369 protein-coding genes, 7 tRNA genes and 21 pseudogenes (2 of these 397 cut by a window edge) are annotated in these 461373 nt (G+C 64.2%); 246 read left to right on the plus strand and 151 right to left on the minus strand.

Annotated elements, in window-relative coordinates:
- From flhA to ACCQ13_RS08480, 20 genes are all read right to left on the minus strand, one after another.
- Window positions 1-1210, minus strand: the 5' portion of a protein-coding gene (gene flhA, locus ACCQ13_RS08385) for a flagellar biosynthesis protein FlhA (protein ID WP_104605207.1). 884 nt of this gene lie to the left of the window's left edge; 1210 of the gene's 2094 nt are visible here — the first part of the coding sequence; its start codon is at window positions 1208-1210; its stop codon lies off the left edge, out of view.
- Window positions 1207-2337, minus strand: a complete 1131-nt coding sequence (gene flhB, locus ACCQ13_RS08390) for a flagellar biosynthesis protein FlhB (protein ID WP_104605206.1) — start codon at window positions 2335-2337, stop codon at window positions 1207-1209. The genes flhA and flhB overlap by 4 nt, the downstream gene beginning before the upstream one ends.
- A gap of 101 nt (window positions 2338-2438) precedes the next feature.
- A complete protein-coding gene (locus ACCQ13_RS08395) occupies window positions 2439-5360 on the minus strand; it encodes a ligand-binding sensor domain-containing diguanylate cyclase (RefSeq protein ID WP_159406998.1) in 2922 nt (973 codons plus the stop codon).
- A 163-nt stretch (window positions 5361-5523) separates the two neighbouring features.
- On the minus strand, window positions 5524-8322 hold the full coding sequence (locus ACCQ13_RS08400) for a ligand-binding sensor domain-containing diguanylate cyclase (RefSeq protein WP_223214448.1): 2799 nt from the start codon (window positions 8320-8322) through the stop codon (window positions 5524-5526).
- A gap of 249 nt (window positions 8323-8571) precedes the next feature.
- A complete protein-coding gene (gene fliR / locus ACCQ13_RS08405; RefSeq protein WP_104605200.1) occupies window positions 8572-9363 on the minus strand; it encodes a flagellar biosynthetic protein FliR in 792 nt (263 codons plus the stop codon).
- An 8-nt stretch (window positions 9364-9371) separates the two neighbouring features.
- Window positions 9372-9641, minus strand: a complete 270-nt coding sequence (locus tag ACCQ13_RS08410) for a flagellar biosynthetic protein FliQ (RefSeq protein WP_104605198.1) — start codon at window positions 9639-9641, stop codon at window positions 9372-9374.
- Between the two features lie 259 nt (window positions 9642-9900).
- Window positions 9901-10851: an IS30 family transposase gene (locus tag ACCQ13_RS08415; protein ID WP_159407000.1), complete on the minus strand. Its 951-nt coding sequence runs from the start codon at window positions 10849-10851 to the stop codon at window positions 9901-9903.
- Between the two features lie 736 nt (window positions 10852-11587).
- A complete protein-coding gene (gene fliP / locus ACCQ13_RS08420) occupies window positions 11588-12433 on the minus strand; it encodes a flagellar type III secretion system pore protein FliP (RefSeq protein WP_104605545.1) in 846 nt (281 codons plus the stop codon).
- A 1-nt stretch (window position 12434) separates the two neighbouring features.
- Window positions 12435-12842 carry a flagellar biosynthetic protein FliO gene (gene fliO, locus ACCQ13_RS08425; protein ID WP_104605547.1) on the minus strand — a complete coding sequence of 136 codons (408 nt, stop codon included), beginning with the start codon at window positions 12840-12842 and terminating at the stop codon, window positions 12435-12437.
- The gene (fliN, locus tag ACCQ13_RS08430; protein ID WP_104605549.1) at window positions 12839-13177 is read right to left on the minus strand and encodes a flagellar motor switch protein FliN; all 339 of its coding nucleotides are present in this window, start codon (window positions 13175-13177) and stop codon (window positions 12839-12841) included. The genes fliO and fliN overlap by 4 nt, the downstream gene beginning before the upstream one ends.
- Window positions 13174-14187: a flagellar motor switch protein FliM gene (gene fliM / locus ACCQ13_RS08435; RefSeq protein WP_104605551.1), complete on the minus strand. Its 1014-nt coding sequence runs from the start codon at window positions 14185-14187 to the stop codon at window positions 13174-13176. The genes fliN and fliM overlap by 4 nt, the downstream gene beginning before the upstream one ends.
- A gap of 10 nt (window positions 14188-14197) precedes the next feature.
- Window positions 14198-14725 (minus strand): flagellar basal body-associated FliL family protein, encoded by a 528-nt coding sequence (locus ACCQ13_RS08440; protein WP_104605553.1) that lies wholly within the window; start codon window positions 14723-14725, stop codon window positions 14198-14200.
- Between the two features lie 191 nt (window positions 14726-14916).
- Window positions 14917-16191, minus strand: a complete 1275-nt coding sequence (locus tag ACCQ13_RS08445; protein WP_104605555.1) for a flagellar hook-length control protein FliK — start codon at window positions 16189-16191, stop codon at window positions 14917-14919.
- On the minus strand, window positions 16188-16643 hold the full coding sequence (gene fliJ, locus ACCQ13_RS08450) for a flagellar export protein FliJ (RefSeq protein WP_104605557.1): 456 nt from the start codon (window positions 16641-16643) through the stop codon (window positions 16188-16190). Before fliJ ends, ACCQ13_RS08445 begins: the two co-directional genes overlap by 4 nt.
- A gap of 3 nt (window positions 16644-16646) precedes the next feature.
- Window positions 16647-18023 (minus strand): FliI/YscN family ATPase, encoded by a 1377-nt coding sequence (locus tag ACCQ13_RS08455; RefSeq protein WP_104605559.1) that lies wholly within the window; start codon window positions 18021-18023, stop codon window positions 16647-16649.
- Window positions 18020-18640: a FliH/SctL family protein gene (locus tag ACCQ13_RS08460; RefSeq protein WP_104605561.1), complete on the minus strand. Its 621-nt coding sequence runs from the start codon at window positions 18638-18640 to the stop codon at window positions 18020-18022. Before ACCQ13_RS08460 ends, ACCQ13_RS08455 begins: the two co-directional genes overlap by 4 nt.
- Window positions 18637-19626, minus strand: coding sequence for a flagellar motor switch protein FliG (gene fliG, locus ACCQ13_RS08465; protein WP_104605563.1), 990 nt, complete (start codon window positions 19624-19626; stop codon window positions 18637-18639). The genes ACCQ13_RS08460 and fliG overlap by 4 nt, the downstream gene beginning before the upstream one ends.
- A 10-nt stretch (window positions 19627-19636) precedes the next feature.
- Window positions 19637-21361 (minus strand): flagellar basal-body MS-ring/collar protein FliF, encoded by a 1725-nt coding sequence (gene fliF, locus ACCQ13_RS08470; RefSeq protein ID WP_159407001.1) that lies wholly within the window; start codon window positions 21359-21361, stop codon window positions 19637-19639.
- Window positions 21362-21374: 13 nt separating this feature from the next.
- Window positions 21375-21746, minus strand: a complete 372-nt coding sequence (gene fliE, locus ACCQ13_RS08475) for a flagellar hook-basal body complex protein FliE (RefSeq protein WP_167526873.1) — start codon at window positions 21744-21746, stop codon at window positions 21375-21377.
- A 1161-nt stretch (window positions 21747-22907) separates the two neighbouring features.
- Window positions 22908-26402, minus strand: a complete 3495-nt coding sequence (locus ACCQ13_RS08480; RefSeq protein ID WP_159407957.1) for a glycosyltransferase — start codon at window positions 26400-26402, stop codon at window positions 22908-22910.
- A gap of 269 nt (window positions 26403-26671) precedes the next feature.
- Between ACCQ13_RS08480 and ACCQ13_RS08485 the strand changes: the two genes are divergently transcribed.
- The gene (locus ACCQ13_RS08485; RefSeq protein ID WP_159407002.1) at window positions 26672-27160 is read left to right on the plus strand and encodes a transposase; all 489 of its coding nucleotides are present in this window, start codon (window positions 26672-26674) and stop codon (window positions 27158-27160) included.
- A 459-nt stretch (window positions 27161-27619) separates the two neighbouring features.
- Here ACCQ13_RS08485 and tnpC (ACCQ13_RS08490) read toward each other — a convergent pair whose 3' ends face one another.
- The 5 genes from tnpC (ACCQ13_RS08490) to ACCQ13_RS08510 form a co-directional block, all read right to left on the minus strand.
- Complete coding sequence (tnpC, locus tag ACCQ13_RS08490; protein WP_159406550.1) at window positions 27620-29200, minus strand: IS66 family transposase; 1581 nt, start codon at window positions 29198-29200, stop codon at window positions 27620-27622.
- Window positions 29201-29220: 20 nt separating this feature from the next.
- Window positions 29221-29562: an IS66 family insertion sequence element accessory protein TnpB gene (gene tnpB, locus ACCQ13_RS08495; protein WP_104605767.1), complete on the minus strand. Its 342-nt coding sequence runs from the start codon at window positions 29560-29562 to the stop codon at window positions 29221-29223.
- Window positions 29556-29855, minus strand: a complete 300-nt coding sequence (gene tnpA / locus ACCQ13_RS08500; protein ID WP_146090374.1) for an IS66 family insertion sequence element accessory protein TnpA — start codon at window positions 29853-29855, stop codon at window positions 29556-29558. Before tnpA (ACCQ13_RS08500) ends, tnpB (ACCQ13_RS08495) begins: the two co-directional genes overlap by 7 nt.
- A gap of 456 nt (window positions 29856-30311) precedes the next feature.
- Complete coding sequence (locus ACCQ13_RS08505; RefSeq protein ID WP_159407003.1) at window positions 30312-33425, minus strand: TonB-dependent receptor; 3114 nt, start codon at window positions 33423-33425, stop codon at window positions 30312-30314.
- Between the two features lie 338 nt (window positions 33426-33763).
- Window positions 33764-36754: a TonB-dependent receptor plug domain-containing protein gene (locus ACCQ13_RS08510; RefSeq protein ID WP_159407004.1), complete on the minus strand. Its 2991-nt coding sequence runs from the start codon at window positions 36752-36754 to the stop codon at window positions 33764-33766.
- Window positions 36755-37094: 340 nt separating this feature from the next.
- Between ACCQ13_RS08510 and apbC the strand changes: the two genes are divergently transcribed.
- Window positions 37095-37946 (plus strand): iron-sulfur cluster carrier protein ApbC, encoded by an 852-nt coding sequence (gene apbC / locus ACCQ13_RS08515; protein ID WP_159407005.1) that lies wholly within the window; start codon window positions 37095-37097, stop codon window positions 37944-37946.
- A gap of 96 nt (window positions 37947-38042) precedes the next feature.
- Window positions 38043-38612 carry a dCTP deaminase gene (dcd, locus tag ACCQ13_RS08520; RefSeq protein ID WP_010366727.1) on the plus strand — a complete coding sequence of 190 codons (570 nt, stop codon included), beginning with the start codon at window positions 38043-38045 and terminating at the stop codon, window positions 38610-38612.
- 60 nt (window positions 38613-38672) lie between these two features.
- On the opposite strand, the gene ACCQ13_RS08525 is transcribed toward dcd, so the two are convergent.
- The 4 genes from ACCQ13_RS08525 to ACCQ13_RS08540 all read right to left on the minus strand — a co-directional run bounded on the left by ACCQ13_RS08525 (window position 38673) and on the right by ACCQ13_RS08540 (window position 40380).
- A complete protein-coding gene (locus ACCQ13_RS08525; RefSeq protein ID WP_159407006.1) occupies window positions 38673-38855 on the minus strand; it encodes a LiaF transmembrane domain-containing protein in 183 nt (60 codons plus the stop codon).
- Window positions 38856-39096: 241 nt separating this feature from the next.
- A complete protein-coding gene (locus ACCQ13_RS08530) occupies window positions 39097-39264 on the minus strand; it encodes a LiaI-LiaF-like domain-containing protein (protein WP_042598366.1) in 168 nt (55 codons plus the stop codon).
- 28 nt (window positions 39265-39292) lie between these two features.
- Window positions 39293-39721, minus strand: coding sequence for an HIT domain-containing protein (locus ACCQ13_RS08535; protein ID WP_159407007.1), 429 nt, complete (start codon window positions 39719-39721; stop codon window positions 39293-39295).
- On the minus strand, window positions 39718-40380 hold the full coding sequence (locus ACCQ13_RS08540; RefSeq protein ID WP_159407008.1) for a dienelactone hydrolase family protein: 663 nt from the start codon (window positions 40378-40380) through the stop codon (window positions 39718-39720). The genes ACCQ13_RS08535 and ACCQ13_RS08540 overlap by 4 nt, the downstream gene beginning before the upstream one ends.
- 182 nt (window positions 40381-40562) lie before the next feature.
- Between ACCQ13_RS08540 and rimO the strand changes: the two genes are divergently transcribed.
- A complete protein-coding gene (gene rimO, locus ACCQ13_RS08545; RefSeq protein WP_159407009.1) occupies window positions 40563-41936 on the plus strand; it encodes a 30S ribosomal protein S12 methylthiotransferase RimO in 1374 nt (457 codons plus the stop codon).
- A gap of 120 nt (window positions 41937-42056) precedes the next feature.
- On the opposite strand, the gene greB is transcribed toward rimO, so the two are convergent.
- The gene (greB, locus tag ACCQ13_RS08550; protein WP_159407010.1) at window positions 42057-42563 is read right to left on the minus strand and encodes a transcription elongation factor GreB; all 507 of its coding nucleotides are present in this window, start codon (window positions 42561-42563) and stop codon (window positions 42057-42059) included.
- Between the two features lie 189 nt (window positions 42564-42752).
- Window positions 42753-44286 (minus strand): annotated as a pseudogene (locus tag ACCQ13_RS08555) (helicase HerA-like domain-containing protein).
- Window positions 44287-44567: 281 nt separating this feature from the next.
- Between ACCQ13_RS08555 and ACCQ13_RS08560 the strand changes: the two are divergent.
- Window positions 44568-46151, plus strand: a complete 1584-nt coding sequence (locus ACCQ13_RS08560) for a transglycosylase SLT domain-containing protein (RefSeq protein WP_159407011.1) — start codon at window positions 44568-44570, stop codon at window positions 46149-46151.
- 771 nt (window positions 46152-46922) lie between these two features.
- Here ACCQ13_RS08560 and asd read toward each other — a convergent pair.
- Complete coding sequence (gene asd, locus ACCQ13_RS08565; protein WP_159407012.1) at window positions 46923-47786, minus strand: archaetidylserine decarboxylase; 864 nt, start codon at window positions 47784-47786, stop codon at window positions 46923-46925.
- On the minus strand, window positions 47783-48433 hold the full coding sequence (locus tag ACCQ13_RS08570; RefSeq protein ID WP_159407013.1) for an SCO family protein: 651 nt from the start codon (window positions 48431-48433) through the stop codon (window positions 47783-47785). Before ACCQ13_RS08570 ends, asd begins: the two co-directional genes overlap by 4 nt.
- Before the next feature lie 80 nt (window positions 48434-48513).
- Between ACCQ13_RS08570 and prmB the strand changes: the two genes are divergently transcribed.
- The 8 genes from prmB (at window position 48514) to ACCQ13_RS08610 (ending at window position 57202) form a co-directional block, all read left to right on the plus strand.
- The gene (prmB, locus tag ACCQ13_RS08575; RefSeq protein WP_104603611.1) at window positions 48514-49440 is read left to right on the plus strand and encodes a 50S ribosomal protein L3 N(5)-glutamine methyltransferase; all 927 of its coding nucleotides are present in this window, start codon (window positions 48514-48516) and stop codon (window positions 49438-49440) included.
- A gap of 10 nt (window positions 49441-49450) precedes the next feature.
- Window positions 49451-50554 carry a chorismate synthase gene (gene aroC, locus ACCQ13_RS08580; protein WP_104603612.1) on the plus strand — a complete coding sequence of 368 codons (1104 nt, stop codon included), beginning with the start codon at window positions 49451-49453 and terminating at the stop codon, window positions 50552-50554.
- Window positions 50547-51605 carry a 2-hydroxyacid dehydrogenase gene (locus ACCQ13_RS08585; RefSeq protein ID WP_159407014.1) on the plus strand — a complete coding sequence of 353 codons (1059 nt, stop codon included), beginning with the start codon at window positions 50547-50549 and terminating at the stop codon, window positions 51603-51605. The genes aroC and ACCQ13_RS08585 overlap by 8 nt, the downstream gene beginning before the upstream one ends.
- Window positions 51606-51690: 85 nt before the next feature.
- Window positions 51691-52716 carry an aspartate-semialdehyde dehydrogenase gene (locus tag ACCQ13_RS08590; protein WP_104603614.1) on the plus strand — a complete coding sequence of 342 codons (1026 nt, stop codon included), beginning with the start codon at window positions 51691-51693 and terminating at the stop codon, window positions 52714-52716.
- 553 nt (window positions 52717-53269) lie between these two features.
- Window positions 53270-55207, plus strand: coding sequence for a motility hub landmark protein FimV (locus ACCQ13_RS08595; RefSeq protein WP_104603615.1), 1938 nt, complete (start codon window positions 53270-53272; stop codon window positions 55205-55207).
- Complete coding sequence (locus tag ACCQ13_RS08600) at window positions 55204-55587, plus strand: VOC family protein (RefSeq protein ID WP_104603616.1); 384 nt, start codon at window positions 55204-55206, stop codon at window positions 55585-55587. The genes ACCQ13_RS08595 and ACCQ13_RS08600 overlap by 4 nt, the downstream gene beginning before the upstream one ends.
- Before the next feature lie 179 nt (window positions 55588-55766).
- Window positions 55767-56540 (plus strand): tRNA pseudouridine(38-40) synthase TruA, encoded by a 774-nt coding sequence (gene truA / locus ACCQ13_RS08605; RefSeq protein ID WP_104603617.1) that lies wholly within the window; start codon window positions 55767-55769, stop codon window positions 56538-56540.
- Complete coding sequence (locus tag ACCQ13_RS08610; protein ID WP_104603618.1) at window positions 56537-57202, plus strand: phosphoribosylanthranilate isomerase; 666 nt, start codon at window positions 56537-56539, stop codon at window positions 57200-57202. Before truA ends, ACCQ13_RS08610 begins: the two co-directional genes overlap by 4 nt.
- Before the next feature lie 60 nt (window positions 57203-57262).
- Here ACCQ13_RS08610 and ACCQ13_RS08615 read toward each other — a convergent pair whose 3' ends face one another.
- Window positions 57263-58174 carry a LysR family transcriptional regulator gene (locus ACCQ13_RS08615; protein WP_104603619.1) on the minus strand — a complete coding sequence of 304 codons (912 nt, stop codon included), beginning with the start codon at window positions 58172-58174 and terminating at the stop codon, window positions 57263-57265.
- A 107-nt stretch (window positions 58175-58281) separates the two neighbouring features.
- Between ACCQ13_RS08615 and trpB the strand changes: the two genes are divergently transcribed.
- The gene (trpB, locus tag ACCQ13_RS08620; protein ID WP_104603620.1) at window positions 58282-59499 is read left to right on the plus strand and encodes a tryptophan synthase subunit beta; all 1218 of its coding nucleotides are present in this window, start codon (window positions 58282-58284) and stop codon (window positions 59497-59499) included.
- Between the two features lie 171 nt (window positions 59500-59670).
- Window positions 59671-60474 carry a tryptophan synthase subunit alpha gene (gene trpA, locus ACCQ13_RS08625; RefSeq protein ID WP_104603621.1) on the plus strand — a complete coding sequence of 268 codons (804 nt, stop codon included), beginning with the start codon at window positions 59671-59673 and terminating at the stop codon, window positions 60472-60474.
- Between the two features lie 8 nt (window positions 60475-60482).
- Here the strand turns inward: trpA and ACCQ13_RS08630 are convergent, their stop codons facing one another.
- A complete protein-coding gene (locus tag ACCQ13_RS08630) occupies window positions 60483-61244 on the minus strand; it encodes a hypothetical protein (RefSeq protein WP_159407015.1) in 762 nt (253 codons plus the stop codon).
- Between the two features lie 284 nt (window positions 61245-61528).
- On the opposite strand from ACCQ13_RS08630, the gene accD reads away from it, so the two are divergent.
- The 7 genes from accD (at window position 61529) to ACCQ13_RS08665 (ending at window position 69482) form a co-directional block, all read left to right on the plus strand.
- The gene (gene accD / locus ACCQ13_RS08635; protein ID WP_104603623.1) at window positions 61529-62413 is read left to right on the plus strand and encodes an acetyl-CoA carboxylase, carboxyltransferase subunit beta; all 885 of its coding nucleotides are present in this window, start codon (window positions 61529-61531) and stop codon (window positions 62411-62413) included.
- Between the two features lie 81 nt (window positions 62414-62494).
- Window positions 62495-63844 carry a phosphoglucosamine mutase gene (gene glmM / locus ACCQ13_RS08640; protein WP_104603624.1) on the plus strand — a complete coding sequence of 450 codons (1350 nt, stop codon included), beginning with the start codon at window positions 62495-62497 and terminating at the stop codon, window positions 63842-63844.
- A gap of 118 nt (window positions 63845-63962) precedes the next feature.
- Window positions 63963-64901 carry an isopenicillin N synthase family dioxygenase gene (locus ACCQ13_RS08645; protein ID WP_159407016.1) on the plus strand — a complete coding sequence of 313 codons (939 nt, stop codon included), beginning with the start codon at window positions 63963-63965 and terminating at the stop codon, window positions 64899-64901.
- Between the two features lie 228 nt (window positions 64902-65129).
- Window positions 65130-65822, plus strand: coding sequence for a methylamine utilization protein (locus ACCQ13_RS08650; RefSeq protein ID WP_104603626.1), 693 nt, complete (start codon window positions 65130-65132; stop codon window positions 65820-65822).
- Complete coding sequence (locus ACCQ13_RS08655) at window positions 65819-68185, plus strand: putative bifunctional diguanylate cyclase/phosphodiesterase (RefSeq protein ID WP_159407017.1); 2367 nt, start codon at window positions 65819-65821, stop codon at window positions 68183-68185. The genes ACCQ13_RS08650 and ACCQ13_RS08655 overlap by 4 nt, the downstream gene beginning before the upstream one ends.
- Window positions 68182-69054, plus strand: coding sequence for a DUF3034 family protein (locus tag ACCQ13_RS08660; RefSeq protein WP_223214431.1), 873 nt, complete (start codon window positions 68182-68184; stop codon window positions 69052-69054). Before ACCQ13_RS08655 ends, ACCQ13_RS08660 begins: the two co-directional genes overlap by 4 nt.
- Complete coding sequence (locus ACCQ13_RS08665; protein ID WP_104603629.1) at window positions 69054-69482, plus strand: group I truncated hemoglobin; 429 nt, start codon at window positions 69054-69056, stop codon at window positions 69480-69482. Before ACCQ13_RS08660 ends, ACCQ13_RS08665 begins: the two co-directional genes overlap by 1 nt.
- 78 nt (window positions 69483-69560) lie before the next feature.
- On the opposite strand, the gene ACCQ13_RS08670 is transcribed toward ACCQ13_RS08665, so the two are convergent.
- Window positions 69561-70361, minus strand: a complete 801-nt coding sequence (locus ACCQ13_RS08670) for an SDR family NAD(P)-dependent oxidoreductase (protein ID WP_104603630.1) — start codon at window positions 70359-70361, stop codon at window positions 69561-69563.
- A gap of 112 nt (window positions 70362-70473) precedes the next feature.
- On the opposite strand from ACCQ13_RS08670, the gene tpiA reads away from it, so the two are divergent.
- The 25 genes from tpiA to pnp all read left to right on the plus strand — a co-directional run bounded on the left by tpiA (window position 70474) and on the right by pnp (window position 96382).
- The gene (tpiA, locus tag ACCQ13_RS08675) at window positions 70474-71229 is read left to right on the plus strand and encodes a triose-phosphate isomerase (RefSeq protein ID WP_104603631.1); all 756 of its coding nucleotides are present in this window, start codon (window positions 70474-70476) and stop codon (window positions 71227-71229) included.
- Window positions 71230-71262: 33 nt separating this feature from the next.
- Window positions 71263-71724, plus strand: a complete 462-nt coding sequence (gene secG / locus ACCQ13_RS08680; protein WP_104603632.1) for a preprotein translocase subunit SecG — start codon at window positions 71263-71265, stop codon at window positions 71722-71724.
- A gap of 49 nt (window positions 71725-71773) precedes the next feature.
- Window positions 71774-71858 (plus strand) — tRNA-Leu (locus ACCQ13_RS08685).
- A 104-nt stretch (window positions 71859-71962) separates the two neighbouring features.
- Window positions 71963-72319: an NADH-quinone oxidoreductase subunit A gene (locus ACCQ13_RS08690; protein ID WP_011037659.1), complete on the plus strand. Its 357-nt coding sequence runs from the start codon at window positions 71963-71965 to the stop codon at window positions 72317-72319.
- Window positions 72310-72864 carry a NuoB/complex I 20 kDa subunit family protein gene (locus ACCQ13_RS08695; protein WP_016944318.1) on the plus strand — a complete coding sequence of 185 codons (555 nt, stop codon included), beginning with the start codon at window positions 72310-72312 and terminating at the stop codon, window positions 72862-72864. The genes ACCQ13_RS08690 and ACCQ13_RS08695 overlap by 10 nt, the downstream gene beginning before the upstream one ends.
- Window positions 72865-72900: 36 nt before the next feature.
- Window positions 72901-73653 carry an NADH-quinone oxidoreductase subunit C gene (locus tag ACCQ13_RS08700; RefSeq protein WP_104603633.1) on the plus strand — a complete coding sequence of 251 codons (753 nt, stop codon included), beginning with the start codon at window positions 72901-72903 and terminating at the stop codon, window positions 73651-73653.
- Window positions 73650-74957 (plus strand): NADH-quinone oxidoreductase subunit D, encoded by a 1308-nt coding sequence (locus ACCQ13_RS08705; protein ID WP_104603634.1) that lies wholly within the window; start codon window positions 73650-73652, stop codon window positions 74955-74957. The genes ACCQ13_RS08700 and ACCQ13_RS08705 overlap by 4 nt, the downstream gene beginning before the upstream one ends.
- The gene (gene nuoE / locus ACCQ13_RS08710; RefSeq protein ID WP_005991372.1) at window positions 74954-75481 is read left to right on the plus strand and encodes an NADH-quinone oxidoreductase subunit NuoE; all 528 of its coding nucleotides are present in this window, start codon (window positions 74954-74956) and stop codon (window positions 75479-75481) included. Before ACCQ13_RS08705 ends, nuoE begins: the two co-directional genes overlap by 4 nt.
- A 3-nt stretch (window positions 75482-75484) precedes the next feature.
- Entirely contained in the window at window positions 75485-76819 is a 1335-nt protein-coding gene (nuoF, locus tag ACCQ13_RS08715) for an NADH-quinone oxidoreductase subunit NuoF (RefSeq protein WP_104603635.1), read from the plus strand.
- Window positions 76816-79050 (plus strand): NADH-quinone oxidoreductase subunit NuoG, encoded by a 2235-nt coding sequence (gene nuoG / locus ACCQ13_RS08720; protein ID WP_159407018.1) that lies wholly within the window; start codon window positions 76816-76818, stop codon window positions 79048-79050. Before nuoF ends, nuoG begins: the two co-directional genes overlap by 4 nt.
- Window positions 79047-80138 carry an NADH-quinone oxidoreductase subunit NuoH gene (nuoH, locus tag ACCQ13_RS08725; RefSeq protein ID WP_104603637.1) on the plus strand — a complete coding sequence of 364 codons (1092 nt, stop codon included), beginning with the start codon at window positions 79047-79049 and terminating at the stop codon, window positions 80136-80138. Before nuoG ends, nuoH begins: the two co-directional genes overlap by 4 nt.
- Before the next feature lie 3 nt (window positions 80139-80141).
- Entirely contained in the window at window positions 80142-80630 is a 489-nt protein-coding gene (gene nuoI, locus ACCQ13_RS08730) for an NADH-quinone oxidoreductase subunit NuoI (protein WP_014508211.1), read from the plus strand.
- Between the two features lie 4 nt (window positions 80631-80634).
- The gene (locus ACCQ13_RS08735; protein ID WP_208800645.1) at window positions 80635-81297 is read left to right on the plus strand and encodes an NADH-quinone oxidoreductase subunit J; all 663 of its coding nucleotides are present in this window, start codon (window positions 80635-80637) and stop codon (window positions 81295-81297) included.
- Complete coding sequence (gene nuoK, locus ACCQ13_RS08740) at window positions 81294-81599, plus strand: NADH-quinone oxidoreductase subunit NuoK (RefSeq protein WP_005914274.1); 306 nt, start codon at window positions 81294-81296, stop codon at window positions 81597-81599. Before ACCQ13_RS08735 ends, nuoK begins: the two co-directional genes overlap by 4 nt.
- Window positions 81600-81606: 7 nt before the next feature.
- The gene (nuoL, locus tag ACCQ13_RS08745; RefSeq protein ID WP_159407019.1) at window positions 81607-83748 is read left to right on the plus strand and encodes an NADH-quinone oxidoreductase subunit L; all 2142 of its coding nucleotides are present in this window, start codon (window positions 81607-81609) and stop codon (window positions 83746-83748) included.
- A gap of 20 nt (window positions 83749-83768) precedes the next feature.
- Window positions 83769-85271 (plus strand): NADH-quinone oxidoreductase subunit M, encoded by a 1503-nt coding sequence (locus ACCQ13_RS08750; RefSeq protein ID WP_104603639.1) that lies wholly within the window; start codon window positions 83769-83771, stop codon window positions 85269-85271.
- 37 nt (window positions 85272-85308) lie between these two features.
- Window positions 85309-86769: an NADH-quinone oxidoreductase subunit NuoN gene (gene nuoN / locus ACCQ13_RS08755; RefSeq protein ID WP_159407020.1), complete on the plus strand. Its 1461-nt coding sequence runs from the start codon at window positions 85309-85311 to the stop codon at window positions 86767-86769.
- Between the two features lie 171 nt (window positions 86770-86940).
- A tRNA-Met gene (locus ACCQ13_RS08760) sits at window positions 86941-87017 on the plus strand.
- A 197-nt stretch (window positions 87018-87214) separates the two neighbouring features.
- Window positions 87215-87805: a ribosome maturation factor RimP gene (rimP, locus tag ACCQ13_RS08765; RefSeq protein WP_104603640.1), complete on the plus strand. Its 591-nt coding sequence runs from the start codon at window positions 87215-87217 to the stop codon at window positions 87803-87805.
- A gap of 4 nt (window positions 87806-87809) precedes the next feature.
- Complete coding sequence (gene nusA / locus ACCQ13_RS08770) at window positions 87810-89321, plus strand: transcription termination factor NusA (RefSeq protein WP_104603641.1); 1512 nt, start codon at window positions 87810-87812, stop codon at window positions 89319-89321.
- A gap of 95 nt (window positions 89322-89416) precedes the next feature.
- Window positions 89417-92128, plus strand: a complete 2712-nt coding sequence (infB, locus tag ACCQ13_RS08775; protein ID WP_167526874.1) for a translation initiation factor IF-2 — start codon at window positions 89417-89419, stop codon at window positions 92126-92128.
- Window positions 92129-92272: 144 nt separating this feature from the next.
- Window positions 92273-92674, plus strand: a complete 402-nt coding sequence (gene rbfA, locus ACCQ13_RS08780; protein WP_104603643.1) for a 30S ribosome-binding factor RbfA — start codon at window positions 92273-92275, stop codon at window positions 92672-92674.
- Between the two features lie 79 nt (window positions 92675-92753).
- Complete coding sequence (truB, locus tag ACCQ13_RS08785; RefSeq protein ID WP_104603644.1) at window positions 92754-93680, plus strand: tRNA pseudouridine(55) synthase TruB; 927 nt, start codon at window positions 92754-92756, stop codon at window positions 93678-93680.
- 157 nt (window positions 93681-93837) lie between these two features.
- Entirely contained in the window at window positions 93838-94098 is a 261-nt protein-coding gene (gene rpsO / locus ACCQ13_RS08790) for a 30S ribosomal protein S15 (RefSeq protein ID WP_005991399.1), read from the plus strand.
- A 169-nt stretch (window positions 94099-94267) separates the two neighbouring features.
- Window positions 94268-96382: a polyribonucleotide nucleotidyltransferase gene (pnp, locus tag ACCQ13_RS08795; RefSeq protein ID WP_104603645.1), complete on the plus strand. Its 2115-nt coding sequence runs from the start codon at window positions 94268-94270 to the stop codon at window positions 96380-96382.
- Between the two features lie 208 nt (window positions 96383-96590).
- On the opposite strand, the gene ACCQ13_RS08800 is transcribed toward pnp, so the two are convergent.
- The 3 genes from ACCQ13_RS08800 to ACCQ13_RS08810 all read right to left on the minus strand — a co-directional run bounded on the left by ACCQ13_RS08800 (window position 96591) and on the right by ACCQ13_RS08810 (window position 98853).
- Window positions 96591-97637, minus strand: a complete 1047-nt coding sequence (locus ACCQ13_RS08800; RefSeq protein ID WP_159407021.1) for a DUF2272 domain-containing protein — start codon at window positions 97635-97637, stop codon at window positions 96591-96593.
- A gap of 65 nt (window positions 97638-97702) precedes the next feature.
- Window positions 97703-98587, minus strand: coding sequence for a carboxylating nicotinate-nucleotide diphosphorylase (nadC, locus tag ACCQ13_RS08805; protein WP_159407022.1), 885 nt, complete (start codon window positions 98585-98587; stop codon window positions 97703-97705).
- On the minus strand, window positions 98584-98853 hold the full coding sequence (locus ACCQ13_RS08810; RefSeq protein ID WP_159407023.1) for a Trm112 family protein: 270 nt from the start codon (window positions 98851-98853) through the stop codon (window positions 98584-98586). Before ACCQ13_RS08810 ends, nadC begins: the two co-directional genes overlap by 4 nt.
- 58 nt (window positions 98854-98911) lie before the next feature.
- On the opposite strand from ACCQ13_RS08810, the gene purE reads away from it, so the two are divergent.
- Together purE and ACCQ13_RS08820 are read left to right on the plus strand one after the other, a co-directional pair.
- Window positions 98912-99415 carry a 5-(carboxyamino)imidazole ribonucleotide mutase gene (gene purE / locus ACCQ13_RS08815; RefSeq protein ID WP_104603649.1) on the plus strand — a complete coding sequence of 168 codons (504 nt, stop codon included), beginning with the start codon at window positions 98912-98914 and terminating at the stop codon, window positions 99413-99415.
- Window positions 99412-100557 (plus strand): 5-(carboxyamino)imidazole ribonucleotide synthase, encoded by a 1146-nt coding sequence (locus ACCQ13_RS08820; RefSeq protein ID WP_159407024.1) that lies wholly within the window; start codon window positions 99412-99414, stop codon window positions 100555-100557. The genes purE and ACCQ13_RS08820 overlap by 4 nt, the downstream gene beginning before the upstream one ends.
- A gap of 139 nt (window positions 100558-100696) precedes the next feature.
- Here ACCQ13_RS08820 and ACCQ13_RS08825 read toward each other — a convergent pair whose 3' ends face one another.
- Window positions 100697-101275, minus strand: a complete 579-nt coding sequence (locus tag ACCQ13_RS08825) for a superoxide dismutase (protein ID WP_159407025.1) — start codon at window positions 101273-101275, stop codon at window positions 100697-100699.
- A gap of 120 nt (window positions 101276-101395) precedes the next feature.
- Here ACCQ13_RS08825 and grxD point away from each other — a divergent pair, with 120 nt between their 5' ends.
- From grxD to ACCQ13_RS08885, 12 genes are all read left to right on the plus strand, one after another.
- Window positions 101396-101716, plus strand: coding sequence for a Grx4 family monothiol glutaredoxin (gene grxD, locus ACCQ13_RS08830; RefSeq protein WP_029221564.1), 321 nt, complete (start codon window positions 101396-101398; stop codon window positions 101714-101716).
- Window positions 101713-102456, plus strand: coding sequence for an SDR family NAD(P)-dependent oxidoreductase (locus tag ACCQ13_RS08835; protein ID WP_167526875.1), 744 nt, complete (start codon window positions 101713-101715; stop codon window positions 102454-102456). The genes grxD and ACCQ13_RS08835 overlap by 4 nt, the downstream gene beginning before the upstream one ends.
- Window positions 102453-103052, plus strand: a complete 600-nt coding sequence (locus ACCQ13_RS08840; RefSeq protein ID WP_104588811.1) for a YhgN family NAAT transporter — start codon at window positions 102453-102455, stop codon at window positions 103050-103052. Before ACCQ13_RS08835 ends, ACCQ13_RS08840 begins: the two co-directional genes overlap by 4 nt.
- 366 nt (window positions 103053-103418) lie before the next feature.
- Window positions 103419-106664 carry a TonB-dependent receptor gene (locus ACCQ13_RS08845; RefSeq protein WP_274392084.1) on the plus strand — a complete coding sequence of 1082 codons (3246 nt, stop codon included), beginning with the start codon at window positions 103419-103421 and terminating at the stop codon, window positions 106662-106664.
- Window positions 106665-106770: 106 nt separating this feature from the next.
- Window positions 106771-108156: a nucleotide 5'-monophosphate nucleosidase PpnN gene (ppnN, locus tag ACCQ13_RS08850; protein WP_104603654.1), complete on the plus strand. Its 1386-nt coding sequence runs from the start codon at window positions 106771-106773 to the stop codon at window positions 108154-108156.
- Between the two features lie 173 nt (window positions 108157-108329).
- A complete protein-coding gene (locus ACCQ13_RS08855; RefSeq protein WP_104603655.1) occupies window positions 108330-108845 on the plus strand; it encodes a GspH/FimT family pseudopilin in 516 nt (171 codons plus the stop codon).
- The gene (pilV, locus tag ACCQ13_RS08860; protein WP_372372385.1) at window positions 108842-109321 is read left to right on the plus strand and encodes a type IV pilus modification protein PilV; all 480 of its coding nucleotides are present in this window, start codon (window positions 108842-108844) and stop codon (window positions 109319-109321) included. Before ACCQ13_RS08855 ends, pilV begins: the two co-directional genes overlap by 4 nt.
- Window positions 109318-110484, plus strand: coding sequence for a PilW family protein (locus ACCQ13_RS08865; protein ID WP_159407026.1), 1167 nt, complete (start codon window positions 109318-109320; stop codon window positions 110482-110484). Before pilV ends, ACCQ13_RS08865 begins: the two co-directional genes overlap by 4 nt.
- Window positions 110485-110487: 3 nt before the next feature.
- Entirely contained in the window at window positions 110488-110997 is a 510-nt protein-coding gene (locus ACCQ13_RS08870; protein WP_104603657.1) for a pilus assembly PilX family protein, read from the plus strand.
- A 10-nt stretch (window positions 110998-111007) separates the two neighbouring features.
- On the plus strand, window positions 111008-114931 hold the full coding sequence (locus tag ACCQ13_RS08875) for a pilus assembly protein (protein ID WP_208800549.1): 3924 nt from the start codon (window positions 111008-111010) through the stop codon (window positions 114929-114931).
- 11 nt (window positions 114932-114942) lie between these two features.
- On the plus strand, window positions 114943-115392 hold the full coding sequence (locus tag ACCQ13_RS08880; RefSeq protein ID WP_104603665.1) for a type IV pilin protein: 450 nt from the start codon (window positions 114943-114945) through the stop codon (window positions 115390-115392).
- 52 nt (window positions 115393-115444) lie between these two features.
- Window positions 115445-115521 (plus strand) — tRNA-Asn (locus ACCQ13_RS08885).
- A gap of 78 nt (window positions 115522-115599) precedes the next feature.
- On the opposite strand, the gene ACCQ13_RS08890 is transcribed toward ACCQ13_RS08885, so the two are convergent.
- The 16 genes from ACCQ13_RS08890 to ACCQ13_RS08965 all read right to left on the minus strand — a co-directional run bounded on the left by ACCQ13_RS08890 (window position 115600) and on the right by ACCQ13_RS08965 (window position 125443).
- Window positions 115600-116817: a site-specific integrase gene (locus tag ACCQ13_RS08890; RefSeq protein ID WP_159407027.1), complete on the minus strand. Its 1218-nt coding sequence runs from the start codon at window positions 116815-116817 to the stop codon at window positions 115600-115602.
- Window positions 116818-117031: 214 nt separating this feature from the next.
- Window positions 117032-117241 carry a DUF7696 family protein gene (locus tag ACCQ13_RS08895; protein ID WP_159407028.1) on the minus strand — a complete coding sequence of 70 codons (210 nt, stop codon included), beginning with the start codon at window positions 117239-117241 and terminating at the stop codon, window positions 117032-117034.
- Window positions 117238-117510, minus strand: a complete 273-nt coding sequence (locus ACCQ13_RS08900) for a hypothetical protein (protein ID WP_159407029.1) — start codon at window positions 117508-117510, stop codon at window positions 117238-117240. The genes ACCQ13_RS08895 and ACCQ13_RS08900 overlap by 4 nt, the downstream gene beginning before the upstream one ends.
- A gap of 136 nt (window positions 117511-117646) precedes the next feature.
- Window positions 117647-119389 carry a DNA cytosine methyltransferase gene (locus tag ACCQ13_RS08905; RefSeq protein WP_159407030.1) on the minus strand — a complete coding sequence of 581 codons (1743 nt, stop codon included), beginning with the start codon at window positions 119387-119389 and terminating at the stop codon, window positions 117647-117649.
- Window positions 119382-119618 carry a hypothetical protein gene (locus ACCQ13_RS08910; protein ID WP_159407031.1) on the minus strand — a complete coding sequence of 79 codons (237 nt, stop codon included), beginning with the start codon at window positions 119616-119618 and terminating at the stop codon, window positions 119382-119384. Before ACCQ13_RS08910 ends, ACCQ13_RS08905 begins: the two co-directional genes overlap by 8 nt.
- Window positions 119615-119887 carry a hypothetical protein gene (locus ACCQ13_RS08915; protein ID WP_159407032.1) on the minus strand — a complete coding sequence of 91 codons (273 nt, stop codon included), beginning with the start codon at window positions 119885-119887 and terminating at the stop codon, window positions 119615-119617. The genes ACCQ13_RS08910 and ACCQ13_RS08915 overlap by 4 nt, the downstream gene beginning before the upstream one ends.
- Window positions 119880-120062, minus strand: coding sequence for a hypothetical protein (locus ACCQ13_RS08920; RefSeq protein ID WP_159407033.1), 183 nt, complete (start codon window positions 120060-120062; stop codon window positions 119880-119882). Before ACCQ13_RS08920 ends, ACCQ13_RS08915 begins: the two co-directional genes overlap by 8 nt.
- Entirely contained in the window at window positions 120055-120480 is a 426-nt protein-coding gene (locus ACCQ13_RS08925) for a hypothetical protein (RefSeq protein ID WP_167526876.1), read from the minus strand. The genes ACCQ13_RS08920 and ACCQ13_RS08925 overlap by 8 nt, the downstream gene beginning before the upstream one ends.
- Before the next feature lie 78 nt (window positions 120481-120558).
- Entirely contained in the window at window positions 120559-120831 is a 273-nt protein-coding gene (locus tag ACCQ13_RS08930) for a hypothetical protein (RefSeq protein ID WP_159407034.1), read from the minus strand.
- A complete protein-coding gene (locus ACCQ13_RS08935) occupies window positions 120831-121118 on the minus strand; it encodes a hypothetical protein (protein WP_159407035.1) in 288 nt (95 codons plus the stop codon). The genes ACCQ13_RS08930 and ACCQ13_RS08935 overlap by 1 nt, the downstream gene beginning before the upstream one ends.
- Window positions 121115-121333 carry a hypothetical protein gene (locus tag ACCQ13_RS08940; RefSeq protein ID WP_159407961.1) on the minus strand — a complete coding sequence of 73 codons (219 nt, stop codon included), beginning with the start codon at window positions 121331-121333 and terminating at the stop codon, window positions 121115-121117. Before ACCQ13_RS08940 ends, ACCQ13_RS08935 begins: the two co-directional genes overlap by 4 nt.
- A 326-nt stretch (window positions 121334-121659) precedes the next feature.
- Window positions 121660-124356: a toprim domain-containing protein gene (locus tag ACCQ13_RS08945; protein WP_274392085.1), complete on the minus strand. Its 2697-nt coding sequence runs from the start codon at window positions 124354-124356 to the stop codon at window positions 121660-121662.
- Between the two features lie 8 nt (window positions 124357-124364).
- Window positions 124365-124577, minus strand: a complete 213-nt coding sequence (locus ACCQ13_RS08950; RefSeq protein WP_159407036.1) for a hypothetical protein — start codon at window positions 124575-124577, stop codon at window positions 124365-124367.
- The gene (locus tag ACCQ13_RS08955) at window positions 124574-124852 is read right to left on the minus strand and encodes a hypothetical protein (RefSeq protein WP_159407037.1); all 279 of its coding nucleotides are present in this window, start codon (window positions 124850-124852) and stop codon (window positions 124574-124576) included. Before ACCQ13_RS08955 ends, ACCQ13_RS08950 begins: the two co-directional genes overlap by 4 nt.
- A gap of 10 nt (window positions 124853-124862) precedes the next feature.
- Window positions 124863-125183, minus strand: coding sequence for an ogr/Delta-like zinc finger family protein (locus ACCQ13_RS08960; RefSeq protein ID WP_159407038.1), 321 nt, complete (start codon window positions 125181-125183; stop codon window positions 124863-124865).
- 2 nt (window positions 125184-125185) lie between these two features.
- The gene (locus tag ACCQ13_RS08965) at window positions 125186-125443 is read right to left on the minus strand and encodes a DNA-binding protein (RefSeq protein ID WP_159407039.1); all 258 of its coding nucleotides are present in this window, start codon (window positions 125441-125443) and stop codon (window positions 125186-125188) included.
- Between the two features lie 70 nt (window positions 125444-125513).
- On the opposite strand from ACCQ13_RS08965, the gene ACCQ13_RS08970 reads away from it, so the two are divergent.
- Window positions 125514-126020 (plus strand): helix-turn-helix domain-containing protein, encoded by a 507-nt coding sequence (locus ACCQ13_RS08970; protein ID WP_338000526.1) that lies wholly within the window; start codon window positions 125514-125516, stop codon window positions 126018-126020.
- 536 nt (window positions 126021-126556) lie between these two features.
- Here ACCQ13_RS08970 and ACCQ13_RS08975 read toward each other — a convergent pair.
- From ACCQ13_RS08975 to ACCQ13_RS09035, 13 genes are all read right to left on the minus strand, one after another.
- Window positions 126557-127543: a phage late control D family protein gene (locus ACCQ13_RS08975; protein WP_159407040.1), complete on the minus strand. Its 987-nt coding sequence runs from the start codon at window positions 127541-127543 to the stop codon at window positions 126557-126559.
- Window positions 127540-127941 (minus strand): phage tail protein, encoded by a 402-nt coding sequence (locus ACCQ13_RS08980; protein ID WP_159407041.1) that lies wholly within the window; start codon window positions 127939-127941, stop codon window positions 127540-127542. Before ACCQ13_RS08980 ends, ACCQ13_RS08975 begins: the two co-directional genes overlap by 4 nt.
- A gap of 12 nt (window positions 127942-127953) precedes the next feature.
- Window positions 127954-130824, minus strand: coding sequence for a phage tail tape measure protein (locus ACCQ13_RS08985; RefSeq protein ID WP_159407042.1), 2871 nt, complete (start codon window positions 130822-130824; stop codon window positions 127954-127956).
- 32 nt (window positions 130825-130856) lie between these two features.
- The gene (locus ACCQ13_RS08990; RefSeq protein WP_005922203.1) at window positions 130857-130970 is read right to left on the minus strand and encodes a GpE family phage tail protein; all 114 of its coding nucleotides are present in this window, start codon (window positions 130968-130970) and stop codon (window positions 130857-130859) included.
- Window positions 130971-130978: 8 nt separating this feature from the next.
- Window positions 130979-131281, minus strand: coding sequence for a phage tail assembly protein (locus ACCQ13_RS08995; protein ID WP_159407043.1), 303 nt, complete (start codon window positions 131279-131281; stop codon window positions 130979-130981).
- Between the two features lie 45 nt (window positions 131282-131326).
- Window positions 131327-131836: a phage major tail tube protein gene (locus tag ACCQ13_RS09000; RefSeq protein ID WP_159407044.1), complete on the minus strand. Its 510-nt coding sequence runs from the start codon at window positions 131834-131836 to the stop codon at window positions 131327-131329.
- A 30-nt stretch (window positions 131837-131866) separates the two neighbouring features.
- Complete coding sequence (locus tag ACCQ13_RS09005; protein WP_159407045.1) at window positions 131867-133033, minus strand: phage tail sheath protein; 1167 nt, start codon at window positions 133031-133033, stop codon at window positions 131867-131869.
- Between the two features lie 11 nt (window positions 133034-133044).
- On the minus strand, window positions 133045-133404 hold the full coding sequence (locus ACCQ13_RS09010) for a GPW/gp25 family protein (protein ID WP_159407046.1): 360 nt from the start codon (window positions 133402-133404) through the stop codon (window positions 133045-133047).
- A complete protein-coding gene (locus ACCQ13_RS09015) occupies window positions 133401-133964 on the minus strand; it encodes a phage baseplate assembly protein V (protein ID WP_159407047.1) in 564 nt (187 codons plus the stop codon). Before ACCQ13_RS09015 ends, ACCQ13_RS09010 begins: the two co-directional genes overlap by 4 nt.
- A 78-nt stretch (window positions 133965-134042) precedes the next feature.
- On the minus strand, window positions 134043-134270 hold the full coding sequence (locus tag ACCQ13_RS09020) for a hypothetical protein (RefSeq protein ID WP_167526878.1): 228 nt from the start codon (window positions 134268-134270) through the stop codon (window positions 134043-134045).
- Window position 134271: 1 nt separating this feature from the next.
- Entirely contained in the window at window positions 134272-135477 is a 1206-nt protein-coding gene (locus tag ACCQ13_RS09025) for a glycine-rich domain-containing protein (protein WP_159407049.1), read from the minus strand.
- A gap of 3 nt (window positions 135478-135480) precedes the next feature.
- Window positions 135481-136029, minus strand: coding sequence for a phage tail protein I (locus ACCQ13_RS09030; RefSeq protein ID WP_104542543.1), 549 nt, complete (start codon window positions 136027-136029; stop codon window positions 135481-135483).
- Window positions 136022-136912: a baseplate assembly protein gene (locus ACCQ13_RS09035; protein ID WP_159407050.1), complete on the minus strand. Its 891-nt coding sequence runs from the start codon at window positions 136910-136912 to the stop codon at window positions 136022-136024. Before ACCQ13_RS09035 ends, ACCQ13_RS09030 begins: the two co-directional genes overlap by 8 nt.
- 268 nt (window positions 136913-137180) lie before the next feature.
- Between ACCQ13_RS09035 and ACCQ13_RS09040 the strand changes: the two genes are divergently transcribed.
- Window positions 137181-137972: an SEL1-like repeat protein gene (locus tag ACCQ13_RS09040; RefSeq protein ID WP_159407051.1), complete on the plus strand. Its 792-nt coding sequence runs from the start codon at window positions 137181-137183 to the stop codon at window positions 137970-137972.
- 30 nt (window positions 137973-138002) lie between these two features.
- Complete coding sequence (locus ACCQ13_RS09045) at window positions 138003-138509, plus strand: hypothetical protein (RefSeq protein WP_159407052.1); 507 nt, start codon at window positions 138003-138005, stop codon at window positions 138507-138509.
- Between the two features lie 174 nt (window positions 138510-138683).
- Here the strand turns inward: ACCQ13_RS09045 and ACCQ13_RS09050 are convergent, their stop codons facing one another.
- From ACCQ13_RS09050 to ACCQ13_RS09110, 13 genes and pseudogenes are all read right to left on the minus strand, one after another.
- Window positions 138684-139031, minus strand: a complete 348-nt coding sequence (locus tag ACCQ13_RS09050; protein ID WP_159407053.1) for a phage virion morphogenesis protein — start codon at window positions 139029-139031, stop codon at window positions 138684-138686.
- Between the two features lie 14 nt (window positions 139032-139045).
- Window positions 139046-140595: pseudogene (locus ACCQ13_RS09055) on the minus strand (IS3 family transposase).
- Between the two features lie 53 nt (window positions 140596-140648).
- Window positions 140649-140760 (minus strand): annotated as a pseudogene (locus tag ACCQ13_RS09060) (phage virion morphogenesis protein); the annotation flags it as partial.
- A complete protein-coding gene (locus ACCQ13_RS09065; protein WP_159407054.1) occupies window positions 140748-141167 on the minus strand; it encodes a phage tail protein in 420 nt (139 codons plus the stop codon). The pseudogene ACCQ13_RS09060 and the gene ACCQ13_RS09065, both read right to left, overlap by 13 nt.
- Entirely contained in the window at window positions 141164-141652 is a 489-nt protein-coding gene (locus ACCQ13_RS09070; protein ID WP_159407055.1) for a hypothetical protein, read from the minus strand. Before ACCQ13_RS09070 ends, ACCQ13_RS09065 begins: the two co-directional genes overlap by 4 nt.
- A complete protein-coding gene (locus tag ACCQ13_RS09075; RefSeq protein ID WP_167526879.1) occupies window positions 141652-142290 on the minus strand; it encodes a glycoside hydrolase family 19 protein in 639 nt (212 codons plus the stop codon). Before ACCQ13_RS09075 ends, ACCQ13_RS09070 begins: the two co-directional genes overlap by 1 nt.
- The gene (locus ACCQ13_RS09080; RefSeq protein ID WP_017167622.1) at window positions 142290-142565 is read right to left on the minus strand and encodes a phage holin family protein; all 276 of its coding nucleotides are present in this window, start codon (window positions 142563-142565) and stop codon (window positions 142290-142292) included. The genes ACCQ13_RS09075 and ACCQ13_RS09080 overlap by 1 nt, the downstream gene beginning before the upstream one ends.
- Window positions 142558-142914 carry a phage holin family protein gene (locus ACCQ13_RS09085; RefSeq protein WP_005917737.1) on the minus strand — a complete coding sequence of 119 codons (357 nt, stop codon included), beginning with the start codon at window positions 142912-142914 and terminating at the stop codon, window positions 142558-142560. Before ACCQ13_RS09085 ends, ACCQ13_RS09080 begins: the two co-directional genes overlap by 8 nt.
- Before the next feature lie 4 nt (window positions 142915-142918).
- The gene (locus ACCQ13_RS09090) at window positions 142919-143128 is read right to left on the minus strand and encodes a tail protein X (protein ID WP_005917735.1); all 210 of its coding nucleotides are present in this window, start codon (window positions 143126-143128) and stop codon (window positions 142919-142921) included.
- Window positions 143128-143595 (minus strand): head completion/stabilization protein, encoded by a 468-nt coding sequence (locus ACCQ13_RS09095; protein ID WP_159407057.1) that lies wholly within the window; start codon window positions 143593-143595, stop codon window positions 143128-143130. The genes ACCQ13_RS09090 and ACCQ13_RS09095 overlap by 1 nt, the downstream gene beginning before the upstream one ends.
- A gap of 98 nt (window positions 143596-143693) precedes the next feature.
- Complete coding sequence (locus ACCQ13_RS09100) at window positions 143694-144413, minus strand: phage terminase small subunit (RefSeq protein ID WP_159407058.1); 720 nt, start codon at window positions 144411-144413, stop codon at window positions 143694-143696.
- A 3-nt stretch (window positions 144414-144416) separates the two neighbouring features.
- The gene (locus ACCQ13_RS09105; protein ID WP_159407059.1) at window positions 144417-145436 is read right to left on the minus strand and encodes a phage major capsid protein, P2 family; all 1020 of its coding nucleotides are present in this window, start codon (window positions 145434-145436) and stop codon (window positions 144417-144419) included.
- Between the two features lie 46 nt (window positions 145437-145482).
- Window positions 145483-146325, minus strand: a complete 843-nt coding sequence (locus tag ACCQ13_RS09110) for a GPO family capsid scaffolding protein (protein WP_159407060.1) — start codon at window positions 146323-146325, stop codon at window positions 145483-145485.
- 147 nt (window positions 146326-146472) lie between these two features.
- Here ACCQ13_RS09110 and ACCQ13_RS09115 point away from each other — a divergent pair, with 147 nt between their 5' ends.
- Genes ACCQ13_RS09115 through ACCQ13_RS09130 form a run of 4 tightly spaced genes read left to right on the plus strand, consistent with a single transcriptional unit; the run spans window position 146473 to window position 150148 of the window.
- Entirely contained in the window at window positions 146473-148236 is a 1764-nt protein-coding gene (locus ACCQ13_RS09115) for a terminase ATPase subunit family protein (protein WP_159407061.1), read from the plus strand.
- Complete coding sequence (locus ACCQ13_RS09120; RefSeq protein WP_159407062.1) at window positions 148236-149258, plus strand: phage portal protein; 1023 nt, start codon at window positions 148236-148238, stop codon at window positions 149256-149258. The genes ACCQ13_RS09115 and ACCQ13_RS09120 overlap by 1 nt, the downstream gene beginning before the upstream one ends.
- 25 nt (window positions 149259-149283) lie before the next feature.
- On the plus strand, window positions 149284-149529 hold the full coding sequence (locus tag ACCQ13_RS09125; protein WP_159407063.1) for a Com family DNA-binding transcriptional regulator: 246 nt from the start codon (window positions 149284-149286) through the stop codon (window positions 149527-149529).
- Window positions 149447-150148 (plus strand): DNA-methyltransferase, encoded by a 702-nt coding sequence (locus ACCQ13_RS09130; RefSeq protein ID WP_159407064.1) that lies wholly within the window; start codon window positions 149447-149449, stop codon window positions 150146-150148. Before ACCQ13_RS09125 ends, ACCQ13_RS09130 begins: the two co-directional genes overlap by 83 nt.
- A gap of 37 nt (window positions 150149-150185) precedes the next feature.
- Here the strand turns inward: ACCQ13_RS09130 and ACCQ13_RS09135 are convergent, their stop codons facing one another.
- Genes ACCQ13_RS09135 through ACCQ13_RS09145 form a run of 3 tightly spaced genes read right to left on the minus strand, consistent with a single transcriptional unit; the run spans window position 150186 to window position 155462 of the window.
- A complete protein-coding gene (locus ACCQ13_RS09135; protein ID WP_159407065.1) occupies window positions 150186-150932 on the minus strand; it encodes a hypothetical protein in 747 nt (248 codons plus the stop codon).
- Window positions 150862-154797, minus strand: a complete 3936-nt coding sequence (locus ACCQ13_RS09140; protein ID WP_159407066.1) for an AHH domain-containing protein — start codon at window positions 154795-154797, stop codon at window positions 150862-150864. The genes ACCQ13_RS09135 and ACCQ13_RS09140 overlap by 71 nt, the downstream gene beginning before the upstream one ends.
- A gap of 20 nt (window positions 154798-154817) precedes the next feature.
- Window positions 154818-155462, minus strand: coding sequence for a DUF1629 domain-containing protein (locus tag ACCQ13_RS09145; RefSeq protein WP_159407067.1), 645 nt, complete (start codon window positions 155460-155462; stop codon window positions 154818-154820).
- A 738-nt stretch (window positions 155463-156200) separates the two neighbouring features.
- On the opposite strand from ACCQ13_RS09145, the gene ACCQ13_RS09150 reads away from it, so the two are divergent.
- On the plus strand, window positions 156201-156365 hold the full coding sequence (locus ACCQ13_RS09150) for a hypothetical protein (protein ID WP_167526880.1): 165 nt from the start codon (window positions 156201-156203) through the stop codon (window positions 156363-156365).
- 560 nt (window positions 156366-156925) lie between these two features.
- Here the strand turns inward: ACCQ13_RS09150 and ACCQ13_RS09155 are convergent.
- Window positions 156926-157468 (minus strand): GspH/FimT family pseudopilin, encoded by a 543-nt coding sequence (locus ACCQ13_RS09155; RefSeq protein ID WP_104603660.1) that lies wholly within the window; start codon window positions 157466-157468, stop codon window positions 156926-156928.
- Between the two features lie 140 nt (window positions 157469-157608).
- Between ACCQ13_RS09155 and uvrB the strand changes: the two genes are divergently transcribed.
- The 23 genes and pseudogenes from uvrB (at window position 157609) to ACCQ13_RS09270 (ending at window position 179832) form a co-directional block, all read left to right on the plus strand.
- Window positions 157609-159630, plus strand: a complete 2022-nt coding sequence (gene uvrB / locus ACCQ13_RS09160; protein ID WP_159407068.1) for an excinuclease ABC subunit UvrB — start codon at window positions 157609-157611, stop codon at window positions 159628-159630.
- A 96-nt stretch (window positions 159631-159726) separates the two neighbouring features.
- A tRNA-Val gene (locus tag ACCQ13_RS09165) sits at window positions 159727-159801 on the plus strand.
- A gap of 426 nt (window positions 159802-160227) precedes the next feature.
- Window positions 160228-160470, plus strand: coding sequence for a hypothetical protein (locus tag ACCQ13_RS09170; protein WP_159407069.1), 243 nt, complete (start codon window positions 160228-160230; stop codon window positions 160468-160470).
- A gap of 604 nt (window positions 160471-161074) precedes the next feature.
- A complete protein-coding gene (locus ACCQ13_RS09175; protein ID WP_159407963.1) occupies window positions 161075-161482 on the plus strand; it encodes a TcpQ domain-containing protein in 408 nt (135 codons plus the stop codon).
- Window positions 161483-161611: 129 nt separating this feature from the next.
- A complete protein-coding gene (locus ACCQ13_RS09180) occupies window positions 161612-162637 on the plus strand; it encodes a VirB8 family type IV secretion system protein (RefSeq protein ID WP_104605593.1) in 1026 nt (341 codons plus the stop codon).
- Complete coding sequence (locus ACCQ13_RS09185) at window positions 162634-163401, plus strand: TrbG/VirB9 family P-type conjugative transfer protein (protein ID WP_159407070.1); 768 nt, start codon at window positions 162634-162636, stop codon at window positions 163399-163401. Before ACCQ13_RS09180 ends, ACCQ13_RS09185 begins: the two co-directional genes overlap by 4 nt.
- Window positions 163398-164579 carry a TrbI/VirB10 family protein gene (locus ACCQ13_RS09190; RefSeq protein ID WP_159407071.1) on the plus strand — a complete coding sequence of 394 codons (1182 nt, stop codon included), beginning with the start codon at window positions 163398-163400 and terminating at the stop codon, window positions 164577-164579. Before ACCQ13_RS09185 ends, ACCQ13_RS09190 begins: the two co-directional genes overlap by 4 nt.
- A gap of 5 nt (window positions 164580-164584) precedes the next feature.
- Window positions 164585-165634, plus strand: coding sequence for a P-type DNA transfer ATPase VirB11 (gene virB11 / locus ACCQ13_RS09195; protein ID WP_208800551.1), 1050 nt, complete (start codon window positions 164585-164587; stop codon window positions 165632-165634).
- Between the two features lie 53 nt (window positions 165635-165687).
- Window positions 165688-166512: a lytic transglycosylase domain-containing protein gene (locus tag ACCQ13_RS09200; protein ID WP_167527002.1), complete on the plus strand. Its 825-nt coding sequence runs from the start codon at window positions 165688-165690 to the stop codon at window positions 166510-166512.
- Between the two features lie 59 nt (window positions 166513-166571).
- Window positions 166572-166991, plus strand: a complete 420-nt coding sequence (locus ACCQ13_RS09205) for a TrbC/VirB2 family protein (protein WP_159407073.1) — start codon at window positions 166572-166574, stop codon at window positions 166989-166991.
- Entirely contained in the window at window positions 166984-167295 is a 312-nt protein-coding gene (locus tag ACCQ13_RS09210) for a VirB3 family type IV secretion system protein (protein WP_159407074.1), read from the plus strand. Before ACCQ13_RS09205 ends, ACCQ13_RS09210 begins: the two co-directional genes overlap by 8 nt.
- Before the next feature lie 103 nt (window positions 167296-167398).
- Window positions 167399-169852, plus strand: a complete 2454-nt coding sequence (locus ACCQ13_RS09215) for a VirB4 family type IV secretion/conjugal transfer ATPase (protein ID WP_274393877.1) — start codon at window positions 167399-167401, stop codon at window positions 169850-169852.
- A 64-nt stretch (window positions 169853-169916) separates the two neighbouring features.
- Window positions 169917-170687, plus strand: a complete 771-nt coding sequence (locus ACCQ13_RS09220; RefSeq protein WP_372372388.1) for a hypothetical protein — start codon at window positions 169917-169919, stop codon at window positions 170685-170687.
- A gap of 96 nt (window positions 170688-170783) precedes the next feature.
- Window positions 170784-171875: a TrbL/VirB6 family protein gene (locus ACCQ13_RS09225; protein WP_372372389.1), complete on the plus strand. Its 1092-nt coding sequence runs from the start codon at window positions 170784-170786 to the stop codon at window positions 171873-171875.
- A gap of 254 nt (window positions 171876-172129) precedes the next feature.
- The gene (locus tag ACCQ13_RS09230; RefSeq protein WP_372372390.1) at window positions 172130-172393 is read left to right on the plus strand and encodes a DUF4189 domain-containing protein; all 264 of its coding nucleotides are present in this window, start codon (window positions 172130-172132) and stop codon (window positions 172391-172393) included.
- 53 nt (window positions 172394-172446) lie between these two features.
- Window positions 172447-173115 (plus strand): lysozyme inhibitor LprI family protein, encoded by a 669-nt coding sequence (locus tag ACCQ13_RS09235; protein WP_372372391.1) that lies wholly within the window; start codon window positions 172447-172449, stop codon window positions 173113-173115.
- A gap of 89 nt (window positions 173116-173204) precedes the next feature.
- Window positions 173205-174530 (plus strand): VgrG-related protein, encoded by a 1326-nt coding sequence (locus tag ACCQ13_RS09240; protein WP_372372392.1) that lies wholly within the window; start codon window positions 173205-173207, stop codon window positions 174528-174530.
- A 113-nt stretch (window positions 174531-174643) separates the two neighbouring features.
- Window positions 174644-176275, plus strand: a pseudogene (locus ACCQ13_RS09245) (VirB4 family type IV secretion/conjugal transfer ATPase); the annotation flags it as partial.
- Between the two features lie 64 nt (window positions 176276-176339).
- Window positions 176340-177110, plus strand: coding sequence for a hypothetical protein (locus ACCQ13_RS09250; protein ID WP_159407076.1), 771 nt, complete (start codon window positions 176340-176342; stop codon window positions 177108-177110).
- 95 nt (window positions 177111-177205) lie between these two features.
- Window positions 177206-178279 carry a TrbL/VirB6 family protein gene (locus ACCQ13_RS09255; RefSeq protein WP_159407079.1) on the plus strand — a complete coding sequence of 358 codons (1074 nt, stop codon included), beginning with the start codon at window positions 177206-177208 and terminating at the stop codon, window positions 178277-178279.
- A 257-nt stretch (window positions 178280-178536) separates the two neighbouring features.
- Complete coding sequence (locus ACCQ13_RS09260) at window positions 178537-178800, plus strand: DUF4189 domain-containing protein (protein WP_338000532.1); 264 nt, start codon at window positions 178537-178539, stop codon at window positions 178798-178800.
- A 62-nt stretch (window positions 178801-178862) separates the two neighbouring features.
- Window positions 178863-179387: a hypothetical protein gene (locus ACCQ13_RS09265; protein ID WP_159407080.1), complete on the plus strand. Its 525-nt coding sequence runs from the start codon at window positions 178863-178865 to the stop codon at window positions 179385-179387.
- Between the two features lie 43 nt (window positions 179388-179430).
- The gene (locus ACCQ13_RS09270) at window positions 179431-179832 is read left to right on the plus strand and encodes a hypothetical protein (protein WP_159407081.1); all 402 of its coding nucleotides are present in this window, start codon (window positions 179431-179433) and stop codon (window positions 179830-179832) included.
- Here the strand turns inward: ACCQ13_RS09270 and ACCQ13_RS09275 are convergent.
- Entirely contained in the window at window positions 179777-180895 is a 1119-nt protein-coding gene (locus tag ACCQ13_RS09275) for an ISL3 family transposase (RefSeq protein ID WP_159406523.1), read from the minus strand. The genes ACCQ13_RS09270 and ACCQ13_RS09275 overlap by 56 nt on opposite strands.
- A gap of 247 nt (window positions 180896-181142) precedes the next feature.
- Here ACCQ13_RS09275 and ACCQ13_RS09280 point away from each other — a divergent pair, with 247 nt between their 5' ends.
- The 8 genes and pseudogenes from ACCQ13_RS09280 to ACCQ13_RS09315 form a co-directional block, all read left to right on the plus strand.
- Complete coding sequence (locus ACCQ13_RS09280; RefSeq protein ID WP_223214436.1) at window positions 181143-182159, plus strand: peptidoglycan-binding domain-containing protein; 1017 nt, start codon at window positions 181143-181145, stop codon at window positions 182157-182159.
- Window positions 182160-182272: 113 nt separating this feature from the next.
- A pseudogene (locus tag ACCQ13_RS09285) lies at window positions 182273-183904 on the plus strand (VirB4 family type IV secretion/conjugal transfer ATPase); the annotation flags it as partial.
- Window positions 183905-183968: 64 nt separating this feature from the next.
- Window positions 183969-184739, plus strand: coding sequence for a hypothetical protein (locus ACCQ13_RS09290; protein ID WP_159407082.1), 771 nt, complete (start codon window positions 183969-183971; stop codon window positions 184737-184739).
- Window positions 184740-184834: 95 nt separating this feature from the next.
- Entirely contained in the window at window positions 184835-185902 is a 1068-nt protein-coding gene (locus ACCQ13_RS09295; protein ID WP_159407084.1) for a TrbL/VirB6 family protein, read from the plus strand.
- Window positions 185903-185933: 31 nt separating this feature from the next.
- On the plus strand, window positions 185934-186428 hold the full coding sequence (locus ACCQ13_RS09300; RefSeq protein ID WP_159407967.1) for a DUF4189 domain-containing protein: 495 nt from the start codon (window positions 185934-185936) through the stop codon (window positions 186426-186428).
- Window positions 186429-186488: 60 nt separating this feature from the next.
- Window positions 186489-187328 carry a hypothetical protein gene (locus tag ACCQ13_RS09305; protein WP_223214438.1) on the plus strand — a complete coding sequence of 280 codons (840 nt, stop codon included), beginning with the start codon at window positions 186489-186491 and terminating at the stop codon, window positions 187326-187328.
- 177 nt (window positions 187329-187505) lie between these two features.
- Window positions 187506-188765 (plus strand): peptidoglycan-binding domain-containing protein, encoded by a 1260-nt coding sequence (locus ACCQ13_RS09310; RefSeq protein WP_208800649.1) that lies wholly within the window; start codon window positions 187506-187508, stop codon window positions 188763-188765.
- A 108-nt stretch (window positions 188766-188873) separates the two neighbouring features.
- Window positions 188874-190268: pseudogene (locus ACCQ13_RS09315) on the plus strand (VirB4 family type IV secretion/conjugal transfer ATPase); the annotation flags it as partial.
- A gap of 30 nt (window positions 190269-190298) precedes the next feature.
- On the opposite strand, the gene ACCQ13_RS09320 reads toward ACCQ13_RS09315, so the two are convergent.
- Window positions 190299-191848 (minus strand): IS3 family transposase gene (locus ACCQ13_RS09320; protein WP_372372393.1). Its coding sequence is split into 2 segments (ribosomal slippage): window positions 190299-191395 and window positions 191395-191848, totalling 1551 coding nucleotides; the frame shifts between segments, so codons are not numbered across the junction.
- A 55-nt stretch (window positions 191849-191903) separates the two neighbouring features.
- Between ACCQ13_RS09320 and ACCQ13_RS09325 the strand changes: the two are divergent.
- The 26 genes and pseudogenes from ACCQ13_RS09325 to ACCQ13_RS09450 form a co-directional block, all read left to right on the plus strand.
- Window positions 191904-192593 (plus strand): annotated as a pseudogene (locus ACCQ13_RS09325) (TrbL/VirB6 family protein); the annotation flags it as partial.
- 253 nt (window positions 192594-192846) lie between these two features.
- Entirely contained in the window at window positions 192847-193110 is a 264-nt protein-coding gene (locus tag ACCQ13_RS09330) for a DUF4189 domain-containing protein (RefSeq protein WP_338000528.1), read from the plus strand.
- A 113-nt stretch (window positions 193111-193223) separates the two neighbouring features.
- Window positions 193224-193790, plus strand: a complete 567-nt coding sequence (locus ACCQ13_RS09335; protein ID WP_274392089.1) for a lysozyme inhibitor LprI family protein — start codon at window positions 193224-193226, stop codon at window positions 193788-193790.
- Between the two features lie 89 nt (window positions 193791-193879).
- Window positions 193880-195205 (plus strand): VgrG-related protein, encoded by a 1326-nt coding sequence (locus ACCQ13_RS09340; RefSeq protein ID WP_338000529.1) that lies wholly within the window; start codon window positions 193880-193882, stop codon window positions 195203-195205.
- Window positions 195206-195344: 139 nt separating this feature from the next.
- Window positions 195345-196739 (plus strand): annotated as a pseudogene (locus tag ACCQ13_RS09345) (TraG/VirB4 family ATPase); the annotation flags it as partial.
- A 64-nt stretch (window positions 196740-196803) separates the two neighbouring features.
- Window positions 196804-197574 (plus strand): hypothetical protein, encoded by a 771-nt coding sequence (locus ACCQ13_RS09350; RefSeq protein WP_159407076.1) that lies wholly within the window; start codon window positions 196804-196806, stop codon window positions 197572-197574.
- Window positions 197575-197669: 95 nt separating this feature from the next.
- Entirely contained in the window at window positions 197670-198734 is a 1065-nt protein-coding gene (locus tag ACCQ13_RS09355) for a TrbL/VirB6 family protein (protein WP_159407077.1), read from the plus strand.
- A 22-nt stretch (window positions 198735-198756) separates the two neighbouring features.
- Entirely contained in the window at window positions 198757-199254 is a 498-nt protein-coding gene (locus ACCQ13_RS09360; RefSeq protein WP_159407078.1) for a DUF4189 domain-containing protein, read from the plus strand.
- A 98-nt stretch (window positions 199255-199352) separates the two neighbouring features.
- The gene (locus ACCQ13_RS09365; RefSeq protein ID WP_223214435.1) at window positions 199353-200225 is read left to right on the plus strand and encodes a hypothetical protein; all 873 of its coding nucleotides are present in this window, start codon (window positions 199353-199355) and stop codon (window positions 200223-200225) included.
- 34 nt (window positions 200226-200259) lie between these two features.
- On the plus strand, window positions 200260-201690 hold the full coding sequence (locus ACCQ13_RS09370) for an XVIPCD domain-containing protein (protein WP_338000527.1): 1431 nt from the start codon (window positions 200260-200262) through the stop codon (window positions 201688-201690).
- Window positions 201691-201798: 108 nt separating this feature from the next.
- Window positions 201799-204012, plus strand: a pseudogene (locus ACCQ13_RS09375) (VirB4 family type IV secretion/conjugal transfer ATPase); the annotation flags it as partial.
- Between the two features lie 64 nt (window positions 204013-204076).
- Window positions 204077-204847, plus strand: coding sequence for a hypothetical protein (locus tag ACCQ13_RS09380; RefSeq protein WP_159407076.1), 771 nt, complete (start codon window positions 204077-204079; stop codon window positions 204845-204847).
- A 95-nt stretch (window positions 204848-204942) separates the two neighbouring features.
- Entirely contained in the window at window positions 204943-206001 is a 1059-nt protein-coding gene (locus ACCQ13_RS09385) for a TrbL/VirB6 family protein (protein ID WP_274396272.1), read from the plus strand.
- Window positions 205994-206497, plus strand: coding sequence for a DUF4189 domain-containing protein (locus ACCQ13_RS09390; RefSeq protein WP_274392091.1), 504 nt, complete (start codon window positions 205994-205996; stop codon window positions 206495-206497). Before ACCQ13_RS09385 ends, ACCQ13_RS09390 begins: the two co-directional genes overlap by 8 nt.
- A 405-nt stretch (window positions 206498-206902) precedes the next feature.
- Window positions 206903-207529 (plus strand): XAC2610-related protein, encoded by a 627-nt coding sequence (locus ACCQ13_RS09395; protein WP_274392092.1) that lies wholly within the window; start codon window positions 206903-206905, stop codon window positions 207527-207529.
- A 113-nt stretch (window positions 207530-207642) separates the two neighbouring features.
- Window positions 207643-208962 carry an XVIPCD domain-containing protein gene (locus ACCQ13_RS09400; protein WP_338000530.1) on the plus strand — a complete coding sequence of 440 codons (1320 nt, stop codon included), beginning with the start codon at window positions 207643-207645 and terminating at the stop codon, window positions 208960-208962.
- Window positions 208962-209237, plus strand: a pseudogene (locus ACCQ13_RS09405) (type IV secretion system protein); the annotation flags it as partial. The gene ACCQ13_RS09400 and the pseudogene ACCQ13_RS09405, both read left to right, overlap by 1 nt.
- 80 nt (window positions 209238-209317) lie before the next feature.
- A complete protein-coding gene (gene tnpA, locus ACCQ13_RS09410; protein WP_146090301.1) occupies window positions 209318-209608 on the plus strand; it encodes an IS66 family insertion sequence element accessory protein TnpA in 291 nt (96 codons plus the stop codon).
- On the plus strand, window positions 209602-209943 hold the full coding sequence (tnpB, locus tag ACCQ13_RS09415) for an IS66 family insertion sequence element accessory protein TnpB (RefSeq protein WP_274392093.1): 342 nt from the start codon (window positions 209602-209604) through the stop codon (window positions 209941-209943). The genes tnpA (ACCQ13_RS09410) and tnpB (ACCQ13_RS09415) overlap by 7 nt, the downstream gene beginning before the upstream one ends.
- Before the next feature lie 20 nt (window positions 209944-209963).
- Complete coding sequence (locus ACCQ13_RS09420) at window positions 209964-210854, plus strand: IS66 family transposase (protein ID WP_372372394.1); 891 nt, start codon at window positions 209964-209966, stop codon at window positions 210852-210854.
- 20 nt (window positions 210855-210874) lie between these two features.
- Window positions 210875-212424 (plus strand): IS3 family transposase gene (locus tag ACCQ13_RS09425; protein ID WP_372372393.1). Its coding sequence is split into 2 segments (ribosomal slippage): window positions 210875-211328 and window positions 211328-212424, totalling 1551 coding nucleotides; the frame shifts between segments, so codons are not numbered across the junction.
- 143 nt (window positions 212425-212567) lie between these two features.
- Complete coding sequence (gene tnpC, locus ACCQ13_RS09430) at window positions 212568-213170, plus strand: IS66 family transposase (RefSeq protein WP_372372415.1); 603 nt, start codon at window positions 212568-212570, stop codon at window positions 213168-213170.
- 29 nt (window positions 213171-213199) lie between these two features.
- Window positions 213200-213901: pseudogene (locus ACCQ13_RS09435) on the plus strand (type IV secretion system protein); the annotation flags it as partial.
- A 3-nt stretch (window positions 213902-213904) separates the two neighbouring features.
- The gene (locus tag ACCQ13_RS09440; RefSeq protein WP_274392106.1) at window positions 213905-214390 is read left to right on the plus strand and encodes a DUF4189 domain-containing protein; all 486 of its coding nucleotides are present in this window, start codon (window positions 213905-213907) and stop codon (window positions 214388-214390) included.
- A gap of 47 nt (window positions 214391-214437) precedes the next feature.
- Complete coding sequence (locus tag ACCQ13_RS09445; RefSeq protein ID WP_274392095.1) at window positions 214438-214977, plus strand: hypothetical protein; 540 nt, start codon at window positions 214438-214440, stop codon at window positions 214975-214977.
- Window positions 214978-215653: 676 nt separating this feature from the next.
- Window positions 215654-216115, plus strand: a pseudogene (locus ACCQ13_RS09450) (peptidoglycan-binding protein); the annotation flags it as partial.
- Between the two features lie 29 nt (window positions 216116-216144).
- On the opposite strand, the gene tnpC (ACCQ13_RS09455) reads toward ACCQ13_RS09450, so the two are convergent.
- From tnpC (ACCQ13_RS09455) to tnpA (ACCQ13_RS09465), 3 genes are read right to left on the minus strand one after another with little or no spacing between them, the layout of a single operon-like run.
- A complete protein-coding gene (gene tnpC / locus ACCQ13_RS09455; RefSeq protein WP_274392097.1) occupies window positions 216145-217713 on the minus strand; it encodes an IS66 family transposase in 1569 nt (522 codons plus the stop codon).
- 20 nt (window positions 217714-217733) lie between these two features.
- Window positions 217734-218075 (minus strand): IS66 family insertion sequence element accessory protein TnpB, encoded by a 342-nt coding sequence (gene tnpB / locus ACCQ13_RS09460; protein WP_104605767.1) that lies wholly within the window; start codon window positions 218073-218075, stop codon window positions 217734-217736.
- On the minus strand, window positions 218069-218368 hold the full coding sequence (tnpA, locus tag ACCQ13_RS09465; RefSeq protein ID WP_146090374.1) for an IS66 family insertion sequence element accessory protein TnpA: 300 nt from the start codon (window positions 218366-218368) through the stop codon (window positions 218069-218071). The genes tnpB (ACCQ13_RS09460) and tnpA (ACCQ13_RS09465) overlap by 7 nt, the downstream gene beginning before the upstream one ends.
- 74 nt (window positions 218369-218442) lie before the next feature.
- Between tnpA (ACCQ13_RS09465) and ACCQ13_RS09470 the strand changes: the two are divergent.
- Both ACCQ13_RS09470 and ACCQ13_RS09475 read left to right on the plus strand, forming a co-directional pair.
- A pseudogene (locus ACCQ13_RS09470) lies at window positions 218443-218700 on the plus strand (XVIPCD domain-containing protein); the annotation flags it as partial.
- A gap of 112 nt (window positions 218701-218812) precedes the next feature.
- Window positions 218813-219211, plus strand: a pseudogene (locus ACCQ13_RS09475) (VirB4 family type IV secretion/conjugal transfer ATPase); the annotation flags it as partial.
- A 29-nt stretch (window positions 219212-219240) separates the two neighbouring features.
- Here ACCQ13_RS09475 and ACCQ13_RS09480 read toward each other — a convergent pair.
- Window positions 219241-220790, minus strand: a protein-coding gene (locus tag ACCQ13_RS09480; RefSeq protein ID WP_372372396.1) for an IS3 family transposase whose coding sequence is annotated in 2 segments (ribosomal slippage) — window positions 219241-220337 and window positions 220337-220790 — 1551 coding nt in all. Because the reading frame shifts where the segments join, the coding sequence is not laid out codon by codon here.
- A gap of 47 nt (window positions 220791-220837) precedes the next feature.
- Between ACCQ13_RS09480 and ACCQ13_RS09485 the strand changes: the two are divergent.
- Window positions 220838-221806, plus strand: a pseudogene (locus ACCQ13_RS09485) (TraG/VirB4 family ATPase); the annotation flags it as partial.
- A gap of 172 nt (window positions 221807-221978) precedes the next feature.
- Window positions 221979-223595, plus strand: coding sequence for an alpha-amylase family glycosyl hydrolase (locus ACCQ13_RS09490; protein WP_104602800.1), 1617 nt, complete (start codon window positions 221979-221981; stop codon window positions 223593-223595).
- 300 nt (window positions 223596-223895) lie between these two features.
- Here ACCQ13_RS09490 and ACCQ13_RS09495 read toward each other — a convergent pair whose 3' ends face one another.
- Together ACCQ13_RS09495 and ACCQ13_RS09500 are read right to left on the minus strand one after the other, a co-directional pair.
- Window positions 223896-226670 carry a TonB-dependent receptor gene (locus ACCQ13_RS09495; RefSeq protein ID WP_159407085.1) on the minus strand — a complete coding sequence of 925 codons (2775 nt, stop codon included), beginning with the start codon at window positions 226668-226670 and terminating at the stop codon, window positions 223896-223898.
- 316 nt (window positions 226671-226986) lie between these two features.
- Complete coding sequence (locus ACCQ13_RS09500; protein ID WP_274392098.1) at window positions 226987-229068, minus strand: glycoside hydrolase family 97 protein; 2082 nt, start codon at window positions 229066-229068, stop codon at window positions 226987-226989.
- Window positions 229069-229310: 242 nt separating this feature from the next.
- Between ACCQ13_RS09500 and ACCQ13_RS09505 the strand changes: the two genes are divergently transcribed.
- From ACCQ13_RS09505 to ACCQ13_RS09515, 3 genes are read left to right on the plus strand one after another with little or no spacing between them, the layout of a single operon-like run.
- Window positions 229311-231497, plus strand: a complete 2187-nt coding sequence (locus tag ACCQ13_RS09505) for a glucosidase family protein (protein ID WP_104602797.1) — start codon at window positions 229311-229313, stop codon at window positions 231495-231497.
- Complete coding sequence (locus ACCQ13_RS09510; protein WP_104602796.1) at window positions 231494-232972, plus strand: MFS transporter; 1479 nt, start codon at window positions 231494-231496, stop codon at window positions 232970-232972. Before ACCQ13_RS09505 ends, ACCQ13_RS09510 begins: the two co-directional genes overlap by 4 nt.
- Window positions 232972-234645: an alpha-amylase family glycosyl hydrolase gene (locus ACCQ13_RS09515; RefSeq protein WP_167526882.1), complete on the plus strand. Its 1674-nt coding sequence runs from the start codon at window positions 232972-232974 to the stop codon at window positions 234643-234645. The genes ACCQ13_RS09510 and ACCQ13_RS09515 overlap by 1 nt, the downstream gene beginning before the upstream one ends.
- Window positions 234646-234753: 108 nt before the next feature.
- On the opposite strand, the pseudogene ACCQ13_RS09520 reads toward ACCQ13_RS09515, so the two are convergent.
- A pseudogene (locus ACCQ13_RS09520) lies at window positions 234754-234882 on the minus strand (LacI family transcriptional regulator); the annotation flags it as partial.
- 179 nt (window positions 234883-235061) lie between these two features.
- Window positions 235062-236183 (minus strand): LacI family DNA-binding transcriptional regulator, encoded by a 1122-nt coding sequence (locus ACCQ13_RS09525; protein WP_167526883.1) that lies wholly within the window; start codon window positions 236181-236183, stop codon window positions 235062-235064.
- A 325-nt stretch (window positions 236184-236508) separates the two neighbouring features.
- On the opposite strand from ACCQ13_RS09525, the gene thrS reads away from it, so the two are divergent.
- The 28 genes and pseudogenes from thrS (at window position 236509) to ACCQ13_RS09665 (ending at window position 266054) form a co-directional block, all read left to right on the plus strand.
- Window positions 236509-238413, plus strand: coding sequence for a threonine--tRNA ligase (gene thrS / locus ACCQ13_RS09530; protein WP_104602793.1), 1905 nt, complete (start codon window positions 236509-236511; stop codon window positions 238411-238413).
- Window positions 238414-238461: 48 nt separating this feature from the next.
- Complete coding sequence (infC, locus tag ACCQ13_RS09535) at window positions 238462-239004, plus strand: translation initiation factor IF-3 (protein ID WP_082861869.1); 543 nt, start codon at window positions 238462-238464, stop codon at window positions 239002-239004.
- Between the two features lie 237 nt (window positions 239005-239241).
- Entirely contained in the window at window positions 239242-239439 is a 198-nt protein-coding gene (rpmI, locus tag ACCQ13_RS09540) for a 50S ribosomal protein L35 (protein WP_002811096.1), read from the plus strand.
- A 10-nt stretch (window positions 239440-239449) separates the two neighbouring features.
- Window positions 239450-239809, plus strand: coding sequence for a 50S ribosomal protein L20 (rplT, locus tag ACCQ13_RS09545; protein ID WP_003484828.1), 360 nt, complete (start codon window positions 239450-239452; stop codon window positions 239807-239809).
- Window positions 239810-240096: 287 nt separating this feature from the next.
- On the plus strand, window positions 240097-241092 hold the full coding sequence (gene pheS, locus ACCQ13_RS09550) for a phenylalanine--tRNA ligase subunit alpha (RefSeq protein ID WP_104602792.1): 996 nt from the start codon (window positions 240097-240099) through the stop codon (window positions 241090-241092).
- A gap of 126 nt (window positions 241093-241218) precedes the next feature.
- Entirely contained in the window at window positions 241219-243597 is a 2379-nt protein-coding gene (gene pheT, locus ACCQ13_RS09555) for a phenylalanine--tRNA ligase subunit beta (protein ID WP_159407088.1), read from the plus strand.
- Window positions 243598-243618: 21 nt separating this feature from the next.
- On the plus strand, window positions 243619-243918 hold the full coding sequence (locus ACCQ13_RS09560) for an integration host factor subunit alpha (RefSeq protein ID WP_002811076.1): 300 nt from the start codon (window positions 243619-243621) through the stop codon (window positions 243916-243918).
- The gene (locus ACCQ13_RS09565; RefSeq protein WP_005995911.1) at window positions 243899-244255 is read left to right on the plus strand and encodes a MerR family transcriptional regulator; all 357 of its coding nucleotides are present in this window, start codon (window positions 243899-243901) and stop codon (window positions 244253-244255) included. The genes ACCQ13_RS09560 and ACCQ13_RS09565 overlap by 20 nt, the downstream gene beginning before the upstream one ends.
- A gap of 61 nt (window positions 244256-244316) precedes the next feature.
- A tRNA-Pro gene (locus tag ACCQ13_RS09570) sits at window positions 244317-244393 on the plus strand.
- A gap of 468 nt (window positions 244394-244861) precedes the next feature.
- Window positions 244862-245560 carry a polysaccharide biosynthesis/export family protein gene (locus ACCQ13_RS09575; protein ID WP_167526884.1) on the plus strand — a complete coding sequence of 233 codons (699 nt, stop codon included), beginning with the start codon at window positions 244862-244864 and terminating at the stop codon, window positions 245558-245560.
- Window positions 245542-246981, plus strand: a complete 1440-nt coding sequence (locus ACCQ13_RS09580) for a GumC family protein (protein WP_159407089.1) — start codon at window positions 245542-245544, stop codon at window positions 246979-246981. The genes ACCQ13_RS09575 and ACCQ13_RS09580 overlap by 19 nt, the downstream gene beginning before the upstream one ends.
- A 246-nt stretch (window positions 246982-247227) precedes the next feature.
- A complete protein-coding gene (locus ACCQ13_RS09585; protein ID WP_159407090.1) occupies window positions 247228-248682 on the plus strand; it encodes an undecaprenyl-phosphate glucose phosphotransferase in 1455 nt (484 codons plus the stop codon).
- A 94-nt stretch (window positions 248683-248776) separates the two neighbouring features.
- A complete protein-coding gene (locus tag ACCQ13_RS09590) occupies window positions 248777-250066 on the plus strand; it encodes a polysaccharide biosynthesis protein GumE (protein WP_223214452.1) in 1290 nt (429 codons plus the stop codon).
- Window positions 250063-251145, plus strand: coding sequence for an acyltransferase family protein (locus tag ACCQ13_RS09595; protein WP_159407092.1), 1083 nt, complete (start codon window positions 250063-250065; stop codon window positions 251143-251145). Before ACCQ13_RS09590 ends, ACCQ13_RS09595 begins: the two co-directional genes overlap by 4 nt.
- A gap of 58 nt (window positions 251146-251203) precedes the next feature.
- On the plus strand, window positions 251204-252241 hold the full coding sequence (locus ACCQ13_RS09600; RefSeq protein ID WP_223214453.1) for an acyltransferase family protein: 1038 nt from the start codon (window positions 251204-251206) through the stop codon (window positions 252239-252241).
- A 67-nt stretch (window positions 252242-252308) separates the two neighbouring features.
- Window positions 252309-253451: a glycosyltransferase family 4 protein gene (locus tag ACCQ13_RS09605; RefSeq protein WP_159407094.1), complete on the plus strand. Its 1143-nt coding sequence runs from the start codon at window positions 252309-252311 to the stop codon at window positions 253449-253451.
- Window positions 253448-254485, plus strand: coding sequence for a glycosyltransferase (locus ACCQ13_RS09610; protein WP_159407095.1), 1038 nt, complete (start codon window positions 253448-253450; stop codon window positions 254483-254485). The genes ACCQ13_RS09605 and ACCQ13_RS09610 overlap by 4 nt, the downstream gene beginning before the upstream one ends.
- Entirely contained in the window at window positions 254482-255981 is a 1500-nt protein-coding gene (locus tag ACCQ13_RS09615; RefSeq protein WP_159407096.1) for a lipopolysaccharide biosynthesis protein, read from the plus strand. The genes ACCQ13_RS09610 and ACCQ13_RS09615 overlap by 4 nt, the downstream gene beginning before the upstream one ends.
- Window positions 255982-256045: 64 nt before the next feature.
- Window positions 256046-257248, plus strand: coding sequence for a GumK N-terminal domain-containing glycosyltransferase (locus ACCQ13_RS09620; RefSeq protein ID WP_159407097.1), 1203 nt, complete (start codon window positions 256046-256048; stop codon window positions 257246-257248).
- 46 nt (window positions 257249-257294) lie between these two features.
- Window positions 257295-258089 carry a polysaccharide pyruvyl transferase family protein gene (locus ACCQ13_RS09625; protein ID WP_104602781.1) on the plus strand — a complete coding sequence of 265 codons (795 nt, stop codon included), beginning with the start codon at window positions 257295-257297 and terminating at the stop codon, window positions 258087-258089.
- Window positions 258090-258093: 4 nt separating this feature from the next.
- Window positions 258094-258885, plus strand: coding sequence for a WecB/TagA/CpsF family glycosyltransferase (locus tag ACCQ13_RS09630; RefSeq protein ID WP_159407098.1), 792 nt, complete (start codon window positions 258094-258096; stop codon window positions 258883-258885).
- 137 nt (window positions 258886-259022) lie between these two features.
- Window positions 259023-260035 (plus strand): annotated as a pseudogene (locus tag ACCQ13_RS09635) (TraB/GumN family protein).
- A 242-nt stretch (window positions 260036-260277) separates the two neighbouring features.
- Window positions 260278-261276, plus strand: coding sequence for a 3-oxoacyl-[acyl-carrier-protein] synthase III C-terminal domain-containing protein (locus ACCQ13_RS09640; protein WP_104602778.1), 999 nt, complete (start codon window positions 260278-260280; stop codon window positions 261274-261276).
- Window positions 261276-262124, plus strand: a complete 849-nt coding sequence (locus ACCQ13_RS09645; RefSeq protein WP_104602777.1) for an MBL fold metallo-hydrolase — start codon at window positions 261276-261278, stop codon at window positions 262122-262124. The genes ACCQ13_RS09640 and ACCQ13_RS09645 overlap by 1 nt, the downstream gene beginning before the upstream one ends.
- Complete coding sequence (locus ACCQ13_RS09650) at window positions 262121-263080, plus strand: NAD-dependent epimerase/dehydratase family protein (RefSeq protein ID WP_159407099.1); 960 nt, start codon at window positions 262121-262123, stop codon at window positions 263078-263080. The genes ACCQ13_RS09645 and ACCQ13_RS09650 overlap by 4 nt, the downstream gene beginning before the upstream one ends.
- A complete protein-coding gene (locus tag ACCQ13_RS09655; protein ID WP_159407100.1) occupies window positions 263071-264222 on the plus strand; it encodes a glycosyltransferase in 1152 nt (383 codons plus the stop codon). The genes ACCQ13_RS09650 and ACCQ13_RS09655 overlap by 10 nt, the downstream gene beginning before the upstream one ends.
- Window positions 264200-264811 carry a hypothetical protein gene (locus tag ACCQ13_RS09660; protein ID WP_159407101.1) on the plus strand — a complete coding sequence of 204 codons (612 nt, stop codon included), beginning with the start codon at window positions 264200-264202 and terminating at the stop codon, window positions 264809-264811. The genes ACCQ13_RS09655 and ACCQ13_RS09660 overlap by 23 nt, the downstream gene beginning before the upstream one ends.
- Window positions 264801-266054, plus strand: a complete 1254-nt coding sequence (locus ACCQ13_RS09665; protein WP_159407102.1) for a glycosyltransferase — start codon at window positions 264801-264803, stop codon at window positions 266052-266054. The genes ACCQ13_RS09660 and ACCQ13_RS09665 overlap by 11 nt, the downstream gene beginning before the upstream one ends.
- 111 nt (window positions 266055-266165) lie before the next feature.
- Here the strand turns inward: ACCQ13_RS09665 and dxs are convergent, their stop codons facing one another.
- The 5 genes from dxs to ACCQ13_RS09690 form a co-directional block, all read right to left on the minus strand.
- Window positions 266166-268082: a 1-deoxy-D-xylulose-5-phosphate synthase gene (dxs, locus tag ACCQ13_RS09670; RefSeq protein WP_159407971.1), complete on the minus strand. Its 1917-nt coding sequence runs from the start codon at window positions 268080-268082 to the stop codon at window positions 266166-266168.
- Between the two features lie 333 nt (window positions 268083-268415).
- Window positions 268416-269072, minus strand: coding sequence for an HNH endonuclease (locus ACCQ13_RS09675; protein WP_159407103.1), 657 nt, complete (start codon window positions 269070-269072; stop codon window positions 268416-268418).
- Window positions 269073-269298: 226 nt separating this feature from the next.
- Window positions 269299-271092, minus strand: coding sequence for an acyl-CoA dehydrogenase C-terminal domain-containing protein (locus ACCQ13_RS09680; protein WP_159407104.1), 1794 nt, complete (start codon window positions 271090-271092; stop codon window positions 269299-269301).
- A 38-nt stretch (window positions 271093-271130) separates the two neighbouring features.
- Entirely contained in the window at window positions 271131-271607 is a 477-nt protein-coding gene (locus tag ACCQ13_RS09685; RefSeq protein WP_104602806.1) for an LEA/WHy family protein, read from the minus strand.
- An 88-nt stretch (window positions 271608-271695) separates the two neighbouring features.
- The gene (locus ACCQ13_RS09690; protein ID WP_104602770.1) at window positions 271696-272232 is read right to left on the minus strand and encodes a lipocalin family protein; all 537 of its coding nucleotides are present in this window, start codon (window positions 272230-272232) and stop codon (window positions 271696-271698) included.
- Window positions 272233-272410: 178 nt separating this feature from the next.
- Here ACCQ13_RS09690 and ACCQ13_RS09695 point away from each other — a divergent pair.
- The 3 genes from ACCQ13_RS09695 to ACCQ13_RS09705 all read left to right on the plus strand — a co-directional run bounded on the left by ACCQ13_RS09695 (window position 272411) and on the right by ACCQ13_RS09705 (window position 274827).
- A tRNA-Phe gene (locus ACCQ13_RS09695) sits at window positions 272411-272486 on the plus strand.
- A gap of 269 nt (window positions 272487-272755) precedes the next feature.
- Window positions 272756-273031, plus strand: coding sequence for a hypothetical protein (locus tag ACCQ13_RS09700; protein WP_159407105.1), 276 nt, complete (start codon window positions 272756-272758; stop codon window positions 273029-273031).
- A gap of 170 nt (window positions 273032-273201) precedes the next feature.
- A complete protein-coding gene (locus ACCQ13_RS09705) occupies window positions 273202-274827 on the plus strand; it encodes a hybrid sensor histidine kinase/response regulator (protein WP_159407106.1) in 1626 nt (541 codons plus the stop codon).
- A gap of 125 nt (window positions 274828-274952) precedes the next feature.
- Here ACCQ13_RS09705 and ACCQ13_RS09710 read toward each other — a convergent pair whose 3' ends face one another.
- From ACCQ13_RS09710 to ACCQ13_RS09730, 5 genes are all read right to left on the minus strand, one after another.
- Window positions 274953-275231 (minus strand): oxidative damage protection protein, encoded by a 279-nt coding sequence (locus tag ACCQ13_RS09710; protein WP_104602767.1) that lies wholly within the window; start codon window positions 275229-275231, stop codon window positions 274953-274955.
- A 19-nt stretch (window positions 275232-275250) separates the two neighbouring features.
- Entirely contained in the window at window positions 275251-276324 is a 1074-nt protein-coding gene (gene mutY / locus ACCQ13_RS09715) for an A/G-specific adenine glycosylase (RefSeq protein ID WP_104602766.1), read from the minus strand.
- A 62-nt stretch (window positions 276325-276386) separates the two neighbouring features.
- A complete protein-coding gene (locus tag ACCQ13_RS09720; RefSeq protein WP_223214439.1) occupies window positions 276387-276620 on the minus strand; it encodes a hypothetical protein in 234 nt (77 codons plus the stop codon).
- Window positions 276621-276651: 31 nt separating this feature from the next.
- Window positions 276652-278310 carry a signal recognition particle-docking protein FtsY gene (gene ftsY, locus ACCQ13_RS09725; RefSeq protein ID WP_159407108.1) on the minus strand — a complete coding sequence of 553 codons (1659 nt, stop codon included), beginning with the start codon at window positions 278308-278310 and terminating at the stop codon, window positions 276652-276654.
- A 286-nt stretch (window positions 278311-278596) separates the two neighbouring features.
- Window positions 278597-279304 carry an AraC family transcriptional regulator gene (locus tag ACCQ13_RS09730; protein WP_159407109.1) on the minus strand — a complete coding sequence of 236 codons (708 nt, stop codon included), beginning with the start codon at window positions 279302-279304 and terminating at the stop codon, window positions 278597-278599.
- 170 nt (window positions 279305-279474) lie between these two features.
- On the opposite strand from ACCQ13_RS09730, the gene ACCQ13_RS09735 reads away from it, so the two are divergent.
- The 23 genes and pseudogenes from ACCQ13_RS09735 to ACCQ13_RS09845 all read left to right on the plus strand — a co-directional run bounded on the left by ACCQ13_RS09735 (window position 279475) and on the right by ACCQ13_RS09845 (window position 324983).
- Window positions 279475-280413, plus strand: coding sequence for a proline racemase family protein (locus ACCQ13_RS09735; RefSeq protein WP_159407110.1), 939 nt, complete (start codon window positions 279475-279477; stop codon window positions 280411-280413).
- Entirely contained in the window at window positions 280413-281651 is a 1239-nt protein-coding gene (locus tag ACCQ13_RS09740; RefSeq protein ID WP_159407111.1) for an NAD(P)/FAD-dependent oxidoreductase, read from the plus strand. Before ACCQ13_RS09735 ends, ACCQ13_RS09740 begins: the two co-directional genes overlap by 1 nt.
- Window positions 281648-281893 carry a 2Fe-2S iron-sulfur cluster-binding protein gene (locus ACCQ13_RS09745; RefSeq protein WP_159407112.1) on the plus strand — a complete coding sequence of 82 codons (246 nt, stop codon included), beginning with the start codon at window positions 281648-281650 and terminating at the stop codon, window positions 281891-281893. Before ACCQ13_RS09740 ends, ACCQ13_RS09745 begins: the two co-directional genes overlap by 4 nt.
- Entirely contained in the window at window positions 281886-283199 is a 1314-nt protein-coding gene (locus ACCQ13_RS09750) for an NAD(P)/FAD-dependent oxidoreductase (protein WP_159407113.1), read from the plus strand. Before ACCQ13_RS09745 ends, ACCQ13_RS09750 begins: the two co-directional genes overlap by 8 nt.
- On the plus strand, window positions 283196-284104 hold the full coding sequence (locus ACCQ13_RS09755) for a dihydrodipicolinate synthase family protein (protein ID WP_104602758.1): 909 nt from the start codon (window positions 283196-283198) through the stop codon (window positions 284102-284104). The genes ACCQ13_RS09750 and ACCQ13_RS09755 overlap by 4 nt, the downstream gene beginning before the upstream one ends.
- A 191-nt stretch (window positions 284105-284295) precedes the next feature.
- Window positions 284296-285891 (plus strand): aldehyde dehydrogenase family protein, encoded by a 1596-nt coding sequence (locus ACCQ13_RS09760; RefSeq protein ID WP_104602757.1) that lies wholly within the window; start codon window positions 284296-284298, stop codon window positions 285889-285891.
- On the plus strand, window positions 285888-287087 hold the full coding sequence (locus ACCQ13_RS09765) for a M24 family metallopeptidase (protein ID WP_104602756.1): 1200 nt from the start codon (window positions 285888-285890) through the stop codon (window positions 287085-287087). The genes ACCQ13_RS09760 and ACCQ13_RS09765 overlap by 4 nt, the downstream gene beginning before the upstream one ends.
- A 97-nt stretch (window positions 287088-287184) precedes the next feature.
- Window positions 287185-288993 carry a DUF885 domain-containing protein gene (locus ACCQ13_RS09770; RefSeq protein WP_159407114.1) on the plus strand — a complete coding sequence of 603 codons (1809 nt, stop codon included), beginning with the start codon at window positions 287185-287187 and terminating at the stop codon, window positions 288991-288993.
- Complete coding sequence (locus ACCQ13_RS09775; RefSeq protein ID WP_104602754.1) at window positions 288990-290858, plus strand: DUF885 domain-containing protein; 1869 nt, start codon at window positions 288990-288992, stop codon at window positions 290856-290858. Before ACCQ13_RS09770 ends, ACCQ13_RS09775 begins: the two co-directional genes overlap by 4 nt.
- A 179-nt stretch (window positions 290859-291037) precedes the next feature.
- Window positions 291038-292624: an APC family permease gene (locus tag ACCQ13_RS09780; protein ID WP_104602753.1), complete on the plus strand. Its 1587-nt coding sequence runs from the start codon at window positions 291038-291040 to the stop codon at window positions 292622-292624.
- Complete coding sequence (locus ACCQ13_RS09785; protein ID WP_159407115.1) at window positions 292614-294956, plus strand: S9 family peptidase; 2343 nt, start codon at window positions 292614-292616, stop codon at window positions 294954-294956. The genes ACCQ13_RS09780 and ACCQ13_RS09785 overlap by 11 nt, the downstream gene beginning before the upstream one ends.
- A gap of 95 nt (window positions 294957-295051) precedes the next feature.
- Window positions 295052-296593: pseudogene (locus tag ACCQ13_RS09790) on the plus strand (DUF5597 domain-containing protein); the annotation flags it as partial.
- 77 nt (window positions 296594-296670) lie between these two features.
- A complete protein-coding gene (locus tag ACCQ13_RS09795) occupies window positions 296671-296967 on the plus strand; it encodes a flagellar basal body rod protein FlgC (RefSeq protein WP_159407117.1) in 297 nt (98 codons plus the stop codon).
- A gap of 339 nt (window positions 296968-297306) precedes the next feature.
- The gene (locus ACCQ13_RS09800) at window positions 297307-299664 is read left to right on the plus strand and encodes a glucosidase family protein (protein ID WP_159407118.1); all 2358 of its coding nucleotides are present in this window, start codon (window positions 297307-297309) and stop codon (window positions 299662-299664) included.
- A 568-nt stretch (window positions 299665-300232) separates the two neighbouring features.
- Window positions 300233-303049: a TonB-dependent receptor domain-containing protein gene (locus ACCQ13_RS09805; protein WP_159407119.1), complete on the plus strand. Its 2817-nt coding sequence runs from the start codon at window positions 300233-300235 to the stop codon at window positions 303047-303049.
- A 384-nt stretch (window positions 303050-303433) separates the two neighbouring features.
- Complete coding sequence (locus tag ACCQ13_RS09810; protein WP_104602803.1) at window positions 303434-307687, plus strand: Ig-like domain-containing protein; 4254 nt, start codon at window positions 303434-303436, stop codon at window positions 307685-307687.
- Window positions 307684-309270 carry a family 43 glycosylhydrolase gene (locus ACCQ13_RS09815; RefSeq protein WP_159407120.1) on the plus strand — a complete coding sequence of 529 codons (1587 nt, stop codon included), beginning with the start codon at window positions 307684-307686 and terminating at the stop codon, window positions 309268-309270. Before ACCQ13_RS09810 ends, ACCQ13_RS09815 begins: the two co-directional genes overlap by 4 nt.
- A gap of 36 nt (window positions 309271-309306) precedes the next feature.
- Window positions 309307-311634: a S9 family peptidase gene (locus tag ACCQ13_RS09820; protein WP_208800553.1), complete on the plus strand. Its 2328-nt coding sequence runs from the start codon at window positions 309307-309309 to the stop codon at window positions 311632-311634.
- A 392-nt stretch (window positions 311635-312026) separates the two neighbouring features.
- Window positions 312027-315014: a TonB-dependent receptor gene (locus ACCQ13_RS09825; protein ID WP_159407121.1), complete on the plus strand. Its 2988-nt coding sequence runs from the start codon at window positions 312027-312029 to the stop codon at window positions 315012-315014.
- Between the two features lie 6 nt (window positions 315015-315020).
- Complete coding sequence (locus ACCQ13_RS09830; RefSeq protein WP_104602746.1) at window positions 315021-317456, plus strand: glycoside hydrolase family 127 protein; 2436 nt, start codon at window positions 315021-315023, stop codon at window positions 317454-317456.
- Window positions 317457-317560: 104 nt separating this feature from the next.
- Window positions 317561-319090: a glycoside hydrolase family 27 protein gene (locus tag ACCQ13_RS09835; RefSeq protein WP_223214440.1), complete on the plus strand. Its 1530-nt coding sequence runs from the start codon at window positions 317561-317563 to the stop codon at window positions 319088-319090.
- A 490-nt stretch (window positions 319091-319580) separates the two neighbouring features.
- A complete protein-coding gene (locus ACCQ13_RS09840; protein WP_159407123.1) occupies window positions 319581-322475 on the plus strand; it encodes a TonB-dependent receptor domain-containing protein in 2895 nt (964 codons plus the stop codon).
- 123 nt (window positions 322476-322598) lie between these two features.
- Window positions 322599-324983 (plus strand): glycoside hydrolase family 127 protein, encoded by a 2385-nt coding sequence (locus tag ACCQ13_RS09845; RefSeq protein WP_159407124.1) that lies wholly within the window; start codon window positions 322599-322601, stop codon window positions 324981-324983.
- Between the two features lie 84 nt (window positions 324984-325067).
- Here the strand turns inward: ACCQ13_RS09845 and htpG are convergent, their stop codons facing one another.
- Complete coding sequence (gene htpG, locus ACCQ13_RS09850; protein WP_159407125.1) at window positions 325068-326972, minus strand: molecular chaperone HtpG; 1905 nt, start codon at window positions 326970-326972, stop codon at window positions 325068-325070.
- Between the two features lie 240 nt (window positions 326973-327212).
- On the opposite strand from htpG, the gene rsmD reads away from it, so the two are divergent.
- The 5 genes from rsmD to ggt all read left to right on the plus strand — a co-directional run bounded on the left by rsmD (window position 327213) and on the right by ggt (window position 331140).
- Window positions 327213-327836 (plus strand): 16S rRNA (guanine(966)-N(2))-methyltransferase RsmD, encoded by a 624-nt coding sequence (rsmD, locus tag ACCQ13_RS09855; protein WP_104602742.1) that lies wholly within the window; start codon window positions 327213-327215, stop codon window positions 327834-327836.
- On the plus strand, window positions 327833-328339 hold the full coding sequence (coaD, locus tag ACCQ13_RS09860; RefSeq protein WP_104602741.1) for a pantetheine-phosphate adenylyltransferase: 507 nt from the start codon (window positions 327833-327835) through the stop codon (window positions 328337-328339). Before rsmD ends, coaD begins: the two co-directional genes overlap by 4 nt.
- Window positions 328340-328387: 48 nt before the next feature.
- Window positions 328388-328885: a hypothetical protein gene (locus ACCQ13_RS09865; protein WP_167526886.1), complete on the plus strand. Its 498-nt coding sequence runs from the start codon at window positions 328388-328390 to the stop codon at window positions 328883-328885.
- A gap of 198 nt (window positions 328886-329083) precedes the next feature.
- Window positions 329084-329368, plus strand: coding sequence for a YfhL family 4Fe-4S dicluster ferredoxin (locus tag ACCQ13_RS09870; protein ID WP_104602738.1), 285 nt, complete (start codon window positions 329084-329086; stop codon window positions 329366-329368).
- On the plus strand, window positions 329365-331140 hold the full coding sequence (gene ggt / locus ACCQ13_RS09875) for a gamma-glutamyltransferase (protein ID WP_274392099.1): 1776 nt from the start codon (window positions 329365-329367) through the stop codon (window positions 331138-331140). The genes ACCQ13_RS09870 and ggt overlap by 4 nt, the downstream gene beginning before the upstream one ends.
- Before the next feature lie 155 nt (window positions 331141-331295).
- Here the strand turns inward: ggt and ACCQ13_RS09880 are convergent, their stop codons facing one another.
- On the minus strand, window positions 331296-331862 hold the full coding sequence (locus tag ACCQ13_RS09880; protein ID WP_104602736.1) for a hypothetical protein: 567 nt from the start codon (window positions 331860-331862) through the stop codon (window positions 331296-331298).
- 366 nt (window positions 331863-332228) lie between these two features.
- On the opposite strand from ACCQ13_RS09880, the pseudogene ACCQ13_RS09885 reads away from it, so the two are divergent.
- Window positions 332229-333972 (plus strand): annotated as a pseudogene (locus tag ACCQ13_RS09885) (glycoside hydrolase family 9 protein).
- A 147-nt stretch (window positions 333973-334119) separates the two neighbouring features.
- Here the strand turns inward: ACCQ13_RS09885 and upp are convergent.
- A complete protein-coding gene (gene upp / locus ACCQ13_RS09890) occupies window positions 334120-334752 on the minus strand; it encodes a uracil phosphoribosyltransferase (protein WP_104602735.1) in 633 nt (210 codons plus the stop codon).
- A gap of 150 nt (window positions 334753-334902) precedes the next feature.
- Here upp and ACCQ13_RS09895 point away from each other — a divergent pair, with 150 nt between their 5' ends.
- Window positions 334903-337464: a TonB-dependent receptor gene (locus ACCQ13_RS09895; RefSeq protein ID WP_167526887.1), complete on the plus strand. Its 2562-nt coding sequence runs from the start codon at window positions 334903-334905 to the stop codon at window positions 337462-337464.
- Window positions 337464-338582 (plus strand): phytase, encoded by a 1119-nt coding sequence (locus ACCQ13_RS09900; protein WP_104602734.1) that lies wholly within the window; start codon window positions 337464-337466, stop codon window positions 338580-338582. Before ACCQ13_RS09895 ends, ACCQ13_RS09900 begins: the two co-directional genes overlap by 1 nt.
- An 85-nt stretch (window positions 338583-338667) precedes the next feature.
- On the opposite strand, the gene ACCQ13_RS09905 is transcribed toward ACCQ13_RS09900, so the two are convergent.
- Window positions 338668-340164 (minus strand): aminotransferase class III-fold pyridoxal phosphate-dependent enzyme, encoded by a 1497-nt coding sequence (locus ACCQ13_RS09905; RefSeq protein WP_159407127.1) that lies wholly within the window; start codon window positions 340162-340164, stop codon window positions 338668-338670.
- A gap of 121 nt (window positions 340165-340285) precedes the next feature.
- On the opposite strand from ACCQ13_RS09905, the gene ACCQ13_RS09910 reads away from it, so the two are divergent.
- From ACCQ13_RS09910 to ACCQ13_RS09955, 10 genes are all read left to right on the plus strand, one after another.
- Entirely contained in the window at window positions 340286-340717 is a 432-nt protein-coding gene (locus tag ACCQ13_RS09910) for an Lrp/AsnC family transcriptional regulator (RefSeq protein ID WP_104602732.1), read from the plus strand.
- Between the two features lie 154 nt (window positions 340718-340871).
- Window positions 340872-341942, plus strand: a complete 1071-nt coding sequence (gene queA, locus ACCQ13_RS09915; protein ID WP_104602731.1) for a tRNA preQ1(34) S-adenosylmethionine ribosyltransferase-isomerase QueA — start codon at window positions 340872-340874, stop codon at window positions 341940-341942.
- 88 nt (window positions 341943-342030) lie between these two features.
- Window positions 342031-343176 (plus strand): tRNA guanosine(34) transglycosylase Tgt, encoded by a 1146-nt coding sequence (tgt, locus tag ACCQ13_RS09920; RefSeq protein WP_104602730.1) that lies wholly within the window; start codon window positions 342031-342033, stop codon window positions 343174-343176.
- 130 nt (window positions 343177-343306) lie between these two features.
- The gene (gene yajC, locus ACCQ13_RS09925) at window positions 343307-343660 is read left to right on the plus strand and encodes a preprotein translocase subunit YajC (RefSeq protein WP_104602729.1); all 354 of its coding nucleotides are present in this window, start codon (window positions 343307-343309) and stop codon (window positions 343658-343660) included.
- 305 nt (window positions 343661-343965) lie between these two features.
- Window positions 343966-345813, plus strand: coding sequence for a protein translocase subunit SecD (gene secD, locus ACCQ13_RS09930; protein ID WP_372372397.1), 1848 nt, complete (start codon window positions 343966-343968; stop codon window positions 345811-345813).
- Between the two features lie 110 nt (window positions 345814-345923).
- Window positions 345924-346892: a protein translocase subunit SecF gene (gene secF, locus ACCQ13_RS09935; protein WP_104602727.1), complete on the plus strand. Its 969-nt coding sequence runs from the start codon at window positions 345924-345926 to the stop codon at window positions 346890-346892.
- 1540 nt (window positions 346893-348432) lie between these two features.
- Window positions 348433-348789: a hypothetical protein gene (locus ACCQ13_RS09940; protein ID WP_159407128.1), complete on the plus strand. Its 357-nt coding sequence runs from the start codon at window positions 348433-348435 to the stop codon at window positions 348787-348789.
- 427 nt (window positions 348790-349216) lie between these two features.
- Complete coding sequence (locus ACCQ13_RS09945; protein WP_159407129.1) at window positions 349217-349555, plus strand: hypothetical protein; 339 nt, start codon at window positions 349217-349219, stop codon at window positions 349553-349555.
- Window positions 349556-349637: 82 nt separating this feature from the next.
- On the plus strand, window positions 349638-349931 hold the full coding sequence (locus ACCQ13_RS09950) for a hypothetical protein (RefSeq protein WP_159407130.1): 294 nt from the start codon (window positions 349638-349640) through the stop codon (window positions 349929-349931).
- The gene (locus ACCQ13_RS09955; RefSeq protein WP_159406553.1) at window positions 349916-351016 is read left to right on the plus strand and encodes an IS5 family transposase; all 1101 of its coding nucleotides are present in this window, start codon (window positions 349916-349918) and stop codon (window positions 351014-351016) included. Before ACCQ13_RS09950 ends, ACCQ13_RS09955 begins: the two co-directional genes overlap by 16 nt.
- A 284-nt stretch (window positions 351017-351300) precedes the next feature.
- On the opposite strand, the gene ACCQ13_RS09960 is transcribed toward ACCQ13_RS09955, so the two are convergent.
- The 4 genes from ACCQ13_RS09960 to ptsP all read right to left on the minus strand — a co-directional run bounded on the left by ACCQ13_RS09960 (window position 351301) and on the right by ptsP (window position 358122).
- Window positions 351301-352572, minus strand: a complete 1272-nt coding sequence (locus ACCQ13_RS09960; RefSeq protein WP_167526888.1) for a carbohydrate porin — start codon at window positions 352570-352572, stop codon at window positions 351301-351303.
- A gap of 182 nt (window positions 352573-352754) precedes the next feature.
- Window positions 352755-354500, minus strand: a complete 1746-nt coding sequence (locus ACCQ13_RS09965; RefSeq protein ID WP_159407131.1) for a PTS fructose transporter subunit IIC — start codon at window positions 354498-354500, stop codon at window positions 352755-352757.
- Window positions 354501-354652: 152 nt separating this feature from the next.
- Window positions 354653-355609 (minus strand): 1-phosphofructokinase, encoded by a 957-nt coding sequence (pfkB, locus tag ACCQ13_RS09970; protein WP_104604317.1) that lies wholly within the window; start codon window positions 355607-355609, stop codon window positions 354653-354655.
- Entirely contained in the window at window positions 355606-358122 is a 2517-nt protein-coding gene (ptsP, locus tag ACCQ13_RS09975) for a phosphoenolpyruvate--protein phosphotransferase (protein WP_159407132.1), read from the minus strand. Before ptsP ends, pfkB begins: the two co-directional genes overlap by 4 nt.
- A gap of 160 nt (window positions 358123-358282) precedes the next feature.
- On the opposite strand from ptsP, the gene ACCQ13_RS09980 reads away from it, so the two are divergent.
- On the plus strand, window positions 358283-359275 hold the full coding sequence (locus tag ACCQ13_RS09980; RefSeq protein ID WP_159407133.1) for a LacI family DNA-binding transcriptional regulator: 993 nt from the start codon (window positions 358283-358285) through the stop codon (window positions 359273-359275).
- A gap of 731 nt (window positions 359276-360006) precedes the next feature.
- On the opposite strand, the gene ACCQ13_RS09985 is transcribed toward ACCQ13_RS09980, so the two are convergent.
- The 3 genes from ACCQ13_RS09985 to ACCQ13_RS09995 are packed head-to-tail and all read right to left on the minus strand — an operon-like array spanning window position 360007 to window position 365162.
- Entirely contained in the window at window positions 360007-363177 is a 3171-nt protein-coding gene (locus tag ACCQ13_RS09985) for a multidrug efflux RND transporter permease subunit (RefSeq protein ID WP_372372398.1), read from the minus strand.
- Window positions 363178-363189: 12 nt separating this feature from the next.
- Complete coding sequence (locus ACCQ13_RS09990; RefSeq protein WP_159407135.1) at window positions 363190-364488, minus strand: efflux RND transporter periplasmic adaptor subunit; 1299 nt, start codon at window positions 364486-364488, stop codon at window positions 363190-363192.
- A 14-nt stretch (window positions 364489-364502) separates the two neighbouring features.
- On the minus strand, window positions 364503-365162 hold the full coding sequence (locus ACCQ13_RS09995; protein WP_159407136.1) for a TetR/AcrR family transcriptional regulator: 660 nt from the start codon (window positions 365160-365162) through the stop codon (window positions 364503-364505).
- Window positions 365163-365440: 278 nt separating this feature from the next.
- On the opposite strand from ACCQ13_RS09995, the gene ACCQ13_RS10000 reads away from it, so the two are divergent.
- Window positions 365441-370465, plus strand: coding sequence for an NAD-glutamate dehydrogenase (locus ACCQ13_RS10000; protein WP_159407137.1), 5025 nt, complete (start codon window positions 365441-365443; stop codon window positions 370463-370465).
- A 169-nt stretch (window positions 370466-370634) separates the two neighbouring features.
- Here the strand turns inward: ACCQ13_RS10000 and ACCQ13_RS10005 are convergent, their stop codons facing one another.
- The 4 genes from ACCQ13_RS10005 to ACCQ13_RS10020 all read right to left on the minus strand — a co-directional run bounded on the left by ACCQ13_RS10005 (window position 370635) and on the right by ACCQ13_RS10020 (window position 378662).
- Entirely contained in the window at window positions 370635-371621 is a 987-nt protein-coding gene (locus ACCQ13_RS10005; protein ID WP_104604331.1) for an HD-GYP domain-containing protein, read from the minus strand.
- A gap of 36 nt (window positions 371622-371657) precedes the next feature.
- Window positions 371658-375746 (minus strand): CHASE domain-containing hybrid sensor histidine kinase/response regulator, encoded by a 4089-nt coding sequence (locus ACCQ13_RS10010; RefSeq protein WP_159407138.1) that lies wholly within the window; start codon window positions 375744-375746, stop codon window positions 371658-371660.
- Window positions 375747-375858: 112 nt separating this feature from the next.
- A complete protein-coding gene (locus ACCQ13_RS10015; RefSeq protein WP_104604335.1) occupies window positions 375859-377163 on the minus strand; it encodes a DUF445 domain-containing protein in 1305 nt (434 codons plus the stop codon).
- Window positions 377164-377789: 626 nt separating this feature from the next.
- A complete protein-coding gene (locus tag ACCQ13_RS10020) occupies window positions 377790-378662 on the minus strand; it encodes a plasmid replication/partition related protein (RefSeq protein ID WP_159407139.1) in 873 nt (290 codons plus the stop codon).
- Window positions 378663-379057: 395 nt separating this feature from the next.
- On the opposite strand from ACCQ13_RS10020, the gene ACCQ13_RS10025 reads away from it, so the two are divergent.
- The 6 genes from ACCQ13_RS10025 to ACCQ13_RS10050 all read left to right on the plus strand — a co-directional run bounded on the left by ACCQ13_RS10025 (window position 379058) and on the right by ACCQ13_RS10050 (window position 387493).
- Complete coding sequence (locus tag ACCQ13_RS10025; protein WP_104604339.1) at window positions 379058-380737, plus strand: OFA family MFS transporter; 1680 nt, start codon at window positions 379058-379060, stop codon at window positions 380735-380737.
- A 6-nt stretch (window positions 380738-380743) separates the two neighbouring features.
- Window positions 380744-381589 carry a formate dehydrogenase accessory sulfurtransferase FdhD gene (gene fdhD / locus ACCQ13_RS10030; RefSeq protein ID WP_159407140.1) on the plus strand — a complete coding sequence of 282 codons (846 nt, stop codon included), beginning with the start codon at window positions 380744-380746 and terminating at the stop codon, window positions 381587-381589.
- Entirely contained in the window at window positions 381586-383934 is a 2349-nt protein-coding gene (locus ACCQ13_RS10035) for an FdhF/YdeP family oxidoreductase (protein ID WP_159407141.1), read from the plus strand. Before fdhD ends, ACCQ13_RS10035 begins: the two co-directional genes overlap by 4 nt.
- Window positions 383924-384202: a hypothetical protein gene (locus ACCQ13_RS10040; protein ID WP_159407142.1), complete on the plus strand. Its 279-nt coding sequence runs from the start codon at window positions 383924-383926 to the stop codon at window positions 384200-384202. The genes ACCQ13_RS10035 and ACCQ13_RS10040 overlap by 11 nt, the downstream gene beginning before the upstream one ends.
- Before the next feature lie 769 nt (window positions 384203-384971).
- A complete protein-coding gene (locus tag ACCQ13_RS10045) occupies window positions 384972-386090 on the plus strand; it encodes an ISL3 family transposase (protein ID WP_159406496.1) in 1119 nt (372 codons plus the stop codon).
- Between the two features lie 95 nt (window positions 386091-386185).
- Complete coding sequence (locus tag ACCQ13_RS10050; RefSeq protein ID WP_104604347.1) at window positions 386186-387493, plus strand: MFS transporter; 1308 nt, start codon at window positions 386186-386188, stop codon at window positions 387491-387493.
- A 184-nt stretch (window positions 387494-387677) separates the two neighbouring features.
- Here ACCQ13_RS10050 and ACCQ13_RS10055 read toward each other — a convergent pair whose 3' ends face one another.
- A complete protein-coding gene (locus tag ACCQ13_RS10055; protein WP_104604349.1) occupies window positions 387678-388976 on the minus strand; it encodes a GGDEF domain-containing response regulator in 1299 nt (432 codons plus the stop codon).
- Window positions 388977-389258: 282 nt separating this feature from the next.
- On the opposite strand from ACCQ13_RS10055, the gene ACCQ13_RS10060 reads away from it, so the two are divergent.
- The 4 genes from ACCQ13_RS10060 (at window position 389259) to ACCQ13_RS10075 (ending at window position 395168) form a co-directional block, all read left to right on the plus strand.
- On the plus strand, window positions 389259-390452 hold the full coding sequence (locus ACCQ13_RS10060) for an HlyD family secretion protein (RefSeq protein WP_104604351.1): 1194 nt from the start codon (window positions 389259-389261) through the stop codon (window positions 390450-390452).
- Window positions 390449-392035, plus strand: a complete 1587-nt coding sequence (locus tag ACCQ13_RS10065) for an MDR family MFS transporter (RefSeq protein ID WP_104604353.1) — start codon at window positions 390449-390451, stop codon at window positions 392033-392035. The genes ACCQ13_RS10060 and ACCQ13_RS10065 overlap by 4 nt, the downstream gene beginning before the upstream one ends.
- Window positions 392036-392039: 4 nt before the next feature.
- Complete coding sequence (locus tag ACCQ13_RS10070) at window positions 392040-393530, plus strand: efflux transporter outer membrane subunit (protein WP_274391913.1); 1491 nt, start codon at window positions 392040-392042, stop codon at window positions 393528-393530.
- Between the two features lie 273 nt (window positions 393531-393803).
- Complete coding sequence (locus tag ACCQ13_RS10075) at window positions 393804-395168, plus strand: NAD-dependent succinate-semialdehyde dehydrogenase (RefSeq protein WP_274391914.1); 1365 nt, start codon at window positions 393804-393806, stop codon at window positions 395166-395168.
- Window positions 395169-395427: 259 nt separating this feature from the next.
- On the opposite strand, the gene ACCQ13_RS10080 is transcribed toward ACCQ13_RS10075, so the two are convergent.
- From ACCQ13_RS10080 to ACCQ13_RS10125, 10 genes are all read right to left on the minus strand, one after another.
- The gene (locus ACCQ13_RS10080) at window positions 395428-396429 is read right to left on the minus strand and encodes a magnesium and cobalt transport protein CorA (RefSeq protein WP_274391915.1); all 1002 of its coding nucleotides are present in this window, start codon (window positions 396427-396429) and stop codon (window positions 395428-395430) included.
- A 15-nt stretch (window positions 396430-396444) separates the two neighbouring features.
- Window positions 396445-397746: a lipoprotein N-acyltransferase Lnb domain-containing protein gene (locus tag ACCQ13_RS10085; protein ID WP_274391916.1), complete on the minus strand. Its 1302-nt coding sequence runs from the start codon at window positions 397744-397746 to the stop codon at window positions 396445-396447.
- Complete coding sequence (locus ACCQ13_RS10090) at window positions 397743-398621, minus strand: CorC family transporter (protein ID WP_104604379.1); 879 nt, start codon at window positions 398619-398621, stop codon at window positions 397743-397745. The genes ACCQ13_RS10085 and ACCQ13_RS10090 overlap by 4 nt, the downstream gene beginning before the upstream one ends.
- Before the next feature lie 92 nt (window positions 398622-398713).
- Complete coding sequence (locus tag ACCQ13_RS10095) at window positions 398714-399232, minus strand: hypothetical protein (RefSeq protein ID WP_104604365.1); 519 nt, start codon at window positions 399230-399232, stop codon at window positions 398714-398716.
- Window positions 399232-399717: an rRNA maturation RNase YbeY gene (gene ybeY, locus ACCQ13_RS10100; protein WP_104604367.1), complete on the minus strand. Its 486-nt coding sequence runs from the start codon at window positions 399715-399717 to the stop codon at window positions 399232-399234. The genes ACCQ13_RS10095 and ybeY overlap by 1 nt, the downstream gene beginning before the upstream one ends.
- 288 nt (window positions 399718-400005) lie before the next feature.
- Window positions 400006-402180: an XVIPCD domain-containing protein gene (locus ACCQ13_RS10105; protein WP_274391917.1), complete on the minus strand. Its 2175-nt coding sequence runs from the start codon at window positions 402178-402180 to the stop codon at window positions 400006-400008.
- 26 nt (window positions 402181-402206) lie between these two features.
- Window positions 402207-403106, minus strand: coding sequence for a hypothetical protein (locus ACCQ13_RS10110; RefSeq protein ID WP_146090338.1), 900 nt, complete (start codon window positions 403104-403106; stop codon window positions 402207-402209).
- A gap of 130 nt (window positions 403107-403236) precedes the next feature.
- Complete coding sequence (locus ACCQ13_RS10115; RefSeq protein WP_274391918.1) at window positions 403237-404136, minus strand: hypothetical protein; 900 nt, start codon at window positions 404134-404136, stop codon at window positions 403237-403239.
- Window positions 404137-404266: 130 nt separating this feature from the next.
- The gene (locus ACCQ13_RS10120; RefSeq protein ID WP_146090340.1) at window positions 404267-405163 is read right to left on the minus strand and encodes a hypothetical protein; all 897 of its coding nucleotides are present in this window, start codon (window positions 405161-405163) and stop codon (window positions 404267-404269) included.
- A gap of 130 nt (window positions 405164-405293) precedes the next feature.
- A complete protein-coding gene (locus tag ACCQ13_RS10125; RefSeq protein ID WP_274391919.1) occupies window positions 405294-405890 on the minus strand; it encodes a hypothetical protein in 597 nt (198 codons plus the stop codon).
- Between the two features lie 443 nt (window positions 405891-406333).
- Here ACCQ13_RS10125 and ACCQ13_RS10130 point away from each other — a divergent pair, with 443 nt between their 5' ends.
- The gene (locus ACCQ13_RS10130; protein WP_159406429.1) at window positions 406334-407452 is read left to right on the plus strand and encodes an ISL3 family transposase; all 1119 of its coding nucleotides are present in this window, start codon (window positions 406334-406336) and stop codon (window positions 407450-407452) included.
- 362 nt (window positions 407453-407814) lie between these two features.
- On the opposite strand, the gene ACCQ13_RS10135 is transcribed toward ACCQ13_RS10130, so the two are convergent.
- The 3 genes from ACCQ13_RS10135 to ACCQ13_RS10145 all read right to left on the minus strand — a co-directional run bounded on the left by ACCQ13_RS10135 (window position 407815) and on the right by ACCQ13_RS10145 (window position 411459).
- The gene (locus tag ACCQ13_RS10135; protein WP_104604796.1) at window positions 407815-408807 is read right to left on the minus strand and encodes a PhoH family protein; all 993 of its coding nucleotides are present in this window, start codon (window positions 408805-408807) and stop codon (window positions 407815-407817) included.
- Window positions 408808-409322: 515 nt separating this feature from the next.
- Window positions 409323-410777, minus strand: a complete 1455-nt coding sequence (gene miaB, locus ACCQ13_RS10140; protein ID WP_274391920.1) for a tRNA (N6-isopentenyl adenosine(37)-C2)-methylthiotransferase MiaB — start codon at window positions 410775-410777, stop codon at window positions 409323-409325.
- A 40-nt stretch (window positions 410778-410817) separates the two neighbouring features.
- Window positions 410818-411459, minus strand: a complete 642-nt coding sequence (locus ACCQ13_RS10145; protein WP_274391921.1) for a glutathione S-transferase family protein — start codon at window positions 411457-411459, stop codon at window positions 410818-410820.
- Window positions 411460-411561: 102 nt separating this feature from the next.
- Between ACCQ13_RS10145 and ACCQ13_RS10150 the strand changes: the two genes are divergently transcribed.
- From ACCQ13_RS10150 to ACCQ13_RS10180, 7 genes are all read left to right on the plus strand, one after another.
- Window positions 411562-412527 carry a helix-turn-helix transcriptional regulator gene (locus ACCQ13_RS10150; RefSeq protein ID WP_274391922.1) on the plus strand — a complete coding sequence of 322 codons (966 nt, stop codon included), beginning with the start codon at window positions 411562-411564 and terminating at the stop codon, window positions 412525-412527.
- Between the two features lie 48 nt (window positions 412528-412575).
- Window positions 412576-413553: a lytic transglycosylase domain-containing protein gene (locus ACCQ13_RS10155; protein WP_104604804.1), complete on the plus strand. Its 978-nt coding sequence runs from the start codon at window positions 412576-412578 to the stop codon at window positions 413551-413553.
- Between the two features lie 356 nt (window positions 413554-413909).
- Window positions 413910-414554, plus strand: a complete 645-nt coding sequence (gene petA / locus ACCQ13_RS10160; RefSeq protein WP_104604806.1) for a ubiquinol-cytochrome c reductase iron-sulfur subunit — start codon at window positions 413910-413912, stop codon at window positions 414552-414554.
- Window positions 414554-415813, plus strand: a complete 1260-nt coding sequence (locus ACCQ13_RS10165) for a cytochrome b (RefSeq protein WP_274391923.1) — start codon at window positions 414554-414556, stop codon at window positions 415811-415813. Before petA ends, ACCQ13_RS10165 begins: the two co-directional genes overlap by 1 nt.
- Window positions 415806-416564, plus strand: coding sequence for a cytochrome c1 (locus ACCQ13_RS10170; protein WP_167526889.1), 759 nt, complete (start codon window positions 415806-415808; stop codon window positions 416562-416564). Before ACCQ13_RS10165 ends, ACCQ13_RS10170 begins: the two co-directional genes overlap by 8 nt.
- Before the next feature lie 567 nt (window positions 416565-417131).
- Complete coding sequence (locus tag ACCQ13_RS10175; protein WP_104604810.1) at window positions 417132-417767, plus strand: glutathione S-transferase N-terminal domain-containing protein; 636 nt, start codon at window positions 417132-417134, stop codon at window positions 417765-417767.
- 78 nt (window positions 417768-417845) lie between these two features.
- On the plus strand, window positions 417846-418286 hold the full coding sequence (locus ACCQ13_RS10180; RefSeq protein ID WP_104604812.1) for a ClpXP protease specificity-enhancing factor: 441 nt from the start codon (window positions 417846-417848) through the stop codon (window positions 418284-418286).
- A gap of 188 nt (window positions 418287-418474) precedes the next feature.
- On the opposite strand, the gene ACCQ13_RS10185 is transcribed toward ACCQ13_RS10180, so the two are convergent.
- The 3 genes and pseudogenes from ACCQ13_RS10185 to ACCQ13_RS10195 form a co-directional block, all read right to left on the minus strand.
- The gene (locus ACCQ13_RS10185) at window positions 418475-418819 is read right to left on the minus strand and encodes a DUF3301 domain-containing protein (RefSeq protein WP_104604814.1); all 345 of its coding nucleotides are present in this window, start codon (window positions 418817-418819) and stop codon (window positions 418475-418477) included.
- 178 nt (window positions 418820-418997) lie between these two features.
- Window positions 418998-419498 (minus strand): transposase, encoded by a 501-nt coding sequence (locus ACCQ13_RS10190; RefSeq protein WP_159407975.1) that lies wholly within the window; start codon window positions 419496-419498, stop codon window positions 418998-419000.
- Window positions 419485-420120: pseudogene (locus tag ACCQ13_RS10195) on the minus strand (ISL3 family transposase); the annotation flags it as partial. The gene ACCQ13_RS10190 and the pseudogene ACCQ13_RS10195, both read right to left, overlap by 14 nt.
- Window positions 420121-420583: 463 nt before the next feature.
- Between ACCQ13_RS10195 and ACCQ13_RS10200 the strand changes: the two are divergent.
- The 3 genes from ACCQ13_RS10200 to ACCQ13_RS10210 all read left to right on the plus strand — a co-directional run bounded on the left by ACCQ13_RS10200 (window position 420584) and on the right by ACCQ13_RS10210 (window position 427623).
- Entirely contained in the window at window positions 420584-424975 is a 4392-nt protein-coding gene (locus tag ACCQ13_RS10200; protein WP_274391924.1) for a DEAD/DEAH box helicase, read from the plus strand.
- Between the two features lie 465 nt (window positions 424976-425440).
- Window positions 425441-427102, plus strand: coding sequence for a methyl-accepting chemotaxis protein (locus ACCQ13_RS10205; RefSeq protein WP_274391925.1), 1662 nt, complete (start codon window positions 425441-425443; stop codon window positions 427100-427102).
- Window positions 427103-427113: 11 nt separating this feature from the next.
- Window positions 427114-427623 (plus strand): chemotaxis protein CheW, encoded by a 510-nt coding sequence (locus ACCQ13_RS10210; RefSeq protein ID WP_104604820.1) that lies wholly within the window; start codon window positions 427114-427116, stop codon window positions 427621-427623.
- Between the two features lie 55 nt (window positions 427624-427678).
- On the opposite strand, the gene ACCQ13_RS10215 is transcribed toward ACCQ13_RS10210, so the two are convergent.
- The 3 genes from ACCQ13_RS10215 to ACCQ13_RS10225 all read right to left on the minus strand — a co-directional run bounded on the left by ACCQ13_RS10215 (window position 427679) and on the right by ACCQ13_RS10225 (window position 429549).
- Entirely contained in the window at window positions 427679-428764 is a 1086-nt protein-coding gene (locus ACCQ13_RS10215; protein WP_104604822.1) for a sensor domain-containing diguanylate cyclase, read from the minus strand.
- A 183-nt stretch (window positions 428765-428947) separates the two neighbouring features.
- Window positions 428948-429124, minus strand: coding sequence for a hypothetical protein (locus ACCQ13_RS10220; RefSeq protein ID WP_167526890.1), 177 nt, complete (start codon window positions 429122-429124; stop codon window positions 428948-428950).
- A gap of 200 nt (window positions 429125-429324) precedes the next feature.
- Window positions 429325-429549 (minus strand): hypothetical protein, encoded by a 225-nt coding sequence (locus ACCQ13_RS10225; protein WP_104604824.1) that lies wholly within the window; start codon window positions 429547-429549, stop codon window positions 429325-429327.
- Window positions 429550-429770: 221 nt separating this feature from the next.
- Between ACCQ13_RS10225 and ACCQ13_RS10230 the strand changes: the two genes are divergently transcribed.
- The 3 genes from ACCQ13_RS10230 (at window position 429771) to ACCQ13_RS10240 (ending at window position 432160) form a co-directional block, all read left to right on the plus strand.
- On the plus strand, window positions 429771-430922 hold the full coding sequence (locus ACCQ13_RS10230) for an N-acetylmuramoyl-L-alanine amidase (protein ID WP_104604826.1): 1152 nt from the start codon (window positions 429771-429773) through the stop codon (window positions 430920-430922).
- A 158-nt stretch (window positions 430923-431080) separates the two neighbouring features.
- Complete coding sequence (gene folE2, locus ACCQ13_RS10235; RefSeq protein ID WP_104604828.1) at window positions 431081-432001, plus strand: GTP cyclohydrolase FolE2; 921 nt, start codon at window positions 431081-431083, stop codon at window positions 431999-432001.
- A 12-nt stretch (window positions 432002-432013) separates the two neighbouring features.
- Window positions 432014-432160 carry a hypothetical protein gene (locus ACCQ13_RS10240; protein ID WP_158251458.1) on the plus strand — a complete coding sequence of 49 codons (147 nt, stop codon included), beginning with the start codon at window positions 432014-432016 and terminating at the stop codon, window positions 432158-432160.
- 242 nt (window positions 432161-432402) lie between these two features.
- Here ACCQ13_RS10240 and ACCQ13_RS10245 read toward each other — a convergent pair.
- Window positions 432403-432477 (minus strand) — tRNA-Glu (locus ACCQ13_RS10245).
- 48 nt (window positions 432478-432525) lie between these two features.
- On the opposite strand from ACCQ13_RS10245, the gene pcnB reads away from it, so the two are divergent.
- The 8 genes from pcnB to ACCQ13_RS10285 all read left to right on the plus strand — a co-directional run bounded on the left by pcnB (window position 432526) and on the right by ACCQ13_RS10285 (window position 439271).
- A complete protein-coding gene (gene pcnB, locus ACCQ13_RS10250; protein WP_104604830.1) occupies window positions 432526-433893 on the plus strand; it encodes a polynucleotide adenylyltransferase PcnB in 1368 nt (455 codons plus the stop codon).
- Between the two features lie 3 nt (window positions 433894-433896).
- Window positions 433897-434382: a 2-amino-4-hydroxy-6-hydroxymethyldihydropteridine diphosphokinase gene (gene folK / locus ACCQ13_RS10255; RefSeq protein ID WP_104604832.1), complete on the plus strand. Its 486-nt coding sequence runs from the start codon at window positions 433897-433899 to the stop codon at window positions 434380-434382.
- Window positions 434383-434417: 35 nt separating this feature from the next.
- Complete coding sequence (panB, locus tag ACCQ13_RS10260) at window positions 434418-435233, plus strand: 3-methyl-2-oxobutanoate hydroxymethyltransferase (protein ID WP_104604834.1); 816 nt, start codon at window positions 434418-434420, stop codon at window positions 435231-435233.
- Window positions 435230-436072, plus strand: a complete 843-nt coding sequence (gene panC / locus ACCQ13_RS10265) for a pantoate--beta-alanine ligase (RefSeq protein WP_274391926.1) — start codon at window positions 435230-435232, stop codon at window positions 436070-436072. Before panB ends, panC begins: the two co-directional genes overlap by 4 nt.
- 178 nt (window positions 436073-436250) lie before the next feature.
- Window positions 436251-436631, plus strand: a complete 381-nt coding sequence (panD, locus tag ACCQ13_RS10270) for an aspartate 1-decarboxylase (protein WP_104604838.1) — start codon at window positions 436251-436253, stop codon at window positions 436629-436631.
- Window positions 436628-438142 carry a glucose-6-phosphate isomerase gene (gene pgi, locus ACCQ13_RS10275; RefSeq protein ID WP_274391927.1) on the plus strand — a complete coding sequence of 505 codons (1515 nt, stop codon included), beginning with the start codon at window positions 436628-436630 and terminating at the stop codon, window positions 438140-438142. The genes panD and pgi overlap by 4 nt, the downstream gene beginning before the upstream one ends.
- A 157-nt stretch (window positions 438143-438299) precedes the next feature.
- Complete coding sequence (locus tag ACCQ13_RS10280) at window positions 438300-438644, plus strand: type II toxin-antitoxin system prevent-host-death family antitoxin (protein WP_104604842.1); 345 nt, start codon at window positions 438300-438302, stop codon at window positions 438642-438644.
- A 3-nt stretch (window positions 438645-438647) separates the two neighbouring features.
- The gene (locus tag ACCQ13_RS10285; protein ID WP_104604844.1) at window positions 438648-439271 is read left to right on the plus strand and encodes an ATPase; all 624 of its coding nucleotides are present in this window, start codon (window positions 438648-438650) and stop codon (window positions 439269-439271) included.
- Window positions 439272-440296: 1025 nt separating this feature from the next.
- Here the strand turns inward: ACCQ13_RS10285 and ACCQ13_RS10290 are convergent.
- Entirely contained in the window at window positions 440297-442252 is a 1956-nt protein-coding gene (locus tag ACCQ13_RS10290; protein ID WP_274391928.1) for a PhoX family protein, read from the minus strand.
- A gap of 431 nt (window positions 442253-442683) precedes the next feature.
- Here ACCQ13_RS10290 and ACCQ13_RS10295 point away from each other — a divergent pair, with 431 nt between their 5' ends.
- The 3 genes from ACCQ13_RS10295 to ACCQ13_RS10305 are packed head-to-tail and all read left to right on the plus strand — an operon-like array spanning window position 442684 to window position 447121.
- Window positions 442684-445299 (plus strand): glycoside hydrolase family 3 protein, encoded by a 2616-nt coding sequence (locus ACCQ13_RS10295; protein WP_104605379.1) that lies wholly within the window; start codon window positions 442684-442686, stop codon window positions 445297-445299.
- 5 nt (window positions 445300-445304) lie between these two features.
- On the plus strand, window positions 445305-445520 hold the full coding sequence (locus ACCQ13_RS10300; RefSeq protein ID WP_158251463.1) for a hypothetical protein: 216 nt from the start codon (window positions 445305-445307) through the stop codon (window positions 445518-445520).
- Between the two features lie 38 nt (window positions 445521-445558).
- A complete protein-coding gene (locus tag ACCQ13_RS10305) occupies window positions 445559-447121 on the plus strand; it encodes a sodium/sugar symporter (RefSeq protein ID WP_104605381.1) in 1563 nt (520 codons plus the stop codon).
- Window positions 447122-447312: 191 nt separating this feature from the next.
- Here ACCQ13_RS10305 and ACCQ13_RS10310 read toward each other — a convergent pair whose 3' ends face one another.
- Window positions 447313-449166, minus strand: a complete 1854-nt coding sequence (locus ACCQ13_RS10310) for a putative bifunctional diguanylate cyclase/phosphodiesterase (RefSeq protein ID WP_104605383.1) — start codon at window positions 449164-449166, stop codon at window positions 447313-447315.
- Between the two features lie 429 nt (window positions 449167-449595).
- On the opposite strand from ACCQ13_RS10310, the gene ACCQ13_RS10315 reads away from it, so the two are divergent.
- Window positions 449596-450582 carry a glycoside hydrolase family 5 protein gene (locus ACCQ13_RS10315; RefSeq protein ID WP_104605385.1) on the plus strand — a complete coding sequence of 329 codons (987 nt, stop codon included), beginning with the start codon at window positions 449596-449598 and terminating at the stop codon, window positions 450580-450582.
- A 407-nt stretch (window positions 450583-450989) separates the two neighbouring features.
- Here the strand turns inward: ACCQ13_RS10315 and ACCQ13_RS10320 are convergent, their stop codons facing one another.
- Both ACCQ13_RS10320 and ACCQ13_RS10325 read right to left on the minus strand, forming a co-directional pair.
- Window positions 450990-451568 (minus strand): response regulator transcription factor, encoded by a 579-nt coding sequence (locus tag ACCQ13_RS10320; protein WP_274391929.1) that lies wholly within the window; start codon window positions 451566-451568, stop codon window positions 450990-450992.
- Window positions 451565-452791, minus strand: coding sequence for an ATP-binding protein (locus ACCQ13_RS10325; protein WP_159407151.1), 1227 nt, complete (start codon window positions 452789-452791; stop codon window positions 451565-451567). The genes ACCQ13_RS10320 and ACCQ13_RS10325 overlap by 4 nt, the downstream gene beginning before the upstream one ends.
- 120 nt (window positions 452792-452911) lie before the next feature.
- Between ACCQ13_RS10325 and ispG the strand changes: the two genes are divergently transcribed.
- The 3 genes and pseudogenes from ispG to ACCQ13_RS10340 all read left to right on the plus strand — a co-directional run.
- Window positions 452912-454177, plus strand: a complete 1266-nt coding sequence (gene ispG, locus ACCQ13_RS10330) for a flavodoxin-dependent (E)-4-hydroxy-3-methylbut-2-enyl-diphosphate synthase (RefSeq protein WP_104605391.1) — start codon at window positions 452912-452914, stop codon at window positions 454175-454177.
- Window positions 454158-454856, plus strand: a complete 699-nt coding sequence (locus ACCQ13_RS10335) for a phosphatase PAP2 family protein (RefSeq protein ID WP_274391930.1) — start codon at window positions 454158-454160, stop codon at window positions 454854-454856. Before ispG ends, ACCQ13_RS10335 begins: the two co-directional genes overlap by 20 nt.
- A gap of 15 nt (window positions 454857-454871) precedes the next feature.
- Window positions 454872-455260, plus strand: a pseudogene (locus ACCQ13_RS10340) (transposase family protein); the annotation flags it as partial.
- Window positions 455261-455388: 128 nt separating this feature from the next.
- Here the strand turns inward: ACCQ13_RS10340 and ACCQ13_RS10345 are convergent.
- From ACCQ13_RS10345 to ACCQ13_RS10365, 5 genes are all read right to left on the minus strand, one after another.
- Window positions 455389-456162 (minus strand): hypothetical protein, encoded by a 774-nt coding sequence (locus ACCQ13_RS10345; RefSeq protein WP_274391931.1) that lies wholly within the window; start codon window positions 456160-456162, stop codon window positions 455389-455391.
- Between the two features lie 22 nt (window positions 456163-456184).
- Complete coding sequence (locus ACCQ13_RS10350) at window positions 456185-458965, minus strand: XVIPCD domain-containing protein (RefSeq protein WP_274396220.1); 2781 nt, start codon at window positions 458963-458965, stop codon at window positions 456185-456187.
- 35 nt (window positions 458966-459000) lie between these two features.
- A complete protein-coding gene (locus ACCQ13_RS10355; protein WP_274391933.1) occupies window positions 459001-459651 on the minus strand; it encodes a DUF1629 domain-containing protein in 651 nt (216 codons plus the stop codon).
- 184 nt (window positions 459652-459835) lie between these two features.
- The gene (locus tag ACCQ13_RS10360; protein WP_104603185.1) at window positions 459836-460432 is read right to left on the minus strand and encodes a DUF1629 domain-containing protein; all 597 of its coding nucleotides are present in this window, start codon (window positions 460430-460432) and stop codon (window positions 459836-459838) included.
- 248 nt (window positions 460433-460680) lie between these two features.
- Window positions 460681-461373: the 3' portion of an MFS transporter gene (locus ACCQ13_RS10365; RefSeq protein ID WP_274391934.1), read on the minus strand. The gene runs 606 nt beyond the window's last position; 693 of the gene's 1299 nt are visible here — the last part of the coding sequence; the start codon falls outside the window, past its right edge; it ends in the stop codon at window positions 460681-460683.

Below are 461373 nucleotides of genomic sequence, written 5' to 3' on the forward strand. Positions count from 1 at the left end.
TGTCCTGGGTGAGCTTGCGGCGCACGCCCTTGATGCGCGCCATCAGTTCGCCGCCCTGGTTCTTGTCCACCAGCGGGATCAGCCGGTAGCCCACTTCCAGGCCCAGCGGGTCGATCGGGCGCAGTTCGTCCCAGCTCAGCTCCGAGCTGGCCTGGGCGGCGGTGGCCGCGGCAGCGGCCTGCGGATCGGTGGCGGCATCGCCGGCGGCCGGGGCGGCCAGGCTGCGCTTGTACATTTTCCAGGCGATCACGCCCAGGATCAGACCCAGCGTCAAAAACGCGACGTTGGGCATGCCCGGCACCAGGCCGACCAGGCCCAGGATGGCCGCCGCCACCGCCAGGGCGCGGTGCTGGCCAAACACCTGGCTAATCATGGCACCGCGCATGTCCTGCGCGCGCGAGGCGCGGGTCACCAGCAGGGCGACCGAGGAGGACACCAGCAGTGCCGGCAGCTGCGCCACCAGGCCGTCGCCGATGGACAGCAGGGTATAGGTCGACGCCGCATCCACGAACGACATGCCGTGCTGGAACATGCCCACCGCCATGCCGCCGATGAGGTTGATGAACAGGATCAGGATGGCGGCGATGGCGTCGCCGCGGATGAACTTGTTGGCACCGTCCATCGCGCCGTAGAAGTCGGCTTCTTCACGCACTTCCTCGCGGCGGGCCTTGGCCTCCTCGCGCGTCAGCAAACCGGCGTTGAGGTCGGCGTCGATGGCCATCTGTTTGCCGGGCATGGCGTCCAGGATGAAGCGCGCGGTCACTTCCGACACGCGTCCGGCACCCTTGGTGATGACCACGAAGTTGATGATGGTCAGGATCGCGAACACCACGATGCCCACGGCGTAGTTGCCGCCGATCACGAACTGGCCGAAGGCCTCGATCACCTTGCCGGCGGCGGCATGACCGTCCTGGCCATTGATGAGGATCACGCGGCTGGAGGCGACGTTCAGCGCCAGCCGCAGCATCGTGGTCATCAACAGCACGATCGGAAAGATGGTGAATTCCAGCGGGCGCTGCACGTACACCACCGCCAGCAGCACCATCAGCGAGATGGCGATGTTGAAGGTGAACAACGCATCCAGCACCGGTGCGGCCAGCGGCACCATCAGCATGGCCAGCATGGCCATCAGCGCCAGCGGGGCGCCCAGGCCGTTGCGCAGCAACTCCATGACGCGCCGGGCATTTAACGGGGCGGGTTGGGCACTCATGCGCTGGCTCCCTTGCCGAACTCATCCACGTCCAGCGACGGCACTTCCGGCATCGGGCCGCCGTTCCACCCGCGTAGCTGGTAGACGTAGGACAGGACCTGGGCCACGACCGAATAGAGTCTCACGGGAATTTCCTTGCCGATCTGGGCTTCCCTATACAAGGCGCGTGCCAAAGGCGGAGCGGTGACGATCGCCACGCGGTGCTGTTCGCCGGCTTCGCGGATGCGGAAGGCCATTTCGTCCACGCCCTTGGCCACCACGATCGGGGCGCGCATCTTGCCGCCTTCGTACTTGAGCGCCACCGCGTAGTGGGTGGGGTTCATCAGCACCACGTCGGCCTTGGGCACCGCTTCCATCATCTGGCGCTGCGACATCTGCATCTGCATCTGGCGGATGCGGCCCTTTACTTCCGGGCTGCCTTCGCTTTCCTTCATCTCGCGCTTGATCTCCTCGCGCGTCATCTTCAGCTTCCGCAGCCAGTTCCACTTCTGGTACGGCGCATCGATGGCGGCCAGCAGCACCAGGGCGCCGGCGGTGTAGAGCAGCAGGCTCTTGGTGAAGTCCAGGCCGTTGCCGACGGCCTGTTCCAGCGATTGGTTCACCAGCTCGCGCAGGCCTTGCAGGCCGCCGGCGAAGCACAGCCAGGCGGCCAGGGCCACGAACAGCAGGCGCAGCACCGACCTGACCAGCTCGGCCAGGCTGTTGCTGCCCCACATGCGCTTGACCCCGTTCATCGGGTTGAGCTTGTTGAGGTCGGGCATGAATGCCTTGCCGGAAAAATGCAGGCCGCTCATCAGCAGCGGCCCGACCAGACCAGCCAGCAGGCAGATGCCGATCAGCGGCAGCATCACCCACAGCAACTGCAGCAACAGGTCGCCGAAATGGCCAAACAACGCCATCGGGTTCTGCCGCATGGCCGGGTCGGGCGTGAGCGCGTTTTTCATCCATGCCTCCGCGCCATCGCCGATGCCGCTGGCCAGGGCCATCAGGCCGAACACGCCGGCACCGAACACCGCCGCCGTGGACAACTCGCGCGATTGCGGGATGTTGCCCTGTTCGCGGGCTTCGCGCAGGCGTTTTTCGGTGGGAAGCTCGGTACGCTCGCCGCCGTCTTCGGACTCGGACATGGGGCTGCCGGTGGGTGGTTAATCCTGCCTGATGCAAGTGGCGTGCCAATTGATGGTCGCGCGTGGGGAATGGGGCGGGCCGGCGCCCGGCCGCGCCGGCGTCAGGCAGCCGAGACGTCGGGTTCTTCCGGTTCGATCCGGTTGCGGCCGTGGCGTTTGGCCCGATACAAGGCCTCGTCTGCGCGTGCCAGCAGGGTGGCGGCGGTGTCGCCGGGACGGAACCAGGACACCCCGATCGAGCAGGTCACCTGCAGTGGATACGCGGCGCCCACCTCGTAGGGCGCCACGCCGATTGCCTCGTGAATGGCGCGCAGCCGGTGCTGGCTCTGGCGCTGCATGCCCGGCAGCAGCACCAGCAGTTCTTCGCCGCCGTAGCGCCCCACCTTGTCCGAATCGCGCAGGCAGGCGGTCAGCCGCGCGCCCACCCTGGCCAGCACCGCATCGCCGATCAGATGTCCGTGTTCGTCGTTGATCTGCTTGAAATGGTCCAGGTCGATCAGCACCACCGCCAGCGGTTGGTCGGCGCTTGCACAGGCCAGCAGTTCCTCGGCCATCGCCTCCAGGATGCCGGAGCGATTGAGCAGGCCGGTCAGTGCGTCGTGGCTGGCCTTCAGCGCCAGCGCCGCGCGGGCGCTCTCCAGATCGCGTTTTTCGCGTTCCAGCTGGTAGGTCCGTTCGGCCACCAGCTCGGCCAGCATGCGCTCGCGCGCGACCAGGTGGCGGTGCCGCCAGCGCCACAGGCCGATCAACAGGCCACCACCGATCAGCACGTACAGCGCAATTGCCGGCGGGCTGCGCCACCACAGCGGCGCGATCGCAAACGGCAGATCGACCACCGGCGAAACGGTGCGCCGGTAGCGGTCGAACAGCTGCACCTGCAGGCGGAAATGTCCGGATGGCAGTGGCGGCTGGTCGATCGACAGCTCGTTGCCCTGGATCCATTCCTCGTGCAGGCCGAGCAGGCGATAGCGCACGGACAGCCGGCTGGGGTCGTCATAGACTTCCATGCTCGACAGTTCGATATGCAGCGGCTTGTCGCTCCAGCCCAGCAACTGGCCACGCTGCACCGGCACGCCGCCGCGGCTGACGCTGTCGATGCGCACGCTGGGCAGGCGCTGCTCGAACAGGCGTCCGGGATCGTGCAGGTGACTGATGCCGCGCGAGGTGCCGATCCAGACCGAGCCATCAGGGTCTTCGGCGAACGCGGCTTCGGAGACGTCGTCCCAAAGCAGGCCCTGCGATTGCGACAGGTGCGCCCAGCGCTCGCCGTTGTAGACCTCCACGCCGCGCGCGTGTCCCACCCAGATCCGGCCGACGCTGTCGCCGCGCAACAGATACACACCGACATCGCGCATGGCTTCGTCGCTGACGGCCTGCAGGTCCAGCCGGCCGTCGAGCAACATGCCGTGCCACAGGCCAGGGCGATAGAACGCCAGCCACACCTCGCCGTCGTCGCTGAGATGGAACTTGCTGATCCACGGGTCTGCCGCGCCGCCATTGACCCGCACCGGGACCTTGGACCACTGCTTGCCCTGCAGCCGGAACAGGCCATTGGCGCTGGAGACCCACAAGGTGCCGTCGGCGGTATGCTGGATGTCGGTGTAGGAGATGGCGGGCAGCTCCGATACCGCATGCAGCGTGCCACCCTGCTCGGGGTGTTCGACCACGAACAGGCCGCCGACGCTCAGTACCCACAACCGGCCCTGGCGGTCGATGTGCAGGCGTCTGCCGATGCGCGGAAGCTTGCCGATCTCGGCACTGCGGCCATCGGGCCACTGACGACGCAGCTGGCCTGCCGAACTGAGCGTCCACAGGCTGCCGTCTGCGCCGCGCGCCAGGCCCACGATCTGGATGCCGGCCTCCGGCAGGGCCGGGACGAACCGCTCGTGCGGATGCGCCTGGCGGCCGATGCCGTGTTCGTTGCCCACCACCAGGGCGTCATGCGCATCGCGTGCGATCGCCCAGGTCGGTGCGGCCGGCATGCCCTGCGAGGCGTCCCAGCTTTCGATCCATTCGTAGCCGGCCCAGCGCACCAGACCCTCACCGTCCACGGTCATCCACAGATCGCCGTCGCGGTCCACCACGATCGCGTCGCTGCTGCCCGGTGGCAGTCCGTTGGCGATCCCGAAGCTACGCCAATGGTCGCCCTCCCAGCGCAGCAGCCCGTCGTTGCGGCGTACCAGCACGCGTCCCTGGCGGTCCATCACCAACGGCGCCTGCCGTCCGATCGTGCTGCCATCCAGTAGCGGGGCGGGGCGCACCGCAAAGCGTGCCGCGCCGGGTGCGCGATAGATCAGCGTACCGGCGCCACGCGCCCACAGCCCGCCCTCGCGATCGCGCAGCACGCTGGACCAGCGATCCTCCGGCACGCCTTGCTCCGGCCCGTAGACCTGCACCTGGCGCTGCGCATCGATGGCGCACAGCTTGCGCGCGCAGCCGGCCCATAGGGTGTCACCTTCCACCGACAGGCTCAGCACCTTGGACAGCTCCGGTAGGCGGGCACGCGTGGCGGTGTCCAGCAGCGGCTCGCTCTGCCAGCGGCCGTTGCTGCGAGGGCTCAGGCGTTCCAGCGTTGCACCGTTGGCCAGCACCGTGCCCCATGCCGGGCTGGCCAGCAGCATGCCTTCCTGCAGGTGCGGGGCTTCGTCGGGAGCGAGCTTGCGCAAGCCGTGTTCGTCGCCGACAAACAGGGCCTTGAATCCGGCAACCCAGAGCTGGCCGTCGGCGGCCTGGCTCATCGCGTTGATGGGCTCGTTGCGCAGACCGCCCAGTTCCATCTGCTTGAAGATGCGCCCGTTGTAGCGATACAGGCCGCTTTCGGTACACACCCACAGCAGCGTGGCGCGGGTCTGCAACAGACAGGTGCCGGCCAGGCCCACCAGGCCCTGGTCATGCGCGTAGCGGCGGATGCTGACGCTCTGCGCCCCGGCCAGGCCGGCCACCGCCAGCCACGCCAGCAGCAACACCGCCACGTACGGTGCACGCCGGCCTGTTGACCTGCTCTGGTAGTGCAAGAACCCCACGGGCGTTGCAGTCTCCCACGCATCGTGCGTGCGGTTCGCGCGTGGCGCGCACCTCTCACGCTTCGGTTGGCAGCCCGTTACGGGCCGCGATATACCGACTAGCGGCTGTCGTTGCGGAATACTTTAATCATGCCGCGTGCAGCGTGGGTGCAGACGCCAGCGCTTACGCGTCGCTGGCTGGGGCGTCGCCGATTGCTTCCTCGGCATAGGCGATCCGGTTGCGGCCGTCGCGTTTGGCGCTGTACAGCGCTGCGTCGGCGCGCGCCAGCAGGTGTTCCAGGGTTTCGCCGGGCTGCTGCCACGCCACGCCGGCCGAGCAGGTGAGCTGCAAGCTGCCGCCGTCGATGTGGTATTGGCCGCAGATGCCACGGTGCAGGGCCTCCAGGCGATGTGTGGCGCCACGGTGCAGGCCCGGCAGCAGCGCCAGCAACTCTTCGCCACCATAGCGCCCGACCCGGTCATCGCCACGCACCAGTGCGTTGAGCCGGCGTCCGACGTCGGCCAGCACCGCATCGCCAGCCAGGTGTCCGTGCTGGTCGTTGACCTGCTTGAAGTGGTCCAGGTCGATCAACACCACCGCCAGCGGGCGCACTACCGGATCGGCGCCCAGCAGCAGGCTACGCAGCGCGGCCAGGATGCCGGCGCGGTTGAGCAGGCCGGTGAGTTCGTCGTGGCTGGCCTTGAGCGCCAGTTCGGCGCGTGCTGTTTCCAGGTTGCGCTTGTCCTGCTCCAGCTCGGCGGTGCGCTCGGCGACCAGTTTTTCCAGTTCGCGCTTGCGTCGCAGCAACTTGGCCGTGCGCCACCGCAACAGTCCGATCACTGCGGCGATGGCCAGCAGCAGATAGGCGAGCAGCGCCAGTGGGCCACGCCACCATGGTGGCGTCAGGACGAACTCGAAACGTGTGATGGGGCTGACGCTGCGCTGGCTGGCATCCACCGCCTGCACCTCCAGCGTGTAGCGTCCCGGGGGCAGCAACGGATAGCTCAGATGGCTCAACGAGGTGGTGGCCCAGCCGGCTTGGTGGCCTCTGGCCCGGTAACGGAAGCTGATGCGATCCGGGCCGCCCTCCGCACCGGGCGTACCGATCTCCACGTCCAGCGGGACCTGCGACCAGGGCACCTGCGCACCGGGGGCGATGGTCTGCTCGCCTCGGTGCACGCGCAGCACCTCCACCCGCAGCGGAGGTGCGGTAAATACCTGCAAGGGATCCTTCAGGTGGGTCAATCCACGGCTGCTGCCCAGCCAGATGCTGCCATCGGTATCTTCGAACAAGCCATTGGCGGACAGGTCGTCCCACAGCAAGCCTTCGCTACGGGTGGCACGCGACCAGTGCCCGTCTTTCAGCAGATCCAGTCCCTGGCTACTGCCCAGCCACAGGTTTCCCTTGCTGTCATGCCGCAGGATGAAGGGCATGACGCGCGCCACCAGCGGGTCGTTGACCGGGGTCAAGGTAATCTGCGCGGCGTCCTGCACGGTGCCGTGCCACAGGCCGGTGTCGCGCAATGACACCCAGAGCTGGCCGTCGGCGGAGAAATCGAGCAGGAAGAAATCGTGCGTGGGCAGGTCGCCATGGACCTGCACGCGAACCCAGCGGCCGTCCGCTTCGCGGCGATACAGGCCCTCGCGCGTGCTGGCCCACAGGCGTCCCTGGCGATCAAGGTCCAGGTCCACCACGAACACCGTTGGCACCATCGGTTCCTGCCTGGCCTGCGGCGGCATCCCGGGAGCAACCGAATACAAGCCGCGCGGGGTGGTGATCCACAGCACGCCTGCCGGGTCGAATTGCAGCTTGTTGATCGGAACGCCGAGCCGCAGCATGTCGATGGTCTTGCCGGTCTGCGGGTCGCGCCGCGCCAGCAGACCGGACGAGCGCCCCACCCAGGCCGCGCCATCGACCGGCGACAGCGCGATGGAGACCGCCTGCAGCAGCGGCTCGCCGTTGGCGAGCGTCCACGGTTGCACGCGTCCGGTCGCCGGATCCAGCACATTGGAGCCGGCATCGCCGCCCACCAGCAGTTCGCCGCTAGGTAGCCGCTGGATCGCCCAGGTGGGCGCTTCGGCCAGCCCCTGGCTTTCGTCCCAGTGCTCGATGGTGCCGTAGCCCAGCCAGCGCTGCACCCCCAGCCCGCGCGTGCCGATCCACAACTGGCCGGTGCTCTGCATCAGCAATGGGCCAACCATCGGGCTGATTCCTGCCCCCTTGTCGTGACCGAAATAGCGCCAGTGGTCGCCTTCCCAGCGCACCATGCCGCGATCGGAGCGGGTCAGCAGGCGGCCTTGCGCGTCTTCGGACAGGGTGGTGGCCGCTGAGAGCGTGTCGAAACTGCTGCCGGCCGGTGGCGGATGTGCCTGGAACTCGCGTTCGCCGGGCGCACGCGACAACACCGCGCCCCCGCCACGCAGCCACATCCGGCCCGCACGGTCACGGAAGATGGCACGCCAGTTCCGTTGTGGCACGCCCTCGGCGCTGCCGAGCAGTGCGACATGCCCGGCGGCATCGATGCGACAGACCTGTTTGCCGCAGCTGGACCACAAGGTCTGCCCATCGGCCAGCAAGGCCTTGCCGGCCGGCAGCAGGGTGCCGTCGTCCAGGCGCAACGGCAGTACCCGGACGCTCCAGCCAGCGGGTGCCTTCGGCGACAGCTGCAGCAGTTGGTTCTCGCTGACCACCACTGCGCCGTCCGCGTAGGCCGCGATCACGTTGCCGCTGTCGGCGCGGATCGGATTGCCATCGCGCAGGACCGGCGTGAAGGTACGGCCATCGCCCACGAAGACCCCGTTGACGCTGGCAACCCACAGACGTCCGCGACGATCCAGCGTCAAGGCCCGGATGAAGCGTGCGTCCAGGCCGCTTTCCTTGCCCACCAGGATGAAACGTTCGCGTTCGAAGCGGTGCAGGCCCAGCTCGGTGCCGATCCAGACCACCCCCTGGCGGTCTTCGAGCAGGCTGTTGACGGTCATGCCCTGCAGGCCGTCGGCCTGGCCATAGTCGCGAAGGCTGTAGGTCTGCGCGCCGACGCTCGCTGCCAGCACCCAGCCGAGCAGGCACAGCGCAACCTGGCGGCAGCGCCTGTGGCCGTGCAAATCCCATGAAGCGAATAGCGCAAACAGGTTGGGCATTGGTGTCCGGGCAAGGAAGAGGATGGTCCACTCACACGATCGTCACCTGCGTTGGCGGCCGTTGTCCCTGAAACTTGAGCTGCGTCTCAATTAGGCGGTCAGGCCCCTGGCGGCGTCGAAGGCGGTATCGAACAGGCGCTGGACCGGCGGGGCGAACTCGCTGGCGAAGCTGGCCAGCAGGAACAAACCCAGCAGCACCGTCAGCGGCAAGCCGAGCTGCATCGGGTTGAGCGCAGGCGCGGCCTTGGACAGCGCACCGAAGGCCAGGTTGACCGCCAGCATCGCCACCATCATCGGCAGCGCCAGGGTCAGCCCGCCGCGCAGGACCTGCAGGAACAGCGTAGGGGCGACGTTGGCGAAGGCGCTGGCGTCGGGCAGGGCGGTGCCGATCGGCAAGGCCTTGTAGCTGTCCACCAGCAGGGCGATCACCGCCAGGTGGCCGTTGGCGGCGAAGAACAGCAGGCCGAAGCCGATATAGAACCATTGCGCGATCACGCCGGAGGTCACTCCGCGCATCGGATCGGACATCTGTGCGAACGACAGGCCGGTGGATTGCGACACCAGCTCGCCGGCCAGCGCACCGGCTTCGAAGATCAGCTTGAGCATGAACCCCATGCTGGCACCCACTGCCAGTTCGCGCGCGATGCTGAGCACGGCCGCCGCGGTGAATCCGTCCCATTCGGGCACTGGCGGCAGGATCGGGGCCAGTGCCATCGACAAGGTGCCGGCCAGCATCACCCGTACCCGTGCGGGCACGGCACGCGTGCCGATCAGTGGCATGGCGGTCAGCAGCGCACCGGTGCGCAGCATCGTCCACAGGATCGCCCCGACCATTGCGAACGCGCGCTGGCCATCGATCACCATCTGGGTGGCGGCATCCATCCGGTGCGCTAACCGATCAGATGGGGAATGCGCTGGAACAGCGCGATGGTGAATTCCACCAGATGCCCCAGCAGCAGGCTGCCGGTGGCGAACAGGGTGGCGGTCAACGCCACGGCCTTGGCGACGAAGGCGATGGTGGGCTCGTTCAATTGGGTGGCGGCCTGGATCACGCCGATCACCACGCCGACCACCAGCACCGCCAGCAGCATGGGGCCGGCGATCCACAGGACGGTGACCAGGCCACCACGCAATTCGGTCAGGGCGATTTCAGGGCTCATGGGGGTGGTGATGCAAGTAGGGTGCCAAAGGGGCGGGGATTGGGGATTGGTTGGTAGACGGGGATCTGATTTGCCTCGTGTTGCACTGTCTGTCGCTGTCGCTGTCGCTGTCGCTGTCGCTGTCGCTGTCGCTTTGCTCTGTTTTTGCTGTTGGCTTCTCATCCCCCCATACCGCAGCGGCAAGCCGGGTAGATACAACCCGTAGGGCGGCGCGCATGGATGCGCGACGTTTTTGTAAGGGACATGGATGTCGGTGGATTCACTCACGAAGTGCAAGGGTATCGTAGTTGAAAAAGACCTCGGCTGGAGTGAGATAGCTCAATCGTTTTCTGGGTCGGTTGTTGAGTGAATGTTCAACCTGCTGCAGCTCTTGCGCCGTGATGGTGCTGAAGTCACGACTGCGCGGAAAATACTGCCGGAGCAGTCCGTTGAGATTCTCATTGCAGCCGCGTTGCCAAGGGGCATGTGGGTCGGCAAAGTACACCTTGGTCGATAGCCGGTCCTCGATGCGGGCATCCTGGGCGAACTCGCTACCGCGATCGCAGGTCAGCGTCAGCACCTTATCGCGCACACGCCATAGGCGCGCGCAAATGACCTCGGCAACAGCATCGGCGGTGCCGTCAGGACTCCAGCCCAGACGCACATAGCCACTGCTGCGTTCGACATGCGTCACCAGCACGCCAGTGCCGCGCGATGGGCGGACCGTATCCAATTCCCAATGGCCTAACTGCGCACGTGAGGCCACATGCGCGGGGCGTTGGTGAATGGATTTGCGCTCTTCAAATCGCTTGGCACGGCCACGCCCATAAGGACGCCGCCGTGTTGGCAGGCGTAGCAAATGCCGTAACCGGTGACGCTTGAGATAGCGATACACACTGGCCACCCCTACCATCGGTTGACCCAGCAAACGCGCACGGCCGTGGATCTGCGCAGGGCTACATTTTTCGGCCAGCCCGGCCAGCAATGCAGCCTGCATCGGCCCGTCCATCTGCGCGTGGCTACTGCCTTGACTGCGACGCTGGCGGGCGGTGCGGTGCGCCTGCTGGGCACGGTACGTTCCACTACTGGCATTACGATTGCGCGCGCGCTCGCGGCCAATCGTACTGGCATGACGGCCGAGCTGGCGGGCGATGTCCGCATTGGAGACAGAGAGATCACACCCCCAGGCAATCTGGTACCGTTCGTCCTGGGTCAGGTGTCGATAGCGCATGTGCAACTCCACTTGGTCGTGTAGGGGCTCAGGCTACGACACCTGGCCCGCTACGTTATAGGACTGTTGCACTTCGCGGGCGAATCCACCGTCCCTTACAAAAATTTCTACCCGGATTGCGAACCTGGAGCGCGTAGCGCGGAAGGCGCGAGGACGGGTGTGTGTTTCTTTGGTTACTTTCTTTGCACAAGCAAAGAAGCGCTTTACAGCAGCCGAAGGCTGATCAAGTGACTCGTTCCCCGAAGGGGAGCGAAAGCTCTGCACTTGCTGTTGCTCACAGCTTTTGATTTCACATCATCAACGCAACACAACGAAATCAACGGCTTTCACGCCCTCGCGGGCGCGAGTCACTTTTCTTTGCTTGTGCAAAGAAGCGCTTTACGGCAGCCGCAGGCTGACCAAAGTAACCAAAAGAAAGCACACCCCGTCCTCGCGCCCTCCGCGCCTGCGGCGCTCCGGGTCCGCAAGTCCGACAGAAATTTTTGTAAGGGACATCCCTGTCCCTTACAAAAACGCCGCGCATCCATGCGCGCCGCCCTGCGGGTTGTATCTGCCGGCCTTGCCGCTGCGGTATGGGGCCCCTGGAAGCAAGGGCCAGAGCAAAGGCCAGAGCCAAAGCCAAAGCCAAAGCCAACTCCGAAGCCGATGCCGACGCAAAGGCTGGCGAGCTGGCTGCGGTCGGGGGAGTGGCTGCTCCGCTCGCGTGACCGCGGCAAGACGGGAGCTGGCCATACCGCTAGGAAGCGTTGAAGCTCGCCGCCAGCGTACCCACCACCAGCACCCATCCATCCACCAGGATGAACAGCAGGATCTTGAACGGTGCCGAGATCAGCATCGGCGACAGCATCATCATGCCCATCGACATCAGCACGCTGGCCACCACCAGATCGATAATCACGAACGGGATGAAGATCAGAAAGCCGATCTCGAAGGCGGTCTTCAGCTCGCTGGTCACGAACGAGGCCACCAGTACCGGGAACGGTACCGCGTCCGGACCGGCGTACTTGCCGTCGCCGGCCATGCCGGCGAACGTCATCAGGTCGGTCTCGCGGATCTGCGCCAGCATGAAGGCGCGCAGCGGCTGGGTGGTCAGGGTCCAGGCAGTGGAGAAGTCGATCTGGTTGTTGAGGTAGGGCTGCAGGCCCGCGCCCCACATCTTTTGCCAGACCGGCATCATCACCAGCGCCGTCAGGAACATTGCCAGGCCCAGCAGCACCTGGTTGGACGGGGTCTGACCGGTGCCCAGCGCCTGGCGCAGCAGCGCCAGCACGATGGTGATGCGGGTGAAGGCGGTCAGCACCAGCAGCATCGATGGCAGCAGGGTGATCGCCGTCATCAGCAGCAGGGTCTGCAGCGGCAGGCTCACCGGTTGGTCGCCGATGCGGCCCACGCTGACGTTCGGCAGGGTCGGCAACTGGTTGGAGCCAGGCGGAACCGCCGCTGGCGCGGCAGCGGGAGCGGCGGCCTGCGCCATCGACGGCAAGGCGGCCGGCGTGGCGGCGGCCAGCAGCGGGCAGCTCATCACCAGCAGGATCAACACCAGGCGGAGGCTGCGCCCCCAGCGATTCCAGCTACTGAACATGTCACCGGTCCTTGCGCAGCTTCTGGGCAAGCAGCTGGGCGAAATTGGGGAGTTGCTTGAAGTCGGGCAGGCTGGCCGCCGGCGTGGGCGGCAGCGGTTCGGGCAAGGTATGCAAGGGCGTGATGCCGCCGGCGGTCACGCCCAGCAGCAACTGCTGGCCATTGACCTCTACCACCACCACGCGCTCCTTGGCACCCACCGCCAGGCTGGTGACGATGCGCAGGCCCTCGGTATTGCGGAACCCGCTGCCGGGCATGCGCTTGAGCAACCAGCCCAGCCCGACGATCAGCGCCAGCACCAGCAGCAGTGCAAAGACCGCGCCAAACAGGCTGGGCGTGGCCGGCGCCTGTGCGCCTACCTGGGTGGCCTTGGTCGCGGCAGGCGCGGCCAAGGCCAGTAGCCCGATCACCGCAGCCTCCGGATCCGCTCGCTGGGGCTGACCACGTCGGTCAGGCGGATGCCGAAACGGTCGTTGATGACCACCACTTCGCCATGTGCGATCAGGGTGCCGTTGACGTAGACGTCCAGCGGTTCGCCGGCGCCGCGTTCCAGTTCCACCACCGAGCCCTGGTTGAGCTGCAGCAGGTTGCGGATCGGAATGCGCGCGCGGCCCACTTCCAGCGACAGCGTCACCGGTACGTCCAGAATCACGTCCAGGTTGAGGTCGGTGGCGTTCTGGTCGTGTTCTGCCTGCAGGCTCTCGAAAGTGGCAGGGGCAGCGTCGAGGATGTCGGAATTCATCATGGGGTGGAGTCCTGGGAGGGAACGGCACGCGGGGCTTGTACGCCAGGTGGACGCACGGCGGTAATCTTCACGGCGTTGTTGCCATTGGAAACGCCGAATTCGCCGGTAAACATCGGGATCTCTTCCACGCACAGCGGCACCTGGGCGGGCAGCTCGATCGGCAGGATGTCGCCGACCTTCAGGCCGGTGAGCTGGCGCAGGGTCATGCGTTTGCTGGCCAGCACGCTGGAGAGCGCGACCTCGGCGGTGTTGAGCTGCTCGCGCAGCATGATGTTCCAACTCTCGTCGCGGTCGTTGCGGTCGCTCTGGATGCCGGCATCGAGCAATTCGCGGATCGGCTCCAGCATCGAATACGGCAGGGTGATGTGGATCTCGCCGCCGCCGCCTTCCAGTTCCACATGGAAGCGGCACACCACCACGTATTCGCGCGGGGTGACGATGTTGGCGAAGTGCGGGTTGATCTCCGAGTTGATGTATTCGAAGTCCACCTCCATCACCGGTGCCCAGGCTTCCTTCAGGTCGGCGAAGGTCTGCTTGAGCATCAACTGGATCACGCGCATCTCGGTAGCGGTGAACTCGCGGCCTTCGATGCGGGTGTGGAAGCGGCCGTCGCCGCCGAAGAAGTTGTCCACCACGGTGAACACCAGGGTGGGTTCGAACACGATCAGCCCGGTGCCGCGCAGCGGCTTGAAGCGGATCAGGTTGAGATTGGTGGGCACGTACAGCGAGTGCATGTATTCGTTGAACTTGACCAGGTCGATGCCGCGGACCGACAGGTCGGCCGAGCGCCGGATCAGGTTGAACAGGCCGATGCGCCACAAGCGTGCAAAACGCTCGTTGACCATCTCCAGGGTCGGCATGCGCCCGCGGATGATGCGGTCCTGGCTGGACAGGTCGTACTGGCGGGCCTCGCCTGGCAGGGCTTCCGGCTCGGTGTTGACCGCGCCCGAATCCACGCCATGCAGCAGGGCATCGATTTCGTCCTGGGAAAGCAGATCGCTGACGCTCATGGGGCAGGCCTTACTGGGTGACGAAACTGGTGAACAGCAGTTCTTCGACGCACTTCTTGCCGGTTTCGCTGGTCATGACCTTCTGCGCTTCGGCCAGCGCGGATTTCTGCAGTTTCTGCTTGCCGGCCAGGTCGGCCACATCGGTGGCCTTGACCTGCGACAGCAGCATCAGCAGATGCGCGCGGATGGCCGGGGCGTTTTCGGTGATGAGCTTGAGATCTTCCGGGTCGCGGGTGACCAGCTGCACTTCGACCTGCAGATACTGCGGGCCATCGCCGGGATCGGCGAGATTGACCACGATGGCCGGGTCCATCGGGAAATACTGGGCCGGCTTGGGCACGGCGGCGACCTTGGGCGCGGCATGCTTTCCATTCTTCTCCCCGCTCTTGTGGCCAAGAAAGAACCAGGCGCCGCCGCCGGCCGCTGCCAGCACCACGACAGCGATGGCGATCAGCAGGACGAACTTCTTGCCGACCTTCTTCTTCTCGCCTTTTTCGTCTTTCTCTTCGGTCTTTTCAGGTTTCTTGGCCGCTGCCACGGTGTGCTCCAGGAGAGTGCTCGCCTGGGTGATGCAATCGGCATGCCAAAACCGCGTCGACTTCCTGGCGCGGGCTCATGGCGACGCGAAAGACGCCCCGCGCGCCTTGCGCCGCAGGGGATGAGCTCAGTGGCGACGGCTCGGCCCCGCCGGCGCTGCAGGAGCGCCGGCGGGGGTTGCAGTGGTCAGGGTCAGGCGTAGGCGTCCAGCAATCCACGCTGGCGTAACACCACCGACGGAATTCCGACGGGTGGGTTGTCGTCCAGGCTGAGGCCGTTGCCCTCGCTGCCGCCACCCTGGCGGTTGCCGGACGGGTTCTGCTGTTGCTGGCTTACGTCGGCCTGGCCGAGCTGGAAGCCGTTCTGGCCGAGCATCTCGCGCAGCCGCGGCAGGCTCTGCTCCAGCGCCTGTCGGGTATCGGCATGGGCGGCGGTGAAGCTGGCGTTGACCTTGTCGCCTTCCAGGTGCAACCGCACTTCGACCGGGCCCATCTCGTTGGGGGTGAGCTTGATGTGGGCGTGGCCGATCTTCTGGTCGGCCAGCCAGTTCAGGCGGGCGCCGATGGCATCGTCGAAGCCGTCGCTGCCCATTTCCGGGGTTGGGGTGGGCGAGGCGCTGAAGATCGGCGCCGGGTCCTGCACGCGGTTGAGCGCGGGCGCGGCGGCGGTGGGCAGCACGAAGGCCGGGGCATCCGGGCCTGCCGATGCGGCACCGTCGTCGTCGGCCGGTGCCAAGGCTTTTGCGGCCAGGCCCATCAGCGCGGCGGTCTGCGCATCGCCGCTCACTGCGGTGGTGGAGGTGGACTTGGCCGCCATGGCGGCTGCCGGCGCGAGCGCACCCAGTGAGGGCAGGGCGGTACTGACACTGGCAGTGGCAGCTGGCGCGGTCGCGTCGGTCGGCAGGGCAGTGGTGGTCGGCGTGGTGCCGGCGGCGTTGGCCACGCTGGCCGCCAGCGCAGCGGCCGCAGCGACCAATGCATCGCCGCCTGGCACGGCCTGGGCCAGCAGGCTCATGCCGAATCCGCCCAGACCCGGCGGCGGCCAGCCGGCCTCGCTGGCGGTGGCGGCATCGGCAGGCGCGTCCTTGCTGTCCTGGCCGTTCTTCCCGGCGGTGGTGGGCTTGTCGCTCGCGGCGGCGGTGTTGCTGTCCTTGGCGGTCGGCTCCTTGGCCGACGGCGCGGGCTTGGCATCGCCATCCTGCGCGCGTGGGCGGGCGGTGGCATCGCCGGTGGCGTCGTCGCCGTGATCCTCGTCGGTGCGCGGCGTGTCGGGCTGGCTGGATTTGGGCGCGGCCGGCTTGGCCGGCACCCGCTCGGGCGCCTGGTTGGGCGTCTGTGCCGGATGCAGCATGCGCGCGAACTGGTCCTTGGCCGGGTCCGGCTCGGACGACGGGTCGCTATAGCTGGATTTCTTGCCGGTACCGGCGAGCGCGCCGAGGCCGGCGGCGAAGGCGGACAGGGGGTTCATGCGGCGTCTCCTTGGCTGTCTTCGGAACGCGCCAGACGCACGCGGCGGGCGCCGAGGTCGTCCATTTCGCGTTGGTCGCGGCGTTCGATCACTTTGTTTTCCTGGGCGCGGTAACTGGCCGCCAGCTGTTCCAGTACCTGTTTCTCGCGGCTGGCCAGCAGCAGGCGGGTGCGTTCGGATTCCACCTTGGCGCGGTTGCTTTCCACTGTCTGGGCCTGTTGCAGTACGGCGCTGTCGAGCCGGTCCAGGAAGGCGCGGCGGTTGCTCAGCGCCACGGCGCTGGTGCCGGCCATGTGGCTGTTGGCGTATTCCTCGGCATAGCGGCGCAGTTCTTCCAGGCGTGACTGGTGGGTGTCCAGGGCACGCTGGCGCTCGGCCAGGTCGCGGGCCACCTGGTCTTCCTGTTCCTGCGCGCGGCGCAGCAGGGGGTCGATTCGCTTGGACTGCATCATGGATTAGTTCTCGGGTTCCACCAGTTGCTGCAGCGCGGCCAGGCTGTCGCCCAGGACCGATGCCTTGTGCACGTCCTGACCAAGGAATTCGACGATTTCCGGCCAACGCGCCAATGCTTCGTCGGTGGCCGGGTCGCTGCCGCGCTGGTAGGCGCCGATGGCGATCAGGTCGCGGTTGGCGGTGTAGGCAGACAGCAGCCGCTTGAGCTTGCGGATGCGCAGGCGCCAGGGTTCGTCGGCAATGTCCTGCACCACGCGGCTGACCGAGGATTCCAGGTCGATGGCCGGGTAAAGGCCGCTGTCGGCCACCCGACGCGAGAGCAGAATGTGGCCGTCCAGGATGGCGCGGGCGGCGTCGGCGATCGGGTCCTGCGGGTCGTCGCCTTCGGTCAGCACGGTGTAGAAGGCGGTGATCGAGCCGCGGCCCTTGGCGCCGTTGCCGGCACGCTCCACCAGCGCCGGCAATTTGGCGAACACCGACGGCGGGTAGCCGCGGGTGGTCGGCGGCTCGCCCACCGACAGGCCGATCTCGCGCTGCGCCTGGGCGAAGCGGGTCAGCGAATCCATCAGCAGCAGCACGTTCAAGCCCTGGTCGCGGAACCACTCGGCAATGGCGGTGGCGCGGTAGGCGCCATGCAGGCGCGCCAGCGGCGGTCGGTCGGCCGGGGCGGCCACCACCACGGCGCGGCGCAGGCCTTCTTCGCCCAGGGTGGTTTCGACGAAATCGCGCACTTCGCGGCCACGTTCGCCGATCAGCCCCACCACGATCACGTCGGCCGAGGTGAAGCGGGTCATCATGCCCAGCAGCGTCGATTTACCGACACCGGAGCCGGCGAACAGGCCCACGCGCTGGCCACGGCCGATCGGCAGCATGGCATTGATGGCGCGCACGCCTACGTCCAGCGAGGTGGTGATGGGTTCGCGCGCCAGCGGGTTGATCGACACGCCGGCCATGCCGACGCTGCCCTCGGCGCGGATCGGGCCCTTGCCGTCCAGTGGGGTGCCGTCGCTGTCGATGACGCGGCCGAGCAGGCCTTCGCCCACTTCCACGCCGCCGCGGCGCCGCGAGGGCACCACGCGGGCGTTGGGCAGCAGGCCGTGCAGTTCGGCGCTGGGCATCAGGTAGGTGCGTTCGCCGGCAAAACCGACCACTTCGGCATCCACCCAGCCGCCGTCCACTTCCACCTTGCAGGTGGCGCCCATCGGCGCTTCGCAGCCGGTGGCCTCCAGGGTCAGGCCGACCGCGCGGCGCAGGACGCCTTCGCGGATCAGGGTACGGCCGGCGGCCGGGTCCAGGCCCAGGCCGCCCAGGCGGGTGGCCAGGCGCAGATTGCGTGCATCCAGCCAGTCGGCCGGGGTGGCTCCCAACAAGGCGCTCACAGGCCTGCTCCGGATTTGCGCATCACGGTCTCCAGCGCTGCCCGCAGGCGCGCGTCCAGGGTGCCATCGATGCGCACGCTCTCGGCGTGCACGCGCAGGTCGCCGCGGCTCAGGCTCAGGTCCGGGGCCACGCGGGTGCTGCTGCTGGGTGCCAGATGCGGCAGCAGCGCGGCGATGTCGTCCGGGTGCAAGCGCACTTCCACCTCGCGGCCGGCGCTGCCGACTGCATCGATGGCTTCCTGCACCAGTTCGGCCAGCAGCTGCGGGTCTGCCTGGTAGGCACGCCCGACCAACTGGCCGGCGATGCGCACGGCCAGCTCGCCGAGCGCGCCGACCACTTCGTTTTCCAGCCGCGCCAGCGGGCGGGTGAAGTTGTCCAGGATGCCGTCGATCTGCGCGGTGAGGCGGCGCACTTCCGACTGGCCCTGGGCAAAGCCTTCGGCATGGCCGCGGGCAAAACCTTCCTGCTGGGCGGCGTCCTCGATGGCCTGGATCTCTTCCAGGGTCGGCGGGCGCAGCACCGGCTCGAGCATGGCCGGCGCGTCGTACTCCGGCTCCGGCAGGGCCAGGGCCATGTGCAGGTCCGGTGCCAGCCAGCGGGTGACCATCTCGCTCATACCATCGCCTCCGCACCGGCACCGCCCAGGCTGATGGCGCCTTCGTCAGCCAGGCGGCGGACGATGGTGAGGATTTCCTTCTGTGCCGCTTCCACGTCGGCCAGGCGCACCGGGCCGCGTGCTTCCATGTCTTCCAGCAGGATTTCGGCGGCGCGCTGGGACATGTTGCGGGTGATCTTCTCGCGCACCTTGACGTCGGCGCCGCGCAGGGCCAGGCCCAGGCGCTCGCCGGAGACTTCGCGCAGCAAGGTCTGCAGGCCGCGGTCGTCCAGGTCCACCAGGTTGTCGAACACGAACATCAGGTCCTGGATCTTGGTGGCCAGGTCGGCGTCGATCTTGCTGATCTCGCCCAGCACGCCCTGGTCGGCGCCGGTGTCCAGGAAGTTGAGGATGTTGGCCGCCACCTTGATACCGCCCACGTTGGAGGATTTCAGGTTCTGGTTGCCGGCGAACTGGCGCTCCATGATGTCGTTGAGCTCGCTCAGGGCGTTGGGCGGAATGCCGTCCAGCGTGGCGATGCGCAGCAGCACGTCGGCACGGGTGCGCTCGGGCAGGTTCTTCAGCGACTCGGCGGCCTGGTCGCTGTCCAGGTGGGCCATCACGATGGCGATGATCTGCGGGTGTTCGTTGCGCACCAGGTCGGCCACCGCGCGCGGGTCCATCCACTTCAGGGTGTCCAGGCCGGTAGTGTTGCGGCCCAGCAGGATGCGGTCGATCAGGCCACCGGCCTTGTCCGCGCCCAGCGCCTGGATCAGCACGTTGCGGATGTAGTCGTCGGCGCCCACGCCCAGCGAGGTCTTGCCGGCCAGTTCGCCGTTGAACTCGTCCATCACCTTTTCGACCTGATCGCGCGAGATGCCGGTCATGGTGGCCATGGCGATGCCGATCTTCTGCACCTCCTTGGGGTCCATGTGCTTGAGCACTTCGGCGGCGTCGCTCTCACCCAGCGACAGCAGCAGCACCGCGGCGCGCTGCACTCCGGTCATCGGTTGTGTTTCAGGCTTCACTGGCGACCCATCCCTTCACGACTTGTGCAACACGTTTTGAATCGGCTTTGACCGCTTCGCGCGCCACGCGCATGCGCTCTTCGTAGGCATCCGGCAGGGCGATCGGGGTCTTCCTGTCACGCCCGATCTGCGCGGTGTCCTCTTCCAGGCGCGGCATCAGATCCTCGTCGTCGTTGACCATCCGCACGTCGGCGCTCTGCGGAGTGCCATCGTTGCCAGCCTTGCGTTGCTTGTCCTTGATTGCGGTCACGCCGGTGAGCTGGCGCAGGGTGGGGCGTACCACGCCGAACAGCAGCGCCAGCACCACCACCGCGCCGACCAGCAGGCGCAGACCGTTCTGCACGCGCGGATCTTCCCACCACTTGGGGCCTTCCTGGCCGGCCATCGCTTCGCGCACGAACGGAGCATTCATCACCGACACCGTGTCGCCACGCGCCGCGTCGAAGCCCACCGCCTGCTTGACCAGGCCCTCGATGCGGGTGAGCTCGGCGGCGGTGAGCGGCTGCTCGACCATCTTGCCCTTGGCACCGGGGCGCGGCACGTTGTCCAGCAGCACCGCCACCGACACCCGCTTGATGCGGCCGGCCGGCTGACGGGTGTGCTGCAAGGTGCGGTCCAATTCGTAGTTGCGGGTGGCGCTCTTGGAGCTTTCGGTCGGCGCGGCCGCTGCGGCGGCCTGGCCATTGGTCGTGGCCGGGGTGCCCGGCGCGCCGGCGACCGCCGGTGTCGGCGGCTGGCCGGGGCTGTTGCTGGTGGCGCCGGGAGGACCTTGCGGCCCGGTGGCGCTGGTGCTGGTGTCGCTGACCTGCTCGCTGCGCAACTTGGCCGGCTCGCCGTTGTAGAGCTCGCGGGCTTCTTCGACCACCGAGAAGTCCATGTCCACGCTGGTTTCCGGATTGACCCGGCCCGGGCCGGTCATCGGCTCCAGCAATTCGCGGATGCGTTGGTTGTAGGAGCTTTCCTGGCGGCGCACCTGTTCGAACTGGGCGGCATGCTGGGCGGCGTCGCTATTGGGGTCGGCGATGGACAGCATGCGGCCGCTCTGGTCGACCACGGTCACGCGCTCGGGCGTCATGTCCGGGATGCTGGAGGCCACCAGATTGACGATGGCATCGACCTGGTTGCGCTCCAGGCCCTGGCCGCCGCGCAGTTCCAGCACCACCGAGGCGCTGGCCGCCTCGCGCTGGCGGGTGAAGGCGCTGGGCTTGGGAATGGCCAGGTGCACACGCGCCTCGCGTACCGGGCGCAAGGTGCCGATGGTGCGTGACAGCTCGGTTTCCAGGGCGTGCTGGTAACGCGCACTTTCCACGAACTGGCTGACGCCGAAACCCGGGTCCTTTTCCATCAGCTCGAAGCCGCCGCCGGTTTCCTTGCCGGTCAGGCCGGAGCCGGCCAGCTTCAGGCGGGCGTCGTACAGGCGATCCTGCGGCACCGAGATGGCGCCGGTGGCCTGGTCGATCTTGTAGGGGATCTGCGCGGTGCGCAGCAGGTCGGCCGCCTCGGCGTTGCCCTTGTCGTCCAGGCCGGTGTACAGCGCCTGGTAGCCGGGCTGCTGCGACCAGAAGAACACCCCCAGGCCTGCCGCCACCGCCACGGCAATCATCGCCATCATGGTCAGCTTGCGGGTGATCTGCAGGCTGCGGACACGGTCGAACCATTGACCCGCCTTTTCGGCGTTCTGGTTCACGTTTTCTCTGCTGATCGCGAGTGCCATGTGTCGTCAATCCTTACAGCGGCATGTTCATGACGTCCTGGTAAGCCTGGACGAGACGGTTACGGACTTCCACGGTGGCGCGGAAGGCCACCTGGGACTGCTGGGAGGCGACCATGACCCGCGCCAGGTCGGCACTGGGGTCGCCCATTTCGAAGGCCTTGGCCAGCGCGCCGGACTTTTGCTGCGCTTCGTTGACGCTGCCGAGCGCACCGCGCAAGGTCTCGCTGAAGCTCGGTGCCTGCGTGGCCGGGGTTCCCTGTGCCCCGGCCAGCCCCTGGATCTGATTGCCGCGCGCCGCATCGCCCACCGCGCCCATCGGGCCTTGGCCCATTTGGGTCTGGTAGCTGCGGATCTGCGAGAGGATGGAGGTGACGGAATCGCTCATGGGGGCGCTCAGCCTGGGAGGCACTCACGACGATGCAAGCGGCGTGCCGAAACTGCGTCGGGTTTCCGGCACGGTCGCCATGCGGCTGCAGGCATGGCAACGCGCGGCATCTGAGTGTGGATGCACGGCCCCATCCGCCCTTCGGGCACCTTCCCCCGCAAGCGGGAGAAGGGAGCGATGGATGGTCAGTTGCAGGGCAACCGACAAATCACGCGCCACCAGGCTTTCCTTCTCCCGCTGGCGGGAGAAGGTGGCGCGCAGCGCCGGATGAGGGCGATACCCTCTTACAGGCATGGCAACGCGCGGCGCCGGAGTATGGAGGCTGGCGCCCCCATCCGCCCTTCGGGCACCTTCCCCCGCAAGCGGGAGAAGGGAGCTATGGATGGTCAGTTGCAGGGCAACCGACAGATCACGCGCCACCAGGCTTTCCTTCTCCCGCTGGCGGGAGAAGGTGGCGCGCAGCGCCGGATGAGGGCGACCCCCTCTTGCAGGCATGGCAACGCGCGGCGCCGGAGTGTGGACGCACGCCCCCATCCGCCCTTCGGGCACCTTCCCGCGCAAGCGGGAGAAGGGAGCGATGGATGGTCAGTTGCAAGGCAACCGACAGATCACGCGCCACCAGGCTTTCCTTCTCCCGCTGGCGGGAGAAGGTGGCGCGCAGCGCCGGATGAGGGCAACACCCTCTTACAGGCATGGCAACGCGCGGCATCAGAGTGTGGACGCACGCCCCCATCCGCCCTTCGGGCACCTTCCCCCGCAAGTGGGGGAAGGCAGCGATGGAGAGTCAGTTGCAGGGCAACCGACAAATCACGCGCCACCAGGCTTTCCTTCTCCCGCTGGCGGGAGAAGGTGGCGCGTAGCGCCGGATGAGGGCGACACCCTCTTACTTACAGGCATGGCAACGCGCGGCATCAGAGTGTGGACGCACGCCCCCATCCGCCCTTCGGGTACCTTCCCCCGCAAGCGGGGGAAGGGAGCGATGGAGAGTCAGTTGCAGGACCACCGACAAATCACGCGCCACCAGGCTTTCCTTCTCCCGCTGGCGGGAGAAGGTGGCGCGTAGCGCCGGATGAGGGCAACCGCCAATTCACATGCAGCCATACATCCGCTCTACTGCAAACGGGAAACCAAACGGGAAACCGCTGAAGCAGCGTGCTCGCGCTAGTCCGGCAACCACGCCTCCCGCCAATGGTCCAGATTGCTGCCGCTGAGCATCCAATCGCGCCGCACGACCTCGCGCAGGGCTGCTCCCTTGGCACGCGCGCTGTCCGGGTCGGCCAGATGCTCGCGGATCGCGCCAATCCAGTCGCGGTAACGGTTCTTCACCAGCGTCACCGGCAGTTTGCCTTGGTAGCAACGCACGTCGCTGGCAATCACCGGATAGCCGCAGGCGCCGTATTCGAGCAGGCGCAGGTTGCTCTTGCACGCGTTGAACAGGTTCTGCTCCACCGGCGCCAGCGCCAGGTCCAGATCCAGTGCCGCCAGCGCGGCCGGGTAGTGATCGATCGGCACGCCAGGCTGGAAGTGGTGGATATGCTGGCGCAGCGCGAATGGGTACATCCCCATGAATACCCATTCCACCTCGCCAGCGAGTTCCTTCACCACCTCGGCAATCAGCTCCAGATCGCCGGTATGGCTGGCGCCACCGGCCCAGCCGATGCGTGGCTTGCCGCCCTGGCGCTCTGCGCGTGCCGGCAGGTGCTCCCACCAATGCGGTGGCAGGCGGTTTTCGGCCACGCGAATATCGCTGTGCAGCCCGGCAAAGGCCTCGGCCAGGGCAGGGGTGGACACCACGAAGCGGTCCACCATGCCCAGCCCGCGCCGAACGGTCTTGAGAATGTCCTTGGGCATCTGTTCGCGGTGGGCATTCTTCAGCGGCAGATTGGGCAGGTAATCGTCCAGCTCGTAGACCTTGAACGCGCGCGACAGCGCCTTCATCCGCCGCATCGCCTCCAGCCGCGCTTCGCCCACCTGGCGTTGCAGGATCACCACGTCGGGATCCTGGCGCGCCAGTTCGGCGATCTCCAGATAGCCGTTGAACAGCACGCCTTCGGCCAGGCCGGCCTCGCGCAGGGCGCGCAGCGGCTGGATCACCCGGTAATGCCCGCAGCCTTCGATGTCCGCTGGCAGCCCCATCACCCGCGGCAGCGGCCGCCACGACTGCAGTGGGCGCCAACTGGCGCGCGGATCGGCCAGCTGGAAGCCGGCCCCCGGGTCCAGTGAAAACCCCGGGTTGTAGGCCGGGTCGTTGGCCATCAGCGGCAACCAACGCGCATACATCGCCTCTTCGTCCAGCGCCGTGGCGGCGGGCGTGTCCAGCGGGTCGATCAACAGTTGCGCGCGCGCCGCGAACACATTGAGGTAGCCGGCCTGATGCAGGCGCAGGCAAAGGTCCGCATCGCTCCACGGCGCTAGTTCCGGCTCCAGCGCAAAGCCGCCGGCCTCCAGGAACAGCTGGCGCGGCAACATCAGGCACTCGCCACTCAGCGCGGCGTAGTTCTGGTCCAGCTGCAGGCGTTGCAGGTAACCGGAGTCGTCGAAGGCGCTGCCTTCGAACGCGCGTGCCACCGGCGCGCCCAGGCCCAGCAACAGGCCGGCATGGTGCACGGTGCCATCGCCGCGCAGCAGCTTACCGCCGACCGCGCCCACTTCTGGGCGCAGTGCGTGGTTGAGTAATTGCTCCAGCCAATCGGCCTTCATCACTGCCGCGCCTGCGGCCAGCCACAGCAGCACGTCCCCACGCGCATGCTCGGCGGCGGTATTGCAGACTGCTTCGCGGCAGGGCGCGGCGTCGAAACGCAGCACGCGGATTTGCTGCATGCCCATCGTCTCGATACCGGCCAGCCAGTCGCGCAGTGCCGGCTCGGTGCTGCTGCGGTCCAGCAGCAGCACTTCGTAGTGCGGGTAAGCCGTGTTGGCCAGGATGCTTTCCAGGCAGCGCTGCACCTGCGCCAAGCGGCCATCGACCAGCACCAGAATGCTCACCAACGGCTGCTGCGCGTGCCGGTACTCCAGCGCATGACGGCCAGGGCCGGCGCTGTGCACCTGCGCGTCTATATAACCGCGCGCAGCGAGATGACGCGCAATGGCCTGGTGTTCGTCGGCATCGCCATGCCGGGTTAGGGAGGAGGCCGCCAGCAGCGGCTCGGCGATGTGCTGCACAGCGCCGAGCCCGTGGCGCTCGACCAGCCCCAACTGGTAATTCAGCTCGAAGGCCGCGCCTGGACCTGCCGGAAATCCGCCATCGGCCACCAGCGTGGCCTGGCGGAACAGCCAGTGCCGCGACAACGTGGACGGCGCGCTCAGCAGCGCGTCCAGGTACAGCGCCGGCCGCAGCGCCAGCCCCAGTTGGCGGTCGTCCAGCGCCACCACTTCGTCGGCATACACTGCCTGGCAGGTATCCGGCAGCGCGAGCAGGCCCAACGCCATCACGGTCAGCCCGCTGAGGGTGAACACGGCACCGGCATCGACCACCAGCACCCAGTCGATGGCCTGCTGCGCGGCGATGGCCTGGTTGAGTGCTGGCACCAGGCCGTCGTTGTCGATCAGCACCCCGCGTTCGGCGTTGCTCACCTGCATCGGCGAGGCGCTGAGCACCCAGGTCTGCTGGTTGGGATAGCCGCCGGGCGCCTGCAGGCTGGCCAGCGTGGCGGCCACGGCCTGGGCATCGCCATCGCGGTCGATCAACATCACCGCAATCCGTGGCCCGCCGGCATGCGCCTCCAGGCGGGCATCGATCAATGCACGCTGCGCGGGGGGGGCGTGCCGCATACCCAACCAGGTCGCGGCCGACACCTGCTCGGTCATGCCGGCACTGCGCATCAACGCATTGACCAGATCCACCGACTTGAACACCCGCGCCTTGTGCAGGCCGAGCGGCGCCACGCGCACCTGCCGGTTGTTGCCGCTCTCGCGCCGCCAACCGAGCTGCCGGATGCCTTGGCGCAGGTCCTCATGGCCCTGATCGCCGACCCCGATCTGATCGCGGCCGGCCTGGCTGAACTGCGCGCTGGACACGCGGAAGTGCGTCAGCGGGCTAGCCAGAAACGCCAGGTTGCCGCGGCGCAGCAGCTTGACGTAGATCGCCAGATCGCCGACCCAGTGGATCGGCTTGCCGTTCAACATCATCAGCGTGTTGCCCAACGCCACCAGGTCGGCGCGCCGGCACAGTACGCAGCTGGGCTCGCCGATGAAGTTGATGGCATGGTCGGCCAGGAACGACACCAGTTCCGGACCATCGATCAGTACGTCTTCGTCGAACGGAAAGCTGGTGGCCAGGATGTCCGGCAACGGCGCGCCATCGTCGTCGATGCGCTGACGCCGCGAGGAAGCCATCGCCGTGCCGGGGGTGCGCTCGATCGCTTCCACCAGCTGCGCGATGCAATCGGGCTCCAGCACATCGTCGTCGTGCAGGAACTTGACGTACTCGCCTTGCGCCAGCCCGATGCCATTGATGGTGCTGCCGAGCTCGCCGAGCCGCATCGGATTGCGGTGGTAGCGGATCGGGAAGGGGGCGGACGCCAAGCGCGGCAACAGGATGGACTCGATCGCGCCATCGCCATTGTCGTCGCAGATCACCAGCTCCAGCGCCGGATAGGTCTGCGCCAGCACGCTGTCCAGCGCCTGCGCGAAGTAGCGTGGTTTGTAGGTCGGCATGACGATGCTGACCAAGGTGGCGGAAGTCATGCAGGGCGGACCGTGTTCGAGGGTTGGGGAACTGGGATTCATAGCATTGTCGGGGCTGGGGTCACCACACGTATACAGGCATCGGCGCGAGCGCGAGCTTCCACTTGGATCACGCGTACTTCGATTTTCCGGCGTGAGGTGCCGACTTCAGTCAAGCCTGAAATGCGCGGAGGCGCGTGTGGCTGCCCCCCATGTCACGATAGTTGTCCGCTCCCCTGAATCCTCAGATGGAGACCGCGATGGCCCGCTACAGCCCCGAACTCAAAGACCAGATCGTCCGGCGGATGATGCCCCCCAACAATCAGAGCGTTGCTGACCTGAGCCGTCACACTGGCATCAGCGCCCCCACGTTGTACGCGTGGAAGAAACAGATCCGCAGCCAAGGATATATCGTGCCCGACACCGCTACTTCGCCGGACAAATGGGACGTGAAAGCCAAACTGAGAGCCGTCGCCCAGACGATGCCGATGAACGAGGCCGAGTGCTCGGCGTGGTGCCGTGAGAACGGCATCTACCCCGAGCAGATCGCTGCCTGGCGGCAGGCCTTTGAGACCATGCAGTCGAGCGCCTCGGCAGCGGAGCGGGCGGTTTCCACGGTCATGCGCAAGCGCGTCAAGCAGCTTGAGAAGGAGCTTTTGCGCAAGGATCGCGCCCTGGCGGAGGCGGCAGCGCTGCTGACGCTGTCAAAAAAAGCCCAGGCTCTCTGGGGCACCGACGAGGACGTCTGATCCCCGTGTCGTTGAAACAGAGAGCCGTCACGTTGATCGCCGAGGCAGTGGCCGCCGGTGCCCGCGAGATCAAGGCATGCCAGGTGCTGGGCATCAGCTGCCGCACGCTGCGCCGTTGGCGCGGTGCCAGCACGCTGGTGGATGCTCGAAAAGGCGCGGCCAAGCACTGCCCGCATGCGCTGAGCTGCGTCGATAAGGAACGAATCATGGCCGTCGCCAACCAGCCCGATTACCAGAGCCTGCCCCCCTCGCAGATCGTGCCCCGGCTGGCAGATCAGGGGATTTACATCGCATCGGAATCAAGCATGTATCGCGTGCTGCGTGCGCGTGGGCAAGTCAATCGCCGTGGTCGCGCCGCCGCCCCGCGAACTGTGGCTAAACCGATGGCGGTGCGTGCCGATGCCCCTCGCCAAGTCTGGTCATGGGTAAGCGTCCGCCAACCTCACCTACCCCGAAACCTCACTCCGTGCGCAACGGCAGCAATTGATCGATGTCCCGATCCAAGGTCGTCGGCAGCCGCGCCAGGGTGTCATGCAGCCAGGCATGCGGTTCGATACCGTTGGCCTTGGCGGTGGCCAGTAGGCTCATGATCGCCGCCGCGCGCCTGCCCGCCTGCGCTGAGCCGGCAAACAGCCAATTCTTGCGTCCCAGCGCCACCGGACGAATCGCGTTTTCGATCAGGTTGTTGTCGATCGGGTAACGTCCGTCCTGGACATAACGCGTCAGCGCGTCCCATCGCTTGAGCGTATAGGCCAGTGCACGCGCGGTGCCGCTGTTGCCCATCACCGTCTGCTGCAACTCCAACAACCAGCAGTTCAGCCGCGATAGCACCGGCACGGCGTGTTCTTGTCGGTAAGCCAGACGCTCATCGGGCTTCAGCGCGCTGGCTGCCGCTTCGATGGTGTAAAGCACGCCGATGCGCGCGATCGCTTCAGCCGCAATCGCGCTGCCGCTGGCCGCATGCTGCTCATGCCACTTGCGCCGGGCGTGGGCCCAACACCCCAGCTCCGTGACACCCTGCGCAAAGCTGGCTTTATAGCCGCTGTAGTCGTCCACCATCAGTGCGCCGCGCCACTTCCCAAGGAAATCGCGTGCGTGCTGGCCGCTGCGGCTGGTCTGGAACTGGAATACCACCATCGGTGGATCGGCGCCCGGGTGGTGGGCGGTGGCATACGCAAACAGATACGCACGCTTGGAGGAGCCTGCTGTTGGATCCAGCAGCTGCACCGGGGTTTCATCGGCATGCAGCACCGATTGCTGCTGCATCCGCACCGCCAGGCGGTCGGCCAACGGTTGCAGCGCCACGCCGATGGCGCCGATCCACTCGGCCATCGTGCTACGCGACAAGGCAACGCCGCTGCGTGCATAAATGGCTTCCTGCCGATACAGCGGCAAGTGATCGACATACTTTGCGACAGCGACCTGGGCCAGCAGGCTGGCATCGGCCTGGCCGCGCTCGATGATCGCCGCCGCCACCGGCTCGGCGACGATCAGCTCACAGCGACGGCAGCAATACTGCGGGTACACATCGCGCTTGACGTAGAACTCCAGCGGCTTGCAGGCCAGACGCTCGCTGACATGCTCGCCGATGGCCACCAGCGCGCTGTTGCACTGCGGGCAGTTGCAGTTGGCCGGCTCGTGCCGAGTTTCTACACGCTCAAGATGCTCGGGTAACGGCTTGCGCCCGGCGTTTGCTGCACGCCGACGCTTCTGGGTCACCGCTGCGGTCTCGCCCTCGGCCTGGAGCGCGGCCAACTGCGCTTCCACTGCGGCGATATCGGCGGCCATGGTGTCTTCGAACAGCTGGCGCTGGTCCGGGTCCATGCGCTCGGTCTTGGCCGAGAATTGCAGCCGGCGCAGGCGGGCGATCTCGGCGGTGAGCGCGGCGATCTGCGCATCGCGCAGGGTGATGGTGCGTTCGCGCGTATCGATCAACGCCTGCTGGCGTTCAATGGTGGTCTGCGCGGTCGCAAGCAAGGCGCGTGCAGCCTGGCGCAGCGCATGTGGATCATCAATCGTATCGAGGGCGGACAGGTCCATGTCCGCCACGATGCCATGGGTTACAGCTGCCGCACACCTGCCATTGGTGCAATGGACAATCGCTGCCAGTCCACGCCTGCACACAGCCAGGCCCACTGCTCAGCGCTCAAGGTCCACGCGGTATCGCCCACACGCGGCCAGATGAAGTGTCCCTGATGCAGCCGGCGCGCGCACAGCCAGACACCATGACGATCAACGCACAGCACCTTGAGGCGGCTACGCGCGCGATTGACGACGACGTAGGCCTCGCCCTCGGCCACGGGGCGATCCAGCAGTGACTGCATCTGCAGCAAGAGCCGGTCCATGCCACAGCGCAGATCCACCGGGGCGGTGACAAGATGCCACGCCGACACGCTCAGCATGCACCAAGCTCGCGCAGCAGACGCGCAAGCCAGCCCGGATCACCGGCCGCCACGCTGAGGCTGATGCCACCGGCGAGACGGATCTCCACGCTGGTCGTGGGAACGGCGGGGGTGATGTGCAGCGGTAGTGTGGCTGGAAGTGCTGCAGGCGCTGCGGACGCTGCAAGTTTGCCGCGCCAGTAGGTGAAGCTGCTCAACGAGACACTGTGCTCGCGGCACCACGCCGATGGCGTGGCGCCGCTGGCGGACCAGGCAGCAATGCGGTGGGACCAATCATCGTGCTTTGAAGACATCGGGGAGATCCGTTGGGAAGAACGCGATATCCCAACGGGCTGCTGGCTGCTTGTATAGGTGAGGTTGGCGGACGCTTACCCAGGAGCAACAGTCGATTGGGAGGCGCCGTCACAGCGGAGCCGTGCCGGCACTCTACCGTTCTGTACGGCCCGGCGCATGGTGTCGAAGGTCATGGATGAGAGATGCCCATGCCGCCGATCAGGACGCGCGCTGGATAATCGCTGGACGGCCAGCGCATTAGTCGGGTGTAGCGCCGCTGGTGCGGACATGCACGCCGTGCAGCACGCCCAGCACCGCCCGCTGTCGACACCCAAGCGGCAACGGAGAAGGCCGCCATCGAAGCGCAATTGCTGATTTCGGCGAGGCTAGAAAGAGGGCCTCGGCGTGACCGAGGCTCAAAGTCAGTGCCTGTGGATCGACGGAAGCGTCGTTGCGACGCTTCCGTCCCGCATCGATCAGAAGTCGTACGACGCAGTGAGGCGCACGTAGCGCGGAGTATTGTAGTTGTAGGGCTGCAGACCCACACGATAGGTGTTGGACACCACGAACGGAGAGTCTCCTTCGTACACGCCATCGACGCGATTGACCGTGCGGTCGTTGAGGACATTGAAGACCTGCACTCCGACGGCCAGCTTGTGGTCGGCGAACGCAGGACGGTAGCTCAAGCCAAGGTCCAGGTTTTTGATCCAGGGTGTACGGCCTGCATCGCCAGGGCGGGATGGCTCGCCGCCACAGTAATGGTAGCCAGAGCCGTAGCCGATCGGATCGTAGTCGAGCGATTCTGCGTCGGGGCCGCCATAGAAGCCCAGGCAGGTGATAGGTGTGCCGGACATGACGCGCAGTGTCGCCGATGCCATCCATTCCGGATTGATCTGATACGCGCCGAACGCCTTGAGCTGGTGTCGGCGGTCGTTGGCAAGGCTGCCGCCAGCGTAATACATCAATGCTGCAGCATCCCAATCCTGGGTCTTGGATATGTCGGCCTGGCCCAGATCGGACTTCACCTGGCCTTCGGTGTTGCCGTAGCTGTGCGACCAAGTGTAGTCGACGCGGCCGTACCACTTTTCGTTGAAAGGATGTTCCACGAACAAATCGACGGACACGTAGCTGCGTTTGGCCTTGTCGGTGAAACCCCAGTCAGCCTGCGACATCGCAACCTGCGTGGAACCGGAGCCGTTGGTATTGGCCAGGCTGTAGGTATTGGTTTTGCCGGGATTGAACATCACGCAGCCGGGGATACTGACAGTGCTGGAGTCGCCGCCGCTGGCGTCGATCTTGTCTGCGATACGAGCGGTATCGCAGACGTCGTCGATGGCCGCCTGCAGCTTGCGATACGTCACCTTTGCGCCTGAATTCCAGCTTTCACCAAGCGTTTTCTCGAACCCGAGAATGAGTTCGTCCTGGTATTGCGACTGCAGGTCTGTCGGTGCAAATGCATTCGGATCCGGTGCCTGGCCGAACTCGCCATTGCTGGAGACCGGCCCGGGTCCGATCGGACGCAGTCCTGTCGGCTCGCCGTTCGCGTCGATGCCAGTGTAGGCGAAGTACTCGTCGGTGAACGTGGAGGCCGATGCACCGCGGATTGCGACCTGGTTGGGCAGGGCCAGGTAATAACGGCCGAGGTTGGCAAAGACCTTGAGCGAGGAATCGCCGAAGACATCCCAACTGGCGCCGAGGCGCGGGGCCCATTGATCGCCGCTGTCGACATAGGGCACATGATCGCTGTTGAAGTTGGTGAACTGATCATTGCGAATACCTAGCGTCAACAGCCAGTTGTCGTTGACCTGCCAGCGATCTTCCAGATAGTAGGCCTTCTGCTCCACGGCCATGCTGGTGGTGGTAGTGAAGATGCGCTGTTGCGCGTAATAGCCATTGGTTCCCGGGCCGGTCGCACCGACACCCAGAGAGCCGCGAACGGGCGTGACCTCGTCGACAGCGCGGTTGTAGGTCCATTGATACCCGGGGCCGGTGGTCCGAACGCCTTCGTCGTACGCGTTGAAATACATATTGTCCACGCCTGCGGTCAGGTCGTGATTACCAAGCCGATAATTCAACTCGAGCCGCAGGTTGCGGGTTTTGTTGATCGGGTCGTCGGCCTTGGAGCGATTGGTGGCCTGATCGTTGGAAATCGGCGTGCCGCCGGTGATTGCCGGATTTTGCAGGTTCAATCCCGAAATGAATGGCAGCGAAGAAACCAGCGGGTTGAACTGTTGATTGTGCTGAGTACTCCTTCCCCACATGGCGTTCAAGGTCAGGTCGTCGGTGATATAGCCGGTGTACTTGAAGACATCGTAGGTATCTTTGATCTTGAAGGTATCCGGGAACAAGCCCGATGGACCGCCGTCCGACAGGGTGTCGTAGCTGTAATTGTTGAAGGAGCCTGCACGCCGATCGGTGTTCTCGATACGCGTGTACTCCAGGATGTTGCTGTCGTTGATGTTCCAGTCCACCTTGCCGTAGAACTTCGGCGAGCTGTAGTTGTAGTGGTTGCGCCCCTGTGCACTTGCCGCCGTGGCGGTGCTGGTGACTGCGCCGTCGGTTTTGTCGGTTTCGCCAGCCACGAAGATGAACAACTTGTCCTCGATCAACGGGCCGCCTGCGTAAGCGCTGTAGACAGTTCGGCTTTGCACATCGCCCTTGCTGCGGCGGTAAATCGTGCCCGGTAGTTCAGGATCTTCGTAGCGGTAACGCGGATTGGCGTTCAATGTGTTATTGGGGTACCACACATCGCCAGCGGAACTTGCAAGATTTTTCGGTTCCCAGATAGCCTGCGCGCCGAAACGCCACTCATTGGTGCCGCGCTTGCCCAGCTGATTGATGACGCCGCCGGTCGAACGGCCGTACTTGGCGCTGTAACCGCCTGTGTAGGTTTCCTGCTGATCGATTGCGCCATAGGGCAGGCTGACGCCGCCCAGGTTGCTCAAGGGATTGCTGACGTTGAAGCCATTGATGTAATACGCGTTTTCGGTGACGCCGGAACCGCCAAAAGAAACCACCGAGCGCGAGCCGTTGTTGAAGGCACCGCTGCCTGCCACCGCGCCAGGCGCCAGCAACGCAATGGCTTCAGCACTCCGGCCCAGCGGCAGCGTTGCCAGCTGTTCGGAGGTAATGACCGAGCGCGAGCTGGTAGAGGTCACATCGATCTTGGGGACGTTGGCCGCGGTCACGGTGATTGCACCAAGCGTGGTCGCATCGGCGTTGCCGCTCGCAGCACTGGCGCTGGCAAACGAAACCTCGGTGCCCGAACCGACGCGCAGTTGCACGTTCTTGCGGGTGTCGATGACCTGATCGCCACGCTTCAGCGTGACCGTGTAGGCGCCGACCGGCAACGAGCCGAGGTTGTAGCGGCCACTTGCATCGACGGTGATGGTACGGCTGAGACCGGTATCGCTCTGCACGACAATGCTGCTGCCGGCTTCTGCCGGGGCGCTGCCGTAGATGCTGCCGGTGGTGCTCTGTGCGTAGGCTGCGCCGTGGCTGAGGCACGCGCCCAGCACGACGGCCAGGGCGGTGCGTTTGAAGCGTTGGTGGCTTGCTTGCTCATTGCTGACCTTCTTCAACAGAAACATCGGTTAAGGGGCGGTCGCCTGAAGCTCAGGTGGCCTTAACCCGACCGTAATGAATGTGTGCTGTCGAGCGCAAGCGATTGCGATCATTCATTGCTGAATAAGATTGGATCCGCATCGATGTTGCGTAATTCCGCACAAATGCATGCGCGTATTCGCATCTCGATGAACGGGCTCGAGCATGGTTGCAGTCGTATCAGTTGTTTGGGATACGGATCGGGCCAGTTTCCGTGAATAGCGCGCCACGGTGGACGCGTGCGTCGCCGCAATCGCGCGGTACGCCATCCAAAACGGGAGAAGCCCCGACAAGCGGGGCTTCGGTACACCAGTGGCGGGAGCGATCAGAACCTGACCGTGGTCCCCATGTAGAAGAATCGACCGACGTTGTCGTACAGCGCCGAGTTGAAATCCGAGCCGAAGTAGTTGCGCGGCGGGTCCTTGTCGAAGGCATTGTCGATGCCCAGGTAGACGTCGATCTCAGAGCCGGGGAATTGATAGCCGAACTGGAAGTTGTGGTAGGTGTACGAGCCGTTCTTGATCGGGCTGGCCGAACCCGGGTTGCTGTTGTAGCTCTCCGGGGTCACGCGCAGGTTGCCGTCCACATAGTTCATGTCCCAGGAGGCACGCCATTCCTTCCAGTTGTACTTGGTCTGGAACTGCGCACGCCAGCGCGGGTCGGTCACGTAGGTCACGTACTCGTCGTACTCGGCCGGGAAGTCCTGGAACACCCATTCGCGCGACTGGATCAGCCGGGTGCCGACCAGACGCAGCACGGTGTTGCCTTCGCCGATCTGGAAGCGGTAATCCATCTCCAGATCCACGCCCACGCGGCGTGAGCGGGCCAGGTTCTCGTTGAGCGCCTGCCAGCCGGTGATGCTGTGCTCCGGATAGATGCGGCCCTGCGGATCGGTGAAGCCGCCCAGCGGGGCGCGCTGCACGAAGCCGCAGAAGCTGTTGTTGATGCCGCCGGGGTTGTCCACGCAACGGGTGGCGTTGGTTTCGGCCGTCACTGCGCCGATGGCGTCGCGCAGGTCGATGCGCCAATAGTCGATCGACATGCCGAAACCTTCGAAGAACTCCGGCTGCCACACCAGTCCATACGACAGGCTGCGCGCGCGTTCGGGCTTGAGATCGGGATTGCCGCCGCTGACGCCCGGGCGGGTGGCGGTATAGGTGTCGATCCAGCCCACCGGAATGCCCAGCGCACTGCAGTTGGCCTGCCGCAGTGCCACGTCGCCAGCGGTGCCCGGGCGGTTGATGTTGGTGGGCAGATAGTTGCAGGGATCGTTGATGGTGGCGAAATTCTCGCTCTGCGAGTCGTACAGCTCGCCGATGCTGGGTGCGCGGACGGCCTGCGCCAGGGTGCCGCGCAGGCGCAATGACGGAATGATGGTCCAGTCCAGACCAACGTTCCAGGTCTTGGTCGAGCCGATGCTGCTGTAGTCCGAATAGCGCCCTGCCACATCCAGCGCCAGGCGATCCACGCCCGGCAGGCCGGCCAGCAGCGGGATGGTGCTCTCCACGAATACTTCCTTGACGTTGTATTCGCCGCCGCTGTTGGGGATGGCGTTGAGGAAGGTCACACCGGACGCTGCCAGCGGATCGGTGATCTCCTCGCTTTGCTCCTTGCGGTATTCCACGCCACCGGCGATGCCGATGTCGCCGGCCGGCAACGACAACAGGCTGCTGTTGGCGACCGATGCGTTGAACACCGTCTGCTGGATCTTGGCCTGCGAGCGTGCGGTGCTGTTGAACCAGGCGGCGGCTTCGGGCGTGACCGCGCCATTGCCGAAGATGCTGAAGGGCACGCAGCCTTCGCGCGCCAGCGCCGAGTACACACGGCCGGTGTTGGGGTTGACTGCGGTCGGGTCCAGCGTGGTGCGGCAGACGATAGTGCCGCTGGCGTCGCGCGCGGCGTCGATGCCGGCCTGCCAACGCTCGTTGATGCGGTTGTTGAGGTTGCGCCTGTCGATGGTGGTCTTGCCATAGTTGGCCGAGACGTCGTAGGTCCAGTTGTCGGTGAAGTTGCCTTCGGCGCCGAGCACGGCGCGGTAGGTCTTGCGCTCGATGTTCTCGCCACGGCGGCCGGCATCGACGTTGAAGCGGTTCATCAGGAGTTGCGTGGCGCCACGCGAATCCATCAATGCGCCGAGTTGGGGGCTGACGTACGGGTTTTGCCGGCGCACGCGCAGCGAGCTGTCGAAGGTGGGTTGGCCGAAGAACTCCGAATCGGTCTCGCTGTACTTGCCTTCGAAGAACAGGCGATGGTTCTGGCTCAGCTCGAAATTCACCATCGTGTTGAGGCTCTTGCGATCGAAACCCGGCTGCAGGTCGGCCACGGCATTGAGATCGACGAAGTCGCAATCCACGCAGGCGGTGTTGCTCACCACGGTGCCGCCGTAGCGGTTGCGACGGAAGCTGCCGTCGGGGTCGAACAGGTAGCGGTTGCCGTAGGTGGCCGGATTGCGGAAGTCGAACGTGCCCAGGTTGAAGGTGCCGCCGTAGGACGTGGAATGGTTGCCGCCGGGGCCGCTCAGTACGTTCTGTGGATTGCGCTCGCTCGGCGGCCGGGTAGGGTCGAAGTTGGGGTTTTGTACGCTGATGAGGTACTCGCGGCCGATGGCGCGGTTGCCTCGGCCAAAGCGGTCCTGCGTGCTGTATTCGGCCGACACCGCGACATTGCCGCGGCCTTCGGCGAAGTCGGTACCGGCGGAAAAGCTGGCAAACGAACGGTTGTAGTTGCCTTCGTCGGCCAGGCCGGTCTGTGCACGGGTTTCGAAGCCGGTGAAGGATTTCTTGAGGATGAAGTTCACCACGCCGGCCACCGCGTCGGCCCCGTATACCGCCGAGGCGCCACCGGTGATGACTTCCACGCGCTCGACCCATTCCACCGGGATGGTATTGACGTCCACTGCGGTCGCGCCGGGGCTGGAGCCGACATGGCGGCGGCCGTTGACCAGTACCAGGGTGCGATCGGTCCCCATGCCACGCAGGTCGAGCAGGCCCAGGCCGGCGGTACCGATGAAACGGGTGGAGTTACCCAGGGTGAAGGTCGGCGCCAGCGCCGGCATGCGTGCCATCAGGTCGCTGATGGTGGTGGCGCCGGTGGCGCGGATCTCTTCGGCGCTGATCGCGGTGACGGGGGACGGGGTGACGAAGCCGGTACGCGCGATGCGAGAGCCGGTGACCGAGACCTTGTCCAGGTCGGTGGTGCCGGGAGCCACGCCATTTTCCGTCTGCGCGGCGAGGTGGCCGGCGGGAGCCAGAAGCGCGGTCAGCAGTGCGGCGCTCAGGCGATGACGACGATCAGGGGTCTGGGGACGACTCGACATGATGTGCTGATTCCTTGCAGGGATGCGATGCGAAGCAGTCGCGCTCACTGAGCGGCGGCTGAACTGAGCATCGAACGTAACAATTCCTTAATCGTGTGTCCATCTTTGTGAAATGTAGCACTGTCTGACACAGATGCCGGTCGCAACGGCGCCGGTGGCCGGCGCCATTGCCGAGTCGGCCGCTGCAGTGGCAGCCGGTACACTGGGCGTCTTTTTCGGCGGCTAGCGCAGGCGTATGGGCGCCGGTGGCGGTTGCGCAAGATGAACTGGATCGGACGATGGAAACGATGACGACAGGCAGGTGGGGCACGCCCGCTCGTGCCGCACGCGGTGGACGCACATGAGCGGCGAACGCAGGATCGCCGCGCATGCGGTACAGGGCGCGCTGGCGCCGCATCCGCGGATTCGCAATGTGATCGCCGTGGGGTCGGGCAAGGGCGGGGTGGGCAAGTCGACCACGGCGGTGAACCTGGCGCTGGCCTTGCAGCGGCAAGGTGCCCGCGTGGGCGTGCTGGATGCCGATATCTATGGTCCCAGCGTGCCGGCCATGCTGGGCCTGAGTGGGCGCCCGGACAGTCCGGACAACAAGTCGATCGAGCCGTTGCGCGCGTTCGGGATCGAGGCGATGTCGATCGGCCTGCTGGTTGACCAGGACACCCCGATGATCTGGCGCGGGCCAATGGCGACTTCCGCGCTGACCCAGTTGTTCAACGACACCCTGTGGGACGACCTGGACTACCTGCTGATCGATCTGCCACCGGGTACCGGCGACATCCAGCTGACGCTGTCGCAGAAGATTCCGGTGGCCGGGGCGGTGATCGTCACCACCCCGCAGGACATTGCCACGCTGGATGCGCGCAAAGCCTTGAAGATGTTTGAAAAGGTGGAGGTGCCGGTGCTGGGCATCGTCGAGAACATGGCGGTGCATACCTGCAGCCACTGCGGGCATCGCGAGCATCTGTTCGGCGAAGGCGGCGGCGAGCGCATGGCGGCGCAGTACGGGGTGCCGTTGCTGGGATCGCTGCCGCTGGAGATCGGCATCCGCGAGCAAGGCGATGCGGGCCGGCCGATCGTGGTGGCGGCGCCGGAGTCGGTGGCGGCGCAGGCCTATCTGGCGGCAGCCAGGCGCTTGTCGGAAGAGCTGGGCAAGCGCCCGCGCGCCAGCATCCCGATCTCGGCCTCCTTGCTCTAGCCGCTCGGCCGGCCGTCACCGGCGGCCGCTGCTAGAATTCGCCGTCTTTCGCGCGGGCCGCCCGGCCTGCCGCCTCCCGTCTTCAAGGAACACCGCATGAGCATCAAGAGCGACCGCTGGATCAAGCGCATGGCCGAACAGCACGCGATGATCGAGCCGTTCGAACCCGGCCAGATCAAGCACGATGCCGCCGGGCAGCGCATCGTCAGCTTCGGCACGTCCAGCTATGGCTACGACGTGCGCTGCTCGCGCGAATTCAAGATCTTCACCAACATCAACTCGACCATTGTCGATCCCAAGCACTTCGATCCGGGCAGCTTTGTCGATATCGAATCGGATGTGTGCATCATTCCGCCGAACAGTTTTGCGCTGGCGCGCACGGTGGAATACTTCCGTATCCCGCGCGATACGCTGGTGGTGTGCCTGGGCAAGAGCACCTATGCGCGCTGCGGCATCATCGTCAACGTGACGCCGCTGGAGCCGGAATGGGAGGGCCATGTCACCCTGGAGTTCAGCAATACCACGCCGCTGCCGGCGCGCATCTATGCCAACGAAGGTGTGGCGCAGATGCTCTTCTTCCAGTCTGACGAGGTGTGCGAAACCTCGTACAAGGATCGCGGTGGCAAGTACCAGGGCCAGACCGGGGTGACCTTGCCGCGGACCTGATGGCCGGGAGTGGTTGCATCCCGCTGTTGCAGGCGGTTGGCCGGGTTGGGCGCCTGGGGCTCAGTCCGCCGCCAGCCCACGCTGGCGGTGACGGACCAACTGGTGGATGCCACCCCAGATCAGCATCAGCGGCCACCAGGCGGCGATCAGCTCGCCCAGGTTCATGCGGGTCAGGCCGAGGTTGTTGAGCAGGAACAACCCGCCCAGGACGATTAGAAACAGGCCGGGAATCAGTCGTTGCATGGCAATGTCCTCGTTGGGTGTGAGGCCATATTGCGCCTGCCGCGCCCGGCTATCAGGTGCCTGACGTCAGCGATTGCGGATGACAGTCGTCATATCGGGCCGCTGCCGGCTGCCTGCCTGTGCGACACGCATGGCGCAGGGACGGGTGGCCGACGAGAGCTGCATGGTCGAACGGAGCACCTCCAGCGCAAGCACACCGCTCTGACGATTCCCCAATCCCGACTCCCGATTCCCGCCCCATCTACTTCCCGCGCCCGAACAGCATCCCAACCCCGCAGGCCACCAGCGCTGCCGGCCACCAGGTGGCGATCAGCCGGCCGAGGCTGAGGTTGGTCCAGCCCAGGTTGTTGGCCAGGAACAGCAGGCCGACGAGGATCAGGATCAGTGCGGCGACGACATTGGATTTCATGCGAGACAGGCAGTTGGCGAACGGGCGTCTATCGTAGCCGCTGCGCCCACGCAGCGACACGCTGTTGCAGGGCGTCGGGGGCGAAGCGCTGCGCACTGCCGCTGCCCCACACCGGCCCCGGCCAGGCGGCATCGCCGGGATGGCGGCCGACCAGGTGCACATGCAGCTGGCGCACGATATTGCCCAGCGCGCCGAGATTGAGCTTGCTCACTGCCGGCTCCACGCGCAGCAGGTGCGAGAGCTGGTTGATCTCGGCCAGCAACAGGCGCTGCTGGCCGCCATCCAGATCGATCCACTCGCTGACATCGGCCACCCGTGGCACCAGCACCAGCCACGGGAAGCGGGTGTCGTCCATCAGCCGCACCTGCGACAGCGGCCCGTCGGCGACGAACACGCTATCGGCCGCCAGGCGCGTATCGAGCTGGAAACCGGCGGCCGCCGGTGCCGGCGCGTTCATCCCAGGTGCGCCTGGAAGAAGCCAAGGCTGCGCTCCAGTGCCCGCTCGGCGCTGTCGGCGTCGTAGTGGTTCGGGTCGATGCGGCGATTGAAGGCGTGGCCGGTGGGATACACGAAAGTTTCCATCTGCGGCAGCTTCTCGCGGTGGGCCTGGATCGCCTCCGGCGGAATGCTGGCGTCCCGCTCGCCGAAGTGGAACATCACCGGCGCCTTGGGCGTTTCGTCCAGCAGTTGGGTGTTGCGGCCGCCGTAGTAGCTCACCGAGGGTAGCCCCAGGCGGATGGCCGACAGCAGCGCCACCGAACCGCCCCAGCAATAGCCGACCGTGCCTACCTTGCCGGCGCGGGTCAGCAGCGTGGCGGCGGATTTCACCACCTCTACCGCGCGTTCCAGGCCCACCGCATCGGCCAAGGCCAGGCCACGCTGGACGCTTTCCTGGTCGTAGGGCAGCTGCACGTCCTTTTCTTCCAGGTCGAAGAAGGCCGGTGCCAGCACCTCGTAGCCGCGCGCGGCGTAGTCGTCGGCCACTGCACGGATATGTTCGTTGACGCCGAAGATTTCCTGGATGACCACCAGGCCGCCGCGCGGGCTGGAGGCGGGGGTGGCATGCCAGGCGGCAACCTGGCCGTCGGGGGTGTCGAGCGTGGTCCAGTGACCCATGGAATTTCCTGATGCATGGTGGGGGAGGCGCGCATTATCGACCGGACCGGCATCGTGAAAAGTGAGGGTTTCGCAAAGCCGGCCGGGCCGGCGAGGCGCGGCGGTTCAGAGCGCTGCCCGCACGCCGCTATAATTGGCCCTGCCCAGGCCCCAGGCCGCTCCGTTCCCAGGCTCCTGCTTCCATGTCCCAGCTGAACCCCAAAGTCGGCTTCGTCAGCCTTGGCTGCCCGAAGGCGCTCGTCGATTCCGAACGCATCCTCACCCAGCTGCGCGTGGAGGGCTACGACATTGTGCCCAGCTACGACGCCGCCGACGTGGTGGTGGTCAATACCTGCGGCTTCATCGATTCGGCGGTGACCGAATCGCTGGATGCCATCGGCGAGGCGATGAATGCCAACGGCAAGGTCATCGTCACCGGCTGCCTGGGCAAGCGCCCGGAGCAGATTCGCGAGGCCTACCCGCAGGTGCTGGCGGTGTCCGGCCCGCAGGACTACCAGAGCGTGATGGAAGCGGTGCACGCAGCGCTGCCGCCGCGTCACGACCCGTTCGTGGATCTGGTGCCCGACTACGGCATCAAGCTGACCCCGCGGCATTACGCGTACCTCAAGATTTCCGAAGGCTGCAACCATCGCTGCAGCTTCTGCATCATCCCGTCCATGCGCGGTGATCTGGCTTCGCGCCCGGTGGACGAGGTGCTGCGCGAGGCCGAGCGGCTGGTGCGTGGCGGGGTCAAGGAACTGCTGGTGGTGTCGCAGGACACCTCCGCTTACGGCGTGGACTTGAAGTACGCCGAGCGCCCGTGGCGCGACCGCATGTACCAGACCCGCATGAAGGCGTTGTGCGAAGGTTTGTCGGAGCTGGGCGTGTGGACGCGCCTGCATTACGTGTACCCGTACCCGCACGTGGACGACGTGATCCCGCTGATGGCCGAAGGCAAGCTGCTGCCGTATCTGGATATCCCGTTCCAGCACGCCAGCCCGCGCATCCTCAAGCTGATGAAGCGGCCCGGTGCGGTGGAAAAGACGCTGGAGCGCGTGCAGCGCTGGAAGGCGATGTGCCCGGAGATCACGGTGCGCTCCACCTTCATCGTCGGTTTCCCCGGCGAAACCGATGCCGAGTTCGAATCGCTGCTGGAGTTCCTGGACCAGGCGCAGCTGGATCGCGTCGGCGCGTTCGCGTATTCGCCGGTGGACGGCGCCAGCGCCAACGCGTTGCCCGACCCGGTGCCGGAAGCAGTGAAGCAGGAGCGGCTGGCGCGCTTCATGGCCCGGCAGGCGGAGATTTCCGCCGCGCGGCTGGACGCCAAGATCGGCAGCGTGCAGCAATGCCTGGTCGACCTGATCGAAGACGATATCGCCGTGGCGCGTTCGCGCGCCGATGCGCCGGAGATCGATGGCCTGGTGCATATCCAGAACGGCGGCGAGCTCGGGCTGAAGGTGGGCGACCTGGTCGATGTGGAGATCACCGACAGCGACGAGCACGACCTGTTCGGCGATGCATTGCCGGCCAATGTCGCGATCCAGCAAGGGCGGTCGTTGAACCTGCAGATGGTGTGATTGGCCCCGGCTGGTGCGCGTCGCTCGGTAGGAGCGCACCTGTGCGCGATGAGGCGTTATCGATAAGGCTCCATCGCGCACAAGCGCGCTCCTACACGTCAGCAGGTTGGGATCAGCTGCCTACTGGCTGCCGTATTCCACCGACACCACCACGAAGCTATGTCTGCCGGCCGGCAACTGCGCCTCGAACGCGTCGTCCACGCGCTTTTTCAATAGCGCGCGGGCCAGCGGCGAATCGATGCTGATCCAGCCGCGCGCGGCGTCGGTTTCGTCCGGGCCGACGATGCGATAGCGCAGCAGCTCGCCGCTGTCGGCGTCCTCCAGCGTGACCTGCGCACCGAAGAACACCGCCTGCGGGTCGGTGGGCGCGGTGTCCACCACCCGCAACGCTTCCAGGCGCTTGCTCAGGTAGCGCACCCGGCGGTCGATCTCGCCGAGCTGTTTCTTGCGGTAGGTGTACTCGGCATTTTCCGAGCGGTCGCCCTCGGCGGCGGCGGCAGCCAGTGCACGCACCACCTCCGGCCGACGCACGCGCCACAGCTCTTCCAGCTCGGCCTTCAGGCGGGCATGCCCTTCGGCTGTAATCAACGCGGTGCTTTTTTCGGCAGGTGGGCGCCAGCGGCTCATTGGCGGGTCGAGGGAGGCAGTGGCGGGCAGCGATGCTAGCGCGCCTGGCATGCAGGCGCATCTGGGGCCGCACCGCCAGGCGTGCGGCCATGCCCGGGCGCGGGTGGCGGCAGGTGGAAGATGCGCCTGCATCAGCTTCGCGCGCGCCAGATCACCCCCGAGAGACGCGTGTGTGGCCCTTGGTCGTGCTCAACGCCTTCCGCCAAAGATGCCGCCCAACAGGCTGCGCACGATCTGCTGCCCGATCTTGCTGCCGATGGTGCGCGAGGTCTGCTTGGCCATGGTTTCCAGCATGCCCTGGCGGCGGCCGGTGCCGAACACGGCGTCCTTGACCGCCTTGCCGAAGCCGCTGTCCTGCGTGTCTTCTTGCTCGCGGGTACGCGCGGGCGGGGCGGCGGTCTGCTCCGCGACCTGTTCGACGCGGCGTGCCAGCCGTTCGGCGGCCGATTCGCGGTTGATGGCCGTGTCGTAGCGCGTGCCGACCGGGCTGGCCGCGCGCGCCTGTGCGCGTTCGGGCGCGCTGATGGCGCCCATCGCGTTCGGGCGCGCTGATGGCGCCCATGCGGCAACGCGGCGGGGCGATCAGGGTCTGCTGCACCGGTGCCGGCACGCCCTTGCCCTGCAAGGGCGACACCAGTGCTTCGCCGGTGCCGAGGCTGGAAATGGCGCTGGCCACATCGAGCCTGGGATTGGCCACGAAGGTTTGCGCCGCGGTCTTGACCGCCTTCTGGTCGCGTGGCGTGTAGGCGCGCAGTGCGTGCTGCACCCGGTTGCCGAGCTGGCCGAGGATGGTGTCGGGAATGTCGTCTGGAAACTGCGAACAGAAGTAGATGCCCACGCCCTTGGAGCGGATCAGCCGCACCACCTGTTCGATACGCTGCACCAGCGCGGCCGGCGCATCGTCGAACAGCAGGTGCGCCTCGTCGAACACGAACGCCAGCTTGGGCTGTTCCAGGTCGCCCACTTCCGGCAAGCCCTCGAACAGCTCGGACAACAGCCACAGCAGGAAGGTGGAATACAGCTTCGGCTTGAGCACCAGTTGGTTGGCCGCCAGGATGCCGATCACGCCGCGGCCGTCCGGCGCCACGCGCATCAGCTCGGCCAGCTCCAGTGCCGGTTCGCCGAAGAACTGCTCGCCGCCGTCCTGCGACAGCCGTAGCAGTGCGCGCTGGATCGCGGCCACCGACTGCGCCGACACCAGCCCGTAACTGGTGGACAGCTCCTTGCGTTCTTCCACCACCAGCGCCAGCAGCGCACGCAGGTCGTCCAGATCCAGCAGCAACAGGCCGCGGTCGTCGGCGAGCTTGAACACGATGTCCAGCACGCCGGACTGGGTGTCGTTGAGTTCCAGGATGCGCGCGAGCAGGGTGGGTCCCATCTCGCTCACGGTGGTACGCACCGGGTGACCGAGCTGGCCATACAAATCCCAGAACACCACCGGGCTGGCGGCCGGCGCGTAGTCGGCAATGCCCACATCCGTGGCGCGCTGCAGCACGCCGGGCGCGCCATCGCCGGCCACCGCCAGCCCGGCCACGTCGCCTTTCACGTCGGCCAGGAACACCGGCACCCCTAGCCGCGAGAAGCCTTCGGCCAGGGTCATCAGGGTCACCGTCTTGCCGGTACCGGTGGCGCCGGCCACCAGGCCATGCCGATTGCCGAAGCGCCCTTCGAGCATGACCGGGATGTCGTCGGTGACGCCTTTGCCGAGCAGGAACGAGGCCATTGCACAGATCCGATGGGGAAAGACCGGATTCTAGCGGGCAACCTCGCCAGGCCAACGTGGCCTGCGATGAATGGAAGGGCCGATGCGGCCTCGGCAGGACCGGGTCGCGTCCCGGGGCGCCCGGCTCCGTGACCCACCCGCCGAACCCTGCGCTTCCCGGGCCGTCGCCGCGCCCGGCCTGCTCGCCAAGCTAACGGGCCACTGACCCTGGGCGCTGCCGCGCCTTGCCCCGGTGTTGCCCCGGCGGCTACCCTGCCAGCCTTTCCGCTGTCCTGCCGACGATGCCGCTCGCTCATTCTGGTTTGCGCCCATGGCCCGTGCTGGCCGTGCTGGCGCTGTTGTCCCTCGCTCCTGCCGCCCAGGCCCTGTCCAAGCGCGATACCGAAAAAGTCGCCGTGCTGGACGCACGCATGGCCGCCGCGGAGAAGCGCTACCGCGATGCGTTGGTACTGGTGAACAACGCCGACCCCAAGGGCACCGCCGAAGGCGACGCCGCGCTGGAGGACATGGAGGACGTGATCGACGCCTGCATCAAGCAGCGCGGTTGCCTGGTCGCCAACCAGCTGGCCACTTACAAGCGCCTGCTCAAGGCACGCGCCGATGCCGAAGCGCCCGCAGCGCAAGACCCGGAAGACGACGACACCTTGCTGCAGGCCGATCCGGATCATCTCGGTCCGGCCGCCAACGGCGTGCCCGAGGCCGCGCGTGCGGCCTCGTTGCTCAACGACCAGCGCCACGCCTTCGACAGGATGGTGCAGTACAACCCGGCGGTGCAGGCCGGCATCCGCCGTTGGTTGACCGACATGCGGCCGGCGCTGATGACCAGCTACGAGAACTACAGCAACCTGCGCGGGGTGATGTGGCCGGAATGGCAGAAGCGCGGCCTGCCCGAGGCGCTGCTGTTCGGCATCATGGCCAAGGAATCCAATGGCAAGGTGCACGCCAACTCGCGTGCCGGTGCGGCCGGGCTGATGCAGTTCATGCCCGCCACCGGCCGGCGTTTCGGGCTGGGCCCGGACGGCACCGGTTTCGACACCCGTTTCGATGCGCGTAGCGCAGCCGAAGCCAGCGCCGCCTATCTCAACGAGCGCATGGCCGGGCTCAACCGCAGCATCGAGCTGGCGCTGGCCGCCTACAACGGCGGCGAAGGGCGCGCGGCGCGCGTGTTCGCGCAGTCCGGTGGGCGCGGCTTCTGGGAGCAGGACGTCTACAACCAGTTCCCGGCCGAAACCAAGGACTACGTGCCGATGGTGATTGCCGCAGCGTGGATTTTCCTGCACCCACGCCAGTACGGCGTGGACTTCGCCAAGCTCGACGCGCAACCGGCCACCATCAAGCTGGCCAAGTCGACCACCATCTACGAGCTCACCATCTGCCTGGGCGGCATGGGCACGCGCGATGGCTACATGCGCGCGCTGCGCAACCTCAACCCGCGCTACGAACCCGATGGCTGGATGCCCGCCGGCACCGTCATCAATGCCACCAACCGCATTGCCAGCCTGTACACGCGCTATTGCATCAACGGCCCGCGCGCGGACCTGGCGCGCACCCTCATCACCGCCGATCTCAACAGCGCGATTGTCCGTAGCAGCAGCGCCACCGAATACATCCCCAGCGTGGCGGTGGGCGATGTCAGCCCGATGGCTGGCGTGCCGACCACCGTGGCGACAGGCCAGCCGGCGATCGCCAAGCCCAAGGTCAGGCAGGCGCGCAGCTACACCATCGCCAAGGGCGACACGCTGGGCCGGGTGGCGCAGAAGTACCAGTGCGAGATCAAGACGCTGGCCAAGGCCAACGGCCTGAAGGCACCGTCGTATGCGCTCAAGCCGGGGCAGAGTATCAAGCTGGCAGGGTGCGATCGCTGACCTGGCGCGGCCGTTACCGCATCGGCGAACTGCGCCGGGTCGCGCTGGCGCACGTAACGTCGCCGGGAATGCCCTGTCGCGGCCAGGTCCGCTCCTACGAGAGCGGTGCGTCCAGGTTGCCGTAGGAGCGGACCCGGCCGCGACGAAGTCGTCCCCGTAGCCTGGTCGTGAGCAATGTGTTCTCAAGCTGAGCCTGGCGGAAGACGACGTGCATGGCTGCACCACGCGTCGTCGGGAATGCACTGTCGCGGCCAGGTCCGCTCCTAAGAGAGCGGTGCGTCCAGGTTGCCGTAGGAGCGGACCCGGCCGCGACGAAGCCGTCCCCGTAGCCTGGTCGTGAGCAGCGTGTTCTCAATCTGAGCCTAACGAAGACGACGTGCATGGCTGCACCACGCGCCGCCGGGAATGCCCTGTCGCGGCCATGTCCGCTCCTACGAGAGCGGTGCGTCCAGGTTGCCGTAGGAGCGGACCCGGCCGCGACGAAGCCGTCCCCCGTAGCCTGGTCGTGAGCAGCGTGTTCTCAATCTGAGCCTAACGAAGACGACGTGCATGGCTGCACCACGCGCCGCCGGGAATGCCCTGTCGCGGCCAGGTCCGCTCCTACGAGGGCGGTGCGTCCAGGTTGCCGTAGGAGCAGCGGACCCGGTCGCGACGAAGCCGTCCCCGTAGCCTGGTCGTGAGCAGCGTGTTCTCAATCTGAGCCTAACGAAGACGACGTGCATGGCTGCACCACGCGCCGCCGGGAATGCCTTGTCGCGGCCAGGTCCGCTCCTACGACGGCGTCGCTGCACTTTGCTGACGACGTGCGAGCGCCTGGCCCAGTTGCACCGCCGTTTCAGCAGCAAGCCCAGCATCGAGCTGGGCGACGCCCGGCGGCAGCAGCACGATCACGGTCGAGCCGTAGTTGAAGCGTGCCATCTCCGCAAATTTCTCCAGGGTGATCTCCTTGCCGCGGTAATCCTTGCGCGTGATGCGATCGCCGTAACGCGGAATCTCCACGCCGCTCCATACCGTTTCCACGCCGGAGACCAGCAGCGCGCCCACCATCACCGAGGCCATCGGGCCGAACTCGGTGTCGAAGTGACACACCAGTCGCTCGTTGCGCGCGAACAGGCGCGGCACGCTGCGCACCGCATCCGGGCCCACGCTGAACAGCCGGCCGGGGACGTGCACGGTTTCGCGCAAGGTACCGGTCCACGGCATGTGCACGCGGTGGTAGTCCTTCGGCGACAGGTACACAGTGGCGAACAGGCCGCTGTTGAACGGCGCGGCGGCTGCCTCATCGCCCAGCAGTTCGGCGGCGGTGAACGACTGCCCCTTGGCCTGGAAAATGCGGCCGTTCTCGATCGGGCCAAGCTGGCTGATGCGACCATCGGCCGGCATCAGCAAGGCGGCCGGGTCGGGATCGGGCACGCGTGCGCCGGGCTTGAGCGCGCGGGTAAAAAAGGCGTTGAAGGTGGGGTAGGCGCGCGGGTCCGGCTCCTGCGCCTCGCTCAGGTCCACGCCGAACCTGCGCGTCACCGTATCGATCAGCCATTGCTTGGTGGACGGTGTCTGCGAGTACGCCAGCACGCGTGCCATCGACGACAGCAGCCGATGCGGCAGCACATAGGTCAGGGAGGTGACGAAACTCACGGAGCGGTTACCTTGGTCAGCTGTTGGAAGTCGGCGGCAATCGCCTTGGGATCGAGCGGCGGGCGGATCAGGCCGGCCAGGCGGCCTTGCGGGTCCAGCACGGCGATGCCGGCCGAATGATCCATGCTGTAGTCGTCGGGATTCTGTGCAAAGCCCTTGCCCGGCACCTTCTGGAACACCAAGCCCAGTGCAGTGGCAAAGCGCTCCAGCGCCGGTACGTCCGCAGTGGCGGCCAGGGTGTCCTTGTGGAAGGCATGCGCGTATTCGCCCAGCCGCGCTGGCGGGTCGCGCTGCGGGTCCACCGACACGAACAGCACCCGCGGGCGCAATCCATCCGCAATGCCTTGCCACTGCTGTTGCGCCACTGCCAGATCGGTCAGCGTGGTCGGGCAGACGTCCGGGCAGGAGGTGAAGCCCAGGAACACCAAGGTCCAGTGGCCCTTGAGTTCGCCGGGCACCAGTTGGGTGCCGTCGGACTGGCGCAGGCTGAACTGCGGCAGCGGGCGCGGCTGCGGATAGAAGGTAATGGTCTGGGTGGGCGGCCACGGCGAGCTGGGCGCGCGGCTGAAGAACTTCTGGCCCAGCAACAGCCCCAGGCCGGCGGCCAGCGCCACCAGCAGCACGATGCCCGTATTGCGATTGAACATGGCGGTTTCCAGTGCAACGGACGCTCATGATACCGATCCGACCTCTATAATCGAGGGCCGATTCCTCTTTAGTTGTTGCCATGACTGCCGCCGCGGCCGACGAACTGCACACCATCATCGACCTGATCCGCTACGGCACCAGCCGTTTCAACCAAGCCGGTCTGACCTTCGGCCATAGCTACGACAACGCGCTGGACGAAGCCACCCAGCTGGTGCTGCACAGCCTGCACCTGCCGCACGACCTGGGCCCGGCTTATGGCCAGGCGCGGCTGCTGCGGGCGGAAAAGGAGCGGGTGCTGGGCCTGTTCGAACGTCGCATCACCGAGCGCGTGCCGGCGGCCTATCTCACCGGCGAGGCCTGGTTCGCCGGCCTGAGTTTCAAGAGCGATGCACGCGCACTGGTGCCGCGCTCGCCGATCGCCGAGCTGATCGAAGCCGGCTTCGAGCCATGGCTGGGCGGGCGCGACGTCACCCGCGCGCTGGACCTGTGCACCGGCTCGGGTTGCATCGCCATTGCCATGGGCCACTACAACCCGCAGTGGGAGGTGGATGGCGTGGATATCAGCGACGATGCATTGGCGCTGGCCGCCGAGAACAAGGCGCGCCTGCATGCCGACAATGTCACCTTGCACAAGTCGGACCTGTTCACCGGCCTGGCCGGCCGCCAGTACGACCTGATCGTCACCAATCCGCCCTACGTCACCAACGACGAAACCGACGCGCTGCCGCAGGAGTATTCCTACGAGCCCGAGCTCGGCCTGCGTGCCGGCGACGATGGTCTGGACCTGGTACTGAAGATCCTGCGCGATGCGCCGCAGCACCTGAGCGAAGACGGTCTGCTGATCTGCGAAGTCGGCGAATCCGAGCAACATCTCATCAAGCTGCTGCCGGAAGTGGACCTGGCCTGGGTCGAGTTCAAGGTCGGGCAGATGGGCATCTTCGCGGTGGAATGCCGCGAGCTGGTCGCACACCGCGCGCGCATCGGCGCGCTGGCCGCGCAGCGATGAGCCTGCGCGCATGAGTGCCAATTCGTTCGGCAAGCTGTTCACCGTCACCACCTTCGGCGAGTCGCATGGGCCGGCGATCGGTTGCGTGGTCGATGGCTGCCCTCCGGGCCTGGAGCTGGCGCCGGAAGAATTCACCCACGATCTGCAGCGGCGTGCATCCGGCAAGAGCCGGCATACCTCTGCCCGCCGCGAGGCCGACGCCATCGAGATCCTCTCCGGCGTCTACGAGGGCCGCACTACCGGCACGCCGATCGGGCTGCTGATCCGCAATACCGACCAGCGCAGCAAGGACTACAGCAACATCGCCCAGCAGTTCCGCCCCGGCCATGCGGACTACAGCTACTGGCAGAAATACGGCATCCGCGATCCGCGCGGTGGCGGGCGCTCGTCCGCGCGCGAAACCACCATGCGCGTGGCCGCAGGCGTCATCGCCAAGAAGTGGCTCAAGCAGCGTTATGGCGTGCTGGTGCGCGGTTTCCTGTCGCAGCTGGGCGAGATCCGCCCGACCGGGTTCGACTGGGAGGCGGTGGAAGACAACCCGTTCTTCTGGCCGCATGCCGCGCAGGTGCCGGAGCTGGAGACCTACATGGATGCGCTGCGCAAATCCGGCGATTCGGTCGGCGCGCGCGTGGACGTGGTGGCCGGCGGCGTGCCGCCGGGCTGGGGTGAGCCGATCTACGGCAAGCTCGACGCCGAACTCGCTGCGGCCTTGATGAGCATCAATGCGGTCAAGGGCGTGGAGATCGGCGACGGTTTTGCCAGCGCCGCGCAGAAGGGTACCGAACACCGCGACCTCATCACGCCCGAAGGTTTTCTCAGCAACCATGCTGGCGGCATTCTCGGCGGCATCTCCACCGGCCAGGCGGTCACCGCTTCGATGGTGCTCAAGCCGACCTCCAGCCTGCGTCTGCCCGGCGCCACGGTGGATGCTGACGGTGCGGTGGTGGAGGTCATCACCACCGGTCGGCACGACCCCTGCGTGGGCATCCGCGCCACCCCGATCGCCGAAGCGATGATGGCGCTGGTGCTGATGGACCAGGCACTGCGCCATCGCGCGCAATGCGGCGATGTCGGTGAAATGGCGCCGCAGATTCCCGGTCAGGTCGATGTCTGACGCGCGTCGCGCCAAGGTGTGGGTCAGCCAGCCGTTGTTCGACGATGTGGTCGCGCAACTGGGCGAGCACTTCGAGCTGACCACCACCGAGCGCGTCACCGCCTGGTCGCCGGCCGAACTGGCCGCGCAGCTGGCACCGCTGGACGGTGCGCTGATGACGCTCAACGAGCGCGTCGGCGCGGCAGAAATCGCTGCGGCGCCGCAGCTGCGTGCCATCGCCAACGTGGGCGTGGGCTACAACAATCTCGACATCCATGCCTTGAGCGCGGCCGGCATCCTGGCCAGCAACACGCCGGACGTGCTCACCGAAACCACCGCCGATTTCGGCTTCGCGTTGCTGATGGCCACCGCGCGCCGCATCACCGAGTCCGAGCGCTGGTTGCGCGACAGGCAGTGGGGGCAGTGGTCATTCAAGACCATGCTCGGCGCCGATATCCACGGCAGCACGCTCGGCATCCTGGGCATGGGCCGGATCGGGCAGGGCATCGCGCGGCGCGGCGCGCACGGCTTTGGCATGCGCGTGCTCTATCACAACCGCAGCCAATTGCCGGCCGCCACCGAGCAGGTGCTGGGCGCGCAGTACGTCGATTTCGAGACGTTGCTGGCGCAGTCCGATCACCTGGTGCTGGTATTGCCGTACACCCAGGACTCGCACCACATCATCGATGCCGCGGCACTGAGCAAGATGCGCGCCACCGCCACGCTGGTGAACATGGCGCGCGGCGGGATCGTCGATGAGCTGGCGCTGGCTGATGCGCTGGCCAACGGTCGCCTGGCCGGTGCCGGCCTGGATGTTTACGAAGGCGAGCCGCGTGTGCGCCCGGAACTGCTGGCGTTGCGCAACGTGGTGCTCACCCCGCATATCGGCAGCGCCAGCCTGGCCACCCGCCGCGCCATGGTGCAGCTGGCGGTGGACAACCTGATCGCCGCCCTGGGCAAGGGCCCGCAGGCCGGGCATCCGCCGAGCGCGCTCAATGCCGATGCGATTGCCGCTGCCAACCACGGCGGCGTGATCGTGGGCGCGCGCAACACCGTGTCGACCAAACGATAGGGAACCTCCGCGGCCAGCGTTGGAGGTTCCCCGAACCCAGGCCGCAGTGCTCCCACTCTTTCCCCCTTTCGAAAAAGACATCCTCATGAGCAACGAAAACCGTCGTTTCAACGTCGCGGTCGTGGGCGCCACCGGCGCTGTCGGCGAGACCATGCTGAGCATCCTGGCCGAGCGCCAGTTCCCGGTCGCCACCCTGTACGCGCTGGCGTCCTCGCGCTCGGCGGGCGGGCAGGTCGAGTTCAACGGCGGCAAGGTCGATGTGCTGGACCTGGCCGAGTTTGACCCCACCGGCGTGGACATCGCGCTGTTCTCCGCTGGCGGCAGCGTGTCCAAGGAATACGGCCCCAAGTTCGCCGCTGCCGGTGCGGTGGTGATCGATAACTCCTCCGCCTTCCGTTACGACGACGACGTGCCGCTGGTGGTCTCCGAAGTCAATCCCGAAGCGCTCAAGCAGCGCCCGCGCGGCATCGTCGCCAACCCCAATTGCTCGACCATGCAGATGCTGGTGGCGCTGGGCCCGATTCACCGCCAATACGGAATCGAGCGCATCAATGTGGCCACCTACCAGTCGGTCTCCGGCGGCGGGCGTTCGGCGATGGAAGAGCTGGGCAAGCAGACCAGCGAGCTGCTGAGCTTCCAGGACATCGACCCGCAGCGTTTCCCGGTGCAGATCGCCTTCAACCTGATCCCGCACATCGACGACTTCCAGGACAACGGCTACACCAAGGAAGAGATGAAGCTGGTCTGGGAAACCCGCAAGATCCTCGGCGACGACAGCATCCAGGTGAACCCCACCGCGGTGCGCGTGCCGGTGTTCTACGGCCACTCCGAAGCGGTGGCCATCGAGACCCGCGACAAGATCACCGTCGAGCAGGCGCGTGCCCTGCTGGCTGCAGCGCCGGGCGTGGAAGTGGTGGACGAGCGCGTCCCCGGCGGCTACCCGACCCCGGTCACGCATGCCTCCGGCAAGGACGCGGTGTTCGTCGGCCGCATCCGCGAAGACTTCTCGCACCCGCGCGGCCTGAACCTGTGGATCGTCTCCGACAACATCCGCAAGGGCGCCGCGCTCAACGCGGTGCAGCTGGCCGAACTGGTCGCGCAGGAAGGCTGAGCCAGCGACTCACCCGTAGGAGCGCGCCCGAGCGCGAGGGGCGTTAACGGTAACGCCTCATCGCGCCCAGGTGCGCTCCTACGCTGAGGTGGTCGCGTCGCAAGGCTGATCCAGCCGGTTCACCCGTAGGAGCGCGCCCGAGCGCGAGGGGCGTTACCGGTAATGCCTCATCGCGCCCAGGTGCGCTCCTACGCTGAGGTGGTCGCGGGGCAAGGCTGATCCAGCCGGCTCACCCGTAGGAGCGCGCCCGAGCGCGAGGGCCGTTATCGGTAATGCCTCATCGCGCCCAGGTGCGCTCCTACGCTGAGGTGGTCGCGGGGCAAGGCTGATCCAGCCGGTTCACCCGTAGGAGCGCGCCCGAGCGCGAGGGGCGTTACCGGTAATGCCTCATCGCGCCCAGGTGCGCTCCTACGCTGGCGCGCATTGTCCGGGTTGGTCCTGTGCGCAGCATGCGTTTGGCGTGGGTGTCGCCTTGCCGCATGGCGACGGCGGCGACTTTTTCGCTCATTCAGCGGCTATATTGGTGCCCATGAGACAGAGGGGCAGCGGCGCGATGCGTCCGATACAAGGGATAGGTGCGTTGCTGCTGATGGCATGCAGCGGCGCCGCCATGGCATTGGGATTGGGCGATATCCGGGTGTTGTCCAAGCCCGGGCAGCCGCTGGTGGCCGAGATTCCGGTCATTTCCAACGAGCCGGGCGAACTGGACAGTGCGCGTGTGGCGTTGGCCTCGGCCACCACCTTCGCACGGGTTGGCCTGGAGCGGCCGCAAGGGCTGGTCAGCAACCTGCAGTTCCAGTTCGCACAGGATGCGCGCGGGCGTGCGGTGATCCGCGTGACCAGCAGCCAGCCGGTGGAGCAGCCGGCGATCAATTTCCTGATCGAGGTGGAATGGAATCAGGGCCGGCTGGTGCGCGAGTACGCCGCCTTGATCGACGCACCCAACACCGCTGCCGCCATTGCCGAGCCCGGTATCGAGGCGCCGCGTGCCGGCACCGCCAATACGATTACGCGCGAAGCCGCCGCCGCGCCTGCAGGCGCGCGTGAACGGCAGGGCGCCGGCACGGCCGCGCCGTCCACGGCTCCGCGCGCCAGTGCGGTCACGGCCACGCAAACCGGCGACGCGCTGCCGGCGGTACGCGCCGGGCAAACGTTGTCCGAGATCGCAGCGACGGTCGCGCGCTCCAGCGGACACTCGCTGGACCAGACCATGCTGGCCCTGCTGCGCACCAATCCGGATGCCTTCATCAACGGCAACATCAACCGCCTCAAGCAGGGCGCGGTCCTGCGCACGCCGCAGGAAGATGCGCTGGCGCAGGTCGGTGCCGCCGAAGCGGCGGTGATGGTGCGCGAGCAGGCCGCGCAGTGGCGGCAGGCGCGTTCGGCCATTCCGCAGCCGGCCGAAGCCGGTGCCGCAGCGACGCCGCCCCGGGCAACAGCGGCGGCCGGCGGCAATCATGGCGCGCGCCTCGAAATCGCCCCGGCAGTGGCGAGTCAAACCAACCACGCCGGCGCGACGTCCGGCACCAGTGCCAAAGGCGAGGGCGAGATGGCGGCCAACCAACAGTTGCAACAGGCCAAGGAAGACATCGCCACTCGCGATGCCGAATTGCAGGACCTGCGCACGCGCGTGGCCGATCTGGAAAAGCTCAAGCAGCAGCAGCAAGCCTTGATCGCGATGAAGGACACCGACCTGGCTGCCGCGCAGAAGCGTCTGGCTGCCGCGCCGCAGAGCGCCCCGCAAGGTGGCGGTGTTCCGCTGTGGTTGATCGGCGGTCTGGTGCTGATCGTGGTGGCGGTGGTCGCGTGGCTGGCCGCACGGCGTCGTAAACCCTCGCCGCTGCCGCCGTTGCCACGGCGCCAGTTTGACTTCATGCCCCCGGGTACTCCGCTCGCCGAAGATGCCGCGCAGAACGCCGCGCCCGCCACCGGAGCCGATGAACGCGACGGGCTGCATGCGTCCGCGTTCGAGCAGGCCGATCTGCGCGAAGACGCGCGTGCCCACCCGGCGCAGCCGCTGTCGGGCGTGCTGCGCCGCGAGCCGCTGTTGGCCGAACCGGTCGTCGCGCCTGTGGTGGTCAACAGTGACGAGTGGCGCGCGCTGCGTGCCGCCCCACCGGCGCCGCCAGCCGAGTCCGAGCCGGCAGCCCTGCCATCCGAGCCGCAGCCCGACGCGGCGCATCCGGCGTTCGCCGAGCCTGCGCCGCCAAGCGCGGATGAGAGCCGCGTAGATCCAGACCAAGCTGTGCAACATCAAGCGCCGCAACACCCGCTGGACGTCGAGCCGGCGCCGGTCGCCCCGGTTGCCGCGCCGAATCCACTTGCCGACCGGCAATTTGCCTTGGCCGGACGCGACCGCCTGGAACTGGCGGTGGCCTACATGGACCTGGGCGACAAGGACACCGCGCGTGGTCTGCTGCTGGAGGTCACCGCCACCGGTGACGAGGCCACCCGCGCCGAAGCAGCGCAGCTGCTGGAGCGCCTGACATGAGTCCGGCCATGGACAGCATGGCCGTGCGCGAGCGTCGCATCGATTACGTGGAGTTCGGCTCCACCGATCCGGAGGCCAGCCGTGCCTTTTTCGAGACCGTCTTCGGCTGGCAGTTCCAGGCCTACGGCCCGGATTACCTGGCCTTCAATGACGGCTGCATGGACGGAGGCTTCTACCGCACGGCGGTCCCGGCACCGGCCGAGGGCGGCCCGCTGGTGGTGCTGTACGCAGACGACCTGGCGCCGATGCTCGAGCGCGTGCGCGCCGCTGGCGGCGAGATCGTCAAGCCGGTGTTCGGTTTCCCTGGTGGCAGCCGGTTTCATTTCCGCGAGCCGGGCGGCTCCACGTTGGCGGTGTGGTCGGAGCGTTCCGCCGGGTAGGGCGGGCCGCCGAGGTGACGCGCCGGTCGTGAGTCCGGGTCTGCGCACCGCCGAGGCGCTGGCAGCGCGCCGGTGCCCGTCATGTGGGGCGTCGCGCCAGTGCTACGAACTCACCCCGGTCAGCTCGCGTTTGCCGCACGTCCGGCAGGTTGGCTGATTCAACAGACAGGCAGGTACCGATGCGTTACGCCCTGGGCGTGGAATATGACGGCAGCCAGTTCCAGGGCTGGCAGCAGCTGGGCGAGCATGGCGGGCCGAGCGTGCAGGCCAGCCTGCAGGCCGCGTTGTCGTCGGTGGCCGCCGCGCCGATCCAGGTGGTCTGTGCCGGGCGCACCGATGCCGGCGTCCACGGGCAATGCCAAGTGGTGCATTTCGACAGCGATGCGCGGCGCGAGCCGCGTGGCTGGATGCTGGGCACCACCGCGCGGCTTCCCGCATCGATCGCAGTGCGCTGGTGCGTGCCGGCCGCCGACGATTTTCACGCGCGCTTTTCCGCGCGCGCGCGGCGCTACCGCTACCGCCTGCTGAATCGCCAGATCCGTCCGGCCCTGCATCGGCAGACCCTGAGTTGGGAGCGTCGCCCGCTCGACGCCGAGGCCATGCAGACGGCCGCACAGGCGCTGCTGGGCGAGAACGACTTCAGCGCATTTCGCAGCGTGCAGTGCCAGGCGCTGCACGCGCGTCGCAACCTGCAGGCCATCGCGGTGCAGCGCGATGGCGAGGTGGTGGAGGTGCAGGTGCAGGCCAATGCATTCCTTCATCACATGGTGCGCAATATCGTTGGCTCGTTGATCCTGGTCGGGTCCGGCGAGCGGCCGGTCGACTGGATCGCAACGTTGCTCGCCGGACGCGACCGCACGGTGGCGGGGCCGACGGCACCGCCTCAAGGTCTGGTGTTTACCGGGCCTCTGTATCCTGCAGAGTGGCATCTGCCTGCCGAGGTCACCCAATGAATCGATCGCTGTACCGCACCCGCATCAAGTTCTGCGGCATGACCCGCGCCGGGGATATCCGACTGGCCGGGGAGCTGGGTGTGGACGCGGTAGGTTTCATCTTCGCCCACGGCAGCCCGCGCCGCGTGGCGCCGGCCGAGGCACGCGCGATGCGCCAGGCCACCGCGCCGATGGTCGATGTGGTGGCCTTGTTCCGCAACAATTCCAAGGAAGAAGTGCGCGAGGTGGTGCGCACCGTGCGGCCAACCTTGCTGCAATTCCACGGCGAGGAAGACGATGCGTTCTGCCGCAGCTTCAACCTGCCCTATCTCAAGGCCGTGCCGATGGGCGGCGGCGTGAACGGCGAAGATGCCAACGCACGCACCCTGCAGCTGGCGTTTCCCAACACCGCCGGCTTCCTGTTCGACAGCCATGCGCCGGGTGCTGGCGGCGGCACCGGCAAGACCTTCGACTGGTCGCGCCTGCCTACCGGCCTGCACCGTCCGTTCCTGCTTGCCGGCGGCATCACTGCCGACAACGTGTTCGACGCCATCGTCGCCACCTTGCCGTGGGGTGTGGATGTGTCCAGTGGCGTCGAGCTGGCGCCCGGCATCAAGGACGGCCACAAGATGCGCAAGTTTGTCGAGGAAGTGCGCCGGGCCGACTGCCACGAGATGGGGTGAATTGGGAATCGGGAATCGGGAAAGCGGCCGGCGCCGCTGGTCGATATCTTTGGTGGGTACTCAGGTGCTCAGCGAAGCGTGCTGATCCTCGGCGAGTGCTGTGCGTAGCCAGTTGGCCAATCGCTCGATGCGCGGGTCCGGGTTGCGTCTGGCGGCGCATAGCACCCAGCGCCCGTCGGTCGGGGTGAATCCCCATGGCGCCAGCAGGCGTCCGGCCGCCAGGTCTGCAGCCACCAGCGGTTGCGGTGCGATCGCCACACCCAGTCCGGCGGCGGCGGCCTCCAGCAGATAGAGCAGGTGTTCGAATTCGGTGCCCAGGCGCAAGACCTCGGGCGCCATGTCGTGTGCCTGCGCCCATTCCGGCCATGCCTGCGGGCGCGAGCGGGTATGCAGCACCGCGTGATCGCGCAAAGCCGTGGGGGCGTGGTCATCCAGGCGCAGGGTCGCTGCCAGCTGGGGGCTCAGCACCGGGCCGATCCATTCCACGCCGAGCGGGTGTACCTGCCACTCGCTCGGCCACGGTGGCGACTCCAGTAGCAAGGCCGCATCCAGGCCGTCCAGGTCGGGGCCGGGCGGTTGCTCGTTGGCCGACAGGTGCAGGCGCAGATCGGGCAGGTCGTGTTGCAGCCGGCCCAGGCGGGGAATGACCCAGCGCGCCAGCAGGCTGCCCGAGCATCCCAGCACCAGCGGTGCCTCGCTCGCGGGGTGGCGCAGGGCCACCCAGGCATCGCCAATCAGGGTAAATCCTTCACCGGCGGCGTCGCGCAACCGGGTTCCGGCGGCGGTGAGGACCAGGCCGCGGCCCTGGCGGGCGAACAAGGCCGTGCCCAGCGACTGTTCCAACGCACGCACATGGCGGCTGATGGCGCCATGGGTCACGTGCAACTCCTGCGCGGCCCGGCTGACGCTCTGCAAGCGGGCGGCGGCCTCGAAGGCGCGCAAGGCGGCCAGCGGCGGGAGCGATACGGTCATGTGTGAGTCCAGGTCACAGGTTGCAGCCATCTTATCGATGTATCGCGCGGCTGGCCTGCGGTAGAGTTGCGGCTTCGCGCATGACCGCACCGCTGCAGAGGATTCCCATGTCGGCCCAGCCCATCAGTGACTTTTACGCCTATCCGGATGCTGCCGGCCACTTCGGCAAGTTCGGCGGCCGCTTCGTCGCCGAAACCCTGATCGGCCCGCTGCAGGAACTGTCTGCCGCCTACGACCAGGCGCGTCAGGATCCAGGCTTCATCGCCGAATACGATAAGGATCTCAAGCACTACGTGGGCCGTCCCAGCCCGATCTACCACGCCGAGCGGCTCAGCCGCGAGGTGGGCGGGGCGCAGATCCTGCTCAAGCGCGAAGACCTGAACCACACCGGCGCGCACAAGATCAACAACACCATCGGCCAGGCGCTGCTGGCCAGCCGCATGGGCAAGACCCGCATCATCGCCGAGACCGGCGCCGGGCAGCACGGCGTGGCCAGTGCCACGGTGGCGGCGCGGCTGGGCCTGGAGTGCGTGGTCTATATGGGCGCCACCGACATCGAGCGGCAGAAGATCAACGTCTACCGCATGAAGCTGCTGGGCGCGACGGTGATCCCGGTGACCTCCGGCTCGGCCACGCTCAAGGATGCGCTCAACGAGGCAATGCGCGATTGGGTGACCAACGTACGCGACACCTTCTACATCATCGGCACCGTGGCCGGCCCGGACCCGTATCCGCGCATGGTGCGCGACTTCAACGCAATTGTCGGGCGCGAAGCACGCGAGCAGATGCTGCAGGACTACGGCCGGCTGCCGGATGCGATCAGTGCCTGCGTGGGCGGCGGCAGCAATGCCATCGGCCTGTTCCATGCCTTCCTCAACGACCCCGGCGTGAAGATCTACGGCGCCGAGGCGGCGGGTGACGGCATCGCGACCGGCCGGCATGCCGCATCCATCGCCGCAGGCCGCCCCGGCGTGCTGCATGGCAACCGCACCTACGTGATCTGCGACGACGACGGCCAGATCACCGAAACCCATTCGATCTCCGCAGGCCTGGATTACCCGGGCGTGGGCCCCGAACACGCGTTCCTGTCCGATAGCGGCCGCGCGGTGTATCAAGGCATCACCGACGACGAGGCGATGGCGGCGTTCCATCTGCTGGCGCATACCGAAGGCATTCTCGCCGCGCTCGAATCCAGCCACGCGGTGGCGCAGTCGATCAAACTGGCGCGCGAACTGCCCAAGGATGCGCTGGTGCTGTGCAATCTGTCCGGGCGTGGCGACAAGGACGTGCACACCATCGCCGCGCGCGAGGGGATCGCGCTGTAGCGTCTTGCCTGGGTTCGCGCACGCATGCTTGAGCATGAGGTGAGCGATGCTTGAAGTGATTGTGCAGTTCGTGACCGAGCGGCCGTTGCAGGCGGTGATCGAGATGCGTTAGTTCTTCGCCACCTGAGCGCAGGTGGCAGCTGGCTTTCCTTACCTTGTGCGAGTGATCCAATGCGTCGTATCGACTCCCGTTTCTCCGAGTTGCGTTCCACCGGCCGCAAGGCGTTGATCCCCTTCATCACCGCCGGCGACCCGTCGCTGGAGGCCACCGTGCCGGTGATGCACGCGTTGGTGCGCGCCGGTGCCGACGTCATCGAGCTGGGCGTGCCGTTTTCCGACCCCATGGCCGACGGCCCCACCATCCAGCGCAGCTCCGAACGCGCGTTGGGCCGTGGCGCCGGCCTGGCCTACGTGCTGGAGGCGGTACACGAGTTTCGCCGCGAGGATGCCGACACCCCGGTGGTGCTGATGGGCTACCTCAATCCGGTCGAAATCCACGGCACCCGGCGCTTCGCCGAGGCGGCCGTGGCGGCAGGTGTGGATGGCCTGCTGCTGGTCGATCTGCCGCCGGAAGAAGCTGAGGAAACCCGCGAAATCTTCAGCGAAGTCGGGCTGGCACTGATCGCGCTGGCCTCGCCCACCACCAGCGAGCAGCGCCTGGACATGCTGTGCAGCACCGCGCAGGGCTACCTGTACTACGTCAGCTTTGCCGGCGTCACCGGCGCCTCCAACCTGCTCGACACCCAGGCCGCCAGCGACCGCCTGCGCCAGCTGCGTCAGCGCGCCGGCGCGCCGGTGGTGGCCGGCTTCGGTATCAAGGATGCTCCCAGCGCGGCCGCGATGGCCGTGGATGCTGACGGCGTAGTGGTCGGCAGCGCCCTGGTCGCGGCCCTGGCCGAAGCCGGCGACGTCCGCAGCGCCCGCGAGCGCGCGGAGGCGTTCCTGGCTCCGCTGCGGGTTGCACTGGATCGCTGAGTCTGTGGTCAGTACGCCATGCTGCAAGTTGTACACTGCGCAGCATTGCAGACCTTGACTCCGAAGTTCGATTCAAGCTTGCAACTGCCGCCGCCACTGCAATTGCATCTCACTGCAGCCGACGGGGTTTGTACGGATTGGCTCGCCAGCAAGCTGATTGCCATGTTGGACGCTGCCGAGCCATTCATTGGAAGTTGATAGCCATCGGGGACTTCCATTGGCGCGACGTAGCCATACAGACGGATCCAGATTGCATCGCGCCCGGTGGCGTCGACAGCAATGCCCAGAGCGTTCTTGAATGCAAGCAAATCCTTCTGGACATCGGGGATCGACAGCAGGCGTGCGTCGATTCTAGGCAGGCGCGCGACTTCGTCGGCGCTGGCGAAAGTTGCGCCGATCTGGTCCTGTTGTACCGGATATATCGCCATACTGCCGCTGCGATTGCACTGTGTGCAGTCCGAACTCATCGCGCAGAATATTTGCCCGTTTGGAAGCAGGGTGGGACTGCATCCAGAGCCTCCAGGGCAGGCGCAGGTCAGTATCGCGGTAGGGCTGATCGTCCAGGTCCCTTTTTCCTGGGTGAACATGAACCAGCCAGCAGGCACGCTGATGGTCATCGAGCCATCCGGATTGATGTGCGATGTCGTCTGTCCTGGCAGTGGTGGGCCGGTCTCGGCCCCACACAGCTTGGCGTTTGCCTGGCCGGTGCCGATAGCCAAGAGCAGAACCAAACCCAGAACAACGGCTGTAATGCCGGCTGCGGTTTTCATGAGCGTTCCTTGATTCATGACGGTTTGTAGGGTTGCGGAGCGACGCATCATGCTTGACGGGTCGCGCCTGTTTTTCGTACGGGATTGGTGACGGGCGTTCAGGGGGCGTTTTGGTCCGTATCTCACTACCTCATTGATTGGATGGTTGTCAAGAGGCGTTGGGTGCCTGGGATCCTCTCTCGCTGCCATTTCGACACAGGTGCCCGCGAAAGCGTGTGGCGTCGGGCTGGTTTACACTCCTCGCCTTGACGCCCCGTAGGGGTGCTTTTTTTTTACGGAATCGAATGAGCTGGCTCAGCAAATTGATGCCCTCCGGCATCCGCACCGAGAACACCCCGGCCAAGAAGCGCAGCGTTCCCGAGGGTCTGTGGGAAAAGTGCAGCAACTGCGGCAGCGCGCTGTACGGCCCGGAGCTTGAGGAGAACCTGGAGGTGTGTCCGAAGTGTGACCACCACATGGCCATTCGCGCCCGCGCGCGGCTGAACTCGCTGTTTGACCCGGAGACCGCGACCACCGAAATCGCCGCCCAGCTGGGCCCGGTCGACGTGCTCAAGTTCAAGGACCAGAAGCGTTACGGCGAACGCATCAAGGCCAGCCAGAAGGCCAGTGGCGAATATGACGCGCTGATCGCCATGCGCGGCACGCTCAAGGGCAATCCGCTGGTTGCCGCCGCCTTCGACTTCGCCTTCATGGGCGGTTCGATGGGGTCGGTGGTCGGCGAGCGCTTTGCGCGTTCGGCCGAAGTAGCGCTGGAAGTGGGCTGCCCGTTCGTGTGCTTTTCCGCCAGTGGCGGGGCGCGCATGCAGGAAGGCCTGTTCTCGCTGATGCAGATGGCCAAGACCTCGGCGGCACTCGGACGCCTGCGTGAAGCCGGGCTGCCGTACATTTCAGTGCTGACCCATCCCACCACCGGCGGCGTGTCCGCGTCGTTCGCCATGCTGGGCGATATCAACATTGCCGAGCCGCATGCGTTGATCGGCTTCGCCGGCCCGCGGGTGATCGAGCAGACCGTGCGCGAGACCCTGCCGGAAGGCTTCCAGCGTTCGGAGTTCCTGCTCGACCACGGCGCCATCGACCAGATCTGCGACCGTCGCCAGATGCGCGACCGCATCGCCGAGCTGACCGCCATGATGATGCGCCAGGCGCGCCCGCAGGACGCGGCCGCGTAAGCTCAGGCGCGACGCGGTCGCGCCCCATTGCCGCACGCGCATTGGCGCGTGCGTCCACATTCAGCAGGAACAGCGCGTAGCATGAGTAGTCGCAAATATTTCGGTACCGACGGCATCCGCGGTCGGGTCGGGCAGGGCGTGATCTCGGCCGACTTCGTGCTGCGCCTGGGCAATGCGCTGGGCCGTGTGCTCATGCAGGGCCGCAGCAAGCGCCCACTGGTGCTGATCGGCAAGGACACCCGCATCTCCGGCTACATGTTCGAAGCCGCACTGGAAGCCGGCCTGGTCGCGGCCGGCGCCGACGTGCAGATGATCGGGCCGATGCCGACGCCGGCCATCGCGTTCCTGACCACCACCTTGCGCGCCGATGCCGGCGTGGTCATCAGCGCCTCGCACAACCCGCACTACGACAACGGCATCAAGTTCTTCTCCGCCGAAGGCGAAAAGCTCGACGACGCCACCGAGGCGGCGATCGAAGCGGCCCTGGACGAGCCGTTCCACACGGTGGAGTCCGAGCGCCTGGGCAAGGCAATCCGCACCCGCGACGCGATCGGCCGCTATATCGAGTTCTGCAAGGCCAGCGTGGCGCGTGGCTTCACCCTGCATGGCCTGAAGATGGTGCTGGACTGCGCGCATGGTGCCACCTATCACATCGCGCCGATGCTGTTTCGCGAGCTGGGTGCGGAGGTGGTGGTGATCGGTGCCGCACCGGACGGGCTCAATATCAACGATGGCGTTGGTTCGACGCATATCGACAATCTCGCCGCCAAGGTGCGCGAGAGCGGGGCACATCTGGGCATCGCCTTCGACGGCGACGGCGACCGTGTGCTGATGGCCGACGACCAGGGCAACCCGGTCGATGGCGATGACCTGCTCTACGTGCTGGCACGTTCATGGCAGGCCTGCGGGCGGCTCACCGGCACCGTGGTCGGCACCTTGATGACCAATTACGGGCTGGAGCCGGCACTGGCTGCGTTGGATATTCCGTTCCAGCGCGCCAAGGTGGGCGACCGCTACGTGCACCAGGCATTGGTCGAAGGCGGCGGCACGCTGGGTGGTGAAACCTCCGGCCATCTGTTGTGCCTGGACCGCGCCAGCACCGGCGATGGCATCGTCAGTGCGCTGCAGGTGCTCGAAGCCCTGCGCCGCGATGGGCACAGCCTGCGCGAGGCCCTGGGTGGTCTGTCCAAGGTGCCGCAGAAGACCGTCAATGTGCGTCTGCAGGGCGGCGCCGCCAAGGCCATCGTGGAAGCGCCCGGCGTGCAGCAGGCCCTGCAGCACGCCCAGGCAGCCGTGCACGGGCGCGGCCGCGCCTTTCTGCGTCCCTCCGGCACCGAGCCGGTGGTGCGCGTCACCGTGGAAGCCGACGATGCCGGTCTGATGCAGGACACGCTCGACCGTCTTTCCGGAGCGGTGCGTGACGCGGCGTGAGTCGCTGATCGTTGGCGTGTGCGTGGTCTGTGCCAAGGCCGCCACGTTCTATCTGTTGTACCGCCTGCTGTCTTGAACGGCAGGCGTCATCCTCTTGAATTCGATTGCAGACATCCGTATGAGCGCCCGTATCCCGACCCTGGACATCACCCGTTTCGATAACGACCGCGAGGCATTCGTTGCCGAGCTCGGAGCGGCCTATCGGCAATGGGGCTTTGCCGGCATCCGCAACCACGGCATCGCGCAGGCCGATATCGATGCGGCCTACGCGGTGTTCAAGGCGTTCTTCGCGCTGCCCGAGCAGGTCAAGCGCCGCTACCACGTCCCCGGCAGCGGCGGCGCGCGTGGCTATACCCCCTTCGGGGTGGAAACCGCCAAGGACTCCAAGCACTTCGACCTCAAGGAGTTCTGGCATATCGGCCGCGAGATTCCCGACAATTCGCCGTATCGCGAAGTGATGCCGCCGAATCTGTGGCCGCAGGAAGTGCCCGGCTTCCGCGAGCGTGGCTACCGGCTGTACCAGCAGCTGGATCAACTCGGCTCGCGTGTGCTGTCGGCGCTGGCGCTGCATATCGGTCTGCCGCAGGACTATTTCGTCGACAAGACCAACAACGGCAATTCGATCCTGCGCCCGATCCATTACCCACCGATCACCAGCGACGATATCCCCAACGTGCGCGCCGGCGCGCACGGCGACATCAACTTCATCACCCTGCTGGTCGGTGCCAGTGCCGCCGGGCTGGAGGTGCGCTCCAACGATGGCGAGTGGGTGCCGTTCACCGCCGACGCCGACACCATCGTGGTCAACATTGGCGACATGCTGCAGCGGCTCACCAACCACGTGTATCCGTCCACCATCCACCGCGTGGTCAATCCCCCGGGCGACGCCGCGCGCCCGCCGCGCTACTCGGTGCCGTTCTTCCTGCACCCGAATCCGGATTTCCTGATCGACGTGCTGCCCTCGTGCACCAGCGCCGACAATCCCAGCCGCTATCCCGAGTCGATCACCGCGCATGGTTTCCTCGAAGAACGCCTGCGCGACATCAAGCTGAAGTGACTGCGCGCCTGCGTGGCCTGGCTGCCGTGTGCGCGGCATGACGCAGGTCGGCGCGACCGGCTGGGACGCCCGCCGTGCCGACATGACGGCGGCCACACTTCCAGCTGCGCGCACTTGCTTGCGTCTGGTTAAAGCTTGCGTTCACTCGCGCCGATAACCCAGTCTGATCGCTAGTGTGACGTCGGACTCGCCTGGCGCCCCGCGAACGCATCGTACGAGGTGGGGCACATGCACGGATGGTGGTTGAGACAGTCAAGGTCGGTTTGCCTGTTGGCGCTCTGCGCGGCGGCCGCCCCGGCGGCGGCCGTGCCGGTTGGGGTTAGTGTGGCCGACGCCAACGGCGCGCTGGTCGATGCAGTGGTGAGCCTGCAGCCGGCACGCCCTGCCGCCGCCAGCGCAGGCAGGACCGTGGACATGGACCAGATCAATTCGCAGTTCGTACCTGCGGTGCTGGCGGTGCGCACCGGCACCTTGGTGCGCTTTCCCAACAACGATCAGATCCGCCATCAGGTCTATTCGTTCTCTCCCGCCAAGCGCTTCCAGCTGCCGCTGTTCCAGGGCACCACTGCGGCGCCGGTACGCTTCGATCAAGCCGGCCTGGTGACGGTGGGCTGCAACATTCATGATTGGATGCTGGGCTACATCGTGGTGCTGGATACTCCGTATTTCGGCAAGACCGGCAGCGATGGCCGCGTGCAGATCGACGTGCCGGCAGGCAGCTACACCCTGCGGGTATGGCACCCGCGCATCCAGGGCGAGGCGACCAGCCAAGCTCTGGCCGTTGGCCGCGAGCCGCTGCAGCGGCGGGTGCTCCTGCAGACCACCGGTCCTGCACCAGTGGCGACGCCGCCGGATGCGCGCGTGCGCGCGCTGCAGGACAAGTTCCGCAATGCCGCCGATCCCAAGAAAGCACATCCATGAAGGCGATACGCCTGCATACCCGTATCGCCGCGCTGGTGGTGCTGGTGGTGCTTGGCACCCAGGTGCTGACCTTTGTCGCGGTGCAGATGGCGACCGAGCGCAGCGTCAAGGCGCAGCTGGCCGAGGAACTGCTGACCGGTGAACGGGTCTGGCAGCGCATCAACCTGCGCCGCGACGAACAATTGCTGCAAGCGGCGTCGGTGCTGGCCGACGACTTTGGTTTTCGTGCCGCCGTGGCCAGCGGCGACGTGCCGACCATGCAGTCGGCGCTGCGCAATCACGCTGCACGCATGGATGCGCCCACGGCCTTGTTGCTGGCCCCCGACGGACAGTTGCTGACCGGGCTGGAAGACCTGCCGCAGACCGGGCAGCTACGGGCGGTGCAGGCATTGCTGCTGCAGGCACAGCGTCATGGGCGGGCGGTCGGCCTGGTGGCGCTGGGCGAGCGGGTGGCGCGGGTGGCGGTAGTGCAGGTACTGGCGCCCAACCGGGTGGGGTGGATTGCCATCGGCAACGAATCCGGGCAAGCCATCGTGCAGGATTTCCGCACCACCACCGGTCTGGATGTCACGTTCCTCAACGATGCGGCGCCGCCAGGCGTGCTGGCCACTACGCTGGAGCCGGCCGCGCGCCTGGAATTTGCGCAGCAACTGCACAGCGTGCAGATTGCGCCGGGCGTGGCGGTGCCGCTGACCTTGGGAGACGCGCGGTATCTGCTCAAGCTGCAGCCGGTGCAGGGAGATCGCCATGTGCAGGTAGTGCTGCAGGCATCGCTGGATCGCGCCATGGCGCCCTACCAGGCGCTCAAGCTGCGCATCCTGCTGCTGGCCGGGCTGGCCACTGCCGCCGCGCTGGGCGTGGCGGTGGTGCTGGCGCGCGGTGTCAGCAAGCCGGTGGCGCAACTGGTGCAGGCTGCCCGGCGCATCCAGCGGGGCGACTACCAGACCGCCGTGCAGATGCCGGCCGGCCGCGAACTGGGCGAGCTGGCGCGGAGTTTTGCCAGCATGCAGCAGCAGATCGCCAGCCGCGAACAACGCATCCTGCACCAGGCACGGCATGACGCACTGACCGGGCTGCCCAACCGGTTGTGGCTACTGGAACGGCTGCAGGAGGTTGTCGAGCAGACCGTGGCCGCCGACGGCACCGCAGCGGTGTTGATCCTGGACCTGGAGCGCTTCAAGGAACTCAACGACAGCCTGGGCCACGACTTCGCCGACCAGGTGCTGGTGGAGGTGGGGCAACGCCTGGCCGAGGTCGTGCAGGCGCCGAACATGGTGGGGCGCCTGGGCAGTGACGAATTCATGGTGGTGGTGGCGCAGGCCGACGCCTCCAGCGTGCAGCAGGATGCGCAGCGTCTGCTGCTGCAGCTGCGTCGCCCGTTGGTCTTGCCGCAGGCGCGCATCCAGCTCGAAGCCAGCATCGGCATCGCCCTGATCCCCGAGCATGGCGCGGACCCGGACACCTTGTTGCGGCGTGCCGATATCGCGCGCCGCCAGATCGGCGACACCGCCGCCGTTGGCGCCAGCGTGTATCGCCTGGGCCAGGACGAACAGCATCTGCGCCGCCTGCGGCTCACCGGCGATCTACGCCAGGCCATCGGCGGCAACGAGTTGACCCTGCGGTTCCAGCCCAAGATTTGCCTACGTACCGATCGGGTCGAGCAGGTCGAGGTCCTGGTGCGCTGGCATCATCCCGGGCTGGGTCCGATCGGTCCGGACGAATTCATCCCGCTGGCCGAGCACTCCGGGGTGATCCATCCGCTGACCCGTTTCGTGCTGGACGAGGCGCTGCGCTGTCAGGCGCAGTGGCGCCGCCAGGGTCTGGAGCTGGGCATGGCGATCAACCTGTCCGCGCTGGACCTGTCCGATCCGGGCTTGCCCGAGTACGTGCGTGCACGCCTGGAACAGCATGCCGTGCCGGCGCAGTCGATCACCCTGGAATTGACCGAAAGTGCATTGATGCGCGATGTGGAAGCGGCGCTGCACATGCTGCATCAACTGCGCAGTGTCGGCGTGCGTCTTTCCATCGACGACTTCGGCACCGGCTATTCCTCGTTGGCCCAACTCAAGCGCATGCCGGTGAACGAATTGAAGATCGACAAGAGCTTCGTCATGCAGCTGGCCGAGGGCACCGACGATGCCTTCATCGTTCGCAGCACGATCGATCTCGGCCACAACCTCGGCCTGAGCGTGATTGCCGAGGGCGTGGAGAATCAGGCGGCCCTGGCGCTGCTGCGTGGGTATGGTTGCGACATGGTGCAGGGCTATCTGTATGCGCCGCCGCTGGAACAGGCCGCGTTGGTGGCCTGGTGCACGCGCCAGCTCGGCGGCGCTGCTCCGGCGCAGGCGGGGCTGCGGCGATGAGCCGTGAGCGCTGCTGCCTGGTGCTTGCCACGGCGCTCGGTCTCGCGCTGCTGCCGGCGCAGGCCATCGCGGGCGACGGGCGTCTGCTCGCCACAGGCGGCGTGTCCACGATCGAAGGCAGCGCGGGTGGCGGTATCGTGCCGTGGGCGACCTTGGCGGGCTACGGCACGCGCGACGAACTTGGCGGCGTAGTGTTCGCCACGCATGTCGATAGCGGCGATTACCAGCTCGACGTGCAGGGTGCGGCATTTACCGTGGGCAACCGCCTGGAGCTGTCGCTTGCGCGTCAGCGGCTGGATCTGGGCACCTTGCAGGATCGTCTGGCGCTGCCGTGGAATGCGCTGGGCCAGGACGTGTTCGGCGCCAAGCTACGCGTGCGGGGCGATCTGGTCTACGGCCGTGGCCCGCAGGTCAGCGTGGGCGTGCAATACAAGCGCCTGCGCGATGGCCGTCTGCCGCTGGCGATCGGCGCCCGCGACGATCACGGTACCGACCTCTACGTCAGTGCCAGCCGCCTCTTGTTGCAGGGCGCAGGCGGCTATCAACTGCTGCTCAACGGCACCGTGCGCGCAACGCGGGCCAACCAGGGTGGCCTGCTCGGCTTCGGTGGTGACCGGCGTAACAGTGATCGGCTGGTCGCCGAGGTCAGCGCTGCGGTGCTGTTGTCGCCCGCATGGGTCGTTGGTGTGGAGTATCGCGACAAGCCGGACAATCTGGGCTTTGCGCGCGAACAGGCCTGGGCAGACGGCTTCGTCGCCTGGTTTCCGAACAAGCATGTCTCGCTGACCGCAGCGTGGGCCGATCTGGGCGACATTGCCACGTTGACCGATCAGCGCGGCCCCTATCTCTCCCTGCAGGTGGCGTTCTGATGAATCGATGGCTGCGTGGTTGCCTGCTGTGCATGCTGTGCCTGCTCGGCGCCTGCGCCACCACGCGCGCGCAGCCGACGTTGTACGACGAGCTCGGCGGGCAGGCCGGTGTCGAGGCCCTGGTGGAGACGATGTTGTCGCGCATTGCCGACGACCAGCGCATCGTCGGCACGTTCGCGCGCGTCAACATCGTCATGCTCAACGCCCGCCTGGTGCAGAAGTTCTGTCACGTTGCCGATGGCCCGTGCCCGGACACCGCCAAGTCGATGCAGCAGGCGCATGCGCACCTGGCCATCCGCGAGGCGGATTTCAATGCCCTGGTCGAGGATCTGAACTGGGCGATGGACCAACGCAAAATCCCCCGTCGCACCCAGAACCGCTTGTTGGCGCGACTGGCTGCGATGCATGGGGAGATCGTCAATCATTGAGCCGCGCGTGTTGCAGCAGGCGGGCTGGGCGACTTCGCTGCCCACGCGGCGGCGAGGTGCCGCCGGTGCATGGCAGGCTCACTGCAATGGCCGCACCCGATGCGAGCCGCGCGCCATCAGGCGCAAGGCCAGCGCATGCGGTAACACGCGCAGCGCCGCATTGACCAGGCGATAGCGCCACCCTGGCACCGCCAGCACCTGCCCGCGCTCCAGCGCGGCGATGCCGTAGTCGGCCACCGCATCGGCCTGCAGCCAGGCCCAGCCGGGCAGGGTGGACATCGCCTCGCGGGTGCCGGTGACGTCGTGGAATTCCGACCACGCAAAGCCCGGGCACAGGGCGCAGACTTTCACCGCACAGTCGGCGTTTTCCAGTGCCAGTGATTCGCTGAAGCGCAGCAGGAAGCTCTTGCTGGCCGCATACAGCGTCTGCCCGTCGGCACCGGGGGTGAGCGCAGCGAACGAGGCCACGTTGAGAATGCGCCCCTGGCCGCTGGCGCGAATCATCGGCAACAACCGCCAGGTGAGTTCGCACACCGCGCCGATCATTACCTGTAGAAAGCGCGCATGCGCGGCCCAGTCGTTGTGCAGATACCGCTCTGGCACGCCGTAGCCGGCATTGTTGACCAGCGTGCCCACCGTCCAGCCTTCGCGCTGGATCTGCGCAACCAGCCTCTGCGCCGCCGCCGGGTCGGCCAGGTCGGCCGGCAGGATCTCCACGCGCACCCGCGTGCCCAGTTCGGCGGCCAGTGCCTGCAGCCGGTCCACCCGCCGCGCGGTCAGGATCAACGGCACGCCTCGCCTGGCGTAGGCTCGCGCGATCTCGCGGCCAATGCCGCTGGAGGCGCCGGTAATCAAGGCGAAGACAGGTGAATCGGACATGCTGGGTTCCTGGCGAGGAAGGAATGGGACATTGGTCGGACATCGGTGTGTCGGCTGTCGTCAGGCCATGGGCTATTCTGTCACCTGTCTTCAACTCAGGAACCTGCGCCTGATGCGTCGCAAACTCGTTGCCGGAAACTGGAAGCTGCATGGCAGCCGCGCCTTCGCCACCGAACTGGTGGCCAAGCTCGCCGCGCACATGCCCCTGGAGGGTGTCGATGTCGTCATCCTGCCGCCCCTGCCTTACCTCGGCGACCTGATCGAGGATTTCGAGGCCCACCACCTTTCCTTCGGCGCCCAGGACGTCAGCAGCAACGAGAAGGGCGCATACACCGGCGAGGTCTCGGCCACCATGCTGGTGGACGTGGGCGCCGAATACGGCCTGGTCGGCCATTCCGAGCGGCGCCAGTACCATCATGAATCCAGCGAGCTGGTGGCACGCAAGTTTGCTGCCGCCATCCACGCTGGGCTCAGGCCGGTGCTGTGCGTGGGCGAATCGCTGGAACAGCGTGAAGCCGGTCAGACCGAGGCAATCCTACGTGCCCAGCTCGAGCCGGTGATCGCCTTGGTCGGTGGTAAAGGCTTCGAGCGGGCCGTGCTCGCGTATGAGCCGATCTGGGCGATCGGCACCGGGCGCACCGCCAGTCCGGCGCAGGCCCAGGCCGTGCATGCCTTCCTGCGTGGCGAAGTGGCGAAAACGGATGCTAGAATCGCCGATTCCCTGCCCATCCTGTACGGGGGCAGTGTCAAGGCCGACAACGCCGCCGAGCTGTTTGCGCAGCCTGACGTCGATGGCGGACTGGTCGGGGGCGCGTCGCTGGTCGCCGAAGATTTCCTGGCCATCGCGCGTGCGGCGGCCGCTCGTTAACCCATTTAGTTTTGTCCGGGGACGGATTTCGAAATGCTGATGTTGATCCTCAATGTGGTCTACGTACTGGTCGCGCTGGCGATGATTGCGCTGATCCTGATGCAGCGTGGTGCCGGTGCTGCGGCCGGGTCCGGTTTCGGTGCGGGTGCGTCGGGCACGGTGTTCGGGTCGCAAGGGTCGTCGAACTTCCTGTCCAAGTCGACCAAGTGGCTGGCGGTGGTGTTCTTCAGTATCAGCCTGTTCATGGCCTGGTATGCCACGCATGGTGCCCGTCCGACCGACCAGAACCTGGGTGTGATGTCGCAATCTGCCTCCCCGGCGCCAGCAGCGGCCGGCGAGCTGAGCAAGCCCGTTCCGCAAGCCCCGGCTGCCGGTGCGGTGCCGACCGCTCCTGCGCAGTCCTTGCCTGCTGCTGCTCCCGCGCAGCCCGCGCCGACGCAGCAGGTACCTGCGTCCAGCGAAGAAAACGCTTCAGAGCCAGCACAAAAACGCTGAAGCCGGTTACAATACGCCGCGCACTGGGATGCCCAGCGGCGCAACGTATGCCCAGGTGGCGGAATTGGTAGACGCACTACCTTGAGGTGGTAGCGACTTAGGTCGTAGGGGTTCGAGTCCCCTCTTGGGCACCATTGTTTGGCTGCAGTTCCTGCGCATGCGGTTTGCCGCGCGCGGGGTCTGCCTATACCCCATGCCGGCACGCGGCGCGTGCGGGCAGAGGCAAGAGAGAATCGCTGTGCTGGCCGAATATTTGCCGAGTCTGCTGTTTCTGGTTGTCGCCACTGGCATCGGCATCGTGCTGATGCTGATTGGCCGGTTCCTCGCTCCGCGCAGCCCGGATGCGCGCAAGCTCTCGCCGTACGAGTGTGGCTTCGAGGCATTCGAAGACGCGCGCATGAAGTTCGATGTGCGCTACTACCTCATCGCGATCCAGTTCATCGTGTTCGACCTGGAAATCATCTTCATCGTGCCGTGGACGCAGGTGTTCATGGAGATTGGCGCACGCTCGCTGGTCACCATGGGGCTGTTCGTCGGCATGTTGTTCCTCGGCTTTATCTACGTGTGGAAGAAGGGAGCGCTGGAATGGGAGTGATTCAGACCCTGGATCGTCTGATGACCAACCCGATGCCGGAAGGCCGGGTGGAAGACATCCTGCGCCCGGAAGGCGAAAACCCGCTGCTGGAAAAGGGCTATGTTACCACCAGCGTCGATGCGCTGTTGAACTGGGCACGCACCGGCTCGATGTGGCCGATGACGTTCGGTCTGGCCTGTTGTGCGGTCGAGATGATGCATGCCGGTGCCGCGCGTCTGGACCTTGACCGCTACGGCGTGGTGTTCCGCCCTTCGCCGCGCCAGTCCGATGTGATGATCGTGGCCGGGACCCTGGTCAACAAGATGGCCCCGGCGCTGCGCAAGGTCTACGACCAGATGCCCGATCCGAAGTGGGTCATCTCGATGGGCAGCTGCGCCAATGGCGGCGGCTACTATCACTATTCGTATTCGGTGGTGCGCGGTTGCGATCGCATCGTGCCGGTGGACATCTATGTCCCGGGCTGCCCGCCGACCGCCGAGGCGCTGGTCTACGGCATCCTGCAGCTGCAGAAGAAGATCTGGCGTACCCAGACCATCGCACGCTGACACCCGTCTTCTTCTACCGAGAGCAGCCAAGCCCCCATGGCAGAGCAAGCATCCTCCTTCACTGACCGACTTGCGGCACGTTTCGCCGGTGCGCAGATCGCCGTGGTATTGCCGCGCGGCGAAGTGACGCTGGAAGTGTCTGCCGCCGATTGGCACGCGACCTGTCTTGCGCTGCGCGACGAGCTCGGTTTCGAGCAGCTCAGCGACCTGTGCGGCGTCGATTACCTGGGTTATGGCAGCGCCGAATGGGACACCGCCGACGTGTCCTCGCAGGGCTTCAGTCGCGGCGTCGAAGGCAAGGCACTTGGCCGCTTCGCCTGGGGCGAATTCCCCAGCGAGGAAACCTCTGATGGCGCGCAGCCACAGCAGCTGCCCAAGCAGCGCTTTGCGGTGGTCGCGCAGCTGATTTCCTACCAGCACAACCAGCGTCTGCGCGTGCGTTGCTACGCACCGGACGAACAGGTGCCGGTGGTGGCGTCGGTGACCGACATCTGGCCGGGCGTGAACTGGTTCGAGCGCGAAGCGTTCGACCTGTTCGGCATCGTGTTCGATGGTCACCCGGATCTGCGCCGCATCCTGACCGACTATGGATTCGTCGGCCATCCGTTCCGCAAGGATTTCCCGCTGATCGGCAACGTCGAAGTGCGCTACGACGAAGAGCGCAAGCGCGTGGTGTACGAACCGGTGACCTCGGTCGAGCCGCGTGTCGGCGTGCCGCGCGTGATCCGCGACGACGCCCGTTATGAGACTGCCGCCGGTGAAGTGGGCAAGTCGGAGACTGCCAAGTGAGTGAGTTCCGCCAGGCAACCGATGCCTTCGCGAGCAATCCTGTCGAAAGCAAGCAGGAAATCCGCAACTACACGATGAACTTCGGGCCGCAGCATCCTGCGGCGCACGGCGTGCTGCGCCTGATCCTGGAAATGGACGGCGAAACCGTGGTGCGCGCCGATCCGCATATCGGCCTGCTGCACCGTGGCACCGAGAAGCTGGCCGAGTCCAAGCCGTTCAATCAGTCGGTGCCGTACATGGACCGTCTGGACTACGTGTCGATGATGTGCAACGAGCATGCCTATGTGCGCGCGATCGAGTCCTTGATGGGCATCGAGGCGCCCGAGCGTGCGCAGTACATCCGCACCATGTTCGACGAGATCACACGCATCAAGAACCACTTGATGTGGGTCGGTTCCAACGCACTCGATCTGGGCGCAATGGCGGTGATGCTGTACGCATTCCGCGAGCGCGAAGAGCTGATGGACGTGTACGAGGCGGTCAGCGGCGCGCGCATGCACGCGGCCTACTACCGCCCGGGTGGCGTCTACCGCGATCTGCCCGATCGCATGCCGCAGTACAAGGAATCGCGCTGGCACAAGGGTGGGGCGCTGAAGAAGCGCAACGCCGGTCGTGAAGGCACCATGCTGGACTTCCTGGAGGAGTTCACCAACACCTTCCCGTCGCGCGTGGACGAATACGAAACCCTGCTGACCGACAACCGCATCTGGAAGCAGCGCACCGTGGATGTGGGCATCATCAGCCCGGACCTGGCGCGTGCCTGGGGCATGACCGGTCCGATGTTGCGTGGTTCGGGCATCGAGTGGGATCTGCGCAAGAAGCAGCCGTACGCCAAGTACGATGCGGTGGACTTCGACATCCCGGTCGGCACCAACGGCGATTGCTACGACCGCTACCTGGTCCGCGTGGCCGAGATGCGCGAGTCCAATCGCATCATCAAGCAGTGCGTGACCTGGCTCAAGGCCAACCCAGGCCCGGTCATGGTGCCCAATTTCAAGGTCGCTCCGCCCAGCCGCGAAGGCATGAAGGATGACATGGAAGCGCTGATCCATCACTTCAAGCTGTTCAGTGAAGGCTACTGCGTGCCAGCCGGCGAAACCTATAGCGCGGTCGAAGCGCCCAAGGGCGAGTTCGGCTGCTACCTGCTGTCCGATGGCGCCAACAAGCCGTTCCGCGTGCATCTGCGCGCGCCGGGCTTTGCGCATCTGTCGTCGATGGACGCCGTGGTGCGTGGCTATCTGCTGGCCGACGTCGTGGCGATGATCGGTACTTACGATTTGGTTTTCGGTGAGGTTGACCGATGAAGGCGACGGGTAATTTCGAAGCGGCGCGCGACGTCGATCCGCAGGTGGTGCTGAGCGACAAGACGCGCGCGCACATCGATCATTGGCTGGCCAAGTTCCCGCCCGACCGCAAACGGTCGGCGGTGCTGCAGGGCCTGCACGCTGCGCAGGAACAGAACCAGGGCTGGCTGACCGACGAGTTGATCGTCGGCGTGGCCAAGTACCTGGAACTGCCGCCGGTGTGGGCCTATGAGGTCGCCAGTTTCTACTCGATGTTCGAGACCGAAAAGGTCGGCCGCCACAATGTGGCGTTCTGCACCAACATCAGCTGCTGGCTCAACGGCGCCGAAGATCTGCTGGCGCACGCGGAGAAGAAGCTGGGTTGCAAGTTGGGTCAGTCGACGGCCGATGGCCGCGTCTACCTCAAGCGCGAAGAAGAGTGCCTGGCGGCCTGTTCCGCAGCGCCGATGATGGTCATCAACGGCCATTACCACGAGCACCTGACGAAAGAGAAGGTCGACGCGCTGCTGGACGGGCTGGAATAAGACATGGCACATCATCACGCACCTACCGGTCCGGTCGGTCCGGCACCGTTGCCGCACCAGGTCGTCTACACCACCCTGCACTACGATACTCCGTGGTCGTACGAGAGCTACCTCAAGACTGGTGGCTACGCCGCGCTGCGCAAGATCCTGGAAGAAAAGATCGCGCCGGCCGACGTGATCGAAATGGTCAAAGCATCGAACCTGCGCGGCCGTGGCGGCGCGGGCTTCCCGACCGGTTTGAAGTGGTCGTTCATGCCCAAGGGGACCATGCAGAAGTACATCCTGTGCAACTCGGACGAATCCGAGCCGGGTACCTGCAAGGACCGCGACATCCTGCGTTACAACCCGCACTCGGTGGTGGAGGGCATGGCGATCGCCTGCTACGCCACCGGCTCGACCGTGGGCTACAACTACCTGCGTGGCGAGTTCCACCACGAGCCGTTCGAGAACTTCGAGCTGGCGCTGGCTGATGCCTATGCCAACGGCTGGCTGGGCAAGAACATCCTCGGCAGCGGCGTGGATATCGATATCTACGGTGCGCTGGGTGCCGGTGCCTACATCTGCGGCGAAGAAACCGCATTGATGGAATCGCTGGAAGGCAAGAAGGGCCAGCCGCGCTACAAGCCGCCGTTCCCGGCCAATTTCGGCCTGTACGGCAAGCCGACCACCATCAACAACACCGAGACCTATGCGTCGGTGCCGGCGATCATCCGCAACGGCCCGGAGTGGTTCCTCGGCCTGAGCAAGACCAAGAACGGCGGCCCGAAGATCTTCTCGGTCTCCGGTTGCGTGCAGAAGGGCGGCAACTTCGAAGTGCCGCTCGGCACCACATTCGACGAACTGCTGGAAATGGCCGGCGGTCTGCGCCCAGGTCGCAAGCTGAAGGGCGTGGTGCCCGGCGGTGTGTCGATGCCGGTGCTGAAGGCCGACCAGGTCGCTGGCCTGCAGATGGATTACGACACCTTGCGTGCGCTGGGCACCGGTCTGGGGTCGGGCGCCATCGTGGTGCTGGACGACAGCGTCTGCTGCGTGCGTTTCGCCTGCCGCATCTCGCAGTTCTTCCACAAGGAATCCTGCGGCCAGTGCACCCCGTGCCGCGAAGGTACCGGCTGGATGCACCGCGTGCTGGAGCGCATCGTCGCCAGCAAGGCCACGATGGAAGACCTGCATCAGCTGCGCACCGTCGCCGGCCAGATCGAAGGCCACACCATCTGCGCGTTCGGTGAAGCGGCCGCATGGCCGATCCAGGGCTTCCTGCGTCAGTTCTGGGACGAGTTCGAGTACTACATCGTCAACGGTCGTTCGATCGTCGACACGCAAGTCGGAGTGGCCGCATGAGCGCCCAACCAGTGAACCCGAACGTGCCGCCGGATCATGTGACCGTCGAGATCGACGGCCAGAGCCTGGTCGTGCCGAAGGGCTCGATGATTATCCAGGCCGCCGACAAGGCCGGCATTCCGATCCCGCGTTTCTGCTACCACGAGAAGCTGCCGATCGCCGCCAACTGCCGCATGTGCTTGGTGGATGTCGAGAAGTCGCCCAAGCCGTCGCCCGCCTGCGCCACGCCGGTGATGGATGGCATGAAGGTCACCACGCGTAGCGAAAAAGCGCTGAAGTACCAGCGCAGCGTGATGGAATTCCTGCTCATCAATCACCCGCTGGATTGCCCGATCTGCGATCAGGGCGGCGAGTGCGAGTTGCAGGACGTCTCGCTCGGTTACGGCCGTTCGGTGAGCCGCTTCAACGAGCGCAAGCGCGTGGTGCCGGACGAGGACATCGGTCCGCTGGTTGCCACCGAGATGACCCGTTGCATCCAGTGCACCCGCTGCGTGCGTTTCACCGCAGATATCGCCGGTACCTACGAACTGGGCGGCATGTATCGCGGCGAGAACCTGCAGATCGGCACCTACGACGGCAAGCCGTTGACCACCGAAATTTCCGGCAACGTCATCGACGTATGCCCGGTGGGCGCGCTGACCAACAAGGTGTTCCAGTTCCGTGCGCGTCCGTGGGAACTGATGGCGCGCGAATCGCTGGGTTACCACGATGCGATGGGCTCGAACCTGTTCCTGCATGTGCGTCGCGGCGAAGTGCTGCGGACCGTGCCGCGCGAGAACGAGGCGGTCAACGAGTGCTGGCTGTCCGATCGCGATCGTTATTCGCACCAGGGCCTGTATTCGGAAGACCGTGCGGTCAAGCCGCTGAAGAAGATCAATGGCGAGTGGGCCGAGGTGAGCTGGGCCGAAGGGTTGGCTGCCGCGACCCAGATCCTGCGCGACAACGCCGGCGATCAGCTCGGCGTGCTGGTGCATCCGTCCACCTCGAACGAAGAGGGCGCGTTGCTTGCCCGTCTGGCCGAAGGGCTGGGCAGCGGCAACCTGGATCACCGCCTGCTGAACCGCGACTTCTCCGACGCGGCAGTGGCGCAAGCCTTCGCAACGCCGCTGGCCGAGATCGAGCAGGCCGATGTGGTAGTGTTGTTCGGCAGCAACGTGCGTCATGAGCTGCCGCTGCTGCATGCGCGGTTGCGCAAGGCGCACATCCAGAACGGCACGCAGATCCATTCGGTCAACCCGGTCGATTTCGATTTCGCCTTCACCCAGGCTAGCCGCACCGTGGTCGCGCCGTCGCAGCTGGCAGCTGCGCTCGATGACGCCACCCTGCGTGATGCGGTCAAGGGCGCGAGCCGTGCGGTGATCGTGGTCGGCGCTTTGGCCGAGAATCATCCGCAGGCTGCGGCGCTGCGTGCAGCTGCACGTGACTTCGCCACCGCAACCGGCGCCTCGCTGTGCCGCATCCCGCAGGGCGCCAACGCCGTGGGCCTCGTGTCGCAGGGCGTGCTGCCGACCGCACGCGATGTGGCCGGCATGCTGACGCAACCGCGTCAGGCTTACGTGTTGTATGGCATCGAGCCGGGTCTGGATTTTGCCGACGCCGCCGCTGCGCGCAGCGCGCTTGCCGGTGCCAAGGTGGTTGCATTCAGCCAGTTCGCCTGCGCTTCAACGCGCGATGTGGCCGACGTGATCCTGCCGATCGGCGCGTTGCCGGAAATCGATGCCTCGCTGACCAATCTCGATGGTCGCGTGCAGACCGCACGTGCCGCAGGCCGCCTGCCGGTCGAGGCGCGCGAAGGCTGGCGGGTACTGCGTGCGCTCGGTGGCGAGTTGGGCCTGGCCGGTTTCGAGTTCACCGATCTGGTCGGCCTGCGTGCCGGCATGCAGAACCGCACGGTGAGCCCGGTCGCTTCTGCGCAGCCGGCCGTCTCCGGCGCGGGTCTGGAAGTGGCGGCAACGGCGGCGATCTATCGCACCGATGCCGTCGTGCGCCGTGCCGCCGCGCTGCAGTCGCATCCGCTCAACATCGCCCCGTGCGTGGCGATGCATCCGGAGCAGGCCTCGCAGTTGCAGGTCGGCGAAGGGCAGATGGTCAAGGTCGGCACCGACGCCGGTAAGGCGACGCTGCCGGTGGTGCTGGACAAGCGCGTTGCACCGGGCACGGTGTGGATTGAGTCCGGCCACGGCGCAACTGCGCCGCTCGGTGCCGGTCGCGTAACGGTGGTGGCTGCATGAACGAATTGCTGTTGAACGTGGTCGACCCCCTGCACCAGTGGTTTGTTGGTCTGGGCGATGGCGGCATCCTGCTGTGGACCGTGTTGAAGATCCTGCTGATCGCCGTGCCGGTGATCGTCACGGTGGCCTTCTACGTGGTCTGGGAGCGCAAGCTCATCGGCTGGATGCACGTACGCCACGGGCCGATGTACGTGGGCATGGGTATTTTCCAGGCCTTCGCCGACGTGTTCAAACTCCTGTTCAAGGAGATCGTGCAACCGGCCAGCTCGCACAAGGCGATGTTCATCATCGCGCCGCTGTTGACGCTGGCGCCGGCCTTTGCCGCCTGGTCGGTGGTGCCGTTCGATGCGCAGTTGGTGTTGTCCAATGCCAATGTGGGTCTGCTGTACCTGCTGGCGATGACCTCGTTGGGCGTGTACGGCATCATCCTTGCGGGCTGGGCGTCCAATTCCAAGTACGCCTTCCTGGGTGCGATGCGCTCGGCCGCGCAGGTGGTCAGCTACGAAATCGCGATGGGCTTTGCGCTGGTCGGCGTGATGATCGCCTCCGGTAGCGTCAACCTGAGCCAGATCGTGTTCGCGCAGGCCGGCAACTCCGGGTTCTTCGATTGGTTCCTGATTCCGCTGTTCCCGCTGTTCATCGTGTACTGGGTCTCCGGCGTCGCCGAAACCAATCGCGCGCCGTTCGACGTGGTGGAAGGCGAATCGGAAATCGTTGCCGGCCACATGGTGGAATACTCGGGCGGCGCGTTCGCGCTGTTCTTCCTCGCCGAATACGCCAACATGATCCTGGTCAGCTTCCTGATCTCGATCTTCTTCCTCGGTGGCTGGCTGAGCCCGATCCAGGGCTGGGTCAATGCGGATATCTCGCCGTGGATCGACTGGCTGTGGAAGGGCGGTTGGCCGTGGCTGCTGATGAAGGTGTTCTTCTTCGCCAGCGCCTACATCTGGTTCCGCGCCAGCTTCCCGCGCTACCGCTACGACCAGATCATGCGCCTGGGCTGGAAGGTGTTCATTCCGCTCACGATCGTGTGGATCGCAGTGACGGCATTGATGGTGTTTTACGGCGTGATCCAGAAGGGCGTGTAATTGATGAACAAGATCACCCATTACTTCAAGAGCCTGCTGCTGCTCGAACTGCTCGGCGGTTTGTGGCTGACGTTGAAATACACGTTCAAGCCCAAGTACACCGTGCTGTACCCGATGGAGAAGTTCCCGCAGTCGCCGCGTTTCCGTGGCTTGCACGCCCTGCGTCGCTATCCCAACGGCGAAGAGCGCTGCATCGCGTGCAAGCTGTGCGAAGCGGTCTGCCCGGCGCTGGCGATCACCATCGACTCGGCCAAGCGCGAAGACGGCACCCGCCGCACCACCCGCTACGACATCGACCTGTTCAAGTGCATCTTCTGCGGCTTCTGCGAAGAAAGCTGCCCGGTGGACTCGATCGTCGAGACGCACATCCTCGAGTATCACTTCGAGAAGCGTGGCGAGAACATTGTCAACAAGCCGCAGCTGCTGGCGATCGGAGACCGGCTGGAAGCCGAGATCGCCGAGCGTCGCGCTGCCGATGCCGCCTTCCGTTGAGGTCATGATGGACTGGGTCTCTATTGCTTTCTACGCCTTCTCCGCCATCGCGGTCGTTTCCGCCGGCGCGGTGATCAGCGTGCGCAATCCGGTGTACGCCGTGTTGTGCCTGATCCTCACCTTCTTCTCGATGGCCTGCATCTGGCTGCTGGTCGGTGCCGAGTTTCTCGGCGTCACGCTGGTGCTGGTCTATGTCGGTGCGGTGATGGTGTTGTTCCTGTTCGTGGTGATGATGCTCGACATCGACACCAGCCGCCTGCGCGAGGGCTGGGTCAGGTACATGCCGGTCGGTGTCATCGTCGCCGTGGCGATGCTGGTGCAGATGGTCACCCTGATCGGCGTCAAGGCGCGTAGCGCCACGCCATTTCCGGCCGACAACGCCGCAGCGCAGGCGGCTGACGTGTCCAATCTGACCTGGCTTGCCAAGAGCCTGTACACCGAGTTCCTGCTGCCGTTCGAGTTTGCGGCAGTGATCCTCACCGTGGCGGTGGTGGCGGCGGTGATGCTGACCCTGCGCAAGCGCACCGGCATCAAGATGCAGAATGCGTCCGAGCAGTCGCGGGTCAAGGCTGGCGATCGTCTGCGCATGGTCAAAATGGCGGTTGAAAAGCCGGTACAGGTCGCACCGCAGCCGGATGCGATCGACGGACAGGAGGCAAAGTCGTGATTACCTTGGGCCACCTGCTGGGACTGGGCGCGGTGCTGTTCTGCATCTCCCTGGCCGGCATCTTCCTCAATCGCAAGAACGTCATCGTGTTGCTGATGTCGATCGAGTTGATGCTGCTGTCTGTCAACGTCAACTTCATTGCGTTTTCGCGCGAGCTCGGCGACACCGCCGGTCAGTTGTTCGTGTTCTTCATCCTGACCGTTGCCGCCGCGGAGGCCGCCATCGGTCTTGCGATCCTGGTGACTCTGTTCCGTACGCGCCGCACGATCAATGTGGCCGAAGTCGACACGTTGAAGGGCTGACCCGTAGATGGAAATCACTCTCTCCAAGAGTCTGCTGATCGCAGTGGTGCTCGCACCGCTGGTCGGCAGCATCATCGCCGGCCTGTTCGGTCGTCAGGTGGGGCGCAAGGGCGCACAGTACGTCACCATCCTCGGCGTGGCGGTCAGCTGCGCGCTGTCGTGCCTGACGCTGTACCAACTGGTGGAGCAGGGCGCCAGCCCGTTCAACCAGAACCTGTACACCTTCTTCGACGTCGGCAACTACTCGGCGCATGTCGGTTTCATGGTCGATCGCCTGACCGCGATGATGATGGTGGTGGTGACCTTCGTGTCGCTGCTGGTGCACATCTACACCATCGGCTACATGGAAGAAGACCCGGGCTACCAGCGCTTCTTCAGCTACATCTCGTTGTTCACCTTCTCCATGCTCACGCTGGTGATGAGCAACAACTTCCTGCAGCTGTTCTTCGGCTGGGAAGCGGTGGGCCTGGTGTCCTACCTGTTGATCGGTTTCTGGTTCAAACGCCCGACGGCGGTGTTCGCCAACATGAAGGCGTTCCTGGTCAACCGTGTCGGTGACTTCGGTTTCATTCTCGGCATTGCCGGTGTGCTGCTGTGGTTCGGTTCGCTGGATTACTCCACCGTGTTCGCCAATGCGACCACCATGGCAGGCGCCAAGGTGCAGCTGTTCGCCGGCCACGAATGGAGCGTGATGACGCTGATCTGCATCTGCCTGTTCATCGGTGCGATGGGCAAGTCGGCGCAGGTGCCGTTGCACGTGTGGCTGCCGGACTCGATGGAAGGCCCGACCCCGATCTCGGCGCTGATCCACGCCGCGACCATGGTCACCGCCGGTATCTTCATGGTGGCGCGCATGTCGCCGCTGTTCGAACTGTCGCAGACCGCGCTGAACTTCATTTTGTTCATCGGTGCGACCACGGCCTTCTTCACCGGCCTGATCGGCATCGTGCAGAACGACATCAAGCGCGTGGTGGCGTATTCGACGCTGTCGCAGCTGGGCTATATGACAGTGGCGCTGGGCGTGTCGGCCTATTCGGCGGCGGTGTTCCACCTGATGACGCATGCCTTCTTCAAGGCGCTGCTGTTCCTGGCGGCCGGCTCGGTCATCATCGGCATGCACCACGAGCAGGACATGCGCAAGATGGGTGGCCTGCGCAAGTACATGAAGGTGACCTACTGGACCAGTGTGATTGGTACCCTGGCCCTGGTCGGTACACCGTTCTTCTCCGGCTTCTATTCGAAGGACACCATCATCGAGGCGGCCGCGCATCACGCCCACGAGTCGCATAGTTGGGTTGCGACCTATGGTTATTGGGCAGTGCTCGGTGGCGTGCTGGTGACCAGCTTCTACAGCTTCCGCCTGCTGTTCCTCACCTTTCACGGCAAGGAACGCTTCCGTGATGCCCATGCGCATGATGCGCATGCCCACCACGACAGCGCGCATGCCGATGCACATGGCAGCCATGCGCATGACGATCACACGCATGACGATCACGGCCACGGCCACCACGGTGCGCATGAGCCGCACGAGTCCAAGTGGGTGGTGACGTTGCCATTGATCCTGCTGGCGATTCCATCGGTGGCGATCGGCTTCTTCACCATCGGCCCGATGCTGTTCGGTACCGATTGGCAGGGTCACCATGCAGCGCACGCGCTCAAGGGGCAGGCAGTGTCGTTCTTCACCGGCATCGTGGATTTCTACGATCCGGCGCGCGACACCGTCGGCGCACTGGCCGAAGAATTCCACGGCCCGGTCGCGTTCGCGCTGCATGGCATGCAGGCGGCGCCGTTCTTCCTGACCGTCGCCGGTCTGTTGCTTGCCGCGCTGTTCTACCTGTGGAAGCCGGAACTGGCCACCAAGTCACGCAAGGCGTTCGCGCCGGTCGTATGGCTGCTGGAAAACAAGTACGGCTTTGACAAGCTCTGGATCAATGGCTTCGCCGGTGGCGGCGTGGTTCTTGGCAAGGCGTCCCGTGCAGTCGATACCCATGTGGTCGACGGCGTGGTCGTCAATGGTTCTGCCCGACTGATCGACCTGGCTGCAACTCTGCTGCGTCGCACGCAATCCGGTTTCCTCTATCACTACGCCTTCGCAATGATCATCGGTTTGATCGCCTTGTTGGCGGTACTGATGCATTTCTGGCGTTGACCTGTACGGAATAAGAAAACGTGTCGAACTGGCCTTTACTGTCTATCTTGATCTGGCTGCCGATTATCGGTGGCGCCCTGATCCTTGCGTTGCGCAACGCCGAGACCGCCCGCTGGGCGTCCCTCGCGGTGGCGGTGGCGACCTTCGTGCTGAGTCTGCCGCTGCTGGGCTATGACACCGCCAATGACGCGATGCAGTTCATCGAACTGCATGCCTGGATCCCGTCCTACGACATCGGCTACAACCTGGGCGTGGACGGTATTGCGGTCGCGTTGATCGTGCTGACCACGCTGGTGACGGTGCTGGCGCTGATCGGCGCGTGGCGCTCGATCGACAAGCGCGTCAACCAGTACGTGGCGGCCTTCCTGATCCTGGAGGGTGTCACCGTCGGCATCTTTGCTGCCACCGACGCAATGCTGTTCTACGTGTTCTTCGAAGCGATGCTGATCCCGATGTTTCTCATCATCGGCGTCTGGGGCGGCCCGCGACGCATCTACGCGGCGATGAAGTTCTTCCTGTACACCTTCCTCGGCTCGGTGCTGATGCTGGTGGGCCTGGTCTACCTGTATCTGAAGGGCGGCAGCTTCCAGCTCGCCGACCTGTACGCACTGCAGCTGACCGCCAAGGAGCAGACCTGGATCTTCTTCGCCTTCCTGATCGCCTTCGCCGTCAAGGTGCCGATGTTCCCGGTGCACACCTGGCTGCCAGACGCGCACGTGGAAGCGCCAACCGCCGGTTCGGTGATCCTGGCCGCGATCGCGCTGAAGATTGGCGGTTACGGTTTCCTGCGCTTCAACCTGCCGATCGTGCCGGACGCCAGTCATGAATTCGCTTGGTTGGTCATCACGCTCTCGCTGATCGCGGTGATTTATGTCGGCCTGGTGGCGCTGGTGCAGGACGACATGAAGAAGTTGGTGGCGTATTCGTCCATCGCGCACATGGGATTCGTCACCCTGGGTACCTTCATCGCCTTCACCCTGGTGCGCGAGTACGGCAGTACCGACGCTGCCCGCCTGGGCCTGCAGGGCGCGATGGTGCAGATGATCTCGCACGGTTTTGTGTCCGGCGCGATGTTCTCCTGCATTGGCGTGCTGTACGACCGCATGCATACCCGTCGCATCGCCGACTACGGCGGCGTGGTCAACGTGATGCCATGGTTCGCCACCTTCGCGATGCTGTTCTTCATGGCCAATGCCGGCTTGCCGGGGACCAGCGGTTTCGTTGGCGAGTTCATGGTGATCCTGGCCAGCTTCCAGAAACATCCGCTGATTGCGCTGGCTGCCGCCACCACGCTGGTCATCACCGCCGCCTACACACTGTGGCTCTACAAGCGCGTGTTCTTCGGCGAAGTGGCCAATGCGCATGTGGCCGAGCTGAAGGACATCAATGGCCGAGAAGCCTTCGTGCTGGGGGTGTTCGCTGCCGGCGTGCTGGCCCTGGGCCTGTATCCGAAGCCGCTGACCGATCTGATGGAACCGTCGATCGCCAAGCTGGCGACCCAGATTGCAACGACCAAGCTCTGAACCGCTTGCCGTCCGTATTGATTTCCAGGATTTGATGATGACCACGCCAACGCTCGCGCCGTTGACCACCGCTGACCTGGCTCCGCTTGTACCGGAGCTGGTGCTGATCGGCGGCGCCTTTGCCCTGCTGATGCTCGACCTGTTCGTGAGCCAGCGGAACAAGGTCTGGACCCACCTGTTTTCCGTCGCCGTCCTGGCTGTGGTGTTCCTGCTGCTGGCCACCGGCACAGGCGGGCAGGGGGAGATCTTCAGTGGCATGTTCGTACGCGATACCGCTGCCGACGTGATGAAGACCGTGATCGTGCTGGTCAGCGGCCTGAGCCTGGTGTACGGCTGGACTTACCTGCGCGAACGCAATCTCTATCAGGGCGAGATCCCCGTGTTGGTGTTGTTCGCCACCGCCGGCATGATGCTGCTCGCCTCGGCTGGCAGCCTGCTGATGGTGTATCTGGGTCTTGAATTGCTGGCGTTGTGTTCGTATGCGCTGGTCGCCTCCAATCGCGACAACGGCCTGGCCGCCGAAGCGGCGATGAAGTATTTCGTGCTGGGTTCACTGGCCTCGGGCTTGTTGTTGTACGGCATGTCGCTGGTCTACGGCGCCACTGGCACCTTGAGCCTGGCCGGCATCCATGACGCCATCGAAGGCTCGGGCGAACGCACGCTGTTGCTGACCGGCACCATTTTCATGATTGCTGGCGTGGCCTTCAAGCTGGGCGCCGCGCCGTTCCATATGTGGCTGCCCGACGTCTACCAGGGCGCGCCGGCTCCGATCGCGCTGTTTATCAGTTCCGCGCCCAAGTTGGCCGCCTTCGGCATGGCTTACCGCCTGCTGGAAGTGGGCATGGGCCCGTTGTCGCCGCAGTGGCATCTGCTGATCGGCGGTCTGTCGGCAGCCTCGCTGGTGATCGGCAATCTGATGGCGATCGCGCAAAGCAACCTCAAACGCATGCTGGCCTACTCGACGGTTTCCCACATCGGCTTCCTGCTGATGGGCGTGGCCGGCGGCGGGGAAGAGGGCTATTCGGCCGCGATGTTCTATGCGGTGAGCTACACCATCATGTCCACCGCCGCGTTCGGCGCCATCATTGCGCTGTCGCGCAATGGTTTCGAGGCCGAGAACATGGACGATTTCAAGGGCCTCAACGCGCGTAACCCGTGGATGGCCGGGCTGGTGCTGTGCATCATGGCGTCGCTGGCAGGCATCCCGCCGTTCCTCGGCTTCTGGACCAAGTTGGCCGTGCTCGGCGCAGCGGTGAAGGGCGACATGCTGTGGCTGGCGCTGGTGGGCGTGATCTGTGCGGTGATCGGTGCGTACTATTACCTGCGCGTCATCAAGGTCATGTACTTCGATGAGCCGGTGGGCCAACCACTGCCGGCCAACAACGATCGCGTGCTCGGCACCGTGCTCGGTGTCAACGCGCTTGCCTTGCTGGCCCTTGGCCTGGCCTGGAACCCGATCATGGTGTGGTGCCAGCGCGCGTTCGCCGGGCTGGCTTGAGGCCAGGCGTTATGCGAGGCATCGCATTGAAATAGCGCTGTGATAGGTGTTTCGTTTTTGTTGCATTGCGGTTATCATTTGCCGCGACGTTGAACAGCCACCACGGTGTTCAACAGATGAAAAACTAGGGCTTGCAATTGCCGCTCAAGTTCTTCATAATTCCGCTTCTGCTGCGGGGTGGAGCAGTCTGGCAGCTCGTCGGGCTCATAACCCGAAGGTCGCAGGTTCAAATCCTGCCCCCGCTACCAAGTTTCGAATTGTTGCGTTATTGCAATGATTCAACTTCTTGGATCGTAAGGACGCATGTTCCCGTCCTTGCGCCGACCCTGAGAGGTCGGGCTTTTTTCACGAAAGGGGCCCATCGGGCCCCTTGTTTTTTCCGGAACCGGAAAGTTTGCTGCCGGTTGCCGGGGTTTTACTGGCAATCATCTGATCAGGGCAGTCTGTGAGCGAAAAAGCGACCGAAATCGCGAATCTGCTGAGTCCAACGGTTGAATCCCTGGGCCTGGAGCTGCTGGGCGTGGAATATCTTCCCGCGCCAGGCGGCGCGACCTTGCGTCTGTACATCGATGTACCGCTGGTCGAACAGCCCGAGCGTGTCATCAACGTCGATGACTGCGAGCGCGTCAGCCGCGAAGTGTCTGCCCAGCTCGACGTGGAAGACCCCATCAGCGGCAACTACACGCTCGAAGTGTCATCGCCGGGTGTTGATCGTCCCTTGTTCACCCTTGAGCAGTTCGCGCGCCATGCCGGCGAGTCGGCCAAGATCGTGTTGAAGCTGGCGCAGGACAGTCGGCGCCGCTTCCAGGGCCAGATCGTGCGGATCGAATCCGAGGCAAACGCGGTGGTGTTCGCCATCGACGGCAAGGACGTGCAGGTCGGCTTCGACAATATCGACAAGGCGCGCATCGTGCCCGATTGGGTCGCGTTGGGTCTGGCGCCGCAAAAACCGAATAAGCCCGGCCCGAAAAAACCCGGGCACGACAAGAAGAAACCATCCAACGAGTCGGCGGCTGGCAAGCCGCGCGCGGAGTGACGAAATGAGCAAGGAACTTTTGCTGGTAGTGGATGCGGTGGCCAACGAGAAAGGCGTTCCGCGCGAAGTGATCTTCGATGCGATCGAGGCCGCGCTGGCTTCCGCAGCGAAGAAGCGCTATCCCGACCAGGACGTGCTGACGCGCGTGACCATCGATCACAAGGACGGCAACTACGAGACCTTCCGCCGCTGGGAAGTGGTGGCCGACGACGTGGTGATGGAGTCGCCGGATCGCCAGGTGCGCCTGATGGATGCCATCGACGAAGCCGACGGCGTGGATGTGGGCGACTACATCGAAGAACAGATCGAGAACCCGGATTTCGGCCGTATCGCCGCCCAGGCTGCCAAGCAGGTGATCGTGCAGCGTGTGCGCGAAGCCGAGCGCCAGCAGGTGGTCGATGCATGGAAGGACCGCGTGGGCGAGTTGATCACCGGTGTGGTCAAGCGCGCCGAGCGCGGCAACATCTTTGTCGATCTGGGCGGCAATGCCGAGGCCTTCATTCCCAAGGACAAGGGCATTCCGCGCGACGTGTTGCGTCCCGGCGACCGCGTGCGCGGCTACCTGGCCGAAGTGCGCTCGGAGCCGCGTGGCCCGCAGCTGTTCATCAGCCGCGCCGCGCCGGAATTCATGATCGAGCTGTTCAAGCTGGAAGTGCCGGAAGTCGGCCAGGGCCTGGTCGAGATCAAGGCCTGCGCACGCGATCCGGGCGACCGCGCCAAGATCGCGGTGATTGCGCACGATACCCGCACCGATCCCATCGGCGCCTGCATCGGCATGCGCGGTTCGCGCGTGCAGGCGGTCTCCAACGAGCTCAATGGCGAGCGCGTGGACATCGTGCTGTGGAACGAGAATCCGGCCAACTTCGTCATCAACGCGATGGCGCCGGCCGAAGTGCAGTCGATCATCGTCGACGAAGAAAAGCATGCGATGGACCTGGCCGTGGCCGAAGACCGCCTGGCCCAGGCGATCGGCAAGGGCGGCCAGAACGTGCGCCTGGCCAGCCGCCTGACCGGCTGGCAGCTCAACGTGATGACCGCCGACCAGGTGGCCGCCAAGTCCGAGGCTGAACAGGCATCGGCGCGCCAGCTGTTCATGGACCGCCTGGAAGTGGACGAGGAAATCGCCGCGATCCTGGTGTCCGAAGGCTTCAATACCGTGGAAGAAATCGCCTACGTGCCGGTTGGCGAGTTGCTGGCGGTGGAAGGCTTCGACGAAGACATCGTCGAAGAACTGCGTGCCCGTGCCCGCGATGCGCTGCTCAACGCCGCGCTGGCCGAGGAAGAAGGCCTGGAAGGAACTCAGCCCACCGAGGACCTGCTGGCGCTGGAGGGGATGGACGAGGAGACGGCCTTTGCGCTGGCCGAGCACGGCGTGCGTACCAGCGAGGACTTGTCCGACCTGGCCGCGGACGAGATCGTCGACTTCGGCATCGAGGGCATGACCCAGGAGCGCGCCGCGGCGCTGATCCTGGCGGCCCGCGCCGAGGAGATCGCCCGTTTGGAGCGCGGCGAATGAGCCGGCAATGAACCGCGCCCTGACCCCATCAGGGCTTAGAATCAGCGTTTCCCTTGCTCTGGGCGAGGGGGCGCCAACCAGATCATAGGATCCGAATGTCGCAGCAAACCACCATCCGCAAGCTTGCCGAACTGGTCAACACGCCGGTCGATAAACTGCTGGTTCAACTGGCCGAGGCCGGGATGAAGTTCAGCGGTCCCGACCAGGTCGTGACCAGCACCGAGAAGATGAAACTGCTTGGCTTCCTGCGTCGCACGCATGGCAAGGCCGACTCGCCTGCCGATGCGGCGAGCGAAGCGGCCAAGAAGATCACGCTCAACCGGCGCAAGCTGCAGGAAGTGACGGTCAACGCCGGCGGCACCAAGACCACGGTCAACGTGGAAGTGCGGCAGAAGCGTACCTACGTGAAGTCCGAGAACGAAGGCAGCGGCCGCGCCGCGCCGATGACGCCGGACGAAGAGCGGGCCGACATCCTGGCCAAGCTCGCCGCCTCGCGTCAGCGCAATCTCGACGAGCAGCAGGCATTGGCCGAAAGCGACCGCGTGCGCGACGAAGCAATCCAGCGCAAGCGCGACGAAGAACAGGCCGCCAAGGATCGCGCAGAAGCCGAGCGCAAGGCTGCCGAGGAAGCCGCTGCGGCTGCCAGCGCGCCGGCCCCGGTCGCCGCTGCGCCAACGCCGTCTGCGGCCCCTGCCGCGCGTGCGCCCTCCTCGCCGTCGTCGGCCCCGCGTCCGGCACGCCCGGCAGGTGCGTCGCCCGCATCGCGTCCGGCCACGCCGGCGCGCCCGGACGATCGCAACAACGCGGCCAAGCACAAGACGCGCGGTTCGCACGTCATGGTGGCCGGCGTCGAGGACGACGATGCGACCAAGCGCTTTGCAGGTCAGTTGCATCTGTCTGCGGCCGATCGTGCGCGTCGTTCCAACGTGCGTGGCAAGCCGACCGGTCGTCCGGGTTCGTCGTCGTCGCGTCGCGGCAATGACGGTGGCCGTGGTGGTAACCAGGGCAATAGCGGTCCGCACGGGTTCGAGCGTCCCACCGCACCGGTGGTGCGTGAAGTGGCGATCGGCGAGACCATCACCGTGGCCGACCTGGCGCAGAAGCTCGCGCTCAAGGGCGGCGACGTGGTCAAGGCGCTGTTCAAGATGGGCGTCATGGCGACCATCACCCAGAGCATCGATCACGACACCGCGGCACTGGTGACCGAAGAACTCGGCCACAAGGCCGTTCGCGCCGACAATGCCGACTTCGAGGACGCGCTGCTGGCGCATGCCGAAGACGCGCAGGGCGATGCCGCGCCGCGTCCGCCGGTGGTGACCATCATGGGCCACGTCGATCACGGCAAAACGTCGCTGCTGGACTACATTCGTCGTACCAAGATCGCTTCCGGCGAGGCGGGTGGCATCACCCAGCACATCGGTGCTTACCACGTCGAAACCGACCGTGGCGTCATCAGTTTCCTGGATACGCCCGGCCATGCCGCATTTACCTCGATGCGCGCACGCGGTGCCAAGATCACCGACATCGTGGTACTGGTGGTTGCGGCCGACGATGGCGTCATGCCGCAGACCAAGGAAGCGGTGGCGCATGCCAAGGCAGCGGGTGTTCCGTTGATCGTTGCGGTGAACAAGATCGACAAGGCCGGCGCCGACCCGTTGCGGGTCAAGAACGAACTGCTGGCCGAAGACGTGGTGGCCGAAGACTTCGGTGGCGATACCCAGTTCATCGAGGTGTCGGCCAAGGTCGGGACCGGCGTGGACACGCTGCTGGACGCGATCTCGCTGCAGGCCGAAGTGCTGGAACTCAAGGCGGTGGCCGACGGCCGCGCCAGCGGTACCGTCATCGAGTCCTCGCTGGACAAGGGCCGCGGCCCGGTTGCCACGGTGCTGGTGCAGCAGGGCGCGTTGAAGCGTGGCGATTACCTGGTGTGCGGCATCCAGTACGGCCGCGTGCGTGCGTTGTTCGACGAAACCGGCCATCAGCCGGCCTCGGCGGGCCCGTCGATCCCGGTGCAGGTGCTGGGCCTGTCCGGCGTGCCGGAAGCCGGTGACGACTTCGTCGTGGTTGACGACGAGCGCCTGGCCAAGGACGTGGCGCAGCAGCGCGAGACCAAGCGCCGCGAGTCGCGTCTGGTCGCCTCGGCCACCAACCGCATGGAAGACATCCTGGCCCAGATGGGCAAGGGCGAAGGCCAGCAGGTATTGAACCTGGTCATCAAGGCCGACGTGCAGGGTTCGGTGGAAGCGCTCAAGCAGTCGCTGGTGGCCTTGTCCAACGACGACATCCGCATCAACGTGATCCACTCCGGCGTAGGCGGCATCACTGAGTCCGATGCCAATTCGGCCGCGGCCTCCAAGGCCACGGTGATCGGCTTCAACGTGCGTGCGGATGCGTCGGCACGCAAGATCGTCGAGTCCAACGGCATCGACCTGCGCTACTTCTCGATCATCTATGACGTGATCGACCAGGTGAAGCAGGTGGCCTCCGGTCTGCTCGGGGTGGAAATCCGCGAAGAGATCATCGGTATCGCGCAGGTGCGCGATGTGTTCCGCAGCTCCAAGTTCGGTGCGGTTGCAGGCTGCATGATCATCGAAGGCGTGGTGAAGCGCAGCAAGCCGATCCGCGTGCTGCGCGACAGCGTGGTGGTGTTCGAGGGCGAGCTGGAATCGCTGCGCCGTTTCAAGGAAAACGTCGAGGAAGTGCGCAACGGGACCGAGTGCGGTATCGGCGTGAAGGCCTACAACGACGTCAAGGCCGGCGACCAGATCGAGTGCTTCGAGCGTATCGAGGTTGCCCGTACGCTGTAATGGAAATCGGGGCCTGCGGGCCCCGATTTACCGCGCTGGCGCATGGCGTCACGCACGTTCTGCAAGGCGAGGGCGGCATGGCCGCCCGCGTTCGTTTTTGGCTTCGGTGCCATCTGGCCCTCCGAATCAACCAGGTCCACGACCATGCCAACCAAATCATTCCATCGCACCGACCGCGTTTCCGCGCAGGTGCGTCGCGACCTCGGCACGATCGTGCACGCGGCGGTGCGCGACCACGGCCTGCCGTCGGTCAGTGTGTCCGACGTTGAAATCAGCCGCGACCTGGCCCATGCCAAGGTGTTCGTCACTGCGTTGCAGCAGGAGCGCTCGGCCGAAGCGGTCAAGGGGCTGAAGGAAATCGCCGGGCAGCTGCGCACGCAACTGGCGCGCGCGATGAAGCTGCGTCACGTGCCCGAGCTGCATTTCCACTACGACGACTCGGTCGATCGCGGCGAGCGCATCGACAACCTGCTGCGTGACCTGGACGACGTCGGCCCCGCTGCCGCGTCCAGCGACGCCGACGCCGACGCCGCCGAGCCGCGCTGAGCGCGGCGTCACACGGGCCGCCCACGCCGCGGTCGTGATCTTCGCAGGCACGTCATGCCCTGATTCGAGCATCGATCCTTTGAAATCCCGCATCGTCTATCGCCCGCTGCACGGCATCCTGTTGCTGGACAAGCCGGCCGGGCTCAGTTCCAACAATGCCTTGCAGGCCGCGCGCCGCCTGCTGCGGGCAGAGAAGGGCGGCCACACCGGCAGCCTGGATCCGCTGGCCACCGGCTTGCTGCCGTTGTGCCTGGGCGAGGCCACCAAGATCGCCGGGCTGCTGTTGGGTGCGGCCAAGGCCTACGACGCCGAAGTGGTGCTGGGCGTGACTACCGATACCGACGATGCAGATGGCGAGGTCTTGCGCGAGCGTGCAGTGCCGGCGCTGAGCGAAGACGCGTTGCGTGCGGCCTTGGCTCCATTTATCGGGCGCATCCAGCAGCAGGCTCCCATTTACTCCGCGCTCAAGCAGGGTGGTGAGCCGCTGTATGCCAAGGCACGCCGGGGCGAGATGATCGAGGCCCCGGTGCGCGAGGTCGAGGTGCATGCGATCGAGTTGATCGGCTACCAGGCGCCGCGTCTTCAGCTGCGCGTGACCTGCGGCTCCGGCACCTATATCCGCAGCCTGGCCCGTGATCTGGGCGAAGTGCTCGGCTGCGGCGCGCATATCGCCTCGCTGCGCCGGCTCTGGGTGGAGCCGTTCCGGTCGCCACAGATGATGACCCTTGAAGCGTTGAGTGCGGCATTGGAATCGGGGGCGCGGGCGGAAGATCTGCTGCTGCCGATCCAGGCCGGTTTGGCCGATTTTGCGCAGATCACCTTGGACCAGGCCCATGCGACCCGGTTCCGGATGGGCCAGCGCCTGCGTGATGACGCCTTTCCTGCGGGCCAGGTCGCCGTGTTCGGCCCGGACGGAACGCCTTCGGGACTAGGCCTGGTGGACGAACAGGGCCGGTTGTCGCCGCAGCGGCTCTTCAACGGGCTGAACGATAATCCCGGTTGTTAAGGTTTAGTCAACTTGTCCCTGCGGCCGCACGACGTTACACTTTCGCGGCCCCGAATCGGGGCACCTCTGCGCCACGCGCGCTCATCCCAAGCAAACGGCGAGTCCGGCGGTGCGTCATGCACGTTCCTGTCGACCACGCATCTATCGAGAACACATCATGTCTGTCGACACCCAGAAAGTTATTGAAGACAACAAGCGCAGCGCCCAGGACACCGGTTCGCCGGAAGTGCAGGTCGCGCTGCTCACCGCACGTATCGAGCTGCTGACCGGTCACTTCAAGACCCACAAGAAGGATCACCACAGCCGTCGTGGCCTGCTGCAGATGGTCAACCGTCGCCGCAGCCTGCTCGATTATCTGAAGAAGAAGGACAACGATCGTTACAAGTCGTTGATCGAGAAGCTCGGCCTGCGCCGCTGATCGAGTCCTACCGCCGCGGCGCAGCGATGCGCCGCGGTTTTGTTTTGGTCTTTCGCAACAATGTCATCGCAGCAGTTACGTACATGGGCCGGAGCCTCCCGGCCGCCCGTTCTCGGCATGGGTCGACGACGGTCCAACGCAGACAGTTACACCTAAGGAAAAAACCTCCGTGGCAAAAATCACCAAAACCTTCCAGTACGGCAAGCACACCGTCACCCTGGAGACGGGCGAAGTCGCTCGCCAGGCGAGCGGTGCCGTCATCGTCAAGATGGACGACACCGTACTGCTGGTCACCGCCGTCGCCGCAAAAACCGCGCGCGAAGGGCAGGACTTCTTTCCCCTGACGGTCGATTACCAGGAGAAGTTCTATGCCGGCGGCCGCATCCCGGGCGGCTTCTTCAAGCGCGAAGGACGTGCGACCGAGAAGGAGACGTTGATCTCGCGCCTGATCGACCGTCCGATCCGTCCGCTGTTCCCGGAGGACTACAAGAACGAAGTGCAGATCATCGCCACCGTGATGTCGATGAACCCGGACATCGATGGCGACATCGCCGCGCTGATCGGCGCATCGGCTGCGCTGTCGCTGGCCGGTACCCCCTTCAACGGCCCGATCGGCGCCGCCAAGGTGGGCTACAAGAACGGTGAGTACATCCTCAACCCGACCATCACCGACCTGAAGGATTCGCAGCTGGAGCTGGTGGTCGCCGGTACCGCCAATGCGGTGCTGATGGTGGAATCCGAAGCGGCGCTGCTGTCGGAAGAAGTGATGCTGGGCGCGGTCACCTTTGGTCATCGCGAACTGCAGAAGGTCATCAACGCGATCAACGAACTGACCGTCGAAGCCGGCACCAAGCCCAGCACCTGGGTGGCCCCGGCCAAGAACACTGCGCTGATCAACGCGCTGAAGGAAGCGGTCGGCACCCAGCTGGCCGGCGCCTTCCAGGTGCGCGACAAGCTGCAGCGCCGTGACGCCATTTCTGCCATCAAGAAAAACGTGTTGGAGTCGTTGGCCGGCCGTGTGGCCTCCGAAGGCTGGAATTCCGCTGAGCTGTCGAAGGAATTCGGCGAGCTTGAATACCACACCATGCGCGACTCGGTGCTGGACACTAAGGTGCGTATCGACGGCCGTGCACTGGACACCGTGCGCCCGATTGCGGTGCAGGCCGGCGTGCTGCCGCGTACCCACGGCTCGGCGCTGTTCACCCGCGGCGAGACGCAGGCGATCGTGGTCACCACGCTGGGCACTGCCCGCGACGGCCAGGTGATCGACGCGGTCAGCGGCGAGTACAAGGAAAACTTCCTGTTCCATTACAACTTCCCTCCGTATTCGGTGGGCGAGTGCGGTCGCTTCGGTGCGCCGAAACGTCGCGAAATCGGTCACGGCCGCCTGGCCAAGCGCGGCGTGCTGGCGGTGATGCCGAGCCTGGAAGAATTCCCGTACACCATCCGCGTGGTCTCGGAAATCACCGAGTCCAACGGTTCGTCGTCGATGGCCTCGGTGTGCGGCTCCTCGCTGGCACTGATGGACGCCGGCGTGCCGGTCAAGGCACCGGTGGCAGGAATCGCCATGGGCCTGGTGAAGGAAGACGACCGCTTCGTGGTGCTGTCGGACATCCTGGGTGACGAAGATCACCTGGGCGACATGGACTTCAAGGTGGCCGGTACTGCCGAAGGCGTGTCCGCGCTGCAGATGGACATCAAGATCGAAGGCATCACCGAAGAGATCATGAAACAGGCATTGCAGCAGGCCAAGGCCGGCCGTCTGCACATCCTGGGCGAGATGTCCAAGGCGCTGACCACCCCGCGTCAGGAGCTGAGCGACTACGCGCCGCGTCTGCTGACCATCAAGATCCACCCGGACAAGATCCGCGAAGTGATCGGCAAGGGCGGCTCGACCATTCAGGCCATCACCAAGGAAACCGGTACGCAGATCGACATCCAGGACGATGGCACGATCATCATCGCCTCGGTCAACGCCATCGCTGCGCAGGCGGCCAAGTCGCGCATCGAGCAGATCACCTCGGACGTGGAGCCGGGCCGCATCTATGAAGGCAAGGTCGCCAAGATCATGGACTTCGGTGCGTTCGTGACCATCCTGCCGGGCAAGGACGGCCTGGTGCACGTCTCGCAGATTTCCAGCGAGCGCGTGGAGCGGGTCGGCGACAAGCTGAAGGAAGGCGATCTGGTCCGCGTCAAGGTGCTGGAAGTGGACAAGCAGGGTCGTATCCGTCTGTCGATCAAGGCAGTGGAAGAGGGCGAAGGCGTGCAGGCCTCGGCCGAGTAATCGCTGCAGGTCGATGCATCACAAGAAAGCGGGCTTCGGCCCGCTTTCTTGTTGTGTGCTCGATTCCTTCTCCCATCGGGAGAAGGTGCCCCGTAGGGGCGGATGAGGGTACGGACGAAGCCAGGTGCAGTTGGAACGGAGCAAAGGCCTCGTGCCCCGTACCCTCACCCCACCCCCCTCCCGGCGGGAGGGGGCTTTGGATCCTTGCTCACTCAGGCTGTTGCGTCGGCACAGGCTGCGTTTCCGGGCGCGGCGGTACGACGCGAGGGAAGCCGGGCGGCATCGTTTGTTGCGCAGGCACGGTGCCGGGTGCCGGCAGCGGCGCCGTCGGTGCCACCACTGCGGCATCAGGACGCAGCTTCAACAATGCAGCCCAATCGCGAAGATTGAAATCGCACAGCTCTTCGTGCGCGGGCGTGCATTCGCTGGCGATGCCGAGGCCGTCTTCGCCCTGATCCTGGCTGTTGTTGGATTGTGGCGTGGGCAAGACCACGCGGCCGGCCCGGTCCAGCGGCATCTTGCGCATCATCACCGTGTTGAAGACATTGCCGCCGATCAGGTACAGCGTGCGGTCGCCGCCGACGTTGGCGGCCACCACCACATCGCAATGCGACTGCCAAGGCATCGGCGCACTGCCGCCAAGTGCGGATTTCAAGCCGGCGTAGCCGAGTGCCACGCTGCGCCCGCGCAGCAGGCATAGCATGTCGCCGGGAGCGGGTTTTTCCACCGCCGGGTCGGTGAACTGGTAGGGGCCGGTGGCGCCGTCGTCGTAGGCACTACGGATGTAGTCCAGATGGCGCGCCGAGCGATGGAAGCCGCTCAGCCCGGCTTGCGTCATCACCCAGGAAATGAAGGCGGCCGACCAGGGATTGTCCACCAGGAACGCGCGGCAATCGCTGGCTGTGTAACGCGTGCCATCCAGTGCGGCGCAACTGGATGCTCCCGGCTGGCCGTTCATCGAAGCGAGCGTGCCGCTCTCGCGCCAGTAGCTGGCCACGCGCTGCCAGGCCACCAAGCCGTGGTCGGCAAGATAACCGGATTCCGCTTCAGTCACGCCCAGGTTGGCCAGGCGGCCCTTGGTGTCGATGAAGGGGCGTTGCCACAGGCGATGCTCGTTGCAGGCGCTGCGCACGATGGCGATGGCGGCCGGGCTGGTGCCGAAGCGTGGCGGAACGTCGCACACTTCCGCCGCAGCGGCGCTGCCCCCCAATCCTGCAAGCAGCACACAGATCCACGGCCAAGGTCTTGCAGTCATCGAACGTCCCGCACGAAATCTCAATGGCTGCAGGCTGCCAGAGCGGCCTGCGTGCAGGCGTGAAATCAGCGCGGTGGTGGTCCGAGCTTGAGCGATAGATCCACCGCTTGAACGTGCTTGGTCAGCCCGCCGATGGAGATGCAGTCCACGCCGTCCTCGGCAATGGCGCGGATGCCGGCCAGGTCCACGCTGCCGGAGACTTCAAGTGGGATGCGTTGCGCGCACGGCAACGCGGCGACGATACGCACCGCCTCGCGACGCATGGCCGGATCGAAGTCATCGATGAGGATGCGGGTGCAGCCCACCTGCAAGGCTTCGCGCAGTTGCTCCAGCGTTTCCACCTCCACCACCAGCGGCAGCTGCGGCTGCTGCGTGCGTGCGGCACGCACCGCCGCGCTCAGCGAGCCGGCGGCGCGGATGTGGTTTTCCTTCAGCATCACCGTATCGAACAAGCCGATGCGGTGATTGTCGCCACCACCACAGCGCACCGCGTATTTCTGCGCCGTGCGCAAGCCGGGTAGCGTCTTGCGCGTGTCCAGGATGCGCGCGCCGGTGCCGGCCACGGCGGCGACATAGGCCGCCGTGGTGGTGGCAGTGGCCGAGAGCGTCTGCAGGAAATTCAGCGACGTGCGCTCGGCACTGACCAGGCTGCGGCTGCGACCCTGCAGCAGGGCCAGCACGGTGCCGGCGCTGACGCGCTGGCCTTCATGGACGTGCCAGTCGATGCGCACCTGCGGATCGAGCGCGCGATGGGTGGCGTCGAACCAGGGCCGGCCGGCGATCACCGCGTCCTGCTTGCATAGCAGGTAGGCGCTGTCGGCCTGGTCGGGCAAGAGCGCGGCAGTGACGTCGCCGCTGCCGATATCCTCGGCCAGCGCGCGCGCCACGTCCGCCTCGACCAGCTCCACAGGCGGCGCCTCCGGCAGGCTGGTGCGCACGGGCGAAGTCACTTCTCGGGGAAGTCGGCAATCTGCGCGGTGGCGATGGCTTCTTCGGCCAGCAGCACCGGAATGCCGTCATCGACGCGGAAGATCTGCTTGCGGTCGCGGGTAATCAACGCTTCGCGCAGTGGTTGCGCCTGCACGCTGCCATCGGCGCGCTGCAGGGTTCCGCCGGCGATGGCGGTGTTGAGTGCTTCCAGGCCCTTGCCATCCAGCAGCGCCAGTGGCTGGCGGGTATCGGGCGAGCACAGCAGGTCGAGCAGTTTGCGATCCATCGAAGTCTTGTCTTGCGTGGAGATTGGCTAGAATACGTCTTTACCGCAGGGCAGGGCCATGACCTCCAACCACTCCGCGCCGCTGGTCGGCATCGTGATGGGCTCCCGTTCGGATTGGGAGACCATGCAACACGCAGCTCAGAAGCTCGATGCGCTGGGCGTGCCCTACGAAGTCAAGGTGGTCTCGGCGCACCGCACGCCGGATGTGCTGTTCACCTACGCCGAGCAGGCCGGCGCACGCGGCCTGCGCGCGATCATTGCCGGTGCCGGCGGCGCGGCGCACCTGCCGGGCATGCTGGCCGCCAAGACGGCGGTGCCGGTGCTGGGCGTGCCGGTGCAGTCCAAGGCGCTCAATGGCATGGATTCGCTGCTGTCGATCGTGCAGATGCCGGCTGGCATTCCGGTGGCCACTTTCGCAATCGGCAACGCTGGCGCTGCGAATGCGGCCTTGTTCGCGGCAGCGATGTTGGCACCCGAGCAGGCGCAGATCGGGCAGGCGCTGGCGCAGTTCCGCGCCAGGCAAACCGACGATGTCATGGCCAGCGACGACCCGCGCCAATGACGACGCTCGGCATTCTGGGAGGCGGCCAGCTGGCCCGCATGCTGGTCCTGGCCGGTGCGCCACTGGGCGTGCGCTTTGCGACGTTCGATCCGGCCGCCGATGCCTGCGCAGGGCAACTGGCGCCGCTGCAGGTGGGCGCCTTCGACGATACCGCTGCGCTGGCTGCATTCGCCGCGCAGGCCGATGCGATCACCTTCGATTTCGAAAACGTGCCCGCAGCCAGTGCGCAGCACTTAGCAGCGCAGCTGCCGGTGTTTCCGCGTCCACAGGCGTTGGCGGTGGCGCAGGACCGGCTCAGCGAAAAGACCCTGTTTCGCGAGCTCGGCATCCCGGTGCCCGAATTCGCCGCAATCGACGATCGCGCCGGCCTGGACGCCGCACTGGCATGCATCGGTGCGCCCTGCGTGCTCAAGACGCGCCGCTTCGGCTACGACGGCAAGGGCCAGTTCCGGATCAAGACGCTGGCCGATGCCGATGCCGCGTGGGACGCACTGGGTGCGCAGGCCGAGCGGGTCGGGTTGATCCTGGAGGCCTTCGTGCCGTTCCAGCGCGAGGTCAGCGTGGTGGCGGTGCGTGGTCGCGACGGTGAATTCCGCGCCTGGCCGTTGACCGAAAACTGGCATGTGGATGGCGTGCTGTCGGCGAGTCTGGCGCCGGCCAGCGTGGACGCCGCCATGCAGATGCTGGCCGAAACGCGCGCGCGCGCGATTGCCGACACCCTGGATTACGTGGGCGTGTTCGCGCTGGAGCTGTTCGTGCGCGATGGCCAATTGCTGGCCAACGAAATGGCGCCGCGTGTGCACAACTCCGGGCACTGGACCATCGAAGGCGCCGAAACCTCGCAGTTCGAGAATCATGTGCGTGCCGTGCTTGGCCTGCCATTGGGCAGCACCGCCATGCGCGGCCATGCCTGCATGTTGAACTGGCTGGGTGCGATGCCCGATGCCGAAGCGTTCCTGGCGGTGCCCGGTGGGCACTGGCACGACTACGGCAAGCACCCGCGCGAGGGGCGCAAGGTCGGGCATGCCACGCTGCGTGCCGACACGCCGCAGGCACTGATGCAGGCTCTGACGCAGGCCGGCGCGGCAGTGCAGCGCGATGTCCAGGTGGCGCCGGTGGTCGCGCGCCTGCGCGGTGAGTAGGTTGCGGCGGCTTGCGTGCGATATCGCGATCCAGCGGCATCGGCAACGGAGGCCGCAACGCACCGCTTGATGCGCGCGCGATTCGGCCGGACGAGCTGCCGCATGATCGCCCGTGCAACTGCCCTCGCGCGCCGGGCGGCTAGCGCAGCCGGCTGGCCACGAAGTCCCAGTTGATGAGTTTCCAGAATGCATCCAGGTAGCGCGCGCGGTCGCGCTGGTAATCCAGGTAATACGCATGCTCCCAAAGATCGCAGGCCAGCAGCGGCGTGTCCGGCCCGGTGAGCGGAGTGGACGCATTCGGCGTGGCGACCACCGCCAAGGTGCCGTCCGGGCGCTGCACCAGCCAGGCCCAGCCAGAGCCGAATGTGCCCAGCGCGACGCGGTTGAATTCCTGCTTGAAGTGCGCAAAGTCGCCGAATGATTTGCCCATGTTGTCGGCCAGCTTGCTCAGCGGCTCGCCGCCGCCGCGTGGGCGCAGGCACTGCCAGTAGAAATTGTGATTCCAGACCTGTGCCGCCAAGTGAAACAGCGTGCCCTGCGCCCGCGCGATGATCTCTTCCAGCGTCAGCTCGGCGAACTCGCTCCCGTCGATGCGCGCATTGAGCCGTTCCACGTCGCTGCGGTGGAGCACGCCGTGATGGGCTTCCAGTGTCGCGGCAGACAAATGCGGCTCCAGCGCGGCGCGAGAGTAGGGCAGGGCAAGGTGTTCGATCGGCATGATGGGCAGGGCAGCGAAGGGAGTCCGGCGGCGGGTCGCGTGAAGGCTTACAATGCGCGCCTTTGCGGAAGTCTATCCGACCCGGCGGTCGGGCCTGCCGCTCCCAGTCAGGAGAGTTCAATGCCGGTGATGGAACGCATCCAGGCCGAAGTCGAACAGCACCCGATCGTGCTGTTCATGAAAGGCACCCCGCAATTCCCGATGTGCGGCTTTTCCAGTCGCGCGGTGCAGGCCCTGGTGGCCGCCGGCGCCGACCAGCTGCGCACCGTCAACGTGCTGGAAGAACCCGAGATACGCGCCAACCTGCCGCGCTATTCCAATTGGCCGACGTTCCCGCAGTTGTTCATCCACGGCGAGCTGATCGGCGGTTGCGACATCACGCTGGAACTGTTCGAAGCCGGCGAACTCAAGCGCATCGTCAGCGAGGCCTACCAGCCGTGAGTGTGTCGCAGGACGGGGTGGGAGCGCAGGCGCTGGCCGGGCGAATCGTCCTGATTACCGGCGCGGCCGGCGGGTTAGGTACCGCCGCCGCGCAGGCGTGCGCCGGTGCGGGCGCCACGGTGGTGCTGCTTGGCCGCAAGCTGCGCCCGTTGGAACGCGTTTACGACACGCTTGCCAAGCTGGGCCCCGAACCGCTGCTCTACCCGCTGGATCTGGCCGGCGCCACGCCGGACGACTATGCCGCGCTGGCGCAGCGGTTGCATGCCGAACTCGGTGGCCTGCACGGGCTGCTCCAGTGTGCTGCCGAGTTCGGCGGCCTCACCCCGGCCGAACTTGCGGCGCCCGCCGACTTCGCCCGCAGCATCCACGTCAACCTCACCGCGCGCGCCTGGCTGACGCAGGCCTGCCTGCCGCTGCTGCGCCAGCAGGTCGACGCGGCAGCCGTGTTCGTGGTGGACGATGTCGCACGCGTCGGGCAGGCTTACTGGGGTGCCTACGGGGCCGCGCAGCATGCGCAACGCGGGCTGATCGCCAGCCTGCATCACGAAACCGCCGCCGGCCCGGTGCGCATCCACGGCCTGCAGCCGGGCCCCATGCGCACCGCCTTGCGCGCGCGCGCCTTCACCCACCAGGAAGACCGCGACGCGGCCGACCCGGTGCGCTACGCCACTGCTTGCGTCAGCCTGTTGTCCCGGGCCGGTGCCGCGCACCGCGGCGCGATCTGGAGCCCGTCCGCATGACCATTCTTTCGGCAGCCCTGCTGCTGTTCCTGATCCTCGACCCGCTGGGCAACATCCCCGTGTTCCTCAGCGTGCTCAAGCCGCTGCCGCCCAAGCGCCAGCGCTTCGTGCTGGCACGCGAACTGCTGATCGCCCTGTGCGTGCTGATGGCGTTCCTGTGGGGCGGCAAGTACGCGCTGGAGCTGATGCACCTGCGCCAGGAGTCGGTGGCGATCGCCGGCGGCATCGTGCTGTTCCTGATCGGCATCCGCATGATCTTCCCGCGCCCGGAAGGGCTGATGGGCGAGCTTCCCGATGGCGAACCCTTCATCGTGCCGCTGGCCATTCCGCTGGTGGCCGGCCCCTCGGGCATGGCGGCGGTGATGCTGATGGGCAGCAATGAACCCACCCGGTTGTGGGACTGGAGCCTGGCGCTGATGATCGCCTGGATCGGCGCCTCCTCGATCCTTGCCTCCGCACCGCTGCTGTACAAGCTGCTGGGGCACCGCGCCCTGACTGCGGTCGAACGCCTGATGGGCATGTTGCTGGTCGCCATCTCGGTGCAGATGTTCCTGGATGGGCTGGGCACCTACTTCAAGCTGCCTGTGTCGATCTAGGGCGGCAGCGACGGCCGGCGTTCCGCCTGCACTGCAATCGGCGACGTCCCCAAGCCGCGCTGCGCAATTGGTGGCAGTCCGTCCGCAATGCGGGGGGCAAGCCATTTCGCGACGCTAGTCTACTTTGCGATGAGATCCTGATCGGCCGGGCATTTCACGTCCTTGTCCGCGAAGTGCATGTTGCACCAAGCGAACTTTGTCACGCCGCCGTCACAATCAGGCCTTAGCGTGTTAATCTGTTGTTAACCGTTGCGGCAGCAACCAGTCGCGCGGCGAGGGACCCCAGATCATCGGCAGCCCAACCCCGGGAACGGTTGGGCTGACTGCGCTTTTTGTCACTGCCCAACTTGTATCGAGGCCACCGAAATGACCCACCCCCGTTGTCTCCGCATGTCCAAGCTCACGCTTGGCCTTGTTGCCGCGCTCGCCGCCGCCCCCGTGTTCGCCCAGAGCACCTCTGCCGGCGTTGCTGGCCTGGTGACCGGCAGTGGCGGGCAGCCGGTGCCCAATGCCGAAGTGACGATCACCCACGTCGAATCCGGCACCGTGAGCCGCGCCACCACCGATGCCAGCGGACGCTACAACGCGCGCGGCCTGCGTGTGGGTGGCCCGTACACCATCACCATCACCAAGTCCGGCGAAGGCACCAAGACCGAAGACGGCGTATTCCTGAACCTCAATCAGGTCAACAGCGTCGATGCGTCGCTGGGCGGCGACGTCACCACGCTGGGCGCCGTGCAGGCCATCGGTGGCGACTACGGCTCGGCGCTGTTCAGTGCCAACAAGATGGGCACCGGCACCAACGTGACTCGCGAACAGATCGAATCGCTGCCGTCGATCAACCGCAACCTGCAGGACTACGTCCGCCTGGATCCGCGCGTGGCGCAGACCGACAAGGCGCGTAACGAAATCTCGGTGGGCGGCCAGAATCCGCGCTTCAACCTGATCCGCGTGGATGGCATCAACACCAACGACGCGTTCGGCCTGGAGTCCAATGGCCTGCCGACGCCGCGCCAGCCCTTCTCGATGGACGTCATCGACGAAATCTCCGTCGACGTCGCCAATTACGACGTCACCATCACCGGCGCCACCGGCGGCGTCATCAATGCGGTCACCAAATCCGGTACCAACGAATTCCACGGCTCGGTCTACGGCACCTACCGCGAGAACGATTGGTCGGGCAAGAACCAGAACAATATCCGCCCGCAGCTGTTCGATAGCGAAACCACCTACGGCCTGACCCTGGGCGGGCCGGTCATCAAGGACAAGCTGTTCTTCTTCGCCAACTACGAAAAGTACAAGGGCAAGGGCGTTTTCACCGGTGCCTCCGGCTTTGGTCCGATCGGTTCGGGCGAGAGCAACACCGTGCAGATCCAGCAGGCGCAGGTCGATCAGATCATCGACATCTCGCGTAATGTCTACGGCTTCGATCCGGGAACCCTGGCGCTGCCGGCGCTGGATTCGGATTCCGAAGAGAAGGGTTTCAAGCTCGACTGGAACATCTCCGACAAGCACCGCGCCTCGCTGCGTTATGGCGAAAGCGAGCAGAGCACCGCCAACCTCAACGGCTTCGGCAATCAGGCGCTGTCGCTGAACTCGTATCACTACGTTCGCGACTTCAGCCTCAAGACGTACACCGCCCAGTTGTTCAGCGACTGGACCGATACGTTCTCCACCGAAGCCAAGGTGTCCTACCGCGATTATTCGGCCGTGCGTACCGCCGCTTCGCAGCTGCCCGCCATCGCCGTGCGCATTGGTAACAACACCGTCAACCTCGGCACCGAGCAGAGCACCCAGGCCAACGAGCTGCGGACCGAAACCTGGAATGCCTTCTTTGCGGGCACGTTGTTCTTGAACGACCACACCGTCAAGTTCGGTTTCGACTACGAAGACAACGACCTGTTCAATCTGTTCGGCCAGCGTGTCTTCGGTTCATACACGTTCAACTCGATTGCCGACTACGCGGCCAATCGCCCGCTGAACTATCGGTATTCGCGTTCCAACAGCGGCAACATTGAGGATATCGCGGCGCAATGGGGTATGCGCAATGTGGGCGTGTTCCTGCAGGACACCTGGGCGGTCAATAACAACCTGACCCTGACCTTCGGCCTGCGTTATGACGAGCCGATGGTCAAGAACAGCCCTGCCTACAATGCAACGGCTTCGACGCTGTTTGGCTTCCGCAATGATCAGACCATCGATGGCAACGGTCTGTTCGAGCCGCGCTTCGGTTTCAACTACACCTTCGACAGCGATCGTCCCACCCAGCTGCGTGGCGGCGTGGGCCTGTTCCAGGGCGCCGCGGCAACCGTGTGGTTGTCCAACCCGTACTCCAATACCGGTCTGGCCTACACCGACTACAACTTCTCCAGCCAAGCCCTGGTGAACTCCAACGGGATTCGCTTTACGCCGGACATCAACAACCAGCCGATTGGAAACGGGTCGGTGAATGGCGCCACCCAGTCGGTCGATTTCGTCGACAGCAAGCTGGGTCAGCCGTCGGTGTGGAAGGCCAATCTGGCATTCGATACCGAATTGCCCTGGTACGGCATCGTCGCGTCCGCCGAGGCGGTGGTGACCAAGGTTAACGAGGCGATCTACTATCAGCAGCTCAATCTGGGTAGCACCAGCCGCGTGGGCCAGGACGGCCGTAACCTGTACTGGAATACGCCAGGGCTGAATCCGGCCTGCTGGCTGGAGGACGGTCGCAACCCGACCGGTGCGGGCGCTCCGGCGGCATGTCTGCGTGGCACAGGTTCATCGGTTGACGCACGCGGTTTACGCGATACACGTTTCAACGATGCGATCATCGCGCGTCCGACCGACAAGGGGGGCAGCGAGAGCTTCACCTTTGGTCTGAACAAGCCCTTCAACGGCGGCGACTGGTCCTGGGGCCTGTACTACACCTACACCGACGCCGACGAGGTCAGCGGTCTGACCAGCTCGGTGTCGGGTTCGCAGCTGGCCAATACCGCGGTCTTCCAGGCAAATGAAAATGTTGCTTCGACCGCAGCGTATGAGGTCAAGAACAGCTTCCTGGGGACCTTGAACTGGAAGCACGCGTTCTTCGGCGACTACGAGACCAAGGTGGGTCTGATCTATCAGGGCCGCAATGGTCGTCCGTACAGTTACACCTTCGACAACGACGCCAACGGCGATGGTCGCCTTAACGACCTGTTGTATATCCCGGCCGGCCGTGGCGATGTGCTGTTCGGTACAGCAGCGGAAGAGCAAGCGTTCTGGAAGTACATTGAAGGCAATGAGTATCTGGCCGCCCGTCGTGGTCAGGTCGCCGAACGCAATGGCGCACGTAACTCCTGGATCAACCAGTTCGATCTGCACATCGAGCAGGAAATCCCGGGCTTCTTCAAGGGCAACAAGGCCTCCCTTTGGTTGGACGTCATGAACGTTGGCAACCTGCTCAACAAGAAGTGGGGACGCGTCGACGAGTACGGCTTCCCCGGCATGCGTGGCGTAGTCGAGTACGGCGGCATCGATGCGGCCAGCGGCAAGTACGTGTATCGCTTCAATACGCCTGACCAGTCGACAATCTACGATGATCGTGGCATCTCCCGCTGGGCACTGCAGCTGGGCTTCCGCTACCAGTTCTGATCGCTATTGGCGTGGCACGCGTTGCGGAAACGGCCGGGGCAACCCGGCCGTTTTCTTTTGTGCGGGCGAGTACGCTAAAGTCCTGCGCAGACGACAGGAGCAAGCTATGGAACTCAGCAGTACGGCGGCGCGGGCGCTGCCGGTAGTGGATGCGCGGATCTATCCGCGTGGTGGCCTGGACGTGCTGTCCAAGGCGGAAGTGGCCCGGCTGCGCGATGCATCCGGTGGCGGCATGCACGAGTTGCTGCGCCGTTGCGCGCTGGCCGTGCTGACCAGCGGCAGCGCCTCGGACGACCCGCGCGCCGCACGCGACCTGTATCCGGATTTCGATATCCAGGTCAACCAGCAGGACCGTGGCATCCGCATCGACCTGAGCAACGCACCGGCAATGGCCTTTGTCGACGGCGAAATCATTCGTGGCGTGGCCGAATTGCTGTTCGCCGTGGTCCGCGACCTGGCCTACATGGCCATCGAACTGGAAGCGCAGCGGGGCGATCTGGACACCAGCGAAGGCATCACCAACGCGGTCTTCGGCCAGTTGCGCAACGCGCGCATCCTGCAGCCGTCGGACCCGAATCTGGTGGTGTGCTGGGGCGGGCATTCCATCTCGCGCGACGAATACCTCTACACCAAGCAGGTAGGCTACGAGCTCGGCCTGCGTGGCCTGGACATCTGCACCGGCTGCGGCCCGGGTGCGATGAAGGGTCCGATGAAGGGCGCCACCATCGCCCACGCCAAGCAGCGCAAGCACCACACGCGCTACATCGGCGTGACCGAACCCGGCATCATCGCGGCCGAATCGCCGAACCCGATCGTCAACCATCTGGTCATTATGCCGGACATCGAAAAGCGGCTGGAGGCTTTCGTCCGCATCGGTCACGGCATCCTGGTGTTCCCGGGGGGCGTCGGCACGGCCGAAGAGATCCTTTACTTGCTCGGTATCTTGCTACGCGAGGAGAATGCGCACCTGCCGTTCCCGCTGATCCTGACGGGCCCGACCATCGCCTCGGCGTACTTCGAACAGATCGACCGCTTCATTCGCCTGACCCTGGGCGATGCCGCCGCCTCGCGCTACGAGATCATCGTCGGCGACCCGGTCGCGGTGGCCCGCCGCATGGCCGAGGGCATTCACGAGGTGCGCTCGCACCGCAAGGATCACAAGGACTCCTATTACTTCAACTGGTCGGTGCACATCCCGCTGGAGTACCAGCAGCCGTTCGTGCCCAGCCACGAAGCCATGGCCGCCCTGGACCTGCACCACGGCCGCCCGGCGCCCGCCCTGGCCGCGGACCTGCGGCGCGCCTTCTCCGGCATCGTCGCCGGCAACGTCAAGGAAGACGGCATGCGCCGCATCGAGGAATTCGGCCCGTTCGAGATCAACGGCGCCCCCGACATCATGCAGGCCCTGGACGAACTGCTACGCGGCTTCGTGGAGCAGCGCCGGATGAAGATCTCGGGCGATTATCGGCCTTGTTATCGGGTGGTGACCTGAGGCCCGCCGCAGGCCGCAGTGCCTGAAGTGGGCTGAACCAAGGTCAGTAGCAAACTGCCGGCCTTGCCTTTGCGCGTACGCCAGTAACCCTGAAACGACCGTTCGTCCCCCCAGCGCTTGTCGCGTCAGGGCTTCAGGGTGCATTTTGGGCACGTCACGCTGGGGAGCGTCCAATGTCTTTTCGCCGACCTACCGGCTTCACTCTCGTGGAATTGATGATCACGATCGCCGTCTTGGCGATCCTGTTGACGATTGCATTTCCCAGTTTCCGTGGAGTGATCCGCTCCAACCGCGTCGCGAGTGCTACCAACGAGAGCATCGGGCTGTTATCTCTTGCCCGCAGCGAGGCAATCCGCAATCGGCGAGGTGGGGGTGTCTGTGGTAGCGCGTCAGGAGCAGCCTGCGACAATAATTGGGCAAGTGGGATGCTTGCCTGGGCGGATGCCGATGGCGATGGAGTCTTCAAGAGCGGCGACACCGTCTTGCGCTTTGTTTCGATAGACCGGTCACTGACAAGTTCAGGTCCATCTGGCGCGGCGATCGCTTTTGATGGGCGCGGGCGCAGGGTCGCGTCCACCAATCAGCAAATCACACTGCAGCCAACAGTGTGCGACGGGCAGGCGCTGCGTCGTACCTTGGTAGTCAACGGTGCTGGTCAGATCACGTCTCAGAAAGGCACCTGTCAATGATGTATTCCCGTTCATTCGTATCGCGCTCACGATCCCAAGGCTTCAGTTTGCTTGAGGTGCTGATCACCATCATTGTGCTTGCGTTCGGCTTGCTCGGGTTCGCGTTATTGCAGACGGCCAATGTCCGCTTTGTTCAAAGCGCCAATTACCGTACCCAGGCCACCAACCTGGCCTACGACTTGCTGGACCAGATGCGCAGCAATCGCTTTCAATCCGCTTGGTATACAGATGCCACGTTTTCCGCCAATACAGTAACTTCGACCAGTTGTAGTCGGACCCTGGGAAACTCGGTCACCATTGCAAACAACATTGCGCGCTGGAAATGCCAAGTGGTACAAGCTTTGGGCGAAGGGGCCAGTGCAACCGTCCTCAACACCAATGGCCAGGTCACCGTAGGTATCGCGTGGGGAGACCAGCGCTGGGACGCCAGTAATCCTGATGCACGGACCACGTTCACTCTGGTATCTCAGCTATGAATCCTCGTGCCATAGCCAAACGCGGCATTGCCGGCATCAGCCTGATCGAAATGATGATCGCGATGGTGATCGGGTTGGTGTTGATGCTTGGGGTGATCCAGGTTTTTTCCGCATCCCGCACCGCATCGATGCTGGCTGAAGGAAATGCACGCGCTCAGGAAAACGGTCGGTTTGCTTTGGAGTTCTTGCAGCGCGACATTCGTATGGCAGGGCACTTCGGCTGTGTCAACGACCAAGCGCATTTCGTACGTGGGGAGGGCGATCCGGTGGTCACGACTGGCGCAGCGAGCGGCTCCGGCCATCCGCTGGATTTCAGCGTCAGTATTCAAGGCTACGAAGCGCCTAACACAAAGCCGCCAGCAAGCCTGACGATCGGCGCTACCTGGGCGCTGCCTGCCAATCTGCCATCGGCGATCTCCAAGCTCAATCCTCGTGGTGGTAGTGACATTCTGGTCCTGCGCTATCTCGCACCGGAAAGCGTGCCGATCACTACATTGACCTCAGGGAGTACTAGCGTTGCGAGCTTCGATGCTACCGCTGGACGGCGCCTGACCGAGGGTAGGCAGGCATCGCCAAACCTGTTTGGAATCGCAGATTGCGCGCATGCCGTCGTATTCAAGGGCGCCTATGAGAGTGGCAAGGTCACTGCCAACGGAACCAATCTATCCAAGTATTCGACCAGACCTAGTGGTCAGGCGCTGATTTATCGCGCCGAGTCGTTGGTGTACTACGTGGGGACGTCAGCCGCTTCGGGTGAGCCGGTGCTGATGCGGGCACGTTCCAATGGAGCGGACGACTACGCTACTCCGGAGGAATTGGTCGAAGGCATCGAGAATATGCAACTGTTGTTCGGTCTCGACCAGACCGACAATATGTCCACTACCTCGCCGCCAGTGGGTAATATCACTAGCCAAGCTGTGGCAAGCGATGTCTCGACTGGAACGGATGCTGTCGCAGCTGCCCAATGGCGGCGTGTTGGGCAGGTCCAGGTCGGTATCCTGGCGCGCAGCCCGACACCATCCGCAGCCGAGAGGCCTGCCAATGCAGTTCGCAACCCGAGTGCGCTGGGAATATCTTTCGCGCAACCCACTCAGGCGGACGGGCGCTACAGGATGACTTACGAGTCTACGATTGCACTGCGTAATCGACTGTTCGGGAATTAACTCATGAATACCTCAGCTCGTTTGCGTCCAATGCCCACTCGGCCACGCGGGGCGGTGCTCTACGTCGCGTTGATCATGCTGATTTTATTGGCGCTGATCGGTATCGCTGGTATGCAGGTGGCAGGAATGCAGGAAAAAATGGCATCCAACTACTTGCAGACCAATATCGCATTCCAGAATGCCGAAGGAGTGACGCGGCGAAGCGAGCGGGCCATTGAGGCTATCGCCAATCGGACGGATGCACCCACTGGCGCTCCGTTGGTGGATACCGATATTCAGCAGAACTGCGATGTTGCATTCGACCCGGTTGCATGGGGTCGCAGCAAGGCAACAACCGTGAGTCAGGCGGTCAGCGTAAGGCGCATCGACTCCTGCATCATCGGTGGCGGGTCGCTTGCGATGGGGGGGCCGCTTGACCCGGTGACTCCGGTGTACCAGATCACCACATTCGCCAACGATGCCGCGACGGATGCTTCGTCGTCTGCATCCATCGATACCATCTTCAAGCTCTGAGGCTGTCGACATGTCGCGTCGCATTTTTCGAACTGCTGTTGCTTCTGCGATCGTTCTGGTCGCGGTAGGGGGCTACTTCGTCTATAACCTGATTGCTGCGCAGGGGCAGGGGACCTTGGCACAATCTCCGTTGAACAACGCAACCTCAATACCACCTGCTTTCATCATGGCGGTAGATGATTCGAATTCGATGACATTCGAACGCCTCTTCAAGGGTGGGGATGGGCGTATGCGATGGAATGGCAGCAGTTTTTTTAGTTCTTCCGGAAATTTCTTTGATGTTGGTGGAAGTTGCACGTTCACGTCGGGTAACAATACATTTGCTTTTAATGACTGCTACTCTTATCTTTTTCCTTTTCCAGGTTACAATAGTTCGTATAGTCCTGGAGTGGCTATTCCGCCGCTCGATCAATTCGGGTTTGCAAGATCGCCGGCATATAATGCGGGTTACTACGATCCAAATGTCACCTATGATCCTTGGAGCTTGGCTTCAAAGAGTGGGGACAGTCCAGCGTTGTGGCCCGCTGCTGATTTTGATAGGGCTAGGCCAGATCCTCGTGATCCCTTGATTTATGGGGGGGCGGATCAGCAAATCAGTATGAGTAGAAATGGCACTATCGTGAACCTCGGTTTGCCTAGAGAAAATTTGGATGACAGCCCGTTTAGGTTTATCGCGGGAATGACTATTCCTGCTCAGACACGCTATCGCACGTCCGGAACTGGTAGGGTCTGTAGCAATAATAACAACAATGGCTTGGCTGGAACGAGTGGTTTGTGGTCAGCTCTTACGTCTAATGCTACGGTAGCCATCGATTGTTCGGTGCAGATTTCTTATATCCCCGCGACATTCTATCTTCCGGCTGCTGCTCCTGCGCCCACGGGATACCTCACTGGCGACAGCAATCGTCCGATCATCGCAAATGCTTGTGGTCCTAATTGTAATTTGCGTCGATATCAAATAACGCGAGACAATTATGCGAATGTTGGCGCTTTCAATGATGCTAAGCAGAACTTTGCAAATTGGTTTCAGTATCAGCGGAATCGCATTCTTGCCATCATTGGTTCTGAGTCGCGTGCATTGGCTGCTGTTGACAAGATGCGGGTAGGTTATTTCAGTATCAATAATTTGACTCCAGTGAGTATGTATAATATTGACGAGGACGCTGAGCGCGCCTCGCTTTTCGAGCAGATCTACCGCCTGGAGCCAAGTGGCGGAACCCCGAACCGTACTGCCGTGGATTATCTGGGTAAGCAATTCAAGCGGACTGGAGACGGCGCTCCGGTATTGCGTGCGTGCCAGAAGAACGGTGGCATGTTGTTCACGGACGGATACTCCAATATCAACAATGTGGCCGGTGGATATGGTAACGCTGATTCTACCGGCACCGTAGATTTTCCTGGTGCGCCATTCGCTGACAGCTATAGCAATACGATTGCCGATATTGCCGCCTCCTACTATTCTGGTGCATCGACTCCTTTGGTGACGGGCCCAAGTTTTCCAGCTGGTTTGGTGCCAGTTGACGAGAGGTGCGCGACTCTTTCGAAGACATCTGCGGACTGGAAGCGACTGGACTGCCAGAAAGATTTGCATATGAACTTTTATGCAATCACCCTGGGGGCGCAGGGAAATATCTACGAGGTCAATCAATCGGCCACCGATGATCCTTATGCCAATGCTCCCAATTGGAATGGTAATGGCGATCCAGTTGTCGACGACGATGGTCGCGTGATCGACGAACTCTGGCACGCCACGATCAACAGCCGTGCCCAGTTCATCAATGCCAAGAGTCCTGCCGAGGTGACAGCCGCCATGCGCCGTGTCCTGTCGGCAGCCAGCGCAGCCAATTCCCCCTCTGGAACCTTGGCGCTGACCGGCGCGCGGATTGGTGCTGGGTCCTTGACCGTGACGCCGGAGTACCAGATCAGGAACAATGGTACGGACTGGTCCAGTACGCTGAAGGCAAGCCAGGCGTCGGTCGATCCGGATACGCGAGAGGCGCGGTTTACGCAGCTCTGGGAAGCGTCGACGCAAATGCCCGACGCCAGCGCTCGCAATGTGTTCTTCAGCGATGGTACCAACGTGCGCAAGTTCGATAGAACGACCATCAGCTTGAGCGGCCTATGTGGCCTCTCTCGAACACTGTATCCCGGTCAGACCCTCTGCTCCGAGCAGGATCTAGGGACAACGCTGGGTGCGACTGCAGCAACGGCAGCCAACTATCTGCTGGGCGATCGAAGCGGCGAGGTTCAACAGAAAGGCAAGCTGCGTGACCGGACCACCGTGCTTGGCGATATCATCAACTCTGCACCGGTCATCAGTGCGCCCATCGATGACTACGGATATCGCGCTCTCGGCGGAACACTGGGGACGAGTTACACCAACTATCTAAACAGCAAGCGTACGAACCAGGGGTATATGGTGTATGCGGGGGCTAACGACGGCATGTTGCATGCATTCGATGGAGGGATGAGCGGTAACGGTACCGTTACCGGTAGTGGGGGGCGCGAGCGTTTCGCCTATATTCCGGCTACGTCATACGGACATATGGGCAACCTGTTGTTGCCCTATCAGTCCAGTAAGGGCTCTGCTCAGCCGTTCGATCATCGATACTTCGTTGATGGGCCGCTTGCAGTGGGCGACACTTACTACGATAACAGCTGGAAAACCACCTTGGTTGGAACGACTGGTGCAGGTGGTCGCGGTGTATTCGCATTGGATGTGAGCAATCCGACAACGTTCGGTGCCAGTAGCCGTCTTTGGGAAATCAACGACCTCAGTGGCGATTCCACGGTGCGTTCGAATATTGGGCATGTATTGGGCAAGCCTGTCATCGTTCCTGTGCGTGCTGCAAATGGGGCAGTGAGTTGGAAAGCGATCTTCGGTAACGGCTACGAGAGTGCCAGCGGCAAGGCAGTGTTGTTTGTTGTAGATATCGGAACGTCCGCGACCCCAACCGTACGTATGATCGAGGCGACGGAATCCAATAATTCCATTACTGGACGGAATGGGCTTGGTAACCTCATTGTCTTGGATCGGGTCGACACAATGACGATTGATCCGGCCTCCAACAAGCCTGCTCGCATGCGGGACGGGTATGCCGACACGGTTTACGCTGCCGACCTTCGCGGCGCTATCTGGAAGTTTGATCTCACTTCGACGGCATCTTCGGTAACCGTGCCGGCATTCACCACAGGAACGTATGTCGAGGCCGGGCAGACATTCCGCCAGCCCATCACCGGTGGCTTGCAGGCCGCGTCCGGTGAGAATGGCGGGGTTCTGGTCATGTTCGGCACTGGCAGCTTCTCTTTTACCGCTGACAGTCTGCCAACCTCGGCGCAGCATACGCAGAGCCTGTATGGCTTCACGGACCAGGTCGATGGGGTCATCGCCACGACCTTGACCAGGTCGAACTTGATGCCCTACACAGTGGTGACTACCGGCGGCACAGCAACAAGAACCTTGCAGGCGGGCACCTCCCCGGCGTCAGTGTTGGGGTGGTATGTGGATCTGCCACCAGGGGAGCGGTTCGTGGGCTATCCAGAACTCGTGTCCGGAATTTTGTTCCTGCCCACGTATGCGCCACTTGCAGCAACGAGTGGCTGCAGCACCGACGGTGTGAACTGGCTGTTTGGTTTGAATGCGCGTACAGGTGCTGGTGCCTTGTCTGGTGTTCGAATGGGTGCCATTAGCGGCTCAACCCTCGCAGCCGGTTCTGCCGGCATCTCGCTCAATACCGGAGGAAATGCGCCCGTAAAGGATTTGGGTGTGTCTGTTGTGCCCCGGCTCGAGCCGAAGGTTAATCCGAAGGACGGCTCAGCCGCACCTGTGGTTCCCCAAGGAGCCGGCTGCTGGATGGTCGTCAACGTCGCAGGTGCCGGACCCATGTATGTTCCTTATCCTTGTGGCCGCCAATCGTGGCGCCAGATCCAGTGACGGAGGTTCCGATGTCGCCACGTTTTTCTCAATCTTTCTCCAGCCGGCTGTCTCATCGCGCCGGGAGCAGCGGGTTTACGCTCATCGAGTTGATGGTTGTGGTTGCTATTGTCGGGATCCTGGCGGCGGTCGCGTATCCGTCCTACGCTGAGCATATTCGCAAGTCGCGTCGGGCTCAGGCCAAGGCAGATCTGGTTGAGTATTCGCAACTGGCCGAACGCTCGCACACGACCAACAATACGTACGCAAGCTATCGTTTTGGGAACGGTTCGACGACCACGCAGTCGCCGCGGGAAGGTGGGACTGCGCAATACACCATTACATTCACCGGTAATCAGTCCAGCTTTACGTTGACTGCAGCTCCGCAGGGCAATCAAACCAAGGACACATGCGGCACGATGACGTTGAACCAAGCTGGGGTGAAGACCCCGAGCGCTTCGACTACCCCCGGTTGTTGGTAGTGGCCCAGGGGTGTTGCACTCCCTAAAGCTTGCGTCTAGAATACGCCTCCCCGCCCGAATAGCTCAGCCGGTTAGAGCACTTGACTGTTAATCAGGGGGTCGTTGGTTCGAGTCCAACTTCGGGCGCCAGAAACATCAAGGGCTTGCGGTCAATCCGCAAGCCCTTTTTCGTTGCACCGGGAAAATTGCCGGGAAAATTCGCGTTTGTCACGACTCTGACGGCCTCACCAGATCGACGAATGCCAACGCTTCTTCGGTAGGCAGTGTTGGCGGCTCGACCAGCTGCAGCTCGTGGTCGTAACGATGCGTCATCTGCGGCGTGACGTGGCCGGCCGCATCCTGCTTGTGCGCGCGCGTTCCGCGCGTGTCAGTGATACCGCGATGCTTCAGCCCGTGTAGCGTGAATCGCTCTTCCTCCGGGATCACTCCCGCCTCGATCGCTGCCGTAATCAGCCGCTGCCACGCTGTCTTCAATGTCGATCGCGCCAGAGGCGTGCCGGTCTGCGTGACGAGAAGCCTGCGCTGTTCCGGGTGCAGCGGTACCGGCCTCTTGTGCGCATGGATGCGTCGGGCACGGTAGTCCCGCAGCCAGGTCCATGCCCACCGCAGGTCGTCGTTCCACAGTGTGATGTTGTCGCGGGAACCCTTGCGGCGTGTGCATCGCACCCCCTGCAACAGCGCGTCGGCGTCTGTGAGATCTGTCACCTCGACGCCGCGTAGGCGTGCGTTGTAGGCCAGGACCATGACAGCCGGCATGTATGGCGGAACCGAACCCTTTGCGTGAAGGTTCAAGGCAGCGCGTGCCTTGGCAAACTCAAGCACAGCCAGGAACGACCCCGGATCCGGCATCTTTGCATCTGCGCGCTCTTTCGCACCACGTACGCCACTGGCCGGGTTCGTCTTGCAATGGCCGATGCGTATCCCCCAGGCAAACAGCCGGTGCAGATAACGCAATGTGTGATTGGCCGTGGACGGACGGGCAAGCAATGCGGGCTGCACGGCGCTCGCCTCCCGCCCCTTGGCGAGCGCTTCGACCAGGCGCTGCACCAGGGGAACGGACAAGCGGTCCACCTGCAGGCCGCGGAACAGACTGCCATCCTTCAGCACGTAGCTACAGGCCACCTCGGCATGGCGGTCGTAGTCATCACGGGTGCTGCGGGACAGGTCGCGGTACTCGGTGGAGAGCTTGAATGCTTTGGTCAGGTACTGCAGAGAACCGACCAGGCCGGCACCACGGGATGCCTCCCTGGCCGCGTGGAGGTCGGAAAGCCTCGCGTCCGCGTAGGCAAGTGTGCGCTTCCTCGTGGGGCCGCCCTCAATGATGTACCAGCGTCCATCGGCCCAATAGACGCCCTTTGGCAGGGCGTCTTGGTCAATATGCCTGGGGATATCCGGGTTGAACTTGCGCTTCCTGCCGCGTCCCATCAGATCAGCTCCTTGTTGTGTAGCTCAGCAGCGTTTTGGACCAGCCCCAATGCGGCGTTGAGCGCATCCAGGGTTGTCCAGATTCCGCCTCTTCCGTCATACCTGTAGAGAATTCCCTGCTCGCGTGCCCAGCGCACTACGGTGGCTGCACGGGGGGGCGGACCGACCGGCGCGCAAAGGCGGCGCAGATCCTCGAATGTAACCACCGGACTGCTCACGCCACTTTCCCCTCGATCCACTCATGCCGGCGTCGCCATTGCTCGCGCATTTCCTCCACAAGCAAGTCAGCAGCGGCGTAGCCGCGCTGAGCGGCGATGCGGAGCCTTAGCTCTTGCACTTTGGCCGCATCCGCATAGCCCTGCCGTAGCCAGTGGCGCGCTTCGCAAGCCCTGCGGAATGCTTCCATATTCGCGCTATCGATCATCGTGGCGATGCACCGGTGAAGCGCAAGCCCATCTGCACCACGTTGGAAGCCACAGGACGCGGCTTGCGCGCCGCGCGTATCCCGTTGCAGCGTCGCCACTCGGCGATGGCCAGCTCGAAGCTGTGATGTTTCTGTGTGCGCCCGCATGCGCATTCCACGAAGTGTCCGCCACCAGCCTCTGGCCGACGCAGATCCAGCATGTGCCGTGCGGTGTGGCCGATCTTGCAGGGCGGCAGCGGTGCATCGTGGTCCACCTGGCGCTGCGTCATGCCGCCTCCCTTTCGCATAGGCCTAGTCCAGATGTGCAGCCCTCGCCCGACCATTCAACGAGTATGCGGATGCGCGAGCACTCGCCGGGCCGGTCGCGGTCAGTCGGGTAGGTCACGTCCTGGATATTTTGCGGCGTCATGCGCTCGCTCCCTGCAGGGACATGGCCACCGCCACGTCGCGCACCCAGATGGGTGTGCTTGAGAGCGCGAAGGTCTGCCCAGTCCAGGCTAGCAATAGCGTGCGGCCGATCTCTTCGCCGATGGCGGTTGCCGCGTGGCGCGGAACCGCATTGCCGATACGCTCGCGCCATGCCTGGTCGGACAGGCCATCCAGTTCCAGCTTGGCCTCCGGGTCCACCAGCGACTGCAGCGCTGCCAGTTCCAGCGTGGTGAACGGGCGGTGCCAGGTGCCGTCCAGGCTGATGATGCGGCAGACTACGTTTTCGCGCTCGCCAGGCATGCGCGGATCCGCAACGGACCATCGGCCATTGTCATGGCCAGCAGCGGCGCTCACGGCACCGCTGCTGCCCTCCCAGGGCACCACGCCGTAGTGCCCGTTGGTCACGTAGGCGTCGCCCGCCTCGCGCTGGTTGGCGGGGCGGGGGTCGGCAACGGCGTAGGCACCGTGGCCGGTGTCGCTGCGCGCAATGACTGTGCCAGCCGCACGGTCGAAACCGGTCACGTTGAACTTGCCTGCGCCGGCAAACCTACCGAATGCCCGTGGATCTGCGACGCATGGCGCGCCGCTGCCGACGCGATCGCTGCAGGTGACCGTGCCGCTGGCCTGGTCGAACAGCACGATGCGGTACTTGTTGCGATGCGCGCTCGGTGACCAGTCGTAGCGCGGATCTGCGACCGAGAAAGTGCCCTGGCCTGGCGACTTCACACCGATCACCGCGCCAGCGGTGTCCTGCATGTTCATCACGCCGTACTGCTGATACTGCGCAGCGCCAGCGGCAGCCCGTGGATCCGCGACGCCGAAGTTGCCGTTGGCGGGGCCGTAATGGACTTCAGGCATCACCAGGTAGTCGCGCAGCACACCGTCCTCGACCGCCAGCCGGTTAAGGCTACGCCAGTCGCGGCCCGCCTCGACGAACGCAAGTCGCACCCAGGTCTTCCACTGCAGTGCCGGCACGCGGTGCATCGGCCCTGCGCGCTCCACGTCGCCTGCAAGCGGCATGCGCCTCAGCACCGTGCCTACCGATTGCAGCGGGCGCTTCACCGGCTCGTATAGAAACGGCGGCACCTTCTCGCGGTGGCGCGCGACCAGTAGGAAGCGCTTTCGGCTCTGTGCCAAGCCGCCCAGCTCTCCGCAGTCGTGGGTGGTCTCTGCAACCTCGTAGCCATAGGCGCGGAAAAGCGCGGTAATCTGATCGAGCAGATGGCGGCCGCGCGTCGCAATGCGCGGCACGTTCTCGAACAGATACACCTCGACTGGATCGTCCTTGTATGACTCCAAGGTCAGCATCACGCCGCGCAACGTCAGACGGTTGAGTGCCTGATACTTATCTGTGCGGCTCTTGCTCTCTGCCATCAGGCCGGAGAAGCCCTTACATGGCGCAGAAAGAAAGACCACGTTCGGCCGCTCCCCTCCGAAGGCGCGATGCACGTCGGTGGTAGTGACCTCGCGCCAGTCGTCCTGTGGTTCACAGCCCCAGAACGCACGGTATTGGTCCCGGTCGAACAAGTCCATCACCGTACCGGGGACGCCGGCGATGCGGCTGAAATCGGCTATCGCCGCAGGATCGACATCGATGCCGCCGATGCAGCGGAAGCTGGCGCGTGCGGTGCCAATGTCTGGACGCGCAGCGTTGAAGCCAGCTGCGCCGCCGCCAAGGCCGCAGAACAGGTGTCCGTGCAGTATCTCGTAGTTAGCCATGGTCGGTCTCCCGATCTTCGCAAATGATCCTCTCGGCCGCACGCAGGTGCTGGATTGTGTCCGTATCGATCCGGTCCAGTGCCTCGGCGATGGTGTAGTCCATCTCGGCCAGCCAATCAGCGCGATTCAGCACCAGAGCGGCGGTGAGCGCCTCCCCGGTGGACAAGGGGCCAGGCCCTCCCATACGCACAGCCGCGCGCGCAACCTCGATAGTGCGATGCAGATTCATGGCTGCGTCCTCCATGCGGAACCGAGTTGGATGCGTGCTTCCTCGACACGGATGCGGCGCAGGCCCCAGCGAACCGACCAGGTATGCGCTTGCTGTTCGTCGCAGGTCAGGATCAGTTGCCCGGAAGACTCCAGGCGATCAGCGCGGAGCGCGAACAAGATATCGTCCAGCTCGACGACCTCCTGCAGACCGAGCTTCTGACACAAGGCCTCGGCGTTGAGTGATTTGCAGCTGCCCTGCGGGCCGAGAAAGATGACGGACTTAGCCATGTGTCACCTCCCGCCGTACAGCCATGCGGGTGCGGCGACGCAGGCGCTGCGGCACCTGACCAACAGCCAGGCCGGTCTGGGTAAGGCGCGGGCGGCGCGAGATCCACAGCTTGTAGACCAGCGCGCCGCCGGCAGCCGGCGCCAGGATCATTACCAGAGTGAGCAACTCAACCATTGGCCACCTCGCGTGCAGCCTGTGCCACTGCGGCGGCGGCAGCCGCAGTCGGGCGGCGCGGCAGCATGTTGGCCAGGTCGAAGGGGAAATCCAAGCCGTCCATGAACTCGGCCAGCTCCGTGCTGATCGAGTCCTCTGCAGCCGTCCATAGTCGGGGGCCGTCGATGAGCTTCCAGCCGGCGCCGGTGCCGCGACGCCGCTCCCACGACTGACGGGCCTCGCGCAGCGGCCCCATGTTCAGCGCGGCAGTGACCACCACCGAACCATGCGTGACGCGCAGGGTAATGGTGGCCGAGCAATCGCCCATGCCGCGATCGTAGGCGACGACGGCCGGCGTGCTAGCCTCCGCGTCGGGTCCGGTGCCCAAAGCCAGCGGACGTGCTGCCGTGGCTGGACATGTTCCAGTTTGCTGTTGCATATCGACTCTCCTGAGTTGCGTTGGTGGAGGGCCTTGGGGCGGTGTTCCAGCACCGCCCGCCGGCCCGCTGTTGCGGGGTTAGATCAGGTCAGCGCCAGATGGCGGAATGCTTGGGTCGGGTTCGCGCAGGTGCTGCGCGCCATTGAGGACATCGAGCAGCTCGTGGCGGATGTACTCGGCTACTGCCGCTGGTCCGTCGTGGTTGATGCCTGCCTCGATCGCCACATCGTTGGTCAGCGCGGCGAGCAAAGCAGCCGCGTGATAGGCGCGCCAGAGCCGGAACTGCTCTTCTTCGCTGATCGAGTAATCAGTGCCTTCCGGCAGCTGGGCGTTTGGACTGGCTGTGTCCATCAGGCCACCTCCAAGACAGGCAGGCGGGCAATCATCCATTCGCTCAGCGAAGCAGCATCGGCTTCGGGCATCACCACGTGCGTCGAACCGATGACCAGGCCGGTGCCATCACCGACGAGGAATACGTCGGAAGGCTTCTCGATCGCGCTGCAGGCGAACATCACCGGCGCCCGGTCGTGCTGACCATCTGCATACAGCTCGGCAAGTACGTCCTGGCTGCGGACCTGCAAGCTCAGGTAGACGTCAGGGGCGATACGTTGGGTCTTGGTCAGGGGGCGGCGGCTCACTGGCGCACCTCGGCCTGGTCGGCGTTGATCGTCGCAATGGCTGCGGCAACGTCAGCCAGGGTCAATGCTTCAGGCGCTTTGCCGCCGGCCTGCAGCTTCGCCTGCAGGGCGAGCCAGGCAGTGTGGTTCCAGTCGAGGGTGTTGGCGATCAGGCCGAAATAGTGGGCGATCTGGCGCGCGGCAGCGGCCGGCGCTTCTTGAGCGTCGTAGGACATGGTGGATTCCTTGAGTTGGTTGGAATCCGCCATCCCGCTGCCAAGCAGGGTGGCGGACGGCACGGGTTGGCAGACCGGACTCAAGGAACCGGCGGGCCTTGCGGCCCCCACGTACCGCCCGCCATAGAACTGGCGAGAATGCGCCGCGTGCGGTGCACAGCAGCAACAAAAAAGCGCCGTGCATCGGACGATGGGCGCTGGTGCGCCTTGAGTGATCGAGCTGCCAATCCCGGTCGCCGATTGTGCGGCGACGCGGTAATAGTTGCTCCGTCCCTGGCGCGCTGTCAACGAAAAAATCCTAAAACTTCCAACACGGGCCAGAGTGCTCATCTCGCAAACACCCAGCACTTGACGGTGGTGCCCACGCCGGTCAGCTCGTCCTTCAGAATCGCGCTGTTCACCGCCACGTTGGCGCCAATGAACTTGTGCCGGCGCGAGTCGCTCAGCAGCACCCGTAGCACCTTCAGATCCGGCACGCCCTGGCTGAACTGCGCCGCGCGTGCGGTGAAGTGGTTGAGGTTGATGGCGATGCGCTGCGTGTCGCGGCTGTGGTTGACCACCGCTTTGCCGTTGCCGGTCGCCTCGAGGTACTCGTAGACCTCCCAGAACTCGTTCACCAGGGCATGGTCGGCGCTGATCGCCTTCTGGCGCTCCAGGGCCATGTCCAGCAGCGCCAGGCGCGTTTTCTCGACCATGTCGTCGGGGATGGTGAGGACCAGGCGCAGGCAGTCGAACAGCGCGAGCATCTGCGCATGGTTCTTGATGACGCGTTCCAGCCGCAGTTCCGGCTGAGCGCGTAGCTTGCCCTCGAACATCTTCACCCGCTCGGCGAACAAGTCCAGGATGGCGCGCTCCTGGCGCACCGCACGCACCAGAAAGTGACTCAGCTCTTCGACCTGCAGGGCGTTGAGGTTGTCGGCGGCGATGCGGCTTTCCGTGGTGACGTTGGGCCGCTTGAAGTGCAGCTTGACGATACGGGTCAGGATCGCCTCGGAGGCGTCCACCGCAGCGTTCTGGCTGATTACAATCGTGCCCCGGAACGGAGGCTCGTACGTTTCGTTGCCACCATTGCGCACGCCGCGCGTCGCCAGGGTGCCGCCGCCGAAAAAGTCCTTGAGCTCGTCCCACTCGAACGTCTTCGCATGCGCCTTGTCCGGCTCACTGCGATCGGCTTCGAGCAGCACCACCGGCATGCCGGACACCTGGCCCATGGCGCGCGCACGTCCGGCCTTGGACGACTTCGCCGGGTCGAAGCCCTCATAGTCCGACCTCGCCAGTAGCTTCCAGAGGAAGGTCAGCAGCGTGGTCTTACCCGCGCCCGCTTCGCCGGTCGCTTCGAGGAAGGGGAAACTCTTGTGTGCGGCGCGGATCTGCTCGGCGTACAGCGAGCCGAACCAGAATGTCAGCGCCACCATGCCGTGCGTGCCGAAACACAGCCACAGCCAGGGCAGCCAATCGGTACGGAATGCCTCTGCATCGCGCTGGATGTCCAGCCGGATCGACTTCTGTGTGGTCTTCAGCCGCAGCTTGTCGAACTCGAAATAGTCCTCTTCATTGGCAGCCACCAGCTCGCCGTCGCGCACGGCGATATCGCCCAGCAGGTAAGCGTGGTGTTCCTTGCTGTAGCCCACGAAGTCGATGGCCTCCACGGTCTTGATGGTCTCGGTCTGTTCCTCGATCAGCCGATCCAGCTGGTGGCCACTGCCGGTGAACAGCGCTCCAGGCGCCAGCGAGATCAGGCGCTTCTTGAATTCTGAGGCGCTAGCCACGTGGCCACCGGTGAAGGTGCCTTTGACGCTGGGCTTGTCGTCCGGGTAGTCGACGCGGAAGTAGTACCAACTCTCGTCGGTCACTTCGTGGCGCTGGAAGTACAGCGCCTGTGGGTAGCACCCGGCAATGCGCTGGACCGCGCAGGCGGCGCGCTTGATCTTGCGCAGATCCTCGGCCTCCAACTCGTCGTCGCCATCGGTGTCTTGGTCGCCCAGCTTCTCGCGGCGCAGCTTCTCGAAGCGTTGCACGTCGAAGTCGAACCAGAACAGGCGCGAGCCAAACTCCAGCCAAAAATCGGTACGGCCGTCGTGCTCGAACATCAGCAGGCCCTTGTCCACGGCCGATCGGGCGGTCAGCAGGTCGCCCTGGTAGCGCGCTTCGGTCAGGTCGTTGTTCCACTGCTCGGCGTCGTCGGAGGCCAATGCGCGCAGATGCAGGTCGTTCCAGTCGGTCTTCTTACCGTCCCGCTGGACGATCTGTGCGGCGCGCGACTTGAAGCCCAAGGCCGCTGCGCGCTTGATGTGGCGATGCGTGTAGCCGCGTGCGCTCGGCTCGTTGTCCAGTGCCCATACCAGGGTGGGAAGGTCGGCGGCACGCGCCTTGGCCAACTCGCGCAGCGAGTCTTCCGGGTAGGCGTTGGACGACATCGCCGACACCGCGCAGATGCCGTGCTGCAGCAGCGCGATCGCATCGAAGATGCCCTCCACGATCCACACCTCGCGCGCCGTCTGCATGGCGGTCAGGGTGGCTGGAGCAGCCCACCACACACCGACATAGCTCTGGCCCGGGGCGAAGCGTGCCTTCTGCTTGCCAAAGCGGTGCGGGCGATCGATCAGGCGCTCCCACCAGCCGCCCTTCACCAGCGCAAAGCGCACCGTTGCCGTGCCGGCGCTGATCTTGCGATCGTAATGGCTGTCCTGCGTGTAGAGGCCTTTGAGCGGCGCCAGGTCGAAGCCACGCGCGAACTCCAGATACGCGTCCGCTGCCGCGTTCGGGGCGGACGGTGTCGGCTGGAAGCGCTTGGACCAGTCGTCGAACAGATCGTCGTAGAGGTCTTTGACATGCAGCTCGCGGCCGCATTTGGACTGACGGCCGCACTTCACCACCCACGGTTTGAGGTGGTTGGTGTAGAGCTCCTTCTTGCTGCAGGACGGGCACTTGCCGCCGCGCATGTAGTGCGTACCGCTACGGTGTTTGAGTCCGTAGTCCCGTTCCAGACGGGTCAGCACCTGTTGCCGCAGATCCTCTTGCATGTGCGTCCTTACGCGCCTGGCCGGCGCTGAGGCGCAGGCATGGCCGGCGTGCCGTCGAGCACGATGTAGGCACCGCCTGCCAGGCGATGCGCTTCGACAGCAGCAGTCAGGGCTTGCGCCTCCGCGTGCTTGGCAGACGGGTGGACACGCAGCGGCGCCTGCGCAGCGGTATCGACAAAGCGCGGCTCCTGGGCGCTATACCAGCCACATGGCGCCCTCATGCGTTCACCCCGGCGCGCGGCGTGTTGGCATGGAACAGCACCATGGCGGAGTCGGTCAGTGCGACACGGCGCTCATCGACACAATCAGCGGTGGCCAGGCCGTGCTGCATGAGCTGCGCGACTACGAGGGCGCCGAAGCGCTCCTGCGTGCCGGCAGGTGCACTGCGGCCGATGTAGCCATGTTCGGTCTGCAGCAGGCCGCCGTGCAGCAGCGCCACCTGCAGGCAAAGCTTCGCCGTGGGCGGCAGTGCCGCCCAATCAAGGGTGTTTCGCATAGGGGTTGCCTCAGATGAGCGGGAAGACCGGCTCCCCGCCGGTGGTGATCAGATCCAGCTGGCGGTCGCCGAGCGACTCGCGGTAGGCCTGCAGAGCCAAGGCGCGTTCAAACGCGGGTGTGGGCGGCAAGTCGCTGTGAGCGGTCGGCACGCCGCTTGGACTGGCAATGCCGGTCAGCTCCGAGTGACCGGTGTAGGTGGCACCGCACATCGGGTTTTCGCAGACATAGGAGTCATGCCGCAGATACTTGTGCGACAGCGAACTGGTGCGCTTGATGAGCCTGCTGCCGCAGGACTCACAACTGAAAACAACCTTCTTACGACCGAACATGCTCACCCCCTTGAGCGCTTGGCAGTTGGGATTTGTGTGGCACTATTGGGTGGTGCCTTGAGACCCAAGGCGATTGCCGCCTTGTGCGACTCGCCGTATTTGCCCTGAGAGCGGCCGCGGAGCAGGTCATGAACCACCGACCGATCCACGCCGTTCTGTCGTGCGAATGCCGAGACCGTCATGCCATTCGCTTCAAGCCACTGTCGCGCCTGTTCCGGGCTGCGAGGCGTGAACTGCTGCATTTGACTCTTCCGGGGCATGTGGCGGTTCCGTTCACTTTTGGGAATTTTGTGGACTTAACTCAACATTGTCAAGTGAGGAAATGCCTGTATGACTGTCGGGAAGCGCCTGAAGGATGAGCGTAAGCGGCTCGACCTGACGCAAGACGAGCTGGCGACCCGACTGGGCGTCACGCGCTATGCGCAGATGAACTTCGAGAAAGACATCAACCTGCCGGGCGGAGCGTATCTGCTGGCCGCTCTGGATCGCGGTGTTGATGTCATGTACGTGCTGTCTGGACACCGGGCTCAGATGGATCCAGAAGATGCACGCATTCTGTCTGCGCTTAGAACCGCATCAACCGCTGCACGTAGCGCTGCACTCGCAGCCTTGGGGTTGATCGCAGACGAATCGCTTTCCTCGACGAGCGCAGCGCCCACGCTCAATTTCAACAACAGCACAGTGGGTCCGGTCATCTCCAACAACGGCCCGTTAGATCAGCGATATATGCAGATCAACATGGGTGGCCGGAAAAAAAGAAGTCGTGATCAAGGTGCAGATAGGACAGCTGGTCCTCGCAAAAGAGAGCGTTATCGGCGACCCGTCGCGGACGTTTAGCTGGTGAAGCGCAAATCAGAACGGGCATCAAAAAAAAGCCGCCGGTGTGTGCCGGCGGCTTAAAAGGTGTCGGCGCGTAGCTCCTTGCGATCCGTTCGCCGCCGTCCTGGCAGCGCGAGATGACCTGACATCCAGCATCAACACTACGCACACCGTGTCGGTTCGGCCATCAGACAATTCCCACATTCGAGGTCGGGAATACGCTGACGCAAAGCCAACGCAAGGGCGCGTAGAGTTCTATTCGCTATCAACTACCCCGCATGGAAGCCTGCATGATTCGAGAAGTTGGTGATTACTTGCTGACCGCACACGCCACAACGGCTGGCGCTATGTTTTTTCCGGAAATCCTAGTATCAAAAAGTGGTGGCCTGACATTGGCCCGGCACCAACTGCCAGGATCAGGATATGACACGTATGCCTTGGCTGTGGCGCGTGCGCAGAGCGAACTGGGACTGTATCGGGTGCGGAGCAATGGTTCGCTATCGGCGTGTCACTCCCCGGAAGCTGCTGCGGTGTAGTCAGCGAGGCAAGGCTTTTCACGCGCTCGTTTCCAATTCGAGTGCTGTGGTAAAGCCGGTGGAGCCGCTGACTGTGTGAGTGGCCTTTGCGACCAGCCAGGATTGCCCATCAATCTCTGGCTTGAAGCCGCTGACGGTGATGCGTTGTTCTGGGAACAGCTCTGCACGCCCGATTGCCAAGCTGTAGTCGAACTTCGCCGCGCCGCGTTTGGCCCGCTCCAGCTCCGCATGCGCATGCTGGCGTGCGGTTGCCTCGTCCGCGTAGGACTCGCGCAGGTGCTTGGCCTTTTCGTCTGTGCCCACCAGCACCGACTGCCGGCGCGCCTTGCCTTTGTCCACCCAGTAAGCGCGCACACCGGTGTACGCATCGCGGTCTGCGACGGCGTAGCGGTGTTGGTCGCCATCGCGCCGCGTGAGCGTGGCAGTGGGCAGCGGTTTGCCGGTCGCCGTGGTGCCGGCGCCAATCGGAGCAAACATCAGTGCACCAGCTTTCACTGTGGCAACGGCGTCAAAGCGCTGGCCCAGGCGTGTCAGCAGATTCATATCGCTCTCGTTGGCCTGGTCGAGGTGCGGCAGCTTGGTGCGCGCCAGCGCGTCTGCCACGCGTGGCTGCAGACCGTGCTCACCGGCCAACGTGTTGAGGACGGTGCCCAGCGTGGTGTTGTGCCAGCTGCGTTCGCGCCGCGTGCGCATGTCGGCCGTGAGGTCGGCGCTACGCGCGCGCACAGTGATGATGTCGGGCGCGCCGCTGTATTCCACTTCGTCCACGACGAAGGTGCCCTTTTCGACCAGGCCGGTGGCTTTCCAGCCCAGGGCTACAGCCAGGCGCACGCCCCGCTTGGGTAATGCCATCTTGCCGTCGTGGTCATGGATGCGCAGATCCAGTTGATCAGCCTCACCGCCGCGGCACTCGGTGAGGGTGAGATCGAGCAAGCGCGGTGCAATGCGCTCGGTGAGGTCGGTGCCATCAAGCACCACGCGCCACTGCGGAGTCGGGTAGCTCATGCTGCGGTCGCCTCGGGCGCCACGTCATCGGTGCGGCGCAGGCTCAGCTGGAACTCGACACGGCGCGGCGTGCCATCCGGGAAGAACAGAGACGCCGTCTCGTTGACCGCCAGCAACACATACGGCCCGTACACCCAGCCCGTGCCGTCGACCAGGGGCAGCGGCGCGCCGTCTGCTGCGAGTCTGCGCAGCGTAGTCAGCGATCCTCGCGTGCCGGTCAGGTCGGGTGCGATCAGGCCCGACAGCTCGATGGTCTCATCGCCTGGGCCCAGGAACTGGCTGGCCGCGCGCGCGCCGACGCGCTCGCTGGTGGCGTGGCGCCAACTCATCTGCCGCTGGAGCTGCAGATAGGCGGCGCTATCGAGGGCAAACACAAACGTGCCGTAGGACATCATCATCGGGGTGGATCCTCAGTCGTCGCGCAGGCTGGAGCGGCGCGTGGCCGCCGCGCGCCGGTCGCGCTCTTCAAGCTGACGGGCGACTTCGCGCGCTAGTGCGGTCGCATCCATACCGGGTGCGGCATGGACGTGGATGACGTAGCTGTTACCGCCTGCAGGCGCGCTGGCGGCGCGCACAGGGGCGGACAGAGGCGCACGGCTGTCGATCGCCGCCACGGGCACTGTGGCCGTCGCCAGGGCCAGGCCGGCGCCCACCACACGCATCCGGTTGCCAAGCGCCGTGACGGCCTGCACAGGCGCACCCTGGCCGCGCTGCAGACCCACGGTTAGGCCTTGCATGGTGAAGTCGCCCAGCTGGGCGAACACGCGCGAGGGGCTGTGGATGCCCAGCAGGCCCTTGAAGCGGTCGACCACGCCGGTGCCGACGCTGGCGATCGCGTTGCCGGCGGCGCCGAGCTTGGAGCGGATGCCCTGGATCAGGCCGCTGATCATGTCCGCGCCGGCCTGCAGCATCCTGGCAGGCCAGTTGGCTAACTGCAGGTTGATGCCGGCCCACAGCTGCAGCAGCCCCTGGCGGATGCGATCGCCGTTGCCGGTGAACACGCCCACGATCAGCGACCAGGTTCCCTGGACCGTTTGCCAGACGCCGCCGAGGATCTGCTTGATCACCGGCAGCACGAACACAAACGCCTGCACCAGCCAGCCAATCGCCTTGACGGCCAGCTGCAGCTGGGTGACCAGTACCGCGCCCAGGATCTGCCCCAAGCCGCGACCGGCCTGCGTTGCACCGTGCAGCTGCGCGGTGGCGGTCTCGAACGGCATCAGCAGCTGCTTGACCCACGCCCAGGCCTGGCCCATCGCAGCGGCCACGGTGTCCCATACCGGCGCCAGCGGCGCGAGCGCGGTCTTCAGCTCGGCGAGCACCGGCGCGGCCACATCGACGATGCCTTGCCAAACGCCGATGGCGAAGGCCTTGATTGGTCCCCAGTATTTCCACACCAGCAGCGCCACCGCCGCGACGGCGGCGCCGATGGCCAGCACCGGCAGGCTGACCCCGCCGAGCAGCGGCAGCAGCAGGCGCGCGCCATTGGCGAGCATCGGCAGCACGCGGCCGCCGAACGCCAGCCCCTGCCGCAGCAGCGCACCGAAGCCGCCGCCGCCCGACAGCAGCGCCACGGCGCCGTGGATCTGCGAGAACGCCATTGCGGCCACGCCGCCGGCCACCAGCAGGCCGCCCAGGATCGTGACCAGCGCGGCGCCAGCGATCGCCGTCTTGGCGATCGCGCCCACCAGTACCGGATTGGCGCGGATCCACGTCGTGACCCGGCCGACTACAGCGGCCGTGCGCTCGGTCACCTCCTTGAACTGCGGCAGCAGCGCCTGGCCGATCGATTGCGACACCACCACGGCGGTGTTCTTCAACAGCTGCAGCGAGTTGGCCGAGGTGGCCACCCGCGAGGCGTACTCTGCAGACATCGAGCCGCCATAGCGCTGGGCATCGGCGACCTTGGCAAAGTTGCCCTGCAGCAGCTCCAGATTGGTCAGCAGCGGTGCGATGGCGCCGATCGACTCGCGGCCGAACAGCTGCGTCATGGTCGCGGCCTGCTCGGCCTTGGGCAGTGCGCGCAGCTTCTGCAGCACCGACATGATCGCCCCGCCGGCGTCCTTCTGCATGACCTGGGCCATGGTCGTGGTCTTGACGCCCAGCTTGTCGAAGGCCTCGCGCTGGCTCTTGGTGGCCGATTCGCCCGAGGCCAGGGTGAGTAGCATGTTCTTGATGCCGGTGGCCGAGACTTCCGACTCGATCCCCATGCCGGCGACGGTGGCGCCCAGCGCGGCCAGCGGGCCGCTCTGCAGGCCGGCCACTTCACCCAGAGCACCAATGCGGTTCACCACCGCGCTGATCTTGTTGACGCTGGCCGGGCCGGTGTTGCCGAGGTAGTTGATCTTGTCGGCCAATACGACCACTTCGGCCTGGCCCATGCGGAAGGCGGTGCGCCAGGTGGCCATGGTCTGGCCGGCTTCCTCGGCGCTGCTGTCGAAGGCCACGCCCATCTTGGCGGCGTCCTCGGCAAAGCGGACCAGCTCCTGGCGCGGGATGGCCGCCTGGCCGGCGGCCGCGACAATCTTGGCAATCTCGGCCGGCAGCATGGGCAAACGCATCGAGAGGTTCTCGACATCGCGGCCCATCTGCAAGAACTGCTGCGGCGTCTTGAAGTCCACCACCTTACGCACGTCGGCCATGGCCGATTCGAACTCCATCGCATCGCTGATCGGCAGCACGGAGGCGCCCAGTGCGCGTTGGCCGGCAAACGCCATGCCGGCACCGTAGACACTCGCCTGCAGGCCAGCACTCTGGACACGGGCGCTGCGCCGCTGGGCAGCGTCGATCGCCACCAGGCGCTGCTGCTGGGCGCGCATGGCGGTATTGGTGTTCTCGATCTCGCCGCGCAGGCGCCGCTCATGCGTGACCAACTCGCGCGTGCTGATTCCGGCCGTCTCCAGACGACCACGCAGGCGCTGTAAGCCGGCTTCCTGCGCGCCGTGGGCTGCCTTGAGTTCGCGTGCGGTGCGAACGGCTCGCTCGAACTCGGCATTCATTGCCGCCGTAGGCGTGCCGGCCGCTTTCATCTGCTGAGCAAGCGTGCGCACCGATTGGCGCTGCGCATCGAGCGCGGCCCTGGCGCGCTGTGCCTGCGCTACCTGCTCGCGATAGGCGCCGATGTCGCGGTGCTGGCTGTTGAGTTGCCGCAGCGCGTCGCGCTGATTGCGCAATGCGGTGGCAACACCACGGCTACCGCTCAGCACGCGCCGGAAGGGGCCAGTGGCGCGATCGACAGCGGCAAGGATGACCTGCAGGCGTAGATTGTCAGAGGCCGCCATTTAGGCGGCCTCGTTCGTGGGGTGGTGCAGCATCACTCGGCTCCGCTTCGCAGGCGGGCACGCTCGCGCCACGCCGTGAGTTCGTGCAGCGACCAGCCGTCCATTTCAGACGGCGGCCAGTGGAAGATGGCCGCGATGTCGGCCATCGCATCCTCTACGCAGTTGGGAAGTCCGTCTCCCTCGTCGCCTTCGGCAAGAAAAAAACCACAGTCTCCTGGCCTACTGCCACCAAGTCGGCCGGATCCATCGCATTGACGTCGGCGGTGGTCAGCATGGGCGAGGAAATGCGCGGTAGCAGCGTCGCCAGCGCGGTGACATCCATCTGCAGCAGATCGGCAAGCTTGAGGCCACGCAGTTCGCCTGCGCCAGGCTTGCGCACTTTGATCTCGGTGATGGTCTGCTCACCGCGCACGATTGGCTGATCCAGGGGAATGGCTGGGGAAAAGGTCGGGGTCATCGAAAGGTCTCAGGGCTGAGGCCTGGCGGCGCCAGGCCGAAAGGGTCAGGCGCCGATAGCGCGGCGGTGAGGCGCAAGCAGATCCACGCCGTTGACAATCTCGATCATGTTGATCAGATCGATCTCGATCACGGTGGAGCCATTGATCATTAGCTTGTAATAGCTGGCGGAGGTCTTGACGGAAAACTCGGTGTCGTCGCCAGACTTGCCGGTACCGGGATCAATCTCTTTGTGACGGCCGCGCACCACAAACTCGACGGCATCCACCGCGCCGCTATCGTCGCGCTGGTAGGAGCCGGCGAAGCGCAGCTGCACGGCATTGTGCGTGGTGGCGCCGTACTGATTCAGCACGCTGCGCATCATGCCGCCGCACTTCCATTCGAGCTCGATCTTCTCCTGGCCGAAGTCGATATCGACCGGGCCATTCATGCCGCCGCCGCGATATTCCTCCATCTTGCGGGACAGCGTGGGTAGCTTCACTTCGACCACCTGGCCGAGATAGCTCTCACCGTTGTTGAACAGGTTGAGCGCTTTGAGTTTCTTGGGCAAAGCCATGGGGTTCTCCGAGAATCTATGGCGGGTGCGTTACGCGTTGACGCGTTCGGCAAAGTCGGCCAGGTAGCTGGTGGTGATCTTCTGGTACAGCTGCAGGTTCTCCAGCGGCGGTACCGGCGTGTAGTCGTAGTCGATGCGCAGCGCGCCATCGGCGAGCGTCGTGGCGCTGTTGACTGTGCCGTCGAACCAGGCGGTGGCATCGATCAGGTAGCCGGACGCTTTCAGGTCACGGAACTTGGCGTTGATGTCTTCGACGATGTCTTTGACCAGCGAGGGATGCATCGGCTTATCGACGTAGAACGCCACGCCCTCGGCGATGGTGTCGGCCAGGACCTGCGCGGTACGCGTGGCCGTCTCGAAGGCGAACATGTTGTCCTCCGCGCACGTGCGCGACCCCCAGAAGCGCTGCCCGTTGAAGGTCACCAGCGTGGTGATGTCGCCCTCGTTGAGGATGCCTGCATCGGTCGCCGGGTCCTGTAGATCCCAGTGCACATCCTTGGAAATGCCGGTGACGCCCGCCACAGGCACATTGGACAGGCTCTTATGCCAGCCCTGTTCGGTGTCGATCTTGGCGCGCAGGCCGAGCGCACGTGCGGTGGCATATGCTGCCGTCGTGGTGCTGGTGGCGGTGTCGAAGGCCAGGAAGTCCGGCCAGATCAGCATCAACTCGCGATCGCCAAACTCGCCCCGGTAGGTGATGGCATCGGCCACGGTGTCAGCGACCGGCCGCACGTAGGCCATCGCGCGCAGCTTCTTGGCGATGGTGGCCAGCGCCTTGGCGACGGGCAGCGTGTCCAGCCCAGGTGCACCCAGGATGCGCGGACGCACGCCCAGCTGTGCTTGCGCTGCGAGCAGTGCATACAGGCCGGTGTAACCGCTGGACTCGGCCTTGCCGATGACGTTGGACGAGGTCTTGCCTGCGTCTTCGCCTTCGGCCACACGCACGACCACGGTCACCGGATTGGTCTGGTCGGCGATGCCTTGCAGGGTGTCGCGCAAGGTGCCCTTGGTGCCGGCACTGGCGATAGCACCCAGCACATCGGTGACCAGCACGGCCTTGTTGAGCGGAAAGACCTTCTCGTCCGCATCGGACGCGGTAGCGACCAGGCCGACAATAGCGGTGGAAACGGTGCGGATGACGCGCGCACCTGCGCTGACTTCGATGACGCGGACGCCGTGGTGGTAGGCAGTGGACATAGGTTCCTCGATCAGGACGAGCGGAAGCGGAGCGGGATGGTCATGCGCAAGCGCGCATTGGCGGGAGCAATGTCGGTACGTTCGCCCTCGATGGTCAGCACGAAGCTGCCAGGTGAATCACCGACGATCAGGTCGACGCGGGTCAGGCGCAGGCGCGGCTCCCAGCGCATCAACGCGGTGGCGGTGGCGCCGTAGAGCAGCGTGCGGGTCGCCCCATTGGACGGCTGGTCGATCAACTCGGGCAGCAGCGAACCGAAGTCGCGGCGCTGTTCACGCGTGCCGATAGGCGTGGTGAGGATGCAAGCGATCGATTGGGCCAGGTGCTGCTCGCCCTCGATCACACGGCCGGTGGTGGCATCGACGCCGATCACTGCGGACCACCGCTGAGCGCGCTGCCGGCCGTCACGCCGGTGGTCTTGTGGTTCTTGAGGCTGATCCCGCCGCCGATGACATCGGTGGTCGCCTTTGCGGTACCGGTAATGGTGGCGTCACCATTGAGCACCGTCTTGCCGTTGACGGTCAGCGGGCCATTGAGCGTGATTCCGCCATCGGCAGTAATGGACGCGGTGCCGCCGCTGGGCAGCGTGGCCTGCAGCGCATGCGCCTCGGTGTCGTACTGAAGTTCGGCGCCATCGGCAAAGCGCAGCACGTGAAGCGTGTCGGACGCGGCTGGCGCTGCGAATTGGTCGGAGTACAGGCCCCGTAGCACCACACCATCGGCCAGGTCGCCAGCCGGCGACAGCAACACGACTTGTTCGCCGATCGCCGGCGCCGACCAGATGATGGTGGTGCCGGCCAGGGTGACCACCCAGGGCAGATAGTCGGTCAGCATCTCGCCGATCTGCACGCGGCATCGCGCGTTGGCAAGATTCACTTCGGCAACGGTGCCGAGGCGAATGGCGTTACTCAGTGCGGAGGATGCGTTGCCCATGCAGTCATGGTCGTCGCGCGCGTGCAGGATGACACCGCAGTTGTGCTGTAGCTGCGTGATCTACGCAGCACAGCGGCGCTACAAGTTCGCAGGCGGCTCAGGCGCGACGACTTCGCGCTGGGTGAGCTGCGCGTCGAAGTAGTACAGCCCATCGCCACGATTGAAGTACATGCCAGGCTCGCACACGGTCTTGTCTTGGAGTGCGCGGAACTCGAAACCGTCAATGGTGAAGGCGCTATCGGAAACGATGATGTTGACCACCACGTCGGTCCCGGCTTGGATCATCGCGTAACGTCCAATCGTCATCTCAGCACCACTCAATAAAAGCGAAGCCGGGGCACCCGGTGGCCCCATCCTTGCCGAACGTACTTACACCGGCGCCATTGGACACGCCGCCGCCGCCGCCGCCCCCAGCGCCAAAGCCGAAGCCTCTACGACTGGCCGAAGTGGTGTCGCCTGCACTGCGACCTCCAGGCCCGCCGCCGCCGAATGCACACGAGCCACCGGTACCAGCGGGGCCATAGGGCGAAACCGCAGCGATAGATGCCGAGTCACCGCCCGCCGGATAGCCATCTCCGCCAGCAGCGCCGCCGACCTGATTGGCGCCCGTCAGCCCACCGCCGCCGCCCTGGCCTCCGGCCAGGGTGATGAGGTTGCCGATGACCGTTGCGCCCCCCGCACTACCAGCGGCACCAGATGCACCGTCTGTCCTTGAGCCTGCCCCAGCCGATCCGCCGGCACCGATGACGATGGGATGGATGACCCCAGGCGTGACCGCAAAACGCACGCGCTGGATCGACTGGCCTGCACCTCCGCCGCCACCGCCGGTCGCGGTGTAGACACCCGTTCCATTGGACTTCTCGGCGCGCGTTGCGCCGCCGCCGCCACCACCACCGCCCGCACAGGCGCTGACGTAGATCGCCGTTACCCCTGCCGGAACAACAAATGTGCCGGACGCCTCAAAGCGCGCACACCCACTGCGGCTATCGATCGCGGCTTTCAATGCGTCCGGTGTGACGGAACGTTGTGGGTCCACACCTGCAATCGCTTCTGCGCGCGTGGCAAGTTCGACGATGCCTTCCTTCTCGGTGGTCGCGGCCGGGTTGGTGAAGTTGGCATTGCCAAACGTCACCGAAGACACGGTAACGCCGGAAAACAGGATATCGGCCGACATGAGCAGGTCGGACGCGGCGGCCTTCTCCATGATCAGATCCGGCTGGGAGTAGCTGCCCAGCAGCGTGCCGTTTTCCAGGTACAACCCAAACCCGCGTACCTCATAGGTCGCTCGGCTGGTGTCGTTAACGGTGACGTGGATGGTGGTGGACGACGTCGTGCCGCCCGAGATACTGGAGAGCGCCAGGTGCTGACTAGGGACGCTCTTCAGGTCTTCTGTTGCAGCGAATGCCGCCGCTGTGAAACCGATGCTGGTCACCTTGACGGCATTGGTACCGTTCTTCTCGGCGTTGATCAGCGTCGCGCGGCCGGCGGTGGTGAGGACCAGTTGTAGTGCCATGGCTTATCCCTGCGCCGTCATCGACAGACGGCGGTAGTTGATGATGCGAATACCGGTGACCAGCGAGACGTTGCCAGTGGCTTGTAGCCCCTGCACGAAACCGAAGTGCGACCGGACGGGCTTGGTGCGCTCAACCTCGGCGATGACCTCATCGACAAACCGAGCGCTCGCAGCCCGTCCATCGGATCCGTTGAGCGTGAGCGTGAGCTCGAAGGTATGCGGCTGGCCGCGTGGCTGCTGTTGCCACCACTCGCGGATGGTCACCGCACCGCCGAACGAGGCGACCACCATGCGGACGCTGTTGGCGGTGCCCTTGCGACGCTGGATTGCCATGGCGCTACGAAGGCGCGAGCGCTTGACCGCATCGCTCCAGTCGGCCTTCCAGTCATCCACCGATAGCGTCCAGGCCAGCCATGGCAGATGTCCGGCTGGGCATGTGTCCGGATTCCACAGATCCGGGTACGGGAGCGGGATCGCTTCCAGGCGCTCGGTGACAGCGGCCAGGGCGCGCTCCATCGGCGTCGCGTTGGGCGGCAGCGGGGAGTTACTCATCGATGCCGGCGTGCAAGATGTCGATCGCGGTGCAGTAGGCGGCCTGCGTGCGGCTGATCCGGACGTCAGCCGCAGGCGAATCCAGCTCGATGCGCTGCACGCCATCGGCGAACAGCTTGGCCTTGATCGCTGACTCGGGCACGTCACGGCCGATGCGGTGAGCTTCGTCCAGATACGCCTGCAGGCTGCGCATTGCCTCGCGCATGACGACCGCCGAGTCGGGGCCGGCGTAGGTGTAGACGCGCCCACGAATGGCATACGGGACGATCTGGGCGCTCTGTACCGTAACATTGTCGGTCAGCGGGCGCACGTCATCGTTGGTGAGGATCGCCGCGACCTCGTCCAGCAACGCCTGGGGAGCCGTGCCATCGCCGGTGCGCGATTGAACGGTGACCAGGACTTGGCCAGGCGCGGGGCTGGTGGCGCTGGCGTCCATGACATCGGCCGCCGCACTGAGCGCGTGATAGATGTAGGCGCCCTCGGGGCCGGCAACACTGAAGCCCTCCGGCGCCAGCTGGATGCGGCGGCGAAAGTCCACGTCCGACTCGTAGGTCGGCGCAATGTCGATCTCGGGTTGTCCCGGATCGAGCATTAGGCGCGCTACGCCGAATAGTGCGCCCAGGTGGTCAAGGTTAGTGCCGGTGGCGAAGGCCAGCATGGTCTGCTGCGCCTTGTCGTTGGCGCGCTGGCGGAGCAGCAGCTCGCGGGCAGCGAACAACTGCAGGAGCTTGTAAACAGGGTCCGCCTCCGTCAGAGCGGAGAATTCCGGTACCAGGCTCCGAAATTGGGTAAGAATCTGGATGAAAATTGCCTCAAAATTGAGTTTTTCTAAGAGGTCTGGAGCAGATAGCTTCGAAAGGTCGACCGCGGTAAAGGATGTCATTGAGTAATTTATTAGTGGATAGACAATTTATAATTTACCTAGCGGAGGGGTGGGGGCTACTGCGCTTGTAGCCTTAACACCAACATGCTGCCGATTTCATGTGCGGTAGTTGCGTGCGAGTAGGCCTGCTGGCATCATCCAGGTTGAGCTCGCTCTTGGTTAGTTGGGAAGAGATATGTCTTGGAAGTGGGTTGCGAGTGGGGTTGTTTTAATAGGAGGTGTATTGACGCTTGCGTTTTACTCCTCATATACTTCAAGCCAAAGTGGCATGGCTGCGTCCGATGTTGAACGTACAAGTCCAACAGATGCTCCAGAGAAAGCAAAAAAATATGCAACCTCCTTGGTTGCTGACAAAAAGGTGGATGGGCGATTTATAAAGCCAATAGGAGGGCGGGCTTTCTCAATTGTTCGTAATGAGCAACGTCCGCCAGGTGATGCTTTATCTTATGTGAGATCTCTCGTCGATAGATCCAGGGCTGGCGATGCTGCCGCCACCTATGCAATATACATGGCTGTATCACAGTGTAAGGCGACCTTGCAGCCGCCGTCACCCGGCTTGCTCGATGTCTATCGAAAGGCTGGTGCGGAGTCGAATTATCTGAAGTCTCTGGAAACTAACTTTGAAGAGTGTAAGGGACTTACAGAGCAAGCTGACCTGCTAGACGAGCCTTGGCTCGAGAAGGCAGCAGAGCAGGGTTCTATTGAGGCAATGGTTTTATATTCAATTGACTCCGCTTCTGTAATAGGCCCTGCTACCGATTACCTATCTCATCCAGAAAAGCTTGTCGAGTATCGAAGTAAGGCTATGGGGTATCTCGATAAGGCGGCTAGCACTGGTAGCGTAGATGCATTAATGGCGTTGGGTAGAGCGTATGACGCTGGAGTCCTCGCTCAAAAATCTCCTGTAAAGTCGTATGCATACTACAAGGCTCTTGGAATGGTAGAGCCGAACGCTGATCTTAATTCGTTGTTGGAGAGGTCGCGCTCGACTCTCAAACCCGACCAGCTGTCCCAGGCAAATCGCTTGGCTGATCAAATTGTCGGATCTTGCTGTAGATAGTTAAACAATTACTGGGGTTAAAGGGAATTTGTGAATATTAAAAATTTAAAGCTGCGTGGTGCCGAGCTCCTGAAGAAAAAGTCAGTTCAAGGCTGTATTGCTCTGGCAGCACTGGGAGGGGCTGTAAGTATTGCTCTTGCGGCTAATGGCCCTTCTAATTATTCTCTGAATTGTGGTAACTGTGATCTCGGTTCACCTATGCCGACTACAACTACGCTCAATGCTATTAACTCAAACTATGAGCGCAATATTCGTAAGCCTAATATGTATGGGTTCGGTACTTTTATGCTTCCCGGTGATACTGTAACAGTATGTAATGGTTCTGCGTGCGTGACCTATACCTACGATTCTTCCGGTAATTACTTGGGTGCGCCGCCGGTACAGCAGGTCCGCAATCCACCTCGGACAGGTGGCGGCGGTTCTGGGGGGACTGTAGGCGGCGGCGGCGGTGGTGGTTTTATCGGTGGTGGTAGTGGCGGTGGAGCGAGTGGCGGAACCGTAACTGTAAGGGATCCGGTTACAGTGAAGGAAAAATAACCGCTAGTTGAGATAAAGAAGCGCCCGCAGCTGCGGGCGTTTCTCGTAGAGAAGGTTGGTAGTAATATAATTCAAGGGAATTCCTTCAAAAATATTCACTAATTTCTGCAATCGCGCCCGTCAAGTAATAATAATTAAATTTTCGAATAATAATTTTAAGCAAGAATAGCCATCTTACGCTATTAAGTGGTTGAGGAGCTGTTCTTTCAAGACTTTATTGTATTCAGTCGTGAATCCCAATAGTGTGCGTTTTTGGTATCTCACAATGGGGCCAGCCCGTCTCAATTGTTCACTAAGCCCTTCTTGATGGACGCGCGCAATGCGCGACACGCGCCCCATGAATCCCACGCTCACCTCGTTGGGGCTGGCGCTGACCTTGAGGAACTTCGCTTGCCGCAGCTTGGCGAACATCTTCTCGCGTTTGACTCTCCCGGCCTTATCCCGCACCGGCACTTTGCGCGGTGCGTAGGGCGTCCCGTCAGGTGCCTGTTGTCGACCGATGCGCTCGGTGATTGTCAACATAGTTGTCCGCTATTTCATGCTGCCAACTTCATGTCATCGGGTGCTTTTCTATCGTCGTTATCCGGGTTCAACCAAACCGCGCCGACAGGCGTCCAGTTACGCGTGGCGCGTCCGCGCCAGCGGCTCGGATGACGCATGGCGGCCTCCCGGTACACGTCCGCGCGTGCGGCCAGGATGGCCTGGTCGCGTCGCTCATGGCGCTCGTGCGGCGTCACGAATCGGATGCCACTGTGGCGGTGCTCGTTGTTGTACCAGTCCACGAAGCCCGCCACCCAACTGCGCGCGCAGGTGATGTCGGTAAACGGCCTGCTCGGATACGACGGCGCGTACTTCAGCGTGCGGAACAGCGCCTCTGAGTAAGGGTTGTCGTCACTCACCCGTGGACGGCTGAAGGACGGGGTCACATGAAGGCTCTGCAAGGTGGCCAGCATCGTTGCCGCTTTCATCGGGCCGCCATTGTCAGCGTGCAGTACCAGCGTGTCGCGCGCCACCTGCTCTCGCATGCAGGCTTTCCCGATCAGCATCGATGCGTGGATGGCCAGCTCCTCGTGGTGGATCTCCCAGCCCACGATCTTGCGACTGTAGACGTCCAGGATCATATACAGCTTGAAGAACTGGCCTTTCACCGTCGAGGGCAGATACGTGATATCCCATGACCAGACTTGGCGAGGGGCATCGGCACGCACCGCCATCGGTTTAGCCACAGTCCGCGGGGCGGCGGCGCGACCACGGCGATTGACTTGCCCACGCGCACGCAGCACGCGATACATGCTTGATTCCGATGCGATGTAAATCCCCTGATCTGCCAGCCGGGGCACGATCTGCGAGGGGGGCAGGCTCTGGTAAGCGGGCTGGTTGGCGACGGCCATGATTCGTTCCTTATCGACGCAGCTCAGCGCATGCGGGCAGTGCTTGGCCGCGCCTTTTCGAGCATCCACCAGCGTGCTGGCACCGCGCCAACGGCGCAGCGTGCGGCAGCTGATGCCCAGCACCTGGCATGCCTTGATCTCGCGGGCACCGGCGGCCACTGCCTCGGCGATCAACGTGACGGCTCTCTGTTTCAACGACGCGGGGATCAGACGTCCTCGTCGGTGCCCCAGAGAGCCTGGGCTTTTTTTGACAGCGTCAGCAGCGCTGCCGCCTCCGCCAGGGCGCGATCCTTGCGCAAAAGCTCCTTCTCAAGCTGCTTGACGCGCTTGCGCATCACCGTGGAAACCGCCCGCTCCGCTGCCGAGGCGCTCGACTGCATGGTCTCAAAGGCCTGCCGCCAGGCAGCGATCTGCTCGGGGTAGATGCCGTTCTCACGGCACCACGCCGAGCACTCGGCCTCGTTCATCGGCATCGTCTGGGCGACGGCTCTCAGTTTGGCTTTCACGTCCCATTTGTCCGGCGAAGTAGCGGTGTCAGGCACGATATATCCTTGGATGCGGATCTGTTTCTTCCACGCGTACAACGTGGGGGCGCTGATGCCAGTGTGACGGCTCAGGTCAGCAACGCTCTGATTGTTGGGGGGCATCATCCGCCGGACGATCTGGTCTTTGAGTTCGGGGCTGTAGCGGGCCATCGCGGTCTCCATCTGAGGATTCAGGGGAGCGGACAACTATCGTGACATGGGGGGCGCTGGCTCTGCGATCGCCGCAGGGCGGTGCCGATCTTTGCGGCGCTCGCCTTCCTGCAGACGCGCCAGCAAGGGCGCGGCCCAGTCCTCCAGTGAGGTCAGCTCATCCATGAAGGATCGATCTGCGGCTCAGGCGCATGCGTCATGTCGTAGCCGCCGCCGTCTTTCGCCGTCACGACGACGCGCTCGGTCAGCGGCAACTTGATCGACAGATCCACTGCATCGTTGGCAAGGATGTCGGCCTCGAAGGCGATCTCGCCCCGGCGCGCCGGGTTAGACAGCAGCTCGGACTGGTTGGCCTGCACCCATTCCAGCAATGGCAGCATCACGCTGTCGGGGTGGCCGGCGTAGTCGGTCAGGATCAGGTTGAGCGTGTACTGGTACTCGAACGACAGCCCGGGCTGGAACGTGCTGACCAGGCTGCCGGCGTCGATGAACACCAGCAGCCGGTCGGCATCGCGGGCCAGGTCCGGCAAAGCCGCGACCAGATGCGCGCGTAGGCTGGCGGGTTTGATCATGGCGTCGGCTCGGGTGCATGGAGGTCGATCCAGTCCTGTAGCGCGCTCAACTGCGCGGCGGTGGCGTGGCAGCTGGTGTAGTTGTCGGCGACGGTACCGGCGATGGCAGAGAGCGTAATGCCGGCGGCCGGCGCATCAGGATCTCCGGTGGCCGGTCCGGCAGGGTCGCCCGTGGCGGCGGCGTCGTGCATCCGCACAAAGCCAGTAGGGATAGCGCAAGCAGCGTTCGCTTTCTCGGTGACATAGATCGGGATCTCGCGGGTGATGGTGGCGCCGGCCTCGCGCAGGATCTGCACGCGATCAACGTACTCGACAACGGTTTGGGTGGAAGCCTTTGCGCTGTCGCGTTCGGCGATTGCGGCAGCTTTGTCGTCTAGAGCCTGCTTGCGCTCGGCGCGCGCAGTGCTGACGCGCCGCTCCTGCCACACGCAGCCACCGACAAGCAGCGCAATCAGCGCCAGCAGGATGATCAGGCGCGTGATCATCAGCTCACGCCCAGGATCTGCAGGGCGCGCTTCGTGCGCGCAACGCGATCGCTGTGGCCTTCGGGCAGGCGCTTGGCACGCACGTTGCCCAGGTTGATCTTGCGGCCCAGGCCCAGCACGTCGCCCGCATCGGCCAGCGTGTTGAGGCCGTTGTCGTGCCAGTACGCTGCTGCACCCAGTGCGCTGGGTTCGATCTGGAGCAGCAGATCCGGCTGGTCTTCCACCGGCAGGCCAATCAGCTCACCGACACGGCGGTAGTTGCCACGGAAGGTGTGCTGCATCGGGCCACGGCCCCGGTAGCGGTGGCCGTCGCCGCTGGCGGCGTCGCCGTTGCCCAAGCGGTCGGCGTAGACGAAGTTGGCTAGGCCGACCGGATTGCGCAGGAACTGCGGCGCTTGTGCCGGCGTGATGCGGGAGCCGAAGACTTCCAGCAACCGAGCGCTGGTGGTGTAGTGCAGGCCTTCTTCCATGCGGGACAGGCTCAGGCTTTCGTGGCCGACCTGGCCGAGCCAATGCGCGGCGCGGCGCTTGGTGGTGATGCCGAAGCGATTGGCGGCGGTGAGCAACGGCCCGTGCCAGCGCTGGGCGCGTTGTGCCGGGCACTGCATGATCGAAGCAAGCTGGGTATCGGTGAACATCAATCGACCTTCAGGATGCGCGCCACATTGCCCTGGGCGCGGTAGGTGAGCACTGCCAGCACGGTCAACGTGCCCAGGTGCCACGGACTTACGTGGGAGCCGGCGCCGGCAAGCAGGATGTGCAGCGCCTGGCCGCCGGTGCTGGCGATCAGTAGCCATGCGCACCAGCCCGCGCCGCGGCGATGCCGGGCATCGGACGGGCGGTGATAGGTAAGCAGGCGGACGCAGATGGCCAGCGAGGCCATCAACGTCAGGACGGTGACCAGGCTATGCACTGGGCGGACCTCCACGACGTAGGAAGGAAAAGTCGAACGACTTGCTCTTTTCGATCAGGCCCAGTGTGACCGTGATGGCGCACGCCGCGCTGGCAAAAGCGGCCACGCCACTGGATTTGATCGGCAACCAGCGCAGCAGCTCCGGCGCCAGCTGATAGCCGGCGATCACGCTCACCGGGAAATAGATCAGCCTCGCCAGCAGCGGTTGCTTGGCGGCGGACACCACGAACAGCGCGCCGCCGGCGAACGCGCCGATCAGCGCATCGCCGTCGATGCCAGGCAGCACCGAGGCAAGGCCCACACCGGTGGCGATCAAAAAGCCGCTCGATACGGAGGTGGGTTCGGTCATCAGGTCAGTCCCATAGCTGCACGAGCGGCGTCATCGCCGCCGTGGTAGTGGTTACCTCGGGCAACTCCACTGGGGTGCCGTGCGGCAGCACGGCGCCCAGTTCGGCCAGACCGGGATTGAGGAGATAGGTGCGCTCGACCAGGCCGGCCGTGCTGCCCAGGTGGCGCCAGCACAGCAGGTCGACGGTGTCGCCTTGCATCGCGTGCACACGCATCAGATGAGCTCCACGGTGCTGCGCGGCAGGTTCTGCAGGTCGCGCACGGCCCAGCGCTGATCGCGGCGTAGCTCGGTGATGCTGGGTGACAGGTCATCGGCGCGCTGGTTGGCGCTGTCGGTGGCATCGAAGCTGCGGTAACGCTCGGCCACCTCGACGGCGGTGGCACACGCGACCGCGCGCAGGTACAGCTGCACGCGCCGCGAGATGCCATCGACGGTGGTGCTGGGCACATCGCTCAACGCCGCGTAGCCAGCCGCCTGGTGCATATCCGCCCAGGCCTGCAGTTCATCGTTGACCGCCAGCATGGCGGCGACGATGGCCTGGCGTAGACGCGCATCGGTGACGGTGCCGTCCAGGCGCATGCTCGCCCGCACCCCGGCCGGTGCGATCGCCGGCCAGAACGGCGCATTGGCGATCGCATCGGGCGCGGCGCTGGTGGTGCCGGTGGCAGTGAATCCGCTCATGGATGGCTCGGAATAGATCGCCGGTGGTCGGGGCGTCACCGCAGCGAAGACTTGCTGTGGATCGGCCCCGAGCCGGCGAGGGTTGCGGGGACGCTCGGTTATGCGCTGGTGCCCGCAGGCTCAGCGCTGAACTTCTTCAGGAGTCGCTCGGCGCGCTCCAGATCCTTCTTGCCGCCGCAGCTGCCGTGCAGTGCGATGGCGCGCTGCAGGTCGGCAACTGCCGCCGCCACGATCGGCTGCGCCTGGTCGGCGGGCGTCTCGTCGGTGATGCCGGCCAGGCAGGCCCGGGCCAGTGCCAGGTGCAGCTTGGCGCGCACCTCGTCGGGCATGTCCTGCTCGGCGGTCAGCGTGGCGGTATCAGCCAGCACGGCCGCATCGAACACCTGGCCGGTCTTCTGTGCCGACAGCGCGGCTTCGGCAATTTCCTCAGCGAGTACGCAGCCCACTGTGCGGGTGAAGCGGTCCGGCATCTGCAGGCCGTGCTTGAGCACATAGGCACCCAGCTCCAGCGCGCCGGCGTAGTCGCCGGCATCGATCCGCCACACCATGCAGGTGGTGACGATCTCGTCCTGCGCGCCCTGGCCACCGGCCAGCACGCCGGCCAGGTACGGCGCGTAGCCGGGCAGCAGCTGCACCTTCAGCGCGGCCTTGCCCTGGTCGGACTGGATCTGCTTCAGGCGCAGGCGATCGCTCTGCAGCTGCGCCATGTGCTGCTCGTACGCCGTGGCACCAGCCATCAGCTGGTGCGGGGCGCGCTGCGCCGCTTCCAACTCGGCGAGCACGCGGCTGTGGTGACGCTTGGCGGGACTGTCGGCCACGGCTTAGGCCTCGATCTCGATGTGCTCGACCACGCAGCCCAGGCCGTAGTCTTCGACCACGTAGGCATCGTTGGAGGACTCGTAGTTCTCGATGCGATCGCGCGCGGGCACTTCCTGGATGTAACGGCGACGGCCGCCGGTCTGGTAGTAGATCGACAGGTTCGCCAGCGAGGTGACCATCAACGCGCCGTCCGGCAGGTACGGCACCTCGGCCACCTGCAGGCCGCCGACGCGGCGCTGGCTCAGAATCAGGTCGGTGGCGATCTTCTCGCTGGCCGGCTGCTCCTTGTTGACCATCGGGAAATACTTGTCGTGCATCAGGTCGCGGCCCAGCACCACGACCAGGCTCGGGTCTTTGCGATGCCAGGGATCGAGCAGGTTGCTCACCACGTCGAACACCAGCGCATCGAGGTTGCCGTAGTCGGCGCTGGCAGCGGCGCCGCCGATGACTACCTTGCCGGCGGCCTTGCCGCTCGCCAGCACGCGCTGGGCGGCGTTGGTGCGGTACTGCTGCAGCCAGCCGATGTTGACGTCTTCCAGCAGCGGGAACGCGGCGCGGTCGGTATCGGCAGCGGCGTGTGTGCCGTTGAAGCCGATCTGCAGGCGGTCCAACGCCTGGCGCTTGACGATGGCATCGCGCAGGCGCGTCTGGAAGTCCGGGAACTTGGCCCAGGTATCGAGCAGCGCGTAATGGATGGCGGTGTCGAAGTCGGTCTTCTTGGCGGCGTACTCGTTCTTGTCGAGCGCGGCGACATTGCGCGGGGTGCGGGTCTTGCCGGCTCCGGTGTCGGTGCGGCTGGCGATGCTGCCAGTGACGCCGATGCCCACTTTCTGCCCGGACAGCTCGTCCACGGGGATGATGTTGATCTTGGACAGGAACTCGCTCGATTCCTGCATGCGCGATTCCAGCTTCTGCTGCACGGTCGGATCGACAGCGAAAGAGTGGAATGGCGAGGCGACGCCGTTGAGCTGGGCGATCTGCTCGGCGAACTGATTGAACTGCAGGCGGGTGGCGTTTTGCATGGTGGCTCCGAAGGTGGGGCGCTGGCGGCGTGTGTGTGGTGTGGGATCAGCAGTCGGTCAGCACGGGGGCACCGCCACCGGTGACCACCGGGCGTGCGGACTGTGCGGGATCGGGCTGTTGCGAGAGCGACTCGCGCAGCTGCGCCAGGTCGCTCGCCAGCTGCGCGTGCTTGGCCTTCTGCTCAGCGTGCTCGGCCTGCAGGTTGGCGAACCGTTCGTCCTGGCCGCGCACGTGCTCGGCAATCTCTTCGATGCCCTGGCCGAGGTCGGCGAACTGCTCGGCGGTGATGCTGGTGGCGTCCTCGCTCTTGAGGGCGGCGCGGATCCGGCTCAGCAGGCCGGCCACCGGCCCGTCGCTGACCTCGCTGAACTCCAGCGCGGTTTCCTCGGCGACGGTGAACAGGTTGCCGGGCGATTGCTTGCGATCGGCCAGCGGGTTGGCGTCCGGGTTCTGGCTGGCGAAGCTGAGCATGGAGGTGCCCAAGCTGGCCGGGGAATCGGTGACGGCCAGGCCAACGAGATACGCCTTGCCGGTGTTGGCGAACTTCTCCTGCACCTCGATGCTGGTGTAGAGCTTCTGCTTGGCCTTGTTGATGGTGATCAGATCGGAGGTCGGCTCGATCTGGGCGAACAGCGCCAGGCGCTTGGTGCCGTCGATCTCGACCTCTTCAGCCTTCACGGCGGTGACATCGCCATACGCACGGAACGGCGAGTCCGGCAGCAGGCTGCGCATGTGCTCGATCCAGATGCGGGCGCTGTAGGTCTCGCGGTTGTAGGTCGCGGCCATGTCGTCGATCCAGCTGCGCTGAATCGTGCGGCCATCGGTGGTGGCGCCTTCGACGGCCACGCGGAACCAGTTGGAACGGAACTTCTTGGCCTTGGCCGACATGCGTGTCCTCTGCGCTGGATGCGTTTGCGATGCGATGAGTGCATGGTCAAACGCTGCGCAATACGCAGCAATGCAAAAGGTCTGTAATTCAGGGCGTTACGCGGCCCGCAGCTGTCGGGAATAGATCGCGCGCGTCACTCTGATTGCATGAGCAGCGTCGCCACTCAACTTCCGATGGACACCCGCAGACAGGCGAAATTCCTGTACTGGATGGGGTGGCGCGTGACTGAGATCGCGCAGGCCATCGGCGAGAACGAGAAGACTGTACACAGCTGGAAGTCGCGTGACGAGTGGGATCGCGCTGATAACGTCGAGCGCATCGGAGGCGCACTCGAAGCGCGCCTGGTCGTGCTGATCATGAAGCCGGAAAAATCCGGCGGCGACTTCAAGGAAATCGATCTGCTGCACCGGCAGCTGGAGCGCCAGGCGCGCATCCAGCGTTACCAAGGCGGCGGCAACGAAGCGGACCTGAATCCGGCTGTGGCCAACCGCAACGCCGCACACAAGAAGAAGCCCAAGCGCAACGAGTTCACCGAAGAGCAGGTCGAGCAGCTGACTACCGCGTTCATCGACGGCTGCTTCGACTATCAGCGCGATTGGTACCGGGCCAGCAACGAGCGTACCCGCATCATCCTCAAGTCGCGCCAGATCGGTGCCACGTACTATTTCGCCCGCGAGGCGCTGATCGACGCGCTCACCACCGGGCGCAATCAGATCTTCCTCAGCGCCTCCAAGGCGCAGGCGCACCTGTTCCGCGGCTACATGCAGCAGTTCGTGCGCGAGACGATCGACGAGACGCTATCCGGCGGCGACACCATCGTGTTCCCCAACGGCGCCGAGCTGTTCTTCCTGGGCACCAATGCGCGCACCGCCCAGGGCTACCACGGCAACTTCTACTTCGATGAGTTCTTCTGGACCTACGGGTTCAACGAATTGAACAAGGTTGCCAGCGGCATGGCGATGCACAAGAGGTGGCGCAAGACCTACTTCAGCACGCCTTCCAGCATGGCGCACGAGGCCTATACCTTCTGGACCGGCGAGCGCCGCAACAAGGGCAAGCCGGCTGCGCAGCGGATCCAGATCGATGTCTCGCACGAGACGCTGGCCGGCGGGCGCCGCTGCCAGGACCGGGCGTGGCGTCAGATCGTCAACATCCTCGACGCCCAGCGCCGGGGCTGCGACCTGTTCGACATCGATGAGCTGCGCGAGGAGTACAGCCCGGACGCCTTTGCCAACCTGTTGATGTGCGAGTTCGTCGACGACGGCGCCAGCATCTTCCCACTAGCGATGCTGCAGCCGTGCATGGTCGATAGCTGGGTCGAGTGGGGCCAGGACTACAAGCCCTTCGCCCTGCGCCCGTACGGCGACCGCGCGGTGTGGATCGGTTACGACCCCGCTGAGACCGGCGACACCGCCGGCCTGGTCGTGGTGGCGCCACCGCAGCAGCCCGGCGGCAAGTTCCGGCTGCTGGAGCGGATCCAGTTCCGGGGCATGGACTTTGCCAAGCAGGCCGCCGAGATTGAGCGCATTACACGCCGCTACTGGGTGACCTACATCGGCATCGATACCACGGGCATGGGCAGCGGCGTGGCGCAGCTGGTGAAGCAGTTCTTCCCGAATCTGGTCACCTTCAGCTACTCGCCCGAGGTCAAGACCCGCCTGGTGCTCAAGGCGTTCGACGTGATCCACAACGGCCGGCTGGAGTTCGACGCCGGCTGGATCGACGTGGCGCAGTCGTTGATGGCCATCCGCAAGACCATGACGGCCAGCGGCCGCCAGTCCACCTTCACCGCCGGCCGTTCGGAAGAGACCGGCCACGCAGACCTGGCGTGGGCGCTGTTCCACGCGCTGCAAAACGAACCGCTGGAAGGGCGCAACGCGCGCAACTCCGGCTTCATGGAGATCTCTTGATGTTGACCGACCAGCTGCCTGCCACCGCGCCTGCAGCGCCAGCCGTGCCCGCACGCACCGAGGTGTTCACCTTTGGCGATCCGACGCCGGTGCTGGATGGGCGCGGGGTGCTGGACTATCTGGAGTGCTGGCAGAACGGGCGCTGGTACGAGCCGCCTGTGGCTCTGGACGGCCTGTCTAAGACCACCCGCAGCAATCCTTTCCTTCAGTCCGGGCTGATCTTCAAGCGCAACATGCTGGCGCGTACGTTCAAGCCGCACCGGCTGCTGTCGCGCGAGGCCTTCGAGCAGCTGTCGCTGGACTGGATCACGCTGGGCAATGGCTATCTTGAGCGCCGTCGCAACCGCCTGGGCGGGGCGCTTTCGCTGGCCGCGCCGTTGTCGAAGTACGTTCGGCGAGGGGTTGCTGAGGACGAGTACTTCCAAGTTCGCACCTGGCACGACGAACATGTTTTCGAGCCGGGCAGCGTGTTCCAGCTGCGCGAAGCAGATGTGGATCAGGAACTCTACGGCCTGCCCGAGTGGATGCCAGCGATGCAGTCCGCGCTGCTCAACGAGTCGGCCACGCTGTTCCGCCGCAAGTACTACAACAACGGCTCACACGCCGGTTTCATCTTGTACCTGACCGACCCGCAGCAGAGCCAGGAAGATGTGGATGCGCTGCGCACCGCCATGAAGGGCGCCAAGGGGCCGGGCAACTTCCGCAACCTGTTCCTGTACTCGCCCGGCGGGAACAAGGACGGGCTGAAGCTGATCCCGGTCAGCGAGGTGGCGGCCAAGGATGAGTTCAGCGGCATCAAGGGCATTACCCGCGACGACATGCTGGCCGCACTGCGAATCCCGCCGCAGCTCATGGGCATCGTGCCGCAGAACGCCGGCGGCTTCGGTTCGATCCGCGAGGCCGCCGCTGTGTGGGCCGCCAACGAGTTGGAACCGTTGCAGGCGCGCATGTTGAAGATCAACGACTGGGTGGGCGATGAGGTGATCGCCTTCACTCCCTACGCGCCGCCAGCGGCTGCGTAATCCTTTCCCCCTGCAAGACCACGCAATGCTCAAGAACCTCCGCTGTGGCGAATGCGCCCGCCTGCTGTGCAAGGCCGGCGCCTTCGATGAAATCCAGATCAAGTGCCCGCGCTGTGGCACGCTCAATCACCTGAAGGCCGAGAGCCTCACCTCTGATCGCCGCGAGCGAATCCAAGAAGGCTCTCACCATGAAAAACCAGCTCCTGCAGGGCGACGCTCTGACCATCCTGCCCACGCTCGAAGCGAACTCGTTCGACGCGCTGATCACTGATCCGCCGTATGCGAGTGGCGGTCTGACCGCTGCTGCCCGGGCAAGGCCGCCGTCGACCAAGTATTGCCGGGATGGCGGACATGCCGACTTCGTTGGCGACGAGCGCGACCAACGCTCGCACCTGAAATGGATGCACCTGTGGCTGTCCGAGTGCGCGCGCGTACTCAAGGACGGCGCGCCGGTGCTGCTGTTCACCGATTGGCGGCAGCTGCCGCTGACCACCGACGCCCTGCAGATCGCCGGCTTCACCTGGCGCGGCATCACCGTCTGGGACAAGACTGAAGGCGTGCGGCCGCAGCTGGGCCGCTTCCGCAACCAGGCCGAGTACATTGTGTGGGGTAGCAAGGGCAATATGCCGCTGGATCGTCGTGCGCCGGTATTGCCCGGCGTCATCCGTGAGTCGGTGCGCAAGGCTGACAAGCACCACCTGACTGGCAAGCCCACCGAATTGATGCGGCAGCTGGTGCGGATCTGCGAATCAGGCGGGCGCGTGCTGGATCCGTTCGCCGGCAGCGGCACCACGCTGGTCGCTGCCCAACTGGAGGGCCTTGAAGCGGTCGGCATCGAGATGACCGATCAGTACGCAGCGGTCACCCGCGATCGGCTGACCGCCCTGTAGGCTGTGAAGCCGAGCTGCCCCCGTGGCGGTTCGGCTTTCATTGCGCAGGCGGTTGGCGCAAGGCCACAACGCGATACTGCTTACGCTTGCCGTAGCGCGGCCCTGCCTTGTCAAGCGTGACGCAGAGCCTGTCCTCGCCGCAGGGCAACAGGTCCGCGCGTGCCACACGGTCCAGAAAGGCGATCTCCGCACGGCGCTGCGAAGCCTCTGCCAGCACTGGTCGGGCGCCCTGGACGGCGTAGCCGACTGCAACCAAGCACAGGAGCGTGCCGACCAACAACGCGCCGAGGCCGGCCCAGCTGCGCCGGGTGGCGGTGGTTTCCAGCGATTGCTGTGCCCGTGCATAGCGCGCCGTCGCCTGCTCAAGCGTTCTTTCCGCTTGGACCATCTTCGTGTTGAATCGCTCGGCCCCTGGTTCCAGCGTTTGCGTCAATGCCTGGTTGCTCAACTGCGTTAGCCGGGGAAGCGCGCTCTCCACCACCCGGGTGACGCGTTGATCGGCGCTGTTCACTGCCGCCTGCAGAAGCTGCATTTGATGACGGACGAGATCCTCTAGGGTTTGCTCTCGCCGCTGCATCGCCGCGATGACTGTCGTCATGGCCTTGATCGAGTCCTTCATCGCCTGGTGCGATTCCCCGCTGTCCGGCAGCGTCGAGGTGTTCTGGATGTCCATCGTGCTCTCCTGTAGGTTCAATGCGTTTGTTGCGTTCTGGCTATCCGCCACCACCGCCACCGCCACCGCCACTTCCGCCTCCGCCTCCGCCTCCGTCGCCCCCCCCGCCATCACCGGGCGGGCCTGAGCCTTGCATCATCGGCCCGTTGGCGAACTGCGGCAGCGTCAGCACCATCACCGGGCCGCGACTGGTCTGCACCTCTGGTGCGACGTCCATCCCCAGCGCTTGGCGCGTCGTCACCTGTTCCTGGGCTTCCTGCTGGGCCTTGGCGTCCAGATGCTCATGACCTTGCTGTGCCAACGCCGCGCTGTGGGCGCTATTGCCGGCGCGCTTCAAGGCTTGTTCGATGGCCAGATCGTTCTTGGAGTCCAGCGCGTACACCAGATCATCCACGTCCGGATCACCGGTGATGCTCTTGCGCTTGGGCGGCGGTCGATCGTCCTGCTCAACGTCGGTTTGCGCCGGTGTTGCAAAAAGACCCTGCTGCGAGGCGGTGCCTGCCAAGGTGTTCGGTGGTCGTCTCATTGCCGAGGGACCATCGGGGTCGTATCCATCGCGCAGTTCCCGCTCGGTAAACGGCGGCTCACCGCGCGCTATGCGCGCTTGCCGTGCATCTGCGATGCGGTTTTCTATATCGAGATCCTGTTCGGCCTGGATGCGGAGCGCGCGTGCAGAACGCGCTATTTCTGCCCATGAATTGGGATCTGCAGCCGCAACGTTGGCGGGTTTGGCTTGCTCTGGGGCCTGCTTCTGCGCATCCGATGCCGACGTGGGCCGGTTCGATGGGGCGGCGTGTTCTGAGTGATCGGCGGGAGGCTCTGGAGTGGGCGCGCCATGGGACTGTCTGGCTGCATCGGTGACGAGGGCCGCTGTGGGTGGCGCTGCAGGCGCATTCGGTACCGGGGGCTGTGGCGTGAGCGCCCTTTCCCCATCAATACGCTCAGCCACAACCGGTGCGGCGAACGATCGCATCTCCGGTGCCTCTATCAACTGGGCAGTGCGTGCATCGGCAGGCAGGTCCGCGCCTGTTGCTGGCGTGGCGTCGCGTGCAGCCGCTGGCGGCGCTACGGCCTGTTGGTCGCGCGTTTCCATCGCCTGGTGCCGATTTGCTGCAGGCGCTTGCGCGATCACTGCGTGCTGCTCGGACTGGTGCGCGCGCTCTTCTTGTGTCAGCTGGTCCGCCGTGTGCTGCATTTGCCGCGCCACTTCAGCTGGCTGTGCCTGCTCAGGTTGGGCGGCATGCGGTTGGGTCTGGATCTGCGGCCGGTGTGCATCGTGGTCTTGAGCAGGGCGCTGTTCTGCCTCGCGTTGGGCAGTGCCCTGGGCGTGGAGAGTTGGTGGCGCATGGGCAATGGCATCGGTGGTGCGCTCGGCTGCTTGTTTGCGCCCCGGAGCATCCTGGCCCTGCACCGGTGGCTGCTCTGCCAGCTGCGCTTCCTGCAACTGTAGGCGCTGTTGTTCGTTGTGTTGAGCATCCAGTGCCTGGCGTGTCTGTTGCTCACTCTGCTGCTGTGCTTGTTGGTGCTGCTCGATGTCGTGTGCCTGCCGCTGCTCCTGCTCCTCCTCGCGCTGCTGGGTGTCCTGTGCCTGGCGTTCTTGTTGCGCCAGTCGCAGCGCTTGTTGCCGTGCTTCCAGTGCCGCATGCGCCTGCAGCGACTGCCTCGCCTGCGTCCGGTCCTCACGTGAGGCCTGTTCCTGCAGCGCGTGCGCCTGCGCCAACTGCTGGTCTTGCGCCTGCCGTCCCTCCTGCTGCCGCTGCTGGTTCTCCTGCGCGGCGCTGGTGGCCTGGTCTGGGGCCGGCACGTTGAGCGCCTGCTGGTTGGAGGGCGGCGACCCGGACGTGTCCGCATCTGTGGAGCCTTCGGATGAGGGCGACGCAGAGGCCAGTTGCTGCACCGGTGCATCCGGCTGCTGGCGAGCCTGCAGTTCCTGCAGCGCCTGACGGATGTCCTCGGTGCTGGTGACTGCTGCAATGCGCTCCACGCCATCGGCACCGCGCTGCAGATGGGCGATCGGGCTGTCGGCGCCGTACTGACCGCCCGGCCCGCGCTGCAGCTGCATAGCGCCATCGCCTGCGAGTCCTTTAGCTTCGCGCGTGCGTTGCGTTGCCAGCTCGATCGCTTCGCGCCATTGCGGCTGCAGTTCCGTGCCCACGATGCGGTACTGGTACAGCGTCTGCTCGCGCTGCACGTCCTGCGGCGATGGCGGGGTCTGCTGGATGGCGGCAATCGCCTGGGCCTGCTCGGCGAGCGCCGGCTGCAGCATGGCGCGCGTGGTCTCCAGCTCCAGCAGCTGGTTGGCATCGGGTGGAGCGCCGTGCCCGGTCCACTGGCCGTCCACGTTGCGGTAGTAGCGTTGCCCGTTCGAGGCGGTCAACGCGTCCGGATCCGGCAACGCCTGCTGGACGGCCGGCGACATCGGCAAGCCCTCGGCGGCCCAGCCGCTGCGGTGGTAGGCCAGTTCATAGCGCGCGGCGATCGCACCGGGACTGTTGGCGATGTTGCGGGCGATGACGGCCTGCGCTTGTGCCTCCAGTTCCGCCGCGCGCGGCGGCAAGGCGGTTTCCTGCACGTAGCTGCCGCGATCGTTGGCACCGGAGACCTCGGTCTTGACCAGGCGATGCCATTGGCCGTCTGCCGGATCGCGCTTCCAGTCGGCAGGACTCAGGCTGGGACGGTCGGTGGCATTGGCCGGCTGCTGGTAAGGATCCTGCGGTGCGGGCGCATCCTTCAAAGCTAGTGCGGCAGCGACGTTGGTGGCCTGGTAGTTGAGTTCGCGCGCCCTTTGGTAGCTGGCGACGATCGGCGTGGCGTTGGGGTTGTCAACGCCATCGGCGGTGGTGTCTGCCTTGCCCTCGCGTGCCCAGGCAGTGCCGTTGAACGCCCACTTGGTGCCATCGCCATCGGTCTGCCGGTAGATCGCGCGGTTATCGAGCAGCGCGGCGGCCTTCTCACCGGCCACGCTCATGAAATAGGCGTCGGCGGCGATCAGCACCATCGGCCCGGCGCCGGAGCTACCCAGCGCGTAGGCCGCCGTCGTGCCGCCGGCCCAGCCACCGACATTGCGCCCGGCGAAATGCGCCAGCTCCGATTGCGCGGCCAGCGGGTTGTCCTGGCCGAGCAAGTGCGTGGCGCGCTGGCCGGAGACAATGGTGTCGGCGACGGTCGCGAGCAGGCCGGCCGTGCGAAGTGCCTGGCCTGCGGATAGATCGCCTACCAGCAATTCGGCGGCAGCGAAGCCGCGTTGGCCCGGCGGAACGCGTAATGGTCGTGCTGCTTCTTCGCCGAGAACGTTTTGGACTTGCAGAACGCCTTGGTCAGAAAGCGTTAGACGGCCGTTTGCATGAGCCTGGGCGATTGCTTGAGAAAGTGAATTTCTACCAACTTCTGGGTCACCCCCTTTAATAAGGTTGCTGCTGGACTGCCCTACGTATTGCAGTGTAGATATAACGCGCTGCTCGGAGTGGACAATTGACGACCACCCAAGCTCGGGTCTTTGCAGCGTTGGAATTGCATCGATTTGAAAAGCGAGCCTCCTGTCGTAGTTTGGCGTGTCCTTGAAAAAAGCATTGATGCCAGGTCTAATTTCGTCTACAACCATGCCGATTGGAGCATTGGTGTAGAGGTCTGCATTAGTCAGGCCTACTCTCATTGTGTCGACCAGCCGTTCGACCTTTGGCGCAATTCTTGCGATAGCGTCAGTGTCACCCAAAATTGCCAGTTGGCCGTCTGAAGTTTGGGACAAACGCCTCAATCGAGATATTATCCCATCTTGGTAGTCCCGTATCGGGCCGCCATTATGCGGGGATATACCGATTGTCCGAGCTAACGCTGGGTCACTTGGCATGTAAATCAAATTGCGCTTCGCGTCAATTTCAAAGTGATTTGCCTCCTGAAGAGCCTCAAGCAGCCGGCTATTGCGCAGCGTTTGTTTTTCAGCAATATGATGCTCTTGGAAAATCGTTCGCTTAGCCATGGCAGAATTTCCTTATAAAATCAGGCGCTTTTCCAGTTTGAAGCGTCTCTAAACCATAGGCCGCTCAAACCTCCGTCCTGTTCGGCTACGGCTTCTTTAACTGCATTTCTCATCAGGCGATCGCAAAAAACTGAGTCTCCGGAGTACTTCAATATGAATACATGAGAGCCATCTGTGACATCTTTCCGAAACGCCAATTTCGCCCCTCCGGTGAAGTCGTAATATTTTCCATTAACAAAGTCCTCGTCAACTTCTATTTCGACTTCTGAGTTCTCCTCGTCGAGCGCGTCCAGTACACGGACTACATCACATAAGAAATAGCGAGGGCCTTTATTCCCGTCTGCCATTCGAAAATCACACTCAACAAAGCTAAAGCCCGCAGGGTCTACGGCTGAGAATATTCGGTGCAATCGTTCGGATATGAGCCAATAGCCGCTAAACCCGGCCTCTAAGTCTTTGGGTATTACGCCTTTTGCTGGGTCATATACTAGGCGCGGCTTTTCTGCTAGCGGAGGAAATCCGCCCTCATTGGGCCTCAAAATGAGTCGGGGGGGGGATAGGAGCTGCTTGACGTTCTCAAATACGACTCCGAGTTCAGGCCCATATTCGAGGCTAGGCATCAAAAAAAAGAACTTGCCCTCTTCTGGAGTGTTTCGAACGTTCATCAATATTTGTCTCTCACTAGTGTGGCAGGTTGCGGCAGAGTCGGCGGGCGGCAGGCTCGTTGAGCGTCCTGCCTCCTATGGTGCCCTCATAACACTGAGGATGCAGTAGGGCAAGTCTGATCATTTGCAGATGCGACGCTGTGACGCACCACCGGGCGCGCGCAATCGTCGCCCCGCCACGCCTGCGGCCTTCATGCACGGTTTTCGCTGCACCCCTGCAGGGTGGACCTGGGCCCCGCTGCAGCTAGCGATCCGTGGGAGTTACGGGGACGTCTCCTCCCTGCAGATCCCTGCGCGCCTGTGAGGCTCAGCGGGCGGTGCGCAGCCTCGTTCCGGGCCAGGCCTCCCGGGTGCGTTTCGGCAAATGACCATCGGAACCAGGTAATCGGTAATCCGCAAGCCAAAACCGGATCTAAGGGATTGATTTCAATGGGAAATTGTGGATTACCTTTTGGGGTGATTTAAGGTAATCGGCGCCCCATAGAAAAGTTATGTGGTTGAAATTTAAGGGTATTTTCTGGGGGTGAAATTACCTCCCCAAAAGGTAATCCCATTACCTCTCAATTACCCTTTAATTACTTTTGATATTATTCCATAAGTAATTGATAAATATGGAAATTGTTGCGTCCATGCAGTTGGATTACCTAGATTACCTCTTTCCCATGGTCATCAAAAAAATTGAGATTGGGGCACGCTACAGAGGGTCGCCACATCACTCGCTACGACCGGTTTCCCGCAATGTCACTGACCAGCGATGCTCCGCAGGCAGACCTCGATCCCGTCGACGCGGCGGGCGGGAAGCGCTGGTGGGCGTGGGCGGTAGACCAGGCCGTGGCCATGCTCGAGCGCGGAAGCCAGTTGACCAATAAGCACGGTGGTCAGCAGCACAGCTTATATATATAGGTCACTGCCGTATGAGCGCGATCGATGCCGGCGATGAGCCTGTGCTGTCGCCTGGCTTCCGCTGGGACAGGCCTTGGCAGAGCGCGATGGGGTCACCGGTGGCGCTTTCTTCGAGGGTGAAGAGGTGGCCAGGTTGGTGCGGAGACTCACTGGCGAGTGGTAGGTGCTGCTGGAGCGCCAAAGGCCGGTGCCGCCTGGCAAACCCTTCGCGCCCTTCGTCCAGCGTGACTGCAGCAGCTTCGACCAGGGGCGACGTAGCACCATCATGTGGGCAGTGCGCCATGAGGCCAGGATCCGAGCTGAGGTGACCGCTCGGAGGACGCATTCCTGAGCCGTTTAGGGGGAGGCCGGTGACCGCAAAGGGCGGGAAAATTGGCAGGAGGCCTACGCGCGCACTAGGCCTGCGGCGTCAGCAGCGGGGAAAAATAAGTGAGGCAAGTTGCTCATTCGTAAGCTCAGTAGCGCTAACTGTTAATCAGGGGGTCGTTGGTTCGAGTCCAACTTCGGGCGCCAAGATGATCGAAAAAGCCGCGACGTGTCGCGGCTTTTTCGTTTTCGCGTCATCGCGTCTGACAGCTGATCGGAGCGCTGTGGCGCACGGTGCGTGCTCTGCCCGTGTTGTTCACGACGACGTCAGCCAGTCGTTGGGCGTTGGCGCAGAGGCTGATGGTGATGTTGGTGCCGCTGCTTAGACCGCTGGGCAGGAACCGTACGACGGGTCGGCCATGCGTTGCCCGGGCGTCGATACCGTCGGCCGCCGGGTAGTGTTCGACCTTGAAGATCGAGGATGCATCCGCTGGCTGTCCTTCGCGGCCCGGGTCCTTGAACAGGATCCAGCCGCGGCTCCAGTCACTGTCTGTTCGGCAACGTGAGCCGTCCGCCGATGGACACAGGCTCACGGGCATGCGTTGTGCGACAGCCAGGCTTCTTGCCAATGCAAGATGGGTCGTCAGCAGATGCATTCGCGTCGTCGCCCGTTGCCAATCCAGAAGGCGCTGGAAGCCGGGTAGGCCAATCGAAGCCATGGTCGCCACGAGTGCCATCACGAACATCGACTGCATCACGGTGTACCCTTTCGCATTCGAATGTGGCGCTGCCTGCATCGTGATTCTCCTTGAGGCCGAGCCAGTAGTCTCAATGCTCGTTGCTTGCCGGAAAACGCCTGTATCACGTGCGTGAGTGTCAGATTTCTACCCATCCCGGCCTCCGTCATTTCGTACCGTCCTCCCCCGAGATCCGCTTCATGACCGACCGCTTTGAGCTCGTATCCCCGTACTCTCCAGCCGGCGACCAGCCCGCCGCCATCGAGAAGCTGGTGGCCAACTTCGAAGCTGGTCTGGCCAAGCAGACGCTGCTGGGGGTGACGGGGTCGGGCAAGACCTACACCATTGCCAATGTCGTGCAGCAGGTGCAGAAGCCGACCCTGGTGATGGCGCCCAACAAGACCCTGGCGGCGCAGCTGTATGGCGAGTTCAAGTCGTTCTTCCCGAACAATGCGGTCGAATACTTCGTCAGCTACTACGACTACTACCAGCCCGAGGCCTACGTGCCGTCGTCGGACACCTTCATCGAGAAGGACAGTTCGATCAACGAACACATCGAGCAGATGCGTCTGTCGGCGACCAAGACCTTATTGTCGCGTCGCGATTCGCTGGTGGTTGCCACCGTCTCGGCGATCTACGGCCTGGGTGCACCGGAAGATTACCTGTCGCTGCGCCTGATCCTGTCGATCGGCGAGCATATCGATCAGCGCCAGTTGATCCGGCACCTCACCGACCTGCAGTACACGCGCAATGAGTTCGAGCTTACCCGCGGTGCGTTTCGCGTGCGCGGGGAGGTGGTGGACGTGTTTCCGGCCGAGTCCGATACCGAGGCATTGCGGATCGAGCTGTTCGATGGTGACGTCGAACAGCTCACCTTGTTCGATCCACTGACCGGCGAGGCCTTGCGCAAGCTGCAGCGCTACACCGTGTACCCGAAGACGCATTACGCGACCACGCGTGAGCGCACGTTGAGCGCAGTGGACACCATCAAGGATGAATTGAAAGAGCGCCTGGAGCAGCTGTATTCGCAAAATAAGCTGGTGGAAGCGCAGCGCCTGGCACAGCGCACCCAGTTCGACCTGGAGATGATGGCCGAAGTGGGCTTCTGCAACGGCATCGAGAACTACTCGCGGCATCTCACCGGCAAGGCGCCTGGCGAGCCGCCACCGACGTTGTTCGACTACCTGCCGCCGGACGCGTTGCTGGTCATCGACGAATCCCACGTCACCATTCCGCAGATCGGCGCGATGTACAAGGGCGATCGCTCGCGCAAGGAGACGCTGGTGGAGTTCGGCTTCCGGCTGCCGTCGGCACTGGACAACCGGCCGCTGCGCTTCGAAGAGTGGGAGGCGCGTTCGCCGCGCAGCATCTATGTCTCTGCGACGCCGGGTCCATACGAGATGCGCGAATCTGCAGGCGAGATCACCGAGCTGGTGGTGCGCCCCACCGGCTTGATCGATCCGGTGGTCGAGATCCGCCCGGTCGGTACCCAGGTCGACGACCTGATGTCCGAGGTGCACGAACGCATCAAGCTGGGCGACCGTGTGCTGGTCACCACGCTGACCAAGCGCATGGCCGAGAATCTCACCGAGTACCTCGGCGAGCACGGCATCCGCGTGCGCTACCTGCACTCGGACATCGACACCGTCGAGCGGGTAGAGATCATCCGCGATCTGCGCCTGGGCAAGTTCGATGTGCTGGTCGGCATCAATCTGTTGCGCGAAGGCCTGGACATGCCGGAAGTGTCGCTGGTGGCGATCCTGGATGCGGACAAGGAGGGCTTCCTGCGCTCGACCGGCTCGCTGATCCAGACCATCGGCCGCGCCGCACGCAATCTGCGCGGCAAGGCGATCCTGTACGCGGACAAGATCACACGCTCGATGCAGGCCGCGATCGACGAGACCGACCGCCGTCGCGAGAAGCAGGTCGAATACAACCTCGAACATGGCATCACACCCAAGTCCGTGGCGCGTCCGATCTCCGACATCATGGAGGGCGCGCGCGAGGATGCGGCAGAGAAGAAGGCCGGCAAGGGGCGGTCGAAATCGCGTCAGGTGGCCGAGAATGCGCCCGACTACCGCAGCATGAAGCCGGCGGAGATCGCCGCCAAGCTCAAGAGCCTGGAGCAACAGATGTACCAGCATGCCAAGGATCTGGAATTCGAGGCGGCCGCGCAGATCCGCGATCAACTCCAGAAATTGAAGGCTGCCAGCTTGGTCTAGCGCAGGGCGGTATGCCGACCCGGCAAAGGACTTGTGGACGGCAACGCCCTGCGCTAGAATGCGCGCCCTGCACTGCGCAATGCTGCAGCAGGAATCGGGCGGTTAGCTCAGCGGTAGAGCACTACCTTGACATGGTAGGGGTCACAGGTTCGAACCCTGTACCGCCCACCACTTGCAAGCCAAGTGGCGCAACACCTTCAGCCAAGATGTGATTTTCCATATTGGCATCGACTGACCCCGCAGTGACCCAAGCTCTCGTAGCCTGGGCACGTCGCGGGAAAAGTATTGCACGAACTTCTTCGGTGAATTGCCAGCGTCTCCGAAGATGGGGGGGCGAGCTTCGCGTTGTTTCTGGCGTACCGCCTGCGTTGCCCCCGTGCAAGCCTGAAATCACCATTCCGATGGAAGACGCGCCGTGCACAGTCTTCGTTGCGCGGTTTTTGAACGATGCGGCTGGCTGGCTGGCCGGATCGGCGCACCCGCTGGGTGCAGAGGTCGCTTGATGTCGGCACCTTCAGCCCTCGAGCCAGAGGTGATTTTTCCATCACATGGCTTGCTTTAGCATCGCGAGCGCGCTGACAGAAAGGAAGGCTGGCGATGGGGGAGTTTCAGCACACGGTGCTGAGCAGAGGGGGATATCGGGTCGTGGCAATCACGCGGGACCAGGCGTATGTGCCCGAGGCGATTGTCGCGTACGCCGTGGTGACCGATGCGGGAACGCGGATTACGCCTGATCTCTCGTTCGACCAGGCCAGGCTCTGGGTCGATTCGTTGGTCGAAAACGAGGGGGGAGAGCGCCGCGATGGGTTGGCAGAACACAAGCTTGTGGTCCGCCGTTAGGTCGCCACCGAAAGGCTTGGAAGAAGCGGCGGATGTTCAGATTCAATCGCATCGCGTTCGCTACCAGCGCTGATGGTCTTCTGCTTGCCGACCTGCGCAACTCGAGCCTAGTGCCTCCGGTGGATGGATGAATGACCGGATGGCAAGGGTGGAGGAGGGGGCGTCAGCGTAGCCAGTGGCATGGCGGGTACGTGATCCAGCCGCTGCCAACCCGCACGGCGCAGCGGCTGCTAAAAACGAAGTGAAAACGCTTCCTGAAAAATGTGATGAAAATCTCATAAGGGGTGTGTGAAAGCGCAGTTATTGTTGACTCAGCTACATGCAGGGCGCAAAGTTGCCGGGAATTACGGATGGGCAGAGCTCGATCAGGGGGGCGACGCCGGACGGGTCGCATCAGGAGTAAGGCTATGGATGGTTCTATGACGTATTCATCTTCTGCGGTTCTCATGCACGACGCGCGCAGGCGCGCTCGGTGGTGGCCTGCGGTCGCACGCAAAAAATTTTCAACGGCTCTTGTCTTCCGTCGCCCCCAGGCGAGCGGAGTCTTGTGCTGTCCGTGGTCTAAGCCCGTCTTTCATGAGTTGGAGAGGTCAGAGTGAATCCGATGTATGTGCTCAAGCGTTCGTTGGTATTGGCCATTGCCGTGTTGGCGGGTGCCTGCGCCACCAAACCCGCCCCGGACTTCGGCGGGCGTTGGAAGCATGTCAATCACTTCGATGAGGCACCGACCGAAATTCCGCTCTACACCTCCTACACCTACCAGGCCACGCCGATGGACGGCACCCTGAAGACCATGCTGGAGCGCTGGGCCGCAGACTCCAACATGCAACTGGCCTACAACCTGCCGTCGGACTACACCCTGATTGCTCCGGTGTCGAACATCAGCACGACCAGCGTCCAGCAAGCCGCCACCGAGCTGAGTGCCGTGTATGCGGCGCAAGGTGTCTCGGTATCGGTTGCCGCAAACAAGCTGTTGGTACAACCCGTGCCGGTGTCGCCCGGGCTCAAGTAAGCGGACGCATTGCAGGCGAGCGCCATCGAGCGCCCGTTGGCGAAGCGCCTGGTGTCACTCAAAAGTATCCGCAGTTGGTCGCGGCGATGGTTCTGGGCCTGACAAGGCCCCACTGTGACGGATCTAGATATGTTGCGTAAGAAGGTCAGTGAAAAGGATGGGTCTGCTCAGGTGGGCGCTGCCGTGCAAAAGGCGGTGAACTACGAAGTGAGCATTGCCGATCTGGCGCGTCGCAGCGAAAAACGTGCGTGGATCGTTGCAACTGTTTCGATGGTGATTACCGTCATGACGGCTGGCGGCTACTACTACATGCTGCCCCTGAAGGAAAAGGTGCCCTACCTGGTGATGGCGGACGCCTATTCGGGGACCAGCACGATTGCCAAGCTTGAGGCGAACTTCGGTGGGCGAACTGTCAGCACGAGCGAAGCGCTGGCGCGCAGCAATATTGCGCGCTTCATCATCGCCCGCGAATCGTTCGACCTTTCCATCATCGGCCAGCGCGACTGGAATACCGTTTCGGCAATGGGCGGGACCAATGTCGTGGGCGAGTATCGTGCGCTGCATTCGGCCAATAACCCGCAACGGCCCCTGGCGATATACGGTCGGCTGCGTGCCATCCGTGTCAACATCCTGAGCATCACGTTGATCGGCGGAAACGGCAAGCCCTACACGGGGGCGACGGTCCGTTTCCAGCGGACCGTCTACGACAAGAACTCCACGGTGTCCACGTTGCTGGACAACAAGATCGCCACCATGGGATTCGTCTACCAGGACAACCTCGAGATGAGCGACAGCCTCCGAGTCGAAAATCCCCTGGGCTTCCGTGTCACCGATTACCGCGTCGATAACGATTATTCCGCGTTGCCGGTAGCTCCGGCGGCGGGTGCGGCCATCAATGCCCAGCCGCAGGCAGTGGCCCAGCCACAGGCCGTCGGGACCGGTGTGGTCGATCCCAATGCCGCCGCCCTGTCCGGCATGGCGCCGCAGGGCGGTGTGCCATTGCAGCAAGGGGTGCAGCCTGCGGGCGGCAGTCCGCAGCAATCGGCGCAGCCCGCATTCCCCGATCAGATGCAGCCAGCGGGCCAGCCACAGACGCAGCCCGCGATCCAACCCCAAGGGACGCCGAACAATGTCAATGGAGCAAGCGGTCGATGAAATTCTTTAACCGGTACAGGGGTGCGTTGTTGTCCGCGTTACCACTTGCGCTATGCACGTTTTCGGCGGCTGCCCAGGTCGTCCAGGAATACGAGTATGCGCCCGACCGCATCTACCAGGTGCGCACCGGCCTGGGGATCACCACGCAGGTGGAGCTGAGTCCGAACGAAAAGATTCTCGACTACAGCACCGGCTTCACTGGCGGCTGGGAGCTCACCCGGCGCGAGAATGTGTTCTATCTCAAGCCGAAGAATGTCGATGTCGATACGAACATGATGATTCGTACGGCCACGCACTCCTACATCCTTGAGCTCAAGGTCGTCGCCACCGATTGGCAGCGCCTGGAGCAGGCCAAGCAGGCCGGCGTCCAGTACAAGGTGGTGTTCACGTATCCCAAGGACACGAGCTTCAACAACGTCGCCGATGCGGACACCTCCAAGAGCGGGCCGCTATTGAATGCCAAGATCCTGAAGGGTCGCCGCTACTACTACGATTACGACTACGCGACACGCACCAAGAAGTCGTGGCTGATTCCAAGCCGCGTGTACGACGACGGAAAGTTCACCTACATCAACATGGATCTGACGCGGTTTCCGACCGGTAATTTCCCGGCGGTCTTCGGTCGTGAGAAAGAACATGCCGAAGACTTTCTCGTCAATACGACGGTGGAAGGCAACACCTTGATCGTCCACGGGACCTATCCTTTCCTGGTGGTTCGCCATGGCGATAACGTCGTCGGTCTGCGAAGGAACAAGCAAAAGTGAACTCGAATATTCCAAACGGCCCTGATGAGCAGTCCTCGAACAATCGTGGGGACGAACAGCGACATGGCGAGTACAACGAGCGCAATAATCCCTATTTTGCGCGTCAGCAGGCGGGCGCCGCGCCAGACCTGGACGCCAACGAGCCTGTGTTGCGCTCCAGCGATATCAAGCGGCTCAACCGCAAGGCGCTGATCTTCCTGGCCGCTATCGCAGCCCTGCTCATTGTCGTGATCTTCTGGCTGGCGACGCAGAGCGGCAGCGACGAGGCTGCGCCGAAGCCGCGTACCGAAACCGTGGTGGCGCCAGCGCTGCCGCAGAACATGACCGCGCCCGTCGAAGAGGCACCGGTGCCGCTGGCGCAGCAGCCAAACCTGCCGCCACTGCCGCCGATGCCGACCGGTGCCGGCGATGACGGTAATTCCGCACCGGAGCGTCCGCGCGGTCCCACCCTGTTGGAACGCCGTATCCTGGCAGAGCAGGCGGCGGCCAACGGCGCCGGTGCCGCAGGCATGCCTGGTCAGCCCGGCGCGCAGCCTGCCGCTGCCCAGGAAGGCGCCGAGGTGCTGCTGGCCAAACCCATCAGCAACCCGGACGGCCTGATGGTGCGCGGCACCTACATCCGTTGCATCCTCGAGACGCGGATCATTTCCGATTTCGGCGGCTACACCTCGTGCATCGTCACCGAGCCGGTGTATTCGATCAACGGACACAATCTGCTGCTGCCCAAGGGTTCCAAGATGCTCGGCCAGTACGGCGCCGCCGAACCGACGAGCCGGCGGATGCAGGTGGTGTGGGACCGCGTCACCACCCCGACCGGACTCGATGTGACCCTGGAAGGCCCGGGTATCGACACGCTTGGCAGCGCCGGCCATCCGGGCGAATACAACGCGCACTGGGGCAACAAGATCGCCTCGGCGCTGTTCATCAGCCTGTTGAGCGACGCGTTCAAGTATGCCGCCGCCGAATACGGCCCCGAGACGACCACGATTGGCGTGGGATCCGGGATCGTCACCCAGCGGCCGTTCGAGAGTAATACTGCACGCAGCATGCAGCAGCTTGCCGAGCAGGCCGTGGAGCAGTCCGGGCGTCGTCCCGCCACCTTGACCATCAATCAAGGCACGGTCCTGAATGTCTACGTTGCCAAGGACGTCGACTTCTCGGCGGTTCTTCCGAAGTGAATGCAGTGAGCGCCATGACGATCGACGATTCTCCGACAGCGCGGATTTCGAACGATTTCCTCGATTACCAGTACTCGGTACTGGGAATCCTGGATTATCTGAACTCGCCTGACGTGACCGAAATCTGCATCAATCGGCCTGGCGAGCTGTACCTGGAGACCATCCATGGCTGGCAGCGGGTCGATGTGCCGTCGCTGACCTACGACCGCGCCCGGCAGTTCTGCACGGCGGTGGTCAACGAGAGCAATACCGGGCAGCGCATCACCGATGCGGACCCGGTGGTGTCGTTGACCTTCCCCACCGGGCAGCGTGCGCAGTTCGTGATGCCGCCAGCCTGCGACGCCGGCAAGGTGTCGATCACCATCCGGCTTCCCTCCAAGCACACCAAGTCGCTCGAGCAGTACAAGCACGACGGCTTCTTCGACGAGGTGCTGGAACAGTCGGCAGACGTCAGCGATCACGACCAGGAACTGCTGGAGTTGCGGCGCAAGCGCGACTACGCCGAGTTCTTCAAGAAGTGCGTGCTGTACAAGAAGAACGTGGTGGTGGCTGGCGCGACCGGTAGTGGCAAGACCACCTTCATGAAGGCGCTGGTCAATCACATTCCCAACGAAGAGCGCCTGGTGACGATCGAGGACGCGCGGGAACTGTTCATCAGTCAACCCAACTCCGTGCACCTGCTGTATTCGAAGGGGGGGCAAAGCGCCAGCAACGTGACCGCCAAGAGTTGCATGGAGGCCTGTCTGCGCATGAAGCCCGATCGCATCATCCTGGCCGAGTTGCGTGGCGACGAGTCGTTCTACTTCATTCGCAATTGCGCCTCGGGCCACCCTGGTTCCATCACCAGTTGCCACGCCGGCAGCGTCGAGCAAACCTGGGACCAGCTGGCGTTGATGGTGAAGGCCTCCAGCGAGGGCTCCGGCCTGGAGTTCGAAGTCATCAAGCGGCTGCTGAAAATGACCATCGACATCGTGGTCCACATCAAGGCGCATGCCGGGCGACGGTTCATCACGGGAATCGATTTCGATCCCCTGCGAACCTTGCGCGGCGGTTGAACGGTCGCTTGAGCGGTCATCTGGCCTGAAGGAGAAATGACATGTTGCCTGGCATGGAACTGATGGGGTGCTCTGGACTCGCCGTCCCCGGCGAGGTGATGCAGCACGTCGTTCGGGTCGAGTCGTCACGCAACCCCTATGCCATTGGTGTGGTCGGGGGGCGGCTGGTGCGCGAGCCGCGCGGCCTGGCCGAGGCTGTCGCCACCGCCAAGATGCTCGAGCAGAAGGGCTACAACTTCTCGCTTGGCCTGGGTCAGGTCAATCGCTACAACCTGCTCAAGTACGGCCTCACCAGCTACGAGATGGCGTTCGAGAAATGTCCTAATCTGGTTGCCGCCTCCAGGATCCTGGCCGAGTGTCACTCGCGGTCGGGAGCGAACTGGGGCAAGTCGTTCAGTTGCTACTACTCCGGTAACTTCGAAACCGGTTTCAAGCACGGTTATGTGCAGAAGATCTACGCCTCCATCCGTCAATCGGTCGCGGCGTCCGGCGCCGAACCCATTGCGGTGGTGCCGGCCGGTCAGGTCCAGCTGCGGCCTGCCAACCCGGCACGGCAGGCCGCCGCCGAACTGGTGGACGCCATCGTCGCTCGTCGGATTCAGGATCTGGCCGGCGCGCGCACCACAACGGCTTCACCGTCGCCGCCTATGCTAGCGCTGCCGCCTGCTTCGTCCCCGGTTCCCACGCCGGCGACAGCAGCGGCGCCGGCATCGGATAACGAACTGTATGTGGTGAAGGCGACGGCGCAGGGGCGCGGCGTGGTGATGCCGGCCGTTGCGTCGCAGGCGCAGACCTCGAACGGGCGGCCTGCAGGTGCGGTTCCGGCGCAGCCCGCCGTGCAAGCTGCCCCGCAGGTCGATAGTGCATTTGTTTTTTAGGACGCAACACCGCCAAGGATACTGGCTGCTGGACCCCCTCTGTTCCCAAGGAGTTAGACATGAAGTTTGAAATCGACAAGAAAACACTGGCCGATGCCAAAATGGTTGGCACACAGGCAATGAAGGCCCTGCTGTTCACCTCGTTGCTGCTGGTGGCCAGTGGCGCTGGCGCAGCCCCCGGCGGTAACGAGCTCGGTGGCACCGATACCCGCGTCTGCGGATTCCTGAACAATGTGAAGAAACTGCTGAACATGGGTTCGATCGCGGTGGTGACCATCGCCGTCATCGTGGCCGGCTACCAGATCGCGTTCGCGCACAAGCGTATCTCCGAGGTTTCTCCCATTCTCATCGGCGGCGTGCTGATCGGTGCGGCGGGCCAGATCGCCAACATGATCCTCCAGAACAAAGACGCTGGTGCTTCGAGCGATTGCTCGGGAATCGGTGCGTCGCTGCTTCAGTTCGCTCAGTACTATGCATAAAGATGTGCTCTTCCGCGGGTGCACCCGCCCGGCGATGTTTCTCGGGGTTCCCTATATCCCGTTCTTCATCGGTGCCGGCGGTGGCCTGCTGTCAGGCATGTACTTCGATCTTTGGTTCCTGCTCTCCATTCCCGTCATCATCTTTGTCATGCAACAGATGGCCAAGCGCGACGAGATGATCTTCAGGTTGCTTGGATTGCGCTGGCTGTTCCGGATGCGTGTTCGCAACCTGCAGCGCTACGCGGGGATGTGGGTGTTCAGTCCTAACGAATATCGCAAGGGTCATCCGGGCAAACCCCGGTGAGCACATGAGCCGTTTCACCAACCCCACGCCGGCGGTCTGCGTGGGGTTGGTGCTTGTGGTGACCGTGTCGGTGTACTGCTTCCTTTCTTAACTTGGTAAGACCATGTTCAGTCCAGATAGTCCGATCAGCGATTTTGTTTCCATTTCGACGCATGTCGCGCCCTCGGTCGTCAAAACGACCGCTGGCGACTACCTGCTGATCTGGCATCTGGCTGGCTTGCCGTTCGTGGGGCGCGACGAGTTCGAGCTCGAGCAACGGCACAACACCTTCAATCGCCTGTTGCAGACCCTGCGCGCTCCGGACTTCGCCAACGTGGCGTTCTGGGTACACGACGTGCGGCGTCGGCGCCGGATCGGCACCGGCGGGCGCTTTGGTCAGTCGTTCAACCAGGGCCTGTCGGACGAGTACTACGCGGCGTTGTCCTCGCAGAAGATCATGCAGAACGAGCTGTACTTCAGCATGATCTACCGCCCGGTGGTGACCGGGCGTCGGCTGGTGGAGAAGTCGGCCAACCCGGACAAGATCCGCGTGGAGGAAGAGCAGGCCGTTGGCAAGATCGTCGAGCTGGCCACCAATGTGGAAGCGGTGCTCAAGGATTATTCGCCGTATCGGCTGGGCATGTACGAGGCCAAGAATGGCATCGTGTTTTCCGAGACGCTGGAGTTCCTGGGCTATCTGCTCAACCGCATCGATGAGCCGGTGCCGGTGCTGCAGGCGCCGGTGCCCGCGTACCTGCCGGTCAGCAAGCACATGTTCGCCAACAAGACGGGCGATTTCGTCATTCGCACGCCCGATGGCATCAACCACTTCGGCGCGATCCTCAACATCAAGGAATACGCCGACGGGACCTATCCGGGCATTCTCAATGGCTTGAAGTACCTGGATTTCGAGTACGTCATGACGCATTCCTTCAGCCCGGTCGGACGCCACGACGCGCTGAAGGTGCTGGAACGCACTAAGGGCATGATGATTTCCTCCGGGGACAAGTCCTCCAGCCAGATCCGCGACCTGGACCTGGCGATGGATGACGTGGCGTCGGGCAACTTCGTGCTGGGCGAGTACCACTTCACGTTGGCGGTGTATGCCGACAGCCAGGAGAAGCTTGCGCGGCAGATCGCGACCACGCGCGCGGAGTTGTCCAATGCAGGCTTCGTGTCGGCCAAGGAAGACCTGGCGATCGCCTCCTCGTTCTACGCGCAGCTGCCGGGCAACTGGCGCTTCCGCACGCGCATCGCCAACCTGAGCTCGCTCAATTTCCTGGGCTTGTCGCCGTTGCACAACTTCGCCCAGGGCAAGCAGCACAACAACCCGTGGGGCGACTGCGTGACGACGCTGCAGACCACCAACGGCCAGCCGTATTATTTCAACTTCCACGCCACGCACCCGGCGGAGAATTCGCTGGGCGAGAAGGCGATCGGCAACACGATGGTGATCGGCAAGTCCGGTACCGGCAAGACGGCGCTGATCAACTTTCTGCTGAGCCAGGTGCAGAAGTTCGATCCGGTCCCGACGATCTTCTTCTTCGACAAGGACCGCGGCGCGGAGATTTTCGTGCGCGCGTGCGGGGGCAACTACCTGGCGCTGGAAAACGGCGTACCGACCGGCTTCAACCCGTTCCAGTGCGAGCGCAACGAAGCCAATACGCAATTTCTGGCGGAGTTGGTCAAGGTGCTGGGGGGCAAGGCGGAGTACAGCGCCCGCGAGGAAGAAGACATCTACCGCGCGGTGGAAGGGATGCTGGACACGCCGATGCACCTGCGCAGCATGAGCAACTTCCGCAAGAGCCTGCCGAACATGGGCGATGACGGGCTGTATGCGCGCCTGCGTCGGTGGACGGCCGGCAACTCGCTGGGCTGGGTGTTCGACAACCCGGTGGACACGATCGACCTGACGCGTGCCTCGATCATCGGCTTCGACTACACCGACGTGATCGACAACGCCGAGGTGCGCGTGCCGGTCATCAACTACCTGCTGCATCGGCTGGAAGCGCTGATCGACGGCCGTCCGCTGATCTACGTGATGGACGAGTTCTGGAAGATCCTGGACGGCAAGGGCGGGCTGAAGGAATTTGCCAAGAACAAGCAGAAGACCATCCGTAAGCAGAACGGCCTGGGGATCTTCGCCACGCAGAGCCCGGAAGACGCGCTGGCCAGCGACATTGCCGCAGCGCTGATCGAGCAGACCGCCACGATGGTGTTGCTGCCCAACCCCAATGCCAGCCGCGACGACTACATCGACGGGCTCAAGCTGACCGATGCCGAGTACCAGGTGGTGGTGTCGCTGGACGAGCGCTCGCGGTGCTTCCTGGTCAAGCAAGGCCACGCCTCGGCGGTGTGCCAGCTCAACCTGCGCGGCATGGACGATGCGTTGGCGGTGATCTCCTCCTCGACCGACAACATCGAGATCCTGCACCAGGTGCTGGCGGGCAAGGCGAGCAAGCTGGGCGTGAGTATGGACCAACTGACGCCGGAGCAGTGGCTGGCCGAGTTCTATGCCAACCGCAAGGGCTCGGGCAAGCGCAGCTCGGTCAAGGACAAGGAGGTGGAAGATGCGTAGTTCATCGAGGCCATCAACACCATCCACACCATCGCAGCTGATGCATGTGGCACCACATTCGATTATGTCGCAGGAGGCAAAGAACATCATGACAACCAACTTCAGGCAGGTTTCCCGGCTCTTGATGGGACTGGCGCTGCTGTGCATGGCGGGCACGGCCAGCGCGCAGTGGGAGGTGGTGGACAAGGAGCTCAACAAGACAGCCGACCAGATGCTGGATAACCAGAAGGTCGGCAAGGGCGATGGCGAGGAATCCAGCGGCAAGGAAGTGGAAAAGCCCAAGGAAGCGTTGAAGAAAGTGCCGGACGACTTCGGGGTGAGCGGGTGCGCCTCCTCCACCTCGGGCACGCCGGTGTCTGGCGTGCAGAAGCAGGTGTGCGAGCTGACGCAGCGCACGCGCAATGCGCAGTACAACTACATGGTGGCGATGAACGAGATCACCGCCGAGCGCTTGAAGCGTCTGCGCAAACTGGAGCAGGAGCGTGCCGGGATCAAGGACGGCCAGGTAGGCATGTTGGAGAGCAACACCAACAAGCTGCTGGCACTGAAGGCGATGATGGACATCGACCGCCAGCAGATGGAGTCGGCGATGTTTGCCTACGACCGGCGGCTGGCGTACCTGACCGATACGCAGACCGGCGCGGCGTTGGCGGCGATGAGTGGCACCAAGCCGCCGGACCCGGATGCCGAACCCTCCTGGTGGTCTCAGATTACTGGCGATTTGATGAGCCTTGGCAAGACCGCCGTCGCCGGTTTGGCGATGAAGGGCGCGTTTGAGGCAATCAAGAGTAAGGAGCCTGACGGCTACAAGCCACTGATGATCGATGAGGACTAAGGCGCACTCACTGTGGTGGAAGCACGTATTGCAATGGACTCAACATCGGGCAGCAGTTGCCCCACGGCGCAGCCGTCTCAGTGGATGTGATGACTTATGAATATCAGTGATCTCTTGACGAACATCGCCAACTACGAATTTTTTCGTCTCATCAACGACTACCTTCGTGACGAAATTTCCATTTTTCAATGGGAATTGTTGCAGCGGACGACGGCGTGGGTCGGCATGGTGGCGCTGACGGTGCTGACGCTGTGGATCTTCATCCAGGGCTACCGCATCGTGACCGGTCAATCGCGCGAGGCGGCGATGGGCCTGGTGGTGACGGCGCTGCGCGCGGCGCTCATCATTGGCTTGGCCACCAGCATGGCCAAGGGCTCGCCGCAACTGTATTGGACGCTGACCGACGGGATCAGCTCGGCAATTACCAAGACGGTAACCGGAGACTCGGATAGCCCCTACAAGGCGATCGATCAAAACTTGATGCTGATGCAGATGGCGCTGTCCGGGTTGGATCAAATCAAGACCGGCGGCGATAAAGAAAGCGAAGACGCCAAGAATCGAGCGCGCTGGTTCACGGGCATCGGCATGGCAGGCCCGGGCGTGGTGGCCGGCTCGATGCTGTTGTTGAACAAGCTGGCGATGGCGCTGGTGGTGGGGTTTGGCCCGCTGTTTATCCTGTGCCTGTTGTTCCAGGCCACGAAGTCGCTGTTCAGCAAGTGGCTGCTATACGGACTAGGAACGATGTTCTCGTTGTCGGTGCTGACCTTCACGGTGAGCCTGGCGACCAAGGTGGTGGGTGCGGTGGGCGTGGCATTCCTGGCGAAGTGGGCACTGAACGGCGGCAACGGCGAAGGCATCAGCAGCATGGCGCTGCAGCAGGGAGGAGTAGGTTTGGTGTTGACCACGCTCATCATCACCGCACCACCAATGGCCGCTGCCTTCTTCCAGGGTACGTTGGGCCAGTTCACGGCGTACTCGGCGCTGGGGCAGTTGGATAGGGCGAGTCAGGATGGTAGTGGCGGACGGCCTTATCAGCCGGCACAGCCTCAATATGAAAATTCTCAAGCTAATAATAGCGTTCAGTCCACTAGCCAAGTTAGTACGAGGAGCAGTGGCGGAGAAACCAGCGGAGCCGTAGCAAATACCGGCGCGCGCGGGATTGCGGCAAATAATAACCAAAGCCCTTAATTAAATTTGAGAGAAAGTTAATGCGCAATTATTCTCTTGTTGTTCCCCTTTTGCTGTGCGTGAGCGGCGCTTGCGCACAAACTGCTTGTCCACATGGGGTGGCTCCCGGTAGTCCTCAGTGTGGCAATGATTCTGGAACATCTAGAGGCGATCTTCCTCCCGCGCCTCCCAGGCCGACTGGGGAGTGGATAAAGACTTGGGGCGCAATCGTTAATTCTAAGGAGACATCTAGAGCATGGGCTTCAGTAGGGCAGATGTCGAAGAAAAGTGCAGAAGAAGATGCTTTAGATCAATGTAATTCTGCTGGCTTCACCGGCTGCTATATTACCTTTACTTACATGAATCAATGTGTTGCACTGGCATCGACGGCGTCTGGTAATGCCGAGAGTGGCATTTCTTCTGCCTCAAATATTGCTCTTGCCTCTGAAAATGCTTTGACAACGTGTCGAAATAACGGTGGGGTGACTTGCTCGGTAATATATAAGGATTGTACGAAACCGTTTTTTAGGAGGTACTGAGTAGCATGTAAATTTGGCGCCTTTGATTATCGTGGTGGCCTTTGTGGCTATTTATGCCGAAATCGCTTATAGCTTCCGTGGTTGGTTTGCTTCAAAGTGACGATAAATTTTTAATCATACTGCCCCTGGGTAGGGATTTGATGATTGCCTATTTGAAAGTTAAGATTATTATTATTTCAGTCATCTTATCTACGGCTCTGCTTTGCGCGTGTAGTCGACAAGCTGATTTTGAGGATTCGCACGTTAATTCCATTCCGCCTCAAGTGCATGGCCAGGATGAAACATCGATTAAGCTGTCTGATGAGATTGAAATTAAGCGAGATCAGGTCGCCCGCGAGCAAGATCGTTTATTAGATCAGGTGCTTGATGGCGAGATTCAAAGGAAGCGCGAGGAGATCGCAAAAAGCGTCCAACTTCGCCCAACATATGGTCGGTGCATAAAAGAATCAAATGCAATTCATCCGGCCATAATGGCTTGCAATGAAAGCGAGTATGAGTACCACGATGCTCGTCTAAATAAAGCTTATCGGAATCTGATGGGTAGGCTGGCTGTTGGTGAAAAGGCTGCGCTCAAACAAGAAGAGCGTGATTGGATTAAACAGCGGGACGCGCTTTGCCAATCGAACGGAGCATTGGGTGGAGGCCAAGCCGAAGAGCTGGAAGATAGTTCATGTATGCTGAACGCAACAGCGAAGCGTGCCGATGATCTGGAGAAGCGTTAGTATCCGCAGACTATGGCGTAGGTGCTAGAAGTCTGTTAACCAAATATGAGGGTTTGATTATGGCAACTATGGAAGGATGGCATTTAGGAATGACCTCTGCCCGGTACGAAAGCGGCGGGCGCGGCGTTGGGACTATTTCCACAGGAAAGGGGGATCATGGTGGCGTCTCATATGGTGTTTATCAACTTTCTTCCAAATCTGGGACCTTGCGCGAATATTTAGATCAGTCTCGTTATGGGCAAGAATTTTCAGGTTTGACACCTGCAACAGCTACCTTCGACGAAAAGTGGAAGCAACTTGCGCACGCAGATCCTTCATTTGCGAAGGATCAACATAATTTCATCAAGGTAAGCCATTATGACGAGCAGCTCTCGTCCTTGAAGGCTGGTGGGATCGATTTAACGGACCGTGGTCCCGCAGTGCAGGATGCTATTTGGAGCACGTCGGTACAGTACCGTGCACTGACACCTGCAATATTCAGGAAAGGTCTTGCTGAGAAGTTCGGAGATGATTGCAAGCTTTCGGATTTGTCTGACAAGCAGATCGTGGAGGCAGTTCAAGACTACAAGTATTCTCATACGGAAAGACTTTTTAAGAGTTCACCGACTCAATGGGATTCGTTGCGTGATCGTGCACGTTCTGAAAAGAACGACCTTGTGGAGCTGGCAGAAGGCCGCTTGCCGGCAGAGCATTCGCCAACTGGACACCGTCGTGCCAACTCGCCCCACGATGGCAAGCTGGAACAAGGCGAACGCGGTGAGTCAATAAAGCAGCTGCAAAGCCAGCTCGCCCAACTGGGTGCAACAGGTCGCGATGGCAAGCCGTTACAGGCCGATGGCGACTTCGGTGGCAACACCAAATTCGCGGTGGAGCAATTCCAACGCGCGCATGGCTTGCAGGTCGATGGTGTGGTGGGGCAACAGACGCGGGCTGCTTTGGGTCAGGCGGTGTCGCAGCATGCGACCAAAGCTGCCGATCAGACCATCGCCCAGGCCCAAGCGACTTCGGCACCAGCCGCATCCTCCTCTCCTCCGCTGCTCTCCGACCCACGCCATCCCGACAACATCATGTTTGCTGGCGCGGTGGGCAAGCTGGAAGCCCTGGGTGAGCGTGGCGGGTTTTCCAACCGCACGGAGCTTGAGCAGGCAGCCGGGCAGCTCGTGTTCGAGGCCAAGGTGAGTGGGCTTCAACGTATCGATCACGTACTACCCAGCAAAAGCGGAGACGGCTTCTTCGCGGTGCAAGGCGAGATGACCGACCCAACAATGCAGCGGGTGTTTGTGGATCGCTCCCAGGCACAGGGTCAGTCGCTGGAACATAGCAGCCGGCAGGTTGCCGAAGAGAGCCAGCGTCAAACGCAGCAGACCGCGCAGCAGACCCAGCCGCCTCCCGAGACGCGCGGCCCGACGTTGTAAGGGCACGGCAGCGCGCAATCAATGGCCCCGGCATTGCCGGGGCCATTGTTTTTGGGGCGGCGGAACAGGTATGGATTCTTGAATTAAGCCCTAGTTCATTCGGGTTGATGATCTACCACGACGCGCTGAAGGTGCTGGAACGCACCAAGGGCATGATGATTTCCTCCGGGGACAAGTCCTCCAGCCAGATCCGCGACCTGGACCTGGCGATGGATGACGTGGCGTCGGGCAACTTCGTGCTGGGCGAGTACCACTTCACGTTGGCGGTGTATGCCGACAGCCAGGAGAAGCTTGCGCGGCAGATCGCGACCACGCGCGCGGAGTTGTCCAATGCAGGCTTCGTGTCGGCCAAGGAAGACCTGGCGATCGCCTCCTCGTTCTACGCGCAGCTGCCGGGCAACTGGCGCTTCCGCACGCGCATCGCCAACCTGAGCTCGCTCAATTTCCTGGGCTTGTCGCCGTTGCACAACTTCGCCCAGGGCAAGCAGCACAACAACCCGTGGGGCGACTGCGTGACGACGCTGCAGACCACCAACGGCCAGCCGTATTATTTCAACTTCCACGCCACGCACCCGGCGGAGAATTCGCTGGGCGAGAAGGCGATCGGCAACACGATGGTGATCGGCAAGTCCGGTACCGGCAAGACGGCGCTGATCAACTTTCTGCTGAGCCAGGTGCAGAAGTTCGATCCGGTCCCGACGATCTTCTTCTTCGACAAGGACCGCGGCGCGGAGATCTTCGTGCGCGCTTGCGGGGGCAACTACCTGGCGCTGGAAAACGGCGTACCGACGGGCTTCAACCCGTTCCAGTGCGAGCGCAACGAAGCCAATACGCAATTTCTGGCGGAGTTGGTCAAGGTGCTGGGGGGCAAGGCGGAGTACAGCGCCCGCGAGGAAGAAGACATCTACCGCGCGGTGGAAGGGATGCTGGACACGCCGCTGCACCTGCGCAGCATGAGCAACTTCCGCAAGAGCCTGCCGAACATGGGCGATGACGGGCTGTATGCGCGGCTGCGTCGGTGGACGGCCGGCAACTCGCTGGGCTGGGTGTTCGACAACCCGGTGGACACGATCGACCTGACGCGTGCCTCGATCATCGGCTTCGACTACACCGACGTGATCGACAACGCCGAGGTGCGCGTGCCGGTCATCAACTACCTGCTGCATCGGCTGGAAGCGCTGATCGACGGCCGTCCGCTGATCTACGTGATGGACGAGTTCTGGAAGATCCTGGACGGCAAGGGCGGGCTGAAGGAATTTGCCAAGAACAAGCAGAAGACCATCCGTAAGCAGAACGGCCTGGGGATCTTCGCCACGCAGAGCCCGGAAGACGCGCTGGCCAGCGACATTGCCGCAGCGCTGATCGAGCAGACCGCCACGATGGTGTTGCTGCCCAACCCCAATGCCAGCCGCGACGACTACATCGAAGGTCTCAAGCTGACCGATGCCGAGTACCAGGTGGTGGTGTCGCTGGACGAGCGCTCGCGCTGCTTCCTGGTCAAGCAAGGCCACGCCTCGGCGGTGTGCCAGCTCAACCTGCGCGGCATGGACGATGCGTTGGCGGTGATCTCCTCCTCGACCGACAACATCGAGATCCTGCACCAGGTGCTGGCGGGCAAGGCGAGCAAGCTGGGCGTGAGTATGGACCAACTGACGCCGGAGCAGTGGCTGGCCGAGTTCTATGCCAACCGCAAGGGCTCGGGCAAGCGCAGCTCGGTCAAGAACAAGGAGGTGGAAGATGCGTAGTTCATCGAGGCCATCAACACCATCCACACCATCGCAGCTGATGCATGTGGCACCACATTCGATTATGTCGCAGGAGGCAAAGAACATCATGACAACCAACTTCAGGCAGGTTTCCCGGCTCTTGATGGGACTGGCGCTGCTGTGCATGGCGGGCACGGCCAGCGCGCAGTGGGAGGTGGTGGACAAGGAGCTCAACAAGACAGCCGACCAGATGCTGGATAACCAGAAGGTCGGCAAGGGCGATGGCGAGGAGTCCAGCGGCAAGGAAGTGGAAAAGCCCAAGGAGGCGTTGAAGAAGGTGCCCGACGACTTCGGGGTGAGCGGGTGCGCCTCCTCCACCTCGGGCACGCCGGTGTCTGGCGTGCAGAAGCAGGTGTGCGAGCTGACGCAGCGCACGCGCAATGCGCAGTACAACTACATGGTGGCGATGAACGAGATCACCGCCGAGCGCTTGAAGCGTCTGCGCAAACTGGAAAAGGACCGTGCCGGGATCAAGGATGGCCAGGTAGGCATGTTGGAGAGCAACACCAACAAGCTGCTGGCGCTGAAGGCGATGATGGACATCGACCGTCAGCAGATGGAGTCGGCGATGTTTGCCTACGACCGGCGGCTGGCGTACCTGACCGATACGCAGACCGGCGCGGCGTTGGCGGCGATGAGTGGCACCAAGCCGCCGGACCCGGATGCCGATCCGTCGTTTCTGTCGCAGCTGACCGGGACGCTGTTGAGCCTTGGCAAGACGCTGGTGGCCGGGGCGGCGATGAAGGAAGCGTTCAATCAGATCGAGAGCAAGCGTCCGGATGGATATCGGGAGTTGGCGATTGACAGCGATTGATGTGCGGTGGCGGTGGTGGACGCGCAATTGCAATGGATTCAACTTCGGGCAGCGTGCGCTGTCCACGGCGCAGCGGTTTCATGATGTGGTGACCTATGAATGACTTCTTTACGAATATCGCCAACTACGAATTTTTTCGTCTTATCAACAACTACCTGCGCGACGAGATCGCGATTTTCCAATGGGAGTTGTTGCAGCGGACGACGGCGTGGGTGGGGATGGTGGCGCTGACGGTGCTGACGCTGTGGATTTTCATCCAGGGCTACCGCATCGTGACTGGTCAATCGCGCGAGGCGGCGATGGGCCTGGTGGTGACGGCGCTGCGGGCGGCGCTGGTGATCGGGTTGGCCACCAGCATGGCCAAGGGCTCGCCACAGCTGTACTGGACGCTGACCGACGGGATCAGCTCGGCGATCACCAAGACGGTGACCGGTGACTCGGACAGCCCCTACGAGGCGATCGACAAGAACCTGATGCTGATGCAGGCGGCGCTGACGGGTCTGGACCAGATCAAGACCGGCGGCGACGAGGAGAGCAAGGATGCCAAGGACCGAGCGCGCTGGTTCACGGGCATCGGCATGGCAGGCCCGGGCGTGGTGGCCGGCTCGATGCTGTTGTTGAACAAGCTGGCGATGGCCCTGGTGGTGGGGTTTGGCCCGCTGTTCATCCTGTGCCTGTTGTTCCAGGCCACGAAGTCGCTGTTCAGCAAGTGGCTGCTATACGGACTAGGAACGATGTTCTCGTTGTCGGTGCTGACCTTCACGGTGAGCCTGGCGACCAAGGTGGTAGGTGCGGTGGGCGTAGCGTTCCTGGCGAAGTGGGCCTTGAACGGCGGCAACGGCGAAGGCATCAGCAGCATGGCGCTGCAACAAGGAGGAGTAGGGTTGGTGTTGACCACGCTCATTATCACCGCACCACCAATGGCCGCCGCCTTCTTCCAGGGCACGTTGGGCCAGTTCACGGCGTACTCGGCGCTAGGGCAGTTAGATAGGGCGAGTCAGGATGGTAGTGGTGGGCGGCCTTATACGCCAGATGCTCCCGCTAGGAATACCAATCGAGATGGAGATAACTCGTCAGCAGGAACGGTGAGTGTTGAAACAAGAAATACTGGCCCAGACTCCAATGCTTCATCTGTGGCAAGTACTGGGGCTCGTGGGCAAGCAAAGTAAAAATAAAATTACGAGGTGCAATTATGAAACTACTTGTCTCATTTATATTTATTTCGTTTATTTCTGGCAGTGCGCATGCGCAGACAGCTTGCCCCGTGGGGGTGGCTCCAGGAAGTCCGCAGTGTGGTCCTGATTCCGGCACTTCAAGAGGAGATCTTCCCCCGCCACCTCCTAGGCCGACAGGTTTGTGGTTAAAAACCTGGGGTGCAATAGTTAATGCTGACGGTACAGGCCGGGCATGGGCATCTACTAGAATGATGTCAAAGGATGATGCTGAGAAAGATGCGCTCGATCAATGTGCCAGTGCTGGATTTAATGGTTGCAGAGTTACGTTTGCATATCAGAATCAGTGCGTCGCTGTATCTAGTTCGAAATCTAGTCCGGTTAAAAGTGCGGCAAGATCTGGGCCTGATCTGGATATTGCGAAAAAAGATTCAGTGCAGTTGTGTTCGGAGAGGGGAGGGGGCGGCTGTCACGTTATTTACACCGATTGCACTGAGCCTGTCTTTAGGAAATTTTGAAGAGGGCTTTTGTCTTCTCTATCGATATTTAGTGTTACGGCTAGCGTCTACCAGGGTGGTGTATGTGTAGGAAATATTTTCTCCTTGCTTTCATTGCCCTTCAAAATTTGTTGGTTGGCTGCACATCTAAAGACGGGAAAGCATTAGGGGTTGAGAGTTTTGAGCAAGAAAAACCTCCAGGACGGGGTGATATTGTCGCCAATGAACGTAAAGATTTATCTTCTGAATTATCTGCCTTAGCTTCAATCAAGCAGCTGAAAGAAGGTATGGTATATGGTCAGATTCGCCGGATAGTCGTTTCAGGCGGATGGAGGCCGAAACAAAATCCGGACTGCAAGAAAGATTTGGTTGGTCGTAATTTCGAAGAAATTTGTTCTTCTAATCCCAGTCTTTGCAAGAAATGTGATTCTCTGCCTGAGTTGAGTCAATGTAGCGCAGATGGTCACTGTCTGTCTGAATTTGTAAGTTCTGACGGGAAACAGCTTTTGAAAGTGGCGACATATGGTGAAATTGGTGACGCTAAGGTAGAAGAGCGCGATCGTGGGTTGCCAGTTTCGTGGTGGAATGTTGAGGAAATTAAGAAATAGCTGATTTCTGTTGGCTTGCTAATATTTCACGAGAGGTGCTGTTATGAGTAGTCCATTGGCAGATCTGATTCAGCGTGGTGAATCTGGTGGCGATTCTTATAATGCTTACAATCGCGGAACTTACGTTGATTCAAATGGTAAGGAGCATATTCGCGGCGCGGATAGAGATCTAAATTTCTCAGGCATGACGCTTGGCCAGGTCATGGATGCACAATCTTTAAGAGGAAGTGATCCAGAGCGATTGTTTGCAGTAGGGAGGTATCAAATTATCCCTGCTACCATGGCGGGTGGAGTGGCGGATCTTAAATTGGCTCGGGGGGATCTGTTTAGCTCGGAAATGCAGGATCGTCTATTTTCTGATTATCTTATCTCTGATGGGTCTTCGCGGATCACTGTGGGTGCAATCGAGCATTTTCGGGTAGCGCGGGCAGGAAGCTGGCGATGATCTTGAGCCTCAGGAACTCCTCGTCGCGATAGCCGTAGGCGCTGCGCTGGATGACCCGGATCTTGTTGTTGAGCCCTTCCACCAGGCCGAGGCTGACCTTGTTCTCCGGCCTGCAGTACGCCGCGATGCCGTCCCAGTGCCGCTCGATCATCCCCACGAACGTCTGGTAGGGCACAAGCCGCTGCCAGCGCAGACTCTGCTTCCAGCGCTCGAAGAACTCCCGTGCACCTCGCTCGGTGCGGTAGCTCCACAGCTGCCCGAAGGACTCTTTCAGCAGGTACGCCGTGTTCAGACGTTTGTTGGTCGCCAGCAACTTGGCGAGCGCCTTTCGACCGTCCAGGGTAAGGTTTTCGCGATTGCTCAGCAGGGTGTAACGCTGGCCCTTGATGTAACTGCGATCCTGGCCTTGAAGGCGCTTGTACTCGTCGCGCCGCACCTGATCGAGCGCGTCGGACAGGTGGCGCATGATGTGAAATTTGTCGAACACGATGCTGGCGTTGGGCGCGTTCTTGCCCACCGAGTTGCGAAACGGCCGCCACATGTCCATCACCGCCACGTCGATGCCGGCGCTACGTTTTGGGCCCAATTCGGCGAAGAACTGGTCGATGTCCGCCTCGGTGCGCCCACTGCCGCCGAACCAGATCGGTCGGCCGCGCTCCAGATCGCTGACCACAACGCGGTAGTCATGGCCCTTGTGGATCGCGATCTCGTCGATGCCGATGGCGCGCGGCGCCGGCGTCCCCGCCCGGCGCACCTGCTCGGCCATGTACAGCTTGGACAGCTCCTTGACCGTACTGTCGTGCAGGCGCTCCAGCTCGGCCACGGCCTTGTGCGTCATGCTTCGGCACAGATTGCCCACATGCAGGGCGAATCGCTCGGTGTAGCGCGGATTCTTGGCCAGCCAGTCCAGCCGCTCTACGTGCACGCCGCCGCACCCCGGGCAATCGACCCGCCAGCGCTCGAACTCCACGAACAGCATCCAGCCGGCCGCCCGCAAGTCGCGGGCGCGGCACAGGCGCTTGTCGTAGCGGCTGCGACACCGATGGCCACAGTTGGAACACACGGCCGTTTTTTTCGGCGCCGCAAGGTCACGATCCGCGCCTTCGGGGCGCCGAACATGCCCTTGAGCGTGGACTCCGCCGCGAAGCCAGGGAAGGAAAACAACTCACTCAGCCGACGGCCCGTTTTCATGCAGAACACCGCGTCAAGAAGTCAGCACAGGATGTACCACCTTCTGGGACGGTGGAAAGGGCCTGTTTCCAAGGCTCAACGCAGATTCAGGGGCCTCAAGGCACCCACACGAATCCGCGATGAGCCTCTCTGATAAAAGATATCAGGTGAAAGATTATATCGTAGGTACTCAGGGCGTAACGTTGCAATCTGCGCAAAAAGCACTTTCTCAGGAATGGGCAAGCATCGCTAGCCCTGAGACCGGTAAAAGCTACTACGACAAACCTGGCGGAGCCAATCATGCGTCGATCACAAGCGCAGAGACAGCAGCGGCGTTAAACACGATGCGTGATTCGTATCGTGCTGCAATTGAAAGCGGCTTGTCACCTGAGCAGGCATGGAAGCAAGTCAACTCACAGCCCGCCCAGCAGATTGCGGCCCCTCAGCAGTCAAGGCGCGACGCGTCTCACGACGGCAAACTGGAACAAGGCGAACGCGGCGAGTCGGTAAAACGGCTGCAAAGCCAGCTCGCCCAACTGGGTGCCACCGGCCGTGACGGCAAGCCACTGCAAGCCGATGGCGACTTCGGTGGCAACACCAAATTCGCGGTGGAGCAATTCCAACGCGCGCATGGCTTGCAGGTCGATGGTGTGGTGGGGCAACAGACGCGGGCTGCTTTGGGTCAGGCGGTGTCGCAGCATGCGACCAAAGCTGCCGATCAGACCATCGCCCAGGCCCAAGCGACTTCGGCACCAGCCGCATCCTCCTCTCCTCCGCTGCTCTCCGACCCACGCCATCCCGACAACATCATGTTTGCTGGCGCGGTGGGCAAGCTGGAAGCCCTGGGTGAGCGTGGCGGGTTTTCCAACCGCACGGAGCTTGAGCAGGCAGCCGGGCAGCTCGTGTTCGAGGCCAAGGTGAGTGGGCTTCAACGTATCGATCACGTACTACCCAGCAAAAGCGGAGACGGCTTCTTCGCGGTGCAAGGCGAGATGACCGACCCAACAATGCAGCGGGTGTTTGTGGATCGCTCCCAGGCACAGGGTCAGTCGCTGGAACATAGCAGCCGGCAGGTTGCCGAAGAGAGCCAGCGTCAAACGCAGCAGACCGCGCAGCAGACCCAGCCGCCTCCCGAGACGCGCGGCCCGACGTTGTAAGGGCACGGCAGCGCGCAATCAATGGCCCCGGCATTGCCGGGGCCATTGTTTTTGGGGCGGCGGAACAGGTATGGATTCTTGAATTAAGCCCCAGTTCATTCGGGTTGATGATCTACCACGACGCGCTGAAGGTGCTGGAACGCACCAAGGGCATGATGATTTCCTCCGGGGACAAGTACTCCAGCCAGATCCGCGACCTGGACCTGGCGATGGATGACGTGGCGTCGGGCAACTTCGTGCTGGGCGAGTACCACTTCACGTTGGCGGTGTATGCCGACAGCCAGGAGAAGCTTGCGCGGCAGATCGCGACCACGCGCGCGGAGTTGTCCAATGCAGGCTTCGTGTCGGCCAAGGAAGACCTGGCGATCGCCTCCTCGTTCTACGCGCAGCTGCCGGGCAACTGGCGCTTCCGCACGCGCATCGCCAACCTGAGCTCGCTCAATTTCCTGGGCTTGTCGCCGTTGCACAACTTCGCCCAGGGCAAGCAGCACAACAACCCGTGGGGCGACTGCGTGACGACGCTGCAGACCACCAACGGCCAGCCGTATTATTTCAACTTCCACGCCACGCACCCGGCGGAGAATTCGCTGGGCGAGAAGGCGATCGGCAACACGATGGTGATCGGCAAGTCCGGTACCGGCAAGACGGCGCTGATCAATTTTCTGCTGAGCCAGGTGCAGAAGTTCGATCCGGTGCCGACGATCTTCTTCTTCGACAAGGATCGCGGCGCGGAGATCTTCGTGCGCGCCTGCGGGGGCAACTACCTGGCGCTGGAAAACGGCGTGCCGACCGGCTTCAACCCGTTCCAGTGCGAGCGCAACGAAGCCAATACGCAATTCCTGGCGGAGTTGATCAAGGTGCTGGGGGGCAAGGCGGAGTACAGCGCCCGCGAGGAAGAAGACATCTACCGCGCGGTGGAAGGGATGCTGGACACGCCGATGCACCTGCGCAGCATGAGCAACTTCCGCAAGAGCCTGCCGAACATGGGCGATGACGGGCTGTATGCGCGCCTGCGTCGGTGGACGGCCGGCAACTCGCTGGGCTGGGTGTTCGACAACCCGGTGGACACGATCGACCTGACGCGTGCCTCGATCATCGGCTTCGACTACACCGACGTGATCGACAACGCCGAGGTGCGCGTGCCGGTCATCAACTACCTGCTGCATCGGCTGGAAGCGCTAATCGACGGCCGTCCGCTGATCTACGTGATGGACAAGTTCTGGAAGATCCTGGACGGCAAGGGCGGGCTGAAGGAATTTGCCAAGAACAAGCAGAAGACCATCCGTAAGCAGAACGGCCTGGGGATCTTCGCCACGCAGAGCCCGGAAGACGCGCTGGCCAGCGACATCGCCGCAGCGCTGATCGAGCAGACCGCCACGATGGTGTTGTTGCCCAACCCCAATGCCAGCCGCGACGACTACATCGAAGGTCTCAAGCTGACCGATGCCGAGTACCAGGTGGTGGTGTCGCTGGACGAGCGCTCGCGCTGCTTCCTGGTCAAGCAAGGCCACGCCTCGGCGGTGTGCCAGCTCAACCTGCGCGGCATGGACGATGCGTTGGCGGTGATCTCTTCGTCGACGGACAACATCGAGATCCTGCACCAGGTGCTGGCGGGCAAGGCGAGCAAGCTGGGCGTGAGCATGGACCAACTGACGCCGGAGCAGTGGCTTGCCGAGTTCTATGCCAACCGCAAGGGCTCGGGCAAGCGCAGCTCGGTCAAGGACAAGGAGGTGGAGGATGCGTAGTTCATCGAGGCCATCAACACCATCCACACCATCGCAGCTGATGCATGTGGCACCACATTCGATTATGTCGCAGGAGGCAAAGAACATCATGACAACCAATTTCAGGCAGGTTTCCCGGCTCTTGATGGGACTAGCGCTGCTGTGCATGGCGGGCACGGCCAGCGCGCAGTGGGAGGTGGTGGACAAGGAGCTCAACAAGACAGCCGACCAGATGCTGGATAACCAGAAGGTCGGCAAGGGCGATGGCGAGGAGTCCAGCGGCAAGGAAGTGGAAAAGCCCAAGGAGGCGTTGAAGAAGGTGCCCGACGACTTCGGGGTGAGCGGGTGCGCCTCCTCCACCTCGGGCACGCCGGTGTCTGGCGTGCAGAAGCAGGTGTGCGAGCTGACGCAGCGCACGCGCAATGCGCAGTACAACTACATGGTGGCGATGAACGAGATCACCGCCGAGCGCTTGAAGCGTCTGCGCAAACTGGAGCAGGACCGTGCCGGGATCAAGGACGGCCAGGTAGGCATGTTGGAGAGCAACACCAACAAGCTGCTGGCACTGAAGGCGATGATGGACATCGACCGCCAGCAGATGGAATCGGCGATGTTTGCCTACGACCGGCGGCTGGCGTACCTGACCGATACGCAGACCGGCGCGGCGTTGGCGGCGATGAGTGGCACCAAGCCGCCGGACCCGGATGCCGATCCGTCGTTTCTGTCGCAGCTGACCGGGACGCTGTTGAGCCTTGGCAAGACGCTGGTGGCCGGGGCGGCGATGAAGGAAGCGTTCAATCAGATCGAGAGCAAGCGTCCGGATGGATATCGGGAGTTGGCGATTGACAGCGATTGATGTGCGGTGGCGGTGGTGGACGCGCAATTGCAATGGATTCAACTTCGGGCAGCGTGCGCTGTCCACGGCGCAGCGGTTTCATGATGTGGTGACCTATGAATGACTTCTTTACGAATATCGCCAACTACGAATTTTTTCGTCTTATCAACAACTACCTGCGCGACGAGATCGCGATTTTCCAATGGGAGTTGTTGCAGCGGACGACGGCGTGGGTGGGCATGGTGGCGCTGACGGTGCTGACGCTGTGGATTTTCATCCAGGGCTACCGCATCGTGACTGGTCAATCGCGCGAGGCGGCGATGGGCCTGGTGGTGACGGCGCTGCGGGCGGCGCTGGTGATCGGGTTGGCCACCAGCATGGCCAAGGGCTCGCCACAGCTGTACTGGACGCTGACCGACGGGATCAGCTCGGCGATCACCAAGACGGTGACCGGTGACTCGGACAGCCCCTACGAGGCGATCGACAAGAACCTGATGCTGATGCAGGCGGCGCTGACGGGTCTGGACCAGATCAAGACCGGCGGCGACGAGGAGAGCAAGGATGCCAAGGACCGAGCGCGCTGGTTCACGGGCATCGGCATGGCAGGCCCGGGCGTGGTGGCCGGCTCGATGCTGTTGTTGAACAAGCTGGCGATGGCCCTGGTGGTGGGGTTTGGCCCGCTGTTCATCCTGTGCCTGTTGTTCCAGGCCACGAAGTCGCTGTTCAGCAAGTGGCTGCTATACGGACTAGGAACGATGTTCTCGTTGTCGGTGCTGACCTTCACGGTGAGCTTGGCGACCAAGGTGGTAGGTGCGGTGGGCGTAGCGTTCCTGGCGAAGTGGGCCTTGAACGGCGGCAACGGCGAAGGCATCAGCAGCATGGCGCTGCAACAAGGAGGAGTAGGGTTGGTGTTGACCACGCTCATTATCACCGCACCACCAATGGCCGCCGCCTTCTTCCAGGGCACGTTGGGCCAGTTCACGGCGTACTCGGCGCTGGGGCAGTTGGATAGGGCGAGTCAGGATGGTAGTGGCGGACGGCCGCAGACGCCGGCACCGCCGGCTAGAAATGATGCAGATACGAATACCCAGGCATCTGGGACAGCTATTAATAATTCTATTCGCTCCAATTCCACGCCTGCGCAAGAAGTCAGTACCGGTGATCGGGGTCTTGCTCAAAAATGAGTTTAAAATCTATGTACTATTTGGTGAGAATATGAAGTGCATACTCTGGGTGTCCCTTTTTTTTCTGGTTAATGCAGTTCCGTCAGCATTTGCTCAAACAGCGTGTCCGGTAGGCGTTGCTCCTGGTAGCCCACAATGTGGACCTGATTCTGGTACATCAAGAGGTGATATTCCTTCCCCTCCACCAAGGCCAACAGGTGAGTGGATTAAGACATGGGGGGCAATTGCAACATCTAAATCCATGGGGGAAGCGGGAACCTCGGCTAATAAAACCTCCGAAGATGAGGCGAGGAGGATTGCAATTCAGGAGTGCGAGCGTGGTGGTGCAAAGGATTGTGAGGTGAACCTTGCTTATCATAATCAATGCGCGGCTTTGGCAAGCTCTCAGACTGACACTTTCTTTCAAGCGTCTGGCACTGAAGGGCGGGCTGCCAAATTGGCAATGCAATCTTGTAAGGATAGTAATGGTGGTTCTTGTAAGGTCAGATATTCCGAATGTACAAACCCAGTATTTCGAAAATACTGAATAAAATATTCGAATTAATTGAGTATTTTCTGAGGCCTCTGTTTTTCGGAGTTTGGTGCAGTGAGTATTTTTATTTGCTTCTTTCGTTCGTTGTTCCGAATAATATGGTCCTGGACCTCCTTTGAGGGGCTGGCTTTGATTATTCCTATAAAAAGAGTCGGGTTTTCTTTTGCGGCTGTAGGGCTTTTGTTGATTGGAGCCTGTAAGCAGGATATTGCCAATCAAAATGCAAAGCCTAGCGTCCACGAAGAACAAAAAAAGATGGCAGGAGGCGCAGCTAAGCTGTTGTCTCAAGCTGGCAATCCAGAAGGAGCCAAGCAGATGACATCGCTTTACCAAATCGTTTCTTTACTTCCTGATGAAAGGGTGGCGTCTTGGTCAAACTTCGATGCTGTTCCAGGCGTTAAGTGGCGAGAAGCTTCTCCTCAACCCAATCCTGATAGTACTAGTCCGGATAATTCGAAGTCCCGCAGTGGAACTCTCGTTCTGGATGGGTTCGGCATGGTTGACGTTCCTGACGGAAACCAAGGAGTAGATGCGGGAGTAAAAAAGAGTAATGAGGGTGAGTCAGGCCTTACTCTCACTGGGGATGCACAGAACGTGCATTCGATTGCAATAAAGAAGTTCTACGTCAGCACGGAATATGCTGATGTTGTGAAGCGCCAGCTCCCCGTGACAGCGACGATATCCCGTATCGCCGGTGATTGCGGAGAAGATAAGGCGGGCGGTCCTGACACTCAGACGAAGTTTTACCTTGTAAAATTTGATGGTCAGCAAGTTTTCCTTGAGGCGTATATCGATGATGGCGAGGGTTCGCGCGGCCCTGGCTATACAACTTTCCTTTTTACCAAAGTGAAGCCTGATAAGCGAATCAAGGAATTGCAGTGTAAGGAGCTGTAAATTCGCAGTACCCAGCACCACTAGAAGGGTGGTGCTTTACCCAACCGTCATATCCAGAGGACATGCATCATGGCTGATAGACGAGAAAAAGCGGCGGCCACCGCTCAGGCTTATAGTCAGGGGAACATTGCAGGACTCGATGACGCAACAACGCGTCGATTGATCGCGTCAACCGTCATGACCGAGAGCAATGGCGGCGACCTGTCCATCACCAACAAGCAAGGCTACGTAGGTCGCTACCAAGCGGGGGCCGGTTGGCTTGCTGATGCCGGCTATGTGGATAGTGCGAAGCTCAATGCCGCCATGCGGGATGCTGGTTATGATCCGGAGAAGGTGCGAGGCGCTGAATGGAAGTGGGCCACCAGTGGTGGGATGACGCGCTTTCTTGAGGACTCCTCAAACTGGAAGGGTGGGCTGAGTCTTGAGAAATACAAGGCCTCTGCCGAGCTGCAAGATGGTGCCTTCAAGATAAATAGCGATAAATCATATCGTCAAGCGGTCCGTGAAGGAATCTTGGATGGTGATGATAGCCCAACCAAAGTCGCTGGATTCTTGAAGGCTCGCCATATTTCAGGTTACGGTGGTGCGCGTGCTGCGATCAGTGGCGGGCGCGAATTTAGCGACAGTAACGGCACCAGTAACTATGACTATATGCACGATATCACGCGTAATCGTGATGGCTTAGATCAATACATGCAGCCCAGCCGTACTCATGGGACGCACACAAATCATGTCGGCGCTGAACATTCGACTTCGATTCTCCGAGAGGATAGTAAGGGCGAGTCGGTAAAACAGCTACAAAGTCAGCTCTCCCAACTGGGTGCAACAGGTCGCGATGGCAAGCCGTTACAGGCCGATGGTGACTTCGGTGGCAACACCAAATTCGCGGTGGAGCAATTCCAACGCGCGCATGGCTTGCAGGTCGATGGCGTGGTGGGACAAAAGACGCAGGCAGCATTGGGTCAGGCGGTGTCGCAGCATGCGACCAAAGCCGCCGAGCAGACTCACGCGCAGGCCCAAGCTACACCTGCACCAGCCGCATCCTCCGCTCCTCCATTGCTCTCCGACCCTCGTCACCCCGACAACGGCCTGTTCCTTAGTACGGTGGGCAAGCTGGACGCACTGGGCGAGCGCGGTGGGTTTTCCAACCGCAAGGAGGTTGAACAGGCGGCTGGGCAGCTTGTGTTCGAGGCGAAGGTCGGCGGCTTGCACCGCATCGACCATGTTATACCCAGCAGGAGCGGCGATGGCTTCTTTGCGGTCCAGGGCGAGATGACCGACCCAACAATGCAGCGGGTGTTCGTGGATCGTTCCCAGGCGCAAGGGCAGTCGCTGGAACACAGCAGTCGTCAGGTTGCTGAGGAGAGCCAGCGTCAGACGCAGCAAACTGCGCAGCAGGCCCCGCCGCCTCCCGAGACGCGCGGCCCGACGCTGTAAGGGCACGGCAGTGCGCGATCGAAGGCCTCGGCATTGCCGGGGCCTTCTTTTTTGGATGCGGCAAAACAAGTTTGGATTCTTGCATTAATCTTTTGTTCATCAATTGGTCGGCGCCGGATCGGCACTGGCGGGCGCTTTGGTCAGTCGTTCAACCAGGGCCTGTCGGACGAGTACTACGCGGCGTTGTCCTCGCAGAAGATCATGCAGAACGAGCTGTACTTCAGCATGATCTATCGCCCGGTGGTGACCGGGCGTCGGCTGGTGGAGAAGTCGGCCAACCCGGACAAGATCCGCGTGGAGGAAGAGCAGGCCGTTGGCAAGATCGTCGAGCTGGCCACCAATGTGGAGGCGGTGCTCAAGGATTATTCGCCGTATCGGCTGGGCATGTACGAGGCCAAGAATGGCATCGTGTTTTCCGAGACGCTGGAGTTTCTGGGCTATCTGCTCAACCGCATCGATGAGCCGGTGCCGGTGCTGCAGGCGCCGGTGCCCGCGTACCTGCCGGTCAGCAAGCACATGTTCGCCAACAAGACGGGCGATTTCGTCATTCGTACGCCCGATGGCATCAACCACTTCGGCGCGATCCTCAACATCAAGGAATACGCCGACGGGACCTACCCGGGCATTCTCAATGGCTTGAAGTACCTGGATTTCGAGTACGTCATGACCCATTCCTTCAGCCCGGTCGGACGCCACGACGCGCTGAAGGTGCTGGAACGCACCAAGGGCATGATGATTTCCTCCGGGGACAAGTCCTCCAGCCAGATCCGCGACCTGGACCTGGCGATGGATGACGTGGCGTCGGGCAACTTCGTGCTGGGCGAGTACCACTTCACGTTGGCGGTGTATGCCGACAGCCAGGAGAAGCTGGCGCGGCAGATCGCGACCACGCGCGCGGAGTTGTACAATGCAGGCTTCGTGTCGGCCAAGGAAGACCTGGCGATCGCCTCCTCGTTCTACGCGCAGCTGCCGGGCAACTGGCGCTTCCGCACGCGCATCGCCAACCTGAGCTCGCTCAATTTCCTGGGCTTGTCGCCGTTGCACAACTTCGCCCAGGGCAAGCCGCACAACAACCCGTGGGGCGACTGCGTGACGACGCTGCAGACCACCAACGGCCAGCCGTATTATTTCGATTTCCACGCCACCCATCCGGCAGAGAATTCGCTGGGCGAGAAGGCGATCGGCAACACGATGGTGATCGGCAAGTCCGGTACCGGCAAGACGGCGCTGATCAACTTTCTGCTGAGCCAGGTGCAGAAGTTCGATCCGGTCCCGACGATCTTCTTCTTCGACAAGGACCGCGGCGCGGAGATCTTCGTGCGCGCCTGCGGGGGCAACTACCTGGCGCTGGAAAACGGCGTACCGACGGGCTTCAACCCGTTCCAGTGCGAGCGCAACGAAGCCAATACGCAATTTCTGGCGGAGTTGATCAAGGTGCTGGGGGGCAAGGCGGAGTACAGCGCCCGCGAGGAAGAAGACATCTACCGCGCGGTGGAAGGGATGCGGTGATTGTCAACATAGTTGTCCGCTATTTCATGCTGCCAACTTCATGTCATCAGGTGCTTTCCTATCGTCGTTATCCGGGTTCAGCCAAACCGTGCCGACAGGCGTCCAGTTGCGCGTGGCGCGTCCGCGCCAGCGGCTTGGATGACGCATGGCGGCCTCCCGGTACACGTCCGCGCGTGCGGCCAGGATGGCCTGGTCGCGTCGCTCATGGCGCTCGTGCGGCGTCACAAATCGGATGCCACTGTGGCGGTGCTCGTTGTTGTACCAGTCCACGAAGCCCGCCACCCAACTGCGCGCGCAGGTGATGTCGGTAAACGGCCTGCTCGGATATGCCGGCGCGTACTTCAGCGTGCGGAACAGCGCCTCTGAGTAAGGGTTGTCGTCACTCACCCGTGGACGGCTGAAGGACGGGGTCACATGAAGGCTCTGCAAGGTGGCCAGCATCGTTGCCGCTTTCATCGGGCCGCCATTGTCAGCGTGCAGTACCAGCGTGTCGCGCGCCACCTGCTCTCGCATGCAGGCTTTCCCGATCAGCACCGATGCGTGGATGGCCAGCTCCTCGTGGTGGACCTCCCAGCCCACGATCTTGCGACTGTAGACGTCCAGGATCATATACAGCTTGAAGAACTGGCCTTTCACCGTCGAGGGCAGATAAGTGATATCCCATGACCAGACTTGGCGAGGGGCATCGGCACGCACCGCCATCGGTTTAGCCACAGTTCGCGGGGCGGCGGCGCGACCACGGCGATTGACTTGCCCACGCGCACGCAGCACGCGATACATGCTTGATTCCGATGCGATGTAAATCCCCTGATCTGCCAGCCGGGGCACGATCTGCGAGGGGGGCAGGCTCTGGTAATCGGGCTGGTTGGCGACGGCCATGATGCGTTCCTTATCGACGCAGCTCAGCGCATGCGGGCAGTGCTTGGCCGCGCCTTTTCGAGCATCCACCAACGTGCTGGCACCGCGCCAACGGCGCAGCGTGCGGCAGCTGATGCCCAGCACCTGGCATGCCTTGATCTCGCGGGCACCGGCGGCCACTGCCTCGGCGATCAACGTGACGGCTCTCTGTTTCAACGACGCGGGGATCAGACGTCCTCGTCGGTGCCCCAGAGAGCCTGGGCTTTTTTTGACAGCGTCAGCAGCGCTGCCGCCTCCGCCAGGGCGCGATCCTTGCGCAAAAGCTCCTTCTCAAGCTGCTTGACGCGCTTGCGCATCACCGTGGAAACCGCCCGCTCCGCTGCCGAGGCGCTCGACTGCATGGTCTCAAAGGCCTGCCGCCAGGCAGCGATCTGCTCGGGGTAGATGCCGTTCTCACGGCACCACGCCGAGCACTCGGCCTCGTTCATCGGCATCGTCTGGGCGACGGCTCTCAGTTTGGCTTTCACGTCCCAGTTGTCCGGCGAAGTAGCGGTGTCGGGCACGATATATCCTTGGCTGCGGATCTGTTTCTTCCACGCGTACAACGTGGGGGCGCTGATGCCAGTGTGACGGCTCAGGTCAGCAACGCTCTGATTGTTGGGGGGCATCATCCGCCGGACGATCTGGTCTTTGAGTTCGGGGCTGTAGTGGGCCATCGCGGTCTCCATCTGAGGATTCAGGGGAGCGGACAACTATCGTGACATGGGGGGGCTGTCCGGGTTGGATCAAATCAAGACCGGCGGCGATAAAGAAAGTGAAGACGCCAAGAATCGAGCGCGCTGGTTCACAGGCATCGGCATGGCAGGCCCGGGCGTGGTGGCCGGCTCGATGCTGTTGTTGAACAAGTTGGCGATGGCGCTGGTGGTGGGGTTTGGCCCGCTGTTCATCCTGTGCCTGTTGTTCCAGGCCACGAAGTCGCTGTTCAGCAAGTGGCTGCTATACGGACTAGGAACGATGTTCTCGTTGTCGGTGCTGACCTTCACGGTGAGCCTGGCGACGAAGGTGGTAGGTGCGGTGGGCGTGGCGTTCCTGGCGAAGTGGGCACTGAACGGCGGCAACGGCGAAGGCATCAGCAGCATGGCGCTGCAACAAGGAGGAGTAGGTTTGGTGTTGACCACGCTCATCATCACCGCACCACCAATGGCCGCTGCCTTCTTCCAGGGTACGTTGGGCCAGTTCACGGCGTACTCGGCGCTAGGACAGTTGGATCGGGCGAGTCAGGATGGTAGTGGCGGACGGCCTCATCAGCCGGCGCCGCCGGTCAGAGATGCGTCTCAGGACAGAGATATCGCATCGAACGTGCCGACAAGCATTAACACAAGAAATAGTAACTCAAGTTCTGATAACGGTTCTGTGGCGAGTTCTGGTGCCCGTGGACTTGCCCAGAACAAAGATTATTAATGTGATTTCAGGTCTAACTATGAAGCCGCTAATTCTCATTTTCCCGCTAATGTTTGCTTTAGGGCAGGCGCAAGCTCAAACCGCTTGTCCAGTTGGAGTAGCTCCAGGTAGCCCGCAATGTGGACCAGACTCTGGTACTTCACGAGGGGAACTTCCTCCCGCGCCGCCTAGGCCAACAGGTGAGTGGTTAAAAACTTGGGGTGCAATCGCTAGTGCGGAAGGTACGTCCCAAGCTTGGGCATCCACAGGAATGATGTCCGAAGAGAAAGCTGAAGAGGATGCGCTAGACCAATGTGCTACAGCTGGATCTAAGGGTTGCAATGTTACTTTTACGTATAGAAATAAATGCGTAGCCGTAGCTAATTCAAGCTCAAGCCCAATAAAAGGCGGGATATCTGCTGGGCCAGATCTCTCGTTCACAAAGAAAGACGCGATACAGCTTTGCTCCCAGCGAGGAGGTTCAGGTTGTCATGTTATTTATACGGATTGTACTGAGCCTGTCTTTAGGAAGTTTTAGGGAAATTTATACAAAATTTTCGGATTTTATAGCTCTCATTGAGGAGCGCTCCCGGTGTCGTGGATGTAGTTTTCAGCTCAATCTGTTTGGTGTTTCATTAGGGGGTTGCGGGAATGAAGCTAAAATATGAAACCTCCGTTTTGGCGGCTCTTTTTGTTTTCCTGCTTTGTTCCTGCAGGCAAGAATATCCGCCAAGAATAGCTGCTGATGCTTTTGCACAACAGCATTCATTTGAAAGTGAGCCAAAGGCTAGAGATTCCGAAGCTACAGCGGAGGAAAAGCGAATCGCTCGTAAGCAGGATCAGTTGCTTGAAAATGTACTTGACGGTAGTGTCAAGGAAAAGCGTGGCGATCTTGCAAAAGAAGTTAGCCTCCGCCGCTCTTATGTTCAATGTGTAAAAGAATCAAATGCAATCCATCCGGCCATGATGGGTTGCAATGAAAGTGAGTATGAGTACCAAGACGCTCGTCTAAACAAAGCTTATCGCAATCTCATGGATAAGCTAGCTGTTGGTGAGAGGGCTGCGCTCAAACAAGAGGAGCGTGATTGGATTAACCAGCGGGACGCGCTTTGCCAATCGAACGGAGCATTGGGTGGAGGGCAAGCCGAAGAGCTGGAAGACAGCTCATGTATGCTGAACGCAACAGCGAAGCGTGCCGATGATCTGGAGAAGCGTTAGTATCCGCAGACTATGGCGTAGGCGCTAGAAGTCTGTTAACCAAATATGAGGGTTTGATTATGGCAACTATGGAAGGATGGCATTTAGGAATGACCTCTGCCCGATACGAAAGCGGCGGGCGCGGCGTTGGGACTATTTCCACGGGAAAGGGGGATCATGGTGGCGTCTCATATGGTGTTTATCAACTTTCATCCAAGTCTGGGACCTTGCGGGAATATTTGGATCAATCTCGTTATGGGCAAGAATTTTCAGGTTTGACACCTGCAACAGCTACCTTCGACGAAAAGTGGAAGCAATTTGCGCACGCAGATCCTTCATTTGCGAAGGATCAACATAATTTCATCAAGGTAAGCCATTATGACGAGCAGCTCTCGTCCTTGAAGGCTGGTGGGATCGATTTAACGGACCGTGGTCCCGCAGTGCAGGATGCTATTTGGAGCACGTCGGTACAGTACCGTGCACTGACACCTGCAATATTCAGGAAAGGTCTTGCTGAGAAGTTCGGAGATGATTGCAAGCTTTCGGATTTGTCTGACAAGCAGATCGTGGAGGCAGTTCAAGACTACAAGTATTCTCATACGGAAAGACTTTTTAAGAGTTCACCGACTCAATGGGATTCGTTGCGTGATCGTGCACGTTCTGAAAAGAACGACCTTGTGGAGCTGGCAGAAGGCCGCTTGCCGGCAGAGCATTCGCCAACTGGACACCGTCGTGCCAACTCGCCCCACGATAGCAAACTGGAACAAGGCGAACGCGGCGAGTCGGTAAAACAGCTACAAAGCCAGCTCTCCCAACTGGGTGCAACCGGTCGCGATGGCAAGCCGTTACAGGCCGATGGCGATTTTGGTGGCAACACCAGGTTCGCTGTGGAGCAATTCCAACGCACGCATGGCTTGCAGGTCGATGGCGTGGTGGGGCGGCAGACGCAGGCAGCATTGGGTCAGGCCGTGTCGCAGCACGCGACCAAAGCCGCCGAGCAAACTCACGCGCAGGCCCAAGCTACCCCGGCACCAATTGCATCCTCCGCTCCTCCGCTGCTTTCCGACCCACGCCATCCCGAGAACAGCCTGTTCCTTAGCACCGTAGGCAAGCTGGATGCGCTGGGCGAGCGCGGTGGGTTTTCCAACCGCAAGGAGGTTGAACAGGCGGCTGGGCAGCTTGTGTTCGAGGCGAAGGTCGGCGGCTTGCACCGCATCGACCATGTTATACCCAGCAAAAGCGGAGACGGCTTCTTCGCGGTCCAGGGCGAGATGACCGACCCGACAATGCAGCGGGTGTTCGTGGATCGTTCCCAGGCGCAAGGGCAGTCGCTGGAACACAGCAGCCGGCAGGTTGCCGAGGAGAGTCAGCGTCAGACGCAGCAGACAGCGCAGCAGACCCCGCAGCCTCCCGACACACGCGGCCCGACGTTGTAAGGAGTACGGCAGCGCGCAATCGATGGCCCCGGTATTGCCGGGGCCATTGTTTTTGAGGCAGCGGAATGGGCATGGATCCTTGCATTAAGCCCTAGTTCACTCGAATTGATAGGTTGCCACGACGCGCTGAAGGTACTGGAAGGAAGACCTGGCGATCGCTTCCTCGTTCTACGCGCAGCTGCCGGGCAACTGGCGCTTCCGCACGCGCATCGCCAACCTGAGCTCGCTCAATTTCCTGGGCTTGTCGCCGTTGCACAACTTCGCCCAGGGCAAGCAGCACAACAACCCATGGGGCGACTGCGTGACGACGCTGCAGACCACCAACGGCCAGCCGTATTATTTCAATTTCCACGCCACGCACCCTGCGGAGAATTCGCTGGGCGAGAAGGCGATCGGCAACACGATGGTGATCGGCAAGTCCGGTACCGGCAAGACGGCGCTGATCAATTTTCTGCTGAGCCAGGTGCAGAAGTTCGATCCGGTACCGACGATCTTCTTCTTCGACAAGGACCGCGGCGCGGAGATTTTCGTGCGCGCCTGCGGGGGCAACTACCTGGCGCTGGAAAACGGCGTACCGACCGGCTTCAACCCGTTCCAGTGCGAGCGCAACGAAGCCAATACGCAATTTCTGGCGGAGTTGGTCAAGGTGCTGGGGGGCAAGGCGGAGTACAGCGCCCGCGAGGAAGAAGACATCTACCGCGCGGTGGAAGGGATGCTGGACACGCCGATGCACCTGCGCAGCATGAGCAACTTCCGCAAGAGCCTGCCGAACATGGGCGATGACGGGCTGTATGCGCGCCTGCGTCGGTGGACGGCCGGCAACTCGCTGGGCTGGGTGTTCGACAACCCGGTGGACACGATCGACCTGACGCGTGCCTCGATCATCGGCTTCGACTACACCGACGTGATCGACAACGCCGAGGTGCGCGTGCCGGTCATCAACTACCTGCTGCATCGGCTGGAAGCGCTGATCGACGGCCGTCCGCTGATCTACGTGATGGACGAGTTCTGGAAGATCCTGGACGGCAAGGGCGGGCTGAAGGAATTTGCCAAGAACAAGCAGAAGACCATCCGTAAGCAGAACGGCCTGGGGATCTTCGCCACGCAGAGCCCGGAAGACGCGCTGGCCAGCGACATCGCCGCAGCGCTGATCGAGCAGACCGCCACGATGGTGTTGTTGCCCAACCCCAATGCCAGCCGCGACGACTACATCGACGGGCTCAAGCTGACCGATGCCGAGTACCAGGTGGTGGTGTCGCTGGACGAGCGCTCGCGGTGCTTCCTGGTCAAGCAAGGCCACGCCTCGGCGGTGTGCCAGCTCAACCTGCGCGGCATGGACGATGCGTTGGCGGTGATCTCCTCCTCGACCGACAACATCGAGATCCTGCACCAGGTGCTGGCGGGCAAGGCGAGCAAGCTGGGCGTGAGCATGGACCAACTGACGCCGGAGCAGTGGCTGGCCGAGTTCTATGCCAACCGCAAGGGCTCGGGCAAGCGCAGCTCGGTCAAGGACAAGGAGGTGGAGGATGCGTAGTTCATCGAGGCCATCAACACCATCCACACCATCGCAGCTGATGCATGTGGCACCACATTCGATTATGTCGCAGGAGGCAAAGAACATCATGACAACCAACTTCAGGCAGGTTTCCCGGCTCTTGATGGGACTGGCGCTGCTGTGCATGGCGGGCACGGCCAGCGCGCAGTGGGAGGTGGTGGACAAGGAGCTCAACAAGACAGCCGACCAGATGCTGGATAACCAGAAGGTCGGCAAGGGCGATGGCGAGGAGTCCAGCGGCAAGGAAGTGGAAAAGCCCAAGGAGGCGTTGAAGAAGGTGCCCGACGACTTCGGGGTGAGCGGGTGCGCCTCCTCCACCTCGGGCACGCCGGTGTCTGGCGTGCAGAAGCAGGTGTGCGAGCTGACGCAGCGCACGCGCAATGCGCAGTACAACTACATGGTGGCGATGAACGAGATCACCGCCGAGCGCTTGAAGCGTCTGCGCAAACTGGAAAAGGACCGTGCCGGGATCAAGGATGGCCAGGTAGGCATGTTGGAGAGCAACACCAACAAGCTGCTGGCGCTGAAGGCGATGATGGACATCGACCGTCAGCAGATGGAGTCGGCGATGTTTGCCTACGACCGGCGGCTGGCGTACCTGACCGATACGCAGACCGGCGCGGCGTTGGCGGCGATGAGTGGCACCAAGCCGCCGGACCCGGATGCCGATCCGTCGTTTCTGTCGCAGCTGACCGGGACGCTGTTGAGCCTTGGCAAGACGCTGGTGGCCGGGGCGGCGATGAAGGAAGCGTTCAATCAGATCGAGAGCAAGCGTCCGGATGGATATCGGGAGTTGGCGATTGACAGCGATTGATGTGCGGTGGCGGTGGTGGACGCGCAATTGCAATGGATTCAACTTCGGGCAGCGTGCGCTGTCCACGGCGCAGCGGTTTCATGATGTGGTGACCTATGAATGACTTCTTTACGAATATCGCCAACTACGAATTTTTTCGTCTTATCAACAACTACCTGCGCGACGAGATCGCGATTTTCCAATGGGAGTTGTTGCAGCGGACGACGGCGTGGGTGGGGATGGTGGCGCTGACGGTGCTGACGCTGTGGATTTTCATCCAGGGCTACCGCATCGTGACTGGTCAATCGCGCGAGGCGGCGATGGGCCTGGTGGTGACGGCGCTGCGGGCGGCGCTGGTGATCGGGTTGGCCACCAGCATGGCCAAGGGCTCGCCACAGCTGTACTGGACGCTGACCGACGGGATCAGCTCGGCGATCACCAAGACGGTGACCGGTGACTCGGACAGCCCCTACGAGGCGATCGACAAGAACCTGATGCTGATGCAGGCGGCGCTGACGGGTCTGGACCAGATCAAGACCGGCGGCGACGAGGAGAGCAAGGATGCCAAGGACCGAGCGCGCTGGTTCACGGGCATCGGCATGGCAGGCCCGGGCGTGGTGGCCGGCTCGATGCTGTTGTTGAACAAGCTGGCGATGGCCCTGGTGGTGGGGTTTGGCCCGCTGTTCATCCTGTGCCTGTTGTTCCAGGCCACGAAGTCGCTGTTCAGCAAGTGGCTGCTATACGGACTAGGAACGATGTTCTCGTTGTCGGTGCTGACCTTCACGGTGAGCCTGGCGACCAAGGTGGTAGGTGCGGTGGGCGTAGCGTTCCTGGCGAAGTGGGCCTTGAACGGCGGCAACGGCGAAGGCATCAGCAGCATGGCGCTGCAGCAGGGAGGAGTGGGGTTGGTATTGACGACGCTCATTATCACCGCACCACCAATGGCCGCTGCCTTCTTCCAGGGCACGCTGGGCCAGTTCACGGCGTACTCTGCGCTGGGGCAGTTGGATAGGGCGGGACAGGAGCCGGGTGCTGGGCGGCCTTATCAGCCTGGCACGCCGGAGCGGGAAACAATACGTAACAGGGAGCAAGACGGCGGTAGAGTGTCCACCGGTATGCGTACCGAAGCGCCATCTAATCAAGAATCCAATACTGGTAATCGTGGTCTCGCCCAGAAGTAACTCCTGATTTTATGGTGAATAAATGAATCGTTACCTACTTTCTCTCTTTTTGTTTACAAGCTTGGGTGTGATTAATGTTGCGTCCGCGCAAACAGCTTGTCCAAGTGGTGTGGCTCCTGGTAGTCCCCAATGTGGGCCTGATTCGGGCACTTCTAGAGGTGATATTCCCGCCCCTGCACCTCGGCCAACAGGCGAGTGGATTAAGACTTGGGGAACTATTGCTGGTTCAAACCTAACTGGCGAAAGCGGTGCGGTCGTTGGTAAGTTAACCCGTGAAGAGGCCGAGAGCGCTGCAATGCGACTCTGTGGTGAAGGTGGGGCAAGGGACTGTAAGGTTAATCTTGTATTTAAGAATCAATGCGCCGCACTAGTTGCGACGAATAAAAGAAGTTTTTTTCAGAGTGCCGAATCAGATGATATTGCTGTAAAATTGGCAAAAAACGATTGTGAAAAATATGGTGGCGGTAATTGCAGTGTGATATATTCAGGTTGTTCAGATCCGATATTTAGAAAATACTGAAATCGCGTCTTTGCGGTATTTATTATTTCGTCAAAAACTTGATTTTAATGGCGATGTTCGGTATTGAGATGGTATACTAAATTCGCAAGGTGGCATCTATGAGGTTATTCATCTTATTTTGCCGTAATCGCTGTTCGGCATTAAAGCGTATTTATAGGGTTCCATTTTTCTGTTTTTTAGTCGCTACTATTGCAGCCTGCAACCCCCAAGGTGGGGCTCTTCAAGAGCAGGCTGATCTGCCGACGACTGCTTCACCTGCTAATTCAAATGTGCCCGCTAGCGCCCCTGTTAGCGTGCGTAATCATATTTCTCCGAATCCATCTGAAGTTAAATCATTGGTCAAGGAGGTTATGAATTCTGCTTATGGAGTTGGTAATTTCGATCCGTCGCGCAACTGTTGGAAGTATGAGTTGAAGGTGGGGGAAGATTCGCTGGATTACTGCATGATTGGTGTGGTTTCCAAGGTTTCCACTGAAACCGATGGCGCAAAGATCTACGTTCAATCACATAGCGATCCCCAAGCCGAAATCTATTCGCAAGTCGATCCTGGTATTGAAGGGCTGTTTGTTGTTGGTTCGGATGTTGATAAAAAAATCAAAGTCCTAGCTGCAAAGCCCGCCACCGATATGGGACAGGCTGGTGATTGTGGTTGTCTAAATTCCAAGGTCATTCAAGTTGGGCCTGCGCGCTATGGCTGGCTTTCCACTGCTGGTGGTATCTGGCAAGGGGTCCAAGTGACGCGTTATTCTTTGCAGGTACCTGTGGGTTCCGAAATTCGTGATGTGTCTGGAATCCCGCGCGTGAGCGAAAAATCTCCTGACGAAACTAACGAGCTGAGCGTCAAAACAGATGGGAAGCCGGTTGCTGGCATGTATCCGCTGGAGGTTGCGCGTAAACGTGGCGATACTGTGCTGGAGACGCGGTTGGTGTCTTATGACGAAGCGAAAGGAATCTACCCCTGGAATCCTTGATTTCATTCACGATTTTGATTAAGGAGAACGCTACATGGCACGGATCGACGATAGATGGGCTGAGCATCGGCAAGAGCTGGTAGATGCTGCGCATGCTGCGGGCATCGACCCGGGTGTGATGGTCAAGATTGCTGGATTTGAATCTGGGTTCAATCCAGCTGCGCGGCCTGTTGCGGTCAGTCGCCCTGAGAACAACACGGTCAGGCAGTTCGATGGCACGATGGCAATCTCGTCTGCTTACGGATACGGCCAGTTCTTAAATAGTACCTGGCAGCAGATGGTCAACACCTATGGCGAAAAATATGGTGTTGAAAATGCTTCCGAGCTTACTCGCGCTCAGGCTAATGCGCCGGAGCTTCGCCAGGATGCACATCTCCAAGCTGCAATGCTGGCGGAATTTACACGCGAGAATATCGATCGCGCTGCAAAGTTCGGTGGTAAGGATGTCGCGGCGAATGTCTATGCGATGCATAACCTCGGTACAGGTGACGGCCCGAAATTCTTACAGGCAGTACATGACAATCCAAATGGGAAAGTCAGTAGTGTCCTGAGCGCAGCGGTCATCAGCGGTAACTCATCTCTTTATGGAGATGGCAATATCACCAACGCGGAAGCGTACGCCGCCATGGGGCGCAAGATGGACCAGTACTCCGTCTATGCGAACAGTGTGAGTAATAGCTTGTCGGGTCATACGCCGACCGAAGCTCCTCCGAGAGTTGCGACTAGTCATGCGTTTGAAGGTGTGCCAGCCAAGCATCATGCCGGCCACTCCCACCACGACGGCAAGCTGGAACAGGGCGAACGCGGCGAGTCAGTAAAACAGCTACAAAGCCAGCTCGCCCAACTGGGGGCCACCGGCCGTGACGGCAAGCCACTGCAAGCCGATGGCGACTTCGGTGGCAATACCAAATTTGCGGTGGAGCAATTCCAACGCACGCATGGCTTGCAGGTCGATGGCGTGGTGGGGCAAAAGACGCAGGCGGCATTGGGGCAGGCGGTGTCGCAGCATGCGACCAAAGCCGCCGAGCAGACTCACACGCATGCCCAAGCTACACCTGCGCCAGCAGCATCCTCCGCTCCTCCATTGCTCTCCGACCCATGCCATCCCGACAACAGCTTGTTCCTCAGTACGGTGGGCAAGCTGGACGCACTGGGCGAGCGCGGTGGGTTTTCCAACCGCAAGGAGGTTGATCAGGCGGCTGGGCAGCTTGTGTTCGAGGCGAAGGTCGGCGGCTTGCATCGCATCGACCATGTACTGCCCAGCAAAAGCGGAGACGGCTTCTTCGCGGTGCAGGGCGAGATGACCGACCCTTCAATGCAGCGGGTGTTCGTGGATCGCTCTCAGGCACAGGGCCAGTCGCTGGAACACAGCAGCCGGCAGGTTGCCGAGGAAAGCCAGCGTCAGACGCAGCAAACTGCGCAGCAGATCCAGCCGCCTCCCGAGACGCGCGGCCCGACGTTGTAAGGGCACGGCAGTGCGCAATCGAAGGCCCCGGCATTGCCGGGGCCTTCTTTTTTGGATGCATCAAGACAAGTTTGGATTCTTGCATTAATCTCCTGTTCATCCAATGGTCAGCGCAGGATCGGCACCGGCGGGCGTTTTGGTCAGTCGTTCAACCAGGGTCTGTCGGACGAGTACTACGCGGCGTTGTCCTCGCAGAAGATCATGCAGAACGAGCTGTACTTCAGCATGATCTATCGACCGGTGGTGACCGGGCGTCGGCTGGTGGAGAAGTCGGCCAACCCGGACAAGATCCGCGTGGAGGAAGAGCAGGCCGTTGGCAAGATCGTCGAGCTGGCCACCAATGTGGAGGCGGTGCTCAAGGATTATTCGCCGTATCGGCTGGGCATGTACGAGGCCAAGAATGGCATCGTGTTTTCCGAGACGCTGGAGTTCCTGGGCTATCTGCTCAACCGCATCGATGAGCCGGTGCCGGTGCTGCAGGCGCCGGTGCCCGCGTACCTGCCGGTCAGCAAGCACATGTTCGCCAACAAGACGGGCGATTTCGTCATTCGCACGCCCGATGGCATCAACCACTTCGGCGCGATCCTCAACATCAAGGAATACGCCGACGGGACCTATCCGGGCATTCTCAATGGCTTGAAGTACCTGGATTTCGAGTACGTCATGACGCATTCCTTCAGCCCGGTCGGACGCCACGACGCGCTGAAGGTGCTGGAACGCACTAAGGGCATGATGATTTCCTCCGGGGACAAGTCCTCCAGCCAGATCCGCGACCTGGACCTGGCGATGGATGACGTGGCGTCGGGCAACTTCGTGCTGGGCGAGTACCACTTCACGTTGGCGGTGTATGCCGACAGCCAGGAGAAGCTTGCGCGGCAGATCGCGACCACGCGCGCGGAGTTGTCCAATGCAGGCTTCGTGTCGGCCAAGGAAGACCTGGCGATCGCCTCCTCGTTCTACGCGCAGCTGCCGGGCAACTGGCGCTTCCGCACGCGCATCGCCAACCTGAGCTCGCTCAATTTCCTGGGCTTGTCGCCGTTGCACAACTTCGCCCAGGGCAAGCAGCACAACAACCCGTGGGGCGACTGCGTGACGACGCTGCAGACCACCAACGGCCAGCCGTATTATTTCAACTTCCACGCCACGCACCCGGCGGAGAATTCGCTGGGCGAGAAGGCGATCGGCAACACGATGGTGATCGGCAAGTCCGGTACCGGCAAGACGGCGCTGATCAACTTTCTGCTGAGCCAGGTGCAGAAGTTCGATCCGGTCCCGACGATCTTCTTCTTCGACAAGGACCGCGGCGCGGAGATTTTCGTGCGCGCGTGCGGGGGCAACTACCTGGCGCTGGAAAACGGCGTACCGACCGGCTTCAACCCGTTCCAGTGCGAGCGCAACGAAGCCAATACGCAATTTCTGGCGGAGTTGGTCAAGGTGCTGGGGGGCAAGGCGGAGTACAGCGCCCGCGAGGAAGAAGACATCTACCGCGCGGTGGAAGGGATGCTGGACACGCCGATGCACCTGCGCAGCATGAGCAACTTCCGCAAGAGCCTGCCGAACATGGGCGATGACGGGCTGTATGCGCGCCTGCGTCGGTGGACGGCCGGCAACTCGCTGGGCTGGGTGTTCGACAACCCGGTGGACACGATCGACCTGACGCGTGCCTCGATCATCGGCTTCGACTACACCGACGTGATCGACAACGCCGAGGTGCGCGTGCCGGTCATCAACTACCTGCTGCATCGGCTGGAAGCGCTGATCGACGGCCGTCCGCTGATCTACGTGATGGACGAGTTCTGGAAGATCCTGGACGGCAAGGGCGGGCTGAAGGAATTTGCCAAGAACAAGCAGAAGACCATCCGTAAGCAGAACGGCCTGGGGATCTTCGCCACGCAGAGCCCGGAAGACGCGCTGGCCAGCGACATTGCCGCAGCGCTGATCGAGCAGACCGCCACGATGGTGTTGCTGCCCAACCCCAATGCCAGCCGCGACGACTACATCGAAGGTCTCAAGCTGACCGATGCCGAGTACCAGGTGGTGGTGTCGCTGGACGAGCGCTCGCGCTGCTTCCTGGTCAAGCAAGGCCACGCCTCGGCGGTGTGCCAGCTCAACCTGCGCGGCATGGACGATGCGTTGGCGGTGATCTCCTCCTCGACCGACAACATCGAGATCCTGCACCAGGTGCTGGCGGGCAAGGCGAGCAAGCTGGGCGTGAGTATGGACCAACTGACGCCGGAGCAGTGGCTGGCCGAGTTCTATGCCAACCGCAAGGGCTCGGGCAAGCGCAGCTCGGTCAAGAACAAGGAGGTGGAAGATGCGTAGTTCATCGAGGCCATCAACACCATCCACACCATCGCAGCTGATGCATGTGGCACCACATTCGACTATGTCGCAGGAGGCAAAGAACATCATGACAACCAACTTCAGGCAGGTTTCCCGGCTCTTGATGGGACTAGCGCTGCTGTGCATGGCGGGCACGGCCAGCGCGCAGTGGGAGGTGGTGGACAAGGAGCTCAACAAGACAGCCGACCAGATGCTGGATAACCAGAAGGTCGGCAAGGGCGATGGCGAGGAGTCCAGCGGCAAGGAAGTGGAAAAGCCCAAGGAGGCGTTGAAGAAGGTGCCCGACGACTTCGGGGTGAGCGGGTGCGCCTCCTCCACCTCGGGCACGCCGGTGTCTGGCGTGCAGAAGCAGGTGTGCGAGCTGACGCAGCGCACGCGCAATGCGCAGTACAACTACATGGTGGCGATGAACGAGATCACCGCCGAGCGCTTGAAGCGTCTGCGCAAACTGGAAAAGGACCGTGCCGGGATCAAGGATGGCCAGGTAGGCATGTTGGAGAGCAACACCAACAAGCTGCTGGCGCTGAAGGCGATGATGGACATCGACCGTCAGCAGATGGAGTCGGCGATGTTTGCCTACGACCGGCGGCTGGCGTACCTGACCGATACGCAGACCGGCGCGGCGTTGGCGGCGATGAGTGGCACCAAGCCGCCGGACCCGGATGCCGATCCGTCGTTTCTGTCGCAGCTGACCGGGACGCTGTTGAGCCTTGGCAAGACGCTGGTGGCCGGGGCGGCGATGAAGGAAGCGTTCAATCAGATCGAGAGCAAGCGTCCGGATGGATATCGGGAGTTGGCGATTGACAGCGATTGATGTGCGGTGGCGGTGGTGGACGCGCAATTGCAATGGATTCAACTTCGGGCAGCGTGCGCTGTCCACGGCGCAGCGGTTTCATGATGTGGTGACCTATGAATGACTTCTTTACGAATATCGCCAACTACGAATTTTTTCGTCTTATCAACAACTACCTGCGCGACGAGATCGCGATTTTCCAATGGGAGTTGTTGCAGCGGACGACGGCGTGGGTGGGCATGGTGGCGCTGACGGTGCTGACGCTGTGGATTTTCATCCAGGGCTACCGCATCGTGACCGGTCAATCGCGCGAGGCGGCGATGGGCCTGGTGGTGACGGCGCTGCGCGCGGCGCTCATCATTGGCTTGGCCACCAGCATGGCCAAGGGCTCGCCGCAACTGTATTGGACGCTGACCGACGGGATCAGCTCGGCGATCACCAAGACGGTGACCGGTGACTCGGACAGCCCCTACGAGGCGATCGACAAGAACCTGATGCTGATGCAGGCGGCGCTGACGGGTCTGGACCAGATCAAGACCGGCGGCGACGAGGAGAGCAAGGATGCCAAGGACCGAGCGCGCTGGTTCACGGGCATCGGCATGGCAGGCCCGGGCGTGGTGGCCGGCTCGATGCTGTTGTTGAACAAGCTGGCGATGGCCCTGGTGGTGGGGTTTGGCCCGCTGTTTATCCTGTGCCTGTTGTTCCAGGCCACGAAGTCGCTGTTCAGCAAGTGGCTGTTATACGGACTGGGAACGATGTTCTCGCTGTCGGTACTGACTTTCACGGTAAGCTTGGCGACCAAGGTGGTAGGTGCGGTGGGAGTAGCATTCCTGGCGAAGTGGGCACTGAACGGCGGCAACGGCGAAGGCATCAGCAGCATGGCGCTGCAACAAGGAGGAGTAGGGTTGGTGTTGACCACGCTCATTATCACCGCACCACCAATGGCCGCCGCCTTCTTCCAGGGCACGCTGGGCCAGTTCACGGCGTACTCTGCGCTGGGGCAGTTGGATAGGGCTAGTCAGGATGGCAGTAGCGGACGGCCGCAGACGCCGGCACCGCCGGCTCAAAATGCCGAAACAAGATCAGTAGAAGTAAATAATAACGTGAGTGGGCGTGTTAATGGGGCCCAAGACTCCGCTGAGAGTTCCGGTCGTATGGGGAAGGCAAATGTATAAGCTTAAATTGATGGTGAAATTAATCCCTAATCTAGTTTTGGGTGTCATGCTGTTGTGCCTTGATGCTCAGGCTCAAACGGCTTGTCCTGTAGGGGTTGCGCCGGGTAGCCCTCAGTGTGGACCGGATTCCGGTACTTCTAGGGGGGATTCCGCTCCCCCACAGCCTACAGGCAAGTGGATTAAGACATGGGGGGCGCTAGCCGCAAACAGTGCTGGAGACATAGGTCTTGCGTCCGGCAAAATATCTAAGCAAGACGCAGCAGCTGAGTCTGTTTCAAAATGCGAAGAATATGATGCTGGGAAATGTGTGGCGAAACATTTCTTTTATAATCAATGCATTTCTGTGGCTAGAGCAAGTTCAGGTAATTCTGCGACTGTGACTGGTCCAAAAGATAAGGCGCCAGCTCTTGCTGTTAGAGAATGTGAGAAAAATTCTGGTTCTGGCTGTAGTGTCTTGTTTACGGAATGTTCGAATCCAATATTTGAGAAATTTTGATTCATCTTTTTGCATGGTGGATTTTACTCATAAAAATTAATGTGTCGCTATGGTATTGGTAGTTAATGGGTGAGTTGGTGGCAGGGTTATTGCTGCGCCCACTGAAAAAATGCTGAAATTAGCGCATTTAAGGGTGTTTGTAGCCCCTGGTGTTTAATGTGTAGTTAAATGTGAAAATTATTCTGAAGTTTTAAGAAATATTTATGTTTCTTAATTTGAGGGTCGTTTATGATTGGTTTGCGAGCAGCAAGAATTTACCGGCTGTTATTAGTTTTCTTGATCTGCATCTTTTCTGTTGGTGCTTGCAGTCCTAGTAATGTCTCCTCGGTAGATGACGGTGCGGAAGCATCTGATAAGGGTCAAGCTGAAAAGAAAAGTGTGCACGGACTACGTGAGGATTCAAAGATGCCGTCTTCTGTTAATGAGAAAATCAACGGGCAGGGCGAAATAAAAACAACGATCGGTGGCGTAGCAGTCTCGATCAAAGCGCAAGATTGTAGCGAAGATAGTCCGGGGATCATGTTGTGCAATCGCTCGCCGGTTGTAAGGCTAACATTTCCAAGCGGCAAGGCCATTGCTATAGAGCCTGAGTCGCTTTATTTGGATAGCAATTCCACGCTCTATCGCGGCCCGCTGGATGAAACGTATAAAAAGAATCGTCACTCCATCATCTTGACAGATCTCAACAATGATGGCCATGAAGACTTGGTGGTATGGACTGGGAAAGAAGGCAATTATGGTGGCCCTTCCTACAGCGTCTACCTTTTTGATCCCGGTCAGCAGCGCCTTGTGTTCAATCAATCATTGTCCGATATTACGGTAATGGCTAACGGTCTGTTCTCCGTGAAAGGTAGTGTGCTGACTTCCACGTCGGGTGACGGCTGTTGTATCCACGTCTTCGATAAATACGAGATTAAAAGTAACCAAGCAGTGCTTGTCGAGCGAGTGACCGAAGATACGAATGACCCAGCTAATCCAAAGAAGCGTACTGAGCGGCTTGATGGCGGTGAAATGAAGGAGGTCGTCAACTGAGAAAATAGCGGGCTGATTATCCGATAGCAAGTACATGCAACGCATCTTTGGAGGAATCCAGCTGCCGAAGATGCAACAAAAAATTCTAATCACATGCACGTACGGAGAATGTTATGAGCGATGGTCGTGGTCGTAGCACCGAAGGTTTCGGAGTGGATCGTGAGTCTTCTGTCAGGCTGATCGTCAAGACAGCCTTGGAGAATGGCGTAACCGATCCAAAGCAGATCTCGTACATGTTGGCGACCGCTCAACATGAGACGCGCAATTTTGAAGCGCCGGAGGAGGATTTTGGGCGCAGTCAAGCGCGTAAGCTAGGGTATAGCGGTGGCGAAGAATTCTATGGTCGTGGCTACGTGCACCTCACGCACGATTACAACTATGCCAAATTTGACAAGTTGCTTGGCCTCAACGGTGAGATGGTTCGCAACCCCGATATAGCAAAGGATCCGGAGATTGCGGCAAAGGTTTTGGTTGTCGGTATGCGGGACGGGCTCTTTACAGGCAAGCCCCTTGATCGCTACATCGATAACGATAGTCATGACGTTTATAATGCTCGGCGTGTCGTCAATGGCGTGACGCCCAGTAAACCGTGGAGCGTCAAGGCAGCAAAAGACTGTGAAGAGCATGCAGAGGCATGGGAACGTCGTGTTCCGAGTCTGATCGAAAGCGTCAAGCGAGATGGCGTTGATCTAAAAGCGAGTGTGGCGGCGACCGGAAGCTCTCATCACCACACCGCAAAGACGCAAGACGGCAAACTGGAACAAGGTGAACGCGGCGAGTCAGTAAGGCAACTGCAAAGCCAGCTCGCCCAACTGGGTGCCACGGGTCGCGATGGCAAGCCGTTACAGGCCGATGGCGACTTCGGTGGCAACACCAAATTCGCGGTGGAGCAATTCCAACGCGCGCATGGCTTGCAGGTCGATGGTGTGGTGGGGCAACAGACGCGGGCTGCTTTGGGTCAGGCGGTGTCGCAGCATGCGACCAAAGCTGCCGATCAGACCATCGCCCAGGCCCAAGCGACTTCGGCACCAGCCGCATCCTCCTCTCCTCCGCTGCTCTCCGACCCACGCCATCCCGACAACAGCCTGTTCCTTAGCACCGTTGGCAAGCTGGATGCGCTGGGCGAGCGCGGTGGCTTTTCCAACCGCAAAGAGGTTGAGCAGGCGGCTGGGCAGCTTGTGTTCGAGGCGAAGGTCGGCGGCTTGCACCGCATCGACCATGTTATACCCAGCAAAAGCGGAGACGGCTTCTTTGCGGTGCAAGGCGAGATGACCGACCCAACAATGCAGCGGGTGTTCGTGGATCGCTCCCAGGCGCAAGGGCAGTCGCTGGAACACAGCAGCCGGCAGGTTGCCGAGGAGAGTCAGCGTCAGACGCAGCAAACTGCGCAGCAGACCCAGCCGCCTCCCGAGACGCGCGGCCCAACGATGTGATGGCACGACGGAACGGAATCACGGTGCTGACGCTGTGGATCTTCATCCAGGGCTACCGCATCGTGACCGGTCAATCGCGCGAGGCGGCGATGGGCCTGGTGGTGACAGCGCTGCGTGCGGCGCTCATCATTGGCTTGGCCACCAGCATGGCCAAGGGCTCGCCACAGCTGTACTGGACGCTGACCGACGGGGTCAGCTCGGCGATCACCAAGACGGTGACCGGTGACTCGGACAGCCCCTACGAGGCGATCGACAAGAACCTGATGCTGATGCAGGGTAAGCGTCCGCCAACCTCACCTATACAAGCAGCCAGCAGCCCGTTGGGATATCGCGCTCTTCCCAACGGATCTCCCTGATGTCTTCAAAGCACGATGATTGGTCCCACCGCATTGCTGCCTGGTCCGCCAGCGGCGCCATGCCATCGGCGTGGTGCCGCGAGCACGGCGTCTCGTTGAGCAGCTTCACCTACTGGCGCGGCAAACTTGCAGCGTCTGCAGCACTTCCAGCCACGCTACCGCTGCACATCACCCCCGCCGTCCCCACGACCAGCGTGGAGATCCGTCTCGCCGGTGGCATCAGCCTCAGCGTGGCGGCCGGCGATCCGAGCTGGCTTGCGCGTCTGCTGCGCGAGCTTGGTGCGTGCTGAGCGTGTCGGCGTGGCATCTTGTCACCGCCCCGGTGGATCTGCGCTGTGGCATGGATCGGCTGTTGCTGCAGATGCAGTCAGTGCTGGATCGCCCCGTGGCCGAGGGCGAGGCCTACGTCGTCGTCAATCGCGCGCGTAGCCGCCTCAAGGTGCTGTGCGTTGATCGTCATGGTGTCTGGCTGTGCGCGCGCCGGCTGCATCAGGGACACTTCATCTGGCCGCGTGTGGGCGATACCGCGTGGACCTTGAGCGCTGAGCAATGGGCCTGGTTGTGCGTGGGCGTGGACTGGCAGCGTTTGTCCATTGCACCAATGGCAGGTGTGCGTCAGCTGTAACCCATGGCATCGTGGCGGACATGGACCTGTCCGCTCTCGATACCATTGATGATCCCAAGGCGCTGCGCGCCTTGCTGGCGACCGCGCACACCACCATTGAACGTCAACAGGCGTTGATCGATACGCGCGAACGCACCATCACCCTGCGCGATGCGCAGATCGCCGCGCTCACCGCCGAGATCGCCCGCCTGCGCCGGCTGCAATTCTCGGCCAAGACCGAGCGCATGGACCCGGACCAGCGCCAGCTGTTCGAAGACACCATGGCCGCCGATATCGCCGCGGTGGAAGCGCAGTTGGCCGCGCTCCAGGCCGAGGGCGAGACCGCAGCGGTGACCCAGAAGCGTCGGCGTGCAGCAAACGCCGGGCGCAAGCCGTTACCCGAGCATCTTGAGCGTGTAGAAACTCGGCACGAGCCGGCCAACTGCAACTGTCCGCAGTGCAACAGCGCGCTGGTGGCCATCGGCGAGCATGTCAGCGAGCGTCTGGCCTGCAAGCCGCTGGAGTTCTACGTCAAGCGCGATGTGTACCCGCAGTATTGCTGCCGTCGCTGTGAGCTGATCGTCGCCGAGCCGGTGGCGGCGGCGATCATCGAGCGCGGCCAGGCCGATGCCAGCCTGCTGGCCCAGGTCGCTGTCGCAAAGTATGTCGATCACTTGCCGCTGTATCGGCAGGAAGCCATTTATGCACGCAGCGGCGTTGCCTTGTCGCGTAGCACGATGGCCGAGTGGATCGGCGCCATCGGCGTGGCGCTGCAACCGTTGGCCGACCGCCTGGCGGTGCGGATGCAGCAGCAATCGGTGCTGCATGCCGATGAAACCCCGGTGCAGCTGCTGGATCCAACAGCAGGCTCCTCCAAGCGTGCGTATCTGTTTGCGTACCCCCCATGTCACGATAGTTGTCCGCTCCCCTGAATCCTCAGATGGAGACCGCGATGGCCCACTACAGCCCCGAACTCAAAGACCAGATCGTCCGGCGGATGATGCCCCCCAACAATCAGAGCGTTGCTGACCTGAGCCGTCACACTGGCATCAGCGCCCCCACGTTGTACGCGTGGAAGAAACAGATCCGCAGCCAAGGATATATCGTGCCCGACACCGCTACTTCGCCGGACAACTGGGACGTGAAAGCCAAACTGAGAGCCGTCGCCCAGACGATGCCGATGAACGAGGCCGAGTGCTCGGCGTGGTGCCGTGAGAACGGCATCTACCCCGAGCAGATCGCTGCCTGGCGGCAGGCCTTTGAGACCATGCAGTCGAGCGCCTCGGCAGCGGAGCGGGCGGTTTCCACGGTGATGCGCAAGCGCGTCAAGCAGCTTGAGAAGGAGCTTTTGCGCAAGGATCGCGCCCTGGCGGAGGCGGCAGCGCTGCTGACGCTGTCAAAAAAAGCCCAGGCTCTCTGGGGCACCGACGAGGACGTCTGATCCCCGCGTCGTTGAAACAGAGAGCCGTCACGTTGATCGCCGAGGCAGTGGCCGCCGGTGCCCGCGAGATCAAGGCATGCCAGGTGCTGGGCATCAGCTGCCGCACGCTGCGCCGTTGGCGCGGTGCCAGCACGTTGGTGGATGCTCGAAAAGGCGCGGCCAAGCACTGCCCGCATGCGCTGAGCTGCGTCGATAAGGAACGCATCATGGCCGTCGCCAACCAGCCCGATTACCAGAGCCTGCCCCCCTCGCAGATCGTGCCCCGGCTGGCAGATCAGGGGATTTACATCGCATCGGAATCAAGCATGTATCGCGTGCTGCGTGCGCGTGGGCAAGTCAATCGCCGTGGTCGCGCCGCCGCCCCGCGAACTGTGGCTAAACCGATGGCGGTGCGTGCCGATGCCCCTCGCCAAGTCTGGTCATGGGATATCACTTATCTGCCCTCGACGGTGAAAGGCCAGTTCTTCAAGCTGTATATGATCCTGGACGTCTACAGTCGCAAGATCGTGGGCTGGGAGGTCCACCACGAGGAGCTGGCCATCCACGCATCGGTGCTGATCGGGAAAGCCTGCATGCGAGAGCAGGTGGCGCGCGACACGCTGGTACTGCACGCTGACAATGGCGGCCCGATGAAAGCGGCAACGATGCTGGCCACCTTGCAGAGCCTTCATGTGACCCCGTCCTTCAGCCGTCCACGGGTGAGTGACGACAACCCTTACTCAGAGGCGCTGTTCCGCACGCTGAAGTACGCGCCGGCATATCCGAGCAGGCCGTTTACCGACATCACCTGCGCGCGCAGTTGGGTGGCGGGCTTCGTGGACTGGTACAACAACGAGCACCGCCACAGTGGCATCCGATTTGTGACGCCGCACGAGCGCCATGAGCGACGCGACCAGGCCATCCTGGCCGCACGCGCGGACGTGTACCGGGAGGCCGCCATGCGTCATCCAAGCCGCTGGCGCGGACGCGCCACGCGCAACTGGACGCCTGTCGGCACGGTTTGGCTGAACCCGGATAACGACGATAGGAAAGCACCTGATGACATGAAGTTGGCAGCATGAAATAGCGGACAACTATGTTGACAATCACCGCGTATGCCACCGCCCACCACCCGGGCGCCGATCCACCGATGGTGGTATTCTAGTTCCAGACCAGCCGCAGCGGCCAGCACGCACGCGATTTCCTTGGGAAGTGGCGCGGCGCACTGATGGTGGACGACTACAGCGGCTATAAAGCCAGCTTTGCGCAGGGTGTCACTGAGCTGGGGTGTTGGGCCCACGCCCGGCGCAAGTGGCATGAGCAGCATGCGGCCAGCGGCAGCGCGATTGCGGCTGAAGCGATCGCGCGCATCGGCGTGCTTTACACCATCGAAGCGGCGGCCAGCGCGCTGACGCCCGATGAGCGTCTGGCTTACCGACAAGAACACGCCGTGCCGGTGCTGTCGCGGCTGAACTGCTGGTTGTTGGAGTTGCAGCAGACGGTGATGGGCAACAGCGGCACCGCGCGTGCACTGGCCTATACGCTCAAGCGATGGGACGCGCTGACGCGTTATGTCCAGGACGGACGTTACCCGATCGACAACAACCTGATCGAAAACGCGATTCGTCCGGTGGCGCTGGGACGCAAGAATTGGCTGTTTGCCGGCTCAGCGCAGGCGGGCAGGCGCGCGGCGGCGATCATGAGTCTGCTGGCCACCGCCAAGGCCAACGGTATCCAACCGCATGCCTGGCTACATGACACCCTGGCACGGCTGCCGACGACCCTGGATCGGGACATCGATCAATTGCTGCCGTTGCGCACGGAGTGAGGCTTCGGGGTAGGTGAGGTTGGCGGACGCTTACGATGCAGGCGGCGCTGACGGGTCTGGACCAGATCAAGACCGGCGGCGACGAGGAGAGCAAGGATGCCAAGGACCGAGCGCGCTGGTTCACGGGCATCGGCATGGCAGGCCCGGGCGTAGTGGCCGGCTCGATGCTGTTGTTGAACAAGCTGGCGATGGCCCTGGTGGTGGGGTTTGGCCCGCTGTTCATCCTGTGCCTGCTGTTCCAGGCCACGAAGTCGCTGTTCAGCAAGTGGCTGCTATACGGACTGGGAACGATGTTCTCGTTGTCGGTGCTGACCTTCACGGTAAGCTTGGCGACCAAGGTGGTAGGTGCGGTGGGCGTGGCATTCCTGGCGAAGTGGGCACTGAACGGCGGCAACGGCGAAGGCATCAGCAGCATGGCGCTGCAACAAGGAGGAGTAGGGTTGGTGTTGACCACGCTCATTATCACCGCACCACCAATGGCCGCCGCCTTCTTCCAGGGCACGCTGGGCCAGTTCACGGCGTACTCTGCGCTGGGGCAGTTGGATAGGGCGGGGCAATCGCCCGGAGCTGGCCGGCCGTATGAGCCTGGGGCGCCGGAGCGAGATAATCAGCGCTCTGAGGCTTCACCGAATTCAATAAGCGGGCGTGTCTCGGGGGATGATTCGAACTCCAGACAAGTCGCAACTGGAAAAATGGGTAACGCAAGTAATGCTGATAAGCAGAGAGGCTAAGTGATGCGGAAGATAATATTGGTATTTCTTATTTGCATTCCTGTATATGCATTTGCGCAAACAGCTTGTCCAGTTGGCGTTGCACCTGGTAGCCCGCAATGCGGGCCAGATTCTGGTACATCGAGAGAAGATATTCCAGCTCCTCCACCTAGGCCAACCGGTGAGTGGATAAAAACATGGGGTGCGGTGGCTACTGCTGATAATGGTGATGCCGGTTATAGTAAGGGTCGCCTTACTAAAGAGGAGGCGGAGGACGTTGCGATGTTGAAGTGTCGAGATCTGGCTGGCATGCAATGCGAAATTGCACTTACCTTTCATAATCAATGTGCGGCGATTGCATCATCCGGTTCGGGTGAAGGATCGATAACTGGTGGTCCGTCGTTGGACGACGTTGAATCCAGGGCAAAAAAATCATGCAAAAAAAAGTCAGGGAGAGACTGTGAAATTGTCATGTCTACTTGTAGTGATCCAATTTTTAAAAAATACTAAACATTTTCTGTTCTGCCTTCCCGCTAATTTGCCCTTGAATTATTGATGTGGAACTGATCGTTATGCGAGCTTCTCATCTCCTGATTGCTTCTTTGGTTGGTCAGATTTTATTGACTGGGTGCAATTTTGATGACGATAAGGCGTTGAAGTCTGGAGACAGAGAGCAAAAAGAAACGCTGGCATCGGCTGTAGGAACTAGTCGTGAAGAGGGAAGTGATTCGTTCAGTTCAATTTCTTATAATTCCATCGAAGAATTAAAGAAAGGCATGGTATACGGAAGGCTCCGTAAAATAGTTATCTCAGGCGGATGGAAACCGAGGCAAAATCCAGACTGTAAAAAAGATTTGGTTGGCCGTAATTTCGAAGAGATTTGTTCTTCTAATCCCAATCTTTGCGAGCATTGTGATTCTCTGCCTGAGCTGAGTGAGTGCAGTGCAGATGGTCACTGTTTATCTGAGTTTGTAAGTTCTGATGGGAAACAGCTCTTGAAAGTGGCGACATATGGTGAAATTGGTGACGCTAAGGTAGAAGAGCGCGATCGTGGGTTGCCAGTTTCGTGGTGGAATGTTGAGGAAATTAAGAAATAGCTGATTTCTGTTGGCTTGCTAATATTTCACGAGAGGTGCTGTTATGAGTAGTCCATTGGCAGATCTGATTCAGCGTGGTGAATCTGGTGGCGATTCTTATAATGCTTACAATCGCGGAACTTACGTTGATTAAAATGGTAAGGAGCATATTCGCGGCGCGGATAGAGATCTAAATTTCTCAGGCATGACGCTTGGCCAGGTCATGGATGCACAATCTTTAAGAGGAAGTGATCCAGAGCGATTGTTTGCAGTAGGGAGGTATCAAATTATCCCTGCTACCATGGCGGGTGGAGTGGCGGATCTTAAATTGGCTCGGGGGGATCTGTTTAGCTCGGAAATGCAGGATCGTCTATTTTCTGATTATCTTATTTCTGATAAAAGATATCAGGTGAAAGATTATATCGTAGGTACTCAGGGCGTAACGTTGCAATCTGCGCAAAAAGCACTTTCTCAGGAATGGGCAAGCATCGCTAGCCCTGAGACCGGTAAAAGCTACTACGACAAACCTGGCGGAGCCAATCATGCGTCGATCACAAGCGCAGAGACAGCAGCGGCGTTAAACACGATGCGTGATTCGTATCGTGCTGCAATTGAAAGCGGCTTGTCACCTGAGCAGGCATGGAAGCAAGTCAACTCACAGCCCGCCCAGCAGATTGCGGCCCCTCAGCATTCAAGGCGCGACGCGTCTCACGACGGCAAACTGGAACAAGGCGAACGCGGCGAGTCGGTAAAACAGCTGCAAAGCCAGCTCGCCCAACTGGGTGCCACCGGCCGTGACGGCAAGCCACTGCAAGCCGATGGCGACTTCGGTGGCAACACCAAATTCGCGGTGGAGCAATTCCAACGCGCGCATGGCTTGCAGGTCGATGGTGTGGTGGGGCAACAGACGCGGGCTGCTTTGGGTCAGGCGGTGTCGCAGCATGCGACCAAAGCTGCCGATCAGACCATCGCCCAGGCCCAAGCGACTTCGGCACCAGCCGCATCCTCCTCTCCTCCGCTGCTCTCCGACCCACGCCATCCCGACAACATCATGTTTGCTGGCGCGGTGGGCAAGCTGGAAGCCCTGGGTGAGCGTGGCGGGTTTTCCAACCGCACGGAGCTTGAGCAGGCAGCCGGGCAGCTCGTGTTCGAGGGTAAGCGTCCGCCAACCTCACCTACCCCGAAACCTCACTCCGTGCGCAACGGCAGCAATTGATCGATGTCCCGATCCAAGGTCGTCGGCAGCCGCGCCAGGGTGTCATGCAGCCAGGCATGCGGTTCGATACCGTTGGCCTTGGCGGTGGCCAGTAGGCTCATGATCGCCGCCGCGCGCCTGCCCGCCTGCGCTGAGCCGGCAAACAGCCAATTCTTGCGTCCCAGCGCCACCGGACGAATCGCGTTTTCGATCAGGTTGTTGTCGATCGGGTAACGTCCGTCCTGGACATAACGCGTCAGCGCGTCCCATCGCTTGAGCGTATAGGCCAGTGCACGCGCGGTGCCGCTGTTGCCCATCACCGTCTGCTGCAACTCCAACAACCAGCAGTTCAGCCGCGACAGCACCGGCACGGCGTGTTCTTGTCGGTAAGCCAGACGCTCATCGGGCGTCAGCGCGCTGGCCGCCGCTTCGATGGTGTAAAGCACGCCGATGCGCGCGATCGCTTCAGCCGCAATCGCGCTGCCGCTGGCCGCATGCTGCTCATGCCACTTGCGCCGGGCGTGGGCCCAACACCCCAGCTCCGTGACACCCTGCGCAAAGCTGGCTTTATAGCCGCTGTAGTCGTCCACCATCAGTGCGCCGCGCCACTTCCCAAGGAAATCGCGTGCGTGCTGGCCGCTGCGGCTGGTCTGGAACTGGAATACCACCATCGGTGGATCGGCGCCCGGGTGGTGGGCGGTGGCATACGCAAACAGATACGCACGCTTGGAGGAGCCTGCTGTTGGATCCAGCAGCTGCACCGGGGTTTCATCGGCATGCAGCACCGATTGCTGCTGCATCCGCACCGCCAGGCGGTCGGCCAACGGTTGCAGCGCCACGCCGATGGCGCCGATCCACTCGGCCATCGTGCTACGCGACAAGGCAACGCCGCTGCGTGCATAAATGGCTTCCTGCCGATACAGCGGCAAGTGATCGACATACTTTGCGACAGCGACCTGGGCCAGCAGGCTGGCATCGGCCTGGCCGCGCTCGATGATCGCCGCCGCCACCGGCTCGGCGACGATCAGCTCACAGCGGCGGCAGGAATACTGCGGGTACACATCGCGCTTGACGTAGAACTCCAGCGGCTTGCAGGCCAGACGCTCGCTGACATGCTCGCCGATGGCCACCAGCGCGCTGTTGCACTGCGGACAGTTGCAGTTGGCCGGCTCATGCCGGGTTTCTACACGCTCAAGATGCTCGGGTAACGGCTTGCGCCCGGCGTTTGCTGCACGCCGACGCTTCTGGGTCACCGCTGCGGTCTCGCCCTCGGCCTGGAGCGCGGCCAACTGCGCTTCCACCGCGGCGATATCGGCGGCCATGGTGTCTTCGAACAGCTGGCGCTGGTCCGGGTCCATGCGCTCGGTCTTGGCCGAGAATTGCAGCCGGCGCAGGCGGGCGATCTCGGCGGTGAGCGCGGCGATCTGCGCATCGCGCAGGGTGATGGTGCGTTCGCGCGTATCGATCAACGCCTGTTGACGTTCAATGGTGGTGTGCGCGGTCGCCAGCAAGGCGCGCAGCGCCTTGGGATCATCAATGGTATCGAGGGCGGACAGGTCCATGTCCGCCACGATGCCATGGGTTACAGCTGCCGCACACCTGCCATTGGTGCAATGGACAATCGCTGCCAGTCCACGCCTGCACACAGCCAGGCCCACTGCTCAGCGCTCAAGGTCCACGCGGTATCGCCCACACGCGGCCAGATGAAGTGTCCCTGATGCAGCCGGCGCGCGCACAGCCAGACACCATGACGATCAACGCACAGCACCTTGAGGCGGCTACGCGCGCGATTGACGACGACGTAGGCCTCGCCCTCGGCCACGGGGCGATCCAGCAGTGACTGCATCTGCAGCAAGAGCCGGTCCATGCCACAGCGCAGATCCACCGGGGCGGTGACAAGATGCCACGCCGACACGCTCAGCATGCACCAAGCTCGCGCAGCAGACGCGCAAGCCAGCCCGGATCACCGGCCGCCACGCTGAGGCTGATGCCACCGGCGAGACGGATCTCCACGCTGGTCGTGGGAACGGCGGGGGTGATGTGCAGCGGTAGTGTGGCTGGAAGTGCTGCAGGCGCTGCGGACGCTGCAAGTTTGCCGCGCCAGTAGGTGAAGCTGCTCAACGAGACACTGTGCTCGCGGCACCACGCCGATGGCGTGGCGCCGCTGGCGGACCAGGCAGCAATGCGGTGGGACCAATCATCGTGCTTTGAAGACATCGGGGAGATCCGTTGGGAAGAACGCGATATCCCAACGGGCTGCTGGCTGCTTGTATAGGTGAGGTTGGCGGACGCTTACGTTCGAGGCCAAGGTGAGTGGGCTTCAACGTATCGATCACGTACTACCCAGCAAAAGCGGAGACGGCTTCTTCGCGGTGCAAGGCGAGATGACCGACCCAACAATGCAGCGGGTGTTCGTGGATCGTTCCCAGGCGCAAGGGCAATCGCTGGAACACAGCAGCCGGCAGGTTGCCGATGAAAGCCAGCGTCAGACGCAGCAGACCGCGCAGCAGACCCCGCAGCCTCCCGACACACGCGGTCCGACGTTGTAAGGGCCCGGCAGCGCGAATCGATGGCCCCGGCATTGCCGGGGCCATTGTTTTTGGGGCGGCGGAACAGGTATGGATTCTTGCATTAAGCCAGGGTTCATTATGGTTGATGTGTCGCCACGACGCGCTGAAGGTGCTGGAACGCACCAAGGGCATGATGATTTCCTCCGGGGACAAGTCCTCCAGCCAGATCCGCGACCTGGACCTGGCGATGGATGACGTGGCGTCGGGCAACTTCGTGCTGGGCGAGTACCACTTCACGTTGGCGGTGTATGCCGACAGCCAGGAGAAGCTGGCGCGGCAGATCGCGACCACGCGCGCGGAGTTGTCCAATGCAGGCTTCGTGTCGGCCAAGGAAGACCTGGCGATCGCCTCCTCGTTCTACGCGCAGCTGCCGGGCAACTGGCGCTTCCGCACGCGCATCGCCAACCTGAGCTCGCTCAATTTCCTGGGCTTGTCGCCGTTGCACAACTTCGCCCAGGGCAAGCAGCACAACAACCCATGGGGCGACTGCGGTGATTGTCAACATAGTTGTCCGCTATTTCATGCTGCGAACTTCATGTCATCAGGTGCTTTCCTATCGTCGTTATCCGGGTTCAGCCAAACCGTGCCGACAGGCGTCCAGTTACGCGTGGCGCGTCCGCGCCAGCGGCTCGGATGACGCATGGCGGCCTCCCGGTACACGTCCGCGCGTGCGGCCAGGATGGCCTGGTCGCGTCGCTCATGGCGCTCGTGCGGCGTCACGAATCGGATGCCACTGTGGCGGTGCTCGTTGTTGTACCAGTCCACGAAGCCCGCCACCCAACTGCGCGCGCAGGTGATGTCGGTAAACGGCCTGCTCGGATATGCCGGCGCGTACTTCAGCGTGCGGAACAGCGCCTCTGAGTAAGGGTTGTCGTCACTCACCCGTGGACGGCTGAAGGACGGGGTCACATGAAGGCTCTGCAAGGTGGCCAGCATCGTTGCCGCTTTCATCGGGCCGCCATTGTCAGCGTGCAGTACCAGCGTGTCGCGCGCCACCTGCTCTCGCATGCAGGCTTTCCCGATCAGCACCGATGCGTGGATGGCCAGCTCCTCGTGGTGGACCTCCCAGCCCACGATCTTGCGACTGTAGACGTCCAGGATCATATACAGCTTGAAGAACTGGCCTTTCACCGTCGAGGGCAGATAAGTGATATCCCATGACCAGACTTGGCGAGGGGCATCGGCACGCACCGCCATCGGTTTAGCCACAGTTCGCGGGGCGGCGGCGCGACCACGGCGATTGACTTGCCCACGCGCACGCAGCACGCGATACATGCTTGATTCCGATGCGATGTAAATCCCCTGATCTGCCAGCCGGGGCACGATCTGCGAGGGGGGCAGGCTCTGGTAATCGGGCTGGTTGGCGACGGCCATGATGCGTTCCTTATCGACGCAGCTCAGCGCATGCGGGCAGTGCTTGGCCGCGCCTTTTCGAGCATCCACCAACGTGCTGGCACCGCGCCAACGGCGCAGCGTGCGGCAGCTGATGCCCAGCACCTGGCATGCCTTGATCTCGCGGGCACCGGCGGCCACTGCCTCGGCGATCAACGTGACGGCTCTCTGTTTCAACGACGCGGGGATCAGACGTCCTCGTCGGTGCCCCAGAGAGCCTGGGCTTTTTTTGACAGCGTCAGCAGCGCTGCCGCCTCCGCCAGGGCGCGATCCTTGCGCAAAAGCTCCTTCTCAAGCTGCTTGACGCGCTTGCGCATCACCGTGGAAACCGCCCGCTCCGCTGCCGAGGCGCTCGACTGCATGGTCTCAAAGGCCTGCCGCCAGGCAGCGATCTGCTCGGGGTAGATGCCGTTCTCACGGCACCACGCCGAGCACTCGGCCTCGTTCATCGGCATCGTCTGGGCGACGGCTCTCAGTTTGGCTTTCACGTCCCATTTGTCCGGCGAAGTAGCGGTGTCGGGCACGATATATCCTTGGCTGCGGATCTGTTTCTTCCACGCGTACAACGTGGGGGCGCTGATGCCAGTGTGACGGCTCAGGTCAGCAACGCTCTGATTGTTGGGGGGCATCATCCGCCGGACGATCTGGTCTTTGAGTTCGGGGCTGTAGTGGGCCATCGCGGTCTCCATCTGAGGATTCAGGGGAGCGGACAACTATCGTGACATGGGGGGACTGCGTGACGACGCTGCAGACCACCAACGGCCAGCCGTATTATTTCAACTTCCACGCCACGCACCCGGCGGAGAATTCGCTGGGCGAGAAGGCGATCGGCAACACGATGGTGATCGGCAAGTCCGGTACGGGCAAGACGGCACTGATCAACTTCCTGCTGAGCCAGGTGCAGAAGTTCGATCCGGTGCCGACGATCTTCTTCTTCGACAAGGACCGCGGCGCGGAGATTTTCGTGCGCGCGTGCGGGGGCAACTACCTGGCGCTGGAAAACGGCGTACCGACCGGCTTCAACCCGTTCCAGTGCGAGCGCAACGAAGCCAATACGCAATTTCTGGCGGAGTTGGTCAAGGTGCTGGGGGGCAAGGCGGAGTACAGCGCCCGCGAGGAAGAAGACATCTACCGCGCGGTGGAAGGGATGCTGGACACGCCGATGCACCTGCGCAGCATGAGCAACTTCCGCAAGAGCCTGCCGAACATGGGCGATGACGGGCTGTATGCGCGGCTGCGTCGGTGGACGGCCGGCAACTCGCTGGGCTGGGTGTTCGACAACCCGGTGGACACGATCGACCTGACGCGTGCCTCGATCATCGGCTTCGACTACACCGACGTGATCGACAACGCCGAGGTGCGCGTGCCGGTCATCAACTACCTGCTGCATCGGCTGGAAGCGCTAATCGACGGCCGTCCGCTGATCTACGTGATGGACGAGTTCTGGAAGATCCTGGATGGCAAGGGCGGGCTGAAGGAATTTGCCAAGAACAAGCAGAAGACCATCCGTAAGCAGAACGGTCTGGGGATCTTCGCCACGCAGAGCCCGGAAGACGCGCTGGCCAGCGACATCGCCGCAACGCTGATCGAGCAGACCGCCACGATGGTGTTGTTGCCCAACCCCAATGCCAGCCGCGACGACTACATCGACGGGCTCAAGCTGACCGATGCCGAGTACCAGGTGGTGGTGTCGGAAATGACCCGCGCGACGAAATAGCGATTTTCCAATTGGAATTTTTGCAGCAGACGACGGCATGACAATGAATACGTATGCACGCGTGCGCTCATGGCCCACTACGCCGCTAGGCTAGCGCCCTTGGCCGGCGGCCGTGTTGGCTGCCAGCAGTGGCCCGGGAGGGGCGTGCATGTTGCAGACACCATGGTGGCGCGGGGCCGTCATCTATCAGGTCTATCCGCGTAGTTTTCTCGATTCCAATGGCGATGGGGTGGGCGATCTGCCAGGCATCATCGCCAAGCTCGACTACATTGCGGGGCTGGGTGTGGATGCGATCTGGATCTCGCCGTTCTTCAAGTCACCGATGGCCGATTTCGGCTACGACATCGCGGACTATCGTGCGGTGGATCCGTTGTTCGGCACATTGGAGGATTTCGATCGTTTGCTCGACAAGGCGCATGCGCTCGGGTTGAAGGTGATGATCGACCAGGTGCTGAGCCATACGTCGATCGACCATGCCTGGTTCCAGGAAAGCCGGCAGGACAAGGCCAACGCGAAGGCGGACTGGTACGTGTGGGCCGATCCGCGTGAGGATGGTACGCCGCCCAACAATTGGCTGTCGCTGTTCGGCGGTGTGGCATGGCAGTGGGAGCCGCGGCGCGAGCAGTACTACCTGCACAACTTCCTGGTGGGTCAGCCGGATCTCAATTTCCACAATGCCCAGGTACAGCAGGCGACCCTGGACAATGTGCGGTTCTGGCTGGAGCGCGGGGTGGATGGATTCCGCCTGGATGCGATCAACTTCTGCTTCCACGATGCGCAGCTGCGCGACAACCCGGCCAAGCCGGCGGATAAGCGGGTAGGGCGCGGGTTCAGTGCGGACAATCCGTACGCGTATCAGTACCACTACTTCAACAATACCCAGCCGGAGAATCTGCCGTTCCTGGAGCGCCTGCGCGCGTTGCTCGATGGTTACCCGAATGCGGTGAGCCTGGGCGAGATTTCTTCGGAGGATTCGTTGGCGACCACGGCCGAGTACACCGCCAAGGGCCGTCTGCACATGGGCTACAGCTTCGAGCTGTTGGTGCAGGATTACAGCGCTGCCTATATCCGCGAGACGGTCAGCCGGCTTGAGGCGACCATGCTGGAAGGCTGGCCATGCTGGGCGATTTCCAATCACGACGTGGTGCGGGCGGTGACGCGTTGGGGTGGCGAGGAGGCGTCGCTAGCATTTGCGAAGATGGTGGTGGCGCTGCTGTGTTCGCTACGTGGCTCGGTCTGTCTGTATCAGGGCGAAGAGCTCGGATTGGGCGAGGCGGATGTGGCGTTCGAAGATCTGCAGGATCCCTATGGCATCACGTTCTGGCCAACCTTCAAGGGGCGCGACGGGTGCCGCACGCCGATGCCGTGGACCGATGCGCCGTCGGCGGGTTTCACCAGCGGCAAGCCGTGGCTGCCCATGGCCGAGCCGCACCGTCGGGCCGCGGTGAGTGTGCAGCAGGGCGATGCGCACTCGGTGTTGAGCGCGGTGCGGGCGTTTCTTACCTGGCGCAAGCGCATACCGGCCTTGTGCGAAGGAGCGATCACGTTCTACGACACGGCTGAGCCGGTGCTGATGTTCCGGCGTGAGCATGCGGGCCAGGTCATGCTGTTGGCTTTCAATTTGTCTTCCGACGTCGCCAAAATTGTGCTGCCTGCAGGTGCATGGGGGCAGATCGATGTGCCGGGGGTGGAGCGTGGCGTGATCGAACATGGGCGGGTGAGCTTGCCTGGGCACGCGGTGGTTTGCGCTACGGACGAGGGCTGACACCACCGTTTTACCGGCGGGTATGAGCGTGATCGGGTGACACCGGCGAGGCATTTCAGTGGGATGCCTCGCTTTTTGTACGATTGTCAGGCGACGAATCAGGGCGCACGTAACATGCTGTGCCCGGCAAGCGACGCAAGGCGCGTGACATCTGCTCCAATGATAGTGGTCGTGTCCACCAGAAAGGCGGTTGCGCGCATTCAAAAGAAAAGCCGCCGATAGTCAGTCGGCGGCTTTTCGATGGCGATACCTTCCGCTTATCGCCCCGTGAGGGAGGGCTTGAGCGCTACCTGCAGCGAATCAGAACTTGTAGTTCACGCCCAGCACGAAGGTGCGGCCCCATTCGATGTATTCGAGCGGGCGATCCTTGGACTCTGCATAGGTGCGATACGGCGAGTTGCTGAGGTTGCTGGCTTGCAGCAGCAGGGTCAGGCCAGCCAGGCTGCTACTGTCGCTAAAGTTGTAGCTGATCTGCGCGTCGGTGATGTTTTCGCCGACCACATAGCGCAAGGTGCGGTTGCCGTTGAAGTTGCCGATCTCGCCGATGAAGTCCGAGCGACGGCGTTGGCTCACGCGTGCCTCGAAGCACTTGTGCTCGTAGTAGGCGGTGAGGTTGTAGACGCGTTCGGACAGGCCGGGCAGGCTGATTTCGCCATCGCCCACGCTGGAGGCGCTTTCCGGGTCGCGGATCTTGACGTCGCTGTCGTTGAAGGTGGCGCTGGCCTGGATGCCGAAGCCTTCCAACGGGGCGAACAGTAGGTCCAGCGGCAACGAGGCGGTAAGTTCGACGCCGCGCAGCGTGCCGCCCTTGCCGTTGAACGGTGCGCTGAAGGTGCCGGTGGTCAGGACCGGTGCGGAGCCCGGCGGCGGCACGTAGCCGGCGACCAATGCCGAGAAATCGTAGTTGTCGCGGCTCTGGGTGTAGATATAGCTCTTGAGATCCTTGTAGAAGAACGCTGCCGCTACATAGGCGCGATCAGCGAAGTACTTCTCATAGGAGATGTCCAGGGCGTTGGCACGCCACGGGTCGAGCATGGGGTTGCCGCCACTGGCACCGGGGCGGCCGGTGGAGGTATCCACGCCGAATTCCAGCGAGGCGCGGAGCTGGTCCACGCGCGGGCGCGCCACCTGCTTGGCCATCGCAAACCGCAGCGTCTGCTCGTACGGGAACTGGAACGCCAAATTCAGGCTGGGCAGCCAGTCGCGGTATTTCTTGCCATCGTCGATGGGACGCACTTCGCTGCCGGCCGGCTGCGAGGCATCCCAGTAATTGGCCTGCGAGGACTGGTCGGCACTTTGCAGTTGCACGCCGATGTTGCCGCGCACGCCTACTTCGCCCCATTCGGTATTGATGTTGGCGCGCAGCCAGGCGGTGGTGATCTTTTCTTCGACCGTCCAGGCCTTGGAGACCAAGAACGAGGCGTCGTCGCTGGGGTTGAACAGCATGTAGCGCGACACGGTGGCCGGCACATTCCAGGCGGGCAGGGAGCCGAGGCCGGCAAAGCCGAGATTGACCGGGGCGTATTGCAGGTCCGCCGCCACCGTGGCTTCGCCCTGCGCGCCCAGCGTGATGTTGCCTTCTGGCTGGGTCTTCTGCTTTTCGCGATTGGCGTAGTTGACGCCCACGTCCAGATCGGAAAACCAGCTCAGTGCTTCGGGCATGGGGAAGCTGGCCTGCAGGCGCGCGCCCTTGAGCACGTCTTCCACGCGCGGCACCTTGCCGTAGCCGGAGCCGTAGATGGTGTTGGTGAGGAACAGCTCGTCCGGATTGGAATAATTCATGCCCGGCGCCAGCTGCGAGAAGCCATTGCCGACGACCGACACGCCCACCGTGTCCAGCTGCGGCATGGGGGCGCGCTGGAGATTGTTCTCCAGGTTCAACTCGTCGCGGGTCGCCTTGGAGTAGTTCAGGTCGGCGATGAGCTTGACGGCGCCGGCCGAGATCTCGTTGTTCCAGCCGAAGGCGTCGATCTTGTCTTCGCGCTTGTTGTACATGCCGCGCACCAGCGGATAGACGCCACTGGCGGTTCCGCCGATGAAGCTGCCGTTGTCGTTGACCCGCACATCGGTGATGTTCAGGCCCGGCGTGTAGCCACCGTTGTAGTTGCTCAGGTTGAGCTCGAACTGGTTGGCGGTATCGATCTGCTCGGCTTCGGTGTGAAAGGCGTCGAGCGTGCTGGTCCAGGCGTTGGACGGGCGGTACTGCAGCGTGGCCATGACGCCGTCGCGCTTCTGGTTGCCGGTGCGGCGCAAGGCCTTGATGCCATCGGAGAAGTACACGCCGTCGGCAACGCCGGGGCGCTGGCGCTGTGCGTTGACCGTCTGCCAGGGTTCGTACAAACCTACCTGGTTTTCATGGATCGGCATGTCGGTATGCGCGTAGCCGATGGTCAGGCCGATGGTGCGGTCGGCGAACTGGTCGATGTAGCTGACATTGAAGCGGTTGCCGTAGGGGGCGACATTGGCCGCCTTGCCCAGCGAATTGCGCTGGTAGCGGCCGCCGATGGCAATGACGCGCTCGTTGTAGCTGAGCGGGCGTGCGGTCTGCATGTCCACCGTGCCCGACAGGCCCTGTCCGACCAGCCCGGCATCGGGCGTCTTGTAGACGGTGACGCCGCTGACCAGTTCGGACGGATATTGGTCGAATTCCACGCTGCGGTTGTCGCCGGTGCTGACCACTTCGCGGCCATTGAGCAGGGTGGTGGAGAAGTCTGGCGACAGGCCGCGCACGCTGATCACCTGCGCGCGGCCGGCCACGCGCTGTGCAGCCAGGCCGGGCAGGCGCGCCAGCGATTCGGCGATGCTCACGTCCGGCAGGCGGCCGATGTCTTCGGCGGAAATGGCTTCCACGATGGAGGTGGAATCACGCTTGACCGAAATGGCGCCTTCGATCGCGCGGCGCAGGCCGGTGACCTGGACCTTGTCCAACTCGGTGACCTCGCCGGCGGCCGGCTCGGATGCAGTCTGTGCGGTGGTGGTGGTTTGCGCAGGCGTTGCCGATTGCGCGGCTGCCAACGTCGGTGCCATGGCAACGGCCAGGGCGATACTCAGCGCGGAGCGCTTGTACTTCAACATTTTCCCCTCCCAGGTACATGTTGTTCTTCTGAATTTTGATCCGGCAGATGCCTGGAGATGCTGCGTCGTGCGTCATGCAAGGCGTCGCGACTGCAACGTATGGTAGACATCGCGCCTGCGTGCAAACGGCCGCTGCATACGTATTCAATCGCCACGTTGGCGATGAAATCGATTCCATGGGCGGCTTCCTGTCATGCCATGTCATCGGCGATGGGTCGTCAGGCGAGTGAAGGGCATCATCTGCAGCGGCGCGGTGCTGCGGATGCATGCAATGGTTGGCGGCGGCCCTACCTGCGGGCCACCGCAACGGCGTGGCTCAACGTGCGCCACCCACCGGCACGAAGCGGACTGCCTGCCCGCCGCCCGGTGCCAGCCGCAGCTCCAGGATGTCGCTGCTGCCGACCTGACGTTCTTCGCGGACGAAGGCGAACGGGTTGCTCACATAGTCGGCGCCATCGCCATCGCGATAAATCTGCGCGGTATAGCGTACGCCCGGCTCGAGAAAACCCAGCGGCACCTGCAGCAGACGGCCGTGTTCGTCGGTGATGCTGCCCAGGAACCACTCGCGGCTGTGCCGGTCCTTGCGCGCGATGGTGACGTAGTCACCCACCTCGCCATTGAGCGCGCGGGTCTGGTCCCAATCCACCGCCACATCCTCGATGAAGCGGAACGCATCGCGGTGCTGCAGATAGTGCTCGGGCAGGTCGGCAGCCATCTGGATCGGGCTGTACAGCGTCACGTACAGCGCGAGCTGGCGGGCGAGCGTGCTGGGAATCGCCTGGCCGTTGCGGCCTTTCAGGCTCACGATGCCCGGCGTGTAATCCATCGGCCCGGCCAATAGTCGCGTAAACACCAGGTTGACCTCGTGTTCGGGCGGGTTGGGTGGCTGGCCCCAGGCGTTGTATTCCATGCCGCGCGCGCCTTCGCGCGACATCCAGTTGGGATAGGTGCGGCGCAAGCCGGTGTCCTTGATCGGCTCGTGGGCGTTGACGGCGATATGCCGCTCCGCTGCCTCGCGCACCACGCGCAGGTGATGGCGTGCCATCCACTGGCCGTCGTGCCACTCGCGCAGCGGCGCACCACCGGCAGGATTGCGTCGCTCCACCTGGCCATCGTCGCAGACATAGCCGGTCTTGACCGAGTCCACGCCGAAACGTGCGTACAGGTCCATCGCTTCGGCGATCTGGTCTTCGTAATGGTCCACTGCGCACCCCGTCTCATGATGGCCGATCAGATGCACGCCCTTGCCGGCGGCGTACTTGCTCAATGCGGGCAGATCGAAATCCGGCGTGGGTTGGGTGAAGTCGAAGCTGCCGCCATTGCCGAACCATTCGCCGTCCCAGCCTGGATTCCAGCCTTCCACCAGCACGCCGCGAAAGCCGTGCGCAGCGGCAAAATCGATGTAGCGCCGGGTCGTGGCCGTGGTTGCCGCGTGCTTGGGGCCGGTGGCCCAGGTCTGCTGGTTGAGATGCATCGACCACCACACCCCGACATATTTGGACGGCTTGACCCAGTCCACATTGCCTAGCGCATTGGGCGCGTTGAGGTTGAGGATCAGGTTCGATTCCACCAGGCCGGTGGCCTGATCGGCGATCTGCAAGGTGCGCCACGGCGTCTCGAAGGGCAGGGTGCGACGTACCTTCCAGCCTTCGGCCGCCGGTGACAATTGCGCGCGCAGGCGCTGGTCGTCGGTGCGGCGCAGCCACATGCCGGCGTAATCCACCAGCGCCGCTTCGTGCAGTGCGATATGCAGCCCGCTGTCGGTACGTAGCGTGAGCGGCGTATGCGCCAGGGTGAGTTGATTCAGTGGCGTGCGGTGGTAGAGATACTCGTAATGGATCGGTTCGCCCGCCGGAATCCACCATGCATCGGCGTGTTGGGCAATGGCGAATTCGGTGAGTTCGTCGTCGATGATCGCTTCGCGCAGGCCGGCTTGTTCGGGAAAGTGATAGCGCAAACCCAGCCCGTCGTCGTAGACGCGGAAGACCACCTCGAAGCTGCGCTGCGCACCGTCACGCTCGCCCAGGCGAACATGCAATTCGTTGTAGTGGTTGCGGACCAGACGGGTTTCGCCCCAGGGCTGCTCCCAGGTGTCGTCATGACGCTGGCGTGCCTGCGACAGCACCACCAATCCGCGGTCCAGGCGCCCATCGCGCAGGTTGAAACCCAGCCGTGAACGCTGCAGTACCGGCTGGCCCAGGCGTTGCACGCGGTAGTACGGCGTGCCGCCATCCAGCTCCAGGCTCACCTGCAGGATCTTGCCGGGCGAGGCGACATCGATCGTGGTGACCTCGGCATGCAGCATTGGCGCCACGCTTGCGATGCAGGCGAGCAACAGCAGGCGCGCGATCCAGCGTGCGCCCAGCGTCGAGCGTGCTCGACATGAAGACAGCGGCATATCCCCTCCCAAGGTGGCCGTTGCGCAAGCGGCGACTATGCAGCGCGACGCCGGCACCCGACCATGCTGCGTACCGGTGTCGGCAATGAATACGTATGCAGTGGTGCGTAACGGCAAGGTGCGCGTCTACCATGGCGCCACGGCACCTGGGAGGGTCCGCGACCGTGGCGCAGTTGTGCCACGCACCACAACGCGTGCAACGAGGGAGGAAGGCCGACGGCGCAAGCCGTTTCGCCGCTTCGATGCTGAAGATGATCTGCATGGCTGCAACGCTGGGCGTTGCGGCAAGCTCGTCGGCAGTGGCCGATGAGCTGGAATTTCAAGGGCGCCGCGCACAGGCGCAGGCGCTGGACGATGGCGGTTTCGTGTTGCGATGGCCGCAGGGCGAGCGCCGCATTGCGGCGCAGCCGATGCGTACGCACACCGCCAGCCCGATGTTCGATGCCTTGTTCGCGCTGGCGCAGCAGGAGATGGCCGACGACCGCGTGGATGCGATCCGCGATCCGGCCTTCAACGCCGGCAAGCCAGTGCCGTGCACCTGCTTCGAAACCGGCGAGCGCTGGCCGTACGTGTGGACGCGCGATGTCAGTTTCGCCGCCGATCTGGCGCTGGCGCGGCTGGAGCCGCAGCGCACACGCAACTCCTTGCGCTTCAAGCTCTCTACTGCACGCGATGGCCGTACGCCCGGCCTGTTTGTGGCGCAGGACACCGGCTCTGGTGGCAGCTGGCCGATCAGCAGCGACCGGGTGGTGTGGTTCCTGGCCGCGCGCGGTCTGCTGGACGACAAGCCGTTTGCCGACGAGGTGTGGCAGGCGCTGCAGGCCACGCTCGCACAGGATCGCGATGCGGTGTTCGATGCACAGATCGGCCTCTACCGCGGCGAAACAGCGTTTCTGGACTGGCGCGAGCAGACCTATCCGGACTGGACGCGCGAGGACGTGCGCTTCATCGCCGAGTCCTTTGCGCTGTCGACCAACGTGTTGCATTACCAGGCGCTGCGCCTGGCCGAACAGATGGCGCGCCAGCGCGGCGATGCGCGTGCCGCCCGGTATGCGCAATGGGCCGACGCGTTGCGGCAGGCGATCGATGCGCGCTTCTGGGATGCGCCCCGCCAGCAGTATGTGAGCTACCTGGGCAATGCCGCGCATCCGGTGCGCTATGCCAAGGTCGATCTGCTGGGTTTGTCGCTGGGCGTGCTGGCCGAGGTGTTCCCGGTGGAACGCGCACGCCTGGCGCTGCGCAATTACCCGATGGTGGCCGGTGGCAGCCCGGTGGTGTGGCCACAGGAGGCCGCGCAACCGATCTACCACAACCGTGCCATCTGGCCGTTCGTCAGCGCCTATGCCTTGCGCGCATCGCGTGTGCTGGACGATGCGCCGCGCATCGCGCTGGAGTTGCAGTCGTTGATGCGCGGCAGCGCGCTGGCCGGCTCCAACATGGAGAATTACGACATGCAGCGCTTGGCGGTGCACGTGGAAGAGGGCGCGCGCAGCGGCCCGGTGGTGAATTCCCCGCGTCAGCTGTGGTCGGTGGCGGGGTATCTGTCGGCGGTGTTGGAAGGCGTGTTCGGCCTGTCCGCCGATGGCAGCGTCACCCCGAAGTTGCCACGCAGCCTGGTGCCGCTGTTGTTCGGTGCACGCCAACAGATCGTGCTGGAGCAGGGCACGCGCCGGTATGTGCTGCAGCGCCCGGCCGACGACCAGGGCGAGTTGCTGGCGGCCGGGCGTGTCGAGCAGCAGGGCCAGACCACGCAGGTGCAGCTGGTCGGGCGCCAGGCCGACCTGACGGCGCCACCGCAACCGGCGCAGGTGTTTGCGCCGGAAACCCCGATGCCGCCCGAAGTGCAGGAGCAGGCCAATCGGTATCGGGTTGCGATTCCGGCCGGCACGACGCTGTACATGGACGGCCGGGCCCTGGATGCCGCCGGGCATTACGCATTGCCCGACGATGGGCTGCAGCATGTGGTCAGCCTCACCCGGCGCGTGGATGGCCTGGAGTCGCTGCACAGTGCGTCGCTGACGCTTGGCCCATCGCAGACCTTGCCCGGCAGCCAGACCTGGGCATGGAACGCCGCATCCACGGGGCGGCACCGCGTGTCGTTGCGGTATCGCAACGCCAATGGCCCGATCAATACCGGCGTCACGGCTGCGGTAAAGCGGCTGGTGCTGGAGTGCCCGGGCAGGCCGCCGCAATCGCAGGTGATCGTGATGCCGCATAGCGTGGGCGAGCAGTTGTCCACACAGGTGCGCTTCGATGCCGTGGCAGGGCAGGCCTGTGTGTTTCGCCTGGAAGACGGCTTCAACATGAGCGCCCTGACGCATTTTGCCCAGTACACCGGTGGCCGTGGCGGTCGGGACGGTGTGGTCAATGCGGCGCAGGTGAGTGCATTGATGATCGGGCCGGCAGCGGACACGGAGGCCGCGCCATGACCGCAAAGCCACGCCTGAGTTTCTGGCAGATCTGGAACATGTGCTTCGGCTTTCTCGGCATCCAGTTCGGGTTTGCGCTGCAGAACGCCAATGCCAGCCGCATCTTCCAGACCCTGGGCGCGCAAGTGGACGACGTGCCGGGGCTGTGGATCGCCGCACCGCTGACCGGGCTGATCGTGCAGCCCATCATCGGCTATCTGTCCGACCGCACCTGGACCTCCTGGGGCCGTCGGCGCCCGTATTTCATGGTGGGCGCGGTGTTCACCACGCTTGCGTTGCTGGTGATGCCCAATGCACCGCTGCTGTGGATCGCTGCCGGCACGCTATGGGTGCTGGATGCCTCGATCAATATTTCGATGGAGCCGTTCCGCGCCCTGGTCGGCGACCAGCTGCCGCCGGCGCAGCGGCCCACCGGCTATGCGATGCAGAGCTTTTTCATCGGCATCGGCGCCATCGTCGCCAGCTTCCTGCCCTGGTTGCTGGCCCAGTGGGGCGTGGCCAATACCGCGCCCGCGGGGCAGCTGCCCGACAGCGTGCGTTATGCGTTCTATCTGGGCGCGGCGGTGCTGTTCCTGTCGATCGGCTGGACAGTGCTGCGCACGCGCGAATACAGCCCGCGCCAGCTGGCTGCCTTCGACGACGCGCATCCACCTGCTGCGACCGCAGCGATGGCCGGCCTGTTGCCGCCGCCCGCTGCCAGTGCAGTGTGGTGCGGCGCGGGTGTGCTGCTGGCGATCGCCATCGCCTGGCACCAGGGCGACCGCATGCTTTATGTGCTGGCAGGCCTGTGCATCGCCTACGGCGCACTGCTGGCGCTGGCGCGGGTGCTGCCGGCGGGAAGCATGCTGGTGGCAATCGTGCAGGATGTGCGCAGCATGCCGATCACCATGCGGCGGCTGGCCTGGGTGCAGTTCTTTTCCTGGTTCGCCCTGTTCGCAATGTGGATCTACACCACCGCCGCAGTGACCCAGGTGCATTTCGGCACCACCGATACCGCATCGGCGGCCTATAACGACGGGGCCAACTGGGTGGGCGTGCTGTTCGGTGCCTACAACGGTTTCGCCGCGCTGGCGGCGCTGGTCATCCCCCTGCTGGTCCGCGCGATCGGGCTGCGCTGGAGCCATCTGTGCAACCTGTGGCTGGGCGCCGCCGGCCTGTTGTCGATGGTGGTGATCCGCGACCCGCACGGGTTGCTGCTGTCGATGCTCGGCGTCGGCTTTGCCTGGGCCTCGATCCTGTCGCTGCCGTACGCCTTGCTGTCCGACAGCGTGCCTGCCGCCAAGATGGGCGTGTACATGGGCATCTTCAATTTTTTCATCGTGATTCCGCAGCTGGTCGCTGCCAGTGCGCTGGGCTTCGTGCTCCGTGCGTGGCTGGGCGGGCAGCCGATCTACGCATTGGCCATCGGCGGGCTCAGCCTGTTGGTCGCCGGCGTCTGCGTGATGCGGGTTCCAGTCGCCTCGGGAGGGCAGTGATGCGCAGTGCGATGTGTGTGGTGTTGACGATGTACGCGGGCGTGGCGCTCGCGGCGCCTGCGGCGAAGGAGTACTACGGCACCCTGGAGCCATTCGCCGCCGATGCGGTGTACTTCGTGGTCACCGACCGCTTCGTCAATGGCGATACCGGCAACGACCAGCGCGAGCAGGGCGGTGCGCATCGCAGCTTCGATGTGCCCACACCCTGCGCCGATGGCAGCGACGACAACATCGGCTACCTGGGTGGCGACTTCAAGGGCATCGTCGATCATGCCGACTACATTCGCGACCTGGGATTTGGCGCGGTGTGGATCACGCCCATCGTCGACAACCCCGATCAGGCGTTCACCGGTGGCAAGCCGATCACCTGCGGCAGCACGCTCAGCGACTACGGCAAGACCGGCTACCACGGCTACTGGGGCGTCAACTTCTACAAGTTGGACGAACACCTGCCCAGCCCGGGCCTGGATTTCGCCGGTTTCACCCGCGCCATGCACGCCAATCACCTGAAAGTGGTGCTGGATATCGTGGGCAACCATGGTTCGCCGGCCTACACCATGCCGGTGGCACAACCCGGCTTCGGCAAGCTCTACGATGCGCAGGGGCGCCTGGTTGCCGATCATCAAAATCTGCCGCCCGCGCAGCTGGATCCGCAGCACAACCCGTTGCATGCCTTCTACAACACCGGCGGCGGGCTGGCGGAACTGTCCGATCTCAACGAGAACAACCCGGCCGTGCTCGACTACCTGGCCGGTGCGTATCTGCAATGGATGGAGCAGGGCGCCGATGCATTCCGCATCGACACCATCGGTTGGATGCCGGATCGCTTCTGGCACGCCTTCGTGGCGCGCATTCGCGAGAAACGCCCGGGATTCTTCATGTTCGGCGAAGCCTTCGACTACGACGCCGACAAGATCGCCGGACATACCTGGGCGCGCAATGCCGGCGTCAGCGTGCTGGATTTTCCGTTGAAGCAGCAGCTGTCTGCAGTCTTCGGCCATGAGCAAGCGGGCTTCGAAAAGCTCGCCAAGCCCTTGTTCCTGCGCCGGGGGCCGTACGCGAACCCTTACGAGCTGATGAGCTTCTACGACAATCACGACATGGCGCGGCTGGATGCCAGCGACACCGGCTTCATCGACGCGCACAACTGGCTATTTACCGCGCGCGGTATCCCGGTGATCTATTACGGCTCGGAAACCGGCTTCATGCGCGGGCGCGCCGAGCACGCAGGCAATCGCAATTATTTCGGTGTGGAGCGTATCCGTACGGCGCCGCAAAGCCCGATCTTTGCACCGTTGCAGCGCATCGCACGCCTGCGCCGCGAGACCCCGGCATTGCAGCGCGGCGTGCAGGTCGATCTCAGCCTGCGCGGTCAGCAGGCCGCGTTTTTGCGCGTGTATCAGCATGCCGGCACGACCCAGACCGCCCTTGTGCTGCTCAACAAGGGCGATGCAGCCACCAGCATCGTGGTCAATCGCTTCCTGCAACCCGGCCTCTGGCGCGATGCGGTCAGTGGCGAACACCTGCAGGCGCAGGGGCGGCTGGTCACGAAGGTCCCGGCGCACGGCGTGCGCGTGCTGCTCTCGGACGCGCCGGTCATCGATCCCGCATTGCGCAAGCAACTCGACGCGCAGATGGCCGAACAAGCCGCCCGCGACGTCCGCAATCTGTAGGAGCGCGCCTGGGCGCAACGGGGCATTATGGGTAACGCTTCATCGCGCCCAGGTGCGCTCCTACGAAGCGTTTCTTGCAGCCCCATGCATGCGCTGACGAATCCCGACTCAGCGCCTGGTAGTCCCATCGGCGGCCCTGCCAGTCACTGCTTCGCCGGTCTCCGCGCCGGACGGGTTCCAGCCCAGCGGCGGCTGCAACCCGCTGCTGTGCGAGGAGTCGCGCACGGCCAGTTTCACTTCCCGCATTGCGCAAGCAACTCGACGCCCAGATGGCCGAACAAGCCGCCCGCGACGTTCGCAATCTGTAGGAGCGCACCTGGGCGCGACGGGGCATTATCGGTAACGCTTCATCGCGCCCAGGTGCGCTCCTACGAAGCGTTTCTTGCAGCCCCATGCATGCGCTGACGAATCCCGACTCAGCGCCTGGCAGTCCCATCGGCGGCCCTGCCAGTCACCGCCTCGCCAGTCTCCGCGCCGGATGGGTTCCAGCCCAACGGCGGCTGCAATCCGCTACTGTGCGAGGAATCGCGCACGGCCAGCTTCACCGGAATCGTGCGGCTTTGCGCCGCTTCGCCGCGGATCAGCGCCACCAGGCTTTCCACCAGCAGCGTGCCGGCCTGCTTGGTGTCCTGCTGCACCGTGGACAAGGCCGGCGCCACCGAGGCGGCCAGCGCGATATCGTCGAAGCCGCTGACCGCCACGTCCTGCGGCACGCGCAGGCCGCGCTCGCGCAGGGCGCGCATCGCGCCGATGGCGATCAGATCGCTGGCCGCGCACACTGCATCGAAGGCGTGGCCGCTGTCGAGCAGCGCCAGGCACGCGGCATGGCCGGACGACTCGGTGGTGATCGCATCGAACTGCAACGCCGCATCGGCAACCAGGCCCTGTTGTGCCAGCGCGGCCACGTGACCGCGGTAGCGTTCCTCGAATTCGGGGTAATGATTGGAGGCATGGCCCAGGAAGGCGATACGCCGGCAGCCCTGCGCCAACAGGTGCTCGGTGATGTCCAGCCCGCCCTGGTAGTTGTCGCTGCCGATCGAGATACCCGGTTGGCCCGGCAGCGCCGCGCCCCAGCGCACGAAATGCGTGCCTTGCTCCACCAGCAGCTGCAGCCGCTGGCGCGACTGTTGGTAATCGCCGTAGCCCAGCAGGATGATGCCGTCGGCCTTGTTGCTGTCTTCGTAGTCGGCCTGCCAATCCTTGGACAGTTGCTGGAACGACACCAGCAGGTCGTAGCCCTGCAGCGCGCAGGCGCGGGTGATCGAGCCCAGCATCGAATGGAAGAACGGATTAATCAGCGAATCGTCGGCGGTGGGGTCTTCGAAGAACAGCAGCGCCAGCGTGCCGGCATTGCGCAGCCGCAACGAAGAAGCATTCTTGTCCACTTTGTAGTTCAGCTCGCGGGCAATCCGCAGGATGCGCTTGCGGGTTTCCTCGTTGACCATCGGGCTGCCGCGCAGGGCACGCGACACGGTCGGCTGCGACACGCCGGCCAGGTAGGCGATATCCAGCGAGGTGGCTTTACCCTTGATGGTCATGGTCGGCAGCGGCAGGACGAGTGGCCGGCATCATGCCATGCGCCCGCCGGCCCCGTGCCGGGCTGCCCGGTGGCCGCCTGATTGGTTTACCATTCACCTCCAAGACCCCTTGCGAGAAGGTGGCCCGCGCCCCGCGCCGGCCGAGCGTGCGACATGAGCACTACCACCGCCCACCGCTGATCCCGAGCGGCGCCCGTGTCCGTGGCGCCCGCGACGCGGTCTTCCGCATGACCTTTCCCGCTTCTCCCCGAGCCTGTCCAGCAGTGGTCAGGCCTCCCATGGCAGCTTCCGGCTGCAGCCAGACCAGACATCATTATTCTTGCCCATGATCAACATCACGCTCCCCGACGGCAGCCGCCGCGAATTCGAATCCCCCGTCTCGGTCATGCAGGTCGCCCAGTCGATCGGCGCGGGCCTGGCCAAGGCCACCATCGCCGGCCAGGTCGATGGCCAGCTGGTCGATGCCAGCGACGTCATCGACCATGACGTCAGCCTGCGCATCATCACCGCCAAGGATGCCGAAGGCGTGGAGATCATCCGCCATTCCTGCGCTCACCTGGTCGGCCACGCGGTCAAGCAGCTCTACCCCGAGGTCAAGATGGTGATCGGTCCGGTCATTGCCGAAGGCTTCTATTACGACATCTATAGCGAGCGCCCGTTCACGCCCGAAGACATGGCCGCGATCGAGCAGCGGATGCAGGAGCTGATCGCGCAGGATTACGACGTCATCAAGAAGGTCACTCCGCGCGCCGAGGTGGTCGAGGTGTTCGCCCAGCGTGGCGAGGAGTACAAGCTGCGCCTGATCGAGGACATGTCCGCCGACATCACCGCGATGGGGCTGTACTACCACCAGGAATACGTGGACATGTGCCGTGGCCCGCACGTGCCCAACACGCGCTTCCTCAAGGCCTTCAAGCTGACCCGTATTTCCGGTGCCTACTGGCGCGGCGATGCCAAGAACGAGCAATTGCAGCGCATCTACGGCACCGCCTGGGCCGACAAGAAGCAGCTGGACGCCTACATCCTGCGCATGGAAGAAGCCGACAAGCGCGACCACCGCAAGATCGGCAAGGCGCAGGACCTGTTCCACCTGCAGGAGGAAGGGCCGGGCCTGGTGTTCTGGCATCCCAAGGGCTGGTCGCTGTGGCAAGTGGTCGAGCAGTACATGCGCCGCGTCTACCGCGACAGCGGCTACGGCGAGGTGCGCTGCCCACAGATCCTGGATGTGTCGCTGTGGCAAAAATCCGGCCACTGGGACAACTACCAGGACGCGATGTTCTTCACCGAATCGGAGAAGCGCACCTACGCGGTCAAGCCGATGAACTGCCCGGGCCATGTGCAGGTGTTCAACCAGGGCCTGCACAGCTACCGCGACCTGCCGATCCGCTATGGCGAATTCGGCGCCTGCCACCGTAACGAGCCGTCCGGCGCGTTGCACGGCATCCTGCGCGTGCGCGGGTTCACCCAGGACGATGGACACATCTTTTGCACCGAGGGGCAGATTGAGTCGGAGGTGACTGCGTTTCACCGGCAGGCGCTGAAGGTCTATACCGACTTCGGCTTCGACGAGATCCAGATCAAGATCGCGCTGCGCCCGGAAAAGCGCCTGGGCGACGACGCCACCTGGGACAAGGCCGAAGCCGCGCTACGCAGCGCGCTGGGCGTGTGCGGGGTGGAGTGGCAGGAGTTGCCGGGCGAGGGCGCCTTCTATGGCCCCAAGATCGAGTACCACCTCAAGGACGCCATCGGCCGCACCTGGCAGCTGGGCACCATGCAGGTCGATTTCATGATGCCTGGCCGGCTGGGCGCCGAGTATGTGGACGAGAACAGCCAGAAGAAGCATCCGGTGATGCTGCACCGGGCCATCGTCGGCTCGATGGAGCGTTTCATCGGCATTCTGATCGAGCACCACGCCGGCGCGTTCCCGTCCTGGCTGGCTCCGGTGCAGGTCGTCGTCGCCAACATTACCGACGCTCAGGCCGAATATGTGGACTCGGTTCGGAAAACCCTTGCAAATCAAGGCTTCCGTGTCAGCGCCGATTTGCGTAACGAGAAGATCGGTTATAAGATCCGCGAGCATACGCTGCAACGCGTGCCCTATCTGCTCGTGGTCGGCGACCGTGAGAAGGAAAATGGCGCGGTTGCCGTGCGGACTCGCTCGGGAGAAGACCTTGGAACCATGGCGGTTTCGGCCTTCATCGAACGTCTGCAGGCAGAGCAGGCAGCGTGAGCCAACCCCGGCCGGTCTGGATGATCCGGATGCGCCGGTTCGATTCCCCTGGGAGATTGCAATATCAGTACCCCTGACAACAAACAGAACCGCAAGAACCAAGAAATCCGGGTGCCGCGCGTCCGCGTGATCGGCAGTGACGGAGAGATGGTCGGCGTGTTGTCGCGCGACGAAGCGCTCGCCAAGGCCGAAGAAGAAGGCCTGGACCTGGTCGAAATCCAGCCGCAGGCCGATCCGCCGGTCTGCAAGATCATGGATTTCGGCAAGTTCAAGTTCGAGCAGCAGAAGAAGGCCAACGAGGCCAAGAAGAAGACCAAGCAGGTCGAGATCAAGGAACTGAAGTTCCGCCCGGTCACCGATGAAGGTGACTACCAGATCAAGCTGCGCAACATGCGCCGCTTCCTGGAAGAGGGTGACAAGGTCAAGGTCAACATCCGCTTCCGTGGTCGTGAAATGAGCCACCAGGAGCTCGGTCGCGAGATGGCGGCCCGGATCGAGGCCGATCTGGGCGACGACATCGTCATCGAATCCCGTCCGCGCCTGGAAGGGCGTCAGATGGTCATGATGATCGCGCCGAAGAAGAAGATCTGACCCGCTGCCGCGGCGGCCCAACCCGGGCCAGCCGCGGCGATAGGGCGCGATTTGCAAGAATTCCCGGCAACGGGTAGACTGCGCGGCCCAGTTTATCGGGGCGCCGTGCAAGCGGCACCAGGACCTGTCCGGATCGTGTTCGATCAAGGGCTTACAAGCAGGCAAGGGCAAGGATGGAAAGCGTGGTCGCAAGACTGCCGCCCGTGTCAGTGACAAAACACCATCAAGGACATCGCAATGCCCAAGATCAAGACCAACCGGGCGGCGGCCAAGCGTTTCCGCAAGACTGCCTCCGGTAAGTACAAGTGCGGCCACGCAAACCGTAGCCACATCCTCACGAAGAAAGCGACCAAGCGCAAGCGCAACCTGCGGCAGACGAACCACGTCCGTGCCGAGGACGCTGGCCGTCTCGATCGTATGCTTCCCTACCTCTGAGGACTGACCCATGGCACGAGTAAAGCGTGGCGTACAGGCGCGTCGCCGCCACAAGAAAATTCTGACCCTGGCGAAGGGCTACTACAACGCTCGCCGCAAGGTCTTCCGCGTTGCCAAGCAGGCCGTCATCAAGGCACAGCAGTACGCCTATATTGGCCGCAAGCAGAAGAAGCGTAATTTCCGTTCGCTGTGGATCACCCGCATCAATGCGGCTGCCCGCATCAACGGCCTGAGCTACAGCCGTTTCATGAATGGCCTGCTCAAGGCTGGTATAACCCTGGATCGCAAGGTGCTGGCCGATATTGCCGTGCACGACGCCGCCGGCTTTGCCGCGCTGGCCGAGAAGGCAAAGGGCGCGCTGGCGGCGTAAATGCAGGTCCCTCTGCAAGAGCCCGCACGCCGTATGTGCGAGTCCCTCGCAGGAGCCCGCACATCCATGTGCGGACTTTTGACAGAAGCGAGTCATCGTCAGTAGTCACACCTCGGTGCGGGTGCTTTCGATGCGTGAAACGCAGAGATGCAGGGGGAAGGGCGCGAGTCCTTCCCCTTTTGCGTTTTTGCGAAGCCACCAAGTGGGTGATGGCAGGTTGGTGCAGTGACAATGCGTTCCGGTGCACCCGGAAACACCGTTCGGCTAGCAGTTGAGGCGCAAGTGCAATGAGTGAGATTCAATCCCTGACCGAGCGCGCGCTGGCCGATGTTGCCGCCGCACAGACGCCGGACCAACTGGAAGCATTGCGGGTCGCCTTGCTGGGCAAGAGCGGCAGCATCACTGCCCAGCTCAAGCAGCTCGGCACGCTGCCGGCCGACCAGCGCAAGGCGGCCGGCGAGGCGATCAACCAGACCCGCGACGCACTGACCGCTGCATTGGCGCAGCGCAAGAACACGCTGGAAACCGCCGCATTGGACGCCCGTCTTGCCGGGGAGCGTATCGACGTCACCTTGCCGGGGCGTCGGGGTGAACGGGGCGGCCTGCATCCGGTCACGCGCACGCTCGAGCGTATCGTCGAGATCTTCGCGCGGCTGGGCTACGAGTTGTCTGATGGCCCGGAAATCGAGGACGACTGGCACAACTTCGAAGCGCTGAACTTCCCGCCGCACCATCCGGCGCGCGCGATGCACGACACGTTCTACTTCGGCGACGGCCGCCTGTTGCGGACCCACACCTCCGGTGTGCAGGTGCGCTACATGGACGCACACACGCCGCCGCTGCGCATGATCGCCGCCGGCAAGGTGTATCGCTCCGATTCGGACCAGACCCACTCGCCGATGTTCCATCAGGTCGAAGGGCTGTTGGTGGACGAGCATTCCAACTTCGCCGATCTCAAGGGCACCTTGTCCGAGTTCGTGCGCGCGTTCTTCGAGCGCGATTTCGAAATGCGCTTTCGTCCCAGCTATTTCCCGTTCGTGGAGCCGGGTGCGGAAGTGGATATTGCCTGGCAGCAGCCCGATGGCAGCACGCGCTGGCTGGAAGTGCTGGGCTGCGGCATGGTGCACCCGAACGTGCTGCGCAGTGTCGGCATCGATCCGGAGCGCTACACCGGCTTCGCCTTCGGCCTGGGCGTGGAGCGTTTTGCGATGCTGCGTTACGGCGTCAACGACCTGCGCGCCTTCTTCGAGAACGACGTGCGTTTTCTCAGGCAGTTTGCCTGACGGCAGGGAATCGGGATTCGGGAATCGGGAATCGTAAGGGCCGTACGCTCTGTCGATTCCTTTCCGGACGCCTGGTAACCCCGCTTTTGCGATTCCCCACTCCCCATTCCCGATTCCCGGTTCTCCATGAAATTCTCAGAAAATTGGCTGCGTAGCCACGTTCCGATCCAGGCCAGCCGCGAGGCGTTGGCGGCGACGCTGACGGCGATCGGTCTGGAGGTGGAAGAGGTAACGCCGTTGGGCGCGTCGCTGGGCCAGGTGGTGGTGGCGCGGATCGTCGCAGCGGTGCGGCACCCGGAGGCTGACCGCCTGCAGATCTGCAGCGTGGATGCCGGGCAGGGCGAGTTGTTGCAGATCGTATGCGGCGCGCCGAATGCGCGTGCAGGCCTGGTGGCGCCGTTGGCGCTGATCGGTGCGCAGATCGGCGAGCTGACCATCACCGCGGCCAAGCTGCGCGGTGTGCCCTCCAACGGCATGTTGTGCTCGGCCAAGGAACTGGGCCTGGACAGCGACGCCTCCGGCCTGTTCGAACTGCCGGACGATGCGCCGGTGGGTCAGGCGCTGGCCGAGTATCTCGGCCTGCCCGACGCCAGCATCGAGATCAAGCTCACCCCCAATCGCGCTGATTGCTTCAGCGTGCGTGGCATTGCCTTCGATGTGGCGGCGGCTTGCGCCAGCGAAGTGGTTGCCTTCGACGCGGCTGCCGTTGCGCCGGTGTCCACGCGGACGCTGGCGGTGGAGCTGGACGCCGACAAGGAAGCGCCACGCTATTGCGGGCGTGTGATCGAAGGCATCGATCCGGCGGCGACCACGCCGGTCTGGCTGGCCGAGCGCCTGCGCCGCAGTGGTGTGCGCCCGGTGTCGTTGCTGGTGGACATCACCCAGTACGTGATGCTGGAACTGGGCCAACCGATGCACGCCTTCGACCTGGACACCTTGCAGGGGCCGATCGGCGTGCGCCGTTCGCGCGCCGGCGAGCAACTGGCGCTGCTGGACGGGCGGCAGGTGACGCTGGACGACAGCTTCCTGACCATCACCGATGCCGGCCGCCCGGTGGCGCTGGCCGGGCTGATGGGCGGGCTGGACACGCGGGTCACCGAGACTACCCGCAACGTGTTCCTGGAGTCGGCATATTTCGATCCGGCCGCGATCATGGGCCGTGGTCGCAAGCTCGGCCTGCACACCGATGCCGGCCATCGCTTCGAACGTGGGGTGGACCCGGCACTGGCGCCACAGGCGATCGAAGTGGCCACGCGCCTGGTGCTGGATCTGGCCGGCGGTACGCCGGGCCCGGTGGTGCATGCCGAGTTGCCGCAGCATCTGCCGCAGGCCGCACCGATCACGTTGCGTCGCGCGCGGATCGCACGCGTGCTTGGTATCCAGATCGACGATGCGGAGGTGGTGCGCATCCTGAGCGCGCTCGGCATGCAGCTTGAGGCCGTGGCCGAGGGCTGGCAGGTGATGGCGCCGAGCCGTCGCTTCGATATCGCCATCGAGGAAGATCTGATCGAAGAACTGGCGCGCATCCATGGTTACGACCGGGTGCCGACCACGCTGCCCGGCGGTGCCAGCCGGATTGCGATGCCGAGCGAAACCCAGCTGGACGAGCTCAGCGTGCGCCGCCAGCTGGTGGCGCGGGACCTGCAGGAGACCATCAACTACGCCTTCGTCGATGCCGACCTGCTGCAGCAGTGGCAGCTCAACGACGGCGTCGTGCCGCTGGCCAACCCGCTCAGTGCGGAGCTGGCCATCATGCGTCCGCGCCTGCTACCGGGTCTGGTGGCGACCCTGGGCCGTAATGCCGCGCGCCAGGCCGGGCGCGTGCGCCTGTTCGAGCTGGGCAAGGTGTTCGCCGCTGCCGCCGATGCGGGCGTGGCGCCGCGCGAAGCCCAGCACGTTGCCGTTGCAGTGTGCGGCGATGCGCTGGCGCTGCAATGGGGCGAGCCGGCACGCAAGGTGGACTTCCATGATGTGAAGGGCGACCTGCTGGCGCTGGCGGCGGCCAGCGGTGCGGTGCTGGAGTTCCGTCCGTCGGCGCAGCCGTTCGGGCATCCGGGCCGTTCGGCTGACATCTACCGCGACGGGGTGTGCATCGGCTGGATCGGTCAGGTGCATCCGCGCCTGGCCAAGGCGATGGACATCGACGTGGACGTGCTCGCGTTCGAACTGGAGCTTGCACCGCTGGTGCGGCGCGCCTTGCCGCGTGCCGGCGAGCTGTCGCGGTTCCCCTCGGTGCGCCGCGACCTGGCCTTCCTGGTACCGGAGGAGGTGAGTTGGGCGGCGCTGTCGGCCAGCGTGCAGACTGCCGTCGGTCCGTTGCTGCGCGAGGTGCAGTTGTTCGACCGCTATGTCGGGCAGGGGGTCGAGCCAGGTTTCAAGAGTCTGGCTATGGGCTTGATTTTGCAGGATAACTCGCGCACTCTCACCGACCGGGACGTGGATGCGGTCGTGGCCGATGTGGTAGCGGTGGTCGAGCGCGAGCACCGCGCCCGGATCCGGAGTTGAGGCGGTAACCAGGGGATTGGCATGGCATTGACGAAAGCGGAGATGGCCGAGCGTCTGTTCGACGAAGTCGGCCTGAACAAGCGCGAGGCAAAGGAATTTGTCGATGCGTTCTTCGACGTGCTGCGCGATGCGCTGGAGCAGGGCCGCCAAGTGAAGCTGTCCGGTTTCGGCAACTTCGATCTGCGGCGCAAGAATCAACGGCCCGGTCGCAATCCCAAGACCGGTGAGGAAATTCCGATCTCGGCCCGAACGGTGGTGACCTTCCGCCCGGGCCAGAAACTCAAGGAACGGGTGGAGGCTTATGCTGGATCCGGGCAGTAATCGCGAGCTACCGCCGATACCGGCCAAGCGCTACTTCACCATCGGTGAAGTGAGCGAGCTGTGCGACGTCAAGCCGCACGTATTGCGCTACTGGGAAACGGAATTTCCGAGCCTGGAGCCGGTCAAGCGGCGCGGCAATCGGCGCTACTACCAGCGCCACGACGTATTGATGGTGCGGCAGATCCGCGGCCTGCTCTACGAGCAGGGCTATACCATTGGCGGTGCGCGCCTGCGTCTGGAGGGTGATGGCGCCAAGAGCGAGTCGGCATTGAGCAACCAGATCATCAAGCAGGTGCGGATGGAGCTGGAAGAAGTGCTGCAACTGCTGCGCCGCTAGGAAAACCTTGCGCAAAGCCGCTATAATCGCAGGCCGCCCTGGTGGCGGGACGCAACATCTTCGGGGTATAGCGCAGCCTGGTAGCGCACTAGTCTGGGGGACTAGTGGTCGTCGGTTCGAATCCGGCTACCCCGACCAAACACCAAGCCCATGTCGCCGCGACATGGGCTTTTTGCTGCGCCGCATCACGTGAATGGATGCGCATTTCGATCTACCTCGATACGTCGATCGGCATACCTGTGAGAGCGTTGGGTGGGTGCGCTAGCGCCCGTTCCGTATGGTCCTGCTCGCTATTGATGTACATGATTTAACTGCGCTAAGTGACCGAAAACACTCCAATTGACGCGGTTTGGTTGCGGACGTTCATCACATTTTTTTGACGTTTCATCTACAAATTTGAATCAATAGGCCAACGCCGTCAAAAAAATGGCGTGCTGCGTCTTGCAGCGCACGCGTTCTGTGCCATAGTGCAGTGCAACACGTCATCTCCGACGTGATACCGACATGATCGGAGTGCACTCTCTGTCGTACGTTCGTGCTGGCGCGTTGGCCGCTTGAATGCTGCGCGAGCTCCTGTCCCACCAACCGAGGCAGCCAGCCACACGCATGAAGAAACTGATCGGACGATTCTGCCAAGGTCTGGGCCTGGCGTTGATCTGCTCGATGACGCTGGGCGCCTGCAGCACCGGCAAGGACATGGCGAACGCGTTGCCGCTTCCGGACCCGCTGGCGATGTCTGCCGTGCAGCCGGAATATCGCCTCTCGCCGGGCGACCTGCTGCTGGTCAAGGTGTTCCAGGTCGACGACCTGGAGCGCCAGGTGCGCATCGACCAAAATGGTCACATCTCATTGCCGCTGATCGGCGACGTCAATGCCGTCGGCATGGGGGTCGGTGAGCTGGAAAAGCTGGTCGCCGACCGTTATCGCAACGGTTATCTGCAGGATCCGCAGGTGTCGGTGTTCGTGCAGGAATCCAACGGCCGGCGTGTCACGGTGACCGGGGCGGTGGACGAGCCGGGCATCTATCCGGTGATCGGCGCCAACCTCACCCTGCAGCAGGCCATCGCGCAGGCCAAAGGCGTCAGCACCGTGGCCAGTCGCGGCAACGTCATCGTGTTCCGCATGGTCAAGGGGCAGAGGATGCTCGCGCGCTTCGACCTGACCGAGATCGAAAAGGGAACCCACCCGGACCCTGAGATCTATGGCGGTGACATTGTCGTGGTGTACCGCTCGGATGCGCGCGTGTGGTTGCGCACCATGCTGGAACTGACCCCCTTGGTGATGGTGTGGCGCGCTTACCGATGAGTATGAATTCCGACAACACGTCTTCGTCGTCGCATCGCCACGGGCACCTGGAACTGGCGGACGTGAGCTTGCTGGACTATTGGCGTGCGCTGGTGTCGCAGCGCTGGCTGATCGTCTGCATCACCGTGGCTGCAGTGGTGCTGGCGCTGGGTATCACCTTGTTGATGCCGGAAAAGTATCGTGCCACCAGCACGCTGCAGATCGAGCGTGATTCGCTCAATGTGGTCAACGTCGACAACCTGATGCCGGTGGAGTCGCCGCAGGACCGCGACTTCTACCAGACCCAGTACCAGTTGCTGCAGAGCCGCTCGTTGGCGCGTGCGGTGATCCGCGAAGCCAAGCTCGACCAGGAGCCGGCATTCAAGGAGCAGGTCGACGAAGCGTTGGCGAAGGCGGCGGCCAAGAACCCAGAGGTCGGCAAGTCGGTAGATTCGCGTCAGGCGATCATCGAGCGCAGCCTCACCGACACCTTGCTGGCGGGGTTGGTGGTAGAACCGATCCTCAATTCGCGACTGGTCTACGTCAACTACGATTCGCCGGACCCGGTGCTGGCGGCCAAGATCGCCAACACGTATCCCAAGGTGTTCATCGTCAGTACCCAGCAGCGCCGCATGAAGGCATCCTCGTTCGCCACCCAGTTCTTGTCCGAGCGCCTGGAGCAGTTGCGCGGCAAGGTGGAAGACTCCGAGAAGCAACTGGTGGCGTATTCCACCGACGAGCAGATCGTCTCGGTGGGCGATGACAAGCCCTCGCTGCCGGCGCAGAACCTGACCGACCTCAATGCGCTGCTGGCCTCGGCGCAGGATGCACGCATCAAGGCCGAGGCCGCCTGGCGCCAGGCCGCCACCGGCGATGCGATGTCGCTGCCGCAGGTGCTGAGCAGCCCGTTGATCCAGACGCTGCGCGGCGAGCAGGTGCGCCTGACCAGCGAGTACCAGCAGAAGCTGTCGACCTTCAAGCCGGATTACCCGGAAATGCAGCGCCTGAAGGCGCAGATCGAAGAGTCGCGCCGGCAGATCAACGGCGAGGTTGTCAACGTGCGTCAGTCGCTCAAGGCGACCTACGACGCGTCTGTCCACCAGGAGCAACTGCTCAACGAACGCATCGCCGGCCTGCGCAACAATGAACTGGACCTGCAGAGCCGCAGCATTCGCTACAACATGCTCAAGCGCGACGTCGATACCAATCGCCAGCTCTATGACGCGCTCCTGCAGCGTTACAAGGAAATCGGCGTGGCGGGCAATGTCGGCGCCAACAACGTGACGATCGTCGATACAGCAGATGTGCCTACGTCCAGGACCTCACCAAAACTCAAACTTAATCTCGCATTGGGTCTTATCTTTGGCGTATTTCTCGGTTTGGCAACCGCGCTTGTGCGTTACTTCCTGCGCGGCCCGGGCCTGCAAGCGCGCGTGAACTGACATCGTGGTGTTGCAAAACGCTGGTTAATTGAGGTGACAGGCGATTCAGCGTGGAACAAGGAAGAGTCGGTATGTTGCGGACTCTTCCATTGCAGAAAGTGTGTCTTACGTTGAAACAAAGGGCTGTCGGGTGATCTGGGGTCGGTAGCTATTACCGCGGCGATCATGCGACGGAGATGATTGAAGGCTCGCGTGCGTTTCGTATGTTCCCCCGCATGCAACGTATCGAGTTTGGAGGACATCCCCATGCTTCTGGCAGACCTCAGTAGCGCGACCTATAACACTTCCTCACCGCGGTTGTTGTCCAAGTATTCGGCGGCGGCCGACCTGGTACTGCGTGTGTTCGACCTGACCATGGTGGTGGTGTCCGGCCTGGTCGCTTACCGCATCGTGTTGGGCACCTGGGTGCCAGCGGCCCCGTATCGTGTGGCGATTGCCACCACGCTGTTGTACTCGGTGATCTGTTTCGCGCTGTTTCCGCTGTACCGCAGCTGGCGCGGCCGTGGGTTGCTGAGCGAGTTGGCCGTGCTTGGCGGCGCATTCGGCGGCGTGTTCGCGCTGTTTGCAGTGCACGCGCTGATCGTGCAGGTGGGCGAGCAAGTGGCGCGCGGCTGGATCGGTCTGTGGTTCGTCGGTGGCCTGGCATCGCTGGTGGCGGCACGCACCTTGTTGCGCGGCTTTCTGAATCACCTGCGTGCCCAGGGCGTGGACGTGCAGCGCGTGGTGGTGGTTGGCTTGCGCCATCCGGTGATGAAGATCAACCACTACCTGAGCCGCAATTCGTGGGTAGGGATGAATTTGGTCGGTTACTTTCGCACTCCCTACGACATTGCCGTGACCGAGCAGCGCCAGTCGCTGCCGTGCCTGGGCGAGCCGGATGCGCTGATCGACTACCTGAAGGAAAACCAGGTCGAGCAGGTGTGGATCTCGCTGCCGCTGGGTGAGCGCGAGCATATCAAGCAGCTGCTGCAGCGCCTGGACCGCTACCCGATCAACGTGAAGCTGGTGCCCGACCTGTTCGACTTCGGTCTGTTGAATCAGTCCGGCGAGCAGATCGGCAACACGCCGGTCATCAACCTGCGTCAGGGTGGTGTGGACCGCGACAACTACTTCGTGGTGGCCAAGGCGTTGCAGGACAAGATCCTGGCCGTGATCGCGCTGATGGGTCTGTGGCCGTTGATGGCTGCGATTGCCGTTGGCGTCAAGCTGAGCTCGCCGGGCCCGGTGTTCTTCCGCCAGCGCCGTCATGGCCTAGGTGGCCGCGAGTTCTACATGTTCAAGTTCCGCTCGATGCGCGTGCATGACGACCATGGCAGCACCATTCAGCAGGCGACCAAGAACGATACGCGTATCACCCGCTTCGGCGCGTTTCTGCGGCGTAGCAGCCTGGATGAGCTGCCGCAGATCTTCAATGTGCTGTGTGGCAGCATGTCGATCGTGGGGCCGCGTCCGCACGCGGCGCAGCACAACACGCACTACGAAAAGCTGATTAACCATTACATGCAGCGCCATTACGTCAAGCCGGGCATCACCGGTTGGGCGCAGGTGAACGGGTTCCGTGGCGAGACCCCGGAGCTGCGGACGATGAAGAAGCGCATCCAGTACGACCTGGATTACATCCGCCGCTGGTCGTTGTGGCTGGATATCCGCATCATCGTGCTGACTGCGGTGCGCGTGCTCGGACAGAAGACCGCGTACTGATGATGGCCGGACGCTTGCAAGCTGGCGCGTCCGGCGCTGCGGGCGGCTGCATGGCGGCCGCCTCACCTGCGCAGGCGGCTGCATGCTGATCCGAATGAGCGAGCAGGCCCGTGTTCGCTGGCATAACGCCTTGATCGAGCTGGCGTTATTGGTTGGCGTGGGTTACAACCTGGTGTTGGCACTCATCAATGCGAACGTGTTCACCGTCCGGCCGGTCATCACCTATGCGGTCGAGTTCATGGTCTATGCGGCGTGCTTCCTGCTAGGCCTTGGCTCGCTGAGCCGCAAGCGGCTGGCGCTTATCATCAGCGGGTTGGGGTTGATCGTGCTGCTGATGTTCGTCCGGTTTCTGGTGAACTGGCAGATCGACCCGAAGTTCTTCCGCGATGCGCTAGTGGTATTCGCCTTCGTCGTACTGGGCTCGGCCTATACCGGATCGCTGCCCAAACTGTTCATTCGCATGACCATCATCGTTTCGCTGGTCGCCGCGTTTGAACTGGCGATGCCAACCGCATATGGCGATCTGGTCAATCCGAAGAGCTTCTTCGTCAACGCACGCGGGATGAGTGCCGAAGGCTTCTGGAATGAGGACAGTAACCTGTTCGTGAGCGCGACCCGGCCGGGCGAGCGCAACTTCCTGCCCGGCTCCAATCTGCCGCGCGCCTCCTCGATGTTCATCGAGCCGGTGACCATGGGCAACTACATCTGCTTCTTCACCGCCATCTTGCTGGTGTTCTGGCGCTGGATGCGACCTGCGGCGCTGCTGCTGTCGGTTGGATTGATCGGCTTCATGATCGTCGCCTCCGACGGACGGTTGGCTGCGGGCACCTGCGTGCTGATGGTGATGCTGTCGCCCCTGCTCAAACGTCTGGACCAGCGGCTTGCATTCCTGGTGTTCCTGCTGGTCATCATGAGCGCATGGTTGCTGGTCTGGATCACCGGTATCTCGGCTTACCAGGACACCACCATGGGGCGGGTGTTCTTCACCGTGAACTCGATGAACAACCTGTCGTTCAACTCCTGGATGGGGCTGGACTTCGCGCAGGCATACCGCTATTTCGATAGCGGCATTTCGTACTTCATTGCGTCGCAGTCCATCGTCGGGGTGCTGGCGTTCCTGTTGTCGTATTCGTTCCTGTTGTTGATGCCCAGCAAGGAAGGCCAGTTGTTCAAGAACCTGGCCATCTTCGCGTTTGCGCTGAGCTTGCTGGTCTCCAATGGCTATTTCTCGATCAAGACCTCGGCCCTGTGGTGGTTCGTGTGCGGCTGCCTCTGGCATCTGCGTCCCACCTGGTCCTCAGTGACCGCCGCCGAATCGCCAGGCAAGCATCAGGCAGGCTCCGAGCGCGAGCACATGCCTGTGCCGGCGGGAGCCATGCGATGAGCGTTGCCTCTGCTGCAGAGGCTGCGCGCGCACCCGACCTGCGGGTGGCTGGCGGCGGGCGGGCGCGCGATCCGCGGATCGATGCCGCCAAGGCGATCGCGATCCTGCTGGTGGTGTTTTGCCACGCCAAGGGCGTGCCGCAGGGCATGACGGTGTTCGCCTACAGCTTCCACGTGCCGTTGTTTTTCCTGGTGTCGGGATGGCTGGCGGCCGGCTACGCCTCGCGCACCACCAGCCTGTCGCAGACGATGACCAAGCCGGCGCGCAGTCTGTTGCTGCCATATGTCACCTTCTATCTGCTGGGCTATGCGTACTGGTTGCTGACCCGCAATATCGGGGAAAAGGCGGCTCGCTGGGGCAGTCATCCCTGGTGGGAACCCATCGTGTCGCTATTCACCGGCATCGGTCCCGATCTGTATGTGCAGCCGCCGCTATGGTTCCTGCCGGTGATGCTGGTGACGCTGATCGGCTATGTACTGCTGCGTCGCGTGCTGCCGCCGTTGGTAATCGCTGCGGTCGCGTTGGTGGTGGCATGGTTCTGGATGAACTGGTTCCCTGCCCAGGGCGTGCGGCTTTTTTTCGGGCTGGACGTGCTACCGGTGTCGTTGTGTTTCTACGCGCTTGGCGCATTGTTGATCCATGTGTCGCCGCGCCTGCCGACATCGCTGCCGGTCAGCGCGCTGGTGACCGTGGGATTGGCGCTTGCGGTTGCCTGGCTGGCGCAGGTCAACGGGCGTATCGACGTGAACATGCTGCAATTCGGTCGTAATCACGCCGTGTTCCTGCTCAGCGCCATCCTGGGCTCACTGATGGTGATCTGCGCGGCGCGGCTGGTGCAGCGCTGGGCATGGATTCAGTGGATCGGTCGCAACACCTTGCTGATCCTGTGCACGCACATGCTGGTGTTTTTCGTGTTGTCCGGCGTTGCGGCGGTTGCCGGTGGCGTTGGCTCGGCGCGTCCGGGCCTGGGCTGGGCGATCTTCGTCACGCTGTTCGCGCTGGCCGCGTGTGTGCCCATGCGCTGGGTCCTGATGCGCTTTGCTCCGTGGGCGTTGGGTGCGCGCATGGTGACCGCATGACCGGCGCTGCGGCATGACAACGGCGGCGGCGTCTTCCGATGCGGGTCCGGCCAGCACGATGGCCCGGCCAGCGGCCGCGGCAACGCGCGATTGGCAGATCGATGCCGCAAAGGCGCTGGCGATCGTGCTGGTCGTGCTTGGTCATGCGAGCGGCATGCCGCCGGCCTACAAGTTGTTTGCCTACAGCTTCCATGTGCCGCTGTTCTTCGTGCTCTCCGGCTGGGTGGGCGAGCGCTTCGGGCGCCGCGTATTGAACGTGGCCACGGTCAACAAGCTCGCGCGGACGTTGCTCATCCCGTACCTGGGGTTTTTTCTGGTTGCTTATGGGGTGTGGCTGTTGATGGCCGTGCTCAATCATGCATTTCAGCAACCGTGCGCGCGTCCGTGGTGGCACCCGTTCGTCGGCGTGTTGTGGGCCAACGGAACACGTTTGTATGTGCTTCCGGCACTGTGGTTTCTGCCAGCCTTGTTTGTCACAACGCTGAGCTACATTGCACTGCGCGCACGGCTGAGCGCCACCGTGGTGGCTGCGCTCGGCTTGCCGCTCGCATTGGCCTGGGTCAGCTGGTTTCCGTTGCTGCAGATGCGCCTGCCGCTTGCGCTGGATGTATTGCCGGTTGCGTTGTTCTTCATCGCCGTCGGTGCTGCCCTGTCGCGGTTCGCCGATACGCTGCGATCGGTCTCGGCGCTGGGGTGGGCACTGGTCTTGCCGGTGGTGGCGGCTGCATGGGGCGTACTGGCGGCGTGGAACGGGCAGGTGGATGTCAATAACCTTCAGTTCGGGCATTGGCCTGTGCTGTTCCTGCTGGTGAGCCTACTCGGCACGGCGATGACCTTGTGCGTGGCCTATTTCCTTCGGCACTGGCGCTGGGTGCAATGGATCGGCACCAACACCTTGCTGATCCTGTGCACGCACACGCTGGTGTTCCTGGTGGCGACCAGCGTGGTTGCGCGGACCGGGGTGGTGGATCGGGGGCTCATCGGTACGCCGGTGTGGGCGATGGGCCTGAGCGCGTTCGCGATTGCAGGCGCTGTGCCGCTGCGTGCGGTGCTGGTGCGTCTGGCGCCATGGATGTTGGGGTTGAAGGGTCGATGACCAATTGCAGAATCATTAGCCGTCGCAGCACCTGCGTGCGCGTCGCTGGCACAGGAGATGGGCGTCAATGAAAGTGGTGCATGTCGTCCGCCAATTCCACCCGTCGATCGGGGGGATGGAGGAAGTCGTTCTCAATGTGGCCCGCCAGCATCAGGCCACCAGTGCCGATACGGTGGAGGTGGTCACGCTGGATCGCGTGTTCACCGATCCGGGTGCACAGCTGGCGCCGCAGGAAGCCTACCAAGGTCTGCCGATCCGGCGGATCGGCTATCGCGGTTCGTCGCGTTATCCACTGGCGCCCTCGGTGCTGGGTGCGATCCGCTCTGCGGACCTGGTGCATCTGCATGGCATCGATTTTTTCTACGACTATCTGGCACTGACCAAGCCATTGCATCGCAAGCCGATGGTGGTATCCACGCATGGTGGTTTCTTCCACACCGCATACGCCTCGCGCATGAAGCAGCTGTGGTTCCAGACCCTGACGCGTATCTCGGCACTGGCGTATTGCCGGGTCATTGCCACCAGCGAAAACGACGGCGACCTGTTTGCCAAGGTGGTCTCGCCGGCGCGGCTGCGCGTGATCGAAAATGGCGTGGATGTGGAAAAATATGCGGGGCAGGGCGCAGTAACGCCGGGCCGGACGATGCTGTATTTCGGTCGCTGGTCGGTGAACAAGGGCCTGATCGAAACGCTGGAGTTGCTGCAGGCTGCGCTCAAGCGCGACCCGCAATGGCGCCTGATCGTCGCCGGCCGCGCGTACGACCTGAACGATGCCGATTTGCGCAAGGCCATTGCCGAGCGCGGGTTGCAGGACAAGGTGCAGCTGAGCATGTCGCCGTCGCAGGAGCAGTTGCGCGCGCTGATGCAGCAGGCGCAGTTCTTCGTTTGCCTGTCGCGGCATGAAGGCTTCGGTATCGCGGCGGTGGAGGCGATGAGCGCGGGGCTGATCCCCGTCCTCAGTGACATTCCGCCGTTCGTGCGGCTTGCCACTGAATCGGGGCAGGGCGTGATCGTCAACCGCGACCGCATCGAGGCGGCGGCTGACCAGGTGCAGGCGCTGGCGCTGACGGCAGACACCGATTTTGCTCCCCGTCGCGCGGCGACCATGGCCTATGTGAGCCGCTACGACTGGAAACACGTGGTTGGGCGCTATGTCGACGAGTACCACATGGCATTGGGTACGCCGCGCCCGCGGGAGACGCTGCGATGAGCGCGCCCGCAGCCACAGCGGCGGCGAAGCCGCAGCTCACGGTGCTGTTTTCCACCGAACAGCCCAATGCCAACACCAACCCCTATCTGACCCAGCTGTATGACGCGCTCCCGGACGCGGTGCAGCTGCGCTTCTTCTCGATGCGCGTTGCGTTGCTGTCGCGCTACGACGTGCTGCACCTGCATTGGCCGGAGTACCTGCTGCGCCATCCCAGTGCTGTGGGAACGCTGGCCAAGCAGATGTGTGCGGCCTTGTTGCTGCTCAAACTGCAGGTGACCGGCACGCCGGTCGTGCGGACCTTGCACAATCTGGCGCCGCACGAAGATCGCGGTTGGCGCGAGCGCAGCCTGTTGCGCTGGATCGACCGCCTGACACGCCGCTGGATCCGCATCAATGCGACCACGCCGGCGCGTCCGCCGTTCACCGACACCATCCTGCATGGGCATTATCGCGACTGGTTCGCGCCCATGCCCCAGGGCAGCAGGGTACCTGGGCGGCTGTTGCACTTTGGCCTGATCCGCCCGTACAAGGGCGTGGAAACGTTGCTGGACGTGATGCAGCAGGTGAGCGACCCGCGCGTGAATCTGCGCATCGTGGGCAACCCGGCCACACCGCAGATGCGGACGCTGGTGGAAGCTGCGTGCGTGCAGGATCCGCGCATCACTGCGCTGCTGGCCTATGTGGAAGAACCGGTGCTGGCCCGCGAAGTCAGCGAAGCCGAATTGGTGGTGCTGCCGTACCGGCAGATGCACAACTCCGGCACCTTATTGCTGGCGTTGTCGCTGGCGCGGCCGGTGCTGGCGCCGTGGAGCGAATCCAATGCGGCGATCGCCGAAGAAGTGGGTCCGGGCTGGGTGTTTCTGTACGAGGGTGATTTCGATACAGCGTTGCTGGCCGGCATGCTGGACAAGGTGCGCACGGCGCCGCGCGCACCGGCACCGGATCTGTCGCAGCGCGACTGGCCGCGTAGCGGGCAGCTGCACTACCGCACCTATCTGGAAGCGCTGGGCAAGGATGGAGATGCGGCGCTGTGACCGCTGAAACGCCTACACCGCCCACTCCCGCGCCGCCGCAGCGCAGCCTGGGTTCGCGTGCCGCCGGCGGGGCCGCAGTGACCATGCTGGGCCAGTCGGCCAAGATGGTGGTGCAGTTTGGCGGCATCATCCTGCTGGCGCGGTTGCTGACGCCTTACGACTATGGCCTGATGGCGATGGTGACTGCCATTGTGGGCGCCGCAGAAATCCTGCGCGATTTCGGCTTGTCGGCTGCTGCGGTCCAGGCCAAGCACGTCAGCCGCGAACAACGTGACAACCTGTTCTGGATCAACAGCGGCATCGGCCTGCTGCTGTCGGTGATCGTGTTCGCTTCGGCGCAGCTGATCGCCAATTTCTACAACGAACCGGCGCTGGTCACGATTTCCCAGGCGCTGGCGGTGACTTTCCTGCTCAATGGCATGACCACGCAATACCGCGCGCATTTGAGCCGCGGACTGCGCTTCGGGCAGGTGGCACTGAGTGATGTCGGTTCGCAGGTGCTGGGCCTGGGCGCGGCGGTGGCTGCCGCGTTGCTGGGCTGGGGTTACTGGGCGCTGGTGGTGCAGCAGGTGGTGCAGGCAGTGGTCAACCTGGTGATCGCTGCCAGTTGTGCGCGCTGGTTGCCGGGCGGCTATCAGCGTGCGGCGCCGATGCGCGACTTCATGAGCTTTGGCTGGAACCTGATGGCGGCGCAGTTGCTGGGTTACGCCAGCCGCAACGTTGGGCAGGTCATCATCGGTTGGCGCACTGGTCCGGATGCATTGGGCCTGTATAACCGCGCGTTCCAGCTGTTGATGATGCCGCTGAACCAGATCAATGCGCCGGCCACCAGCGTGGCCTTGCCGGTGTTGTCGCAACTGCAGGACGACCGCGAGCGATTCAGCGCGTTCCTGCTGCGTGGGCAGACGGTGATGGTGCATCTGATCGTGGCGCTGTTCTCGTTCGCCTGTGCGGTGGCGATGCCGTTGATCGTGCTGGTGCTGGGCGAACAATGGCGCGAAGCAGTGCCATTGTTCCAGGTGCTGGCGCTGGGTGGCATCTTCCAGACAGCGTCTTACGCCACCTACTGGGTGTTCCTGGCCAGGGGGTTGATGCGGCAGCAGCTGCTGTTCTCGCTGGTGAGCCGCATCGTGCTGATCGCCTGCATCTTCGTCGGTTCGCGCTGGGGCGCCATGGGGGTGGCGATCGGTTATTCGTTCGGTCTGCTGCTGACCTGGCCGCTGTCGCTGATCTGGGTCGGCAAGATCTCCGACACGCCGGTAGCCGCGCTATTCAGCAATGCAGTCCGTGCGATGACGGCCTATGGGCTCGCCGGTGCCTGTGCCTACTACGCGTCGGTCACCGTTGGCGGCCCGTTGTGGCAGCAGTTGGGCGTTGGCGCTGCAGCGATGGCCGCAGTCTGTCTGCTGATGCTGGGCATCTGGCCGGCATTCCGCCGCGATGTGGTTTCCATCATCAATATCCGCTTACTGACACAGGCCAGGGCGCGCCGATGAGATCGACATCGTCTTCTCCTGTCCTCAGGCATGCTTTCTCTCACTCATTCATAGGACACGGCCCATGAGCGACACATCCGCCGCCGCTGCTTCCGGCATTCGCCGGCCTTGCTACCTGGTCTTGTCCGCCCACGATTACCGCACGCCGCGCCGCGCCAACATCCATTTCATCACCGATCAGCTCGCGCAGCGTGGCACCACGCGGTTCTTCTCGCTGCGCTACAGCCGCCTGTCGCGGATGAAGGGCGACGCGCGCTTGCCACTCGATGAGACTGCCAACACCGTGGTGTCGCATAAGGGCGTGGATTGCTATCTGTGGCGTACTGCGGTGCATCCCTTCAATACGCGTCGCGCATGGTTGCGCTCGGTCGAGGATGCGATGTTTCGCTGGTATGCCGCGCATCCACCGCGCCAGTTGCTCGACTGGATGCGCGACGCCGACGTCATCGTGTTTGAAAGCGGTATCGCGGTGGCGTTCATCGAACTGGCCAAGCGCACCAACCCCGCAGCCAAGCTGGTATATCGGGCTTCCGATGGCCTGAGCACGATCAACGTGGCGTCCTATATCGAACGTGAGTTCGATCGGGTGGCGTCCTCGCTGGATGTGATTGCGCTGGTATCGCCGGCCATGGCGGAGGAAATCGCCAGCCGCGACAATGTCTACCACGTAGGCCATGGCGTGGATCACAACCTGGACCAACTGGGAGACCCATCGCCGTATGGCGAGGGAATCCATGCAGTGGCGGTGGGGTCGATGTTGTTCGATCCGGACTTCTTCGTGGTTGCCAGCAAGGCGTTCCCGCAGGTCACGTTCCATGTGATCGGCTCAGGCATGGGCCGTCACCCAGGCTACGGCGACAACGTCATCGTCTATGGTGAGATGAAGCACGCCGAGACCATCGGCTACATCAAGCACGCGCGTTTGGGCATTGCGCCGTATGCGTCGGAACAGGTGCCGGTCTACCTGGCTGACAGCTCGATGAAGCTGCTGCAGTACGACTTCTTCGGTTTGCCGGCCGTGTGCCCCAACGCCGTGGTCGGGCCCTACCAGTCCCGCTTTGGCTATACACCCGGTAATGCAGAGTCGATCGTTGCCGCGATCAGCTTGGCGCTGGATGCGCCGCATGTGCGCTACCGCCAGTGCCTGAACTGGTCGGACACCACCGACCGCGTGCTCGATCCGGCCGCGTATCCGGAAACCCGTTTGTATCCGCAGCACATCGGCGCCGCCGCGCGTGCTTCCTCGGAGGCCGCGCTTTCGCATTGACCGATGCGGCGCACCTCGCACGTTTGTACACAGGAGACCCTTGGAAATGGCCAACGCTTTGCTGCAGAAGTGGGTGGAACACGCAGAACGTCGTGCACTGTTCTGGTGGAAGCCGAAGAATGCGGGCGTCAACATGGGCGACCACCTGTCCAAGGTGATCGTCTCCTGCGTGCTGTCGTTGCAGGACAAGACGCTGATCGAAAAACACGATCTCAGCAAGAAGCTCATCGCAATCGGGTCGGTGCTGCATTTCGCCAAGGACGGCGACACCGTCTGGGGCAGCGGCATCAACGGCAAGATTCCCGCCGAGCGCAATACCTTCAGCACGCTGGACGTGCGTGCAGTCCGTGGGCCCAAGACCCGCCAATTCCTGCTGGATCGTGGCATCGCGGTGCCGGAGGTCTATGGCGACCCGGGCCTGTTGACCCCGATGTTCTTTCCCGCCGAGGCGCTGGGCGAGGTGCAGAAACGTCCGTTCGCCATCGTTCCGCATTTCAACGAGCCGGTTGAAAAATACAGCGCCTACGCCGATCACCTGGTGTTCCCGGACGTCAAGCCGGCAACATTCACAAGCCGCTTGTTGGGCGCGGAGCTGGTGGTCAGTAGTTCGTTGCATGGTCTGATCCTGGCCGAGGCCTATGGCATCCCGGCGGTCTACCTGGACTGGGGCAATGGCGAAGACCGCTTCAAGTACGACGACTACTACTACGGCACCGGGCGCACCCAGTGGCATTCGGGCAATAACGTGGAAGAGTGCCTGGCGCTGGGGGGCAACGGCAGCTTCGACCTCGAAAAACTGCAGTCCGGCTTGCTGGCTGCCTTCCCTTACGACCTTTGGTGATTCGATGATGCAAGGCCAGCGCATGCAGATGGACACAACGCCCGCCGCCGTCGAGGCACCGCCGGGCGTGGTGATTCCACTGGGCGGCTTTCCGGTGCTGTCCACCACTCAGGAAGCCTTCGCGGTGGACCTGTTCCAGGCGTTGGCGGCGCAGCAGCCGCGCCGGGTGTTCTTCGCCAACACCAATTTCATCGTGCAGTGCCAGGCACTGCGCAAACGCATGCGCGAACCCAGTGTGCGCATCGTCAACGATGGAATCGGGATGGATCTGGCGGCACGGCTGATTCATGGACGCCGGTTTGCCGGCAATCTCAACGGGACCGACCTGATCCCGTACCTGTGCCGGCACAGTGCGCAGCCGCTGAAGTTCTTCCTGCTGGGCGGGCAGCCCGGTGTCGGCAAGACCGCTGCGGCCACCTTGGCCAACTCCCTGGGACAGCAGGTGGTCGGCATCTGCGACGGGTATGGCGAATTTGCCGCCGCAGGCCAGGGCCTGGCCGAGCGCATCAACCGCTCCGACGCGGACGTGCTGCTGGTGGCATTCGGCAATCCGTTGCAGGAACGCTGGATCCTCGACCATAGCCACGCATTGCGGGTGCCGTTGGTCTTCGGGGTAGGCGCATTGCTCGACTTTCTTTCCGGCACCGCCAGGCGCGCGCCGGACTGGGTGCGCCGCCTGCACATGGAGTGGATGTACCGCCTGCTCAACGAGCCGCGTCGCCTGCTCAAGCGCTATAGCTGGGACCTGCTGGTGTTCTTCCGCACCTGTCTGCGCGCGGGCAAGCAGTTGCCCTGATCCACGGCGTGCGCTGCTGGCCTAGCATGCGGGGATGCAGCGTCGATGGCATGTCTTGCTGCCGTGGCACAACGCTTCCCTAACGCGGCGGGTGCTGGCTTCACGTAATGTCCGCCTCACACAGGGGGCGATGCGCGATGCGACACAGGGCAGCGGGATGGGGAGTCGGCATGTGCTGGTATCGCTGCTGGCGGCGGCCAGCGAAACGCTGCCGCCGAAGACGGCGCCACCACCGCCGGTGGTAGATCTGGAAGCGATGGTGGTCCGCGGCGTGCAGCCCGGGCCGGGCCTGTGGAAGGTCAGCAAGGGTGACCACGTGTTGTGGATCCTGGGCACGCAGTCGCCGTTGCCCAAGCGCCTGCAATGGCAATCGAGCGAAGTGGAAACCATCATTGGCCAGTCCCAACAGGTGCTGATGGCGCCGACCGTACAAGTCGATGCGGACATGGGGTTCTTCGGCAAACTCACCTTGCTGCCGTCGGCGATGAAGGCGATGAAGAACGCCGATGGCCGCGAACTGCGCGAGGTATTGCCGCCCGATCTGTACGCGCGCTGGCGTGTGGCCAAGGCCCGCTACATCGGCGACGACCGCAGCGTGGAGCGCAAGCGCCCGATGCTGGCCGCTGGCGAGTTGTACCAGGCGGCGCTGAAACGCTCGGGCCTGGCCCGCTCGCCGGTGATCTGGTCGGTGGTGGAGCGCGCCGCCAAGCGCGCGGGCATCAAGCCGACACCCACCGCGTTGGACTACAAGATCACCGACCCGCGGCAGGCGCTCAAGGAATTTCGTGCTGGCGGCATGGACGACACTGGCTGCTTTCGCAGCATCCTGGTGACGGTGGAGCGCGATCTGCCCACCATGGTCGAACGCGCCAATGCCTGGTCGGTGGGCGACATCGAGGCGTTGCGCCAGTTGCCGCGCGAAGATCCGCAGGCAGCGTGCATGAGCGCGATGGCCAGTTCCGGGGCGGCCAGGAAACGCGGTATCGACGATCTGGAGCGGCGCATGCGCGAGCATTGGCTCGGCATCGCCAGTGCCGCGTTGCAGCGCAACCGCAGCACCTTCGCGGTGTTGCCGATCAGTCGCTTGACCGCGCCCGATGGGTATCTGGCCCGCCTGCAGGCGCTCGGCTACGAGGTGGAGGCGCCTTGATCGCCTGACGCATCGGGTGGTACACGTCTGCACGCGCGATTGCCTGCTGCAGTCCGCCGGCGATGTCGTTGTGCAGTGGTTGCAGCCGTTTGAAGCGGCGCTTGTCGCGCCCGGTCGCCGGAGCCGTGTCGCGCGCCTCCCGGATGGCACTGCGATCGCGCAGGGCGACTGGTCGTGCGGGGGTTAGGCCGGCCGTTGCTGCCACGGTATGCTGCGTGCCTTGTTTGCCGAGAGCTTTCGTGTTGAACGCATTGCCGCTGCGCATCCTGGGTACTGGACGCCATGTCCCGGCGCGCGAAGTCACTTCACTCGCGCTGGACGCGCGCTGGCAGTTGCCGGCCGGAACCACGGCCGCACGCCTGGGTGTGGTGACCCGTTATTACGTGGGCGAGGGCGAAACGGCATCGTCGATGGGAGCGGCCGCAGCGCGGCAGGCGTTGAACACTGCCGGCATCGACGCAACCCAGATCGATTGCCTGATCTCGGCCTGTGCGGTCATGGAGCAACCGATTCCCTGTCAGGCGGTGCTGATCCAGCGCGCATTGGGCTTGGGCGATTCCGGCATTCCCGCCTTCGATGTCAATGCCACCTGCCTGAGCTTCCTGGTGGCGCTGGACATGGCCGCCAGTGCGCTGGCCCTGGGCCGCTACCGGCGCGTGTTGATCGTCTCCAGCGAAGTGGCATCGGCCGGGCTGGATGATGCCGTCCCCGGCACTGCGGGATTGTTCGGTGATGGCGCTGCCGCGGTCGTGGTTGGGTGCAGCAGTGCAGGCCAGGACTCGGCGTTGCTGTCCAGCCGCCTTGCCAGTTATGGCAACGGCGCGGACCTGTGCCGCATCGGCGGCGGCGGCACCCGCGCGCCGCACGGAGAAGCAGGCGCACCCGCGGCCTCGCGCCTGTTCTGGATGGATGGCCGCGGCGCGTACCGCTTTGCCGCGCGTCACCTGCCAGCGTTCTGGACGCAACTGCTGGACGAGGCGGGGGTTGCGGCCACCGCGTTGCGCTGGCTGGTGCCGCACCAGGCCTCCGGTGGTGGCCTGGAGCATGTGGTGCGGGCGCTGGGGCTGCATGCCGAGCAGGTGGTGCGCATCCTGCCGACCACCGGCAACCAGGTGGCCGCCTCGTTGCCGCATGCCCTGCATCATGCCGTGGTGGATCGGCAACTGCAGCGCGGCGAGCTGGTCGCCTTGCTCGGCACCGGCGCCGGCTTGGCGATCGGCGGCATGGTGTTGCGCTACTGATGGCGCCGCGCGTTTCCCTCGACCTGCTGCGCATCGGCCATTGCCGGCATTGCGAGCGCATGGTGCGCGCCGATGGGCATTGGCATGCGGTCGAGTTTCCGGCCTTGAGCGTGCTGATCCGGCATCCGCAGCGCGGCGCGCTGCTCTACGACACCGGCTATGCGGAGCATTTTTTCCGCGCCACCGATCCGTGGCCGGAACGCCTGTATCGCTGGACCACGCCGGTGACGCTGCCGGCGCACGAAACCCTGGGCGCGCAACTGGCGCGTCGCGGCGTGCAGCTGGACGAGATCGCCTGGTGCCTGGTGTCGCATTTCCATGCCGACCATATCGGTGGCCTGCGCGATCTGCCGAACGCGCGTTTCATCTGTCTGCGCGCGGACTATGCGCAGATGCGCCGCTGTTCGCGGTTGGGCGGGTTGCGCCGCGCGCTGTTGCCGCAGCTGCTGCCGGCCGATGTCGATCGGCGCATGCAGTTTGCCGAACAGGCGCCGCAGCGTGCATTGACCGGTGCCTGGCAAGGCCTGGGCATTGCCTACGATCTGTTCGAAGACGGTAGCGTGCTCGCTGTGCCGCTGCCTGGCCATGTGCCGGGGCAGATGGGGCTATGGCTGCGCGATCAACAGGATCGCGAGGTGTTGCTGTGCGCAGATGCGGTGTGGTCGTCGGCAACCTGGAAGACACTGCAATGGCCGGCCTGGCCCACCCGCCTGGTGATGCACGACTGGCCCGCCTTCCAGCGCACCGTGCGGCAGCTGCACGGCCTGTCGCAGGCGCATCCGGAGCTGGTCATCCTGCCTTCGCACTGCCAGCCCAGTCTGGACCGTTATCAACCGGAGTGGCGATGAGCCTGCGCATTCTCGTGACCGGTGCATCCGGTTTTGTCGGCGGCGCATTCCTGCGGCGTTTCCAAGGGTGGCCCGGTGTGGAGATCCATGGCATCGGTCGGCGCGCGAGCGCGCTGCCCAACTATCACCGCATCGATCTGAGCCAGCCGTTCGCGCTGGACTGGCAACCGGACGTGGTGATCCATGCGGCCGCGCTGGCGTCGCCGTGGGGAACGCGCGCGCAGTTCCTCCAGCACAACGTGCAGGCCACCGCCAACGTCATCGACTTCTGCAGGCGGCACGGTTGCCCGCGCCTGCTGTATGTCTCGTCCAGTTCGGTGTTCTATCGCGAGGAACATCAGTACGACCTGGAGGAGGACAGCCCGATCGGCCCGGCCTTCGTCAACACCTATGCGCAGACCAAGTACCTGGGTGAAACGCTGCTCGAGACGTATCCGGGCCAATGGTCAGTGTTGCGCCCGCGTGCGGTGTTCGGGCCGGGCGATACGGTGCTGTTTCCGCGCGTGATCGCGGCGGCCCGCAAGGGCGCGCTGCCGCGGTTTGTCGGCCAGACCCAGCCGGTGATCGGCGATCTGATCTACATCGATGCGCTGTGCGATTACCTCTACCGCGCCGCCACCGCAGCGCAGCTGCAGCGCGCTTACAACCTCACCAATGCGCAGCCGGTGGATTTGCAGCAGCTGTTGCTGGATGTGCTGGCACGCCTGCACTTGCCGCTGCCGCAGCGCGAGGTGCGCATCGGCACGGCGCTGCGCATGGCCAGCGTGGTGGAGGGCGCGTATCGCTTGCTGCGGTTGCGCAGCGAGCCGCCGATCACGCGCTTCGGCGTGGGCGTGTTCGCGTATTCCAAGACCTTCAATCCGCGGCGCACGCTGGCCGATCTGGGGCCGCCCAGTGTCGGTCTGGACGAGGGCGTGGAGGCGTTCGTCCGCTGGCAGGCGGCGCAATGGGCCTAGTGTCGGCCCTGGCTGCGCTCTATCTGGTCTTGCTTATCGTCAAGACCGCAGCGGCGCTGTGGGTGATGCACCGCGCACGCATGGCGCCGTTGCATGGCGCTGCAGCCCGCCAGGCGGATGTGGCGATCCTGCAGCCCATCCTGGGGGGCGACGCGCAGTTGCAGCAGGTGCTGGCCGCCAACCTGCAGGCGCTGCCGCAGGCGCACTTCCTGTGGCTGCTGGACGCGGACGACCGCGCTGGCAATACGGTGGCTGATGCGCTGGTGGCGCTGTATCCGCAGGTGCGCATCACCCGCATGCAGGTGCCCGCTGCGCCGCCGGATCTCAATCCGAAGGCGTGGAAGTTGCAGGCGGCGCTTGCGCAGCTGCAGGCGCCGATCAGTCTGGTGCTGGATGACGATGCGCAGTTGAGCGCTGCTGCGCTGGTGCAGTTGCTGCGCGATCTGCAGCACGCCGACCTGGTCACCGGGTTGCCGTATTACCGCGATAGCGACACGCTGGCCGGGCGGCTGCTGGCGCAGTTCGTCAACAACAATGCCGCGCTCACCTATCTGGGCTGGCTGCCGTTCGCCGCGCCGCTGACCATCAACGGCATGTGCTACGCCGTGCGGACCGAGCGCCTGCGTGCCTGGGGCGGTTTTTCCGGCCTGCTGGACCAGCTCACCGACGATCTGGCCGTGGCCGCCCTGGTGCGCCAACGTGGTGGCCGCATCCGGCAATCCACCGCCCCGGTGGCGATGCGCACCGCCATGCCGGATCTGCCCAGCTATGCCCGTCAGATGCATCGCTGGATGCTGTTCGCCTTGCTCCTGCTGCGCCGTCAGCGCATCGGTATTGCCGCTGCCATCTCGGTGCTGCAGGGATTGCCGCCGGTGGTGTTGGTGGCCCTGTTGCTCGGCATCTGCGTGCAGCCCGGTGGCTGGTCCATCGCATGCGGGGCGACGCTCTTGCTGCTGCGCGCGCTGCTGCTGTGTGCGGTGCAGTGGCGCAGCACCGGAGCAGTGCGCCACCGGCCAGTGTTGTCGGTCCTGGCCGAATGCCTGCAGCCGCTGCACCTGTTGCACGCGGCCTGCGTACGCAGCATCGCCTGGCGCACGCGGCGTTACCACGTGCTGGCGGATGGTCGCTTCCGTGCGCAGTGACGCGCCAGCGGTGCAGATCGCCTTTCTCACCGGGCAGAGCGATCCGGCGAGCTGTGCGTTGAGCGCGCAGCAACGCGATTTTCTGCAGCAGCTGCACGGCGATGGCCGGCAGTTGATCGCATGCAATTACCCGTACCGCAGCGACATGGCGCCGCACCGTCGCGTTGCGCTGTGGCGCGCCAGTGTCTCCAACGCACGCCACTACCTGGCCGCGCGTGCTGCGCGCGTGGCGTATAGCGATCGCATGAGCGTGCAGGCCCTGCTTGCGCAGGCGCCGATGACGGTGCTGCTGGCCGGCAGCTGCGGGTTGCAGCTGCTCACTGCGCTGCAGCTGCCGCAGGAGCTGCGCGCGCATCTGGCGGTGTTCGCCTATGGCCCGGTCTGCCGCAACCCGGCCACGTTCGCGCAGTTGCATAGCGTGCAAGGGCGCAGCGACTGGATTTCGCGTGCGTTGTTTCGCGGGCCGGTGCAGCTGGCGCCGGCCTGCGGGCATCTGGATTACCTGACCACTGCGAAGGTGCTGTCCGAGTGCCAGGCCTTCGTCGCCACGGTCCAGCAGACGCAGCGGGGCAGGGTGCATGCGCATTGATCTGGTCGCCCCGCCGTACAGTGGGCATCTGCATCCGATCCTGGCCATCGCCCGGCAGCTCGCGCCGCACCACGATGTGCATGTGGTCAGCACGCCGGCCGCGCAGGCGCGTATCCAGGCATGTGGATTGCGCGGCGCCGGCGTCCTGGATGCGCAAGCCGACCGCGTGTTGCTGGAGATCGCCAACCCGCCGCATGCGGTCGGCCATCACCCCGTGCGTCTGCGCCGGCAGCTGCACGCCGCGCTGGGTTTGATGGCGCAGGTGGGCAATGCGCTGCAGGCGCGTTGGCGCACGCAGCGGCCGGACCTGGTGATCGCCGACTTCACCCTGCCCAGTGCCGGGCTGGCGGCGCAGGCGATGGGCATCGCCTGGTGGACCAGCATGCCGTCGCCCTGCGTGATCGAAACCGGCGACGGGCCACCTGCGTACTTTGGCGGCCTGCTGCCTGCGACCACGCTGCGCCAGCGTGCCTGGCATGCGATCGCCCGGCGGCTCACCCGCGGCTTCAAGCGCAGCCTGCATGCCTGCTACCGGCGGCAGATGCGGGCCTGCGGGTTGCCCGCGCTGTATCGCAACGATGGCAGCGAGGCGGTGTATTCGCCGCAGTGCATCCTGGCCTTGGGCGTGCCGTCGTTCGAATTCGCACAGCGCTGGCCCGCCGCGCTGCGCTTTGTCGGGCCGCAGTTGTGCACGCCCCCGTCGGCCGTGCAGGCACCGGAATTCATCGCCGGGCGGCGGCATGTGCTGGTGACCCTGGGCACGCATCTGCAGTGGGTCAAGCAGCGAATGGATGCGGTGCTGCGCGCGCTGGCGCCGCAGTTTCCCGAGGTGGTGTTCCACTTCAGCGATGGCGACACCGCCGCGCCGCCGCAGCCGGCATACGGCAATTATCGGCGTCTGCCCTACGTGGACTACGCGCAGCATCTGCATCGCTATGCGCTGGTGGTTCACCACGGCGGTGCCGGCATCCTGTACGCCTGCCTGGAGGCGGGATTGCCGGCGATCGTGTATCCACTGGACTACGACCAGTTCGACCACGCCGCGCGGTTGCAGGCTGCCGACGCGGCATGGTGGCTGCGGGAGCTGGACGGGCTGCCGGCGCTCGTGCGCGAGGCACTCGCGTGTGCCGAGCCGGGCCCGGGGGTGCGTCGGTTGCAGATGGAGCTGCACGACATGCAGGCGCGTGGCCGCATCGTGGAGCTGGTAGAAACTTTTCAGCGCACCGGTTCGGTGACAGCGTAGATTTTCAGGCGGCAGGTTGGCCAACGAAAAAACCGGCCTACGCAAGGCGTCTGCCGGTTCCTGTGCAACGGCCACTCCTCAATGGTTGCGGCGTGGCGTTGTCAGATGAATTCAGCCCGCTGCGGCATTCAACGCCGGTGCGCTGGTGGCCATCAGCTGCGGCCAGCGCTTGAGCACGGCGGTGCGGATGCCGACCTGGTCGATACCGGCTTCGGCCAGCAGGTCTTCGCGGCTGGCGTGGTGCTGGAAGCTGTCCGGCAGGCCCAGGTGCAGCATGGGCATGGTGATGGCTTCGGCGTTGAGCAGCTCTGACACGCCAGAGCCTGCGCCGCCGGCCACCACGTTGTCTTCGATGGTGACGAAGCCGTCGTGGGTCCGGGCAAGCTCCAGCAGCATTGCCTTGTCCAGCGGTTTGACGAAGCGCATGTTGACCACGGTGAGGCCGAGTTCGCGGCCCACCGCCTCGGCAGCGTCCACGCACGCGCCAAAGCCCAGCAGGGCCAGACGGGTGCCGCTGTGGCGCAGCTGCGCCTTGCCGATCGGCAAGGTGGCCAGCGCGGCATCCAGCGCCACGCCTGGGCCGGTGCCACGCGGGTAGCGCACCGCGGCCGGGCCTGCGTAGTGCACGCCGGTGCTCAGCATCTGGCGGCATTCGGCTTCGTCGGCAGGTGCCATCACCACCATGTGCGGCACGCAGCGCAGGAAGCTCAGGTCCAGATTGCCGGCATGGGTGGCGCCATCCGGGCCGACCACGCCGCCGCGGTCGATCGCGAACAGCACGTCCAGCTGCTGCACCGCCACGTCGTGCACCAGCTGGTCGTAGCCGCGCTGCAGGAACGTCGAATAGATCGCCACCACCGGCTTGGCGCCCTGGGTTGCCATGCCGGCGGCCAGCGTCACTGCATGCTGTTCGGCAATGGCCACATCGAAGTAACGCTGCGGATACTCCTTGCTGAAACGCACCAGCCCGGAGCCTTCGCGCATTGCCGGGGTGATGACCAGCAGCCTGGGTTCGGCAGCGGCCATGTCGCAGACCCAGTCGCTGAAGACATCGGTATAGGTGGGCTTCTTGGCGCCGGTCTTGGCGACCAGGCCCTTGCTCGGGTCGAACGGGCCGACCGCGTGATACCCGATCTGGTCGCCTTCGGCCAGCTCGTAGCCCTTGCCCTTGGTGGTGATGACGTGCAGCAGCTGCGGGCCCTTGAGGGTCTTGAGCGTCTTCAGCGCGCCGACCAGGCCGGGCAGGTCATGGCCATCGATGGGGCCGGTGTAGTGGAAGCCCATTTCCTCGAACAGCGTGGACGGCACGAACATGCCCTTCCAGTGTTCTTCCCAACGCCGCACGAAGCGCGCGGTGGGGTTGTTCTTCTTGTCGCCGAGGATCTTCTTGCCGCCCTCGCGGATGGCGTTGAGGGTGCGGCTGCCGCTGGCACGGCCGAGCATCTTGGTCAGCCCGCCCACCGCTTCGGAGATCGACATGCGGTTGTCGTTGAGGATCACGAGCAGGTTCGGCTCCGGATCCATGCCACCGGCATGGTTGAGCGCCTCGTAGACCATGCCGGCAGTCATCGCCCCGTCGCCGATCACCGCCACCACCTTGCGGTCGTCGCCATTGCGCTGCGCGGCGATCGCCATGCCGAGCGCGGCCGAGATCGAGGTGGACGAATGGCCAACGCCAAAGGTGTCGTAGATGCTCTCTTCGCGCTTGGGAAACGGCGCCACGCCGTCCTTTTGCTTGACCGTGTGGATCTGGTCGCGCCGCCCGGTGAGGATCTTGTGCGGATAGGTCTGATGCCCGACGTCCCACACCAGCTGATCGACCGGGGTCTGGTAAAGATAGTGCAGGGCCACGGTGAGTTCGATCACGCCCAGGCCAGCGGCGAAGTGCCCGCCGCTCTTACCCACCGATTCAATGAGGTAGGCGCGCAGCTCCTCGGCAATGGACGCAAGTTCGGCCTCGTCGAAGTGGCGCAGGTCGTCGGGGGTCTGAATGCGCGACAGGCGCGGGTAGCGGGTGGAGTCGATCATCATCGTGTCAATATTCTGAAGCCGTATTGTCCTCCCCATGCGAAGGCCCGGCAAGCAAACCGGTTCAGCTATCGGCGGATGCTGAGGACCGTACGGCCCACTGTTGCTGGCCTGCGTTGCGCGCGCAGGCGCCTGCGGCAATCTGCCGCACCATTACTTGTCGGGGCGCGTCAGAGGATGGTTTGCATGCACACCGGATTGCCGCAGGAACGGTGAACGGCGGGTTGCCCAGGTCGGGCCGCGAACAAGGTGACTGGCCGGCCGTCTGCCCCGATGCGGTGATCGGGCGGGCAGGCGCAGCCACCCGCCGCGCGGGCAACGCCAGTGCAATGGCTACAGCGATAGCTTGGAGCGCTTGGGCAGCTGCGCGCGCAGGAACGCCATCTGGTCGGACAGAATGTTGCGGTTGGACAGGATCAGGTGCTCGATCCAGCTCGGCCGGTAGGGCACCGCCAGCAATGGCATCTGCGCCTGCTGCGGAGTGCGGTTGGCCTTGCGCGAATTGCACTGGAAGCAGGCGGTGACCACGTTCTCCCAGGTGTCGCGCCCGCCCTTGGAGACCGGCATCACATGGTCGCGGGTCAGGTGTGGGCGGCTGAAATGCTGGCCGCAGTACATGCACAACTGCGCATCGCGCGCGAACAGGGCGGTATTGCTGAGCGTGGGCGTGGGGTCCAGCGCACGCGAGCGGGCGTGGCCGCGTGCGGCGATGATGGGGTGCAGCGCCAGCGTGCTGCGTTCGCCGGTCAACCGCGAAATGCCGCCGTGGATCTGCATGCACGGCTCGCCCAAGGTCCAGGACACCGCGTCGCGGGCATACAGGCAGGCGGCGTCCTGCCAGTTGATCCAGTCCAGTACCCGGCCATGCGCATCGAGCGAGAGCAGGCGGAGGGAGGGCAGTTGCTGGATTGCAGCGACAGCGTTGCCCGCGACCGGGGCAGGGCTGCCTCCGGGGACGATCACATCACCTACGTGCGTGTCTGTCTCCATCGGGAAAACAGCTTATACCCGATCGTTGACAGTTTGTGTATCGCAGCGAACGGCTTTGGCGCGTGTCTTGCGGTCAGTGGCTCAGCCAGTAGTGACCTGGCCGCGTTGATGGCTTTGGTGACTCGTAGGAGCGCACCCGGGCGCGAGGCTTTACCGATCGATATGGCCCTTGTCGCGGCCAGGTCCGCTCCTACGACAGCGGCAGCGCCCGCCATGCTGATGTCGCTCAGGCTTCGCCGAACAGCGCTGCGTCCAGCGACATCAGTGGTGCGGCGCCGCTGCGGAGGGTGGCGGCATGGGTCAGCGTACGCGGCAGGATACGCGCGAAATAGAAACGTGCCGTCTCGCGCTTGGCATGCTTGAAATCGTCGCCATGCGCGGAGGCATCGGCGGCGGCCACGCTGCGCGCCCACCAGTAGGCCAGCACCACGTAGCCGGAATAGAACAGATAGTCGTAGCTGGCCGCGCCCAGTTCGTCGGGGTTGCGTGCGGCACGATCGAGTACGTCGCGGGTCAGCATGGCCCATTCGCTGGCCTTGTCGCGCAGCGGCTTGATGAACTCGGCCAGTGCCGCGTTGCCCTCCTGCGCCTTGGCGAACGTGTCCACCTCGGCCAGGAACAACTTGAGCCCGGCGGCCTGGCTGGCGGCGGTCTTGCGGCCGATCAGGTCCAGCGCCTGGATGCCGGTAGTGCCTTCGTAGATGGTGGTGATGCGGGCATCGCGGGCCAGTTGCTCCATGCCGTATTCGCGGATGTAGCCGTGGCCGCCGAAGCACTGCAGGGCGTGGTAGGTATTCTCGATCGACCATTCGGTCTGGCAGGCCTTGGAGATCGGGGTGAGGAAGCTCACCAAGGTCTCGGCATCATGGCGTTCCTGCGCGCTGGCGCCACGGTGGGCCAGATCGACCAGGCTGGCCGCGTGCAGTGCCAGCAAGCGGCTGCCTTCGGTCAGCGACTTGATGGTCAGCAGCATGCGGCGCACGTCCGGGTGCACGATGATCGGGTCGGCCGGCTTGTCGGGTGCCTTGGCGCCGCTGAGCGCACGCGACTGCAACCGCTCGCGGGTGTAGCGCAAGGCGTTCTGGTAGGCCCGCTCGGACAGGCCGACACCCTGCAAACCCACGCTCAGGCGCGCGGTATTCATCATGGTAAACATCGCCTGCAGGCCCTTGTGCGGCTGCCCGACCAGATAGCCCTGGGCGCCCTCGAAGTTCATCACGCAGGTCACCGAACCCTTGATTCCCATTTTGTGCTCGATGGAACCGCAATGCAGCGCATTACGCTCGCCCACCGTGCCATCGCGGTCCACCTTGAACTTGGGAGTGACGAACAGCGAGATGCCTTTGGCGCCGGCCGGGGCGTCGGGCAGCTTGGCCAGCACCAGATGCACGATGTTGTCGGTGAGGTCGTGTTCGCCGGCAGTGATGAAGATCTTGGTGCCGGTGATGGCGTAGCTGCCGTCGGCAGTGGGCTCGGCGCGGGTCTTGAGCAGGCCCAGGTCGGTGCCGCAATGCGGTTCGGTCAGGCACATGGTGCCGGTCCAGCGGCCGTCGACCAGCGGCTTGAGGAACGCTTCCTGCTGCCAGGCCTCGCCATGCTGGCGCAGCGCCTCGGTGGCGCCATGCGAGAGCAGCGGGAAGTTGCCCCAAGCCAGGTTGGCGGCATTGATCATTTCGTTCAGCGGCACGCCCAGCAGGTGCGGCATGCCCTGGCCACCGAATTCCGGCTCGGCAGTCAGCCCGTTCCAGCCGCCTTCCACGAACTGATCGTAGGCGGCGCGGAAACCGGGCGGGGTGGTCACCGCGTGGGTGCTCTTGTCGAACGCACAGCCGATTTCGTCGCCTACGCTGTTCAGCGGCGCCAGCACCTGGGCGGTGAAGCGGCCGGCTTCTTCCAGTACGGCATCGATGATGTCCGCACTGGCCTCGGTGTAGCCGAGCCGGGCGAACAGGGCTTCGGCGCCGAGCACGTCGTGCAGGGCGAAACGGAAGTCGGTCAGCGGGGCGGTGTAGCTGCTCATGCGGAGTCCTTCGAAGATGGTGCGAGAGGGCGTGCGCGTCAGCGCAGCACGCCGTTGAGGCCGGGGGCCGGGCTGAGCGTGTTGCGCGCTTCCACCGCGAACTCGCGTTGTTTCTTGTCCTGCGGGGTCGCCCAGACGGTGCCCTTGAGGGTGTACGGAAACGAACGGCCACCGGCCAGGACATCGGCCACGGTGAGTCGGCCCAGCGAGGTGGGTTGCAGGCTGACCGTCACCACATCCGCGCTTTCCGGGCCAATGGAGATGCCCACGGCCTGGTCGAGCTTGCCGGCCACCTGGTCGCCGGCGGAGATCTCCAGTACCACGCGTTCGAACTGCATCGGAATGCTGCTGTAGTTCTGCAGGCGCAGCTCCAGCGACCACGACCCGTCCGCGCGCACGGTCAGTTGCTGGATGCGGGCAGCCGGTTCGGAGACGCGGCGGACCTGGCCGCCGCAAGCACTCAACAGCAGGCCGCAGGTCAACGACACGATCAGGAGGCGATAGGCACGGCGCATGCGGCAGAAATCCTTGGCGGCTTGGGCGGCACCAAGAATACTACGCAGTCCGTGCATCGCCGCGCCGCTGCGCGGCGGATTGCCGGCATTACTGCAACGGTGCGGCCACGATCAGCGGCGACAGGTCGTAGCCCATCTGTGTGGCCTGCGCCTTGAGTTGCTCGAATCGGGCGCGCGACATCTGCGGCGAGCGCGACAGAATCCACAGGTAGTTGCGGTCCGGCTCGCCGACCACTGCCCATTGATAGTCTGGATCGAGGGCGATCACCCAGTAGTCGGCCCATACCAGCGGCAACCAGCTCAGCCATTCCGGGGCGAAGCGCACCTGCAGCTGGCCGGGTTGGCCCTGCACCGGGCGCGCCACGCCGTCGGCCTGCGCCAGCGCGCCGTCGGCGGTTCGGCAAGCGTTGCGCACGCCGATCAGGCCATCGTCGCGCAGCGTGTAGCTGGCGGTGATGTCGCTGCGGCATTTCTTCTGGAACGACACCGGCAGGTGCGCGATCTCATGCCACTGCCCGGCGTAGCGCGACAGATCCAGCTGAGGTACGGCACGCACCGGCTGCTGCGCGAGTGCCGTCACAGGCAGCAGGACGAGGCATGACAACAGCAGGCGGGGCAGGTGCATGGCGATCTCCGGTGGATGCGCGCAGGCTAGGCCATGGCCCCGGCTGTGCGGCGTGAACTGGTGCAATGCACCCGTGGCGGTGGCGGCTTGCAGCGGAGTTGGTCACAACGCTTGCTCAAACCGCGCCTGCTCGCTATGATGCGCCTCCTCGCAACGCAGGCAGCATTGTTGCGATAGTGGCCGAGTAGCTCAGTTGGTAGAGCAGGGGATTGAAAATCCCCGTGTCGGCGGTTCGATTCCGTCCTCGGCCACCATTTTCAAGTATTGCAGCGCAGGCGTTCCGCCCCTTCTGTGCGCTGTTGATCCCAACGTCTTCGGATTGATGTGAGCCGACCCTGCACCTGGTGCCGGAAGATCGGTCTGCCGTTGTTCCTGGCTGCGTGCAGGTGGGGAGTGCAGCGCCCCATCGATCGAGTGACCACTAATGCACTACGCGGCGTCATCTGCGAACGCAGGGGGCCTGCGATGGCATCGGCCGCGGCTTGCACGCCTTCTTCAACCGTGGGCGGCGATACTCCTGCCCATGACCCATAAGACGCTTCGACGCACCTTGATCCACGGCTACTGCGGTGAATTCCGCGTGGAGACGATGGAAAGCCAGGCCCCCGAGCAAACCCAGTGGTTCTCGACGGCGTTCATCTACCACCGGGACCGCTCGGCGCCAGTCGCCACGATCGATGGTGCGGGCGAGGGGGACTACCGTGGCGATGCACGCGAACAGGCCTTGAGGGTGGGGTGCTGTCTTGCGGAAGTCCTGGACCCCAAGGAATACCGGACCCTGGAAACGCACGGCGGCTGAGCGCGTACCTTCAACTCAGGTAAGCGGTCATCGCCACGCGTGGCAGTGCCGACGTGATCCGGACGCATCGCGGCTGGTGCCGTATCGAAACGGCGCCAAGGATGTGAGGGAGCGCATCACCGTGCCCCATTAAACTGGCGTCACGGGAATGGTCCCGCGGAGAACAGCACTTGAACGATTCCCGTCATGGACAGCCAGGGTCGCCCGTTATCAGCGACACGCGCGGCCTGCCGGTGGAGGCGCCTCGCTCGGATATTTTTTTCGCTGCGGTGGAAACCACGCGGATGCCGATGACGGTGACCGATCCACACCTGCCGGACAATCCGATCGTGTTCGCCAACCGTGCCTTCCTGGAAATGACCGGGTATTCGGCCGAAGAGATCATCGGCAGCAATTGCCGGTTCCTGCAGGGGCCGGAAACCGATCCGGCCAGCGTGCAGGACGTGCGCGAGTCGATCGCAAACCGCCGTGAATTTGCCACCGAGGTGTTGAACTACCGCAAGGACGGCTCCTCGTTCTGGAATGCGCTGTTCATCTCGCCGGTGTTCGACCAGCACGGCAATCTGGTGTACTTCTTCGGCTCGCAGCTGGACGTGAGCCGCCGCCGCGATGCGGAGGATGCGCTGCGCCAGGCGCAGAAGATGGAAGCGTTGGGGCAGTTGACCGGCGGCATTGCGCACGATTTCAATAATCTGCTGCAGGTGATGTCCGGGCATCTGGAAGTGATCCAGATGCTGGCCGCCAGCAATGCCTCGGGGAGTGCCGAGCGCATCGCGCTCAGCGCCGAACATGCGGCCACCGCCGCGACCAAGGCGGCAACGCTGACCCAGCAATTGCTGGCGTTCTCGCGCAAGCAGAAATTGCGCGGGCGGGTGGTCAATCTCAATGGGCTGGTGTCGGGCATGACCAACATGGCCGAGCGCGCGTTGGGGGGCGGCATCAGCTTGCGGCAGGCACTGGAGGAGGGCCTGTGGAACTGCCAGATCGACACCACCCAGGCGGAGGTCGCGCTGTTGAATGTGCTCATCAATGCGCGCGATGCGATGGCGCGGTCCGAGCGCAAGGAAGTGACGGTGCAGACCCAGAACGTGGAGATCACCAATCATGATCTTGCGATGTACCACCAGCTGGCGCCCGGCCGCTACGTGAGCATCGCGGTCAGCGATACCGGCACGGGGATGTCAGCGGAGATCGCCAGCCGGGTCATGGAGCCGTTCTTCACCACCAAGGAAGAGGGCCAGGGCACCGGATTGGGGCTGTCGATGGTATACGGCTTCGTCAAGCAGTCCGGCGGCACCGTGCGCATCTACAGCGAGGTGGACGAGGGCACCACCGTGCGCCTGTATTTTCCTGCCTCCGACGAGTTCGAGAACGACCTGCAGGCGGTCAAGGCACGTTCGATCGACAAGGGTGGCAGCGAAACCATCCTGGTGGTGGAAGACAAACAGGACGTGGCCGTGGTGGCGCGGATGTTCCTGGAGAACGCCGGCTATCGGGTCTTTTCGGCAGCGAGTGGGCGCGAGGCGGTGGAGCTGCTGGAACAGCATCCGGAGGTGGATGCCCTGTTCACCGACCTCATCATGCCCGGCGGCATGAACGGTGTAATGCTGGCCCGCGAGGCGCGGCGCATGCTGCCGCGAATCAAGGTGCTGCTGACCACGGGTTATGCCGATGCCAGCATCCAGCGTACCGACGTGGGTGGGGCGGAATTTGACGTCGTCAACAAGCCCTACACGCAGAAGGAATTGCTCAAGCGCATCCGCATGCTGCTGGACGGACCGACCGGAGTAGGGTGAGCCCGCAGGCGGCCGTGCGCGACATGGTGGATTGCCGGTGCGGCTAAGTCACCGCGTTGCGTGGTCTTCGTTGACGCTGTTGCGATTCCCGATTCCCGATTCCCGATTCCCGATTCCCGGCAAGCCTATTGCTCGTCCAACGGCGCGACATAGCCTTCGGGCTTCTCGGCGTTGCGCTCGAACAGGAACTTTTGCAGCTCGCTTTCGAGGAATGCGCGATGCTTGGGGTCGCGTGGCGAGAGCCGGTTCTCGTTAATCAGCATGGTCTGGTGCGCCAGCCATGCCTGCCAGGCAGTCTTGCCGATCTGCGCGAACACGCGCTGGCCCAGTTCGCCAGGGTAGGGCACAAAATCCAGGCCTTCGGTCTCGCATTGCTGGTACTGGCAGAACACGGTGCGGGACATGCGGTTTCCTTCGAAGCGATTAGAGCGAGTCGAGCAGCTTGCGGATCGGTGCCGGCAGGCCCAGCGAGGCGAGATCGGCGCGTGCCACCCAACGCAGGTCTTCATTGTCGCGCACCGCCGCGCGCAGTGCGACCTTGCGCAGGCGCAAGGGCTGCAGGTGCAGGCGGTAATGGCTGAAGGTGTGCACCAGTGGCGGCAGTTCGTCGGCGCGCGCGTAGTTGCCGTCGATGTGGCTGGCGAACCAGGCGCGCAAGCCGCTGTCGGTCTCGGCCTGCGGCAGCGTCCAGAGCGAGGCCCAGATGCCGGTGGGCGGGCGGCGCTGCAGCAGGATCTCGCCCTGCGTGTTTTCCAGCAGCAGCGCAGTGGCTTCGCGCTCGGGCAACACCTTCCCCGGTTTGGGCGTGGGCAATGCATCCACCCGCCCTTCGCGGCGCGCGACGCAGGCCTGCTGCAGTGGGCACACGATGCAGGCCGGCCGGGCGCGCGTGCACAAGGTGGCGCCGAAATCCATCTGCGCCTGGGTGTAGTCGGCCAGGCGGCCGGCCGGCACCTGCGCGACATGCGTGGCCGCCAGCTGCCATAGCTGCTTGTCCACCACTGGCAGCCCGGGATAGCCGGCAATGCCGTGGAAGCGCGTCAATACGCGTTTGACGTTGCCGTCCATGATCGGAAAACGGTCGTTCCAGGCCTGGCTGAGGATCGCGCCGGCGGTGCTGCGGCCGATGCCGGGCAGCGCGAGCAGTGCGTCAAAGTCGCGCGGCAGCTCGCCTCCGTGCAAGGCCACGCATTGCCGGGCGGCGGCGTGCAGGTTGCGCGCCCGCGCGTAGTAGCCCAGCCCGGCCCAGTGCGCCATGACGCTGTCGTTGTCGGCGGCGGCCAGGTCGGTCAGGGTCGGGAAGCGCGCAACGAATTTCTGGAAGTACGGGATGACCACTGCAACCTGGGTCTGCTGCAGCATGATTTCCGACAACCAGACCCGGTACGGTGCACGCGGATGCTGCCAGGGCAGCTCGTGGCGGCCGTGGCCGTCGAACCAGTGCAGCAACGAAGCGACGAAGGCGTCAGCGGGGGGAGCGGCAGGATCTGCGGGCATGAGGTCTGCTGGCAAGGAGAGGGGCGATTGCGGAGCGGGTGCCCGGTCGACGGCGTCCCCGATCAGTGCAGCGGAAACGCGAGGACGATCAGGCACTGTTCGCAGAAGAAACCTTCATCGCCCTGCCAGTGCGGTGCCGTCGGTGCATGGTAGTCGGTGACTGGCCCATCGGCGTGTCGAGGCGCGCGCAGCGCCGCAGGCAACCGTTGCGAAAAGTGCAGCACGCGTTTGGCGCGCGACCACCCGCTCGATATCTCCTGCACCGTGCAACCTGCCTGCAGCACCAGTGCGTACACGGGCTGCAGGTGCGGGCAGGCGTCTTGCCACTCAGCCGCCCAATGCGTCGGGCAACAGGGCATCCACGAACGCCACCGGATCGAATACGCGCAGGTCTTCGGGGCGTTCGCCGATGCCGGCAAAGCGGATCGGGATGTTGAATTCGCGCGCCAGCGCGAACACCACGCCGCCCTTGGCGGTGCCATCGAGCTTGGTCACTACCAGGCCGGTGACGCCGACCGCGGCATGGAACTGGCGCAGCTGCGAAATGGCGTTCTGGCCGGTGGTGCCGTCGATGACCATCAGCACTTCGTGCGGGGCGGCGGCGTCGATCTTGCCGAGCACGCGGCGGATCTTGCCCAGTTCGTTCATCAACCCGGTCTGGGTGTGCAGGCGGCCGGCGGTGTCGGCGATCAACACATCCGTGCCGCGTGCCTTGGCAGCCTGCAGCGCATCGAAGGCCACCGAAGCCGCATCGGCATTCTGCCCCTGGGCGATCACCGCCACGCCGTTGCGGTCGCCCCAGGCCTGCAGCTGAGCGACCGCGGCGGCGCGGAAGGTGTCGCCGGCGGCCAGCATCAGGCTGTGGCCTTCGTCCTTGAAGCGCTTGGCGAGCTTGCCGATGGTGGTGGTCTTGCCGACGCCGTTGACGCCGACGGTGAGCACCACGAACGGCTTGAGCGAGCGGTCGATCACCAGCGGCCTGGAGACCGGCTGCAGCAGCGCGATCAAGTCGGCGCGCAAGGCCTTCAACATGGCCTGGGCGTCGGCGAATTCGCGCGACTTCATGCGCTTGCGCAGGCCTTCGACCAACGCGGTGGTGGCGCCGATGCCGACGTCGGCGGTAATCAGCGCGGTCTCGATCTCGTCGAGCAGGTCGTCGTCGAGCTTGGGGTTGCGCGAGAACAGGCCGCCGAAGCTGCGCGCGAAGCTGCTGTTGCGCAGCCGCTCGCGCCACCCGGGTTTGCCGGCCGGGGCAGCGGGCAGGGCGTCGTGCCGGCCGACGATGCTGTCGCTGTCCTGCGTGGCCGGCGCCGGGCTGCTGACGATGGCCGGCGCAGTGACCACCGGCGTGGCGCTCGCCGCAGTGGCGGCCCCAGACGATGGGGGGAGCGCCGCTGGCGCGCTGGCCGGCGTGGCGGCAACTGACGGGATGGCCGAAGGAGCCGCAGCACCGGGCACCGCAACCGACGGCGCGTTGACCGGTGCTGGCGTTTGCGGTTGCGCGGCTGGCGCAGGCGGGGGCGTGCCCGCGGGCAGCGCGGGCGCGCTTTGCGTCTGCACGACTACCTGCGGAACCACCACCGGCGTCGGTGCGACGGGCGCGGCGGGCGGCGCCAGATCCGGCAATGCCTGCAAGGCAGAAGGTGCAGGCGCCGCAGGCGGCGTTGCTGCACTGGGCACCCCGGCGATGCTCTGTGCCTGCCCGGTGCGGGTCGCGATGTCGCGCGCAAGCTGGTCGGCCGGAAGAATGGCCGGTGCGGCAACGCCTGTTGACGGCGCCGGGGATTGGTTGGGTGTGGGTGTTACCGCTGCCTCGCCGGCAGGCGCTGTGCCAGGTTGCGCAGGCCGCGTGGCCTCGGTGGGCGATGTGGAGGGGGCAGTCGCCGGCGCGGTGGGGAATGCGGCTGCCAGTTCTTCCAGGCTGAAACGCGAGGTGCGCGCGCTATCGGGCGGAGTTGGCTTGTTGCGGCGGAAAAAGCTGGCCATTGGCAACGCAGTAGGGGAAACCCGGGAGTCTACCATTGGGGTGTCGGCCGCCCCTGACGCGGTCTTCAGTCCCTGTTGCTTGCACGCTGGCCGAAGGCTGCCAGGATGTCATGGTCATGCTGCCGAATTCTGCATTTGTGGCAGGAATGTGTCAGTGCGCGCCGGCGGGTTGGAGGTAGCGATGAGGGTGCGCAGCACTGGCGAAGCCACCCGCCTCGCGCGCGCGCGGTGGCAGCCACGCAGTTGGCGATGCTGCGTGGCTACACTGTTCTGCGGGGCGTTGTGCCTAAAGCTGGCCCTTGAGCGAGCGGTAGTCGCGCGGGGTCATGCCGACGGTGGCCTTGAACTGGCGTGCAAATGCACTCTGGTCGGCGAAGCCGCAGCGCTGCCCGATGCTGGCGATGCTGTCGTCGCCGTACAGCAGCCGCATCGCCGACTCGATGCGCAGCTTGGTCAGTAACTGCTGCGGGGTGACCTGGAACACGCGGCGGAAATGGCGTTCCAGCTGCGCCACCGACAGGCCGGCCAGATCGGCCAGCGCCTGCACGCGCAGGTTGTCGCCGAAGTTGGCATGCATGTGCTCCATCACATGGCTCAGGCGTTCGTAGGCCGAATGGCGGCTGTCGGGTTGGCCCAGGTCGCGCGAGATGCCGATCACGCCGATCACCTCGTTGGCTTCGCACAACGGGCGCTTGAAGGTCAGGCACCAGCCGGGCAGGCGGTTGGGATAGAGGTGTACTTCCAGCTGGTTGTCGATGACCTCGCCCTGCAGCACGCGGCGGTCCTGCATCATGTAGCTGCCGCCCAGCGGCAGCGGGAACACTTCCAGCGGCGAACGCCCGATGATTTCGCTGCGCAGCTTGCGTCCGAGCCGGCGCACCAGGGTGAGATTGCAGTGGGTGTAACGGCCCTGCCCATCCTTGATGAAGAACACCACGTCCGGCAGCGCGTCGAACAACGTCTGCATTTCCAGCGCGGGAAGATTGAGGTCCATCAGGGTCCTGGTGGCAGTCGTGGGATGACGGTTGCACGGCCAGTGCAGCCGGCCGTCGATCCTAGCGTAAACGCATGGCGGCGAGACAGTTTGCGCATTGTGCGGATTTCCGCATTTCCAATTCGCATTGCACGCTAGTCGTTGGCGGGCCGGCAATGGGAGCATGCGCCATGCACACACTAGACGTGATCGACTCGCATACCGCCGGCGAACCCACCCGGGTGGTGCTTTCCGGCTTCCCCGACCTGGGCGAAGGCGGCTTGGCGCAGTGTCGCGAGCGCTTTGGCCGCGACTTCGATCGCTGGCGCAGCGCCATCGCCTGCGAGCCGCGCGGTTCGGACACCATGGTCGGCGCCCTGTTGCTGCCGCCGCGCGACCGCAGCGCCTGCACCGGGGTGATCTTCTTCAACAACGTGGGCTACCTGGGGATGTGCGGGCACGGCACCATCGGGGTGGTGCGCACGCTGGCGGAACTGGGGCGGATCGCACCGGGGCAGCATCGCATCGAAACCCCGGTCGGGACCGTGGGCGTGGAACTGGGCGCCGACGGCACGGTGTGGGTGGACAACGTCGAGAGTTACCGCGCCGCCACCGGAGTGGAGGTGGACGTGCCGGGCCATGGGCGGGTGCGCGGCGACGTGGCCTGGGGCGGTAACTGGTTCTTCATTACCGAACAGGCGCCGTGCGTGCTCGACCTGGCGCATCAGCGCGAGCTCACCGCGTACACCGAGGCGATCCGGCTGGCGCTGGAAGCGGCCGGGATAACGGGTGAGGCAGGTGGCGAAATCGACCATATCGAAGTCAATGGCGCCGCGCCCGATGGCAGCGGCGTGGCGCGCAATTTCGTGCTGTGCCCGGGGCTGGCCTACGACCGTTCGCCCTGCGGCACCGGCACCAGCGCCAAGCTGGCCTGCCTGGCTGCCGACGGCAAGCTGGGCGAAGGCGAGCGCTGGGTGCAGCAAGGCATTCTGGGGAGTGCCTTCGAGGGCAGTTATCGGTTGAGCGGGCGTGGTATTGCGCCGCGCATCAGTGGGCAGGCGCATCTCACTGCGCGGTCGCAGCTGGTCATCGACCCGGCCGATCCGTTCGCCTGGGGCATCGTGGCCTGATGCACGCCTCGCGGCCCGCGCCTGCGCCTGCAGTGGCCGCGTCGTCGCGTGGTCCTGCACCGGCGACGACTACGCCAGCGGTCGGTGCAGCCCGTGCCGAGTCCGGCACCTCTGCCGCCTCCACCCGGCGCAGCTACGACCTGATTGTGATCGGCGCCGGGATCGTCGGTGCGGCCTGCGCCGAGGCCGCGGCGGAAGCGGGCCTGCGGGTGGCGATCGTGGAGCCGGGGCCGATCGGCGGCGGCTCCACGGCGGCGGCGATGGGCCATCTGGTGGCGATGGACGACGACCCGGCCGAGCTGGCGTTGTCGGCCTATTCGCTGCGCCTGTGGGAGCGCTTTGCCACGCTGAGCGAGGCCGAATTCAGCCGTTGCGGCACGCTGTGGGTGGCCCGCGATGCACGCGAACTGGCGGAGGTGCCGGCCAAGATCGCGCGGCTGGCCGCGGCCGGACTGCAGGCCGAAGCGTTCGACGCGCAGCGGCTGTACGCGCTGGAGCCGCAGCTGGTGCCGGGCCTGGCCGGTGGCATGCGTGTGCCCGACGAAGCGGTGGTGTACCCGCCGCGCGTGGCCCGGTATCTGGTGGAGCTGGCCTGCACGGCGGGCGCGCAGCTGTTCGCTGGCCGCCGCGTGGCGCAGCTGCTGGAGCAGGGCGTGCGCCTGGACGATGGGCAGCACTTGTCCGGGCCGGTGCTGGTGGCCAGTGGCGTGGCGCTGCCGCAGCTGCTGCCAGAGTTGGCCCTGCGCCCGCGCAAGGGCCATCTGGTCATCACCGACCGCCATCCCGGGCTGATCCGGCATCAGTTGCTGGAGCTGGGCTACGCCGATTCGGCGCATGGCGCCGACGACACCAGCGTGGCCTTCAATGTGCAGCCGCGGCCGACCGGGCAGCTGCTGATTGGCTCGTCGCGGCAGTTCGGCGAGCATGATCGCGCGCTGTCGATGCCGGTGCTGCAACGCATGCTGCAACGCGCATTCGCCTACCTGCCGGTGTTGCGCGAGCTGCAGGCAATCCGCGTGTGGACCGGCTTGCGCCCAGCCACGCCGGACGGGCGCCCGTATCTGGGGGCGGTGCCCGGCCGGCGCGATGTCTGGGTGGCGGCAGGGCATGAGGGGCTGGGTGTCACTACGGCGCTGGGGAGCGCACGGGTGATCGTGGACAGCCTGCTCGGGCGCACGCCTGCCATCGACCCGGCGCCGTATGCGCCGGCGCGCGCGGTGCAGGGGCAAGCGGCATGAGCGCGACGGTGCGCCTGCAGGTGAATGCGCAGCCGGTGGAAGTGCTTGCCGGTGCCAGCGTGGCGGCCGCGGTGGCGCAGGCCACCCTGCAATTCAGGCAATCCAGCAGCGGGCAGCCGCGTGCGCCGCTGTGCGGCATGGGCGTGTGTTTCGAATGCCGGGTGCGCATCGACGGGGTTGGCCAGCAACGCGCCTGCCTGGTGGATGCGCGCGAGGGCATGCAGGTGCGCACCGATGGCTGAGCGCGTGTTGCATTTCGATGTGCTGGTGATTGGTGCCGGCCCGGCCGGGCTGGCCGCCGCGCAGGCGGCCGCCGGTCATGGCGTGCGCGTGGGCGTGGTGGACATGCAGCCGCGCGCCGGTGGCCAGGTATGGCGCAACGATGTGCGGCATGGCGCACCGCAGGATGCACGTGCGCTGTTGCAGCAGGTAGGCAACCATGCGGCGATCACGCTGCTGACGCAGACGCAGATCGTGCTGGCGCAGCCGGGCTGGCTGCTGGCCGATAGCCCGGATGGCGCGCTACAGCTGCATTACGCTGCCTTGGTGCTGGCCACCGGTGCACGCGAACTGCTGCTGCCGTTTCCGGGCTGGACGCTGCCTGGTGTCACCGGCGCCGGCGCGGCGCAGGCGCTGGCCAAACAGGGCTGGCCGCTGGCCGGCAAGCGCGTGCTGGTGGCCGGCAGCGGGCCGTTGCTGCTGGCCAGCGCAGCTACCTTGCAGCGGCATGGCGCCACGGTGCTGGGCATTCACGAGCAGGCCTCGGCTGCAGCGGTGCGTGCCTTCGCCGCTCAGTTGTGGCGCTGGCCGGGCAAGGCGGCGCAGGCGGTGGCGCTGCGCTTGCAACTGCATCGCGTCGCATATCGCACCGGCAGCGTGGTGGTGGCCGCACACGGCGATACGCAGCTGCGCGAAGTGGAGCTGGAGGGGCCGGCCGGCCGTTTGCGTGTTGCCTGCGATCAGCTCGCGGTGGGCTACGGCCTGGTCCCCAATACCGAGCTGGCGCAATTGCTGGGCTGCCAACTGGAGGCCTGTGGCGCGCATCGGCAGGTGCAGGTCGATGGCTTGCTGCGGACCAGCGTCACCCAGGTGTTCGCGGCGGGCGAAGCCTGCGGTATCGGCGGGCGCGATTGTGCGCTGGTCGAGGGCGCAATGGCGGGGCACATGGCGGCCGACACGCCCGACGATGCGCTGCGCCTGCAGCCACGCCGACGCGTGGCGCGTGGCTTTGCCACGCTGTTGCAGCAGCGTTTCGCCCTGAATGCGCGCATCCGCACGCTGGCGCAGGCCGACACCCTGGTCTGCCGCTGCGAAGACGTGCCGCTGGCGGCACTGGACACCTTCAACGATGCACGCGACGCCAAGCTGGCATCGCGTTGTGGCATGGGCGCCTGCCAGGGCCGCATCTGTGGCAGCGCGCTGGCCGAACTGGGCCGCTGCCTGCCTGATCTTTCCACCGACGCCGGCCGCCGGCCGCCGTTGTTCCCGGTCCGCCTCGCGGCGCTGGCCGATCCGTTCACTTCCGACTCGCAAGGGAATCATCCATGAGCATTGCTGCGTTCTGGCACGGCGTGTTGCCGGCCATCACCACCCCGTTCACCGCCTCCGGCGACATCGACCACGACTTCCTCGGCAAGCACGCCAACCAGCTGGTGGATGCCGGCTGTACCGCGATCGTGCCGCTGGGCTCGTTGGGCGAAGCGGCCACCTTGAGCGTGGAAGACAAGCTGGCGGTCCTGCGGACCCTGGTGACCGCCTTGAACGGCCGGGTGCCGGTGGTGCCGGGCATCGCCAGCCTGGCGACCGGCGAAGCGGTGGCATTGGCCAAGGCGGCCAAGGAGATCGGCTGCGGCGGATTGATGGTGTTGCCGCCTTACGTGTATTCCACCGATTGGCGCGAGATGGGCGCGCATGTGCGCGCGGTGATCGGCGCGACCGATCTGCCGGTGATCCTGTACAACAACCCGGTGGCCTACAAGACCGATTTCGGCCCGGCGCAGATCGCCGAGCTGGCCAGCGAGTTCCCGAACCTGCAGGCAGTGAAGGAATCTTCCGGCGACGTGCGTCGCTTTGCCGCGCTGCAGGAACTGCTGGGCGACCGCCTGGCGCTGCTGGTGGGCATGGACGATGCCATCGTCGAAGGCCTGAGCATGGGTGCCAAGGGCTGGGTTGCCGGCCTGGTCAATGCCTATCCGACCGAATCGGTGCGCCTGTTCGAGCTGGCGCGCGATGGCGGCTACCCGGCGGCCAGGGAGCTGTACAACTGGTTCCTGCCGCTGCTGCGCCTGGATACCGTGCCGACCTTCGTGCAGTTGATCAAGCTGGTGCAGGCAAAGGTGGGCATGGGGAGCGAGCAGGTGCGTGCGCCGCGTCTGGCGGTGGCCGGCGCCGAGCGCGAGGCGGCGCTGAAGGTGATCGACCATGCCATCGCACATGCGCCCAAGTTGTCGTGATTTTGCAGGCACCATGACGCGGCGCACTGCGACACTCCGCCGGTGCGTCGCATAGGCATGCCGTCGCCTGCATGGCGGGCGTGTCCTGATCGATGCGCAGGCCGCACCTCGTGCGAGCTGCGTATCGTCCCCTGGTCTGCCGCTGCAGCACGCTGCGCGGCGGTCCCTTCCATGCAATCGAAGGTGCTGCAATGAACGACATGCTGCAACCCATCCTGCTCGCCGGCCAATGGCAGCCCAGCCATGCGGCCAGCGACAGCTTCCGTGCTGCCGATCCCACCACCGGCGAGCCGATCGGCCCGCTGTTTCCGATCAGTGGTGCCGAGGACATAGCGACCGCGTTGCGTGCCGCGCAGGCGGTGGCCGCCGAGTTTGCCGCCGCACCGGCCGAGCGCATCGCCGCTTTTCTGGAGGGCTACGCCGACGCGCTGGATGCCGATGCCGACACCCTGGTCGCGCTCGCGCATGCAGAAACCGCCTTGCCGGCGCCCACGCGCCTGCGTGGCAACGAGCTGCCGCGCACCAGCGGGCAGTTGCGCCAGGCAGCCAAGGCGGTACGCAGCTACAGCTGGACCAACCCCATCATCGACACCGCCGCCGATCTGCGTTCGCATCTGGCGCCGCTGGGCAAGCCGGTGCTGGTGTTCGGCCCCAACAATTTTCCGTTCGCGTTCAATGCGATTGCCGGCAGCGATTTCGCCTCGGCCATCGCCGCGCGCAACCCGGTGATCGCCAAGGCGCATCCGCTGCATCCGGCCACCAGCCAGCGCATGGCCCAGCTTGCGCATCAGGCGCTGCTGGCCGCAGGCCTGCCGGCGGCGGCGGTGCAGTTGCTGTATCACCTGGATACCGCAGTCGGTGCGCGCCTGGCCGGCGACGCGCGGCTGGGGGCGATCGGGTTCACCGGCAGCCGCGCCGGCGGCCTGGCCTTGAAGGCGGCTGCCGATGCGGCTGGCGTACCGTTCTACGCCGAGCTGTCCAGCGTGAATCCGGTGTTCCTGCTGCCCGGTGCGCTGGCCGAGCGCGGCGATGCGCTGGCGCAGGAGTTCTTCGCCTCGTGCACGCTGGGTAGCGGGCAGTTTTGCACCAATCCTGGCGTGGTGGTGGTGCCGCACGGCGCGGCGGGCGATGCCTTCGTTGCCGCCACCAAGGGCCATTTCGCAGCGGCCTTGCCGATGGTGCTGTTCTCCGCATCCGGTGTGGAGGGCGTGCAGCGTGGTGTGGCGAGCCTGGTTGCGGCCGGCGGGTCCGTGCTGGCCGGCGGGCAGCGTGGCGAAGACGGTTTCCGCTACGCGCCCACCTTGCTCAGCGTGGAGGCGCAGGTGTTCCTGGCCAATCCGCAGGAGTTGCAGACCGAGGCCTTTGGCCCGGTAAGCCTGCTGGTGCGCACGCGCGACACTGCGCAGCTGGCGCAGTTGGCGGCCGCCTTCGAAGGCAACCTCACCGGCACGCTGTATCGCGCAAGCGATGGCAGCGACGATGCCGCCTGGCAGGCCATTGCGCCGGTGCTGCGCGCACGGGTGGGACGCCTCATCAACAGCAAGATGCCAACCGGCGTGGCGGTGAGCGCGGCGCAGAATCATGGCGGGCCGTTTCCCAGCACTGGGCATCCAGGCTTCACCGCCGTGGGCATGCCGGGCGCGATCCGTCGTTTCGCGGCCTTGCATAGCTACGACGCGGTGCCCGATGCCTTGCTGCCAGTGGAACTGCGCCAGCGCAATCCCGGTGGTGTGGCGCGGCTGGTGGACGGACAGTGGAGTACCGCTGATGTGGAAGCGGGCGCATGAGCGCCCAGATCGGTGGCCTGTCGCTGCAGCAGGCGCGTGCACAACTGGCGCCCTGGACGCAGCGTGCCGCGCCGATCGCGGCCGATGAATATGCGCAGCGCATCGAGCGTGCGCGTGGGCTGATGCGTGCGCATGGCGTGGATGCGCTGTTGATCGGTGCCGGGACCTCGTTGCGCTATTTCACCGGTGTGGCGTGGGGTGCCAGCGAACGGCTGGTGGCGATGCTGCTCACCATCGATGGCGATCCGGCGCTGATCTGCCCGGCCTTCGAGGAAGGCTCGCTGGACGCGGTACTGCAGATTCCGGTGGCCAAATTCCTGTGGGAAGAACACCAGGACCCGTATGCGCTGGTGGTACAGGTCATGGACGATCGCCGTGCGCATGCGCTGGCGCTGGACCCGGGCATCGCCTTTGCCGTGCACACCGGCCTGCGTGCGCATCTGGGCACCGCCATCCGCGACGCGGGGGTCATCATCGACGGCTGCCGCATGTGCAAGTCGCCCGCCGAGCTGGCGCTGATGCAGCAGGCCTGCGACATGACCTTGCTGGTGCAGCGCCTGGCCGCCGGCATCGCGCACGAAGGCATCGGCACCGACCAGCTGGTGCGTTTCATCGATGAAGCGCATCGCGCGCTGGGCGCAGACAACGGCTCGACCTTCTGCATCGTGCAGTTTGGCCACGCGACTGCCTTCCCGCATGGCATTCCGGGCGTGCAGCAGTTGCGCGAAGGCGAGCTGGTGCTGATCGACACCGGCTGCACCGTACAGGGCTACCATTCCGATATCACCCGCACCTGGATCTATGGCACGCCCAACGAGGCGCAGCAGCGCATCTGGGACCTTGAACAGGCCGCGCAGGCTGCGGCATTCGCGGCGATCCGCCCCGGCGTGGCTTGCGAGGCGGTGGATCAGGCGGCGCGTACGGTGCTGGAAGCGGCAGGGTTGGGCCCGGAGTATCGGTTGCCCGGGCTGCCGCATCGCACCGGCCATGGCTGCGGGCTGGCCATACACGAGGCGCCGTATCTGGTGCGCGGCAACCGATTGCCGCTGCAGCCGGGCATGTGTGCCAGCAACGAACCGATGATCGTGGTGCCGGGGCAGTTCGGCGTGCGCCTGGAAGATCATTTCCATGTCACCGACGCTGGCGCGCAGTGGTTTACCCCGCCGTCGCCGGCGATCGACCAACCGTTTGCATGAGCCTGCATAGCGTCACGCATGCGTAGGAGCGCACCCGGGCGCGACGGGCATTACCGAGTAAAGCCATTGCGCTGTCCCTGCATCTTGGAGTGAATGCATGAGCCACCTGCGATCTGTCGCAATCGGCCTGCTTGCAGCGGCAGTGTTCACCGCCTGCAAACCGGCCCCGCCAGCCCCGGAGAAACCGGCTGCCGCAGCCAGCAGCGAACAGGCCGCCAAGGCCTTCGATGCGCTGTTGGACAAGCAGTGGCAGTACCAGCTGCAGCACAACCCCGAGTTCGCCAGCATCATCGGCGACAAGCGCTACAACGATCGCTGGACCAACTACTCGCCGGAAGCAGTGCAGGCCGACCGCCGTGCCACCGCCGCGCTGCTCCGGCAGTTTGAAGCGGTGGATGCCAAGGCGCTGGACGCGCAACGCCAGCTCAGCCTGCAGATGATGCTGGGCCAGTTGCGCGACAAGCTGGAGGGCATCGACCTCAAGACCTATGCAATGCCGCTGGAACCGGTGGGCGGCATCCAGCTGGCGCTGGCCGGCTATGGCGATGCGTTTCCATTCGAAAATGCCAAGGATTACCAGGACTACATCACCCGGCTGCAGGCCATTCCGGGCGTGATCGACCAGATCATTGCGGTCTCGCGGCAGGGTGCCAAAGACGGGTTGGTGCAGCCGCGTTACCTGCTGCAGCGCCTGCCCGAGCAGATCGACAAGATGGCTGCGCTCACCGGCGAGCAGAGCCCGTTCGCCTCGCCGTTGAAGAAACTCGCTGCGGCGGTGCCGGCCGACCAGCGCGATGCGGTGCGCAAGCAGTTGCTGGCCGCGATCGACCAGCAGGTCCGCCCGGCCTACGGTAAGCTGTCCGCCTTCGTGCGCGACGAATACGCCGCGCAGGGGCGTCGTTCCGAAGGCCTCTGGTCGCTGCCCGATGGCGAGCGCCGCTATCGCTACGCCATTCATACCCAGACCACTACCGACATGGCACCGGAGCAGATCCACCAGATCGGCCTGCGGGAAGTGGCGCGCATCGAAGGCGAGATGGCGGTGATCGCCCAGGCGCAGGGCTTTGCCGACCTGTCCAGCTTCCGCAAGGCGGTGGAGACCGACAGGCGCCATTTCGCCACCTCCGGCGAACAGATCCTGCAGCACTACCGCCAGTACATCGCCGCGATGGAACCGGAGCTGCCCAGGCTGTTCGGGCACCTGCCCAAAACGCCGCTGGAGGTGCAGGCGATGCCGGCGTTCCGGCGGACCGCGCCGAGCGCCGAATACTGGCAAAGCAACCCGGAAGGCAGCAAGCCGGCGATCGTGAAGGTCAATACCAGCGACTTCGCCAGCCGCACGCTGGTCAATATCGAAACCACCGCCTACCACGAGGGCGTGCCAGGTCATCACCTGCAGATTTCGCTCGCCCAGACGCTGCCATTGCCGCCGTTCCGCCAGCAGGCCGGCTACAACGCCTACATCGAAGGCTGGGCGCTGTATGCCGAGCGGCTGGGCAAGGAGATCGGCTTCTTCAAGGACCCCTATAACGACTACGGCCGGCTATCGGGCGAGTTGCTGCGCGCCAACCGCCTGGTGCTGGATACCGGTGTGCATTACAAACGCTGGAACCGGCAGCAGATGGTGGATTTCTTCCACGCGCATCCGTCCGACGACGAACCCAGCATCCAATCGGAAACCGACCGCTACATCGTCTGGCCGGGTCAGGCACTGGGCTACAAGCTTGGCGAGCTGCAGATCCTGGCGCTGCGCGCGCAAGCGGAAAAAGCGTTGGGTGATCATTTCGATGTGCGCGCCTTCCACGACGCCGTGCTGGGCGGCGGTGCGATGCCGTTGGGGATGCTGCAGCAGCGCGTGCAGCAGTGGATTGCACAGGCCAAGACCATACCGGGAGCAGTCAAATGAGCGTATCGCAGACACACACCATGTTGCGCATCAGTGCGTTGAGCCTGCTGATTGCAGCCAGCCTGGGCGGCACGCCCGTGCAGGCGTATGCCGCCGAGCCGGCAACCACCGTGCAGGGCACGGCCGCAGCCCGCTTCAAGGCGTTGTATACGCGCGAGTGGCAGTGGCGGCAGGCGCAGGTGTCCGGCGCGGTGGATGAAGACAACCAGGCCACCCAGCAGCGCCAGGCCGACCATCTGCCCAAGGTCGATGTCGCCACCCAGAACCAGCGCACCGCGTATTGGCAACAGGCATTGGCCGAGCTGGATGCGATCGGGCCGGCGCAGCTGTCGGCCGAGGACCAGGTGAATTACCAGGTGTATCGACAGCAGCTGCAGGTGCTGCTGGATCAGCAGCATTTCCGTGCCTGGGAGATGCCGTTCAACAGCGACTCGGCGTTCTGGAGCGACCTGGGCTTCAGTGCGCAGGCCACGCTGCGCACGCGCGAGGACTATCAGCGCTATCTGAAGATGCTGGCCGATATCCCGCGCTATTTTTCCGAGCACACGGCCAATATGCGCGCCGGGTTGGCTCGGGGCTTCAGCCAGCCCAAGGTCACGCTGCGCGGGCGCGATCAATCCATTGCCGATGTGGCGCAGGCGCGCGGGCAGGCCAATCCGTTCTACGCCCCGTTCAAGCAGATGCCGGCCACGCTGCCGGCGCCGGTGCAGGCGCAGTTGCGGCAGCAGGCGGTGCAGACCATCGACACCCAGGTGGTGCCGGCCTATGCCGGCTTGCTGGACTTCATCCGCAACGAGTACCAGCCGCGCGCGCGCGCCACGCTGGCCGGCGAAGCCTTGCCCGATGGCAAGGCCTATTACCGCGCGCAGATCCGCGAGTTCACCACGCTGGACCTGAGTCCCGAGCAGATCCACCAGATCGGCCTGCAGGAGGTCGCCAAGCTGCGCAAGCAGATGGACGCTACCATCGTGGAGAGCGGCTTCAAGCCGCCGGCCGGGCAGCCGGTGTTTCCGGCGTTCCTGCATTTCCTGCGCACCGACCCGCAGTTCTATACCAAGACGCCGGAAGAATTGCTCAAGCAGGCGGCATGGATCGCCAAGCGCGTGGATGCCAAGGTGGGCAACTATATCGGCCGCCTGCCACGGCGCCGCTTCGCCATCGAACCGGTGCCGCCGGAGCTGGCACCGTTCTATACCGGCGGCCGCGGGGGGCCGGGGATCTACCTGGTCAATACCTACGATCTGCCATCGCGGCCGCTGTACAACCTGACCGCGCTGACCCTACACGAGTCCTCGCCCGGGCACGCGCTGCAGATGCCGCTGGCCGCAGAAACGCAGAGCCTGCCGGATTTTCGTCGTTACACGTTCATCTCGGCCTATGGCGAAGGCTGGGCGGTGTACTCGGAGTACCTGGGTCAGGAAATGGGCATGTACGACACGCCCTACGACCGCTTCGGTTATCTCACCTATCAGGCGTGGCGTGCCTGCCGCCTGGTGATCGACACCGGCATCCACCACAAGGGCTGGACGCGCGAACAGGCGCAGGCGTATCTGCGCGACAACACCGCGCTGAGCGAGCATGAAGTGACCACCGAGGTGGATCGGTACATCGCCTGGCCCGGGCAGGCGCTGTCGTATTACCTGGGCGAGTTGAAGATTCTCGAATTACGGCACAAGGCCGAAGCCGCGCTGGGCGAGAAATTCGACCTGCGCCACTTCCACGATGCGGTGTTGCAGACCGGTTCGGTGCCGCTGCCGGTGCTGGAAGCGCGCATCGACCGCTTCATCGCCGATGGCGGTGTGTCGCCGTCTCCGGACGACGCCGCGACAGACTCCGCCGATGCAGGGGCAGGTGCCGATGACTGAGTGCTGCCATACGCGCCTGGACCACTTGCTGGGTACGCGCGCTGACATCGGTGCGCGGCGGCGTGTGCAGGACCACCGCGCACGGCTGAGTACATCGCACCACCACTGACTGCCACACGGCATGCGCCACCGTGCCATCCTCCGCAGCAACCGCGTTTTCCAATCGTTCGAGGCCAGTTATGACCACACCCGGTGCGACCACGCAAGGCAAGTTCCACAAGCGGCTGAGCCTGACCGACCTAACTTTCATCGGGTTGGGTTCCATCTTCGGCTCGGGGTGGTTGTTCGCCGCCAGCCACGTCTCTTCGATTGCCGGTCCGGCCGGCATTGTCTCGTGGATCCTTGGCGGCGTTGCGGTCTTGTTGCTGGGGCTGGTGTATTGCGAACTCGGCGCGGCATTGCCGCGTGCGGGTGGGGTGGTGCGCTACCCGGAGTATTCGCATGGCGCGCTGCTGGGATCGTTGACCGGCTTCATCACCTTGATCGCATTTTCCAGCCTGATCGCCATCGAGGTGGAAGCGGCGCGGCAATATGCGGCGGCGTGGTTTCCGGTGCTCAATCAGGCGGGCAGTAATCATCCCAGTATCTGGGGCTGGTTGGTGCAGCTGGCATTGCTGCTGCTGTTCTTCGTACTCAACTACTTCAGCGTCAAGACCTTTGCGCTGGCCAACAATATCGTCAGCATCTTCAAGTTTCTGGTACCGATGCTGGTGATCGTGCTGTTGCTGGAGCATTTCAATGCAGGCAACCTGACCGTGCATGGCTTCGCGCCCTCGGGCATGGCCGGGGTGGAAGCGGCGATCTCCGCCGGTGGCATCATCTTTGCGTACCTCGGGCTGACGCCGATCGTGTCGGTGGCCAGCGAGGTACGCGACCCGCAGCGCAATATTCCCATCGCCTTGATCCTGTCGGTGGCCTTGTCCACGGTGATCTACGTGCTGCTGCAGCTGGCCTTTCTGGGCAGCATCCCCGCCGCGCAGCTGGCGCAAGGCTGGAGCGGCATTGACAAAACGTTCTCGTTGCCGTACCACGACATTGCGCTGGCGCTGGGCATGGCGTGGCTGGCCGCGCTGGTAATCTGCGATGCCATGGTCTCGCCCAGCGGCACCGGCAATATCTACATGAATGCCACTCCGCGCGTGGTGTACGGCTGGGCGCGCAGCGGCGGGTTTTTGCCGGTGCTGACGCGGGTGGACCCGGCTTCGGGCATTCCGCGGCCGGCGTTGTGGCTGAGCCTGGGGCTGTCGATCTTCTGGACGCTGCCGTTCCCCTCGTGGGAAACCCTGATCGGCGTCGTGTCTGCCGCGCTGGTGCTGAGCTATGCCGTGGCGCCGGTAACGGTGGCGGCCCTGCGGCGCAGTGCACCCGAGCTGCCGCGGCCGTTCTTCGTGCGTGGCCTGAGCGTGCTGGGGCCGCTGTCGTTCATCGTGGCCGCGTTGATCGTGTACTGGTCCACCTGGCCGACCCTGTCGTGGCTGCTCGGCTTACAAGTGCTGGCGTTCGCGCTGTACGTGCTCTATCGGCTGCCCTCGCGCGACGGGCGTGCGCGACTGTTGCGTCAGGTGCGCGCATCGCTGTGGTTGATCGTGTTCTTTGTGCTGGTGATGACGATCTCCTGGGCCGGCACCTTCGGTGGGCACGGCTGGATCGCGCATCCGTTCGACACGCTGAGCGTGGCGGTGATTGCGTTCTTCATCTACCACTGGGGCGCACGCAGCGGCTTGCGCAGCGACGAGCTGGCGCTGGAGGAAGACGATGGCGAATGAGGCGTGGCCGGGTGCATGGAGCCTGCGGGCATCGCGCGCGCTGGCAGCGTGCCTGCTGGTGCTTGCTGCCGCTGCACAGGCGGCACCCGGCGTGGCCGACTACCAGCGCTCGCTCGGCCTGCGCGCGCACTGGAACACGCTGACCGAGAATGTGACCTGGCCGGCGCAATGGAAGGACGACGGCACGTTCTACTACCGCAAGACCGTGCCCGGCGGGTTCGCCTTCATCCGCGCGGACGTGGCGACGCTGCACAAGCAACCGGCCTTCGACCAGGTGCGCGTGGCCCAGGCGCTGCAGGCAGCCACCGGGACGGCGTATGCGGCGTTGGCGTTGCCGTTCGAGACGTTTACCTACTCGCAGGAAGGTGGTCGCGAAGACGGCGCGATCGTGTTCGCCATCGAAGATGCCCCTTGGCGCTGCACGTTGACCACGTATCGCTGCGCGCACGATGCCCCCGGCCGGCAGCCGCAGCTGCGGCAGCGACCGCGCGGCTTTGGCGTGGTGCGCGACCCGGACGTGGCGGCCGACACCACCCCGCGCCGCTCGCCCGATGGGCAGTGGGAGGCGCTGGCCGATGGCTGGAACCTGGTCGTGCGCCGGGTGGCCGATGGCCGGCTCGTGCAGCGCACCGATGATGGCCGCGCGGCAGATTACTTCGACCCGGACAGCGTTGCCTGGTCGCCGGATTCGCAGCAGCTGGCGGTGTATCGGGTGCGCCCGGGCACTGCGCGCCGGGTCATCCGTGTGGAGGCCGCACCGTCCGGCCGCCTTCAGCCGCTGGTGCACACCCAGCTCTATCCCAAGCCAGGCGATGCGGTCGATGTGGAGCGGCCGGTGCTGCTGGCCGTGGATGGCAGCCGGCGCGTGGTGGATAACGCCTTGTTCGCGATGCCGTATTCGCTGTCGCCACTGCAATGGCGGGCGGATGGACGCAGTGTGGGCTTTGAGTATGTGCAGCGTGGTTTTCAGCACATGCGGGTGATTGCAGTGGATGCCCGCAGCGCGCGTGCGCATGTGGCCGTTGGCGAGGATGCACGCACCTTCGTCCATGCCGACCGCAGCTTTCGTCATGAGGTGGATGCGCATGGCGACGAGATCCTGTGGATCTCCGAACGCGACGGCTGGCGGCACCTGTATCTGTTCGATGGCCGCAACGGCAAGCCCAAACGTCAGCTCACGCGCGGGCAATGGATCGTGCGCGAGGTGCTGCGCGTGGACGACGCGCAGCGCCGCATCTGGTTCACCGCCAGCGGGATGGATGCCGGAAAGGACCCATACTACCGACAGCTCTACAGCGTGGATTTCGACGGCCGCAAGCTCACCCGGCTCAGCCATGCCGATGCCGACCACGATGTGGCCATTGCAGACGATGGCCGGCATTACGTCGATGTCTACTCGCGCCCGGATCTGCCGCCGGTGATGGAGCTGCATGCCATCGATGGCCGGCTGCTGCAGCAAGTGGAGCAGGGCAATATTGATCGGCTCCTGGCGGCCGGCTGGCGCGCACCGCAGACCTTCGTGGCCAAGGGCCGAGATGGCAAGACCGACATTTGGGGCATGGTGGTGCGCCCGCGCGATTACAACCCGCGCAGGAGATATCCGGTGATCGAGAACATCTACGCCGGGCCGCACGATTCCTTCGTGCCCAAGACGTTCTGGCCATTCGGGTACCACTCCGGCGGCGACAAGCAGATCGGCATGCAGGCGCAGGCCGATCTGGGTTTCATCGTGGTGATGATCGATGGCATGGGCACCGCCAACCGCTCCAAGGCCTTCCAGGATGTGGCGTGGAAAAACCTGGGCGATTCCGGCTTTGCCGATCGCATTGCCTGGCATCGTGCGCTGGCCGCGAAAGACCCGTCGTACGACATCAGCCGGGTTGGCATCTATGGCGCGTCGGCTGGAGGGCAGAGCACGCTGGGTGCACTGGAACGTCACCCGGAGTTCTACAAGGTGGGCGTGGCGTTCGCCGGCTGCTACGACAACCGCATGGACAAGATCAGCTGGAATGAACAGTGGATGGGCTGGCCGGTGGACGACAGTTATGCGGCGGCATCAGGCGTGGTCAATGCGGCCAAGCTGCAGGGCGAGCTGCTGTTGATCGTCGGCGAGCAGGACAGCAATGTGGACCCGGCCTCCACCGCGCAGGTGGTCGATGCGCTGATTAAGGCCGGCAAGGACTTCGACTTGCTCAACGTGCCCGGCGGCGAACATTCGGTGGGGCGCTCCAGCGGCCCGATCGATTATGTACAACGTCGCCAGTACGACTTTTTCGTGCGCCATCTGTTGGGCGAGCCCACGCCGCGCTGGAATCGCCAGAAGGTTCGATGATGCCTCTGGTCCGATGGCGTGCAGCGTTGCAGCGTTCTCAGACAGCGCTTGCGGTGGGTGTGCTGGGGTTGCTGGCTGGTGCGTTCTCGCCGGCGGCTGGCGCGGAAGAACTGCCACGTTTCGTCAGCCAGAACGGCAGCCACGCGGTCTTCGTCGATGGCGCGCCGTACACGATACTGGCCGCTCAGCTGCACAATTCCAGCGCCTGGCCGGCGGTATTGCCAAAGGCGCTGGATCAGGTGGTTGCCCTGCACGCCAACACGGTGGAAGCACCGGTGTATTGGGAACAGTTCGAACCGACGCCTGGCCGGTTCGATACCACCAACGTGGATGCGTTGATCGCCGGTGCGCGCAAGCGTGGGTTGCGCGTGGCGCTGCTGTGGTTCGGCAGCTGGAAGAACGGGCAGATGCATTACGTGCCCGAATGGATCAAGCGCGACGAAGCCAGCTACCCGCGCATGCGCGATGCCAATGGCGAGCCGGTGGACGTGCTGTCGCCGCATGTGGCGGCCAACGTGCAGGCCGATGCGCGCGCGTTCACTGCGCTGATGCAGCACCTGCGCAAGGTCGATGGCGACCGCCACACGGTGATCCTGGTGCAGGTGGAGAACGAACCCGGTGCGATCGGGACGGTGCGTGACCACAGTGCGGTGGGCGAGGCGGCGTTTGCGCAGCCGGTGCCGGCCGCCATCGCCACGGCACTGGGCAAGCCCGCCGGCAGCTGGCAGCAGCTGTTCGGCGCGGAGGCCGCCGAGGCGTTCAACGCGCACGCCACGGCGGCGTACATCGAACAGGTGGCCGCTGCCGGCAAGCGTGTGTATCCGCTGCCGCTCTACGTCAATACCTGGTTGCGCTACAAGGGCAAGCGTTATCCGGGCCTGGATTATCCGTCCGGCGGGGCCACGGTGAACGTGTTTGCGCTGTGGCGCGCGGCCACGCCGTCGATCGATTTCATCGGGACCGACATCTACACCAACGATTACAACGAATACACCAAGGTCATCGGCCAGTATGCGCGGCCGGACAACCCGGCCTGGGTGTCGGAGACCGGGTTCGAAGCGGCGACCGCGCCATACCTGTTCCATGTGCTGGGGCAGGGCGGAGTGGGGTTTTCGGTGTTCGGCATGGATGGCAACCCGGACACCGAGGCCAATCGCGCCGCCACCGCCGCGCATGCGGCCAATTTCCAGTTGCTGGCGCCGTTGCAGCGGGTGCTGGCGCTGGCCGCGTTCGAAGGCCGGCTACAGGGCGTGGCCGAACAGCCCGGCCTGCCGCAACGCACGCTGCGCTTCGGTGATTGGCAGGCCAGGGTGTCGTTCGGCGCGCCGATGTGGGGCGATGCGCCGGCGATCCTGCCGGGCAACGACGACCACGCCGGGCGCTTGCTGGTGGCGCAGCTGGGGCCGGAGGACTTCCTGGTCACCGGGATGGCCGCGCGCATTGAATTTTTCCGCGAGGCGGCCGATACCCGTCATGGGCAACTGTTGCGGGTGGAGCAGGGGCGGTACGTCGACGGACGCTGGCAGGTGGACAAGCAGCTCAACGGCGACCAGACCGACTACGGGCTCAATTTTGGCCGTGGTGGCCGCAGCAGCCCGGAGCCGGTGGTGCTGCGGGTGCGTGTCGGCACCTACTGACTGACGGTTACGGTAGTCTGGTTGTCTACTCGCGTTGACGACCGCATGACTTCACTCACTCACGCAGCGGAACCTCCATGAGCATCAGCACCATCGCCAGTTCCGGAATGCAGGCCGCCGCGCTGCGCCAGCAGGTTGCCGCCAGTAACGTGGCCCGGCAGCCGGTGGACGGCAGCCCACGCCAGGCGGTGGCTGCCAGCACGCAGGCCAATGGCGGCGTGGCGGCCCGTGTGGTGGAGGCGCCCTCCGATCCCGCCGCACCGGTCACGGACCTGGTCGGTGGGTTGTCGGCACGCAACGATTTCCAGGCCAACGCCGCAGTGCTGCGCCGCTCCGACGCGGCGTTGGGCAGCCTGCTGGACGTGTTGGCCTGACTAGCGCCCGCAGCGTGGTCCGGTGCGGGCGGGTGCCTCCAGCAGGCCACCGTGCTGGCCCACGCCTGCTGGAGGCGTGAGTGCGCCGCCAGGCCACCCGGGGCGAACGAGAGGGCGGCGACGCTCGATTTCGATTTGGATGGCTGTGGCCACGATCCGGGGCAAACCCCGCTCGCCCGATGACGCCGCTGCCTACCGACATGTAACGCGCGATCGCCGGCCAGGGTCGTGCGATTGACGCGTTGTATGCGCATTTCCGCATGCGCTCCAGGCATGCGCCACAAGACGTGGCCGGTACCCACGCGCAGGATGCAGGGGGAATCCTTCAAGGGCGCAACGATGGACCGGAGAACCTTTCTGCAGCAGGGCGTGGCGGCGACCGCGGCGGTTGGCGTCGGCGCGGCATGGGCGGCGCCTGCTGGTGCGGCAGCGGCCGCTGCGCCGCTGGCGGTCGCGGTCCCGCAGCTGGAGACGCAGTCATCGGCCACCCAATCGGGTAGCAGGCTCTGCAGTTTTCGGCATCTGCAACAGGACTGGACGGTCTACGAGCAGCTGGATGATCCGCAAGGCGCCCTGATGCTGTGCACCGATGCCGGTGTGCTGCGGCTGGGCAAGCGCCTGGAAGCGGCGTATCCGGCGGCGACCCCGCCGTACTTCGGCCTGCCACTGGCGCAGGTGGCCATGGCCGACGCGGACCTGCTCGCCGACCGCCTGTTGCGCGATGGCGACCCGGACGAAGCGCAGGTGCGCGATGTGGCGCCGCCGCCGGCGTCGTTGCTCGATCCCAAAGACAACGGCGGCCGCTGGCCATGGACCACCTTCGTCGGCACGCGCGAAGCGCTGGACACCATGCCCATCCTGCCCAACGGCCGCAGTCGGACCGCGCGGCCGGAACACGCCTTTGCCGAACTGGGCGAAGAAGCCCTCATCAAACGCCGCGCCGAAGGCATGCTGGGCGGTTGGATGCCGGCCGCACGCAAGGTGATGCGCCGCGAGGGCGAAGCCGATGCCTGGTACGAGGTGCTGGTCTTCGCCGATGTGCGCGCCACCGACCGCTTCGTGGTGCAGACCTGGCACCGCACGCTGCAGGTGCGCGGTGGGCAGATCGTCGCCGCGCACTACACCCACAGTTACCCGGCCTTCGGCACCACCCGCACTGCCGCCACGGCCGAGCAGTTCTATGCGGCGTTGCTTGATTTCGCCGCGTATTGGCAGCAGGCGCTGGCCGGCACGCGACAGGCACAGCTGCCCGATGCCAGCTGGAACGACATGGCGCAGTTCGCCTTCGCGCGCGAGCTGGTGGTGCGGCCCGGTGGCGACTATCCCAAGTACGGTGCGGTGGAACGCGACTACTACGGCAACGAGTACGACGGCTTCCAGGACACCTTCACCAGTTCGTTGTACGCCAACCTGGAATGGGGGCGCTTCGCGCAGGCGGCGGCGGTGCTCGACAACTACTTCGACGCGTTCGTGCAGGACAATGGCCTGCCGAACATGCGCGGGCCGGAGGTGGGGCAGTTCGGGCTGACCCTGGCGCTGCTGGCGCGCTATCTGCGCTATACCGGCGATGCAACGCGCCTGCGCCGGCTGCTGCCCAAGATCGCCGCCACCGCGCAGGTCTTGTGCGACTTGCACGACCAGGCCCTGGCGCTGCCGCGCAAGGCGCACGGGTACGGCTTGCTGCATGGCTGGAACGAATCCGATGCCTGTCTGTTTCCCGATCCGTCGTTATGGTGGAAGCCGTACTACGCCAACAGCGCGCTGGCGATCCGCGGCTGGGAAGACATTGCACAGGTCTGGAGCACGCTGGGCGGCGATGCGGCGACGGCTGCGCAATGGCAGCGCCGCGCCGGGCAGGTGCGCGCACGCCTTGAGCGCAGCCTGCGTGCGAACGTGCGCCGCGACCTGTCACCGCCGTACGTGGGCCCACTGCCGGGCACCACGCTGACCTTTCGCCAATCATTGCTGCAGGAAAAGCCCAGCGAACAGCAATGGCCGCATCGCGCCTATGCCGAGTTGCTGCAGGCCGACGTGCTGCCCGATGACCTGGCCCACCTGGTCATCGACTGCCTGCGCGGCCATGGCGGCACCAGCATCGGCGTGGTGGCCAACATCGCCCCCCCCGAGCCGGGCAGTCGCGACCTGCTTGGCTTTATCTCCTACGGCTATGCGCAACAACTCTTGCGCCTGGACCGCATCGAGGAGTACCTGCTGTTCGTGTATGCGCACCGCTACCAGGTGCATACGCGGGGCAGCTGGACGGCAGGCGAGGTCAGCGGCATCACCGGCGGTATGCCACTGTTCTGCATGCCCGCGCAGATGACCATTCCGCTCCTGCTGCGCTGGATGCTGGTCAGCGAGGACAGTGCGGGCAATGAGCTGTTTCTGGCGCGGGCCGTGCCGCGCGCATGGCTGGGCAGTGGTGCGGCGGTGAGTATGACCGCTGCGCCCACACGCTGGGGCAAGGTCAGCCTGACGCTGCGCACCGATGTTCAGGCGCGTCGTATCGATGCACAGGTGCAGTTGCCGGAGCAGGCACCAGAACGCACCTGGCTTACATTGCGCACGCCAGCGGGCACGCGGTTGCAGCGGGTGTTGATCGGCGATACGCCGGCAGCCCTGCAGGGGCGGCATGCCGACCGCGTGGCGCTGCCGACAGGCGCGGCCACGGTGAACGTACAGGCGTGGTATGGCTGAGTCGCCGCAGCACCGGCGGGTGGCAGGGCATCGTGCATTGCCGATGCACCCGTTGCCACTGGCCGTGCGTGCTGGCCGTGCAATGATCGATCGGCTGCAGCGGGTTTGCCAACCGCTGTGCGCTTGTTGATCGACGGCCAGTCAATCGGCGTTTGATGCAAGCTGCGTCCCTATCGCATATCCGTTGTGTCAGCGCTGCACGCAGCGGCGTGGCTGTCATGTCGACCGCTGCGGGCATGTGTCTCAACCAGTTAATCGCTGCAATGATGAGCCGTTATAGGCTCCCATGCCGACAAACACGGTAAACCCACAAATTTCCGCATGTCAGTTGCATAAATTCGTCAAGACGCTGTCTTGAGGTTGTCGCAAGCTTTTTTCACCCGGCTCGACAGTGGTCGAGCATGCGCTCCCAGGGGGCAGCGCTGCAGCGTGATGGATACCTGCGCTCTATCGGCAGGGTGGTGATGTTTTCTGTGGTGATCGTTCTCTCATCTGGCACCGTCGCGGTGCGGCAATGCCGTGCCCGTTGGATGAGCCTTTCTCTTGTGAAAGCACTTAAGGATTCTCGATGTCACCGAGTCGCTTCGTTGCTGCGCCGCGATGTCCTCTTCTGAAAACGACTTGCCTGCGCAACGCCATCTTGCTGGCCTTGCCGCTGGCTGCGCTACCTGCTGCAGCGCAGCAGCGCACCGACACCACGGACAACGTCACTCAGACGCTGGACCAGATCAACGTCACCGGCACCCATTTACGGCGTGTTGATGCCGAAACCGCCAGTCCGGTCATCGTCATCGATCGCCAGCGCATCGAAGACAGCGGTCAGAACACGCTGGGACAGTTGCTGCAACGGATGCCGGCGATGGCCGGTTTCATGCCCGGCCCGGCGTTCAATTCCGGGTTCAGCCATGGCCGCGCATTGGTCTCGCTGCGTAATCTGGGCGCCGAGCGCACCCTGGTGCTGGTCAATGGCCATCGCATGGCTGGCCCTGCCAGCAGCGTGGCCTCGGCGCCGGGCGTGGACGTCAATGCGATTCCGGTGGCGATGGTGGAACGTGTGGAAGTCCTGACCGATGGCGCGTCATCGGTCTATGGTTCCGATGCGATTGGCGGTGTGGTCAACATCATCCTCAAGGACAAGTACGACGGTTTTGCGGCGACGGTGGATTACGCACAGAGCATGCACGGGGATGCCAACCGCCGCACCCTCGGGCTGGAGTGGGGCAAGACCTGGGAGCGCGGTGGATTGATCCTGGGGCTCAGCCGCAACTCGATGAATCCGGTGTTCAATCGTGACCGCAGCTACGCGGCCAAGGCGGTGCAATTCCTTGATGGGCAGATCGTCGAAGACCGTGGCGGCAACACGCGTGCCTTTCTGAAGGACGGGCGGATCTTCACGCCAGCAGATGGTGTTGCGCCTGGACCGGTGGATCAATCGGCGTTCCGCCCCTATCAAAGCGCGACCGATGGCTACAACGTCTATGATGCCCAATATCTAATTACCCCGATCACGCGCACCAACGCCTCGTTGCACGGCAGCTTCGATTTCACCCCGAACGTGCAGGGCTACATGGACGTGTTCTGGACCAGTAGCGAGACCATCTCGCGGCTGGATGCGTTCGGCCTGGAGATGCAGGGCGCGGTCGACAATTACTACAACCCCTTCGGCGACCAGCTCGACCGTTATCTGTTGCGCTCCACGCAGGCCAACCAGCGCGTCTACACCGCAAACATGTTCCAGACCAATATCGTCGCCGGCTTGCGCGGGCGCGTGCAGGACACCAGTTGGCAATGGGATGCTGCAGCCGGTTCTGCGCGTTACAAGGACACGCTGGTACGCACCGGTTTTTCGGTGACGTCCATCTTGAACAACGCGGTGGGGCCGTCATTCCTGGATAGTGATGGTGTGGTCAGGTGCGGCGCACCGGGCGCGGTAATTGCCGGCTGTACACCGATCAACGTGTTCAACCCCAACGACCCGGCAACCATTGCTGCATTGCGCGGAACGCAGCGGCCGGTCGACCTGATCGACAGGAGCCAGATGCGGTTTGTCGATATCAGCGCCAACGGCGATCTGTTCAAGCTGCCGGCCGGTGCCGTGCAGGCGGCGGTGGGCCTGGTCTACCGCACCAACTCGTTTGCACAAGGCACCAGCAGCACGGTGGCCGCTGCCGACGCCAACGGCAATTGCGACTACAACGACGGCTGTATCCTCAAGCAGGGGCGTGGCGAGTCGGTGCGTGAGGCCTATGCGGAGCTGCTGGTGCCCTTGCTCAAGGACGTGCCGCTGGCCAGCAGCTTGAACTTGAACCTGGGCTCGCGCTATTCCAACTACGATGCCTGGGGCAGTACGACCAACAGCAAGGTGGCGATCGAATGGCGGCCGATTGCCAATCTGCTGGTTCGCGCCACCGGCTCGCAGGTCTTCCGTGCGCCAGCGCTGGGAGATCTCTACGGGTCGCCGTTCAGCGGCATTGTCGATAACACCAGCGGCTTCCAGGACCCGTGCAATGGCTACACCGGCCCGGGTAATCCAGCCTGCGTCAACGTGCCCAATAATGGCAGTTTCACCAATACCGAGCGGTTCAATCTGGTGACATCCGGCTCCAATAATGTTGGTTTCCAGCTCAAGCCCGAGCGCGGCCGCTCCTACAATGTCGGCATCGTGTACGACCCTGAGTTTGTGAGCGGGTTGTCGCTCAACGCCGACAGCTGGCGGGTGGTGCTGGACGACATGCTGGCCGGGCTCGGATTCCAGCAAGTCATCAACGATTGCTTTGAGGGACGCCAACCTGGGTTCTGCCCACTGATCCAGCGCGATGCCGCCGGCAACTTGACCCGCGTGTCGGTGCCGTTTGCCTACAACAGTGGCAAGGTCGACGTGCGAGGCTATGACGCCGGCATTCACTACACGCTGACCAAGACCGCCTGGGGCGATCTGTCCGCCGGGCTGGATGCGACCTTCTTCTCCAACTACAGCTTTGCGGGCGACCCGCACAACTACGTTGGTGAAAATTCCAGTTGGGGCAACATGCCGCGTTGGCGTGCGGTGGCCAACCTGGCCTGGGACAACGGCCCGTGGCATGCGAGCTGGAGTACGCGCTACCTGGGGCACACCGTCAACGGCAGCCAGTACCAGAACTTCTGCGCCGACACCAATGCCGATGGCAGTTGCCGCTATTTCAAGATCGGCTCGGTGGTGTACCACGATGCATCGGTGAGCCGGAAGTTTGCCGCACTGCACAGCACGCTTGCGTTGGGGATAGACAACGTGGGCAATCGTGCGCCGCCACGCTTCTACAGCTACTCCAATGCAGCCAACACCGAGGCCTCCACCTACGACACGCTGGGGCGCTATTTCTGGAGCCGGCTGCGGGTGGAATTTTGAGAGGCGCCGATGCTTGTGGTAGCGCCGCACGCACCAGTCATGCCTGCGGCGCAGTGCAGTGGACGCGCGTGAATCAATCCGATGCAATAGCACTGCAGCACGGGTGGCCTGAGGGGCGGTGCTCCATGCATGGCGGCGCGTTCGTTCGCGTGCATGCAGGGGCGCCTGTTGGCAAAGGACCTGCAGCTCACCCGCAGCGATGGTGGTCCTGATGCCTGATCGGCAAGATGCAACTGTCCGCGGGCGTTGTCTATATTCACGTCCGGGGGAGCCGTCTGCATGTTGATCCGTGGTCTGGGGGCATTGGTGCGCCAGCAGTGGTGTGCTTCGGCTGTGCGAGGGCGCTACCTGCTCATCACGCTCCTATGGGTGCCCAGCCTGCTGATGGCGATGTCGGTCATCGCCAAGCAGGTGCATGCCCCGCTGGTGGCCATGACCAATGCAGCGATAGGCGAGCCGAAGTTTCGTGGGCTGGCGCATCCGCTGCCGGAGACGGGGGCGGAGTTCGCCCCCGATGGACAGTTGGCCAGAATCTACGCTGCCGATCTTGCGCGAGGGGCGGGGCAGACACCGGGTAACGATTTCTGGATCGATCGCATGCTGGCGCGCGAGGGCACCGAAGGTGGCTTCGACGAGTCGAACAATTGGTTGTTCTCGCGTGGGCGTGCGGCCTATCTGTCTGCGCATGCGCCAGAGATTCCCGGCTTCGTCGGGCAGGCTGCGTACTGGCATGCCACCGATTTCGACGCGCTGTTCCGGATTGAATCCACCCAGGGCACGGCCGCCGTGCAGTGGAAGGAGCGTGCAGGCCAGCGGCGCCAGACGCCGAGCTATTTCAGCACCGTGTTCGACGATGCCACGGCCGGCGTGCGGATGCGCCTGGTCAAGTACATCACTGAGCAGAACGTGGCGGTGGCCAGCATGGTGTTCTCCAGCCTGGACGGTGCGGCGCATACCTTGTCGGTGCAGGCGCTCTCGCCAATGGCCCAGCATGCCCAAGGCAACGAACTGACCGGTGCATTCGATGCCTACAACGCCATCACCACGGTGTTTCCACGGCTATCCGGTGATGGTTTTCGGGTCGATGGCAAGCGCCTGGTGCGCGAGGTGGCCGTGCCTGCCGCTGGCGACGCGCCCGCCATCAAGCTGCAACTGGGCCTGCTGACCGATGAGTTGCCCGAGGCGCGTGCCGAGTACCAGCGCATTGCCGCGCAATCGCCGCAGCAGGCCTATCAGCAGCAGGTGACCGCCTACAACCGCTGGTGGGTGGACAACCTTCCATATCTGGACACGCCCAACGAAAGCATCACCAAAAGCCTGTTCTATCGCTGGTGGCTGCTGCGCTTCAACCTGCTCGATGCCAACGTGCCGGGCAACGATTACCAGTTTCCGGTCGCCATCGAGGGTGTGCTCGGCTACAACAACGCCATCGTGCTGACCACCTGCATGTTTCTGGACGATCTGAAATACCTGCGCGATCCGGTGTACGCCTACGGCAGTTGGCTCAGTACCGGAGAAACCGCTGGCGGCGGCAAGTACACCGACAATCCTGGCTCGCCGGAAAACTGGTCCAACTCCTATGCGCAGTACGTCACCGACTCGGCGTGGCGATCGATGCAGGTGCATGGCGGCCCGGTCGCACTGGCCCAAAAGCTCGCCCGCTACGGCAGCGGCGATGTGGACGGGCTACTTGCCGCTTACGATCTCAATCACAACGGGTTGATCGAATACGACTGGGCGGCGATGACCGGTAACGATGCCGATGCGGTGTCCTTCGATTGGGCGAAGCGGCATGGTGAAATCCGCATGGATCGCACCGAAAGTGCCTACGTGTATGCCAACGCGCAGGCGGCTGCCCAGGCGGCCTTGCTGGCCGGCGATATCGCCACCGCGCAGCGCATGCAGGCCACCGCGCGGCGCATCCGCCAGGCCGTGCTGGACGTGCTGTGGCAAGACCATAGCGCGGCGGCCGATTCGGTGGGGCTGCATGGCGAGCTGCTCAAGCACCGCCAGGCCAGTGGGCCGCTGCTGCCGGTGGATTGGAAGGAAACCAATAACTACTACCCGTTCAGCGTGGGCCTGATGCCCAAGCAGGGTGATGCGGACTACTCTCCCAAGTACGTGCGTGCACTACGCTTGTTTGCCGATTCAGCGCAGTACCCGCTGTTTCCGTTCTACACCGCCAATCAGTTCGATATGCAGGCGCGCGCCAAGGGCGGCGAGGCGGGCAGCAATAATTTTTCCACCATCAACGCGACCGTGGCGTTTCGCTTGTTGGGTGCGGCATTGCGCGACTATCCCAACCAGTATCTCAGCGCCAAGAGCTACCGTAGCCTGCTGTACTGGAACGCCTGGGCGCCCTACATCAATGGCGACAACCGGTATCCGGACCAGAACGAGTTCTGGGCCAAGGGCAGTGCGGCCGATGGCGGCAGCATCGGCTATCGTTCGTGGATTCACCATACCCAGCTGGGTGCCACCAATTTCAGCATGATCGAAGATGCGATGGGCCTGCGTCCACGCAGCGACACCAAGATCGAGCTGTATCCCATCGATATCGGCTGGGATCATTTCGCCGCCGACAATCTGCGCTATCGCGACCGTAATCTGACCATCGTCTGGGACCGCGACGGTACCCATTACGGCAGCAAGGTCGGCAAGGGCTATAGCGTCTTTCTGGATGGCAATCTGGCCTTTCGCGTGGATCGTCTGGCGCATGTCATCTTCGACCCGGAAAGCGGGCAGGTGAGCGCGGCGCCGGATGCGGTCAATGGCAACGAGCCTGTGCAGGTGCTGGAATCGCATCGCGCCCAGCTGGCGCCGATGGCGCAGGTGGGCATTGCCGCCGGCTCGCGCACGGCCCAGATTCTGGCCAAGGCTGGCATGGATGTGGCACTCACCGGCGCCGCAAGCCGAAACCTTGCCGAAGGCGCGGCGGTCAGCGCGAGCTTTGCAGCACCGGGTCTTGCTGCGGCCGCTGCGGTAGACGGCAGCACTGCCAGCTTGCCGTTCTGGGGCACGCGTGGCTCACCCACCGACAGTGACTGGATTGCACTGGATCTGGGCAGCGCTCAAGAGCTGGATCAGGTGGTGCTGTATTTCTATCGGAGCTCTTCGCCTGAAGGGACACATCACGGCTTTCCCTCTGGCACGCGTGCTGGTTATGCCGCGCCATGGAGCTACACGCTGCAGTATCGGCTCGGTACCGAGTGGAAAGCGGTGCCGGGACAGGTGCGCGATACGCCATTTGCGCAGGGCAATCGCAATCGGGTGCGCTTCCCGGCGATTCGGGCACAGTTCCTGCGCGTGGTCGTCAGGCACGCGGGCAGTGCACGGACGGGGATCAAGGAACTGCAGCTTTTCCACACCGGCGCTGCGGTACCAGCAGCGAGCGGCCCTGTGCCACCGCAGGTGCAGGCACGGCAACTGGACGACCCGGCCGCGCCCGAGAGCGTTGTGCTGCGCGGCCGCGTCGGTGCCAGTGACGTCTCCGGCGAGCCGCTGCGCCTGCGGTGGCAGATGCAGCACGGCCCGGACGGTGGCGATGCGTTGTTTGCCGATCCGGCCGCATTGCAGACAGCGGTGCGGTTTACCCATGCCGGGCACTACGTACTGCGCTTGACCGCCAGCGATGGCACGGGCGAAGGGCATGCCGATGTGCACGTGGATGCGCCCGCAGCGCCTGCATTGCGCAGCATTCCGTTACAAGGCCTGGCAACCGTCAGCGCCGAAGTCACCAGTGCGCATCATCGTGTTGAGGCGCTCAACGATGGCTTCCTCCCGCCCACAGGGAGCGTACCCAACAACGCACGGCGCTGGGGGAGTTACGGCCGCGCGCAACCGGCGTCGGTCTGGTTGCAGTACCAGTGGGCGTTGCCGGTACGGATATCGTCCAGCGCGCTGTATCTGTGGGATGACCAACCCGGTGGCGGCGTTGCACCACCGGGCAACTGGAAGCTGCAATACCTGCGCGAAGGGCAGTGGCAGGACATCGCAAGCGCTGGCGGTTATCCGATTGCCGCGCCGGGAACGGCCAGCACGGCCAGTTTCGCGCCCGTCATCACCACCGGCCTGCGCGCGGTCCTGGCCACCCAGACCACTTCGAACGGACATGCAGCGCTAGGGGTGGATGAGTGGCAGGTGGAGTCAGAGCTGCCCAGTCGCGTGGAAGAGATCGCGCTGCGCACCGCTCCTGGCCAGCTGCCGGCCCTGCCACAAACGGTCACCGCTTTCTTTGCCGATGGCAGCGTGTTGCCGGTTGCGGTGCAGTGGCCCGAACTGCCGCTGAGCCGGCTCTCCAGCGAGGGCGCGGTGGAACTGCAAGGCTTGCTGGAAGGCGTCATGCCGGTCAAGGCCACCATCTGGGTACGCGCAACGCCACCGGGGCAGATCAATACCGTGCAGGCATTGCCGGTGGTGACCGCCGTTGCGGGGCGCACGCCGACGCTGCCGGGCTTTGTCACCGTGCAATACAACGACGGCTCACGTGAGCGCCTTGCCGTGCAATGGCCTGCGCTGCCGCCGTCGCGGTATGCGCAGCCCGGCACCATCACGCTCACCGGGACGGCGCAGGGGCGTGCACCCACCGGGCAGATGTCGGTGCCACTCACGTTGCAGATCACGTCGGCCACGCCATGATCGGCATGCTCACTCGTCGTGTCGCACTGGTATGCGCGTTGGCTACTTGCGCTGTTCCAGCGTGCAGCGCAGTCACCCTGCAAGGTGAACATCTAGACGCGCCCGGCAACCCGATTCTTGCCGACGGTAGTGGGTATTCGGCGGATCCGGCGCCCTTGGTGGCGGACGGCAAGTTATACATCGTGGCAGGGCGCGACACCGCTGCACCCGATCTCAATGCCTTCGACATGCCCGGCTGGCAGATGTTCGTCAGCAGCGACCCGGCCAGCGGGCAGTGGACGCATTACCGCGATTTCCTGCAACCGCAGCAGGTCTTCGCCTGGGCGGAAAAGCGTTACGCCTATGCCGCACAGATCGTGCAAGGCCCGGACCGACGCTATTACCTGTATGCACCGGTGCAGCAGCGCAAGTCGACCAATCAAGATCCGTTCGCGATCGGCGTGGCGGTGTCCGACAGCCCGCTCGGCCCGTGGACCGATGTGCATCCGCAAGGGCCGGTGGTGTCCCAGTCGGTACCCACGGCCAACACCATCCAGAACATCGACCCCACCGTGCTGGTGGACGACGACGGGCGCGTGTATCTGTACTGGGGCACCTTTGGCGCGTTGTACGGCGTGGAGCTGCAGCGCGACATGGTGAGTTTCAAGGGCAGCCCGGTGCGGGTCGATACGCTTGAAGGCTATTTTGAAGCGCCTTGGCTGTTCAAACGCAACGGCAGTTACTACCTGGCGTATGCGGCCAACAACGCTGGGCGTCGCTCGGCGTGTACACCCACGCGCTATCACGCGTGCATTGCCTACGCCAGCGCACCGACGCCGCTCGGTCCATGGACGTATCGCGGCATCGTGCTGCCGCCGGTGTCATCGACCACCTCGCACCCGGGCATCGTTGCGTTCAAAGGCCAGTGGTATCTGGTGTATCACACCGCCGATGCGCATGGAGGCGGGCATTTCAGGCGCAGCGTGGCCATCGACCGCCTGGAGTGGGACGACACGACCCAGCCGGCCAGCATCCGTCCTGTCATCCCGACCCGGCGCCCGGTGCCGCCGACACCGCCGCAGCGCAATCAGGCGCCATTTGCCTATGCCAGCGCGTCCAACGGCCCGGATATTCCCGTGCAGTACTGGATGGCCGCGCTCAACGACGGCGTTGTCAAAGCCAACCCGTTGCCACCGCAGATGTGGGGCAGCTGGACACCCGACAATCCACCCCAGCAGTGGCTTCAATACAGCTGGGCGCAGCCGGTGACGCTGGATCGCACACGCATCGTGTTCTGGGCTGACCAGCCGGCCGGTGCGTCCATTGGTGTGGCCCCACCGGCGCATTGGCAGCTGGAGTTCCGCCAGGACGGACGGTGGCAACCGGTGCAGCCCAAACACTCGCATGACGGCACCAGCAGTCTCGATGCCGCGGTGTCGTTTGCACCGGTGACCACGCGCTGTGTGCGGGTGATGCTGGATGCTTCCGGCACCGAAGGCCAACACGCTGCGCTTGCCGTACAGGAATGGGAAGTCCTGGCGCCGCAACCGCAGCGTCTACCAACCGCCACTGCCGCCGATGCCGCACGCTGTGATGCGCGCTGAGCGCTCTTTCGTACCAGTGCCTGCATGAGGATGCACATGTCGCACCCATCAACTCGTCGTCATTGCCGCATCGCTGCGTGGTGTCTGGGCGTTGCGCTGTGGCCGGGCCTTGCGTTCGCCACGGCTGCACCGACGGCCGCGCAATATGCGCAGGCCATTGGTCTGTCCGATCATTATGCCTCGCTGGTCGATCGGCAACCCACCGAGCCGGTGTGGGTGGATGCGGGGCACTTCCTGTATCAGCGCGGCGTGGCGCGCGCCAATCAGGCGCCCGGCATCGAGTATCGCCTGGTGGATGCCGCCAGCGGTCGCAACACGCTGGCCTTCGACCATGCGCGGCTGGCGGCGGCCCTGACGCAGGCCGGCGCGCACGACGTCGATGCAGCCGCACTGGCACTGAAACAGCCAACCCTTGCGCAGCAGCGCCTGGGCTTCCAACTGGCGCGCCGGGGCTGGCAATGCGATCTGGCACGTTATCGCTGCGAGCATCAACCCGACGAGGACGAACAGCCCGAAACGATGGACATGGCGCTGCCGCTCAAGCAGGGCGAGCACACCGCCAAGGCGTCGCCGGATGGGCGCTGGCGCGCCTGGGTGGAGCAGGGCAACCTGATGATTGCGCCCACAAGCGGCGGCAAACGGCGGGTTCTCAGCCGCGACGGCAGCAGCGGCGACTACTACGCCATTGATAGCGTGGAATGGTCGCCCGACTCTCAGCACCTGGCCGCCTATCGGGTCAAAGCGCCGCCGCCGCATATCGTGTACTACATCGAATCGGCGCCGGCCGATCGCGTGCAGCCCAAGCTGCATCAGCAGATCTATCCCAAGCCAGGCGATGCGCTGCCGGTGATGCAGCCGGTGTTGTTCGACATCAGCAGCGGTGCGGCCCATCCGGTGGCGATGACGCTGCTGCCCAACGCCTTTACGCTGAAGAACATTCAGTGGTGGAAGGACAGCCGCGGCTTCACCTTCGAGTACAACGCGCGCGGGCACCAGCTGTATCGCGTGATCGAGGTGGATGCGCGCACGGCAGTGGCGCGCACCTTGATCGAGGAAACATCGCCCACCTTCATCGAATATTCCCCACTCAGCGGCGACCACGAGAATGGCGGCAAATATGCGCGCGAGGATCTAGCCGATGGCAAGCAGATCCTGTGGGCCTCCGAACGCGACGGCTGGGAGCATGTGTATCTCTACGACGGACACCGCGGTGAGGTGATCCGCCAGGTGACGCGTGGCGATTGGGTCGTACGCAAGATCGACCATGTCGATCAGGCCACCGGGCAGCTGTATTTCACTGCATCGGGCATGCAGGCCGGAGAAGACCCGTATTACCGGCACGCGTACCGCATTGGTCTGGATGGCAGCGGTCTGACCGCGCTGACGCCCACGGCGGCCGATCATCAGGTGAGCTATTCGCCAGATGGAAAGTGGTTTGTAGACCTGTCTTCGCGCGTGGACCTGGGCCCGGTGCTTGAGCTGCGTCGCAGCGCCGATGGCGGGCTGGTGCAGACCGTCGAAAAAACCGATCTGAGCCGCTTGCTGGCCAGCGGGTGGCAACCGCCACTGCCCTTCCACAGTGTCGGGCGTGATGGCAAGACCGAGATATGGGGCGTCATCCATCGGCCCCAGCGGTTCGATTCGCACCAACGCTACCGCGTCGTCGAGAATATTTACGCTGGCCCGCAAGGCTCATTCGTGCCAAAGACGTTCAGTCCCAGGGTCTCCTCGTTGACTGCGCTAGGGTTCGCGGTCGCACAGATCGACGGCATGGGCACCAATAATCGGTCGCGCGCGTTTCACGATGTGGCGTGGCGCAATCTCAAGGATGCCGGCCTGCCCGATCGCATCGCCTGGCACAAGGCCGCCGCCGCGCAATACCCGTGGTATGACATCGAAGGCGGCGTGGGCGTCTACGGCACCTCGGCCGGCGGGCAGAATGCCTTGGGTGCACTGCTGTTTCATCCAGAGTTCTACGTTGCGGGCGTGGCCAATTCCGGCTGTCACGACAACCGCATGGACAAGATCTGGTGGAATGAGCAATGGATGGGATGGCCGGTAGGGCCGTGGTACGCTGAATCGTCGAACGTTGAAAATGCCGCGCGTTTACAGGGGCATTTGCTGCTCATCACCGGCGACATGGACATGAATGTGGATCCGGCGAGCACCTTCCAGGTCGCCGATCGTCTCATCAAGGCGGGCAAGGATTTCGACCTGCTGGTGGTGCCGGGTGGCGATCATGGTGCTGGCGGCGACTATGGCAGACGCCGTCTGCTGGACTTCTTCGTGCGCTGGATGCAGCAGGCGTCAACGCCGGACTGGAATCGCCTCGACGCAAGCGCTGCTGCTGCACCAAAGTCATGAGTGGTTTCGTGGTTGCGGCATGTGCGCATGCGCTGCCGCCAGCGCGACGTGCCAAAGCTGGCGTCGCGTCGCGCTAGACGGGAGTGCTGCGTTGCACAGGCGGGCATGCGCTTGTCTCGCACATGCCGACAGCGCCATGCCGCGACCGTTTGGTGGTAATCAGCATGAAAATTGCAGTTTTTCTGCAAGAAGTTGCGTTGGAGAGGGTTCAGCATGCCAGAGGGTGGGTACTGCAAATCATCATCGGCCAACGCGATAGCGCATCTGTGGAGAGATCCCAGGCGACTGTGGACGGGGGCATGTCTCCATAGCGGCTCATGAGGTGATCCATGCAAGATGCACGTCGTTCGTGTCGTCGCTGTATTCCTCTGTTGACTGGCCTCGCCATCGCCATGGCGTTGCTGCCCACCGAACATGCCGTTGCGCAGCAGGCGACTGGCACCCTTTACGGCACCGTCTCCACCAATGAAGCCGCACAGGTGGTGATCCGCAACACCGGCACCGGCGCCAGCCAGACACGCACGCCCAACCGTGATGGCAGGTTCAGCGTCGACGGTCTGGTACCGGGCCAGTATCGGGTGGAGCTGCAGGTCGCAGGCCGAAGCCTGGATGTGCAGGATGTAGTGGTCAGGCCTGGCAGTGCCACGCAGGTGGCGGAGCTGGCATCCGGCGACAAGCAGGCCGCCACGCTGGATACGGTGCAGGTCCGTGCGGATGCGGTGAACAACGCGGCAGACAATACCGTCCCCATCGATGTCACCACGCCGGTGCTGGTGCGCCAATACAGTGAGGCGCTGTTCCGCAAGACGGGCGTGGACACCAGTGGCGCAAGCGATGGTGGGAGTTACAACAATCTGCTCACCCAATTGCCGCAGATCTACATGGCGCAGGTCACCACGGGGCAGGGTTCCGGACTGGCATCGTTCAATGGCGGGTCGGGGACCGAAACCCGTTACTACATCAACGAGTTCGATACGACCTTCGACTACACCGGCGCAGGCGCCAGTTCAGTGCCGGGGGATATGATCGGCTCGGCACAGGTCATCGCCAATGGCGCATCGGCAAAGTATTCCAATGCAATGGGCGGGTCGGTATCGGCCACGACCAAGTCCGGCGACAATACCCTGCGTGCGGGCTTTGCATCGTCAATCGGCCTGCCACCATCGCGCACGCTCAATCCCAGGGTGCGCCCGTATCTGATCGAACAACGCAACGGCGTCAATCGCTATTACTACCAGGACCAAAGCACCAACGGCAGTACCGAAACGTCGTTCAACAATACCTACTTTCTCTCTGGTCCGTTGCTGAACGACAAGCTGTTCTTCAATGTGGTGCTGCAGAACAATCGCCCGCAGTCGCAGAGCAGCTTCATGGCCGGCGAGGTGGGCGAAGAATGGCGCACCTTCCGTTCTGCCTACAACAACCCCGCGCTCAACCTGAGCTGGGTCATCAGCGACGCGCAGCAGTTCGACCTCACTGCTGCGCGTTCGGATCGCAAAAACTACACAAGCATTAGCACCCTGGCCGAGCCATCCAATCCCGCGTCAGAGCGTAGCTATCTGCGCGATATACTGTTTGAGAGTCATGACGCGTTCTACCTGGGGCGCTACCGGTGGCAGCTCAACGACACGATGAATCTTTCGCTGATGGCCGGTTATTTCAGCCATATGGAAAAGAACAGCTTCTCCGACTCCGGACTGTACGCCGTGCGTTTCGACGAGCCGGGCGGAGTGGCGAATGTGTTAGCCAACGGTGTGCGCGACTCGGAAGAGCCGGTTACTTATCACAAGCGCGGGTTTCGCGCCGATTACACCTGGCAGTTGGGTGAGCACAAGCTGCAACTGGGCGCCGAGCACTACGACCTGTCGTTCGACAGCCTCAGTCTGTTCGGCCGCAATGGCGATTACACCTACCTGAACTATGGCCGTGACCAGGACCGTGCCATGGTCGGTGATCTGGTGGTGCCGGCCAATACGCCGATCCTGCTCACCCATGTCGGCAGAAGTGGCGGGCCACTGGGGCAAGTGAATCGCGGCGGTTACGTGGAAGATTATTGGCAGGCTGCCGATCATTGGGTGGTCTACGGCGGCGTGCGCCGCGACAACAGCGGCGCGCGCCTGGCCAACGGGCGCAATGTGCTCGACCTGTACACCACATCGCCTCGGTTGGGCGTGTCCTGGGATGTACGTGGCGACAGCACGATGAAACTCGGCGCCAGTGCGGGTATCTACACCATGCCGGTGCCGGGCGTGATCTTGACGAGCCTGTTCAACGACTTCAGTGATGCCTATGTTGCCTCTACCTACGCCGGTATCAATCCGGATGGCACGCCGATCGCACCGCGTCAGATCGGCACTTATACCAATGCCAGCATCATCGGCGAGCCGGTGACCCTGACCTCGCGTAATCTGCGCAATGCGCGCCAGGACAGCTATACCCTGTATCTGCAGGACAACCAGCTGCTGCCGCATTGGTCCAGCACGCTGGAATTCAATCATTCCTCGGTCAAGCGTGCGCTGGCGGTGTGGAACGATCTCAGTAGCGGTCTGTCCAGCCCTGCGTACAAGTATCTTCAATCACTCGGGTTTGCCGATCCGCATCTGACCAATAATATGCTGGTCAACCCGGGCAGTGCGGTAGTCATTGACAACGATCTCAATGGCGATGGACAGCGTGAGCGGGTGACCCTCCCTGGACTTGCCACCGGGCTTGCCAAGCCACGTCGCGAGATCTATAGCACCAGTCTGGAGCTGGTGCACCCGGAGACTCCGGAGCAACCGGTGTTCTTGCTGTTCGGCTATACCTGGAAACATGTGTACGGCAATTACGAGGGCTATTACGGCGAGACCAACGGCAACGTGCTGGGGGCGCCGAACTTTCGCTATGCATCGTTGTCGGCGGGCAACAACGGTGATTTGCCGGCGGACGTGCGTCATGTGCTGCGTTTCAATGGCTCGCACACCTTTGGCGCCAGCGGTCTGTCGCTCGGGCTTGGTGCGGTCTGGCAGAGCGGGGCACCCCGTTCGTGCTACAGCCAGTATCCGGACCCCACCGACGCGGCCTACGACGCGGGTCCTTCCGCGTTTTACTGCGACGGGGTGGCGGTTTCGCGTGGCAGCCTGGGCCGGTTTCCCAGCTGGTGGACGCTGGATATGAATGCTGCCTACGAACGCCATTGGGGCCCGCAGATGCTGCGGCTGGAGCTGCTTGTGAACAATCTGCTGAATCAGGATACCGAGGTGGCCTCGGTCCCGTTTTATGGAAGCTACGCCGGCCAGGTCAATGGCCAACCTACCTGGGAGCGCGACAGATATTACGGCGCCAAGAGGGAAATCTACCCGCGCACGACCGGCCTGATCTTGCGCTACAACTGGAATTGAATCGATATGCATGATGAATCTGAGGCGCCTGTGCAGCATGGGACTGGGCAAGCGGCATGCGGGCATGTACCCGCGACCGACGCGGGCCAGTCGCCCATCGATGCTTCGCGCCGACGGCTGCTGCAGTGGAGCGCATTGGCGGTGGCTGCGGGCTGGTTGCGCTTTCCGCTGGAGGCCGCTGCAAGCCAGGCTGGCGCGGTCAATGCAGCGCCGCTGCAGGCCGTCAGGCTGAAACCGTCGCTGTTCCTGGAATCGCTGCAGACCAACCGCCGCTATCTGTTGGAGTTGGAGCCTGACCGGCTGCTACACAATTTTCTGCAGTATGCGGGCCTGCCGGCCAAGGGCGAGGTCTATGGTGGCTGGGAGGGCGACACCATCGCCGGCCATAGCCTTGGCCATTACCTCAGCGCGTTGTCCAAGATGTCTGCGCAGACCGGAGATGCCGAGCTGCGCAAGCGGGTGGACTACATCGTTGCCGAACTGGCGCGTGCGCAGGCAAAGGACGCCGACGGGTATGTTGGCGGCTTGACCCGCAAGAACGCCAGCGATCAGGTCGAGGCGGGCAAGCAGGTCTTCGAGGAGTTGCGCCGCGGCGTGATAAACGCCAGCGCGTTCAATCTCAACGGTAGCTGGTCGCCGCTGTATACCGTGCACAAGTTGTTCGCCGGCCTGCTGGACGCCAACGCGCTTGCCGGCAACACCCAGGCCTTGCAGGTGCTGCAGTTGCTGGCCAGCTATCTGGCCGGCGTGTTCGACACGCTCAGCCATGCCCAGATGCAGACCCTGCTGGGCAGCGAATTCGGTGGTCTCAACGAGTCGTATCTGGAGCTGGGCGCGCGGACCGGTAATCAGCGCTGGATCGAGATCGGGCGGCGTTTGCGGCACGAGGCGGTGATCGATCCGGCACAAGCCGGCAAGGACGATCTGCCGCATCACCATGCCAACACCCAGGTGCCCAAGTTCATCGGCGCAGCGCGTCAGTTCGAGGTGGCCGGCGATGTCGATGCCGCCGCTGCGGCGCGGTTCTTCTGGGAAACCGTGACCCGCCACTACAGCTACGTGATCGGCGGCAATGCCGATCGCGAATATTTCCAGGCGCCGGACAGTATCGCCAGCTTCCTGACCGAGCAGACCTGCGAGCACTGCAACAGCTACAACATGCTCAAGCTCACCCGGCATCTGTATCAGTGGACGCCGCAGGCCCGGTATTTCGATTACTACGAGCGCACGCTGTACAACCACACCATGGCCGCGCAGCATCCGCAGACCGGCATGTTCACCTACATGACGCCGATGATCGCTGGCGCCGAACGTGGCTGGTCGGACAAGTTCAATTCGTTCTGGTGCTGCGTGGGTAGCGGCATGGAGGCACATGCACAGTTCGGTGACGCGATCTACTGGGCCGATGCGGACACGCTGTACGTCAATCTCTACATTCCCTCCCGTCTGGACTGGAGCGAGCGCGGCGTGCAGTTGACGCTGGACAGTGGCGTGCCGGAGAACGGCAAGGTACGGCTGAGCCTGGAACGCGTGGATGCTGCGGCACCGACGCGGCTGGCGCTGCGCGTTCCTGCCTGGTGCCAGGGCAGGTTCCAGCTGCGGGTCAATGGCGTTGTCAGTGATGTAAAGGCCGACAAGAATGGCTACGCGCGGCTGCAGCGGCGTTGGGCAGCCGGTGACGTGATCCAGGCCGATTTCGAGATGCCGTTGTACCTGGAACAGGCGCCCGGCGACGCCGACACCGTGGTGGTGCTACGCGGGCCGCTGGCGCTTGCCGCCGATCTGGGGCCGGTGGAGCAGGACGACACGGCGTTGGAGCCGGCACTGGTGGCCGACGCCTCGCCGCTTGCGGGGTTCGTGGAGCTGCCCGAACCGGGCACCTATCTGGCCAGTACCTCGCGCCCGCAGGGATTGACCTTCGTGCCGTTTTATTCCCAGTACGACCGCCGCAGCGCGCTGTATCTCAAGCGCATGGATTCCGCGCAGTGGGATCGCGAGTCTGCACGTCGCCAGCGCGAGAAGGACGCATTCGCCGCCATGCAGGCCAGCGCAGTGGACATGATTCAGTTCGGTGACGAGGCGTCCGAGCAGGCGCATGGCTTGCGCAGCGATACTTCCTTCGGCGGTGCCTACCGCCGCCGCGCATGTCGCGACGTGCGTGGCAAGGGGTTTGTCGAATTCCACATGCGAGGCGACGATCGGCCACTGGCGATGCGCCTGCGTTTCTGGGGCAGCGACCAGGGCCGCTTCAACATCCTGGTCAATGGCAAGCTTGCTGCGGAAGTGGCCGTTGCACGGAGCCAGGTCATCGATTTTGTTGACCGTGACTATGCGTTACCGCATGCGCTGACCCGTGGTGCGAAACAACTGACGATTCGTTTCGAGCCACAACATGGCGATACGGCCGGCCCGTTGTTCGGTGGTTGGTTGGTGCCGGCATGAGTACCGCGCGCATCTGTCGTCCCGGCGAATCCTCGCGCTTGCAGCGCCGTGGCCGGGTGTCTCCTGTGTCCACCCGCCACCTGCGGTTGCTCCGCGCTGCGGTTGTGACCACACTGCTGGTCATTGCGGTAGTGCTGACAGCAGGTTGTCATGGGCAGGTCGGTGCCGCTACGGCACCAGCCGCCCAGGCCCCCGCCACTGCCCTGGAAGGCATCTGGATCCTTGGCGATGGGCCGTCGTTTCCCGGTGCGCGCCTGCTGCGGATCGAACGGCGCGACGGGCAGCTGCAAGGCAGCATCACCACCGACTGGTATGGCGATCTGCCAATGAACCAGCTGCGTATCGTCGACGGGGTGGCGCAGTTCCAGATCGATAATGGCAATGCCAGATTGCCGCCGCTACCGTGGGTGGCCAGCGTGCGCGACGGGCAGCTGCGGGTGAGCGGACGCATCTGGCACACCGAGGTGGATGTCGTCGGCCGACGGGGCAGTGCCGCCGATGCGCAGCGTCTGGCGTTCCACAGCGCGCCGCTGCCGCCATTGCAACGGCTTGCGCCCGATGGCCAGGCGCGTACGCCGCCGATGGGCTGGAGCAGTTGGAACCGCTTCGGCGACAAGATCGACGCAGCAACCATCCGTGCCATCGCCGATGCGCTGGTGTCTTCCGGCTTGCGCGATGCCGGCTACCGCTACGTCAATATCGACGACGGCTGGCAAGGCGAGCGCGATGCCGCCGGCGTGCTGCATCCCAATGCGCGCTTTCCCGACATGCGTGCACTGGCCGACTACGTGCATGCGCGCGGATTGAAACTGGGCCTGTATAGCTCGCCCGGCCCCAAGACCTGTGCTGGCTACATCGGCAGCTACGGGCATGTCGAGCAGGATGCCGCCACCTGGGCGGGATGGGGCATCGACTATCTCAAATACGACCTGTGCTCGGGCGAGGGCATCTTTCGGAGCGCCGACACGCGCAGGCGTGCCTATCAGCAGATGGGCCAGGCATTGCGCGCCACCGGCCGGCCGATGGTCTACAGCCTGTGCCAGTACGGCCGCGACAGTGTCGGCCGTTGGGGCCGCGAGGTCGGCGGACATCTGTGGCGCACCACCGGTGATATCGAAGACCACTACGCATCGATGGCGCGGATTGGCTTCGACAGCAACGGCAACCCTGACGACGCCGGACCGGGTGGCTGGAACGACCCGGACATGTTGGAGATCGGCAACGGCGGCATGCAGGAAGAGGAGTACCGCACACACATGAGTCTGTGGGCACTGTCGGCTGCGCCACTGCTGCTGGGCAACGATCTGCGGGCGATGTCGCCAGCCACCTTGCGGCTGTTGCGCAACCAGGATGTTCTGGCGATCGATCAGGACCCGCTTGGCCGGCAGGGGCGCGCGGTGCGCAAGGCCGACGGCATCGAACTGTGGTCCAAGTCGCTTGCTGATGGCAGGGTGGCGTTGGGCGTGTTCAATCGCGGCACGCAGGCACGGGATGTGACGTTTACGCCCGCAGACGCAGGCTTGGCGCACATCGCCCAGGTGCGTGACCTCTGGCGCGGACGCCGCCTGGGGCCATCCACCCGAAGCGTGCGGGTGGCAGCACATGGTGTGGTTCTGCTGGCACTGCGGCCCTGAGGCACCGCTGCATCCGACCAAGCCGGGTCGGTGCTGAACGCACGCAGGTTTTCCAGGCACGCCCAACCAGGCGTGCTGCCAACGCGCACAGGTTGCCGTTGCGCAGCATTGGTCGATTATGCGTGCTGCGGTACAGACCGCTGCACCGCATACCTCATTGCATGACCATCAATATCTGGAACATGCAGTTTTCCGCATGCCTTGTCGCCAATTGCGACAAGACGCCAGGGCGTGTACGCAGGCACATTGTGACCAACTGATGAAAGCGGGGCGCATGGGCGACTCCGCTACGTATCCACTTCGTTGAGAGACCGCGCGTTGCGGCAACACCACTTGCCGGTGTGCGCTTTGCGCTGTTTTCCTGCGTCCGCAGCGCCTGATCGCGGCCTGCTGCATCCGGGACCGCCTGCCATCTGTTCCGACCCGTGCTGGTGCATGCCGGCTCGGGCGTGTGTTGCCGCACGTCTGTCGTCCCAACCAGGAGTTCTGCATGCCGATGTTGCCGTTGTCTCACTCCCACGCCGCGTTTGCCAGCACGCACCCGGCACGGAGCACGCTCGCCAGCGCACTGATGGCCGTGCTATCTCTCGCTGCCATGGCGCCGGTGCATGCGCAGCAAACGACTGGCGGCGATGCAACGCAGACCCTGGACAGCGTGGTGGTCACCGGTTCGCGTCTGCGCCGTGTGGATACCGAAACCGCCAACCCGGTAGTGACCGTTAGCCAGGAGCAGATCGCGGCCACCGGCAAGGCCACGGTGGGCGACCTGCTGCAGGAGCTGCCGTCCATTGCCGGCAATGCCACCAATCCCTATACCAACAACGGCGGTGGCACCGGTGCATCGGCGATTTCATTGCGCGGATTGGGCGACAAACGCACGTTGGTACTGGTCAACGGTATCCGGCTGGCCTACAACGACGTCAACGCCATTCCGGCCAGCATGATCGAACGCATCGAGGTGCTCAGCGATGGTGCCTCTGCCGTTTACGGCTCCGATGCCATTGGCGGCGTGGTCAATTTCATCCTGCGCACGCGCTTCGATGGCGTGCAGTTCAGCAGCGACTTCGGTACCAGCAGCGAGCGTGATGGAAATCGTCGCAACTTCGCGCTCACCGCCGGCCACAGCTGGGAGCGCGGCAGCCTGATCGGCGGGCTCTCGTATCACAGCATCGACCCGGTGTCGGCCGGCGCACGCGCCTACTCCAAGGACGCATTGGCCTTGATCGATGGCCAGCCGGTGAAGCAGGGCTCGTCCGCTACACCCACCGGCACGGTCAACTTCAACGATGGATCTGCGCAGTCCATGCAACTTGCGCAGGCCAACGGCTGCGGGCGCGTCACCCTCAACAGCGGTGTCAGCGGCCGCGCCGGCCCAGGCGATTTTCGTTGCTACAACGCCGCTGCCGATTCCTACAACTACCAACCCTTCAACCTATTGCAGACCCCACAAAAGCGCACCAACGCGTTCTTGCTCGGCACCTATCGCTTCAGTGACCGCGTGGAGGGCTATGTCAATACATGGTTCAGCAAGACCGAATCCGCATCCATCATCGCGCCGATTCCGATCTTCTCCAATGGCGACAACATCCTGGTGTCCTCGCAGAGCTACTACAACCCGTTCGGCGTGAACTTCGGCACCGATCGCAGCACCGGGACGTCATACAACGACCTCAATACGCGCGCCACGGTGCTGGGAAACCGCAGTTACCAGTACAACACCTACAACTTCCAGATCAGCCCCGGGCTGCGCGGGAGTTTCGGTGACAGCTCTTGGCAATGGGATGCCACCTTCAACTACGGCAAGGTCAAGCAGAAATCGATCAACAACGGGTTTCTTGACTATGCGCAATTCAATCGCGCCATCGGCCCATCGTTCCTCGATAGCGACGGCACTGTCCGTTGCGGCAGTGCAGGTGCACCGATTGCCGGCTGCACGCCGCTCAATTTCTTCAACCTCAACGACCCGTCCAATCTTGCGACCTTGCAGGGAAAGGTGGTCAATCCCATCGTCACCAGTGTCTATACCGTCAAACAGTTCGAAGCCAATGCCAATGGCACGCTGTTCGACCTGCCCGCAGGCGGGGTGAGTCTTGCAGCCGGTCTTTCCTATCGGAAGGAGCGCTCCAGCACGGCATCGGACGCGCTATGGACGGGCGATGAGAACGGCTTGTGCGGTGTGATCGAATTCTGCTCGTCCACCTTGAGTGGCAGCTTCGACGTCAAGGAAGCCTATGCGGAAGCCCTGTTCCCGCTGCTCAAGGACCTGCCAGGCATCAACGCACTCAACATCACCCTGGGCACGCGTTTTTCCGACTACAGCTCGGTCGGCAGCAAGACCAATAGCAAGCTGTCGCTGGAGTATCGGCCGGTCGCAGACCTGCTGCTGCGCGGCACCGTGTCGCAGGTGTTCCGCGCACCCAACATCAACGAGTTGTATGCCGGCGTGGCCGGCGATTCGGCCACCGTCAACGACCCGTGCAATGGCTACACCGGCGGCAATGCCGTGGCCTGCGCCAATGTGCCCACCGATGGCAGCTACCGGCAGGCGGACGGCCAGGTGGCGGGCAAGGCGTCCGGTGCGGCCGTGGCTGGCTACCAGCTCAAGCCGGAGACCGGTACTTCCTACGATGTGGGCCTGGTCTACGACCCGCAATGGATCGATGGGCTCTCGCTCAGCGCCGACTGGTGGCGGATCGACCTGGCAGACACCATCACCACGGTCTCGGCGCAGACGGTGCTCAACCAGTGTTATGCCAACTCGGCCAGCGCATTCTGCGCATTGATCCATCGCAACGGCAACGGCACCATCAACTATATCGCCGAACCCACGGTCAATCTGGGCAAGCTCTGGGCCAAGGGCATGGACTTCAACCTGACCTATCGCCTGCCATCCACGTCCTGGGGCAACTTGGTCGCCGGCCTCAACGGGACCTATCTGACACGCTACGACGTGCTGCCCGATACCACCGATCCCAGCTCGGTCACCATCCACAACGTGGGTCGCTACACCCAGGCATATGGCAATTTCCCACGTTGGCGGGGCCTGGGCACGTTGAGCTGGTCGCTGGATGACTGGAGTGCTACCTGGCGCATCCGTTACGTGGGCAATACCGCCATCGGTAGCACGGACCCGGATCAAAGCCTGTCTGCCGATGCCGGCCAGCCGGGCGTGGTGCGCAAGGTCGGTGCCTATGTCTACAACAACCTGCAGCTGGGCTACAACGTGCAGCCCTGGCACACCCGCTTCGAAGTGGGCGTGGACAATATCGCCAATAAACAGCCGCCGCTGTATTACTCCAACAACGCGGGCAACGCCAACACCGATGTGGCCACCTACGATGTACTTGGGCGTTTCTACTGGGCGCGTGCTACGGTGACGTTCTGACCAGCAGACGTATGGTTATGCATCCCGATGCGTTTATCCTGGCGGCGGGATGCATCGTTGAATGGCATGCCTGGGCATGTTCGTCACCCAACGCCTCCATTGACCGGAGCTTGAACTGAGCCAATGACCGACGTATTCGATCACAATGGACTCCACCATCAGGCTGGTCGCCTGTCGCGGCGACGTTTCCTGGCGTGGAGCAGTCTTGCGGTGGCCGCCGGCTTTCTACGTTTTCCCGCCGATGCCGCCGCTGCCCAGCCGGGCAGCATGCGTGCGGTGCCGCTGAAGCAGGTGCGGCTGGTACCTTCGCTGTTCCTGGACGCACTGCACGTCAATCGCCGCTACCTGATGCAGCTGGAACCGGATCGGTTGCTGCACAACTTCGTCTTGTACGCCGGGCTCGATCCCAAGGCGCCGGCGTACGGGGGGTGGGAGGCGGACACCATCGCCGGCCATACACTGGGCCATTACCTCAGTGCGCTGGCGCTGATGCATGCGCAGACCGGCGATGTGCAATGTGCGGCACGCGCTACCTATCTGGTCAGCGAACTGGCGCGTTGCCAGGCGCATGCCGGCGATGGATACGTGGCCGGCTTCACCCGCAAGAATGCAGCCGGGCAGATCGAGAGTGGGCGCGCGGTGTTCGACGAGCTCAAACGCGGCAAGATCGATCCTGCGCCGTTCTACCTCAACGGAAGCTGGGCGCCCTTGTACACCTGGCACAAGCTGTTTGCCGGCCTGCTCGATGTGCACGCGCACTGCGACAGCGCGCAGGCGCTACAGGTGGCCGTTGGCCTGGCTGGTTATCTGCAAGATGTGTTCTCGGCACTGGACGATGCGCAGTTGCAACAGGTGCTGTCCTGCGAGTTCGGCGGCCTCAATGAATCGTTCGTCGAACTGCATGTGCGCACCGGCGAGACGCAGTGGCTGACAGTGGCGCGACGGCTGCATCACCACGCCGTGCTCGACCCCTTGATCGCCCAGCGCGATGAACTGGTGCACCAGCATTCCAATACCAATATTCCCAAGCTCATCGGCCTGGCCCGCGAGTACGAAGTCACCGGCGATGCGGCTGCCGGCGCGGCGGCGCGCTTCTTCTGGCATACCGTGACCGACCAGCATACCTACGTGATTGGCGGCAATGGCGACCGCGAATACTTCCAGCAACCCAACAGTATTTCGAAGTTTCTCACCGAGCAGACCTGCGAACATTGCGCCAGCTACAACATGCTCAAGCTCACCCGCCACCTGCATCAGTGGGGGCCGCAAGCGGCGTTCTTCGACTACTACGAACGCACCTTGCTCAATCATGTGATGGCCCAGCAGCATCCGCGCACCGGCATGTTCACCTACATGACACCGTTGCTGGCCGGCGAGGCGCGCGCCTGGTCGTCGCCGTTCGGTGATTTCTGGTGCTGCGTCGGTAGCGGCATGGAATCGCATGCGCAGTTTGGTGACTCGATCTATTGGGAAGACGGGCAGGGCGTGTACGTCAACCTGTATGTGCCCTCCACGGTGCGCGATGCGGCCGGTTTCGCGCTCAGCCTGCGCAGCACACTGCCCGAACAGGGCCAGGTCACGCTGCAGGTCGATGCGGCGCCGGCAGCGGCGCGCACGCTCGCGCTACGTGTGCCCGGCTGGGCCAGCGCATTCACGCTACGGGTCAACAATCAGTTGCAGGGCTTGCAGCCGATCGACGGCTATCTGCGCATCGAACGGGTATGGGCTGCTGGCGACACGGTGTCGCTGCAACTGGAGATGCCACTGCGTCTGGAGCCCACCCCCGACGATCCTGCGTGGGTGACGGTCATGCGCGGCCCGCTGGTGTTGGCCGCCGATCTTGGCGACGCTGCCAAACCATGGAACCAACAGACGCCGGCCTTGATCGGCGGCGACGAGGTCTTGCAGCGCCTGCAGCCGCTACCGGCGCATGACCATTACCAGTATCTCAACGGCACGCAGCAATGGCGCCTGTCGCCGTTCTACGCCCAGTTCGACCGCCGCAGCGCGGTCTATCTCGAACACCGCGATGCCGTCGCCTGGCAGCAACGCCAGGTCGAGCAGGCCGCCGCCGCGCATCGACAGCAGACGCTGGATGCCAGTGCGCTCGACTACATGGCCCTGGGCGACGAAGCCTCCGAGAAGGCCCACTCCCTGACCAGCGCCAGCTCCTACGCCCTCAGTTACCGCAGGCGTGCCGGCCGCGACGCGCGCACTGGCGGCTTCATCGCTTTCACCTTGCGCAACACCGCCCAGGCCCGCATCCTGCGCTTGCGCTACTGGGGCGACGAAACCCGTCGCCGCTTCCGCCTCCTCGCCGATGGCGAACTCATCGCCAACGAACGCCTCGACGGCAACCGCGGCCTGGACTTCGTCGATGTGGACTACGCCTTGCCCGCAGCGGTCGCAGGCCGCGCCACCTTGCAGATCCGTATCGAGCCGGAGACCGGTTATTCGGCAGGGCCGGCGTTTGGGTGCTGGGTGCTGGAGGACGGCCGCAACGCCTGATCCAGTACCCTTGCAAGGTCGTCACGCGAGCAAAAAAAGACCGGCATCAATGCCGGTCTTTCCTCTGCATCCTGGCAGCGGCGACTACGCCGATAATTCCAGCAACAGCTTGTTCAACCGCCGCACATACCCGGCCGGGTCCTTGAGGCTATCGCCTGCGGCCAATGCGGCCTGATCGAACAGCACGCGGCTCAGGTCGCCGAAGCGGTCCATATCCTGCTCCGCATCGAGTTTCTCGATCAGCGGGTGGCCAGGGTTGAATTCGAACACCGGCTTGCTTTCCGGTACGGCCTGACCGCTGGCCTCCAGCAGTTGGCGCATTTGCAGGCCCAGGTCGCCTTGGCCGATGGCCAGAATAGCCGGCGAATCGGTCAGGCGGTGCGAGACGCGCACTTCAGCCACCTCGTCGCCAAGTGCGGCCTTGATGCGCGAGGCCAGGCCTTCCTTCGACTTGGCCACTTCTTCCTGCGCCTTCTTGTCTTCTTCCGAGTCCAGCTTGCCCAGGTCCAGGTCGCCGCGGGCCACGTCCACGAACGACTTGCCGTCGAACTCGGTGAGATAGCTCATCAGCCATTCGTCGATGCGGTCGGTGAGCAGCAGCACTTCGATGCCCTTCTTGCGGAACACTTCCAGATGCGGGCTGTCCTTGATCTGCGCGTAGCTCTCGCCGGTGAGGTAGTACAGCTTGTCCTGGCCTTCGGCCAACCGGCTCACGTAATCGGTCAGGCCGATGCTCTGCGCGCCGGTGGTGTCGTGCGTGGAAGAGAAGCGCAGCAGGCCGGCGATCTTTTCGCGGTTAGCATAGTCCTCGGCCGGGCCTTCCTTCAGCGCCTGGCCGAAGTTGCGCCAGAACGTCACATAATCGTCGGGCTTGTCCTTGGCGAGTTTTTCCAGCATGTCCAGCGCCCGCTTGGTCAGCGCGGACTTCATCGAGTCCACCACCGGGCCCGATTGCAGAAGTTCGCGCGAAACATTGAGCGACAGGTCCGAGGAATCCACCACGCCCTTGATGAAGCGCAGGTACAGCGGTAGGAATTGTTCGGCCTGGTCCAGCACGAAGACGCGCTGCACGTACAGTTTCAGGCCCTTGGCCGAGTCGCGGTGGTACAGGTCGAACGGGGCACGGCCAGGCACGAACAGCAGCGAGGTGTAATCCAGCTTGCCTTCGACCTTGTTATGGCTCCATGCCAGCGGGTTGCCGGCGTCATGCGCGATGTGCTTGTAGAACTCCTGGTATTCCTCATCCTTGATCTCGGACTTGGGTCGCGTCCACAGCGCGCTGGCGCGGTTGACCACTTCCCACTCCGGCTCGGCGGGCTTATCGGCGTCTTCGCCGTAATGCTCTTTGCGCATCTCGATCGGCAGGCCGATGTGGTCGGAGTACTTCTTGAGGATGTTGCGCAGGGTCCAGCCGTCGGCAAACGCGTCTTCGCCGTCCTTCAGGTGCAGCACGATGCGGGTGCCGCGATCGGGCTTGTCGATGCCGGCCACTTCGAATTCGCCTTCGCCACGCGAGGACCAGTGCACGCCTTCGTTGGCGGGCAGGCCGGCGCGGCGCGAGTACACATCCACCTGATCGGCGACGATGAAGGCGCTGTAGAAACCCACGCCGAACTGGCCGATCAGGTTGGCGTCCTTCTTCTGGTCGCCGCTCAGGTGCTTGAGGAAGTCGGCGGTGCCGGACTTGGCAATGGTGCCCAGGTGCGAGACGGCATCCTCGCGGCTCATGCCGATGCCGTTGTCGTCGATGGTGACCGTGCGGGCGTCCTTGTCGCATTCCACACGGATGCGCAACTCGCCGCCGCCTTCCAGCAGTTCGGGCTTGACCAAGGCTTCGAAGCGCAGCTTGTCGGCGGCGTCGGCGGCATTGGAGACCAGCTCGCGCAGGAAGATTTCCTTGTTGGAGTACAGCGAATGGATCATCAGCTGCAGCAGCTGCTTGACCTCGGTCTGGAAGCCCAGCGTCTGCTTGTCGGTGTCAACGGTCATTGGGGTCGTGCTCCGTGGTGGTCCAGGCCGCATGTCGGCCGATGGCTTGGGGGATGTGGCCGTGGGCAGGTTTTTTCAAGGCGCATGGGCACGAATGTGTCGTGCAGTGCTGCCGCGTCGGGGAGGGCGGGGGCGTCAGCGACGGCGGTATCATGGGCGCTCCCTGGTCGCGCCTTGAGCCATGCCGTCACTCGATCCCGTCATGCTCCACCTGTTTCGGCCCGCCAGCGGCAGGCCGCGATGAGCCGCCCGGCGCGGCCGGCGCCGCGTGGCGTGGAGGGCCAGGTGCGGATCGTGGGTGGGCGCTGGCGCAATACGCGGCTGGCGGTGCCCGAGGCACCGGGCCTGCGGCCGAGCAGCGACCGCGTGCGCGAGACGGTGTTCAACTGGCTGATGCCGCGCCTGCCCGGTGCGCGCGTGCTGGACCTGTTCGCCGGCTCCGGCGCGCTGGGCCTGGAATCGGTCTCGCGCGGGGCGGCACACGCCACCTTGATCGAGCGCGACCCAGGGCTGGCGCAGCGCCTGCGCGAGCATGTGGCCCGGCTGGGTGCGGCCGAGCAGGTACAAGTGCTGCAGGAGGACGCGCTGCGCTGGCTGGAGCGCGCGCCTGCGGCCGCAGCCGATATCGTGTTCGTCGACCCGCCGTTCGCGGACGGCCTGTGGGCCGGCGTGCTCGAACGCCTGCCCGCGCACCTGGCCGCCGAGGCATGGCTGTACCTGGAAGCGCCGGCCGATGCGGTCCTGCAGCTGCCGGCCAGCTGGCAGCTGCACCGCGAGGGCGGTACCCGGCAGGTGCGCTATGCGCTGTATCGCCGGGCCGCTGCTACACTGAACGGCGATCCGACCCCGGTAGTTTCCGTATGAGCGTGGCCAATAGCCGCACCGCCGTCTATCCCGGTACCTTCGACCCGATCACCAATGGCCATATCGACCTGGTGAACCGCGCCGCGCCGCTGTTCGAGCGCGTGGTGGTGGGCGTGGCCTACAGCCCGTCCAAGGGGCCGGCCCTGCCGTTGGAAAAGCGCGTCGCGCTGGCGCAGGAAGCCCTGGCGGCGCACACCAATGTGGAGGTGCGCGGCTTCGATACGCTGCTGGCCCATTTCGTGCGCGACATGAACGCCGGGGTGCTGCTGCGCGGCCTGCGCGCGGTGTCGGATTTCGAATACGAGTTCCAGATGGCCAGCATGAACCGCCATCTGATCCCGGAGGTGGAAACCCTGTTCCTCACCCCGGCCGAGCAGTACAGCTTCATTTCGTCGTCGCTGGTGCGCGAGATCGCGCGGCTGGGCGGCGATGTTTCCGGTTTCGTTCCGGCTTCGGTGGTCGAGGCACTGCGCCAGGTGCGCGCATCCCGCGCCCAGGCCTGATCCGATCGTTCGTTACATCACCACACGCTTTTCAACGGGAGGAGTTTCATGAAACACACCATGCGCGCTCTGGCGCTCGCTTCGATCGCCGCGCTGGCGGTCACCGCCTGCAAGAAGGAAGAGGCCGCGCCGACCGCTGCCGCGGCGCCCGCGCCGCTGAAGGCGCCGGCCAAGGACGACAATGCCGGCTGGAAGAAGTACCTGCCGGAAGTCGTGGGCCAGAATCTGGGCACCACCACCAACAGCCCGTTCCTGTATTACTTGCCACCGGAGTCCGATGCCGAGTTCGCCGGCAGCTACGAGCGCCAGCTGGAAAGCGTCAAGACCGCGCTGGCGCGTGGCGTGACGCCGGGCAACATGCTGGCTTTCGGTTCGTCGGCCTCCACCAAGATGGCGGACCTGATCGACGCCGCATTCAAGGACGTGCCGCCGGATTCGATGAAGGGCGTGCGCGTGCTGTTCATCGGCGATGCGGCCGAGAACGCGCGCGTGCAGACCATCGTCCAGCCCAAGGGCGCGGAATACACCTTCGTTGAAGCCAAGTAATGCCGTGCCAGGCCGGATGCGCGGGAGGGCGCAGCCGGCCGCGGCGTGGACACGCACCATGTTGCTGATGTCGCACTCCATCGGGGCCGGCCACTGCTGGCCGGTTCCCGGCAACGCCCTCGGCGTTGCGGAGCTACGCGCCCGCCCGCGGCAGCGCGCTCACTGCCGGTGCCCGGCGCTGCCCTGCGAGTCGCCGCCATGTCGCTGAAGATCAACGAACTGTGCGTCAACTGCGACGTCTGCGAGCCGGCCTGTCCGAATCAGGCGATCTCGATGGGCGAAACCATCTACGTGATCGACCCGGCGCGCTGCACCGAGTGCGTGGGGCATTTCGACGAGGCACAGTGCGTGGTGGTGTGCCCGGTCGAGTGCATCGACCCGGATCCGGACATTCCGGAAACCCACGATCAATTGCTGGCCAAGCTCATGCAGCTGCAGCGCGATCATCCCGAACTGTACGAACAGGAGCCCCCCATCCCGTGAGCACTTTCTCCCGACGTTTTTCCGTGCGCGGCCTGTGGCTGCTGGCCCTGGTGCTGGCACCGCCGGCCTGGGCCGCCGATGCCGCCAGGCCCGCCGCCACCAACACCGCAGCGGCCGCACATCCACCTGGCGCGGCGGTGGCTAGCGGCCATGCCCTGGCCACCGATGCGGGGCTGCAGATCCTGCGTGAGGGCGGCAATGCCTTCGATGCGGCGATTGCGGTGTCCTCCACCCTGGCGGTGGTCGAGCCGATCAGCTCCGGCCTGGGCGGCGGCGGGTTCTTTCTGCTGCACGACGCCAGGACCGACAAGGACGTGATGCTGGACGCGCGCGAGTACGCGCCCGAATCGGCCACACCGGAAAAATTCCTCAACCAGCAGGGCGAGCTGGATCGCGACCGCTCGGTCAACGGCCCGTGGTCGGCCGGCATTCCCGGCCTGCCGGCCGCGCTGGTGGAGCTGGCGGCCAAGCATGGCCGGCTGCCGCTCAAGCAATCGCTGGCGCCGTCGATCCGTATTGCCAGCGAGGGCTTCCCGGTGTATGCGCGCATGGCCAAGGGCTACGCTTCGCGGCGCGAGGTGATGGAGCGCTACCCCGGCACGCGCGAGGTGTACCTGCGCGGTGGCAAGCCCATCGCCGAAGGCGACATCTTCAAGCAGCCCGAGCTGGCGCGCACGCTCACGTTGCTGGGCGACAAGGGCTTCGACGGCTTCTACAAAGGCGAAACCGCCAGGAAGCTGATCGCCGGCGTCAAGCAGGCGGGCGGGCGCTGGACGGCGGCCGAGCTGGCCGGTTACACGGTGAAAGCGCGCACGCCGATCCAGTTCGATTATCGCGGCTGGAAAATCACCACCGCACCGCCGCCGTCCTCTGGTGGTATCGCGCTCGCGGCCATGCTGCAGATTCTGGAAGGCTGGGACGTGAACAAACTCGATGAGGTGCATCGCACCCATCTGGTGGTGGAATCGATGCGCCGTGCCTACCGCGACCGCACGTTCTTCCTGGGCGACCCGGACTTTGTCGATGTGCCGCAGCGCGTGCTGACCAGCAAGGATTACGCACAAGGCCTGCGAGCCACCATCAACCCGGACAAGGCTACGCCCAGCGATCTGCTGTCGGGCAATCCGACCCCGCTGGAAGACGACGAAACCACGCACTTCTCCATCATCGACGGCGAGGGCAACCGCGTCGGCGGCACCCAGACCGTCAACCTGCTGTATGGCTCGGGCTTGATCCCCAAGGGCACCGGCGTGCTGCTCAACAACGAGATGGACGACTTTGCGCTCAAGCCAGGCACGCCGAACGCGTTTGGCGTGATGGGCTACGACGCCAATGCCCCCAAGCCGGGTAAGCGCATGCTCAGCTCGATGACGCCGACCTTCATGGAATCGGCCGACAAGGCGATCGTACTCGGTACACCGGGCGGAAGCCGCATCATCACCATGGTGCTGTTGGGTATTCTGGGCTACGACGCCGGGCTGGATGCGCAGGCGGTCAGCGCGCTGCCGCGCTACCACCACCAGTGGTTGCCGGACGTCATCGATGCCGAAAGCAATGCGTTCTCGCCGCAGACCGCCAACGGCTTGCAGGCAATGGGGCACGCGCTGAAACAGCCGGGCGACAGCGCCGAAGGCGGGCGCGGTTCCAGCCATGTGTGGGGCAACCTGCAGACGGTGGAATGGGACAAGCGCCGCAACGTGCTCAGTGGCGGCAGCGACCCGCGTAACCCGGTGGGCAAGGCGCAAGTGCAGCTGGGCACGCCTGCGCAGTAACGCACGCAGGTCTGCTGCGCGCGCCGCCGCAGGGCGGATGGCAAACAGGGACCGCAACACGGGGTGGCGAAAGCCCACCCCGTGTTGTGTCAGGCAACCGGCCGCATTGCGATGGCCGCGCGCATGTTGCAAGCATCCAGCGACCGCCGCCTGCATCAGTTGAGTTTGAAGTAGGTGGGTCTGCCCCCGTTGTAGCAGTTAGCGCCTTCCAGACCTATGCTGCCGGGAGTGTCTGGCGTTCTCGGATAGACGTGGCAGGCGGTATACGCAGCAGCGTTGCCGGTGAACCGTACCGTGAAGTGCTGCCTCTTGTCTGCGCTTGCATGGACACCGCCATTGGCCTCAATCGTTACCTCACATGCCGGCTGCGCAGCCGCCTCGCACTGTTGCAACGTCGCCTTCAACGGGCCGCTGATGTTGGCGTACATCCCGGAAATCCAGTTGTTCTGAACCTGGTTGGGGCTGGCATTCCATACCTTGGTGGCGAGCGCGGCCTGGCTCAAGCTGAGCAGCCCTATGGACAGCACGATGGCGAGACTTCTTGCTCCGCTTAGATGTCGTTGCGAGGGGTGCGGCTGGCATGCGCTGCGGTAGGAGAAAAAAGAGGGAGCGGTCAACAGGATTGTCATGTGTTCATCCTTTGCATAGAGAATGGTCTGCTGTAGAGCCCGTTGGATGTAGTGAGCTTCCAGTTGGGCCTGCACTGCGGTGGTGCGCGGCATCACCGCAGCGCCAAAGTAGGTTGGTATCGGCGCGAAGAATTGGCGTAAATCACGGAAGTTTTGGCCGTTTCGATGCGATGTAGCTGCGCGTCGCCATGCTTGGGCGGCGTTTAGGCGGCGTCGGCCAATCGCTTCGGTGCAATTACCGAAGGACTGCGAAACAGCCGGCAGTACACTGAACCGAAGGTATCGATATCACCGTCTTGGCGAGCCGTTGTTGAATCCTGGAACTTGCTTGTTTACTCAGTGAATTCGAAACTGGTCAGCAAGCCCAAGTGCTGACCAAGAGATTGGTTCCGTCGCTCAGCTGTAATCGCCTTCGCTGATCGGCCTTGTAGTAGCGGTGCAGTGCGGACACCATGAGATATGAAAAAATTTACCGCTTTATCGATTGCCGCTGCGCTAGCCGTCCCATCGGCTGCTTGTACTGCTGAGCCCGCAATAGCTGGCTCCGGTGCGGAAATCCACGTCAACCAACTCGGCTATCTACCGGGCTCGGAAAAACTTGCCGTGCTCGGGCTGCCACAAGGCACAGCAATCCGCGCGGATCGCTTCACCCTCGAAGATGCGCAAGGTCGGCGCGTGTTGCAGGGCACGTTGCAGCCTGTCGCAGCGTGGCCGCCGGCCGGGCAACAGGCCCGGGTGGCGGATTTTTCCAGCGTGCGTGCAGCCGGAACCTACCGTTTGAAGATCGATGGGCTGCCGCCGTCGGATGCCTTCCCGATCAACGCCTCGGCCTACCAGCCGGTGATCGACTCGGCGCTGAAGGCGTTCTATTTTAACCGTGCCAGTACCGCGTTGCCGGTGCAGTTCGCCGGGCGCTATGCGCGCGGCCGGGCATCCGGATACCGATGTGCGCATCCACCCCACGGCCGCCTCGGCCACGCGGCCGGCAGACAGCACCATCAGCGCGCCCAAGGGCTGGTACGACGCCGGCGATTACAACAAGTACATCGTCAACTCCGGCATCAGCACCTACACCGTGTTGGCGGCCTACGAGCATTACCCGGCGCTGTTCAAGGCGCAGGCGGTGAGCATTCCCAATGACGCGCCCGGCGTGCCCGGCATCCTGCAGGAAACCTGGTGGAACCTGGAATGGATGCTGGCCATGCAGGACCCGGCCGATGGCGGGGTCTACCACAAGCTCACCGACAAGCAGTTCGATGGGTTGGTGATGCCGGCGCAGGCCAGGCAGCAGCGCTATGTGGTGATGAAGGCCACTGCGGCTACGCTGGATTTTGCGGCGGTGATGGCGGCCGCCAGCCGCGTGTACGCCCCGTTCGACAAACAGTATCCGGGCGTGTCCGCGCGCATGTTGAAGGCTTCGCGTGCCGCCTGGGCGTGGGCGCAACAGCATCCGGATGTGATCTATCGCCAGCCCGACGACGTGCGCACCGGTGGTTACGACGATGCACAGGTGGCCGATGAATTCGCCTGGGCGGCGGCCGAGCTGTATGTCACCACCGGCGAAGATGGGTACTACGACGCCATGCTGGCGCGCAACGTGCCCGCCAGCGTGCCGGGTTGGAGCAACGTGGGCGGGCTGGCGTGGATGTCGCTGGCCGCGCATCGCGACACACTCACCCCGCACGCGGATCGTGCGCGCATCCTCGGTGAGGTCACCGGCCTTGCGCAGCGCCTGGCCGAGCAGTGGCAGGCATCGCCGTGGCGGTTGGCGATGACCGATACCGATTTCGTCTGGGGCAGCAATGCGGTCGTCCTCAATCAGGCGATGATGCTGTTGCAGGGCTATCGCGTGACGCAGCACCGCGGTTACCTGGATGCCGCGCAGTCGCAGCTGGACTACATCCTGGGACGCAACCCGCTGGGGCTGTCGTTCGTCACCGGGGTGGGGCAGCGCACGCCGATGCATATCCACCATCGCCCTTCGGAGGCCGATGGCATCGCTGCGCCAGTGCCTGGCTGGCTGGTGGGCGGGCCGCAGCCGGGCCATCAGGATGCCAAGGATTGCAAGGTGGCGTATCCGTCCAGGCGGCCGGCGCTGTCGTACCTGGATGATGCCTGCAGTTACGCGACCAACGAGGTGGCGATCAACTGGAACGCGCCGCTGGTGTATGTCAGTGCGGCGATCCAGGCGTTGACGCGCTGAGGCGGGCTTCAGTGCTCTTCCTTCTCCCATCGGGAGAAGGTGGCGCGTAGCGCCGGATGAGGGTGCGGCGTTGGCAGGAACACTGACGCACCGTACCCTCACCCCAACCCCTCTCCCGAGGGGAGAGGGGCTTCAAGCCAGCGCAGTTCACTCCACCCGCGTGCCAAAAATTCGGTCGCCGGCATCGCCCAGGCCGGGCAGGATGTAGCCCTTTTCGTTGAGGTGATCGTCGATGGCGGCGGTATACACCTCCACGTCCGGGTGCACGGCTTCCAGCGCCCTCAGGCCCTCCGGCGCGGCAACCAGGAAGATGCCCTTGATGCGGCGCGCACCGGCGCGCTTGAGCATGTCGACGGTGGCGATCAAGGTGCCGCCGGTGGCCAGCATCGGGTCCAGAATCAGTGCATCGCGTTCTTCCAAGCGGCCGGTGAGGCGTTCGAAGTAGGGCACCGGTTGCAGGGTTTCCTCATCGCGCTGCAGGCCGACCACGCTGACCCGCGCAGCCGGGATCAGCGCCAGCACGCCCGGCAACATGCCAAGGCCCGCACGCAGGATCGGTACCAGGGTGATCTTGGCGCCGGCGATGCGCTGCACGTTCACCGGACCGGCCCAGCCGGGTTGCACATGCGACTCGGTGTCCAGGTTCGCCGTGGCCTCGTAGGCCAGCAAGGTGCCCAGTTCGGTGACCAGTTCGCGAAAGCCTTTGGTACTCAAGGCTGCGTCGCGCAACAAGCCGATCTTGTGTTGGACGAGCGGGTGGCGGACTTCGACAATTTTCATGGGCGGCGACAGGCAGGAAAGAAGCACAGTGTGCCGCAGCCATGTGCGGCGTTGCCACACACGCAGGCACTTGCGCTGGCACATGTCATGTCGATGAAACGTCGCAGACATAGTGTGCACACCCATTCTTGACCGATAGGGGATGCCTGCGTGTTGAACAAGACTCCGCTCTGCCTGGCGATCACGCTGACGCTGGCAACCGCCAGCCTTGGCGGGCAGGCACATGCGGCAGAAGTGGCTGTCCCGTCTGGCGCCGCCACCAGCGCGGCGGCCGTGGAGCTTGAACGGCTGGAAGTGCGCCCGCAGCTGGAAGCGCAGGAGCGCGCAGTCGATCTCAAGCGCGCTTCCGATGCGATCCAGGATGCGGTCGCCTCCGATGCGCTGGGCCGCTATCCCGACAAGAATGTTGCAGAGTCCCTGCAGCGCCTGCCGGGTGTCAGCGTCACCCGCGACCAGGGCGAGGGTCGTTTCGTGGTGATTCGCGGTCTGGATGCATCGCTCAACAGCGTCACCATCGACGGCATGAACATGGGCACGCCTGAAGACGGCACGCGTTCCACGCCGCTGGACGTGATTCCTTCCGATTCGACCGAGCGCCTGAAGGTGGTGAAGTCACCAACCCCGGACATGCCGGGCGACTCGATCGGCGGCGCGATCCAGGTGGAATCCACCTCTGCTTTCGATCGCGATGGACGCACGCTGCGTGGTTCGATCGAAGGAAGCCACCAGTCGCTGTCCGGCAAGACCAGCCCCAAGGGTGCGTTCAATTACAGCGACATCTTCGGCGGCACCCTTGGCGTGGCCGTGGGGGTGAACCACCAGGATCGCCAGTTCGAATCGGACAACACCGAAGTGGCCTACGACAGCTTCGATGGTGGCGCCGAAGACGATCTGTTCGCAGGCCGGGTGCAACGGCGCAAATACTTCATCGAGCGCACCCGCACGGGCGCCAATGTCAATCTGGACTGGCGGCCGGATGCGGATAATCGCTACTACCTGCGCTCGTTGTACAGCCGCTTCGACGATGCCGAAACGCGTCAGCTCACCGCCTTCGGGCTGGCCGATGGGCAGGTCACCGCCAATGGCGACGGCACCTACACCGTGGCCGCTCTGCCGGCGAGCAGCATCTCCAAGCGGGTGCGCTTCCGCACCAAGAAGGAAGACAACATGGCGATCAGCGCTGGTGGCGAGAACCGCCTGCGCAGCGCCACCGTCGATTACAAGGTTGGCTATACCAAGACCACCGAGCGCGTGAACGACGAGATGGAAGCGCGCTTCAACTACGACGGCGACGATCTGGCGGCCACGGTGGATCAGCGCAGCAGCATCCCGCGCCTGGGATTTTCCGATAACGGCTGGCAGCGCAACCAGGACTTCGTGTTCGACCGCTTCGTCATCGCGCCCAAGCAGGTAGACGACGACGAGCACAGCGCGCAGGTCAACGTGCGTTTCGACGGCGAGCATTCCAGTCTGAAAATGGGTGTGCTCGGCCGCTGGCGCGAGCGCGATGTCAACGTGGACGAACGCGAGCTGCGTCGCGGCCCGGCGATCGATCTGAGCAGCTGGACCACGGCAGCGCCGGAGCACCGCGGTGGCACGCTGGGCGAAAGCCTCAGCTCCGATACCATGCGTGACTACTGGCGTGCGTCCGGTGATCTGTACAGTGCGCGCCCACAGGATGTTGGCGGCAACCAGCAGTTGTCGTTGCAGGATGACTACACCGCGAGCGAAAACGTCTTTGCCGCCTACGCAATGGGCACCTGGGATATCGGCGCCTTGCGCATGATCGCCGGCGTGCGCGTGGAAAATACCCAGTTCAACGCCACCGGCAACCAGGTGGACGTGGCGCCCAATGGCCGTACCGCCACGGTCACCCCGCGCGAGGCATCCAGCAGCTACAGTAATGTGTTGCCGGGATTGCACCTGCGCTATGACAGCGGCAATGACTGGGTGCTGCGCGTTGCAGCCAACAAGACCTTGTCGCGCCCGGCGTTTGGCGATGTGTCCCCACGCGTGAGCATCAATCGTGGCGACAACGCAGTAAGCATCGGCAACCCACAGCTCAACCCGTATCGCTCCACCAACCTGGATCTGTCTGTCGAAAAATACATCGGCAGCACCGGCGTGGTGTCGCTGGGCGTGTTCGACAAATCGATCGACGATTACATCGTGCAGACCCTGACCACCACCGATGCGCAGTTCCCCGGCCTGCAGGTGACGCGCGCGATCAATGGCGACACCGCCAAGGTGCGCGGCGCCGAGTTCAACTGGCAACAGACGTTGGATTTCCTGCCGGAGGGCTGGAACGGGCTGCTGGTCGGTGCCAGCGCCACCGCCCTGGCCAGCGACTTCGATCCGGGCCTGAGCGACCGCGCCGGCGAGGATTTCACGTTGCCGCGCTCGTCCAGGCGGATCTACAGCGGTCACCTGGGCTATGAGAAATACGGCCTCAGCACCCGCGTGGCGGCGGTGCACCGCAGCGAGTACCTGGACACCATCGGTCAGGCCCGCGCCTACGATATCTATGTCGCCCCGCACACCCAACTGGATGTCAGCATGAGTTATCAGTTCAATCCCCACATCAGCCTGTACCTGGAAGCGCAGAACCTGCTGGACGCGCCATTGGAGCTGTACCAGGGCGTGCGCTCGCGCACGTTGCAGAACGAGGAATATGGCCGGACCTATGCACTTGGCCTGAAGGTGGCGCTGTGATGGGCGCGCGGATGCGGCTGCAAACCACCGTGCTGGCCAGCGCGATGGTCCTGGCCGGCTGTGCAAGCAAACCGGTCGATCGCGAAGCCGATGAAGCACTGCTCACCGACCCCACGCTGGTTGCAGCGAACGTGGCCCATGAGGTGGTGCCGGAAGCCTTCATCACTGTGTCCACGCCGTCGGACAACCTGGATTCGCCGGCCAGCTGGATCAGCCCGGAGGGCAAGCGTTGGATCATTGCCACCGCCAAGGCTACCCATACGCTGGTGGTCTTCGATGGCGATAGCGGCACGCGCTTGCGGGTGGTGGGCGGCAAGGGCAAGGCGCCGGGCAAGCTGGATCGCCCGAACGGGATCTCGGTGGTGGACGACCTGCTGTTCGTGGTGGAGCGCGACAACCGCCGGGTGCAGGTGTTCTCGCTGCCGGAATTCACGCCGCTGACCAGCTTTGGCCAGGATGCGCTGCGCGAACCCTACGGGTTGTGGGTACGCAAGCACGACGGCGACTACGAGGTGGTGGTCAGCGACAACTACATGTCGCCGGGCAACAAGGACCAGCCGCCGCCGCTGGCCGAGTTGGGGCAGCGCTTCCGCCGCTATCAGTTGAATGCGGCCGCAGCGGGCTGGCAAGCGCGCTTGACGCAGACCTTCGGCGACACCACCGAGGCCGGCGCAATCCGCATTGCCGAGTCGGTATTCGGCGATGAGGCCAATGGCCGTCTGATGATCGCCGAAGAAGACGTGGCAGTGGGCACGCAACTGCGCGAGTACGGGATGGATGGGCGCTATCGCGGGCGCAACGTCGGCACCGGGCTGTTCAAGGCGCAGGCCGAAGGCCTGACCCTGCTGCAGTGCCCCGATGGCAGCGGCTATTGGATCGCCACCGACCAGTTCAAGGACCGCAGCGTGTTCCAGGTCTTCGATCGCAAGACACTGGCGCATGTGGGCGCCTTTGCCGGCCGGGTGACCGCCAATACCGATGGCGTGTGGCTGGACCAACGTGGCGATGCGCGCTTCCCGGGCGGGGTGTTCTATGCGCTGCACGACGATCAGGCCGTGGCGGCCTTCGACTGGCGCGATGTGGCGCGCAGCCTGCGCTTGAAGACATGCGCGCCTTGACGGCCGTGCGCCGCCTGCCGCGCTGGCGCCGCCGGCACTGACCGGCGGCGCGACGCCTGCTGATGGGCGATGCGGCGGCGCCGGGTCAGGCCGCCTGCGCCTGGGCTTGGCGCGGGCCTTCCTGCAAGGCACGCGCGATCAGGCCGACCAGCAGGTCCAGCTCGTCTTCGTCCATGGCGAAATGCGGGGTGAAACGCAGCGAATTCTCGCCGCCGTGGATCACGTTGACGCCACGCTGGCGCAGCCATTCCTCGGTGGAGCCGGCGCCGTAGCACTTGTACTGCGGCGCAAGCTCGCAGGAGAACAGCAGGCCGGTGCCCTGCACCTTGGTGATCGGCCCGCCCAGCTCCGCCTGCAGTGCCTGCAGTTTGGCGATCGCCTGTGCGCCGCGCACACGGATGTTCTGGCGCACCTGCGGGGTGAACAAGGCCAGCGTGGCGCAGGCGACATCGAGTGCGCGCGGGTTGGTGGTCATGGTGTTGCCGTAGGTGCCCTTGCGATAGACCTGCGCGGCGTGCTCGGTCACGGCCAGGACCGACAGTGGGTACTGCGCGGCGTTGAGTGCCTTGGAATAGGTTTCCAGGTCCGGCGGGTCGAGCTGCTCGAAGCCGGGATAGTCCACCACCGACAGCACGCCGTGCGCGCGCAACCCGGCCTGGATGGAATCCACCAGCAACAGGCTGCCATGGCTGCGGGTGAGTGCCCGCGCGGCGGCGTAGAACTCGGCCGGCAGGGCGCGGCCCGGGTCGCCTTCGCCCATCACCGGCTCCAGGAACACCGCCTCGATGAACCAGTGATTGCGCGCGGCCTCGTCGAAGGCGTGCTGCAGTGCCGCCACGTCGTACGGGGCGATGGCGATCACCGAATCCTCGTCGCGATAGCTGGCCAGGTACTTGGTGTAGGTCTTGCGGCTGGAATCGGAATACAGCCCCGGGCGGTCGGTACGGCCGTGGAAGCTCCCCTTGACCACCAGCCGCTTGATACGGGCGCCGGCGTGGCGCGCGCCCGGGTCGGTGTGCAGCTTGGCGTTGGTATCGACGATACGCGCGGCCAGGCCGACCGCCTCCGAGCCGGAATTGAGGCACATGAAGCGCGCGAACGGGCAGCCGCCACGGGTATGGCCGATCTCGGCGCGCAGGGCGCGGTCGAGCCGGCGCTGCGACAGGCTGGGCGTCATCACATTGGCCATCACCTGCGGGCGCGCCATGGCCTGCAGTACCGCGGCAGGGGTGTGGCCGAAGCCCAGCATGCCGTAGCCGCCGGCGTCGTACAGCACCGCGCCCTTGAGCGTGACCACCCACGGTCCGCGTGCGGCCAGCGCCACGTACGGCGTGATCGCATCATCGGCGTAGAAGTTGATGAAACCGTCCTGTACGGCGGCGATCTGCGCCTCTTCGTCCAGCTCGAGCAGGTCGCCGGCCTCTTCACGCACCTGGGCGTATTCGGCAGCGGCAGCGGTGATGGCCTGCGCCAGGTCCGGGTGGTTGCCGGCCAGGCGCACGATGGCGGCATCGTCCAGGCCATCGGTCAGACGACGGCCGGTATGGGCGCGCAGCGGGGCGAGCGGGGCGAGGACGGACATGGCGCTTCTCCAGCAAGATGGCATTGTCTTCCTATTATCGGCAGGAGATCGGCGTTTGGCAGCGTGAAATCTGGCGAGATGTGCGCTATTTTCGTCGATTCGCCGAAATCATTGCGCAAAAATGAAAGTCACCCCCTCCGATGAGCGCTTGTTGTCGCTGCTGCGCGAGGACGCCCGCGCCTCCACCGCGCAGATCGCGCGCCGGCTCGGTTTGTCGCGCACCACCGTGCAGAGCCGCATCGAAAAGCTCGAGCGCGATGGCGTCATCAGCGGTTACACGGTGCGCACCCACGACGCCTACGACCAGGGGCGCATCCGTGCGCATATCCTGATTACCGTCCTGCCCAAGAAGATGCCGGCGGTGGTCAAGGCCCTGCGCGACATCCCCGAGGTACGCCTGCTGCACTCGGTCAGCGGCGCCTACGACCTGATCGCCCTGGGCGTGGTGGGCGGCGTCAACGAGATGGACGTGCTCACCGATGCCATCGGCGCCATCGACGGGGTGGAGCGCACCACCAGTTCGATCATTCTGTCGACCAAGTTCGAGCGGTGAATCGGGAATCGGGAATCGTAACAGCAACAGCAATAGCGCTTCACCGTCACCAGTGCTGCGCCCGGCTCACCGCTCTTACGATTCCCCATTCCCGATTCTCCATTCCCGGCCGCAGTTACAATGCCCGGCTCCCCAGCCAACCGATCCTGCGGCCTTGAAGAAGTCCGATTTCAACTACGCACTGCCCGAAGACCTGATCGCCCAGGCGCCGCTGGCCGAGCGGGCGGCCAGCCGCCTGCTGGTGGTGCCGCCGGCGCCGGCGGCCTTCAGCGACCGCCAGGTGCGCGATCTGCCGGAGCTGCTGCAGCCCGGTGACCTGCTGATCTTCAATGACACCCGGGTCATTCCGGCGCGGTTGTTCGGGCAGAAGGCCAGCGGCGGGCGGGTGGAGATCCTGATCGAGCGGCTGCTGGGCGAACGCGAAGCGCGGGTGCAGATCGGCGCCAGCAAGTCGCCCAAGGCCGGTAGCCTGATCGCGCTCGATGCCGGCGGCCAGGCCGAGGTGCTGGGCCGCGATGGCGAATTCTACCTGCTGCGGTTCGATATCCCGGTGCCGCTGCAGCAGTGGTTGCCCGAGGCCGGCCGCCTGCCGCTGCCCCCGTACATCCGCCGCGAGCCGGGTGTGGAGGATCGCGAGCGCTACCAGACCGTGTTCGCCCGCGAAGTCGGCGCGGTGGCCGCACCCACCGCCGGCCTGCATTTCGACGAGGCCCTGCTGGCGCGCCTGCGCGAGCGCGGGGTGGAGTTCGGCCACGTCACCCTGCATGTGGGCGCCGGCACCTTCCAGCCGGTGCGCGTGGACAGGCTGGACCAGCACGTGATGCATACCGAATGGCTCAACGTGGGCGCGGCACTGGTGGAGCAGGTGCGCCGCACCCGGGCGCGCGGCGGCCGCGTAGTCGCGGTGGGCACCACGGTGGTGCGCTCGCTGGAAAGCGCCTGGCGCATCACCGATGCCGCGCCCGAGGGCGAATTGCAGCCGTTCGCCGGCGAAACCCGGATCTTCATCCTGCCCGGCTACCGCATCCGCAGTGTCGATGCGATGGTCACCAACTTCCACCTGCCCGAAAGCACGCTGCTGATGATGGTCTCGGCCTTCGCCGGCCGCGAGCGCATCTTCGCCGCCTACCAGCACGCCATCGCGCAGCGCTATCGCTTCTTTTCGTATGGCGATGCGATGTTGCTGTGGGGCGGGGAATCGGGAATCGGGAATGGGGAATCGTAAGGCGGTATCCGCCAAACGATCAGCCGCCTGCAAACCGCTTTTCCGATTCTCCATTCCCGATTCCCCATTCCCCATTCCCGGCCCCTCAATGTCCCGACTCCAGTTCCAGCTCCAGACCACCGACGGCCACGCGCGCCGTGGCCGCCTGACCTTTCCGCGCGGCACGGTGGAAACGCCGGCGTTCATGCCGGTAGGCACCTACGGGTCGGTCAAGGGCATCCTGCCCGAGCAGATCCGCGCGCTGGGGGCGGAGATCATCCTGGGCAATACCTTCCATCTGTACCTGCGCCCGGGCCTGGAGGTGATCGGCGACCACGGCGGCCTGCATGGCTTTGCGCGCTGGGACGGGCCGATCCTCACCGATTCCGGTGGTTTCCAGGTGTTCTCGCTGGCACATCGCCGCAAGATCACCGAGCAGGGCGTGACCTTCTCCTCGCCCACCGATGGCGCGCGGGTGTTCCTGGGGCCGGAAGAGAGCATGCAGATCCAGAAGGTGCTCGATTCGGATATCGTGATGATCTTCGACGAGTGCACGCCATACCCGGCCACCGAAGAGGTGGCGCGCCGCTCGATGGAGCTGAGCCTGCGCTGGGCGCAGCGCTCCCGCGATGCGCACGACGGGCTGGGCAACGATGCGGCGCTGTTCGGCATCGTGCAGGGCGGGGTGCATCCGGACCTGCGTAGTCGCTCGCTGGAGGGCCTGCAAGGAATCGGCTTCGACGGCTACGCCATCGGCGGGCTGGCGGTGGGCGAGCCCGAGCACGAGCGCAATGCCATGCTCGAACACCTGCATCCGCGGCTGCCGGCCGAGCGCCCGCGCTACCTGATGGGCGTGGGCCGGCCGGAAGACCTGGTGGAAGGCGTGGCGCGCGGGGTGGACATGTTCGACTGCGTGATGCCCACCCGCAATGCGCGCAACGGCCACTATTTCACCTCGTTCGGCACGGTGCGGATCCGCAACGCCAAATACGAACGTGACCTGGACACCATCGAGCCAGGCTGCGGTTGCCACGCCTGCAGCAGTGGCTATACGCGCGCCTATCTGCGTCACCTGGACCGCTGCAACGAGATGCTGGCGCCAATGCTGGGCACCCTGCACAACCTCTGGTACTACGAAAAACTGATGGCCGACATGCGCGAAGCCATCGCGGCGGGAACCTTTGTGCAGTTCCGGCGGTCCTTCTATGCGGCACGCGGCGCCACCACGCCGCCGTTGCCGGGGGAGACCAGCTGAGCCCTGCCGTCCGTGCCCGACGCGGACGGGGTGGACCCTGCGTGGCATAATTCCCGGCTGTTCCGCCAAGGCGGTACCTGAATAGCGAGCGCGCCGGTGGGTGCGCTGGCACCAAACTAGGATGCATTGAATGAATTTGCTCGATTTCCTGATTCCCGCGGCCCAGGCCCAAGCGGCCGGCGGCGCAGCGGCACCCGGCTCGGTGGGCGGCCTGTCCACCTTCGCGCTGCCGATCATCCTGATCGCGGTCATGTACTTCCTGATGATCCGCCCGCAGATGAAGCGCCAGAAAGAGCACAAGGCGCTGCTGGACAAGCTGGCCCGTGGCGATGAAGTCATCACCTCCGGCGGCGTCGCCGGCGTGATTACCGATATCGGCGAAAACTTCATCACCGTGGAAGTGGCCGACAATGTGCGTATTCGCGTACAGCGCAGCGCCGTTGGCCATGTGCTGCCCAAGGGCACGCTGAAGTCGGCCAGCTGAGCGCCGCCCGGTCGGCGCTCGAAAACGGCAGGAACCCCTCGTACACTCCGTGATCGCTGCGCCACCGACGCTTGACCGGCCGTTTGTGCCTGCCGTTGTTCGCTTTGCACCATCCGCAACATCACTGCTGCGCGCACCGTCAGGCGGGCGCAGTCGGTGCAAGGAGCCGCATCGCACCCTGGTGCTGCGGTTTCCGCGTACTGCTCGCATCCACCGGATGACTGCTGGCGACCTCGTGTCGGTCGCCTGAAGTCGTTCCCACTGCTAGGCGCGGCGCCGGGACGGTGTTGCGCGGGACTGTCGCAATGCTCGAATTTCCTCGCTGGAAGTATTTCCTGATCCTGCTGGTACTGGCGGTCAGCGCGCTGTATGCGCTGCCCAACGTCTACCAGAAGGACCCGTCCGTGCAGATCACCGCCGCCAGCCGCGGTGCGCAGCTCGACGACGCATTGCGCAGCCGCATCGACGGCGAGCTCAAGAGCGCCGGCATCACGCCCAAGGCGATCACCAAAGAGGGCGAGAGCCTGATGGTGCGCCTACCCTCGTTGCAGGCGCAGACCCGCGCCAACGACGTATTGCGTCAGCAGCTGGGCGAGAATTACACCGTGGCGTTGAACCTGGCGTCCACCGTGCCGCAATGGCTGGCCAAGCTGGGCGGCCGGCCGATGGTGCTGGGTCTGGACCTGGTCGGCGGCGTGCACTTCGCCATGCAGGTCGATCAGAAGGCCGCGCTGGAGAAGCGGCTGGACGGCTTTGCCGAAGATATCCGCACCACCTTGCGCGACGCCCGCATCGCCTACCGCTCGGTGGAGCGCCGCGGCGACAACAGCATCCAGGTCAGCCTGGGCGAGGGCGCCAACGCCGATGCCGCGCGCGTGGCGCTGGCCAAGGCGCAGCCGACCCTGACCTACGACGTCAGCGGCCAGAACATTGCCGTCAAGGTGCCCGAGGCCGAGCTCAAGCAGATCGCCAGTGGCGCGATCGAGCAGAATCTCACCACCTTGCGTAACCGCGTCAATGCACTGGGCGTGTCCGAGCCGACCATCCAGCGCCAGGGCGAGGACCGCATCGTGGTCGAACTGCCCGGCTTGCAGGACACCGCCGAAGCCAAGCGCCTGATCGGTGCCACCGCCTCGCTGGAATTCCGCGCCGTGGTCGAAGGCAACGCCGAAGATGCCGTGCGCAGCGGCACCATCCCGCCGGAGGCCAAGGTCTACCGCGTACGTGATACCGGCGCGCCGGTGCTGCTCAACAAGCGCGCACTGGTGACCGGCGACCAGATGGTCAGTGCCTCGGTCAGCACCGACCAGAACGGCATGCCGGCGGTCGCGGTGACGCTCAACAACGTCGGCGGCCAGCGCATGTTCGACTACACCAGCGCCAACGTCGGCAAGACGATGTCGGTGGTCTACATCGAGCGCATCCCAACGGTGACCATGGTCGACGGCAAGGAAGTGCGCAGTGTGCGGGTCAAGGAAGAAGCCTTGTCGCCGACTCGCATCGCCGGCGTGTTCGGCAAGAACTTCCAGACCACCGGCCTGGAAAAGACCGAGGCCGAGAACCTGGCCAAGCTGCTGAAGTCCGGCTCGCTGGCCGCGCCGATGGACTTCGTTGAGGAATACGTGATCGGCCCGAGCCTGGGTGCAGAGAACGTGGAGCGCGGTGTCACTGCGGTGATCTACTCGTTCCTGTTTACGCTGGTGTTTTTCACCATCTACTACCGCGTGTTCGGCGCGATTACCTCGGTGGCGCTGCTGTTCAACCTGCTGATCGTGGTGGCGGTGATGTCGCTGTTCGGCGCCACCATGACGTTGCCGGGCTTTGCCGGCCTTGCGCTGTCGGTCGGTCTGTCGGTGGACGCCAACGTGCTGATCAACGAGCGTATCCGTGAAGAGCTGCGGCTGGGTGTACCGGCCAAATCGGCGATCGCCGCCGGTTACGAAAAGGCAGGCGGCACCATTCTCGACGCCAACCTCACCGGCTTGATCGTCGCAGTGGCCTTGTATGCCTTCGGCACCGGCCCGCTGCGCGGCTTTGCGCTGACCATGATGATCGGTATTTTCGCCTCGATGTTCACCGCGATCACCGTATCGCGTGCGCTGGCGGTGCTGATCTACGGCAGCCGCAAGAAGCTGAAGACCGTCGCCATCTGATGCGAGTCCGGCCTTGCCCCGGCAGCGCGCTGCCAGGGGCGGGGGATGAATCCCTTCGCAAGCGTTGCGCATCCTGACGGTGCGCAACGTCTAAACGGAAGATCTTTTCCATGAAATTGTTCCCGCTCCATCTGATTCCCAACGACACCAAGATCGACTTCATGCGCCTGCGCAAGCCGGTGCTGGTGTTGATGCTGGTGATCGCGGTTGCCTCGATCGGCGTCATCGTCGGCAGGGGCTTCAACTACGCGCTGGAGTTCACCGGCGGCACGCTGGTGCAGACCTCGTTCCAGAAGACCGTGGACGTGGACAGGGTGCGTGAGCAGCTGGCCAAGGCCGGGTTCGAGAACGCCCAGGTCCAGAATGCTCGCGGCGGCAACGAGGTCATGATCCGCCTGCAGCCGCACGGCCAGCACAACAACCGCGACGATGCCGCACGCACCGTGGCCGAGGATGTGCGCAAGGCGGTGACCAGCGACGAGAACCCGGCCACCGTGCAACCTGGCGAATTCGTCGGCCCGCAGGTCGGCAAGGACCTGGCCCTGAACGGCGTCTACGCCACGGTGTTCATGCTGGTGGGCTTTTTGATCTACATCGCCTTCCGCTTCGAATGGAAGTTCGCGGTGGTCGCCAGCCTGACCGCACTGTTCGACCTGCTGGTGACGGTGGCCTACGTGTCGCTGACTGGCCGCGAGTTCGACCTGACCGTGCTGGCCGGCCTGCTGTCGGTGATGGGCTTTGCGATCAACGACATCATCGTGGTGTTCGACCGTGTGCGCGAGAACTTCCGCGCGCTGCGCGTGGAACCGCTGGAAGTACTCAACCGTTCGATCAACCAGACGCTGTCGCGCACGGTGATTACGGCGGTGATGTTCTTCCTGTCGGCGATGGCGTTGTACATCTACGGCGGCGAGTCGATGGAAGGCCTGGCCGAGACCCACATGATTGGAGCGGTGATCGTGGTGATCTCCTCGGTGATCGTGGCCGTGCCGATGCTGAGCATCGGGCCGTTTGCGGTGACCAAGCAGGACCTGCTGCCCAAGGCCAAGGACGTGGAGGCGCTGGCGCGGCGTCCTTGATCGGTTGGCAAGTGGCCCGACGAAAAAACCGCGCATTGCGCGGTTTTTTTGTTTCTGGCGGTGGACGTCGTACGTGCACGGTTGTGCACTGTGACGCCACTACTCAAGATCCTGAACACGAGGGATTTCGTCGGGCAGGTGATACCGATCGATACGCAGTACTTCCTGGTAGAGAGCCGCTGGCCAGGATGAAGCGCCGTATCCAACTGCGATGCGCCTGCTTGGTGCGCAGGCTGTAGTGCCGAACGCAAGCGGTCGCGCAACTGATCGAGCCACCGCCTTGGCGGACGTGCTGTTACGCCATTGTTTTTGTGGGTGTATTTCATACGCCTGTGTCTGTGTCGGATAAGGCTAGAAAACGCACAATGGTCGAATCCGCTTGCCGCCGTGTAATCCCGTGATCGCGGTTAGGATCTCCCCCCCCATTCACAAAGCGCTAGCGATCAAGGATACTCATGCAACACCGCATTTCAGCGGTCCAGTAGTAGTCAGGCAGATCGATCAACTTGGAGGTGTAACCGATGAGTGACCCAAGGCCATGTAGCGTGTATTTTGGACACGGTGACAAGCAAACAGGAATGTTTATCCAATACGGCACCCGCGTGATCTACGACGAGGGGAACAATCCGATACAAGTGTCGTCGGCAATTGTTGAGATGGATAGCGGCCGAGTTGTTGAGGTAGAGCCGTCCACAGTTATATTCGGCAGGTCTGCCTAACAATTCATTCAAGCCGAACCCGCTCTGCGGGTCGGCTTAATTCAGGCGTTAGACATCATGAGACAAATAATCGCACTTCTCATCATTACCCTAAGCGCCTGCACGCCCAAGCTTCATATTCGTGATGGGGGCCGCACTTTGATCGCTAACACAGAACCAGAGGTGCTCACCTTTCCATCGGTTCAATGCGACGTACCCAGCAATGCCGGAAAAGAGATTGGCCCCGTGTTCCTGATTTTTAGCCAAGCACCGTGGGAGTCTCCCCGCCACCTCTCGATTTCCAAGACGTCGGCTGATCGTGGCTGCGACATGAGCATCCATAAGTTCATCTCTGCACGTGACGCCCACAAGTTCAAACCAGGAGCGGTCTTCAGATACATAGGGAAATGCCAGTGCAAGATATGAAGTCTAACAATTCATTCAAGCCGAACCCGCTTCGCGGGTCGGCTTAATTCAAGTGTTAGGCAGTGGTGGAGCAAATGCGTTGGTGGTTGTCGCTTCGGTGAGTCCGCAGGCGTGCATGTGGTCGGCTCCGGGTAGCAGTCGTCACCGCTGCTCGTGTCGGTGAGTTCAGTGCTTCGCCTTCGCACGTCATTGCCGCGCTGCGCTCATTGCGTTTGGCTTCGGTCGCATCGCGCGCCACGGCACCGCTGGGTAAGCTCCATCCCGCAAGCTGTGGCACACTCGGTCCAGGCGGCAGTGCTGGGGAGCAAAGTTGCAACATCCAACTTCTGCGGCCACTCACTGCCTAACAACTCATTCAAGCCGAAGTTGCTTCGCAACTCGGCTTAATTCAAGCGTTAGGCGCTACAGGAAAAATGATGGATATCCCCAAGGTGATCCTCCTTTTGTCTGAGCGTGGCGAACGGGTCGGAGTGTTGCTTCTCGCGCCGGATAACTTAGGAGCGGGTGGCAGTTGTGTCTTCATGCTTTTGCCCTCCAGCAGTGCATGCATCGATAGCGACATGGGCATTGTAGTTTCTGAGCTGAAAGTAGCTGGTGAGCATCGTTTTCAAGTTATGGCATCATCAAGCGGCATAGACCTAGTTGTGTTGCAAGCCGATCTTCCTCACATCGAGCTAAAGCTTGACAGTCACTTCTCGGGTAGCGTTCTCACAGCTTTGGGCGGCGTCACCAAGTGCATCGGCTCAGCAGAGCCGATGCCTGGTAGCGCCTAACAATTCATTCAAGCCGAAGCCGCTTCGCGACTCGGCTTAATTCAGGCGTTAGGCAGTGGTGGAGCAAGTGCGTTGATGGGTGCAGCTTCGGTGAGTTGGCTGGCACGCATGCGGTCGGCTCCGGGTAGCAGTCACCGCCGTTCGTGGGTACCGGTAAGTTCAGTGTTTCGCTCTTGTCCGTCGTTGCCGCGCCGCGCTCATTGCGCTTGGCTTCGGTGGTACCACGCGCCGCTGCACTGCTGGGCAAGCTCCGCCCCACAACCTGTGGCACACTTGGCTCAGGCGGCAGTGCTGGGGAGCATGGTTGCAACAGCCAACTTATGCGGCCACTCACTGCCTAACAACTCATTCAAACCGAAGTTGCTTCGCAACTTGGCTTAATTCAAGCGTTAGGCACTGCACTGGCAAAATCACCAAGGATCGAATAATGAGACTAGCTACTAAGATCGTGTCTTTAGCGTTGCTTTCCTTGCCAATCAGCTCCATGGCGTCGGTACCTCAGTGCAGCTCCGCCGCACTCTTTGTTGCAAGCCTGGCTGAAACATATCCAAATGACAAAAGCAAAAGAACTGATGGATTTGAAAAAATAGTTCAGAGTTCGCTTAATCAGACCAATCCAAAGGTGCCGACTCGCGAGCAGTTCAATACTGCCTACATTGTCATGGAGAACTTAGTCAAAGCATGGACCGGCGGTCCTGTGCAACTTAAAGAGCAAGTTATTGCGGACGCTGCTGCCATCTGCATGGTGGTATCCACTACAAAGTGAGTGCGGTGCCCAATAATTCATTCAAGCCGACGTGGCTTCGCGTCGCGACCTAATTCAGGCGTTAGACGTCAGGGAGAGACTCATGGAACTCAATTTCAAGGTGGGAAACATCCCAGAAAAGTTGACACGCGGTTGGTTCTTCGGCAGCATGAAAGTCATCACTCCCGGCGGGATCATTTGGTTACAGCATCCACTCAGCCCCTCCACTCATTGTTCTTTCCAAACAAAAAGCTCTTGGGAAGTTGAGGTGGAGGGGCAGAAGGTTAGAGTCGAGAAGATTCGCCCGCTGATGATGGGAGGCCTTAGAGGGTGTTTACATAATGATATAATAGTGCCATCTCATCACAGACAGTCATCGAAATGGGCCGCCCACTGAAGATTCAAGTCGAACATGAAGCTGTGTTGATGGACATCGTCGCGTCGGATCCGACGGCGACGTTGGAGGAAATCAGGCTTGAGCTTCTCCGCCGCTGCAACGTGCATGTTCATGAGCAAACGGTGGTCTCGACGTTGAAAAGGCTTGGTATCGAGCGCCGCCCTAGCCATGAGGTGGTAACGATCGAGAAAGTCCAGATCGATAAGTCGCGTTATGGCTATACCGATGCGCACGCTCGCCAGGAGCCGGAACAGACCTACCCGAGTTGCCTGACCAACGCCGAATGGGCACTGGTCAGGGATATTTTCGAGAAGGAAGGCGGGCGCGGTTTGCCGCCGCGCATCAGCCGCAGAACGCTGGTGGATGCGTGTTGTTATGTGGTGCGCAGCGGTGGGTCGTGGCGGATGCTGCCAGTACATTTTCCACGTTGGCAAAACGTGTATCGCACCTTCCGCCGCTGGAGCGAGCAAGGCAAGTTCGAGCAGATGCACGACCGCCTGCGCGGGCAATGGCGCGAGCGCGAAGGAAGGAACGAAGAACCCACCGCCGCAGTGATCGATGCACAATCCACGCGCGGTTCTGCGCAAGGTGGCGACACTGGCTATGACGCCGGCAAGAAGGTCAAAGGGCGCAAACGGCATCTGGTGGTGGATACGCTCGGATTGCTGCTTGCCGTGAGCGTCACCGCCGCCAGCATGCAGGACCGCGATGGCGCTTATCCGGTGGTGGAACGGGCGATGGAAAAATATCCGAGCATCCAGACGCTGTACACCGACAGCGGTTACGCAGGGCAGTGTGCGCAGCTGCTGTCGCAGTGTCACAACATCCGGGTACAGGTCGTGCGGCATCCGGCCAACAAGAACGTGGGGCGTTGGATGGGTCCAGAGCAGCCGGACCTATTCACTGTGAAAGCCAGTGCTCAGGGATTTGTGGTGCTGGCCAAGCGTTGGGTGGTCGAACGCACGCATGCCTGGAACGACCGTGCACGCCGACTCGTCATGCACCACGATCGGCTGCCCAAGGTGGCCGAGGCGTGGGTATGGCTGGCTCAAGCGCGATTGCTGCTGGCGCGGCTGACTGGTTAATTATGTAAACACCCTCTCAGCGTGGGCCAAAGACTCTTCGTTCGGTGAGCGGCCGGGGCCAAAGCCCAGCAATCCTTGGCGTTTGTTCGCAACTTTTCTATGGGCCGGGCGTGGCTACGAGTAGCGAGCCTAACAACCCATTCAAGCCGAAACCGCTTCGCGGTGCAGCTTAATTCAGGCGTCAGGCAGTGGCGGCTCATTACACAAGTGCAACGCACCCGCCACTCACATCAGGCAGTAGTGCCCGCCAAGCATGCGAGCAACGCGCGCAGCTTCTCCACGGGTCATAAATTCCAATCAATCCGCATGCCCGCAATCAACGCATTCTTCAGATCCTTGTTGCGGGTAGGTTCGTTGAACTGGTCGGGGTTGATGACGTAATGCAGGTTGGGGGCGATGCGCAGGCGTTTGGTGACCTGGATGCCGTAGCTGAGCTCCATCATGATCTGGTTGTCGGCCGGGGTGCCGGTGCCGCCTGCCGATGCGCGCGCCAGGCGCAGGTTTTCGATGGCTTCGTCGCTGTACTTCTGCTGGGTGATCACAAACGCAATGTTGTCCTGCGGGCGGCTGGCGAAGGTGCCTTTCTGCACCAGGCCCAGTTGCACGAAATGGTCTTCGATCGCTTGGCCGCCGGTGCTCTTGAGCATGGCGGCGAATACGGTCAGGCCGCGGGTGCCGGATGGGTCGGGGTTGGTGACCTGTTGTTCGAAGCGGCCGAACAGGCCCGAGCGGCCTTGCTTGTTGTCATAGCCCAGGCCGCTGAGGACGGCGGGGTTGCCGTTGCGGTCGCGTAGCGGGTCGGTGTAGTCGGAGTTGTCCTGCCAGCCGCCGAGTTCGTACAGTGCCGCCAGCGTGCCGTCGCCGCCCTTGTTCTTGTAGCCGATGGCGTAGGGCACCACTACGCCGGTGGTGTCGTCGGTGTTCCACTTCAAACCGTGCTGGCCGTCCTGTGCCTGCACCGGGTTCACTTCATACGCGCCCACATGCACATAGACCTTGGGCGTGACCCAGGCGGTGGCGTGCGCGGCCCAGCTGGAGACCGGCCAGTAGGTGAAGTTGCTGGTGCGGAATACGAAGGTGGGATTGCCGCAGGCGGAGTTGCCCTGGAAGTACTGGCACAGGTCCGAGCCGAGGAAGTGGATGTTGGCCACGCTGCGGCCGGCTTCCAGTTCCAGGCGGTCGTTGAACAGTTTTTGCAGCAGGGTGAAATTGGCCAGGCGGGTGCCCTGGCCGCCGTAGATTTCCTGCACCGAGGTGCTGTTGCCGATGCTGCTGTTGGACAGGTTGGTGCCGTGGCGGTTGGTGACATACAGCTTGACGGTGGCGCCGTTCCAGCCGAACAGGCGGTCCATGTCCACGTCGGTGCCGACCATCAGCTGGCCGGCGTAGGCGTCGCCGCGCTTGCGACCACCGTCGATCATCGCGGCGGCTTCGCCGGTGTAGCCCAGCTTGAGTTTGAAGGCATCGGCGGCATCCTGCGCGTGGGCGAGCGGGGTGAGTGCCAGGGTCAGCGACAGGCACAGCAGGCGGTGGCGGCGGTGGGCGAGGGCGGTCATGGCAGGACTCCGGACAGAAGGGCGTGGCCTAGGTGGCGAACGCGACAGGTAAGGGGTGGGCAAGCCTCTGGCCGCGCACGACGGTGCGCAGCGCAGCGGTGAAACCGGTCAGCGATGAGGCGGGTCAGCGATCAGCTGCGATGGAAGCGCACAGCTGATCGGCAACGCGCGGCAAACGTGCGTCAGGCGACGACGTCGGCAACCGGCTTCTTGAGCAGGCGCAGCGCGATGGCAGTGATCACCACACCGACCACCAGGGCCAGCACGTAATTGAGCAGGTGGGTCACGGCATTGGGGATCAGCAGCACGAAAATGCCGCCGTGCGGTGCCTTCAGTTCGGCGCCGGCGGTCATTGAGATCGCGCCGGCCACGGCCGAGCCGATCACCAGCGCCGGAATGGTGCGCAACGGGTCGCGGGCGGCATACGGGATCGCCCCTTCGGTCACGAAAGCCAGCCCGAGCACGCCTGCTGCGGTGGCCGTGCCGCGTTCTTCCACGGTGAAGCGGTTGCGGAACATCCAGGTGGCCAGCGCGATGCCCAGCGGCGGGGTCATGCCGGCCACCATGGCGGCGGCCATCGGGGTGTAGACCTGGCTGGCGATCAGGCCGGTGGAGAACGCGTAGGCGGCCTTGTTGACCGGCCCGCCCATGTCGAAGGCCATCATGCCGCCCAGCAACAGGCCCAGCAGCAGCGCACTGCTGCCCTGCATGCCGCGCAACCACGCAGTGAGCCAGGCCAGCAGGTCGGCGACCGGTTGGCCGAACACATACATCATCGCCAGGCCCACCAACAGGGTACCCAGCACCGGCAGGATCAGCACCGGCTTGAGCCCTTCCAGCGTGCGCGGCAGCTTGATGGTGCGGTTGAGCGCGGCCACGCCGTAACCGGCGATGAAGCCGGCAATGATGCCGCCGAGAAAACCTGCATTGAGATTGGCCGCGACCAGGCCGCCGATCATGCCGGGCGCGATACCGGGGCGGTCGGCGATGGAGTAGGCGATATAGCCGGCCAGCGCGGGCACCATCAGGGTGAAACCGGCCTTGGCGCCGATCTGGAACAGCGACCAGGCCAGGGTGCCCTGGTGCGCATCGTCGCCGGCGTAGATGCCGCCAAGCGCGAACGCCAGTGCGATCAACAGGCCGCCGGCAGTGACGAACGGCAGCATGAACGACACGCCGGTCATCAGGTGCTTGTAGGCGCCGGTGCGGCCGTTGCTTTTGCTTGCGGTCGTGCTGGCGGCGGTGCCGTTGGCCTGTGCCGCGCCGCCGTGCACGCTGGCCTCGGCCAGCGCCTTGTTGATCAGCGCCGGGCCGTCGTTGATGGCCGGCTTGGTTCCGCTCTTGAGCACGCGCTTGCCGGCGAAACGGGCCAGGTCCACTTCGCGGTCGGCGGCGATGATGACCACATCGGCCATGCGGATCTCATCGTCGGTCAACGCATCCTGTGCGCCCACCGAGCCCTGGGTTTCCACGCGCATCTGGTGGCCGAGTTTCTTCGCGGCCTGCTGCAGGCCTTCGGCGGCCATGAAGGTGTGGGCGATGCCGGTGGGGCAGGAGGTGATGGCGACGATGCGCTTGCTGGGATTGGAAGACACGCCGCCCGCAGCGGACGCGGTGCCAGCGCTGGAGGTGACGGCGAGCTGGCTGAGCGCGGCGGAAGGGTCGTCCAGTACTGCGCCCAGGCTCAGATGCAGCAGTTGCGCGTCGCCGAAACGCGCGGTGTCGGCATCGGCATCGCCGACGATCAGCACTTGCGCAGCGCCGTTGGTCAGCTCGGTCGGCAATGCGCCAAGCACGCCCTGGTCGCTGCGGATTTCGACCGTCAGGCTGCGGCCGGCGGCGGTGGCCGCACGGCGCAGCGCTTCGGCCGCCAGGACGGCTTCGGTGCTGCGTTCGCCGGCGGCGATGACCACGATGGAAGAGGACATGGGAAAACTCCTGCGGTATTGCGGTCGCCGGGTGGCCGGCGGGGGGAGAGGCAAGGCTTACGCGCGCGGGTAGCGCAAGCCGGAGTTGCGCAGGCGCATGGCACCAGGCGTGGACATGCGTCCGTTGCAGCGCAGCCGCGGCAGACAAGGGCTCACGACAGCATCTCGATCACTACGTCGCTTGCGGCGCGGCGCACGCCATCGGCTGTGATCCGGCGCGCGTTACCGCTTTCCAGCCGGCACATCGAAAACGCGGTGGCCAGCCGCGCGCATTGCTCCAGATCGGTGGCCGCATCCAGGAGCGCGGCGGCCAGGCCGGCCACCATCGCATCGCCTGCGCCCACGCTGCTGCCCTGCGCCAGCCGTGGCGGGCGCGCAATCAGGCGCTTGTCGCGCTGCACGAACAACGCACCGTCAGTGCCCATCGAAATCACCACCAGCTGGATGCCGCGCGCGAGCAGTTCGTGTGCGGCGGCGCTGAGCGCGGCGCGGTCGGTGAGCGGGCGGCCGGTCCAGGCTTCCAGTTCGTGGCGGTTCGGCTTGACCGCGTACGGCAGGGCCTCGCGGGCGGTGCCCAATGCGGCCACCAGCGGCGCGCCGCTGGTATCCAGCAGCACGCGTGCACCGGCCGCGCCGGCCTGCGCCTGCAACTGCGCCCAGCTGTCGTCGGGCAGGCCGGCCGGCAGGCTGCCGGACAGCACCACCGGCAGGCCGGGACGCAGCAGCGGCGCGAGCTGATCGGCCACGCCTTGCAGATGCGCGCTGGTCAGTTGCAGGCCGGGCAGGTTGATGTCGGTGGTGTCGTTGCTGCGCGCCTCCACCAGCTTGAGATTGGTGCGGGTGTCGCCGGCCACGCGCTGGCAGTGGTCGACGATGCCGCGCTCACGGAACAGCGCTTCGAACACGCCGGCATTGCCGCCGCCGAGCACACCGAGTGCGGCGACATCGCTGCCCCAGTCGGCCAGGCACGCCGCCACGTTGATGCCCTTGCCGCCGGCATCGTTGCGCACGCTGCTGGCGCGATGCACGGCGCCGGGCTGCAGGCTGTCGAGCTGGATGGTCTGGTCGATCGCCGGGTTCAGCGTGACGGTGATGGCCTGCAGGCTCATGCCATGTCCTCGCGCTGTGCTTCGAGTGCGCGCACTTGCTCGGCGGTTTCGCAGTTCAACGCCTGCTCGGCCAACTGCCGCAGCGTGCTGAGCGCGGTGCCGCGCAGGCGCGCCTTCACCGCCGGGATGTCGTTGGGCGTCATCGACAGTTCCTGCACGCCCAGGCCGGCCAACAGGCTGGCACCGAATGCATCGCCGGCCAGTCCGCCACACACGCCAACCCAGCGGTCGTGTTTGCGTGCGCCTTCAATGGTGCTGCGGATCATGCGCAACACTGCCGGATGCAGGCTGTCGGCCTCGGCGGCCAGTTCGGGGTTCTGGCGGTCGATCGCCAGCACGTACTGGGTGAGGTCGTTGGTGCCGATCGAGAAGAAGTCCGCGTGGCGCGCCAGCACGTCGGCCTGCGCGGCGGCGGCCGGTACTTCGATCATGATGCCGATCGGCAGCTCGGGCGCGTCCAGCTCGGCGCGGATGCGCGCGCAGATGGCGCGCAGTGCGATCAGCTCCGGCACCGAGGTGATCATCGGGAACATGATCGATAGCCGCGCACCGTCCCTGGCAGCGCGGTACAGCGCCCGCAGTTGCGGCTCCAGCAGGTCGGGGCGACGCAACAGCAGGCGCGCGCCGCGCACGCCCAGGAACGGGTTTTCTTCGTGCGGCAGTTCCAGGTGCGCCACCTGCTTGTCGCCGCCGATATCCAGCGCCCGCACGATCAGCGGGCGACCATCCAGCGCCTGCGCCATTGCCAGGTAAGTCTGGTACTGCTCGTCTTCGCTGGGCGTGCGGCCGCTCTCCAGGAACAGGAACTCGGTACGCATCAGGCCGACGCCTTCGGCACCCTGGGTCAGCGCCATCGCCACCTGGTCGGGCAGGTTGACGTTGGCACCGATGTCGATGTGGTGACCGTCGGTGGTCTCGGCAGGCAGGGCGCGTTGCGCGGCTTCGCGCTCGCGGATGGCCTGCTGCTCGGCGATGTGGGTGCGTGCCGCGTCCAGGTCCTGCTCGGACGGGTTGAGATAGAGCCGGCCGCTGCTGCCGTCGATGATCGCGGTAGCGCCGTCTTCGATATCCAGCAACTGGCCCCCGGCTGCGACCAGCGCCGGCAGGCCCAGGGTGCGCGACAGGATCGCGGTGTGCGAGGTCGGGCCGCCTTGTGCGGTGGCCAGGCCGAATACTCGGGCAGTGTCCAGGTTGGCGGTGTCCGACGGCGACAGGTCGCCGGCCAGCAGGATGCAGGGTTGGTCGGGCAGGTCGGTGAGGCCGCCGCCCGCCGCAGCCGGGTCCAGCTGCGCCAGCACCCGGCGGCCGACATCGCGCAGATCGGCGGCGCGGCCGGCCAGTATCGGGTTGCCCAGCGCGGCCAGGCCGGAGGCGATCTGTTCCACCGCCTGATGCCACGACCACGCCACGCCGTGGCCTTCGACCATCAGTTGGCAGGTGCGGGTGATGAGGTCGGTGTCGTTGAGCAGCTCGGCCTGGGCCTTGAAGATGGCCGCGTCCGAGGCGCCGAGACGGCGCTGGGTGTCGTCCTGGATCGCCGCCAACTGCTGGCGGGTGCGGGTCAGCGCGTCATGCAGCTGCGCGCCGCCATCGCCCAGGCCTCCCGGTTGATCGGCCACCTCGGTCTGCGCCGCGCGCAGCCGGTGCACGATGCCGATCGCCACGCCCGGGCTGGCACCGATACCGACAATGGCCGGCTGTGCCTGCGGCGGGGTCCAGCCGGCCACCGGGGCGGCGCGGCGTTGCGCGGCGCGTTCGGTATCGGCTTTTTCCTGTGCGGTGAGGCTGTCCATCACCGCACGTAGGCGCTTGAGCAGGGCGGCGGCATCGCTGCCTTCGGCCGAGACGGTGATGCTGTCGCCGGCACGCAGGCCCAGCTGCAGCAGGCCGACCAGGCTCTTGGCATCGGCGGCCTGGTCGCCGGCGCGGACCTGGGCGCGGGCGGAAAAGCCACGGGCGGTTTCGGCCCAGCGGGTGGCCGGGCGCGCGTGCAGGCCATTGGGGTAGGCGATGGTCCACTCGAACGTTTCGGCCAGGTCGGTGGCCGGCGCGGCTTCGGTGTCCGGGGCGCGGTCGCCGGTGAGGGCGGCCACGATCACGCCGGGGTCGTCGGTGGTGAACAACGCCTCCAGCTGCGCGGGCTCCTGGATCAGCCGGGTCAGCCGGCGCAGCAGGGTGAGATGGGTGTCGGACTGCGCAGCGATGCCCACCACCAGCCGGGTGGTCTGGCCGGGATTCCATTCCACGCCCTCGGGCAGCTGCAGCACCGCGATGCCGTCGCGACGCACCAGGTGGCGGTCTTCGCCCACGCCATGCGGGATCGCCAGGCCATGGCCCAGGAAGGTGTTCGCCAGGCCTTCGCGGCGCCGCATGCTGGCGTCGTAGCCCGGTGCCACGCAGCCGGCGGCGACCAGCAACTGCGCCGCCTGGGCGATGGCGTCGTCCTTGTCGCGGGCGTGCGCGCGCAGGCGGACAAGCTCGGGGGTCACGGGGGCAAGCGACGGAGAGGACAAGGCGGGCTCCGGGTGAAATCGGGCTGGGGAGTATAGTGGGAACGTTCCCATGATCCAGGTCAATGTGCGGTGCACAAAAACCAGGTAATGCTTTCAGGTTAGGATCGGAGTCAAGAGCCGCCTGCGTTCAAGTGCGGCATATGGAGCGGGAACGGTCCCAGTGAGTATCAGCATCAATGACGTGGCCCAGGTGGCAGGGGTGTCCAAGTCCACGGTGTCGCGGGCCCTGGGCAGCGGCCCGGTGAGCGCCGAGGTGCGCGCCAAGGTGGAAGCGGCGGTGCGCCAGACCGGTTACCGGCCCAACTTGATGGCGCGGCGGCTGCGTTCGCAGCAGTCCGGCATCCTCGGGGTGATCGTGGCCGACATCCGCAACCCGTACTTCACCGCGCTGATCCGGGCCGTGGAAGAGGTTGCCTACAAGGCCGGTATGCGCGTGACCCTGTGCAATACCGATGAAGATCCCGAGCGCGAGGCGCTGTACCTGGAGCTGATGCAGGAAGAACGCATCACCGGGCTGATCTTCGCGCCAACCCGCGTGACCGTGGGGCGCATGCATGCGCTGTCGCTGGAGTACCCCACCGTGCTGGTGGACCGTGCCGGCCCCGGCAGCCGCTACGACAGCGTGGTGCTGGACAACGCGGCAGCGATGGCCGAACTGGTGGTGCATCTGCAGGCGCAGGGCTACCGGCGCATCGGCGGGTTGTTCGGCAGCACCAGCACCACCGCGGCCGAGCGCCGCGACGGCTACCTGGCCGCGATGCGTGCGCAGGGTCTGGCACCGGACTACCGCGAAGTGGCGCCGACGGCCGAAGCGGCGATCGCCGAGCTGAGCGATTGGCTGGCCAGCGACGACCGCCCCGAAGCCATCGTCGCCAGTAACAGCCTGCTGCTGATGGGCGCGCTGAAGGCCGCGCGCACCGCCGGCTTGCGCCTGCCGCAGGACCTGGCGCTGGCCGGCTTCGACAACGAACGCTGGACCGACCTGGTCGAACCCGGCATCACCGTGGTCGAGCAACCGGTCGAGGACATGGGCCGCGCAGCGATGTCGCTGCTGCTGGAACGCCTGGGCAACCCGCAGCTGCCGATCCGCCGCATGGTGATGACCGGGCGTTGCGTGGTGCGTGGCTCTACCGGCGCCCGCCCGCGCATCTAGCCGCCCCATCGTAGGAGCGCACCTGGGCGCGACGGGCGTTACCGGGAAGGCCTGTCGCGCCCAGGTGCGCTCCTACGGGTCAGAACAAGAGTGCAACCAAAAGAAACCGGCACCGCCGGCCGTAGCTGCCGCATGGTGATGACCGGGCGTTGCGTGGTGCGAGGCTCTACCGGCGCCCACCCGCGCATCTGGCCGCCCCATCGTAGGAGCGCACCTGGGCGCGACGGGCGTTACCGGGAAGGCCTGTCGCGCCCAGGTGCGCTCCTACGAGGTAGTACGGGATCGCAACCCAAAGACCCCGGCATCGCCGGCCGCAGCTGTCGATCCGCCGCACGGTGATGACCGGGCGTTGCGTGGTGCGTGGCTCTACCGGCGCCCGCCCGCGCATCTAGCCGCCCCATCGTAGGAGCGCACCTGGGCGCGACGGGCGTTACCGGGAAGGCCTGTCGCGCCCAGGTGCGCTCCTACGGGTCAGAACAAGAGTGCAACCAAAAGAAACCGGCACCGCCGGCCGTAGCTGCCGCATGGTGATGACCGGGCGTTGCGTGGTGCGAGGCTCTACCGGCGCCCGCCCGCGCATCTAGCCGCCCCATCGTAGGAGCGCACCCGGGCGCGACGGGCGTTACCGGGAAGGCCTGTCGCGCCCGGGTGCGCTCCTACGAGGTAGTACGAGATCGCAACCAAAAAACCCCGGCAGTGCCGGGGCTTCTTGGTTGCAACAAACGCCTGGCTTAGCGATCCGGGCGGTGCGTGCCCGAGTCGTTCTGCGCGATCAGATACTCCTTGGACTGTTCGTCCAGCTTGTCGCCCAGCATGCGGCGCACCACCACGAAGAACAGCGGGATGAAGATCACGCCGAGCACGGTGGCGAACACCATGCCGCCGATCACGCCGGTACCGATGGAGTGACGCGAGTTGGCGCCGGCACCGGTGGAGATCGCCAGCGGCAGCACACCCAGGATGAAGGCGAACGAGGTCATCAGGATCGGGCGGAAACGCAGATGCGCCGCTTCCAGCGTGGCCTCGCGCAAGGTCTTGCCCGCCGCCCGCTGCTCCACCGCGAACTCCACGATCAGGATCGCGTTCTTGGCCGCAAGACCAATGACGGTAATCATGCCGATCTTGAAGTACAGGTCGTTAGGCAAGCCGCGCAGCATCGAAAAGACGATCGCGCCCAGCACGCCGATCGGCACCACCATCAGCACCGCCACCGGGATCGACCAGCTCTCGTAGAGCGCGGCCAGGCACAGGAACACCACCACCACCGACAGCGCGAGCAACAGCGTGGCCGCATTGCCGGCGATGATTTCCTGGTAGGACATGCCGCTCCAGTCGAAGCCGAAGCCCGGCGGCAGATCGTTGTTGACGATCTCTTCCATCGCCGCCATCGCCTGGCCGGAGCTGCCGCCCGGGGCCGGGTTGCCGACGATATTCACCGCCGAATAGCCGTTGTAGCGGTTCAACGCCGGCGAGGCGTAGGTCCATTCGGCCTTGACCACGTTGCTCAACGGAATCATGCCGGGCTGGCCATCGGCACCGGTGGCGGAGGTGCTGGGGGTGAAGAAGTTGCGCAGCGCGTCGGGGCCGGTACGGAACTGGTCGTCGGCGCGCATGTTGACGCGCTTGATGCGGCCTTCGGAGAAGTAGTCGTTGACATACACCGGCGCCAGCATCAGCTGGATGGAGTTATAGATGTCGCTGACGTTCAACCCCATCGATTGCGCCTGCACGCGGTCCACATGCAATTGCAGTTGCGGCGAGTTTTCCAGCCCGTTCGGACGCACGCCCACCATGGTGTCGGCCTTCTGCGCGGCCTTGCCCAGCACGATGTTGCGCGCCTGGTCCAGTGCCTGCTGGCCTGCGCCAGCGCGGTCCTGCAGCCACATGTCGAAGCCGCCGAACTGTCCCAGGCCCTGCACGGTGGGCAGGTTGACCACGAAGATCTGCGCGCCCTTGATGCCGTAGAAGGCACCGTTGAGCTGCTGGATCAGTTCTTCGGCAGTGGCGTCGCGTTCGTCCCACGGCTTGAACCGGATGAAGCCCATGCCGACGTTTTCGCCCGAACCCAGGAAGCTGAAACCGGCGATCTGCAGCATGCCTTCCACGGCCGGCTGCTTTTCCAGCACCGCACGCATCTGCGCGAACGCTTCGTTGGTGCGGATCTTGGTGGCACCTGGCGGCAGCTGCACGATCGCCACCGCAAAGCCCTGGTCTTCTTCGGGCAGGAAGCTGCCCGGCATGCGCGTGAACAGGAAGCCGCACAGCACCACCAGCACCACGAACACCATCATCCATGGCGGCGAGCGCTTCAGGGTGTGACCGACCACGCCCACATAGCGGTGCGCCAGCTTGTCGTAGTACTTGTCGAAGGTGCGATAGACACAGTTCTTCTTGTCCGAATGGGTGGCCTTGAGGAAGCTGGCGCACAGCGCCGGCGTGAAGGTCAGCGCCAGGAGCGCGGAGAAGCCCATCGACATGGCGATGGTCAGCGCAAACTGCTTGTAGATCGCACCGGAGGCGCCCGGCTGCAGCGAGGACGGGATGAACACCGCCGCCAGCACCACGGTGATGGCCACCACCGCGCCGGTAATCTGGGTCATCGCCTTCTGGGTGGCCGCCTTCGGCTCCAGGTGTTCTTCGCTCATGATGCGTTCGACGTTCTCGATCACCACGATCGCGTCGTCCACCACGATGCCGATCGCCAGCACCATCGCAAATAGTGTCAGCTGGTTGATGGTGAAGCCGATGGCGTACATGCCGAAGAAGGTGCCCAGCAGCGCCACCGGAATCACCAGGGTCGGAATCACCGTGGCGCGGAAGTTCTGCAGGAACAGCAGCATCACCAGGAACACCAGCACGATGGCTTCGGCCAGGGTGTGCACCACTTCCTCGATGGAGATGCGCACGAAGGTGGTCGACTCGTACGGTGCGAACCAGGTCACCCCCTGCGGGAAGGTGGGCTGCAGTTCGTCGAGCTTGGCACTCACTGCCTCGGAGACGTTGAGCGCATTGGCGCCCGGCAGCAGCTGGACGCCGAAGGCACCGGTGGGCTTGCCGTTGTACTGGGTGTCGAAGCCGTAGTTGCTCGGGCCCACGGTGACGCGCGCCACGTCCTTCAGGCGCACCGTGGCGCCGTTGTTGTCGGCGCGCAGGATGATGTCTTCGAATTCCTGCGGCGAGCTGAAGCGGCCTTCCGCCGAGACGGTGGCGGTGAAGCTGATGCCGTCGGGCGTGGGGTCGGCGCCGACCGAACCGGCAGCGAACTGCACGTTCTGGTTGCGCACGGCGGTCAGCACCTGGGTGGCCGACAGGTTGTAGCCCTGCAGCTTCTCCGGGTTCAACCAGATGTTCATCGCGTACTCGGCGCCGAACTGGTTGGTGCTGCCAACGCCGGGAACGCGCGAGATCTGCTCGAGCACGCGCGAACCGACGAGGTCGTTGAGCGCATCGCGGTTGATCGACGGGTTGTCCGAGCGCAGCGCCGCCACCATCAGGAAGCCGGCGTTGGCCTTGGCCACCACCACGCCTTGCTGGGTCACCTCGGAGGGCAGGCGCGGCGTGGCCAGCGACACCTTGTTCTGCACCTGCACCTGGGCGATATCGGCGTCGGTGCCGGTCTCGAAGGTCAGGGTGATGGTCACGCGCCCGTTGGAGGCCGAGGACGAATTGAAATACAGCAGGTGGTCGATACCGGTGAGCTGTTGCTCGATGACCTGCGTCACTGCCTTTTCGGCGGTATCGGCACTGGCGCCGGGAAAGGTGGCCGACACGGTGACCTGCGGCGGGGCGATCGAGGGATACGACTCGATACCCAGGTTCAGGATCGAGATCACGCCCGCGAGCGAGATCAGGATCGCCACCACCCAGGCGAAGATCGGGCGTTCGATGAAAAACTTAGGCATGTCCGGGTTCCGTCACTGCTGCTTGGACTGGGAGTCGGCCGGTTGCGCGGCCGCGTCCTGCTTGGGCTGGTTCTGCGCGGCCGGGGCGGCGGCATCGGCGGCGGGTGCGCCTTCTGCCTTGCCCGCCTGGCCGGTGGCCGGTGCCGCACCCGGTGCACCCGGTTGTGCACCGGCGGCCGGCTTGTTCGGATCCCACGGCACGCCCTTGGCGGGCTGTCCTTCCTTGGCCTTCTGCACGCCGTCGACGATGACCTGGTCGCCCGGTGCCACACCGCCGGTCACGATCCACTGGCCCTTCTGCTGGCCGTCCACGGTGAGGTTCTTGCGCACCACCTTGCCGTCCTTGCCCAGCACAAGCGCATAGGCACCCATTGCATCGCGCTGCAGCGCCTGCTGCGGCACCAGGTAGGCGTTGTTGCGCTTGCCCAGGCTGGCCTTGAAGGTCACGAACGCACCCGGTAGCAGCGCCAGTTCGGGGTTGGGCAGGGTAGCGCGCAACGACACCGCGCCGGTACTCGGATCCACCGTCACCGCCGAGACGTCCAGCGTGCCGGGGTGCGGATACTGCGTGCCGTTGCCCAGTTCCACGTTGATGGTGGACTTGCCGTCACCGCTGAGCTGCACGGTTCCGCTGCTCTGCGCCTGGCGCAGCGCAGCCAGCTCGTCGCTGCTCATCGCGAAGTTCACGTACAGCGGGTCGATCTGGTCCACGGTGGTCAACAGGGTCGCTTCGCCAGCGCCCACCAGTGCGCCTTCGGTCACCCGCTGGATGCCGGCGCGCCCGGTGATCGGCGAGGTCACATTGGCGAAACTCAGCTGGATGCGGGCCGCTTCGACGATGCCACGCGCCTGCTGCACGTTGGCGCGGGAAGAGCGTTCGGTGGCTTCGGCGGTGTCGATATCCGCGCGCGACACGTATTGCTGGGGCGCCAGGCTGCGCGCGCGCTTGGCGGCGATCTGGGCATTGGCGTAGGTCGCCTCGGCGGCGGCCAGCTGGCCTTGTGCCTGCAACAGTGTGGCCCGCAGCGGTTGCGGGTCGATCTGGAACAGCGGCTGGCCTTCCTTGACGTCGTTGCCTTCGGTGTACAGGCGCTTGAGCACCACGCCATCGACGCGGGCGCGCACGTCGGCCGAGCGGAAGGCCGACAGGCGGCCCACCAAATCGCGCTCCAGCGGCAGTGTCTGCGGCTTCATTTCCAGCACCGACACTTCCGGCGGCGGCGGCGCCTGCTGTTGTTCGGGCTTGCTGCAGGCAGCGAGCGCCACGGTGATGGCCAGGGCCAGGCCGAAGGTGCGGAGCGGGGCGATCATCAGGAGGAACTCCGTTAGGGTCTTGAAGTGGAAAAGGTGCATGGGGTCGGCACGGGCGCGGCGCCGGCCGCGGCAAACGCCCGCAAAAAGGTGTCGACGGCGAACTGCGCCCACTGCTGCCTGGCGGCAAGGCCGGCGCGATGGGGCACCTGGAAGCGTTGTCGATCGAAATCCAGCCCGACGATCATGCTCAGCAGCAGCTCGGCCATGCGCTGCGGATCGTCAGCGTGCAATTGGCCGGCGGCGATGGCCTGCTCGAAACGATGCGCCAGACGCTGCTGCATGCCGACCACGCCTTCGTGGAAGATCTGCTGGGATTGATCGGGGAACCGGTGCGACTCGGCTTCCACCAAACGGCAGGTCTGTAACACATCCGGGCAGTTGAGGCGGTCAAGATGGGCCACTGCAAACGCCAGCAGGTCGTGGCGCAGGTCAGCCGAGGCGGTGCCCAGCGGGACCATGGCCAAGTGCACGTGACCCTGCAGCACGTCGCGCAGCAGGTTTTCTTTACACCCGTAGTGACGGTAGAGCGTCTGCTTGGAACAACCGGCGCGTTCGGCCACCGCGTCCATGCTCAGCCGCATTCCGCGCTCGGCAAGCAGGGTGTGCACGGCAGCATGGATGCGGCGATCGCAGTCCGAACGCCGGGCGGCATGGGGGGGACGAGACGTCATGGGGGTAGACTATACCGTCCAGTTTAGTTTTTAAACAGCCTTGACGATCGCAGTTTCGTCTGCGCAACTCCTTGTTTGCCAAGCCTTGTGCCGGACTTTGCCGGATCTGGCGATCTGTTGCCCGCCAGGCTCGCGCGGCCCGGAAGAACTACACAGCGGTAGCACTTTGGCGGCATTGCTGCGCCCGCTGCATGCCGCGTATTTGCGCTATGCAGCAAGGCGTCGTCACGGTCCGCCGGTACAATTCAGGTTTTCCACCGAGCAGTCCAGCTCTACTCATGACAGCCAAGAAAGCCGCTTCGAAATCGTCCACGACGTCGGTCAAACCGGTCGCCGAACGTGCCGTCCCCGTGCTTGCCACTGAACCGCAGGCGGTCACTCTTGAGCCGGTGTTTGCGGCCTTGCGCAAGCGTTATCCGGCTGCCCGCCAGACCGAGGTCCATGCGTTCGCGGCCGACTTCTACCGGCGCATGGAGGAAGACGAATTTCCCAACCACCCACCCGAGCAGTGGGCGGCGCTGGCGTCGGACATGCTGGAATTTGCGCGCACCCGCAAGGCCGGAACGGTCAATGTGCGGGTGTTCAACCCCACCTTGAAGAGCCACGGCTACGAATCGCCGCACACGCTGCTGCAGATCGTCAACGACGACATGCCGTTCCTGGTGGACTCGGTGAGCATGACCCTGGCCGAGCTGGGGATCGGCGTGCATGTGCTTGGCCACCCGGTGCTGCGTATCGCGCGCGACAAGTCTGGCAAGCTCACCGCCGTGGGCGAGGGCAAGAGCGAGTCGCTCATGGTGCTGGAAATCGACCGCCAGCCAGCCGACGACATGCCCAGGCTGGAAGCGGCGGTGCGCAAGGTGCTGGCCGAGGTGCGCGCCATCGTGCACGACTGGGCCGCCATGCGCGAAAAGATGGTGATGCTGGCCGACGACCTGGCCACCCGCCGCCTGCCGATCGACGACACCAGCCGCCACGAGGCGCAGGAATTCCTGCGCTGGGCCGCTGCCGACCATTTCACCTTCTTCGGCTACCGCGAGTATCGGGTGGAGAAGCAGGGGGGGCAGGAGGTGCTGGCGCCGGTGGAGGAGTCCGGGCTGGGGTTGATGCGTGGCCACGACACCTCGCCGGCGCGTCCGGTGACCACGCTGGCCGCGCACGGTCTGAACGCCTCGTCCAAGCTCAAGGAAGCGTTGATTCTGACCAAGACCAATGCACGTTCGCGCGTGCATCGGGTTGGCTACATGGATTACATCGGCATCCTGGAATTCGACGCCAACGGCCGCATCGTCGGCGAGCAGCGCTTTCTGGGCCTGTTCACTTCCAGCGCCTACAACCGCCGCCCGTGGGAAATTCCGCTGGTGCGTCAACGCCACGAATACGTGATGAGCAAGTCGGGCCTGACCCCGAGCAGCCACAGTGGCAAGGCCTTGCGCCATATCCTGGAAACCTTGCCGCGCGAGGAGCTGTTCCAGTCCAACGAAGAGGAGCTCTATCGCACCGCGATGGGCATCCTGGGCTTGCAGGAGCGCGTGCGCAGTCGCCTGTTCCTGCGCCGCGACAAGTACGGGCGTTTCATCTCGGCGCTGGTGTACATCCCGCGCGAGCGCTTCAATACCGACGTGCGCCTGCGCATCGAGGCCTTGTTGAAAGGTGCGCTGCATGGCGAATACATCGATTCGTCGGTGGTGTTGGGCGAATCGCCGCTGGCGCAGCTGCACCTGATCGTACGTCCCAAGAGCGGCGAGGCGCTGGAATTCAACACCACCGAACTCGAATCGCGGTTGGCGCATCTGTTGCGCAACTGGCGCGATGCGCTGCGCGAGGCGCTGGTGGCGCGGCATGGCGAGGCCAACGGCCTGCGCATGGCGGCCAACTTTGGCCGTGCGCTACCCGCTGGCTATATCGAGGACTCGTCGATCGAATCGGCGGTGTCCGACGTCGAACACCTGGCCGCGCTGGATGGTCCGGATGACCTGCATCTGAGCCTGCAGGAAATCCGTCGCGACGACGGCGTACGGCTGGATGCGGGCGAAGGCCTGCGCCTGAAGCTGTATCGCCAGCTCGACGACATTCCGTTGTCCGATGCGATGCCGATGATGGAGAACATGGGCCTGCGGGTGATCTCCGAGCGGCCGTATCGGTTGCAGGTGGGCGAAACACCGGTTTATATCCAGGATTTCGAGGTCGAATCCACCGCCGGCAAGATCAATGCCGCCAGTGCCGATGCCAGCTTCGGTGAGGCTTTCGAACGCATCTGGAACGGCGATGCCGAAAACGACGGGTTCAACCGACTGATCCTGGCCGCCGGCCTGCACTGGCGCCAGGTCGCGTTGTTGCGCGGTTACTGCAAATATTTGCTGCAGACGGCTGTACCGTTCTCGCAGAGCTATGTCGAGGCCACCTTCACCCGTTACCCGTTGCTGGCACGTTTGCTGGTCGAACTGTTCGAGGCACGGTTCGATCCGTCCACTGGCAGCGAAACCAAGCCACAGATCTTTGCCGGCCAGGCCCGCCTGCGCGAAGAACTGTCTGCGCTGGCAGGCAGCGACGAGGCCACGCTCAAGGCGCTGGAACCGGTAGTGGAGGCACGCGGCAGCGACCGCGCCGCACAGCAGGAGGCCACCCGTGCCACCTTGCTCAAGCTGATGGACCGCGTCTCCAGCCTGGACGAAGACCGCATCCTGCGCAGCTTCATCGATGTGATCGATGCGACGCTGCGGACCAATTACTACCAGACCACCAAGGATGGCAAGTACCGCCATTGCATCAGCTTCAAGCTGGATTCGGCGATCGTGCCGGACCTGCCAAAGCCGCGCCCGTACCGCGAAATCTTCGTCTATGGCCCGCGCGTGGAAGGTGTGCACCTGCGCTTCGGCGCGGTGGCGCGTGGCGGCCTGCGCTGGTCGGACCGCCGCGAGGATTTCCGCACCGAGGTGCTGGGGCTGGTCAAGGCGCAGATGGTCAAGAACACCGTCATCGTGCCGGTCGGTGCCAAGGGCGGTTTCTACGTCAAGCGTTCGCCGGTGGGGGGCGGCTCCACAACAGAAAATCGTGACGCGATCCAGGCCGAGGGCATCGCCTGCTACAAGCTGTTCATCCAGGGCCTGCTCGACATCACCGACAACATCGTCGGCGGCAAGATCGTGCCGCCGCCGCAGGTGGTGCGTCACGACCAGGACGACCCGTATCTGGTCGTTGCAGCGGACAAGGGCACGGCCACGTTCTCCGACATCGCCAATGGCCTGGCGCTGGATCACGGCTTCTGGCTGGGCGATGCGTTCGCCTCCGGCGGCTCGGTGGGCTACGACCACAAGGGCATGGGCATCACCGCGCGCGGCGCGTGGGAGTCGGTCAAGCGCCACTTCCGTGCGATGGATCGCGATTGCCAGAGCCAGGATTTCAGCGTGGTCGGCATCGGCGACATGTCCGGCGACGTGTTCGGCAACGGCATGTTGCTCTCAAGGCATATCCGCCTGCTGGCGGCGTTCGACCACCGCCACATCTTCCTGGACCCGAGCCCGGATGCGGCGGTGTCCTTCGCCGAGCGTGAGCGCCTGTTCAAGCTGCCACGTTCCAGCTGGGCCGACTACGACGCCAAGCTGATTAGCGCCGGTGGCGGCATCTATCCGCGCACGCTCAAATCCATCGACCTCAGCGCGCCGGTGCGCGAAGCGCTGGGCCTGGACGCCAACGTCAAGCAGCTCTCGCCCAACGAGCTGATGAACGCCATCCTCAAGGCGCCGGTGGATCTGTTCTGGAACGGCGGCATCGGCACCTATGTCAAGGCAGCCAGCGAGTCGCATGCCGATGTGGGCGATCGCGCCAACAACGGCCTGCGCGTCAATGGCGGCGAGTTGCGCTGCAAGGTGGTGGGCGAGGGCGGTAACCTGGGCCTGACCCAGCTCGGTCGCATCGAAGCCGCGCAAACCGGCGTTTTGCTCAATACCGACTTCATCGACAACTCGGCCGGTGTGGATACCTCCGATCACGAGGTGAACATCAAGATCCTGCTCAACGACATGGTGCAGGCCAAGAAGCTCACCTATGACGCACGCAACACACTGCTGGCGTCGATGACCGACGAAGTGGCCGACCTGGTGCTGTGGGACAACTACCGCCAGAACCAGGCCATCAGCCTGATGGAGCGCATGAGCGTCAAGCGGCTGGGGTCCAAGCAGCACTTCATTCGCACGCTGGAATTGCAGGGCCTGCTGGATCGTCAGATCGAATTCCTGCCTTCCGACGCCGAACTCTCCGCACGCAAGGCGCGCGGGCAGGGCTTATCGCGCCCGGAACTGTCGGTGCTGTTGTCGTATTCCAAGCTGGTGGCGTTCCAGCAACTGCTGGAATCGGATATCCCCGAAGACCCGTACTTGTCCAAGGAACTGCAGCGCTACTTCCCGCAGCCGCTGCAGAAGAAGTACGCCGATGCGATGGAGCGCCATCGCCTCAAGCGCGAGATCATCGCCACCGCGGTCACCAACGCCACCATCAATCGCATGGGCGCCACCTTCCTGATGCGCATGCAGGAAGATACCGGCCGCAGCATCGGCGAGGTGGCCAAGGCCTACACCATCAGCCGCGAAACGCTGGATGCGCGTGCACTGTGGACGCAGATCGACGCGCTGGACGGCAAGGTGCCCGAGTCGGTGCAGATCGACGCGCTGGAAGTGATCTGGCGGCTGCAACGCTCGTTCGTGCGTTGGCTGTTGCTGCGTCCTGGCCAGATGCCGGGCATCACGGCGGCAGTGGAGCGTTACCACGGCCCGTTCAACGATATCCGTGTCGCCTCCGGCGTGCTGTCGGATGCGCAGCGCCCGCAGTACGAAGGCAGCGTGCAGGAGTGGCAGGAGAAGGGACTGCCGCCGCAACTGGCGCAGCAGCTGTGCGAATTGCGTTACCTGGACCCGGCATTCGACATCATCGAAACCGCACGTACCCGCAAGCTCAAGCCGGTGGAAGTGTCCAAGGTGCATTTCCGCCTGGGCGACGCGCTACGGCTGCCGTGGTTGTTCGAGCAGATCGACGCGTTGGAGGTCAACGGCCGCTGGCATGCGGTGGCGCGTGGTGTCTTGCGCGACGAACTGGCCGCGCACCAGCGTGCGCTGGTGGGCCAGGTGCTGACCCTGTCCGGCAGCAGTGCCGAGGACAAGGTGGCCAACTGGCTGGCGCGTGACGATTCCAGCCTGCGCTTTACCCTGGCCATGCTGGCCGATGTGGCCGAGCAGAAGACCCTGGACTACCCCACCGTCTCGGTGGCGGTGCAGCGCTTGGGCCAGCTGGCGGCGCACGGGGTGTAAGCACCTCGGTGCAAGGTGATGGCCAAGCGCAGGCTTGGTCATCATGGCGAGACCGCTGCCCGGTCACGTCATGCATGACGTCGGCGTATTCGAGACCATGCCGCTTCAGGGCGGCATGTTTCGTCGTAAGGTGCCTTGCAGTTTCTTCGGAGTAGTGCAGGCCTTGGCGTCAGGCGGCCGGTCCGTCCCAGGCATCCTTGATCTGCACAATCCGCGGCAGAGCCACGTGGAACTGTTCCACCAGACGCGGTTCCAGTTGTTTGCCGGACATGCTGTCGAGCTTGCGCACGGCATCGTCCATCATCCATGGCGCCTTGTAGGCGCGCCGTCCGCAGAGCGCGTCGAATACGTCGGCCACCGCAACGATACGTGCTGATTCGGGAATGGCCTCGCCGGCCAGCCCTTGCGGATATCCGCTGCCGTCCCAGCATTCGTGATGATGCAGCGCGATCTCGGCCGCCAGTTGGAACACCGGCCCGCGCCCGTGACGTAGCAGGTCGTGACCAACCTGCGGATGCCGCCGCACCACCGAGCGTTCGTGTTCGTCCAGTGTGTCGGATTTCAGCAGGATGCTGCCGGGAACGGCGATCTTGCCGGCGTCGTGCAGCGGCGCGGCATCCTGCAGCAGTTGCGCCCGCTCTGGCGACCAGCCCGCCGCCTCGGCCACGACCCGCGCATACAATGCCATGCGCCAGATATGTGCACCGGTATCGACGTCCTGTCCCTGTCCGGCAGTGCCCAACAGATGGATCGCATCGTGATAGCGCTGCGCCAGGAGCAGGCTTTCGGCCAGCTTCAATTGCGTACCGATGCGCGCCTTGAGCAGGGCAGGCGAGTACGGCTTGCTTACGTAATCGGCGGCACCTGCGTCCAGACCGGCTTGCGCGTCGTGCGTGCCGTTGCGTGAGGTCACGAACAGGATCGGGATCGCGCTGCTCGCCGCTTGTTGCTTGAGCGTGCGCGCTACGGTGTAGCCATCCATGTCGGGCAATTCGACGTCCAGCAGGATCAGCGCCGGGGCGTGACGGCCCACCGCCTCCAGCGCTTCGCTGCCGGATTTGGCGAACACCAGCGAAAAATCGTCACGCAGCAACTGGCGCAGGGTGGCCAGGTTGCTGGATTCGTCGTCGACGCAGAGCAGGGGGCGGGATGACATGTGCGTGTCCTTGCCGATGGCCTGGGAGGATGGCCATCACGATGGGTGTGTGGCCTGCCAGTGGTGCAGCACGGATTCGGCACGACGGAAGTCGAAATCCTCCACCGCACGTTGCAGGTCTTCGCGCAGGCCACCGGGCAGGCGCGCTGCGCAGATCAACAATGCATGATCGATCCGGTCGGCATCGTCGCTGGCGAAGGCGACTTGCAGGATCTGTGCGCTGTCGGCATCGAGGGCGGCTGCGGCGTCATCGCCTGCCGCGTGCACCGCATCGTGCTGCAGGAAGGCGTGGATCGCATCGGCAGTACGCTGCATGACGTCCTTGAGTGCGCGCATCGCGGCAGTGAGGTCGTGGCCGTCCTCGATGCAGCTTTCCAGTTCGCCCGCCGCATCGGCCAGCGCCGGCAAGGCCAGTGATCCGGCGGCACCACGCAGCTTGTGCGCCATCGCCCCGATGGCCGGCAGGTCGTTGCGCTGCAGGTACTCGGCGACGGTGGCGGCCGGGTCGGGGTACTCGCGCAGCAGCTTGAGCAGATAGCGCGCATACGGCTCGCGCTCGCGCCACAAGCTGCGCGCGCGCGGGGCGTCCAGCAGCTCCGGATCGTCGTGCTGCCATTGCCCGCCATCGCCGGGCGAGGGCGGCAGTGCGGGCGTGCGGCGGACGCCGGGGGGCATGAAGTGCCGGATCGCGGTGACCAGTTCCTCCACGTTGAATGGCTTGGCGATGAAACCATTCATGCCCGCTTCCAGGGCTTTCTCCTGCTGCGGGCGAAACGCACCGGCGGTCAGCGCGATCACCGGTAGCTTGGCCAGGGCAGGGACCTGGCGCAGCCTGCGGGTGGCCTCGTACCCGTCCACCACCGGCATCTGCACATCCATCAGTACCACCTGGAACAGCTCCGGTGCCCGCTTGAGTACCTCCACTGCCTGCTCGCCATCGTGGGCGACGGTGACCAGCGCTCCTTCGCCTTCCAGGATGCGTTGCGCCACCTCGCGGTTGATGTCGCTGTCGTCCACCAGCAACAGGTGCGCGCCCTCCAGCCGCCGCGTCACGGTGGTGGATGCAGCCGACCGCGTGCCGGGTCGTGCGTCGGCCAGTTGTTCGAACAGACGTTGCAGCGTCACGCTGGTGACCGGCTTTGTCAGCACCGCATCTAGGTCCTGTTGCTCGGGATGCTGTTCCAGCAGGCGACGCTCGTAGGCGGTGACCATGACGATCACCGGATGCGGCCCGGGGGCCACGCGTGCGCGGATCTGGCGGGCGATCGCCACCCCGTCGATGTCGGGCATGCGCCAGTCGAGCAGGAAGATGTCGTACGGCTCGCTGGCCTGTTCGATCGCCTGCAGCGCATCCTGGCCGCTGGCCACCGCATCCACCTGCCAGCCGAGGTCGGTGGCGATGCGCACCAGGTTGTTCAGCGCGGCATCGTGGTCGTCGGCAATCAACACCCTTGGCAACGCCTCGTGCGTTACCGCGGGCGGCGCGTCCTGTGCGGCCGGTTGCTCGGCTTTTTCCAGCGTCACCACGAAATAGAATTCGCTGCCACGGCCGGGCACGCTTTCCACTTCGAGTTCGCCGCCCATCAGCTCGACCAGCCGACGGCTGATGGTCAGCCCCAGCCCGCTACCGCCGTAGCGCCGGCTGGTGGAGGTATCGGCCTGCAGGAATGGCGAAAAGATCAGGCTCTGCTTTTCCTTGGAGATGCCGATGCCGGTATCGCGTACCGAGAACAGCAGCTTGACCTTGTTCGGGTCGCCGCTGGGGAAGCGCCGCACCGACAGCACCACTTCGCCCTGTTCGGTGAACTTGATCGCGTTGCCGACCAGGTTGACCAGCACCTGGTTGATGCGCAGCGCATCGCCCAGCAGCCAGCGGCTATCGCGCGGCAACGGCTCGACGATCATTTCCACCGGCTTGGCGCTGAGCGAGGAGCGCATCAGATCGGCGATGTTGTCGAACAGCTGGTTGAGATCGAACGGCGCGCGTTCCAGATCGATGCGCCCGGCTTCGATCTTGGAGAAGTCCAGGATGTCGTTGATGATCTCCAGCAGGTTGCGCGCGGAGCGGTCGATCTTGGCGACCATGTCCTGGGCCGCCCCGGCCAGCTCGCTGCGTTGGAGCAAATACAGCATGCCCAGGATGGCATTCATCGGGGTGCGGATTTCATGGCTCATGTTGGCCAGGAAGTCGGATTTGGACTGATTGGCGCTCCTGGCCGCGTCCATCGCCAGACGCAATTGTTTTTCGTGTAGCTTCTGCTCGGTGAGATCGACCGCGATGCCGAGGTAGCCGATCACCTGGTCGTTGTCGTCGCGCAGCGTGCTCAACGTCAACAGGACCGGCAGACGGCGGCCCCCGTGGCCGACATAGGTCCATTCACTGGTATCGCTACGGCCCAGGCTGGTCAATGCGGCCACTGCTTCCAGCGTGGGCGTCACCACGCCCCCGGTCTGCTCGGACAACCGCTGTGCGCGGTCCTGCAGTTGGTCGGGTTCGACGAATTGGCTGGCCTTGCGCCGGCCGATGACTTCGTCGGCGCTGTAGCCCAGCAATTTCTCGGCGGCCGGGTTGAACAGCGTGACGAACCCGCCCGAATCGGTGGCGATGATGGCATAGCCGGCATGTGCCAGGATCGCGCGCTGCAACACCGAAAATTTCACCAGCTCACTGGTGCGCTCGGCCACCTGGTGTTCGAGCGAGGCATTGAGATCGACGATGCGTTGATGCGAGCGGACCCGGTCGGAGATGTCGCGGAAGAAGTGCGAGTGGCCGCTGAGCGTGGCATCGGCTTCGATGATCGGCGCCTTGCTGGCCAGCACATGGACCCGGTGGCCGTCGCGATGACGCATGCTCAGCGCCGCCGATGCGGTGGCCACCGGCGCGTCGCCGGGAGGGTCGATTTCCGGCATGGCATAGGGTTGTGGCGACAGCAGCGCGCTCAGGTCCTGGCCGACCGCTTCCTGCGCCGGATACCCGAACATCGTTTCGGCCGCCGGGTTCCAGTGGGTGATGCGTCCATCCGGGGTCTCGGCCACGATGGCCTCGCTGGAATGGCTCACCAGCGCGGCCAGTTCCATCTGCTTGCGCAATACTTCCTCGCGCCGCAGCCGATTGCTGAAATACAGGCCCAGCAACGCTGCCAGCAGCGTTGCGGTACCCATTATCAGGGCGCCAACCAGCCAGGGCGAGGTCTGGTTGAGCGAGGCCACGAACTTGTCGGTGGGGTGTGCGGTGATGATCCAGGTGCGGCCATAGATGGGCAAGAACTGCACCACTGGCCGTCGCCGTGCGCTGTCGCTGGCGGCGATGCCGCTGCGGTAGAAGTTGTGGGTGGGCTCGTTGCGATCGGACAGGTCCAGCGCCACGTCGCTGCGTTCGCCCAACGCGCTCTCCACCATCTGGTCGACACTGAAAGGTGCATACACCCAGCCGCTGGTCGCCGCCATGCGCTGTTGCGGGGTCTGCAGCGGCATGCCCTCGCGATACACCGCCAGCAGCAACAGGAAGCCACTCTCGTTGGGAAAACGGTAGCCGGACAACGATATCGGCGAGGTCATGATCGGCTCGCCACTACGTGCGGCCTGCAGTGCAGCGGCGCGGCGACGCGGTTCGGAGGCGATATCCAGGCCGAGCGGGCGATTGCCCGAGGACTCCGGCTCGAAGTACAGCACCAGGTAGCGCTCGCCGTCCCAGGGGGCCAGCGGACGGCGATGGATGTCGGGGGCACCGTCGGCGCGCGCGGTCTGCAGGAAGCGTTCTTCCTCCGCACGCGCGACGCGATGGATATAGCCATAGCCCAGTACGCCGGGAAACTCGCGGGCGTAGTCGCGCGAGCGGCTGTACAAGGTGAAGCGCTCCCGGCTGATGACGCCGCTGCCTGCGCCGATCACCGCGCCACGCGTACCGCGCAGGCCGTGTTCGAAGGCGTACATGCGTTCGCTGATATTGCGCGTGAGCGCACGTACCACATACTGGAAACGCTGGTCGCGCTCGAGTTCGTTGTGCCGGTTCAGCCAGACGCCTGCAGCGATGGCGGCACACAGGCCTGTGATGAGAACCAGCGCGGCGCAGAGAAACGCCCGGCGCCCGTATTTCCTGCGCAGATTCCAGCGGCCATTCGGCATGCTCGTTCCTTTTGCCCTGCCTGTTGCGTGCCCGTTATACGGCCGACGCCGCTCCCGATCCGGGGCGCGCGCATACGCGTGTCCGGTGGGTGTTCGGCGCCGTGTCAGTGCATCAGAACGATAACCAGATCGACAATGCGTGAAGAATCACACCAATCAGTCCACCGACCAACGTCCCATTGAAGCGAATGTATTGCAGATCGCGCCCCACGCCCAATTCCAATTGTTCGACGAGGTGACGTTCGTCCCAACTTTTCATTGTAGAAGCAATGTGCTCGGTGACCGACGCCCGCAACCGCGTGGTGAGTTTGTCGGCGGCCTGCAGCATGTGCTGGTTGAGGGCGTCGCGCAGCGACGGGTCTTGCGCCAGCGCCTGGCCGAGCGATTGCATCGAGCGCTCGATGTGCGCCGCCACCGACGACTGCTCGCGGGCCAGGTCGCGACGCAGCGCATCGCGGATCTCGCCCCACAGGCCTTGCACGTACTCCTGCAGGGCCGGGTGTTCGATGGCGCGCTGCTTGAGCGCTTCGACCCGCGTGGCCATCTCCGGATCGTCGCGCAGACGCCCGATGTAGCCCTGCAACCAGCTTTCATAGTCGCGCCTGATCGGATGCTCCGGCGTGGTGAGGATGTCCTGCAGTTCCTCGATCGCCGCGCGCGCCATGCGCTCGGCCAGCGAGTCGCCGATCTCTTCGATGGGCTTGACCCAGTTCACCGTGCCGACCAACTTGGGCCATTCGCGACGCGCGTAGCGCACGATCAAGGCCGAGGCGCGCGTCTTGACCTGTTCCTGGTCCAGCCATTGCCCCAGTCGCAACAGCACTTCGTCGAGCAGCTTCTGGTGGCGTCCGTCGGTGGTGAGCAGGGCCATCACATCGCCGACGGTGGCGGCCGCGTTCCACTTGCGAAGCCGGTCCACCACGAAGCGCTGGATGGCATGGCGTACGGCCGCTTCATCCAGCAGATCCATCGCCTGCAGCATCCAGCCGCGCGCCATCTGCGCGAGCATGCGCGCCTGTTCGGGCTTGGCCAGCCAGTCGCCGAGGCGGCTGGCGGGATCGAACACGCGCAGTTTTTCCATCAAGGCCTCGGGCGCCAGGAACTGGTCGCGCACGAACACCGCCAGCCCGTCGGCCAGGCGCTCCTTGCCGCGCGGCAGGATGGCGGTGTGCGGAATCGGCAAGCCCATCGGATGGCGGAACAGCGCCACCACTGCGAACCAGTCGGCCAGGGCGCCGACCGTGGCCGCTTCGCAGAAGGCCGACACCCAGGCCCAGATGCCTTGTTCGCCCATCAGGTGGCTCATCACGAAGCCGGCGAACATTGCCAGCAGCAGTGCCGCTGCAAGCAGCTTCATGCGCTGCAATTGCGCGCGGCGCGGATCGGTGGGGCGGGGCGTGCTGAGGCTGGGTTCCATGCCCGAAGTGTACCCAGTGGCTGGGGCAGGGCATGTCCACGCCAGGGCGGCGGCGGTTGCCGTCGCGGTGTTTTGGGGCGTGGTGGGGGATCGGGAGAGCCCGGTCGCGCCCGGGTGCGCTCCTACAGTCGGGATGCCGGTAGGAGCGTCCCTGGGCGCGATGGGGCTTTGCCGGGAATGCTTGTGGTTATCGGGAGAGCCCGGTCGCGCCCGGGTGCGCTCCTACAGTGGGGATGCCGGTAGGAGCGCCCCTGGGCGCGATGGGGCTTTGCCGGGAATGCTTGTGGTTATCGGGAGAGCCCGGTCGCGCCCGGGTGCGCTCCTACAGTGGGGATGCCGGTAGGAGCGCCCCTGGGCGCGATGGGGCGTTGCCGGGAATGCTTGTGGTTATCGGGAGAGCCCGGTCGCGCCCGGGTGCGCTCCTACAGTGGGGATGCCGGTAGGAGCGCCCCTGGGCGCGATGGGGCGTTGCCGGGAATGCTTGTGGTTATCGGGAGAGCCCGGTCGCGCCCGGGTGCGCTCCTACAGTGGGGATGCCGGTAGGAGCGTCCCTGGGCGCGATGGGGCTTTGCCGGGAATGCTTGCGGTTATCGGGGCGCCCGGGTGCGCTCCTACGCGAGGTTGGCTCAGCTGCGGAGACGCTCCAGCTGCGCTTGCAGGGCGGCGACCTTGGACTGCAGGGCGGCGTTCTCGGTCTCCAGTTCGCTGACGCGGCGTTGCAAGGCCTTGAGGTCGCGGCGCTCGGCTTCGCCACCTTCGGCTTCGTCGGGTCTAGGCTTGCGCTTGGCATCGCGGACGCGCTTGGCCGCCTGCTTGAGTTCGGCCTTGCCGGCGTGGGCTGCGGCGCGCTGCTCATCTGCGGACAGGGTGGCCACGGCAGCGGCGGCGCTGATCGAGATCTCGCCGGCCTTCACCGCCTGCACCACCTCCGGCGCGGCCTGTTTGTGGATGCGTTCGATCATCACCACCTGGTTGCTGCTCAGGCGTGCTTCGCGCGCCAGCTCGGCGCGGCTGACCGGGGTGGAGGTCTCGTCCCATGGTGGGGTGTCGTTGTCCTGGCTCGCCTGTCCATTGCCACGGTCGTGCACGGCATGGTCGTCGCTGTCGGATGACGTGGACGCGTCGGCCACGTGGGGTGCCTCGGCGGCGGTATCGGCGTCGCGCTGGGTACGCTGGCGCGCAGCCAGGATCTCGCGCTTGCGCAGCGCCAGCACACCGCGCTGGAAATCGGACACGCTGCGCCGGCCCAGGTGCTGTTCGATCATCCACAGGTGCACGTCCTGCATCGACGTGAAGCGCGGGTTCTGTACGGTCTGGAACGGCAGTCCGTGCTTCTGGCAGAGGCCGTAGCGGTTGTGGCCGTCCACCAGCACATCGCCCCACAGCACCAGCGCGTCGCGGCAGCCCTCGGCCAACAGGCTGCGCTCCAGCGCCTCGTGCTCGTCGGGGGTCAGGGGGTCGATGTAGGCCTTGAGTTCTTCTTTGACAACGATGTTCATGCGGCAACTGCAGGGGGAGTGCGGGGCCGGCATTGTAGTGAGGCGGCCCGGGCTTTGCGCGCTTGACCCGGCACCAGCGCGCATGCGAGGCCGGTGGCAAGGCGCGGGCTGCGCCGCAGTGCATCGGCGGTGGCGCAATCTAGTCGGTAAGGACTAGTCAATTAGTCGCACTGTCGGCCGCTAACCTCAAGGAAGGCTTGCGTGGCTTGGGGCTGCTGGCGCGATGGAACGCTGCCGTGCGGGACCGAGCATTGCAAAGCTGCGGGGATCGCCGATGATGCGCCAGACCGGTGCCGGTCGGGGCTGGTTGCCGTTGTCTGCCATGCGCGCCATACCAATCCATCGCAGCCGTCAATCGTATTCATCGCAGCACTTTTACTTTGGGGGAAATGGGAATGACGCAAGGATCCATCGTGGCGACAGCCAGCGGCGCCAGCGCCGGTCTGCTGTCCAAGGAGCGCATCGTTGCGCGTCCGGGGTTCAACCGCTGGCTGGTACCGCCGGCCGCGTTGGCGATCCACCTGTGCATCGGCATGGCCTACGGCTTCAGCGTGTTCTGGTTGCCGTTGTCCAAGGCGCTGGGCATCACCGAAGCGATCGCCTGTCCGGCCGACATGGGCTTGTTCGCCCGCATGGTGTCCACGACCTGCGACTGGAAGATCAGCGAATTGCAGTGGATGTACACGCTGTTCTTCGTGCTGCTGGGCTGCTCGGCGGCGATCTGGGGCGGCTGGCTGGAACGCGCCGGACCGCGCAAGGCGGGCGTGGTATCGGCGCTGTGCTGGTGCGGCGGCCTGGTGATCTCGGCGATGGGTATCCACTTCCACCAGATCTGGATGCTGTGGCTGGGCTCGGGCGTGATCGGCGGGATTGGTCTGGGCCTGGGCTACATCTCGCCGGTGTCCACCCTGATTAAATGGTTCCCCGACCGCCGCGGCATGGCGACTGGCATGGCCATCATGGGCTTCGGCGGCGGCGCGATGATCGGCAGCCCGCTGGCCGATGCGCTGATGCGCCACTTCGCCACCCCCACGTCGGTGGGCGTGATGGAAACCTTCCTGGTCATGGCCGCGCTGTATTTCGTGTTCATGATGGCTGGCGCCTTCGGCTACCGCGTGCCGCCGAGCGGCTGGACGCCGGCTGGCTGGACCGCGCCGGTGGCCAGCTCCAACACCATGATTACCTCCAACCATGTGCACGTGAAGAAGGTCTGGGGCATCCCGCAGTTCTGGCTGTTGTGGGGCGTGCTGTGCCTGAACGTGTCGGCCGGTATCGGCGTGATCGGCATGTCCTCGCCGATGCTGCAGGAAGTATTTGGCGGCCGCCTGATCGGCGTGGATGTCGGCTTTGGCAGCCTGGACCCCACCCAGCTGGCCAGCATCGCCGCCATCGCGGCGGGGTTCACCGGCTTGCTCAGCCTGTTCAACATCGGCGGCCGCTTCTTCTGGGCCAGCATGTCCGACAAGCTCGGCCGCAAGAATACCTACACGGTCTTCTTCCTGCTCGGCATCTGCCTGTATGCGGCGGCGCCATCGGCCGGTAACGTGGGTGGCATTGCGCTGTTCGTGGGCATCTTCTGCATCATCCTGTCGATGTACGGCGGCGGCTTCGCCACCATTCCGGCGTACCTGGCCGACCTGTTCGGCACCCAGATGGTGGGCGCCATCCACGGCCGCCTGCTGACAGCCTGGGCCACTGCCGGCATCCTCGGCCCGGTGGTGGTGGGTTATATGCGCGAGTACCAGCTGGCCCACGGCAGCCCGCCGTCACAGGTCTACAACACCACCATGTACATCCTCGCCGGCATGCTCGTGCTCGGCCTGATCTGCAATCTGCTGGTGCGTCCGGTGGCCGCGCGTCATTTCATGACGCCCGACGAACTGGCGCGCGAAAAGCAGCTGGCGCACGAAAAGGTCGACCGCAGCGGTCATGCGGTGTTGCCGCCGGAGCAGATGGCGCGTATCGGCCACGGTGGCAATCCCGCGCTGGTGGCGGTTGCCTGGTTGGCAGTGGGTATCCCGATGCTGTTCGGCATCTGGGTGACGCTGCAGAAAGCCTTCGTGCTGTTCCATTGAGGTGAGATGACCACTCCGTCCTCCCGCTCGGTGCGCCCTGGCAGCGTGGTGCGCACGGTGTTCCGACATCGTGGCGGGCGCGGTGCCACGGTGCAGGACCAGGTGGCGGCCGAAATGCCGGTTGCGCTGATCTACAACCAGGTGCCGTTCGCGGTGATGATGGCCACGCCTGAAGACCTGGAAGACTTTGCGCTGGGCTTTTCGCTGAGCGAAGGCATCGTCGACCACCCGCAGGAGCTGCGGGTGGTCGCGGTGGAGACCTTTCTGGAAGGCGCTTCGTTGCAGATCGAGATTCCACCCGAGCGTGCCGCCGCACTGGACCGGCGGCGGCGCAACCTGGATGGGCGCAGCGGTTGCGGGGTGTGCGGCAACGAATCGATCGAGGCGGTGCTGCGCGTGCCGCCGGTGGTGCAGTCCGCCTTGCAGATCGATGCGGACGCGTTGGCGCGCGCGCTGGCTGGGCTGCACGCGCAGCAGCCGATCGCCGCGCAGACCGGCGCGGTGCACGCGGCCGGATGGGCCGATGCCGACGGTGTCGTGCAGCTGGTGCGCGAAGACGTCGGCCGGCATAACGCCCTGGACAAGTTGATCGGTGCATTGGCGCAGGCGCGCATCGATGCATCGCAAGGATTTGCGGTGGTCACCAGCCGCGCCAGTTTTGAGATGGCCATGAAAGCCGCGCAGGCCCGGATACCGCTGCTTGCAGCGATCTCCGCGCCCACCGCGCTGGCGATCAGCCTGGCCGACAGTGCGGGCCTGACCCTGATCGGGTTTGCCCGCGATCACGATTGTGTTGTTTACAGCCATCCGCAGCGCCTGAACCTGGGCGTGGCGGTGGGAGAGCCCGCATGAGCAAGAAGACCATCAAGCAGTACGACAATCCCGCTGGCGGCTGGGGCGCATTGCGCTCGGTCGCCAAGCACCTGATGGAACAGGACATCGCAGTGCAGGGCGCCAAGACGCTGCTGCATGCCAACCAACCGGACGGCTTCGACTGCCCCGGCTGCGCCTGGCCCGACCGCGATCACACCTCCACCTTCGAGTTCTGCGAGAACGGCGCCAAGGCTGTGGCGGCCGAGTCCACCGCGCGCCGTGCCGGGGCGCAGCTGTTCGCTTCGCACAGCGTCAGCCTGTTGTCGCAGTACAGCGACTACTGGCTGGAGGGGCAGGGCCGGCTGACCGAGCCGATGCGCTATGACGCGGCCACCGACCATTACGTACCAGTGAGCTGGGATGAGGCGTTTGCGCAGATCGCCAGCCATCTCAATGGCCTGGCCAGCCCCGATGAGGCGATCTTCTACACTTCCGGGCGCACCAGCAACGAGGCGGCGTTCCTGTACCAGCTGTTCGTGCGTGAGTTCGGCACCAACAACTTTCCCGACTGCTCCAACATGTGCCACGAACCCTCCGGCACCGCGCTGCGCTCGCAGATCGGCGTGGGCAAGGGCACGGTGTCGCTGCACGATTTCGAACTGGCCGATGCCATCTTCATCTTCGGCCAGAACCCAGGCACCAATCACCCGCGCATGCTCGGCGAGTTGCGTCAGGCCTCCAAGCGTGGCGCGGCGATTGCCGCGTTCAATCCGCTGCGCGAGCGCGGGCTTGAAAAGTTCGCCGACCCGCAGGACAAGCTGGAGATGCTGCACAACGGCTCCACGCGCATCGCATCGGATTACTTCCAGCTCAAGATCGGCGGCGATCTGGCTGCGATCAAGGGCATCATCAAGCATGTGCTCGAACGCGACGCGCAGGCACAGCGCGAAGGTACGCCGCGCTTGCTGGACCTGGATTTCATCGCCGAGCACACCGCCAATTTCGACGCCTTTGTCGCGGACGTGCAGGCCGAGTCCTGGGACACCATTGTCGAGGAATCCGGGCTGGACGAAGCGGCGCTGCGCAAGGCCGGGCAGATCTACCTCAACGCCGGGAGCGTGATCGCCTGCTGGGGCATGGGTATCACCCAGCACAAGCATTCGGTGGCCACCATCCACATGATTACCAACCTGCTGCTGCTGCGCGGCCACCTGGGCCGGCCCGGCGCAGGCGTGTGCCCGGTGCGTGGGCATAGCAACGTGCAGGGCGACCGCACGATGATGATCTACGAAAAGCCGCCAGCCGCGTTCCTGGACAAGCTGCAGTCGGTGTTCGGCTTCGCGCCGCCGCGGGCGGACGGCTTCGATACCGTCGGCGCCATCGAGGCAATGCTGGATGGTCGCGGCAAGGTGTTCTTCGCGATGGGCGGCAACTTCGCTGCGGCCACGCCCGATACCGAGGCCACACACCGTGCGTTGCGCAACTGCGACCTCACCGTGCATGTCACCACCAAGCTCAATCGCAGCCACCTGGTGCATGGGCGCGAGGCGCTGATCCTGCCGTGCCTGGGCCGCACCGAAATCGACATCCAGGACGCCGGCTCGCAAGGCGTGACGGTGGAGGATTCGATGAGCATGGTGCACCTGTCGGCCGGCATCAATCCGCCGGCCTCGCCGGACCTGTTTTCCGAGCCGGCGATCGTGGCACGCATGGCCGAAGCCACCTTGGGTGCGCGCAGCGCGATCCGCTGGCGCTGGCTGGTGGGCGACTACGACCGTGTGCGCGACCTGATCGCGCAGGTGTTCCCGGATTTTGCCGACTTCAACCAGCGGGTGCGCGTGCCGGGGGGCTTTCGCCTGTCCAACACCGCGCGCGACCGCAAGTGGGTCACGCCCGAGCAGCGTGCGGTGTTCAAATCGCATGCGGTGCCCACCGACAACCCGATCCACCGCGCGCGGCGTTCGCGGGGCGATCAGATGGTCTTCACGCTAGCCACCACGCGCTCGCACGACCAATACAACACCACCATCTACGGCCTGGACGATCGCTATCGCGGGGTGTTCGGCGAGCGCCGCGTGCTGTTCATCAACGGCGCCGACATTGCCGCGCTCAACATGAAGGCCGGCGATTGGGTGGACCTGGAGAGCTTGTGCGAGGACGGCGTGCGCCGTGAGGCGCGGCGCTTCCTGCTGGTGGACTACAACATTCCGCGCGGCTGTCTGGCGGCGTATTACCCGGAAACCAACGCGCTGGTGCCTCTGTCCAGCTTCGCCGACGAAGCGCGCACGCCCACCTCCAAGTCGATTCCGGTGATCGTGCTGCCGCACCGCGCCGAAACCGCCGACGCGGCGCCGCGCGACATCGGGGCCGTGCTTGTCCGCTGACCCGCAGCTCACTGCACAGCTATTGCACGCCCTGGCCGAGGCACCGCAGGGCGTGTCTCTGGCGAAGTTGTGCAAGCAGTTGGGCGTGCGCATGAGCGTGCTGCTACGCACGCTCGCCTGGCTGGGCACGGCCAACCTGGACGGTGAACCGGGTCCGGACTGGGTGCGTGTAGAAGAGCGTGGCGAACGGCAATTTGCGCTGCTGACGCCTGCCGGCCTGGTTGAACACGTGCAAGGTGCAACGGCGCAAGTGCCGCAGGGCGGTTGAGCGATCTTCCCGCTTTGATGAAGAGCTGGCGGTGTTTTGGATTGGGTTGGCACCGCATCCAGGAACGACGAGGGTCACGGGTTTGAGCCAAAAGCGTCGTTGGGCGAGCGCGCGGTGTCCTCACCGCACCAGAACGTTGGTCGGCGGTTTTGAGAAGCGGCTCCTGATGCGGTAGCGGCGCAGCACACTCAGCGAACGTCGCCTGTCGCTTGCACTGACAGACCGACCCTCTCGAATGGTCCTTGCCCGCTCACCGTCGCTGGACCTTACGCGGCATGGATGCCGCGTAAAAGCCTACAGGGATGTACTTGCGGCGTGTCCCGCGATGGTGGGCGGGCAAGGGCCTCCTGCAAACCGACAAAGCTTTAGCGGGACATCGTCGAAGCGACGCCACAAAACAGGCGCTTTGCAACCGAAGCACTTTAAGCAACAGCTGGCGACACCTTGTCGTCCGCCTTGGGCGGGTGAGGACGTCCTGGCCCACAGCACTGTCGGTCACGCTTGCAACTTTTACCGGCTCATCGCGGATTCGTGTGGGTGCCTTGAGGCCCCTGAATCTGCGTTGAGCCTTGGAAACAGGCCCTTTCCACCGTCCCAGAAGGTGGTACATCCTGTGCTGACTTCTTGACGCGGTGTTCTGCATGAAAACGGGCCGTCGGCTGAGTGAGTTGTTTTCCTTCCCTGGCTTCGCGGCGGAGTCCACGCTCAAGGGCGTGTTCGGCGCCCCGAAGGCGCGGATCGTGACCTTGCGGCGCCGAAAAAAACGGCCGTGTGTTCCAACTGTGGCCATCGGTGTCGCAGCCGCTACGACAAGCGCCTGTGCCGCGCCCGCGACTTGCGGGCGGCCGGCTGGATGCTGTTCGTGGAGTTCGAGCGCTGGCGGGTCGATTGCCCGGGGTGCGGCGGCGTGCACGTAGAGCGGCTGGACTGGCTGGCCAAGAATCCGCGCTACACCGAGCGATTCGCCCTGCATGTGGGCAATCTGTGCCGGAGCATGACGCACAAGGCCGTGGCTGAGCTGGAGCGCCTGCACGACAGCACGGTCAAGGAGCTGTCCAAGCTGTACATGGCCGAGCAGGTGCGCCGGGCGGGGACGCCGGCGCCGCGCGCCATCGGCATCGACGAGATCGCGATCCACAAGGGCCATGACTACCGCGTTGTGGTCAGCGATCTGGAGCGCGGCCGACCGATCTGGTTCGGCGGCAGTGGGCGCACCGAGGCGGACATCGACCAGTTCTTCGCCGAATTGGGCCCAAAACGTAGCGCCGGCATCGACGTGGCGGTGATGGACATGTGGCGGCCGTTTCGCAACTCGGTGGGCAAGAACGCGCCCAACGCCAGCATCGTGTTCGACAAATTCCACATCATGCGCCACCTGTCCGACGCGCTCGATCAGGTGCGGCGCGACGAGTACAAGCGCCTTCAAGGCCAGGATCGCAGTTACATCAAGGGCCAGCGTTACACCCTGCTGAGCAATCGCGAAAACCTTACCCTGGACGGTCGAAAGGCGCTCGCCAAGTTGCTGGCGGCCAACAAACGTCTGAACACGGCGTACCTGCTGAAAGAGTCCTTCGGGCAGCTGTGGAGCTACCGCACCGAGCGAGGTGCACGGGAGTTCTTCGAGCGCTGGAAGCAGAGTCTGCGCTGGCAGCGGCTTGTGCCCTACCAGACGTTCGTGGGGATGATCGAGCGGCACTGGGACGGCATCGCGGCGTACTGCAGGCCGGAGAACAAGGTCAGCCTCGGCCTGGTGGAAGGGCTCAACAACAAGATCCGGGTCATCCAGCGCAGCGCCTACGGCTATCGCGACGAGGAGTTCCTGAGGCTCAAGATCATCGCCAGCTTCCTGCCCGCGCTACCCGAAAATGCTCGATTGCACCCACAGTGATCCGCGAAGACCCCTTTTACCAATCGGTTGGCCTGCGCAAAGCCCTGCCGCGATCTGCCAGAATCGGCCGTCTTGTTTCCGGATGCCGACTACCGATGACTGCCGCCGCGTCGCTTGCTACGCCCACCAATTCGCCTGCGCGCGTGCTGTTTGCCAGCCTGATCGGCACCACCATCGAATTCTTCGATTTCTATATCTACGCCACTGCGGCGGTACTGGTGTTTCCCGCGCTGTTCTTTCCGGCCGGCGATGGCAGCGCGGCGATGCTGCAGTCGCTGGCCACCTTTGCGGTGGCCTTCATCGCGCGGCCGGTGGGCTCGGCGGTGTTCGGCCACTTTGGCGATCGCATTGGCCGCAAGGCGACGCTGGTGGCGGCGTTGCTGACGATGGGCCTGTCCACGGTGGCGATCGGCCTGTTGCCCGGTTATGCGCAGATCGGCGTGCTGGCGCCGGCGCTACTGGCGGTGTGTCGCTTTGGTCAGGGGTTGGGCCTGGGCGGCGAATGGGGCGGGGCGGTGTTGCTGGCCACCGAAAACGCCCCGCCCGGCAAACGGGTGTGGTACGGCATGTTTCCGCAGCTGGGCGCGCCGCTGGGCTTTTTGCTGTCCACCGGCACCTTCCTGGGCATGGGGGCATTGCTGGACGATGCCGATTTCCTGGCCTGGGGCTGGCGGGTGCCATTCCTGGCCAGCGCGCTGCTGGTCGCCATCGGGTTGTGGGTGCGCCTGAGCATCACCGAGACCCCGGATTTCCAGAAGACCCTGGATCGCAAGACACGCGTGCGCCTGCCGCTGGGCACGGTGATCTCGCAGCATTGGCCGGCGTTGATCGTGGGCACCCTGGGCGCGTTCGCCACCTTCGTGCTGTTTTATCTGATGACCGTCTTTGCGCTGGGCTATGGCACCAAGACCCTGGGCTACGCCAAGGAACAATTCCTGCTGCTGCAGATGGCCGGCATCGTGTTCTTTGCGCTGGGCATCCCGCTGTCGGCGAAGTTCGGCGACCGCCATGGGGCGCCGCTGGCGATGCTCCTGGCCAGCATCGCCATCATTGCGTTCGGGATGGCGTTTGCGCCGTTGTTTCAGGCCGGCCATCCACTGCAGGTGCTTGGCTTCCTGTCGCTGGGATTCTTCTTCATGGGGCTGACCTATGGGCCCTGCGGCACCTTGCTGGCGGAGTTGTATCCCACCGAGGTGCGCTACACCGGCGCATCCTTGTCGTTCAATCTGGCCAGCATCCTGGGCGCGGCACCGGCGCCGTACGTCGCCACGCAACTGGCCGCGCGCTACGGCGTGCAGGCGGTGGGCTACTATCTGGGTGCCACTGCGGTGCTGAGCCTGCTGGCGTTGATGGTCGCGCGGCGACCGCGCCGGCAGACGATTGGCGGCAAGCATTCCAGCTAGCTGGGCGCCAGGCGCGCCGAGGTGTCTCCGGTAACGCTTCGTCGCGCTCGGGTGCGTTCCGACGGGGCATCGTCGTTGCCTGACACCTTGTGCAGGTAAGTGCGGGCGTGGCTATATCCGGACCCGGCTTCTTGCATCAGACGCGGCGTGTGCTGCCACGCCATGCAGCGCGGCGTCCTGGCAATCAGCTCGCCAAGCGCACCTGGTTGCGGCCGCCGGCCTTGGCCAGGTACAGGTACTTGTCGGCTTCGCCCAGCAGATGATGCAGGGATTGTCCGTCCTTGCTGGCAATGCACACGCCGATACTCACGGTCATGCTCAGCGTGTCATCGCCGACGCGTACCCGCAACGCGCTGATGCGCTCGCGCAGGGTCTCGAAATAACTCGTGGCGTTGGCCGCATCCAGCCCCGGTACCAGCAGGCAGAACTCTTCTCCGCCGAAGCGTGCCACCAGGTCCTGCGGGCGCGCATGCCCGGACACCGAGGCGGCCACCGCACGCAGGGCCTGGTCGCCGGCTTCGTGGCCCCAGGTGTCGTTGATGTGCTTGAAGTGGTCGATATCGACCATCGCCGCAGTCACCGTCTGGTCCTGCGACAGCAGCTTGGGGATCACCCGCTGGCTCTGCTCCAGGAAGTAGCGCCGGTTCGGCAGGCCGGTGAGGAAGTCGCGCGTGGCCAGGTCCTGCAGCGTGCCGATCAGTTCCAGCTGGTCCACGTTCTGCGAGACGCGGCAGAAGAATTCTTCGCGGGAAAATGGCTTGCGCAGGAAGTCGTTTGCGCCGTTCTTCAGGAAACGCGGGATCAGCGACGAATCGCTGTTGCCGGAGATGCCGATCACCGCCACCTTGTCGCGCGAGCGGATGGCACGCAGCCGGCGGGTGAATTCCACGCCTTCCATGCCGGGCATTTCCTGGTCGACGATGGTCAGGCGGATGCCGGCGTCGCGTTCGATCGCTTCCAGCCCCGCCGCCCCGTCGGCGGCCAGCACCACGCGGTAGCCGTACATCGACAACAGTGCCGCTGCGTAGGTGCGCGCAGACAACGAATCGTCCACCACCAGCGCACCGATGCGGCGATTGCGTTCCAGGCGCTGCACCAGCCAGGCCAGATATTCGATGCTGCCCGGCGCGTTCTTGAGTACGTAGTCGATGATCTGCTGCTGCAGCACGCGCTGGCGCAGATCCTCGTCGTAGACGCCGCTGACCACCACGGTGGGCAGGTTGCGCGACAGGAAGAACTCCACCACCTTGTCGCGGTCACCATCCACCAGCACCAGCCCGGTCAGGACCAGAAACCAGCCATCTTCCTCGTCGAGCACGCGTGCCGCTTCGGCCAGGGTCGACACGACCGTGACCGGCAGTTCCACGCGCTGCTCGATGGCTTCGCGCAGCATGCTGGTGAACGTGCGCGAATTCTCCACCAGCAGTACGCGCTGCGGCAGGACTGCGCTTTCACTATTGCGATTTAAGGTACCTGGAGACATCGGCTGGCCGTGTGGATCGAACCGTCAGACCAACTAACGGCCCGGGCCGCGAAAACTTGAGCGCGGTAGCGAACGCGGCGGCACGGACGGTGCGCGGCATGTGCTGGCAGGCCGCCTGCTGCGCCAGTAGCCCACGGGGCGACCCCAGCGATGGCTGAGCAGGCTCATCACACAATCTGTACCGATGGGTTCAAATGATTGTATGGTTTCCGGCGCGTTCGCCAATGCCGCTGTTGCGGCGAGCCCTTGCGCACCCCGCCCACGACACACAGGACGCTTCTCTTGAGCAACCCAGTCCCCCCGTCCAACGATGGCCGCGATGCGCCTGCCGATGCCCAGGGCGCTGAGGCCCAGCCGCCGCCAAAGCCGTCGCCGCTGAAGAATCCCAAGGTCAGGTGGACCCTGATCCTGGTGGGCGTGCTGGTCGTGGTGCTGCTGGTGATCTGGCTGGCCTATTACCTCATCAAGGGCCGCTACCTGCAGGACACCAACAACGCCTATCTGCAGGCCGACTCGGTGGCGGTGGCGCCGCGCGTCAGCGGCTATGTGACCAAGGTACTGGTGGGCGACAACCAGATCGTGGACGTCGGCCAGCCGCTGCTGCAGATCGACGATCGCACCTACCAGGCCACGCTGCAGCAGGCCGAAGCGGCCATTGCCGCACGCCAGGCCGATATCGTGGCCGCCACTGCCAATGTCGCCGGCCAGGAAGCGGCGCTGGTGCAGGCGCGTACCCAGGTGACCTCGGCCGCCGCCAGCCTCACCTTCGCCCAGGCCGAAGTGAAGCGCTTCGCGCCATTGGCGGCCTCCGGCGCGGACACCCACGAGCACCAGGAAAGCCTGCAGCACGACCTGGCGCGCGCCCGCGCCCAGTACGACGCCGCGCGGGCGCAGGCTACCGGGGCGCAAAGCCAGATCCAGGCCAGTAGGGCGCAGCTGGAACAGGCCCAGGCCGGCCTGAAGCAGGCCACCGCCGATGCCGACCAGGCACGCGTAGCGGTGGAAGACACCGGCCTGATCAGCCGTATCCACGGCCGGGTGGGCGACAAGACCGTGCAGGAAGGGCAATTCCTGGCTGCGGGCACCCGCACCATGACCATCGTGCCGCAGCAATCGCTGTACCTGGTCGCCAATTTCAAGGAAACCCAGGTCGGCCTGATGCGCCCCGGCCAGCCGGCCGAAATTGAAGTGGACGCGCTGTCGGGCGTGAAGCTGCATGGCAAGGTCGAGAGCCTGTCGCCGGGCACCGGCTCGCAGTTCGCGCTGTTGCCGCCGGAAAATGCCACCGGCAACTTCACCAAGGTGGTGCAGCGCATACCGGTGCGCATCCGCGTGCTGGCCGGCACCGAGGCGCGCAAGGTGCTGGTACCGGGCATGTCGGTGGAAGTGACCGTGGATACCCGTTCGGCCAAGGACGCCAAGCAGCGCGCCGAAGCAGAATCGGACCGCGTGCAGGAGCAGGAGCGCGCGCGATGAGCGCAGCGGCCGTCACCGGCCAGGGGGCCGGCGGCAGCGCAGGCCGCGAGAAGGCCAGCCCCGGCGCGTGGCTGGCAGTGCTGGCCGGCACCATCGGCTCGTTCATGGCCACGCTGGACATCTCCATCGTCAACGCGGCCCTGCCGACCATCCAGGGCGAGGTGGGCGCCAGCGGCACCGAAGGCACCTGGATCTCCACCGCCTACCTGGTGGCCGAGATCATCATGATCCCGCTCACCGGCTGGTTCGTACGCACGCTGGGCCTGCGCAATTTCCTGCTGATCTGCGCGGTGATGTTCACCGCGTTTTCAGTGGTGTGCGGGCTGTCGACCTCGCTGACCATGATGATCGTCGGGCGGGTGGGGCAGGGCCTGGCGGGCGGCGCGCTGATTCCCACCGCGCTGACCATCGTGGCCACCCGGCTGCCGCCCAGCCAGCAGACCATGGGCACTGCGCTGTTCGGCATGACCGTCATCATGGGGCCGGTGATCGGCCCGCTGCTGGGTGGCTGGCTCACCGAAAACGTCAGCTGGCACTACGCCTTCTTCATCAACGTGCCGATCTGCGTGGGCCTGGTGGCGTTGCTGCTGCTGGGGCTGGAGCATGAGAAAGGCAATTGGGCCGGCCTGCTCGATGCCGACTGGCTGGGCATCTACGGTCTCACTGCGGGTCTGGGCGGGCTCACCGTGGTGCTGGAAGAAGGCCAGCGCGAACGCTGGTTCGAATCCAGCGAGATCAACACGCTGAGCCTGATCGCGCTGAGCGGCTTCATTGCGTTGATCGTTGGCCAGTTCCGCAAGCGCGCCCCGGTGATCCACCTGTCGCTGCTGCTGCATCGCAGCTTCGGTGCGGTGTTCATCATGATCATGGCGGTGGGCATGATCCTGTTCGGCGTGATGTACATGATTCCGCAGTTCCTGGCGGTGATCTCCGGCTACAACACCGAGCAGGCCGGCTATGTGCTGCTGCTGTCCGGGCTGCCGACCGTGTTGCTGATGCCGATGATGCCCAAGCTGCTGGACGTGGTGGACGTGCGCATCCTGGTGATCGCCGGCCTGCTGTGCTTTGCCGCCGCCTGCTTCGTCAACCTGTCGCTGACCGCCGATACGGTGGGCATGCATTTCGTCGCCGGGCAGCTGCTGCAGGGCTGCGGGCTGGCACTGGCGATGATGTCGCTCAACCAGGCGGCCATTTCCTCGGTGCCGCCGGAGCTGGCCGGCGATGCCTCTGGCCTGTTCAATGCCGGCCGCAACCTGGGCGGGTCGGTCGGCCTGGCGCTGATCTCCACCTTCCAGGAGCGGCGGATGGGTTTCCACACCGAAACCATCGGCAGCTCGATCACCGCCAACGCGCCGCGTGCGCAGGAGGCGCTGGCCGGCCTGAGTGCGCAGATGCACGGCAGCGCGGGGGGCGAGGCGGCGATTGCGGCCATTGCGCAGTTCGCGCGGGTGGTGCAACAGCAGGCGCTGGTGATGACCTACAGCGACCTGTTCTGGATCTTCGGCATGATCGTGGTGTGCACGATCCCGCTGGCCTTTTTGCTCAAGCCGTTACCCAAGGGGACGCACCTTGCGATGCATTGATTCCATGCGCCTGTTCCGCATGCCGCTGGCCGCGGCGTTGAGCGCCGTTGTACTCGGTGGCTGCATGCTTGGCCCCAACTACACCAAGCCACCGTCGGTGGCCGATGCGGCGATACAGGCCCCGGCACTGCATCGTGCCAGCGGCGCGGAGGTGGTGGCCGCCGCACCGGTGAACCACTGGTGGGAAGAACTGCATGACCCCACCTTGACCCGGCTGGTGACCCAGGCGCTGGCCGACAGCCCCACGCTGCGCGCCGCGCAGGCCCGCCTGCGCGCCAACCGCGCGCTGGCCCGCCAGCGCCGCGCCGAGCGTCTGCCCAAGCTCAATGCCAGTGCGGTGTATGCGTATGCCGAGCCGCCGCAGACCATCGTGGACACCCTGGGCGGGCTGCAGAACGGCCAGCAAGGGCAGCCGCCGGCGCAAGGCAGCCAGGCGCTGGATCTGGAGAAGACCGAGATCTACAGCGCTGGCTTCGACGCCAGCTGGGAGCTGGATTTTTTCGGTCGTCGTCGTCGTGCCGCCGAAGGCGCACTGGCCCAGGCGCAGGCCTCCGAAGCCGAACTGGCCGACGCGCAGGTGCAGCTGGCCGCCGAAGTCGGGCAGGTGTATCTCAATTACCGTGGGTTGCAGGCGCGTTTGGCAATTGCCGATGCCAACCTGGACAAGATCCGCCAATCACTGCAGCTGGTGCAGCAACGCCGCACCCAGGGCGCTGCCTCGGACCTGCAGGTCGAACAGATCGCCACCCAGGTGCAACAGCAGCAGGCGCAACGCCTGCCGCTGGAGATGCAGGCGCAGGAAGCGCAGGACCAGCTGGCGCTGATGGTCGGGCGCGAGCCCGGCGCGCTGGACGCCCAGTTGAGGACGACCCAGCCGCTGCCGATGTTGCCCACCCAGGTGCGCGTGGACGATGCCGGCGCGCTGATCCGCCGTCGCCCGGACGTGCGCAAGGCCGAGCGCGCGCTGGCTGCCTCCAGCGCACAGATCGGCGAGGCGCTGAACGGCTATTTCCCGCAGGTGACCCTGCTGGGCGGGCTGAGCTGGGTGGCCGGCTCACCCAGCGATTTCAATTCCGATGCGTTGACTACCCTGGCGGTGCCGATGCTGCGCTGGTCGATCTTCGATTTCGGCAAGACCCGTGCGCAGGTGGACCAGGCGCGTGCCGGCAACGCCGGCCGTGAGGCGGCCTACGAGGCGGCGGTGCTGGGTGCCTTGCAGGATGCCAATGCGGCGCTGTCGCGTTTCGGCTCGGCGCGCAAACAGCTGGTGGTGGCGCGCCAGGCAGAAGCCTCGGCCACGCGCTCGGCCGGGCTGATGCAGCAACGCCGCGATGCCGGCGCCACCTCGTCCATCGACCTGCTGGATGTGCAGCGCCAACAGTTCATCGCGCAGGACGCCGCCGCCCAGGCGCAGGTGCAACTGCTGGTGAACTACGTGGCCTTGCAGAAGAGCCTGGGGTTGGGCTGGAGCGAGGCGCAGCAGGAGACGCGTTGAGGCCGTGCCTGCGGATCGACGGTCGCTTCACGCGAGGCTGGCAGCCTGGATCTGGCGGCAGCGGGACTGGCTGGCGACGATGCGTTGCAGACAGTCCGCGAACCGCCAGCCGGTGTGACAAGCGGCCGTGCCGATGGGTTTTCGCCAGTGCCGCAGGTGTCCGGCACTGCGTCGCAGTGCGATGGACACAGCGTTACATCGATTTCAGGCGTCTGTGACGCAACGGCAACTCGTGCGGGTCTAGCATTGGCCGCCTTATCATTGGAGAACGTCATGTCCTACGACACCGTCAACCCGGCCGATGGCCAGGTCGAGCACACCCAGCACACCCTGGACAGCGCCGGTATCGAGAAGCGTCTGGCAGCCTCGGCAAAAGCATTTCCAGCCTGGGCGGCCTTGCCCCTAGCCGAGCGCGGCGCGCTGCTGCGCCGTGTGGGCCAAGAGCTGACCCGCCGGCGCGAGGACCTGCAGCACATCATGACCGCAGAGATGGGCAAGCTCCGCGCCGAAGCACTGGCCGAAGTGGACAAGTGCGCGCAGGCCTGCGCGTACTACGCCGAGCATGCGGCCGATTACCTGGCACCGCGCCAGATTCCCACCGAGGCGCAATCGAGCTACGTGCGCTACGAACCGCTGGGCTGCGTGTTCGCGGTGATGCCATGGAATTTTCCGTTGTGGCAGGCGTTCCGCTTCCTGGCGCCTGGTTTGATGGCTGGCAACGTGTCGCTGCTCAAACATGCCAGCAACGTGCCGCGCTGCGCCGATGCCATGAAGGCGGTACTGGATGCCGCCGGTATTCCGCCAGGCGTGTTCGACGTGTTGCATATCGACAACGACCAGGCCGCGGATGTGCTGCGCGACGACCGCATTGCCGCAGTGACCTTGACCGGCAGCGAACGCGCCGGGCGCTCGCTTGCTGCCAATGCCGGCGATCAACTGAAGAAGTGCGTGATGGAACTGGGTGGCAGCGATGCCTTCATCGTGCTGGACGATGCGCAGTTGGAGCACACCGTGGAATCGGCGGTGCAGTCGCGGTTCGACAACAGCGGGCAGACCTGCATCGCCGCCAAGCGCTTCATCGTGGTGGAGGCCATCGCCGGGCGCTTCATCGAACGCTTCGTTGCTGCCGCCTCCAAGCGCGTGGTCGGCGATCCACAGCAGGAGAGCACCACGCTGGCACCGATGGCGCGCGCCGACCTGCGCGATGAATTGCACAAGCAGGTGCAGGCCAGCGTGGCGAAGGGCGCCAAGGTGCTGCTGGGCGGCGAACCGGTGCCCGGCTCCCACGCCGGCTACCCGGCGACCATCCTCGACCACGTCGCGCCGGGCATGCCGGCCTATCACGAAGAATTCTTCGGACCGGTGGCCTCTATCATTCGCGTCGCCGATGAGGCCGAGGCCGTGCGCGTGGCCAACGACACCAGCTTCGGCCTGGGCGGCAGCGTCTGGACTGCCGATGCCAAGCGCGGCGAACGCGTCGCCCAGCAGCTGCAGTGCGGCGCCGCCTTCGTCAACTCGGTGGTCAAGAGCGACGTGCGGCTACCGTTCGGTGGCATCAAGCGCTCAGGCTTCGGCCGCGAACTGGCCGATCACGGCATCCATGAGTTCATGAACATCAAGACGATCTATGTGGCTTGACGGCTGGGAATCGGGAATCGGGAATGGGGAATCGGTAGAGCGGCTCACTGAGGCATTGGAGCAAATGAACGTTGCTAATCCCCTACCTCCATCAGAAAGAGGGAAATCGCTTCTACGATTCCCCATTCCCCATTCCCCATTCCCCATTCCCCATTCCCCATTCCCCATTCCCCATTCCCCATTCCCCATTCCCCATTCCCCATTCCCCATTCCCCATTCCCGATTCCCGATTCCCGATTCCCAGGCCGCAACGCGGCCATCACAGCCACCGCGCGCGCTTGAACAGGCGATACAGCACCAGGCAGGAGGCGACGATGCCGCCCACCAGCAGGGGGTAGGCGTAGGGTTTGTCGAGTTCGGGCATGTGGGTGAAGTTCATGCCATACCAACTGGTGATGAGCGTGGGGGCGGCCAGCAGTGCGGCCCAGGCGCCCAGACGCTTGACCGTCTCGCCTTGCGCCATCGTTACCATCGACAGGTTGACGCTGAGTGCGGTGCCCAGCATCTCGCGCAAGGTGTCGATGGCGTCGTTGATGCGCACCGCATGATCGAGTACGTCGCGCAGATAGATGCCCACTTCTGCGTGGATCAATGAGCCAGGGTTGCGCTTGAGTTGCGAGAGCACGTCCTGCAACGGCGCCACCACCAGACGCATCTTGTTGAGTTCGCGCTTGAGCTCATACAGCCGCACCACCGTTTCGCGCTTGTAGTCGTCGGCAAAGATGTCCTTTTCCAGGCGCTCCAGCGTGTCGCGGAACTCGTCCATGATCGGCAGATAGTTGTCGACCACGAAATCCAGCACGCCATATAGGCAGAACGAGGCACCCATGCGGAGCATGGCCGGCTCGCGCTCGACCCGATGCCGCACCGGCGTGTACGACAGCGATGCGCCGTGGCGCACGGTCAGCAGAAACCGCTCGCCCAGGAATGCATGCGTTTCGCCGTAACGGATACGCTCGTTGACCAGTTGTGCGGTATTGACCACCACGAACAGCGAGTTGCCGTAACTCTCGGCCTTGGGCCGCTGATGCGCCTTGAGCGCGTCTTCGATGGCCAGGTCATGCAGGCCGAATTCGTCCCGCAGCTTGTGCAGCACCGACTCCTGCGGCTCGTACAGTCCCACCCAGACAAAGCCATCCGGGCGCTCCAGCACGTCGCTGATCTGCTCCAGGCCGATGTCGTGGCGTTTGCCATCGCCATCGTAATAGGCACAGGTGATGACGCAGGACGGATTGTCTGGATGGCGGCCGTGGCTGTTCATGGGCACATCGTCGGGTCAACGTCGAGGAAGCGACACGTCGCGCGGCTGCAGGGCGATCGCAAGCGCGGCGTGGATCGGCAACAGCAGCATCACCCACTGCAGGTTGTCCTGCGCCTGGAACGAGAGCCAGTGGATCACCAGTGCCAGCAGCGCCGCGGCCGCCACCAGCCAGGACAGCCCATTGAACCAGAGGCCCGGCCGATGGCCGAGCTGTAGCCGGATGCCACCAAACCACAGCAGCACGCACAGCGGATTGACCAGCAACAGGTTGCGGTTGGCCCACGCGGACTGATGCGCGGTGAAGCCCCACAGATACACCAGCAGGCCGCCGCCGATGGCGCACAGCAGCCAGAACGGCAGTGCCAGCCCGGCCAGCAGGCGTTGCCGGCGACGCAGCGCCAGCACGCCGGCGGCCACCAGCACGCCGGCCAGCAGCCACGGCCACCACTGCCGCTGCTGTTCGGCAGGCTCGGGCGCGACGCGGTGCGGCAACAACACTTGCGTGGATTGCACCAACGGCCGGCCGGTGCTGGTGTGCACCTGGGTCAGGCTGTCGGCCAGTCGCATCGGCACGAAGCCTTCTTCCCAGCGCGACAGCGGGCGATCAGCGTACGGACCCAGGCCCAGGTCGAAGCCCAGCCACATCCACGGGGCAGGGGAGGCCAGGCGTATCGCCTCGCTGCGGTAGGTATTGCCGCGCGAGCGACCGGCCAGTTGCGACTTCAGCGTGCCGCCCATGGCACGATCGAGCGTATCGCGCACCATCGTGGCGCAGTTGGCTTCGAAATAATCGTAGTGATAGCGCGCGTTTTCCGGGCGGCTGCGCACCGCCAGCCCGTCGGCGAGTGCGCGTGCCTGCTCGGGCGGCAGATCCAGCCACTGCACGCTGACGCCACGGCCGGCGTTGCGGTATTGCGACAGGTCTTCTTCCAGTGGCAGCGCCACCAGGTAATACATCATTTCGCCACGCGCGAAGCGCGGCACGAAGTCCGGCTCGCTGGGGTCGAAGAACCCGAAGTTGTACGAGGTGGCCTGCCCGCTGACTGGGTCCACCACCACGATGGCGTCATGCCCGAAGCGCTCGAAGAACACTTCGCCCGGTTGCATGGTCAGCACGCCGACGCGTGGCGCCGGGGCGACCGCCGAAGCAATGCCCTGGGCAGCCTTGCCCTGGACCGCCTGGACCGCCTGGACCGCCTGGGCCACGGCAAGCGGCGCGGCCAGCAGCGTCAGCAGCAGCAGCGCCCAACAGGCGAGCCACCGCCGTGCGCCGCCGCGCTGCGGCGCCGTGCAGGCACTGCGGGCGAGCTGGTTCAAGCGTCGTCCTGCGGGTCGGGCGGCAAGATGGTGACGTGGAAGGCATGCACGCGGCGCGCGTCGGCCTTGGCCACGCGGAATGCGAAGCGTCCCAGTGTCAGCTCTTCGCCGGTTTCCGGCAGATGGCCGATGGCATCGGTGACCAGGCCACCCACGGTGTCGTATTCGTCGTCCGGGAACTCGGCACCGAAGCGCTCGTTGAAGTCCTCGATCGGCGTCAGCGCATCGACCACGTAGCGGCCATCGGCCTGGATGGCGATCAGCGAATTCTCTTCTTCGGCGTCGTCGTGTTCGTCGTCGATCTGGCCGACGATCTGCTCCAGCACGTCCTCGATGGTGACCAGGCCGGCGACCCCGCCGTACTCGTCCACCACGATCGCCATGTGGTTGCGCGACAGGCGGAATTCCTTGAGCAGCACGTTGAGCTTCTTGGACTCTGGGATCAGCACCGCCGGGCGCAGCAGCTCGCGGATGTTGCCAGGCCCGTTGTCGGCGACCACGCCGCGCAGCAGGTCCTTGGCCAGCAGGATGCCGAGCACTTCGTCCTTGTTCTCGCCATGCACCGGGAAGCGCGAATGGCCGGATTCGACCACCTGCTTCATCAGGTCGATGAAGCGCGCCTCCACCGGCAGGGAGACCATCTGCGAGCGCGAAATCATCACATCGCCCACGGTGAGCTCGGCGACGGCGATGGCACCTTCCATCATGCGCAAGGTGTCGGCGGCGATGAGGCCGTCCTGTTCGGCGGTCCGCAGCAGCGCGATCAGTTCGTCGCGGGTGTGGGGTTCGCCAGAGAAGGCCGCGCTGAGGCGTTCGAGCCAGCTGCGGCGTTTTTCGGGGGGGTCTGCGCTGTAGCTACTGTCGTCTTCTGACATCATGACGGGGGACGGCACCCGGAAAACCAGGCATGGACCAGCAGTCTAGCAGGAAGCCGGCCACACGCTGTGGATGCGTTGCCAGGCCCGGGTCAGGGCAGGTCCAGGCTGTAGCCGCAGCCCACCACGGTCTTGCCCGGATGCGATTTGACGTTGGTCACGCTGAGTACCACCGATTCGATCATCGCCTCGCCGGTCTTGGGGTTGATGGTGTCTTCGCTGACCAGCTCGCGCCCGTACATGACCTTGTCGGCGTTATCCACGCCCAGCTCCAGGTCCAACTGCTTGGCCAGCGGGCGCGGATCGGGCAGGTCCAGGATCGCCATGATGCTGGCGCCGGAAAAGGCGATGTGGTGGGTGCTGTGGCCGAACACCTTGATGGGCGTGTTGAGGGTGTATTCGGTCATGAACAGGTTGGACTGGTCCAGCGGCGTCCAGCCCAGCGCCACCGCCTTGAGCGGGTCGGCCAGCACCGGCGCCAAGGCGTTGAAGTCGCCGATGCGCTGGCGGCATTCGATCAGTGCCGGCAGATCGGGCCGTACCGGCGCGCCCTGCGCCAATGCCGCTGCCGGACTCAGCAGCAGGCAGCTCATTGCCATCAACGCGCGCATCAACGCTCCCCCGCGTAAGGGTCTTCGATTCCCAGGTCGGCCAGGATCTCGCGTTCCAGTTGCTCCATCGCATCGGCCTCCTTGTCGTCTTCGTGGTCCCAGCCCAGCAGATGCAAGGTGCCGTGCACGGTGAGGTGCGCATAGTGCGCGGCCAGCGACTTGCCCTGTTCGGCCGCCTCGCGCGCCACCACCGGCGCGCAGATCACCAGGTCGCCCAGCAGCGGCATCTTGATGCCCTTGGGCAGGCCCTCCGGCAGTTCGGCCGGGAAGCTCAGCACGTTGGTGGCGTAATCCTTGCCGCGGTAGTGGTGGTTGAGCGCGCAGCCTTCCTTCTCATCGACCACGCGCACCGCCAGGTCGGCCTCGCGGATGCGTCCCTTCAAGGCAGCGGCCACCCACTTGCGAAAGCTCACCGACGACGGCAGGCCGGCGCGCGGCAACGCATAACTGACGGCAACGTCGAGACGGACAGGTCCACGGGTCATGGCGACAATTCCTGGGCAAAGGGGCATCTGATCCATGCCGGTCACCTGCCGCATCGCTGTGCGCAGTGGGCCGCGTGTAGCTGCCATTTCGGCCGGCCGGCATCTGGCAATTGTAAGCGGTGTCGAGGTGGCCCTGGCGGAGGCTGCGCCCAAATTCACGACGTGACAGCCCGCGCACGGGTGGGGGGGGCGTTTGCCCGTTTGCCCTGCGCGCTACGCGGCGTCTGCCTGCACGTTGGAGGGTTTGTAGCGGGCGTGCCTGTGTCGCGCCTGCTTGCCACAGGGTGCCTACACGGTGAGTTGCGGCCCGGGCGGCGGGCGTGTCTGATCGGTGGCCTGTTGCTGCGCCTGCTGTTGTGCGTGTTCTTGCGCCAACCGTTGGTTGATGACCTCCAGCTGCTGGTGAGATTGCTCGACAGGGGTCTGTATGGCCTGCAGTGTCGGCATGGACGTGCGGACCATGGCGTGATCTGTCGGCGAGCCTTGTACAAGGAAGACATTCTGCACTGCATCGGGGTTGGCGCTTGGGGTGCCCAGCAGCACATGGTCAACCCGCGCCAGCTCTTGTTTCTTGGCGAGCACCAGCAAGCTGGCGGTCATGCGCTCGCTGGTGGCATCGAAGCTGCGGCCGGCCTGCTGGTCCAGCTCGGCGACCTTGCCTTTGATCTGTTGATGCAAGGCGTGGTCGGGGTGATCGGCATCGGCAGGTGAGCGTGGCGCAGGTGTCTTACGGGGCAACGCGCGCTCGTGATGTCGTTCTGCCGGGGTCATCCATTTGCCGATCTCCGGTGTGCCGGTGAGCGTGCCGGTGGCAGGGTCGCGCGCGAGATTGACTTTGGCCCAGTTTGCTTCGATATCGACTTTGCCGGTGGTGATATCCCGCGCTTCAGCAAGAACTCTTGCGGCAGTTGATTGTGCCTGCTCTTCCCACGTATTTTGGGGCGCCCATTGGCCCTGTTTAGCTATCGCTCTATTGAGCCGACTGACCACAAACTGCTCCGGATCACCGCCCTGACTACGTGCAATCCCCTGCACGGAGGCCTTCACTTCAAAACTCTCCCAGCGCTGGGTCTGCGGGTTGATGCCGACCACATCGATGCCATGGCCGGAATTGTTCTGGATCGGCACCAGATCCGTATACCCGCGTGCCGCCAGGTCATGCGACACCAGCGCCTCGCCGATCGCGCCAACCTCGTGGTTCTCAAGTTCCGTCAACGCGCGCTTGCCCACATAGGCATCGATGGCCGCATGGAAGGACACCTCGCCATCGAACAGCGTCACATCGCGGCGTGCCAGATGCGCCAGTTCCCTGGGCGACAAGGCGCCGCTTTGCAACAGGCCACCCAGGTTGCCCGACGCATGCAAGCCATCCACCAGCGCGCCCAGCTCGCCCTGGCTGCGTTTGACCCCGGCCAGGCCGTGGAACATCAGGTTGGCGCCATCGGCGGCCAGGCCGCCGCTGACCTGAACGTGGCGCGCGTCCTGGGCCAGTTCGACCAGGTCTGCGGCCAGTGCACCGGCCTGCTTGCGCTCAAGCGTGCCGGCAACGCGTCCTGCAACCGGCGCCAGTTCCTCGCCGGCATGCGCAACCTGGGCAATATGCGCCAGCTTGGTCAGTTTGCTGACAGGCACGAAGGTGGCGATGATTTCCACCGCCGCGGCACCCTTGGCATCGCCCAGGTATTCATGCTCCTTGCCGTCGCGCGTGGCTTGCTCCAGACCGGCTTCCCACTGGTTCCAGGCGCCGATCGCCGCGTTACGCAGGTCGCGCGGGAGCTTGGCCGGGTCGTCGATGGCCTGGGCGGCATACACCGAGGCCGCGCCGATGAGCAGATTGCGGAAATCGCGGTCGGTACTGAACTGGTGCGCAAGCGCGGCCAGTTCCACGGTGTCGCCCAGCATGGCCAGGCCATGCCGCGTGGCGCCTTTCAGCGCGCCATACGCTTCCTGCGACCCTGCAGCCATTTCACTGGCGGCCCGGTCCAGGTAGAGGTTCTGCGGTTGTGTCGGCGCGGTTTGCGCCCAGCGCCGCGCTGCCGCCAGGTTGTCGCTGATCTGCTGGTCGCTCCAGGCCAGCGCCTGCCCCAGCCCCGCCTTGGCCTGGTGCGCGGCAGCGCCAAGCGGCTCTTCCACATAGCGCTCATAGTTGCGCTCGACCCACGACTCATCGAGCTGCGCCGCATCCAGGGCCGCGTCGAACCGCCGTGCATCGGCCGGCGGCAAGCGGCTGGAGATGGCCTCGATCAATTGGCCCACTTGCGCTCTGCCGCGTTCGTCGGCATAGACCGGCGAGGCCATGATGGCATCCACCACGCCTGCGGCATCCATCCCATCCAGTGTCTGGTGGGCGTTGATGAGCCGGTATGCCTGGTAGGCGCCCAGATCCACCTGGCCGGTTGCGTCGGTGGCCTGCGCAAGCGACACCAGGTCGCTGGTCCGTGAGGTGCGGTTCGTCGCGTTCATGTCGGCCTGCTCCTGTCGCGAGTGATTTATCGAAACTGCGGGTAATCCTGCACCAGGCGTGCTTCCACTGCCGCTGCCAACGGATGCGGTGCCACTGGCGGCATGTCCCGGACGAACGCCCAGGGCGTATCGATCAACAGATGATCGGTCTTGAACTCGGGCAGGCCCTGGCGGCGGCGTAGCGCCTGCACGGCCAGTAGCTCGGCGGGAAAGACGCGATCCAGCGTTGCTTCAAACTCATAGATGGTCTGGTCCGTGCCGTCCTTGCTGCGGGTGATGTGGAAGTCGGCCGCTTTCTGCATCACCGCCGCAAACATCGTTTCATCGAGGCTGTGCCAGTGATCCAGCAGTGCCTGATACTCGGGGATGAGTTCAACCGGTGCAACGAAGTCGGTCTGCATGCCAAATGCCTGGGAAAACAGCCCGATCAAGAACGCGTCGCTGCTGCCATGCTTGATGCGGCGCATTTCATGCAGGATGTTGAGGCGCTGGTCTTTTTCGGCCATCTCGATGAAAAGCTGGGCACAGGTTTCTGCGCTCTGCCACCAGGACAACATGGCTGGGCCTGCCGCCGCCATGCCGTCGGTAAATTCGGTCGGCCAATTACCCAGGTCCTGGCGCATGTCGCTGTACATGCCATTCCACCGAAATAGCAGGGCGCGCAGCTGGACGGCGTGTTGAAGTGTGCGGGCGAGTGTGTCTATATCTGAACGAAGAAACGCATCACAGCTGGCTACATCGTAATGCAGTGCCAGTTGGCTAAGAGGTACCCAGGCCTTAGGATTTAATAGCCCAGAGTTATCTAGGTGGCGCTGAACAGCAAGGAGGTGAGCCTCGTACTCATTCTTTGTTTGAGAGTATTCCAGCCACTCTCTACACTCCAATGGCAGCTTTTTTTTCAACGATGGATGAGCTGTGATCTGCATGTGGCGCGTTGGTCCTTGAATGCGAGTTGACGATGCTAGTCAGGATGTTTTCCGTTGGCCACATTACCCATCCGGTGTCGGCTCACTGTGTACCGCTTCGGTCGGCGATGGTCAATTGCCTGCGGATTGCTTAACGAAACTGCGGGTAATCCTGCACCAGGCGTGCTTCCACTGCCGCTGCCAACGGATGCGGTGCCACTGGCGGCATGTCCCGGACGAACGCCCAGGGCGTATCGATCAACAGATGATCGGTCTTGAACTCGGGCAGGCCCTGGCGGCGGCGTAGCGCCTGCACGGCCAGTAGCTCGGCGGGAAAAACCTGATCGAGCGTTGCGTCGAATTCGTATCTGGTGTGATCGGTGTTTTGCTTGCTGCGTGAAATGTGGAAGTCGGCCGCTTTCTGCATCACTGCCGCAAACATTGCTTCATCATGGCTATGCCAGTGATCCAGTAGCGCCTGATATTCGGGGATGAGTTCGACCGGTGCAACGAAGTCGGTCTGCATGCCAAATGCCTGGGAAAACAGCCCGATCAAAAACGCGTCGCTGCTGCCATGCATGATGCGGCGCATTTCATGCAATGTATTGAGCCGCTGGTCTTTCTCGGCCATTTCGATGAACAGCTGGGCGCAGGTTTCGGCACTATCCCACCACGACAGCATGGCGGGACCTGCGGCTCTCATGCTGTCAGCAAACTCGGTCGGCCAGTTGCCGAGATCCTGGCGCATGTCGCTGTACATCCCAGTCCACCGAAATAGCAGTGCACGCAGCTGCACTGCATGTTGAAGCAAGCGGGTCAGCGTTTCCACATCCGAGCGCAGGAATGCATCGCATGTTGCGACCTCGTAATGCAGCGTAAGGCGGCTGAGGTGCAGCCAAGCCTTAGGCTTTAATGGCCCTGAGGCATTCAGAAAACTCTGTAAGTCATTGGAGTAACGATGAATTTTTCCTTTTTCTTTAGCATGTTCCAGCCACTCTCTACATTCCAATGGCAGCTGCTTCTTCAACGATGGATGAGGTGTGATCTGCATGTGGCGTGTTGATCCTTGAATGCGGGTTGACGATGCTTGTCAGGATGTTTTCCGTTGGCCGCATTGCCCATCTGGTGTTGGTCACTTATGTACCGCTTCGGCCTGCCGTGGTCAATTGCCTGCGCATTGCTTAACGAAACTGAGGGTAATCCTGCACCAGGCGTGCTTCCACTACCGCTGCCAACGGATGCGGTGCCGCTGGCGGCATGTCCCGAACGAGCGCCCAGGGCGTATCGATCAACAGATGATCGGTCTTGAACTCGGGCAGGCCCTGGCGGCGGCGTAGTGCCTGCACGGCCAGTAGCTCGGCGGGAAAGACGCGATCCAGCGTTGCTTCAAACTCATAGGTGGTCTGGTCTGTGCCGTCCTTGCTGCGGGTGATGTGGAAGTCGGCCGCTTTCTGCATCACCGCCGCAAACATCGTTTCATCAAAGCTGTGCCAGTGATCCAGCAGCGCCTGATACTCGGGGATGAGCTCGACCGGTGCAACGAAGTCGGTCTGCATGCCAAATGCCTGGGAAAACAGCCCGATCAAGAACGCGTCGCTGCTGCCATGCTTGATGCGGCGCATTTCATGCAAGATGTTGAGGCGCTGGTCCTTCTCGGCCATCTCGATGAACAGCTGGGCGCAGGTTTCGGCACTGTTCCACCACGACAACATGGCTGGGCCTGCCGCCGCCATGCCGTCGGTAAATTCGGTCGGCCAATTGCCCAGGTCCTGGCGCATGTCGCTATACATGCCATTCCACCGAAATAGCAGTGCACGCAGTTGCACTGCATGTTGAAGCGCGCCGGTCAGTGTTTCCACATCCGAGCGCAGGAATGCATCGCAGCTTGCGACGTCGTAATACAGTGCAAGCCACCTGAGAGGTGACCAAGCTTTGGGATTCAGTGGCCCAGTAGCGTCCAAGTGGCCTTGAACAGTAGTCGAAAGTTGATGGTATTCGTTGCGCTGATGATGGCGCTCTAGCCATTCATGGCAGTCTTGAGCGAGCTTTTTTAGTGATGGGTAGGGTGTTATCTGCATATAATGTATCGGTCCTTGGATATAGCGTATCAATGCCTGCCAGGACGCTTTCCTTTGGCGGTATTGCCCATCTGATGTTGGTCACCTGTGTACCGCTTCGGCCTGCCGTGGTCAATTGCCTGCGCATTGCTTAACGAAACTGCGGGTAATCCTGCACCAGGCGTGCTTCCACCGCCGCTGCCAACGGATGCGGTGCCACTGGCGGCATGTCCCGGACGAACGCCCAGGGCATATCGATCAACAGATGATCGGTCTTGAACTCCGGCAGGCCCTGGCGGCGGCGTAGTGCCTGCACGGCCAGTAGCTCGGCGGGAAAAACCTGATCGAGCGTTGCGTCGAATTCGTATCTGGTGTGATCGGTGTTTTGCTTGCTGCGTGAAATGTGGAAGTCGGCCGCTTTCTGCATCACCGCCGCAAACATTGCTTCATCATGGCTATGCCAGTGATCCAGTAGCGCCTGATACTCGGGGATGAGTTCCACCGGTGCAACGAAGTCGGTCTGCATGCCAAATGCCTGGGAAAACAGCCCGATCAAGAATGCATCGCTGCTGCCATGCTTGATGCGGCGCATTTCATGCAGGATGTTGAGGCGCTGGTCTTTTTCGGCCATCTCGATGAACAGCTGGGCGCAGGTTTCGGCACTATCCCACCACGACAGCATGGCGGGACCTGCTGCTCTCATGCTGTCAGCAAACTCGGTCGGCCAGTTGCCGAGATCCTGGCGCATGTCGCTGTACATCCCATCCCAACGAAATACCAATGCACGCAGCTGGACGGCATGTTGAAGCACTCGAGTCAGTGTTTCCGCATCCGAGCGCAGGAACGCATCGCAGCTGGCAACGTCGTAGTACAGCGCAAGGCGACCGAGATGTATTCCTGCTCGCTGATCCAGTGGTCCTGGAAGATCAAGAAAATTGGCTCATCGCGGATTCGTGTGGGTGCCTTGAGGCCCCTGAATCTGCGTTGAGCCTTGGAAACAGGCCCTTTCCACCGTCCCAGAAGGTGGTACATCCTGTGCTGACTTCTTGACGCGGTGTTCTGCATGAAAACGGGCCGTCGGCTGAGTGAGTTGTTTTCCTTCCCTGGCTTCGCGGCGGAGTCCACGCTCAAGGGCGTGTTCGGCGCCCCGAAGGCGCGGATCGTGACCTTGCGGCGCCGAAAAAAACGGCCGTGTGTTCCAACTGTGGCCATCGGTGTCGCAGCCGCTACGACAAGCGCCTGTGCCGCGCCCGCGACTTGCGGGCGGCCGGCTGGATGCTGTTCGTGGAGTTCGAGCGCTGGCGGGTCGATTGCCCGGGGTGCGGCGGCGTGCACGTAGAGCGGCTGGACTGGCTGGCCAAGAATCCGCGCTACACCGAGCGATTCGCCCTACATGTGGGCAATCTGTGCCGAAGCATGACGCACAAGGCCGTGGCTGAGCTGGAGCGCCTGCACGACAGCACGGTCAAGGAGCTGTCCAAGCTGTACATGGCCGAGCAGGTGCGCCGGGCGGGGACGCCGGCGCCGCGCGCCATCGGCATCGACGAGATCGCGATCCACAAGGGCCATGACTACCGCGTTGTGGTCAGCGATCTGGAGCGCGGCCGACCGATCTGGTTCGGCGGCAGTGGGCGCACCGAGGCGGACATCGACCAGTTCTTCGCCGAATTGGGCCCAAAACGCAGTGCTGGCATCGACGTGGCGGTGATGGACATGTGGCGGCCGTTTCGCAACTCGGTGGGCAAGAACGCGCCCAACGCCAGCATCGTGTTCGACAAATTCCACATCATGCGCCACCTGTCCGACGCGCTCGATCAGGTGCGGCGCGACGAGTACAAGCGCCTTCAAGGCCAGGATCGCAGTTACATCAAGGGCCAGCGTTACACCCTGCTGAGCAATCGCGAAAACCTTACCCTGGACGGTCGGAAGGCGCTCGCCAAGTTGCTGGCGGCCAACAAACGTCTGAACACGGCGTACCTGCTGAAAGAGTCCTTCGGGCAGCTGTGGAGCTACCGCACCGAGCGAGGTGCACGGGAGTTCTTCGAGCGCTGGAAGCAGAGTCTGCGCTGGCAGCGGCTTGCGCCCTACCAGACGTTCGTGGGGATGATCGAGCGGCACTGGGACGGCATCGCGGCGTACTGCAGGCCGGAGAACAAGGTCAGCCTCGGCCTGGTGGAAGGGCTCAACAACAAGATCCGGGTCATCCAGCGCAGCGCCTACGGCTATCGCGACGAGGAGTTCCTGAGGCTCAAGATCATCGCCAGCTTCCTGCCCGCGCTACCCGAAAATGCTCGATTGCACCCACAGTGATCCGCGAAGACCCAGAAAATTCTGCGTTGTGGTTAAGTAGCGCTCATACTCTTTTTGTTGCTGAGAGTACTCCAGCCACTCTCTACACTCCAATGGCAGCTTTTTCTTCAACGATGGATGAGCTGTGATCTGCATGTGGTGCGTTGGTCCTTGAATGCAGGTTGACGATGCTTGTCAGGATGTTTTTCGTTGGCCGCATTGCCCATCTGCTGTCGGCCAACTGTGTACCGCTTCGGCCTGCCATGGTCAATTGCCTGCGCATTGCTTAATGAAACTGCGGGTCATCCTGTATCAGGCGTGCTTCCACCGCCGCTCTTAACGGCGCGTTGCACTGTTTGCGCAGCTGGCCGGCGCCAGGCCGGTCACTCAGTTGTCGAGGTGGATTCGGTGTCGATCTGCCGGTCGCGCTTTTCGTAGGCGGTCACGATGCGTTGCACCAGTGGGTGACGCACCACGTCGCGCGCTTCGAAGAAGGTGAAGCTGGCGCCTTCCACGTCACGCAGCACCTCGATCGCATCACGCAAGCCGGACTTGACGTGCTTGGGCAGGTCGATCTGGGTCAGGTCGCCGGTGACCACCGCAGTGGAGCCGAAGCCCAGGCGGGTCAGGAACATCTTCATCTGTTCGATGGTGGTGTTCTGCGCCTCGTCCAGGATCACGTAGGCGTCGTTGAGCGTGCGTCCGCGCATATAGGCCAGCGGGGCGATCTCGATGACGTTCTTCTCCAGCAGCTTGACCACCTTTTCCACGCCCAGCATTTCGTACAGCGCGTCGTAGAGCGGGCGCAGGTAGGGGTCTACCTTCTGGCTGAGATCGCCGGGCAGGAAGCCGAGCTTCTCGCCGGCTTCCACGGCCGGGCGCACCAGGATCAGGCGTTGCACGCGCGATTCGTTCAGCGCTTCCACCGCGCTGGCTACCGCCAGGAAGGTCTTGCCGGTGCCGGCCGGGCCGATGCCGAAGTTGATGTCGTGGGTAGCGATCGCATGCAGGTACTTGGCCTGGTTGGCGCCGCGGCCACGCACGGTGCCGCGCTTGACCTTGATCGCCACGTCCTGCGGCTGGTACGCGCGCTCGGCCACGTGTTCGACATTGGCATCGTTCAAGCGCAGGTGGATGGCATGGTTGTCGAAGGTGACCGAGGCCGCTTCGTCGTACAGCGCGGTCAGCAGCTCCTGGGCGGCGGTGATCGCCGGCTCCGGGCCGGTGACGCGGAAGATGTTGCCGCGATTGGCGATCTCCACGCCCAGCTTGAGCTCGATCTGGCGCAGGTGGGCATCGAACGGGCCGGCCAGGTTGGCCAGGCGCTCGGTGTCTTCGGGGTGCAGGGTGAAATCACGATAGGCAGGTGCGTTCATGGTCGGATCGGACAGCGCGTGCGGCGTCGGTAGGGCGGCAGGCGAGGGTAGCGCGCAGGGTGTGATCCCACCAACAACCCGCGGCTGCTGCGTGCGGCTGGATGCGGCGCGGCCGGGTTTTCCACAATCGCTGTGGAGTCACGCCTCACTAACCTGTGGATAGAAGTTGCCAGCCCTACTGGTGCAAGGTTCGGCAGGGTGGTGGCGAAAAAATCGCCAGTGCGGAATGGGTTGTCCACACCCGATGTGGATCGAATCCGGCAAAGCCTGTGGGTAAGTGCTGCGGCGCCTTCTGTTGCAAGGCGTCGCAGTTTGCTGGTGAAATTTTCGCCAGTGCCCGAACTCGCCCCAAGCACCCGTGCCGCTGCGATGGATGTGCGAGAGGCCTAGGCAGGCAGATGGCCGTACAACCGGGTGAGGTCACCACCAGCTTGTCGATGCATCCGCATGGCGCGCAACGCGACACTCATCGTTGCAGTGACGAGGGTATCGACCGCGCATGGTCAGTACCGGCATCAACCCGCGCCATCACCCAACTGGATGCGCCCACGCAGCGAATTGCTCATCGCCTCGGTAATCAGCACATCGACAAACTGACCGATCAGCCGTGGATTGCCCGGGAAGTTCACCGGGCGCATGTTCTCGCTCTTGCCGGTCAGCTCGTTCGGGTCGCGCCGCGACGGGCCTTCCACCAATACGCGCTGCACGCTGCCGACCATGGACTGCGAAATGCGCGCCGCATGCGCGTTGATCTGTGCCTGCAATCGCGCCAGGCGTGCCTGCTTGACCGCCTCGGGCGTGTCGTCCTGCAGGTCCGCTGCCGGCGTGCCGGGACGGCGCGAGTACACGAACGAAAAGCTCTGGTCGAAGCCCACGTCCTCGATCAGCTTCATGGTCTTTTCGAAGTCCGCCTCGGTTTCGCCGGGGAAGCCGACGATGAAGTCCGAGCTGATCGAGATATCCGGGCGCACCGCACGCAACTTGCGGATCTTGGATTTGAATTCCAGCGCGGTGTAGCCACGCTTCATCGCCGACAGAATGCGGTCGCTGCCGGCCTGCACCGGCAGATGTAGATAATTTGCCAGTTGCGGCACGTCGCGATACGCATCCACCAGCGAATCGGAAAACTCCAGCGGATGCGAGGTGGTGAAACGGATGCGGCCGATGCCCTCGATCTGCGCGATGGTGCGAATCAACAGACCCAGATCGGCGTACTGCACCACCTCGCCGGCATCGGCGCCATAGGCACCGCGATACGCATTGACGTTCTGACCCAGCAGATTGATCTCGCGCACGCCTTGTGCCGCCAGCTGCGCCACTTCGACCAGCACATCCTCGAACGGGCGGCTGACCTCCTCGCCACGGGTGTAGGGCACCACGCAGAACGAGCAGTATTTGGAGCAGCCTTCCATGATCGACACGAACGCCGACGGGCCATCGGCACGCGGTTCGGGCAGGCGGTCGAATTTCTCGATCTCCGGGAAGCTGATGTCCACCTGCGACTTGCCCGACTCGCGCCGGGCGCGAATCAGCTCCGGCAGCCGGTGCAGGGTCTGCGGACCGAACACCAGGTCCACATAGGGCGCGCGCTTGACGATGGCTTCGCCTTCCTGCGAGGCCACGCAGCCGCCGACACCGATGATGACCGGCTTGCCACCGGCCTTGAGTGCCTTCCAGCGCCCCAGCTGGCTGAATACCTTCTCCTGCGCCTTTTCGCGGATGGAGCAGGTGTTGACCAGCACCACGTCGGCGTCTTCGGGGTTGTCGGTCAGCTCCAGGCCCTCGGACGCAGCGAGCACGTCGGCCATCTTGGCCGAGTCGTACTCGTTCATCTGGCAACCGTGGGTCTTGATATACAGCTTGCCGCGCACCACGGCAGGCGCTGCCGTGCGGGCGACCGGCAACGGCACCAGGGTGGGGGTGTCCACGGCGGTGGCCGTGGACAGGTCGGAAACGGATGTCCCGGGCATGGCGCTGATTCCAGGCGGGTGGTGAACGAAGCCGCGCAGTTTACCCGCTTGTGCCGGCAGCGTCCGCCCCGGCAGGGGTATCGACGGCCTCGGCACGCGCCACCGCCGGGCGCGCCGCCATCCGGGCGATATAGGCGCGCGTCGGGGCGGGCGGGTCGAGTAGGCCGAACTCCACCATCCAGGCCAGGGCGCTGCCCCAGAGGACGTCGGCGGCACTGCAGCGCGCACCCAGCAGGTAATCGCCCCGGGCCAGCTGTGCATGCACCACCGCCAGCACGGTGTCGGCGTCGGCATACGGCGAAAACGAGCGCGGTGGCGCTTCGCGCTTGAGCGCAAGGTCGATGATCGCCGGCTCGAAGGCCGAGCCGTAGAACGCCAGCCAGCGCAGGTAGGCCCCCCGGTCGGTGTCGCCCGGCGCCGGCGACAGGCCGGCTTCCGGATATAGCTCGGCCAGATACTGGTAGATCGCCCCCTGTTCGGTGACCACGCTGCTGCCATGGACGATGGTGGGGATCTTGCCCATCGGATTGATCGCCAGGAACTCGGGCGTGCGCTGCTGCTCCTGTTCCAGGTCGATGCGCTGCAGGTTGTAACTGGCACCCAGCTCTTCCAGCAGCACCAGCACGCCGCGCGAGCGTGAACGGGGATTGTGGAACAGGGTGATCTGGCGGTCGTCGGACATTGCAATCTCCTCGGTATTGGGTTGGGTGGCGATCAGCGGTGGCAGCGATCACGATGCTACCCAGCCCTTGCGGACAGTTACTGTCCGCAATACGGTGCCGGCATGGCCTCGACCGCTGCCCGTCTGTTGCGACTGCTATCACTGCTGCAAGGCGGCCGGAGCTGGCCGGGTGCTGCCCTGGCCGAGCGCCTGGCGGTGCACCCGCGCAGCCTGCGCCGCGACATCGATCGCCTGCGCGCGCTGGGCTACCCGGTGCATGCAGCGCCGGGCAGCGGGGGCGGCTACCGGCTGGGGCAGGGCGCGGCCGCGTTGCCGCTGTTGTTCGAGGAAGAAGAAGCGCTGACCGTGGCGATCGCCCTGCGCGCCGCCGCCCCGGCCATCGGTGGCATGGACGCGGCCGCCACCCGCGTGCTGGCCAAGCTCGACCCGCTGCTGCCGCGGCGCAGTGGCCAGCGTGCCAGTGCCGCACACGCGGCCATGGCCAGCCTGCCGTTGGCCGAGGCCGGCACCCTGGTGGATGCGGCGGTGCTGGCGCAACTGGCCGGTGCCTGCCGCGATCACACCACCTTGCGGCTGGACTATCGGCGCCACTCTGGTGAGGCCATCGTCCGCTGTGTCGAGCCGGCCTTGTTAGTCAATTATGGGCGGCGCTGGTACCTGCTGGCCTGGGACTGCGAACGCCAGGACTGGCGCACGCTACGTGCAGACCGCATCGACCAGGCGCTGGCGACCGGTGCCCGGTTCGCCGCCCGCGCGTTACCGGACGAGCCGTTGCAACTCCTGCGGCAAGCCATCGGCGAGGCACCGTACGCATGCCGCGCGCGGGTACGGCTGCCCGGGTCGCTGCAGGTCCTGGCCGCGCAGATCCCGCCGTGGCTGGGCGCGCTGGAAGCTGACGGGCCAGGGCACTGCTGGCTTGGGCTGGGCGCCCCGAGCATGCCCGCGCTGGCGGCCAATCTCTTGCTGCTCGACCTGCCGTTCGAGACGATCGCGCCGGCCGAGATCGGCACGCCGCTGCTCGATGCCCTGGATGGTTTGCGGACGCGACTGCACCGGCTGTCGGCCTGAGTGGCCGCGCTTCTTGGCAAGCGCCGGGCAAGCTGGGACACTCCCCGCATGAAGGGGATGTCAAGACTGCTGGGGCTGGTGCTTGTCACGTTGTCGGCGGCGCCGGCCAGCGCCGGTACGCTGTACAAATGCGTCAGTGGTGACGGCATCACCAGTTATCTCAGCAAGCGCCAGAGCGGCGCCACCTGCAGCGTCATCAGCAGCTATACGCCCGATCGCTCGCCCCGGCGAGCGCCCGCCGCGCGCGTGGGTCCGGCGCCTGCGCTATCGCAGGCCGCGCCCCGTGCTGTCGGCAACATCGACAGCGTGGCACCTGCCACCCTCATCAGCCCGCCGCGCCGCGCGGCCGCGAGCGCTGCGATGCCGCACACATCGCCGGCTGCCGAGGGCGCCAACGCCATCGCGCCCATCCCCGCACCGGCCGTGGCGGTCAACCCGCGCCGGGTGGTCAGCGGGCAGGTCTACTCGTATATGAAGGACGGCGTGCGCCACTACACCAGCACCCGCCCACGCCAGGTCGCCAGTATCGAAGGCCTGCGCACCATCCACTACAGTTTCATCGAGACCTGCTACGCCTGCGGTGCCAAGCCGGGGGTGAACTTCGGCGCGATCAGGCTCAATACGGCGGCCTATCAACAGGAGATCGCCTCGGCGGCGCGTGAGTTCGGCGTCGAGGAAGCGATCGTGCGCGCGATCATTCATGCCGAGTCCGCCTACAACCCGCTGGCGCTCAGTCGTGCCGGTGCGCAGGGCTTGATGCAGTTGATGCCGGGCACTGCGCGCCGCTTCGGGGTCAGCGATGCCTATGATGCATCGCAAAATATCCGTGGTGGCGTGCAGTACCTGTCGTGGTTGCTGAAGCGCTTCAACGGGGACCTGACCCTGGCCGCGGCCGGCTACAACGCTGGCGAGGGCGCCGTGGATCGCTATGGCGGCGTGCCGCCCTACGGCGAGACCCAGCGCTATGTGCAACGTGTCGGCGTGCTGGCCGGCCGCTATCGCGGACAGGTCGCCACCGCCAACTGAGTGGGGCAGGCCCGCGTTGCGCATCAGCTCGTGCGCGTGTCGTGCGCACCGCGCAAGATGGCGATGCCGCGCGGGGTGATCGCCGCCGTTGCGCTGCCCGCTGACACTGCGCCGCTGTTGCGCTGACATGCCGCGCCGGTGGCGCGTAGTGCGTCACCGCCAGCACGGTAGGCATCCGGTCGGACACGCATGTGGACAGCATTGTGCGCATGACCATTGCATCGCACATGCCCGACTGCGTACATTGCATTGTCTGTGCATTAAGCGTTCCGCTACACTGCGGTCGATTCATCGCGGCTGGACCCCCCGCCAGCCGTTGGCAGCCTCACGCTACCTAATCAAGATCGGAGAGCCGGATGGCCAACGATGGGGTTAACGCACCTGCTGATACCGGGCGTCGTCGGTTTTTGACCGCGACAACGGCCGTGGTCGGTGCGGTCGGAGCAGGATTTGTTGCAGTTCCGTTCGTGAAGTCGTGGAATCCCAGTGCACGCGCCAAACTGGCGGGTGCACCGGTGACCGCCGACATCAGTGCCTTGCAGGAAGGGCAACGGCTGGTCCTGGAATGGCGCGGTCAGCCGATCTGGATCGTCAAGCGCTCCAAGGTGATGCTCGACGCATTGCCTTCGCTGGACGACCGGCTCAAGGATCCCAAGTCCGAGAACAAGGACCAACAGCCCGAGTACGTGCTGAAGAATCCCGAATACCGCTCGATCAAGTCCGAGATCTCGGTGCTGGTGGGGTTGTGCACGCATCTGGGCTGCTCGCCGGAGATGGTGGCCGAGATTCGTCCCGAGCCCTACGACCCGCAGTGGAAGGGCGGCTATTTCTGCCCGTGCCACAAGTCGCGCTTCGACATGTCCGGCCGTGTCTTCGATGGCGTGCCCGCGCCGGTCAACCTGCTGGTTCCCCCGCATCACTACGTCGACGACAACACCTTGGTGATCGGCGTCGATCCGGACGCGGCCGGCAAGCCGGCCAACAGCACGGGGGCTGCCTGATGAGCAATATCCTGGTCCGTACCGCCAACGGTGTGTTCGAGTGGGTCAACGAACGCGCGCCCGGGCTGATGCCCATGTACCGCAAGCACATCAGCGAGTACTACGCGCCGAAGAACTTCAACCTCTGGTACTACTTCGGCTCGCTGGCCATCGTGGTGCTGGTCAACCAGATCGTCACCGGCATCTTCCTGACGATGCACTACAAGACCAGCGCCGCCGATGCATTCGCCTCGATCGAGTACATCATGCGCGACGTGGAGTGGGGCTGGCTGATCCGCTACATGCACAGTACCGGCGCCTCGCTGTTCTTTATCGTGGTGTACCTGCACATGTTCCGCGGCCTGATGTACGGCAGCTACCAGAAACCGCGCGAGCTGGTGTGGATCCTGGGCATGCTGATCTACCTGGTGCTGATGGCCGAAGCCTTCATGGGCTATGTGCTGCCCTGGGGGCAGATGTCGTTCTGGGGGGCGAAGGTCATCATCTCGCTGTTCGGTGCCATTCCGGTCATCGGCAACGGGTTGACCGAATGGATCATGGGCGACTACCTGCCCGGGGATGCCACGCTCAACCGCTTCTTCGCGCTACATGTGATCGCGCTGCCGCTGGTGCTGCTGCTGCTGATCGTGCTGCACATCGGTGCGCTGCACGAAGTGGGCTCCAACAACCCCGACGGCGTGGAGATCAAGAAGGGGCTCAAGGGCAATCGCTGGGATGCGCACAAGCCGGCCGACGGTATCCCGTTCCATCCGTACTACACGGTCAAGGACCTGGTGGGCGTCGGCTTCCTGCTGTTGATCGCGGCCTTCATCATCTTCTTTGCACCCGCCTTCGGTGGCCTGTTCCTGGAGCATGACAACTTCACCGAGGCCAACCGGCTGGTGACGCCGGAACACATCAAGCCGGTGTGGTACTACACGCCGTACTACGCCATGTTGCGGGTGGTGCCGGACAAGCTCGGTGGCGTGCTGGTGATGTTTGCCGCCATCGCCATCCTGTTCCTGGTGCCCTGGCTGGATCGCGCCAAGGTACGTTCCATCCGCTACCGCGGCTGGATCTCCAAGGTGGCATTGGGCGTGCTGGTGGTGTGCTTCGTGTGGCTGGGCGTGATCGGCTCCGGCCCCGGCACCGATGCGCACGAAACCTATGTCGGGCGGGTGCTGACCTTCCTGTATTTCGCCTTCTTCATCACCATGCCGGTGTGGACACGGCTGGACAAGACCAAGCCGGTGCCGGAGCGGGTGACCACCCATGACTAATCCCAACCTGAGGTCATGGACGTCACGCGTGGCTGCACTGCTGTGTGGCCTGACCCTGGCTGTCGGCGCAATGGCGGCCGAAGGCGGCAAGGTGCAGCAGGCCGGCAACGACCTGGGCGACCGCGCATCGCTGCAACGCGGCGCGCAATTGTTTATGAACTACTGCTCCGGCTGTCACTCGCTCAAGTACCTGCGCTATTCGCGCATGGCCAGCGACCTGGGTCTGAGCGAAGCGGAGGTCATGAGCAACCTCAACTTCACCGGCGCCAAGATCGGCGAACACATCGAAGGCACCATGCCGCACGATGCGGCGACCAAGTGGTTCGGCAAGGCACCGCCGGACCTGACCTTGATCGCCCGCGTGCGTGGTACCGATTGGGTCTACACCTATCTCAAGTCGTTCTATCTGGACCAAACACGCCCGCTGGGCTGGAACAACCAGCTGTTCCCGAACGCGTCCATGCCCAACCCGCTGTGGGAACTGCAAGGCCTGCAGCAGGCGCAGTTCGGCCCGCCCGACAAGGCCACCGGCGACAAACCGGTGGAGGCGTTGAAGCTGGGGCAGCCCGGTCGCCAGACGCCGGTGGAGTTCGACCAGACCGTGCGCGATATCGCCAACTTCCTCGAGTACGCCGGCGAACCAGCCGCGCTGAAGCGGCAGAGCATGGGCGTGTGGGTGGTGCTGTTCCTGGCCTTGCTGACCTTCATTGCCTATCTGTTGAAGAAGGAATATTGGAAGGACGTGCATTGATCGGGCTGTGAACCGGGCGGCTGCGTGGCGTACGCAGCCGCCGTGCAGTCGTCGCGTTGTTGGCCACCCTTGGTGTTTTCTAGTCGTTCCCAGGTCACCTCCGCCTAAGGCGCGGCGCCCTCACCGTGCTCGGGACACGCCGTGAATCCGTCCCGCAATCGGCGAGGACACCGCACTAGGCAGTGTGCTGTGCTGAGTGTTTTCTTGAAGGCCATGCACACCTGCCATCTCGACAGGTCCTTGCCCGCTCACCGTCGCGGGACCTTACGCGGCATGGATGCCGCGTAAGAGCCTACAAGGATGTACTTGCGGCGTGTCCCGCGATGGTGGGCGGGCAAGGGCCCGCATGGAATCCGCAGATCAGCCGCGTACCCATCTGCCGATGATGGGCAGTCACCCGGCGCGGCTGACACTGAACACGACAAACGCCTTGTTCGTGTTTTTGAGGCTCCATCACTCTTGGCTTTTGGGTGACGTGATTGCACACTCGATGGACCGTGGTGATGGTCGGCGTTGGGCCGGCCGCGCCGATGCGGCCGGCGGATTCCGGTCGTCGGAGAGCCTTGAATGGCGACGAGTGTGCGCATGCGCAATACCTTGACCTTGTTTTCGTCCAACGATGACGTGTTGTGCCACCGGGTCCGTTTGGTCCTGGCGGCGAAAGGGGTGACCTACGACCTGGTGCCGGTCGATCCGCAAAATCCCCCCGAAGATCTGATCGATCTTAATCCCTATCACTCGGTGCCGACCCTGGTCGAACGCGACCTGGTGCTATACGCCGCATCGGTGGTCAGCGAATACCTGGACGAGCGCTACCCGCATCCGCCGTTGATGCCGGTGGACCCGCTCTCGCGTGCGCGCCTGCGCCTGGCGATGCTGCGTATCGAACACGACTGGGTGCCGCAGGTGCAGGCGATCCAGCTGGGCAACAAGACCCAGGCCGAGGCGGGGCGCAAGCGGTTGCGCGAGCTGCTGACCGCATCGGTGCCGCTGTTCAAGGCCAGCAAGTTCTTTCTCAATGCCGAAATGAGCCTGGCCGACTGCGCGATGGCGCCGATCATCTGGCGACTGGACGCGTTGGAGATCAGCCTGCCCAAGGACGGCAAGGCGATCGAGGACTACGGCAACCGGATCTTCCGCAACCCAGGGTTCATTCGCAGCCTCACTGACCAGGAAAAAAAGCTGCGCGACCTGCCGGGCTGATGCGACGGCTGTATGCCAACAGACCGGCTTGCGCGCGTGGTGCCGCCGCTGTGGGCCGGGTCCGGGTAAAATGACGCCATGAGCGAAGATTTCCCCCGCATGACCAGCCATCGTCCGTATCTGCTGCGCGCCTTGGTTGAATGGATCAACGACAACGGCATGACGCCGCACGTTCTCGTGGACGCAGGCTTGCCCGGCGTGCAGGTGCCGGCCAGCGCGGTCAAGGACGGACGGGTGGTGTTGAACATCGCCGAACGCGCCGTGGTCGGGTTGCAGGTCGATAACGAGGGCGTCAGTTTCACCGCGCGCTTTGGCGGCGTGAGCCATCCGGTGATGGTGCCGATGGCCGCCGTGCTGGCCGTGTACGCACGCGAGACCGGGCAGGGCATGGCCTTGCCGGACGACATTCCCGGCACCAGCAGCGAGCCGCCGGATCCGGGTGCGCCGCCGCCAAGTGCGCCGACCCCGGACGAGTCGCCCAGTGGCGGCAAGCGTCCGCATCTGCGCGTGGTCAAGTAGGTCGGCCGACATGCGCGACGGGAGCGTTCCGACGCAGGCGGAGCGCACCCGCCATGTCGATTGCAGTGAGCCGGATGCTTCCGACGCATACGATGACCACTCGATGACAGTGATGCGCGTTGCTTCGAGAATTTAGCCGCGTCAGGCGTAAATCCGGTCGCGTTCCAGGCGCTGCGCCTGGCGCCGTGTCATTCCAGACGCTCTTGCGCCGGATGCAGCGCCCGCACGCTGGCCACCTGCGGGCCGGTGAAGGCGATCAGTTGATCGCCGCGCAGCACCAGCTTGCCGCTGTGGCGATCCACGCCATCGTAGGAATAGTCGAAGCGGAAGGTCCGCTCGAACCCCAGCCAGCCGGTGGGCATGCGGCAGAGGCGGATGCCGGTGGAGTGCACGCTTTGATCCAGCCACTGCACATCGGCGGCACGGCAGGCATTGCGGCCCAGCACCTCGGCGCGTTCGGCGGCGGCACGCGAGGAGTTCCAGAACGCGACGATTGCCGCGCCAACGATCATGAAGACGATGAGACTAGGCATGGCGCCAATGTGCCATGGCCTTGCTTGCTCGACAATCGCAAGGCCGTGGATATCCGCTGATTGATGCAGCGATGTCGTGGCTCGGCGTCGAAGTCTCAGTCGCGTGACCGGCACCACGCGCGCTGCGGGCGAGGATGGTCTCGCCTTCCTGACGCTGCATTTTCGGGGTCTTCGCGGATCACTGTGGGTGCAATCGAGCATTTTCGGGTAGCGCGGGCAGGAAGCTGGCGATGATCTTGAGCCTCAGGAACTCCTCGTCGCGATAGCCGTAGGCGCTGCGCTGGATGACCCGGATCTTGTTGTTGAGCCCTTCCACCAGGCCGAGGCTGACCTTGTTCTCCGGCCTGCAGTACGCCGCGATGCCGTCCCAGTGCCGCTCGATCATCCCCACGAACGTCTGGTAGGGCGCCAGCCGCTGCCAGCGCAGACTCTGCTTCCAGCGCTCGAAGAACTCCCGTGCACCTCGCTCGGTGCGGTAGCTCCACAGCTGCCCGAAGGACTCTTTCAGCAGGTACGCCGTGTTCAGACGTTTGTTGGCCGCCAGCAACTTGGCGAGCGCCTTTCGACCGTCCAGGGTAAGGTTTTCGCGATTGCTCAGCAGGGTGTATGTAACGCTGGCCCTTGATGTAACTGCGATCCTGGCCTTGAAGGCGCTTGTATTCGTCGCGCCGCACCTGATCGAGCGCGTCGGACAGGTGGCGCATGATGTGGAATTTGTCGAACACGATGCTGGCGTTGGGCGCGTTCTTGCCCACCGAGTTGCGAAACGGCCGCCACATGTCCATCACCGCCACGTCGATGCCAGCACTGCGTTTTGGGCCCAATTCGGCGAAGAACTGGTCGATGTCCGCCTCGGTGCGCCCACTGCCGCCGAACCAGATCGGTCGGCCGCGCTCCAGATCGCTGACCACAACGCGGTAGTCATGGCCCTTGTGGATCGCGATCTCGTCGATGCCGATGGCGCGCGGCGCCGGCGTCCCCGCCCGGCGCACCTGCTCGGCCATGTACAGCTTGGACAGCTCCTTGACCGTGCTGTCGTGCAGGCGCTCCAGCTCAGCCACGGCCTTGTGCGTCATGCTTCGGCACAGATTGCCCACATGCAGGGCGAATCGCTCGGTGTAGCGCGGATTTTTGGCCAGCCAGTCCAGCCGCTCTACGTGCACGCCGCCGCACCCCGGACAATCGACACGCCAGCGCTCAAACTCCACGAACAGCATCCAGCCGGCCGCCCGCAAGTCGCGGGCGCGGCACAGGCGCTTGTCGTAGCGGCTGCGACACCGATGGCCACAGTTGGAACACACGGCCGTTTTTTTCGGCGCCGCAAGGTCACGATCCGCGCCTTCGGGGCGCCGAACACGCCCTTGAGCGTGGACTCCGCCGCAAAGCCGGGGAAGGAAAACAACGCGCTCAGCCGACGGCCCGTTTTCATGCAGAACACCGCGTCAAGAAGTCAGCACAGGATGTACCACCTTCTGGGACGGTGGAAAGGGCCTGTTTCCAAGGCTCAACGCAGATTCAGGGGCCTCAAGGCACCCACACGAATCCGCGATGAGCCCATTTTCGAGGTGCCCTGGGGAGCGAGGGAGGGGAGTGAGATCGGCAGCAGACGCCCGTGAATTTGTTCACCACCGCTGCAGATGCCGGCTTGCATCCGTGCTGCGGCGGCGCCACCTCACAGGGGCGTCTCCGCATCGAATTTACATTTCCGCGTTGACCCCCATCCGGCCTGCCGCCCGGGCGGGTCATCTGCGACTGGTATCGCCCATGCATCCTGTTCTGCAGCAATTCCACCCCGTGGTCGCCGGCTGGTTCGCGCAGACCTTTGCTGCGCCCACGCCGGCGCAGCGTGCGGCGTGGCCGGCGATCCAGGCCGGGCGGCACACGCTGGTGGCCGCGCCCACCGGGTCGGGCAAGACGCTCACTGCATTCTTTGCCGCCATCGATGGCCTGATCCGCGACGGCCTGGACCATGGTGGCGCGTTGCCGGACCAAACCCGTGTGGTCTACGTCTCGCCGCTGAAGGCCTTGTCCAACGATATCCATCTCAATCTGGAGGCGCCGCTGCAGGGCATCCGCGCGGCGTTGGCTGCCAACGGGCTGCCGGACGTGGCGGTGCGTACGGCGGTGCGTACCGGCGATACGCCGCAGCGCGAGCGCGCGCAGGCGCGGCGCGTGCCGCCGCATATCCTGGTCACCACGCCGGAATCCCTTTACGTGCTGCTGGGGTCGGCGTCCGGGCGCGATGCACTGCGGCATGTGCGTACCGTCATCGTCGACGAGATCCATGCGGTGGCCGCCGACAAGCGTGGCAGCCATCTGAGCCTGACGCTGGAGCGGCTGCAGCGCCTGGCCGAGCGGCCGATCGTGCGGGTGGGGCTGTCGGCCACGCAGAAGCCGATCGAGACGGTGGCGCAATTCCTGGTCGGCGTGGGCGAGGACGGTGCAGCGCCGCCGTGCGAGATCGTGGACATCGGCTATGCGCGGGCGCGCGACCTGGCACTGGCATTACCGCCCACGCCGCTGAGCGTGGTGATGTCCAACGATCAATGGCTGCAGGTCTATGCCGAGGTGGCCGCGTTGGCGCAGCAGCATCGCACCACGCTGGTGTTCGTCAATACGCGGCGCATGGCCGAACGCGCCGCGCGGCATCTGGGCGACCTGCTCGGCAAGCAACGGGTCGCAGCGCACCATGGCAGCCTGTCGCGGCAGACGCGCCTGCTGGCCGAGCAGCGGCTCAAGGCTGGCGACCTCACCGTGCTGGTGGCCACCGCCTCGCTGGAGCTGGGGCTGGATATCGGCGATGTCGATCTGGTCTGCCAGCTCGGTTCGCCGCGCTCGATCGCCACCTTCCTGCAACGCGCCGGACGCTCAGGACACAAGGTCGGCGGCACGCCCAAGGCGCGCCTGTTTCCGCAGACCCGCGACGAACTGGTCGAATGCGCCGCATTGCTGGACAGCGTGCGCCGAGGCGAACTGGATACCCTGCGCATTCCGCTGGCGCCGCTGGACGTGCTGGCCCAGCAGATCGTGGCCGAAGCAGCCTGCGAGGACTGGGATGAAGACGCGTTGTTTGCGCTGGTACGCCGGGCATGGCCGTTCGCGCAACTGAGCCGCGCCAGCTTCGACAGTGTGGTGCGCATGCTGTGCGATGGCTTCAGTACCCGGCTTGGCCCGCGCGCAGGCTATCTGCATCGCGATGCGGTGCATCGCCGGCTGCATGCGCGGCGCGGTGCGCGCATGACCGCGCTCACCTCCGGCGGCACCATTCCGGAAACCGGCGACTACAGCGTGGTGCTGGAGCCGCAGGCCGACAAGATCGGCACGGTGAATGAAGATTTCGCAGTGGAGAGCCTCACCGGCGATGTGTTCCAGCTCGGCAATGCGAGTTACCGCATCCTGCGCGTGGAGGCCGGGCGCGTACGCGTGGAAGACGCCAAGGGCGCGCCGCCGAACATTCCGTTCTGGCTGGGCGAGGCACCCGGCCGCAGCGACGAGCTGTCGGTGGCCGTGTCGCGCCTGCGTGGCGAGATCGCGGCCCGGCTGGACACGACGCCGCACCCGGCCGCGTGCGCCTGGTTGTGCGATGAACTGGGCATGGCGCCGGAAGCGGCGCAGCAATTGGTGGACTATCTTGCGCAGGCCTGCACGGCGCTGGGCGCCATGCCGACCCGCCAATGCCTGGTGATGGAGCGTTTCTTCGACGCCAGCGGCGGCACCCAGCTGGTACTCCATTCGCCCTATGGCAGCCGTATCAATCGTGCATGGGGGCTGGCGCTGCGCAAACGCTTCTGCCGCACCTTCAACTTCGAACTGCAGGCTGCCGCCACCGAAGATGCCATCGTGTTGTCGCTATCCACCAGCCACAGTTTCGCGCTGGAGGAGGTGGGCCGTTACCTGCATTCGTCGTCTGCCGAGCATGTGCTGACCCAGGCATTGCTGGATGCGCCATTGTTCGGGGTGCGCTGGCGCTGGAATGCCACCAATGCGATGGCGCTGCCGCGTTTCACTGGCGGCAACAAGGTGGCACCGCAGTTGCAGCGCATGAAGTCCGAAGACCTGCTGGCCACGGTGTTCCCGGACCAGGTGGCGTGCGCGGAGAACCTGGTCGGCGAGCGCGAGGTGCCGGACCACCCGCTGGTGGCGCAGACACTGGAGGACTGCCTGCACCAGGCCATGGACAGCGAGGGCTGGCTGCAGGTGTTGCGTGGTCTGGAATCCGGTGCGATCACGCTGCTGGCACGCGACCTGGCGGCGCCATCGCCGCTGGCGGCCGAGGCCTTGAACGCGCGCCCGTACGCGTTTCTGGACGATGCGCCGCTGGAAGAGCGCCGCACCCAGGCGGTGCAGAGCCGCCGCTACACGCCGCAGAGCAGCGACGATCTGGGGCAACTGGATCCGCAGGCGATCGCAGCGGTACGCGAAGAGGCCTGGCCGCAACCGCGCGATGCCGACGAAATGCACGAGGCGCTGGTGGGCCTGGGCGTGCTGCCGGTCGAGCAAGCCACCGATGCATCGTGGCAGGCCTGGCTGGCGACGCTGGTCGCCGATGGCCGCGCCAGTTGCCTGGCGATCGACGCTGCGCCTGCGCTGTGGGTGAGCGCCGAGCGCATCGCCTGGTTCATGCCGTTGTATCCGGATGCAGCGGCGCAACCGCGGTTGCAGGCGCCGCTCGACTGTCAGGTGGCCGACTGGCAACGCGATTGGGCGGTGTGCGAGCTGTTGCGTGGGCGCCTGTCGGCAGTCGGCCCGGCGCAGGTGCCGGCGCTGGCGCGCGCGCTGCGCCTGCCCGAGACCGATATCACGCTGGCGTTGGCGGCCCTGCAGCGCGAGGGCTATGTCATGGCGGGGCGCTTCAGCGCGCAGGCCGCGGCGGAAGAGTGGTGCGAGCGGCATCTGCTGGCGCGCATCCATCGCTACACCCTGGGGCGACTGCGGCGCGAGATCGAGCCGGTATCGCAGCGCGACTACGCGCGTTTCCTGTTCGAATGGCAGCACCTGGACAGCGCCGGCCGGGGTGCCGGCCCCGATGCGTTGGCCGGCGTGGTCGGGCAGCTGGAAGGCTTCGAAGCACCGGCGTTGCTGTGGGAAGCCGAACTGCTGCCGGCACGCGTGCGCGACTATCAACCAGCGTGGCTGGATGAACTGTGCACCGCCGGCCGCACCGTGTGGGCGCGGCTGCGCCCTGGTGGTGGCCGCAGCGCCGCCGCGTTACGGTCGACCCCGATCGTGCTGCTGCCGCGACGGCAGGCGCAGCGCTGGAGCGGCCTGGCGCGTACCGCCGACGAAGAACCGCTGGGTTCGCGCGCGCAACGCGTGGCAGAGGTATTGCAGCAGCAGGGCGCACTGTTCTTCGATGAGATTGCCGATACCGCGCGTCTGATGGGGACCGAGCTGGAAAATGCACTGAGCGAACTGGTCATGCGCGGTCGCGTGCACTGCGACAGCTACGCCGGGTTGCGCGCGCTGCTGGTGCCAGCGTCCAAGCGGCCGTCGGCGTTGTCGCGCCATCGCCGCCGTGCCAGCGCGTCGGGCATTCGCGATGCCGGCCGCTGGGCGCCGGTGCGTGCGTTGCCGGACGTGCCACTGGCGGAAGCCGGCGAACGCCACCAGGACCTGCTGGAACACGTGGCACGCACACTGCTGCGCCGCTATGGCGTGGTGTGCTGGCGACTGCTGGAGCGCGAAGCCGCATGGCTGCCGCCGTGGCGCGAATTGCTGCGCATGTATCAACGCCTGGAAGAGCGCGGCGAGATCCGTGGTGGCCGTTTCATCTCCGGTCTGTCCGGCGAGCAGTTCGCGCTGCCGGAGGCGATTGCCGCCTTGCGCCGCGTGCGCGCACAGGTGCCGCAACACCAATGGGTCTGCGTCAGCGCAAGCGACCCGGCCAATCTGCTCGGCAGTCTGCTGCCCGGCGAGCGGGTCGCGCGGGTGCCGGGCAATCGCTTGGCGTACCTGGACGGCATGCCGATGGCGGCGTGGGTGGCGGAGCGCTTCGTACCGTTGCAGGAGCTAGACGCCGAGCACGGCGCGCTGGCACTGACGTGGCTGCAGCGCGGGCCCGGCGCCGCCGTGCCGACCCCGCTGGAACAGTGGCTGGCTCAGACGCCCGCTGGAAGGGTGCACGCGCCAACTAGGCGCGGAAGCGGCCGCGACTGATCGTGGTGATCCGGTACCGCCCGGTGCCACGCTGCCTCCACTGCCTTGCACCGTCCGATCCGGGAGTGCCAGCGTGCCATCCTCTTCGGTCTGCCGCCGTGTTGCGGCATCGCGCTCAGGTCCAGCGCGTTGCCGGCGGCCTTCGCTGAAGCCGTGCAGCTCGCATGCCGCAGGCCTGACGGAGCCGCGATGTCGGAATGGGCACCGCAGCGATGCAGAAACCTCCTGCAGGGGTAGGAATTTTCTGAATATGCGTAATCGAGAACGCATGACCGGTCACAAAAGCGCAGATCCGATCTGCTGAATAGGCGTGTAACTGTGGGCCATTGCTCAAGCGTATTCCGGCGTCGCCGATAGCTCTCAACGAATGGTTGGATCAGCCAGATCAGCGTGATCGGCACGCGCAGTCCGCCGATCGTCCAGGCAGCACCTGCCACCCGCGCCCACTTCTCGCGAGAATTCCTCATGCTAGGCAACATCAAAATCGGAACCAGGCTGATGGTGGCGTTCCTGCTCGTTTCGGCCATCGGCGCCTGCATCGGGTGGGTGGGCTATTCCAATTCCAGTCGCATCAGTAATCTGGCGACCTCGCTGTACGAGCGCGAATTGTTGGGCTTGTCCTACGTCAAGGAAGCCAACATCAACCTGATCTACGCCGGCCGCGCGCGCGCCAACCTGCTGCTGGCCAGCAACGCGCAGGAGCGGCAATCGCATGTGCAGAACATCGACAAGTACACCGCCAAGGTGGTCGACTACATGACACGCGCGCGCGGCAGCTTCCAGACCGAGGAAGGCAAGGCCAAGCTGGCGCAGTTCGACCGAGCCTGGCAGACCTATCTGGACGAGCGTGGCCGTTTCATCGAAGCGGCCAATCGTGAAGCGCTGCGCGAGGCAAACCCCGAACTCGCCGCACTCTCACATGCGGTGCGCGCCAGCTCGGACGAAGTGGACGCCCTGATGACCGACCTGAGCGGACTGCGCGAACGCAGCGCGGCCTCGGCCAATACCGAAACCAGCGCCATCCACGCCCGCGGTTCCAAGCTGCTGATGGCCATCATCTGCAGTGGCGTACTGCTCGGCGCGATCCTGGGCTTTGTCATCAGCCGTAGCGTCACCGGCCCGATCCGTCGCGCTGTTTCGGTGGCCAACGGGCTGGCCGAAGGCGACCTGAGCATGCAGATCGATGTGCATGGCCGCGATGAAAGCGCACAGTTGCTCGAAGCCATGCGCACCATGGTGCAGAAGTTGTCGCAGGTGGTGGGCGAGGTGAATACCAGTGCCGAGACCCTGGCCAGTGCGTCCGAAGAAGTCAGTGCCACCGCACAGTCGCTGTCGCAGGCGGCCAGCGAACAGGCGGCCGGCGTCGAGCAAACCAGCGCCTCGCTGGAGCAGATGACCGCCTCGATCAGCCAGAACACCGAGAATGCACGCATCACCGACGGCATGGCCACCCAGGCCGCCAAGGAAACCATCGAAGGGGGCGAAGCGGTGGTGGCCACCACCCAGGCGATGAAGCAGATCGCTCAGAAGATCGGCATTATCGACGACATCGCGTATCAGACCAATCTGCTGGCGCTCAATGCCGCCATCGAAGCGGCGCGTGCCGGCGAACATGGCAAGGGGTTTGCCGTGGTCGCCGCCGAAGTACGCAAGCTGGCCGAACGCAGCCAGGTCGCGGCGCAGGAGATCGGCGAGGTAGCCAGCTCCAGCGTGGAACTGGCCGACCGCGCCGGGCGCCTGCTGGACACCATCGTGCCCAGCATCAAGCGCACCTCGGACCTGGTGCAGGAAATTTCTGCTGCCTCCGAAGAACAATCGTCCGGCGTCAGCCAGATCAATTCGGCGGTGGTGCAGTTGAGCCAGACCACCCAGCAAAACGCCAGTGCTTCCGAAGAACTGGCCGCCACCGCCGAGGAGATGAGCGCGCAGGCCGAGCTGTTGCAGCAGAGCATGGCGTTCTTCCGGCTGGGCGGGCAGGGGCCGGTGGCGGCACCGCCGAAGCGGGGCAAGCAGGTCGCCGCCGCACGCCCGGTGCGTGCCGCAGGTGCACGCAGTTGGCGCAGCAGTGCAGCGCCAGCCTACGCAATGTCCGAAGGCCCTGATGAAGGCCAGTTCGCTCGCTTCTGAGAGACCGACCGATGACTGCACAGACTTCCGATGCGATGCCTGGCGACGCCGATGCGGCCGCACAGTACCTGACCTTTCAACTGGAGGGCGAGACGTTCGCGACTAGCATTCTTGGCATCCGCGAAATCATCCAGTACCGCGCGCCCACGCCGGTGCCATCGATGCCAGCATGCGTGCGCGGCGTCATCAACCTGCGCGGTGCGGTAGTGCCGGTGGTGGATCTGCAGGCGCGATTGGGACGTGCCGACAGCGCCATCAACAAGCGCAGCTGCATCGTGATCCTGTCCACCGAACAGGTACAAGGGCCACAGGTGATCGGCGTGCTGGTGGATGCGGTCAACGCGGTGATCGAACTGGCCGAGCAGGATATCGAAGCGGCGCCCGCATTCGGCACGCATATCCGTCGCGATCTGCTGCGCGGAATGGGCAAGCTCGGCGAGCGCTTTGTGGTGCTGCTGGACATGGAGCAGGTACTGCAGGTGGACCAGATCGCCGGTAGCGTGGACGTACTGGCGGCCTGAGTGCCACACGCCGGGTGGTTGCGAGCAAGCGCAGCCCGGCGGGTGGTGGTTCACCTCAATCGTGCAGCTGCCACCCGCTGAAGCGATGCACGCGGTTGCGTCCAGCGCCAATGGCCTGTTGCAAGGCATGGCGTGCGCGTGCCAACAGCGCGTTCGTTTCCCCGGCCTCGCCGAGTGTCGCTTCGACCACGCCGGCGCTGATGGTCAAGGCGCCGCAGGGCCAGCGCTCGTCCTGGACTGCCTGGCGCAGATCCTCGGCGACTTTCAGCGTATCGGCGGCGGCCATCGCTGGCAGCGCCACGCAGAAGCGATCGCCGTCCAATTGCGCCACGATCGCTGCCGCCGGCAGGCGGGTCTCCAGCATCCCGGCCACCTGCAACAACGTGGCCTGTGCGGCCGCCGCGCCCATCTGCAGCTTCTGCCGCTTGAATCCGTCCAGGTCGATCAGCACCAACCCCAGCGCTTGCGTCGGTCGTGCGTCGGCGCTTTGCGCGAGCGCCTGCACTTGCTGCTCCAGCCCGGCGCGGTTCCATTGCCCGGTGTGTTCGTCGCGCAGCGCATCCAGCGCGACCAAGCTGGCGGCATGTTGCAGTTCGATGGTATCCACCACTTGTCGGGCCAGTCGCTGCAGCGCATCGCGCTCGGTATCGGACAGCCGCCGCGGCGCACGGTCCAGCACGCACAGGGTGCCCAGTGCGATCCCATCGGAGGTCAATAACGGCGCGCCGGCATAGAAGCGGATCCGCGGCTCGCCGGTGACCAGCGCATTGTCTGCAAAGCGCGCATCCTGTTGCGTGTCTCCCACTTCCATCAGCCGATCCGGCGTGAGGATGGCGTGGGCGCAGAACGACAGCGTGCGCGGCGTCTCGCTAGGGCGCATGCCAACCCTGGACTTGAACCACTGCCGCTGCAGATCGACCAGGGAGATCAGTGCCATCGGCGTGCTGCACGCTGCCGCCGCGCTGGCGGTGAGCGCGTCGTAGCGTGGCTCGGGCGCGCTATCCAGCAAGCCGGTGGCGTGCAGGGCGGCCAGCCGGTCGTCCTCGTTGGCCGGTGCGTCTGCGCCGCGATAGGCGCCGAACTCGCCGGACAGCGGGGTTGCCTGGACCAGGGTCAGCGCGGGCGCATCGGGAGTCTGCATGCATGGCCTTTGGAAGTGGAGTGTCGTGGCGCCACCGGGGCGGCGCGGCGGCAGTGATCCTGTTGCGCATCGCACTGTCGGGGGGAAGATCTGTGCTCCGTGGCGGCCGACGGATCAGCAATCTTGCCATGGCAATGGCGCGACCCATGCGTCCGCGCCTGCAACGTCGCCTGGTGTTGCCGATTAGTCGTCCTGGCCGTGCTGTCGCTTCGGACGCCGGCTGTGCTCGTCGTGCACCTTCAGGTCGTCCTGCCCGGGGCGCTGCTTGGCGGTCTCGTCCTGCTTGTGCGATTCGCGGCTTTCGGCAACGCCGTTGGCGTCATCGGCAGCGTCGTCGGGTTGACGTGGATGCTGGCTCATGGCTTCGGTCCTGCGTGATGTTTGCAATCACGGTAGCGCGGGCGGCGTGATCCCGGCGGCATGATGAGGATGACCATGCCGTTTCGCGTGGCTGCCGGCGGACGCGTTTTCGGTCCCGTCTTGCGGGGCGAACAAGACGGCCTGCAAGTGCATGGAGCAAGCCATGGTGCGCCTTGGCGCGGGGGCAGGGCGGCAGCCCGCTACGACGTTGGTCGCACCTCCAGCAGCGCGCGCTCGAACCAGTCGATCACCTGCCGGTGATGCGGCTGGCCCCAGCGACGCAGGAATTGCTGGGTGTGATGTTCTCCAGCATCGCGCAGGCTGGCCAGGCGCTGGGCGATGAACGGGGCGGTCAGCGGCTGGGCACAGTCGATTTCGATGCAATGGCGCCAGGCGGCGTAGCTGTCGGGGACGGCGTTGGACATTGGGGTGGGCTCGGTCATGCAAGGAAATGAACGTGAGGACGCCGACGACGGCGCATGCGCTTGCCTTGGCTGTTTTGATGTTACTTTATAACACTTCAACATTCTTGCTCAGCCTGGTCCGCCGTGTCGTATTCCATGTCGTCGTGCGTTTGCTTCAGGCCGAGTCCGTTACCCGGTGAGGGATGCCCTGGCCGCCATGCCGCACATGCTGGAGGCGCACCATGAAGCGGCGGCAGCTGCTGCGCAGCGTGGGTGCGGCGCTGGTGTTGTCGCCCGGCCTGGTCGACGCACAAGGGCTTGCGACACTGCGCAATTGCAGCGTGCAGTTACGCGATGAGGGGCTGCAGTTCCGGCTGGAATTGAGCGGCCAGGTGGCGTACCGCAGTTTCCAGCTGTCCGATCCGGAGCGTCTGGTCATCGACCTGTCGGGCGTTTCGACACAGCCGCCGCGCATTGATCCATTGCCTGGTCGCAGTGCGGTCGTGGCGATCCGCAGTGGTCCGCATGTAGACGGTCTGCGGGTGGTCCTCGATCTGTCGCAGCCATTGGCAGCGAACCCGCGTTGGGAGGGCACGACGCTGGTGCTGGATCTGGCTGCAGGCTCCGGCGCTGCGCCGTTGTCCGCCGCCGATGCGGCCGCTCCGGCCGCCGCCACGCCCGCACACGCGCAGTTGCATCCCTTCGTGGTTGCCATCGACGCCGGGCATGGCGGCAAGGATCCGGGGGCGGTCAGCGCCGACGAGCGTTACGAAAAATATGTCGCCATGGCGGTCGCTGGTCGCCTGCATCAGCGGCTTGCCGCAGACCCGCGCTATCGGCCAACGATGATCCGCAGCGATGATCGCTTCGTGCCGCTTCACGAACGCGTGTTGATCGCGCATCGTCGCAACGCCGATCTATTCGTTTCCATCCATGCCGATGCCGCTCCCAACGCGCAGGCGCGTGGTGCGTCGGTATTCGCCTTGTCCGAAAACGGCGCCAGCTCGGCCTTGGCGCGCTGGATCGCAGACAGCGAAAACGCCGCCGATGACATGGGCGACACCGCGCGCCGGTTGCGGGTGCCGAGCAATCCGGTGTTGTCGCAGGTGCTGGCCGACCTGTCGCTGAGCGGCACCATTGCCAGCAGCGTGGCATTCGGCAAGTTGATGCTGGGGAGCCTGCAGCAGGTCACCCGGCTGCACCAGGATCAGGTCGGGCAGGCGGGGTTTGCGGTGCTGAAATCGCCGGACATTCCATCGCTGCTGGTGGAAACTGGCTTCATGAGCAATCGCGACGATTGCCTTCGATTGTGCGGCGATCTCCATCAGGACGAACTCGCGCAGGCACTGCATGCCGGCATCGACGATTACTTCAGGGCGACGTATGCGCGCTGAGGTGACCTACCTTGGCCTTCAGCGCGCTGCGTGGCACGCAGCGCGCTGGCGCTGGTCCAGGCTGCGCGGTACGCGCCGCACCTGGGATGACGCGCCGCCCATCCTCGCCGTGCGCGCATCCGGCGCGGCCACCATTTCCTCCACTGTTTAGGTCTCCCATGTCCGCCACGCTTCCCGATGTTGCCGTCACCGAACCTGCGCTGCTGGGCGCGCCGTTGCGCTGGGTGGGCATGCACGACATCGCCATTCCGGTGCGCCTGGGCCAGGATGGGTCCAGCGCAAGCCTGGCCGCGCGCGCCAGCGTGCAGGTCGATCTGCCTCGACCGGAGTGCAAGGGCATCCATATGTCGCGGCTCTATCGTTTGCTGGACCGGCACCTGGAACATCCGGTGTCGCCGGCGATGGTGTCGCAACTGTTGCAGGCCTTGATCGACAGCCACGAGGATTGCGGCAGCCGCGCAGCGCGGCTGACCCTTACCTTCGAGGTGATGCTGCGGGTGCCGGCCCTGCTGAGCGAAGGGCTGGCCGGTTGGCGCGCGTATCCGGTGCGTCTGGAGGCGCAGTGCAGCGCGGGGCATAGCCGTATCCAGCTGCAGGTCGAGGTGCTGTACGCCTCCACGTGCCCCTGTTCGGCCGCGTTGTCGCGACAGCTGTTGAGTGAGGCCTTCCTGCAACAGCATGCCGGGCGCGCGGCCGTGCCACCGGAGGCGGTGGCGCAGTGGTTGCAGGTCCATGGGTCGTACGCCACGCCGCACAGCCAGCGCAGCATCGCGCAGGTGCGTGTGGACCTGGAGGCGAGCACGCCGCAGCTGGATGTCGGCGCGTTGGTGGCGCTTTGCGAGCGCGCGTTGGCCACGCCGGTGCAGGCGGCGGTACGGCGCATCGACGAACAGGCCTTTGCACGCTTGAACGGTGCCAACCTGATGTACGTCGAAGATGCCGCGCGGCGGTTACGCCAGGTGCTGGTAGCGCACTACACAACCTTCGATGTGGCGGTGCGCCACCTGGAGAGCCTGCATGCCCACGATGCCGTGGCCGAGACCGGCAGCGAAGTCGAGGGCGCGTTCACAGCGCTGTAGTGAGGAGGTGACATGCCGTGCAAATTTCCCGGTCGCCCGGTTGCGCGGGTGCGCAAGCCCATGGCGACAGCGACTGTCCTGGACACTGCCCGAGTCACCGTGCGCAACGTACTGGGCGTCTACGCCCAGGCGGCGTTGGCCTTGTTGTGGCTGGCGTGAGTGGATGCGCGGCCGCGAGAGTGGCATTGCGGGGTGGCCGGCCGAGCAGTGCCGGGCGCCCATGGCGCGCGACGGTGTGCCGACCGCAACCAGGCGCGACCAAGGAGTTGCAGTTGTCCAGGCACCAGAGAGGCCGATGTTGCCGGCCTTTGCCGGCATGGCGTAACGGTGCGCTGCCATTGCCGCATCACGCAAAAGCCCCGCAATGCGGGGCCTTGGCGTGATCTGCAGCAGGACGGACGTGGTGCTCCCTAGGGGACTCGAACCCCTGTTTTAGCCTTGAGAGGGCCACGTCCTAACCATTAGACGAAGGGAGCGTTTTGTCGCGTCTTGTGCAGCGCGCTAGTATAGTGGGGTCATAGCCGTTGGGCAATCCTGCAACACAAGACGGAAGCGCCATCATCGAATCCTCAGTTACATCCCCGTTCACGCTGCGCGTCATTCCACGCGACCAGCACACCATCTCGCGCAAGGACATCAGCCCCAACGCGCTGCGCGTGCTCTATCGCCTGCGCGAATGCGGCTTTGGCGCCTACCTGGTTGGTGGCGCGGTGCGCGACCTGCTGGTGGGTGGCCATCCCAAGGATTTCGACGTGGCCACCAGCGCCACGCCGGAAGAGGTCAAGGCGCTGTTCCGCAACTGTCGCCTGATCGGCCGCCGTTTTCGGCTGGCGCATGTGGTGTTCGGCCGCGAGATCATCGAAGTGGCCACCTTCCGCGCCAACAGCGACGATGGCAGTGGCGACCGCGAGCTGGACAACGGCCGGCTGGTGCGCGACAACGTCTACGGCACCATTGAAGACGACGCGATCCGCCGCGACTTCACCTGCAACGCGCTGTACTACGCCATCGAGGATTTTTCGGTGCGTGATTATTGCGGCGGCTTCGAAGACGTGCAGGCGCGGTTGATGAAGCTGATCGGCGACCCGGAACTGCGCTACCAGGAAGATCCGGTGCGCATGCTGCGCGCGGTGCGGCTGGCGGCCAAGCTCGACTTCGAGATCGAGGCCGGCACCGCCGAGCCGATCCCACGCCTGGCCGGATTGTTGTCGGAGGCGGCGCCGGCACGTTTGTTCGAGGAAATTCTCAAGCTGTTCCTGTCCGGGCACGGCGTGGCCAGTTTCGAAGGCCTGGAGCGTTACGGCCTGCTCGGTGCGCTGTTCCCGGAAAGCGCGGCGGCCCTGAAATCCAATCGCAGCGGCGCCTTGCGCGCGATGGTGCTGGAAGGCCTGCGCAACACCGATGCGCGGGTGGCCAACGACGAGCCGGTCTCGCCGGCGTTCCTGTTCGCGCTGCTGCTGTGGCCGGCGTTCTGCCGCACCCTCATGGGCTTGCAGGCGCAGGGCGTGCAGCCGGAAGATGCCCAGCGCCGTGCCGCCGACCGTGTCACCTTGCACCAGCTGGAGCGGGTGGCCTTGCCGCGCCGTTTTTCGCTGCCGATGCAGGAGATCTGGCTGTTGCAGACGCGCTTCTCCTCGCGTCAGCGCAAGCGCGTGTTCCGCACCTTGTCGCATCCGCGCTTCCGCGCCGCGTTCGATTTCCTGGTGCTGCGCCAGTTCGCCTCGGCCGATCATGCGGCCGATGTGGAATTCTGGCGCGAGGCGCAGAAGTCCTCCGGCCAGGAGCTGGTGCAGGCCATCGAGTCGGCGCAGGCCGAGCATGGCGACGAGGACGGCGCACCGCGCAAGCGTCGCCGCCGCCGTCGTCGCACCGGCGCACCGGCAGGCGAGTAGGGCATGCACACCGCCTTTGTCGGCCTGGGTGCCAACCTGGGCCTGGCCGAGGCCAGCGTGTGCGCGGCCATCGCCGCGCTGGATGCAGTGCCGCAGTCCACGCTGGTAGCGGCCTCGCGCCTGTACCGCACCCCGGCCTGGGGGCGTGAAGACCAACCCGATTTCATCAATGCCGTAGCCCAGCTGCGCACCGGGCTTGCCCCGTTGGCGCTGCTGGATGCCTTGCTCGGCATCGAGCGGGCCTTTGGCCGCGAACGTCTGGCCGGCGAGCGCTGGGGCCCGCGCACGCTGGACCTGGACCTGCTGCTGTACGCCGACCAGGTGCTGGATCTGCCGCGGTTGCAGGTGCCACACCCGCATCTGCATATGCGCGCCTTCGCGCTGCTGCCGCTGTCCGAGCTGGCCCCGGAGGCGATGATTCCGGGCCATGGAACAGTGCGGCACGTCCTGCAAACCATCGATGCCTGCGGGCTGGAGCCGATTGGGTAGATAATGGCCGGCTCATCACCCCACGTAATGACTTCATGAGCAGCCATAGCGACAGCAAGCCCTGGACCGTGCCCGCCCTGGCAGAGGCCAAGCGCGCGGGTCGAAAACTGGTCATGTTGACCGCCTACGACGCCGGCTTTGCGCGCAGCTTCGATGCTAATGGCGTGGACCTGATCCTGGTTGGCGACTCGCTGGGCATGGTGGTGCAGGGGCACGATTCCACCTTGCCGGTGACCACCGCCGACATGGTCTACCACACCGCCGCGGTGGCACGCGTGCTGCAGCAGGCCTTGCTGGTGGCCGACCTGTCGTTCCAGGCCGATGCCACCCCCGAGCGTGCGCTCGATGCCGCCACCCAGTTGCTGCAGGCCGGTGCGGAGATGGTCAAGATCGAAGGCGCCGGGCACAAGCTCGAGGTGATCCGCTATTTGGTGGAACGCGAGATTCCCGTGTGTTCGCACCTGGGGCTCACCCCGCAATCGGTGCTGCGCTTCGGCGGCTACAAGGTGCAGGGCCGTGGCGAAGCCGGCGAGCAGCTGCGCCGCGATGCGCAGGCGGTGGTCGACGCCGGCGCCAGCCTGGTGGTGCTGGAATGCGTGCCGACGCCGATTGCCGCGCAGATCAGCGCCGAGCTGCAGGTGCCCACCATCGGCATCGGCGCCGGCCCCGGCTGCGACGGCCAGGTGCTGGTGATGCACGACATGCTGGGCCTGGACAGCGGCCATCGCCGTCCCAAGTTCGTCAAGGATTTCCTCACCGAGGGCGGCTCGGTGGCCGGCGCGGTCCGTGCCTACGCGCAGGCCGTGCGCGATGGCAGTTTCCCCGATGCAGAGCACGCGTACGCCGCATGATCCAGACCATGACCGATCTTTCCGCGCTGCGCGTCCTGGTTACCGGCTGGAAGCGCGAGGGTCTGCGCGTGGCGCTGGTGCCGACCATGGGCAACCTGCATGCCGGGCATTACTCATTGGTGATGCTGGCGCGCCAGTACGCCGACCGCGTGGTGTCCAGCGTGTTCGTCAACCCCACCCAGTTCGGGCCGAACGAAGATTTCGCCCGCTACCCGCGCACCCCCGAAGCCGACCTGCGTGGCCTGGAAGATGCCGGCTGCGATGCGCTGTGGTTGCCGGACGTGGACACGATGTACCCATTGGGGACCGCGCTGGCCACGCCGATCCATGCGCCGGGCGTCAGTGACGTGCTCGAAGGCGTGTGCCGGCCTGGCCATTTCGACGGTGTCTGCACCGTGGTGGCGCGCCTGTTCAACCAGGTGCAGCCGGATGTGGCGGCGTTCGGCAAGAAGGATTACCAGCAGCTGGCGGTGATCCGCCAGATGGTGGCCGACCTGGCGTTTCCGATCGAGATCCTGGGCGGCAGCATCGTGCGCGAGGCCGATGGCCTGGCGATGAGCTCGCGCAACCAGTACCTGACGGCTGAGGATCGCCCGGCTGCTGCACAGATCCGCAAGGTGCTGCTGCAGATGCGCGACAGCGACACAGCCGGCACGCCGCGTGCGCAGGTCGAACAGGCCGCCACCGGCGCGCTGCAGCAGGCCGGGTTTCAGGTCGATTACGCGGTAGTACGGCTGCGGGACCTGAGCGAGCCGGGCGTAGGCACCTCCGGCGCGCGCGTGGCGCTGGTCGCCGCACGGCTGGGTAGCACCCGCCTGATCGACAACCTGGAATTCTGAGCGGCGCCACCTGTGCCAGCCGCCGGCGCAGTGGCTGGCGCCCGGCCCCGGCCTGCGCGACCTCAGGGCATTGCCTCGGCGCGGGCCTGAAGCCCTCACGTCCGCCTGCGGTGCAAGCCGGTGGGCGCGGGCGCTTTCCGCTAAAATGCCGGCTTTCCTTTTGTCGTTGCCTGCGTCCATGCATCTGTCCCTGCTGAAAGCCAAGATCCACCGCGCCACCGTCACCCATTCCGAGCTCAACTACGAAGGCTCGATCGCCATCGACGGCCTGCTGCTGGAAGCGACCGGCATCCGCGAATTCGAGCAGGTCCACATCTGGGACGTGACCAACGGTGCGCGCTTCAGCACCTACGCCATCCGTGCCGAAGAAGGCAGCGGCATCATGTCGCTCAACGGCGGCGCCGCGCGCCATGTGCAGGTGGGTGATCTCATCATTGTGGCGGCGTTTGCCAGCATGAGCGAAGACGAAGCCAAGACCTTCAAGCCCAATCTGGTATATGTGGGCGCGAACAACGTGATCTCCCACACCAACCACAGCATCCCCACACAGGCCGCATGACACAGACCAACGGATTCGACGCGCTTCACGCCCACGCCCAGCGCCTGCGCGGCGCTGCCATCCCCGCATTGCTAGCCGCCGAGCCCCAGCGGCCCACGCAGTACGCCAGGCAAGTCGGTCCGTTGTATTTCAATTTTGCGCGGCAGAAGTACGACCGCGCCGCGCTCGATACCTTGTTCGCCATCGCGCGCGAGCGCGATCTGGCTGGTGCGTTCCAGCGCCTGTTCCGTGGCGAGCAGGTCAATGTCACCGAGCAGCGCGCTGCCTTGCACACCGCGTTGCGTGGCGACCTGACCGACGCGCCGGTGGCCTCGGAGGCGTACGCCACTGCCGCGGAGGTGCGGCAGCGCATGGGTGCGTTGATCCAGCAGCTGGAAGGTACCGACGTCACCGATATCGTCAGTGTCGGCATCGGTGGGTCGGACCTGGGCCCGCGGCTGGTGGCCGATGCCTTGCGTCCGGTGAGCGGGGCGCGGTTCCGCGTGCATTTCGTCTCCAACGTCGACGGCGCCGCCATGCAGCGCACCCTGGCGACGCTGGACCCGGTACACACCGCCGGCATCCTGATTTCCAAGACCTTCGGCACCCAGGAAACCCTGCTCAACGGCAGCATCCTGCATGCCTGGCTCGGCGGCAGCGAGCGCCTGTACGCTGTCAGCGCCAACCCCGAGCGTGCTGCCAAGGCGTTCGACATCGCTCCCGGCCGCGTGCTGCCGATGTGGGATTGGGTGGGCGGCCGCTATTCGCTGTGGTCGGCGGTAGGCTTTCCGATTGCACTGGCCATTGGCTTCGAGCGTTTTGAACACTTGCTGGAAGGCGCGGCGCAGTTCGATGCGCATGCGCTCAACACGCCGCTGGAAGAAAACGTCGCAGTGCTGCACGGGCTGACTGCTGTGTGGAATCGCAACCTGCTGGGCAGTGCCACCCAGGCGGTGATGACCTATGACCAGCGCCTGGCCTTGTTGCCGGCGTATCTGCAGCAGCTGGTGATGGAGAGCCTGGGCAAGCGCGTCAAGCTCGACGGCTCGGCGGTGGACAGCGATACCGTGTCGGTGTGGTGGGGTGGTGCGGGCACCGATGTGCAGCACAGCTTCTTCCAGGCGCTGCACCAGGGCACCAGCGTGGTGCCGGCCGATTTCATCGGCACCGTGCACAACGACGACCCGTATGCGGAAAACCATGTCGCGCTGATGGCCAACGTACTGGCGCAGACCGAGGCGCTGGCCAACGGCCAGGACAGCAGCGACCCGCATCGCAGCTATCCGGGCGGCCGCCCGAGCACGGTGATCCTGCTGGATGCGCTCACCCCGCAGGCGCTGGGTGCGCTGGTCTCGATGTACGAGCACAGCGTGTACGTGCAGTCGGTGATGTGGGGCATCAATGCGTTCGACCAGTTTGGTGTCGAGCTGGGCAAGCAGCTGGCCAGCCAGTTGCTGCCGGCGCTGAAGGGCGACGCGGCGGAGGTGGCCGACCCGGTCACCCGCGAGCTGCTGGGCAAGCTGCGCGGCTGAGTCCGTTGCGCAACGGTGGTAAGAGACCACAGGGCCTGCGGGCCCTGTGTCGTTTCGGAGGGGTCTGCCTGATGTGAATTCAGGACAGAATGGCCAAATTTCCCAAAATGGGTGAGTGGGAGTAGGCTGGGGATACTACAGCGCGCAGGACCCTCCCATGTCTCGTCTTCAGGATCTGCCCGAGCTCGAAAAATCTCCCGCCGCCGACATCAAGGTGAAGGGCTGGCCCAGCCTGATGCGCAAGGTGCGCTCGCATGGGGCTGTGGTCATCACCAACCATAATCACCCCGAGGCGGTGGTGGTGGATGCGGAGGAATACCGGCGGCTGGTGAGCCAAGCCAGTGCATCGGAGCAGGCATTGACGCGCGCGGAGGCATTGCAGGCGCTGCAGGCCCGTTTCGATAGGCATCTTGCCGCGCTGCACGATGGCGCAGCGTTGACCCAGGCGATCGCCCGACCGGCGCGCCGCGGCAGGAAGGTGACGCTGGGGCCTTCGCGCTGACCCATGGGCAACATCCTGGTACTGGCCGGTGTCAATGGCGCCGGCAAGAGTTCGCTGCTGGGGCAACTGCTGCAGGAAGACGGCGCCAGCTGGTTCAACCCCGATGCGTTCACCCAGCAGCTGGTGGAGCAGGGCTGGGCACAGGACGAGGCCAACGCGCAAGCCTGGCAGGAAGGTGTGCGGCGGCTGCGTCAGGCCATGGATGTTGGCAGCGACTATGCATTCGAGACAACCTTGGGCGCGACCACCATCCCGCGCTTGCTGCGCGAGGCCTGCGCGCAGCACACGGTGGCGATCTGGTTCTGCGGTCTGGCAACGGTGGAGCTGCACATCGAACGCGTGGCAGCGCGGGTGGCTGCGGGTGTCCACGCAATCGCCGAGCACAAGATCCGCGAGCGCTTCGATGCCTCGCGCGCCAATCTGATCGCCTTGCTGCCGTATCTGTCGCTGCTGCACGTCTACGACAACAGCGCACCGGCCGATGCCGCAGGGCAGGTTGCGCCGTTGCTGGTGCTGGAACTGGACCGCAGCGGCCTGCAGTACCCGCAAACGCCGCAGGAATTGGCACAGGTGCCCGATTGGGCCAAGTCCATCGTGATGGCAGCACTGGAGTTGCGGCAGTCTTGAGCCACGCGCGCAGGCACGTGCGTTCTGCTCCGCCTCGCACCGACGCGGCCAGACATCGATCGATCTCACCCGTAGGAGCGCACCCGGGCGCGAATGCCTTACCGATAAGGCCTGTCGCGCCCGGGTGCGCTCCTACAACGAAGATGACTGTGCACCCGATGCACCTTGCCGCGCCTTGCAGACCCACGCGATACCGATGAACCGACGGTGGTGCGTGTTCGGGCCATGGCACCGATCACTGCACCCGTAGGAGCGCACCCGGGCGCGAATGCCTTACCGATAAGGCCTGTCGCGCCCGGGTGCGCTCCTACAACGAAGATGACTGTGCACACGATGCACCTTGCCGCGCCTTGCAGACCCACGCGATACCGATGAACCGACGGTGGTGCGTGTTCGGGCCATGGCACCGATCACTGCACCCGTAGGAGCGCACCCGGGCGCGACAGGCGTTACCGGTAAGGCCTGTCGCGCCCGGGTGCGCTCCTACAACGAAGATGACTGTGCACCCGATGCATCTTGCCGCGCCTTGCAGACCCACGCGATACCGGTGAACCGACGGTGGTGCGTGGCGCGTGTTCGGGCCATGGCACCGATCACTGCATCCGTAGGAGCGCACCCGGGCGCGAATGCCTTACCGGTAAGGCCTGTCGCGCCCGGGTGCGCTCCTACGACGAAGATGACCGTGCACCCGATGCACCTTGCCGCGCCTTGCAGAGCTGCGCGATACCGGTGAACCGACGGTGGTGCGTGGCACGTGTTCGGGCCATGGCACCGATCACTGCACCCGTAGGAGCGCACCCGGGCGCGAATGCCTTACCGGTAAGGCCTGTCGCGCCCGGGTGCGCTCCTACAACGAAGATGACTGTGCACCCGATGCATCTTGCCGCGCCTTGCAGACCCACGCGATACCGATGAACTGACGAGTGGTGCGTGGCGCGTGTTCGGGCCATGGCACCTATAACCCCTGTCGCGCCCGGGTGCGCTCCTACAGGCATTGCGATAGCAGCTAGCGGAAACCGCGGAGATTATGCCTCGCCTAACTTCACGGCCAACGGGTCGCCGGTGAGGTAGCCCACTGCTGCGCCGAAACGGTTCTTGTAGTTGGCGCGGACCAGGGGGTCCAGGACGGCCTTGACGGTGTCGTGCAGCGGGCTTTCCCAGTCGCCGGGGTGCTGGAAATTGCTCATGACATAGGTCCAGCCATGGATCTGGTCCACCGCATGCAGGCCGGTGGATTCGGCGCCGGCCGGCACCGACAACAGCCGCGTCAGGCTGCCGGTGTCCACGTTGTAGGCCCACAGGAAATTATTGACGTGCAGGCTGCTGTCTTCGCCGATGAACAGTGTGCGCAACGCTTCGGAGAACTTGAGGTTGTCCGGGTTGGCCAGGCGGTCCGGATCGGCCAGATTGCCCAGCGCATCCGGCTGCGCCAGATCGTGGCCGGTCAGGGCGGCGGGGGCAGCCATGTCGATCGGCACCCAGTCGCTGTGGATTGGCGCGCCGCTGCTGTCGCGGCGCCCGCCGCGCAGATTCAAGGCGTAGACCGCGCCTGCATCCGGGCCTTCCACCTTCACGTCGCCCGAGCCATTGCGCATGCTGGTGACGATGTAGGACATGGCCATGTAGGCGATCTTGTCCTTGGCATTGACCGTGGTGCCTTCGAGCTTGGTGAAGCCCAGGCTGCCGCCGGCCAGCGCGGCATAGCGGTGGGTTTCCAGATAGGTGGCGGCCCTTTCCATGCCCGGCTTGATGCGGATCCAGTTGAAGGTGCCATTGAACGGGATCTTGGTGAAGCTGGCATCGCCCGGGTCGCTCAGATGCACATCGAGGATGTCGGCGGCGGTAAGGCGGTCGGCCAGCGCCTGGATCTCGGCGCTGGTGGCGTGGCCCAGCTTGATCCAGCTCAGCGTGGCCGCACCCGGGCCGACGCCGGAGGTCTGGTGCCACTTGCCGACGTACAGGGTGCCGGCGGAAAGGTCCGCCTTGCGGTCGGCGATGAACATGAACAGCCCGCCATTGGTGGCATCGTCGCCCATCAGCACGGTGCGCTGGTCGGGCATCACCTGCACCAGCTCGTGCGAAATGCGGCCCAGGCAATAGTGCTTGCGTACGCTCCCGGTGCCATCCGGATGCACGGTGATTTCGGGCAGGTGGCCGTAGTGATACGGGTTGGCTTTTTCCGGGTCGCCGTACAGGTGCGTGCTGTAGCTGCGGAACTGGGTGTTGCCGGCCAGCGCGGTGGCGTCGGGTTCGTACTCTTCGCTGGACAGGTGGGTATTCCACGGCGACAGGCTGGCGCCGCAGGTGGTCCACAACCCGTGCACCGGCGCGGTGTCGACGTTGTGGTACTTCACCAGCGACAGCTTGCCGGTGGCCGGGTCCTGGTCCAGCGTCAGCACCGCGATCGGCGCGGGCAGATGGCGGCTGGCGTCGTTGCCGGCCTGGTCGCGGGTGGTGTATTCGAACTGCACTACCGCAAACACAGGGTTGCCCTTGACCCCGGGGACCTTGGCGTTGGGCAGGGTCAGCAGCGAAGAGCCGTCCGGGCAGTCGGAAAAGAACGGGCGTTCGGCACCGGGCTGGGAGCGGTCGATGATGGGGCGATGCTGGATGTCGTAGTAGCCACCGGCCAGCACGGTGCCGCCCTTGCCGTCGGGCACCTGATCGCCAGTGACGAAGAACGGTTGGTAGGCCAGCGCGTAGCGCTGGGTGCTGCCGTCGCTGCGGGCCACGCTCAGCGACGAGCCCACCGTGGTGGTGGCCATGGCCGCAGGGTTGGCCAAGCTGGGGGCGGGCATGCCATGGAAGGTGGCCGAGACCAGACGGGCCGGGGTTTCCGAAGGCCGCAGCGGTCGCGCCGCCAGCGCGGCGCTGCCCAGTTGCTGGAACGCGGCGACGCTGGCGCTGCCGAGCGGCAACAGGGGAACGGCCGCCATCAATTGCATGAGGCGGCGACGAGAGGGGTCGGGGGAGGCAGGCATCGAAACTCCAGGCAAAGACGGCGATCAACGATGGCGATGGCGCATCGGCAAGCCGGTTACGCTAGGCCGGGTGGATGACAGTTGTTTGACGACGAGCTCACCTGTTGGCGGCGGTTCGGATGCCGACCCAAAAGCGGGCGCGACCAGTGCGCCGCGAGGCGCAGCGCTGCGCAGTGTGGCTCGATCCCGGTGGTGCGATGCAGCAAAGTGTGGCTTCGCGCAAGACCAGGCAGCGCGTCGGATTCAGCGAATTTCCGTGGTTTGACAGGTGCTGCCGGTATTCCAAGCCTATAGCTCCGGCCAATAAGTTGGCCGTGATTTGGCATACAGACGAGCGCGGTTGACAGGGTAGTTGAATCACGTGAGCGTACGCCGCCTGAAGGCCTGCGGCGCATGCATCGCGGCAGGAGACACCCCTGGAGACCCGGATCTTGGACAAGCTGCTTCGCCGTACTGCCGCGCCCGTCGCGCGCCGCGCTCTTTCTCTTGCTACCGCTGCGGCGGTGCTGATGCTGGCGGCCTGCCAAGGCAAGGACACCACCACCGCCGAGGCCGGCAAGACCGCGCCGGCTGCAGCGCCTGCCGAGGCCTCCACCGCCATCCATCCGGACCAGTGGCCATCGCCGAAGTGGCCGTTCGCGCAGGACGCGGCGCTGGAGCAGCGCATCAGCGATGTGATGGCCAAGATGAGCGTGGAAGAGAAGGTTGCCCAGACCGTGCAGGGCGACATTGCCAGCCTGACCCCGGACGACGTGCGCAAATACCGCCTGGGTTCGGTGCTGGCCGGCGGCAACTCCGATCCCGGCGGCAAGTACAACGCCAGCCCGGCCGAATGGCTGAAGCTGGCCGATGCCTTCTATGAAGCGTCGATGGATACCTCCAAGGGCGGCAACGCGATTCCGATCATCTTCGGCATCGACGCGGTGCACGGCCAGAGCAATATCGTCGGCGCCACGTTGTTCCCGCACAACATCGGCCTGGGGGCCACGCGCAACCCGGAGCTCATCAAGCAGATCGGCGAAGTCACCGCTGCCGAAACCCGCGTGACCGGCATGGAGTGGACCTTCGCGCCCACCGTGGCGGTGCCGCAGGACGACCGCTGGGGTCGCAGCTACGAAGGCTATTCCGAATCGCCGGACGTGGTGGCCAGCTTCGCTGGCAAGATGGTCGAAGGCGTGCAGGGTATCCCGGGCACGCCGCAGTTCCTGGACGGCAGCCACGTGATCTCGTCGGTGAAGCATTTCGTCGGCGACGGCGGCACCACCGACGGCAAGGACCAGGGCGACACCAAGGTGTCCGAAGCCACCATGCGCGATATCCACGCGGCCGGTTACCCGCCGGCCATTGCAGCCGGCGCGCAGACGGTGATGGCCTCGTTCAACAGCTTCAACGGCGAAAAGATGCACGGCAACAAGGTCATGTTGACCGACGTGCTGAAGGGCCGCATGAACTTCGGCGGTTTCGTGGTTGGCGACTGGAATGGCCAAGGCCAGGTCAAGGGCTGCACCAACGACAACTGCCCGGCCTCGTTCATTGCCGGCGTCGATATGGCGATGGCCGCCGACAGCTGGAAGGGCATCTACGAAACCGAATTAGCGGCAGTGAAGTCCGGCCAGATCAGCACCGAGCGCCTGGACGATGCGGTGCGTCGCATTCTGCGCGTCAAGCTGCGCCTGGGCCTGTTCGAAGCCGGCAAGCCGTCCAAGCGCCAGCTCGGCGGCAAGTACGAACTGCTCGGTGCCCCGAAACACCGCGCCATCGCCCGCCAGGCGGTGCGCGAGTCGCTGGTGCTGCTGAAGAACCAGGCCGGCATCCTGCCGCTGGATCCGAAAAAGTGCGTGCTGGTGGTCGGCGATGGCGCCAACGACATGGGCAAGCAGTCCGGTGGTTGGACGCTGAACTGGCAGGGCACCGGCACCAAGCGCAGCGACTACCCCAATGGCAACACCATCTGGGAAGGCCTGGACAAGCAGATCAAGGCCGCCGGCGGTACTGCCGAGCTGGCGGTGGACGGCGCCTACAAGACCAAGCCGGATGTGGCGGTGGTGGTGTTCGGCGAAAACCCGTATGCCGAATTCCAGGGCGACATCGCCACCCTGCTGTACAAGCCGGGCGACGACAGCGAGCTGGCATTGCTGAAGAAGCTCAAGGCCGATGGCATTCCAGTGGTGGCGGTGTTCCTGAGCGGCCGTCCGCTGTGGATGAACCAGTACATCAACGTGGCCGATGCATTCGTCGCCGCGTGGCTGCCGGGTTCGGAAGGCGAGGGCATTGCCGACGTGCTGCTGCGCAAGGCCGATGGCAGCGTGCAGAACGACTTCAAGGGCAAGCTCAGCTTCTCCTGGCCCAAGACCGCAGTGCAGTTCGCCAATAACGTGGGTCAGAAGGACTACGACCCGCAGTTCAAGTTCGGCTATGGCCTGACCTACGCCGACAAGGGCGACCTGGCCGCACTGCCTGAGGAATCGGGCGTGTCCGGTGAGCAGTCCGTGGGCGGGGTGTACTTCGTGCGCGGCAAGCCGGCGCTCGGCATTGCGATGCAGCTGTCCAACGCAGGCCAGGCCAACATGCCGGCCACCACGCTGCCGGTGGGTCTGTCCGACGGCAGCCTGAAGATGAGCGCCGTCGATCACAAGGCGCAGGAAGACGCGCGGCGCCTGGTGTGGTCCGGTGCCAAGACCGCCAGCGTGCTGCTGGTGTCCGGCAAGCCGGTGGATGTGTCGCGTGAGAGCAATGGCGATGTGCAGCTGCAGCTGACCGTGCGTCGCGACAGCGCAGTGAGCGCGCCGGTGTGGCTGGGCGTGGGTTGCGGCGACACCTGCAATGGTCGTGTCGATGCGCAGAAGACCCTGGCCGCACTGACGCAAGGCCAGTGGAAGGTGGTGGGTATTCCGCTCAAGTGCTTTGCCAAGGCCGGTGCCGACGTGACCAAGCTGACCCAGGTCGCCAGCATCGAAAGCGGCGCCGCACTGGATCTGTCGGTGTCGAAGGTGGCGCTGGGTGCGCTCAACGAAGCCGAAGTCATGGTGGATTGCCCGGTCAAGTAATCCCCATGCCCGGAGGCACGCTTCCGGGCACAGTGCAGGTCAAGCAAAACAACTGCGTCGCCATGTCCGGCGACGTGTCAAAGCGGCCACCGATCGCGGTGGTGCCATCAGCCGCCGCGGGGGCGGTGTTGTCGATCGGCCGGGATGGCCTGCAGATGCGGTTCGCCGCGCTGCCATTGCGCACCGGGTGCGCGGCGGCGGCCTTCTGCAGCCCTGCCTGATCGTCGGCGCATACCCCAGAGCCAGACAGGAGAGTGCAGTGGGTTTGGCGACGTTGGATATCGTGATTGTGCTGGTCTACCTGACCGGCATCTTCGTGCTCGCGCAGTGGGTATCGCGCGAGAAGGCAGGCCACAGCAAGAGCGCCGAGGATTACTTCCTGGCCAGCAAGTCGTTGCCGTGGTGGGCGATCGGCGCCTCGCTGATCGCTGCGAACATTTCTGCCGAACAGATCATCGGCATGGCCGGCTCCGGCTATGCGATCGGGCTGGCGATTGCGTCCTACGAATGGATGGCGGCATTGACGCTGCTGATCGTCGGCAAGTTCTTCCTGCCGATCTTCCTGCGCAACGGCATCTACACCATGCCGCAGTTCCTGGAGCAGCGTTACGGCAAGTGGATCCGCACGCTGATGGCGGTGTTCTGGCTGCTGCTGTACGTGTTCGTCAATCTCACCTCGATCCTGTGGCTGGGATCGATCGCGGTCAGTCAGGTCACCGGCATGGACCAGACCCTGGCGCTGGCCTTGATCGGCGTGTTTGCGCTGGTCTACCAGCTGTACGGCGGGCTGAAGGCGGTGGCGCTGACCGACATCGTGCAGGTCACGCTGTTGGTGCTGGGCGGCCTGCTGGTGGCCGGGCTGACCCTGGCGCGCATCGGCGATGGCGCCGGCGTGCTGGCCGGCTTCAAGCACCTGTGGAATGCGCACCCCGAGCACTTCCACATGATCCTGACCAAGGACAACCCGTTCTACAAGGACCTGCCGGGCCTGAGCGTGCTGCTGGGCGGGCTGTGGATCATGAACATCAGCTACTGGGGCTTCAACCAGTACATCATCCAGCGCGCGCTGGCCGCCAAGAACATCGGCGAGGCGCAGAAGGGCATGGTGTTTGCAGCGTTCCTGAAGCTGCTGATGCCGCTGGTGATCGTGGTGCCTGGCATTGCTGCGGTGGTGCTGGCGCCGGACCTGGCCAAGCCCGATCAGGCCTATCCGACCATGATGCAACTGCTGCCAACCGGTATTTTGGGATTGGTTTTCGCTGCGCTGGTGGCGGCGATCGTGGCTTCGCTGGCCTCGAAGATCAACTCGGTGGCGACGATCTTCACCCTGGATTTCTACGCCAAGTTCCGCCCGCACACTGAGCAGAAACAGCTGGTGCGCGTGGGCCGCATCGTCGCCGCGCTGTCGGTGTTGATCGGCATCCTCACCGCACGGCCGCTGCTGGGTAACTTCGACCAAGGCTTCCAGTTCATCCAGGAATTCACCGGGTTCTTTACCCCCGGCGTGGTGGTGATCTTCATGCTCGGCCTGTTCTGGAAGCGCGCCAACGAAGCCGGCGCACTGACTGCGGCGATCGGCTCGGTGGTGCTCTCGTTCGCGCTCAAGTTCGCGTGGCCTGAACTGCCATTCATGGACCGCATCGGCGTGGTGTTCCTGGCCGTGCTGGTGCTGGCAGTGGTGGTGTCGCTGGTGACGCCGGCGACGCAGGCGCGTGATCTGATCCGCACAGACGATGTGGCCTACGGCACCACGCTGGGCTTCAAGGTGGGCGCCGCCGGTGTGATCGCGATCCTGATCGTGCTGTATACGGTGTTCTGGTGATCCCGTGCGATGCACCTGCCGGTCGCGCCGGCAAGTGCATCGCACGCTGTGAGCGGAACTACTGCGCAGCCGCCAGGCGGGTACGTCATTGCCCGGAACCGGCTGCCGACCGCTGGTCCATTGCCGCCGCAGCGTGGCACGGTTGCCATTGATGCCTGCTTGCGGGCAGGGACGCGGCGCCCGCCGTGCGCTCAGATTTGCGCCGCCGCCAGGCGTGCGGCGAGCAGATCGGCCGGCACTTCGAACTGTGCATGCCAGGGTGTCTGCAACCAGGTTTCCAGCGCAGCGGCCGGCATGGGTTTGGCGATCCAGTAGCCCTGGCCTTCGTCGCAACCCCAGGCGCGCAGCTGCGCATAGGCCTCGGCCGATTCGATGCCTTCTGCAATCACACGTTGGCCCAGACTGTGGCCGAGCTGGATCATCGCCGGCACCAGGGTGCGGTCGGTGCGGTTGTCCGGCAGTGAGCGCACGAAGGATTGATCGATCTTCAACGAGCTGGCCGGCAGCTGCTTGAGATAGCTGAAATTGCTGTAGCCGGTGCCGAAGTCGTCGATGGCGATATGCACGCCCAGTGCGGCCACTGCGGCGAGCTGCTCGGCCAGTTGGTCGGGGTGGCGGATCATCGCGCTCTCGGTGAATTCGATCTCCAGCCGGCGCGGGTCCAGTTTATGGCGGTCCAGCCCGCGTCGCAGCAGCAGCGCAAAGCCGGGGCGATCCAGGTCGGCGGCCGACACGTTCAACGCCAGGTTGAAGTCCAGGCCCTGCTGCTGCCAGCGCGCGGCCTGGGCGATGCCGTGGTCGATGACCCAGGCGGTGATACGGTTGATGAGCGCGGTTTTCTCGGCCATCGGCACGAACTCCGACGGCATCACCGGGCCGATCATCGGGTGCTGCCACCGCAGCAGCGCTTCTACGGCCACGCAGCGGTGATCGTGCAGATCCACGCGCGGCTGGTAATGCAGGCGCAGCTGGCTGGCGCTGTCCAGTGCAGCGGGCAGGGCGGCGAGCAGGCGGAAGGTGTTGCGTTGGGCCACGTCGTGCTTGCGCTCGTACATGCTCCACGCCAGGCCGCGCTCACGCGAGACATCCACCGCAGTGGTGAGCGAGCGGATGGTGTCGGCCGTGCCATAGCTGGTGTGCAGCGACACCGCGCCGATCGAGGCGACCGCCGTGTGCGGGATGCCCTGGTGATCCAGCGGCTCGGTGAATCCCTTGGACAATTTGTTGCACAGGCTGGACAGGCGCTGGTTTTCGGCCGAGGTGAGAAAGCCGAAGGTGGTCGGGTCCAGCTGGTACAGCAGCGTGTCGGCGGGCAGGTAGGCCATCAGGCGGCGCTGCGCCAGCGCCACGTAACCGTCGGCATAGTCCCAGCCCAGCGCCTTGACCATCTCGCGGAAATAGTCGCTGCCGCAGATATCGATGGCCACCGCAGTGGTGGCCGGCGCGGTCTCGCGCTGCGCCAGCCAGATATCCAGATCCTCGCCGAAGCGTGAGCGATTGGGCAGGCCGGTGGCACCATCGCGATAGGTGGTGCTGCGCAGGTTCTCCACGCGTAGTACGGCCAGGTCGCGCAACCCTTCCAGAAGTGTCAAGGCCTCGGCATCCAGGCCTTCGCGCGGACTGGTGCCGATGACGCACAGCGTGCCGATGCGGTGACCCTCGCGCAGTTGCAAGGGTGCGCCGGCATAGAAACGGATGAAGGGAGGGCCCAGCACCAGCGGGTTGTTGCTGAAGCGTGGATCCAGGTGCGCATCCGGCACCACCATCACCTCGTCCGAGCGGATCGCGTGTGCGCAGAACGCCTGATCGCGCGGTGTCTCGGAGCGTTCAAGCCCAAGGCGCGCCTTGAACCACTGGCGGTGCTCGTCCACCAGCGAGATCAAGGCGATATCTGCGCCCAGGCTGCGCGCGGCCATCGCGGCGATGGTGTCGAACACCGGGTCGGGCGGCGAATCCAGCAGGCACAGGCCGCGCAGGACGGCGAGCCGACCAGCCTCGTCAAGCAAGGGGTGAGACGGGGGGGCAGGGGCAATGACGGGCGGCATAGTCCTCTATCGGCCCCGGCCACATGCACTTGACGCGGCTGGGCTGGCTTATTCAGCTGCCAGCAGCGCTGGGGCCGTGGTGCAGCGCAAGGTGATACCGGCCGGTAGCTGCTGCCCGATACCGCGACAGCGCAGCGCTCACGCGCTGCAGCATGCCTTTGCGCAAGCGGGTGATGGGCGTCTTCGCCACACCAGCACGGGCGTGGGGTGCATCGGCAGCCTCTTGGCGCGGCGCAGACGCTCGGAAGTTAACGTTACCAGCGGGCTGCGTTGCGGTCTGCGCGTTCGGTCCGCCTCTGCGTGTTTTGTCGGTTCTGTGACCTGCACGCAGCGCATGCCGTCTTCGTCCGTGCACGCTGTGCGCCCGTTGGCCGGAGCGGCGATCACATGCCGCGCGCGCCCGCACTCCCCATCCTCTGGAGCCATCTCATGAACCTCTTCCACCGCCTGGCGCAGCGCTCGGTGCTGCTGATCGCCGGACTGGCATTGACCTCGCTGGCGCATGCGGGCCTGTCGGTGTCCGGAACCCAATTGCGCGAATCCAACGGCAACGCGCTGGTGCTGCGCGGCATCAACCTGCCGCATACCTGGTTCACCGACCGCACCGACGCGGCGCTCGCGCAGATCGCCGCCACCGGTGCCAACAGCGTGCGCGTGGTCCTCAGTTCCGGCCAGCGCTGGAACCGCACCCCGGAAGCAGAGGTGGCACGCATCATCGCGCGCTGCAAGAGCCTGGGTCTGATCGCGGTGCTGGAAGTGCACGACACCACCGGCTATGGCGAAGAAGGTGCGGCCGCCAGCCTGGCCGACGCCGCCAGCTACTGGACCAGCGTGCGCGGTGCGCTGGTGGGGCAGGAGGATTACGTCATCATCAATATCGGCAACGAGCCGTTCGGCAACCGGCTCAGTGCCAGCGAATGGGTCAACGGCCATGCGCGTGCGATCGCGACCTTGCGTAATGCCGGTCTGACCCACGCGTTGATGGTGGACGCACCCAACTGGGGCCAGGACTGGCAGTTCTACATGCGCGACAACGCCGCCGCAGTGCTGGCCCAGGATAGCCGCCGCAACGTGGTCTTCAGCGTGCATATGTACGAAGTATTCGGCAGCGATGCGCCGGTAGACAGCTATCTGCGCGCCTTTCGCAGCAACGGTCTGGCACTGGTGGTGGGTGAATTCGGTGCCGATCATCGCGGCGCGCAGGTGGACGAGGCGGCAATCATGCGGCGTGCGCGCGAGTACGGGGTCGGTTACATGGGCTGGTCGTGGTCGGGTAACGACAGCAGCACCCAGTCGCTGGATATCGTGCTGGGCTGGGATCCGACCCGCCTGAGCAGTTGGGGGCGCAGCCTGATCGAAGGTGCCGACGGCATCCGCGCGACCTCGCGCAGGGCAAGCGTCTTCGGCTCACGTTGAGAGTGAAGCCTTCTGCGGTTTCCTGGACGCGCGGATGAGTCACTTGCAGAGAGCCGATATGCGGGCTTTCCGCAGGGTCCTTGCCCACCCATCCTCGCGGGACACGCCGCAAGGAAGTCCCCTGCAGGCGACGGCGCAGCATCCATGCCGCGTCAGGTCACGCGACGGTAGACGGGCAAGGACCTGACGCTTTCAAGCAAGCGGCTGAACACCTTTCTGGTACGGTGTCCTTGCCGCTTGCGGGACCGTGTGGCGGCCTGGATGCCGCCACCGCGCCTCCACGGACGGATTCACGGCGTGTCCCGCACGCGGCAAGGGCACCGCGCACTCGACCCGCCAGGCTCCTGACTCAAGCATCGGGTTGAGCCGAAAAACACCACCACGGTTGGAGATCTCGATGCCAGGCGTCAACGCCCGGGTTCGCGCAATGGTCCCGGGCTGGGGCGCTTGGTCAACTTGCGCTGCAGCGAGCGGCGATGCATGCCGAGCAGGCGGGCGGCCGCAGAGACGTTGCCGCCGGTTTCGTGCAATGCCTGCTGGATGTGCTCCCACTGCAGGCGGCTGAGCGGGGTCATCATGTCCTGCGCGGTTTCTTCTTCATCCGGCTCGGGCAGCTCGTCGTCTTCCTCGCCCAGCGCCCGCATGATGGTGGGGATGTTGGCCGGCTTGGGTAAATAATCGTCGGCGCCGAGTTTGATGGCTTCCACGGCGGTGGCGATGCTGGCGTAGCCGGTGACCAGCAGGATGCGCATATCGGCACGGATCTCGCGTAGCGGCTGGATCAGGCTCAGGCCGGAATCGTGGCCGAGCTTGAGATCGACCAGGGCGAAATCCGGCAATGCGCTACGCGCGATGGACAGCGCGCTGGCGGCATCGGTGGCGGTCAGCGTTTCCACGCCACGCCGCGCCAGACTGCGCTGCAGCGTGCGCAGATACAAGGTGTCGTCGTCGACCAACAGGCCGGTACGGAGCGGGAGACTTGTCATGCCAGGGCCTCGTGTTCGGAAAGCGGCAGGCGGAACCCGACGCGGGCGCCGCTGCCTTCGGCGGGCAGCATCCACAATTCGCCCTGCAGCCGTTCGACGGTGGCATGCGACAAGGCCAGGCCCACGCCCATGCCGTCGTGCTTGCCGCTGTTGAACAAGGTGCCGGGCAGCAGGGCTTGCGCGGTGTCGAAGCCAGGGCCGTAATCACGGACCTCGCCGCTGAGGTGGTCGTCTTCCACCCGCAAGGTCAGGTCGATCTGCGGGCGGCCGACGCGCTCACCGGCATCGGCGGCATTGTTGAGCAACACCATCAACAGGTGGCTGACGCCGGGCTGCAGCATCAGCCGCATCGGTGCGTCCTCGTTGCGGCGTAGCTCGATGGTGGGGCGCACCAGCCGCCATTGTTCCAGCACGTCCTTCACTGCCACCTCGCGGCTCAGATGGCCGTTGTCGGCGGGTTCGGCCAGCGCCAGCACGCGCTCGTGGCATTGCACCAGCAACTCGCGCAAGGTGTCCAGGTCTTCGCGCAGTTCGGCCTGGTCGCACTGGTCGGCGATGTCGTCCACCAGCAGCGTCATGGTGGCCAACGGGGTATTGAGTTCGTGCGCTACCGAGGCCGCATGCGTGGCCAGCGCCACGATGCCCTCGTTGCGGGCGAAGCGCTCGCGCAGGGTGGAAATTTCGCGTTCGCGTTCGCGCATCGACACCGCCAGCCGCGTGGCGAAGGCCAGCACCACCACGGTGGACAACAGGAAGTTGGCGGCCATGCCCCACATGTGCAGGCTCAGCGGATCGAAGCTGCCGTAGGGCAAGGGCAGGCCGACTGCGGCGCTGATGACATAGCCGGCCACGCACGATGCGGCCACTGCCATCGCCCAGCTCAGCGGCAGGGCCAGCGCGGCCAGCGCGATCAGCACCAGGAACAGCGAGCCGAACGGGTTGGCGATGCCGCCGCTCCAGCCCACCATCCAGGTCAGCACGGTCACATCGACCAGGATGTGGCCGAATTCGGTGGCCGGGCCCACCGCGCCGCGGTGCGCCACGCGCAGCTGCGCATACAGGTTGAACACCGCCAGCGCGGCCACGCCGGCCCACAGCGGTTGCTGCGGCAGGTGCAGGCCCATCAGCCCGGTGGCGACCAGGATGGTTGCGGCCTGGCCGGCCGTGGCCAGCCAGCGCAGGCTGCACAGGGTCCGCAGGAAGGAGGCGTCGGAACTGTTCATCGCTGCAATGCTATGCGCTCGGGGGCGTGGCGGCCTGCGACAAACCGTCGCATCGGGCCGAAGGGCCGCCCGCAGCACGCCTCAGCTGTGAGCAGACGGAGGACAGGCTAAAATAGCGCGATGCATGACGCCGTGACCCGCCCAACCCCTCCCGCCGACGCCACCGCCTGGCCGCGCCGCATCACCCAGGCCGTCAGGATCGGCAGTGTGATCGTGGGCGGTGGCCACCCGGTGGTCGTCCAGTCGATGACCAATACCGACACCGCCGACATCGCCGGCAGCGTCAAGCAGGTGTCCGAGTTGTGGCGCGCCGGCTCGGAGATGGTGCGGCTGACCGTCAACAATGCCGAGTCTGCGGCCGCCATTCCGCGCATCGTCGACAAGCTGCGCATGATGGGCATCGAGGTGCCGCTGATCGGCGACTTCCATTACAACGGGCACCAGCTGCTCGCCGCCGAGCCGGCCTGTGCGCAGGCGCTGGCTAAATACCGTATCAACCCGGGCAATGTCGGCTTCGGCAAAAAGAAGGACCTGCAGTTCGCTCAGCTGATCGAATTTGCAATCCAGTACGACAAGCCGGTGCGCATCGGCGCCAACTGGGGCTCGCTGGACCAGTCGCTGGCGGCGCAGTTGATGGATGAGAACTCGAAGCGCGAGTCGCCCTGGGACGCCGGCCGCGTGCTGCGCGAGGCGTTGATCCGTTCGGCAGTGGATTCGGCCGAGCGCGCGGTGGAATTGGGTCTGCCGCGCGAGCGCATCATCCTGTCGGCCAAGGTGTCCGGCGTGCAGGAGCTGATCGCGGTGTACCGCGACATGGCTGCGCGCTGCGATTTCGCGCTGCACCTGGGGCTGACCGAAGCGGGCATCGGCAGCAAGGGCATCGTGGCCTCGGCTGCGGCGCTGAGCGTGCTGCTGCAGGAAGGCATCGGTGACACCATCCGTATTTCGCTGACGCCCGAGCCGGGCCAGTCGCGCACCCAGGAAGTGGTGGTGGCGCAGGAACTGCTGCAGACCACCGGCCAACGTGCCTTCACCCCGATGGTCACCGCCTGCCCAGGCTGCGGCCGCACCACCTCCGAGTTCTTCCAGGAGCTGGCCGGCGTGGTGCAGAACCATGTGCGTGCGCGCATGCCGGAATGGAAGATCTCCAACCCGGGTGCGGAGAACATGACCCTGGCGGTGATGGGCTGCGTGGTCAATGGCCCGGGCGAATCGCGCCACGCCAATATCGGCATCTCCTTGCCGGGCACCGGCGAAGCGCCGTCGGCGCCGGTGTTCGTGGATGGCGAAAAAACCGTCACCCTGCGTGGCGAGAACATCGCACAGGAATTCATCGCGCTGATCGACCAGTATGTCGAACGGACCTATGTCAGACGCGCCGGCTGAGTCGCCGGCCAGCGTCAAGACCTGGTTGCGCCACAACGCCTGGCGCATGGGGCTGTTGTTTGTCGGCGTGCTGGTGCCGCTGGGCCTGTTCGTGGACCTGGCCGATGAAGTGCACGCGCTGGAAAACGTCTATTTCGACGAACCCCTGCTGTGGAGCATGCGCAGCATTGCCAGCCCCGGGCTGGATGCGTTTTTCGGGGTGATCTCCAGGCTCGGTTACCAGTACGGCGTGATTCCGCTCGACATCGCCATCGTGCTGGTGCTGCTGGCGCTGCGCCGCTGGCGCGAGGGCACCTTTGCCGCGCTGGGCTTCGGCGGCTCGGCGCTGCTCAACATGGGCGCCAAGCAGTTCTTCCAGCGCGACCGGCCCAGTCTCTGGGAATCGATCGCGCCGGAAAGCACCTTCAGCTTTCCCAGCGGCCATGCCATGGGCTCGATGACGCTGGCGGCGGTGGTCATCGCGCTGGCCTGGCGCACCCGCTGGCGCTGGCCGGTGACGTTGGTAGCCAGTGCGTTCGCGCTGCTGGTCGGTGTCTCGCGCATCTATCTGGGCGTGCATTACCCCTCCGACATCCTGGGTGGCTGGTCGGCGGCGCTGGTCTGGGTGGTTGGCTTGTATCTGGCCATGTTCCGTGGGACGCGGCGCCCGCATTGGCGTGGCGTCCGCGCCGCGAGCTGACTGAGCGCTTCCCGGCGCGCGACATCCAGGCAAGACAGCACGCTCTACTGTGCGTCAGATGCAGGCAGGCGTTACACAGCGCGTCGCCGGCTTAGCGTTCGGCAACATCGACTGATCCCTGGAACGGAGCTGTTCCAGCTGGTGCGCGATTATCTGGTGCTTGGCGGTGGTCGCCCCAGCAAATTGCTGCCAAGCTGCTGGCCATGCAGCCACACGATCCTGCTCAGCGCGTCAGCCACGAGACCATCTACGCAACGATCTACGCGCATCCGCGCGGGGGCCTGAAGAAAGAGCTGGTCGAGGCGCTGCGCCAGCACAAGCCTTCTCGTGGATTGCGACGGACGAGTGCCTCTAAACGCACCTGGGTGCCGGAGGAACTGCGGATCGTGCACCGAGCTGATGAACACCCGTCCACGAAAAACGCTTGGCTGGAAAACGCCCAGCGAGGCCGTGGAAGAAGAGTTCGCAACCTTCAAATCACGTGTTGCACTTGAATCTTGAGACCGCCCTCCATATCCCCTCAAGGTAAGCTTTATCGGCGAGCACTATCATGGGCCGCCCATAGCCATCTGCGGCCCTGACCCCGCTGCTGGGTTTGCCCCTGGTCTTGCTTGATGGCTTTCGCCTGCATCAGGCTCTGCTCGACTGGCTGCTGGGTCACCCCTCCGGTTTCCCCCGCATGCATGAACAGCGTCTTGTCGCCAAATGGCACGTGGACCGCCCGCACGTTCTCGGCTCTGTCCTTGCCCAGTGCGTCGTTCACCCGGTCTATCGTCGGCCTACGGCCGCTGTCGTGTCGGGTGATTGGATGAGGCATCCACCAAAATGTATTCGCTGCCTTGGCAATGTATTCGCTGCCTTGGCTTTGCCAGGTCGGCGTGCGTTTGTCCAGCTTGATGCAGGGCCGGCCGCCGCAGGAGGTGATCTCGACATGCCTGGCCGCTTCCTGCACGTCCGCTCGCACGTCCGCCGCCGCCGCGCGGGCCCGTGCGGCGTGCAGCTGGTCGTTGGCCTGATTCAGCAGCAAGAAAAACCCCATCAACAGCAGAACGAAACACATCGCCAGCGTCGCGATGATCTTCCAGGCCCAAGCAATCCTGGGCAGCAAGGCGCTTTCCATCCGCTGCTGCTGCGCCTGGAACAAGGCCACCATCGCCTGCTTGAACTTGGCCTCCTCCTGCTCCCTGGTGGCCTGCATCTGCGCCTGCGCGTCTTGCGTCTGTTGCTGCAAGCTGACGATCACCGTTTCCAAGCGGCCTGCGGCCACCGCTATTTGTCCAAGCGCGTCTTGCGCTTCGTCGTTCATGTCAATGCCCCAAGCGATGGCATCAGCGTGAGAACCCTGGTTGCTGCGTCGCCACCTGCCGCTGCTGGTCCTGGACCAGCGCCTGATCCTGCTGCCGCTGCGTTTCCGCCGTCAGCTGCTGCAGGCTTTGCTCCAGGGGTTGCGTGGCGGCCTGCAGCTTGTCGATCAGCACGCGGTCGATCAACCAGGGATTCTGGTCGGTCGAGGTAGCCAGCAATGCCCGACCGTCCTGGACTGGCGTCAGTGCATCAATGCGCGGCAGCTGGTGCAGCTTGGCCTGACAAGCAACGGCACCAGCGACCTGTTCCATCTGCACGCGATCCAGATACCCGCCCGCCTGCGGCCCGAGCTGTTCCAAATGCGTCATCGCCTGCGCGAAGAGCGGGTTGTGCCGGCCAGGCAATTGCTGCTGCTTGGCCAACATCCGCTCCTGCGCCGACGCCAGTGTCTGCTGCCAGCGCTCGGGCGTCGCATACGCCATCGACGCTGCCCGTGCACCCTGGTCGTCGCCGGCTTCCAAGGCAGCATAGAACTGCTCGACCAAGGGGTCCATGCGGCGCGGTGCCGTCTGTTCCGATAGCGGCGTGTCGGTGAGGCGGTCAGGATGTGCAAGCGTGTCGGCCACCGGACCTGGTGCCGTCTCCTGCGCCGGCTCGGCTTCCTGCTCCTTCCTGTGGCCTGACGCTGACACGGAGACTGCGCCCAGCGTCGGCGCGTGCGCCATTGCGGGCTGGTCCAGCTCGGCCTTGGCATGGCGTAGCTCTTCGGGGGTGGTCACCGCGACCTGGTGGGCTACGCCATCGGGTCCGGTCTGGTAGTGGGCAATGGGACTGTCGTAGCCGTATTGCCCCTGCTCGTTCGGCTTCAGCTGCTGCATCGTCGGGCCAGTGAGGCCTTCGGCCTGCTTGGTGCGCTGGGTGGCCAGTTCCACCGCCTGAAGATTGTTCTCTTGGGCGTTGAGGTCGACGCCCGTGGCCCGGTAGCGATGCAGGAACTCGTTGTGCTCCATCTGCGCGGGCGTAGGCGCAGGGCGCGCCTCAATGGCGGCGAGGGTTTCCTGGGCGCGCTCCAACGAGGGCTGGCGCATCTGATTCGTCAGCTCCAACTCGACCGCTAGGTTGCCGGTGGCCACTCCGTCCTTGCCGGCCCACTGCCCAGCCTCATTGCGCTGGTAGGTCTGACCATCGCGGCCTTGCACCCGGTCCTGCTGTGCACGAGCACTTTCCACGGCGGCGGGAACGCCCACACCGTAGTCCTGACCGCGCTGGGCGGTATGGTTCTCCAGGTAGGCCTGGGCGATGGCCTCACGGCCGGTGGCGATATCGTTCTCGATGCGCCTCAGGGCTTCCTGGTTAAGGCGTTGCGCCTGCGCTGGGTTGGCGGTCTGCGGCTCGTAGACGCCACTGTCGTTGGCACCCGCCACAGTGGTCTTGACCTGGCGCTCCCAGGACTCGGTGGCCGGATTACGCTGCCAGTTCTGGTTGTCCAGACCCGTCTGGTCGCCAGGCTTGGCCGGCAGGTTAAACGGATCCAGCGGCGGTGGCACCTTGCCTAGAGCCAACTCGGCGGCTTTGGCGTTCGCCATGGCACACAGTTCCTGCGACTTGGCGTAGCTGGCCCCCACCGGAACTTGGCTAGGAGTGTCCTGCCCATCGACACCACGCTCGAAAGCACCTTGGCGCTGCCAATCCCGTCCGTTGAACTGCCACTCCATCCCAGCCTTGTCGGTCTGGTGATAGATGGAACGGTTGTCCAACAGGTCAGCGCCTTTGTCGAAGGCCTTGCTCATCAACAGCGCATCGCCCACCACCAGTGCCGCAGGAACGAAGCCGCTGCCGCTGCCCAACGCTGCTGCCGTAGAGGCACCGCCAGCCCAACCGCCCGCGTTGCGGGCAATGGCGTGGTTCACTTCGGACTGGGCTGCTGTCGTGTTGCCCTGCTCCATCAAGGTTGATGCCGTGCGAGCGGTCGTGACCGCATCCATGCCCGTAGTCAGCAAGCCACCGGCTCGGGCCAGGCCGCGTGCGGAGGCTTCGCCCAGCAGTAGTTCCGTGGACACCGAACCACGCTGGCCACGAGGAACGCGAAGGTGATGAGCCGCTTGTTCGCCCAGCGTTTCTTCAACCTTGGCGATGCCCTGCTCGGACAACACCACGCGGCCGTCGTGATGCGCGTTGGCGATCGCCAGGGACAAGCCACTGCGTTGAAGTTGGATGTCACCTCCGCGAACGATTGCGGTATCACTGGTCTGAATCTGATTGAGCGTGGTGACGATGCGCGATTCGGAATGCGCCACGGCACCCCAGCCATGATCCAGCCCGTTGAAGCCCTTGATGTTTTCGATCTGCTGGGCGTGGACTTGACCGTATGCCGGGATGTTGTGGAAGAATTCTCGGACTTTTTGGGTGGCTTGCCCTGTCGTTTGGCCAACCGGCGTGTTCGTGTTTAGGTCGCCGTTGATCAGGCCTACCTTGATCGTATCTCGCAGATGTTCAACGCGTTTGGCAACTCGCTCCATGGCTTCTGGGTCGCCTTCCAAAGCAGCCTGCCCAACCCGAGAAGATTCGATGAGATCAAGGCGTCGGATCATCCCTCGCTGGTATTCGGCCAGCGGACCACCGCTATGCGGCGTGATGCCCATGGCCTGCGCAAACTTCGGATCCGAAGGGAGGAAAAGCCGGTTCTCAGGAGCATGCATATCAAACTTGCCAGCCTGACTCAGCTTTGCAAGCAGTTCGCTATTTTTTAGCGTCTGCTGCTCGATGTTGTGGTGGTCTTGGAAAAGTGTCCGATAGCTGGACATGGATGGGCCCCTTACTGGCGCTTTACGTGCTCGATTCAGTAGTTCACTACGTCGTCAAACCAAAGCCCGCTGGAATCGCCGGGCGTGACAATGCCCGCAGCCTCTACGGCATCCTTGAACGTCTTATCGCAATAAACGAAGCCGTTAAATGGCAGCCTGAACACATGCGCAGAACCCAACACATCCCGCTTGAATGCGAGCCGCACGTCGCCGGTGAGATCGTAATACTTACCCCCCTCAAAATCGTCGCTGATTTCGATCGTAAGCTGAGACGACTGCTCATCCAGGGCATCTATCACCCTCACAACATCGCATAGGAAGACTGTCGGCCCCTTGGAGCCGTCGGCAAGGCGATAGTCCGCGTTGGCGAAAGCAAAAGCTTCTGAATCGACCGCTTCCATCACTCGACGCAATCGCTCAGACACCAGCCAGTAGCCGCTGAAACCACCTTCTAAGTCTTCCGGACGCACGCCTTTCGTTGGGTCGTAGACCAAACGCGGAACTTCTCGCAGTGGGGGGAATCCACGAGCTTTGGGTCGCAAGATCAGCCGGGGAGGTGTCAGCAACGCCTCCTCGTTCTCAAAGACGACACCGTGACCCTTCCCACCCCTGCGGGCGTCCGGCTGCAAGATGAAGAACTCCCCAGCTGTGGGCTGATTGGATTCCATGGTTTGCGTCTTGCCCATATAAGCGTCGTCTCTTCGTGCTGGGGACAGCATATCCCCAGCACTGGAAGCTAAGTCAACCTGTATGCCCTACTTTACTACAACGTGATATTGGCAAGAATCTGTTATTTACGGGCATGGTGGCCCTGGAACAGGGGATTGCTGCTTGGCATGACCTAGGCTCCGTCCTCGTTGCCTCGTGGAATCAAATATCCGACGCGACGATGAACGAGATGCCGCTGGATTCCGCATCGTCAGGAATGCCGGCAGCGAGGACTGCGGCCTTGAAGACGTGGTCGCAGAACGCCTTTGGATTAAAAGGCGTGCGAAAGACGTGAGCCTCTGCGAGCGCTTCGCGGCCGAATATCAAGCTCGCGCCACCTGCCATAGCGTAGAACTTCCCGCGCACGTAGTCGTCATCGATTTTGATCCGCAACCTCGATGCGTCCTCATCGAGAGCGTCCAGCTCGCGCACCACGTCGCAAAGGTAGTGGCGCGGGCCTGGCGTTCCGTCGGCTAGACGGTAGTCCACGCCGGCGAAAGCAAACGCCTTCGGATCAACGGCCACCATCATGTCGTGCAGACGTTCGGACACCAGCCAGTAGCCGCTGAACCCAGCCTCCAAATCCCGGGGCTTGGGGCCGACGCTTGGGTCGTAGGTCAGCAATGGTGTTTCGCGAAGGGGTGGAAACCCACCACCTTCCTGCCGCGGGATCAGCCGTGGCGACGAAAGGAGCTGGCGCTCGTTCGTGAACTGAATCCCGCAGGACTGCCTGTTGCTCTCCATGTCCGATACGAACATTTAGAAGGCGCCTGGTTCGGGCTTGTTTGGAATGGTTGAGTCCATGTGCTGCGTCTCGTCCATATTGGATGTGCCTTCGCGTGTTGAGGAAAGCTTACCCCCCAATCAACGGAGCTGTTGGGCAGGACCATGTCCTGCATACACACGTTCGAGCATATTTGGACCGAAGGCGAACGTTCGTTGTGTGACCACAATCCCGGCCTAAGGCACGGTTCGTGGGCTGTCTCTTTGTGGCTAGCTGCCGCGTTTCAGGCGATCGATTCTCGCCGCGCGGGGCGCAGCAGCTTCGCACCGATCACGATGCCGATCAGCGCCAGCAGCATCACGTAGTACCCCGCACCCATCGGATGCTGCTTGACCAGCATTACCACCAGCAGCGGCGTCAGCCCACCGAAGACCGCGTAGCCCAGGTTGTAGGCGAACGACACGCCGGACAACCGCACCGCCGCCGGGAACACCGCGACCATGATGCAGGGAACCACGCCCAGGATGCCCAGTGACGCGCCCAGCAGTGCGTACAGCGGAAAGACCAGGTGTGGATCGCCGGCCAGGCGGTAGAACAGCCACGCCGCCACGCCGAGGAAGAGACTGCCGACCAGCAGCACGCGCCCATTGCCAAGGCGGTCGGCCAATGCACCGGCCACCACCGACCCCAGCGCCTGCAGTACCACCGCCAGGCTGTTGGCCTGCAGCGCCACCTCGGCCGGGTAGTGATAGCTGCTCTGCAACAGGCCGGGCGTCATCAACGACACCACCAGCACCCCGCCGGCCACCATCCAGGTCAGCGCCAGCGATAGCAGTACGCCACGTCGGTGATCGCGCAGCACCAACTTGAGCGGGGTCTCGCGCGCGAGTGCGCGCATGGCGACCAGCTCAGTGAACACCGGCGTCTCGTGCAACCAGCGCCTCAGGTACACCGACAACAGCCCGAACACCCCGCC

Source organism: Xanthomonas sp. NCPPB 1638, assembly GCF_041475635.2.
GTDB classification, from domain to species: Bacteria; Pseudomonadota; Gammaproteobacteria; order Xanthomonadales; family Xanthomonadaceae; genus Xanthomonas; species Xanthomonas cucurbitae.

What these genes read in the sequence shown, in the direction of transcription:
- flhB (WP_104605206.1), bottom strand. Translation starts at nt 2,337, where the DNA reads ATGTCCGAGTCCGAAGACGGCGGCGAGCGTACCGAGCTTCCCACCGAA.
- ACCQ13_RS08400 (WP_223214448.1), bottom strand. Translation starts at nt 8,322, where the DNA reads ATGACCGTCAACAGCCTGCTCGAAGACCGCCAGGGGGTGGTCTGGATC.
- fliR (WP_104605200.1), bottom strand. Translation starts at nt 9,363, where the DNA reads ATGGATGCCGCCACCCAGATGGTGATCGATGGCCAGCGCGCGTTCGCA.
- ACCQ13_RS08410 (WP_104605198.1), bottom strand. Translation starts at nt 9,641, where the DNA reads ATGAGCCCTGAAATCGCCCTGACCGAATTGCGTGGTGGCCTGGTCACC.
- ACCQ13_RS08415 (WP_159407000.1), bottom strand. Translation starts at nt 10,851, where the DNA reads ATGCGCTATCGACACCTGACCCAGGACGAACGGTACCAGATTGCCTGG.
- fliP (WP_104605545.1), bottom strand. Translation starts at nt 12,433, where the DNA reads ATGTTCAGTAGCTGGAATCGCTGGGGGCGCAGCCTCCGCCTGGTGTTG.
- fliN (WP_104605549.1), bottom strand. Translation starts at nt 13,177, where the DNA reads ATGATGAATTCCGACATCCTCGACGCTGCCCCTGCCACTTTCGAGAGC.
- fliM (WP_104605551.1), bottom strand. Translation starts at nt 14,187, where the DNA reads ATGAGCGTCAGCGATCTGCTTTCCCAGGACGAAATCGATGCCCTGCTG.
- ACCQ13_RS08445 (WP_104605555.1), bottom strand. Translation starts at nt 16,191, where the DNA reads ATGAACCCCCTGTCCGCCTTCGCCGCCGGCCTCGGCGCGCTCGCCGGT.
- fliJ (WP_104605557.1), bottom strand. Translation starts at nt 16,643, where the DNA reads ATGATGCAGTCCAAGCGAATCGACCCCCTGCTGCGCCGCGCGCAGGAA.
- ACCQ13_RS08460 (WP_104605561.1), bottom strand. Translation starts at nt 18,640, where the DNA reads ATGAGCGAGATGGTCACCCGCTGGCTGGCACCGGACCTGCACATGGCC.
- fliG (WP_104605563.1), bottom strand. Translation starts at nt 19,626, where the DNA reads ATGACCGGAGTGCAGCGCGCCGCGGTGCTGCTGCTGTCGCTGGGTGAG.
- fliF (WP_159407001.1), bottom strand. Translation starts at nt 21,361, where the DNA reads ATGGCACTCGCGATCAGCAGAGAAAACGTGAACCAGAACGCCGAAAAG.
- fliE (WP_167526873.1), bottom strand. Translation starts at nt 21,746, where the DNA reads ATGAGCGATTCCGTCACCTCCATCCTCTCGCAGATCCGCAGCTACCAG.
- ACCQ13_RS08480 (WP_159407957.1), bottom strand. Translation starts at nt 26,402, where the DNA reads ATGCCGACCTACAAACCACGCTACTTCGCGCAGGCGCTGGACAGCGTG.
- ACCQ13_RS08485 (WP_159407002.1), top strand. Translation starts at nt 26,672, where the DNA reads ATGGCCCGCTACAGCCCCGAACTCAAAGACCAGATCGTCCGGCGGATG.
- tnpC (WP_159406550.1), bottom strand. Translation starts at nt 29,200, where the DNA reads ATGGACCTGTCCGCCCTCGATACGATTGATGATCCACATGCGCTGCGC.
- tnpB (WP_104605767.1), bottom strand. Translation starts at nt 29,562, where the DNA reads ATGCTGAGCGTGTCGGCGTGGCATCTTGTCACCGCCCCGGTGGATCTG.
- tnpA (WP_146090374.1), bottom strand. Translation starts at nt 29,855, where the DNA reads ATGTCTTCAAAGCACGATGATTGGTCCCACCGCATTGCTGCCTGGTCC.
- ACCQ13_RS08505 (WP_159407003.1), bottom strand. Translation starts at nt 33,425, where the DNA reads ATGTTTCTGTTGAAGAAGGTCAGCAATGAGCAAGCAAGCCACCAACGC.
- ACCQ13_RS08510 (WP_159407004.1), bottom strand. Translation starts at nt 36,754, where the DNA reads ATGTCGAGTCGTCCCCAGACCCCTGATCGTCGTCATCGCCTGAGCGCC.
- apbC (WP_159407005.1), top strand. Translation starts at nt 37,095, where the DNA reads ATGAGCGGCGAACGCAGGATCGCCGCGCATGCGGTACAGGGCGCGCTG.
- dcd (WP_010366727.1), top strand. Translation starts at nt 38,043, where the DNA reads ATGAGCATCAAGAGCGACCGCTGGATCAAGCGCATGGCCGAACAGCAC.
- ACCQ13_RS08525 (WP_159407006.1), bottom strand. Translation starts at nt 38,855, where the DNA reads ATGCAACGACTGATTCCCGGCCTGTTTCTAATCGTCCTGGGCGGGTTG.
- ACCQ13_RS08530 (WP_042598366.1), bottom strand. Translation starts at nt 39,264, where the DNA reads ATGAAATCCAATGTCGTCGCCGCACTGATCCTGATCCTCGTCGGCCTG.
- ACCQ13_RS08535 (WP_159407007.1), bottom strand. Translation starts at nt 39,721, where the DNA reads ATGAACGCGCCGGCACCGGCGGCCGCCGGTTTCCAGCTCGATACGCGC.
- ACCQ13_RS08540 (WP_159407008.1), bottom strand. Translation starts at nt 40,380, where the DNA reads ATGGGTCACTGGACCACGCTCGACACCCCCGACGGCCAGGTTGCCGCC.
- rimO (WP_159407009.1), top strand. Translation starts at nt 40,563, where the DNA reads ATGTCCCAGCTGAACCCCAAAGTCGGCTTCGTCAGCCTTGGCTGCCCG.
- greB (WP_159407010.1), bottom strand. Translation starts at nt 42,563, where the DNA reads ATGAGCCGCTGGCGCCCACCTGCCGAAAAAAGCACCGCGTTGATTACA.
- ACCQ13_RS08560 (WP_159407011.1), top strand. Translation starts at nt 44,568, where the DNA reads ATGCCGCTCGCTCATTCTGGTTTGCGCCCATGGCCCGTGCTGGCCGTG.
- ACCQ13_RS08570 (WP_159407013.1), bottom strand. Translation starts at nt 48,433, where the DNA reads ATGTTCAATCGCAATACGGGCATCGTGCTGCTGGTGGCGCTGGCCGCC.
- prmB (WP_104603611.1), top strand. Translation starts at nt 48,514, where the DNA reads ATGACTGCCGCCGCGGCCGACGAACTGCACACCATCATCGACCTGATC.
- aroC (WP_104603612.1), top strand. Translation starts at nt 49,451, where the DNA reads ATGAGTGCCAATTCGTTCGGCAAGCTGTTCACCGTCACCACCTTCGGC.
- ACCQ13_RS08585 (WP_159407014.1), top strand. Translation starts at nt 50,547, where the DNA reads ATGTCTGACGCGCGTCGCGCCAAGGTGTGGGTCAGCCAGCCGTTGTTC.
- ACCQ13_RS08590 (WP_104603614.1), top strand. Translation starts at nt 51,691, where the DNA reads ATGAGCAACGAAAACCGTCGTTTCAACGTCGCGGTCGTGGGCGCCACC.
- ACCQ13_RS08595 (WP_104603615.1), top strand. Translation starts at nt 53,270, where the DNA reads ATGCGTCCGATACAAGGGATAGGTGCGTTGCTGCTGATGGCATGCAGC.
- ACCQ13_RS08600 (WP_104603616.1), top strand. Translation starts at nt 55,204, where the DNA reads ATGAGTCCGGCCATGGACAGCATGGCCGTGCGCGAGCGTCGCATCGAT.
- truA (WP_104603617.1), top strand. Translation starts at nt 55,767, where the DNA reads ATGCGTTACGCCCTGGGCGTGGAATATGACGGCAGCCAGTTCCAGGGC.
- ACCQ13_RS08610 (WP_104603618.1), top strand. Translation starts at nt 56,537, where the DNA reads ATGAATCGATCGCTGTACCGCACCCGCATCAAGTTCTGCGGCATGACC.
- ACCQ13_RS08615 (WP_104603619.1), bottom strand. Translation starts at nt 58,174, where the DNA reads ATGACCGTATCGCTCCCGCCGCTGGCCGCCTTGCGCGCCTTCGAGGCC.
- trpB (WP_104603620.1), top strand. Translation starts at nt 58,282, where the DNA reads ATGTCGGCCCAGCCCATCAGTGACTTTTACGCCTATCCGGATGCTGCC.
- trpA (WP_104603621.1), top strand. Translation starts at nt 59,671, where the DNA reads ATGCGTCGTATCGACTCCCGTTTCTCCGAGTTGCGTTCCACCGGCCGC.
- ACCQ13_RS08630 (WP_159407015.1), bottom strand. Translation starts at nt 61,244, where the DNA reads ATGAAAACCGCAGCCGGCATTACAGCCGTTGTTCTGGGTTTGGTTCTG.
- accD (WP_104603623.1), top strand. Translation starts at nt 61,529, where the DNA reads ATGAGCTGGCTCAGCAAATTGATGCCCTCCGGCATCCGCACCGAGAAC.
- glmM (WP_104603624.1), top strand. Translation starts at nt 62,495, where the DNA reads ATGAGTAGTCGCAAATATTTCGGTACCGACGGCATCCGCGGTCGGGTC.
- ACCQ13_RS08645 (WP_159407016.1), top strand. Translation starts at nt 63,963, where the DNA reads ATGAGCGCCCGTATCCCGACCCTGGACATCACCCGTTTCGATAACGAC.
- ACCQ13_RS08650 (WP_104603626.1), top strand. Translation starts at nt 65,130, where the DNA reads ATGCACGGATGGTGGTTGAGACAGTCAAGGTCGGTTTGCCTGTTGGCG.
- ACCQ13_RS08655 (WP_159407017.1), top strand. Translation starts at nt 65,819, where the DNA reads ATGAAGGCGATACGCCTGCATACCCGTATCGCCGCGCTGGTGGTGCTG.
- ACCQ13_RS08660 (WP_223214431.1), top strand. Translation starts at nt 68,182, where the DNA reads ATGAGCCGTGAGCGCTGCTGCCTGGTGCTTGCCACGGCGCTCGGTCTC.
- ACCQ13_RS08665 (WP_104603629.1), top strand. Translation starts at nt 69,054, where the DNA reads ATGAATCGATGGCTGCGTGGTTGCCTGCTGTGCATGCTGTGCCTGCTC.
- ACCQ13_RS08670 (WP_104603630.1), bottom strand. Translation starts at nt 70,361, where the DNA reads ATGTCCGATTCACCTGTCTTCGCCTTGATTACCGGCGCCTCCAGCGGC.
- tpiA (WP_104603631.1), top strand. Translation starts at nt 70,474, where the DNA reads ATGCGTCGCAAACTCGTTGCCGGAAACTGGAAGCTGCATGGCAGCCGC.
- secG (WP_104603632.1), top strand. Translation starts at nt 71,263, where the DNA reads ATGCTGATGTTGATCCTCAATGTGGTCTACGTACTGGTCGCGCTGGCG.
- ACCQ13_RS08695 (WP_016944318.1), top strand. Translation starts at nt 72,310, where the DNA reads ATGGGAGTGATTCAGACCCTGGATCGTCTGATGACCAACCCGATGCCG.
- ACCQ13_RS08700 (WP_104603633.1), top strand. Translation starts at nt 72,901, where the DNA reads ATGGCAGAGCAAGCATCCTCCTTCACTGACCGACTTGCGGCACGTTTC.
- nuoE (WP_005991372.1), top strand. Translation starts at nt 74,954, where the DNA reads ATGAAGGCGACGGGTAATTTCGAAGCGGCGCGCGACGTCGATCCGCAG.
- nuoF (WP_104603635.1), top strand. Translation starts at nt 75,485, where the DNA reads ATGGCACATCATCACGCACCTACCGGTCCGGTCGGTCCGGCACCGTTG.
- nuoG (WP_159407018.1), top strand. Translation starts at nt 76,816, where the DNA reads ATGAGCGCCCAACCAGTGAACCCGAACGTGCCGCCGGATCATGTGACC.
- nuoH (WP_104603637.1), top strand. Translation starts at nt 79,047, where the DNA reads ATGAACGAATTGCTGTTGAACGTGGTCGACCCCCTGCACCAGTGGTTT.
- nuoI (WP_014508211.1), top strand. Translation starts at nt 80,142, where the DNA reads ATGAACAAGATCACCCATTACTTCAAGAGCCTGCTGCTGCTCGAACTG.
- ACCQ13_RS08735 (WP_208800645.1), top strand. Translation starts at nt 80,635, where the DNA reads ATGATGGACTGGGTCTCTATTGCTTTCTACGCCTTCTCCGCCATCGCG.
- nuoL (WP_159407019.1), top strand. Translation starts at nt 81,607, where the DNA reads ATGGAAATCACTCTCTCCAAGAGTCTGCTGATCGCAGTGGTGCTCGCA.
- nuoN (WP_159407020.1), top strand. Translation starts at nt 85,309, where the DNA reads ATGACCACGCCAACGCTCGCGCCGTTGACCACCGCTGACCTGGCTCCG.
- nusA (WP_104603641.1), top strand. Translation starts at nt 87,810, where the DNA reads ATGAGCAAGGAACTTTTGCTGGTAGTGGATGCGGTGGCCAACGAGAAA.
- infB (WP_167526874.1), top strand. Translation starts at nt 89,417, where the DNA reads ATGTCGCAGCAAACCACCATCCGCAAGCTTGCCGAACTGGTCAACACG.
- rbfA (WP_104603643.1), top strand. Translation starts at nt 92,273, where the DNA reads ATGCCAACCAAATCATTCCATCGCACCGACCGCGTTTCCGCGCAGGTG.
- rpsO (WP_005991399.1), top strand. Translation starts at nt 93,838, where the DNA reads ATGTCTGTCGACACCCAGAAAGTTATTGAAGACAACAAGCGCAGCGCC.
- ACCQ13_RS08800 (WP_159407021.1), bottom strand. Translation starts at nt 97,637, where the DNA reads ATGACTGCAAGACCTTGGCCGTGGATCTGTGTGCTGCTTGCAGGATTG.
- ACCQ13_RS08810 (WP_159407023.1), bottom strand. Translation starts at nt 98,853, where the DNA reads ATGGATCGCAAACTGCTCGACCTGCTGTGCTCGCCCGATACCCGCCAG.
- purE (WP_104603649.1), top strand. Translation starts at nt 98,912, where the DNA reads ATGACCTCCAACCACTCCGCGCCGCTGGTCGGCATCGTGATGGGCTCC.
- ACCQ13_RS08820 (WP_159407024.1), top strand. Translation starts at nt 99,412, where the DNA reads ATGACGACGCTCGGCATTCTGGGAGGCGGCCAGCTGGCCCGCATGCTG.
- ACCQ13_RS08825 (WP_159407025.1), bottom strand. Translation starts at nt 101,275, where the DNA reads ATGCCGATCGAACACCTTGCCCTGCCCTACTCTCGCGCCGCGCTGGAG.
- grxD (WP_029221564.1), top strand. Translation starts at nt 101,396, where the DNA reads ATGCCGGTGATGGAACGCATCCAGGCCGAAGTCGAACAGCACCCGATC.
- ACCQ13_RS08840 (WP_104588811.1), top strand. Translation starts at nt 102,453, where the DNA reads ATGACCATTCTTTCGGCAGCCCTGCTGCTGTTCCTGATCCTCGACCCG.
- ACCQ13_RS08845 (WP_274392084.1), top strand. Translation starts at nt 103,419, where the DNA reads ATGACCCACCCCCGTTGTCTCCGCATGTCCAAGCTCACGCTTGGCCTT.
- ppnN (WP_104603654.1), top strand. Translation starts at nt 106,771, where the DNA reads ATGGAACTCAGCAGTACGGCGGCGCGGGCGCTGCCGGTAGTGGATGCG.
- ACCQ13_RS08855 (WP_104603655.1), top strand. Translation starts at nt 108,330, where the DNA reads ATGTCTTTTCGCCGACCTACCGGCTTCACTCTCGTGGAATTGATGATC.
- pilV (WP_372372385.1), top strand. Translation starts at nt 108,842, where the DNA reads ATGATGTATTCCCGTTCATTCGTATCGCGCTCACGATCCCAAGGCTTC.
- ACCQ13_RS08865 (WP_159407026.1), top strand. Translation starts at nt 109,318, where the DNA reads ATGAATCCTCGTGCCATAGCCAAACGCGGCATTGCCGGCATCAGCCTG.
- ACCQ13_RS08870 (WP_104603657.1), top strand. Translation starts at nt 110,488, where the DNA reads ATGAATACCTCAGCTCGTTTGCGTCCAATGCCCACTCGGCCACGCGGG.
- ACCQ13_RS08875 (WP_208800549.1), top strand. Translation starts at nt 111,008, where the DNA reads ATGTCGCGTCGCATTTTTCGAACTGCTGTTGCTTCTGCGATCGTTCTG.
- ACCQ13_RS08880 (WP_104603665.1), top strand. Translation starts at nt 114,943, where the DNA reads ATGTCGCCACGTTTTTCTCAATCTTTCTCCAGCCGGCTGTCTCATCGC.
- ACCQ13_RS08890 (WP_159407027.1), bottom strand. Translation starts at nt 116,817, where the DNA reads ATGGGACGCGGCAGGAAGCGCAAGTTCAACCCGGATATCCCCAGGCAT.
- ACCQ13_RS08895 (WP_159407028.1), bottom strand. Translation starts at nt 117,241, where the DNA reads ATGATCGATAGCGCGAATATGGAAGCATTCCGCAGGGCTTGCGAAGCG.
- ACCQ13_RS08900 (WP_159407029.1), bottom strand. Translation starts at nt 117,510, where the DNA reads ATGACGCAGCGCCAGGTGGACCACGATGCACCGCTGCCGCCCTGCAAG.
- ACCQ13_RS08905 (WP_159407030.1), bottom strand. Translation starts at nt 119,389, where the DNA reads ATGGCTAACTACGAGATACTGCACGGACACCTGTTCTGCGGCCTTGGC.
- ACCQ13_RS08910 (WP_159407031.1), bottom strand. Translation starts at nt 119,618, where the DNA reads ATGAATCTGCATCGCACTATCGAGGTTGCGCGCGCGGCTGTGCGTATG.
- ACCQ13_RS08915 (WP_159407032.1), bottom strand. Translation starts at nt 119,887, where the DNA reads ATGGCTAAGTCCGTCATCTTTCTCGGCCCGCAGGGCAGCTGCAAATCA.
- ACCQ13_RS08920 (WP_159407033.1), bottom strand. Translation starts at nt 120,062, where the DNA reads ATGGTTGAGTTGCTCACTCTGGTAATGATCCTGGCGCCGGCTGCCGGC.
- ACCQ13_RS08925 (WP_167526876.1), bottom strand. Translation starts at nt 120,480, where the DNA reads ATGCAACAGCAAACTGGAACATGTCCAGCCACGGCAGCACGTCCGCTG.
- ACCQ13_RS08930 (WP_159407034.1), bottom strand. Translation starts at nt 120,831, where the DNA reads ATGGACACAGCCAGTCCAAACGCCCAGCTGCCGGAAGGCACTGATTAC.
- ACCQ13_RS08940 (WP_159407961.1), bottom strand. Translation starts at nt 121,333, where the DNA reads ATGTCCTACGACGCTCAAGAAGCGCCGGCCGCTGCCGCGCGCCAGATC.
- ACCQ13_RS08945 (WP_274392085.1), bottom strand. Translation starts at nt 124,356, where the DNA reads ATGCAAGAGGATCTGCGGCAACAGGTGCTGACCCGTCTGGAACGGGAC.
- ACCQ13_RS08950 (WP_159407036.1), bottom strand. Translation starts at nt 124,577, where the DNA reads ATGAGGGCGCCATGTGGCTGGTATAGCGCCCAGGAGCCGCGCTTTGTC.
- ACCQ13_RS08955 (WP_159407037.1), bottom strand. Translation starts at nt 124,852, where the DNA reads ATGCGAAACACCCTTGATTGGGCGGCACTGCCGCCCACGGCGAAGCTT.
- ACCQ13_RS08960 (WP_159407038.1), bottom strand. Translation starts at nt 125,183, where the DNA reads ATGTTCGGTCGTAAGAAGGTTGTTTTCAGTTGTGAGTCCTGCGGCAGC.
- ACCQ13_RS08965 (WP_159407039.1), bottom strand. Translation starts at nt 125,443, where the DNA reads ATGCCCCGGAAGAGTCAAATGCAGCAGTTCACGCCTCGCAGCCCGGAA.
- ACCQ13_RS08970 (WP_338000526.1), top strand. Translation starts at nt 125,514, where the DNA reads ATGACTGTCGGGAAGCGCCTGAAGGATGAGCGTAAGCGGCTCGACCTG.
- ACCQ13_RS08975 (WP_159407040.1), bottom strand. Translation starts at nt 127,543, where the DNA reads ATGAGCTACCCGACTCCGCAGTGGCGCGTGGTGCTTGATGGCACCGAC.
- ACCQ13_RS08980 (WP_159407041.1), bottom strand. Translation starts at nt 127,941, where the DNA reads ATGATGATGTCCTACGGCACGTTTGTGTTTGCCCTCGATAGCGCCGCC.
- ACCQ13_RS08985 (WP_159407042.1), bottom strand. Translation starts at nt 130,824, where the DNA reads ATGGCGGCCTCTGACAATCTACGCCTGCAGGTCATCCTTGCCGCTGTC.
- ACCQ13_RS08990 (WP_005922203.1), bottom strand. Translation starts at nt 130,970, where the DNA reads ATGGCCGACATCGCGGCCATCTTCCACTGGCCGCCGTCTGAAATGGAC.
- ACCQ13_RS08995 (WP_159407043.1), bottom strand. Translation starts at nt 131,281, where the DNA reads ATGACCCCGACCTTTTCCCCAGCCATTCCCCTGGATCAGCCAATCGTG.
- ACCQ13_RS09000 (WP_159407044.1), bottom strand. Translation starts at nt 131,836, where the DNA reads ATGGCTTTGCCCAAGAAACTCAAAGCGCTCAACCTGTTCAACAACGGT.
- ACCQ13_RS09005 (WP_159407045.1), bottom strand. Translation starts at nt 133,033, where the DNA reads ATGTCCACTGCCTACCACCACGGCGTCCGCGTCATCGAAGTCAGCGCA.
- ACCQ13_RS09015 (WP_159407047.1), bottom strand. Translation starts at nt 133,964, where the DNA reads ATGGGCAACGCATCCTCCGCACTGAGTAACGCCATTCGCCTCGGCACC.
- ACCQ13_RS09020 (WP_167526878.1), bottom strand. Translation starts at nt 134,270, where the DNA reads ATGACGATTGGACGTTACGCGATGATCCAAGCCGGGACCGACGTGGTG.
- ACCQ13_RS09025 (WP_159407049.1), bottom strand. Translation starts at nt 135,477, where the DNA reads ATGGCACTACAACTGGTCCTCACCACCGCCGGCCGCGCGACGCTGATC.
- ACCQ13_RS09030 (WP_104542543.1), bottom strand. Translation starts at nt 136,029, where the DNA reads ATGAGTAACTCCCCGCTGCCGCCCAACGCGACGCCGATGGAGCGCGCC.
- ACCQ13_RS09035 (WP_159407050.1), bottom strand. Translation starts at nt 136,912, where the DNA reads ATGACATCCTTTACCGCGGTCGACCTTTCGAAGCTATCTGCTCCAGAC.
- ACCQ13_RS09040 (WP_159407051.1), top strand. Translation starts at nt 137,181, where the DNA reads ATGGCTGCGTCCGATGTTGAACGTACAAGTCCAACAGATGCTCCAGAG.
- ACCQ13_RS09050 (WP_159407053.1), bottom strand. Translation starts at nt 139,031, where the DNA reads ATGTTGACAATCACCGAGCGCATCGGTCGACAACAGGCACCTGACGGG.
- ACCQ13_RS09065 (WP_159407054.1), bottom strand. Translation starts at nt 141,167, where the DNA reads ATGATCAAACCCGCCAGCCTACGCGCGCATCTGGTCGCGGCTTTGCCG.
- ACCQ13_RS09070 (WP_159407055.1), bottom strand. Translation starts at nt 141,652, where the DNA reads ATGATCACGCGCCTGATCATCCTGCTGGCGCTGATTGCGCTGCTTGTC.
- ACCQ13_RS09075 (WP_167526879.1), bottom strand. Translation starts at nt 142,290, where the DNA reads ATGTTCACCGATACCCAGCTTGCTTCGATCATGCAGTGCCCGGCACAA.
- ACCQ13_RS09085 (WP_005917737.1), bottom strand. Translation starts at nt 142,914, where the DNA reads ATGACCGAACCCACCTCCGTATCGAGCGGCTTTTTGATCGCCACCGGT.
- ACCQ13_RS09090 (WP_005917735.1), bottom strand. Translation starts at nt 143,128, where the DNA reads ATGCGTGTGCACGCGATGCAAGGCGACACCGTCGACCTGCTGTGCTGG.
- ACCQ13_RS09095 (WP_159407057.1), bottom strand. Translation starts at nt 143,595, where the DNA reads ATGAGCGGATTCACTGCCACCGGCACCACCAGCGCCGCGCCCGATGCG.
- ACCQ13_RS09105 (WP_159407059.1), bottom strand. Translation starts at nt 145,436, where the DNA reads ATGCAAAACGCCACCCGCCTGCAGTTCAATCAGTTCGCCGAGCAGATC.
- ACCQ13_RS09110 (WP_159407060.1), bottom strand. Translation starts at nt 146,325, where the DNA reads ATGTCGGCCAAGGCCAAGAAGTTCCGTTCCAACTGGTTCCGCGTGGCC.
- ACCQ13_RS09115 (WP_159407061.1), top strand. Translation starts at nt 146,473, where the DNA reads ATGAGCAGCGTCGCCACTCAACTTCCGATGGACACCCGCAGACAGGCG.
- ACCQ13_RS09120 (WP_159407062.1), top strand. Translation starts at nt 148,236, where the DNA reads ATGTTGACCGACCAGCTGCCTGCCACCGCGCCTGCAGCGCCAGCCGTG.
- ACCQ13_RS09125 (WP_159407063.1), top strand. Translation starts at nt 149,284, where the DNA reads ATGCTCAAGAACCTCCGCTGTGGCGAATGCGCCCGCCTGCTGTGCAAG.
- ACCQ13_RS09130 (WP_159407064.1), top strand. Translation starts at nt 149,447, where the DNA reads ATGAAAAACCAGCTCCTGCAGGGCGACGCTCTGACCATCCTGCCCACG.
- ACCQ13_RS09135 (WP_159407065.1), bottom strand. Translation starts at nt 150,932, where the DNA reads ATGGCGGGGGGGGCGACGGAGGCGGAGGCGGAGGCGGAAGTGGCGGTG.
- ACCQ13_RS09140 (WP_159407066.1), bottom strand. Translation starts at nt 154,797, where the DNA reads ATGGCTAAGCGAACGATTTTCCAAGAGCATCATATTGCTGAAAAACAA.
- ACCQ13_RS09145 (WP_159407067.1), bottom strand. Translation starts at nt 155,462, where the DNA reads ATGAACGTTCGAAACACTCCAGAAGAGGGCAAGTTCTTTTTTTTGATG.
- ACCQ13_RS09150 (WP_167526880.1), top strand. Translation starts at nt 156,201, where the DNA reads ATGTCACTGACCAGCGATGCTCCGCAGGCAGACCTCGATCCCGTCGAC.
- ACCQ13_RS09155 (WP_104603660.1), bottom strand. Translation starts at nt 157,468, where the DNA reads ATGCAGGCAGCGCCACATTCGAATGCGAAAGGGTACACCGTGATGCAG.
- uvrB (WP_159407068.1), top strand. Translation starts at nt 157,609, where the DNA reads ATGACCGACCGCTTTGAGCTCGTATCCCCGTACTCTCCAGCCGGCGAC.
- ACCQ13_RS09170 (WP_159407069.1), top strand. Translation starts at nt 160,228, where the DNA reads ATGGGGGAGTTTCAGCACACGGTGCTGAGCAGAGGGGGATATCGGGTC.
- ACCQ13_RS09175 (WP_159407963.1), top strand. Translation starts at nt 161,075, where the DNA reads ATGTATGTGCTCAAGCGTTCGTTGGTATTGGCCATTGCCGTGTTGGCG.
- ACCQ13_RS09180 (WP_104605593.1), top strand. Translation starts at nt 161,612, where the DNA reads ATGTTGCGTAAGAAGGTCAGTGAAAAGGATGGGTCTGCTCAGGTGGGC.
- ACCQ13_RS09185 (WP_159407070.1), top strand. Translation starts at nt 162,634, where the DNA reads ATGAAATTCTTTAACCGGTACAGGGGTGCGTTGTTGTCCGCGTTACCA.
- ACCQ13_RS09200 (WP_167527002.1), top strand. Translation starts at nt 165,688, where the DNA reads ATGGAACTGATGGGGTGCTCTGGACTCGCCGTCCCCGGCGAGGTGATG.
- ACCQ13_RS09205 (WP_159407073.1), top strand. Translation starts at nt 166,572, where the DNA reads ATGAAGTTTGAAATCGACAAGAAAACACTGGCCGATGCCAAAATGGTT.
- ACCQ13_RS09210 (WP_159407074.1), top strand. Translation starts at nt 166,984, where the DNA reads ATGCATAAAGATGTGCTCTTCCGCGGGTGCACCCGCCCGGCGATGTTT.
- ACCQ13_RS09215 (WP_274393877.1), top strand. Translation starts at nt 167,399, where the DNA reads ATGTTCAGTCCAGATAGTCCGATCAGCGATTTTGTTTCCATTTCGACG.
- ACCQ13_RS09220 (WP_372372388.1), top strand. Translation starts at nt 169,917, where the DNA reads ATGTCGCAGGAGGCAAAGAACATCATGACAACCAACTTCAGGCAGGTT.
- ACCQ13_RS09225 (WP_372372389.1), top strand. Translation starts at nt 170,784, where the DNA reads ATGAATATCAGTGATCTCTTGACGAACATCGCCAACTACGAATTTTTT.
- ACCQ13_RS09230 (WP_372372390.1), top strand. Translation starts at nt 172,130, where the DNA reads ATGTCGAAGAAAAGTGCAGAAGAAGATGCTTTAGATCAATGTAATTCT.
- ACCQ13_RS09235 (WP_372372391.1), top strand. Translation starts at nt 172,447, where the DNA reads ATGCCGAAATCGCTTATAGCTTCCGTGGTTGGTTTGCTTCAAAGTGAC.
- ACCQ13_RS09240 (WP_372372392.1), top strand. Translation starts at nt 173,205, where the DNA reads ATGACCTCTGCCCGGTACGAAAGCGGCGGGCGCGGCGTTGGGACTATT.
- ACCQ13_RS09250 (WP_159407076.1), top strand. Translation starts at nt 176,340, where the DNA reads ATGTCGCAGGAGGCAAAGAACATCATGACAACCAACTTCAGGCAGGTT.
- ACCQ13_RS09255 (WP_159407079.1), top strand. Translation starts at nt 177,206, where the DNA reads ATGAATGACTTCTTTACGAATATCGCCAACTACGAATTTTTTCGTCTT.
- ACCQ13_RS09260 (WP_338000532.1), top strand. Translation starts at nt 178,537, where the DNA reads ATGTCAAAGGATGATGCTGAGAAAGATGCGCTCGATCAATGTGCCAGT.
- ACCQ13_RS09265 (WP_159407080.1), top strand. Translation starts at nt 178,863, where the DNA reads ATGTGTAGGAAATATTTTCTCCTTGCTTTCATTGCCCTTCAAAATTTG.
- ACCQ13_RS09270 (WP_159407081.1), top strand. Translation starts at nt 179,431, where the DNA reads ATGAGTAGTCCATTGGCAGATCTGATTCAGCGTGGTGAATCTGGTGGC.
- ACCQ13_RS09280 (WP_223214436.1), top strand. Translation starts at nt 181,143, where the DNA reads ATGAGCCTCTCTGATAAAAGATATCAGGTGAAAGATTATATCGTAGGT.
- ACCQ13_RS09290 (WP_159407082.1), top strand. Translation starts at nt 183,969, where the DNA reads ATGTCGCAGGAGGCAAAGAACATCATGACAACCAATTTCAGGCAGGTT.
- ACCQ13_RS09295 (WP_159407084.1), top strand. Translation starts at nt 184,835, where the DNA reads ATGAATGACTTCTTTACGAATATCGCCAACTACGAATTTTTTCGTCTT.
- ACCQ13_RS09300 (WP_159407967.1), top strand. Translation starts at nt 185,934, where the DNA reads ATGAAGTGCATACTCTGGGTGTCCCTTTTTTTTCTGGTTAATGCAGTT.
- ACCQ13_RS09310 (WP_208800649.1), top strand. Translation starts at nt 187,506, where the DNA reads ATGACCGAGAGCAATGGCGGCGACCTGTCCATCACCAACAAGCAAGGC.
- ACCQ13_RS09330 (WP_338000528.1), top strand. Translation starts at nt 192,847, where the DNA reads ATGTCCGAAGAGAAAGCTGAAGAGGATGCGCTAGACCAATGTGCTACA.
- ACCQ13_RS09335 (WP_274392089.1), top strand. Translation starts at nt 193,224, where the DNA reads ATGAAGCTAAAATATGAAACCTCCGTTTTGGCGGCTCTTTTTGTTTTC.
- ACCQ13_RS09340 (WP_338000529.1), top strand. Translation starts at nt 193,880, where the DNA reads ATGACCTCTGCCCGATACGAAAGCGGCGGGCGCGGCGTTGGGACTATT.
- ACCQ13_RS09350 (WP_159407076.1), top strand. Translation starts at nt 196,804, where the DNA reads ATGTCGCAGGAGGCAAAGAACATCATGACAACCAACTTCAGGCAGGTT.
- ACCQ13_RS09355 (WP_159407077.1), top strand. Translation starts at nt 197,670, where the DNA reads ATGAATGACTTCTTTACGAATATCGCCAACTACGAATTTTTTCGTCTT.
- ACCQ13_RS09360 (WP_159407078.1), top strand. Translation starts at nt 198,757, where the DNA reads ATGAATCGTTACCTACTTTCTCTCTTTTTGTTTACAAGCTTGGGTGTG.
- ACCQ13_RS09365 (WP_223214435.1), top strand. Translation starts at nt 199,353, where the DNA reads ATGAGGTTATTCATCTTATTTTGCCGTAATCGCTGTTCGGCATTAAAG.
- ACCQ13_RS09370 (WP_338000527.1), top strand. Translation starts at nt 200,260, where the DNA reads ATGGCACGGATCGACGATAGATGGGCTGAGCATCGGCAAGAGCTGGTA.
- ACCQ13_RS09380 (WP_159407076.1), top strand. Translation starts at nt 204,077, where the DNA reads ATGTCGCAGGAGGCAAAGAACATCATGACAACCAACTTCAGGCAGGTT.
- ACCQ13_RS09385 (WP_274396272.1), top strand. Translation starts at nt 204,943, where the DNA reads ATGAATGACTTCTTTACGAATATCGCCAACTACGAATTTTTTCGTCTT.
- ACCQ13_RS09390 (WP_274392091.1), top strand. Translation starts at nt 205,994, where the DNA reads ATGTATAAGCTTAAATTGATGGTGAAATTAATCCCTAATCTAGTTTTG.
- ACCQ13_RS09395 (WP_274392092.1), top strand. Translation starts at nt 206,903, where the DNA reads ATGCCGTCTTCTGTTAATGAGAAAATCAACGGGCAGGGCGAAATAAAA.
- ACCQ13_RS09400 (WP_338000530.1), top strand. Translation starts at nt 207,643, where the DNA reads ATGAGCGATGGTCGTGGTCGTAGCACCGAAGGTTTCGGAGTGGATCGT.
- tnpA (WP_146090301.1), top strand. Translation starts at nt 209,318, where the DNA reads ATGTCTTCAAAGCACGATGATTGGTCCCACCGCATTGCTGCCTGGTCC.
- ACCQ13_RS09420 (WP_372372394.1), top strand. Translation starts at nt 209,964, where the DNA reads ATGGACCTGTCCGCTCTCGATACCATTGATGATCCCAAGGCGCTGCGC.
- ACCQ13_RS09440 (WP_274392106.1), top strand. Translation starts at nt 213,905, where the DNA reads ATGCGGAAGATAATATTGGTATTTCTTATTTGCATTCCTGTATATGCA.
- tnpC (WP_274392097.1), bottom strand. Translation starts at nt 217,713, where the DNA reads ATGGACCTGTCCGCCCTCGATACCATTGATGATCCCAAGGCGCTGCGC.
- tnpB (WP_104605767.1), bottom strand. Translation starts at nt 218,075, where the DNA reads ATGCTGAGCGTGTCGGCGTGGCATCTTGTCACCGCCCCGGTGGATCTG.
- tnpA (WP_146090374.1), bottom strand. Translation starts at nt 218,368, where the DNA reads ATGTCTTCAAAGCACGATGATTGGTCCCACCGCATTGCTGCCTGGTCC.
- ACCQ13_RS09490 (WP_104602800.1), top strand. Translation starts at nt 221,979, where the DNA reads ATGTTGCAGACACCATGGTGGCGCGGGGCCGTCATCTATCAGGTCTAT.
- ACCQ13_RS09495 (WP_159407085.1), bottom strand. Translation starts at nt 226,670, where the DNA reads ATGTTGAAGTACAAGCGCTCCGCGCTGAGTATCGCCCTGGCCGTTGCC.
- ACCQ13_RS09500 (WP_274392098.1), bottom strand. Translation starts at nt 229,068, where the DNA reads ATGCCGCTGTCTTCATGTCGAGCACGCTCGACGCTGGGCGCACGCTGG.
- ACCQ13_RS09505 (WP_104602797.1), top strand. Translation starts at nt 229,311, where the DNA reads ATGCTGAAGATGATCTGCATGGCTGCAACGCTGGGCGTTGCGGCAAGC.
- ACCQ13_RS09510 (WP_104602796.1), top strand. Translation starts at nt 231,494, where the DNA reads ATGACCGCAAAGCCACGCCTGAGTTTCTGGCAGATCTGGAACATGTGC.
- ACCQ13_RS09515 (WP_167526882.1), top strand. Translation starts at nt 232,972, where the DNA reads ATGCGCAGTGCGATGTGTGTGGTGTTGACGATGTACGCGGGCGTGGCG.
- ACCQ13_RS09525 (WP_167526883.1), bottom strand. Translation starts at nt 236,183, where the DNA reads ATGACCATCAAGGGTAAAGCCACCTCGCTGGATATCGCCTACCTGGCC.
- thrS (WP_104602793.1), top strand. Translation starts at nt 236,509, where the DNA reads ATGATCAACATCACGCTCCCCGACGGCAGCCGCCGCGAATTCGAATCC.
- rpmI (WP_002811096.1), top strand. Translation starts at nt 239,242, where the DNA reads ATGCCCAAGATCAAGACCAACCGGGCGGCGGCCAAGCGTTTCCGCAAG.
- rplT (WP_003484828.1), top strand. Translation starts at nt 239,450, where the DNA reads ATGGCACGAGTAAAGCGTGGCGTACAGGCGCGTCGCCGCCACAAGAAA.
- pheS (WP_104602792.1), top strand. Translation starts at nt 240,097, where the DNA reads ATGAGTGAGATTCAATCCCTGACCGAGCGCGCGCTGGCCGATGTTGCC.
- pheT (WP_159407088.1), top strand. Translation starts at nt 241,219, where the DNA reads ATGAAATTCTCAGAAAATTGGCTGCGTAGCCACGTTCCGATCCAGGCC.
- ACCQ13_RS09560 (WP_002811076.1), top strand. Translation starts at nt 243,619, where the DNA reads ATGGCATTGACGAAAGCGGAGATGGCCGAGCGTCTGTTCGACGAAGTC.
- ACCQ13_RS09565 (WP_005995911.1), top strand. Translation starts at nt 243,899, where the DNA reads ATGCTGGATCCGGGCAGTAATCGCGAGCTACCGCCGATACCGGCCAAG.
- ACCQ13_RS09575 (WP_167526884.1), top strand. Translation starts at nt 244,862, where the DNA reads ATGAAGAAACTGATCGGACGATTCTGCCAAGGTCTGGGCCTGGCGTTG.
- ACCQ13_RS09585 (WP_159407090.1), top strand. Translation starts at nt 247,228, where the DNA reads ATGCTTCTGGCAGACCTCAGTAGCGCGACCTATAACACTTCCTCACCG.
- ACCQ13_RS09590 (WP_223214452.1), top strand. Translation starts at nt 248,777, where the DNA reads ATGAGCGAGCAGGCCCGTGTTCGCTGGCATAACGCCTTGATCGAGCTG.
- ACCQ13_RS09595 (WP_159407092.1), top strand. Translation starts at nt 250,063, where the DNA reads ATGAGCGTTGCCTCTGCTGCAGAGGCTGCGCGCGCACCCGACCTGCGG.
- ACCQ13_RS09600 (WP_223214453.1), top strand. Translation starts at nt 251,204, where the DNA reads ATGGCCCGGCCAGCGGCCGCGGCAACGCGCGATTGGCAGATCGATGCC.
- ACCQ13_RS09605 (WP_159407094.1), top strand. Translation starts at nt 252,309, where the DNA reads ATGAAAGTGGTGCATGTCGTCCGCCAATTCCACCCGTCGATCGGGGGG.
- ACCQ13_RS09610 (WP_159407095.1), top strand. Translation starts at nt 253,448, where the DNA reads ATGAGCGCGCCCGCAGCCACAGCGGCGGCGAAGCCGCAGCTCACGGTG.
- ACCQ13_RS09620 (WP_159407097.1), top strand. Translation starts at nt 256,046, where the DNA reads ATGAGCGACACATCCGCCGCCGCTGCTTCCGGCATTCGCCGGCCTTGC.
- ACCQ13_RS09625 (WP_104602781.1), top strand. Translation starts at nt 257,295, where the DNA reads ATGGCCAACGCTTTGCTGCAGAAGTGGGTGGAACACGCAGAACGTCGT.
- ACCQ13_RS09630 (WP_159407098.1), top strand. Translation starts at nt 258,094, where the DNA reads ATGATGCAAGGCCAGCGCATGCAGATGGACACAACGCCCGCCGCCGTC.
- ACCQ13_RS09645 (WP_104602777.1), top strand. Translation starts at nt 261,276, where the DNA reads ATGGCGCCGCGCGTTTCCCTCGACCTGCTGCGCATCGGCCATTGCCGG.
- ACCQ13_RS09650 (WP_159407099.1), top strand. Translation starts at nt 262,121, where the DNA reads ATGAGCCTGCGCATTCTCGTGACCGGTGCATCCGGTTTTGTCGGCGGC.
- ACCQ13_RS09655 (WP_159407100.1), top strand. Translation starts at nt 263,071, where the DNA reads ATGGGCCTAGTGTCGGCCCTGGCTGCGCTCTATCTGGTCTTGCTTATC.
- ACCQ13_RS09660 (WP_159407101.1), top strand. Translation starts at nt 264,200, where the DNA reads ATGGTCGCTTCCGTGCGCAGTGACGCGCCAGCGGTGCAGATCGCCTTT.
- ACCQ13_RS09665 (WP_159407102.1), top strand. Translation starts at nt 264,801, where the DNA reads ATGCGCATTGATCTGGTCGCCCCGCCGTACAGTGGGCATCTGCATCCG.
- dxs (WP_159407971.1), bottom strand. Translation starts at nt 268,082, where the DNA reads ATGATCGACTCCACCCGCTACCCGCGCCTGTCGCGCATTCAGACCCCC.
- ACCQ13_RS09675 (WP_159407103.1), bottom strand. Translation starts at nt 269,072, where the DNA reads ATGGAGACAGACACGCACGTAGGTGATGTGATCGTCCCCGGAGGCAGC.
- ACCQ13_RS09680 (WP_159407104.1), bottom strand. Translation starts at nt 271,092, where the DNA reads ATGAGCAGCTACACCGCCCCGCTGACCGACTTCCGTTTCGCCCTGCAC.
- ACCQ13_RS09685 (WP_104602806.1), bottom strand. Translation starts at nt 271,607, where the DNA reads ATGCGCCGTGCCTATCGCCTCCTGATCGTGTCGTTGACCTGCGGCCTG.
- ACCQ13_RS09690 (WP_104602770.1), bottom strand. Translation starts at nt 272,232, where the DNA reads ATGCACCTGCCCCGCCTGCTGTTGTCATGCCTCGTCCTGCTGCCTGTG.
- ACCQ13_RS09700 (WP_159407105.1), top strand. Translation starts at nt 272,756, where the DNA reads ATGACCCATAAGACGCTTCGACGCACCTTGATCCACGGCTACTGCGGT.
- ACCQ13_RS09710 (WP_104602767.1), bottom strand. Translation starts at nt 275,231, where the DNA reads ATGTCCCGCACCGTGTTCTGCCAGTACCAGCAATGCGAGACCGAAGGC.
- mutY (WP_104602766.1), bottom strand. Translation starts at nt 276,324, where the DNA reads ATGCCCGCAGATCCTGCCGCTCCCCCCGCTGACGCCTTCGTCGCTTCG.
- ftsY (WP_159407108.1), bottom strand. Translation starts at nt 278,310, where the DNA reads ATGGCCAGCTTTTTCCGCCGCAACAAGCCAACTCCGCCCGATAGCGCG.
- ACCQ13_RS09730 (WP_159407109.1), bottom strand. Translation starts at nt 279,304, where the DNA reads ATGGACCTCAATCTTCCCGCGCTGGAAATGCAGACGTTGTTCGACGCG.
- ACCQ13_RS09735 (WP_159407110.1), top strand. Translation starts at nt 279,475, where the DNA reads ATGCACACACTAGACGTGATCGACTCGCATACCGCCGGCGAACCCACC.
- ACCQ13_RS09740 (WP_159407111.1), top strand. Translation starts at nt 280,413, where the DNA reads ATGCACGCCTCGCGGCCCGCGCCTGCGCCTGCAGTGGCCGCGTCGTCG.
- ACCQ13_RS09745 (WP_159407112.1), top strand. Translation starts at nt 281,648, where the DNA reads ATGAGCGCGACGGTGCGCCTGCAGGTGAATGCGCAGCCGGTGGAAGTG.
- ACCQ13_RS09750 (WP_159407113.1), top strand. Translation starts at nt 281,886, where the DNA reads ATGGCTGAGCGCGTGTTGCATTTCGATGTGCTGGTGATTGGTGCCGGC.
- ACCQ13_RS09755 (WP_104602758.1), top strand. Translation starts at nt 283,196, where the DNA reads ATGAGCATTGCTGCGTTCTGGCACGGCGTGTTGCCGGCCATCACCACC.
- ACCQ13_RS09760 (WP_104602757.1), top strand. Translation starts at nt 284,296, where the DNA reads ATGAACGACATGCTGCAACCCATCCTGCTCGCCGGCCAATGGCAGCCC.
- ACCQ13_RS09765 (WP_104602756.1), top strand. Translation starts at nt 285,888, where the DNA reads ATGAGCGCCCAGATCGGTGGCCTGTCGCTGCAGCAGGCGCGTGCACAA.
- ACCQ13_RS09770 (WP_159407114.1), top strand. Translation starts at nt 287,185, where the DNA reads ATGAGCCACCTGCGATCTGTCGCAATCGGCCTGCTTGCAGCGGCAGTG.
- ACCQ13_RS09775 (WP_104602754.1), top strand. Translation starts at nt 288,990, where the DNA reads ATGAGCGTATCGCAGACACACACCATGTTGCGCATCAGTGCGTTGAGC.
- ACCQ13_RS09780 (WP_104602753.1), top strand. Translation starts at nt 291,038, where the DNA reads ATGACCACACCCGGTGCGACCACGCAAGGCAAGTTCCACAAGCGGCTG.
- ACCQ13_RS09785 (WP_159407115.1), top strand. Translation starts at nt 292,614, where the DNA reads ATGGCGAATGAGGCGTGGCCGGGTGCATGGAGCCTGCGGGCATCGCGC.
- ACCQ13_RS09795 (WP_159407117.1), top strand. Translation starts at nt 296,671, where the DNA reads ATGAGCATCAGCACCATCGCCAGTTCCGGAATGCAGGCCGCCGCGCTG.
- ACCQ13_RS09800 (WP_159407118.1), top strand. Translation starts at nt 297,307, where the DNA reads ATGGACCGGAGAACCTTTCTGCAGCAGGGCGTGGCGGCGACCGCGGCG.
- ACCQ13_RS09805 (WP_159407119.1), top strand. Translation starts at nt 300,233, where the DNA reads ATGTCACCGAGTCGCTTCGTTGCTGCGCCGCGATGTCCTCTTCTGAAA.
- ACCQ13_RS09810 (WP_104602803.1), top strand. Translation starts at nt 303,434, where the DNA reads ATGGCGATGTCGGTCATCGCCAAGCAGGTGCATGCCCCGCTGGTGGCC.
- ACCQ13_RS09815 (WP_159407120.1), top strand. Translation starts at nt 307,684, where the DNA reads ATGATCGGCATGCTCACTCGTCGTGTCGCACTGGTATGCGCGTTGGCT.
- ACCQ13_RS09820 (WP_208800553.1), top strand. Translation starts at nt 309,307, where the DNA reads ATGTCGCACCCATCAACTCGTCGTCATTGCCGCATCGCTGCGTGGTGT.
- ACCQ13_RS09825 (WP_159407121.1), top strand. Translation starts at nt 312,027, where the DNA reads ATGGCGTTGCTGCCCACCGAACATGCCGTTGCGCAGCAGGCGACTGGC.
- ACCQ13_RS09830 (WP_104602746.1), top strand. Translation starts at nt 315,021, where the DNA reads ATGCATGATGAATCTGAGGCGCCTGTGCAGCATGGGACTGGGCAAGCG.
- ACCQ13_RS09840 (WP_159407123.1), top strand. Translation starts at nt 319,581, where the DNA reads ATGCCGATGTTGCCGTTGTCTCACTCCCACGCCGCGTTTGCCAGCACG.
- ACCQ13_RS09845 (WP_159407124.1), top strand. Translation starts at nt 322,599, where the DNA reads ATGACCGACGTATTCGATCACAATGGACTCCACCATCAGGCTGGTCGC.
- htpG (WP_159407125.1), bottom strand. Translation starts at nt 326,972, where the DNA reads ATGACCGTTGACACCGACAAGCAGACGCTGGGCTTCCAGACCGAGGTC.
- rsmD (WP_104602742.1), top strand. Translation starts at nt 327,213, where the DNA reads ATGAGCCGCCCGGCGCGGCCGGCGCCGCGTGGCGTGGAGGGCCAGGTG.
- coaD (WP_104602741.1), top strand. Translation starts at nt 327,833, where the DNA reads ATGAGCGTGGCCAATAGCCGCACCGCCGTCTATCCCGGTACCTTCGAC.
- ACCQ13_RS09865 (WP_167526886.1), top strand. Translation starts at nt 328,388, where the DNA reads ATGAAACACACCATGCGCGCTCTGGCGCTCGCTTCGATCGCCGCGCTG.
- ACCQ13_RS09870 (WP_104602738.1), top strand. Translation starts at nt 329,084, where the DNA reads ATGTCGCTGAAGATCAACGAACTGTGCGTCAACTGCGACGTCTGCGAG.
- ACCQ13_RS09880 (WP_104602736.1), bottom strand. Translation starts at nt 331,862, where the DNA reads ATGCCGCGCACCACCGCAGTGCAGGCCCAACTGGAAGCTCACTACATC.
- upp (WP_104602735.1), bottom strand. Translation starts at nt 334,752, where the DNA reads ATGAAAATTGTCGAAGTCCGCCACCCGCTCGTCCAACACAAGATCGGC.
- ACCQ13_RS09900 (WP_104602734.1), top strand. Translation starts at nt 337,464, where the DNA reads ATGGGCGCGCGGATGCGGCTGCAAACCACCGTGCTGGCCAGCGCGATG.
- ACCQ13_RS09905 (WP_159407127.1), bottom strand. Translation starts at nt 340,164, where the DNA reads ATGTCCGTCCTCGCCCCGCTCGCCCCGCTGCGCGCCCATACCGGCCGT.
- ACCQ13_RS09910 (WP_104602732.1), top strand. Translation starts at nt 340,286, where the DNA reads ATGAAAGTCACCCCCTCCGATGAGCGCTTGTTGTCGCTGCTGCGCGAG.
- tgt (WP_104602730.1), top strand. Translation starts at nt 342,031, where the DNA reads ATGTCCCGACTCCAGTTCCAGCTCCAGACCACCGACGGCCACGCGCGC.
- yajC (WP_104602729.1), top strand. Translation starts at nt 343,307, where the DNA reads ATGAATTTGCTCGATTTCCTGATTCCCGCGGCCCAGGCCCAAGCGGCC.
- secD (WP_372372397.1), top strand. Translation starts at nt 343,966, where the DNA reads ATGCTCGAATTTCCTCGCTGGAAGTATTTCCTGATCCTGCTGGTACTG.
- secF (WP_104602727.1), top strand. Translation starts at nt 345,924, where the DNA reads ATGAAATTGTTCCCGCTCCATCTGATTCCCAACGACACCAAGATCGAC.
- ACCQ13_RS09940 (WP_159407128.1), top strand. Translation starts at nt 348,433, where the DNA reads ATGGATATCCCCAAGGTGATCCTCCTTTTGTCTGAGCGTGGCGAACGG.
- ACCQ13_RS09945 (WP_159407129.1), top strand. Translation starts at nt 349,217, where the DNA reads ATGAGACTAGCTACTAAGATCGTGTCTTTAGCGTTGCTTTCCTTGCCA.
- ACCQ13_RS09950 (WP_159407130.1), top strand. Translation starts at nt 349,638, where the DNA reads ATGGAACTCAATTTCAAGGTGGGAAACATCCCAGAAAAGTTGACACGC.
- ACCQ13_RS09955 (WP_159406553.1), top strand. Translation starts at nt 349,916, where the DNA reads ATGGGCCGCCCACTGAAGATTCAAGTCGAACATGAAGCTGTGTTGATG.
- ACCQ13_RS09960 (WP_167526888.1), bottom strand. Translation starts at nt 352,572, where the DNA reads ATGACCGCCCTCGCCCACCGCCGCCACCGCCTGCTGTGCCTGTCGCTG.
- ACCQ13_RS09965 (WP_159407131.1), bottom strand. Translation starts at nt 354,500, where the DNA reads ATGTCCTCTTCCATCGTGGTCATCGCCGCCGGCGAACGCAGCACCGAA.
- pfkB (WP_104604317.1), bottom strand. Translation starts at nt 355,609, where the DNA reads ATGAGCCTGCAGGCCATCACCGTCACGCTGAACCCGGCGATCGACCAG.
- ACCQ13_RS09985 (WP_372372398.1), bottom strand. Translation starts at nt 363,177, where the DNA reads ATGCCTAAGTTTTTCATCGAACGCCCGATCTTCGCCTGGGTGGTGGCG.
- ACCQ13_RS09990 (WP_159407135.1), bottom strand. Translation starts at nt 364,488, where the DNA reads ATGATCGCCCCGCTCCGCACCTTCGGCCTGGCCCTGGCCATCACCGTG.
- ACCQ13_RS09995 (WP_159407136.1), bottom strand. Translation starts at nt 365,162, where the DNA reads ATGACGTCTCGTCCCCCCCATGCCGCCCGGCGTTCGGACTGCGATCGC.
- ACCQ13_RS10000 (WP_159407137.1), top strand. Translation starts at nt 365,441, where the DNA reads ATGACAGCCAAGAAAGCCGCTTCGAAATCGTCCACGACGTCGGTCAAA.
- ACCQ13_RS10005 (WP_104604331.1), bottom strand. Translation starts at nt 371,621, where the DNA reads ATGTCATCCCGCCCCCTGCTCTGCGTCGACGACGAATCCAGCAACCTG.
- ACCQ13_RS10010 (WP_159407138.1), bottom strand. Translation starts at nt 375,746, where the DNA reads ATGCCGAATGGCCGCTGGAATCTGCGCAGGAAATACGGGCGCCGGGCG.
- ACCQ13_RS10015 (WP_104604335.1), bottom strand. Translation starts at nt 377,163, where the DNA reads ATGGAACCCAGCCTCAGCACGCCCCGCCCCACCGATCCGCGCCGCGCG.
- ACCQ13_RS10020 (WP_159407139.1), bottom strand. Translation starts at nt 378,662, where the DNA reads ATGAACATCGTTGTCAAAGAAGAACTCAAGGCCTACATCGACCCCCTG.
- ACCQ13_RS10025 (WP_104604339.1), top strand. Translation starts at nt 379,058, where the DNA reads ATGACGCAAGGATCCATCGTGGCGACAGCCAGCGGCGCCAGCGCCGGT.
- fdhD (WP_159407140.1), top strand. Translation starts at nt 380,744, where the DNA reads ATGACCACTCCGTCCTCCCGCTCGGTGCGCCCTGGCAGCGTGGTGCGC.
- ACCQ13_RS10035 (WP_159407141.1), top strand. Translation starts at nt 381,586, where the DNA reads ATGAGCAAGAAGACCATCAAGCAGTACGACAATCCCGCTGGCGGCTGG.
- ACCQ13_RS10050 (WP_104604347.1), top strand. Translation starts at nt 386,186, where the DNA reads ATGACTGCCGCCGCGTCGCTTGCTACGCCCACCAATTCGCCTGCGCGC.
- ACCQ13_RS10055 (WP_104604349.1), bottom strand. Translation starts at nt 388,976, where the DNA reads ATGTCTCCAGGTACCTTAAATCGCAATAGTGAAAGCGCAGTCCTGCCG.
- ACCQ13_RS10065 (WP_104604353.1), top strand. Translation starts at nt 390,449, where the DNA reads ATGAGCGCAGCGGCCGTCACCGGCCAGGGGGCCGGCGGCAGCGCAGGC.
- ACCQ13_RS10070 (WP_274391913.1), top strand. Translation starts at nt 392,040, where the DNA reads ATGCGCCTGTTCCGCATGCCGCTGGCCGCGGCGTTGAGCGCCGTTGTA.
- ACCQ13_RS10075 (WP_274391914.1), top strand. Translation starts at nt 393,804, where the DNA reads ATGTCCTACGACACCGTCAACCCGGCCGATGGCCAGGTCGAGCACACC.
- ACCQ13_RS10080 (WP_274391915.1), bottom strand. Translation starts at nt 396,429, where the DNA reads ATGAACAGCCACGGCCGCCATCCAGACAATCCGTCCTGCGTCATCACC.
- ACCQ13_RS10090 (WP_104604379.1), bottom strand. Translation starts at nt 398,621, where the DNA reads ATGTCAGAAGACGACAGTAGCTACAGCGCAGACCCCCCCGAAAAACGC.
- ACCQ13_RS10095 (WP_104604365.1), bottom strand. Translation starts at nt 399,232, where the DNA reads ATGCGCGCGTTGATGGCAATGAGCTGCCTGCTGCTGAGTCCGGCAGCG.
- ybeY (WP_104604367.1), bottom strand. Translation starts at nt 399,717, where the DNA reads ATGACCCGTGGACCTGTCCGTCTCGACGTTGCCGTCAGTTATGCGTTG.
- ACCQ13_RS10105 (WP_274391917.1), bottom strand. Translation starts at nt 402,180, where the DNA reads ATGAACGCGACGAACCGCACCTCACGGACCAGCGACCTGGTGTCGCTT.
- ACCQ13_RS10110 (WP_146090338.1), bottom strand. Translation starts at nt 403,106, where the DNA reads ATGCAGATCACAGCTCATCCATCGTTGAAAAAAAAGCTGCCATTGGAG.
- ACCQ13_RS10115 (WP_274391918.1), bottom strand. Translation starts at nt 404,136, where the DNA reads ATGCAGATCACACCTCATCCATCGTTGAAGAAGCAGCTGCCATTGGAA.
- ACCQ13_RS10120 (WP_146090340.1), bottom strand. Translation starts at nt 405,163, where the DNA reads ATGCAGATAACACCCTACCCATCACTAAAAAAGCTCGCTCAAGACTGC.
- ACCQ13_RS10125 (WP_274391919.1), bottom strand. Translation starts at nt 405,890, where the DNA reads ATGCGCCAGGATCTCGGCAACTGGCCGACCGAGTTTGCTGACAGCATG.
- ACCQ13_RS10135 (WP_104604796.1), bottom strand. Translation starts at nt 408,807, where the DNA reads ATGAACGCACCTGCCTATCGTGATTTCACCCTGCACCCCGAAGACACC.
- miaB (WP_274391920.1), bottom strand. Translation starts at nt 410,777, where the DNA reads ATGCCCGGGACATCCGTTTCCGACCTGTCCACGGCCACCGCCGTGGAC.
- ACCQ13_RS10145 (WP_274391921.1), bottom strand. Translation starts at nt 411,459, where the DNA reads ATGTCCGACGACCGCCAGATCACCCTGTTCCACAATCCCCGTTCACGC.
- ACCQ13_RS10150 (WP_274391922.1), top strand. Translation starts at nt 411,562, where the DNA reads ATGGCCTCGACCGCTGCCCGTCTGTTGCGACTGCTATCACTGCTGCAA.
- ACCQ13_RS10155 (WP_104604804.1), top strand. Translation starts at nt 412,576, where the DNA reads ATGAAGGGGATGTCAAGACTGCTGGGGCTGGTGCTTGTCACGTTGTCG.
- petA (WP_104604806.1), top strand. Translation starts at nt 413,910, where the DNA reads ATGGCCAACGATGGGGTTAACGCACCTGCTGATACCGGGCGTCGTCGG.
- ACCQ13_RS10165 (WP_274391923.1), top strand. Translation starts at nt 414,554, where the DNA reads ATGAGCAATATCCTGGTCCGTACCGCCAACGGTGTGTTCGAGTGGGTC.
- ACCQ13_RS10170 (WP_167526889.1), top strand. Translation starts at nt 415,806, where the DNA reads ATGACTAATCCCAACCTGAGGTCATGGACGTCACGCGTGGCTGCACTG.
- ACCQ13_RS10175 (WP_104604810.1), top strand. Translation starts at nt 417,132, where the DNA reads ATGGCGACGAGTGTGCGCATGCGCAATACCTTGACCTTGTTTTCGTCC.
- ACCQ13_RS10180 (WP_104604812.1), top strand. Translation starts at nt 417,846, where the DNA reads ATGAGCGAAGATTTCCCCCGCATGACCAGCCATCGTCCGTATCTGCTG.
- ACCQ13_RS10185 (WP_104604814.1), bottom strand. Translation starts at nt 418,819, where the DNA reads ATGCCTAGTCTCATCGTCTTCATGATCGTTGGCGCGGCAATCGTCGCG.
- ACCQ13_RS10200 (WP_274391924.1), top strand. Translation starts at nt 420,584, where the DNA reads ATGCATCCTGTTCTGCAGCAATTCCACCCCGTGGTCGCCGGCTGGTTC.
- ACCQ13_RS10205 (WP_274391925.1), top strand. Translation starts at nt 425,441, where the DNA reads ATGCTAGGCAACATCAAAATCGGAACCAGGCTGATGGTGGCGTTCCTG.
- ACCQ13_RS10210 (WP_104604820.1), top strand. Translation starts at nt 427,114, where the DNA reads ATGACTGCACAGACTTCCGATGCGATGCCTGGCGACGCCGATGCGGCC.
- ACCQ13_RS10215 (WP_104604822.1), bottom strand. Translation starts at nt 428,764, where the DNA reads ATGCAGACTCCCGATGCGCCCGCGCTGACCCTGGTCCAGGCAACCCCG.
- ACCQ13_RS10220 (WP_167526890.1), bottom strand. Translation starts at nt 429,124, where the DNA reads ATGAGCCAGCATCCACGTCAACCCGACGACGCTGCCGATGACGCCAAC.
- ACCQ13_RS10225 (WP_104604824.1), bottom strand. Translation starts at nt 429,549, where the DNA reads ATGTCCAACGCCGTCCCCGACAGCTACGCCGCCTGGCGCCATTGCATC.
- ACCQ13_RS10230 (WP_104604826.1), top strand. Translation starts at nt 429,771, where the DNA reads ATGAAGCGGCGGCAGCTGCTGCGCAGCGTGGGTGCGGCGCTGGTGTTG.
- folE2 (WP_104604828.1), top strand. Translation starts at nt 431,081, where the DNA reads ATGTCCGCCACGCTTCCCGATGTTGCCGTCACCGAACCTGCGCTGCTG.
- ACCQ13_RS10240 (WP_158251458.1), top strand. Translation starts at nt 432,014, where the DNA reads ATGCCGTGCAAATTTCCCGGTCGCCCGGTTGCGCGGGTGCGCAAGCCC.
- folK (WP_104604832.1), top strand. Translation starts at nt 433,897, where the DNA reads ATGCACACCGCCTTTGTCGGCCTGGGTGCCAACCTGGGCCTGGCCGAG.
- panB (WP_104604834.1), top strand. Translation starts at nt 434,418, where the DNA reads ATGAGCAGCCATAGCGACAGCAAGCCCTGGACCGTGCCCGCCCTGGCA.
- panC (WP_274391926.1), top strand. Translation starts at nt 435,230, where the DNA reads ATGATCCAGACCATGACCGATCTTTCCGCGCTGCGCGTCCTGGTTACC.
- panD (WP_104604838.1), top strand. Translation starts at nt 436,251, where the DNA reads ATGCATCTGTCCCTGCTGAAAGCCAAGATCCACCGCGCCACCGTCACC.
- pgi (WP_274391927.1), top strand. Translation starts at nt 436,628, where the DNA reads ATGACACAGACCAACGGATTCGACGCGCTTCACGCCCACGCCCAGCGC.
- ACCQ13_RS10280 (WP_104604842.1), top strand. Translation starts at nt 438,300, where the DNA reads ATGTCTCGTCTTCAGGATCTGCCCGAGCTCGAAAAATCTCCCGCCGCC.
- ACCQ13_RS10285 (WP_104604844.1), top strand. Translation starts at nt 438,648, where the DNA reads ATGGGCAACATCCTGGTACTGGCCGGTGTCAATGGCGCCGGCAAGAGT.
- ACCQ13_RS10290 (WP_274391928.1), bottom strand. Translation starts at nt 442,252, where the DNA reads ATGCCTGCCTCCCCCGACCCCTCTCGTCGCCGCCTCATGCAATTGATG.
- ACCQ13_RS10300 (WP_158251463.1), top strand. Translation starts at nt 445,305, where the DNA reads ATGCCCGGAGGCACGCTTCCGGGCACAGTGCAGGTCAAGCAAAACAAC.
- ACCQ13_RS10310 (WP_104605383.1), bottom strand. Translation starts at nt 449,166, where the DNA reads ATGCCGCCCGTCATTGCCCCTGCCCCCCCGTCTCACCCCTTGCTTGAC.
- ACCQ13_RS10315 (WP_104605385.1), top strand. Translation starts at nt 449,596, where the DNA reads ATGAACCTCTTCCACCGCCTGGCGCAGCGCTCGGTGCTGCTGATCGCC.
- ACCQ13_RS10320 (WP_274391929.1), bottom strand. Translation starts at nt 451,568, where the DNA reads ATGACAAGTCTCCCGCTCCGTACCGGCCTGTTGGTCGACGACGACACC.
- ACCQ13_RS10325 (WP_159407151.1), bottom strand. Translation starts at nt 452,791, where the DNA reads ATGAACAGTTCCGACGCCTCCTTCCTGCGGACCCTGTGCAGCCTGCGC.
- ispG (WP_104605391.1), top strand. Translation starts at nt 452,912, where the DNA reads ATGCATGACGCCGTGACCCGCCCAACCCCTCCCGCCGACGCCACCGCC.
- ACCQ13_RS10335 (WP_274391930.1), top strand. Translation starts at nt 454,158, where the DNA reads ATGTCAGACGCGCCGGCTGAGTCGCCGGCCAGCGTCAAGACCTGGTTG.
- ACCQ13_RS10345 (WP_274391931.1), bottom strand. Translation starts at nt 456,162, where the DNA reads ATGAACGACGAAGCGCAAGACGCGCTTGGACAAATAGCGGTGGCCGCA.
- ACCQ13_RS10350 (WP_274396220.1), bottom strand. Translation starts at nt 458,965, where the DNA reads ATGTCCAGCTATCGGACACTTTTCCAAGACCACCACAACATCGAGCAG.
- ACCQ13_RS10355 (WP_274391933.1), bottom strand. Translation starts at nt 459,651, where the DNA reads ATGGGCAAGACGCAAACCATGGAATCCAATCAGCCCACAGCTGGGGAG.
- ACCQ13_RS10360 (WP_104603185.1), bottom strand. Translation starts at nt 460,432, where the DNA reads ATGTTCGTATCGGACATGGAGAGCAACAGGCAGTCCTGCGGGATTCAG.